This window comes from Terracoccus luteus, assembly GCF_003635045.1.
GTDB lineage: Bacteria > Actinomycetota > Actinomycetes > Actinomycetales > Dermatophilaceae > Terracoccus > Terracoccus luteus.
In genome coordinates, this window is the sequence record NZ_RBXT01000001.1 from 1,143,147 (window position 1) to 1,596,540 (window position 453,394).

Below are 453,394 nucleotides of genomic sequence, written 5' to 3' on the forward strand. Positions count from 1 at the left end.
CCGACGCCTCCGGGCGCGACCTCGCCGAGCAGCATCCCGAAGAGGGCCCCGCCGCCGCCGAGGGCGCTGTAGCTCTCGTGCATCGAGTTCACGGCGCCGGTCGAGGTGCCGGTGGTGCTGGCGCCGAAGAGCGCGGAGGCCCAGGAGCCGAAGCGCACCTCCTTGCCCTCCATGCCACCGAGGGGCCCGCTCGCGGCGGAGACCTCGGCCCACGTGACGACCGCGACCAGCAGCCCCCACAGGGTGGCCATGAAGCCGAGCACCGCGACGCCCTGGCGGCGGTCGCCGACGAGGATGCCGTACGTGCGGGGGAGCGAGAACGGCACGACGAGCATGAGGAAGATCTCGACGAGGTTCGTCAGCGGCGTCGGGTTCTCGAAGGGGTGGGCGGAGTTGGCGTTGAAGTAGCCGCCGCCGTTGGTGCCGAGCATCTTGATCGCCTCCTGCGAGGCGACGAGCCCGCCCTGGACGACCTGCTGGCCGCCGTCGAGCGTCGTCACGGACGTGGGGGCCGCGAGGTTCTGCACGACCCCGCCGAGCAGCAGGACGACGGCGCCGACGAGCGCGACGGGCAGCAGCACCCGGACGGTGCCGCGCACGAGGTCGACCCAGAAGTTGCCGATGCCGGTGCCGTTCGAGCGGACCAGACCGCGCACGAGCGCGATCGCGACGGCGAGCCCGACGGCGGGCGAGACGAAGTTCTGCACCGTGAGGCCGAGCGCCTGCACGACCGGCGACGCGCCGGCCTCACCGGCGTACGACTGCCAGTTCGTGTTCGTCACGAACGACACGGCGGTGTTGAGCGCGGTGTCGAGGTGCATCGAGGCCCCGCGGGCCAGGGGCAACACGCCCTGCAGCGCGATGAGCAGGAAGAGCAGGACGATGCCGACGACGGAGAAGCCGAGCACCGCCACGGCGTACGAGCCCCACCGCTGCTCCGAGCGCGGGTCGACACGGCAGAGGCGGTAGACGAGCGACTCGACCCTCCAGTCGCGCTCGTCGGTGAAGACCTTCGCCATCCACCCCCCGAGCGGCACGTGGGCGGCGGCGAGCGCGGCGACGAGCACGCCGATGGTGAGCAGGCCGAAGACGGTGTCGCTCATCAGAAGCGGTCCGCGTGGAGCAGGACGTGCACGAGGTACCCGATGAGGGCGAGCCCGATGACGCCCAGGGCGATGTTTTCGATCATGCGAGATGTCTACGAGCCGACGGGCCACCCCTCCCGCGTCGTTGACCGGCCCCTGACGGCTCTTGACGGGTTCTTGACGCCCCGGTGGGTAGTCTCGGCGGCGTGTCAGCATCGCTCGAGCTGTGGCCGTCGTCGCCCCGCCGCACCGGCCCGCCGTCGCGGCTGGACCGCATCCGCCGCAAGGTCGTCGAGCTGCCCTCGGCGGTGCTGCTCGTGGTGCAGCTGCTGGCCCTGCTGGCCTACCCCTTCATGGAGACCGCGTCGCTCGGCGACTTCGCCGGTTTCGGCAAGGCCCTCTTCGGCCTCGTCGGGCTCTTCGTCCTGTTCCTCGCCGTGCGGGCCGTGCGGGCCACCCCCGCCCTCACGTGGATCGCCTCGGTGCTCGGGGTCCCGGTCGTCGTGCTGACCGTCGCCGAGGCGGTGTGGCCCGACAACAACCCGGTCGCCTTCACCTCGGCGCTGCTGCACGCGCTGTTCTACTTCTACACGGGCTACGCGCTGCTGCGGTACATGTTCGCCGACAACTGGGTCACCCGTGACGAGCTGTACGCCACCGGGTCGACCTTCACCGTCGTGGCCTGGGGCTTCGCCTACCTCTACGTCGCCGTCCAGTTCATCTGGCCAGGGTCTTTCACCGTCTACGGCGAGACGGGCGTGCCCGGTGAGCGCTCGTGGTACGAGCTGCTGTACCTGTCGATCACGACGATGACGAGCACGGGCCTGTCGGACATCTACGCCATCTCGCCCCACGCCCGCTCGTTCGTGCTGCTGCAGCAGATCGCCGGCATGCTCTACGTCGCGCTCGTCGTCTCGCGGCTCGTCGGGCTGACCATCGCCCGCTTCCGCAACTAGCGGCCGCCCTCGGGTCGACGGGGGCGGTCGCCGGCGCCGGGCGGTCAGCCGTCGAGCTGCCCGAGGGTGGCCAGGCTCGGACCGCGCCGACCCCGGACGTCGCGGGCGACCGCCTCGACGTCGCGCAGCAACCGCAGGGCGTTGCCGCGCACGAGGGCGGCGACGTCGCCCTCCGACCACGACCGGTCGAGCAGCGCGGCCACGAGCCGCGGGTATCCGCTGACGTCCTCGAGCCCGAGGGGGAACGTGTCGGTGCCGTCGTAGTCGCCGCCGAGCCCGACGTGCTCGACGCCGGCCACCTCGCGCACGTGCTCGAGGTGGCGCACGACGTCGTCGACGGTCGCGTCGGGCTTGGGGTGCCGGCGCTGCCACGTGGCGCTGAACGCGCCGAAGGCCACCCAGTCGCGGGGGTCGACCCCGGCATCCGAGGCCGCCGCCATCGCCTCGCGGTGCCAGGCCGCCGTCGCCCGCGAGACGAACTCGGGCACGAAGGTCACCATGCACACGCCGCCGTTGGCGGGCAGCGCCTCGAGGACGTCGTCGGGGACGTTGCGCGGGGTGTCGCACTGCGCGAGGGCCGACGAGTGGCTGAAGACCACCGGCGCCTCGGTCGTCGCGAGCGCCGCCCGCATGGTCGTCGCGGCGACGTGGCTGAGGTCGACCATGACGCCGAGACGGTTCAGCTCGCGCACGACCTCGTGGCCGAAGGCGGTCAGCCCGCCCGCCACGGGCACGTCGGTCGCCGAGTCGGCCCAGGGCGTGTTGTCGTTGTGGGTGAGGGTCAGGTAGCGCACCCCGAGCGCGTGCAGCATCCGCAGCACGGCGAGGCTCCCGTCGATCGAGTGGCCGCCCTCGGCGCCGAGCAGCGACGCGACCCGCCCGGATGCCGTCGCGGCCTCGACCTCGTCGGCCGTGCGGGCCAGCGCGAGGTCACCCCGGTACCGCGCGACCATCGCGTGCACGGCATCCACCTGCTGGAGGGTGGCGACGACGGCCTCGGGGCCCGGCAGGGTGCTCGGTACGAAGACCGACCAGAACTGGGCGCCGACGCCACCCTCGCGCAGGCGGGGGAGGTCGGTGCACGTCGTCGTCAGGCGGGTGGCGAGGTCGAGGCGGTCGAAGTCGTAGCCGACCTGCTCGCGGGCCTCCCACGGCAGGTCGTTGTGCCCGTCGACGAGGGGGTGGCGGGCGAGCAGCCGGCGGGCCCGGTCGAGGGTCACGGCGGGGTCGGCCGGGTCGGCGACGTGCGCAGGGTCGGAGGTGCCGGCGTGCTCGGCGGACGTCTCGGGCATGTCCGTCATTGAACACGGCGGCCTCTAGAGTGGGCGCATGACCCCGCCCGAGAGGAGCGTCGCCCTGGTGACGCTCGGATGCACCCGGAACGAGGTCGACTCCGAGGAGCTGGCTGGACGACTGCTCGCCGAGGGGTGGCGGCTCGTCGACGACGCCGCCGAGGCCGACGTCGCCGTCGTCAACACGTGCGGCTTCGTCGAGCAGGCCAAGAAGGACTCCATCGACGCCCTCCTCGAGGCCTCCGACCTCAAGGGGGAGGGGGCGCGCACCCAGAAGGTCGTCGCCGTCGGCTGCCTCGCCGAGCGGTACGGCACCGAGCTCGCCGACCAGCTGCCCGAGGCCGACGCGGTGCTCGGCTTCGACTCCTACCGCGACATGAGCACGCACCTGCAGACGATCCTCGCCGGCGGGCACGTCGCGAGCCACACGCCCGGCGACCGTCGGCGCCTGCTGCCCCTCAGCCCCGCCTCGCGGCAGGCGAGCGCCGCGTCCGTCGCCACCCCGGGCCACGGTGACGTGGCCCCGACGGGTGGGACCGTGCCCACGACCGCCCCCGTGACCGACGCCACCGACCTGCCGGATGCCGTCGACCGCGGGCTGGCCGTGCCGGCATCCGGGCCCCCGGTCGTGCGCGCCCGGCTCGACGGGCGCCCCTGGGCCCCGCTCAAGATCGCGTCCGGCTGCGACCGGCGGTGCTCGTTCTGCGCGATCCCGATGTTCCGCGGTGCCTTCGTCTCGCGGCGGCCCGCCGAGATCGTCACCGAGGCGCGGTGGCTGGCGGCGCAGGGCGTGCGCGAGCTGTTCCTCGTGTCCGAGAACTCGACGTCGTACGGCAAGGACCTCGGCGACCTCGACCTGCTCGAGGCGCTGCTGCCCGACCTCACGGCCATCGACGGGGTCGAGCGCGTCCGGGTCAGCTACCTGCAGCCCGCCGAGATCCGACCGGGCCTGCTGCGGGCGATGGCGCAGACGCCGGGCGTCGTGCCCTACTACGACATCTCCTTCCAGCACGCGTCGGAGCCGCTGCTGCGCCGCATGCGCCGCTTCGGCTCGCGCGAGGCCTTCCTCGACCTGCTCGCCCGCGTCCGGGCCGACTCGCCGGAGGCCGGCATCCGCTGCAACGTCATCGTCGGCTTCCCCGGCGAGACCGAGGACGACCTCGCCGAGCTCGAGGCCTTCCTCGTCGAGGCGCGTCTCGACGTCGTCGGCGTGTTCGGCTACTCCGACGAGGACGGCACGGAGGCCGAGAACCTCGACGGCAAGCTGCCCCCGCACGTCGTGGCCGAGCGGCTCGACCGCTTCAGCCGGCTCGTCGAGCAGCTGAACGCCGACCGCGCCGAGGAGCGCGTCGGCGAGCACGTCGTCGTGCTCGTCGAGGAGGTCGACGCCGACGAGCACACCGTCACCGGCCGCGCGGCCTTCCAGGGGCCCGACGTCGACGGCGAGACGACGGTGGTGCTGGCGCCCGGGGCGCCGCTGCCCGCCGTCGGTGAGCTCGTCGCCGCCGTGGTCACCGCCGCCGAGGGCATCGACCTGGTGGCGGAGGTGCCTTGAGCCCGCACGCGGGGGAGGGGCCGGCACCGCAGCCGACCGACTGGAACCTGCCCAACGCGCTGACGGTGCTGCGCATCCTGCTCGTGCCCGTCTACGGCGCGCTGCTGCTGCACGACGACGGCAGCCGGCCGTGGTGGCGGTTCGCCGCCTGGGTCGTCTTCGCCGTGGCCGCCCTCACCGACGGCCTCGACGGCAAGCTGGCCCGCAGCCGCGGCCAGATCACGAACTTCGGCAAGATCGCCGACCCCATCGCCGACAAGGCCCTCACCGGCATGGCCTTCATCGGGCTGTCGCTGCTCGGGTCGGTGTGGTGGTGGGTCACCGTCGTCATCCTCGTCCGTGAGTTCGGCATCACGCTCCTGCGCTTCGTCGTCATCCGCCACGGGGTCATGCCGGCGGGGCGCGGCGGCAAGCTCAAGACGATGCTGCAGACGTTCTCTCTCGGCCTGCTCACGCTGCCGCTCTGGGTGGCACCCCTCGGTGACCTGTGGGAGTGGGGCGCCTACGCCCTGCTCGCCGCGGCCGTCGTCGTGACGGTGGCCAGCGGGGTCGACTACGTCTTCAAGGCGGTCAGGCTGCGCGAGACAAGCGAGCGCACCCGCCTGCGTCGGGCCCGCCGCGAGGGGGCCCGACGCGAGTGACGCCCTCGGAGGGGCTCGTGCGCCTGCTCACCGAGCGGGGTGAGACGCTCTCCTGCGCCGAGTCGCTGACGGCCGGCCTCGTCGCGGCGACGGTCGCCGACACACCCGGGGCGTCGGCGGTGCTGCTCGGCGGCGTCGTCGCCTACGCGCCGCGGCTCAAGGTCGAGCTGCTCGGCGTGCCGGCCGAGCTCATCGACCGGGTCGGCACGGTCGACCCGGCCGTGGCGGTCGCCCTCGCCGAGGGGGTGCGCGCCCGCACGGGTTCGACCTGGGCCCTGTCGACGACCGGGGTCGCCGGTCCCGGCCCGTCCGAGGGCAAGCCCGCGGGCACCGTCCACGTCGCGGTCGCCGGCCCGACGGGAACAGTGACGCGAGCCCTGCGGTTGACCGGTACACGCGAAGAGGTGCGACGCCGCACGGTCGACGAGCTGCTCGGGTGGGCCTGCTCCGTCGTCTCCGACTGTGGATGATCCCCTGCCGTCCGGCCGGGGGCTGGGGGTACGGTAGGACCCTGACCGGTCACCCCGCGCCACGTCGCACCCCCAGCCAGAACAGCCATCCCAGCCACCGGAGGAGGACGCCATGACGACGCTGCTTCGACGCGAGCTCGGCGACGTCCTGCGGGAGCGTCGTCGGGCGCAGGGCCGGACGCTGCGCGAGGTGTCGGCCACGGCGTCCGTCTCGCTCGGGTACCTCAGCGAGGTCGAGCGCGGCGAGAAGGAGGCCTCCTCCGAGCTGCTCGCGTCCATCTGCGGGGCCCTCGAGCTGCCCCTCTCGCGGGTGCTCATCGACGTCTCCACGCGCATGGCCGAGTCGGAGGGTCTCGCGCCCACCGTCACCCTGCCCCTCGCGCAGGCCGACGTCGTCTCGGCCTCCGCCGCCTGATCGGCCCCCGTCACCTCGTGATGCCCCCGTCCTCACGCGCGCCGTTGGCGGCGCTCGACGCCCGACTGGATGCCGTCGTGGGGCAGGACGGTTCGCCCGCGAGCATCTCGGCGTGGTGGGGCGGCCTCGACGGTGAGCAGTGGTGGTCACGACGCGACGACGTGCCGCACTACGCGGCCTCGACGATGAAGCTGCCGCTCGTGATCGCGGCGCAGCGGCTCGTCGTGGCCGGGCGGCTGCGACCCGATGAGGCGGTCGCGGTCGACGACCGGTTCGCGTCCGTGGCGGACGGGTCCGTCTTCGCGATGGACGAGGACGACGACCAGGACCCTGACACGTGGGCGGCGCTCGGCGGTACGCGGACGCTCGCCCAGCTCATGGAGCACGCGGTCATCCACTCCGGCAACCTCGCCACCAACCTGCTCCTCGGCCGGGTCGGTCTGCCCGCCGTCGCCTACGTGCTCGCCGACGCCGGCTGCTCCTCGGGCACCGTCGTGGGCCGTGGGATCGAGGATGCCGTCGCCCGCCGGGCCGGCATCACGAACACCGTCACCGCCGCCGACCTCGCCCGGCTGCTCACGCTCGTCGCGCGCCGCGACCCGGCGCTCGGCGGACCGGAGGTCTGCGAGCCGATCGAGGCGGTGCTGGCCCGTCAGACCCACGTCGACCAGATCCCGGCCGGACTGCCGGCCGGGACGCCCACGGCGAGCAAGTCGGGGTGGATCCCGGGGGTCTCGCACGACGCCTGCACCATCCGCCCCGACGCCGCTTCGGGGCGGGAGCCCTTCGTGCTCGTCGTGTGCACCACCGTCGACCTGCCGATGGACCAGGCCGCTCGGCTCGTGGCGTCGGTCGCGGCCGACGTCTGGGCCGCCGGCTGACCGGTGCCGCTCGGTCGCTCCGGACACCGCACGTTCCTGACCGGCCACCTGGGCCACCACCCCTGACCACCCACCCTGACCACTCACCCTGACCACCCACCCTGCCGACCACTCTGGAGAGCCGTGACCCGCATCGAGACCGTGACGGCGACGACGACCTCGGTGAATCTGCACACGCCGTTCGTCACCGCCCTGCGTCGCACGACGACGACGGACACGGTCGTCGTCACGGTCACCGACAGCGACGGGCGCACCGGCTGGGGCGAGGCGCCGCAGGTGTGGCAGGTGACGGGGGAGTCGCTCGCCGGCGCGACCGCGTGCGTCCGCACGATGCTCTCGCCCGCCGTCACCGGTCTGGCCCTCGACGACCGCGACGACCTCGACGTCGCCCTGACGCGGGTGCAGCGAACCGTCGCCCGCAACTTCGGGGCCAAGGCCGCGCTCGACGCCGCCCTGCACGACCTCTTCGCGCAGTCGCAGGGCACGACGGTCGCCGCGGTCGTCCGCGGGTGGGTGGCCGGGTCAGGAGGTCCGACCCCTGACGGCGGCCTCGACGGCATCCGGCTCACGACCGACGTCACCCTCTCGGCGGGTGACGCCTCGGCCCTCGCCGACACCGCGCGGGCGAGGGTGGCCGACGGGTTCGCCACCCTCAAGATGAAGGTGGGCACCGACGCGGCGACCGACGTCGCCCGGGTCGCGGCGGTCCGCGCAGCCGTCGGGGCGGACGTCGGCATCCGGCTCGACGCGAACCAGGGCTGGAGCCGCGAGGAGGCGGTGGAGGTGATCCGGGCGCTCGCCGACGCCGGTCTCGGGGTCGAGCTCGTCGAGCAGCCCGTCGTGGCCGAGGACGTCGAGGGGCTGGCCTGGGTGCGGGAGCGGGTGCCGCTGCCGGTCATGGCCGACGAGTCGTGCTACGGACCGTTCGACCTCGAGCGCATCATCCGCCTCGGCGCGGCCGACCTCGTCAACGTCAAGCTGGCCAAGTGCGGCTCGCTGCGCACCGGCGCCGCCCTGTTGCACCGCGCCCACGAGGCCGGCCTGGGCACCATCGTCGGCTCGATGATGGAGACCCACGTCGGGCTCGGCGCCGCGGCCTCGCTCGTCGCCGCCGTGCCGACCACCCTCGTCAGCGACCTCGACGCGGCCTGGTGGGCCACGTGCTCACCGGTCGTGGGCGGGATCGCGTACGAGGGCGAAGCCGTCCTGCTGCCGTCCGGGCCAGGGCTCGGTGTCACGGGCTGGGTTGTGGCGGGCGCGGACCGCCCCACCACCCGGGCCTGAGGCCGGGGTGGTGGGGCCGTCGGAGAGGGTTCCGCGCGCCGGCTCAGCTGCCGGGTCAGTTGCCGACGACGCGCAGCGAGAACGAGCCCGAGCCGGCATCCTGCACGGAGGCCGTGATCCCCACGGCGCGGAGCGACTCGACGGCCGCCCGCTGCTCGTCGGGCACCTGGGGCAGGTACTGCTTCTCGAGGCGGTCGAGGTCGACGTACACGGCCGCGGTCGCCTTCGACGTGTCGCCCATCGCCGCCGTGAAGGCGTCGGAGTCACCGAGGCGCCCGCCCGACTTCAGCGCGCCGACGTAGTCGGGAGTCGTGCCGAGGTAGAGCGTGTCGCCGTCGACCTCACGGGTGAGGGTGCCGGGGGCCCCGGCGGTCCGCTCGAGGGTCTCGACGAGCTGGTCGGCCCGGTTGGCGTCGGTGGAGACGATCTTGGCGCCGATCGAGGGGACGCCGTCGCCGAGCTGCTGGTCGGGCACGGAGACCGTCAGCGACCGGCCGAGCAGCACCTGCGCGTCGTCGGGCAGGGTCACCCCGAGCTGCTGCTCGACGGCGGCGAGCCGGTCGGCGCCGTCGCCGGAGCCGTCGATCATCTTCTCGATCTGCGGCCACGCGGCCTTGAGCGCGTCGCCCGCACCGGACACGTGCACGGCGGCGAGCGTGTCGTCGGGAAGGTTCGCCAGCTGGGTGCCGTCGCCGGGCGCCGGGGTGTACCCGGGGATCGCCGTCACGCCGCGGGTGATGCCGGCCACCTCGACGTACGAGGGGTCGAAGCGCATCGCGACGGCGACACGGCCGCTGGCGGCGCCCTTGGCGCCGGCCAGACCGGACAGGCCCGACATCATGGCCGAGCCGTTGCCGAGGCCGCCGAGATCGCCCAGACCGCCGAGGTCGCTCGTGCTGCGGCCGGAGCCCCGGGACGACTCGAGCTCCTTGGCGGCGGGGGCGGTGTCGAACCAGGCCGAGGCCACGCCCTGCTCGCCGAGGGCCGACATGTCGTCGCTGAACTCGGGGTCGGCGGCGAGGCGTCCGCGGTCGACGGCCGCCAGGGTCGCGTCGCCCTGGCCCTTGGGGGTGACGATGGCGTAGCCGTCGCGCAGGCGCAGGTCGGTCTCGTCGGCGCCGTCGCACGCGAGCAGGCGGGTGAGGACGTCCTGGGCCTTGCCCTCGTCGCTGACCTGCACGGCCACGGCGACGTTCGGCTTGCCGGTGGTGCCACCGGGCCGCACGGCGAGGCCGACGCGGTCACCGAGCCACGGCTCGATGTCGCCGCTGTAGGAGAAGCGGGAGACGCAGTCGCTCTTCGCGTCGGCGGTGATGGCCTCCCACACCTTCTGGCGCGGGTCGCCGGAGCCGAGGGTGTCGCGCACCTGGGGCAGCTTGCCGAGGAAGCGCACGGCCGAGACCTTCTGGGCCGCGGAGGGGTCGACGTCGAGGCGGACGTAGGCAAAGGCGTCGCCGGGCAGGACGTCGGCCGGCTGGGCGCCGCCGCCGCTCAGCTGCGAGGCGGCGAACGCGCCCGCCCCGCCGACGACGAGGGCGGCCGCGACACCGGCGGCGATGAAGGCCGGACGCCGCCGGCTGCCGGCGGCCGGAGCGGTGTCGTCGCCGAACCCGACGCCCTGGGCGCCGGCGGTCGGGCCGCCGGCGGTGGGGCCGGCCGCGGTGGGGTAGCGGTACGAGGGCGTCGTCGCGGCCTGCGGCGGCTGCGGGGCCGGGTCGGTGCTGGGTTCGGGCGTCGCGCCCGGGTGCTGCTCGGTCATCGGTTCTTCTCCCCTGGTCGTGGGCGTCCGCAGACGGGCGGGCCGCCTGCTCACGCTGCGGTCGATGCTACCCGTCGGGTGTGACGGGGACCGGGGCCGCAGCGTCCGTGCGACGCCCGCCCCGACGGCCCGGTTCCCTCCGTCGACGGGCGCGCCGGACGGCATCCGACTGGGGTGTCGGCGGCCCGGGTCGCGCTCTCGTGGGGTCACGTCCACCGCTTCGGTCAACCCTCCTACCCGACGGTCGCCCGAGTGCGCTGCGTCGTCACCGTTGGGCGCGGTGCAGACTGGGCGGGTGCGCCTCAGCCACTTCTGGACCCTCATGGACGACGTCTTCGGCCCCGCCTACGCCGGCACCCTGGCCCGCGACCACGTGCTCGGTGCCCTCGATGACCGCACTCCTGCGCAGGCGATCGAGGCCGGTGTCCCGCCGCGCGAGGTGTGGGCCGCCCTGTGCGACGACCTCGACGTGCCAGAGGCGCGCCGGCTCGGACGCGACGTGCGCCCGGCCCCTGGCGCGCCCGGCGGCCACGAGGGACGACGGTGAGCGGCCACCCCGGCGCGGCCGCCATCACGTTGCTGCGCGGCGACATCACGACGGAGACGGAGGCCGACGCCATCGTCAACGCGGCGAACTCGTCGCTGCTCGGCGGGGGTGGCGTCGACGGGGCGATCCACCGCGCGGCCGGTCCGCAGCTGCTGGAGGAGTGCCGTCGCCTCGGCGGCTGCGAGACGGGCGACGCCAAGGTCACGGGTGCGGGCCGGCTCGCCGTGCGCCACGTCGTGCACACGGTCGGGCCGGTGTGGCGCGGCGGGACGTCCGGCGAGCCCGAGCTGCTGGCCTCGTGCCACCGGCGTTCGCTCGCGGTGGCCGCCGAGGTCGGATGCCGGGTGCTGGCCTTCCCGGCGGTGTCGTGCGGCGTGTACGGCTACCCGGTGGACCGGGCAGCCGCGGTCGCGTTGGGCACGGTGGCCGACCGGTTGCGCGACGCCGGGCCGGACGACGTGCAGGCGGTGCGGTTCTGGCTTTTCGGTGACGAGGTGCACGAGGCGTTCGCCCGGGAGCTGGAGTCACTGCGCGGCTGACCCGCGGCGTGTCGTGTCGGTGTCGAACATCTGTTCGGTAGTGTTCTCCACAGGTGGTCCGCCACCGACCGCATCGTCCACAGGCCGTCTCGTGGAGCAACCCGATGTCGGCGGTCCCACCTAACGTCTGACCCGACAGCGCACCCCAGTGCACGACTCACGACGAGCCGTCACCTGCGTGAGGTCGGGTCGAAGGTAGACGACCGACTCGCAGACGGCAGACAGGTGGCCGACATGGCAACGCTTCCCGACAAGGACAAGGCCCTCGCCACGGTGATGGGGCAGATCGAGAAGAGCTACGGAAAGGGCGCGGTGATGCGCCTCGGCGACGACGTGCGGGCCCCGATCGAGGTGATCCCCACCGGCTCGATCGCCCTCGACGTCGCCCTCGGCATCGGCGGGCTGCCCCGCGGCCGCGTCGTCGAGGTGTACGGCCCCGAGTCCTCGGGCAAGACGACGGTGGCGCTGCACGCGGTCGCCAACGCGCAGAAGGCCGGCGGCATCGCCGCCTTCATCGACGCTGAGCACGCCCTCGACCCCGATTACGCGAAGAAGCTCGGTGTCGACACCGACGCTCTGCTCGTGTCGCAGCCCGACACCGGTGAGCAGGCGCTCGAGATCGCCGACATGCTCATCCGCTCGGGTGCGCTCGCCATCATCGTCATCGACTCGGTCGCGGCGCTCGTCCCGCGCGCCGAGATCGAGGGCGAGATGGGTGACAGCCACGTCGGCCTCCAGGCCCGCCTCATGAGCCAGGCACTGCGCAAGCTGACCGGCGCGCTCAACAACACCGGTACGACCGCGATCTTCATCAACCAGCTGCGCGAGAAGATCGGCGTCATGTTCGGCTCGCCCGAGACGACGACCGGTGGCAAGGCGCTGAAGTTCTACGCCTCGGTGCGCCTCGACGTGCGCCGCATCGAGACCCTCAAGGACGGCACCGACGCCGTCGGCAACCGCACCCGCGTCAAGGTGGTCAAGAACAAGGTGTCGCCGCCGTTCAAGCAGGCGGAGTTCGACATCCTCTACGGGCAGGGCATCTCCCGTGAGGGCGGCCTCATCGACATGGGGGTCGAGCACGGCTTCGTCCGCAAGGCCGGCGCCTGGTACACCTACGAGGGCGACCAGCTGGGTCAGGGCAAGGAGAACGCCCGCAACTTCCTCAAGGACAACCCCGACCTCGCCGACGAGATCGAGAAGAAGGTCAAGGAGAAGCTCGGCGTCGGGCCGCGCGTCGACCAGCCGGCGGCTGCGGACGTGCCCGTCGACTTCTGATCGCCGGGGAGCGCCGCGTGAGGGGTGGCGGGCCGGGCGAGCACCGGCCCGGCGGGCCGTCGCTGTCCGGAACCGCGTCGGGTTCGGTCGAGGAGCGGTTGGCCCGGGCGGCCGCCGCCCTCGCCGAGGCCGAGGGGGTGGCCGCGACCCGGTCCCGATCGGGTGACGGCGCCTCCGGCGGGTCCGGCTGGTCGAGCGGGTCCGCCGGTGCCGGCCGGACCGGCAGCACGAGCCGACCCGGCGGGTCGGGTCGTCGGGGCCAGGGTGGACGCGCCGGTCGGTCCGGGGGGGCGGGTGCCGCCGACGAGGCGAGCTCCGGGCTGGACGGCGTGGCCGACGCCTCGGACACGCCGGACACGTCCGGCGGAGTCGAGACCGGCCCGGACGGGCGGCGTCGCCGTCGGGGCCGCGGGGAGCGGTCGGCACCACCGGACGACCCTCAGGCCGGCCCGGACGACGCCGACCCGGAGTCGGTCGCCCGCAGCATCGCGTTGCGGCAGCTGAGCATGGCCCCGCGCAGCCGGGCCCAGCTCGAGAAGAAGCTGAGCCAGCGCGGCTGCGACGACGACGTGGCGGCCCGGGTGCTCGACCGGCTCACCGAGGTCGGCCTCGTCGACGACGGCGCGTACGCCGAGATGCTCGTCCGCTCACGTCACGCCGGCAAGGGCCTGGCCCGCCGGGCCATCGCGCACGAGCTGCGCGAGAAGGGCGTCGACCGCGACCTCGCCGACGAGGCCCTCGAACAGGTGGACACCGACGACGAGCGGACCCGGGCGGAGGAGCTCGTCGCGCGACGGCTGCGCTCGCTGCACGGTCTGGCGCCGGAGGTGCAGGCCCGCCGGCTCGCGGGGATGCTCGCCCGCAAGGGCTACTCGGGTGACGTCGCCTGGGCCGTCGTGCGTCGCGCCGTCGACGAGCCCCCTGAGCACCAGCGCGACTGACGGACCTGACGGTTCGGGTCCCGGGACGGATGGGGACACGCCGAGGGGCGGGGACCTTCCGGTCCCCGCCCCTCGGCGTGTGTGTCGCTGCGTGCGGTGGCGCGACCGGTGTCAGTCACGTGTCACACGTGTCTGGCGCTCGTCAGTCGCTCGTCAGTCGTGGTGCACGCGCGGGCGTCCTCGGCGGACGCGGTGGGTGGCTCAGACGTCGACCGACGGGGCGGCCGGGGACTCCTGCGCGATGGCGGAGATGTCGAACTCGAGCTTGACCTTCTCGCTCACGAGGACGCCGCCGGTTTCCAGGGCCGCGTTGAACTTGAGGTTCCACTCGGTGCGGTCGATGGTGAGGGCGCCCTCGAACCCGACGCGCTGGTTGCCGAAGGGGTCCTTGGCCGAGCCGGTCTCCTCGAAGGGGACGGTGACGGACTTGGTGACGCCGTTGATGGTGAGGTCGCCGGTGATGTTCCACTCGGAGCCGTCGCGCTCGACGTCGGTGGAGACGAAGGTGAGCTGCGGGTAGTTCTCGATGTCGAAGAAGTCGGGCGTGCGAAGGTGGCCGTCGCGCTGCTCGTTGCCGGTCGTGACGCTCGCGGCCTCGATGACGACCTTGACCGAGCTGTTCGCCGGGTTGGTCGTGTCGACGTGGGCGGTCCCCTCGAACTGCGAGAAGTGGCCGCGGACCTTGGTGACCATCGCGTGGCGGGCGGTGAAGCCGATGGTGGTGTGGCTGGGGTCGAGGACGTAGTCGCCGCTGATGTCGGACACCGCGACCGAGCTCTCGGCGATGTTCTCCGTCGTCTCCGACTCGCGCTTGCTGAACAGACCCATGATGACCTCCGCGTTGTTGGTTGAACCTTCAATTGGAACGATGCCCCACTTGACCAGTTCTGTCAAGTTGAACTCTCAACACGAGAGCCGCGTCCACCATTCCCGCCGCCGCGTCGACCGGGTGGGCGGACGAGACGCGGGTGCGCGACCAGCGGCTCGCCGGGTCGGGGGAGCGCGGCCGACGCCGTACGCTGGTCGGTGCCATGACTGCACAGACCGTGACCTCCGCCGGACCGTCCACCGGGTCCGCCCGCACCTACGACGTGCGCACCCACGGGTGCCAGATGAACGTCCACGACAGCGAGCGGCTCTCGGGCCTGCTCGAGACCGCGGGCTACGTCGACCTCGCCAGCCTCCCGGCATCCGAGCGCCCGGCGGTCGCGGACGTCGTCGTCTTCAACACGTGCGCGGTGCGCGAGAACGCGGACAACAAGCTGTACGGCAACCTCGGTCAGCTGCGCCCGGCCAAGCTGGCCAACCCCGACATGCAGATCGCCGTCGGTGGCTGTATGGCCCAGAAGGACCGCGGCACCATCGTCGAACGGGCACCGTGGGTCGACGTCGTCTTCGGCACGCACAACATCGGGTCGCTGCCTGCCCTGCTCGACCGCGCCGCCCACAACCGGCGCGCCGAGGTGGAGATCCTCGAGAGCCTCGAGGTCTTCCCCTCGACCCTGCCGACGCGACGCGACTCCGCCTACAGCGGCTGGGTGTCGATCTCGGTCGGGTGCAACAACACGTGCACCTTCTGCATCGTCCCGAGCCTGCGCGGCAAGGAGCAGGACCGCCGCCCCGGGGAGATCCTCGCCGAGATCGAGGCGCTCGTCGCGCAGGGCGTCGTCGAGGTGACCCTGCTCGGGCAGAACGTCAACACCTACGGCGTCGAGTTCGGCGACCGGCTGGCCTTCGGCAAGCTGCTGCGGGCCTGCGGCGAGATCGAGGGCCTCGAGCGGGTCCGGTTCACCAGCCCGCACCCCGCCGCCTTCACCGACGACGTCATCGCGGCGATGGCCGAGACGCCGAACGTCATGCCGAGCCTGCACATGCCGCTGCAGTCGGGCTCCGACGCGGTGCTCAAGACGATGCGCCGCTCCTACCGCAGCGCGAAGTTCCTGCGCATCATCGACGCCGTGCGCGACCGCATCCCCGACGCCGCGATCACGACCGACATCATCGTCGGCTTCCCGGGGGAGACGGAGGAGGACTTCCAGGGCACCCTCGACGTCGTCCGCGCCGCGCGCTTCTCGAGCGCCTTCACCTTCCAGTACTCCATCCGCCCCGGCACGCCCGCGGCGACGATGGAGGACCAGGTGCCGAAGGCGGTCGTGCAGGAACGCTTCGAGCGCCTCGTCGCCCTGCAGGACGAGATGAGCTGGGTCGAGAACCGTCGCCTCGAGGGGCGAGAGGTCGAGGTGCTCGTCTCGCCGGGCGAGGGCCGCAAGGACACCGAGACCCGCCGCCTGTCGGGCCGCGCGCAGGACAACCGCCTCGTGCACTTCGCCGTGCCCGACGGCGCGCCCGTGCCGCGACCCGGGGATGCCGTGACCGTGGCAGTCACGTACGGGGCCCCGCACCACCTCGTGGCCGACAGCGGGCTCGAGGGTGGGGCGTACTCCGTGCGGCGCACCGCGGGTGGGGACGCGTGGGCGGCGCTGCAGGAGCAGCCCACCGGCTCGCGCAAGCCGGCCGTCAGCCTCGGCATGCCGTCGCTGGGTCGACCGTCGCCGGCCGCGGCGGCCGCCGCCTCCGCGTGCTCGGTGGGCTGAGCCCAGACGGGTTCGGGCCGCACGGGGCGGTCATGCTTGACTTGGCGCATGACCGTGCGCCCCATCGTCATCACCGGTGAACCCGTCCTGCACCGCTCCGCGGCCCTCGTGACGGAGCTCGACGACGCCCTGCGCACCCTCGTCGCGGACATGCACGAGACCAACGTCGCCGCGAACGGCGTCGGTCTCGCGGCCCCCCAGATCGGGGTCGGGCTGCGCGTCTTCGTCTGGAAGATGGCCAACGACGACGGAGTGCCGGAGGAGGGCCACGTCATCAACCCGACCGTGACGACCTCGAAGATCCCGCAGGAGCGTCCCGACCCGCGCGAGGAGACCGAGGGGTGCCTCTCGGTGCCCGGCGAGTCGTTCGCCCTCAAGCGGGCCGAGCGTGCCCACGTCGTCGGTCTCGACGTCGACGGCGGCCGGGTCGAGTTCGACGCCACGGGCTGGTTCGCCCGGTGCATGCAGCACGAGTACGACCACCTCAACGGCACGCTCTACGTCGACCGGCTCGACGAGCGCCAGGGAAAGAAGGCGCGCAAGGCCGTCAAGCGCAACGGCTGGGGGCGGCCCGGCCACTCGTGGCTGCCGGGGGTCGACGAGGACCCCTTCGGTCACGACGAGGACGACGACGCGTCGGCCGGTGACCACGCCGACGCCGGCGACGACGCCAGGGCAGGCGGGGCGCGGTCCGGCAGCCACGCCGACGAGCTCATCGGGTGACCGACGTCGTCCCGGTCGTCGCCGTCGTCGGCGCGACCGCGACCGGCAAGTCGGGGCTCGCCCTCGACCTCGCCGAGCGCCTCGGCGGCGAGGTCGTCAACGCCGACGCGATGCAGCTCTACCGCGGCATGGACGTCGGGACGGCGAAGCTGCCCCCGGACCAGCGCCGCGGCATCCCGCACCACCAGCTCGACGTTCTCGACGTCGTGCAGGAGGCGACCGTCGCCGCCTACCAGGTCGCGGCGAGGGCCGACCTCGACGCCGTCGCCGCGCGGGGGCACATGCCGCTGCTCGTGGGCGGGTCGGGGCTCTACGTGCGGGCGGCCCTCGACCGGCTCGACATCCCGCCGACCGACCCGGCCGTGCGGGCGCGCCTCGAGCTCGAGGCGCAGGAGCACGGGCCGGCGGCCCTGCACCGGCGGCTGGGAGCCGGCGACCCGGCATCCGCGGCCCGCATCGACCCCGCCAACGTGCGCCGCGTGGTGCGCGCGCTCGAGGTCATCGAGCTGACCGGACGCCCTTTCAGCGCGGCGATGCCCGACCGCGAGGTGCGCCGACCGTCCGTCATCCTCGGCCTGCGGGTCGACCGGCCGACCCTCGACGAGCGCATCGGGCGCCGCGTCGGCGAGATGTGGCGCGGCGGCCTGCTCGAGGAGGTCGAGCGGCTGCTCGCGGCCGGTCTCGAACGCGGGGTCACCGCGAGCCGGGCCATCGGCTACCGGCAGGCGGTCGACCAGCTCGCCGGTCGCCTCGACGAGGCGCAGGCGCAGGCCGAGACGGCCCAGGCGACCCGGCGCTACGCCCGCCGGCAGGAGTCGTGGTTCCGCGCCGACCCGCGCATCGTGTGGCTCGACGCGCTCGACCCGGGCCTGTCGGAGCGCGCTCTCGCGGCGGTTCGCGAGGCGGGTGCCCGGGCCGACGGGGCCGTACCGGAGAATGGCTGACATGACGCGCTTCACCAAGGGCCACGGCACCGAGAACGACTTCGTCCTCGTGCCCGACCCGGAGGGGACCCTCGAGCTGACCCCCGCCCAGGTGCAACGCCTCACCGACCGGCACGCCGGCATCGGTGGCGACGGCGTGATCCGGGTCGTGCGCACCGAGTTCGCCACCGACGACGCCGTGCGCAGCCTCGCGCCCGGCGCCGAGTGGTTCATGGACTACCGCAACGCCGACGGCTCGCTGGCCGAGATGTGCGGCAACGGCACCCGCGTCTTCGCCGCCTACCTCCAGCGCGAGGGACTCGTCGCCGACCGTGAGTTCGCCATCGCGACCCGCGCCGGCGCCAAGGTCGTGCGAGTCACCGACGAGGGCTTCGCCGTCGACCTCGGCCCGTGGCGGCTCGTCGACGAGGTCGGCGCCCGCCGCGACGGCTTCGACGTCATGGTGCGGGCCCGCTTCGGCAAGCCGGTCCCCGCGCTGTCGCTCGACCTCGGCAACCCGCACGCCGTCGTCATGCTGCCGGAGGGCATCACCCTCGAGCAGCTCGACCTCACGGAGGCGCCCGAGATCCACCCCACCCCGGCGGGCGGTGCCAACGTCGAGTTCGTGCGTGCCGTGGGTCCGGGCCACATCGCCCTCCGCGTGCACGAGCGGGGCGTCGGCGAGACCCGCTCGTGCGGCACGGGGGCCGCGGCCGCCGCGCTCGCCACCCGCTTCTGGTCTGGGGTCGAGGACTTCACCCCGTGGACCGTCGACGTGCCCGGGGGCCGCCTCACCGTCACCCCCCTGGGCGGCCAGCGGGTCGAGCTCGCGGGGCCGGCCGAGCTCGTCGCCGACGGCGAGATCGAGCTCTAGCGCCGACGCACCTCGAGCACGCGGAAGGCCTTGGCCGACGCGATCCGGGTGCAGGCCAGCCCGAGGTCGTGCTCGTTCAGCCAGCGCTGCAGCGAGTCGCTGCCGAGGTGCTTCTGCACGACGAGGTGGGCCACGCCGTCGTCGGCGAGGCGGGGCAGCCACCGCTCGAGCAGCGCGTGCAGCGCCGCCTTGCCGACGTGGATGGGCGGGTTGCTCCACAGGGTGGCGAAGCGGATGTCGCCCGGCACGTCGTCGGGCTCGACGAAGCGCACGGTGTCGACCCCGACCGCCACGGCGTTGGCGCGGGCCAGGTCGAGCGCGCGGCGGTTGACGTCGACCCCCCACACCCGCGCGGCGGGGGAGCGCAGTGCGAGGGTGAGCGCGATCGGCCCCCACCCGCAGCCGAGGTCGAGCAGGTCACCGGTGGGGCTGGGGTCGGGGGCGCGGTCGAGCAGCACGGCCGTGCCGGGGTCGAGGCGGTCGGGGGAGTAGACACCCCGGGCGGTGGTCAGCACGTGGTCGCGCCCGGCGAGGCGGACCGTCACCGGGCGCCGCTCGTCGGGTGCGGCGGGCTCGGCGCTGAAGTAGTGGTCGGTCGGCTCGCTCATCACGGTCACCGTAGCGAGCAGGGGCAGGAGAGGCCGAACGGGCACAAACGAGTGGCCCGTGGCGTTCTACGGATGCGACCCTAGGGAGAACATGCGAACGAAGAACACCGTGCCAGCGACCCACCAGCCGACCGACCAGCTCACCGACGAGCTCACCGGGATCACCGACGATCCGACCGGCATGACCGACGAGATACCGGACGGCGTCACGCCCGACACCGCCCACGTCACCGGTCGCCGGTCCCGTCGCGACCTGCTCGAGTCCCGCGCGGCCGCGCTCTCGGCGAGCGACCCGGCATCCGACGAGTTCGACCGCCCGCTCTACGACGGCGACCAGCTCGAACGTGACGAGCGCGCGGCGCTGCGGCGCGTCAACGGCCTGTCGACCGAGCTCGAGGACGTCACCGAGGTCGAGTACCGGCGGCTGCGTCTCGAGCGCGTCGTGCTCGCCAGCGTCTGGAGCGAGGGCACGGCAGAGGATGCCGAGAACTCCCTCCGTGAGCTCGCCGCCCTCGCCGAGACGGCGGGCTCGACGGTGCTCGAGGGCGTCATGCAGCGCCGGCAGCGGCCGGACGCCGCGACCTACTTCGGCAAGGGCAAGGCCATCGAGCTGCGTGACATCGTCGTCGCCGAGGGCGCCGACACCGTCATCTGCGACGACGAGCTCGCCCCGAGCCAGCGCCGTGCCCTCGAGGACGTCGTCAAGGTCAAGGTCATCGACCGCACCGCCCTCATCCTCGACATCTTCGCCCAGCACGCCAAGAGCCGGGAGGGCAAGGCGCAGGTCGAGCTGGCCCAGCTGCAGTACCTGCTCCCGCGTCTGCGCGGCTGGGGCGAGTCGATGTCGCGGCAGGCCGGTGGCCAGGCGGCCGGCGGCCAGGGGATGGGCTCGCGCGGACCCGGTGAGACGAAGATCGAGCTCGACCGCCGTCGCATCAACACCCGCGTCGCCAAGCTCAAGCGCGACATCAAGGACATGAAGAACAACCGCGACACGAAGCGGTCGAGCCGGGCGCACCACGGCGTGCCGAGCGTCGCCATCGCCGGCTACACCAACGCCGGCAAGAGCTCGCTGCTCAACCGCCTCACGGGCGCCGGTGTGCTCGTCGAGAACCAGCTCTTCGCGACGCTCGACCCGACCGTGCGCCGGGCCGAGACCGCCGACGGCCGCGTCTACACACTGGCCGACACCGTCGGGTTCGTCCGCGCCCTGCCGACGCAGCTCGTCGAGGCCTTCCGCTCCACCCTCGAGGAGGTGTCCGGCGCCGACCTGCTGCTGCACGTCGTCGACGGCTCGCACCCCGACCCCGAGGGCCAGATCAGCGCGGTGCGCGCGGTGCTGGCCGACGTCGGCGGCGACCAGATCAAGGAGGTCGTCGTCGTCAACAAGGCCGACATCGCCGACCCGGAGGTGCTCGACCGGCTGCGCCGCCACGAGCGGCACTGCGTCACCGTGTCGGCCCGCACCGGCGAGGGCATCGAGGCCCTGCTCGAGGTCGTCGCCCACGAGCTGCCCAAGCCCGAGATCGAGGTCAAGGCGGTCATCCCCTACGACCGCGGCGACCTCGTGAGCCGGCTGCACGCCGAGGCCGAGGTGCTCTCGACCGAGCACCGTGAGGAGGGCACCTTCGCCCACGCGAAGGTCGGCCCGGCCCTCGAGCACGAGCTTTCGGCCTTCGCCGTCTGAGCCCGGACGCGACCGGTGACGCGCTGGCGGGGTGGGTGCCTGCGGCCCCACCCCGTCAGCGCGTCACCACCGTGTCACCGCGGAGCGGTCAGCGGCCGGTCGTCACGCGGTCGGATGCCGGCCGGTGGCGCCACGCGTACGAGCAGTACGTCGTGACGGCGCAGAGGTAGAGCACGCCGAGGTAGAGGTGCGCCCCGACGACACGCTGCTTGCCGAGGACGATCTGCAGCACGACGACCACGAGCAGGGCGACGGCGAACCACAGCGGCCAGCTCGTCCCCTCGTCGCGGCGCAGCAGCAGCGACGCGACGAGGCACACGACGACCGCCGTGACGACGAGGTACGCGTTGACGAGGTGCGCCGTCTCCAGGCCTCGCTCTTGGGCCTCGTGATGAGCGAGGCGGCCAGGCCCGAGCCGAAGCCCGCCTGCCCGAGGGCGAGGGCGAAGAGCACGGTCGTGGCGATCCGGAGCGCACGCAGGGCCATGCGCCCACTGTAGGGCGGCGCGGGGCCCGGTGCCGTCCTGAGGTGGCCCTGAAGCGGTGTCGGCGGCGTCGGGCAGGATGCCGGTTCGTGACCCCCTCGACCCCGGAGCCCGCCCCAGCCGTCCTCCACCCGCTGCCCGAGCCCGGCGGTGTGTGGCTGACGACGCCGCGGCTGACCCTGCGCCGGCCCGTCATGGACGACCTCGAGGGCTACCGGCGGGTGCACGGAGACCCGCGCACGTACGCCCACGCCCCGGCATCCCGGCCCGACGCGGAACGGTGCCGCGAGCGGTTGGAGGAGGACCTCGACGCCTGGCGTGACCACGGCGTCGGCTACGCCGCGGTGATCGACACCGCGACGGGCGAGCTCGTGGGCTGGGCGGGGCTGCGTCGTCAGCGGCCCGACGGTCGGCCGGTGCTGCTCAACCTCTACCACCGCCTCGTGCACGCACGGCTCGGGCAGGGGCTGGGCCGTGAGCTGGCCCGGGCCCTGCTCACGTGGGCCCTCGAGTGGCGTGAGGAGCCCGTCGGCGCCCTCGTCGACGAGGGCAACCACGCGTCCCTCGCGACGTGCCGCTCGGCCGGGCTCCTCGAGGTGGGCGTGCGCCCCCACGCGGACGGGAAGCCCATGGTCGCGTTCGAGGCGCCGGAGCTCATTGTGGCGGGCGCGACGGAGGTCGGGGGCGTGGACCGGGACGAGGTGCTCGACCTGTGGATGCGCGTCAACGAGGCGGGCGGTGCGGTGGGCTTCGTCCCGGGGACGCCTCGGGGCGACGTGGCCGTCGCTCTCGACACCCACCTCGAGGCGGTGCGGGCCGGACGGGCCCTGCTCGTCACGTTGCGCGCCCCCGACTCCGGGCTGCTCGCGCTCGGGTTCTGGCTCGCCCCGGGCTCGCGGCGCCAGGAGCACGTGGCCTGGCTCGTGCGGCTCATGGTCGACCCGGAGCGCCAGGGCCGCAACCTCGGTCGGCTGACGCTGGCGGCCATGACCGGCGTCGCCCGTCGCGAGCTGCCGCACGTGCGCCTGCTGCGGCTCGACTACCGGGGCGGCCTCGGTCTCGGGCGCTTCTACGAGGCCAACGGGTGGACCGAGGTCGGCCGCATCGCCGAGGGGCTGCGGATGGGCGGCGACGACTACCGCGACGACGTCGCCATGGCCCGCCGGGTCGACGGCCGGCCGCTCCTGCCCGACGGCGGCTTCTGACGGCGGCTTCTGACGGCGGCTGGTACACCGGCCCGGGCGTCGGCCTGGGGATGTCGGTCGAGGGCGGGGCGCCGTGCGGCATACCCTTGCCGGATGGCCGCCACCCCCTCGCTCGACGACCTCCTGCACGCGGCCGTGACGAGCGTCGGGGGAGCCGAGCGCCCGGGGCAGGTCGACATGGCCCGGGCCGTCGCCCGGGCGGTCGACGAGGGCGAGCACCTGCTCGTCCAGGCGGGGACGGGCACCGGCAAGTCGCTCGCCTACCTCGTCCCGGCCGTCGCCCACGCCGTCGAGGTCGGCAAGCCGGCCGTCGTGGCGACCGCGACGCTGGCGCTGCAGGCGCAGATCGTCGACCGCGACATGCCGCGGGTCGCCGACGCCCTGACCCCGCTGCTGGGGCGGCGCCCGACCTACGCGCTCGTCAAGGGCCGCCGCAACTACGTGTGCCTCAACAAGCTCGAGGGCGGCTTCCCCGACGACGAGGAGGGCCTGTTCGGCGTGGGGCAGGTCGACGCCTCCGCAGGCCGGCTCGGCCAGGAGGTCGTCCGGCTGCGCGAGTGGGCAGACCAGACCGACTCCGGCGACCGTGACGAGCTCGTGCCGGGCGTCTCCGAGCGGGCGTGGCGGCAGGTGTCGGTGTCGGCCCACGAGTGCCTCGGCAGCAAGTGCCCCCTCGTCACGGAGTGCTTCGTCGAGCGGGCCCGCGAGGCGGCCAAGGACGTCGACGTCATCGTCACCAACCACTCGTTCATGGCCATCGACGCCTTCGAGGGGCGCCAGATGCTGCCCGAGCACGACGTCCTGGTCGTCGACGAGGCGCACGAGCTCGTCGACCGCGTCACGGCCACCGTCACCGACGAGCTGAGCGGCGGCATGGTCGCGGCCGCGGCCAAGCGCGCCGGTCGGCTCAGCGAGAGCACGGCCCAGCTCGACGAGGCGGGCGAGCTGCTCGCAGCCTCCCTCGAGAACGTCGAGGAGGGGCGTCTGCTCGGCGTGCCGGATGCCGTTGGGCTGGCCCTCGCCCGTGTGCGCGACACCGCGCGCGCCGTGCAGAGCGACCTCAAGCCGCCGCCGGGGCAGGACGTCGACGGCGCCCGCCAGGTGGCCCGCGCCGCCGTCGACGAGGTGCACGAGAACGCCGAGCGCATCCTCGAGGAGCGCGAGCTCGACGTCGTCTGGTGCAGCCGCGACCCGCGCCGCGGGCCGGTGCTGCGCGTCGCCCCGATGAGCGTGGCCATGCTCGTGCGCGACAAGGTCTTCGACGACCGCACCGTCGTGCTCACCTCCGCCACCCTCGAGCTGGGTGGCACCTTCGACGCGGTGGCCGGCACGATCGGGCTGCGCGGGCAAGGCGCCCCGGCCTGGCAGGGGCTCGACGTCGGCAGCCCGTTCGACTACCCGCGCCAGGCCATCGCGTACGTCGCGACCCACCTGCCGCCGCCCGGGCGCGACGGGACGAGCGAGGCCGTGCTCGACGAGATCGAGCAGCTCGTGCGGGCCGCGGGCGGGCGCACCCTCGGGCTGTTCTCCTCGACGCGTGCCGCGCAGAACGCCGCCGAGGTCATGCGGGCGCGGCTCGGCGACGACTTCCCCGTCCTGTGCCAGGGTGAGGACCAGATCAGCACGCTCGTGCGCCAGTTCGCCCGCGAGCCGCGCACCTGCCTCTTCGGCACCCTGACCCTGTGGCAGGGCGTCGACGTCCCCGGCAGCTCGTGCCAGCTCGTCATCATCGACCGCATCCCCTTCCCGCGGCCCGACGACCCGCTGGCCTCGGCGCGCTCGCAGGCCATCGGGCGCATGGGTGGCAACGGCTTCATGGCCGTGTCGGCGACGCACGCGGCGCTGCGGCTCGCACAGGGCGCCGGCCGTCTCGTGCGCCGCGGTGACGACCGCGGGGTCGTCGCCTTCCTCGACTCGCGCATGATGACGGCGCGCTACGCCGAGTTCCTCCAGCGCTCGCTCCCGCCGTTCTGGCCGACGACCGACCGCGACCGGGTCCTGTCGGCCCTGAGACGCCTCGACGAGACGGCGCCCCCGCCGCTTCCCGTCGCCGAGCCCGCCCTGCGCAGCCTCACCGGCGCGACGGCCGCGCCGGCCGCCGGTGGCGACGGGGCCGAGCACCCCCGCCCGGTCGCCCCGCCCCCGCCCGTGGCGGAGTCGAGCCGCACCGGCGTCACGTCCGGACACGCGTGGACCGACGAGCAGGACGACGAGCTGCGCGACGCCGCCGAGGCCGGCATGCAGCTCGACGAGCTCGTCGAGCACTTCGAGCTGCCCGAGCAGACCATCGCCGCCCGGCTCGAGCAGCTGGGCCTCACCCTCGCCAGCGGCGCCCTCTTCGAGTGACGCGCAGCGCTGTCGCCGGTGCGTGGCAGCATGGGCGCATGCCGCCGGTCGCCGTCCCCCCGCTGGTGCTCGTCACCGGCCCCGAGGAGGTCCTCGTCGATCGGGCCGTGGCCGCCGTCGTCGCCTCGGCCAGGGCGGCGGATGCCGACGTGGTGGCCCTCGACGCCGCCACGTACGAGCCGGGCGCGGTCGCGGTGCACGCCAGCCCCTCGCTCTTCGGCGGTCGCACCTGCATCGTCGTCCGAGACCTCCAGGACGCCGCCGACGACCTGCAGGACGACGTCGTCGCCCTCGTCAAGGACCCCGCGCCGGAGGTCTCGCTCGTCCTCGTCCACCGAGGCGGCCCCCGGGGCAAGCGTGTGCTCGACGCGGCTAGGAAGGCCGGCGCCGAGGTGGTCGACTGCCCGGCGGTCAAGAGCGACCGCGACAAGGGCGAGTTCGTCCAGCGCGAGTTCGCCTCGGCCCGGCGCACCATCACGAGCGAGGGGGTCCGGGCCCTCGTCGAGGCGGTCGGCCGCGACCTGCGCGAGCTGGCGGCGGCATGCGCCCAGCTCGTGGCCGACACCGAGGGCACCGTCGACGACGCGGTGGTCGACACGTACCACGGCGGCAAGGTCGAGGCGACCGGCTTCCGGGTCGCCGACGCCGCCGTCGCCGGGCAGCAGGGCGAGGCGCTGCGGCTGCTCCGCCACGCCATCGCGACGGGCGTGGACCCCGTCCCCATCGTCGCCGTGCTCGCCTCGCAGCTGCGCCAGCTCGTCAAGGTCGGCTCCGCCGGCCGCGGCAGCTCGGCCCAGCTCGCACGCAGCCTCGGCATGGCACCGTGGCAGGTCGACAAGGCGCGGCGCGTCGTCGGTCACTGGACCGGCGAGGGCCTCGCGGTTGCCGTGCAGGCCGTCGCCGCCGCCGACTTCGAGGTCAAGGGGGGCGGCCGCGACCCGGTCTACGCCGTCGAACGCGCGATCCTCACCGTCTCCCGGGCCCGCGCCCTGCGCTGACGGCACCTGGCCACCGCCGCGCGATCCCCGCGGGGTCAGGCCGGTTTGGAGCGGGCGCCCCCGCGCTGGTAACTTTGACCGTCGCGTGCGCGCTCAGGTCGTGCGCGCATGCAGCATGACCCGGAGCCGTTCACGCAGGGTGTCCCCACGCCCGGTCCCGAACGCGCTCTGCCGCCCTCTAACGGCAACCATCCGACCCAGCGAAAGAAACCACACGTGGCAAACATCAAGTCGCAGCTCAAGCGCATCAAGACCAACGCTGCGCGCACCGAGCGCAACAAGGCCTACAAGAGCGAGCTCCGCACCTGGATCCGCAAGTTCCGCGTCGCCGCGGAGTCGGGCGACAAGGACGCGGCCGCCGAGGCCCTCAAGAACGCGTCGAAGAAGCTTGACAAGGCCGTGAGCAAGGGCGTCATCCACGCCAACCAGGCCGCCAACAAGAAGTCGTCGATGGCCCGCAAGGCCGCGTCGCTCTGACCCCGGCACCACTGGTACCGCACGCCTGACGGCGTGCCGCCGACAGGCCCGTCACCCTCCGGTGACGGGCCTTCGTCGTACCCGTCCGTGTCGTCGCCCGTGTGCCCACCGTGTGGTCAGCGGGTCGTCACCGGGTCCGCCCGCGTCCCGAACCCACCCGGACGGGTCGTGGCCGACAGGCCCGCCCGTCACGTCAGCCGAGCGCGGCCCGGGCGCCGGCGACGACGGCGTCGTAGCGGTCTCGGGGCAGCACGGCGCCCTCACGGCGCACCGCTGCGGGGTCGACGCGGATGAGCCGGTTGACCCGCACCTCGCTGGCCCGACCGCGCCGGTCCCACGGACCCGAGCCGATGTCGACCCACTCACGCCCGGCCCGCCGCTCCTGCGCCTCGTCGCGGTCGTGGTCCTTGCTCGTCAGGGCGAGCGCGACGAGCCACGCACCGTCGCGGCCGACCACGAGCACGGGGCGGTCCTTGCCCTGGCGGTGGTCCTCCTCGTACGGCACCCAGGTCCAGACGATCTCGCCCGGATCGGGCCGCCCGTCCGGCTTCGGGGCGTACGTCGTGTCGGGCAGCCGGTCGGCGTCGCCCGGGTACGCGCGGTGCGGCGCTCCGGCATCCGGCGTGGTGCTGTTCGGCGTCGTTCGTGCGGGCGTCGACCCACTGCCGCCCCGACCGGACGCCGGTGCGGTGAGGTCGCGCACGAGCCGGACGAGTCGCTGCAGGGTGCTGGCCATGGGAATGACCGTAGTGCCCGGCCCGTTACCATCGGGGTCATCGCGGGTCGACGGAGATCCTTCCCATCCCGACCGAAGGACGCCTCACCCGTGAGCACCACCCAGCGCCGCACCGCGCTCGCCATCGTAGCCATCGCCCTCGGCGGCTTCGCCATCGGCACGACGGAGTTCGTGACGATGGGCCTGCTGCCCCAGATCGCCGACGGCACCGGCGTCGACATCCCGACAGCCGGCCACTACGTGTCGGCCTACGCCCTCGGCGTCGTCGTCGGGGCGCCGCTCATCGCCGTCCTCGCGGCCCGCGTGCCGCGCAAGGCGCTGCTCATGGCGCTCATGGCCGTCTTCGCCGTCAGCCACCTCGCGACCACCTTCGTCGACACCTACCCGTCGCTGCTCGCGGTGCGTTTCGTGTCGGGGCTGCCGCACGGCGCCTACTTCGGCATCGGCGCGCTCGTCGCCGCCTCGCTCGTCTCGCGGGAGCGCCGCACCGCGGCCATCGCGACGATCCTCGGTGGGCTCGGGGTCGCCAACGTGCTCGGGGTGCCGCTGGCCACCCTGCTGGGACAACGTTTCTCGTGGCACCTGCCGTACGTCGCTGTCGGCGTCGTCGGTCTCGTCACGGTCGTCGCCGTCGGGCTGCTGCTGCCGCGCCAGGCGCCGGAGCAGGCCGCCTCGATGCGCACCGAGCTGAGCGCGCTGCGTCGCGGGCAGGTGTGGCTCGCGCTGCTCATCGGCACCGTCGGCTTCGGCGGCATGTTCGCCATGTACAGCTACATCACGCCCACGATGACCGAGCTGACCGGCCTCGCCGAGTCGGCCGTCCCGTGGGTGCTCATGGCCTACGGCATCGGCATGGTCACCGGCATGGTGCTCGCCGGCCGGGTCGCCGCCCGTTTCGGTGTCATGCGCGGCATCCTCGTCTCGATGGTCGCCGTCGCGGTGCTGCTCGGCCTCTTCGGCACTGCCGCCCACGTGGTCTGGGCCGCCGTGGCCTTCGTCTTCCTGCTCGGCCTCGTGCCCTCGATCGTCGTGCCGCTGCTGCAGACGCGCCTCATGGACGTCGCCCGCGACGGTCAGTCGCTCGCGGCGACCCTCAACCACTCGACGCTCAACATCGCCAACGCCCTCGGCGCCTGGCTCGGATCGCTCGTGCTCACGGCGGGCTACGGCTACGGCGCCCCGAGCCTCGTCGGTGCCGGCCTCGCCGTGCTCGGCGTCGGCATCGCGGCCCTGTCGGCCGGTCTCGAGCGTCGCGACCGCCGCCGCGGGGTCCCGGCGAGCCGCCTGGATGCCGACGCGGCCGGGTCGGACACGCCGGCACCCACCGCGGTGCGCGAGGTCACCCCCGTCTGAGGCGCGGTCCCACCCACTCCGGCCCCCGGCATCCTGCTCGAACGAACCGTTCGGTGCCGAACGCGCCGCCCGTGCCCCTCACGCATCTGCCCGAACGAACCGTTCGGTGCCGAACACGCCGTTCGTGTTCGAACACGCCGGCACACCGGCGCGTTCGACGAGCGGCACGGGGTTCGACCTCGAACGGTTCGTTCGGTCCGGGCCCCCACGGAGGTGACCAGGCCGGGCCTGGAGGCCCGGCCCGTCAGGCCGGGCCGGAGCCCTGCGGCGGCCCGTACGGGGCGTCCGACGGCGCGGTGGGGTCGGGTCGGGTGGCGTCGACCGGGGCGAACGGCCGGCCCACCCCGGGCGCACCGGCTGGCACCGTGCCGTACGACGATGACGGCGCGGCGCCCAGCAGTCGCGGCGGGGGAGTGGGCTCGAAGCCGACCCGGGCCGGCAGCGAGTAGGAGGCCGGGTCGACCGCCTGCGTCCAGAGCCACGGTGCCCGCGGACGCCAGAGCAGCCGCCCGGGCGTGCGCCGGTCGCGCAGCGCGTGCATGCGCCAGGTCAGCACCGGGTGCGACGCGGCGGCGTTGACGGTCCAGACGAAGAAGCCGGGCTCGGTGACGGCGCGGTCGGCCATCGCGTCGGCGTCGACCGAGCGGCCGAGGTACTTGCCGCCGGCGAGCGTCGCCATGGCCCCGCGCGCGCCCTGCGGCACGAGCGCGTGCCCGTAGTTGTCCGCCGTGTACTCCTGCGCCCGGCTGAGGGTCGAGCCGAGCAGCGGGACCCACTGCGAGGCGAAGGTGCCGAGCATCCGCCAGTAGCTCGTGTGCCCGGCGGCGATGTGACCGACCTCGTGGGCGATGACGAAGCGCAGGGCGTCGGGGTCGCGGGCGGCGCCGCCGACCTCGAGCAGGTCGCTGTAGACGATGACGAAGCGGCGGAAGCCGTGACCGGACGCGGCCGCGTTGATGAGCCCGTTGCCGCCGACCACCCAGGCGTCGGGGACGTAGGGCAGGCCCGAGCGCGCCGCCGCGTCGACGAGCATGGCGTGGGCCTCGGGGAACTGGCTCGGCGTCAGCTTGATGCCGTTGGTGCGCTGCTGCGCCCACAGCTGCCCGCGGCCGAACCACAGCAGCACCGGCGCGAAGAGCAGCGCGAGGGCGTAGACGTCGGGCGTCCGGTCCTCGTCCGCGGCGGTGACCACCTCCGCGATCGCGAGCAGCAGCAGCAGGAACGAGCCGACGACGGCGACGACGAGCGTGAGGATCTCCCTCGGGTGGCGCACGGCCTTACGCATCGGCACCTGGCTGCCGGGCGGCGCCGGCAGCGGCTGCATGGGTGGCGGCTTCATGCGCACATTGTGCGGCACACCCGTCGCCGTCACGCCCGCCGCGGCCACCCACGGCGACCGCAAGGCCGAGATGCGGCCACCCACGGCGACCGCAAGGCCGAGATGCGGCCACCCACGGCGACCGCAAGGCCGAGATGCGGCCACCCCGCGGTCACGGCACGGCCACGGTGCGGGCGCCGGGGCCGCGGTGACCGGCATCCGGCCCGGACGTGGGACACTGTGACGTCCGCCCGTTCTCGCACCCCCCGAGGTTCGCCGCACCGTGTCGCCCATGGCCCGCTCCGCGTTGGCACCCAACGCAACGCCGCCGGACCTGATCCGCAACTTCTGCATCATCGCGCACATCGACCACGGCAAGTCGACCCTCGCCGACCGGATGCTGCAGCTGACGGGCGTCGTCGACGCCCGCGCGATGCGCGCCCAGTACCTCGACCGCATGGACATCGAGCGTGAGCGCGGCATCACGATCAAGAGCCAGGCCGTTCGGATGCCGTGGGAGAGCGAGGGCGTCACGTACGCCCTCAACATGATCGACACCCCCGGGCACGTCGACTTCACGTACGAGGTGAGCCGCTCGCTCGCCGCCTGCGAGGGGGCCGTGCTGCTCGTCGATGCGGCGCAGGGCATCGAGGCGCAGACCCTCGCGAACCTGTACCTCGCGATGGAGAACGACCTCACCGTCATCCCGGTGCTCAACAAGATCGACCTGCCGGCCGCCCAGCCCGAGAAGTACGCGGAGGAGCTGGCCAAGCTCATCGGCGTCGAGCCCGAGGCCTGCCTGCGCGTGTCCGGCAAGACCGGTGAGGGCGTCGAGCCGCTGCTCAACGAGATCGTGCGTCAGCTGCCCGCGCCGACCGGTGACGCCGACGCGCCCGCCCGCGCGATGATCTTCGACTCGGTCTACGACACCTACCGCGGCGTCGTCACCTACGTGCGCGTCGTCGACGGCAACCTCAACCCCCGCGAGAAGATCGTCATGATGTCGACGCGGGCGACCCACGAGCTGCTCGAGATCGGCGTCATCAGCCCCGAGCCGGTGCCCGGCAAGGGCCTCGGCGTCGGCGAGGTCGGCTACCTCATCACCGGGGTGAAGGACGTGCGGCAGTCGCGCGTCGGTGACACGGTGACGAACGCGAGCAAGCCGGCGACCGACGACCTCGGTGGCTACCGCGACCCCAAGCCGATGGTCTTCTCGGGGCTCTACCCCATCGACGGCAGCGACTACCCCGACCTGCGCGAGGCGCTCGACAAGCTCAAGCTCAACGACGCTGCGCTCGTCTACGAGCCGGAGACGTCGGCGGCGCTCGGCTTCGGCTTCCGCGTCGGCTTCCTCGGCCTGCTGCACCTCGAGATCGTGCGCGAGCGCCTCGAGCGCGAGTTCGGCCTCGACCTCATCTCGACGCAGCCCAACGTCGTCTACGACGTGACGATGGACGACGGCAAGGACATCCACGTCACGAACCCGAGCGAGTTCCCCGAGGGCAAGATCCGCGAGGTGACCGAGCCGGTCGTGCGGGCCACGGTGCTGGCCCCGAGCGAGTTCGTCGGCGCGATCATGGAGCTGTGCCAGCAGAAGCGCGGCGTGCTGCGCGGCATGGACTACCTCAGCGAGGACCGCGTCGAGATGCGGTACACCCTGCCGCTGGCCGAGATCGTCTTCGACTTCTTCGACCAGCTCAAGTCGCGCACCCGCGGCTACGCCTCGCTCGACTACGAGCCCGACGGCGAGCAGGTGGCCGACCTCGTCAAGGTGCAGATCCTGCTGCAGGGCGAGAGCGTCGACGCCTTCAGCGCGATCGTGCACAAGGACAAGGCCTACGCCTACGGCGTCATGATGGCGGGCAAGCTCAAGGACCTCATCCCGCGCCAGCAGTTCGAGGTGCCGATCCAGGCCGCCATCGGCGCACGCATCATCGCCCGCGAGAACATCCGCGCCATCCGCAAGGACGTCCTCGCCAAGTGCTACGGCGGCGACATCAGCCGCAAGCGCAAGCTGCTCGAGAAGCAGAAGGAGGGCAAGAAGCGGATGAAGATGGTCGGCCGCGTCGAGGTCCCCCAGGAGGCGTTCGTCGCCGCCCTCAGCAGCGACGGCGACAAGGGCAAGAAGTAGCCGACCACCGGCTCCACCTGACCTGACCCGACCTGGCCCGACGCGACGGCTCCGGCGTAGCGTGGCCCGTATGGCCGCGCAGTCGGAGCACCACGAGACGGTGGCGTCCGGCGCGCTGGCGCCGTTCGTCACGCGCGTGGTCGGCTACCGTCTGAGCGGTTTCGAGCCGGGCGTCCACGTGGGGATGCCGTCGAGCACCCTGACGCTGGTCGTGCCGTTGGACGCGCCGCTGACCCTGTCGAGCGGACGGTCCGGCCGGCGCCGTGACGTCGAGGCTGTGGTCGCAGGACTGGCCGTCGCCCCGGAGCACATCCACCACGACGGGGTGCAGCACGGCGTGCAGCTGGCCCTGCACCCCGACGCCGCCCCGGCCCTGTTCGGGGTGCCCGCGGCGGCGCTGGCTCACGAGTCCTTCGAGCTCGGCGACGTGCTCGACGAGCTGGTCGGGGCCGGCGCGGTGTCGACCCTGCGGGAGCGGATGCACGAGACCGACTGCTGGACGACGAGGTTCGCGCTCGTCCTCGGGCTGCTCACCGCGGCCCGCTCGCGGGTGGGCGACCGACCTGCGGCCGGCCGGGTCGCCCCCGAGGTGCAGGAGGCGTGGCGGGTCGTGGAGCGGTCGGACGGGCGGGTGCCGGTGCGTGACGTGGCCCGGTCGGTGGGGTGGTCGGTGCGCCACCTGCAGCAGCGCTTCGGGGCGGCCTACGGCCTCGGTCCCAAGGCCGCCGCGCGGGTCCGTCGCTTCGAGCGGTCGGTGCCGCTCGTCTCGGCGGCCCGGCTGCCGCTGACCCGGGTCGCCCTCGACTGCGGCTGGTCCGACCACGCCCACATGGATCGCGACTGGCGCGACCTGGCCGGCACCTCCCCGAGCCGTTGGCGGGCCGACGACGCCCTCATCGGCACCTGAGGTCGCCGCTCGCCGACGCCGACGTACGGAGTGCGCATTCGTCCAAGACGGGGAGCCCGTGAGGCGGCAGGGTGGGCCCATGGACGAGACGATCACGCCGGGACCATCGACGACCGACCACAACGTGTGGGTGGGCCTCAGCTACGAGGACCCGCTCGCGGCGCGCGACTGGCTTCGCGCTCTGGGTTTCCGCGACGGCATCCTCGTCGAGGGGGAGCACGGCGAGGTGGTGCACAGCGAGATGGTGTGGCCCGAGGGCGGCCGGGTCATGGTCTCGAGCCGGGCCCGCGCCGACGGCACGTTCGTGTCGGCGCCCGGAGCGGCGACGGTGTACGTCGTCACCGACGACGTCGAGGCGGTGCACGAGCGGGCGCAGCGTCTGGGCGCGCGCGTGGTCCGCCCGCTGGCCACGAGCGACTACGGTTCGAGCGAGTTCTCGGTCGTCGACCCCGAGGGGAACTCGTTCAGCTTCGGCACCTACTCCGGCTGACCGGCATCCCCCGGTCCGTCAGCGGCGGCCCGGTCGTCACTGTGGGCGTCGGGGGCGAGCAGCTTGCGCCGCAGCCGCTCGACGTCGTCGGCGTCGAAGCCGTGGCCCGCCAGCCAGGCGTGCACCCCGCCCAGACGGTTCTCGAGGGCGTCGAGCAGCAGTCGCATCGTGTCGGTCGTCGGCGACTGCTGGGCCACCGACTTGTCGCGCAGGTTGGCGGCGTAGGCCGGCCGCTGGCGGAGGCGGTCGAGGATGCGGGGCACGCGCTCCGCCGAGGCGGCGTAGTCGGCCTCGATCTCCTCGTCGGGCACGCCGACCGCCTTGAGGGCGACGCCGACGACGGTGCCCGTGCGGTCCTTGCCCGCGGCGCAGTGCACGACCACCGCGCCCTCCCCGTCGGCGACGGCGCGCAGCGCGGCGACGATCGAGTCGGGTCGCTGGTCGAGGTAGGACAGGTAGTGCTGCGACCAGAACTCGTCGTGCGACGGCGGGGTCGCGGCCGGCGACGAGGGCGACGCGGCCTCGGCGGCGCGCCGGGTCGCGGCCGCCTCGGCGTCACCGCGCTCCCACGGCAGCGAGCGCTCGGCGGCGGGGATGCCGCTCTCGTCGGTGTCCTCGCGGTAGAGGGTGAGGTGGTGGTGGCGCACCTCGGGCAGCGCCCGCAGCGGGCCCTCGCCCTCGCGCACCACCTCGACGTCGGTGCGCAGGTCGACGACGTCGGTCAATCCGTAGCGCGCGACGAGGGTGCGCACCGAGTCGGCGGGCAGGTCCTGCAGGTTGTCCGACCGCAGCAGGCGCCGGGCCTGCACGACCTCGCCCCGCTCGGTGGTCAACCCTCCGAGGTCACGCATGTTGACGACGCCGGCCAGCTCGATCCAGTTGGGTTCAGCCACGCTCCCGACCCTAGGCGATGGCCCACTGCATGGTGTCGGCGCTGTCGGCGCCGCCGCCCGGCCAGCGTCAGGCGGACCCGAGCTCGACGAGCAGCACGCCCCCGGCGATGAGGGCGATGCCGGCCGCCATGACGGGCGTCAGGGGCTCCTCGAAGAGCACCCGCGACGCGACGGCCGTCAGGGCGACGCCCACGGCGGCCCAGACGCCGTAGGCGACGCCGAGCGGCAGCCCGGCCGCCAGGGTGAGGCTGAGGAAGGCGAAAGCAGCGAGGTACCCGGCCACGACGACCGCGTAGAGCGACCGTCGACCACGGGCGGCCGAGCGCAGGCAGAGCGTCGCCGTCACCTCCGTGAGGATCGCGCCCGCGAGGTAGAGCCAGGCCATCAGCTCGGCCCTCCCGTCGCCCGGGCCCGCTCGCGGGCGGCCCGCTGCGAGCCGAGCTCGACCGTCAGCACGCCGGCGATGATGAGCACGATGCCCAGGCCCATGAGCCCGGTGAGGGCCTCGTCGAAGACGAGCGACGACGCGACGGCGGTGAGGGCGACGCCGAGGGCGCCCCAGACGCCGTAGGCGACCCCGAGCGGCATGCCGCGGCGCAGCACGAGGGCCAGCAGGGTGAACGAGGCGAGGTAGCCCACGGCGACGACCCCGTAGAGCGCCGGCCGGTCGAGCGCGCCCTTGAGCGAGAGCGACGCCGTCACCTCGCTGACGATGGCGGTGCCGAGCAGCGCCCAGGCGGTCGGGGAGGTGGCCACGGCCCCGAGTCTGACAGCCGCGCGACAGGTGCCGGGGCGGGTGGTGGTGCCGCGGCTGTGACAATGGGTGGATGCCGCCCTCCGCCCTCCCCGACGGCGAGCCCGCCCCGGCGTCGGGCGAGCTCCCCCCCGCCTCCCTGCGCGCCCTGCCCGACGGAGAGCTCGGCGTGTACGTGCACGTGCCGTTCTGTTCGGTGCGGTGCGGCTACTGCGACTTCAACACCTACACCCTCACCGAGCTCGGTGGCCCCGACGCCCGCGTCGGCCTCGACACCTACGCCGACGCCGCCCTGCTCGAGCTGGACCTGGCCGCCCGGGTGCTCGGCCCGGACGCCCCGCCCGTGTCGACCGTGTTCGTCGGCGGGGGCACGCCGACCATGCTGCGGTCGGCCGACCTCGTGAGGGTGCTCGACGGCATCCGTGAGCGGTTCGGCCTCACCGACGACGCCGAGGTCACGACCGAGGCCAATCCCGACAGCGTCTCGCCGGAGTCGGTGGCCGAGCTGGCCCGCGGCGGGTTCACCCGCGTCTCGCTCGGCATGCAGTCGGCGGTGCCGCACGTGCTGCGGACGCTGGAGCGGACGCACGACCCCGCCAACGTGGCCCGGGCCCTGCACGCGGTGCGGGCGGCCGGGATGCAGGTCAGCCTCGACCTCATCTACGGCACGCCGGGGGAGTCGCTCGAGGACTGGCGCACCAGCCTCGAGACGGCGCTCGCGCTGGAGCCGGACCACGTGTCGGCCTACGCGCTCGTCGTCGAGGACGGCACCAAGCTCGCCGCCCAGGTGCGGCGCGGGGTCGTCGCCGCCCCCGACGACGACGACGAGGCCGACAAGTACGAGCTGGCCGACGACCTGCTCTCGGCCGCCGGCTACGGCTGGTACGAGGTGAGCAACTGGGCCCGCGACGAGGCGTCACGGTGCCGGCACAACCTCGCCTACTGGCGCGGCACGAGCTGGTGGGGCGTCGGTCCCGGGGCGCACAGCCACGTCGGCGGGACGCGCTGGTGGAACGCCAAGCACCCGGTGGCGTGGGCCGGCCGGCTCGCCGCAGGGGAGTCCCCGGCGCAGGCCCGCGAGGTCCTGACGGAGGACCAGCGCCACGACGAGCGGGTGCTGCTCGGGAGCCGCCTCGTCGAGGGACTGCCGCTCGACGAGCTCGGTGGGTCGGGCGCCGGTGGGTCCGGCGCCGGTGGGCGTGGCGCGATCGCCGGGCTCATCGCCGACGGGCTCGTCGACGGGGCGGCGGCGGTGGGTCGGCGACGGGTCGTGCTCACGCGCCGGGGCCGCCTGCTCGCCGACACGGTCGTGCACCGCCTCCTCGGTGGGGCGGACGAGAGCTCGGGCGTCCCGGCCGCGCCCGCCACCGGCGATGCACCGACCGACCTGTCGGGCGACCTGACCCCCCACCTCACCCGCTACGAGGAGCGAGCATGAGCGCGACGACGAGGCCTCTCGGTCACGACACGGGAGCGACTGCGACACAGGGTGACTCGAGCGGGCGGCATCCGGTGGGGTCGGCCGGTGACGCCAGCTCGGCACCCACCCCGCCGGTCACGCCGACGGAGGCCGTGAGGCGGGCCCGGGCCGTCTTCGCCTCCGGCGTGACCAGGCCCGTCGACTGGCGCCTGGCGCGGCTGGCCGAGCTGCGGCGACTGCTCACCGAGCAGGAGGACGTGCTGTGCGCCGCGCTGCACGACGACCTGCGCAAGAGCCGCACGGAGGCCATGGTCACCGAGGTCGGCTTCCTCGTGCGGGAGGTCGACCACACCCGACGGCACCTCGCCGGGTGGCTGCGTCCGAGGCGGGTGCCCGTGCCGCTCACGCTGGGGGGAGGGCGCGCCTCGGTCGTGCCGGAACCCCTCGGCGTCGTCACCGTCATCGCACCCTGGAACTACCCCGTGCAGCTGTGCCTCAGCCCCGTGCTGGGCGCGCTGGCGGCCGGCAACACCGTCGTGCTCAAGCCGAGCGAGCTGGCGCCGGCGACGTCGCGCGCGCTCGCCACGCTGCTGCCCCGCTACGTGGGCGAGGGGGCGGTGCAGGTCGTCGAGGGCGGGGTCGCCGAGACGACCGAGCTGCTGTCGCGACGCGTCGACCACGTCTTCTACACCGGCAACGGCACCGTGGGCCGGGTCGTGCTCGAGGCCGCGGCCCGCCACCTCACCCCCGTGACCCTCGAGCTGGGGGGCAAGTCGCCGGCCTACGTCGACCCCTCGGCCGACCTCGCCGTCACGGCGAGGCGGCTCGTGTGGGGCAAGTTCACCAACGCCGGGCAGACGTGCATCGCCCCCGACTACGTCCTCGCGACGCCGGCGGTGCTCGACCGGCTGACGCCGCTGCTCGCGCGGGCCGTCGAGGACTTCTTCGGCGACGACCCCCGCCGCTCCGACGACTTCGGTCGCATCGTCAGCGACCGTCACGTGCAGCGGCTCGCCGGGCTGCTCGAGGGGCAGCGCTGCGTCACCGGGGGAGGTGTCGACGCGGCCGAGCGCTACGTCGCCCCGACCGTGCTCGCCGACGTCGACCCGGCCTCCGCCGTCATGGCCGAGGAGATCTTCGGCCCCGTCCTGCCCCTCGTCGCGGTGCCCGACCTCGACGCCGCCATCGCCTTCGTCGTCGAGCGGGACAAGCCCCTCGCGCTCTACGTCTTCGCCGACGACCCGCTCGTCGAGCGCCGGTTCGAGCGCGAGACCTCGTCGGGGGCCCTCGCCGTCAACATGCCGCTCGCGCACGTGGCGGTGCCGGACCTGCCCTTCGGCGGCGTCGGGGCCAGCGGGACGGGCAGCTACCACGGCCGAGCGTCCGTCGAGCTGTTCAGCCACCACAAGCCCGTGCTGCGCCAGCGCACCCGACCCGACACGGCGGCCCTGCTCTACCCGCCGTCGCGCAGCCTGCGGGCGCGCCTGGCCTCGCGCCTCATGGGTCTGGGTCGCTGACCCCGGGCCGAGGCAGAGGGGCTCTTCGACCAATCGGACAAGCAACCGGTTACACCCCGAAGGGTGCACCTGTACCGCGTATCTCAGGATTCACAGGAAACTTCCTGTGCCTCTCCCTTCACGCGGCGTGTCGACTTGACTACATTTGCGCGGGTCTTTGCCGAACCCCTCCCCCCTGGAGTCGTCGTGACCGAGCGCTGCCCCCTGCCAGCCATCACACCGTCCACCGTCCATCCCGACGGCTCGTCGCGACCGACAGGTCGGCACCGCCCCGCCGGTCGCTGGTCCCGGGTCACCTCCATGCTCGCCACGGTCGTCGTGGCCGCGGCGCTCGGACCCGTCGCCGCGACCTCGGCGACCGCCGACGACAGCCCGACCCGCACCGCCACGAGCACGACCGGCAGCACGAGCAAGAGCGGCACCACCGGCCCGAAGGGCTCGACGAGCACGACGTCGGCGCCGTCGCCCGCGGTGCCCGGCGAGACCCCCCGCGACGTCCAGGGCCCCCCGCCCGCCCGGGCCGTCGACCCCGCCCCCGCCCCGGCCGCCGCCTCCGACGACGGCCGGTCCGCCTCGGGCGCCAACCGCCTCAGCGCCGCCCGCGAGTGGATCGTGCTCTGCACCGGCTTCTCCGGCTGCAACGCCGCCGGCCGCGGCAACGCCGGCTACGAGTCGGTCTACCGGCAGAGCTTCTGGTCGCAGTACAGCGGCCACAACTGCACGAACTACGTCGCCTACCGCCTCATCCGCAACGGCATGTCGGCGACGCGTCCGGCGGGCGCCAAGGGCTACGCCCGCGACTGGGGCGTCAACATGGCGAGCCAGACGAACGACACCCCGGCCGTGGGTTCCGTGGCCTGGTGGGACACGAGCTTCTCGTCGAGCGGTCACGTCGCCTACGTCGAGCAGGTCATCAGCAACGACCAGGTCATCATCTCCGAGGACAACTGGGGCGGTGACTTCCGTTGGCGCACCGTCAGCCGCGACGGTGGGCGCTGGCCGCAGGGCTTCATCCACCTCAAGGACGTCGCCGCCGGCGCGCCCGCCCCGGTGGCCACGTACAAGCCCGTCGTGACCTCACGCCTGCTCGACACGCGCACCGCCAACGGCGTGAGCACCCGCACCCCGGTCGGCGCCGGCGGCGAGGTCTCGGTCCAGGTCGCCGGGCGCGGTGGCCTGCCGACCACCGGCGTCGGCTCGGCCCTCATCAACATCTCCGTCGTCAGCCCCAGCGCCTCGGGCTACGTGACCACCTACCCGTCGGGCTACAGCCGGCCGACGGCGCGCAGCGTCAGCTACCCCTACGGCACGAGCACGAGCTCGTCCTTCGTGTCCCGGGTGGGCTCGGATGGTCGGATCCGGCTCTACACCTCGGCCGGCGCCCACCTCACCGTCGACGTGGTCGGCTGGTACCCCAACGGCTCGTCGCTGTCGACGATCGTGCCGAAGCGTCTGCTCGACACCCGGAACGGCACGAACGTGACCAAGGGCCGCCTGCCCGACCGCGGGCGCGTCGACGTCCAGGTAGCCGGCACGTCCGGCGTCCCGAGCACGGGCGTGGCGTCCGTCGTGCTCGGCGTCTCGGCCGAGAACACGTCCCGCGGTGGGTGGCTGACGGCCTGGCCGGCGGGCAGCTCGCGACCGGTCACGACCCACGTCTTCGCCGAGCCCGGGCGCGCGAGCACGTCCACCGTCGTCACCCGGGTCGGCTCGACCGGCAAGGTGTCCATCGACACCGAGGCCAGCACCGACCTCATGGTCGACGTCCTGGGGTGGTTCCCGACCGGGGCCGACTACGCCGCCGTCACCCCGAGCCGTCTGCTCGACACGCGGACCGGCGTCGGCGGCTACTCGGGACGGGTGCCCGCGGGCGGCGTCGTCAAGTTCCAGGCGGCCGGGCGCGGTGGCGTCCCGTCGTCGGGGGTCAAGGCCGTGTCGGTCACCGTCACCACCCTCGCCTCGACGGCAGGCGGCGCCCTGACCGTCTACCCAAGCACGTGGTCGCGCCCCGGGGTCGGCAACGTGCTCTTCGCCGGCGGTCGCACGGTCGTCAACGCAGCGGTCCTCCCGGTCGCCTCCGACGGCACCATCGCGGTCTGGAGCTCGGTCCCGTCCTACGTGGTCGTCGATATCCAGGGCTGGGTCCGCTCCTAGCCTGCACCCCGAGGCCGTGACGTGCGGGTGGATGCCGGTCGGCATCCACCCGCACGTGCGTCCGGTCAGGCGGTGGGCTCGGTGACGAAGTCGATGAGCTCCTCGACGCTCGCGAGCAGCGTCGGCTCGAGGTCGGCGTACGTGCGCACCGTCCCGAGGATCCGCTTCCAGGCGCGCGCGATGTCGGCCTGGTCGTCGTGGGGCCACCCGAGGGCGGCGCAGATGCCGTGCTTCCAGGAGGTGCCGCGGGGGATGACCGGCCACTGCGACCAGCCCAGCCGCTCGGGCCGCACCGACTGCCAGACGTCGACGTACGGGTGACCGAGCACCTTGACGTGCGCCGAGAAGCCGGGCAGGGCCTGCGCCTGCGCGACGATGCGCGCCTCCTTCGTGCCCGGCACGAGGTGGTCGACGAGCACCCCGAGGCGGCGACCCGGACCCGGCTCGAAGTCGGCGACGATCCCGGCGAGGTCGTCGACGCCGTCCATGAGCTCGACGACGACGCCCTCGACGCGCAGGTCGTCGCCCCACACCTTCTCGACGAGCTCGGCGTCGTGGCGGCCCTCGACGTAGATGCGCGAGCCGCTCGCGACCCGCGCCCGCGCGCCCGTCACCGCCACCGAGCCGCTCGCCGTGCGGGCGCCGGCCTGCCGGGCCCGGGTGAGGGCCGCCTCGGCCGCCCGGCGGGGGGCGGTGAGCGCGACGGGGCGGCCGTCGAGCAGGAAGCCCGGCCCGAGGGGGAAGCCCTTCGTGCGACCACGACGGTCCTCGAGGTGCACGACGTGCACCCCGCCGGCCTTCTCGACCCGCACGACCGCCCCGACCCATCCCGTCTCGACGTCCTCGACGACGAGACCGGGCTCGGCCGGGGTCGGCTCGGAGCGCCCCCGCGGGGGTCGCTTCCAGTCGCCGGAGAGGACGTCGGATCCGTAGCGGTCGATCGGTGGCACCCCGGGAGGCTATGCCGGGCGTGCCCCCGGCCCGGGCAGCGACGCGCGACCCGTGCGCGCCCGACCGTGCCCGCCCAACCGTGGGCGACCGTGCCCGAGCCTGCGCCGGCCCGACGCCGGCGGGAGGTCACGGCGGCGGCGGACCCCGTGACCCGGCATCCGGTGCGTTCGGCCTTGGGGGCCGCTCGGCGTAGACTTGGCACTCGGACGCAGGGAGTGCCAGAGCGGTGGCCCGACGGCGAGAGGGAGGTCCGGTGAGCGACGACCGCAAGCTGATGGTCCTGCGCGCCATCGTGCAGGACTACGTCCAGACCTCGGAGCCGGTCGGCAGCCGCGCGCTCGTCGAGCGCCACCACCTCGGGGTCAGCGCCGCAACCGTGCGCAACGACATGGCGCAGCTCGAGGAGGAGGGGCTCATCCACGCCCCGCACACCTCGGCCGGCCGCGTCCCGACCGACGCCGGCTACCGCCTCTTCGTCGACCGCCTGAGTGCGGTCAAGCCCCTCACCCTCGGAGAGCGACGGGCGATCAGCCAGTTCCTCGAGGGCGCCGTCGACCTCGATGACGTCGTCGACCGCACCGTGCGTCTCCTCGCGGGGCTGACCCGTCAGGTCGCCGTCGTGCAGTACCCGTCGCTGACCCGCTCGATCGTGCGCCACATCGAGCTCGTGCCGCTCGGCGCGAGCCACGTCATGATCGTGCTCATCGTCAACACCGGCCGGGTCGAGCAGCGCGTCGTCGAGCTCGGTCCCGTCCTCGCGGGCGACGAGGGCGAGGGCCTCGTGGCGCTCATCCGCGGCGAGCTCAACGAGACCGCCGCGGGGCTCCCGTTCACCGTCGCCGCAGCGCGCCTGAGCGAGCTCGCCGAGGGCGTCGGCGACGACCCCGAGGCGCAGGGCGCCGACGGACGGGGGCCGGATGCCGGGTCCGACCCGCACGCGGCCGCCCTCCGCACCGTCGTGTCGAGCCTGTGCGACGCCCTCGCCGAGGAGCGCGAGGAGCGGGTCGTGCTCGCCGGCCAGTCGAACCTCGCCAAGTCCGGTGGCGACTTCACCCGCAGCATCGGGCCCATCCTCGAGGCGCTGGAGGAGCACGTCGTGCTGCTGCGCCTGCTCGGGCAGCTGAGCGACGACCCCGACCTCGTCTCGGTCCGCATCGGGGCCGAGAACCCGGTGAGCGGGCTGCAGTCGACCTCGCTCGTCTCCGTGGGGTACGGCTCCGGTGCCGAACGCGTCGCCAGCCTGGGCGTGCTCGGCCCCACCCGGATGGACTACCCGACGACGATGGCCTCGGTGCGCGCCGTCGCCCGGTACGTCTCGCAGATCCTCGACGACAACCCCGCCCCGTGACAGCACCGACCCACCAGCAGACCAGCCGAACCACACCTGACAGGACCACCCGTTGAACGACTACTACGCCGTCCTGGGCGTCTCGCGCTCCGCGAGCCAGGAGGAGATCAAGAAGGCCTACCGCCGCCTCGCGCGCCGGCTGCACCCGGACGTCAACCCCGGCCCCGAGGCCGAGGAGGAGTTCAAGCAGGTCTCGCAGGCCTACGACGTGCTCTCCGACCCGCAGAAGCGCCAGGCGTTCGACATGGGCGCCGACCCCTTCGCCAGTGGCGGCGGCGCGGGCTTCGGCGACGGCCAGGGCTTCTCGTTCAGCGACGTCATGGACGCCTTCTTCGGCGGTGGCGCCGCCGGTGGCGCCCGTGGCCCGCGCTCGCGTGTGCAGCGCGGCCAGGACGCCCTCGTGCGCCTCGACATCGACCTCGCCAAGGCCGTGTTCGGCTCCGAGGAGGAGCTCGTCATCGACACGGCCGTCGGCTGCGGCACGTGCGGCGGCGACGGCGCGCAGCCGGGCACCGGCCGCCAGACGTGCCCCATCTGCAAGGGCCGGGGCGAGGTGCAGCAGGTGCAGCGCAGCCTGCTCGGCCAGGTCATGACCTCCCGCCCGTGCGTGAACTGCCAGGGCTACGGCGCCACCCTCACCGACCCGTGCCACGAGTGCTCGGGCGACGGCCGGGTGCGCACCCGCCGCAGCCTCACGCTCAAGGTGCCCGCGGGCGTCGACACCGGTACCCGCATCCAGCTGACCGGGCAGGGCGAGGTCGGCCCGGGCAACGGCCCCGCCGGCGACGTCTACGTCGAGGTGCGCGTCGCGAACCACGACACGTACACGCGCCGTGGCGACGACCTGCACGCCACGGTCGAGCTGCCCATGGCGGCCGCGGCGCTCGGGACGAGCTTCAAGCTCTCGACCTTCGACGGCATGCAGGACCTCGACATCCGCGCCGGCACGCAGACCGGCGACGTCATGACCCTGCGCGGGCTCGGCGTCACCCACCTGCGCAGCGGCGGTCGCGGCGACCTGCACGTGCACGCCAACGTGCTGACCCCGACCCGGCTGACCGAGGAGCAGGCCGACCTGCTGCGTCGCCTCGCCGAGCTGCGTGGTGAGGAGCGACCCGAGGGCCGGCTCCAGCCCAACAAGGGGCTCTTCGGCAAGCTGCGCGACGCCTTCAAGGAGAAGTGACCCCCGTGCCCTGCGTCCCGGGCGGGCGGGCGTGACCCACCAGCTCTTCCTCGGCGAGCCCGACGCGGTGCGCCGGGCGACGGCCGGCGGATCGCTCGTCCTCGAGGGCGACGAGGCCCGCCACGCGGCATCCGTCGTGCGCGTGCGGCCCGGCGAGCGGTTCTACGTCTCCGACGGGGCCGGCCGACGGGTGCTCGTCGAGGCCCGTCACGTCGAGCGCGCGCTGGTGCGCGGCGAGGTGGTGCAGGTGCACGACGAGCCGGTGCCCGCGGTGCGGTTCGTGCTCGTGCAGGCGCTCGCCAAGGGCGACCGCGACGACCAGGCCGTCGAGGCGGCCACCGAGCTCGGCGTCGACGAGGTCGTCCCGTGGCAGGCGGAGCGCAGCGTCGTCGTCTGGCGGCCCGACCGGGTCGAGCGCTCGCTCGCGAAGTGGCGCTCGGTCGTCGTACGGGCGACGAAGCAGTCGCGCCGGGCCAGGCTGCCCGAGGTGACGGCGCCCGTGGCGTCGGCCGCGCTCGCCCGCCGGGTGCAGGACGCCGCCCTGACGCTCGTGCTGCACGAGGATGCCGTGGAGCCGCTGGCCGGGGTGCCCCTGCCCCAGAGCGGCGACGTGCTCGTCGTCGTCGGGCCCGAGGGAGGCATCACCGACGGCGAGGTCGAGGCGCTGACCGCGGCCGGGGCCCGGCCGGTGCGGCTCGGGTCGACGATCCTGCGCGCCGGCTCGGCCGGCCCGGCAGCTCTCGCCGTGCTCAGCGCGCGAGGCCGCTGGCTCTGACGTCAGGCCGCCCGCGACGACCCCGTGGAGGGTCGTCGTCGTCAGGACGACCGAGAACCTCCACGGCCCCAGGGGCGACCCGGGCTCGGGTCAGCGCACGACGACGGGCACGCGCTGCTCGGCGACGACCGACCCGTCGGCGGCGCTCTCGGCGAGGACGCGCACCGTGTAGCTGCCGGCCGGCAGGGGGGCCGCGGTCGTGAACGTGAACGAGCCCCGCCGGGGAGCGGCGGCGTCGGCGGTGGCCGACCCCTTCTCGACGACCGTCGTGCCGCGCAGCACCTGCCACACGACCGTGGCCTCGTAGGTGCTCGCGGTCCCGGTCACCTCGAGCGGCTTTCCTGCGGACACCGTCTCCCCGCCGGAGGGCTGGTCGACCCACACGGCCGAGAGCAGCGTCGCGGCCGTGGTGGCGTCGGGGCGCTGCAGCGTCGAGCCCGCGGCCACCCCCGGGGCGACGTCCGTCGAGCCGTCGGCGACGTCGAGCGTCACCGGCGACGGCTTGCCGGCCGCGGCCTGGGCCGTGAAGACCAGCTGCTGCACGGCGAGCGCGGTCGCGGCGTCGGACCCGCCGTCCAGCGGAGCGGCCAGCGTCACCGTGATGCCGGAGTCGGCGACCGTGGCGCTCTCGACGGTGGTGCCGGGGGAGAGCGACACCCACGGCGTCCCCTTCGCAGGAGCGCCGAGGGCGAGGCCGAGGGCGGCCTGCACGCGGCGCGCGACGTCGCCGCGGGGCAGGTCGGTCGGCGCCCAGGTGCGGAAGAGGACGAGCCGGCTCGAGCCGTCGACGACGGGCCCGGCCACGTAGACGGGCAGGTCGGGCGACGTGCTCGGCGGGGTGTCCGTCGTCGGGGCCGCCGGGGTGGTGGGGCTCGGCGGTGGGGAGGTGCTCGTCGTCGTCGAGGGCGCGGATGCCGTCGTGGCGGGCGGGGCCGGGACCTGCACGACACGGGTGCTCGTGCTCGTCGTGTGGCTGGCCGTGGTCGGGACCACGGCCGGGGGTGCCGTCCTCGTCGGGATGCTCGTCGGGAGGCCCGTGGTCGTCGAGGGCCCAGCCGGTGTGGACGGCAGGGTCAGCGGCGCCGCCGGGGTCGCGGTGACGGTCCCGTCCGCCGACACGGGCGGCGCGCCGGGTCGCGAGGCCAGGGCGACGCCGCCGGCGACGACGACGAGCGCGGCGGCCGCGGCGGCGGCGGGAGCCCAGCGCCGCCGCTGCCGGGCGGCCGCGGCGGGCACCTCGTGGGCGGCGGCGAGCACCGCCGACAGCCGGTTCGACGGGGTGACGGTGCCGGCCTCGTCGTCGAGCACGGCGCGCAGTCGCGCGGCCACCTCCCGCAGCTCGCGGGCCTCGTCGAGGGGTCGCTCGTCGTCGCCCGACCCCCGTGGGTCGCCGGCGCCGCGAGGGCCGTGCCGGTCGTCGGTGGTCATGCTCGCTCCGGGTGCTGGGTGGGGTGCTGGGTGGGGTGCTGGGTGGGGTGCGGGCCGTCGGGATCGCCCGGCCGGATGCCGTGGGGCGGCGTGAGGTCGGTCGCCGTCGGTGGGCGCACGAACCGTCGCAGGGCGCTCAGCCCGCGGTGCGCGTGGGCCTTGACCGACCCGGGGGAGATCTCGAGCGCGGCCGCGATCTGCGCCTCGCTGAGGTCGCCGTAGTACCGGAGCACGAGCACCTCGCGCTGTCGGCCGGGCAGCGAGTCGAGCGCCTCGAACATCGCGTCACGCTCGACGAGGCGCAGCACCTGGGCCTCGGCGCTGTCGTGGCTCGCACGCCCGGGCAGGTCGGCCGAGCCGGCCTCTCGCCGGTTCTCCCGGTCGACGACGACGTTGTGGCGCTGCACCGACCGGCACCCGTTGACGACCGCCGTCTGCAGGTAGCCGACGACGCGCCCGCCCTCCCGGATGCTGTCCCAGTGGCGGTGGGTGGCGACGAACGCGTCCTGCACGACGTCCTCGGCGGCGAGCTGGTCGCGCAGCAACAGCCACGCGAGACGCACGAGCCGGTGCCAGTGCGCGGTGTAGAGCTCGGCCACGGCGCTGTCGGCCGTGGCCTGAGCCCACTGCGGCAGCCGCACCGCGCCGGTGCTGCCGGTGGTCACGCCGACGCCCGTGTCGTCCGGCCGGGGGCGCCACCCCGACGCCGGGCGCCCCGTCGTCGCCGACAGCCCGTCGGCGCGGGTCGTCGTGCCCTCCGAGGCGGGGGCAGCGCGCACGGCCCGGCGGGCCCGGGGCCCGCGCGGACCGCCCAGCTCGCCCTCGGCCATGCTCAACGTTCTCACGAGCACCCGACGCACAGGTGCGCCGCGAGGTTGACCTGCCTAGGGTCGGGGCATGAGCAGCGACGCGCACGAGACCGGCACCACCCCGGGCGACGGGGGTGCCCCGGCATCCGAGACGACGTCCGACACGACCTCCGACTGCGTGTTCTGCGCCATCGCCGACGGCCGCATCCCGGCCCAGGTCGTCGCCGAGAGCGAACGGTCGGTCGCCTTCGAGGACCGCACCCCGGCCGCTCCCGTGCACGTCCTCGTCATCCCGCGCCGTCACGCCGCCACGGTCGCCGAGCTCGCCGAGGCCTCCACCGACGACCTCGCCGACCTCTTCGCGGTCATCCCCGAGGTGGCCCGGGCCAAGGGGATCACCGACTACCGGCTCATGGTCAACAGCGGGGCCAGCGTCGGGCAGACCGTCTTCCACGCTCACGTCCACGTGCTCGGCGGGGCCGACTTCACCGAGGCGTCGATGACGCCGCAGGCCTGAGCCGTGGGCGACAGCATGAACGACAAGGTGGCCGAGCAGCCGACCGGCCCCACGGCATCCGGCCCCACGGCATCCGGCCCGACGAGCCCGGCGACGCCGGCGGCCACGAAGCCACCGCGCGAGCCCGTCGACGACCTCGTCACGACCCACCACGAGCTCACCGCGGGCGGCCGCACGCTGCACTACACCGCGACGACCGGGCGGGTGGTGCTGCGCGAGGAGAAGCACGACGACGGCACCTTCGGCGGCAACACCGCCCGGGCCGAGCTCTCGCTGACGACCTACGTGCTCGACGACGCCGACCCCCGCACCCGGCCGGTGACCTTCGCGTTCAACGGCGGCCCCGGCAGCGCCAGCGTCTGGCTGCACCTCGGCCTGCTCGGCCCGCGCCGGGTCGTCTCCGGTGACGCCGGAGCGCTCGCGCGCCCGCCCTACGACCTCGTCGACAACGCCGAGTCGCTGCTCGCCGTCAGCGACCTCGTCTTCGTCGACCCGGTCTCGACGGGCTACTCGCGCGCCGTCAGCGGCGGCAAGGCGGGGGAGTACCACGGCTACCAGCGCGACGTCGAGGCGATGGCCGAGCTCGTGCGGGCCTGGACGACGCGGCACCGCCGCTGGATGTCACCCAAGGTCGTGGCCGGCGAGTCGTACGGCACCCTGCGCGGGGCGGCGCTCGCGGCCCACCTGCAGGAGCGCTACGGCATGTTCCTCAACGGCCTCGTGCTCGTCTCGAGCGTGCTCGACCTCTCGTCGGTCGACTTCGAGAAGCAGCGCAACGACCGCGCCCACGCCCTTTACCTGCCCACCTACGCGGCCATCGCGCACCACCACGGGCTGCACGGCGACCGCCCCCTGAACGACGTCCTCGACGAGGCGGTGGCCTACGCCTCCCGCGACTACCCGTGGGTGCTGTCGCGCGGGTCGCGCCTCACGGCCTCCGAGCGGGCGGATGCCGTGCGCACCCTCGCGCGCCTCAGCGGGCTCTCCGAGGGCTACGTCGACCGCGCCGACCTGCGCATCGAGCACTGGCGGTACTTCACCGAGCTGCTGCGCGACCGTCGCCTCACGGTCGGCCGGCTCGACGGGCGGTTCACCGGCCCGGCCGCGAGCGCCATCGCCGAGAACATGGACGCCGACCCGTCGATGGACGCCATCACAGGCCCCTACGCCACCGCGTGGAACCACTACGTGCGGGCCGAGCTCGGCTACGAGACCGACCTGCACTACGAGCTCATCTCGCCGCGGGTGCACCCGTGGAGCTACGCCGAGTTCGAGGGCCGCCCCGTCGACGTCAGCCACCTGCTCGAGCGGGCCATGCGCCAGAACCCGCACCTCCAGGTCCACGTCGCCTACGGCTACCACGACGGGGCGACGCCGTGGTTCGCGGCCGAGGACGTCGTCGCGCACCTGCAGCTGCCGCCCGACCTGCTCGCCAACATCGAGCACCGGTACTACGAGGCAGGGCACATGATGTACGTGCACGAGCCGTCACGGGTGCAGCAGAGCGCCGACCTGGCCGAATTCGTGGTGAGGGCCTGCGGCCCGGCCACGTAGACTCGGAGGCAACATGACTGACGCCCCCCAGCAGACCCCCGGCACCCCCGAGCCCAGCGACGCGCGCGACCGCCACGACACCCGTGACGCCACCGGTGCCGAGCCGCCCGTCCTCGTCCGCGAGGTGCCGCCGCCGGTCGACATGGTGACCCTGCTCGGCCCCCGCGACGAGCTGCTGCGCACGATGGAACGGCAGTTCCCGCTCGTCGACACCCACGTGCGCGGCAACGAGATGACCTTCACCGGCCCGGCCGGTGAGCTCGAGATCGTCGACTCGCTGCTCGACGAGCTGCTCGCCATCGTCGCGACGGGCCAGCCGCTCAACCGCGACGCCGTCGAGCGCTCCATCGGGATGCTGCGCGGCCAGACCGCCGAGCGCCCGGCCGACGTGCTGACGATGAACATCGTCAGCAACCGCGGGCGCACCATCCGGCCCAAGACCCTCAACCAGAAGCGGTACGTCGACGCCATCGACACCCACACGGTCGTCTTCGGCATCGGCCCCGCCGGCACGGGCAAGACCTACCTGGCCATGGCCAAGGCCGTCGCCGCCCTCCAGGCGAAGCAGGTCAACCGCATCATCCTGACCCGGCCGGCGGTCGAGGCGGGCGAGCGGCTCGGGTTCCTGCCCGGCACGCTCAACGACAAGATCGACCCGTACCTGCGCCCGCTCTACGACGCGCTGCACGACATGGTCAGCCCGGAGACCATCCCGCGGCTCATGGCGTCGGGCACGATCGAGGTGGCGCCGCTCGCCTACATGCGCGGGCGCACCCTCAACGACGCGTTCATCATCCTCGACGAGGCCCAGAACACCTCGAGCGAGCAGATGAAGATGTTCCTCACCCGCCTCGGCTTCGGCTCGAAGATGGTCGTCACCGGCGACGTCACCCAGGTCGACCTCCCCGGCGGCACGCGCTCGGGCCTGCGCGTCGTGCGCGACGTCCTCCAGGGCGTCGAGGACGTCCACTTCGCCGAGCTCACCTCGCACGACGTCGTGCGCCACCGCCTCGTCAGCGCCATCGTCGACGCCTACGAGCGCGACGACGTGCGCGCGCAGAAGGCCCAGCACCGGGCCGCGGCCCACCGCGACCAGCGTGAGGGGCGCCGTGACGGGCGCGAGGGCGGTCGCGGCGCATGAGCATCGACGTCCTCAACGAGACCGACGCCGAGGTCGACGAGCTCGAGCTGCTCTCGTGCGCCCGCTACGTCATGGAGCAGATGCGGGTGCACCCGCAGGCCGACCTCTGCATCAAGCTCGTCGACGAGGCGGCCATGGAGGTCCTCCACGTGCAGTGGATGGACCTGCCCGGCCCGACCGACGTCATGAGCTTCCCCATGGACGAGCTGCGCCCCGGGCGCGAGGGCCAGGAGCCGGAGGAGGGCACGCTCGGCGACATCGTCCTGTGTCCCTCCGTCGCGGCGAAGCAGGCGGCCGAGGCGGGCCACGCGCCCGTCGAGGAGATGCTCCTGCTGACGACCCACGGCATCCTGCACCTGCTCGGCTTCGACCACGCCGAGCCGGACGAGGAACGCGAGATGTTCGAGCTGCAGCGCCAGCTGCTGCTCACCTTCCTCGCGACCCGCAACAGACCCGGCGCCTGAGCGGGCGGTCACCATGCTCCCTCAGCTCGTCCTCCCGGCCCTCGTCGGCATCGTCGTCGCCTTCGCCCTGTCGGCCAGCGAGGCCGCCCTCTTCCGCATGTCCCGGGTCCGGGCCAACGAGCTCTTCGAGGAGGGCCGCTCCGGCGCCAAGTCGCTGCTCACCGTCGTCGCCGACTCGCCCGCCTACCTCGCCGTCATCGCGTTCCTGCGCGTCGTCGCCGAGGCCACCGCCGCGGTGCTCGTCACCCTGGCCGTCGCGGGGCTGCTCGAGTCGACGTGGGCGCGGGCGCTCGTCGCGGTCGCCGTCATGGCCGTCGTCTCGTTCGTCATCGTCGGCGTCTCGCCGCGCACGCTCGGGCGCCAGCACTACGACAGCGTCGCCCTGTGGAGCGCGCCGTTCGCCGTCGGCCTGCGTGCCGTACTCGGCCCGGTGGCCAAGCTGCTCGTCGTGCTCGGCAACGCGGTGACGCCCGGAAAGGGGTACAGCGAGGGGCCGTTCCAGACGGAGTCCGAGCTGCGCGACCTGCTCGACATGGCCGGGCGCTCGGACGTCATCGAGCAGGACGAGCGCGAGATGATCCACTCGGTCTTCGAGCTCGGCGACACCGTCGTGCGCGAGGTCATGGTGCCCCGCACCGACATGATCGTCATCGACGACGACAAGACGCTGCGCAGCGCGATGTCGCTCTTCCTGCGCTCGGGCTTCTCGCGCATCCCCGTGGTCGGCGACGACAGTGACGACGTGCGCGGCCTGCTCTACTTCAAGGACGTCGCGCGTCGCCTCACCGCCGCCCCCGACGACGCCCGGCACCTCGTCACCGAGGTCACCCGGCCGATGCACTTCGTCCCCGAGAGCAAGCCGGTCGACGACCTGCTGCGCGAGATGCAGCACGACCAGACCCACTTCGCCATCGTCGTCGACGAGTACGGCGGCACCGCCGGGCTCGTGACGATCGAGGACATCATCGAGGAGATCGTCGGCGAGATCTCCGACGAGCACGACCGTGACGCCCCGGGCGTGGAGACGCTCGACGACGGGTCCCTGCGTGTCCCGGCGGCCATGGACATCGACGACCTCGCCGAGCTGTTCGAGGTCACCATCGACGAGTCCGACGTCGACACCGTCGGCGGGCTGCTCACCAAGACGATCGGCCGGGTGCCGATCGTCGGGTCGTCCGCCTCGGTCGCCGGCCTGACCCTGACGGCCGAGCGCATGGCCGGTCGCCGCCACCGCGTGGCCTCCGTCGTGGTGCGCCGCGCCGAGCCCGACCACACCGACGACGTGCACAGTGAGACGGAGGCAGCCCATGGGTGAGCGACGCGGACGCAGCGGTGACGACGGGGGCGCCGGGGCCGAGGGGTCACCCGGCCACGCACCCGGGTCGGATGCCGGTGGGCCGGGCCCCACGGTATCCGCGGGCTTCACCGTCGGCGGGAAGGGCGGCGCGGGGGAGGACTACCGCGCCGGGTTCGCCTGTCTCGTGGGGCGGCCCAACGCCGGCAAGTCGACGCTGACGAACGCGCTCGTGGGGCAGAAGGTCGCCATCACGAGCTCGAAGCCGCAGACGACGCGCCACACGATCCGTGGCATCTCGACGACCGACACGGCGCAGCTCGTGCTCGTCGACACACCCGGTCTGCACAAGCCGCGCACCCTGCTGGGGCAGCGCCTCAACGACCTCGTGCGGGCCACGCTGCTCGAGGTCGACGTCATCGGCTTCTGCCTCCCCGCCGACCAGCGGCCCGGCCCGGGTGACGCGTTCATCGCCAACGAGCTCACGGAGCTGCGCTCGGTGCGCCGGCGCCCCGTCGTCGCGATCGCGACGAAGGCCGACGCCGTCGACCGTGAGCGACTGGCCGAGCACCTCATGGCCGTCGACCAGCTGGGGGAGTGGGACGCGATCATCCCCTGCTCGGCGGTGTCGGGCGAGCAGGTCGACGAGGTGCGCGCCCTGCTCGGTGGCTACCTGCCCCGCTCGCCGCAGCTCTACCCCGACGGGGTGCTGACCGACGAGCCCGAGATGGTGATGATCGCCGAGCTCGTGCGCGAGGCGGCGCTCGAGGGCGTGCGCGACGAGCTGCCGCACTCGCTCGCGGTCGTCGTCGAGGAGATGGTGCCGCGCGAGGGCCGGCGCGACGACGACCCGCTGCTCGACGTGCGGGTCAACGTGTTCGTCGAGCGCTCGAGCCAGAAGGCGATCATCATCGGTCGTGGCGGCTCCCGGCTGCGCGAGGTGGGCACGAACTCGCGCCAGGCGATCGAGGCGCTGCTCGGGCAGCGGGTCTACCTCGACCTGCACGTCAAGGTGGCCAAGGACTGGCAGCGCGACCCCCGGCAGCTCCAGCGCCTCGGCTTCTGACGGGTCCGGGTCCGCAGCCGTCCGCGACCTCGCCACGGCCCGATGCAGGACAGGTCAGAGGCGGTGCGGTGTCCGAGATCGGGCCACGGCCCGGTGGCGGACCGGTCAGCTCGGGTCGCCGGCGATCTCGCGAAGCGCGAGGAGATGGCCCTGCCAGGCGGTGCGGCCCTGGCGGGTCAGCGAGAGCCACGTCCGCGGCCGCTTGCCCACGTAGCCCTTGCGCACCTTGACGTACCCGGCGGACTCGAGGGTGGCGACCTGCCGGCTGAGCACGCTGTCACTGATCTCGACCGTGTCGCGCACGACGGCGAACTCGGCCTCGTCGACGCTGGCCAAGGCGGCGGCGATGCTGAACCGCACGGGCGCGTGCAGGGCGTCGTCGAGGCGGTGTCGGGCGTGGCGCACCTCGCTGCTCGCTCGGGCCCGCTCCGCGGCACTGCCCGCCGCCGCGGCCGACGTCACCGGGGCCGCCGCTGCACGACCGCCGCGGCCACGACCATCGGGGCCGCCACCAGCGCCCCCGCGACGACGAGCACGAGGCCGGGGATGCCGTCGCGGTACAGGCTGTTGACGACGCCGAGGGTGACGACCATGACCGCGAGCGTTCCCACCAGCCCCCAGCGGCTCACCCGCCGGACCCCGTGCGGGACGGTCCGTGCCGCGCGGGTCTGCCAGGCTGCGAGCGCGAGGGCCAGCACGGCGTAGCCGGCCGTCGAGACCCAGCCGGGCACCAGGGCCGGCTCGACCCGGGTCACGGCGAAGTAGGCGCCCACGAGCAACCCGAACGCCGCGGTCGCCACGGCGTGGACGCGGCGGTCGCCGGGTCGGTCGATGGCGGCGGACCCGGCGGCCTCGAGAGCGGCCCGGGCCGCCGCGCGGTCGGTCGTGTCGTCGGTCGTGTCGTCGGACATGGTCGGCACCTCACGGTTCGAGTGGCTCATGTCATCGACGGTAGGAAATACTTTCCACATCGTCAAGTACTTTCTCGGGTCCGACAAGATCGGGCCGGGGTGCGCTGGTGGACGGCGGGGATGCCGCGTGGTGTCCGAGATCGGGCCGTGGCGCGAAAGTCGTTCTGCCACGGCGACACTCGGTCGCCGACGCCGCACGGAGGCCAGGTCGTAGGCTGGACGACGACCCTCACCGACCGAGCGAGCGGAGCCGCCCATGTCCACCGTCCCTGCCGACGACGCCGGTACCGAGGTCCCGCACGACCACGAGCTCGAGGTGCTCGTGGACGACGAGACCGTGCCGCCCCGCCCCGAGGAGGAGGTCGCCGACGCCGGCAGTGACTGACGGCGAGACGCGGATCTCACGATGCGGGCAGCACGGCCCGGGGGTGGACGACGAGACCGCCCCGCAATACGGTGACGGTGTGCGTGCGGTGGGCCTGCTCCTTCTTTGCCGCGACGAGGCCTGACCCCGGCCGCCCTCGTCGCGGAGTTCGTCGTGTCCGGCCGGACACCGTGAACCCCGACGAAGAGAGCCGACGATGATCCACCCCCAGCAGACCTCGGGCATGCCGTTCCAGAAGTACGCGCCCTTCCACGAGCAGATCGCCGTCGACCTGCCCGACCGCACGTGGCCGACGAAGCGCATCGAGACGGCCCCGCGCTGGTGCGCGGTCGACCTGCGCGACGGCAACCAGGCGCTCATCGACCCGATGAACGGCGAGCGCAAGCTGCGCATGTTCCAGCTGCTCGTCTCCATGGGCTACAAGGAGATCGAAGTCGGCTTCCCGTCGGCGAGCCAGACCGACTACGACTTCTGCCGTGAGCTCATCGAGGGCGGCCACATCCCCGACGACGTCACCATCCAGGTCCTGACGCAGTGCCGCGACCACCTCATCGAGCGCACCTACGACGCGATCCGCGGCAGCAAGCAGGCGATCGTCCACTTCTACAACTCGACGTCCGCGCTGCAGCGCAAGGTCGTCTTCGGCCTCGACCAGGACGGCATCGTCGACATCGCCGTGCAGGGCGCCCGGCTGTGCAAGAAGCTCGAGGAGACGGTGCCCGAGACCGACGTGTACTACGAGTACTCGCCCGAGAGCTACACCGGCACCGAGCTCGAGTTCGCCGTCCGCATCTGCAACGCCGTCATCGACGTCGTCGACCCGACCCCCGACCACAAGATGATCGTCAACCTGCCCGCGACGGTGGAGATGGCGACCCCGAACGTCTACGCCGACAGCATCGAGTGGATGGTCCGCCACCTCGACCGCCGCGAGTCCGTCGTCGTCAGCCTGCACCCGCACAACGACCGCGGCACCGGTGTCGCCGCCGCCGAGCTCGGCTACCTCGCCGGCGCCGACCGCATCGAGGGCTGCCTCTTCGGCAACGGCGAGCGCACGGGCAACGTCTGCCTCGTCACCCTCGGCATGAACCTCTTCGGCCAGGGCATCGACCCCCAGATCGACTTCAGCGACATCGACGAGGTGCGCCGCACCGTCGAGTACTGCAACCAGCTGCCCGTGGGCGAGCGCCACCCCTACGGCGGCGACCTCGTCTTCACCGCCTTCAGCGGGTCGCACCAGGACGCCATCAAGAAGGGCTTCGAGGCCATGGAGTCCGAGGCGAAGAGCAAGGATGCCGGGATCGACGACCTCGTGTGGGCGGTGCCCTACCTGCCGGTCGACCCGCACGACCTCGGCCGCTCGTACGAGGCCGTCGTTCGAGTCAACAGCCAGTCGGGCAAGGGCGGCGTCGCGTACATCATGAAGAGCGAGCACCAGATGGACCTGCCGCGCCGGCTGCAGATCGAATTCAGCGGGGTCGTCCAGCGGGGCGTCGACCAGGACGGTGGCGAGGTCGCCCCGGCCGAGCTGTGGTCGCGGTTCCGGGACGAGTACCTGCCCGACTCCGACCGCGCCTGGGGCCGCTTCGAGCTCGTGAACGTCGTCACCGACTCGACGGTCGACGGGGCGAGCACCATCGAGGCCAGCCTCCGCGACGGTGCGGGTCAGGTCACGGTGACCGGCACCGGCAACGGCCCGATCGCCGCCTTCGTCGCGGCCCTCGGCACCGTCGAGGGCGCGCCCGAGGTGAGGGTGCTCGACTACGCCGAGCACGCACTGTCGCAGGGTGGCGACGCCCGCGCCGCCGCCTACGTCGAGTGCGCCGTCGGCGAGCGGGTGCTGTGGGGCGTCGGGGTCGACCCGTCGATCGTCAACGCCTCGCTCAAGGCCGTCGTCTCGGCGGTCAACCGCGCCCTGCGCGACGCCTGATCCGAGCGGTCGGCCGGGACGCCGTCGTGGCGACGTCCCGGCCGTGAGGCGCCCGTCCCCACAGGCATCGCCCGGGAGACAGGCCTCGGCGGTGGCCCAGGGACGCGTCAGTCGACCGCCCGGGAGACCACCCGGTCGACGGCCGCGAGGGCGTCGGCGTCGCCCACGCGGGTGACCTCGCCTGCCGGTGGCCGGTTCCACAGCCAGGCGTCGAGGTCGGCGGCCGTGCCGCAGACCTCGGTCGTCACACCGGGCCGGGCGCCCTGGGCGACGTCGAGGGCGAGCACGTCGAGCTCGTCACCGTCGGATTCGGTGCCGTGCACCCGCAACGGCGTGACCGTCCACGTGTGCATGGTGTCGACCGCCGACACCACGACGGCGCCGCCGAGGGGGTCGGCCGCGAGCCCCGGCTCGGCCGGGTCGTCCTCGTGGCCCCGCATGACGACGAGGGCCTCGTCGACGCCGTCGGCGGACAGGCAGGGGTCGAGGGGGGTCCGCTGCCCGGTGGTCAGCTCGGCGTCGAGCCGGTGCACGAGCGCCTCGTGGGCCTGACGGCGCGCGATGTAGCCGACCGTGTGGTCGTCGGCCCACATCCAGCGCTCGGTGTCGGCGGGCAGCTGCGACAGCACCCGGCGCAGCCGGGCGGTCGCGTGGTCGAAGAACGCGAGCAGGCCCTCACGGTCGGCCGGGCGGGCCACGCGCGCTGCCTCGACCGCCGCCAGACCACCCCGCTCGGTCACCCCCTGCTCGACGATCTCGCCCCAGAACCACTGCACCTCCGCGAGGTGCCACAGCAGGTCGTCGGCCGACCAGTCGGGGCACGTGGGCACGCGCGCGGCCGGGTCGGCATCCGCGAGCACCGTTCTGAAACGGGCGGACTCACGCTCGAGGTGGTCGGCGAACGGCAACGGGGTCGGTACTCGCGACGTCACGACGCCACCTTTCGTTCAGCGGACGCCCGCAACCCGGAACTGCACCGAGATGCGCGGGCCGAGCGGCTCGGCGGTCTTCGGCACGCAGTGGTCCCACGTGCGCTGGCACGAGCCTCCCATGACGACGAGGTCACCGTGCCCCAACGGGTAGCGCAGGCTGCGTCCGCCGGCGCCCTCGACCGGGCGACCGTCACGGGGCCGCAGCGCGAGGGTGCGCGGCGAGCCGAGCGAGAGGATGGCGATCATCGTGTCGCTGTCCCGCGAACGGCCGATGCGGTCACCGTGCCAGGCCACGCTGTCGCGCCCGTCGCGGTAGAGGCACAGCCCCGCGGTGACGAACGGCTCGCCGAGCTCGCCCGCGTAGTGACGGCTGAGGGCGTCGCGCGCCTGCGCGAGCATGGGGTGGGGCAGCGGCTCGTCGCCACCGTAGAACTTCGTCAGCCGCGGCACGTCGACGACCGAGTCGTACATCTGCCGCCGTTCGGCGTGCCACGGCACGTCGCGCAGCAGGGCTGCGAAGAGCTCGTCGCCCGCGGCCAGCCACCCGGGCCGCACGTCGACCCACGCCCCGAGCGCGAGCGGATGCCGGGTGGTGCCGACGCGCAGGTCGCGCAGCGTCATCTCGTCGGTGAGGTCGAGCAGCGACCCCTGGAGCGTCAGGTCCATGGGACCCAGCCTACCCCCGTCCGTCGAACACGCGTTCGATCGAGCGGCTGACGGACATGACGACGACGACGCGACGGGCGTGGCCGCCACCACCCGGCATCCGTCACGGTGGACAATGGGGCCATGCCTCTCTACCGCGACGAGGCGATCGTGCTGCGCACCCACAAGCTGGGGGAGGCCGACCGCATCATCACCCTGCTGACCCGCACGCGGGGTCGGGTGCGTGCGGTCGCCAAGGGGGTGCGTCGCACCCGGTCGCGGTTCGGCTCGCGGCTCGAGCCCGGCATGGTCGTCGACGTGCAGTGCTACGAGGGGCGCAACCTCGACACGGTGACGCAGGTCGAGACGCTCGCCCCCTACGGCGATGCCATCGCGCGCGACTACGCGGCGTGGACCACGGCCACCGTCATGCTCGAGACCGCCCTGCAGCTGAGCGAGGAGCACGAGCCGCAGACCCAGCAGTACCTCCTGCTCGCCGGCGCACTGCGGTCGCTGGCCGAGCACGCGCACGACCCCGGCCTCGTCCTCGACGCCTTCCTGCTGCGCTCGCTCGCCGTCGCGGGGTGGGCGCCGAGCTTCGTCGACTGCGCCCGGTGCGGGGCGCCGGGGCCGCACCGGGCCTTCAACGTGCAGGCGGGTGGGGCGGTGTGCAGCGGATGCCGGCCGCCCGGGTCGAGCGCGCCCGCGCCGGAGACCTTCCTGCTGCTCGCGGCCCTGCTCTCGGGCGACTGGGAGACCGCCGACGCCAGCGACGACCGGCACCGGCGCCAGGGCAACGGGCTCGTCGCCGCCTTCCTCCAGTGGCACGTCGAGCGGGGGCTGCGCTCGCTGCGGCTGGTCGACCTCACGCCCCGGGCCGTCGTCGAGCCGCCGGCCGCCGCGCCGGCTTGAGCCCGCCCGGAACGGCCCGATGTCCCCTGAAACCGTTTCACACGCAACGTTGTTCGCCCTCACCCCGCCCCGACCGACGAGGATCCGTCGATGACGACCAGACCCTTCCCGCACCCGAGCGGCGCCACCGCACCGGTCATCCCCGCCGAGGTGCGGCCGAAGCACGTCGCCATCGTCATGGACGGCAACGGCCGGTGGGCCAACCAGCGGGGGCTGCCGCGGACGAAGGGCCACGAGGCGGGGGAGGCGTCCCTGCTCGACGTCGTCGCGGGCGCCATCGAGGTCGGCGTCACCCACCTGTCGGCCTACGCGTTCTCGACCGAGAACTGGCGACGCTCGCCCGACGAGGTGCGCTTCCTCATGGGGTTCAACCGTGACGTCATCCGCCGCCGGCGTGACCAGCTGCACGAGTGGGGGGTGCGCATGCACTGGGTGGGCCGGACGCCCCGGCTGTGGCGCTCGGTCGTCAAGGAGCTCGAGGTCGCCGAGGAGCTCACCCGTCACAACACCGGCCTGACCCTCTACTTCTGCGTCAACTACGGCGGTCGCGCCGAGATCGCCGACGCGGTCAAGCGCATCGCCGGGGACGTCAAGGACGGCCGGCTCAAGCCGTCGTCGGTCGACGAGCGCACCATCGCCCGCTACCTCGACGTGCCGAGCATGCCCGACGTCGACCTCTTCGTGCGCAGCTCGGGAGAGCAGCGCACGAGCAACTTTCTGCTGTGGCAGTCGGCGTACGCCGAGATGGTCTTCCAGAACCGGCTCTGGCCCGACTACGACCGGCGCGACCTCTGGGCCGCCGTGGAGGAGTACGTCGCCCGAGACCGTCGGTACGGCGGGGCGGTCGACACGCCCACGGCCTGAGGGTCACCGCGTCCACCTGGCGGCCATCGGGCCCTGAGACGTGGCGAGCGTGCGCCATGGCAGGTCTCCGCCATTGTCACGGCGGTGGGGGTCTGTCACGTTGGGCGCGCCCCCTCCGCGTCGAAAGGCCCTCGATGTCCTGCCTGCCGCACCCCCGCCCGCGAGCGGTCCTCGCCGCGGCGGTGACCGCCACCCTCGCGGTCGGCGCCGGAAGCCTGTCCGCCGGCGCCACCACCGTCACCGCAGCGCCCGCCACCGCGACCGCTACCGCAACCGCCACCGCAACCGCGACGGCCGACGCGACCGCCGCGACCGCCGCGGGGCCGGGCACCCCGGCAGGGCCCCCGCCGGCGGCGGCGCCGTCCGCGGGCGGCCCGTCGTCGACGCACACCGTCACCCTCGTCACGGGCGACGTCGTCACCGTCACCACCGCCGCCGACGGGCGCACGAGCGCCGACGTGAAGCCGGCCCCGGGCTCCACCGGTGGCGTGCACACCCAGACCGTGGGCCGCAGCCTCTACGTCGTCCCCGACTCGGTGGTGCCCTTCCTCGCGGCCGGCACGCTCGACCGCGGGCTCTTCGACGTGACCGGGCTCATCGCCCAGGGGTACGACGACGCCCACGTCGACAGCGTCCCGCTCATCGCGCAGTACGCCACGCCGTCGACGGCAAGGCGCAGCAACCCCGCCCCGACCGGGTCGACGCGGACACGCACGCTCGAGAGCATCGGCGCCGACGCCCTGCGTGCGGACAAGACCTCGGCCCGCACGTTCTGGCGCGGCCTCGCGGGGGCGGTGGCGACGGGCGCCGGGCCGACCGGTGGCCTCTCGGGTCTCGCCGGCAAGGGCGCCAACCGGCTCACGGCCGCGGCCCCGTCCTTCACCGGCGGCGTCACGAAGCTGTGGCTCGACCGCCGGGTGCGCACGACCTTGGCCGAGACGAACGCGCAGATCGGTGCCCCCGCGGCGTGGGCCCGCGGCGCCACCGGCACCGGGGTGCGGGTCGCCGTGCTCGACACCGGGTTCGACGCCACCCACCCCGACCTCGCCGGACAGGTGGAGGAGTCGAAGAGCTTCGTGCCCGGCCAGGGCATGGCCGACGTCGACGGCCACGGGACCCACACGGCCTCCACGGTCGCGGGCACCGGTGCCGCGTCGGGCGGCGCCGAGAAGGCCGTCGCGCACGACGCCCGCCTCGTCGTCGGCAAGGTGCTCGACGACGCGGGCCAGGGTGCGGAGTCGTGGATCATCGACGGCATGGAGTGGGCCTCGGAGCAGGCGCCCATCGTCTCGATGAGCCTCGGCACCGAGAGCCCCAGCGACGGGCTCAGCCCGATGGACCAGGCGGTCGACGAGCTGACCGCGGCCAGGGGCACGCTCTTCGTCGTGGCGGCCGGCAACACCGGGTCGGTCGGCATCGGCGCCCCCGGGGCGGCCGACGCCGCCCTCACCGTGGGCAGCGTCGGGCCCACCGACGAGCGCTCGTGGTTCTCGAGCATGGGCCCGCGCAGCGACGGGGCCCTCAAGCCCGACCTCGTCGCACCGGGCGAGGACGTCCTCGCCGCCCGGTCGGCCCAGTCCGCCGAGGGGGAGGGGCCCTACGTGCGGCTCAGCGGCACCTCGATGGCCACACCGCAGGTGGCCGGGGCGGCCGCCCTGCTGCTGCAGCAGCACCCGGGCTGGAAGGCGCCGCAGCTCAAGGCGGCCCTGACGAGCCGCTCCGCCCCGCTCGCCGGGGTGTCCCCGTTCGAGGTCGGGGCCGGGCGGCTCGACGTCCCGGCGGCCACGTTCCCCGACGTCATCGCCACCGGGTCGCTCTCGTTCGGCACCGCCACCTTCCCGCACGACGACGACCGCCCGGTGACGCGCACCGTCACCTACACGAACGTCACCGACTCGCCGGTCACCCTCGACCTCGCCGCCACGGCCACCGCCGCCGACGGATCCGCTGCCCCCACAGGCCTGTTCACCGTGAGCGCCGACCGCGTCACGGTACCGGCCGCGGGCACCGCCGAGGTCGGCATGATCGCCGACCCGGCCCGCGGCGCGGCGGGAGCGACGTACGCGGGGACTCTCACGGCATCCGTCGCCGGTGGTGGCGCCGTGGCCGCGCGCTCGGTCTTCGGCCTCGTCGTCGAGGGCGAGCGGTACGACCTGTCGATCACTGCGACCGGGCGTGACGGCCGGCCCGCCGGCACGTTCGCCTCCGTCTACCGGTACGGCGACCAGTACTCCTCCTACGTGCCCGTCGACGGCAAGACGACGATGCGGCTCGAGCCCGGCATCTACACCGTGACGACGTGGATGCCGGTCGCCGGCGACGGCGGCCGCGACTCCGCCGGGGTGGCGCTGCTCGGCACGCCGCGCCTCGTCGTCGACGGTGCGAAGACGGTGCGCCTCGACGCCCGCACCGCCACCGAGGTCGACGCGGTGACGCCGCGCGCGAGCGTCGACAGCGTCCGGCGCGTCAGCTGGTTCCACGACTCCGGAATCGGCGGGCCCTACGCCTCTTTCGGCGACGACTACGGGGTGACGCCGGACGTCGACGACGTCTACGCCGCCCCCACAGCGAAGGTCGCCGCCGGCCAGTACGCCATGTCGACGCGCTGGCGCCGGACGGCCCCGCTGCTCGAGCTGCGGACCGCCGGCCCGGGCGGCGTCGCCCTGCACCCGCTCGCCATCGGGGGCGCCCCCCGCCTCGACGGCCGGCTCAACGTGCGCGGTGTCGACGCCGGGCTCGGCCGACCACGTGACCTCGTCGACCTGCCGCTCCAGGGGCAGGCGGCGGTCATCACGCGCAGCGACACCGTCGACCCGTCCGCCGCGGCCAAGGCCGCCGCCAAGGCGGGGGCGGCCCTGCTCGTCGTCGTCAACGACCGGCCCGGTCGGCTCTGGACCGTCGTCGACGCGACCCTGCCGGTGGTGTCGCTGACGCAGGCGGAGGGCGCGGGCGTCCTGCGCGCGGCGAAGGCCGGCACGCTCCGCCTCACGGCCAAGGGCACGAGCAACACGCCCTACCTCTACGACCTCGTCGACCACCACGAAGGGCGCATCCCCGCCTCCCTCGTCTACCGGCCCACGGCGGCCGACCTCGCGACGGTGCAGCAGCGTTTCGTGGGGGCGACGCCGACCCGGGCCGTCGAGCGCCGCTTCGACTGCGCGACCTGGTTCTGGCCGCCGTGCATCGCCGCGTCCGAGCCGGTCACCGTGCCCTCGACCCGCACCGACTACGTGACGGCCGGGACCGACTGGTACCAGGACGTGCAGACCTACTCCGGTATCGAACAGCGGGCCGTACGAGGCACCTTTGACCGCGGCGAGAAGGCGACGACCTCGTGGCTGGGCCCGGTGACGCGGCCTCGCACCGGTGACGGCTTCTGGGGTCCGTACCGCCAGGGCGACTTCATGGCCCTCAACGTGCCGCCCGCCAGCACCGGTGACGCGGGGGTGACGGGCACGTACTGGGACGAGTCGAGCGCGACCGTCGTCTCCCGGCTCTACGCGGGTGACACCCTCCTCGACGAGACGCCCTTCCAGGCTGTGCAGACCGACGTGCCCCCGACGAGCGGGCCGACGACGTACCGCTTCGAGCAGGACACGACGCGCTCGGCCCGCACGTGGACGTACTCGACCCGGACCCACACGTCGTGGACCTTCCGCTCGCAGCACGTCGCCGACGACGCGCAGGTGCCGCAGCCGCTGCTGCAGCTCGACTACGGCGTGCCGACCGACCTGGGCGGCCGGGTGGCCCGCGACGCGACGACGACCCTCACGCTGACACCGTCGCAGGTGCCGGGTGCGGCGGGCTCCGTCGACCTGAAGGCCGCGACGCTGGCCCTCTCGTTCGACGACGGACGGTCGTGGCAGCAGGTCCCGCTCACCCGTCGCGGTGACACGTGGTCGGCGCGGATGGTCGTGCCGAAGGATGCCGGGTCGTTCGTCTCACTGCGGGCGAGCGCGCGTGACTCGGCGGGCGACGCGGTGACGCAGCGTGTCATCCGCGCCTTCGGGTTGCGCTGAGGCACAAGCCGATCCACGACGGGCCCTCGCGGTGACGTACCGCGGGGGCCCGTCGGCGTCCTGGCCCGCTCGTGCCGACGACGCGCGGATGCCGGTGGGCCGGGTCGGCTCAGTCGGTGGCCGACGCGCAGTCGGCGCAGGTGCCGAAGATCTCGAGGGTGTGCGTGACGTCGGTGAACCCGTGCTCGGCCGCCACCCGGTCGGACCACGTCTCGACGGCCGGTCCCTCCACTTCGACCGTGCGGCCGCACGACCGGCAGACGAGGTGGTGGTGGTGATGCGTGGAGCACGAGCGGTACACCGCCTCGCCGTCGTCGGTGCGCAGCACGTCGACGGTGCCGGCCTCGACCATCGTCTGCAGCGTGCGGTACACGGTGGCGAGCCCGACCCCCTCGCCGGCCTCGCGCAGCCGGGCGTGCACCGTCTGCGCCGAGGTGAAGTCGTCGCTGGCACTGAGCAGGGCCGCGACGGCGGCCTGCTGACGGGTCGGACGGCGGGCAGGGGCCGTGCCGGTGGTGCCGGCGTCGGTGGTGGGGCTCATGGTCGCGCTCCCGTCGTCGTCTGCTCCGGCTCGTCCGCGCCGTGGTGACCGTGGTGGCCGTGCTCGTCGTAGTGGCTCTCGTGGGCGGCGTGCCGGTGCCCGTCGTGCACGTAGTCGACGTGGTCGCCGTGGGCGACCGCCGGGTGCCCGCAGGTGTCGCCGTGCTCGTGGTCGTGGCGCTCGGCGACCGGGTGCCGGTGGCCGCCCAGCCGCGATGTCAGACCCGTGACGACCGACGTGACGACGAAGAGGGCGACGGCGAGCAGCACGATCGTGCCGCCCGAGGGCGTGTTGAGCGGGTACGACAGCGCGACGCCGCCGACGGCCGAGACGAGCCCGAAGGCGACCGCCCACCGCAGGCCGCTGCTGAAGCTGCGTGCGACGAGCTGGCCGGCGGCGTTGGGGACGATCATGAGGGCGCTGATGAGCAGCAGGCCGACGACCCGCATCGCCACGACGACGGTCGTGGCCGTGAGCACGGCGAGCACGATGTTGAGCGGCAGCACGGGCAGGCCGACGGCGCGCGCGTACTCCTCGTCGTTGGCGACGGCGAACAGGCGCGGCCGCAGCAGCCACGTGGTGACGGCGATGACGGCGGCGAGCACCGCGAAGACGACGAGGTCGGAGCGCTGCGTCGTGAGGATCGAGCCGAAGAGGTACTTCATGAGGTTGGCGGGCGTGCCGTCGGGCGCCTTGCTGATGATGACGACGCCGGCCGCGATGCCGCCGTAGAAGATGACGGCCAGGGCGACGTCGCCGTTCGTGCGACCGCGGGCCCGCAGCAGCTCGATGAGCACCGCCGCCGCGACGGCGAGCACGAGGGCGGCGAGCACCGGCGCCTGGTTCGTCACCAGTCCGATGGCGACACCGGCGAGGGCCACGTGCCCCATGCCGTCGCCGATGAGGGCGAGACGACGCTGGACGAGGAAGATCCCGACCATGGGGGCGACGGTGCCGACGAGCAGCGCCGCGAGCAGCGCCCGCTGCATGAAGTCGATGGAGAGCATCTCAAGCACGGCGTGACCTCCGGGGGGCGACACCCTCGAACGGCGCCGAGCCGACCGGTGACCACGGGTGGCCGTGCCCCGGGTCGAGCTCGTGGTCGTGGTGGTGGCTGTCGTGGTCGTGGTGCACGTCACTGCGGGCGGCCGCGTACTGCGCCGGCGTGCCGTCGAAACGGACGCGACCGGCATCCACGACGACGATGCGCGTGAGCAGGCGCTCGAGCGCACCGACCTCGTGCGTGACGATGACCATCGTGACGTCGCGCGCCGCGAGGCGGGCGAGGACGTCGGCGAGGACGTGCTGGCTGGCGACGTCGACGCCGGCGGTGGGCTCGTCCATGACGAGCACCTCGGGCTGGCCGGCAAGGGCCCGCGCGATGAGGACCCGCCGCTGCTGCCCGCCCGAGAGGGTGCTGACCTCGGTGGCGGCGCGGTCGGACAGCCCGACGAGCTCGAGCGACCGGGCGACGATCTGGCGGTCGGTGGCGCGCAGACGGCCGAACCAGCCGAGGCGCGGCAGTCGGCCGGAGGCGACGATCTCCTCGGCGGTGGCGCGGACGGACGCCGAGAGGGTGTGCCGCTGCGGGACGTAGCCCATGCGGGCCCGGTCGCCCTGCTCGTGCAGCGGCTCGCCGAAGAGGCGCACGGTGCCCGAGCTGAGGGTGTTGAGGCCGAGCAGGCCCTTCATCAGCGTCGACTTGCCCGACCCGTTGGGCCCGACGACGGCGACGACCTCACCGCGGTGCACGGTGAGGTCGACGTGGGTGAGCACCGGCCGCTCGCCGTACCCGAAGGCGGCGTCCCGCAGCTCGACGACGGGCTCGTCGGTCGCGGCTGCGACCGTGGGGGACGGGGTCGTCACGAACACCCCTGTCCGGTCCGGAGCGCCTGCAGGTTGCTGCGCATGACCTCAAAGTAGTCCTTGCCCGCCGACGCGTCGTTGATGCCCTCGATGGGGTCGAGCGTGGCGAGCGTGGCGCCGGTGCTCGAGGCGACGGTCTCGGCGAAGCGGCCCTCGACGAGGGTCTCCTGGTAGACGGTCTTGACGCCCTCGGCGCGCACGAGGTCGCTGATCTCCTTGAGGGCGGCGGCGCTCGGCTCGGCCTCGGGGGTGATGCCGGTGATGCCGTGCTGCTCGAGGCCGTAGCGCTGGGCGAGGTAGCCGAACGCCGAGTGGCTCGTGACGAGCACCCGGTTGGTGCACGACTTCAGGCCCGCCTTGTAGGCGTCGTCGAGCGCGACGAGCCTGGCCACGAAGGCGTCGGTGTTCTTGCCGAACGTGGCGGCCTGCGACGGCTCGAGCTCGGCGAGCCGCGCCCCGATCGCCTTGGCGACGGCGGCGTACCGCTGCGGGTCGAGCCAGAAGTGCGGGTCGTTGCCGGAGTGGTCGTGCCCGTCGTCGGCGGAGTGCTGCTCGCCGTCGCCGTGCTCGTGACCGTCCTCGGTCGACTCGAGGGTGAGGCTCGCGGCCGAGGCGACGTCGAGCACGTGGCTCGGGTCGACCTGGCCCATCGCGTCGTCGACGGCGGGCTGGAAGCCGTCGCTGTAGACGACGAGCCCCGCCTGCGTCATCGCACCGATCTCCTGCGCCCCGAGCTCGAGGTCGTGCGGCTCGGCGCCGGGCTTGGTCAGCACCGACACGTCGACGGCGTCGCCCGCGATCTGCTGGGTCGCGAACTGTAGCGGGTAGAAGGAGGCGACGACGCTCGGCCTGCCGTCGGCCCCCGCGCCGGCGCTCGGGGCGTCGGACCCGCACGCCGACAGGGCGAGCAGGGCGGCAAGGGAGCCGGAGAGGGCGGGGAGGGCGGCGCGGCGGCTCGGTCGGTGCATGGTGACAATCATTCTCACAATGAGAATGATTGTCAAAAGCGGTGGATGCCGGTCGGCTCAGCCCCGAGGGAAGAACCGGACGATCGTCACCGCGGCGGCCAGTGTCAGCACCGCGAGACGCATGAGCTGCTCGGGCATCGTCAGCCGCGGCCAGGTCAGGTAGAGCAGCCACGCGACGAGCACCGTGACGAGCGCGAAGGCGATCCCGCCCCACGGCGCCGGGGCGAAGACCCCCACGAGCAGGACGACGACGAGCCCCCCGAGGAAGAGGGGCCGGGGGACGGAGTTGACCCGCTCCGCGAGGGGAGCGGACGCGTGCTCGACACGGGAACGAAAGCTCAGGGCCACGGGAGCAGGGTACGGGCTCACCGGCATCCGGCCGTCGGACGTCGGGACGCGTCGTGCCCCGCGGGCGGTGGCGAGGCCGGCCCCCGAGGGCCGATAACCTGTGCGGCATGGCCAAGCAGACCTCAACCGTGGACACCGTCGTCAGCCTCTGCAAGCGCAGGGGCTTCGTCTTCCCGTGCGGTGAGATCTACGGAGGCACCCGCTCGGCCTGGGACTACGGGCCCCTCGGCGTCGAGCTCAAGGAGAACATCAAGCGCCAGTGGTGGAAGGCGATGGTGACGAGCCGCGACGACGTCGTCGGCCTCGACTCCTCGATCATCCTGCCGCGCGAGACGTGGGTGGCCTCGGGCCACGTCGGCACCTTCACCGACCCGCTCGTCGAGTGCCTCAACTGCCACCGCCGCCGCCGGCAGGACCACCTGCAGGAGGCGCTCGCGGAGAAGAAGGGCATCGAGGACCCCGACACGATCCCGATGACCGACATCGTCTGCCCCGACTGCGGCACGAAGGGTCAGTGGACCGAGCCGCGCGACTTCCAGATGATGCTCAAGACCTACCTCGGCGTCATCGAGGACGAGGCGGGGCTGCACTACCTGCGCCCCGAGACCGCGCAGGGCATCTTCATCAACTTCAACAACGTCATGACTGCCACGCGCAAGAAGCCGCCGTTCGGCATCGCCCAGACCGGCAAGAGCTTCCGCAACGAGATCACGCCCGGCAACTTCATCTTCCGCACCCGCGAGTTCGAGCAGATGGAGATGGAGTTCTTCGTCAAGCCCGGCGAGGACGCCGAGTGGCACCAGTACTGGATCGACGAGCGCACCCGCTGGTACACCGACCTCGGCATCAACCCCGACAACCTGCGCCACTACGAGCACGCGCCCGAGAAGCTGTCGCACTACTCGACGCGCACCGTCGACATCGAGTACCGGTTCGGGTTCTCCGGCTCCGAGTGGGGCGAGCTCGAGGGCGTGGCCAACCGCACCGACTTCGACCTCTCGACGCACTCGAAGCACTCGGGCACCGACCTCGTCTACTTCGACCAGGCGAGCGGCGAGAAGTACACGCCGTACGTCATCGAGCCCGCGGCCGGTCTGTCGCGCTCGCTCATGACCTTCCTCGTCGACGCGTACCACGAGGACGAGGCGCCGAACACGAAGGGCGGCGTCGACAAGCGTGTCGTGCTGCGCCTCGACCCCCGTCTGGCGCCGGTCAAGGCCGCGGTGCTGCCGCTGTCGCGCAACACCGACCTCTCGCCCAAGGCCCGCGACCTCGCGGCGACGCTGCGCCGGCACTGGAACATCGACTTCGACGACTCCGGCGCCATCGGCAAGCGCTACCGCCGCCAGGACGAGATCGGCACGCCGTTCTGCATCACGGTCGACTTCGACACCCTCGACGACCAGGCCGTGACCATCCGCGAGCGCGACTCGATGGGCCAGGAGCGCATCGCCCTCGACCAGGTCGAGGGCTACCTCGCGCAGCGCCTCGTCGGCTGCTGAGGGCCCACCGCCACCACCGCTGACGGATGCCGTCGCGCCCACTCGGGTGCGACGTCATCCTCGCGTCGTGGCCCGGTCCGCCCTAAGCCTGCCTCTGATGGAGGTTGTGCGCTGCCCCGGCGACGACGTACCTCCACGGGGTGACGGGTGGGAGGGGGCATGCTGGGGCGATGGGTGGCGCCACGACCGTTCCGGAGGCCGTGCTCGACGCGACACCGTCGGCGCGGGCGGCGGCCGCTGTCGACGCCCTGGGCACTGACGTCGTGTCGGGGTGGTGTGCCGACCTGCTCGGCGGGCGAGTGGCGTGGGGCGACTCGGACGCGCCCGACGTCGGCTGGCTCGCCGGCCGGGTCGGCTCGACGTGGGGGTCGCCGTCCCGGCTCGACGGCGACACCCGCTACTGGTCGCGCGTGTGGGCGGCCCGCACCCTCCTGCACGCCGGGCCGGGACCGGCCACCGCCGACGTGGTCGCGGCCCTGGCCGACCCGGCGTGGCGGGTGCGGGAGATGGCGGCCAAGGTGTGCGCGCGGTGGGCGGTCGCGGAGGCGGCCGACCCGTGCCGGCGGCTCGTCGACGACGAGACCCCTCGGGTCCGGCTCGCCGCGCTGCGGGTGCTCGCGGCGGTGGGGGAGGGCGAGCACGCCGAGGCGGTGGCCCGGGCCCTCGACGACACCGATCCGGCCGTGCGCGACGCGGCCGAGCGGGCCCTGACCCGGCTCGAGCAGCGCCTCGACCGCCCCCTCCACCCCTGAGGTCGACTTGTGGTCGGGGCGATGACCCCCGTGGAGGGTTTGCGCGGCCAGGACGACGACGATCCTCCACGGGGCCGGGCGTGGGTCGCGACCTGTTGACGGACTCGGCGGCGGCCGGCCGCGATCGGTCAACATCGGGACATGGCGCGCACCCTGCAGACGGTCACGCGGGCGCAGTGGGGGCTCGTCACGAGGCGCCAGGCGCTCGAGCTGGGCCTGAGCGACGCGGCGCTGCGGTGGCGCGTGACATCGGGCCGGTGGCGGCGGGTGCACCCCGGCGTCTTCCAGACCCTGCCCGGACGCGACGACTGGCAGACGACCGCTCTCGCCGGGCTGCTGCACGTCGGCATCCCCGCCGCTCTCTGCGGCCCCAGCGCCGGCTACCTCTGGGGTCTGGTGCCCGCGCCGGGGCCGTTGGTGCACATCGTCGTGCCGACGAGCCGCCGACCTGACCCGGCGCCGGGCCTCGTGATCTCGCGCAGCCGCTTCGCCCTCGATCGCACCGACGAGCGCGCGTGGCCCCACCGCATCGGTGTCGACCACACGGTCTTCGACCTCGCGCAGGGCCAGCCCCTCGACCGCGCGGTGGCGCTGGTCGCCAAGGCCGTGCAGTCGCGTCGCACGACCGTCCGCAACCTCAGGTCGGCGCTCGAGCTGCGGCCCAACCAGACCCTGCGGACGCTGCTGCTCGAGGTGCTCGACGACGTCTCGACCGGCATCGAGAGTGCTGCCGAGCTGCGTTACCTGCGCGACGTCGAGCGGTCGCACGGACTGCCGAGGGCCGAGCACCAGCGGCCGGGCCTCGACCGGACCGTCTGCGACAACGATTACGAGCCGGTGCGCATGAAGGTCGAGGTCGACGGCAGGCTCGGCCACGCCGGGTGGAGCCACCAGCAGCGTGATGGTCGCCGCGACCGTCGTCACGCCACCGGGGGGTGGCTGACGATCCGCGTGTTCTGGACCGACGTGGCGGGCTCGCCGTGCGAGACGGCGTCCGACCTGGCCGCGATCATGGCGTCGCGCGGATGGCGAGGCACGCCCCGGCCCTGCCGTCGCCGCGGCTGTGGCGTCTCGGCCTGACCCGTGGAGGTTCTCCGTCGCCCTGACGTCGAGAAACCTCCACGGCCCGCAGGACGGCGTCGGGTCAGCCGGGGGTGGGGCCGGTCGCGACGGGGCGCTCGGGGTCGCGCACCCAGTCGCTCCACGACCCGGGGTAGAGCGTCGCGTCCACTCCGATCTCGGCCAGGGCGAGGGCGTGGTGGGCGGCGGTGACGCCCGAGCCGCAGTAGACCGCCACCTCGTCGGCTCCGACGGTCCCGGGACCGACCGAGGCCCAGTGGTCGGCGAGGTCGCGGCGGAAGGTCCCGTCGGGCGCGACCCAGGCCCGCGTCGGGCTGTTGACGGCGCCGGGCACGTGGCCCGCGACCGGGTCGAGCGGCTCGGTCTCGCCCGAGTAGCGCTCGGGGTCGCGTGCGTCGAGCAGCACCGCGCGCCGGGCCCAGGCGGCCGCCCCGTCGGCGTCGAGCACCGGCAGCGAGCCCGGCCGCACCGTCACGTCGCCCTCCCGCGGCTGCGGCTCGTGGGTGCTCACGGGCAGCCCGGCCGCCTGCCACGCCGCCAGCCCACCGTCGAGCACCCGCACGTCGGTCAGCCCCGCCCACCGGAACACCCACCACGCCCGCGCCGCCGCGAACGACTCGCGCCCGTCGTAGACGACGACCCGGCTCCCGTCACCGACGCCGCAGCGGCGCAGGGCCTCCTGCACGACCGACGCCTCCGGCAGCGGATGCCGGCCACCCTCGCCGGGCGCGCCCGCGAGCTCGGTGTCGAGGTCGACGAAGAAGGCGCCCGGTAGGTGGCCCGCGTCGTAGTCGGGGCGACCGATCGGCCCGGACGACGCCGACCGCCCGCTGCTGAGGCGCCACTGCACGTCGACGAGCACCGGTCCCTCGACCTGTCGCTCGGCGTCCTGCTCGATCTCGGCGGAGAGGTCCCGGGCACTGACGAGGTGGCTCATGCGGCCATCGTGGCATCCTCGGCCCGTGGACGCTCCCGCACGCCCGTTGCACCTCGTGCTGGTGCACGGCTCCCGTCTCGGCAGCTCGCAGTGGGCGCCGCAGCTGCCCCTGCTCGCGGGCCGGGCCACCGTCGGCCTCGTCGACCTGCCCGGCCACGGCGCCCGCGCCGACGAGCCGTTCACCCTCGCCCGGTGCGCCGAGGTCATCGGTGAGGCGGTGGCGAGCGCCCCGGCATCCGCGTGCACGGTCGTCGTCGGTCACTCGCTCGGCGGCTACGCGGTGATGACGTTCGCGAGCGAGAACCCCGACGTCGCAGCCGGATTCGTGCTCGCCGACTGCAGTGCCACCCCGACGGGGCTGGGAGCCGCGGTCTATCGCGGGGTCGCGGCCCTCACCGACCGTCTCGGACCCGAGCGCATGACGCGCGTCAACGACCGCGTGCTGCGCCGGCTCTACCCGCCCGAGCGCATCGAGCCTGTGATCGCGGGCGGTTACTACTTCGCGCCCACCCCCGCCGCGTGGGCCGAGGTGATGACGCACTGCCGCCCCTCGATGCTCACCGGGGTGCGCCGCCCGGTGCTGCTGCTCAACGGCCGGTTCGACCAGTTCCGCGTCGGCACCCGGGCTTTCCTCCGGGCCGCGCCGACCGCCCGCGTCGAGGTGCTGCCGCGGGCCGGGCACCTCACCAACCTCGACCAGCCGGAGGCCTTCACCGATGCCGTGCTCGCCTTCGCCCGGGAGGTGGCCGATTCGGCGCCCGTGACCTGATCGGCGACAATCGAAGGATGACCGACGTGCTCGAGGCAGACCCCCGCACGGCCGAGCGGATACCGGCCGGCGGGCAGCCGCTGCTGCCGCCGCTGCGCATCGGTCGCCACGTCATCGGCTCACCGGTCGTGCTCGCGCCCATGGCCGGCATCACGAACCGCGCCTTCCGACGGCTCTGCCGGCAGTACGGCGTCCGCGGGGCGGCGTCGGCGGGCGTGGCGGCGGCACCGGGTGACGCGTCGGCCAGCGGCGCGACGAGCCTGTACGTCAGCGAGATGATCACCTCCCGCGCCCTCGTCGAGCGCACCCCGGAGTCGATGCGCCTCATCGAGCACGACCCCGACGAGAGCCCCCGCTCGATCCAGCTCTACAGCGTCGACCCGGCCACGGCCCGCGCCGCGGCGCGCATGCTCGTCACCGAGGACCGCGCCGACCACATCGACCTCAACTTCGGCTGCCCGGTGCCGAAGGTGACGCGCAAGGGCGGCGGGTCGGCCCTGCCGTGGAAGAAGGACCTCTTCCGCGCCATCGTCGGCGCCGTCGTCGAGGAGGGCGCGCGCCGCGACGTCCCGGTGACGGTCAAGATGCGCAAGGGCATCGACGACGAGCACCTCACGTTCCTCGACGCCGCTCTCGCCGCCGAACAGGAGGGCGTCGCCGCCGTCGCCCTGCACGGGCGCACGGCGTCGCAGTCGTACTCGGGCACCGCCGACTGGGAGGCCATCCGGCTGCTCAAGCAGACCGTGACCTCGGTGCCGGTACTCGGCAACGGCGACATCTGGTCGGCCGAGGACGCCGTGCGCATGGTCCGCGAGACCGGTTGCGACGGCGTCGTCGTCGGTCGCGGCTGCCTCGGGCGCCCTTGGCTCTTCACCGATCTCGCGTCGGCGTTCGCGGGCAGCCCTGTGCGCGTGACGCCGTCGCTCGGCGAGGTCGCCGACGCCCTGCGCCTGCACGCGGTCTACCTCACCGAGTTCTACGGCGAGGAGGGCCGCGCCTGCCGCGACATCCGCAAGCACATCGCCTGGTACCTCAAGGGGTTCCCCGCCGGCTCGACGGTGCGCCACTCGCTCGCACTCGTCGACTCGCTCGCGTCGCTCGACACCCTGCTCTCGGGTCTCGACCGTGACGCGCCGTGGCCGGGAGAGGCCGCCGAGGGTCAGCGCGGCCGGGCGGGGTCGCCCCGCTCGGTGGCGCTGCCCGACCGGTGGCTCGAGTCACGCGAGCTCTCGCCCGAGCACCAGCGGGTCATCGCCGAGGCCGAGCTGCCGGTCAGCGGCGGCTGATCAGCGCACCCACACGCTGAGCCGACCCACCGCCTCGTAGCCCGCGGCCAGCGCCGCCTCGAGCCCCGGCCCGGCCTCCCAGCCGACGAGCGGGACGTCACCGACGAGGCTCCGCGCGAACGCGGTCACCTCGCGGTAGGCCCGGTGCACGTCGTCGTCGACGGCGAAGACGTTGCCGACGCCCACCACCCGCTCGTCACCCTCGCCCGACGCGAAGAGCACGGCGCCCGCGACCACCCGCCCAGCCGCATCCGTGTCGTCGGCGTCGTGGGTGCTCCCGGTGCCGCCCTCGACGGCGGCGAGGACGAGGACACCCGGCTGCTCGACGAGGGAGGGGCGCAGGATGCCGGCCGCGTCGGGTTCCGCGGCCCACGCGGTCGCCCACGGGGTGACGTCGGAGCGCTGGGTGAGCCGCCGCCAGCGCAACGCGGGCGCCGCCGCCGAGGCGACCCCGGCGCCGTCCGCGGGACCGGCGTGCCAGAGCCACTGGCCCGTGGCGAGACGGGCGAAGTCGTCGGCGGCGAGGTCGAGGCGGTCCCAGCTGTCCTTGACCGACGCGCCGTCGGAGCCGTCGATGCGGGCCAGGACCTCGTGCTCGTCGGCGTCGGGGGAGAGCGTGACGGCGTCGGGGTAGTAGGGCGGCGTGCGGGAGGGGGCGCTCCACGCGAGGTCATCGATCGCACCGCGCAGACCGTGCGTGCGGCAGACGGTGTCGACCCATAGGGCGTTGTTGCGGGCGGCCAGGGCGATGCGGTCGGTCACAGGAGGATCATCGCGGTTGTCACCGCCGGCTGGCACCATCGGGTCATGCACGAGGGAGGCACGCCCGAGCGACCCGCGGTGTTCTTCGACGACGCCGACGACTTCCGGTCGTGGCTCGAGGCCAACCACGAGAGCGCCACCGAGCTGTGGATGGGCCTGAAGAAGAAGCACGTCCAGCCGCAGGGGCTGACGTGGGCGCAGGCCGTGTGGGTGGCCCTGTGCTACGGCTGGATCGACTCCGTGTCCCAGCGCGTCGACGACGACGTCCGGCGCCAGCGGTGGACCCCGCGCAAGCCCGGCAGCAATTGGAGCACCGTCAACATCGAGGCCGTGGCCGAGCTCACCGCCGCCGGTCTCATGCGCCCGGCCGGGCAGGCGGCGTTCGACCGGCGCCGTGAGGACCGCTCCGGCGTGTACGCGTACGAGACCCGCACCCTCACGTGGCCCGACGAGTTCGAGGCGACGCTGCGAGCCAACCCCACGGCATCCGCCTTCTGGGACGCCGCCACGCCCTCGTACCGACGCACCGCCACCAACTGGGTGGTCACCGCCAAGCAGGAGGCCACCCGCCACAAGCGGCTCGCCCAGCTGGTCGACGACTGCTCGCACGGTCGGCTCATCCCGTCGCAGCGCTACGGCGACGAGCCCGCGTGGGTGCGGCGCTTCCGCGAGCGGGAGGGCTGAGCGTCGGCGCCGCCTAGCGCTTGGCCTTCGGCGGGACGATCTCGGTGTGCTCCCTGGCGTCCGCCTTCGCGTGCTTGTCGGCCCGCTTCTCCTTGAGCGTCTTCGCTTTCGTTGACATGTGGGACTTCGGTGACTTGTCGCCCATGGCGAGCTCCTCGCGTCGGAAGCCCGGACGGCTTCGAGCTCAGTATGCGCCTGCCGCCGACCTCGACGGGCGGCGACGGGCGTCGTCACTGGTGGCCCATAGGCTCGACGTCATGGGCTACGAGCAGCGCGACCGCGAGCGATGGGTGGCGGAGGACCCGGCGCAGAAGCGCGCCGACCGCGACGACTTCGCCCGCGACCGCGCCCGGGTGCTTCACTCGTCGGCGCTGCGTCGCCTCGGGGCCAAGACGCAGGTGCTCGCACCGGGGCACGACGACTTCGTGCGAACGAGGCTGACGCACTCGCTCGAGGTGGCGCAGATCGGTCGTGAGTTCGGTGCCGCCCTGGGCTGCGACGCCGACGTCGTCGACACCGCCTGCCTCGCACACGACCTCGGCCACCCGCCGTTCGGGCACAACGGCGAGGCGGTCCTGCACGAGATCGCCGCCGGAATCGGTGGTTTCGAGGGCAACGCCCAGACCCTGCGGCTGCTGACGCGGCTCGAGGCCAAGCGGTCTCACGCCGACGGTACGCCGGCCGGTCTCAACCTCACCCGGGCCAGCCTCGACGCGGCGACCAAGTACCCGTGGGGCCGGGGGCAGGCGCCTCACGACACCGCGAAGTTCGGCGTCTACGAGTCGGACCGTGCCGTCTTCGAGTGGGTCCGGGACGGGGCCGGCGCCGGCGACCGCTGCCTCGAGGCGGAGGTCATGGACTGGTCCGACGACGTCGCCTACTCGGTGCACGACGTCGAGGATGCCGTCGCGTCGGGTTGGCTGGACCCGCGGGTGCTGCGCTCGCCGACCGACATGGCCGTCGTCGTCGACGTGGCCGCGGCGACGTACGCCCCCGACCTCGACCCCGCCCAGCTCGCCGCCGCGCTCGACCGGCTCGTGGCGAGCGGAGCCATCCCCGACGACCACGACGGGTCGCGGGCGGCGCTGGCCCGGCTCAAGGACATGACGAGCCGGCTCATCGGCCACTTCGTCCTCGTCGTCGAGCAGGCCACCCGCGACCGGCACGGACCCGGGCCGTTGTGCCGCTTCGAGGCCGACCTCGTCGTGCCCGACGCCACCCGGGCCGAGTGCTCGGTGCTCAAGGCGTTGGCCAACCACTACGTCATGACGACCGACGAGCGGCTCGCCGTCATGGTGACGCAGCGCGAGGTGGTACGGGCGCTCGTCGCCGCGTACCTCGAGCGGCCCGAGGAGCGGCTCGACCCGCCGCTGCGGGCCGACTTCGCGGAGGCCGCGGGTGACGACGAGCGGCTGCGGGTCGTCGTCGACCAGGTCGCCTCCCTCACCGACGTGCGGGCACTCGCGCTGCACGGCCGCTGGGCCGGCTGACCGGCATCCGACCTCGTGGCGTAGGACGCGTCGGGAACTGGCCTCTCGACGGTGAGGGGTGGGGAGGGGCGGCGGGGAGGTGTGCGCGGACGACCTAGACTCACGAGCGGCGACAGGAGGCCGATGGCGGGGCTGATCAAGAGCGAGGACCTCGCGGCCGTGAAGGAGCGGTCGTCGATCGAGGACGTCGTCAGCGAGCACGTGACGCTGCGTCGCTCCGGTGCGCGCCTCGTCGGGCTGTGCCCCTTCCACGACGAGAAGAGCCCGTCGTTCGGCATCAACCCCGGCGCCGGCTTCTTCCACTGCTTCGGCTGCGGTGAGGGCGGCGACGTCATCTCCTTCGTGCAGAAGATCGAGCACCTCAGCTTCACCGAGGCCGTCGAACGGCTGGCCCAGAAGCTCGGCATGGAGCTGCGCTACGAGGACGGCGGCTCCCGCCCCCGCGACGAGGGGCTCGGCCGCCGGAGCCGGCTCGTCGAGGCCCACCGGGTGGCCCAGGAGTTCTACGGCGAGGCGCTGCTCGCGCCCGGTCAGGCCCGGACCGCCCGCGACTTCATGCGCGCCCGCGGCTTCGACGGCAAGGTGGCCAAGCACTTCGGGGTCGGGTTCGCGCCCCGCGGTGGCGAGGACCTCGTGCGCCACTTGCGCGCCAAGGGCTTCAGCGACGACGAGATCGTGACCGGCGGGCTGGCCGGGCGCGGGTCGCGCGGCCTCTACGACCGGTTCCGTGGGCGGCTCGTCTGGCCCATCCGCGACATCACGGGCGACACCGTCGGCTTCGGTGCCCGTCGCCTCTTCGACGACGACCGCATCGAGGCGAAGTACCTCAACACCTCCGAGACGCCGATCTACAAGAAGTCGAGCGTGCTCTACGGCCTCGACCTCGCCAAGAAGCAGATCGCCTCGCAGCGCACCGCCGTCGTCGTCGAGGGCTACACCGACGTCATGGCCTGCCACCTCGCCGGCGTCGACACCGCGGTCGCGACGTGCGGCACGGCCTTCGGGTCCGACCACATCAAGATGCTGCGACGCCTCATGCGCGACGAGGCAGGCCTGGCCCCGGCCAAGGTCGTCTTCACCTTCGACGGCGACGCCGCCGGGCAGAAGGCGGCCATGCGGGCGTTCGCCGACGACCAGAAGTGGAGCTCGCAGTCGTTCGTCGCGGTCGAGCGCTCGGGCAAGGACCCGTGCGAGCTGCGCCAGGCCGAGGGTGACCCGGCCGTGCAGGCGCTCGTCGAGGACGCCGTGCCGATGTTCGAGTTCGCCGTGCGCACGACGATCAAGCGCTTCGACCTCGCGACAGCCGAGGGTCGCATCCAGGCGGTGCGGGCCGTCGCCCCCATCGTCGCCGCGATCCGTGACCGGTCGCTCCAGCCCGAGTACGTCCGTGAGGTGTCGGGCCTGCTCGGCCTCGAGGTCGAGCAGGTGGCCACCGAGGTGTCGCGCGCCGGCGCGCTCACCGTGCCCGACACGGCATCCGACCACCGACGTGGCCGCGACCAGGGGACTCGCCGCGACCACGACGACCACGACGACCTCGAGCCGACCGCCGCCGAGCAGGCCGGCGCGTCCGCGTCGATGCCCATGCCCGACCCCCGCGACCCGGTCACCCAGGCCGAGCGGCAGCTGCTGCAGGTCATGCTCCAGTTCCCGACCGTGCTCGCCGCGCCGACGTGGGACCTGCTCACCCCCGAGGCCTTCGCCGCCCCGGCCCACCGGGCGATCTTCGAGGGGGTCGTCGCCGCCCGCGCCGACGACACCCGCGCGGCGGCGTGGGTCGGAGCCGTCAGCGCGGCCGCACCGGCGGTCGTGACGGGTCTCGTCAGCGAGCTGGCCGTGGCCCCGCTGCCCACCCGCATGGACGCGCTGACCGGTCTCCCGTCGTCTCGATACGTGACCGAGCTCTTCGACCGGGTACGAACCGTGGCGTTGAGGCGTCGCGTCGACGACGCCCTGAGCGAGATGCGTCGCCTCGACCACGCCGAGTCACCCGACCCGGCGCGCAGCCGACAGCTCGCCCTCACGCTCCAGTCGCTGCAGACCGAGCTCGCCCAGATCAAGGAGTCGATGACCTGATGGGTCTGTTCGACCGTCGCCGTGCCGCCGCCCTGCCCCGCACCGTCAAGGATGCCGTCCCGCTGGCCTCCGGTGAGCGGGTCCTCTCGGGCGTGGCCGACGACACGACGGGCGGCTGGGTCGTGGCGACGACGTACCACCTCGCCTTCGTCTCGCCCGAGGGCGAGCTGCAGTGGATCCGTCCGTGGCACGAGGCGGAGGCGGGCACGTGGCAGGCCGACGCGTCACTGCTCACCGTCACGTGGGTCGACCGCCGGGTGCGGCCCGGACAGTGGCGCATCACGGAGCCCACCACGCTGCAGCAGACGCTGCGCGAGCGCCTGCAGGCCAGCGTGGTCACGGCCGACGAGTTCCGCACACCCGGCCGCAAGACGGTGCGGGTCGTCATCCGCCAAGACCTCGGGGAGGGGGTGCTGCGCGAGCAGGTCGTGGCCCCCCGCGGGGTCGAGGTCACCGACCCGGAGGTGGCCGCGGAGGTCGCCCGACGGCTGGCGCGGCTGCGCCACGAGGTCGGTCTCTGACCGCTCCGGCGGCATCACCGAGGCCGATTTAGCGACCGCACCCGGCCCTTGCTATGGTTGCCCCGCAGCATTCCCCTGTAGCTCAATTGGCAGAGCAGCCGGCTGTTAACCGGCAGGTTATTGGTTCGAGTCCAATCGGGGGAGCCACCGAAGGCGCACCGCGCGCACGACGACGAGAAGGCCCCGACACCACTGGTGTCGGGGCCTTCTCGCTGTCTCCTGGTCCGAGCGGAGGAGGTCAGCGGCTGCTGGCGTCCCCCGTGTAGACGCCCTGACCGGCGACGCCGTCGGTGGGCGCGTCGACCGTGCCCGCGCCGGCGACACCGGTGACGGCAGCCCCGCGTCGGGGGCCTCCACCGCGGCGACGCAGCCGCGTCTCCACGCGCCCCGCGACGACCGTCAGGGCGTAGTTGATGAGGATGAAGATCAGGGCGATGAACAGGTACGCCGGGATCGGGTTGCTGTAGCTCGTGCCGATGTCGCGGGCCGCCTGCAGCAGCTCGGGGTAGAGCACGGCGGTGCCGAGGGCGGTGTCCTTGAGGATGACGACGAGCTGCCCGACGAGCGCCGGCAGCATCGCGGTGAGCGCCTGCGGCAGCTGGATGCTGCGCAGCGTCTGGCTCGGTGTCAGGCCGATGGACAGGCCCGCCTCCTTCTGCCCCTTCGGCAGGCTGTAGACGCCCGACCGGACGAGCTCGGCGATGACCGACCCGTTGTAGAGCGTGAGGGCCGTGACGACGGCGGCGAGCGGGTTGACGTCGTTGCGGAACACGCCGTTGTCGGAGTAGTAGCGGAACGTGAAGTACATCATCAGCAGCACCGGCACGGCCCGGAAGAACTCGACGACGACGCCGCTGACCCACCGCACGACCCGCACCTGCGACAGGCGGCCCATGCCGAAGACGATGCCGAAGACCATGGCCAGCACGATGGAGATGGCGGCGGCCTCGAGCGTCTTGACGAGGCCCGGGAGGATGTAGAAGCTCCAGACCTCACCGGTGACGAGCGAGGTCCACAGCGACGACTCGAGCTGGCCCTCGGCCCTGAACTTCAGCGCGACCGCCGCGAGGATGCCGGCGACGATGAGCAGCCCGATGACGGTGAGGACGGCGTGCCGACGCCGCGCCCGGGGGCCGGGGGCGTCGAAGAGGACGGACGGGGCGCTCATCGCTTCACCGCCAGGCGCTGGGAGAGGGACGTGAAGAGGATGCCGACCGGCAGGGTCAGCACGACGAAGCCGAGGGCGAAGACGAGGAAGACCCCGATGCTCGCCGTCTCGTTCTCGATCACCTCGCTCATGAGGAGCGACGCCTCGGCGACACCGATGACCGAGGCGACCGTCGTGTTCTTCGTCAAGGCGATGAGGACCGACCCGAGCGGGGCGATGGCGCCGCGGAAGGCCTGGGGGAGGATGACCTCGCGCAGGCTCTGCGTGAAGGTCAGCCCGATGGAGCGGGCCGCCTCGGCCTGGCCGACGGGCACGGTGTTGATACCGCTGCGGATGGCCTCGCAGACGAAGGCCGCGTGGTAGACGGCGAGGGCGACGATGGCCCACCGGACGCCGTTGTCGACGAGCTCGGTCGGTGAGCCCGCCTCGGCGAGGTTGAGCTGCAGGATGTAGTACATGCCCGCGATGGAGAAGAACATCAACAGGGTCAGCGGGGTGTTGCGCACGGTGTTGACGTAGAACGCGCCGAGCCGCCGCAGCACCGCGACGGGTGAGACGCGCATGACCGCGACGACGGTGCCGATGACGAGCGCGCCGATGGCCGAGAAGAAGGTCAGCTTGATCGTCATCCAGAACGCGCTGAAGACCGCGTACTTCTCGAAGATGTCGAGCATGACGCTCCTTTCCGCGAGGTGTCAGGTGGGGGAGCCGAGCCCGGGCTCACAGGTTGGGAGGTGCCGGCCGTGACGCCGATCGAGGGTGGGTCGCCCGCCACGACTCGTGACGGGCGACCCACCCTCGGGTCGGGGTCGGTCAGGCGCAGGCTTCCGGGGTGGCCGGGTTGCCGGGGCCGGGCGTGTAGTCGGCCGGCCCGAGGTTGGCCTCGATGGCCTTCTCGAGCGAGCCGTCGCTCTGCATCTTCTTGATCGCGTCGGTGATCTTGTTGCAGAGGTCGGTGTTGCCCTTCTTGAGGCCGACACCGTACTTCTCGGTCGAGAACGGCTTGCCGACGACCTTGAACTTGCCCTTGTTGGCGTCCTGCGCGGCGAAGCCGGCGAGGATCGTGTCGTCGGTGGTCAGGGCGTCGACGCCACCGCTGGCCAGGGCCGGCAGGCACTCGGAGTAGCCCGAGAACTCCTGCAGCTGAACCTGGTTGGCGAACTCGTCCTTGACCTTCTGCGCGGACGTTGAGCCCTTGACCGAGCAGAGCTTCTTGCCGTTGAGCGAGTCGGGCCCGGTGATGCTCGAGTCGTCGGCGCGCACGAGCAGGTCCTGGCCGGCGACGAAGTACGGCCCGGCGAAGCTGACCGACTCCTTGCGCTTGTCGGTGATCGAGTAGGTGGCGACGATGAAGTCGACCTGCCCGGTCGAGATGAGCGACTCGCGCTGGGCGCTCGGCGCCTGCACCCAGGTGATGTCGCCCTCGTCGGTGCCGAGCTGCTTGGCGATGTACTTCGCGACGTCGACGTCCATGCCGGTGTAGGTCGAGCCCTGCTTGAGCCCGAGGCCCGGCTGGTCGAACTTGATGCCGATCTTGAGGGCCTTGGCGCCGTCGCCGCCTGCGCCGGTCCCTCCGCCGCTGCTGCCGTCGCCGCAGGCGGCGATCGAGAGCGCGAGCACCGTGCCGGCGAGCGCGGCTCCGATTCGTCGTGCGTTCATGACTGGGTTCCTCCCTGGTGTGACTTGCTGGGTGTTGCCGTGAGTGGTCTCGGTGGTCGTGACCGGCATCCGTGGGGATGCCGGGTGGCCGGGTCTGCGATGCCGCGCCGACCCGCGGTCGTCAGACGGCGGCGGGCGCTCGTCACGCCGACGCCCCGGGTCAGTGCGTGAGGATCTTGCCGAGGAAGTCGCGGGCCCGCTCGCTGCGTGGGTTGGCGAAGAACTCCTCGGGGGTGGCCACCTCGACGATCTGGCCGTTGTCCATGAAGACGACGCGGTCGGCGGCCTTGCGGGCGAAGCCCATCTCGTGGGTGACGACGATCATCGTCATCCCCTCCTTGGCCAGGCCGACCATGACGTCGAGCACCTCCCCGACCATCTCGGGGTCGAGGGCGGAGGTCGGCTCGTCGAAGAGCATGACCTTGGGGTCCATGGCGAGCGAGCGGGCGATCGCGACGCGCTGCTGCTGGCCGCCCGAGAGCTGGGCGGGGTACTTGTCGGCCTGGGCCTCGATGCCGACGCGCTTGAGCAGCGAGGTGGCCTTCTCGTCGGCCTGCGCCTTCTTCTGCTTGCGCACCTTGACCGGTCCGAGGGTGACGTTGTCGCGGATGCTCTTGTGCGCGAAGAGGTTGAAGGACTGGAAGACCATGCCGACGTCGGCGCGCAGCTGCGCGAGCGGCTTGCCCTCCTCGGGCAGGGCCTTGCCGTCGATGCTGATCGTGCCCGACTCGATGGTCTCGAGGCGGTTGATGGCGCGGCAGAGGGTCGACTTACCCGACCCCGACGGCCCGAGCACGACGACGACCTCGCCGCGACCGACGGTGAGGTTGATGTCGCGCAGCACGTGCAGGTCGCCGAAGTGCTTGTTGACGCCCTCGATGACGACCATGGGCTCGCGGGTCGCGTCGCCGGTGCGGTCGCGGCTGGTTTCGCTCATTGCCGCAACCTACTAGGTCGGATGGGCGCCGGACACGTGCTCGTGCGGAGCGTCGCCGAATCGTGGCCTCGCGACGGGCGGGACCGGAGAGTGGTGCGGTCAGCCCACGGTGTCGAGCACGGCCTCGGCCGTCGCGGCCAGGGCCTGCGGGACGGGGGCGCCCTCGCCGCCCTCGGCCGCCGACGCCGCGTCGGGCGCGCACGTGTCGGTGGGTGCCCCGGTCGAGGTCGGTGCCGGCGTGGCGCCGGTCGCTTCGCCGCTGCCGGTGGGGTCCTCGCTCGGGCTGCACGTGTCGCTCGTCGTGGGCGTCGGCGTGCTCGAGGTGGGGGTGGCCGACGTGCTCGGTGCACCCGGGGCCGGGGAGGTGGTCGTCGGCGGCGTGGTGCTGGTCGGCGCCGTGGTGGACGAGGTGGTCGGCGGGGTCGTCGTCGGCGGCTTCGTGCCCGTGCCGGTGGTCGGCGGTGTCGTCCCGGGCCGGGTCGGCGGTGTCGTCGGCTTGGGGGTCCCGGTGCTCGTGGTGGGCTTGGGGGTCCCGGTGCTCGTGGTGGGCTTCGGGGCGCCCGAGCTGGACGTCGGCTTCGGGGTGGTGCTGCTCGGCGTGGGCTTCGGGGCGCTGGTGCCCGGCCGCGACGTCGAGCTCGGCGCCGGGGACGAAGACGGCGTGGCCGGGGTCGACGGGCGCGAGGGGGTGGGGGACGCGGCGGGCAGCGGGACGTCGCCGTCGGGCACGGCCGGGGCGCTCGGGGTGCCGGGAGCGGAGGGAGAGTAGGTGCCGCTGCCCGGGTTGGCGAAGGGCACCGAGGCGGCGTCGCCGCTGGCGAACCCGAGGTAGGGCGCCGGGTCGACGTAGCGGCCGTCGAGGACGACGTCGAAGTGCAGGTGGCAGCCGGTCGACCATCCGGTCGTGCCCACGAGGCCGATGACGTCGCCCTGCTTGACGGTCTGGCCCACCTTCGCGATGAGCCGCGACTGGTGGCCGTAGGCCGTCTTCAGCGTGGGGGAGTGCTGGATGATGATGCGGTTGCCCCACGACGCGGTCGTCGCCGCGTACACCACCGTGCCGTCGGCGGCCGCCCGGATCGGGGTCCCGCAGACGGCGCCGAGGTCGATGCCGGTGTGGAACATGGCGCGTCCCAGCACCGGGTGGCGGCGCGGGCCGAAGCCGGAGGTCTCGGGGGCGTCGACGGGGCGGATGAACCCGGCCGCGCCCACGGCACCGGCCGGCGGGAGGGCACCGCCAGCCCACGGCGACCACGCCGACGAGCCGGCGCCCGAGGTCGGCGCCCACGGTGCGAAGGCCCCCCACGACGCCGGGCCACCGGACACGCTCCCGGGTGCCCCGACGAGGTTGCCGGCGTAGAGGGCGGAAAGGGAGCCGGGCACGCCGGCCGGGTCGATCCCGCCGGGCAGGGCCGGGCCGAGCGCGAGGTTGGGGAAGGCCATGGGGGCGCCGGCGGCCGCGGCGGCGCCGGGCTGTGCGGCGCGCGCGTACAGGGCCTGACCGGCGCCGCCCGCGTCGGCGACGAGGGCCGGCGTCGGGGTGCCGGCGGCGAGGCGGCCGGCGGGCGAGCCGACCGCGGGGTTGGCGCCCGCACCGAGGAAGGGCAGGACGGCGAAGGCGGCGAGCGCAGCGGTGGCCGGGAGGGCCCGGCTCCTGAGGTTGATGGTCAGGACGACGGGCTCGCGCTCCGGCTGCTTGCCTTCGTGCACCTGCGGTCCACTCCCCATCGACATCGTTGCCCCTGACAGAAACCCCGGGGGGCCACACCGTACCGAGCGCGACGAGGGTCGCGCCCGTGGGTACGGGCGGCATCCGGTTTGTCCACCATAAAGGGCGGGCGGGCGCCGCGGCAGGGCGAAACGCGAACTCGGTCGAAATGTGGGACGGGAGTGGCTGCTGGGACACGTGTGGCGCTGGCCCGCCGCCTCCGCCGCCGTCGGGCGCCGGGCGCGGGGGGAGGCCCCGGGCGGTGGTCGCCCGGGGCCTCCGGAGGTCTGCGGCGGACTGCGCCGGGGCGTCGCCGCGGGCTGCGGCGACGCCCCTGCCGACTACTCGACGAAGCCCGTCACCGAGAGGGTCACGGCCCGGATCGAGCCACTGTCTCCGCCCGCCTGGTCGACGACCGAGAACGTCCAGTCGCCGACGACCGGGGAGGCCGTGAGCGCCGACAGCGGTGAGATCGGCGACCACGTGCCGGTGAAGGGCGCGTCGGCCGAGGTCACGGTGCTGAAGCTCGCGGCGGCGTCGTCGTCGAAGACGACCTGGCAGAGGTTGTTGCCACTGCCGCCGTTGCGGCTGAACAGCGTGGCCGTCGCGCCCGACGGGCTCGTCAGCGTGCCGACGAGGTCACCGACGTAGGTGTGGTCGAGGCCCACCGTGGTGCTGGCGGTGTCGGTCGTGCACGTCTCGCCGTCGACCGAGAAGGTCACCTTCGAGGCGTACTCGGAGCCGGTGACCGGGATGGTCACCGAGGCACCGGCCGCGTCGTTGTCCGGGATGGGGACGGCCGGGCCCGTGTACGCGAACTCCGTCGGGGTCTCGGCCGGCTGGCCGGTCGCCACGGTCAGCGTCGTGCTCGTCGGCGACAGCACCCCGACGAACGACACCGACGCCTGCACCGTCACCGGCTTGCCGAGCGGGTAGTCGTCCGCCAGCGAGACGGTGAACGACCGTTCGGCGGTGGCGCCGGCGGCGAGGCTGCCGTACCTGCGCACGGCGGGGCGCAGGGAGACACCGGCATCCGACGTCGTCAGACGCACGCTGACGCTCGTGGCCCGACCGTCACCGACGTTCGTGACGGGGACCGTGAGCGAGCCGGTCTCGCCGGGTTCGAGATAGCCGTCGCCGTCCCCGGAGGTCTCCTCCGCGCGCGGCTCGCCGGCCCGCACGAGCGGCTGCGGCGTGGCTCCGGTGCGCTGCAGCAGCCGGGTGGCCAGCACGATGCCGTGGCCGGTGCGGTTGTCGACCCCCGCCGGGGCGAGGTCGATCGCGGTGTCGATCATCGCCGTGCGGATCGAGTCCGGGTCGACGCCCGGGTTGCCCGACAGCGCCAGCGCCGCGAGGGCGGCGGCGTGCGGGGCGGCGGCCGAGGTGCCGAAGAACGGGTCGAAGCCCGGCGCCGTGGTGCGGACGCCGTCGGCGGCCGTGACGTCCGGCTTCTGGCGCACGACGCCGCCGGTCGAGGTGGTGTTGCCGGGGGTGTACGGCGTGCCGTCGGCCTCGAAGAACACGCGGCGCGGGCCGTCGGAGGTGAAGCGCTCGGGCAGCTGGTCGCGGGTGAAGACGCCGGGGAAGGGGCCCGTCGGGTTCGGCGGGTCACCGGCCTCGAGGTCGAAGGGCAGGGCGCCCGCGGCCGGCGCGGCGGCCGTGCTCACCGCGTTGACGGCGGCCGAGTGGCCTCGCGTGACGCCGGGGGTGACGTACGCCGTGAGGCCGTTCGCGTCCTCGTAGCGGCCGCGCAGGGCGGAGAGCTGGAGGTAGCGGTCGGCGCCGGCGTACTTGACGACGGCGAGCTTCTGTCCGGCGCCGGCGCCCGTCTGCAGGATCTCGAACGGGTCGTCGTCGCCGTCCTGGACGTCCTGCGAGAAGCCGGTGACGTTGCCGGCGGCGTCAAGCAGGTACAGGTCGTAGTCGTCGGCCGCCTGCCCGAGCGGGTCGGCCCAGAACAGCGGCACGACGACGCCCTGGCTCTCGTCGCTGAGCGGCTCGTAGAGCTGGACGCCGTCACCGGGGTCGAAGTCGTGGGCCGAGCCCGCGAACTTGCCGATGGTCTGGCCCGACCCGTTGAAGTCGCCCTCGTAGTTGCCGGAGGTCCCGTCGATGACGTTGCCCTCGTTTCCGGCCGAGCTGAAGTACAGCGCCCCGTCGGCGGTGACGTCGTTGACGGCCTGCGCGATGGGTCCGTCCTGGAACGGGGTCTCGGCGAAGTAGAGGACGTCGTCGACGATGATGTCGCAGTCGCCCTGCTCGCGCAGGGCGCGGATGTTGTCGGCGAACGAGGCGGCGCTCGTGAAGGCCGTCGCGAAGCCGAGCTCGGCGTTGGGCGCGAGGTCGTGGATGATCTCGAGCATCGCGGTGCCCTCGTCTCCGCTGCCCTCCTGCCCCGGCAGGACGTCGATGGGGGGCAGGTCACCGCTCGCGACCGACGCCGACACCGAGTCGATGCCGTCGGACAGGGCGCACACCTTGACACCGGTCCCCGTCACCTTGAACCGGGCCCGGGCGGTGTCGGCGGCATGGGCCGCGTCGCCCTCGGAGGTCAGCTCACCCTGCTGCACCACGCTGGGCCGGCCGGGGGTGTTGAGCGCCTTCTTCAGCGCCGTCTCGACGCGGGCCGTGCGCTCGCTCTTCGACGGCGGCGAGGTGACGATGCGCCCGGGGGCGGCCTGGTCGTTCTTCGACGTCGTGGCCGGGGCACCGGCACGGGAGGTCATGGCCCCTCCCGCGGCGCGGACGTGGGTGACCTCGCGGAACCCCGCGACCGTCGTGAGCGCGCTCGTCGGCACCGTGGCCCGGATGCTGCGCACGACCTTCGAGGCGTGCGCGACGCTCGCCCCGGTGGCGCGCAGGCGGGCGAGCAGCCCGTCGGTCACCGCGGTGACCTCGATGTCGACCGTGACGCTGGATGCCGGTGCGCCCTTGGCCGTGTCGAGCCGGGGGAGCGCCGTGCGCAGCGACGCGTCGGTGCGCGCCTTGAGCGAGACGGCGAGGGCGCTGTCGAGCTTGCGCTCGGCGCCGGAGAGTGACCCCTTGACCTTCTGCAGGGCCGCGATCTGGGCGGCGGTGTCCGCACCGATCTGGCCCGGTGGTGTCGCAGCAGCGGCCGCGCTCGGTGTGAGCGCCGCCGCGGTGAGTGGGATGGACAGAGCAGCGACGAGGGTGCCGGTGAGCACCCCGCGTGAGAATCCGATGGTTCTAGCCCCTGAGCGCGCCGGTCGGCGCCAGTTCGAGATCATGGAACGGGTCTAGTCGCTCTTATCGGATTTGTCGCAGCGAACGTGGCGGACGTGCCGCATGGTGTGGTTGTGACGGAGGTGTTCAGACACGACACACTCCACGACCGCCGACGGAAGCCGACAGAGTCCTCGGACGCCCCGCGAGCGGACGCGTCTCGGCGCGGCCGCAGACGGCTGGGGCGCAGCGAGCGGACGCCGCCGGCCGGGCCGCCGGGGCCGTGACGCGGGTGCCGTGACCCGGGTGCCGTGACCCGAGTGCATTGGCGCGGACGGGGTGGTGGGGCAGCAGGGGCTTGAACCCTGGACCGACGGATTATGAGTCCGCTGCTCTGACCGGCTGAGCTACTGCCCCCTGACCGCGGCGCTGTGGTGCCCGGCGGTCGGCCGCGAGTCTAGCGACGCGTCGACGTCGGTCCGCGGTGGGACGTGGCGCGGAACGCCCGGTGGGCATGACCTACGCTCGGGCGCGGTCGCAGACGGAAGCGAGAGGTGACGACAGGCATGAGCGAGGCAATCCGCGTGGCGGGGGTCGAGGACGTCGAGCCGGGGGAGGCGCTCGTGCTGCCCACCGAGCTCACCGGCACCGACGAGCCCATCTCGCTCTTCCGCGACGACGACGGCACCTTCTACGCCCTCGACGACACCTGCTCGCACGGCGCGGCCAGCCTCGCCGACGGGTGGATCGAGGGCGGCGAGGTCGAGTGCCCCCTGCACGCCACCCGCTTCGGCCTCGGTGACGGTCGACCGCGGTGCCTGCCGGCCACGCAGCCCGTGCGCACGCACGCGGTGCACGTCGACGGCGACGACGTCCTGCTCCAGGTCGGGGTCGCCCGCTCCTGACCGCGGTGCACGGCGCTCGACCGTGTCGGGCCTCGCCTGACCGCGCCTGGCTCCACCCGACGGCGGCCCGCCGGCGCGGCCTCGCCGCAACCCCTGCCCGCTCGGGCGACCACCCGACATCGCGGGTGAACCGGACAGCGTGACCTCTGGTGCGCCTGTGACCGATGGTGCACAATGGACGCGTGCGCCCCCGCGGCGCACACCGGCATCCACGGTTGGGAGTCGGGTCGACAGGGTTGGCGCAGGCCGTTGGGGAAGACGTCCCTCGCACACCCAGGAGGTCCGGATGTCTTCCGTGCTGTCGCGCACCGTCACGCGCGGGGTCGTGTTCGTCCACGCGACCCCGATGCCGTTGTGCCCCCACCTGACGTGGGCGTTGGAGGCCGTGCTCGGCCGCCGCGTGGCCATCGACTGGACCCCTCAGCCCGTCGCGCCGCGCACCGTGCGCGCCGAGCTGTCGTGGACCGGGCCCGTCGGCACCGGCGCCCAGCTGGCCAGCGCGCTGCGCGGCTGGGACGGCCTGCGCTACGAGGTGACCGAGGAGCCGACCGCGGTGAGCGACGGGTCGCGCTGGTCGTACACGCCGTCGCTCGGCATCCACCACACCCTCATCTCGACGTCCGGCGACGCGCTGGTGCAGGAGGACCGGCTCCGCGAGGCGGTGGCCCGCACCCGCGGCGACGCGCTGGCGCTGCAGGACGAGATCGACCTGCTGCTCGGGGCGGCGTGGGACGACGAGCTCGAGCCGTTCCGCCACGCCGGCGACGGCGCGCCCGTGCGCTGGCTGCACCGGGTGGGGTGAGCCGCGTGGGGTGAGCCGCCGCGCGCTGCCGACCTGACCGCGGCGTGGGTGACGCGGGTCGTGCGACGACGAGAGCCCGGAGGGTTCGTGCCTCCGGGCTCTCGTGCTGTCGTGGTCCGTCACCCCACCGGGGATGCCGGGTGGTGCCGTGGGGCTCAGGCGCTGCGCACCACGAGGGCGACGTTGTGGCCGCCGAAGCCGAACGAGTTGTTCATCGCGGCGAGGTCGCCGTCGGGCAGGGTCTGGTGCTCGCCCGTCACGACGTTGAGCGCGATCTGGGGGTCCTGCTCGTCGAGGTTGATCGTCGCCGGGACCGTGCGGTGGTGCACGGAGAGGATCGTGACGATCGCCTCGAGGGCGCCGGCCGCCCCGAGGAGGTGGCCCGTCATCGACTTCGTCGCCGTGACCGTGAGGTCGTCGGTGCGGTGGCCGAAGGCCCGCTTGATGGCGTTGTACTCGGCGATGTCACCGACCGGCGTCGACGTCGCGTGCACGTTGATGTGGACGATGTCGTCGAGCGAGAGGTCGGCCCGCTCTACCGCGGAGACCATCGCCCGTGAGGCGCCGGCGCCCTGGGGCTCCGGGGCGGTGATGTGGTGGGCGTCGGCGGACATCCCGACGCTGGCGAGCTCGGCATAGATCTTCGCGCCGCGGGCCTTGGCGTGCTCCTCCGACTCGAGCACGATGACGGCCGAGCCCTCGCCCAGGACGAAGCCGTCGCGACCGACGTCGTAGGGGCGCGACGCCTTCTCGGGCTCGTCGTTGCGGGTCGAGAGCGCCTGCATCGCGGCGAAGCCGGCGATGGGCAGGGGGTGGACGGCCGCCTCGGTGCCACCGGCGACGACGACGTCGGCGCGGCCCGTGCGGATCATGTCGACGGCGTAGCCCATGCCCTCGGCGCCGGAGGCGCACGCGCTGACGGGGGTGTGGGCGCCGGCCCGGGCGCCGAGGTCGAGCGACACGGCCGCAGCAGGCCCGTTCGGCATGAGCATCGGCACGGCGAGCGGGTAGACCCGGCGGGGGCCCTTCTCGCGCAGGTTGTCCCACTGGTCGAGCAGGGTCCAGACGCCGCCGATGCCGGAGCCGATGACGACGCCGAGCCGCTCGGGCTCGACCTCGGGCGTTCCGGCGTCGGCCCAGGCCTCGCGGGCCGCGATGAGGGCGTACTGGCTGGAGGGGTCGAGGCGCCGGGTCTCGACCTTGGTGAGCACCTGGTCGGGGGTCACGGCGATCGTGGCCGCGAAGGTGACGGGCAGCTCGTACTTGGCCACCCAGTCGAACTCCATGGGTCGGGCGCCGGAACGCCCGGCGAGCAGGGCCTCCCACGTCTCCGGGACGGTGCCGGCCAGGGGCGTGGTGGCGCCGAGGCCGGTGACCACGACACGACGGTCGCGAGTGGAGGTCATGGTGACGTGCTCCTCAGGGGTCGGGGTGCGCTTGTCGGGGTTGGTGCGCCGCCCAGAGGTGTCGGACGGGTGTCAGGCGGATGCCGGGTGGTGCCGAGTGCTGCCGTGCGGTGTGGGGCGGCCCGGGTGGGCCGGGTGGGCCGGGTGGGCCGGAGCCGGCCGGCACCCGCGGGTGCCGGCCGACCGGTGGCTCAGGACTGCGCGTTGTTGATGAACGTGACGGCGTCGCGCACCGTCTTGAGGTTCTTGACCTCGCTGTCGGGGATGCGCACGCCGAACTTCTCCTCGGCGTTGACGACGATCGTCATCATCGACAGCGAGTCGATGTCGAGGTCCTCGGTGAAGGACTTGTCCATCTCCACCGACGCGGTGTCGAGGCCGGTCTCCTCGTTGACGATCTCGGCGAGACCCTCGAGGATCTCCTGCTCGGACTGAGCCATGTCTGTGCTCCTTGGGTTGGGTGCGTGTCGCTGCAATGGCCCGAATGACCCGTCGGGACCGGCGGGAGCTGGTGCCCGTTAGGGCAGGACGACGACCTGGGCGGCGTAGACGAGGCCCGCGCCGAAGCCGATCTGCAGGGCCAGGCCGCCGCTCGGGATCTCCTTCTCGGCGAGCATGCGCGCGGTCGCGATCGGCACGGAGGCCGCCGACGTGTTCGCGGTCGTGACGATGTCGCGGGCGACGGGGATGTCGGCCGGCAGCTTGAGCTGCTTGACCATCGCGTCGATGATGCGGATGTTCGCCTGGTGCGGGATGAAGGCGTCGAGGTCGTCGGCGGTGATGCCGGCCTTGTCGATGGCCTGCTGCGCGACCGGGGCCATGCCCCAGACGGCCCAGCGGAAGACGGTCTGGCCCTGCATGCCGATCGCCGGCCACAGGTCCTTGTCCTGCTGCGACTCCTGCCACGACCCGCGCAGGTCGGTCCAGGCCTGGCGCTGGGTGATGGCGTCGCGCTGGGTGCCGTCGGAGCCCCACACCGTCGGCCCGATGCCGGGGGTGTCGCTCGGTCCGATGACGCAGGCACCCGCGCCGTCGCCGAAGATGAACGCGCTGCCGCGGTCGTAGGGGTCGGTGAAGTCGCTGAGCTTCTCGACCCCGACGACGAGGACGTAGTCGGCGGAGCCGCCCTTGACCATGTCGCTCGCCATCGTCACGCCGTAGCAGTAGCCGGCGCAGGCGGCGGAAATGTCGACGGCGGGCGCCGTCGAGCCCAGGCGTGCGGCGAGCTCGGGGGCCGCCGCGGGCGTCTGGTAGGGGTGGGTGACGGTGGCGACGAGCACGAAGCCGACCTGCTCGGGCGCGATCCCGGCGTGCTCGAGCGCGGCCCGCGAGGCCTTCTCGGCCATGTCGATGACCGACTCGTCGGCGGCGGCGAAGTGCCGGCTGACGATGCCCGACCGCTCGCGGATCCACTCGTCGCTCGAGTCGATCTTGCCGATGATCTCGGAGTTCATGACGACCCGCTCGGGCCGGTACTGGCCGACGCCCATCATGCGCGACTCACGGGCCGCGCCGGAGCCGACGATCGTGCCGGTGCCCTTGGGGACGGTGTGCTGGACGTTGTCGGTCACGTGAACCTTCTGTCGGTGACGGGGGCGAGGGGGTGGGCGAGCATCGGGGTCGCACGGGCCGTGCGCGACCGTCGTGGATGCCGGTGGGCCGGGTCGCGGGGTGCGCTCACCCGGCGTGGTCGGCGACGAGGCGCCGGGCGGCGTCGAGGTCGTCGGGGGTCTTGAGGGCGAGGGTCTCGACGCCCTTCATGGCGCGCTTCGCCAGCCCGACGAGGGTGCCGGCCGGCGGGATCTCGATGAGGCCGGTCACGCCGAGGTCGAGCATCGTCTGCATGCAGAGGTCCCAGCGCACGGGGTTGCTCACCTGTCGCACGAGCCGGCCGAGCACCTCCGCGCCGTCCGACACGGGGGCGCCGTCGGCGTTCGAGAGCAGGGTCACCTGCGGCGCCGCGGTCGTCATCGCGCGGGAGTACCCGTCGAGGACGTCGACGGCAGGCGCCATGTGGTGGGTGTGGAAGGCGCCGGCGACCTGCAGCGGGATGACGCGGGCCTTGGCCGGGGGCTGCGTCGCGAACGCCTCGATCTGCTCGAGCGTGCCGGCGGCCACGACCTGACCGCCGCCGTTGACGTTGGCCGGCGTCAGACCGGCGGCGTCGATGGCGGCGAGCACCTCGTCGGGGTCGCCCCCGAGCACCGCCGCCATGCCGGTCGGGGTGACGGCGCTCGCCGAGGCCATGCCGCGCCCGCGCTCCCGCACGAAGACCATGGCGGCCTCGGCGGACAGGACGCCGGCGGCCGCGGCCGCCGTGATCTCGCCGACGGAGTGGCCGGCGGTCACCGAGCCGGCGGGCAGCGCGGCTGCGGCGGACGCCGTGCTCGGGTCGTCGGCGAGCAGCGCGGGCAGGGCGAGCAGGCCGGCGCCGACGATGAGCGGCTGGGCCACCGCGGTGTCCTTGATCGTGTCGGCGTCGCTCTCGGTGCCGTGGGCCACGAGGTCGACACCGGCGGCCGCCCCGAGCCACGCGAGGCGGTCGCGGGCACCCGCGAGCCCGAGCCAGGGGGTGAGGAAGCCGGGGGTCTGGGAGCCCTGTCCAGGGCAGACGATCGCGAGCACGGTCTCAGCCTTCCTCGTTACCGGCGGGGAGCAGGCCGCCGAATGCCACCAAGTCGGAGGTCATAGGTTGGAGGATTCCTCCAAACCGCGGCGACCCACGGGAGCGGGCTGGCCGGCATCCGACAGCCCCACGGCAGGCCCGGGGGTGGCACCGGTGCCGCCGAGCCGACCCAGCGTCACGGCGACCCGGACGGCCCACGCGTCGCGCGGGCGGGTCAGGTCGTAGCCGGTGACGTCGGTGATGCGCGCGAGGCGGTAGCGCACGGTGTTGGGGTGCACGAAGAGGGCGCGGGCGCTGGCCTCGAGGGAGCCGCCGTGCTCGAAGTAGGCGGTCGCGGTCTCGAGCAGCGGCGACTGCGACGACTGCGCCGACTCGGTGAGCGGGCGGTGGGCGCGGTCGAGCAGGCGGCGGCGGGCGGGGAGGTCGCCGGCGAGGGCCCGCTCGGGGAGCAGCTCGTCGGACTCCACGACGCGGGGGGCGCCGGGCCAGGCGACGGCGGCGGTCAGCCCGCTCAGGGCGGCGCGGGCCGAGCGGCCGGCGGCGAAGAGGTGGGGCACGGTGGGGCCGACGACCACCGGTCCGGGGCCGAAGCGGTCGGCGACGTGCTCGACGACGGGCAGTGGGTCGCGGGTGCCGCCGACGATGGCGATGAGCCGGTCGCGCTGCACGATCGCGAGGGCCTCGACCCCGAGGTGGCGCGCGGCGCGGCGCAGGCTGTCGACCGTGGCCGCGGGCGCGTCGGGCGAGCTGGCGGCGAGGGGCGCGCGCCCGACGACGAAGGTGACGCCCGCGACGTCGTCCCAGCCCAGGGCGGCGGCGCGCGACTGCATCGAGTCGTCGGCCTCGCCCCTCAGCACGGCGTCGACGACGAGGGCCTCGAGCCGGGCGTCCCAGGCTCCGCGCGCCTCGGCGGCGCCGGCGTAGACCTCGGCGGCGGCGAAGGCGATCTCGCGCGAGAACCGCAGCACCGACTCGAGCACGAGCTGCTCGTCACCCGGCCCGGCGAGCGAGGTGGCCCGGGCCTCGACGACGTCGACGACGGTGCGCACGAGGTCGAGGGTGTGGCGCAGGCTGACGGCGCGGGTGAGCTCCTGCGGGGCGTTGGCGAAGATCGAGATCGCGGAGGGGGCGTGCCGCTCGCGCTGGCGCAGCCACTCGACGAACTGCGAGATGCCGGCCTGGGCGACGAGGCCGACCTGCGAGCGCTGGGCGGCGGACAGCTCGCGGTACCAGCCGAGGGTCTCGTCCATGCGGGCCATCGCGAGGCGGGCGAGCTCGCCCGCGCTCTGCTCGACCGTGTGCGCCGTCCCCTCGCCCGGGAGGCGGCGCGGGGGCGAGGTCACCGGCCCACCCTAGTGGCGGGCCGGCATCCGGCACCGGGCCGAGAGGCCGAGCGCGACTTGTGGTTGCCCGACAACCCCGACACCCCAGACCGTCGAAGGGCCAGTTCCCGACGCGGGTTGGCGACGGCAACTGGCCTCTCGACGGTGCAGAGCCCGCCGGGAAGTGGCCCCTCGACGGTGCTCGTCAGTGCTGGGGTCAGCCGGCGACGGCGGACGCGAGCCGGCCGAGCGACTGCTCGAGGTCACCCTCGCTGACGAGCGGGAAGTGCACCTTGGACAGGATCTCCTTGTCGGTCACCTTGCCCCAGTCGTAGGTGAGCGTGACGTCGGTCGTGTCGGCGCCGGTGGGCTGCAGCTCCCACATCCACTCCCACCCGGGCGGCTCGGTGCCCGCGGGCGCCGTCTTCCACGCGATGAGCTTGTTGTGGTCGTAGCCGGTGACCGTGTTGTCGGTCTGGTACTCGCCGCCCATGTGCGCGCCCTCCATGTTCATGCGGAAGACGTCACCGACCTTCTGGATGCGCTCGGCCTTCTCGTCGGAACGCACGAACCCCGAGCCGTCGAGCTCGGCGTGGCGCTTCGGGTTGCTCAGCACGTCGAACAGGTCGGCGGCCGACGCGTCGATGCTGCGTTGCACGGTGATCTTCGTGTTCTCGGTCATGCACGGGTGGTACCCGCTCCGTGCGTCCGGCCCGACACCGGTTCTTCACCACCTCGACGGCAGGCGTAGGGCTGGTGGTCGCCCGCCGCGTCGGCCCAGGCGCTGTGCTGTCGCCATGAGACGATCCTCCATCATGCTCACCGTGTCCGTCGCCGTCGCCGCGCTCGTCCCGGTGGCCGCCGCCACGTCGTCGGCGGCCCTCGGCCTGCGCCCGGCCACGACCACCGCCGACACGGTGTCGACCCTCACCGCCGGTCGCGCGGAGGGCGCCGCCCCCCTCGTCATCGGGCACCGCGGCGCCTCCGGCTACCGCCCCGAGCACACCCTCGCCAGCTACGAGCTGGCCGCCCGCATGGGCGCCGACTTCATCGAGCCCGACCTCGTCTCGACGAAGGACGGCGTGCTCGTCGCCCGGCACGAGCCGGAGATCGGCGGCACGACCGACGTCGCCGACCACCCCGAGTTCGCCGACCGTCGCGTGACGAAGATGCTCGACGGCGTCGCCGTCACGGGCTGGTGGACCACCGACTTCACCCTCGCCGAGCTCAAGACGCTGCGCGCCAAGGAGCGACTGCCGCTCATCCGGCAGGAGAACACCCTGTGGGACGAGCGGTTCGAGGTCCCGACGTTCGAGGAGGTGCTCACCCTGCGCGAGCGCCTGAGCCGCGAGCTGCGCCGGCCCATCGGCGTCTACCCCGAGACCAAGCACCCGACGTTCTTCAAGCAGCTCGGCCTCGCCCTCGAGCCCAGGGTGGTGCGCGCCCTGCGCACGCACGACCTCGACCGGCGCAACGCCCCGGTCTTCGTGCAGTCGTTCGAGCTGACCAACCTCGGCACCCTGCGCAACCTCTACGGCCTGCGCGTCCCGCTCGTCTTCCTCACCTCCGCGAGCGGCGCCCCCTACGACCTCGTCGCCAGGGGTGACCCGCGCACCTACGCCGACCTCACGACGGCGCCGAGCCTCAGGAAGCTCGCCCGCACCATCAACGGGCTCGGCCCCGACAAGGCACAGGTCATCCCGCGCAACGCCGACGGCACCCTCGCGGCGTCCGCCACGAGCCTCGTCACCGACGCCCACGCCGCCGGTCTTCAGGTGCACCCGTACACCTTCCGGGCCGAGAACACCTTCCTGCCCGTCGACTACCGCACCGGCACGTCGGACGCCGACTTCGGCCGCGCCCTCGACGAGCAGGTGCGCTACCTCGAGACCGGCATCGACGGACTCTTCACCGACCAGCCCGACATCGGGGTGGCCGCCCGCGACGCGTTCGTCGCCGAGCAGTCGCGCGCCGCGGCAGGGGAGCGGCGGGCCTCCTGACCCGCCGCCGGCCTGACCGCGCGGACACGCGAAGGGCCCCCTCGACCACGTGGTCGGGGGGGCCCTTCGCGTGACGGACCGGTCAGTCGGTGCCGAACTCCATGGCGGCGCGGTCGAGCGCGTCGTCGCCGTCACCGTCGGATGCCGCGGGGTTGGCCGTGATGGCCGCGGCACCGCCGGGTGCCAGCTCGCCGACGAGGTCGGTGGCGTCGCGGCCGAGCAGGCCCTGCGCGGCGTAGAGCTCGAGCTTGGCCCGGGAGTCGGCGATGTCGAGGTTGCGCATCGTCAGCTGCCCGATGCGGTCGACGGGGCCGAACGCGGCGTCCTCGGTGCGCTCCATCGACAGCTTCTCGGGGTGGTAGCTGAAGGCCGGACCGGTCGTGTTGACGACGGACCAGTCGTCACCCCGGCGCAGGCGCACCGTCACCTCGCCGGTGACGGCCGAGGCCACCCATCGCTGCAGCGACTCGCGCACCATGAGCGACTGCGGGTCGAGCCAGCGACCCTCGTAGAGAAGGCGACCCAGCTTGCGCCCCTCCGCGTGGTAGTTCGCGACGGTGTCCTCGTTGTGGATGGCGTTGAGCAGCCGCTCGTACGTCAGGTGCAGCAGCGCCATCGCCGGCGCCTCGTAGACGCCGCGCGACTTCGCCTCGATGATGCGGTTCTCGATCTGGTCGCTCATCCCGAGACCGTGCCGACCGCCGACCCGGTTGGCCTCGTCGACGAGCGCCACGGCATCCGGGAAGGTCTGGCCGTTGATCGCGACGGGGCGGCCGCGCTCCCAGCGCACGGTGACGTCCTCGGTCTCGACGGCGACCGACGGGTCCCAGAAGCGCACGCCCATGATCGGCTCGACGACCTCCATCGACTCGTCGAGCAGCTCGAGCGTCTTCGCCTCGTGCGTGGCGCCCCAGATGTTGGCGTCGGTCGAGTAGGCCTTCTCGGCGCTGGCGCGGTAGGGCAGGTCGCGCGCCGTCAGCCACTGCGACATCTCGTGGCGCCCACCGAGCTCGGACACGAACTCCGCGTCGAGCCAGGGCTTGTAGATGCGCAGCGCCGGGTTGGCCATGAGGCCGTACCGGTAGAACCGCTCGATGTCGTTGCCCTTGAAGGTCGAGCCGTCGCCCCAGATGCTGACGTCGTCGTCCTGCATCGCCCGCACGAGCAGGGTGCCGGTGACGACGCGACCCAGGGGCGTCGTGTTGAAGTACGTCTTGCCGCCGCTGCGGATGTGGAACGCACCGCAGGCGATGGCCGACAGGCCTTCTTCGACGAGGGCGGCCTTGCAGTCGACGAGTCGGCTGATCTCGGCGCCGTACTGGCCGGCGCGGCCCGGCACCGAGTCGATGTCGGTCTCGTCGTACTGCCCGAGGTCGGCGGTGTAGGTGCACGGCACCGCGCCCTTCTCGCGCATCCACGCCACCGCCACGGAGGTGTCGAGGCCGCCGGAGAAGGCGATCCCGACTCGTTGGCCGACGGGGAGCGACGTGAGTACCTTGGACATGATGCAAGTATATGCACAGTCGTGCATACCTATCCAATCGGATGCCGGTCGGCCGGCTCACGGCGCGCGGCCCGGCCCCCGAGGTCGGGGACCGGGCCGCACGGCATCCGTGACGATCGTGACGACGGGGTCAGCTCTCGCCGCCCGCGTTGCCCGACGTGCCGGCGGTGACGTCGTCGAGCCTGTACTTCGCGGCCGCCTTGGCGGGCACGTCGGCGTCGACCTTTCCGTCACGGGCGAGCAGCTGCAGCGTGCGCACCGCGACGGACGGGCCGTCGATGTGGAAGAACCGGCGGGCCGCGGCGCGGGTGTCGCTGAAGCCGAAGCCGTCGGCGCCCAGGGTCGCGTACGTGCCGGGGACCCACTCGCGGATCTGGTCCTGCACCGCGCGCATGTAGTCGGACACGCCGACCACGGGCCCCTCGGTGCCCTCGAGGCACTGGGTCACCCACGGCACCCGGCGCTCCTCGTCGGGGCGCAGGAACTCCTGGGCGTCGGCCTCGAGGCCGTCACGGCGCAGCTCGTTCCACGACGTCACCGACCACACGTCGGCGGCGACGCCCCAGTCGTCGGCGAGCAGCTGCTGCGCCTCGAGCGCCCACGGCACCCCGACACCGGAGCCGAGGAGCTGGGCCTTCGGCGCGTCGTGGGTCCAGCCGCTCGTGTCGGCCCGGGCGATCTTGTGCATGCCGCGCACGATGCCCTCGACGTCGACGCCCTCGGGCTCCTTGGGCTGCACGATCGGCTCGTTGTAGACGGTGAGGTAGTAGATCTTGTTCGCCTCGTCGGGCGTCGAGCCCTCGCCGTACATCACCGAGAGGCCGTGCTGCATGATGTGCGCGATCTCGTAGGCGTACGCCGGGTCGTAGTGCACGACCGCCGGGTTCGTCGAGGCGAGCAGCGGGCTGTGGCCGTCGGCGTGCTGCAGGCCCTCGCCCGTCAGGGTCGTGCGACCGGCCGTGGCGCCGATGAGGAACCCACGGCTCATCTGGTCGGCGGCCGCCCAGATGGAGTCGCCGGTGCGCTGGAACCCGAACATCGAGTAGAAGACGTAGACCGGGATCATCGGCTGGCCGTGCGTCGCGTACGACGTGCCGGCCGCGGTGAACGCCGCCAGCGAGCCGGCCTCGTTGATGCCGAGGTGCAGGATCTGGCCCGAGACGTTCTCGCGGTAGGCGAGCATGAGCTCGGCGTCGACGGGGGTGTAGTTCTGCCCGTTGGGGTTGTAGATCTTGATCGTCGGGAAGAACGCGTCCATGCCGAACGTGCGGGCCTCGTCGGGGATGATCGGCACGATGCGCTTGCCGAACTCCTTGTCGCGCAGCAGGTCCTTGAGCAGGCGCACGAACGCCATCGTCGTGGCGACCTCCTGCTTGCCCGAGCCCTTCTTCACCTGGGCGTAGGCCTCGTCGCCGGGCAGCTTGACCGGCTCGAACTGCACGCGGCGGCTGGGCAGCGTGCCGCCGAGCTTGCGCCGGCGGTCGACCGAGTACTTGACGACGTCGCTGTCGGGGCCGGGGTGGAAGTACGGCGGCTGGTACGGGTCGGCCTCGAGCTGCTCGTCCGTGATCGGGATGCGCAGGCTGTCGCGGAAGGCCTTCAGGTCGTCCAGCGTCATCTTCTTCATCTGGTGCGTGGCGTTGCGGCCCGCGAAGTGCGAGCCGAGGCCGTAGCCCTTGATGGTCTTGGCGAGGATGACGGTCGGCTGGCCGGTGTGCTGACGTGCGGCCTGGTAGGCGGCGTAGACCTTGCGGTAGTCGTGGCCACCACGCTTGAGGTCCCAGTAGATCGACTCGTCGGTCCACTTCTCGACCATCTTCGCGGTGCGGGGGTCGCGGGCGAAGAAGTGGTCGCGCACGTACTTGCCGTCGTTGGCGCGGAAGGTCTGGTAGTCGCCGTCGCTCGTGTCGTTCATGATGTGCACGAGCGCGCCGTCGCGGTCGGCGGCGAGCAGCGGGTCCCACCCGCGGCCCCACACGACCTTGATGACGTTCCAGCCGGCGCCGCGGAAGAACGCCTCCAGCTCCTGGATGATCTTGCCGTTGCCGCGGACCGGCCCGTCGAGGCGCTGCAGGTTGCAGTTGACGACGAAGGTGAGGTTGTCGAGCTCCTCGTTCGCCGCGAGCTGCAGCAGGCCGCGCGACTCGGGCTCGTCCATCTCGCCGTCGCCGAGGAAGGCCCAGACGTCCTGCTGGCTGGTGTCCTTGATCCCGCGGTTGTGCAGGTACTTGTTGAACTGCGCCTGGTAGATCGCGTTCATCGGCCCGATGCCCATCGAGACCGTGGGGAACTCCCAGTAGTCGGGCATGAGGCGCGGGTGCGGGTAGCTCGGGACCGCCTCGACCTTGCCGTCGACGACGTGGCTCTTCTCCTGGCGGAAGCCGTCGAGGTCGGCCTCGCTGAGGTGGCCCTCGAGGAAGCTGCGGGCGTACATGCCGGGGGAGGCGTGGCCCTGGAAGTAGATCTGGTCGCCGCCACCCTCGTGGTCCTTGCCGCGGAAGAAGTGGTTCATGCCCACCTCGTAGAGCGTCGCGGCGCTCGCGTAGGTGGAGATGTGGCCGCCGACGCCGATGCCGGGACGCTGCGCGCGGTGCACCATGACCGCGGCGTTCCATCGGATGTAGCGCCGGAACTCGCGCTCGACGTCCTCGTCACCCGGGAACCAGGCCTCACGCTCCGGCGGGATCGTGTTGATGTAGTCCGTCGCCGTGAGGGAGGGGACCCCGACCTGCTGCTGGCGCGCCCGCTCGATGAGCTTGAGCATGATGTAGCGCGCTCGGGTGCGCCCCTGCTCGTCGAGGACGGCGTCGAGCGAGTCGAGCCACTCCTGCGTCTCGTCGGGGTCGATGTCGGGCAGCTGGCTGGGGATTCCGTTGAGGATCGGGCCGGCTTCGGATGCCACGTCGTGGGTCCTTTCTCGTCGCGATGCCGCGCCGAGCGGCCGGTCGGCCCTGACGCTGCTCCACCCATCCTCCACCAAACGTCCACCGAGGTCACACACGGGTCCACGACCGCGCCGGCCGGGTGCAGAGGGGGTCGGTCGGAGCGCGCGCCGACCCGTCCGCGGGCGTCGACGTCCGTCGGATGCCGGTCGGCCGGCACCCGATGCACCGCCCCTCCGGGTGGGCGACGCGCGCGGGCGCCACGGCCAGTGGTTGCGTCGTGGCGCCGGACCGGGTGGACTTTGTCCACCGGCGCGCGCCGGGGCGCCCCACCGGTCGGTGACGGCGGCAGCCGATCCGGGCTCACAGGTCGCCGGGTCGTGACCGGAAGGCGGGTGCACGTGGGCGAGACCGCGGGAGCGGGGCCCCTCGCGAAGCTGGGCTTCGCCACGGGGCAGACCATCCAGGAGTTCGGCTACGACGACGACGTCGACGACGACCTGCGTTTCGACATCGAGGATGCCGTCGGCAGCGAGCTCGTGGACGAGGACTTCAACGAGGGCGCCGACGGCGTGCTCATCTGGTACCGCGACGGCGACGACGACCTCGTCGACCTGCTCGTCGACGGCGTCACCAAGCTCTTCGACCAGGGGTTCGTCGTGCTCTGCACGCCGAAGGCAGGTCGCCCCGACCACGTCCAGGCCAGCGACGTCGAGGAGGCCGCGTCGACGGCCGGCCTGCAGACCGGTGGCGCCGTCAACGTCGCCGCCGACTGGACCGCGACGCGTCTCATGCCGCCCAAGGGGCCGCGCCGCTGAGCCGCCGGGTGCTGGCAGAATCGACCCCATGATCCCGACCGACACGGCTGAGACGGCTGAGACGCCGGCAGGGGCGGTCCTCGACGGTCGCCCGCCCTGCTCCGGTGCGCCGTCCGGTCGTGCTGCGACGACCGCCCACCCGGGGGTGCCCGCGGTGGGCGAGCTCGCACCGACGTTCGTCCTGCCCGACCAGTACGGCGCCGAGGTCGGCCTCGCCGACGTGCGAGGGGCCAAGAACGCGGTCGTCGTCTTCTACCCCTTCGCCTTCTCCGGCATCTGCACCGGCGAGCTGCGGGCCGTGCGCGACGGGCTGGAGGACTTCCAGAGCGACGACATCCAGGTCTTCGCCGTGTCGTGCGACCCGATGTTCTCGCTGCGCACCTTCGCCGACGCCGAGGGCCACTTCTTTCCCCTCCTGTCCGACTTCTGGCCCCACGGCGCGGTGACCCGCGCCTACGGCGTGCTCAACGAGGCCGACGGGTCACCCCTGCGCGGCACCTTCCTCGTCGACCGCGACGGGGTGCTCGTGTGGTCGGAGGTCAACCAGCCCGGCGAGGGCCGTGACTTCGTCGCCTACCGCGAGGCCCTCGGGCGGCTGCGCTCGCGCCGACCGGCGACCGTCTCCTGACGGCCGCGCACCCGGGCGCCCCGCGGCTGGCATGATGTCGGCCGGGCGCACCGCCGTGCGCCTCTGGGGCCTGTAGCTCAGTTGGTAGAGCACCGCGTTTACACCGCGGGTGTCGTCGGTTCGAGCCCGGCCGGGCCCACGTGACCGACCTCCTGCTGCGCGACGTCGTCGAGGCCCTCGACGGGCTGTACCCCCCGGGCAGCGCGGCCGGGTGGGACCAGGTCGGGCTCGTCGCGGGCGACCTCGACCAGCCGGTGCGCCGGGTGCTGCTCGCGCTCGACCCGACCCTCGCCGTCGTCGACGAGGCCGTCGAGTGGGGGGCCGACCTCGTCGTCACCCACCACCCGCTGCTGCTGCGCGGCATCCACTCGGTGGCCACCACCGACGCGAAGGGGGCCACGCTGACGCGGCTCGTCACCGCGGGGGTGGCCCTCTTCAACGCCCACACCAACGCCGACGTGGCGCAGCCGGGGGTGTCGTCCGTGCTCGCCGACGCGCTGGGGCTGCAGGAACGGCGGCCGCTGTCGACCGAGACGATGCGCGACGGGAGGTCGTGGCCGCTCGGCTGGGTCGGTGAGCTCGCCGACCCGGTGACCCTCGCCGACTTCGCCGACGCGGTGGCCCGCGCCCTGCCCGACTCGGTCGGCGGCATCCGGGTCGCGGGCGACCCCGGTGGCACGGTGCGCACGGTCGCCGTCCTCGGCGGGTCGGGCGACGACCGCTTCGCCGACGTCGAGCGCGCCGGCGCCGACGTGTACGTCACCGCCGACCTGCGCCACCACCCCGTCCTCGAGGCGCGCGAGCAGGCCCGTGGCGGGCCGCCCTACCTCGTGGATGCCGGTCACTGGGCCACCGAGTCCCTGTGGCTCGCGGACGTGCGCGAGCGGCTGCTCGCCGTGGTGTCGGAGGAGGGCGCCGCACCGGTTAGGGTCGAGGCCAGAGTCTCGCGCGTGCGCACCGAGCCGTGGACCTTCGTCGTCGGTGCGAACGCCGCCCAGCCCCACCCCGGAGGTGCGCCCTGAAAGCCGACCCGTCACGCCAGCGGCGCCTGCTCGACCTGCAGGCGATCGACACCCGGATCGACCAGATCCGTCATGCCCGCACCCACCTGCCGCAGCTCGCGGCCGTGGAGGCGGCGCGCGGTGAGCTGGGCCGGCTCGACACCGAGGTCGTCAACGCCCGCACCGCGGCCGACGACGTGCGGCGCGAGCTCTCGAAGTCGGAGCAGGACGTGCAGCTCGTCCGCGACCGTGCGACGCGCAACCAGTCGCGCCTCGACGCCGGGCAGGGTTCGGCCAAGGACCTCCAGGCGCTGCAGCACGAGCTGACGTCGCTCGCCCGCCGCCAGGCCGAGCTCGAGGACATCGAGATCGAGGTCATGGAGCGCTCGGAGACCCTCACCGCGAGGGTCGGTGAGCTCGAGGCCCGCCGGTCGGAGGTGGCCGAGCGGCTCGCCGGGCTCGAGGACGAGCGCGACGAGGCCCTGCAGAAGCTCGACGCCGAGGCCGAGACCGTCTCGAGCGGGCGGCCCGAGGTCGTCGCGGGCGTCGGGGCCGACCTCGAGGCGCTGTACGAGAAGATCCGCACGAGCAGCGGCGGCTTCGCCGCCGCCGAGCTCAAGCACCGCCGCTGCGGCGGCTGCCGGCTCGAGCTCAACAACGTCGACCTGTCGCGGATCCGTTCGGCGGCCCCCGACGAGGTCGTCCGCTGCGAGGAGTGCCGTCGCATCATGGTCCGCACCGACGAGTCGGGGTTGTGACGCCTCCTGCCCGCTCGGGTGCAAAAGGTGCTGCGGCACAACGGCGTTCGCTCGTCGTGGAGGCCGACGGCGGTTCCCGGGGCAACCCCGGCGTCGCCGGCTACGGGGCGCTGGTGCGCGACCCGCGCACCCGCGCGGTCCTCGTCGAGCTCGCCGAGCCGCTCGGCAAGCAGAGCAACAACGTCGCCGAGTACTCCGGCCTCATCGCGGGGCTGAAGGCCGCGCGGGACATCGACTCCGGCGCCGACGTGCTGGCCCGCATGGACTCCAAGCTCGTCGTCGAGCAGATGTCGGGCCGCTGGAAGATCAAGCACGAGGACATGCGACGTCTCGCCCTCGAGGCCCGCGACGTCTGTGCCGAGATCTCGGCCGCCGGCGGATCGGTGTCGTTCGAGTGGATCCCCCGTGAGCGCAACAAGGATGCCGACGCGCTGAGCAACGAGGGCATGGACGGTCACTCGGTGCACCGCGTCCTGGACGGTGCCGGCGACGACGACAGCGGTGACGATGGCGCCGACGGTGGCGCGACCGCCGGCGGCGATTACGGCCCCCTGGGTGACGACCGTGACGAACTGCGCGACGAGGACACCGGGGCCGACGCCGGGCAGGGTCTGCGGCTGCTGCTCGTTCAGGTGCCCGCCGACGAGGCCGCGGCCGCGCGCACGGCTCGGGCGGTACGCCACCTCGTCGGCGACGCCCCGGTCGTGCTGCCGGGTGCCGGCGGCCCTCGAACCGGCCGGACCGCCGGAGCCGCTGCGGACGCAGCGGTGGCCGCCCTGGCGCGGTCGGTGTCGGACGCGGGCAGCACCACCCGCGAGGACCCGCGGTGGTCCGCCCCTGTCGACGACGCCGACGCGGCGCAGGGCGGGCACACGTCCGAGCAGGCCTCCGACCGCGCCTCCGACCGTGACGCGCTGGCCGCCTACCGCGACCTCGTCCGCACGGGCGGCACCGCCGTCGTCGTGACGACCCGGCGGGGCGTGCTCACCGTCGTCGCCGAGGTGCTCGGGCTGCCCACCGACCGGTTCTGGGCGCTGGCGACGGCACCGGGCAGCCTGTCCGGCGTCGAGGTGTGGCCCGACGGCACGGCATCCGTCGCTTTCACCAACCGGACGGACCACCTCGGCTGACCTCGCGCTGTGCGATATTCGGGCGCATGAGCTACGCCGGTGACGTCACCCCCGAGCAGGCCTGGGCCGCTCTCTCGGACCGACCGGACGCCGTCCTCGTCGACGTGCGCACGGCCGCCGAGTGGTCGTACGTCGGGCTGCCCGACCTGCGGTCGGTCGGCAAGGAGGTCGTGCGCGTCGAGTGGCAGCGCTGGCCCGACGGAGCGGTGAACACGTCCTTCACGGACCAGCTCACGCAGCTGGGTGTCGGCCAGGACGCGCCGGTCTTCTTCCTCTGCCGGTCGGGCGTCCGGTCGGTCGCCGCCGCCGAGGCCGCGGCCGCCGCCGGGTGGTCGCACGCGCACAACGTGCTCGAGGGCTTCGAGGGCCCGCACGACGAGGAGCACCACCGCACCGTGTCGGGCTGGAAGGTCGCCGGGCTGCCGTGGGTGCAGGGATGAGCGACGACCGCACCGACCAGAGCTGGCGCCCCGACACGCTGGCGGTGCGAGCAGGACTGTCCCGCAGTGGTTTCGAGGAGACGGCCGAGGCGCTGTACCTCACCTCGGGCTTCGTCTACGAGTCCGCCGAGCAGGCCGAGGCCGCGTTCAAGGGCGACGTCGACCGCTTCGTCTACTCCCGTTACGGCAACCCGACGGTGACGATGTTCGAGGAGCGGCTGCGCCGGCTCGACGGCGCCGAGGCCTGCTTCGCGACGGGCTCGGGCATGTCGGCGGTCTTCGTCGCCCTCGCCGCGCTGCTCGGCCAGGGCGACCGCGTCGTCAGCTCGCGGGCGCTCTTCGGCTCGTGCTTCGTCATCCTCGACGAGATCCTGCCGCGGTGGGGAGTCGAGACGGTCTTCGTCGACGGCGCCGACCTCGACCAGTGGCGCGAGGCCCTGTCGGAGCCGACGACCGCCGTCTTCTTCGAGACGCCGAGCAACCCGATGCAGGAGCTCGTCGACATCGCCGCCGTCAGCGAGCTGGCCCACGCGGCTGGCGCCAAGGTCGTCGTCGACAACGTCTTCGGCACGCCGGTCTTCAGCAAGCCGTTCGAGCACGGCGCCGACATCGTCGTCTACTCCGCCACGAAGCACATCGACGGTCAGGGACGCACCCTCGGCGGCGCCGTGCTCGGGCCGAAGGAGTTCATCGACGGCCCGGTGCAGAACCTCATGCGGCACACCGGCCCGTCGATGTCACCGTTCAACGCGTGGGTGCTCGTCAAGGGCCTCGAGACGCTGTCGCTGCGGGTCGAGCGGATGGCCGCCAACGCGCTCACCGTCGCCCGCTTCCTCGAGTCGCACGCGAAGGTGCGCCGGGTCGTGCATCCGTTCCTCGAGTCTCATCCGCAGCACGAGCTGGCGAAGCGACAGATGTCGGCGGCGGGCACCGTCGTGACGTTCGAGCTCGACGGCGGCAAGGACGAGGCGTTCGCGCTGATGAACGCCCTGCGCGTCATCGACATCAGCAACAACCTCGGCGACAGCAAGTCGCTCGTCACCCACCCGGCGACGACGACCCACCGGCGACTCGCCCCGGAGGCCCGGGCCGCGGTCGGCATCACCGACGGCGTGCTGCGCGTCTCGGTCGGCCTCGAGGACGTCGACGACCTCGTCGACGACCTCACCCAGGCCCTCGCCTGACCCCGTCGAAAGGCCAAATAGACACCGTCGAAAGGCCAGTTCCTCACGGCCGGGCCTCACGGGAAGTGGCCTCTCGCGGCCGGTCAGCAAATGTCGAGTGGCCAGTTCGTGACGCCGCGGTCGACGGGGTCAGGCGGATGCCGACAGGGCGAGGGTCGCGCCGGTGACGACGACGACCGCGACGAGCAGCCCCGTCACGGCCAGGCGTGACACCGAGACCGTCAGCCCGGCCGAGCGGCACCGCTGGGCCCAGAGGATCGTCGCGAGCGACCCCCAGACCGTGACGATCGGCCCGGCGTTGACGCCGACGAGCAGCGCCGCCAGCCGCACGGGCGAGCTGTCGGCGGTGCCCTCGAGGGCGAGGTAGGCGGGCAGGTTGTTGATGCCGTTCGAGGTGAGCGCCCCGATGCCCGACAGGCGCAGCAGCTCGGCTGGCCCGCTGCCGGTGCCGACGACGCTCGTCAGCCACGGCCCCAGCCCGAACCCCAGGGCGAGGTCGACGACGACGAAGAGCACCGCGACGCCGACCGCGGCCTTCCACGGCACCGACACCCGGCGCAGCAGGGCGGGGGAGCGCCACGCCGTCACCGCGACGAGCACCACGGCCGCGATCCCCGCCGGCCACGCCGGCGTGATGCCGGCGACGAAGGCAGGGCCGAGCGCCGCGGCCACCACGGCCGCAGCGACCACGAGCAGGCGGTCGTGCGGCTCCGGCCGGCCGGGCTTCTCGTAGCGCCCACGCAGCTCACGGCGGTGCAGCAGCCACACGAGGGCGACGGTCAGCACGATGGCCGTCAGCGCCGGCGCCCACATGAGCGAGAGGTAGTCGGTGACCGACAGGCCGAGCGCGTCGAAGCGGTGGAGGGCGAGCAGGTTCGTGAGGTTGGAGACCGGCAGCAGCAGGGAGGCCGTGTTGGCCAGCCACAGCGTCGTCATGGCGAACGGCAGCGGTGAGACCCCGACCTGACCGGCGACGGCGATGGCCACCGGGGTGAGCAGCACGGCGGTGGTGTCGAGGCTGAGCAGGATGGTGCAGACGCACGCGAGCACGACGACGAGCAGCCACAGCACGAAGGTGCGGCCGCGGGCCACTCGCGCGGCGAGGTGGGCCGCCTCGTCGAAGAGCCCCACGAGGTCGCAGATCTCGGCGACGACGGTGATGAAGACGAGGAACAGCAGCACCGGCACGACCCGGTCGGCGAGGGCGGCGAGGTCGGTCACGACGAGTGCGCCCCGGCCCTGCTCTGGTCGGCCACCGACAGCACCCACGGCCCACCGGGCCGCACCGGCTCGGCGAGGTCGACGCCGAACCTCTGACCGAGCCGCTCGGCCAGCGCGGTCGGGGTGCGCGGTGCCTCGGCCGACACGAGCTCTCGTGCGACGAGGCCGCGGGTGAACTTCGCCAGGTGCGACGCGCCCGGCACCGCCACCTGCACCCACGCCGCCGCGCGGTCGCCCGTCGGGCGCCACAGCGACGCATAGGTCGACGAGCGGCAGTCGACGACGAGCTCGCGAGGGCGCACCACGGCATCCAGCACGGGGGCGAGCAGGGGACGCCACTCGCGCGTCAGCAGCCCGACGCCCTCGACCTCGGCGCAGACGTTCACCCGGTAGGCGGGGATGCGGTCGGTGAGGCGCAGTGCGCCGAAGAGGGCCGACACGACGACGACCGACCGCGCGGCACGGCGCTTGGCCGCGGCGTCGAGGGAGGCGACGTCGAAGGCGCCGTAGAGCACCCCGGAGTAGACGGCGGATGCCGGCCCACTCGGCGCCGTACGCAGTCGGGTGTTGCGCTCGAGGTCGCCCACGAGGTTGGGGTTGACCCCGATGACCTCGTGACCCTCGGGCTCGCCGCTGGCCCGGGCGACGACCTCGATCAGGTCGTCGCGCATCGGCGTCAGCTCCGGGAACGAAAGCGATCCGAGGTCGAGGGGGCGGCCTCGTCGGGCCGCGGTCTTGCCCTCGGAGGGCGGCAGGAGGATGAGCACGGCGGCCAGCCTATGCAGGCGGCGACACGGCGCGCACCGACGGCTCGCAGCCTGCGTGCGTAGGGTGGCGCCATGGCCCAGCGCAGAGTCGTCCTCCTCCCGAACGCCACCGAGAACGAGCTCACCGCGGCGCTGGTGGCCCGGTTCGAGGCGGTCCGCGAGCAGTTCGGTGTCGTGGTGCCCTTCCCGGCCGACGTCGTCGCCGAGGCGGAGGTGGCGGCCGGGACCGCCGAGCTGCCCGACCGCGACGAGACGGCCCTGCCGTTCATCACCATCGACCCGCCCGGCTCGATGGACCTCGACCAGGCCATGCACCTGCAGCGGGGCGAGAACGGCGGCTACCGGGTGCGGTACGCGATCGCCGACGTGCCCGCCTTCGTGCGTCCCGGCGGCGCGGTCGACACCGAGGCGCGCACGCGCGGGCAGACGGTGTACTGCCCCGACGTGCGGGCGCAGCTTCACCCGAGCGAGCTGAGCGAGGGGGCCGCCAGCCTGCTGCCCGACCAGGTTCGCCCGGCGTTCGTCTGGGACATCGCGCTCGACGAGGCGGGGGAGTCGACCTCGGCGACGGTCTACCGCGCGATGGTGCGCAGCGTGCACCGCTACGACTACGACGAGGTGCAGCACCTCGTCGACGACGGCGTCGCCGACGAGGTGCTGCTGCTGCTCCGCGAGATCGGGCAGAAGCGCGTCGAGGCCGAGCGGCGCCGGGGTGGCGCGTCGTTGCCCATGCCGGAGCAGGTCGTCTCGGGTGACGGCGACGCGGGGTTCTCGGTGTCGTTCCGGCCCGTCGTCGACTCGGAGGACTGGAACGCGCAGATCTCCCTGCTCACCGGAATCGCCGCCGCCGAGATGATGATCGAGGGCCGGGTCGGGATCCTGCGCACGATGCCGCCGCCCGAGAAGGATGCCGTGCGCCGCTTCCGTCGCCAGGCCACCGCCGCGGGCGTGCCGTGGCCGGAGGGGCAGCCGTACGGCGAGTTCCTGCGCACGCTCGACCGCACGAACCCGCGTCACCTCGCCCTCATCCACGAGGCGACGAGCCTCTTCCGCGGGGCGACGTACACGCCGTTCGACGGCGAGGTCCCCGAGCAGCGCGAGCACGCCGCCGTCGCGAGCGTCTACGCGCACGTGACCGCCCCCTTGCGGCGCCTCGTCGACCGCTTCGGCCTCGTCGTGTGTGAGTCGCTCGCCTCCGGTTCGCCTGTGCCGCAATGGGTTCGCGACGCTCTGCCGACTCTCCCCGAGATCATGGCCAGCTCGGACCGGGTCGCCAACGGGGTGGGCCGGGCGTGCACCGACGCCGTCGAGGTGGCCGAGCTCGTCGGCATCGTCGGGCGCACCGTCGACGGCGTCGTCGTCGACGAGAGCGAGAAGGGTGTCAGCGTGCAGCTGACCGAGCTCGGCATCGTCGCGAAGGCGACGGGCACGGCGGATGCCGGGTCGACCGTCCGCGTGCGCGTCGACGCCGCGGACGTGGCCGCCGGCACCGCCACCCTGACGCTGGTCTGAGGCGCCACTTGCGCGCCTGGGGTGACGGGCGCCCCGCTGCGTCAACGCGGGGCGGTGACTGACGGGGCCGTTCCCGTCGCCGGGGTGGTCGGTGCCACGGAAGTCGCGGTCGCCGACGGGGTCGTCCCGGCGGAGGAGGCGGCGGCTGTGGGCGTGGCCCCGGCGGAGGGCACCGACGATCCGGCGCTCGTGCCGCCGGCGGCAGACGACGCCGCGGGAGTGGGCGCCCCGGTCGGCGCGGTGGCGCCCTGCTCCGGGGTGGGGCTGCTGCCGGTGGGCGACAGCTGTGTCGTCGCGGTCGTACCCCTGGCGGTCTGACCGGCGGTCTCGTGCGCGCCGTCTGAGCTCTGGGTGTCTGTCGCCGCGGTGTCCGTCTCGCCCGACGCGGGCGCCGTCTGCGACCCGGTCGAGTGCTGCGCCCCGGAGTGCCCGGAGGACGCGGAGCGGCCGCCGAGGTCGGTGCCCGTCACCGACGCACCGGTCGTCAGCTGCAGACCGATGAGAATCGCCGTCGCCACGGCGAAGAGCAGCACGGCCGCAAGCAGGACGCGACGCGTGCGGGCTCCGGGAGCGACAGCCTGCCCACCGGCATCCGGTACCGACGGTGCATCACCGTGCGAACTGGACTGTAGCGTCGGTGAATCGGCGCGCAGCCGACGGACGGCGTGACCGGCGCGTTGCAGTGAGCCGGTGTAGACGCTCGTCGCGAAGGCGGAGACGACACTGCCGACGGCGGCGCCCGCGATCGTGCCGACGACTCCGAGCTTCGAGCCGAGGAAGGCGGCGGTGGCGGCGGCCATCGAGCCGCCCAGCACCTGCGTCAGCGACGGGTCGACGAGGCGTGGCCGATCGCGGGTGACGTCGGGCGGCGACCCCTCGGCAGGGTCGGGGGACGGCACGGCGGTCAGTCGCGGGTCGGTGCGGTCAGTCGCGGGTCGGTGCGGTCGTCGGTGAGTGTCGGGCTCATGGGTCCTGACGGGTCTCGGGAGCAGGTCGGGCGGCCGCTGCTCCGAGGCCACGAAGGGACGACGATCGGCGCACCCACATCGTTGGCGACGACGCTGATGTGTGGCGCGCGTCACGTCATCTGGTCGTAGTCCGTTTCGGGGCTTGGGCCGGTGTCGACGGTGGGCAGGGCGCGTGCCGCTCTCCAGCGCCTCATGGCGACGCTGCGCTCTGTCCTGTTGAGCAGCCGAGCGACGGACTCCACCGAGCCCGAGTGGAGGACTGCGTCCTCCGCGTCCGTCCACAGCTTGCGAGGCGCCCCGAAGCGTCGCCCGGGCGGCGGCCGCCACCCGGCCACCTGACTGGCAGACGCACGCTTGCGCGGGATCGAGATGTCCTGCTCGCTCCAGCAGTAGGCCGCCAACATCGCGGCCGGCTCGTTCGCGACCATGACGTTGAAGACCGCGTCACGCGTGTTGCGGCCACAACGCCGCCGCGCACCCGTGACCCTCTCGATCTCGCTCTCGACGTGTCGAGCCATCGCCTCGCTGGCCGTGATGAACGAGACGAAGGGATAGCCCCGGGCGGTGATCCCCACCGAACCGTCGCCGTCGAGCAGGCCCCTGAGATAGTCGCGGGACGAAACGAGGGACTGGTCCACGGGCGCCGTCGTCCGCGCCTTGCGTCCCGGTGGAAGCCCGAGGGTGGAGAGCTCGCGCCGGACCGACTGGTTGAAGAACGCGAGCGTCGCCGTCGAGGACGCCGACGAGAAGTTGGTTTCTCGCGTCCTCAGCCGGAGGGAGGAATAGCACGGCACATGAGGCTGAAGAGCCTGCAGGACTGCGAGGTCCCGTACCGCGAGCTCGATGGAGACCTTGCCCTTGCCGTCGAGCGAACCGTGGTGCGACCCGTCGGTCTGAAGCAGGCCGAGGAGGTAGGAGATGGCGGGTACCTGCGGATCCAGCAGCATCTTCGGACGCTAGCGCCGAGCACCGACAGCGGCTCGACGGTGGCGGCCGGCCGGCATCCGAGGCCCTATGCTGGGCGACGGATGAGTCGGCCAGACGGTCGCGTCAGGGCTTCGGCCCTGCCGAGGAACGTCCGGGCTCCATAGGGCAGGGTGGTGGCCAACAGCCACCCGGGGTGACCCGCGGGACAGTGCCACAGAGAACAGACCGCCGGCTGCTTGCAGCCGGTAAGGGTGAAACGGTGGTGTAAGAGACCACCAGCGCTCCGGGCGACCGGAGCGGCTCGGTAAACCCCACCCGGAGCAAGTCCAGACAGCGCATGCACGACGCCTCGGCGTCAGGGAGACCGGCCCGGTCGAGTGCGCGGGTAGGACGCTGGAGCCGGTCAGCAATGGCCGGCCGAGATGGATGACCGTCACTGCACCAACGTCGGCAACGACGGTGCGGGACAGAACCCGGCGTACCGGCCGACTCATCCGTTCACCCGGCCGTGACGGGGCGGTCGGTGATGACGTCAGCCGCGCTTCGGAGGGGCCCCCGGGCGAGACCCTGCACCTCGTGTCGCTCGCCTGAACGGCGACCCGCAAGCTGCAGGTGAGCGTCGGGGCCGGGTTTCGCCAAAGGCGCCGCAGGTTCCGCTCGGCCCTGTCATGGTCGGAGGACGAGCGGCCGAGAGGGGCGTCATGGCCGGGGAGAACTGGGCGGAGAGCCTGATGACGGAATCGGCCAAAGCCGCTTTCGGTGTCACCGGTTCGATCTTCGGGGTCATCGGTGGCCTCATCACCACCCGACTTCCGCAGGGTCGAGCGTGTGCGTCGGGCTTCGTCGACGCCGCCACCCCGTGCGGGATGAGCCTCATCGGGAAGGTCGATGTGCCTCTGACGGGATGGATGCCTTGGGGTGCGGCGGCCGCCTTTCTCGGCTTCCTGGGAGTCCTGACCGGTCTGCTCGTGGGCGGCGTGGGTTACCTGTTGATGAGCGACAGGAAGTGACTCGCACTCCCTGTCGACTGACGCCTCCTCGACTCGGGGCCCACGCGATGACCGTCGTGCGGGGCTGATGCGGTCGTGCCTCAGGCGGGTCCTCAGCTCGAGGGCGCCCCGAACCGGCGCCGGTATCAGCGACGGACCGGCCGACCTCTGACGTGAGCCGGGGGAGACCCGGCGCGGTCACGGGAGGCCACCATGCCGGAGACGTTCCAGCGCACCCTGTTCGACACCTACCGCACCCTGCGCGTCGCCATGGTGCCGTTGCTGCTCATGCTCGTCGTGTCGACGGGACTCGAGTCGACGCGCGGTCAGGACTGTCTGCTCGGCTCGATCAGCGCCTACTTCCACACGCCGGTGCGCGGGGCGTTCGTCTTCTCGCTCGCAGCACTCGGCGCGTGCCTCATCGCCTACAAGGGCAACGACGCCGTCGAGAACGTGCTGCTCGACTTCGCCGGCTTCATGGCGTGGCTCGTCGCCCTCGTACCGACCACCGTCGACGACAGCTGCCCCGGCAAGTACGCGGGCCTCGTGGCCGACGCCAACACCGCCGACGCCGTCCGCAACAACGTCCTCTCGCTGGTCACCGTGTCGGTCGTCTTCCTCGTGCTGTACCGGCTCATGCCGCGCCAGGGGCGCGCCGCCGCCACGGCCGCCGGAGGTCAGCGCCGCACGGCGCGAGTTCTCGGAACCCTCTGCGGCGCAGTCGTTCTCGCGCAGCTGGGCATGTTTGTCTTCTGGCCGTCGACCTTCAAGGACGTCGCCCACGGCATCTCAGCCTCGACCATGGTGCTCGGCGTTCTCGGCGTCATGGTCGCCAACGCCGTCGGCTTCGCGCGCGCCGAGCAGCGCACCCACGGTGAAGGGGCCGGTCGGCCGTGGCGCAACCGCTACGGCGTCACGGCCGCCGCGACACTCGTCATCCTGGTCGCCACCCTCGCCTGGCTGCCGTGGCGGTCGCACCTCATCCTCGCCGCCGAGCTCGTCGTCGTGACCGGCTTCGGCCTCTTCTGGCTCATGCAGACCCACGAGCTGTGCGCCTTCGCCACCCGCGACCAGAAGACCCGTGCCGTCGTCGCCCAGGGTCAGGATGCCAGCGCACCTCGGCCCGTCGAACCGCCCCCCGTCGCACCGGATGCCGTCGTGGCCGGGCGGGGCGCGTCCGTCACCCCGTGACGCGCCCCGCCCGGCGGTCCGGTACGACGAGCAGAGCCACCGCGCCGACGGCCGCACCCAGCACCGTCTCGAGCAGGCGGTCCTCGAGCAACGGCCGCACCGGGGCCGGGTGCACGAGCTGGCCCATCATGAGGGCCAGCGGCGTGATGAAGAGCAGGGCCACGGCGTAGTTGCGCCCGACGACGAGCTCGGTCAGCACCTGCAGCCCGACGATGACGAGCACGGCGACGACGCCCCGCGGCCCCCACAGCAGGACCGGCGCGGCGACGGCCAGCCCCAGCAGGGTGCCGACCACGCGCTGCAGCCCGCGGGCCAGACGTGAGCTGAGGTCAGGCCCCGACAGCACGGTGACGGCGGCGACCATCGCCCAGTACGGGTGCACCCACCCGACGGCGGTGGCCACCGCACCGGCGACCCCGAGCGCGACGACGTGGCGCACGAGGTGGGTCGCCGCCCCCGGGGCCGACCACGCGTCGGCGAAGTGCGGCGAGGGCAGGTGGGGGCGGCCCCACGGCTCACGTCGCGCCACCCCGCCCAGGTGCGAGACGACCAGCGAGAAGAGCACGGACAGCGCGGCGACACCGGCTGCCACCGGGACCGTCGTCAGGCCCGCCGGCACCGTCGCGCAGACGGCGAAGGCGAAGACGAGGAACAGCGGGCCCGGTGGGTGCCAGCGGTAGGCGTCGGACGCCAGCGACCCGGCTGCTCCGAGCAGGGCCCCGAGCAGCACGACGAGCCAGCGCGTGCCGGGCGCGGCCGAGGCGGCGACGCCCAGCGTGACTGCGACAGTGAGGAACCCGCCGGCCACCACCTGCATGCCGGCTCGCTGCCGTCGACCGTGCTGGCGACCGTACAGCGACGTGAAGGCCCCGAACGCGGCGTACGGCGTCAGCTCGAGCCGACCCGCCAGGGTGAGCACGAGCAGGGGGACGAGAACCGAGACCCCGGCCCGCAGCGCGACCCGGTGGGCGCCGCGGTACGGCCCCCACCCGAGCAGCGACCGCCACGGCGAGGGAGTCGGACCGGGTCGGGATGCAGGTGGGGCGGCGTTCATCGGCATCCACGATAGGACGCGGGCGCCGCGGCCGCCGACGCGTCCACACCGCTCAGGGCACCGTCAGAGCTGCACCCGGTACACGTGGTACGCAGTCTCGTCGGCGAAGGTGTCGGTGAAGGTGTGGCCCCTCGCCGGCAGGGTGCGGTTCTCGCCGACGACGACGACGCGCCGGCCCGTGACGCCCGGCGGGAGGGTGAAGGTGCGGGTGCCGTGGCCGCCGTCCTGCGCCATGGCGAAGACGTAGGCGGCGCCGCGGTGCACCTTGAGCATCGTGTCGGTGCCCGGTCCGAAGCTCCAGACGAACGACCGGGTGTTGATGACGGGTGCGAGCGACTGGAGGAAGTGGTTGAACTCGCCGACGGCGGCCACGTTGGCGGCCCCGCACGAGCTCGGGTCGACCCGGGCGTCGCGGAACGCGTCACCGCTGACGCAGTCGCTGACGTCGGCCTGGTCGGGCGCCTGCGAGAACCACATGAGGCCGCGGGCCTCGTGGACGACCGAGTTCATCGCGGCGGCCTTCACCTGCGCGCCCGTCGGCTGGCGGTAGCCGTTGACGCTGCCGCCGGTCGAGATGACCTCGTGCACCCCCCACAGCGGGCCCCGCTGCCCCCGCGCCCGGTTCACCTCGAGCTGGAGGTCGATCAGCTTGCCGTACGAGGAGGGCGTGCGGCACGACGTCTGCGAGATCGGCAGCCCGACGTGACCCGACGACCACGACGACACGGCCGGCACCCGGTAGCGCGACCCGACCCACTGACCGTCGTACGTCCAGTCGCACTGCGGCACCGACAGCAGGTACGCGTCGACGCTGTTGACGTCGACCGTGTCGTAGTAGTCGGTCGAGACCTTCATCGAGCGGTCGCCGGTGAGGATGCTGCCCGTCCAGTTGGCGTACGTGAAGCGACCCGTGCGGGCCACGTCGTACTGCCGGGCGAGCGCGCGCATGTGGGCGAGGCCCTCCTCGACCTCGTAGCGACCGTCGACCTCGTCGTCGAGCAGCGTCCCCACCTGCACCCGTCCGCCCCTCGCGGGCTGCCCCTGCGGCGTGAAGAGCGTCGACATGCGGGCGGCCGCGAGCCCGTCGTACGTCGTCTCGGGGTTGCACTGGGCGTAGGTGTTGATGCCGTGGGCCTTGTCGAAGACGTACTGGTCGGGGTTGCACGAGCCGTACCAGAGCGCCGTCGGGAAGAACGATGCGCGGTCCCACCCCGCGCGGTGCGCCTCGGGGAAGCGCGACCAGTACGCCGAGCCGCCCTCCCACGGCACGCGGGGAAGGTGGAGCACGGACCGGGTGCCCGCCACGGACGCCTCGCCCGCCTCGACCGGCACGGCAGGTGCAGCCGCCACGGCGCCGCCCGATGCGATGGCGGCGGCCACGAGCGCGCCACCGATGGTCACCAGGCCGTGTCGTCGCCTCATCTGCCCAGTGTCCGCCTTGTCGGGTTCTCCGGCCACCCCAGTCGACGGGTGGGTCGGGTGGGTCGACTGGGTCACCGACGCCGGATGCCGGTCGCCTCGTCCCCCTGCACGGCCCGTCCCAGCGAGGCCAGGGCCACCCCGGCGCCGCGGTCGTGCACGAACGCGGCGAAGGCGGCGACCGTGGGGTCGCGGTACGGGTCGCGCACGACGGCGCCGATCGTGCGCCGTGCCCGAGGGTGCTGCAGACCGACCGGGACCACGTCGTGCGACGCCGCGAAGGCGGGCAGCACGGCGACACCGAGACCGGCACCGACGAGACCACGGGCGGTGTGCACGTCCTCGGCCTCGAAGGCGATGCGCAGGGGGATGCCGGCGTCAGCCCAGATCTCCTCGACCCGGCCGCGCAGGCCGTAGCCGGCCTTGAGCACGATGAGCTCGTCGTGGCCCGACGACACGAGCTCGGTCACCGAGACCGACCGTTGCACAGGCGAGTTTGCAGCAGCAGCCCCGGCGAGCGGGTGCTGCCGGTGCACGGCGACGACGAGCGGTTCGTCGTAGAGCACGGTGGCGCTGCCACCCCCGACCTGCGGCGGGGACGCGACGAGGGCGACGGTGGCACGCCCCGACGTGAGGTCGTCGAGCGCCTTCTGACGCGAGCCCTGGGCCAGCTCGAACCGGGCGTGCGGGTGCACCTCCCGGAACGCGCGGATCAGCGCGGGGACGACCGTCTCGCCGAGCAGGGTCTGGAACGACAGCGAGACCGTGCCGTGGCCCTCCCGGCGGGCTCGGGCGACGCGCTCGACGGCGCGCTCGAGCCGAGCCAGCCCCTCCTGCGCGTCGGGCAGCAGGGCCTCCCCGGTGGGCGTCAGCGCGATGCCTCGGCCCCGGCGCTCGACGACCGGGGTGCCGAGCAGGTCGCCGAGGCGCGCCAGCCGGCGGCTCACCGTGGGCTGGGGGAGCCCGAGCACCGCCGCCGCGGTCGTGACCTGACCGACCTCGGCCACGGTCACGAGGACGGGGAGCAGCGCGAGCACGTCGCGGGTCCGGCGATCCATGACGACAGCGTATGAGCGGGGGACGTCTCATGCATTAGTGCTCTGCGACGGGGTCGGCCTAGCGTCGCCCCATGACCTCGACCAGCCCGGCCGCCTCCTCCGCCGCGGATGCCCGGGGCCGGTCGGCCGAGGAGGGCTGGCAGGGTCACCTGCCGCGCAGCCGGGACTACCGGCGCATCCTGCTCGGGCTCGGGGCCGCCGGTCTCGCCACCTTCGCGCAGCTCTACTCGCCCCAGGGTCTGCTGCCGACGCTGGCCCGCGGGCTCGAGGTCTCGGCGTCGGACGCCGCGCTGTCGGTGTCGCTCGCCACCCTCGGCGTGGCCCTCGCCGTGCTGCCCTGGTCGTGGGTGGCCGACCGCGTCGGACGGCTGCAGGCCATGCGCGCCGCGATCGTCGCCGCCACGGTGCTCGGCGTGCTCGTCGCCCTCGCGCCGTCGCTCGAGGTGCTGCTCGCCCTGCGGCTCGTCGAGGGGATGGCCCTCGGTGGGCTCCCCGCCCTCGCCGTCACGTACCTGCACGAGGAGGTGCACGGGTCGCACACGGCCGCGGCGGCGGCGGCCTACATCAGCGGCACCACCCTCGGCGGGGCCGCCGGTCGCCTCGTCGCCGGCCCGTTGGCCGGTCTCGTCGGCTGGCGCGGCGCCCTGCTCGCCGTCGCGGCGTTGTGCGCCGTCGCCTCGGTCGCCTTCCTGCGCCTCATGCCGACCGCCCGGGGCCACCGCGCGACCGGCGCCACCGCACGGACGGTGCTGCACGGCATCCGGACCAGCCTGCGCGACCCGGTCCTGCTCGCCCTCTACGCGCAGGGCGCCCTGCTCATGGGCGCGTTCGTCGCCGTCTACAACTACCTCGCCTTCCGCCTCGAGGGGCCGGAGTTCGGGCTGCCGGCGAGCGTCGCGTCCCTCATCTTCGCGGCCTACGCCGCCGGCACCGTGTCGTCGCGCTCGGCCGGCCGATGGGTCGGGCGCACCGGCCGGCGCACCATGGTGCTCGCCTCGACGGGTGCCGTCGTCGTGGGCGCACTGGTGACGCTCAGCTCGCCACTGCCGCTCGTGGTCGTCGGGCTGCTCGTCTTCACGGCCGGCTTCTTCGCCGTCCACGCCACGGCCTCGGCGTGGGTCGGGGCCCGCGCCACCACGGGTCGCGCGCAGGCCACCGCCCTCTACAACGTCGCCTACTACAGCGGCTCCGCCGTCGTCGGCTGGGCGCTCGGCTACGCGTGGACGGCGCTGGGCTGGCCCGGCGTCGTCGCGTCGGTCGTCGGGCTCGCCGCCGTGGCCGCCGTCGTGGCGGTCAGGACCCTTCCGGCCGGTCGCTGAACGCCTCGGCGGGGAGGTCGCGCTCGTCGTCGGCGATGGCCGCGACGATGCGCGCGGCCACGGCATCCGGTGCGAGACCCCGTGGCAGCCTGGGCGCCTCACCCGCGACGGGGCGGGTGGCGAGGCCGGTCTCGGTGTGCGGGGGGCGCACGTCGAGCACCCGCACCTTGCGGCGGCGCAGCTCGGTCGCCGCGGCGGCGTCGAACGCCGTGAGCCCGGCCTTGGCGGCGCTGTAGGCGGCCATGCCCGGCATCGCCTTCTCCGCCACGACGGCGCTGACCTGGGCGATGAAGCCGCCCTCCGGCAGCACCGCGGCAGCCGCGCGCACCAGGCGCACCGGCGCGACGAGGTCGAGCAGCAGCAGCTCGTCGAGGGTGTCGTCGTCGAGCTCGGCGGCCGGGCCGAAGGCGACGACGCCGGCGGCGTTGACGACACCGGTGAGCGGCGCCGCGCCGTGGGCTGTCTCGACCGCCTGGCCCGGCCCGGGCGGAAGCGTCAGGTCGACGGCCACGGTCGTGACGACCGAGTCGCCCAGCTCGTCGGCGAGGGCGGCCAGCTTCGACCCGTCGCGAGCGGAGAGGGAGACGCGGGCGCCCGCGGCGACGAGCCGTCGCGCGATGGGCGCCCCCAGTCCGCCGGTGGCGCCGAGGACGAGGACGTGGGCGGAGGCGAGGTCGGTCACCTCGTCATCATGTCCGATGCGGCGTCACGGGGCGCGACCCGCGGACCGCGCCGGCCGGCGTCCGCCCAGACTCGCCGGGTCCCTACTCGCGAGTCGCCCCCGCGGGGTGGAAGGCTGCGGGGGAGGCGCCCCGGTGGGCGCCGGCCCGATGGGGTGCGACGACAAGGAGTGCTGCCCGAATGATCTCGCGGATCGCGATCGTCAACCGCGGTGAGGCGGCCATGCGCCTCATCCACGCCGTCCGAGACCTCAACGCCGCCGCCGGCCCCGACGGGGGCCACCGCATCGAGACGGTCGCGCTGCACACGGAGGGCGAGCGGCGGGCGATGTTCGTGCGCGAGAGCGACCACGCCTACGACCTCGGCCCGGCGTCGGCCCGGCCGTACCTCGACCACGCCGTGCTCGAGCGCGCCCTGAAGGAGAGCGGCGCCGACGCGGCCTGGGTGGGCTGGGGCTTCGTCGCCGAGGACCCCGCGTTCGCCGAGCTCTGCGGGCGCATCGGCATCACGTTCATCGGTCCGAGCCCCGAGGCGATGCGCCAGCTCGGCGACAAGATCGGCAGCAAGCTCATCGCCGAGGAGGTCGGGGTGCCGGTCGCCCCGTGGAGCCGCGGCGGGGTCGACACCCTCGAGGACGCGAAGGCCGCGGCGGCCCGCATCGGCTACCCCCTCATGCTCAAGGCGACCGCCGGTGGTGGCGGTCGCGGCATCCGTCGCGTCGACTCCGACGCCGACCTCACCGACGCCTACGAGCGCACCCGCGACGAGGCCGAGCGGGCCTTCGGCTCCGGCGTCGTCTTCCTCGAGAAGCTCGTCACCGGAGCGCGGCACATCGAGGTGCAGGTCATCGCCGACGGGCAGGGCGAGGCGTGGGCCGTGGGCGTGCGCGACTGCTCGGTGCAGCGCCGCAACCAGAAGGTCATCGAGGAGTCGGCCTCCCCGGTCCTCGGCCCCGAGCAGGAGCAGGAGGTGCGCGAGAGCGCCGAGCGCCTCGCGATCGCCGTCGGCTACGCCGGCGCCGGCACCGTCGAGTTCCTCTACCACCCGGGCGACCGCTTCTTCGCCTTCCTCGAGGTCAACACCCGCCTGCAGGTCGAGCACCCCATCACCGAGGTCGTCACCGACACCGACCTCGTCAAGCTGCAGATCCACGTCGCGAACGGCGGCCGCCTGAGCGACCTCCCCGACGGCCGGCCCACCCTGCGCGGCCACGCCGTCGAGGCCCGGCTCAACGCCGAGGACCCCGACCGTGACTTCGCGCCCTCGCCCGGCCGCATCGCACTGCTCGACTTCCCGGCCGGTCCCGGCATCCGGGTCGACACCGGTGTGGCGGAGGGCGACTCGATCCCCGCCGACTTCGACTCGATGATCGCCAAGATCATCGCCTCCGGCCGTGACCGCGACGAGGCGCTGGCCCGGCTGCGGCGCGCGCTGTCGGAGACGACCGTCGTCATCGAGGGGGGCGCGACGAACAAGAGCTTCATCCTCGACCTGCTCGCCCAGCCCGAGGTCATCGACGGCTCGGCCGACACCGGCTGGATCGACCGGGTCCGCGCCGAGGGCCGCCTCGTCAGCCACCGGCACTCGGGCATCGCCCTCGTCGCCGCGGGCATCGAGGCATACGAGGATGCCGAGGCGATCGAGCGGGCGCGCCTGCTCGCGTCCGCCCGGGGCGGGCGCCCGCAGGTGCAGCACGCGGTGGGGCGCGCCATCGACCTCAAGCTGCGCGGCACGGCGTACAAGGTCATGGTGCTGCGCACCGCCGGCGACCGGTACCGCGTGTCGATCACGAACGGTGGCGACGCCCACGTCGTCGAGGCGCGGCTCGACCGCATCGACGAGTACAACGGCCGCATCGAGGTCGAGGGCCGCACCCACCGCCTCGTCACCGCGACCCACGGGCCCGTCCACCTCGTCGAGGTCGACGGCGTGACCCACCGCGTCTCGCGCGACGAGGGCGGCGTCGTGCGCTCGCCCGCACCGGCCCTCGTCGTCGCCGTGCCGGCCGCGGTGGGCACCGAGGTGCCCGCCGGCGCCCCGGTGCTCGTGCTGGAGTCGATGAAGATGGAGACGGTGCTGCCCGCGCCGTTCCCGGCCCGGGTGCGCGAGCTGCTCGTCAGCGTCGGCAGCCAGGTCGAGACCGGTGCCCCGCTCGTGCGGCTCGAGCCGACGGGGGAGGCCGACGAGGCCGCCGACGCCGCCGCCGGCGAGGGGGTCGACCTCGACCTGCCCGAGAGCGACCCCGCGTCGTGGTCGGCCCGGGAGCGGGCCCGCCGCGGCATCGCCGACCTGTCGGCCGGCGTGCTCGGCTTCGACGGCGACCCGGCGGGCGACCGCCAGGTGCTGGCCGGCTACCTCGCCGCGCGCGACGAGCTCGCCGCCTCGGGTGAGGTGCCGATCGAGCGCGAGATCGCGGTTCTCGGCCTCGTCACCGACTTCGCCGAGCTGAGCCGCAACCGGCCGGCCGCCGAGGAGCAGCACACCGAGCTGCTCGTGCACAGCCCGCGCGAGCACTTCCACACCTACCTGCAGAGCCTCGACGCCGACCGTGCCGGCCTCCCGGCCGACTTCCGCGACAAGCTCGCCCGTGTCCTCGGGCACTACGGCGTCAGCGACACCGAGCGCACCCCGCAGCTCGAGGAGGCCGTCTTCCGCGTCTTCCTCGCCCAGCAGCGCTCGACGCCGGAGGTGCAGGTCGCGACGGCGGTGCTGCAGCGGTGGCTCACCGAGCCGGTACCCCCGGCGCCCCTCGACACGATGGCGCGCGAGACCCTCGACCGCCTCGTCGTCGCCACCCAGCTGCGCTTCCCGCTCATCGGCGACCTCGCCCGCAGCGTCCGCTTCCGGTGGTTCGAGCAGCCGCTGGCCGAGGCCGACCGCGAGAGCGTCCTCGCGGGGGTGCACGACAGCCTCGAGGCACTGGCCGCCGACCCCGACTCGCCCGAGCGGGCCGCTCGCGTCGACGAGCTGGCCGCCATCCCCGAGCAGATCGTGCGCTTCCTCTTCGAGCGCCTGCACGCGGCGGCACCGGGCCGGCCCGAGCAGGAGCCGATGCTCGAGGTGCTCATCAAGCGCCACTACCGCGAGCACGACCTCCAGGGACTGCGCACCTTCCGGTCGGGCGAGCGGCCCTTCGCCGTGGCCGACTACACCCTCGACGGGCGCCCGACGCACCTGACGAGCACCGTCGGCTCCGTCGACGAGCTCGTCGCCGGCAGCGACCTCGTCGAGGCCGTGACGAACGAGGTGCGGTCGCGCCCGGAGGGCTCGCAGGCGGTCGTCGACCTCTACCTGCGCTGGCCCGACGAGCCGGCCGGCGCCGACGAGGCGAGCGAGCGGCTCGCCGCCCTCGTCGGTCGGCTGCCCTTCGCGGCCGACGTGCGCCGGGTGGCCGTCGCCGTCAACGGCGACCCGTCACGCCCCGTCGACTACCTCACCCTGCGACCGAGCGACGACGGCCTCACCGAGGACCGGCTCGTGCGCGGCGTGCACCCCATGGTCGGGCGCCGCCTCAACCTCTGGCGCCTCACCTCGTTCGACATCACGCGCCTCGACGCGCCCGACGACGTCCTGCTCTACGAGTGCGTCGCCCGCGACAACCCCGACGACCGCCGCCTCGTCGCCCTGGCCCAGGTGCGCCAGATCGTCGTCGTGCGCGACGAGTCGGGGCAGGTCTCGGGCCTGCCGCAGGTCGAGCGCACCATCGCCGGCTGCCTGGAGGCGATCCGCCGCGTGCGGGCCTCCCGCGGGGCCAAGGCCTCCAAGCTCGACATGAACCACGTGTGGGTCTCGATCTGGCCGACCATCGAGGCCGACCTCGGCCAGCTGACCGCCCTGCAGGGCAAGATCGCCCCGCTCACCGCGGGGGCGGGCATCGAGGAGGTGCTCGTGCAGGCCGACGTCGCCGGCGCCGCGGGCGACTCGCCGGCCCCGATCGTGGGCCGCTTCTCGTACCAGCCGGGTTCGGGGGTCGTCGGGACGGTGGGGCCGCCGCCCACCGAGCCGCTCGCACCGCTCGACGACTACACCTCGAAGGTCGTGCGCGCCCGCCGTCGGGGGCTCGTCTACCCCTACGAGCTGCAGTCGATGATCGCCGGGCCCGACGGCACCGTCAGCGAGCACGACCTCGACGCCACGGGTGCGCTCGTGCCCGTCGAGCGGCCGCTCGGGCTCAACAAGGCCGGCATCATCGTCGCCGTCGTCACCACCCCGACCGCCCGCCACCCGCAGGGGGTCACGCGGGTCGTGCTGTCGGGCGACCCGCTGCGCTCGCTCGGGTCGGTGGCCGAGGCCGAGTGCGCCCGCATCATCGCCGCGCTCGACCTCGCCGAGTCGATGCAGGTGCCGCTGGAGTGGTACTCGCTGTCGGCGGGAGCCCGCATCTCGATGGACTCCGGCACCGAGAACATGGACTGGGTCGCCCGGGCTCTGCGCCGCATCATCGAGTTCACCCAGGCCGGCGGCGAGATCAACATCGTCGTGGCCGGCATCAACGTCGGCGCCCAGCCGTACTGGAACGCCGAGGCGACGATGCTCATGCACACCAAGGGCATCCTCGTCATGACCCCCGACAGCGCCATGGTGCTGACGGGCAAGCAGTCGCTCGACTTCTCGGGCGGCGTCAGCGCCGAGGACAACTTCGGCATCGGCGGCTACGACCGCGTCATGGGCCCGAACGGCCAGGCGCAGTACTGGGCGCAGGACCTCGCCGGCGCACGCGAGACGCTCATGGCGCACTACGAGCACGCCTACGTCGCACCGGGGGAGTCGGGCCCGCGCCGGGTGCCGACCACCGACCCGAGCGACCGCGACGTGACGACCTACCCGCACGACCTGCCCGACTCGGGCTTCACGACGGTCGGCGACATCTTCTCGGCCGAGACCAACCCCGACCGCAAGAAGCCGTTCGACATCCGCACCCTCATGCGCGCGGTCGCCGACCAGGACCACGAGCCCCTCGAGCGATGGGCCGGGATGGCCGACGCCGAGACGGCCGTGGTGCAGGACGCCCACCTCGCCGGCATCCCGGTCTGTCTCATCGGCATCGAGTCGAAGTCCGTTGCGCGACGGGGCTTCCCGCCCACCGACGGGCCCGACACGTACACCGCGGGTACCCTCTTCCCGCGGTCGTCGAAGAAGGTCGCGCGGGCAGTCAACGCCGCCAGCGGCAACCGTCCGCTCGTCGTGCTCGCCAACCTCTCGGGCTTCGACGGCTCACCGGAGTCGATGCGCGCGCTACAGCTCGAGTACGGCGCCGAGATCGGCCGCGCCATCGTCAACTTCGACGGCCCGATCGTCTTCACCGTCGTCTCGCGCTACCACGGCGGCGCCTTCGTCGTGTTCTCCAAGACCCTCAACGAGAACATGACCGTGCTGGCCGTCGAGGGCTCGTTCGCGTCGGTGCTCGGCGGGGCCCCGGCGGCGGCCGTGGTCTTCGCCCGCGACGTCGACGCCCGCACCGCCTCCGACCCGCGCGTCACCGACCTCGAGGCGCAGGTGTCGAGCAGCTCGGGCCTCGACCGGGCCCGCCTCGCGGCCGAGCTCGCCGAGCTGCGGTCGTCGGTGCGCTCGGAGAAGCTCGGCCAGGTGGCGTCGGAGTTCGACCGGGTGCACAGCATCCACCGGGCCGTCTCGGTCGGCTCGGTCGACGCCGTCGTCGACCCGCACGAGCTGCGCCCGCGCATCATCGACGCGGTCGAGGCGGGCCTGGCCCGCCGGGGCTGAGCTGCCGGGCTGGCCCGCCCCACCACCGACCACCGACACCCGGCGCCGACGCGCGCCGGGTGTCGGTGGTTAGGTGGGCTCATGCGCGTCACTCACCTCGGACATGCCTGTCTCCTCGTCGAGGCGGCCGACCGCCGCATCCTCGTCGACCCCGGCAACCTCTCGCCCGCGTGGCACGACCTCGAGGGCCTCGACGCCGTGCTCGTCACGCACAACCACCCCGACCACCTCGACCTCGAGGCGGCTGCCCGGATGCTACGGGCCAACCCCGGCGCCGCCGTGCACACCGACACGCTGTCGGCGCAGAAGCTGGGCGAGCAGGGGCTCGACGTCACCCCGACGTCCGCCGGTGAGGCCTTCACCGTCGGCGACGTGTCGGTGACGCCGGTCGGCGAGCTGCACGCGTTCAACCACGAGGCGATGCCGCGCATCCCCAACGTCGGCTACGTCCTGCGCGCCGACGGCGAGCCGAGCCTCTTCCACCCGGGCGACGCCTACGACGCCGACCCCGGCGAGGTCGACGTGTTGGCCCACCCGCTGAGCGCGCCGTGGGCCGCGAGCCGCGACTCGATCGCCTTCGTCGCGCGCATCGCCCCGTCGAGCTTCCTCCCGGTGCACGACGCGCTGCTCTCGCCGGTGGGCCGCACGATGTACGCGACCCACGTGCAGAACTTCAGCGGGGTCGACGACCTCACCTACCACGACCTGCACGACGGCGAGTCGGCCACCTTCTGACGGCATCCGCCGCCCCGCCCGACCCGGGAGACCTCCGCCGGGTCGGGCCCGGTCACCTCACGTCGAGGCGAAGAAGGATGCCGGTCCGCTGTCGGGGGTGCGGCCCTCGCGCCACGTCGTGGCCGGGTCCGCACCCGGGTCGTCCGGGTCGGTCGGTGCCGCCCCGGGCAGACCCGTCAGGGTGCGGTCGGCGCTGACGAGGGACGGGGTGCCGGGCGGCGCCCCGTCGGCCCCCCGCAGCACGAGGCGCGGGGCGGCGGTGCTGCCGTCGTCGGCCCCCGCGTACGGGGCCAGGGCGACGAGCCAGTACGAGCCCGCCGCCTGCACCGTGACACCCCGGTCGAGCAGGACCGTGTTCCACGCGCCCGGCACGACGGAGTCGGTCGACGCCGTGCTGAGCAGCGCACCCGGGCGCCCGTCGTCGTCGGCGTAGATCCCGACGCGGAGGCCGCGGGCCGTGGTGGACCGGTCGACGAACACCCGCGCACGCCACACGGGGTCGGCACGGTTGGCCGGGTAGCGGAAGGCGGTGGCCACGCCGGCCGCCATCCCGATGCGTCGCGTCGTCACCGTCGTCGCACCGAGCGGGGGCACGGCCGGGGCGGCGGCGCTGCCACCCACGGCGATGGCGAGGGTGTAGTTGTCCCCGCCCGCGACGGCGGTGTAGCGGCCCTGCTGCTCACCGGTCGGGCCGCCCGAGAGCACGAGCCGCCCGTACGGGCCGAGCAGGAAGCCGCTCGTCTGGGCCGCCGACGCGGCGACGACGGGGGCGTCGAGGGGGCCGACGGGCACCTCGCCGGTGACGCCCCACAGGCGCACCGTGCCGTCGGCGCGCACCCCGATGATGCGGGCGCGGTCGGTCGAGACGCTCGTCACCGAGTCCCACCGCTCCAGGGCGAGGCCCGTCGAGTAGCTGCGCCAGCTCGGCCCCCAGCCGACGACGCTCCCGTCGGCGCGGGCCACCACGGCGTACTCGTCGCCGATCGAGACGGACACGACGTCGGTGAGGTCGGCCGGCGCCGCCATCGCCTCGGTCAGGGCCCGGCACGTCGCGCCGGTCGAGCCCCACGTGCGCACGGTGCCGTCGGCCCGCAGCGCGAGGGCCACCCCGCACGTCGTGACCGTGGGCGGTCCGCCGTCGGGGTCGCGCACGGCCTTCTGCGTGCCGCCGGCGTCGACGGCGACCACGGGGCCGAGGTCCGGGGGCAGGGTCGTCACGCCGCCGCTGCCCCAGGGCACGAGGCTGCCGTCGGCCCGCAGCGCGAGGGCGAAGCCGGCCCCGACCCCGACGTCGACGACGTCCGAGAGGCCCGCCGGCGGCTGCAGACGCACGGGGTAGCGCGACCCCCAGCCGACGACGGTGCCGTCGGACCTGACCGCCATCGCCGTGTTGCCACCGGCCGCGAACGACGTGGCGTCGAGCTCGACGGCGTCGCGCAGCCCGGCCGGCGGGTTCATCGCGTAGTCGGGGCCGACGTACCCGGGCAGCAGCTGCACGGGCCCCGGCCCGGCGCTCGGCGCAGGAGGCAGGTCGGACCGCGGCGCGAGCACGGCCAGCACCTGGTCCGACCCGCCCGACACCGCCTGGAAGCGTGGCGCCCCTGGCGGGGTGGCGCAGCCCGGCAGGCACGCGACCGAGCCGTCGTCGCGCAGGGCGGCGACCTGACGGCCGGCCGAGGCGGCCCGGACCCCCTCGAGGGTGGGAGCGCCCGCCTCGCCCCAGACGCCCCAGCCGACGAGACGCCCCGAGGCGTCGACGCCCACGGCGTGCTCGCCCTTCGCCGAGACGGAGGTCATGTCCTGCCACGTCGCGGGGTCGACGCCGTCGGCGGCCGCGAGGCCGGGCCCCCAGCGGACGACGGTGCCGTCGTCACGCAGCGCGAGCACGACGGTGTCGCCGGCGCTCACGGCCCGGATGCCGGCCAGCCCCTCGGGCACGTCGTACTCGTCCCCCAGCCCGGGGCACGTCGCCGAGGCGGCCCCGCCCCAGCGCACGACGGTCGTGTCGGCCCGGACGGCGTAGGCCACGCTGCAGGCGGTGTCGTCGGTCAGGCGCCCGCCCACGGCCACGGCCGTGACCGGGCCGAGGTCGTCGGGCACCGCGGTGACCCCGCTGCCGGGGTCCCCCCAGGCCACGACGCCGCCGTCGGAGCGCACCGCCAGGGAGCTGCCGCCGGCCGTGTCGACGGCGACGACGCCGGTGAGTCCGTCGGGCACGCTCGTCTGACCGTGACCGTCGTCGCCCCAGCCCACGACCGTGCCGTCTGCCCGCAGCGCGAGGGCGCTGTCGTGGCCCGGCGCGTCCGTCGAGGCGAGAGCGACGGCGTCGACGAGGTCGGTCGGCGGGGTCAGCGCGCCCGAGGTGACGACGCGTCCGGGTGTGACGTCGGGCCGGGTGAGGGGCGTGGCGTCCGACCCGTCAGCGACGGCCGCGCCGGGCGCGACGGGCGACAGCGCACCGCAGAGGGCCAGGGCGAGCACGGCGGCACCGAGCCGGCGCACCCCGGTCGGGGCCCGACGTCTGTCCCGCCGACGGGCGCCTCGCCCGCGGCGCCCGCCGACGGAGGGCGGGGGCACGGGCCCGGGCGCAGACGGCGTCCGTGACGGACGGGGGACGTGGACGGCGGCGTTCATGGGGCCTCATCTCACCGGCGGGGGGCCTGCCCGGCCCGCGACGACGCGGGTCGACTGCGCGAGAGCGTACCGACGGCATGCGGCCGCGGGGCCGGAACGGGAGCATCCGACCGGATCCGACCCGGTCGGTGCTCATCGGTGCTCATCGGTGCCTATCGGTCCCTATCGGTACCTATCGGTACCTATCGGTGCCCGAGCACCCGTTCGCCCGCCGTCAGTCCCTCCAGGGTGAGGGCCACCTCGTCGAGGGGGTCACCGTGGCCCACGATCTCGTCGCGCAGCCGCGCGGCCGCGGCGGGGTAGCGGGGCTGCGTGAGCACCGTGCGCACGGCCCGTCGCACCCGACGCGGCGAGGGCCGGCCGGTGCGCAGCGCGACACCGGCGCCGGACCACGCGACGCGGGCGGCCACCTCCGGCTTGTCCTCGCCGTCACCGGCGACGACGAGCGGGACCCCGTGCGAGAGCGCGGCCTGCACCCCGCCGTAGCCGCCGTTGGTCACGACGACGTCGACGCGGGGCAGCAGCTCGGCGTAGGGCACGAAGCCGGCGAGGCGCGCGTTCGCCGGAACCGGCATCCGTCGCTCGCGGGCGAGGGTGAGCAGGTCGGTGACGGGTCGCCCGCCGGTGGAGGCGACGACGAGCACGTCCTCGTCGGCGAGCGCTGCGAGCGTGGGCAGCAGCAGCTTGGTGGGGTCGGCGTTGTCCATCGTGCCCTGCGTGACGTGCACGACGGGCCGGCTCCCGTCGAGGTCGCCCCACCACGAGGGCAGGCGGCCGTCGCCGGCGGCGGGCACGGGGCCGACGAAGCGCACCCGGTCGGGCAGCTCGCGACGGGGGTACTCGAACCCGGGCACCGACAGGTGCAGCGTGAGGTCGTACTCGAGCAGGTGGTCGAAGTAGTTGACGCCCCAGCCGGTCCCGCCGTCGGCCGGGCGACCCGGGTGGTCGGCCGACACTGATGAGCCGAGTCCGTCGCCGGCCTCGGCCCGGTCGACCGCGGCGGCCGTCAGGGCCGCGTCGAGACCCTCCTGCACCGGTCGCAGCGGGCCGCGCGCGAGCAGCGCGTCGATGTGGCGGTTGCGCATGCGGGTGAACCGACCGGTGCCCGGCTGCAGCCCGCTGCCGAAGTGGGCCGTGTCGACGCTGCGCAGGGCGAGCGGCGTCGTCGACACGGCGACGACGGGCACCCTCGCGGATGCCGGTCGGCTCAGCACGAGCGGCAGCGCGCCGAGGAAGGCACTCTCGGCCACGACGGCATCCGGGCCGGTGCGGCGGAGGCGGTCGTGCAGCGCGGCCGACTGCGCGCGCAGGGGGCGCACGAAGAGACCGAGGATGTCGCGCCTCCCGGCGGCGAGGCCGGAGTAGCGCTCCCGGTGGGGCAGCCAGGCGTCGAGGTCGTCGTCGTCGAAGTCGGCGTCGCGCGGCAGCGGGGTGAAGCGCAGGCCGCGGGAGGTCGCGAGGTCGCGGTACTTGCGCCCGCCGAGCAGCTCGACGTCGTGGCCGCGCTGCACGAGTCGCGCGCCGATCGCGACCATCGGGGCGAGGTGGCCGAAGAGCGGCGGGGCGGCGAGCAGGAAGGTGGACACGACGCCCTACCTGGCCGCGGCCGCGCGCGTGGGGAGGTGACGGCGGGCGGCGGTGGTACTGGCGGGCAACGCAGGTCCTGGCGACGAGGGTCGTGGGACGACGCCGCACGGCGACCCGCGAACCGGGGCGCAGGTGGCGCGTACCCGGCGGGGCCGTCGGTCAAGCGCGACGGCCCGGGCGACGGCCCGGTCGGGCCGGTGTCGGGTTCAGCCCTTGGAGAGGTCGACCGCCAGGTGGGCGGCGCCGATGATGCCGGCCTGGTTGCGCAGCTGCGCCGGCACGATCGGCGCGCGCAGCTTGAGCTTGGGGAGGAACTTCGGGGCGTCCTTGCTGATGCCCCCGCCGACGATGATGAGGTCGGGGGTGAAGAGCTTCTCGACGGTGTCGTAGTAGACCTGCAGACGCTCGACGTACTCGTCCCACGACAGCTCGTCCCGGTCCTTGGCCGAGCTGGCCGCGCGGTCCTCCGCGTCGTGGCCGTCGATCTCGAGGTGCCCGAGCTCGCTGTTGGGCACGAGGCGCCCGTCGTTGATGAGCGCCGAGCCGATGCCGGTGCCGAGCGTGGTGAGGATGACGAGGCCGTTCACGCCCTTCGCGGCGCCGTAGTACATCTCCGCGAGCCCCGCGGCGTCCGCGTCGTTGAGCAGGGTGACCTCGCGGCCGGTGTGCTCCTTGATGAGCGCCTCGGCGTCGGTGTCGATCCAGGTCGGGTCGATGTTCGCCGCCGACAGGACGGTGCCGCGTACGACGACCGCGGGCACGGTCACGCCGATGGGGGAGTCGCCGGTGACGTCGGCGAAGTGGTCGACGATCTGGTCGACGACGTCGGCGACGGCGTCCGGGGTGGCCGGCTTCGGCGTGAGGATCTTGAGGCGGTCCTGCGCGAGGTCGCCCTTCTTCAGGTCGACCGGGGCACCCTTGATGCCGCTGCCGCCGATGTCGATGCCGAGGGGCTTCCCGTGCGACTTGCCGTGCTTGGCCATGGTCCCGACTTCCTCGAAGAGATCTGGGGGCCGCGCGGGCCCGTGCCGAACGGGGACGACCCTATGACAGGCACGCCCCCGCGTGGAACGGTGTCCCGCAGGTCGGCTCAGGGCCCGGAGGGGCGAGGAGCGGGTTCGCGCCGCGCGTCAGGGCAGCGTGAGGATCTCGGTGCCCGACTCGGTGACGAGGATGGTGTGCTCGAACTGGGCGGAGCGGCGCCGGTCGCGGGTGACGACGGTCCAGCCGTCGTCCCACATGTCCCACTCGTGGGTCCCGAGGTTGAGCATCGGCTCGACGGTGAAGGTCATGCCCGGCTCGATGACGGTCGCGTAGCCCGGGGCGGCGTCGTAGTGCGGCACGATGAGCCCGGAGTGGAACTCGAGACCGATGCCGTGGCCGGTGAAGTCGCGCACGACGCCGTAGCCGAACCGCTTGGCGTAGCTCTCGATGACACGGCCGATGACGTTGATCTCGCGACCCGGTCGGGCCGCCCGGATGCCGCGCATCATCGCCTCGTGCGTGCGCTCGACGAGCTGTCGCGACTCGTCGTCGACCTCGCCGACGGGGTAGGTGGCGTCGGTGTCGCCGTGCACGCCGTCGACGTAGGCGGTGACGTCGATGTTGACGATGTCGCCCTCCTCGAGGGGGCGGGCGTCGGGGATGCCGTGGCAGACCACCTCGTTGACGCTCGTGCACACGGACTTCGGGAAGCCCTTGTACCCCAGCGGGCTCGGGTACGCGCCGTGGTCGAGCATGAACTCGTGGGCGACCGCGTCGAGGCGGTCGGTGGTCACGCCGGGCGCGATCTCGGCGGCCGCCGCCGCCATGGCCCGGGCGGCGATGCGGCCCGCCACGCGCATCCGCTCGACCGTCTCGGCGTCCTTGACGTGCACGTCGCCGTCCTCGCGGACGTCGGACCGGTCGACGTAGTGCGGACGGGCGATGGTGGCCGGCACGGCGCGCCGGGGGCTGACCTCGTGCGGGGCGACGCTGGCGTGCAGGAGCGGCATAGTGGGGAGTCTAGGTCGTCAGCGTGTGCCGCCCACCGGGGCGGCCGGGACGCTGGCCGCGACGAGAGGGCGTCAGATGAGCTACTGGTACAACGTCGACACCGGGCAGGTCGAGAGCGACGCCGACCGCAGCCGGGGGGAGCAGGTGCTCGGCCCGTACGCCACCGAGGAGGAGGCCCGCGGGGCCCTCGCGAAGGCCAAGGAGAACACCGAGCGGTGGGACGACGAGGATCGCGACTGGGGCGGCGGCGCCCCGGGCACCGGTGCCGGTGGCGGGGGCGACGGCGACGACTGAGCCGGTCGCTCCCGCCGGGCCACCCGGCATCCGGTCGGGGTCGAGGTCGGGTGACCGCGGGTGACAGGCCGTTGTCCAGATCCTCCGGTCTGCAACCACTTTCACGGTGTATTCAAAGGTTGGTCACGGACGACTTTGGCAAATTCTTGGTAAGCGAACGGCAAAAACGCTCGATCCCGTGTTCTCATTCCGGAGGCGCCATGTGGGTGCCGACGATCCAGGAGGACACACCTTGAACAAGCGTTCTTGGAGCGCTGTCTCGGGGCTGGCCGTGGGGGCGCTCGTCGTCACCGGCCTGACCGCCCCGGGCCAGGCTCAGGCCACGCCTACCACCAAGGCCCCGGTCAGCAGCGACCCTGCTGAGGCCCAGGCTTCCCGGCACGACAACCTGCCGAACCCCCTTGCCGACAAGGCCAATGCCGAGCGCAAGGATGCCGTCTCCAAGCTCATCAAGGGCGAGGCGACGACGAAGACGATCAACGGCAACCGCGTGATCGAGGTGAAGTCGGCCACGAAGAACACGGCCGGCCGTGCCGCCACGCAGTCGCGTTTCATCAACTACCCGGTGGACCGCGAGGAGGACATCTTCACGATCCTCACGGACTTCGGCACGCAGACGATGTCCGGCCAGTCGCAGGCGCCCGGCCCGGTGCACAACCAGATCCCGCAGCCCGACCGCGTGTGGGACAAGAGCGCCACGGACGACAACTCCACCTACTGGATCCCCGACTTCAGCCGCCAGCACTTCATGGACCTGATGTTCGGCGAGGGCGACTCCTTCAAGGACTTCTACCTCAAGCAGAGCAACGGCCGCTTCGTGGCCAAGGGTGACGTCTCCGACTGGGTCACCGTGCCCTACAACGAGGCCCGCTACGGCTCCAACTCGGTTCCGCAGAGCAACGGCTACTGGAACTACATCAAGGACACGGCCACCGCGTGGTACAACGCGCAGAAGGCCGCGGGCAAGACGGACGCGCAGATCAAGACCTACCTCGCGCAGTTCGACAAGGTCGACCGCTACGACTACGACAACGACGGCGACTTCAACGAGCCCGACGGCTACATCGACCACTTCCAGGCCATCCACGCCGGTGAGGGCGAGGAGGCCGGTGGCGGTGCGCAGGGCACCGACGCCATCTGGTCGCACCGCTGGTACGCGTACTCGAGCGACGCCGGCAAGACCGGTCCGGACATGAACAAGTCCGGTGGCGTCCAGCTCGGTGACTCGGGCATGTGGATCGGTGACTACACCACCGAGCCGGAGAACGGTGGCCTCGGCGTCTTCGCGCACGAGTTCGGCCACGACCTCGGCCTGCCCGACCTCTACGACACCAACGGTGGCGACAACGGCACCGCGTTCTGGACCCTCATGAGCGGTGGCTCGTGGCTGAACCAGGCCAAGGACTCCATCGGCACCAAGCCCGGCTACATGGGCCCATGGGAGAAGCTGCAGCTCGGCTGGCTCGACTACGTGACGGTCAAGCCCGGCACGAACAAGCTCGTCAAGCTCGGCCCGGCCGACCGCGTCGCCAAGGACAAGAGCAACACCGACGAGAACAGCTACGGCGTCACGCCGCAGGCCATCGTCGTGCCGCTGCCCGAGCGCACCGTGACGACCGAGCGCAACACCCCGCACTCCGGCTCGGCCGAGTGGTGGAGCGGCTACGGCAACAACCTCAACAACACCCTCTCCACGACGCTCGACCTCACCGGCGCCACGACGTCGGCCTCGGTCAGCGCCTGGGTGCAGGGCAACCTCGAGGTCGACTACGACTACATGTACGGCGAGGTCTCGACCGACGGCGGCACCACCTGGAACCAGGTCGGCACGCCCGTCGACGGCGTCTTCGGCTGGACCCAGAAGAGCTTCGACCTCTCGGCCTACAAGGGCCAGTCGGTCCAGTTCCGCTTCCGCGTCCAGACCGACGGCGGCGTGGAGTCCGAGGCGTTCGTCGACGACATCCAGGTCACCAAGGACGGCGTCGCCGGCCCGGTCGACGACGTGGAGTCGGGCGCCGGCGCCTGGGTCGCGAAGGGCTTCGCGATCACCGACGGCACGACCTCCAAGAAGGTCCAGGACGTCTACTACGCCGAGAACCGCGTCTACAGCAACTACGACAAGGGCCTCAAGACCGGTCCGTACAACTTCGGCTGGGGCAACACCCGTCCCGACTGGGTCGAGCGCTTCCCGTACCAGAACGGTCTGCTCGTGTGGTTCTCCAACGGTGAGCAGACGAACAACAACACCAAGGACCACCCGGGTGCCGGCCTCGTCCTGCCGGTCGACGCCCGCCCGAAGGCGATCAAGTTCCCGGACGGTGCGCTGCTCGGCAACCGTCGTCAGCCCTTCGACGCGACGTTCGGCCAGGAGCGCACCGACATGGTGACCTTCCACCGCAACGGCTACGGCGTCACGCTCAAGTCGCAGCCGGCCATGCCGACCTTCGACGACAGCGACCCGCTGCGCTACTGGGACGCCAGCAACCCGTGGGCGTCCACGGCCGTCGCCGGTGCCGGTGTCAAGATGACCGTCACCCAGACGTCGGAGAACAAGCAGAACATGGTCGTCCGCGTCACCACCAAGTGACGTAGCACCAACCAGCACGACCGGCTTCACCAGAACGACCGTGACGGGCCCCCGGGATCTCCCCGGGGGCCCGTCCGGCTTAACGAACGCGAAACGTGGATGCGGCAGGATCGACACATGAACCGTCAGGAAGAGTTCGTGCTGCGCACGATCGAAGAGCGCGACATCCGCTTCGTCCGGCTGTGGTTCACGGACGTGCTCGGCACGCTGAAGTCCGTGGCGGTCGCACCGGCCGAGCTCGAGGGGGCCTTCGCCGAGGGCATCGGCTTCGACGGGTCGGCCATGGAAGGCCTGACCCGCGTCTACGAGGCGGACATGCTCGCCAAGCCCGACCCCTCGACCTTCCAGGTGCTGCCGTGGCGCGGCGACCCCCCCGGCACGGCGCGGATGTTCTGCGACCTGCAGCTGCCCGACGGCTCCGCGAGCGTCGCCGACCCGCGCAACGTGCTGCAGCGGGCGCTGGCCAAGGCCGCCGACCTCGGCTTCACCTTCTACACCCACCCCGAGATCGAGTTCTTCCTCCTCGAGCAGGGTCGCTCACCGAGCGGGCAGCCGATCCCCGTCGACGACGCCGGCTACTTCGACCACGTGCCGCACGGCACCGGCCACGACTTCCGCCGGGCCGCCATCACGATGCTCGAGAACATGGGCATCTCGGTCGAGTTCAGCCACCACGAGGGGGCGCCCGGCCAGAACGAGATCGACCTGCGCTACGCCGACGCCCTGTCGACCGCCGACAACATCATGACCTTCCGCACGGTCGTCAAGGAGGTCGCGCTGTCGCAGGGCATCTACGCGACCTTCATGCCCAAGCCGTTCTCCGAGCACCCCGGCTCCGGCATGCACACCCACATGAGCCTGTTCGAGGGCGACACCAACGCCTTCTTCGAGGCCGGTGCGCCGTACCAGATCAGCAAGGTCGGCCGTCAGTTCATGGCCGGCCTGCTCGTGCACGGCGCCGAGATCACCGCCGTCACCAACCAGTGGGTCAACAGCTACAAGCGACTCTGGGGCGGGGGAGAGGCACCCGCCCACCTCACCTGGGGCCACAACAACCGGTCGGCCCTGCTGCGCGTGCCGATGCACAAGCCGAACAAGGGCCAGTCGACCCGCGTCGAGGTGCGGTCCCTCGACGCGGCGTGCAACCCCTACCTCGCCTTCGCGGTCATGCTCGGCGCCGGGCTCAAGGGCATCGAGGAGGGCTACGAGCTGCCGCCCGAGACCGAGGACGACGTGTGGGGCCTCACCGACTCCGAGCGGCGCGCCATGGGCATCAAGCCGTTGCCCGCCTCGCTCGGCCGGGCCCTCGAGGTGATGGAGAGCAGCGAGCTCGTCGTCGACGTCCTCGGCGAGCACGTCTTCGACTTCTTCCTGCGCAACAAGCGCCAGGAGTGGCTCGACTACCGCCACGAGGTGAGCCAGTTCGAGCTCAACCGGTACCTGCCGCGACTGTGACGCTGCCGTGACGTCGTCCCGGACGACCAGCACGACGGGCGCCCTCGCGCGCCTCGGCTTCGCCGACCCCGCCCGCGCCGAGACCCTGCTCGCCGACCCGGCCCTGCTGCCCCTGCGGGCGGCGGTCGACGACGGGCAGCTCGACGACCTGCTCGCCGTGCTCAACGAGACGGCCGACCCCGACCAGGGCCTGCTGGGTCTCGTGCGCGTCGCCGAGTCGCTGGCGCGTGAGGACGACGCACCGGAGTGGGGGATCACGGCGTTCGCCCGCGAGCTGGCGTCGGACGGGCCCGGGCAGGAGCGGGTGTGCGCGGTGCTCGGCGCCTCGACCGCCCTCGTCGACGACCTCGTCCGGCACCCGGACCACTGGCTCGTCGCCGCCCGCGCCGAGCGACGCACCGGGGAGCAGGTGCGCGACGAGCTCGTCCGCGCCGTGACGACCGACCGAGGCGAGCGCGACCCGCTCGACGCCCTTCGGGTGGCCTACCGCTGCGGACTGCTGCGCATCGCGGCCCTCGACGTCACGGCATCCGACCCGCTCGTCGTCATGCCGGCGGTGGGGGAGTCGCTCGCCGAGCTCGCCGAGGCGGCCCTCGAGGCGGCCCTCGCCATCGCGCGCGAGCAGCACGGGCCGGGCCACGAGGTGTGCCGGCTGGCCGTCATCGGGATGGGCAAGACGGGCGGCGGCGAGCTCAACTACGTCAGCGACGTCGACGTCATCTTCGTCGCCGAGCCGGTCGACGGCGCCGACGAGGAGAGCGCGCTGCAGGTGGGCACGTCCCTGGCCATGGCGCTCATGCGCAACTGCTCGACGCACACGCAGGAGGGCACGCTCTGGCCCGTCGACGCCGCCCTGCGCCCGGAGGGCAAGCAGGGCCCGCTCGTGCGCACCGTCGACAGCCACGTCGCCTACTACCGCCGGTGGGCCAAGACGTGGGAGTTCCAGGCCCTGCTCAAGGCGTGGGTGAGCGCCGGCGACCACGAGCTCGGGCTGCGCTACAAGGCCGAGATCGCGCCGCTCGTCTGGGAGGCGGCCGGTCGCGAGAACTTCGTCGAGGACGTCCAGGCCATGCGCCGCCGCGTCGAGAGCCACGTCCCGGCGGGCGAGTCGGGCCGCCAGCTCAAGCTCGGGCCCGGGGGTCTGCGCGACGTCGAGTTCAGCGTGCAGCTGCTACAGCTCGTACACGGGCGCACCGACCCGAGCCTGCGCTCGGCCACGACCCTCGAGGCCCTCGCGTCGCTGGCCCGGGGCGGCTACGTCGCCCGCGACGACGCCGCGGCGCTCGACCGCGACTACCGGCACCTGCGCTGCCTCGAGCACCGCATCCAGCTGCACCGGCTGCGCCGCACCCACCTCATGCCCGAGGCGGCCACCGACCTGCGCCGGCTCGGCCGCTCGATGGGCCACCGCACCGACCCGGCCGCGGCGGTCGTCACCGACCGCCAGTCGATCGCCCGGGAGGTCCGCCGCATCCACGAACGGCTCTTCTACCGCCCGCTGCTCGCGGCCGCCGCGAAGCTGAGCCCGAACGAGGCGCGGCTCAGCACCGAGTCGGCCCGTCAGCGGCTGAGGGCGCTCGGCTTCCGCGACCCCGCGGGGGCGCTGCGCCACATCGAGGCGCTGACGACCGGTGTCAGCCGCCGGGCCGCGATCCAGCGCACGCTGCTGCCGGTCATGCTCGGCTGGTTCGCCGACGAGGCCGACCCCGACGCGGGGCTGCTCGCCTTCCGCAAGCTGTCCGACGAGCTGGGCACGACCCACTGGTACCTCAAGATGCTGCGTGACGAGGGCCGGGCCGCCGACCGGCTCGCGCACGGGCTCGCCCGCAGCCGCTACGCCGCCGACCTGCTCGAGCGCTCGCCCGAGAGCGTGTCGATCCTCGGCGACCCCGCCGGCCTCGTGCCGCCGACCCACGAGGCCCTCGTGTCGCGGATGGCGGCCGCCGTCGGCCGACGTGACTCGGCCGAGGAGGGCGTCACCGCGGTGCGGGCGCTTCGCCGTCACGAGCTGCTGCGCGTGAGCCTCGCCGACGCCGTCGGAGAGCTCGACCCGCTCACGGTCGGCGCGGCGCTGAGCAACCTGGCGGCCGCGACGGTCGAGGCCGCCCTGGCCGCCGCGGTCGCCGACGTCGAGCGGCGCGAGGGGCGTTCGCTCGGTGGGCAGCTGCTCGTCGTCGGCATGGGCAGCTTCGGCGGCCGCGAGATGGGCTACGCGTCGGACGCCGACGTCATGGTCGTGCTGCGCCCGGACCCCGGGCTCGGCGAGGCGGATGAGGCGGCCGTGACCGCGCGCGCCACGACGGCGGTGCAGACGCTGCGGCGCCTGCTGGCCGGCGCGGGGCCCGACCCGGCGCTCGGGGTCGACGCCGACCTTCGGCCGGAGGGCAAGAACGGCCCGCTCGTGCGCACGCTCGACTCGTACCGCTCCTACTACGAGCGCTGGGCCGACACGTGGGAGTTCCAGGCATTGCTGCGAGCCCGACCGGTCGCGGGACCGGCCGACCTCGCCGCCGACTTCGTCGCGCTCGTCGACCCCCTGCGCTACCCCGACGGGGGGCTCACCGAGGCACAGCGGCGCGACATCCGGCTGCTCAAGGCCCGGGTCGAGGCGGAACGGCTGCCCCGTGGTGCCGACCCCCGCAAGCACCTCAAGCTCGGGCTCGGCGGCCTCACCGACGTCGAGTGGACCGTGCAGCTGCTCCAGCTGCAGCACGCCCACGAACGCCCCGCTCTGCGGGTCACCGGAACGCTGGCCGCGCTCGACGCCCTCACCGAGGAGCGGCTGCTGCCGGCCGACGACGCCGCCGCCCTGCGCGAGGCGTGGCTGCTCGCGACGCGCGTGCGCAACGCGTCGGTGCTCTGGCGCGGGCGACCGGTCGACAGCGTCCCGTCCGACCTGCGCGACCTCGAGGGGGTGGGCCGGCTCGTCGGCCGACCGGCAGGGGAGGGCCCCCAGCTCGAGACGCTGTGGCGGCGCGTGGCCCGTCGGGCGAGAGCCGCCACCGATTTCAACTTTTACGACTCCTCCGGCCGGGGTAGCGTCGACCGGTGATGGCCACGAACCGGGGTGACTCAGCCCAGCCCGGGTTCGGTGAGGTGCTCAGGCAACCGCACTACCTACCCGTCTTCCTCGCCACGGCCCTGTCGCTGTGGGGCGACTACGTCGCCCGCATCACCCTCGCCGCCGTCGTCTTCGAGCGGACGCGGTCGCCGCTGGCCACGGCCACGACCCTGGCCGTCAGCCTCGTGCCGAGCGTCTTCGGCCGCAGCCTGTTCGGGCCCCTCGTCGACCGGTTCGCCTACAAGTGGGTGCTGCTCTGGTCGCAGGTGCTGCGGGCGCTCTGCGTCGGGCTGCTGCTCGTGCTCGTCGTCACCGTGGCCCCGCTGTGGACCCTGCTCGGCACACTGCTCGTGCTCGAGATGATCGGTGGGGCGTCCGCGGCCGCCAGCCTGCTGCTGCAGCTCGATCTGTTGCCCGACCCCCGGCTCTACGGCAAGGGCGTCGGCCTCAGCGCCCTGAGCGAGCAGGTCAACCAGGCCGTCGGTCTCGCCGTCGGCGGCGGGCTCGTCGCCCTCGTCGGGGCCGAGGCCGGGCTCGTCTTCGACGCCGTCACCTTCGTCGTGGCCGCCGTCGTCGTGCTCACCGTGGTGCCGCTTCGCCCCGTGGCGCGGGAGGCGACCCGTGGCCTCGGCAACTACCTGCGCGACATCGGCTCGGCCGCCCGCGACCTCACCCGGCACCCCCTGCTGGCCCGCTTCGTCGCCCTGAGCGCGGTGGCCTCGCTCGGCATCGCCGCCCCGGAGGCCCTCGCCATCCCGCTCGCCGGCAGCTCACCGTGGGGCGGTGTGCTCATGGCCGCCCCGATCGCCGGCGCGGCGGTCGGCATCCTGCTCATCAGCGCCCGTCCGGTCGTGTGGCAGAACCGCTCGATCCTGCCGGCCGCGCTCGCCATGCCGCTGCCCCTGCTCGTGCTCGTGCTGCGGCCGCCGCTCGTCGTCGTCGGCGTGGTCTTCGTCGTCAGCGGGATGCTGCAGGCGTTCATGGTGCCGCTGCAGGCCACCTTCGCCCTCGCCATCGAGCCCGCGCTGCGCGGCCGGATCTTCAGCCTCGCCGGGTCGGTCGCGGTCGCCTCGGCCGGTCTGTCGTACCTGCTCGCCGGCTGGATCGGCACCCGCACCAACCCCTACACCGGCGTCTCGGTCAGCGCGGCGATCTGCCTCGTCGCCATCGTGCTGCTCGCCCTGTCGTGGCCGCACCGACAGGTGCAGGCGGCCGTCGACTCGGCCTACGCGAGCACCGACGGCGGCACCACCGCCCGCCCCGCCGCCTGACCCCGCCCACGACCCGTCGAGAGGGCGCGTAGCACCCGTCGAGAGGGCAGACAGAGGCCGTCGAGAGGTCCGCCCGGGCCGCAGGTCAGGCGGGCGTGACCCGCTGCCCGTGACGGCGCGCGCGCAGGTCGAGCGCACTGGCGAGAAGGGCGACGGCGACGAGGCCGGCAGCGACCCGCAGCGCCCAGACGGCACCGCTCGCACCGGCATCCTCGGCGAAGGCGAAGTAGACGGCACCGACGAGCGCGATGCCCGCCGCGGTGCCGATGCGCTGGCCGGTCTGCAGCAGCCCACCCGCGGTGCCGGCCCGCTCGACCGGCACGTCGGCGAGCGTGAGCGTGACGTTGGGGGAGATGACGACGCCGCTACCGAGGCCCGCGACGAGCAGCGGCAGCGCGAGGGCCCAGCCCGTGGCCCCGCCCTCGACGCGCGGCAGCACGAGGTCGACGGCGATGAGGCCCACGAGCACCGTCGTGAGGCCGGCCGTCACGAGCACGCGGCCGTAGCGGTTGACGAGCGAGCCACCCGCGGCCGCGGCGACGGCCGAGCCCGCGGCGAACGGGGTGACGGCGAGGCCCGCGACGAGGGGGGTGTAGCCGAGGCGCTCCTGGAAGTAGATCGTGAGGACGAAGAAGATCCCGGTGAAGCCGGCGAAGTAGATGAGCCCGACGGCGGCGCCCGAGCTGTAGCCGGGGACCTGAAAGAGGTGCAGGTCGACGAGGGGGCTGTGGCCGCGGGCGGTGTACCGGCGCTCCCACAGCAGGAAGGCGGCGGCGAAGGCGACGCCGACGAGGGCCACCCACCACGGGATCCCGGATGCCGTGCCGCGCCCGGTCTCGACGAGGGGGAGCAGCAGCGCGGTGACCGCGATGCCGAGCAGGACGACCCCGACGGGGTCGAGGTCCAGCCGACCCGCGCGACGGGCCGGGGGGTCGGGCAGCCAGAGACGTGCGAGCACGACGGCGCCGACGGCGACCGGCAGGTTGACGAAGAAGATCCAGCGCCAGCCCGCCTCGGCACCGAGGACGCTGATGATCGTGCCGCCGACGATGGGGCCGACCGCGGTCGAGATGCCGATGGTCGCGCCGAGCATGCCGAAGGCGCGGCCGCGCTCCTTGCCGCGGAACATCTCCTGGATGAGGCCGGAGACCTGCGGGTTGAGGATGCCGCCCGCCGCGCCCTGCACGAGGCGCGCCACGATGAGCATGGCGCTGCTCGTGGCCAGACCGCAGGCCAGGCTGGCGACGCCGAAGAGGACGACGCCGGTGATGAAGACCGTGCGGCGGCCGATGGCGTCGCCGATGCGTCCGCTGCCGACCAGGGTGAGACCGAAGGTGAGGGCGTAGCCGGACACGACCCACTGCAGGTCGCTCGGGCTGGCGCCGATGCCCTGCTGGATCGAGGGGAGCGCGACGTTGACGATGCTGACGTCGAGCAGCGTCATGAAACCGGCGACGAGACAGACCGCGAGGGCCTTCCAGCGGCGGGGGTCGGGCTGCTCCGTCTGCCGGGAGGCGTCGCCCCGGTCAGGGCTCTCGGAGTGGTCGGGGTCCCGCTGCTCGGTCGGCGCGGGCGGGTTGGAGTCGGTCACACCCCAGTCTGTACCCGCTCCGGCCTCGGCGGCCGGGCTCCGTGCACGGGCGAGCTCACCGGCATCCGACCCCTCACGGACCCCCCGACAGCACGAGGACCGCGCCCCTCCCCGGGACGCGGTCCTCGTGACCACCGACGGTGACCAGGTGTGCTCAGATGTCACGGAGCTGATGTCGACATCAGACTCCGCTTCGCTCCGTCAGATGTCGAAGTACATCTCGAACTCGTGCGGGTGCGGGCGGAAGCGGATCGGGTCGACCTCGTTCTTGCGCTTGTAGTCGATCCACGTCGCGATGAGGTCCTCGGTAAAGACGTCACCCTCGAGCAGGTACTCGTGGTCGGCCTCGAGGGCGTCGAGCACGGCCGGCAGCGAGCCGGGCACCTGCTGGATGGCCTCGTGCTCCTCGGGCGGGAGCTCGTAGAGGTCCTTGTCGACCGGCTCCGGGGGCTCGATGCGGTTCTTGATGCCGTCGAGACCGGCCATGAGCTGCGCCGCGAAGCACAGGTACGGGTTGGCCGACGGGTCGGGCACGCGGAACTCGATGCGCTTGGCCTTCGGCGAGGTGCCCGTGATCGGGATGCGCACGCAGGCCGAGCGGTTGCGGGCGGAGTAGACGAGGTTGACCGGCGCCTCGTAGCCGGGCACCAGGCGGTGGTAGCTGTTCACCGTCGGGTTGGTGAAGGCGAGCAGCGACGGGGCGTGCTTGAGCAGGCCACCGATGTACCAGCGCGCGAGGTCGGACAGGCCGCCGTAGCCGCGCTCGTCGTAGAAGAGGGGCTCGCCGTCCTTCCAGAGGGACTGGTGCGTGTGCATGCCGGAGCCGTTGTCGCCGAAGAGCGGCTTGGGCATGAACGTCGCGGTGTGACCCTGGGCCCACGCCGAGTTCTTGACGACGTACTTGAACTTCATGAGGTCGTCGCCCGAGTGCAGCAGCGTGTTGAAGCGGTAGTTGATCTCCATCTGGCCGGCGGTGCCGACCTCGTGGTGGCTGCGCTCGACGTTGAGACCGACCTCCTTGAGCTCGAGGCAGATCTTGTCGCGGAAGTCGGCGAAGTGGTCGACCGGCGAGACGGGGAAGTAGCCACCCTTGTAGCGGGTCTTGTAGCCCTTGTTGCCGCCCTCCTCCTCACGACCGGTGTTCCACGCGGCCTCGATGGAGTCGAGGTAGTAGTAGGAGGCGTTCGACTTCGTCTCGAAGCGGACGTCGTCGAAGACGTAGAACTCGGCCTCGGCACCGAAGTAGGCGGTGTCGGCGATGCCGGTCGACTTGAGGTACTCCTCCGCCTTGCTCGCGATGTTGCGCGGGTCGCGGCTGTACCGCTCGTCGGTGAAGGGGTCGAGGATCGAGAAGTTCATGACGAGCGTCTTCTCGGTGCGGTACGGGTCGATGAACGCCGTCGCGGGGTCGGGCACGAGCTTCATGTCCGACTCGTGGATCGCCTGGAAGCCGCGGATCGAGCTGCCGTCGAACATCTGGCCGACCGAGAAGAAGTCCTCGTCGACCGACTCAGCCGGCACGTTGAAGTGCTGCATGACACCGGGCAGGTCACAGAACCGAATGTCGACGAACTTGACGTCCTCGTCCTTGATGTACGAGAGGACCTCATCGGCTGAGCTGAACATCCAACCTCCTATGTGGGATCGGGGCCGGGCCGCCCTCGAGCACGTCGAAAAGCGGACCACGACCCCGTGTTGTCGGTCCCGACCCTACGCAGGTGCCATTACTCGGCCGTGACCCCCATGTTTCGCCGGTGTTAACCCGGAGGGGCCGCGGCGGAGGTGAGACGCCTCACGCCGGCCCGGATGCCGGGTCGCCGGGTTACGTCGTCGGCCCGGTCGCGTGGTTGGCTGGGACCGTGGTCGACCGCAGAGACTTCGGAAGCTGGCTCGAGGGCCCCCGGGCGAGGACGACGCCCGGCAGGTGGCCGGGGGAGCAGCTCGGGTTGCCCGAACGGGGGCCGGGGTCGATCGCCGGGTTCGGCATCCGGCTCGTGGCCGTGCTCATCGACTGGGTCGTGGCCCTGTTCATCGCGAGCGGCCTGTTTCGGGTGCCGCTGCCGTTCACGGCGCAGCACACCTCGGGGGCCGACTCCTTCATCACGCTCGGGGTGTTCGGAGTCATCACCCTGCTGCTCGTCGGCACGCTCGGCTTCACCATCGGCCACCGCGTCATGGGGCTCCAGGTCCGGTCGCTCTCGGGGACCGGGCGCGTCATGCCGCTGCAGGCCCTGGCCCGCACGGTGCTGCTGTGCATCTTCGTCCCGGCCGTCATCTGGGACCGCGACGGCCGCGGACTGCACGACAAGATCCCCAACACCGTCATCGTCCGCACCCGCTGACCTGACGGTCCCGCGTTTGTGGTGGGGCCGTGGAGGATTTGCGTCGTCCTGACGGTGACGATCCTCCACGGGGGTGCCGACGGGGAGTGGCCTCTCGACGGGGAGGGTCAGCGGCCGCGGAGGGCCTTGCGGTCCATGCGAGCACGGCTGGGGTCGACGCCTCCGGGCAGCGGGGCGCGCATGCCGCCGAGCGCCTTGAGCCGCTTGTTGACGAGGGACATCTCGTCCTTCGTGATCTTCGGCTTCAGCCGCTGCACCTTGCTCGACAGCTTCTGCAGGGGCACCTCGCCCTCGCCGTCGCCGACGCGCATGACGGTGACGGGCACGCCGGGGGCGACGCGCTCGACGCGCTTCTTCTCGGCAGCGAGCAGCTTCTGCACGCGACCGGTGGGCCCCTCGCCGACGAGGACGACGCCGGGCCGACCGAGCGCGCGGTAGACCATGGCCGCCGAGGCGATGTCACCCGGGCGCGCCACGTCGGCGGCCACGGGCTCGCGGTCGGTGTACCAGCCGCGGCGGATCGAGGTCAGCGCCGCACCGGCGGCACCGGCCTGACCGTTGATCTGGGTGTACGCCGCCCGCTCGGCCCGGCGGCTCAGCGTGATCGTCGCGGCGAGGATGCCGAAGAGCACGCCGAAGATGCCGAAGATCCAGGGCAGGCTGACGAGGAAGCCGATGAGCAGCAGCACGCCGAAGGTGACGAGGAACGCCAGGAGCATGTACCACCCGATGAGGGGGTCGACCTGCTTCGAGACCGTGAAGACCTGACGGATCTGCGCGATGCGCCCGGTCTTCTGCTCGGCGGGCGCGGTGGCCTCGCCGTCCTTCTTTCGGGCGAACGGGTTGCGTGGCATGCGGATCAGGATACGGCGGCGGCTGTGCGGGCCACCAACGACGCCGCCTCCTGGCGGGCGGGCGACTCGGCGGCCTGGGCGAGGTGGGCCAGGTGCTCGGGGATCGGGCGACCCCACTTGCCCATCGCGGTCGCCCACAGCCGACCGGCACGGTACGACGAGCGCACGAGCGGGCCGGCCATGACGCCCTTGAACCCGAGGTTCTCGGCGACGTCGGACCAGTGGACGAACTCCTCCGGCTTGACCCACCGGTCGATGGGGTGGTGCAGCTTCGAGGGGCGCAGGTACTGCGTGATCGTGAGGATGTCGCACCCGGCCTGGTGGAGGTCGCCGATGGCCTCCTCGATCTCGGCGTCGGTCTCGCCCATGCCGAGGATGAGGTTGCTCTTCGTGACGAGCTCGGCCTCGCGGGCCATGGTGAGCACCCGCAGCGACTTCTCGTACGTGAAGGCCGGGCGGATGCGCTTGAAGATGCGCGGCACCGTCTCGAGGTTGTGCGCGAACACCTCGGGGCGGGCGTCGAAGACCTGGCTCACGAGCTCGGGCACCGCACCGAAGTCGGGCGGCAGGATCTCGACCCCGGTGTTGGGGTTGAGCAGGTGGATCTGGCGGATCGTCTCGGCGTAGAGGCCGGCGGCGCCGTCGGGCTGGTCGTCGCGGGCCACGCCCGTGACGGTCGAGTAGCGCAGGCCCATGCGGGCGACCGACTCGGCCACGCGGCGCGGCTCGTCGAGGTCGAGGGCCTGGGGGCGACCGGTCGCGATGTCGCAGAAGTCGCAGCGCCGGGTGCACGTGTCACCGCCGATGAGGAAGGTGGCCTCGCGGTCCTCCCAGCACTCGAAGATGTTGGGGCAGCCGGCCTCCTGGCACACCGTGTGCAGGCCTTCGCTCTTGACCATCGAGTGCAGGGCCGTGAACTCCGGGCCCATCTTGGCCGTGGTGCGGATCCACTCCGGCTTGCGCTCGATCGGCGTCTCGGCGTTGCGCGCCTCGACGCGCAGCAGGCGGCGGCCGTCGGGGGCGACAGTCACGAGATGGCTCCTTCGTCGGTGTTCTCGGCTGCGGCCGAGTTTACGCCGCACCACCGACACCGACCGCATCGCGCCCGCGTGAGGGCGTCACCGGGCCCCCGACGGATGCCGCTCAGCCGACGTCGCGACGCCGGAAGACGAGCAGGGCCGCGACCACCCCGACGACCGCGACGGCGAGCAGGTACACCCAGCTGTGGGTGAAGCTGTGCGTCAGAGTCGTGTACTGACAGCTGTTCGGACCGCAGACCTGCGCGTTGTACATTGCGCCGTTCTCGAGGAAGGCGTCGATGTTGACGCGGAGGAACCACGGCTGCAGCCGTCCCCCGAACATGCCCGGGGCGACGAAGCTCTCGATCACCACGACGTAGGCGAGGACGACGCCGACGACGGCGGCCGTGCTGCGCGTGATGAACCCGAGCACTGCACCCCCGAGGCCGCCCAGCGCCACCGCAGCGAGCACCCGGAGCAGCACGAGCGACAGAGGCTGACCGTCGCCGGGTGGGGCCGGGGGCAGATCAAGGGTCTCCCCGGGCCGGTTGACGGTCGTGACCCCGACCACCCCCAGCACGGTCAACCCGATCCCGGCGAGGGCGACCGCCGCACCGGCCAGCGTCGCCGCGGCGAGCTTGGTCGATGCCACCCGGAGCCTGCGAGGCTGGAACGTCAGCCAGTTCCCCATGGCACCGGTGGTGAGCTCCGCTGCGACGAAGCTCGCCGCAAGCAGGAAGGCGAGGAACCCCAGCACGTAGGCGAGTGCCTGCGCCGTCTTCCTGACCAGCGACTCTCGGTCCGGCTCGACGACGCCGAAGTCGGCCAGCGTCGCGGTCGTCGAGTCGTCGCACGCGAACTCGATGTTCGGGTCGTTCTGGCGTGCCTGGGCCTCCTGCGCGCGGCACTCCGCGAGCTGCTGGGCACGCTGGGCCGGCGTCAGCGCCGCTTCCTGGGACTGCATGTCGCGGAGGTAGGCGTTGTAGCTGTCGATCTGGGCCGCGACGTTCGACGGCTTCGTCTCGCCGTAGATCTGCAGCATGGAGAGCCCGACGAAGGCGACAATGGCGAGCAGGACGACCTTCGTCAGCCGCCGCCACCACAGCCGCCGCAGCTCGACGCCCACGAGCCCCACCCAGGTCGTGCCGCGCGGGCGCGTCTCGGCCCGCGGGCGGACCTCCGTCGCCACGTCGTCGCTCATGCCGCCCCCTCGACCCGGCCACCCGGCATCCGGCCACCTGCGGCCCGGTCGGCCTCACCGCCGAGACCCTCGCCCGCCGTCAGGGCGAGGAACGCCGACTCGAGGTCGGCCCGCACCGGCACGAGGGAGCTGACGTAGAGACCGCCGCCGGCGAGCACGCGCGTGACCCGGGAGGGGTCGTCGACGGCGACGACGAGCTCGTCGCCCTCGGTCTGCACGGCGAGGCCGTCGGCCTCGAGCAGCTGCCGGGCCCGGTCGTGGTCGCGCACGCCGACGCGCACCCGCGGCGTGCCCGAGCCGCCGAGGATGTCGGCCACCGTGCCCTCCGCGAGCAGCCGACCGTGCCCGATGATCGACACCGTGTCGGCCACCTGCTCGACCTCGGCGAGGATGTGCGAGCTGACGATCACCGTCTTGCCCTCGGCACCGAGGGAGCGCATCGTGTCGCGCACCTCGCGGATGCCGGCGGGGTCGAGGCCGTTGGTCGGCTCGTCGAAGACGAGCAGGTCGGGGTCCTTGAGCAGCGTCGCCGCGATGGCGAGCCGTTGCTTCATGCCGAGCGAGAAGCCGGCGTAGCGGTCACCGGCACGGTCGGACAGGCGGGTGGCCTCGAGCACCTCGTCGACCCGTCCGGCGGGGACGCCGATGGCCGCCGCGAGCAGGCGCAGGTTCTGGCCGGCCGAGAACGTCGGGAAGAACTTCGGCGCCTCGACGATGGCGCCGACGCGGTCGATGACCGCCGGCAGCTCACGCGGCACCGCGCGGCCGAACACCTCGATGGTGCCGGAGTCGGGCCGGGCCAGCCCGAGCAGCATGCGGATCGTCGTCGTCTTGCCCGACCCGTTGGGCCCGAGGAAGCCGTGGACCCCTCCGTGCGGCACGGTGAGGCTGAGCCCCTCGACGGCGGCCCGTCGCCCGCCGCGACCCAGGTAGGTCTTGCGGAGGTCGACGGTGCGGACGGCGACGTCCATGAGAGCCCCTGACGCTCGGCGGTGGCCCGTCGCCACGCAGGTCGACACGGGGTCGACGCGGGGTGGCGGGTCGGTCGGTGGCGTCACCCTAGGGCGCGCTCAGCCCGTGGGCACCTCGGCGCGCCGGTTGGGCCGCAGCGTCGGCAGGATGTCGGCGAGGTGCTTCTCGACATGGGGGAGCACCTCGGTGACCGGCACGTCGCGGCCGAGCTCGAACGAGAGCGAGGTGACCCCCGCGCCGACGATGCCGCAGGGGATGATGACCTCGCCCCACGACAGGTCCGGGTCGCAGTTGAGGGCGAAGCCGTGCATCGCGACCTGACGGCTCACCCGGATGCCGATGGCGCCGATCTTGCGCCTCGGCCCGCGGTCGTCGGCCGCGACCCACGTGCCGCTCTCGCCCGCGACCCGGCCGGCCTCGACGCCGAAGTCGGCGCAGACCCGGATCATCATCTCCTCGAGGTGGCGCACGTAGCCGACGACGTCGATCGGGGCGGGCAGCCGCACGATGGGGTAGCCGGTGATCTGGCCGGGACCGTGCCACGTGATCTTGCCGCCGCGGTCGACGTCGATGACGGGGGTGCCGTCGTTCGGGCGCTCCTGCGGCTCGGTGCGCTTGCCCGCCGTGTAGACCGGCGCGTGCTCGAGCAGGTAGACGGTGTCGGGCTGCTCGCCCGAGACGACCTTGGCGTGCGTGTCGCGCTGCACCTGCCAGGCCTGCTCGTAGTCGACGTAGTCGGGGGCGAGACCGAGGTGCACGAAACGCATGCGGTCAGGGTACGCCGGGCCACGCGGCATCCGGTCGGCCCGGCGACGTGGTTGGCTGGCCGGATGCCGGTCAGCCCCGTGAGCACGTCCCGTCCCCTCCGCGTCGGCCTCGTCGGCTACGGCTCGGCCGGCCGCGGCATCCACGCCGCCCTGCTCGTGCGCGCCGGGCTGCACGTGGCGGTAGTGGCGACCGCGAACCCCGAGCGGGTGGCCCAGGTCGGTGACGAGCACCCCGACGCGCAGGTGGTGCCCGACCTCGAGGCCCTGCTCGGGGTCGACGGCCTCGACCTCGTCGTGCTTGCGTCGCCGAGCGGCGCGCACGCGGGGCAGGCCGAGCGGGTGGTGGAGGCCGGGCTGCCGCTCGTCGTCGACAAGCCGCTCGCGACCGACGCGTCGGCGGCGCTCGAGGTGGTCGACGCCGCCCGCCGGGCCGGCGTGCCGCTGACGGTGTTCATGAACCGGCGCTTCGACCCCGAGCACGCCGCGCTCGTGCGGGTGCGCGACGAGGGCCTGGTCGGCGAGATCTGGAGGGCGGAGCACCGCTGGGACCGCTGGCGTCCGGTACCGAAGCAGCGGTGGCGCGAACAGGTGCCGGCGACCGAGGGCGGCGGGCTGCTGCTCGACCTGCAGAGCCACCTCGTCGACCAGGCGGTCGTGCTGCACGGCCGGGTGCTCACCGTCTACGCCGAGCTCGAGGTGCGCACGACCGTCGCGGAGGACGACACCTTCCTCGCCTGCCGGCACGAGTCGGGCGTCGTCACCCACCTCATGGCCAGTGCTGTCAACGGGGCGCCGGGGCCGCGCTCGCGGGTGGCGGGGTCGGCGGGCGCCTTCGTCATCGGTCGCCAGCACGACGACGTGGGGTCGTTCCGCGAGTTCGAGAACGAGGGCGAGCACGTCGGCTGGGTCGTGCGCGGCGACGATCGGCAACCGGGCCCGGTCGTCACTGGCGCCGACCAGGCCGACTACTACCGTGCCGTGGCCGCCGCGCTGTCCTCCGACGACCCTCAGGGCCGGATGCCGGTCGACCCCCGCGACGCCGTGCACGTCATGGCCGTGATCGACGCCGCCCGCACGAGCGCGCGGGCCGGGCGCGTCGTCGACGTCATGACGCCGGGCGAGGCGCCCTGAGGCCGGTCACCTCGGTTCGTCGGTGACTTGCCGCCAGGTGCCGCGACGGCCGACGCCTCGTCGTCGGCGGGCCTGTGGATGACGCCGGCGGCGGCTCGCAGCGTTCTGTGACGATCGGTGGGTGACCACCGCACCCCACGAGACGCCGACGCGACCGGCCCGGCCGAGGCCGCCGCACGTGCCCGGCCACCGGCTGCTGCATGTCGTCGGCACGGGGGCGAGCAGCACCGTCTGGGCGGGGGAGGACGCCGCCGGCCACCCGGTCGCGGTCAAGGTGCCCCACGACGTCCCGGCGGTGGCACCCGACGAGGCGCTCGAGCGGCACGTGCTCATGGCGGTGCGGCACGACCACCTCGTGCGCCTGCGTGACGTCGTCGTCCTCGCCGACGGGCGGGTGGCGCTCGTCTTCGACCTGCACCGGGGGGCCCGCCTCGACTCCCTCGTCGGCCGTCGCGGTCACCTGCGCCCGGGGGAGGTCGTCACGGTGCTCACCCCCGTCGCGCAGGCGGTGGACGCGCTGCACGCGGCCGGCGGGGTGCACGGTGACGTGTCCGCCCCGAACGTCATGGTGGGTCCGACCGGCCGGCCCACCCTGCTCGACCTGGGCGCGGCCCGCCTCGTCGGTGGCGGCCCGGGCGAGATCGTCGGCACGCCGGGGTTCACCGCCCCCGAGGTGCGTCGCGGTGAGGCGCCCGGGCCCCGCAGCGACGTCTACTCGCTCGGGGCGATCGCCTGGTTCTGCGTCACCGGCAACGGCGCCCCCGACCCGGTGGGCCGCCTCGACCCAGCTGTCGTCGAAAGCCACGTCGGGCCCGAGCTCGCCGGTCTCGTCGCCGCCTGCATCGACCCCGACCCGACGCGACGCCCGTCGGCGGCCGAGCTCGCGCGGCTCGTGTTCGACTGCGCCGCGGCCGAACCCGTGGAGGTGGTACTCGGCGACGACGACGACGCGTCGGCGCTGACCCACCGCATCCGGGCCCACGCCGCGCAGGACCCGCCGCCGGCGCCCGCCGGCCCGCGGCGGGGACGGCTCGGCCGCCTCGGCTCTGCTTTCGGCTCGGCCCCCGGGCGTCTGGGGTCGGCCGTCGGTCGGCGGGTGCTCGGGCGCACGGGTCGGTCGCGCTTTCACGGGCGGCCCCTTGTCGCGCGCGTCGCCCTCGTCGCTGCGGCGGTGGTGCTGCTCCTGGCCGTCGGCGTCGGGCTCCAGCGGGTGCTCACGGCCGACGCGCGCCCCACCGGGGCGACGGAAGGGGAGGCCCGCCCGTCTCCACCTCCGAGCCGGGCGCCCGGAGGTGCGACCAGCCCGTCGACCGGCCCCGACGCGACGGCGCCGCAGGCGGGCACGAGGTCCGGTGACGCCCTGCTCACGGACGCCACCGGACCGGTGCGCGACCCTGCCGCCGTCGTGCTCGCGCTGTCGACCCGACGGGCTCGGGCGCTGACCGCGCGTGACCCGAACCGGCTCGCGACCGCGAGCCGTCCCCGCTCACCGGCGTGGGAGGCGGACGCCGCCGTCGTCGAGCGCCTGCGCTCCACCCGGGTGAGGTGGTCGGGCCTCGTGCCCGAGGTGCAGTCGGCCCGCGTCGTCGGACGAGCGGACCCCGACCGGGTCGTCGTGCGGGCCCGGGTGTCCTTCCCCGCCTACCTCGAGATCGACCGCGCGGGTGTGTCGAGACTGCGCCCGGCCGACCCCGGGACACCGCTCGACCTCGTCCTGCTGCGCCAGCCCGAGGGCTGGCGGGTGGAGGCCGTCAGCCCGCCGTCAGCCAGCTGACCGCGTCGGTGACTCTCTCGTGCTCGAAGACGAAGCCGGAGTCGCGCAGCACGTCGGGCATGACCCGCTGGCTGGCGAGGATCGAGTCGGCGAACTCGCCGACGACGACGCGCAGTGCGAGGCGGGGCGCGGGGACGAAGGCGGGGCGCGAGACGGCGCGGCCGAGCACCTTCGCCATCTCCTTCTGGCGCACGGGTGCCGGCCCGGTGAGGTTGACCGGGCCCGTCACGTCGGGCTGGTCGACGAGGTGCACGATGGCCCGCACCTCGTCGGGGAGGGTGATCCACGGCATCCACTGCTCGCCCGACGAGAGGGGACCGCCGAGCCCGAGGCGGGCCAGCAGGAGCAGCGGCTTGAAGGCGCCGCCGCCGCGGGCCATGACCAGGCCGGTGCGCACGTAGGCCACGTCAAGGCCGGCGGCTGCGGCCGGCGCGGTCGCCGCCTCCCAGCGGGTGGTGAGGCCGGCGAGGAAGTCGTCACCGGCGGGGCTGCGCTCGGTGAGCACCTCGTCGCCACGGTCCCCGTAGAAGCCGACGGCGGAGGCGTTGACGAGGCGCACCCGGTTGCCGGTGCGTTCGAGGTGGTCGGTGAGGGCCCGCACCACGGTGCCGGTGGCGTCGATACGCGAGGTCTCGACGGCACGCTTGTACTCGTCGTCCCACCGCTTGTCGCCGATGCCGACACCGGCGAGGTTGACGACCGCGTCGACCCCGTCGAGGGCGGCCGGGGCCAGCGAGCCCGACGCCGGGTCCCACTGCACCTCGTCGGCCGCCTCGGTGGGCCGGCGCACGAGGCGCACCACGCTGTCACCGCGGCTGACGAGGTGACGACAGAGCGCGCCGCCGATCAACCCGGTCGATCCGGTCACGGCGACGCGCTTGCCCATGAGTCCTACCTGTTCTCGTTCGGGGGAGCCGAGTGGCCCGGGCGGGCCACCGGAGAGTCTGACGACCTCTTACCCGCTGGCCCCGCCCCGGTGCTCAGAGACCGAGCGAGGCCTCGAAGCGGCCCTCCTCGAGGCGGGCCTTCATCGTCCCGAGGAAGCGGGCGGCATCCGCCCCGTCGACGATGCGGTGGTCGTACGACAGCGCGAGGTACATCATCGAGCGCACGGCGATCGTCTCGCCGCCGTCGGCGTCGGCCACGACGACCGGACGCTTGACGATGGCTCCGGTGCCGAGGATGGCCACCTGCGGCTGGTTGATGATCGGCGTGTCGAACAGGGCGCCGCGGCTGCCGGTGTTCGTGATGGTGAAGGTGCCACCCGCGAGGTCGTCGGGGGTGATCTTGTTGCTGCGCGTGCGCGCCGCCACGTCGGCGATGGCGCGGGCCAGCCCGGCGATGTTGAGGTCACCGGCGTTCTTGACCACGGGGACGATGAGCCCCTTCTCGGTGTCGACCGCGATCGAGAGGTTCTCCGAGCCGTGGTAGACGATCTCCTCGCCGTCGACGCTCGCGTTGACGTTGGGGTGCGCCTTGAGGGCCTCCGTCGCGGCGAGCGCGAGGAAGGGCAGGAAGCTGAGCTTGACGCCCTCACGCGACTCGAAGTCCGACTTCGCGCGGGCGCGGAGGCGGGCCACCTTGGTGAGGTCGACCTCGACGACGGTCGTCAGCTGCGCCGACACCTGGAGCGACTCGACCATGCGCTGGGCGATGACCTTGCGCAGGCGCGTCATCTTCTCGCGGGTGCCGCGCTTCGGCGACTCCGCCGCGGCCGGGGCACCGCCACCCGACGAGGCGGGGGACGACGGCGCGGCCGGCGACGACGGTGCGGGAGCGGACGCGGTCGGCTGCGTGGGCTGGGCCGGCTCCGGCGCGGACGCCTTCTTGGCCGCCTCGGCGGCGTCGAGGACGTCCTGCTTGCGGATGCGGCCGCCGACGCCCGTGCCCGTCACGGACGAGAGCTCGATGCCGTGCTGCGTCGCCAGCTTGCGCACGAGGGGCGTGACGTAGGCCGCCGAGTCGTTGCTCGACGCCGTCGAGGACGAGGTGGCGGAGCCGCTCGTCGTCGCCGACGAGTCGTCCGAGCTCGAGCCCTGCGGCTGGGCCGGGGGCTTGCCGGCCCCCTCGGCGTCGGCCTGTGACTGACCGGTGGCGGCGTCGGTCGCCTCCTCGGGCTTCGCCTGGGCCGGCGCGTCGGTGCCGGCGGAGGCCTGGGCGGCCGCCGGCGTCGAGGCCTGCTCCTGCTGCTGCGGGGCGGGGGCGCTCTGCGCAGGCTCCGGGGCCTCGGGCGACTGCTGCGCGGGGACGTGCTCGTCGGGCGTGTTGCCGGCCGGCTCGACGTCGCCCTGGCTGCCGCCGATGACGGCGAGCTCGCCGCCGACGGGGACGGTCTCGTCCTCCTGGGCCAGGATCTTGGTCAGCGTGCCCGCGACCGGTGAGGGGATCTCGGTGTCGACCTTGTCGGTCGAGACCTCGAGCAGCGGCTCGTCGACCTCGACGTCGTCGCCCTCGCTCTTGAGCCACCGCGTGACGGTGCCCTCCGTGACGCTCTCGCCGAGGGCAGGCATCGTGACCGTCTCGCCGGTGTCGGCACCGCCGGAGGCCGGCTTCGGGCCGGGGCTCGCCTGCTCGGTCTCGGGCTCGCTCGTGCCCACCTCGGGCTCGGCCTCGGTGCTGGGCGCCTCGGCGGGGGTGTCGTCCTTGGGCTCGTCCTGCGCGTCCTGCGAGGCCGACCCACCGGCATCCTGCCCGGCGTCGTCGGACCCGCTGCCCGACGGGGCGGCACCGTCGCCGATGACGGCGAGGTCGGCGCCCACGGGCACGGTGTCGTCCTCCTGGGCGAGGATCTCCTGAAGGGTGCCCGCCACGGGGGACGGGATCTCGGTGTCGACCTTGTCCGTCGAGACCTCGAGCAGCGGCTCGTCGACCTCCACCTGGTCACCGACGTTCTTCAGCCAGCGGGTGACGGTCCCCTCGGTGACTGACTCACCCAGGGCCGGCATGGTCACGCGTTCTGACATGACGTGTTCTCTCCTCTTCCCAGTTTCTGGCTCAAGCGTGTGCGTGGAGGGGCTTGCCGGCCAGGGCCAGGTGCGCCTCTCCGAGTGACTCGTTCTGCGTGGGGTGCGCGTGCACGAGGGCGGCGACGTCCTCGGGGAAGGCCTCCCAGTTGACGATGAGCTGGCCCTCGCCGATCTGCTCACCCATGCGCGCCCCGACCATGTGCACCCCGACGACGGGGCCGTCTGCGACGCGGACGACCTTGACGAAGCCCTGCGTGCCGAGGATCTGTGACTTGCCGTTGCCGCCGAGGTTGTACTCGTACGTCTGCACGTCGCCGTGCACCTCGCGCGCCTGCGCCTCGGTGAGGCCGACGCTGGCCACCTCCGGGTCGCAGTACGTCACCCGCGGGATGCCGGTCTCGTCGATCGGGGTCGGCTCGAGGCCCGCGATCTGCTCGGCCACGAAGATGCCCTGCGCGAAGCCGCGGTGGGCCAGCTGCAGCCCGGGCACGATGTCGCCGACGGCGTAGACCCCGGGGACGCCCGTGCGCAGCCGCTCGTCGGTCGGCACGAAGCCCCGGTCGAGCGGGACGCCCGCCTCCTCGTAGCCGAGCCCGGCGGTGACCGGTCCTCGGCCGACGGCGACGAGCAGCAGCTCGGCCTCGAGGGTGTCGCCCGACTCGAGCGTCACGGTGACGGTGTCGGCGTCCTGGGTCGCCGAGGCGAAGCGGGCTCCGGTGCGCACGGTGATCTTCCGCTTGCGGAAGGCACGCTCGAGCTGCTTCGACAGCGCCTCGTCCTCGGCGGCCACGAGCCGGGGCAGGGCCTCGACGACGGTGACCGCGGAGCCGAAGCTCGCGAAGACGGAGGCGAACTCGACGCCGATGACGCCGCCGCCGAGTACGACGACCCGGTCGGGCACGTGGTCGATGGCGAGCGCCTGCTCGCTCGTCATGATGCGCCCGCCGATGTCGAGCCCGGGGAGGCTGCGCGGCTGGCTGCCGGTGGCGAGGACGACGTTGCGGGCGGTGAGGCGGCGGTCGCCGACGACGACGGCGCCGGGCCCGTCGAGGCGCCCCTCACCCTCGACGTAGTCGATCTTCGCGGCCTTCACCAGGCCCTGCAGCCCCTTGTAGAGGCGGGCGACGACGCCGTCCTTGTAGGCGTTCACGCGGGGCATGTCGACGCCCTCGAGCGTGCTGCGCACCCCGAACTGCTCGCCGTGGCGGGCGACGTCGGCGACCTCGGCCGCGTGCAGCAGGGCCTTCGTCGGGATGCAGCCGACGTGCAGGCAGGTGCCGCCGAGGCGGCCCTTCTCGACCAGCGCGACCTTCAGCCCGAGCTCGGCCGCCCGCAACGCGCAGGCGTACCCGCCGGACCCGCCACCGAGGATGACGACGTCGAGATCGTCTGCGGCATCGGCCGACATGTGATGGGGCTCCTTCAGGCGGTGCGAGGGGGTGGGCTCACGGCAAGGAGCATCTTGTCATTGATCGTCGTGGCGGGTACAGGCAGGTCGTCGCACGGGCCGGTGGGCCTGCGACCTGCCGGGAGTGAGGCGGTTCCCATGGTCGCGCCACGTACAGTTCGCTCATGGGCTGGTTCTCGCGCACCAAGAGCCGCGGGCTCGGACGCACCGCACCACTGCGGTCGGACGGTCCGCAGATGGAGATCGACCGCAAGGCGGTCGTCGAGCACTTCCGCGAGTTCGTCGACACCCGCGAGGGTGTCGAGGCGTACGTCGAGCCGGCCACGAGCGTCACGACGACGACGGTGGTGCTCATCGCGTGGGACGGCGAGTGGACCCGACGTGCCGTCGGCACCCCGCAGGACGCCTTCGCGCTGAGCAAGAAGCTCGGCGTGCCCGCCTACGACGTCAACCAGACCGGGTACCCCAACCGGATGCGGGAGTACAACTCGCGCAAGCGCCGCGACGACCAGCGCGCGCAGGCCAGGGCGCAGGGGCGGGGCAACCCGCTGCGCCGTCGCAACGAGGCCTGACCACAAAGCACTGGTACCCATGGGGGCCCGCCTGCAAGGGTGGGAGCACCCCGCCGACCACACAGGAGGTTTCCGATGACCGGCAACGACGCAGCATCCGGCCCGAGCGAGGAGATGAAGGCGAAGTTCCGCGCCGCGCTCGACAAGAAGCACGCGCACGGTGGTAAGGACGTCTCCGACGACGGCGACCGCTCGAAGGTGCACGGCGCCCACGGGCCCGCCAAGTCGCAGCAGATGTTCCGCCGCAAGAGCGGCGGCTGACCGCCCGTCAGAGCACACGCGAAGGGCCAGGACGCGAGGCGTCCTGGCCCTTCGTGCGTGCGGGTGCGACGGGTCAGGCGTACGACTCGGCGAGGCCGACGAGGGTGCGCACGCCGAAGCCGGTGCCGCCCTTGGGCCAGTAGCCGGTGGCGCCCTTGTCGTTGAAGGCCGGCCCGGCGATGTCGATGTGGCTCCACGGGATGCCCTCGCCGACGAACTCCGACAGGAAGATGCCGGCGGTGAGCATGCCGCCCTCGGACCCGCCCTTGTGGGCGAGGTCGGCGTTGATCGACTCGAGGCTGGGGCGCAGCTCCTTCGGCAGCGGCATGGGCCAGGTGGCCTCGCCGACCGTCGCCGAGGCGGCGACGACGCGCTCGCGGAAGGCGTCGTCGTTGGCCATGACCGCCGCGGTGTTGGCGAGGGCGATGACCTGCGCGCCGGTGAGGGTGGCGACGTCGACGATGGCGTCTGGCGACTCCTCCGAGGCGAGGGCGATGCAGTCACCGAGCACCATGCGGCCCTCGGCGTCGGTGTTGAGCACCTCGACGGTCGTGCCGCCGCGCATCGTCACGACGTCGCTCGGGCGCTGCGCCGAGGCGCTCGGCATGTTCTCGGCGAGGCCGAGGTAGCCGGTCACGGCGACGGGCAGGCCCAGCTCGGCGACCGCGAGCACGGCCGCGGCGACGGCGGCCGCCCCGGCCATGTCGCACTTCATCGTCAGCATCCCGGTGGCCGGCTTGATGCACAGGCCACCGGAGTCGAAGGTGATGCCCTTGCCGACGAACGCGATCTTCGCCTTCGGACGCGAGGGGGAGTAGCTGAGCACGGCGATGCGGGGGTCGTTGACCGAGCCCTGCCCGACGCCCACGGTGCCGCCGAAGCCGCCCGCGCGCAGCGCCTTCATGTCGTAGCTCTTGAGCTTGACCTTCGTGCCCTTGACCCGCTCGGCCAGCGAGTCGACGAAGGTCTCGGGGTAGAGCAGGTTCGGCGGCAGGTTGACGAGGTCGCGGCAGTAGGCGACCGCCTCGCCGAGCGCGACGGCGCGCTTGACGGCCTTGCGGGATGCCGCGTCGCCGGGTCCGACGATCGCCACCGACTCCACGACGTCAGTGCTCGTGGCACCGGCCTTGGCGGGGGCGTAGGCACCGAGGGCGACCCCTTCGGCCGTGGCGGCGGCGAGCGCGGTGCTCGAGCCGGGCACGACGACGGTGACCTTCTTGCGGGGGAGCGAGCGCACCGCGGCGCCCAGGCCCTTGCGGAGGTCCTCGAGGTCGCCGCCCTCGACGGGGGCCTCGCCGATGCCGGCGAGCAGCACGAGGCGGCTGGAGACGCCGGGCACGGCGTTGAGCCGGGTCAGCTCGCCGACGGAGCCCTTGAGCTCGAGGTCGGCGATGGCCGACGTGAGGTGCGAGACGGCCTTGCGGGGGAGGCCGTGGCCGGGGGCGAGGGTGGCCGTGGCCACGTCGGCGCTCGCCGCGTCGTCGCGCTTGGCGGCCGTGGCGCGCGAGGCGGCCGCGACGAGGGCGACGACGAGGGCGTCGCCCGACGCGTCGGCGGCCGAGCGGGTCGAGAGGGTCAGGTTGACCACGAAGGTGCTCCTCAGAGGCAGGTACGCGAGCACGCTCGTCGACGACCGTGCCGGCCGCGGGTGGCGGCGCTCGACTATAACGAGGGCCCTGCCGACGGCTCGCCGCCACCGGCCCCGGCCGACTCTCGCCGTCAAGTGGCCACTTCCTGTCCCCTTGCGCGCAGTGTCCCCGTCGAGTGGCCACTTCCTGCCGGCTCGCTGCGTCGGCAAGTGGCCTCTCGACGGGTGGGGGGGGTGCCGCGACGTGGCCTCTCGACGGGTGCCGTGAGGGCTCGGCGGGCGCGCGCGGGGGCCGCGATAGGTTGACCGCCATGACCTCAGCGCCGTCGTCGCCCCTGCTGTCACCGCTGCACGACCGCCACGTCGCGCTCGGCGCGAAGATGGCCGACTTCGGCGGCTGGGAGATGCCGATCGAGTACCCCGGCGGTGGGGTCGTGGCCGAGCACACCGCGGTGCGCGAGCGCGTAGGCATCTTCGACGTCAGCCACCTCGGCAAGGCCTCCGTCACGGGTGCGGGCGCGGCCGAGTTCGTCAACGCCTGCCTCACCAACGACCTGCGGCGCATCGCCCCCGGCTCGGCCCAGTACACCCTCTGCTGCGACGAGAGCGGTGGCGTCGTCGACGACCTCATCGCCTACCTGCGGGCCGACGACGACGTCTTCCTCATCCCCAACGCCGCCAACACGGCCGAGGTCGTGCGCCGCCTGAAGGCCGCCGCGCCTGACGGGGTCGAGGTGACGGGCCGGCACCAGGACTTCGGCGTCGTCGCCGTGCAGGGCCCGCGCAGCGACGAGGTGCTGCAGGCGCTCGGGCTGCCCACCGGCCACGACTACATGTCGTTCGTCGAGGCCGACTGGCAGGGCGCCCCGGTCATCGTCTGCCGCACCGGGTACACCGGCGAGCGCGGCTACGAGCTCGTGCCGAGGTGGGACGACGCGCCCGCGCTCTGGGACGCCCTCGTGTCTGCGGCCGCCGACCAGGGCGGCATCCCGTGCGGTCTCGGCGCCCGCGACACCCTGCGCACCGAGATGGGCTACCCCCTGCACGGCCAGGACCTCTCGCTCGAGATCTCGCCGGTGCAGGCACGCAGCGGCTGGGCCGTCGGCTGGAAGAAGGACACCTTCTGGGGCAAGGAGGCCCTCGTCGCCGAGAAGGCCGCCCCGACCCGGCTCATGCGCGGCCTGCTCGTCACCGGTCGCGGCATCCCGCGCGCCCACTGCGGCGTCACCCGCGACGGCGCGACCGTGGGGGAGGTGACGTCGGGGACGTTCTCGCCGACGCTGCGCCAGGGCATCGCGCTCGCCATGCTCGCCCCCGAGGTCGCCGACGGCGAGACCGTCGAGATCGACGTGCGCGGACGCAGCCTGCCCGCCACGGTCGTCAAGCCGCCGTTCGTGCAGACGCAGACCCGCCAGGCCTGATCGGCCACCGTCCGACACCCCACCGGCCGACCACCCACCGGGCAGGCCGACCGCCACGCCATCAGGCGACGCGCCATCACTCGACGCGCCGCCGCGCCGTGACGGCCCGGCGGTGGGAGGCTGACCCCGACCCCCTCCGCACGGGGGTCGTCCGACGGCATCCGGGCATCCCCTCCGGCCGCGGACCGCGTGGAAGGTCTGGCCATGGGCGCACCTCCGAACGAGCTGCACAAGGGGCTCAAGCAGCGTCACCTGACGATGATCGCGATCGGCGGCGTCATCGGCGCGGGCCTCTTCGTGGGCTCCGGCGTCGTCATCAACTCGGCCGGGCCGGCCGCGTTCATCAGCTACGCCGTCACGGGCGTGCTCATCATCATGGTGATGCGCATGCTCGGCGAGATGGCGACGGCCAACCCGTCGACCGGGTCCTTCGCCGACTACGCCCGCAAGGCGCTGGGCGGCTGGGCGGGGTTCTCCGCCGGCTGGCTCTACTGGTACTTCTGGGTCATCGTCGTCGGCTTCGAGGCCGTCGCGGGCGCCAAGGTCCTCACCTACTGGTTCAGCGCGCCGCTGTGGCTGCTGTCGCTCGGCCTCATGCTGCTCATGACGGCGACGAACCTGTTCTCGGTCAAGTCGTTCGGCGAGTTCGAGTTCTGGTTCGCCGGCATCAAGGTCGGGGCCATCGTCCTGTTCCTGGTTCTCGGCGCGTTCTACATCTTCGGGCTGTGGCCCGACAAGAGCGCCGACTTCAGCAACCTCACGGCCCAGGGCGGGTTCATGCCGAACGGCACCGGGGCGGTGTTCTCGGCCATCGTCGTCGTCATCTTCTCGATGGTCGGCGCCGAGATCGCCACCATCGCGGCCGCCGAGTCGTCGAACCCCGAGAAGTCGATCGCCAAGGCGACGAACTCCGTCATCGCGCGCATCGCCATCTTCTTCGTCGGCTCGATCTTCCTGCTCGCGGTCATCCTCCCGTGGAACGACAACGAGCTCGGCGCCTCGCCCTACGTCGCCGCGTTCAAGCAGATGGGCATCCCCGCCGCCGACCACATCATGAACGCCGTCGTGCTGACGGCCGTGCTGTCGTGCCTCAACTCCGGCCTCTACACGGCCTCGCGCATGCTCTTCGTGCTCGCCGCGCGCCGCGAGGCGCCCGTGCAGCTCATCCGCGTCACCGAGAAGGGCGTGCCGCGCAACGCCATCCTCTTCAGCTCGATCATCGGCTTTCTCTGCGTCATCGCCGCGGCCATCTCCGAGGACGGCGTCTTCCTCTTCCTGCTCAACAGCTCGGGCGCGATCATCCTCTTCGTCTACCTGCTCATCTGCGTCTCGCAGGTCATCCTGCGTCGGCGCACCGACAGCTCGACGCTGACGGTCAAGATGTGGCTCTTCCCGGCGCTGTCGATCCTCACCATCGTCGGCATCCTCGCGGTGCTCGTGCAGATGGGCCTCACCCAGAGCACCGCGCCCCAGCTGTGGCTGAGCCTGCTGGCGTGGGCCATCGTCATCGCGTTCTACCTCGTCACCAAGGCCCGCGGCGGGTCGGTGGATGCCGGTGAGCGCGCTGTCGACGCCCCCACCGGGAGTGCCACCCGGGTCCTCGTGCTCGCCAACCAGACGGTCGACGCCACCGAGCTGCGCGACGAGCTGCGCCGCATCGACGCCGCAGGCTCGGCGGAGTACTTCGTCTGCGTCCCGGCCAACCCGGTGGACACCGGCCAGGCCGAGACGAAGGGCGCCGTCTACCTCTGGGAGGCCACCACCGCGGCCGCCCAGCAGCGGCTCGACTACACGCTCGGCTCGTTGCGTGAGGCCGGTCTCACGGCCGAGGGCGAGCTCGGTGACTACCGCCCGCTGACCGCCCTCGCCGACGCCTTCGACCGGTTCGACCCCGACCGCATCGTCGTGTCGACCCTGCCGCCCGACCGCTCGGTGTGGTTGCGCAACGACGTCGTCGACCGCGCCCGCGCCGAGTACGACGTGCCGGTCACGCACGTCGTCGCCGAGAGCGTGGTCGCCACCGGATAGCCCGAAAAAAGTTGGCACCGCACGGATGCCGGGGCCTACCGTGAACGGCGGGCCCCGGCATCTGCGCTGGGCGGCCCGACACCGAGGGAGGCCGACGTGGGTCTGCAGGTCACGGAGATCGTCGTCGCGGCACGCGACCCCGAGGCGCAGGCGCGTTTCTGGGCCGGGCTGCTGGGCTGGTCGGTGTCGCGGGGCGGCTGGAGTGTCGCGGCGGTGTCGGCCCACGGGCTCGACCTGCCGTTGCACTTCGAGGTGCGTGAGGAGCCGAAGCGCGGTCTCGACCGCACCCACCTCGACCTCACGAGCAGGTCGCCCGAGCACCAGCGCGAGCTCGTCGACCGTGCCCTCGCCGGCGGCGCGACCCACCTCGACGTGGGCCAGGGCCCCGACGCCGACCACGTCGTGCTCGCCGACCCGGAGGGCAACGAGTTCTGCGTCATCGAGTCGTGGAACGCCTTCCTCGCCGGGACCGGTGCGGTCGGCGCGTTGGCCGGCAGCGGGTCGCGCGCGACGGGCGTGTTCTGGAGCGGCGCCCTCGGCTGGCCGCTCGTGTGGGACCAGGACGACGAGACGGCGGTCCAGCACCCCGACGGCGGGCCGAAGATCACCTGGGGTGGCGAGCCGGTCGCGCCCAAGCAGGGGCCGAACCGGCTGCAGCTGACCCTCGAGGTGTCGCCCGGGGGCCGCCTCGTCGACGAGGTCGACCGGCTGCTGCAGCTCGGCGGCACCCGCGCGGACGACGGGCCGTCCGGGGCCCGCGGGTCGGGCGGAGCGGTGCCGATGTGCGACCCCGACGGCAACGAGCTCTGGCTGCGCCCGCCGCACGACGACTGACGCACCGACGGGACCGTCTCCCGGGCCACCCCGGGGCCACCCCGGGGCCACCCCGGGCAACCCGGACCGCGCCGGGCTCCCAGCGCCTGCGCAACACACCGAGCAGCTGTCGGATCCGCGAGTTGCAACACGCCGACGTGCGCAGTGCTCGGTGTGTTCGCCGCGAGAGGGGCGAACGGGGGTCAGCGGGCGAGCAGCGCGGATGCCGTCGCCGCCACGACGAGCGCGCCCGCGACGGCCGTCTCGATCGCCGCGCCGATGACGTCGCCGGTGACTCCGCCGAACCGTGTGACGGCCCGGCGGGCGACGACCGTCGCCACGAGCACCGCGGTGGCCACGACGACGACCGCCGCGACCGCTGCCCCGACGCCGAACCCGAACGTCGTGGCCGTGCAGGCGATCACGGTGACGACGGCCAGCAGACCGGCGAGCCCGCCGACGGGTACCGAGCCGGAGACGGTCGCCCCCAGCCCGGCCGGGCGCGCCGACGGCACGCCCCGGCGGCAGAGCACCGCGGGCGCGACCCGGCTGACCACGAGCGCGAGCAGCGCCAGGGCGACGCCGGCGTCCGTACCGAGGCAGGCGGCCAGGGCCGCGGCCTGCACGAGCAGGGTCAGCACGAGCGCGGCCGCCCCGGCCGGGCCCGTGTCCCCTCGTCGCATGACGGTCAGGGCCCGCTCGCGGTCGTAGCCGCTGGTGAGCCCGTCCGCGGTGTCGGCGAGTCCGTCGAGGTGCATGGCCCGCGACAGCGCGGCGGTCGCCACGAGCGCGAGGGCGGCGGCGACGAGGGGGGCGACGACGGCCGTGCGGGCCCCGACACCGAGGGCCAGCCACACCAGCGTCGCCGGTAGTGCCGTCAGCGGGGCGAGCAGCATGGCCCGACCGGCCACGCCGGCGTCGACCGCGCTCGGCGGCGGCACGCGCAGCGCGGTGAAGGTGCCCCAGGCGAGGCGCCAGCCGTCACGCATCGAGGGTGCGCGGGGGGAGGTGGTCGGGCACGAGCGGCGCGGCCGTGAGGTCGAGCACCCGCCCCGCCACGACGAGGTGCACCCGGTTCGCGAGGCCCGAGACGGCGGCGTTGAGCCGGCCCAGCTCGTCCTGGAACAGCCGGCCGGATGCCGTCGTCGGCACGAGCGACCACCCGACCTCGTTCGTCACGACGACCACGTGCACCGGAGCGGCACGCAGGGCGCCGAGCAGACCGGCGACCCGCTCCCGCAGGGCCGCGCGGGCGGCGTCCAGGTCGTCCCACCCCGCCTCGTCGACGACACCCGTCAGCCACGTGCCGAGGCAGTCGAGCAGCACGGGCGCGTCGGCCGAGCGCAGCACCGGCTCGACGTCGACCGTCTCGACGACCCCCCACGCCTCGGGTCGTCGTCGTCGGTGGGAGTGAACCCGTTCGGCCCACTCGGGGTCGCCGTCGTCGGCGCGTCGGCCGGTGGCGAGGTAGGTCACGACCGCCTGGTCGGCGAGCAGCTGCTCCGCGTGCCGGCTCTTCCCGCTGCGCACCGGCCCGGTGACGAGGGTGACGCTCACGGCCTCGGCCCGGCGTCGCGGACGTCAGGGACGTCGGGGACGTCGGGGACGTCGCGGTCGACGGCATCCGCCCGCGACTCGAAGGTCACGGGGGCACCGAAGGCGGCGCGCCGCGCGGCCCGGCGGAAGACCCGGAGCAGGGCAGGCCCGGCGACGACGACGAGCACGGCGTTGAGCACGCCGCGGGGGAGGTCCCAGCCGAGGGAGGTGGCGAGGTAGAACAGGCCGTAGTGCGAGAGGTTCTCGGTCAGCGGGGCCCCCGGGACGAAGGCGAGCCCGGGCGCGGTGCCGGCCCCGAGGAACGGCCAGAACCACAGGTTCATCACCGCGCCGTAGAGCAACCCGGTGAGCAGGGCGTAGGCGGCGAGCACCCACCGCTCGGCGCGCGCCGCGGGCCGCACCGGCAGCAGGCCGGCGCCGAGGCCGATGGCCCCGGCGCAGAGCATCTGGAACGGCAGCCACGGGCCGACGCCGCCGGTGAGCAGGGCGCCGGTCGTCACCGCGAGCGCGCCCGAGACGAGCCCGACGCCCGGCCCGAGCACGCGCCCGGCCACGACGACGACGAAGAACATCGGTTCGAGGCCCGCGGTGCCGGCGCTGAGCAGGCGCATGGCCCCGCCCGCGGCCGCCGCGACCCCGAGGACGGCGATGGTCTTGGCGTCGAGGCGCCCCGACGACACCTCAGCGAGGCACACGAGCGTGAGCAGGCCGAGCAGCACGGCGAAGAGCCACGGCGCGTCGTTGCCGTGCGCCCGCACGAAGTCGGCCGAGGCGAGGAACGGCCACGCGAAGGCCACGGCCCCGACGAGCCCGACGAGCGCGAGGGCCGCGACGGCGGGCCACGACAGCCCGATGACCCGGGGGCGCACCGTCCGCACCGGCGACGTCGGCGCGGCCGTCGTGACCGTGGCGCGGGCGCCCGTGTCGGCGCTCACGCGGTCTCCTCGAGCGCGGCCGCCACCTCGGCGACCGTCAGCCAGGTCTGCGGCAGCAGCACCTTCGTCACCTGCGGCGCGAAGGCGGGGGAGGCGGCGAGCACGTCGCGGGCCGGTCCGTCGCCGACGACCTCTCCGTCGGCGAGGATGACGACGCGGTCGGCGATCTCGGCGGCCAGCTCGACGTCGTGCGTGGCGAGCAGCACGGTCGTCCCCGCCGCCGCCAGCTCGGTGAGCACGAGCCCGAGCCGCTGCTTGGCCCCGTAGTCGAGGCCGCGGGTCGGCTCGTCGAGCAACAGCACCTCCGGGCCTCCCGCGAGCACGACGGCGAGGGCGAGCTCGAGCCGCTGGCCCTCCGACAGGTCACGGGGATGCCGGTCGGCAGGCACCCCGCGCGACACCCGGTCCAGCACGGCCGCGGTCGAACCGGCCGGGACGCCGAAGTCGCGGTCGGCGTCGGCGCACTCGCCGGCCACGGTGTCGGCGTAGAGCAGCAGCTCGGGCTGCTGGGGGACGAGCCCGACGACCCGGACGCGCTCACGGGCCGACACGGCATCCGGGTCGACACCGGCGGCGCCGAGCCGCACCCGCCCGGCCGACAGCTCGTGCTGGGCGACGAGGGCACCGAGCAGCGTCGACTTGCCGGCCCCGTTGCGGCCCATCAGGGCGGTGACCGAGCCCCGGGCGACGGTGAGGTCGAGGCCCTCGACGACGACGCGACCGCCGCGCCGCACCCGGGCGCCCTCGACGACGACGGCGTCACTCGGGCCGATGGCGCGCAGCGGAGGCACGGCGCCCCCGTCGCGAACGTCGCGCCCGTCGGGAACGTCGCCGCGGCCCGCGGCGGACGCCCGGTCGAGCCGCGCCCGCAGCGGGGCGGCCCGGCGGCGCGCGTCGCGCACCGACAGCGGCGGCGGTGACCAGCCGGCGAGGCGCGAGAGGCCGACGACGGGCGGGAAGACCTGCGAGACCTCCATGGCCTCGGCGGGGTCGAGCAGGGCGGACGTGCGACCCTCCGACACGAGCACGACCCGGTCGGCGTGGTGCACGACGCGTTCGAGGCGGTGCTCGGCGAGCACGACGGTGACACCGAGGTCGTGCACGATGCGGTGCAGCGAGGCCAGCACCTCCTCGGCCGCGACCGGGTCGAGGGCGGAGGTCGGCTCGTCGAGCACGAGCACCCGCGGGCCGGCGGCGAAGAGCGAGGCGATGGCGACCCGCTGCTGCTGGCCCCCCGACAGGGCGCCGAGCGGACGCGCCCGCAGGGCGGTGAGGCCGAAGAGGTCGAGGGTCTCCTCGACGCGGCGGCGGATGGCCGTGGCGTGCAGGCCCATCGTCTCCATGCCGTAGGCCACCTCGTCCTCGACGACGTCGGTGACGAAGGTCGAGGCGGGGTTCTGGTCGACGAGGCCGACGACGGTGGCGAGGTCGCGGGGGCGGTGCTCGGCGGTGTCGAGGCCGTCGACGGTGACCCGCCCGGTGAGCGTGCCGCCGCTGAAGTGGGGGACGAGCCCGTTGACCGTGCGCAGCAGCGTCGACTTGCCGCTGCCCGTCGGGCCCACGACGAGCACGAGCTCGCCCTCGGGCACCTCCAGGGTGACGTCGTGCAGGGCCGGTGCCGACGCCCCGGCGTAGGTGACGCCGACGTGCTCGAAGCCGATCACGCCGTCACCTCCTGCACGTCGTGCACCCGGCGCGGGCGGGGCGTGAGCACGGCGGGAGCGGCCGCCACCACGAGAGCGAGCACCGCGGGGAGGGGTACCGCCGGCAGCGCGGGCGACTGGGGTGGGACGACGCCCTCCCAGCCGGCCACGGACCCGACGACGAGCGCGCCTGCCGCGACCGCACCGCAGGCGACGGTGAGGGTCTCGCTCAGGGCCCACTCGTCGCGGCGGTGCCGCGAGCGGGTGTCGCGTGACGCACCGACGACGAGGCTCGCCGCGGCCAGCAGGGCGCCGACGACGAGCAGTGGGAGGCCGAGCGCCCCACCGACGGACCCGTCGAGCAGCCCGTAGAGGCCACCGAGCACACCGAGCACGCCGAGCAGGGCCATGGCAGACGCGAGGCGACGGTCGCGCGGGGTCGAGCGCAGCGCCCGGCCGTAGCCCCGCGACTCCATCGAGGCCGCGAGCCCGAGGGAGCGCTCGAAGGCGGTCTCGAGCACGGGCACGGCGAGGCGGGCCGTCTCGCGGAGGCCGCGGGCGTCGTGTCCGCGCAGCGCCCGCGAGCTGCGGACGGTGCGGGCGTCAGCGAGCAGCTGGGGGGCGAAGGTGAGGCCCACGACGACGGCCGTGCCGACGTCGTAGAGCGTGGCCGGCAGGTAGCGCAGCAGCCGTCGCGGGCTGGCGAGGGCGTTGGCGGCGCCCAGGCAGGCGAGCACCGCGGCGAGGCGGAGGCTGTCGTACAGCGCGTAGAGCAGCGACTCGAGGGCGACCGGTCCGCCGATGCGGATGCCACCGGCCCACTCCGGCAGGGGAACCCGCGGCAGCGTGAAGAGCACGGTCGACCCGCCCGTGCCGTTGCCGAGCACGACGGTGACGAGCAGGCGCAGCACGACGATGACCGCGCCGAGCACGAGGAAGGGCACCAGCGGGTTGGCCACCGACGGGTCGGCGCGCTCGGTGACGACGACGACGCAGACCCCGACGACGAGCAGCAGCAGCACGGGGTTGGTCGTGCGCGAGGCCGCCGTCGCGAGGCCGAGCCCCCACAGCCACCAGGCCGCGGGGTGCTGCAGTCGCTCACGCACTCGCTCGGGTCGCGTCACGGGTCTCGCGGTCCTCCTGGTCTGGCTGGGTCTCGCCGGGTCTCGCTCGGTCCTGCTGGGTCTCGCCGGCGTCGGTCAGTGCTCGCCACGGCGGGCCCGGGCCCGCGAGCGCAGCAGCACGACGACGAGCACGGCGATGATGGCGAGGGCCGCCACGACGTAGGCGACGACCGTTCCGGCGGACGTGCCCGCGGCGGCGCCCTCGGCGACCGCCTGGCCGGCGGGGGTGGAGGGGGCGCTCGACGTGGCCGCACCGGGGAGGGTGAGCTGCACGGGCGTGTCAGCCGCCGCCGCCGCGCTGCTCACCTCCTTGACCTCGCCGCCGCAGCCGGATGCCGGGTAGCCGGCCACCGCGCACACGAGCCCGCCCTCGACGCGCAGCTCACCGACCGACTTGAGCACATCGGTGCTGCTCGCCTGGGTGGGCACGGAGGCGCAGCGGGCCGTCGGCTCGGGCGGGGTACTGGCGCTCTCGGAGTCGGCCGCACGGCCGAAGTCGACGACGAGGCCGACACGCTTGAGACCGTCCTGCTTCGGGGTGGTGCTGCACAGCTCGTCGAACGTGGGGGTGGCCCGCGGGAAGCGGCTCGAGCTCTCGTCGGCGACGGCGAAGCGCCAGCCGTCGACGGTGCCGTCGGCGGGCACGGTCTGGTCGGGGCCCTTCTGCGCGAAGGTCCACGAGGTGCCGCTCTCGGTGAAGAAGCCCCAGAAGCGGTAGGCCGCGGCCTGGGCGGGTGCGACGGTCAGGGCGCCGAGCCCGGCGGCGAGCAGCAGCGCCACGAGCAGGCGGGCCGCCGCAGCGGGCCGTCGACGCGTGATGGGTTGACGGGCGTTCACGGGGCCTCCTCGCGGGGGGAGGGCACCGCGTGCGGCCGGCCACCGGCCGCTCGTCACCAGGTGTCTCCGGTCCGCATTCCACGACAGACTGACAGGGAGCCGAACGGGCGCGGGTTTTCCGGCTGGCCCCCGGCGTCGGCCGGTGGCGTCACGGTTGCGGGTCAGCGCCGGAGTCTCACCGGCTTGCCCCATCGCCCCTCGGGGTACCCCGAACCGTCGCACGCTCGCGCGAGGGCCGTCAAACCCGGCGCCGCCACGGACACCGCGCGCTGGCTAGGGTGGCAGGCATGAGTGCCGACTGGACCTGGGTGTACCTCGACGCGCAGGGCAACCCCGTGACGGATGCCGCCCTGCCGACGAACGGCTTCCCGACGCAGAGCGACGCGGAGAACTACCTCGGGGAGTCGTGGCGCGAGCTGCTCGACGCCGGGGTGGAGGCCGTGACCCTGCGCGAGAACGACACCGTCGTGTACGGCCCCATGAGCCTGCGGGCCGCCGAGTGAGCGCTGCCGGGGGAGCGGGCGGCGTGCACGTCGACCGGGTCTCCGACGGGTTGGCCCGTGACCTCGACCGTCGGCTCGTCGAGGCCCAGCGCCGGTGGCGCTCACCCGGCGTGAGCGCGGGCGTGGTGCGCGACGGCATCCTCGTCTGGTCCGGCCACGTCGGCGCGGCGAGGCTGGCGGAGCCCGGCGGCGCGGACGGTGACGCCGGCACCGCCGACACCCCCGTCGACGACGACACCCGCTTCATGATCGGCTCGGTGACCAAGACCTTCACCGCCCTCGCCGTCATGTCGCTGCGCGACGAGGGTCGGCTCGACCTCGACGACACGCTCGGCGACCACCTCAGCGGGCAGCGGCACGCCCGGGTCCCGATGCGCCAGCTGCTCGCCCACGCGTCGGGCCTGCAGCGCGAGCCGGTGGGCCACATCTGGGAGAGCCTCGAGGCCCCCGACCGGGACGCCTTCCTCGCCGGGGTCGAGCAGGCCGAGCAGGTGCTGCCGTCGCACCACGCCTTCCACTACTCCAACCTCGCGTACGGGCTGCTCGGCCAGGTGCTCGAGACGGTCACGGGTCAGGACTACGAGCGGGTCGTCACCGAGCGCGTGCTCACCCCGCTGGGGATGACCCGCACGACCCTCGCGCCGGGTGACGACCGCGCCCGTGGCTACCAGGTCGACCCGTATGCGGGGACCGCGACCGAGGAGCCGCTCTTCACCCTCAACGCCACCGCGCCGCTCGGCGGCCTGTGGTCGACGGTGGCCGACCTCGCCGCCTACGCGGCGTACGTCGCGGACCCTGACGACCGCGTCGTGCGGCCCGAGACGGTGGCCGAGATGTGCCGGCCGATCATCATGACCGACCCCGACGGCTGGTCGGGCGCATACGGGCTCGGCTTCGGCATGGGCCGGCGCGGCGACCGCGTCTTCGTCGGGCACGGCGGCGCCATGCCCGGGTTCCTCACCGGGCTGCGGGTGCGCCGACCGGAGAAGGTCGGCGCGGTCGTCTTCGCCAACAGCACGGCCGACGCGACGTGCCTCGGGCTCGCCACCGACCTCGTCGAGGCCGTCGTCGACGCCGAGCCCGTGCTCGCCCCCGCGTGGGTGCCCGAGCGGCCCGCCCCGCAGCTGCAGCACCTGCTCGGCCTGTGGTGGTCGGAGGGGTCGCCGATCACGTTCTTCGTCCGCGACGGTCGGCTGTGGTCCCGCCTGGTCGACGACGACCCGCTGTCGGAGACCCGCTACGAGCCCGAGGGCACCGACCGCTACCGGGCCGTCGAGGGTCGCGAGCGCGGTGAGGTGCTCGAGGTGGTGCGGGCCGGTGACGGCACGGTCGCCAAGCTGTACTTCGCGACGTATGCCGTCACCCGGCATCCGCTCGCGTTCGCCGACCTGCAGGGCTGACTCAAGGCCGACCCCACCCGGTCGGGCGGGGTCGGTGCGACGCCTCAGAGGGTGGGGCGCTCACCCCGGGCCACCTTGGGCTTCGGCATGCGCGTACGGCGCATCTGGAACGCGCGCATGATCGCGTACATCGCCTCACCCCGCTGGGGCTCGCCGAGGCGGCTGCCGTCGAGGCGCTTCTTCGTGCGGCGCCACATGAGCACGGCGTCGAGCACCGAGACGATGATGAGCCCGTAGACGAGGATGAAGACCGAGAGCAGCGCCCAGCTCGTGCGCACGAAGCTGAGCAGCAGCACGAGGAGCATGACGGGCAGCAGGAACTCGCCGATGTTCCAGCGCGAGTCGACGGTGTCGCGGATGAACTTGCGACGCGGCCCCTTGTCGCGCGGCGGCAGGTAGCGCTCGTCGCCGGCGAGCATGCCGGCGCGCTGCTTCATCTGCGCCTCACGGCGGGCGACCTTGTCGACCTTGCCGGCCGCCTTGCGGTCGGTGACGATGAGCGGGCGCTTGTTGGCGGCCTCCTGCTCGCGCCGCTTGGGCGTGGGGCGGTTCTTGGCTCCCGGGCGGGCGTCGACCGCGGCGGTCGTCTCGGTGAGCTCGTCGTTGAGGGTCTTCTTGCGTCCGAACACGGGCCCACTCTAGGTGGTGGGCGCCCGGCCACCCGCATCGTCACCGGATGCCGGGTGGCCGGGTCGTGCGCGCCCGTGCCGGTGGGTGGGGGGCTGGTGCGGGCGGGGGCTCGCGGGCGCCCGTCGGGGGCGCGGGCGTCTGGGTAGGGTCGGGAGCGTGACTGACGACGTGCTCACCCCGGCCCAGCTCGACGGCATCCGATCTCGGGTGCGTGACCTCATGCCGCAGGTGCGCGCCGACCTCGAGGCGCTCGTGCGCATCCCGAGCGTCTCGGCGAGCAGCTTCGACCAGAGCCAGGTGGCGCGCAGCGCCGAGGCCGTCGCGGCCCTGCTCGCGGCCGAGGGGCTCGAGGTCGAGGTCGTGACCGAGGGCGGGCGTCCGGCCGTCATCGGCCACGTCGACGGGCCCGAGGGGGCGCCGACCGTCACCCTCTACGCCCACCACGACGTGCAGCCCCCGGGTGACGAGTCCGACTGGACCACGGCGCCGTTCGAGCCGACCGAGCGCGACGGCCGCCTCTACGGGCGCGGCGCCGCCGACGACAAGGCGGGCGTCATGGCCCACGTCGCCGCGCTGCGCGCCCACGCCGGCGACCTGCCCGTCGGGCTGACGATCTTCGTCGAGGGTGAGGAGGAGTCGGGCTCGCCCTCGCTCGAGACCATCCTCGAGCGGCACGGCGACCGGCTCGCGGCCGACGCCATCGTCATCGCCGACTCGACGAACTGGGCCGTCGGTGCGCCCGCGCTGACGACGACGCTGCGCGGCGGAGTGCGGGTCGTCGTCACGGTGCGCACGCTCGACCACTCGGTGCACTCGGGCATGTACGGCGGCGCGGCGGTCGACGCCGTGACCGCGCTCGTACGGCTGCTCGCGACGCTGCACGACGACGAGGGATCCGTCGCCGTGGCCGGGCTTGACTCGGGGGAGGCGGCCGACCTCGACTACGACGAGGCCCGCTTCCGTGAGGAGTCGGGGCTGCTCGACGGGGTCGAGCTCATCGGCACCGGCTCGATCCTGTCGCGGCTGTGGACCAAGCCGTCGATCACGACCATCGGCATCGACGCCACGTCGATCGACAAGGCCTCGAACACGCTCGCGGCGAAGGCGGCCGCGAAGATCTCGATGCGGCTCGCCCCGACGCAGGACCCGGCCTCGGCGTTCGAGGCGCTGAAGACCCACCTCGAGGGCCACGCGCCGTGGGGCGCGAAGGTCGAGGTCAGCCTCGAGGAGAGCGGCCCGGGCTTCGCGGCCGACGCCGACGGCCCGGCCTACGACCAGGCCCGGGCGTCGTTCGCCGACGCGTGGGGCACCGAGCCGGTCGACATCGGCGTCGGCGGGTCGATCCCGTTCATCTCCTCGTTCGTCGAGCGGTTCCCCGAGGCGGCGATCATCGTCACCGGCGTCGAGGACCCCGACACCCGCGCGCACGGCGCGAACGAGTCGCTGCACCTCGGCGAGTTCGAGAAGGTCTGCACGGCCGAGGCGATCTTCCTCGCCCGCATGGGAGCGCTGCGGGCGCGCTGACCGGGCCACCCGGCATCCGGGCGCGGTCCGTTTCCGGGCCGTGGCGGGAAAAGGTGCACGGCCGGGCGCGGACGCTGTCCCTCATCGGGCCGTGGCGCGGAAAAGTGCACGGCCGGGCGAGTTCGGCGTCCGGAATCGGGCCGTGGCGGGAGAAAGTGCACGGCCGGGCGGGTTCGGCGTCCGGAACGCGGCCGTGGCGCGGAAAAGTGCACGGCCGGGCGAGTTCGGCGTCCGGAATCGGGCCGTGGCGGGAGAAAGTGCACGGCCAGGCGGGTTCGGTGTCCGGAATCGGGCCGCGGCGGGAAAAAGTGCACGGCCGGGCGCAGACCCTGTCCTTTATCGGGCCGTGGCGGGAGAAAGTGCACGGCCGGGCGAGTTCGGCGTCCGGAATCGGGCCGCGGCGGGAGAAAGCGCACGGCCGGGCGCGGCACGGATGCCGGGTGGCCCGGCCCGCGCGTCAGTCGCGGTGCGTCCGGCCGGGCAGCGCCAGCATCCGGTCGAGGGCGGCCCGCGCCTCCGCGGCGACGGTCGGGTCGACCCGGATCGGGTTGACGACCCGGCCCTCGACGAGCGACTCGAGCGCCCACACGAGGTGCGGCAGGTCGATCCGGTTCATCGTCGAGCAGTAGCAGACGTTCTTCTCGAGGAAGGTGATGCGCTGGTTGGGGAACATCGTCCCGAGCCGGCGCACGAGGTTGAGCTCGGTGCCGACGACCCATGACGTGCCGTCGGGAGCGGCCGCGATGGTCTGGATGATCTTCTCCGTCGAGCCCACCTCGTCGGCCAGCTCGACGACCTCGTAGCGGCACTCGGGGTGCACGATGACGCGCACTCCGGGGATCTCGCGGCGGGCCGTCTCGACGGCGTCGACCGTGAACCGGCCGTGCACCGAGCAGTGGCCGCGCCACAGGATCATCCGCGCCCCGGCCAGCTGCTCGGGGGTGAGGCCGCCGTGGGGGCGGTGCGGGTCCCACACGACGCAGTCGTCGAGCGACAGGCCGAGCTCGCGCACCGCGGTGTTGCGCCCGAGGTGCTGGTCGGGCAGGAAGAGCACCTTGCCGTCTCCGTCGACCCCACCGACCTGCTCGAAGGCCCACTCGAGCGCGGTCTGCGCGTTCGAGCTCGTGCAGATGGTGCCGCCGTGCCGCCCGGTGAAGGCCTTGATGGCCGCCGAGCTGTTCATGTACGTCACCGGCAGCGTGCGGTCGGCGACGCCGGCCTCGGCGAGCTGCTCCCAGCAGTCCTCGACCTGGGCGATCGCGGCCATGTCGGCCATCGAGCACCCGGCGGCGAGGTCGGGCAGGATCACGGTCTGCTCGTCGCTCGTGAGGATGTCGGCCGACTCGGCCATGAAGTGCACGCCGCAGAAGACGATGTGCGGGGCGTCGGGCCGGGCCGCCGCGTCGCGGGCGAGCTTGAACGAGTCGCCGGTGACGTCGGCGAACTCGATGACCTCGTCGCGCTGGTAGTGGTGCCCGAGCACGAACACGGAGTCGCCGAGCGCCGCCTTGGCCGCCCGCGCGCGCGCCACGAGGTCGGGGTCCGACGCCGCCGGCAGGTCGCCCGGGCACTCGACACCCCGCTCGGTGTGCAGGTCGGTGCCCTGCCCGAGCACGAGCAGGGGCAGAGGGGCAGGAGCCGAGCCGGGAGCCGTCGCCGTCGTCGTCATACGTGAATCGTAGAGCGCCCGGATCCCGGGAATGAACGCGCGCACCACGGCCTTGTCCTGCAGGTACCTGAACGATCAACTACCTGAGGAGCACCTCGATGACGTCCGCCTTCGAGCCCGTCCGCATCGGCGCCTGGGACCTGCCGCAGCGCTTCGTCATGGCGCCGCTGACCCGCAACCGCGCGGGCGCCGGCATGGCCCCCACCGAGCTCAACGCCGAGTACTACGCCCAGCGCGCCGGCGCCGGTCTCATCATCACCGAGGGCACGCAGCCCAGCGCCGTCGGCCAGGGCTACCTCGACACCCCCGGCATCCACTCCGACGAGCAGGTCGCCGGCTGGCGCCTCGTCGCCGACGCGGTGCACGCGAAGGGCGGGCGCGTCGTCGTCCAGCTCATGCACGCCGGCCGCATCGCCCACCCCGAGAACAAGGACGGCCTCGAGACCGTCGCCCCGAGCGCCTTCGCGGCCCCGGGCCAGATCGTCACCGCCACCGGCCAGCAGGACTACCCGACACCTCGTGCCCTCGAGACCGACGAGATCCCGGGCCTCGTGCAGGAGTTCGTCCACGCCGCCCGCCAGGCGGTCGCGGCCGGTCTCGACGGTGTCGAGGTGCACGCGGCCAACGGCTACCTGCCCCACCAGTTCCTCGCCCCGACGAGCAACCAGCGCACGGACGAGTACGGCGGCTCGCCCGAGAACCGGGCCCGCCTGACGGTCGAGATCACCCGCGCGGTGGCCGAGGCCATCGGCGCCGAGCGCGTCGGCATCCGCATCAGCCCGGCGCACAACATCCAGGGCGTGCTCGAGCAGGACGAGGCCGACGTGGCCGCCACGTACGAGTCCGTCGTCGAGGGCATCGCGCCGCTCGGCCTGGCCTACCTCAGCATCCTCGGTGACCCCGAGTCCGACCTCGTGCGCGACCTGCGCAAGCGCTTCGACGGCCCCGTCATCCTCAACACCGGCTTCTCGTCGGTCACGGGCCTCGCCGACGTCCAGGACATCCTCGAGCGCGACCTCGCCGACGTCGTGGCCGTGGGGCGCGAGTTCCTCGCCAACCCCGACCTCGTGCGCCGGTGGCGTGAAGGCGCCGAGCTCAACACCCCCGACGACGCCACCTTCTACGGCGGCGGGGCGAAGGGCTACACCGACTACCCGACGCTCGGCTGACCCGGCCGAACCCCGACGGATGCCGGCCACCCGCCCGGGTGGGCGGCATCCGCGCGTCGGGGGTTGCGCCCGGGGAGGGTCAGGGGTGCCTCACGGGCGGCGCGCCGAGTGCGTCCGGGGCGGCGGTGACCTCGCGGCGTCGACGTCACGCCTCGGGTGCGAGGATGCCGCGGTGCACGTGCTCATCGCCCCCGACCGCTACGACGGCGCCCTGAGCGCCCCCGAGGTGGGGGCCGCCCTCGCGGCCGGGTGGGGGCGGGCGGCCCCGCACGACGTGCTCGCCACCGTGCCGCTGTCCGACGGCGGCCCGGGTCTGCTCGACGCCCTCGCCGCGACCCTCGACGGCACCCTCCATGCCGTCGTCACGACCGACCCCCTCGGGCGCGAGGTTCCCGCGAGCGTGCTCGTGACGGAGCCCGGTGGACCGACGAAGGGGCCGGACGCCGGTCGACGCACCGCCTACGTCGAGGCCGCCCAGGCCTGCGGCCTGCACCTGCTCGGTGAGGCCGAGCGCGACCCGGGGGTGGCGAGCAGCCACGGTGTCGGACCCCTCGTCGAGGCCGCGCTCGAGCTCGGCGTGTCGCGGCTCGTCGTGGGCGTCGGGGGAGCGGCGACCAACGACGCCGGCGCCGGGCTCCTGGCCGCGCTCGGGGTCGGCACCGCGGCGCGGCTCGCCCGCGGGGGCTCGGACCTCGTGTCGGTCACCGAGGCCGACCTCGACGGCCTCGACGCCGCCCGCGAGCGCCTGCGGGGGGTCGACCTCGTCGTGGCGACCGACGTCGACGCCCCCCTGCTCGGGCTCAAGGGCACGAGCGCCGTGCACGCCGAGCGCCGGGGCGCCACGCCGGAGCAGGCGCAGTCGCTCGAGAACGCGCTCGGCCACTTCGCCGCCGTCGTCGCCCGGGTGCGACCGCCCGCCCGCGACCTGCTGAGCGGCACGCTGCTGCGCCCCGAGCGGGAGCCGGGGGCCGGGGCCGGCGGCGGGCTCGCCTTCGCGCTCCGGCTGCTCGGCGGTCGCCTCGTGCCGGGCGTCGACGTCGTCGCCGAGGCCGTCGGGCTCGAGCGGTACCTCGCCGCCGCCGACCTCGCCGTCACCGGCCTGGCCCGCTTCGACTGGGAGTCGCTGCGCGGCACCGTCTGCGTCGGGGTGGCCGCGGCCGCCTCCCGTCACGGCGTGCCCGCGGTCGTCGTGGCCGGGGAGGCCCTCGTCGGCCGCCGCGAGGCGATGGCCGCCGGCCTCTCGGGCGTCTACGCCGTCGCCGAGCGTCCGGCCGAGGTGCAGGCGAGCCGGGCCGACCCCGCCGGGGCGCTGTCCCGACGGGTCGAGCGGGTGGCCCGCACGTGGTCGCCCCCGCCCCGCTGACACGCTCGCCCGCGGCCGGGGGCCGTGCACCCGCGCGGTCCGACGGCATCCGACCCTCCGACCCTCCGACCGGCGGGCGCACCCGTGCTCGGACGCACGTCGGCGGGTGACACCACGCCGCCCTGCGGACGACCGTTCGGGACCGTCGGTGGCGCGGCGTATCGTGGTGCGAACCGGGAACACAACCGGTGACCCGCTGGTTGTCCGCTGTGACAGCACCACCAGCCGTCCACGACGTGAAGGACCACCACATGACTGTCGAGACCAACGCCACCGCGACCGACACCGTCACCACCGACGCCCCCGCGCACGGTGTCCTGCTCACCGACCTCGCCGCGGGCAAGGTCAAGAGCCTGCTCGAGCAGGAGGGTCGTGACGACCTGCGCCTGCGCGTCGGCGTCCAGCCCGGCGGCTGCTCGGGCCTGATCTACCAGCTCTACTTCGACGAGCGTTCGCTCGACGGTGACCTCGTGCGCGACTTCGACGGGGTCGAGGTCGTCGTCGACCGCATGAGCTCGCCCTACCTCGAGGGCGCGACGATCGACTTCTCCGACACCATCGAGAAGCAGGGCTTCACCATCGACAACCCCAACGCGGGCAGCAGCTGCGCCTGCGGCGACTCCTTCAGCTGAGCCGCCCCGCACCTCACGGAGGGGCCCGACCGGATGCCGGTCGGGCCCCTCCGTGCGTCCCGGCCGCAACCGGCGCCAGGGCCGCACGCTAGGTTGAGTGGTGTGCAGATCGCCATCGCGGGTTCCATCGCCACCGACCACCTGATGACCTTCGACGGTCTGTTCCGCGACTCGCTCGTCGTCGAGCAGCTCGACAAGATCTCGCTGTCGTTCCTGGCCGGTGACCTGCAGGTGAGGCGTGGGGGAGTGGCGGCCAACATCGCCTTCGGCATGGCCGCCCTCGGGCAGCGTCCCGTGCTCGTCGGGGCAGTGGGCGACGACTTCGCCGACTACCGCTCGTGGCTCGAGCGGCACGGCGTCGACTGCGGCGCCGTGCACTACTCCGAGTCGCGGCACACGGCCCGGTTCATCTGCACGACGGACCGCGACATGGCCCAGATCGCGACCTTCTACGCCGGAGCCATGACCGAGGCCCGCGACATCGAGCTGGCCCCGGTGGCCGCGCGCCTGGGCGGGCTGGACCTCGTCCTCGTCGGGGCCGACGACCCGGTGGCGATGACGCGTCACACGCAGGAGTGCCGCACCCGTGGCATCCCCTTCATCGCCGACCCGTCGCAGCAGCTCGCCTTCGCCGACGGGCCCACCATCCGGGGCCTCGTCGACGGCGCCGACTACCTCTTCACCAACGAGTACGAGGCGCACCTCACCGAGCAGAAGACCGGGTGGGACCACGCCGAGATCCTCCAGCGGGTCGGCACCCGGGTCATCACCCGGGGCGCCGACGGCGTGACCATCCACCGCCGGGGCGGCGAGGGGGAGGGCGAGCAGGTGGTGACGGTGCCGGTCGCACGCGAGGTGCGCCGCGCCGACCCGACGGGCGTCGGCGACGCGTTCCGCGCCGGCTTCCTCACCGGGCTGTCGGCCGGTCTCGACACGCGCCGGTGCGCCGAGCTGGGCTCGATGCTCGCCACCTACGTCATCGAGACGGTCGGCACGCAGGAGTACGTGCTGGGCAAGGCGCGGTTTCTCGAGCGCCTCACCGAGGCCTACGGCCCCGGCTCGGCCGCCGACATCGAGCCGCACATCACCTGCGCCCGTCCCTGACGCCGGGTCGCACTGCGGGTCGGACGGGTAGGACGGGCAAGGACGAGGGACGGGAGGCGCACGGTGCCCACTGCTCCGGACCCGACCCCCTGGGACTTCGCGCTCGAGCGGGTCCCCGACGGTGAGGACCTCATCGGCATCGGGGCGGACCTGACCGTCGAGACCCTCTACGAGGCCTACTCGACGGGGATCTTCCCGATGGGCATCGGGGAGCACGGGGCCGAGCCGATGGGCTGGTGGTGCCCGGACCCGCGCGGGGTGCTCCGACTCGGTGAGCTGCGCGTCAGCCGATCGCTGCGCCAGTCGGCGCGCCGGGTGCGCACGAGCGTCGACACCGCCTTCTCCGACGTCATCCGCGCCTGCGCCGACCCCGGCCGCGAGGGACGCTGGATCACGCCGACGATGATCCGGGCCTACGAGTCGCTGCACGACGCCGGCTGGGCCCACTCCGTCGAGGTGTGGGACGACGACCGGCTGGTGGGCGGGCTCTACGGCGTGGCCATCGGAGGTCTCTTCGCGGGGGAGTCGATGTTCCACGAGCAGCGGGACGCCTCGAAGGTGGCCCTGCTGGCGCTCCACGAGCTGCTCGCCGCCGACGGCGACGCCCGCCGCATCGTCGACGTCCAGTGGCGGACCGACCACCTGGCGACCCTCGGGGTCACCGAGGTGCCGCGGCGCGACTACCTCCGCCTGCTCGACGAGGCGCTCCGGGCGCCGCTGCCTCGCCCCTGGGCCTGAGCCGGGCTCGTCCTGTCGGTTCGCATCCGGTCACGGATGCCGGGTGGCCGGCCCGCGTGAGAGGCGCACCTCGTGCGCCTGGCCGCCGCCGGGCTCCGCCCGGGTGCCGACGAAGGTGTGCCCCCTCATGCGGCACCACGCCGGCACGTCGTGCGCCGCGGCGGGGTCGGTCGCGAGCACGACCACGGTCGTGAGCTCGGGACGGTCGCGCACGAGGGCGGCGAGTCGGATCACCGGCAGCGGGCAGCGCAGCCCGCGCGCGTCAAGGACCGCAGCTGCCGGTTCAGGTTCAGGTCGAGGGTCAGGGTTGAAGCGGTGGGTCGACGCGGTCGTACCCTCCACCTCATGGTCCGGTCCGGTGCCGGCGTCGGCCCGGGTGTCACGGCCGGAGACGGGCCGGTCGTCGCTCACAGCCCGGTCACCCCCGCCTCCAGCCGGACCGCGGCGACGACCTGCGGGAGCGCCTCGCAGAACGCCGTGACGTCGGCCTCGCGCTCCGGCCCGACCGAGCGCAGCGGCAGGGTCAGGCGCAGGTTGCCGTGGGTGAGCGCGCCCATGGCGGCGAGCACGTGGCTCGGCTCGAGGGTGCTCGACGTGCAGGCCGACCCGCTGGCGACCGCGATGCCGCGACGGTCGAGGGCGTGCACGAGCGCCTCCCCGTCGACGTAGAGGCTCGAGAGGGTGACGACGTGGGGGAGACGGTCGTCGGGGTCGCCGACGACCTCGGTGTCCGGCACCGTGGCTGCCGCTCGCCGCACCCGGTCGACGAGGGCGTGCGCCGCCGCTGCGTCGGCCTCCCGGTCGGACGCGGTCTGCTGCCACGCCTCGGCGGCGGCGAGGGCCAGCGGGACCCACGGGGACACATCGGTGCGTCCGTGCTCCACGTCGGCGCGGGCGTGGCGCCACTGCCACCTGGTGCCCTCGCGCACGACGAGCACTCCGAGCGGGGGTCCACCCCACGAGCGGGCGTCGCCGACGAGCACGTCCCAGTCGGTCGGGGCCGGGTCGCGCCCGAGGCCGGCCATGGCGTCCACGACGAGCGGGACCCCGTGACGCCGACAGACTTCGTGCGCCGCGGCGAGGGGCTGCCGCGTGCCGACCTCGCCGTTGGCGCTCTGGAGCGCGGCGACGACCGTGCCCGGCGCGGCCACCTCGGCCCCCCACGCGTCGAGCTCGACCCGCCCCAGACGGTCGACGGGCACGAGACCCAGCCCACCGGCATCCTGCGCTTCTCGTGCGCGGGCGTCGACGAGGACGGCCGAGTGCTCCACCGCTGAGGCCACCGTGCGCGAGCCATGGCGACGACGGGCCCAGAGGACGCCCTCGACCGCCCGCGCCAGGGCGGTCGGCCCGCTCGGCAGGAGACTCACCTCTGACGGTCGCGCCCCGAGACCGGCCGCCAGCACATCCCGGGTGCGGTCGAGCAGGGCACGCGCCCGACGGCCCTCGGTGTGCAGCCGGGCAGGGTCGGCCCACCCCGCGTCGACGGCGGCCGCGAGCGTCTGGCGGGCCACCGGGTGCAGGGGCCCGTCGGCCGCGTCGAGCAGGCGGCGCCCGGGTACAGGGTTCGTGCCCGGATCGTGACTGACCACGGCGACACGGTAGCCGCCCCCTGGGGGCGACGCCCGATGTGGGGCGGTAGTGTTCAGGGGTGGGCACACGGGTGCCCATGGACGACCGCGCCGCCCGACCGCCACGACTTCTGGCGGTCCGGCGCACAGATGACGTGACAACGTTCCGGGCTCTCGACGAGTGCCCGCGGGCGCGACGAAAGGGTGCACCTGGTGCCTGAGCACGACGACACCGCAGCGGCCTCGCCGACGGCGGGCCGGCCTCGGCGGACGGTGGGGCGGCGCGTCCTGCGCGCCGGCGGTCTGCTCACCGTCACGGCGCTGGCCCTCGCGGGCTGCAACACCAAGGCGAGCAACGGCTACCTGCCCGACACCGTGAGCGACAGCGGCGAGCGGGTCACCGACCTCTGGATCGGCAGCTGGGTGGCCGTGCTGGCCGTCGGCGCCATCACGTGGGGCCTCATGCTCTACGCCGCCATCCGCTTCCGCCGCCGCAAGGGTGACGACACCCTGCCGGTGCAGCTGCGCTACAACGTGCCCGTCGAGATGCTCTACACGATCATCCCGGTGTTCATGGTCGCCGTGTTCTTCTACTACACGGCCCGTGACGAGGCCGCCCTCACCGACACGAGCAAGAAGCCGGACGTCACCATCAGCGTTGTCGGCAAGCAGTGGAGCTGGGACTTCAACTACATCGACAGCAACGTCCACGAGAGCGGCGTCCACGTCGACCCGGCCGACCCCGACGCCCGCGCGAAGATGCCGACCCTCTACCTGCCGGTCAACAAGCGCGTCGAGTTCGTGCTCAACGCCCGCGACGTCATCCACAGCTTCTGGGTGCCGGCGTTCATGACGAAGCTCGACATGCTGCCGGGCAAGACGAACAAGCTGCAGATCGTGCCCACCCAGACCGGCACCTTCCAGGGCAAGTGCGCCGAGCTGTGCGGTGCCTACCACTCGCAGATGCTCTTCATGGTCAAGGTCGTCCCGCAGAACGAGTACGACCAGCAGATGGCCCGCCTCGCCGAGATCGGCAACACCGGCCTCATCCCCGTCGACGCCAGCCGTGAGCAGATGGTGCCCGCCGACGCCGACAAGATCCCAGCACCCGCCCGAACGGGGACCGACCAGTGACGACCGCAACCGCCAACCGCCAGGCCGACGTCAAGACCGGCGCCGCGTCCGTCCCACGGGCCCGTCGCATCCCCAAGGGGGCGACGTTCGTCAAGTGGGTGACGACGACCGACCACAAGGTCATCGGCAACCTGTACTTCATCACCTCGTTCGTCTGGTTCCTTCTCGGCGGCATCCTCGCCCTGCTCATCCGGGCCGAGCTGTTCGCCCCGGGCCTGCAGGTCGTCGACAACCCGGACCAGTACAACCAGCTGTTCACGATGCACGGCACGATCATGCTGCTGCTGTTCGCGACGCCGCTCTTCGCGGCGTTCACCAACGCGATCATGCCGCTGCAGATCGGCGCGCCCGACGTGGCCTTCCCGCGCCTGAACATGTTCGCGTACTGGCTCTACCTCTTCGGCGGCATCATCGCCGCCGCCGGGTTCGTCACCCCGAACGGCGCCGCCGCCTTCGGCTGGTTCGCCTACGCGCCGCTCTCCGACGTCAGCTACAGCCCTGGCGTCGGCGGTGACCTCTGGGTCTTCGGCCTCGCCCTGAGCGGCTTCGGCACCATCCTCGGCGCCGTCAACTTCATCACGACGATCGTGTGCATGCGCGCCCCGGGCATGACGATGTTCCGCATGCCGCTGTTCACGTGGACGGCCCTGATCACCTCGATCCTCGCGATCATGGTCTTCCCCGTGCTGGCGGCCGCGCTCTTCGCGCTCGGCGGCGACCGGCGGTTCGGCATGCACATCTTCGACGCCGAGAACGGCGGTGCCATGCTCTGGCAGCACCTGTTCTGGTTCTTCGGCCACCCCGAGGTGTACATCATCGCGCTGCCGTTCTTCGGCATCATCAGCGAGGTCCTCCCGGTCTTCTCGCGCAAGCCGATCTTCGGCTACAAGACCCTCGTCTTCGCCACCATCGCCATCGCGGCGCTGTCGGCCAGCGTGTGGGCGCACCACATGTACGTGACAGGGCAGGTGCTCCTGCCGTTCTTCGCGGTCATGACGATGCTCATCGCGGTGCCGACCGGCGTGAAGTTCTTCAACTGGATCGGCACGATGTGGGGCGGCAAGGTCGTCATGGCCACGCCGATGCTGTGGTCGATGGGCTTCCTCGCCACCTTCCTCTTCGGCGGTCTGACCGGCATCATCCTGTCCAGCCCCGCACTCGACTTCCACCTCTCCGACAGCTACTTCATCGTCGCGCACTTCCACTACACGGTCTTCGGCACCGTCGTGTTCGCGATGTTCGCCGGCTTCTACTTCTGGTGGCCGAAGTTCACCGGGCGCATGCTCGACGAGACGCTGGGCAAGATCCACTTCTGGATGCTCTTCATCGGCTTCCACATGACCTTCCTCATCCAGCACTGGCTCGGCGTCGAGGGCATGACCCGCCGGTACGCCGACTACCTGCCGGAGGAGGGCTTCCAGGCCGCGAACATGGTCTCGAGCGTCGGGGCGTTCCTGCTCGGCGCGTCGATGATCCCGTTCATGTACAACGTCTGGAAGACGTGGAGGCACGCGCCGCTCGTCGAGACCGACGACCCGTGGGGCTACGGCGCCTCGCTCGAGTGGGCCACCTCGTGCCCGCCCCCGCGCCACAACTTCACCTCGATCCCGCGCATCCGCTCCGAGCGCCCCGCGTTCGACCTGCACCACCCCGAGGCGGCCCCCGGTGGCGCCCCCGTGCCCGACCAGAGCACGCTCGTGCAGGTCATGGGCCAGGCGGACGTCGGTGACCGTGAGGCCCGTCGTGCGGGCACGAAGGAGAACTGACCCGTGAAGGTCGAGACCAAGCTCTTCATCTACCTGTTCATCTTCTTCATCCCGGTCACCCTCGTGTACGGGTTCTGGACGAAGTTCACCGAGCCCATCGGCCTGACGGCGCTGATCCTCACGGCCGGCCTGTTCGTGCTCACCGGCTTCTACTTCTACATGACGGGCAAGAACCTCCCGCTGCGCCCGGAGGACAACCTCACCGGTGAGATCGAGGAGGGCGAGGGCAACTACGGCTACTTCGTCGCGAGCTCGTGGACGCCGCTGTGGCTCGCCGGTGCCGGCGCGATCATGTTCCTCGGCCTGGCCGTCGGCTGGTGGCTCTTCATCATCGGGGCGTTCCTCGGCGCGGTGGCCGTGGTGCTCTGGGTCTTCGAGTCCTTCTCCGGTGAGTACTCGATCTGACCGGTCGACACACGAGTGACCAGCGGTAGCCTGCGGCGCCGCAGTCACGGTCACGGACGACGAAGGGGGAAGGCCGGCGGCCTTCCCCCTTCGCCATGTCACCCGGCACTCACGGGCCCTCGGGCCTGTGGTGCGATCGTGCTGGAGCGGTCATCGTCGTCCACCTCCGTCCGATCGGATGATGCGGTGGATCGACGGTAGACCCGTCACGGGTGTCGCACAAGGCCCCTGCGCTGCCCCTGCGGTGCCCCTGCGGTGCCCCTGCGGTGCCCGCGCGAGCGTGTGAGGGGCGAGAAGGGTGAGGGCGGGCCTCAGCCCCAGCCGAGCTCGTGCAGGTGGTCGTCGTCGATGCCGAAGTGGTGCGCGACCTCGTGCACGACGGTGACGGCGATCTCCTCGCGCAGCTGCTCGGGGGAGTCGCAGAACCGCTCGAGCGGGCCCTGGAAGATCGTGATGCGGTCGGGCAGGGCCCCGGCGTCCCACCAGCCGTCGCGCTCGGTGAGGGGGATGCCGTCGTAGACGCCGAGCAGGTCGGGGTCGTCCTCCGGGGGCTCCTGCTCGACGAGCACGGCGACGTTGGTCATCGTGCGGGCCAGCTCGTCGGGGATCGAGTCGAGGGCGTCGGCGACGGCGGACTCGAACTCGGCATCGGTGAGGTGCTGCACCCGTCGATCCTCGCACGGCGGGCGACGTGGCCCTCGTGCGCGCCCGGACCCCTGTGGTGGGCTGGTGTCGGCTCCGTCGCCGACCGAGGAGAGCGCTGTGCCCGACCGCCCCGAGATCGTCTGCCTGTGCGGCTCCCTGCGCTTCGCCCGTGAGCTGCGAGCCGTCGCCCGCGACCTGAGCCTCGCCGGCATCATCGTCCTCGCTCCCGCCGAGCTGGGGGAGCCGGCCGGGGGGACCGGGGGGGACGGGGACGCGCCGCCTCCCACGGCCGAGCAGAAGGCCCGTCTCGACGCCTTGCACCGTCACAAGATCGACCTGGCCGACCGGGTCCTCGTCGTTGACCCGGACGGGCACGTCGGGGCCTCCACACGGGCGGAGATCGCCCACGCCGAGACGACCGGGACACCCGTCGACTACACCCATCCGCCGGACCTCGAGGGTCGGCGCAACGGCGCGTAGAGCGCCGGGGTGGCTGTCGTCCCGACGAGCGGACCGGCCGGCACCCTGGGGGCCGGTAGCGGCCCCATCGGCCCCCGACCTGGCGATACTGAGGTGGTGAGCCTCCTCGAGAGCTGGGCCGCCGGCGAGCACACCGCCCCGGTCGACGGCACCGCGACCACCCACCCGACGTACCGCAAGGGCACCGGCCCCGGGGTGGTGCTGATCCACGAGATCCCCGGGCTGACCCCCGCGGTCATCGGCTTCGGTGAGGAGGTGGTGGCAGCCGGTTTCACGGTCGTGATGCCGCACCTCTTCGGCACACCCGAGCGTCCGGCGACCGTGGTGCACGTGGCGCAGACGATGCGGCAGGTGTGCGTCAGCGCCGAGTTCACCAAGCTGCGCACCGGAGTGACGTCCCCCGTCGCGACCTGGCTGCGCAGCCTCGCCCGTGGGCTGCACTCCGAGCTCGGCGGGCCGGGCGTGGGCGCCCTCGGCATGTGCTTCACCGGCGGCTTCGCCCTGGCCATGATGGTCGACGACTCCGTCGCGGCCCCGGTGCTCGCGCAGCCCTCCGTGCCCTTCCCGATCGGTCGCCGCCGAGCCGCCGACCTGAACCTCTCCTCGGACGACCTCGAGGTCGTGCGCCGCCGTGCCGCTGGCGGCTGTCAGGTGCTCGGCCTGCGCTACGCCGAGGACGCCGCGGTCGGTCGGCGCTTCGAGACCCTGACCCGTGAGCTGGGCGACGACTTCGTCCGGGTCGAGTTCCCCGGGCGGCAGCACTCGACACTCACCGAGCACCGTCAGCAGGAGGCCGTCGACCGGGTGCTCGCGTTCTTCGACGAGAGGCTGCACGCCTGACGGTAGCGGTCCGGCCCCGCAGGGGACGGCGCCGCCGCGCCTAGCGCAGCGGCAGGTAGACGGCCAGCGTGGCCGCCGTGCCGACGAGCAGACCGACCAGCACCTGCGGGGTCGAGTGCCGCCCCGCGCGCACACGGGCCCAGCCGACGAGCAGCACCGCCAGGGCGGTGAGGGCGATGACCACGCCGATCGCCACGGTCGTGGCCACCGCGGCCGAGCGGCTTGCGTCGGCCCCGAGCTCGACGGCGACGGTCGACCCGGCACCGGCGGCCACGGCGGCGTGGAAGGACGCCTTGCTCACGGTCACGGTGACGACGGTCATGACGGCGAGGCCCGCCAGCATGCCGCAGAGGTAGGCGACGACCGGGCGCGGGGCTCCGGTGGCCGACAGCAGGACGAGCCCGACGACGAGCGACCCCGCGGCCACGAGCAGGGGCTGCCGGCGGTGCTCGCGGACGAGCAGGTGAGGGTCGGTGACGACGCCGCGCCGCAGCATGAGCGACAGCGCCACCCACGGCAGCCCGACGCAGAACAGCACGGCCAGGGCGCCCCACGCGAGTCCCACCGGCAGGGAGCCCGACGCCCGCACCGAGACGAACGCGGTGCTGACGGTGACGACGACCGCCGGATCGGCGACCCGTGACACCGTGTCGGCCACCCGGGAGGGCGACGCGGCCCGGAGCCGGGCGACGTCAGGGTGCTCATCGGCATCCGGGGGGGTGACGCCGGGGGAGGGCGCAGGGACGTCCGCCCCAGACCGGGCTCTGGGCCCCGCGCCCGGCCCCGGCTTCCCGTCGGGTCGAGGGACGGGTGCCGCGTCGGTACGTCCGTCGGTACGGCGAAGGCCGGCCCACCGCGTGGTGGACCGGCCTTCGCCATGCTGCTCGCTCAGCTCAGAGCTGCTTGTCGGCCTTGATCGTCTCGCGACGACCGGCACCGGACTCGATCTCCTGCTCCTCGCCGACACCGTGGATCTCCTCCAGCGGACCGGCGGGCTCGTCGTGGTCGTGCTCGTGGTGAGCCGCCTCGAGCTCGGCCGGCGTGGCCGGGGCCACCCGGTCGCTGTAGTAGAAGTGCGACAGCTTGGACCGGACGCGCTCGATGCGGGCGGCGGGCTGGGCCACGCCGTTCTCGTCGACCGTCGAGGTGAGCTCGAGGGGCTCGGGCGCCTCGTGCTGCACGAGGTCCCAGCGCTCGAACGCCGAGAGCGGGGCGTGCACCTCCTCGAAGCGGCCGTCGGGGTAGCGCCAGATGGTGCCCGTCTCGCGGCCGTGCAGCACCTTCTGCTTGTCGGCGCGCTGCAGGCTGAGGCAGATGCGCTTCGTGATCCAGAAGGCGATGGGCGGCCCGATGAAGAACAGCGTCTGGAACAGGCGCGTCAGGTCGTTGATCGACAGGTGCAGCTTGATCGCCATGAGGTCGTTGCCCGAGGCGAAGAGCAGGACCGCGTAGGCGGTGATTCCGGCGACGCCGATCGCGGTGCGGGTCGGCGCGTTGCGCGGGCGGTCGAGCAGGTGGTGCTCCCGCTTGTCCTTCGTCACGAAGTTCTCGACGAAGGGGTAGGCGCCGATGATGCCCCACATGAGCGGCAGCAGCACGATCGAACCCGGGAAGATGTTCATGCTCCAGGTGAAGCCGAACGTCTCGAACTCGAGCCAGCCCGGAAGCAGACGCAGGGCGCCGTCGGCGAAGCCCATGTACCAGTCGGGCTGCGAGCCCGCGGTGATGGGGGACGGGTCGTAGGGCCCGTACGCCCAGATCGGGTTGATCGTCACGACGGCCGAGATGAGCGCGATGACGCCGAAGACGATGAAGAAGAAGCCACCGGCCTTGGCCATGTACACCGGCATGAGCGGGTAGCCCACGACGTTGTTGTTCGTGCGGCCCGGGCCGGGGTACTGCGTGTGCTTGTGCACGGCGACGAGCACGATGTGCGCGGTGAAGAGAGCGACGAGCAGGGCCGGCAGCAGCAGGACGTGCACCGAGTACAGGCGCGGGATGATCGCCTCGCCCGGGAACGCGCCACCGAAGATGAAGTACGAGACGTACGTGCCGACCACGGGGATCGACTGGACGAACCCGTTCATGGCGCGGATACCGGTGCCCGACAGCAGGTCGTCGGGGAGCGAGTAGCCGGCGAAGCCCTCGATGCAGGCGAGCATCGACAGCAGCGTGCCGAAGACCCAGTTGATCTCGCGCGGCTTGCGGAAGGCGCCGGTGAAGAACACGCGGGCCATGTGCACGAAGACCGAGACGACGAAGATCAGCGCGCCCCAGTGGTGGATCTGACGGATCAGGAGGCCACCGCGGATGTCGAACGAGATGTTGAGCGAGCTGCGGTACGCGTCGGAGACCGTGACGCCCTGCAGGGGGACGTACGAGCCGTCGTAGACGACCGGGGTCACGCTCGGCACGTACCAGAACGTGAGGAACACGCCGGTCAGCAGGCAGATGATCATCGAGTACATCGCGATCTCGCCGAGCATGAACGACCAGTGGTCGGGAAAGACCTTCTTCAGCAGGTACGAGACGGCCTTGGCCCCGCCGGTGCGGTCGTCGACCCAGCCGGCGATGCCGGGGAGGGGGCGTTGCTCCGCCCGACGGTCCTCGACCTCACGGTCGCCGGCACGAAGGGCGTCGGCCGGTCTGGCCTCGTTGATCGTGCTCATCGCTTACGCTCCCAGAAACTCGGTCCGACGGGCTCGTGGAACCCCTCGGGGGCGACGAGGTAGCCCGCGTCGTCGACTTGGATCTTGAGCTGCGGCAGGGGCCGCCTGGCCGGGCCGAAGATGACCTTGCAGTCCTCGGTCAGGTCGAAGGTCGACTGGTGGCAGGGGCAGAGCAGGTGGTGCGTGCCCTGCTCGTACAGCCCTACGGCGCAGCCGACGTGCGTGCAGATCTTCGAGTAGGCGACGACGCCGTCGACGCCCCAGTCGCGCGCCTTGGCGACCTTGATGTCGTTCGGGTCGAGGCGGATGAGGATGACCGCCGCCTTGGCCTTGGCCTCGAGGACCCCGTGGTTCTCGTCGATGTACTTCTGGAGGGTCTCGGGCATCACGTGGAAGACCGAGCCGTTGGTGACCTCGTCGAGCTTGATCGGGGTCATCTCCGGGTCACGCATGAGCCGGATCGGCTTGCCGTCGTTGTTCTCGAGGTCCCAGATCGTGTGCTTGAGCTCTTCGGGCCCGTCGACGGGGCCGAGCGAGCCGGCGATCTGCAGCACGAACGGGAGGGCGAACAGGCCCATCGCGCCGCCGAGCGAGTAGAGGATGAGCGGGCGACGACCGAGCTGGGCGTTCGTGCCGCCGTCGAGCACCGTCGTGACGGCGGCCGAGCGGGCACGGTCGTCGGAGCGCTGCGGGTGGCGCTCCTCGACGATCTCCTCGTCGGACATCAGCGTCTTGGCCCAGTGGACCGCGCCGATGCCGATGAAGAAGAGGGCGAAGCCGAGCGAGAGGCCGAGCACGACGTTCTGGGTCTTGGCCAGCCCGACGCCGGGCAGGTAGAACGTCGCCTCGTCACGGATGGCGAAGTAGCCCACGAGGAAGACGAGCGTCGCGAGCATCGAGAGGCCGAAGAGCGTGGCCACCTGCTTCTCGGCGCGCTTCGCCGCGGCGGGGTCGTCGTCGGCGGCGCGGTGCACGTGCGCCGGCAGGCCCGGGTTCTCGAACCGGTCGGGCAGGGCGCCGTCGTGGCGGGCCAGGTCGGTGCCCGGCGTGCCGGGGTTGCCGTCCGAGACGGCACCCGACTGCGAGGTGTCGATGTCGGTCATGCTGCCTTCTTTCCGAGCCACACGGCGCACGCGATGAGGATGCCGAGGAGGAAGACCCAGGCGAAGAGTCCCTCGGCGACGGGGCCGAGGTTGCCGAGCGTCATGCCGCCGACGTTGGTCTGGTTGTCGACCGCCTTGAGGTACGAGATGAGGTCCTGCTTCGACTCGGGGCTGATGTTCGTGTCGCTGAACACCGGCATGGACTGCGGGCCGGTGACCATGGCCTCGTAGATGTGCGTGGGGGTCGTCTCGTTGAGCGACGGCGCGTACTTGCCGCGCGTCAGGGCGCCACCGGCGCCGGCGAAGTTGTGGCACATGGCGCAGTTGACGCGGAAGATCTCGCCGCCGCGGGCGATGCGCTCGTCGTTCTCGCCACCGGGCTGGAGCACGGTCGTGTACTCGTCGTCGGGGATGCCCGGGCCGGGGGCGAGGGAGGCGACGTAGGAGGCGAGGGCGGCGATCTGCTCCTCGTCGAACTTCACCTTGTTCCGCTGGGCCTGGACGGCCGGGGCGGGCAGCGGCATGCGGCCGGTGCCGACCTGGAAGTCGACCGACGCGGCACCGACACCGGCGAGCGACGGGCCGGAGGCCCCGCCCTGGGCGTTGACGCCGTGGCAGCTCGCGCAGTTGGACAGGAACAGGTCCTTGCCCTGGGCCACCGAGTCGGCGGTCACCGTGACGGCCTGGGCGTCCTTGGGCGCGAGGAACGAGTACGCGCCCCCGGTGACGAGGAGGCCGAGCAGGATGAGCACCGCGATCGCAGCTGGGTGTCGGCGGCGGGCGGCCAAGGCTTTCACGGTGTCGTCCTGTCGGTCGGCATGGTCTCGGAGAGGTCGTTCAGGTGGTGCGGGTACCGCTGGTGCTGCTGGTCGGCCGCTCGCACGCAGCCCGTGGGTGCTGGCGTCACTTGAGGATGTAGATGGTCGCGAAGAGCGCGATCCACACGACGTCGACGAAGTGCCAGTAGTAGGAGGTGACGACGGCACCGGTGGCGTTGGCGTGCGTGTAGCGGCGCGTCGTGAAGGTGCGGGCGATGATGAGCAGGAAGGCGATGAGGCCACCCGTCACGTGCAGGCCGTGCAGGCCGGTCGCCATGTAGAAGATCGAGCCGTAGGCGTCGGAGCTGAGCGTCACGTTCTCGTGCACGAGCTCGGCGTACTCGAGCACCTGGCCGGCGATGAAGAAGGCGCCGAAGAGGTAGGTGAGCACGTACCACTCGCGCATGCCCCAGCCCTTGAGGTTGAGCAGGCCGCCGGTGCGGGCCTTCTGGCCGCGCTCGGCCTTCCAGACACCGAGCTGGCACCACACGGAGGAGATGACGAGCACCGTCGCGTTGATGGCGGCGAAGGTGACGTTGAGCTTGGCCGTCTGCTCGCCCCAGAGGTCGACGCGCACCGAGCGCAACTGGAAGTAGATGGCGAAGACGCCGGCGAAGAACATCAGCTCGCTCGAGAGCCAGACGATGGTGCCGACGGCGACCATGTTGGGTCGCGTGGCGGGCCCGTGAGAGGTCGCGTTCGCTACTGCGGCGGGGGGAACTGCGGATGCTGTCGACACGTTGCCCATTATTCCCACACCCGGGTGCTGCGGCGCGACCGACCCCCCGTCGGATCGTGCCGTGTAGAGGTCTCGTGACCGTTCCGTGACGTCGGGGGGTCTCCCGCGTGACGCGGCTCACTCACGACACGCCGTAGTAGGCCTGTCGAGGGGGGTCCGAGGATGCCGGGTGGCGGGCTCCCGCTCCTACCTCGGGACCCGCGACGCCCGTCACGGGCCGCCCGATAGCATCAGGCGCATGAGCGACGCGAACGCCGGTGCAGTGACGGCCCACGACCCGACGGTCGACCCCACGGTGGCCACGACGTCGGCCCCGACGGCATCCGGCGGCCCGGGTGCGCGCCCCCTGCACAAGGTGACGGTGCTGCTCTACAGCGACGACGTCACGACGCGCGACGCGGTGCGGGCAGCGGCCGGTCGTCGGCCGGCGAAGGACGTCGAGGTCGTGCGGTGGCACGAGTGCGCGACGGCCGACGCCGTCGTGGCCGCGGTCGACAAGGGCGGCTTCGACCTGCTCGTGCTCGACGGCGAGGCGGCGAAGGTCGGCGGCCTCGGGCTCGCGAAGCAGCTGAAGAACGAGATCTTCGACTGCCCGGCGATCATCGTGCTCACCGGACGCCCCCAGGACAGCTGGCTCGCCGCGTGGTCGCAGGCGGACCTCGCCGTGTCGCACCCCATCGACCCCGTGGCCCTCACCTCGGCGGTGGCCACGCTGGCGCGCGCGGCCGTCCCCGCGGCCTGAGCCGTGGCCGGACCGACCCCGCAGACCCCACGGCCCGTGCCGTCGTCGGGCCCGTCGTCGACCGACGCCGTCGCGAGCCCGACCGCGACCACGTCAGTGACGACAGCCCAGGCCCCGGCGGCCGAGGCGTCGTGGCCGGTCGTCCTCAGCGAGCTGCTGGCCGGTCGTGACCTCGACGCCGACGCCGCGGGCTGGGCCATGGACCGCATCATGGCCGGCGAGGCGTCGCCCGCCCAGGTGGCCGGCTTCCTCGTCGCGCTGCGCGCCAAGGGCGAGAGCGTCGAGGAGATGCAGGGCCTGGCCGACCGCATGCTCGCGCACGCGCGCCGCATCGAGGTGGCCGGGCCGAGCCTCGACATCGTCGGCACCGGTGGCGACCGCGCCCACACCGTCAACATCTCGACGATGGCCTCGATGGTCGTGGCGGCGACCGGCATCCGGGTCGTCAAGCACGGCAACCGGGCGGCCTCGTCGTCGTCGGGCTCGGCCGACGTGCTCGAGGCGCTCGGGGTCGACCTGTCGCTGACCCCGGAGCGGGTGGTCGAGGTGGTGGGGGAGGCGGGCATCACGTTCTGCTTCGCGCAGACCTTCCACCCCTCGTTCCGGCACACGGCGGTGCCCCGGCGCGACCTCGGCATCGGCACGGCCTTCAACTTCCTCGGGCCGCTGACCAACCCGGCCCAGCCCACCTACGCGGCCGTGGGCTGCGCCGACGCCCGCATGGCGCCCCTCATCGCCGGTGTCTTCGCCCGCCGCGGCCGCGACGCGGCCGTCTTCCGGGGCGACGACGGGCTCGACGAGGTGACCGTCTCGACGACGACGAGCGTGTGGTGGGTGCGCGACGGCTCGGTGTCGGCGCACACCCTCGACCCCGAGCGCCTCGGCCTCGTGCTGCACCCCGTCTCGGACCTGCGTGGCGGCGACGCGGCGCACAACGCGGGCGTGGTGCGGTCGGTCTTCGAGGGCGAGCGGGGCACCGTGCGCGACGCCGTCGTGCTCAACGCCGGCATCGCCCTCGCCCTGACGCGCGCCGACTCCGGCACCGGCACCGACGAGCTGCACCGTGACGTCCGCGCCGGCATGACCGACGCCGAGGAGGCCGTCGACTCGGGGGCGGCGCTGCGGCTCGTCGACCGCTGGGTCGGGGCCACCCGCGCTGCCGGCTGACCCCCGCTGACGGCGACCCGTCGGGGCGAGCGGGTCAGTCGCCTTCGAGGCCGAGGCTGAAGGCCGCCTCGAGGTCGTGCGAGGAGTAGGTGCGGAAGGCGATGTGCGTCGACGTGCCGACGATGCCCTCGACCTTGTTGAGCTGGTCGGCGATGACGTCGGCGAACTCCTCGTGGGCGCGCACGCGCACCATGGCGATGAGGTCGGTGTCGCCGGTGACCGAGTACACCTCCGACACCGCCGGGATGTCGGCGACGGCCTCCGCGACCTCGGGGATGCGGTCGACCTCGCAGTTGATCATGACGATGGCGGTGATCACGCGGTCACCCTATCGAGTGGGGCCGGTCAGCCGGCCCGGCGCCACCCGGGTCGACGCCCGCCACCGTCTCCGGCGCCCACGGCGGGAGCGTCGCGGTCGAAGCCGACGACCTCACGGGCCGCCGCCACCGCGGGTTCGAGCTCGTGCCGCACCGAGCCGGCGCCGCCGACCGGGCAGGTCCACGACCCGTCCAGCTCGACGATGCGGACCCCGGGCGCCTCGAGCCAGCGCAGCAGGATCTCGGTCTCCTCGACGAGGGCCGCGGGCCGCTCGGGGGTGCCGGGCGGCACGACCTCGGCGGTGGCCTGCAGGGTGCGCACGAAGACCATGGGGTCGGCGCCGCGCGGGGAGACGGCGGTGCCGGCGAGCCGGCCGTGGCGCACGCTGACGAGCTCCCACCCGCCCTCGGGCCGCGGTCGGGCCGCGACCACCTCGGCGGAGCGGACGAGCGGGGCGACGCGCTGGGCCCGGGCGGCGCCGCGCACGAGCTGCACGAAGCGGTCACGGACGCGGGCGGCGTCCTCGAAGCGCTCCTGCGAGGCGAGCTCGTCGAGGCGGGCGCGCAGCCGGTCGGCGTCGGCGCGGCCGTTGCCGCTGAAGAGGGCGGCACACCGGTCGACGACGAGGGCGTACTCGCTCTGCGTCTGGGCCCCCGTGCACGGCGCGCCGCAGCGGCCGAGGTCCGCGAGGGCGCAGGCGCTGCCCGAGCCGGTGAGGCTGAGCGTCTTCGTGCACTGCCGCAGCGGCACGACCTCGTGCACGGCGTCGATGGCGGCCTGGGCCGTGGCGCGCGAACGGAACGGCCCGATGTGGTGTGCCCCGTCGTCGCGGACGTGCTTGACGATGGACAGGCGCGGGAAGCGCTCACGGGTCAGCTTGACCCAGACGGTGCGGCGCCCGTCCTTGCTGCGCCGGTTGAACCGCGGCTGGTGCTCGTCGATGAGGCGCAGCTCGCGCACCTGCGCCTCGAGCGGGGTCTGGCACACGATCGGCTCGACGACGTGGGCGAGACGCACCATGTCGGCCATGCGGGAGCGCTGCTCGGAGGCGGTGAAGTACGTGCGCACCCGGGTGCGGATGTCGCGGCTCGTCCCGACGTAGAGGACCCGCCGGGTGGCGTCGCGGAAGAGGTAGACGCCCGGGGCGTGCGGCAGCGGCTCGGCGAGCACGCGCTTGCGGCGCTGCTCGGGCGTCACGCGCGAGGTGTAGCTCGTCAGCTCCTCGAGGGTGTGCACGCCGAGGTTGCCGACCCGCTCGATGAGGCCGTGCAGGACGTCGACGGTGGCGCGGGCGTCGTGCAGGGCCCGGTGGTCGGGGGTCGTGTGCGCGCTGAAGACGTGGGCGAGCGAGCCGAGCTTGTGGTTGGGCGACTCGTCGCGGGTGACGAGGTGGCGGGCGAGGTGCAGCGTGTCGAGGACGCGGAAGCGCGGCCACGTGCCCCCGACCCGGGCGGTCGCCGCCTTGAGGAAGCCGATGTCGAAGCCGGCGTTGTGGGCGACGAGCACCGACCCGGCGGCGAACTCGAGGAAGGCGGGCACCGCGCCCTCGATGCGCGGGGCGTCGGCGACCATCGCGTCGGTGATGCCGGTCAGCACCGAGATGAAGGCCGGGATCGGCTCGGCGGGGTTGACGAGGGTCTGGAACTCGCCGAGCACGACACCACCGCGCACCTTGACGGCGCCGATCTCGGTGATGCCGCAGTGCTCGGGGCTGCCACCGGTGGTCTCGAGGTCCACGACGACGAACGTGACGTCGGCCAACGAGGTGCCGAGGTCGTCGAACGTCGCCTGGATCGCCTGCATGTCCCCGACCGTAGGGGCCCCCGCCGACAACGCCCGTCAGGCACGTCGGTCCGTCGGGCGTGACCTCCCTCTCGGACCGTGCGACGGGTGGGTCTAGCATCCGGCCCGCGACAGGGCGAGGTCGCGCGAGCCCGCCCCGAGGGCCATGGCCACGCACGCGACCGAGCCGACGAGCTGGTCGTCGGCACCGGCATCCGCCCGCTTGTTCGCCACGGTCGTCGCGGTGCGCGGCGAGATCGCCCCGACGTCGCGGCGCAGCTGCGTCGAGCGCCCGTCGACGGTGACGCCGAGCACCCCGCCGGCGCGCCAGCACGCCACGACGTGGCTGCGACCGTCGTCGAGCCGACCGCCCGCGCTGTCGCGCACGAGCACGCTGCCCGAGCGCCCCTCGAACCGGCACGCGGCCCGGGTGCCCCCGCTCGTCGGACGCAGGGTGAGCTTCCACTGGCCGCCGCTCGAGGCGAACCCCTTCTGCACGACGTTGGGCGAGTACCCCTGCCCGCGAGGCACGCTCGCGGTCGTCATGGTCACGGCGACGGCGAAGTCGGCCGTGCCGGGGCTGAGGCGGCCACCGTCGTCGGAGACGCCGAGGCTGGGGGTTGCCGCGCCGAACGCCACCGCGCCCGCGAGCTGGGTCCAGCGGCCCTGCAGGCCCAGGGTGAGTCCGCTCGTGCCGTCGCGGACCACCCCGCCCGACGAGTCCATCGACCACGTCACGAGCGGGGTCGCCGTCGCCGTCGTCGTCGTCGTCGTCGTCGCCGTCGTCGCCGTCGTCGTCGTCGTCGCCGTCGTCGCCGTCGTCGTCGTCGCGGATGCCGTCGTGGCCGGGCCGGCGGTCGCCGGCCCGTCGAGCGGGGCGGCCTCGGCCCTGGCGCCCGGCGCGAGCAGGCAGAGGGCGAGGGCCGCTGCGGCGGCGACGGCACCCGTCGCGGTGGGGGCCGGACGGACGGTGGGGCGGGGGAGCGGGCGCACGGGTGCCTCCTAGCAGGTCTGGCGGCAGGCGGGGCGGCAGGTGGGTCACCGCGTCGCGCCATTGTCGTGCAGCGCGGCCCGGGCCACCACCGTTCGGGACCGTTGTCGGTGGCCGCGTCTAGCGTCGTCGACACCGAACCAGCAGCACCGCACCAGCCCGATGCCAGCCCGGTGCCGGTCCTCGGTCCGGGCGGCCGGCCGAGACCGGTGCAGACCACACGGACCACAGAACACAGACCGACAGAGAGAGGTGAGCCTGATGATGATCGTCGACTGCCAGACCTGCCCCGTGCGCGACGTCCACTGCGCCGACTGCGTGGTGACGGCGTTCGCCGCGTTGCCGCACCACGCTGCCGACCGTGCCCCTGTCGCGGTCCCGGTCCCTCGGGTGCGCCGTCCCCTGACCGCCGCCGGCCCGGCCGAGACCCTCTCGGCGGCCCCCGTCGGTGGGGTGCCCGAGCGGTCCGCGGTGCCGGACGAGGCCGACACGGTGCCCCTCGACCGCGCCGAGCGGCGTGCCCTCGCCGTGCTCATCGGTGCCGGGCTGGTCGACCACGAGACGGCCGACCACGCCCGGGCCGAGCTCACCCCTCGCACCGGCCACCCCCGTCACACCGGTCACGGCGCCCCCTCGGGCCACGGGGTGCGCCGGGCCATGTGACGGCGCGGGTGGCACCGGGCTCCCGTGCCACGATGTCGCCATGCCGGACGCCCGCCCTGTCTCCCGCTGGTGGAGGGGGCGAGCCCGACCACCCCGACCACCCCGACCATGGCGCGCGCCGCGAGCGGGTCGGCGAGGCGCGGGCCGCCGTTCCGGTCGGAGCTGGCTCGAGGTCGTCGTCACCGCGGTCGTCACCACGGTGGTCGGTGCCGGACTCGTCCTCGGGTCGGCCGCGTGCGAGGGCCCGACGGTCGGTGCGCCGGCTGCACCGGGAGCCGCGGTCGCGTCGAGCACGACCGTCACGACAGTCACGACCGGCACGGGCACGACGGCTGCCACGTCGGGCCCGCCCACCTCGGGCCCACCCACCGCGAGCCTCACCCCCGTCCCCGACCCCGCCGATGGGGGCGACGGCGCCTCCGACCTCGTCCGCGACCTGGCGGCGGGGGTGCAGGCCACGGTCGTCGGCACCGTGCCCGCGGCGACGGCGCCGTGGCTCGCGCTCCTGCAGCCGGGCGCGGTCCGTCGGCGCGCCGAGGTGGTCGTCGACCGGATGCGCTCCATGGGGGTCGGCGACTTGTCGCTGCGGTCGGTCGTGCCCGTCCCGACTGCGGCCGGCACGACCGGTGTCGACCACGACACCAGCACGGTCCGAGCCTCCTTCACGTACCGCTTCACCGGCATCGACGTCGCCGACCGGACCTTCACCCTCGACCTGACGGTCAGGCGTCCGGCGACGCCGTCACCGAGCGCCACGACCGGCGTCTCCGGCCCGGGTCAGGCTCCCGGGACCACCGTGACCACCGTGACCGCCCACGCCCGGTCGTCGGGCGAGGTGGTCGGGTGGTCGCCCTCCGACCGTCCGCAGCCCTGGGACCTCGACGGCGTCGTCGCCACCCGCACGGGCGGCTCGCTCGTCGTCGCACCCGCGGGTCCGACGCTCACCGACCTCGCCGGCCGCGTCGCGCCGGCCCTTGGGGCGGTGTCCTCGGTGTGGCGGGACTCGGCCCCGGCGGTCGTCGTGCTCCCCGCGCGCGACGGGGACGCGGCCCGGCTGCTCGGCCGCGGCGGTCTCGAGACGTCGGCCGACGCGCAGGGTGGGCCCTTGCGCGACGTCGCCGCCGTGACGGACGGGCCCTCCAACCCGGGGGTCGGCGCCGGTGCCGACCGGGTCGTCGTCGTGCCGTCGGTCTGGGCGGGCCTGACCTCGGCCGGGCGCGACGTCGTGCTCACCCACGAGCTGACCCACGTCGTCGTGCGCCGCACGACCACGGCCTCCGTGCCGCTGTGGCTGTCCGAGGGCTTCGCCGAGCTCGTCGCCTACCGTCGAGCGGGGCTGCCCGACCGGGTCGGGGTGACGCCGGCCCTGACGGGCGACGATGGTGGCCGCGTCACCGCCCTTCCGGCCGACCGCGACTTCGACCCGTCGTCGGGCGACCTCCCGAAGGCCTACGCCCGGTCCCTCGCGGTCGTGCGAGCCGCGGCGGCCGGACCCCGCGGCCTCGACGGCGTCGTGCGCCTGTACCGCGCCGTCGCCGGCGGCCACGACCTCGACGCCGCCCTTGTGAGCGAGCTGTCGACGACGCCCGAACAGCTGGTGACCGACGCCGACGCCCGTCTGCGCGCGCTCGCGGGACCGGCCGACCCGGCATCCACCCCCTCGCGCTGACGCGGCAGCACGGAGCCGCGCGGGTCAGGCGAAGAGGGCCTCGACGTCGTCGGCGAAGTCACGCATGACGACGTTGCGCTTCAGCTTGAGCGACGGGGTGAGGTAGCCGTTGTCCTCGGTGAAGTCGCCGTCGAGCACCGCGAACTTGCGGATGGACTCGGCCTTGCTCACCGCGAGGTTGGCGTGGTCGACGGCCTCCTGCAACGCCTCCTGCACCGCCGGGTGCGAGCGGGCGGCGTCCAGCGACACCCCGTCGAGCCCGTGGTTCTTGGCCCACAACGGCCACATCTCGGCGTCCAGGGTGATGAGCGCGGCGATGAAGGGCTTCTGGTCACCCACGACGATGCACTGCGACACGATCGGGTGGGCGCGCAGGCGGTCCTCGAGCACGGCCGGCGCGACGTTCTTGCCGCCCGCCGTCACGAGGATCTCCTTCTTGCGACCGGTGATGCGCAGGTAGCCGTCACCGTCGAGGCTGCCGAGGTCACCGGAGTGGAACCAGCCGTCGACGAGCGCGTCACGCGTCGCCTGCTCGTTGCCGTGGTACGCCCCGAAGACGCCGACGCCGCGGACGAGGATCTCCCCGTCGTCGGCGATCCGGATCGCGCTGCCGGGCAGCGGCGGACCCACCGTGCCGATCTTGACCCGGTCGGGGGTGTTGACGCAGACGGGGGCCGTCGTCTCGGTGAGGCCGTAGCCCTCGAGGATGAGGATGCCGATGCCGCGGTAGAAGTGGCCGAGGCGGCTGCCCAACGGGGCTCCGCCCGAGACGGCGTACCGCACCCGGCCGCCCATCGCGGCGCGCAGCTTGGCGTAGACGAGGCGGTCGAAGACGGCGTGCCGCAGCCGCAGCGCAAGTCCGGGGCCGGCCTCGTCCTGCGCGGCGCTCCACGCCACGGCGACGTCGGCGGCCCGGGAGAAGATGCGGCCCTTGCCCTCCGCCGTCGCCTTGGCCTCGGCCGAGTTGTAGATCTTCTCGAAGACGCGCGGGACGGCCAGCACGAACGTCGGCTGGAAACCGGCGAAGTCGTCGAGCAGGGTCCGGATGTCGGCGGAGTGGCCCATGCGGGCGCGCCCGGACACGCAGAGCACCTCGATGAACCGGGCGAACACGTGGGCGAGGGGCAGGAAGAGCAGGGTCGCCGCGCCGTCGGACAGCACGACGTCGCCGAGCTTGCCGATCGCGTTGTCGGTGAGGTCGAGGAAGTTGCCGTGGGTGAGCTCGCACCCCTTCGGGCGCCCGGTCGTGCCGGAGGTGTAGATGATCGTCGCCGGGCTCGTACGGTCGATGCCCTCCAGCCGCCGGGCGAGGTCGTCGTCGCCCACCTCGGCGCCCAGCTCGCGGAGACGGTCGAGGGCGCCCTCGTCGACGACGAGAACGTCGCGCAGGTCGGTCGCCTCGCCGCGCACCGTGTCGACGACGTCGCGGTGGGCGGAGGTCTCGACGACGACGGTGCGCACCCCGGCGTCACCGAGGATCCACAGCACCTGCTCAGACGACGAGGTCTCGTAGATCGGCACGACGACGGCGCCGGCGGTCCAGGCCGCGAAGTCGAGCACCGTCCACTCGTAGCGGGTGCGGCTCATGATCCCGACCCGGTCACCGGGCTCGACGCCGAGGGCGACCAGGCCCTTGGCGACGGCGCGCACCTGCTCGTCGAACTCGGCCCACGTCACCGGGCGCCACGTCACGGCGCCGCCCGACGAGGTGGCGGACGAGGTGGCCGACGAGGTGGCCGACGAGGTGGAGCGGACCGAGAATGCGGTCTCGGGCCCGGCCTCGGCCGCGTTGCGCCCGACGAGGTCGGCGAGAGACCCCTCGGTCGTCGGCACGGTCAGCGGGTCGACGACCATGTCTCTCACGGGCACTCCTTCGGTCTGCCGGAGGCCGTCCGGCGGGCCCCGGTAGTGGTCGAGCGGGTGGCGGGGCAGGCGTGGCCGCCCCGGCTGCGCACATCCTCGCACGGCCCCACCCGCGAGGGGGGAGCGCCGGTCACGTGGTCGGTCGGCCGGGCGGGGTCGGTGCCGTGAGGTTGCCGAGCACGGGGCCCGTCAGGATGCCGGGGGGCCGGCTCGAGGGCAGGCGGTAGCCTTCGGCGCATGGCCGATCGCACCGAGTCCTCCCTGCTCATCGACGCCTCCCCGGGCGAGGTGCTCGACGTCATCGCCGACTTCGAGGCCTACCCCGAGTGGGCCGGTGAGGTGAAGGACGTCGCGATCGTCGCCGAGGACGGTGACGGCTGGGCCGACCAGGTGCGCTTCACCCTCGACGCCGGGGCGATCAAGGACACGTACACCCTCGAGTACGAGTGGGACGTCGTCGAGGACGGCACCGGCGTCGTGTCGTGGACCCTCGTGTCGGCCACGGTGCTCAAGGCGATGAACGGCTCCTACACCCTGACCGCCCAGGGCGAGGGCACCCAGGTCACCTACCGCCTCGCGGTCGACGTCAAGATCCCGATGATCGGGATGCTCAAGCGCAAGGCCGAGAAGGTCATCGTCGACACGGCGCTCAAGGAGCTCAAGAAGCGCGTCGAGGGCTGACCGTGCCCGAACCGCACACCAGCTCGGAGCCGCCCGTCGACCCCGGCGCCCACCCCGCGGCGGGCGACGGTGACCACGCCGACCACGCCGACCACGTCGGCGCCACGGACGGACCGCCGTCCGTGGCCCGCGAAGCCGCGCGGCTGCTCGAGGTCCTGTCGGCCCAGGGCTACGGCCGCCCGGCTTCCCGGGGGCCCGCCTCCGGCGACACGGCCGACAAGGCCGGGACGACCGACGCGTCCCCCGCAGCCGACTCGGCCGACCGCCCCCGACCCGACGCGGACGCGCCGTCCACGGGCGGGGACGCCACGACATCCGGTCGGCACACCGACCACGCCGGCGACCACGACGGCGACCACGCCACCGACGCCGACCACGAGTGCACGTGCGGGGGCCGGGCTCCCGCGGCCTGCGCCGTCTGCCCGGTGTGCCAGGTGCTCGCCGTCGTGCAGCGGGTCAGCCCCGAGACCATCGACCGACTCGCCGACTTCGCGGCCTTCGCCGCCGACGCCCTGCGTGACGTCGCCGAGCGGCGCCGCGGACCCAAGGAGACCCCGTGAGCCCACGCCTCGCCATCGGCATCGACATCGGCGGCACGAAGGTGGCCGGCGGGGTGGTCGACGAGAGCGGCGCGATCCTGCACCGGGCCCGCCGCGACACCCCGCACCGCTCGACCTCGCCGTCGGTCGTCGAGGACACCATCGTCGAGGCGGTCGACGAGCTGTTGCGGCACGTCGACCCCGACGAGGTCGTCGCCGTCGGCATCGGCGCGGCGGGCTTCGTCGCCGCCGACCGTGCCACCGTCGTCTTCGCGCCCCACCTGTCGTGGCGCAACGAGCCGCTGCACGACGCGCTGTCGGCCCGCATCCGCTACCCGGTCACGGTCGACAACGACGCCAACGCGGCGGCCTGGGCCGAGGCGACCCACGGCGCGGCGCAGGGTGAGTCGCACGTCGTCGTCATCACGCTCGGCACGGGCATCGGCGGCGCGCTCATCGTCGACGGGCAGGTGCAGCGTGGCCGGCACGGCATCGCCGGCGAGTTCGGCCACATGCAGATCGTGCCCAACGGCATGCGCTGCGAGTGCGGCAACCGCGGCTGCTGGGAGCAGTACGCGAGCGGCAACGCCCTCGTGCGCGAGACGAAGGGGATGATGGAGGCCGGCTCGCCTGTCGTCGCCGACCTGCTCGCCCGCCTCGGCGGCGACCCCGGCGCACTCACCGGTCCATTCATCACCGAGGCCGCCCGCGAGGGCGACCCGACCGCACGCGAGCTCATCGCCGACATCGGCACGTGGCTCGGCGTGGGCATGGCCAACCTCGCCGCCGCCTTCGACCCGGGCCTGTTCGTCGTCGGTGGGGGAGTCAGCGCCGCCGACGAGATGCTCCTCGCCCCGGCGCGAAACGCCTTCCGCAAGCAGCTGCCCGGGCGCGGCTACCGCCCCGAGGCGCGTATCGTGCGCGCGGTGCTCGGCAGCGACGCGGGGCTCATCGGCGCGGCCGAGCTGGCGCGCGCGGGCCGCGGCTGACGAGCCCGACGGGCACGCGAGGGTCAGAGGCGCGTGCCGTCGTCGAACGGGTCGCGCTCGCTGCCGCCGCGCAGCACGAGCAGCACGAACCCGACGACGATCATGACGAGCGACGTGACGAGCCACCAGCCGCTGCCGCCGCGGTCGAAGATGACGACCCAGAGCAGCAGCAGCGGGCCGCCGACGAGCCCGCCGACGATGGCCCAGAACATCGGGTCGTCCTCGGCCGTCGGCAGATCGGTCTCCGTCGGGGGGACGAAGTGCTCGCCCTGCCGGTCGTCGTCGACGAGGTCGAGCACGGCGTCGTCGTCACCGGGGGGCTGGTGCCCGCGCCACACGTGGCCGGCGCCGGGGGCGATGGGCAGGCCGAGGCCGCCGTCGCCGCCGGGGGCCTGCGCTTCCGGCTGTGGGGTGCGCGGAGCCGCCCCTCCCACCGCACCGGATGCCGTCCCGGCCGCGTCGGGCGCCTCGCTGCGGCGGGCCTCGGGGGCCGGCCGACCGGCATCCGACGCGGGCGACGAGGGGGACGGGGTGGCGGACGGCGCCGCGCCCAGCGCGTCACCGACCTCGGCGGGCGCGGTGGGATCGCCGGGCTGCGGGGGCTGCGGGGGCTGCGTGGACGCGGCCTCGTCACCGCCGGTGCCGCTCGACCCCTCGGGCGCGGCACCGCGACGCGGCTGCCGGTCGGGGGCTTCGGTGTCCCAGCCGGCGACGATGCGCTCGAACTCGGCGTCGAGGTCGCGATCGTTCATGCGGTGGCACTCCTCGACGTCGGTGACGCTGGGCGGCCGCCGGTGTGGCCGTCTGCCCGAATCCTCGCACGCGGCACTGTGGGTTCGCGAGTGCCGTAGAGTGCTCGCCGTCACAGGTGGAGGTGGACACGGTTGTTCTACTGGGTTCTCAAGACGATCGTCATCGGCCCGATCCTCAAGCTGCTGTTCCGTCCCTGGGTCGAGGGTGACGAGAACATTCCCGAGGACGGCGGCGCGATCTTCGCGTCCAACCACCTGTCGTTCTCCGACTCGGTGTTCCTGCCGCTCGTCGTCTCGCGGCGCGTGACCTTCCTGGCCAAGAGCGACTACTTCACCGGGCGCGGCATCAAGGGCCGCGCGACGGCCGCCTTCTTCAAGGGCATCGGGCAGCTGCCGGTCGACCGCTCCGGCGGCAAGGCGAGCAACGCCGCGCTGACGTCGGGGCTGCGGGTGCTGCGCCGGGGCGACCTGCTCGGCATCTACCCCGAGGGCACGCGCTCGCCCGACGGCCGGCTCTACCGCGGCCGCACCGGGGTGGCCCGGATGGCCCTCGAGGCGGGCGTGCCCGTCATCCCCGTCGCCATGATCGGCACCGACAAGGCGCAGCCGACGGGCAAGGTCATCCCGCGCATCATGCGCATCGGCGTCCGGGTCGGCAAGCCGCTCGACTTCTCGCGCTACGAGGGCATGGAGGACGACCGGTTCGTCCTGCGCTCGATCACCGACGAGATCATGTACGAGCTGATGATGCTGTCGGGCCAGGAGTACGTCGACATGTACGCCACCTCGATGAAGGACCGCCTGCTCAAGGCGGCCCGCGCCAAGGCCCGCGAGCTGCAGGAGGCGGCCAAGCCCGGCTCGGCCGCGCCCGAGCTCGAGGCCGCGCTCGACGCGGCCGACGGGGCTGACGGGGGTGTCGGGGCTGGCGGGGCCGACGGGGCGACGCCGCTGCCCGCGGCGGCGGAACGCCGGGTCGGCAGCCTCGGTGACGACGCCACCGACGAGGTCGTCGCCGACGCGGGTGCGGGTGCCGGTCAGGGTGTCGGCGAGGCCGGGCCGGACGACCGCGGCCCGGTGCGCGACGAGCGCGGAGAGGTCGCGTCCTGACCCATGGCCCGTGAGCGCGGCGTCGGACGCGTGGGGGAGCGGGTCGACGCCGCACCCGGCCACCCGGCATCCACCGACGTCGGCGTGACCGCGCGTGCACGGGCGACCGGTGTGGGTGGGGCCGGTGCGCGCTCCCCGTGGCCCGGCCGTACCGACGGTGGCGCGGCCGCCCTCTCGCTCGCCCACGACGAGCACGCCATCGTGCGCGGTCTGTGGCGGGGCATCGAGGTCTTCCGCGTGCTCGCGCTCGCCTACGCCGCCTGGTCGCTCTACGAACGCCGGGGCGACGTGCTGCACCCCACGGCGGCGGTCGCGGTGCTCGCCGTGCTCGCGGCGTGGACGGTCGCCCAGACCGTGCGCCCCATGCGCACGGTGCGCGCCTACACGGTCGAGCTGTTGCTGGGCTGCCTCGCCATCCTCGCGACGCGGCTCGTCGACGACGCCGACGTCATCACCGCCGGCGCGAAGACGCTGCCGTCGATCTGGCCGTCGGCCGCCATCGCCGGGTTCGCGGTGCTGCGTGGCTGGCGCGGGGGAGTGGCCGCGGGGTGCATGGTCGCCGCCTTCTCGTTCATCGAGGTCGTGCAGCCCACGGCGAACACCGTGACGAACTCGATCCTCGGGCTGCTGCTGGGCGGGTGCATCGGCTACTGCGTCGACCTCGCCCGCGAGAGCCACGAGGCGCTGCGCGAGGCGATGCGCCGCGACGCCGCGAGGGCCGAGCGCGACCGCCTCGCCCGCACCGTCCACGACGGTGTGCTGCAGACGCTGGCCTACATCAACCGTCGGGCGGTCGACCTCGGTGGGGAGGCCGTCACCCTCGGCGCGATGGCCGCGGAGCAGGAGCGCATCCTGCGCACCCTCGTCGGCCAGGGCGACCTCGGCGAGGTCGACCGCGCCATGACCGGCGCCACCGATCTTCGCGCGACGCTGCGACACGTCGAGCGCCCGGGGGTGCAGCTCGTCTCCCCCGCAGAGCCGATCACGCTGCCCCGGCGGGTGGCCGACGAGGTGGCCGCCGCCGTCGAGGCGGCCCTCGACAACGTGCGCAAGCACGCCGGCGACGAGGCCCGGGCGTGGGTGCTGCTCGACGACGACGGCCGCACCGTCAGCGTCACCATCCGCGACAGCGGTACGGGTCTGGCCGAGGGTCGTCTCGAGCAGGCGGCGGGCCAGGGGCGGCTGGGCGTCGCGTCGAGCATCCGCGGCCGGCTCGACGACCTCGGCGGCTCGGCCCGCATCAGCTCGGTGCCCGGTCACGGCACGACCGTCGAGCTGCGCGTGCCGAGCGCCGGACGGTGAGCGGCGCCGTGGGCGCGACCGTGACCTCGGAAGGGACGGGCAGGGACCGATGACAGGGGCAGACATGGACGGCAGCGGCGACGGAACCGACGGACCCGGGCCGGGCGACCCGGCATCCGGGACAGGCGCGACGCGCACCCGCGTCGTCGTCGCCGACGACCACCCGATGTGGCGCGACGCCGTGTCGCGCGACCTCGCCGACGCCGGGTTCGAGGTCGTCGCGACCGCCGACGACGGTCGGGCCGCGCTCGCCCGCACCCGCGCGACCGAGCCCGACGTGCTCGTGCTCGACCTCAACCTGCCCGGCCTGTCGGGCCCGGAGGTGTGCGCCGGGCTGGCCGCCGCGGGCGTCGGCACCCGCATCCTCATCCTGTCGGCGAGCGGTGACCAGCAGGACGTCCTCGACGCCGTCAAGGCCGGCGCCCTCGGCTACCTCGTGAAGTCGGCCGGGCGCGAGGAGTTCCTCTCCGCGGTGCGCGCCACCGCCGCCGGCGAGCCGGTGTTCACGGCAGGCCTCGCCGGTCTCGTGCTCGGGGAGTTCCGCCGTCGCCAGGCGCAGCCGGATGCCGCGGACGCGCGCGAGGTCCCCGAGCTGACCGAGCGCGAGACGGAGATCCTGCGCTACGTCGCGACCGGCATGGGCTACAAGGAGATCGCGGCGATGCTCTTCCTCTCGCACCGCACCGTGCAGAACCACGTGCAGAACATCTTCGGCAAGCTGCACCTGCGCAACCGGGTCGAGCTGGCCCGGTTCGCCCTCGAGCGCGGCATCGACCTCGGCGAGGCCCGTCGCTGACGGGCCCGACCTCCCCGGGACGCTCGCGGGACGTGATCGGATCGCGGACCCCGGGCGGGGTGCCGCGTCCGGGCGTCTACGCTGGATCGGTGAACACGAGCCCCACGACCGCGCCCGCCGACCGCGTCGCGGCCGACGGACAGCAGGCCCTCGCCGACCTCACGGCGGCCGCGACCGCGCTCGAGGCGGCGCAGCAGCCGAGCTGGCCCGACACGGCCGCCCTGGGTGAGGTCGTCGAGACGCTCGGCTCCTACCCCCCGCTCGTGTTCGCCGGTGAGTGCGACATCCTCACCGGTCGCATGGCCGACGCGGCGGTCGGCAAGGCGTTCGTCCTGCAGGGCGGCGACTGCGCCGAGACCTTCGCCTCGGCGACGGCCGACAACATCCGCGACCGGGTCAAGACGATCCTGCAGATGGCGGCGGTGCTCACGTACGGCGCGTCGGTTCCCGTCGTCAAGATCGGCCGGATGGCCGGGCAGTACGCGAAGCCGCGCAGCTCGACCGTCGAGACGCGCGAGGGCGTGACGCTGCCCGCCTACCGCGGCGACATGGTCAACGACTTCGCCTTCCACGAGACCGCCAGGGTGCCCGACCCGCAGCGCCTCGTGCGGGGCTACCACGCGAGCTCGGCGACGCTGAACCTCGTGCGCGCTTTCACGACAGGCGGATTCGCCGACCTGCGCCACGTGCACGACTGGAACCGCGGCTTCATCGCCAACTCGGCGAACTCGCGCTACGAGAAGATGGCGCACGACATCGACAAGGCCATGCGCTTCATGGACGCGTGCGGCGCCGACTTCGACGCGATGCGCACCGTCGAGTTCTACGCCGCCCACGAGGCGCTGCTGCTCGACTACGAGCGCCCGCTCACCCGCATCGACTCGCGCACCGGGCACCTGTACGACACGTCCGGCCACTTCGTCTGGGTCGGCGAGCGCACCCGCCAGCTCGACGGTGCCCACGTCGACTTCGTCTCGCGCATCAGCAACCCCATCGGCGTCAAGCTCGGCCCCAAGGCCGACATCGACGAGGTGCTGCGCCTCATCGACAAGGTCGACCCCGAGCGCACCCCCGGCCGGCTCACCTTCATCACCCGCATGGGGGCCGGCACGATCCGCGAGGCGCTGCCGGGCATCGTCGACAAGGTGACCGCCTCGGGCGCCACGGTGACGTGGATCTGCGACCCCATGCACGGCAACACCTTCGAGGCGGCATCGGGCTTCAAGACCCGCGACTTCGAGGACATCATCGAGGAGGTGCGCGGCTTCTTCGAGGTGCACCGCTCCCTCGGGACCGTGCCCGGCGGCATCCACGTCGAGCTGACCGGCAACGACGTCACCGAGTGCCTCGGCGGCGCCGAGAAGATCATCGACTCCGACCTCGGCAAGAACTACGAGTCGCTGTGTGACCCGCGCCTGAACCACCAGCAGTCGCTCGAGCTGGCGTTCCTCGTCGCCGAGATGCTGGGCCAGGCCTGAGCGCACCGTGGCCGACCCTGCGGGCGCCCTGCGCGCCGACCTGCTCAGCGACACCCTGACCCGCCCGACCCCCGGCATGCGCACCGCCATGGCGCAGGCCGAGGTCGGTGACGACGTCTTCGGCGAGGACCCCACGCTGCGGGCCCTCGAGGAGCGGGTCGCCGACCTGCTCGGGCACGAGGCCGCCCTCTTCACCCCGTCGGGCTCGATGGCCAACCAGCTCGGGGTCCGGCTGCACGTACGCCCGGGGGAGGAGCTCGTGGGCGACTCCCTCGCCCACGTCGTGCGGGCCGAGCTCGGTGCGGCCGCGGTGCTCTCGGGCATCTCGTCGCGCACGTGGGTCGCCGAGAAGGGCCGCTTCCGCTCGGCCGACGCCGAGGCCCTCATGATCACGGGGGTCGGGCCTTACCAGGTGTGCACCGGCCTCGTCGTCGTCGAGAACACCCACAACTTCGGCGGCGGCACCGTGCAGTCGCTCGACGAGATCCGTCGGGCCCGCGCCGTCACCCGGGAGCGTGGCGTCGCCATGCACCTCGACGGGGCACGGCTCTTCAATGCCTCCGTCGCCTCGGGCGTGTCGGTGCGCGACTACGCCGCCGAGTTCGACACCGTCTCGGTCTGCCTCAGCAAGGGCCTCGGCGCCCCCGTCGGGAGCGTCCTCGTCGGGTCGGCCGACGCCATGGCCGAGTCGCGCATCTGGCGCAAGCGGTTCGGGGGCGGCATGCGCCAGGCCGGGATCCTCGCTGCCGCAGGGTTGTTCGCGCTCGACCACCACGTCGAGCGGCTGGCCGACGACCACGCCCGCGCGCGCCGGGCCGCCGAGGCCCTCGCGCAGGCGGTCCCCGGCACGGTCGACCCGCAGACCGTCGAGACGAACATCGTCATCGCCGACGTGTCGGTGTCGGGGTGGACCGCGCCGCAGTTCGTCGAGGCGGCCCTGCTCCGCGGGGTGCGCACGTACGCCGTCGGGCCGCGTGCGGTCCGGCTCGTCTGGCACCTCGACGTCGACGACACCGCCACCGACGCGGCCATCGACGTCATCACCGATCTCGCTGAGACCGGCCCCGTCCTGCCCTGACCGGCCCAGGCCCCTTTCGGCCGGTCCCGTGGAGGGTTCGCGTCGCCCCGGCGACGACGGTCCTCCACGCCCCCGGATGCCGGTGCGCGGGGTCAGACGATGGTGAGCACGATGGTGCTGCCCTTGCGCACCGACTGGCCGCCCTCGACGCTCTGCACCCGCACGAGGTCGAAGAGGCGGCCGAAGGGATACTCCTTCTTCACGGTGAAGCCGAGGTCGGTCAGCGCCTTCTCGGCCTCCGCGACCGGCCGGCCGACGACGCCGGGCACCTGCACCATGACGGGGCCCTTGGAGACGGTGATCGACACGGCGTCGCCCCGGTAGAGCGTGCCGTCGGCGGGCGACTGCGAGATGACCGCGCCCTGCGGCACGGTGTCGCTGTTCTCGTCGTCGAGGCGCTTGACCGTCAGGCCGGCCCCCTCGATGGCCGACACGGCGGCGTCGACGCCCTGGTCGCGCACGACCGGCACGGTGATCGGCTGGCGCCCCTTCGAGACGACGACGGAGACCTCGGTGCTGCGCCGCACCGACGTGCCGGCGTCGGGCTGCTGCGAGACGACCGTGCCGGCCTTGACCGTCTCGCTCCAGTCCTCGGTGACCTTGCCCAGCGAGAGCCGTCGCGCCGCAAGGGTTCCGGCGAGCGAGTCGGCCGTCGCCCCGGCGAGCTTCGGCACGCGGTAGCGCTCCTGGCCCTTCGACACGACGAGCCGCACGACGCTCTGCTTGCCGAGCTCGGCGCCGGCCGCGGGGTCCGAGCGCAGGACCGTGCCGCGCGCCGCCGTCTCGGAGAACTCCTCGTCGGTCTCGACGTCGAGGGACGCCGCCTGCAGCCGGCCGCTGGCGACCGGCGCCTGCTGGCCGACGACGGTCGGCACGACGGTCGAGCCGCCGGGGCCACCGGTGAACCACCAGCCCGCGCCGCCACCGCCGACGAGCAGCAGCGCCGCCACCACCCACGGCCACCGGCGACGCCGGGCGGGCAGGCGGTCGGGCAGGGCGAGCGCCGACGTGTGCTGCACCGGTGCCGGTCGCGAGGGGGCGTCGTCACGGTGGAGCCCACGGACGGGCCCGGTCGGGGTGCCGCCCGACGGTGGGGCGTACGAGCGCGCCCCGGTCGAGAGCACCGCGGTCGCGGCGTGGTCGTCACGCCGCCGGTCACGCGAGCCGGCGTCGCGGGCGGCGGCCGGCCGACCGGCATCCACACCGTCGCGGCCGCCCTCGGGCGCGAGCGTGCCCCGGGCGTCGAGGACGTCGGCGGGCAGCGAGCGGCGCACCGACCGCAGGGCGGCGAGCAGCGCTGCGGCGGAGTCGAACCGGTCGTCGGGCTCGACCGCGGTCGCCTCGGCGACGAGGTCGTCGACGGGCGCCGGCACCGTGTCCACGAGGCGCGACGGCGCCCCGACCCGGTCGTGCACGTGCTTGTAGGCGATCTGGATGGGGGTGTCACCGGTGACGGCCTTGCGCCCCGTGAGCATCTCGAAGAGCAGCAGCCCGGCGGCGTAGACGTCGCTGCGGGTGTCGGCGACGCCCCGCTCGACCTGCTCGGGGGACAGGTAGCTGACAGTGCCGAGCAGCACGCCGGTCTGGCTCGTCGTCGTCTGGTTCGTGATGGCGCGCGCGAGGCCGAAGTCGGCGACCTTGACCTCTCCGTCGCGCCTGACGATGACGTTCTCGGGCTTGACGTCGCGGTGGATGATGCCGGCGGCGTGGGCCGCGCGCAGGGCCTCGAGGATGGGCTCGAGGATCGCGAGCGACTCGCGCACCGTCAGCGGCGCCTCCTCGTGGATGACGTCGCGCAGGGTCTTGCCGTCGACAAGCTCCATGGCGAGGAAGACGTCGCCGCCGCTCTCGCCCTGGTCGAAGACGGCGACGACGTTGGGGTGGCTCAGCCGGGCGGCCGAGCGGGCCTCGCTGCGGAAGCGCTCGACGAAGACGTGGTCGGCGGCCAGGCCCGGACGCATCACCTTGAGGGCGACCTGCCGGTCGAGGCGTGCGTCGAGCGCCACGTAGACGGTGGCCATGCCGCCGTCCGCGAGGTGGCTGAGGATGCGGTAGCGCCCGTCGACCAGCCGGCCGATGAGCGGGTCCGCCACGCTGGACGTCACGGCAGGAGTTTACGGTGACGACCGACCCGGTCCCCGCATCCGGCCTGCCCGCGCGCGGTGGGTGGGCCGGATGACGGGGACGGCGTCACATCGTCTTGGCGAGCTCGAGCACCGAGGCGACGTAGGCCTTCGTCGAGGTGAACATCCCGTTCTTGCGCACCGAGTAGAGGCCCTGGTAGTACGCGCCGACGGCCTGCTCGCGCGAGTCGGCCTGCGACTGCAACGAGCGCAGGATGAGCACCCCCGCGGTGATGTTGTCCTGGGCGTCGTAGAGGTCGAGCGTGCGACCGGCGAGCTGCGAGGCCCAGATGCCCGAGGTCGGCATGACCTGCATGACGCCGAGCGCGTTCACGTAGCTGACGGACCGCTGGTTCCAGCTCGACTCCCGCCAGCCGACGGCGAGAGCGAGCCGGGGGTCGACGCCGTGGCGCAGGGCGGTGGCGCGGATCATCGCCGCGGTCTGCGTACGGCTCGGTACGGCGGTGGCGGCGAGGCGCGCCTTGCTCTGCGCGACGGTGGCCTTCGTCGCGTCGGGCCACGTCGTCGGCGTCGTCGGCCTGGATGGCGCGGGCTTCGGGGGCGTGGGCCGGGTCGGGGTGGACGTGCCGGGCTTGGTGCCGCTGGGGGCGCCCGTCCCGGGCACGACGACGCGCTGGCCGATGCGCAGGATGCTCGAGCCGCGCAGGCCGTTCGCGCTCATGAGCTTGGTCAGGCTCACCTTGTAGCGGCCGGCGATGCCGTAGAGCGTGTCGCCGCGGACGACGGTGTAGACGCGCTGCGACGAGGACAGGGACGAGGACGGGGTCGAGGATGCCGGGGAGCCGGCCGGGGCGGACGACGGGCGTCCCGCGGTGGCGGGCTTCGACGGCGCACTCGAACCGGCGGCGGTGCCCGGCACGAGCAGCCTCTGGCCCGGGTGGACCATGCGGCCACCGTCGGCAAGGCGGTTCTTGGCGACGATCTGCGCCGGGGTGGTGTGGTGGCGCAGCGCGAGGTCCCAGACCGTGTCACCCGGTCTCAGCGTGATGGTCTTCCAGCCCGTCGTGACGGGGGCGACGAAGGCGTGGGCGGGCGCGAGCGCGACGGCGTCGGCGGCGAATGGCATGAGGGTCCTTCCCGGGGGCCCCGGCGGCGAGCGGGGGCGGGGTGGGTGCCGGTCGCGGCAGCGGGTGGCGATTTGACGGGGTTTGTTCGGCGTGTCGGGCGGGGGGAGGGGTGGCGTCGCGGGCACACTGGGGACCGGCATGGTGGCGTCGTGACTGGTGTTGCCCTGTGGGGCTTTTGCGACAGTAATGCATTGAAGGTAAAGAGAATTGAATGACAGCGGCGTAACTCGTCGCTGACCTCTGCCTTCTTCCGTCCCACCGCACGGACCGCCCCGACAGCCACCGTCGAGTGGCCACGTCCCGACGGGTGGCAGACTGCCGCCGTGACCGAGAACGACGCCGCCCCCGCGGACCACCGCACCGACGCCAGCACCGACGCCACCTCCGAGCCGGAGACCGGCGGGCGCTCCACGACCGACCTCGAGACCCTGGTCGGCGACTGGCTCACCGTCCCGGACATCGCCGAGCGGCTCGGCGTCAGCCTGTCGGCCGTGCGCACCATGCTGGCCGATCGTGAGCTCATCGCCTCGCGCATCGGCCCCCGTCGGGTCCTCGCGGTCCCCGCCCGCTTCCTCACCGACGAGGGCCCGAGGCCCGAGCTGCGAGGCACGATCACCGTGCTCGCAGACGGCGGCTACGACGACGACGAGGCCATCACGTGGCTCTACACGCCCGACTCCACGCTGCCGGTCGAGGGTGCGCCCATCGACGCCATGTGGGCGGGGTTCAAGACCGAGGTGCGCCGGCGCGCCCAGGAGCTCGCCTTCTGACGAGCCTGCCCACCCCCGCGACCGGGTGGAGGTGTTCCGCGACCACCACCGGTCGCGCTTCACCTCCACCCGCACGACGCGTCCACCTCCACCCGTGAGGGCCAGGGTCCGGCATCCGGGCCCTCAGCGACTGAGCGGTGGCTCGGCCCGGGCTCAGGTGTGGCGAGCGGTGGAGACGCCGACGAGGTCGTCGAGCACGTCGAGGGCCTCGCGGTCGAAGCACCCGGTTGTGTCGGCGCGGCGCACCGCGTCGTGGGCCTGGTCGGCGAGGTTGCTGATGAGCGACTCGACCTGCCCGACCGCCCCGGAGGTGACCATCACCTCGCGGATGCGCGCGATGACGTCGGAGTCGAGGTCGTCGCGCCCGAGGCTTGTCTCGACGAGCTCGCGGTCGGCGGGGGAGGCGGCGTCGAGGGCCAGCGCGACGAGCACCGTCAGCTTGCCCTCGCGCAGGTCGTCACCGGCCGGCTTGCCCGTCGCCTCGGGGTCGCCGAAGACGCCGAGCAGGTCGTCGCGCAGCTGGAAGGCCTCGCCGAGCGCGAGCCCGTAGTCGGACAGCGGCCCGGTGTCGGCCTGCTCGACCCCGCCGACGAGGGCGCCGATGAGCAACGGGTGCTCGATCGTGTACTTCGCGCTCTTGAAGCGGATCACCTTGCGGGCCGAGGCGACCCGCTCGTCGAGGGTCAGCCCGTCCCAGCCGCGGGCGGCCTCGAGCAGGTCGAGGAACTGCCCGCCCATGAGCTGGGTGCGCATCCCGTCGAAGAGCACCCGGCCACGGTCGAGCTCGGTCGTCGGCAGGCCGCACCGGGCGTAGAGCTGGTCGCACCAGACGAGGCACAGGTCACCGGCGAGGATCGCGGCGCCCTCACCGAACCGGTCGGCGTCGCCGCGCCAGCCCCGCTCGGCGTGCACGGCGGCCACGCGACGGTGCGCGGACGGCATCCCCCTGCGGGTGTCGCTGCGGTCCATGACGTCGTCGTGCAGCAGCGCGGCGCCCTGGAAGAACTCCATGCTCGCGGCGAGGCGCACGAGCGCCTCGGAGTCGGGCCCGCCCGCCGCGCGGTAGCCCCAGTAGAGGAAGCCGGCCCGCAGGCCCTTGCCACCCTGCAACAGCCCGGACACGGCGTTCGTCAGGGGCGCGACCTCGTCGCCGATGCGTCCGAGCAGCGCACTGCCCTCGACGATCTCGGCGTCGATGGCCTGTTGCACCCGGGCGCGCAGGGCCACGAGGTCGGTGGGGCGGTGCACGGGTGGGCCTCCATCGCGTCGGGACAACGCGGCCCAGCCTACTGGGGCGACGCACCCGCCCGGCCCTCGGTCGCGCCGGTGCCCGGCCCCGCGCGCGACCTAGAGTGGTCGCATGGCACACGGCACGGCATCCTCGATGGTGCGGGCGGAGCGCTTCACCCGCTCGATCCCCGAGATGGTGCAGGCCGACGCCCCGACGTTCAGCTTCGAGTTCTTCCCACCCAAGGACGACGCCGCGGCGACGACGCTGTGGGAGGCGATCCGGCGGCTCGAGAAGCTCTCGCCGAGCTTCGTGTCGATCACGTACGGCGCCGGCGGCACGACGCGCGACCGCACCGTGCGGCTGACCCAGCGGGTGCTCGAGTCGACCTCGCTCACGCCGCTGGCCCACCTCACCTGCGTCGGGCACTCGCGCGACGAGCTGCGCCGCGTCGTCGGGCAGTACGCGGCGGCGGGTGTGCACAACATCCTCGCCCTGCGCGGTGACCCGCAGGGTGGTCTCGGTGAGCCGTGGACCCCTCACCCCGAGGGCTTCGACCACGCCGACGAGCTCGTCGCGTTCATCCGCTCGCTCGGCGACTTCACCGTCGGCGTCGCGGCCTTCCCCGACGGGCACCCCGAGTCGCGCGGCGTGGCCGACGACGCCGAGGCGCTCGTGCGCAAGGAGCGCGCCGGCGCCGGCTTCGCCGTGACGCAGATGGTGTTCGACGTCGAGAACTACCTGCGGCTGCGCGACGAGGTGGCCCGCCGGGGCTCCAGCCTGCCCGTCATCCCCGCGATCATGCCGATCACCAACGCCCGTCAGGTCGTGCGCATGGCCGAGCTCGCCGGCCAGCCGATGCCGACCGCCGTCACCGACCGCCTCGGGCGGGCCGGTGACGACCCCGCCGCGGTGCGCGCCGAGGGGCTCGCCATCGCCACCGAGTCGTCACGGCGGCTGCTCGACGAGGGCGCACCCGGCATCCACTTCATCACGATGAACCGGTCGTCGGCGACGCTCGAGGTCTTCGGCAACCTCTGAGCGGTCACGGTGGACGCGGTGGACGCGGTGGACGGGGCGGTCGCGGCGGTCGCGGCGGTCGCACGCGACGGGTGCCGGTGGGCGGGCTCAGCCGTCGTCGCGGGTCTGGTCGAAGGGCCGCTCGAGACGCTCGTCGGCGCGGGGTGACGGACCGGCGGCGTCGCGGCCGCGCAGCAGGCGCCGGTTCTCGCGCGGCGTCCTCGCCGGGTCGGTCGGGCCGGTCTGGCCCGTCGGTGGGGGCTCGGGGCGCCCGTCGAGGCGTCCCGACGGGGTGGCGATGCCGACGCGCTCGCCCCAGGCGTCGTAGCTGCGCTTGAACCGGCGCACCCGCCCGAGCAGCTTGTATACGAGGTAGGCGCCGGCGACGAGCAGCACGAGGGCGATCGACGCGGCCCACCACGGGTGGGCGATGGCGAGGGCGGTGACGCCGGTGACGGCGACGTCCTCGCCGGTGCTGACGACGACGTTGCTCGCGGGCTCGGGAGAGGTGTTGACGGCGGCCCGCAGGCCGGCCTTGACGCCGTGCGAGAGCAGCGCGGTGATGCCACCCGTGGCGGCGCCCACGGCGGCGTCGAGCCCGGCCGTCTCGTGCCCGAGGAGGTAGCCGATGGTGGCGCCGACGGCGGGTCGCACGACGGTGTGCACGGTGTCCCACAACGAGTCGACGTAGGGGATCTTGTCGGCGAACATCTCGACGACGAAGAGCACCCCGGCGAGCACGAGCACGTCGGTGCGCGCGAGGGCGTCGGGGATCTGGCCGAGCGAGAAGAACCGGTCGGCGAGGCCGAGCACGAGCACGACGGCGTAGGCGTTGATGCCGCTGGCCCAGCCGGAGGTGAAGACCATGGGGAGGAACTCGGCGCCCATCGTGGCTCCTTGTGTGTGCCGTGCGGCGCGTGCCGGGTGCGGGCCGGGTGCGTCGGGGTGGGTCCGCTGGACCCGCGGTGACATCCGCGGCGGATGCCGGGTGGTGGCGTCCGGTCCGACGGTCCCGCATCGGGGGGCTGGTTGCAAACGACGTGGCCGGGGCGTGCGGACGGGGCCCGATCCGTGAGCGGACGGGACCCCTGCGCCCCTCCGTTCGCGGACCGGACCCCGCACGCACGACTGTGCCGCAGCGGGGGCTCCGGGGGCGTGAGCACGTGTACTCAGATGCCGCTGCGGGCCCGTCGTCCGCGGGTCGGTGGGGGCCTGTGGACGACCTTGACACGCTGTCGGCGGCGGGGGTTACTGTGGTTCTGCGTCGAACACCTGTTCGAAAAACGTGTTCGACGCGATCGGTCGAGCATAGCCCTGCCGTGCACCCGCCACACCGGGTGCACGGGGTGGTCGGGGGTGTCCGGTCGGTCGGTGGACGGGTCGGCCGGTGGGTCGGTCGGCTCGAGCAGGTCAAGTGGTTCGGTCAGGGTCATCAGTCGTCGGTTGGGTGTCGGGCCGCTCGCAGGTCGCGGGTGGTCTGGGTCGTGATTTCCGGCCTCGACGTGTCCGTACGAAGGAGACGTGTCGTGGTTCGCAGGTTCAGTGATGTGGTGCAGGTCCGTCCCGTGGAGGGGGCGGCCGGGGTGGCGAGGCGTCCGGAGGCGTTCATCTGGCGCGGCCGGCTCTACGTCGTGCGCGACGTGCTCGCCCAGTGGCGTGAGCGCCGGGCGTGGTGGCGTGAGGCGCTCGACGCCGACGGCGGGGGCGGTCCGGTCGTGCCGGGCGGCTCGCTCGCCGCGGCGGCCTCCGAGCAGCAGGTGTGGCGGGTCGAGGCGAGCCCCGGGTGGTCGTTCGCCCCCGGGGTCTACGACCTCGCCCACGACGAGGGCGCCCAGGGCGAGCAGTGGCAGCTCGTCCGGGTCGCCGACTGAGGTGACGACGATGACCGCCACGCACCTGCCCCGTCCTCCCATCGGACCGGCCGTCTTCGACCTGCTCGACCGGTCGCGGCGCACCCTCGAGCAGGCCTGCCGCACGAGCGACGTCGGCGAGCGCTACCGCGACGCCCACCTCGGCGCGCTGCGGGCCGCCGCGGCCCTCGTCGCCGCGCGCAGCGTGCCCACCCCGCGGTCCCGTCCGCGCAGCGTCTGGCAGGTGCTGCCGGGGCTGGCCCCCGAGCTCGGCGAGTGGGCGGCGTTCTTCGCGGCCTGCTCGGCGCGCCGGTCGGTGGTCGACCGCGGCGGGTGGGTGCCGGTGCGCGAGGCCGACGACCTGCTGCGCCAGGCCGAGATGTTCCTCGAGATCGTCCAGGACGCCCTCGGGGTCCCCCTGACGATGCCCCTGCCGCAGACCATCACGCCGGTGTCGCCCACCCGCGACGCGTCCTGAGGGCGGCGGCCCGTGACCGACACGTTCGTCCACCTGCACGTCGCCTCCGGCTACTCGATGCGCTACGGCACCGCCCGCCCCGAGCAGCTCGTCGAGCGTGCCGCCGCCTGGGGCCAGCCCGCCCTCGCCCTCACCGACCGTGACGGGCTGTACGGCGCGGTCAAGTTCGTCAAGGCGTGCATGGCCCACGGCATCGCCCCGGTCCTCGGCGTCGACCTCGCCCTCGAGCCACCACCGACGCGTCGCGGGGTCGCGTCGGCGGGGGCCCGCGGTGCGGGTCGCACGCCGGTCCGGGGCGGTGCCCTGGTCGACCCCCGGCTGCCCCGGGTCACGGTGCTGGCCCGCGGCAGCGGCACGAGCGGCCTGCCCGCCGGGGCCGGGTGGGCGTCCTTGTGCCGCCTCGTCACCGCCACCCACCTGCGGGGGGAGCGCGGCACCCCCGTCACGACGGCCGACCTCGTCGCGCAGCACGCGACGACGGTCGCGGGGGAGCGGTCGCTCGTCGTGCTCCTCGGCCCCGACTCCGACGTCGGCCGGGCCGTGCTGGCCAAGCAGCACTCCCGGGCCAGGGCCGCGCTCGAGCGGTGGGTAGCGCTGCTCCCGCACGGTGGCGTCGTCGTCGAGCTGGTCTGCCACGGGGGGCCCGAGCACCTTCCCGGCAGCCTCGGTCAGGCCGGGCGCATGCTCGCCCTCGCCCGCGAGGTCGGGGTCCCGACGGTGCTCACCGCGGCGGTCCGGCACGCCGACCCGCAGGACGCCGCCGTCGTCGACGTCCTCGACGCCGCCCGCCGGCTCGTCGCGCTCGACACCCGCCACCTCGACCGGGTCACCGCGGCCGGGCACCTGTCGCCCACGCCCCTCATGCACGCCCTCGCCCTCGACGTCACCCAGGTGTCGGGTCCGGGGCTCGTCGGTGGGGGAGCGGCCGCCCGTGAGCAGGCCCGCGACCTCGTCCGGCGCACGGTCGCCCTCGCGACCGACTGCACCCAACAGCCCCGGGCCGACCTCGGCATCGGCTCGGTGCACCTGCCCGAGCCGGCCGCGCTCGGCCTCGGCGACGACGACCCCCAGCAGGTGCTGGCCCGGCGCTGCCGCGCGTCGGTGGCCACCCGCTACCCCGCCCGGTCCGGCGCCGGCCTCGCGGAGGTGCACGCCCGCCTCGACGACGAGCTCGAGGTGATCTCCGGGCTGGGCTACGCCACCTACTTCCTCACCGTCGCCAAGGTGTGCGACCTCATCCGCGAGATGGGGGTGCGGGTGGCCGCCCGCGGCTCGGGCGCCGGTTCCGTCGTCAACTTCCTCCTCGGCATCTCCGGGGTCGACCCCATGCGGCACGGCCTGCTCATGCAGCGGTTCTGCTCGCCACTGCGGGCCGAGCTGCCCGACATCGACATCGACGTCGAGTCCGCCCGCCGCACCGAGATCTACGAGCGGATCCTCGAGCACTTCGGCGGTGAGCGCGTCACGTGCGTGTCGATGATGGACACCTACCGGGTGCGTCACGCCATCCGTGACGTCGGGGCGGCGCTCGGGCTGCCGCCGCCGGAGGTCGACGCGATGGCCAAGGCCTTCCCGCACATCGCCGCCCGCAACGTGCGCCACGCCCTCGCCGAGCTGCCCGAGCTGCGGGCGAGCGGTCTCGACGTGCCGCGGCTGCAGCTGATGTTCGACATCGTCGAACGGCTCGACGGGCTGCCGCGCCACATCGCGCTGCACCCGTGCGGGGTCGTGCTGTCCGACTCGGCGCTGCTCGACCGCACGCCCGTCGAGGCGAGCTGGCTCGGCTTCCCGATGAGCCAGTTCGACAAGGACGACGTCGAGGAGATGGGCCTGCTCAAGCTCGACGTCCTCGGCATCCGCATGCAGTCGGCGATGGCCCACGCGCTGCAGGAGGTCGAGCGCGTCGACCGGGTCGTCGTCGACCTCGACGACGAGCAGCAGGTGCCCTTCGACGACGAGCCGACCTTCGAGATGATCCGGTCGACCCGCACGCTCGGCTGCTTCCAGATCGAGAGCCCCGGGCAGCGCGAGCTCATCGGCAAGTTCGGCCCGCGCAGCTTCGAGGACATCATCATCGACATCTCGCTCTTCCGACCCGGACCGGTCAAGAGCGACATGATCGTGCCCTTCCTCGAGGCCCGGCAGGGCTGGAAGAACCCCTCGTACCTGCACCCGACCCTCATCCCCGCGCTCGAGCAGACCGAGGGGGTCGTCGTCTTCCACGAGCAGGTGCTCATGATCGTCGCCGAGACGACCGGCGTCACCCTCGCCGAGGCCGACGAGGTGCGCCGGGCCATGGGCTCGACCGCCGGTCAGGCGCAGGTCGAGGCCTGGTGGCGGCCCGCGGCCCGGGCCCGCGGCTACGACGAGCAGGCGGTCGACCGCATCTGGGAGGTGCTCAAGGCCTTCGCCTCGTTCGGGTTCTGCAAGGCGCACGCCGCGGCCTTCGCCCTGCCGACCTACCAGTCCGCCTGGCTCAAGGCGCACCACCCGGCCGCCTTCCTGTCCGGGGTGCTGACCCACGACCCCGGCATGTACCCGAAGCGGCTCATCCTCGACGACGCCCGGTCGTTCGGGGTCGAGATCCTCGGCCTCGACGTCAACGCCTCGACGGGCGCCTACCGGTACGAGCGCACCGACGACGGTCGTCCGGGCATCCGCCTGTCGCTCGCCGACGTGCACGGCATCAGCGAGGCCGAGGTGGCACGCATCGTCGGGGGACAGCCGTACGCGAGCCTGTCCGACTTCTGGCAGCGGGCGCACGTCTCGCGGCCCGTGGCCGAGAGGCTCGTGCTCGCCGGCGGTTTCGACGCCCTGCACGACATCGACCTCGGGGGCGACCCCGGCGCCGGGGCGCGGGCCCGACGCGGCAGCTGGCAGGACGACCGGCAGCTCGGCCCGGCCGACGGGCGGCAGCACGAGGGCGTGCCGAACGGTCGGGCGCCGGCCGGGCTGGGGCGCCCCGGTCTCGGCCGGGGCGGGCTCGGCCGACGTGGCCGGGTCACCCGCCGCGACCTGCTGCTGCACGTCGCCGAGCTCGACCGGTGGTCCTCCTCCCAGCGTCGGGTCTCGGCCGCCTCGAAGGGCCGGCGGGCCCGGGTCACGTCGGTGTCGGTCGACGGCGGCATCCGGGCCCTGGCCGCGGCCCAGTCGCAGGCCGCGGCGCCGGTGCCCGACCAGGTCCCGACCCAGCTGGCCCTCGACCTCGGCGACACCCCGACCCTGCAGACCACGAGCGGGCTGCCCGAGATGACCGGCCCCGAGCGGGTGCGGGCCGAGCTCGAGGTGCTCGGCCTCGACGCGAGCGGTCACGTCGTCGACTTCTACGCCCCGATGCTCGACGCCCTCGGGGTGACGCGCGCCCGTGACCTGCTCGAGGGCCGCAGCGGCCGCGAGGTGTGGGTCGCCGGCGTCAAGGTGGCCACCCAGACGCCCCCGATCCGCTCGGGGCGTCGCGTCGTCTTCCTCACCCTCGACGACGCGACCGGCCCGAGCGACCTCACCTTCTTCGAGGACGTCCAGGGCCCCTACGCGGGCACCGTCTTCCACTCGTGGCTGCTGCTGTGCCGGGGGGTGGTGCGCCGCACCGGGCCTCGGGGGGTCTCGATCCGGGCGACCGGGGCGTGGGAGCTCTCGGCGTTGCAGGACGCCTGGACCGCGGGCGGCGTCGAGGCGGTCCGTGACGCCCTCGAGGCCGCCGACCGCGGGGCCTGGGAGCGGGTCGAGGCCCTCGCCGCGCAGGGCGCAGGGCAGGGGGTCGGGGAGGGGCCCGACGGCCGTCGGGTGCTCGTGCACGCCTCCGGCTTCCGGCAGTCGCCCTACGCCGACATCAAGCCCGCCGGCACCGACGTCCGGGCCACCCGAGGCTCCGGGTCGTTCGTCCCGGCCGCGGCCCTCGACCCCGACCCGGGCACCCGCCGACGCCCCGCCTCCGGTGCCGTCGGCCACCCCGTCGACGCCCCACCGCGCAAGCTGTGGCACGCCAGTCCCGGAAGCTCGGGGCACTAGGGTGAGGACATCCGTGACGCCGTCGGCGACCCGTCCGACCCGGTCCGGCACGGCCGTGGTGAGAGCCACGACGGAAGCCCCGGTGAAAGCCCCGGTGAAAGCCCCGGTGAAAGCCCCGGTGAAAGCCGTGGTGGACGGCCGGACCCCACCGCACCCTTCCTGGAGGACCCCGTGCCCGACGAGCAGCGACCGCGGCGACGTGCCTCGGTCCGGCCGAACGCCGTCGGGGCGGCCGTCGTGGCCCTGGCCGCCGACCGGTCGGACCGGCTCGGTCGCCCGCTCGAGGTGCTCGACCTCGGTGGCGGCACCGGCGGCGTCGCCGTGGCCCTCGGCGAGGCCGGCCACCGGGTCACCGTCGTCGACCCCAGCCCCGACGCCCTCGCCGCCCTCACCCGTCGCGCCCGTGAGTCGGGCATCGAGGGCCTCGTCACCGGCGTCCAGGGCGACGGCGACTCGCTGGCGGAGGTGCTCGACGGGCGCGTCGTCGACCTCGCCTGCTGCCACGGCACCCTCGAGTTCGTCGACGACCCCGAGACCACCCTGCGGGCGGTCGCGGCCGCGCTCGCACCGGGCGGCGTGCTCTCGCTGCTCGTCTCCGGCCGCCTCGCCGTCGTCTTCGCCAAGGCACTGGCCGGCGAGTTCGACCAGGCGCGGTCGGCCCTCCGGCACCCGAGCGGTCGCTGGGGCCCGACCGACCCGCTGCCGCGCCGGTTCGACCCCGACGAGGTCGAGGCGCTGCTCGCCCGCACCGGGTTCACGGTCGAGCAGTCGCGCGGCATCGACGTGCTGCGCCACCTCGTCCCCGCCCCCCTCGTCGACTCCGAGGGTGACCGTGCCGCCGTCGCCGAGCTCGACGAGCTGCTCGTCGAGGTGGCCGGTAGCGAGCTCCTCCGCATCCTCGGTCATGGCCTGCACGTCGTCGCCCGTCGCGACTGACCCGGCGCGAGGCCCCGCGCCCCTTGCCGTGAGGTCGTCGGCGAGGTCGCCTATGGGCCTGTCGGTGGGCCTGTCGGTGAGTCTGTCGGTGGATCTGTCGGAGGGCCTGTCGGAGGGTCTGTCGACGAGCCCGACCGCGGGGGGTGCCCGGTGAGCCGCCGTCAGTTCGCCGCGCCCACCCGTGACGGCGACGGTCCGGCCGACGACACCGGCTGCACCGTCCTGCACGTCGACATGGACGCCTTCTACGCGTCCGCGTCGCTCATCTCGCGGCCCGAGCTGCGCGGGCGACCGGTCGTCATCGGCGGCGCCGGCGGGCGCTCCGTCGTGCTCTCGGCGACGTACGAGGCCCGCGCCTTCGGGGTGACCTCCGCGATGCCCATGGCCCGGGCGCGCCGACTCTGCCCGCAGGCCGTCGTCATCGAGCCGGACCACCACCGCTACGCCGTCATCTCCGACGCGATCATGGCGACCTTCGCCTCCGTCACCGAGCAGGTCGAGCCGTTGTCGCTCGACGAGGCCTTCCTCGACGTCGCCGGCGCCATCCGGCGGCTCGGGCCGCCCACGCGCATCGCCGAGCAGCTGCGCGACACCATCGCCGACGAGCAGGGCATCACCTGCTCCGTGGGGGTGGCCTCGACGAAGTTCGTGGCCAAGCTCGCCTCGAGCCTGGCCAAGCCGGACGGGCTCATCGTCGTGCCCCGGGCCGAGACCGTCTCCTTCCTGCACCAGCTGCCCGTCGGCGCGATCTGGGGGGTGGGCGACCGCACCGAGGAGCACCTGCACCAGCTCGGCCTGCGGTCGGTCGCCGACCTCGCGCACACCCCGCTCGAGACGCTGCAGCGGGCCCTCGGCGACGTGGCCGGCCGCAGCCTGCACGACCTCGCCTGGGGCCGCGACCCCCGGTCGGTCGTACCGACCCGGCGCGAGAAGTCCATCGGTGCCGACGAGACCTTCGCGCACGACATCGACGACCCGGTCCGCATCCACCGCGAGCTGTTGCGCCTCGCCGACCGCACGGCCGCCCGGGCCCGGTCGGCCGGCATGACCGGGCGCACCGTCTCGATCAAGGTGCGCTTCTCCGACTTCACGACCATCACCCGGGCCAAGACGCTGCGCCACCACACCGACGTCTCCCGTGAGATCTTCGCCACGGCCCGCGAGCTCTACGACCGCCTCGGCCTCCAGCGCGCGCGCATCCGGCTCGTCGGGGTCCGCCTCGAAGGGCTCGTCGAGACCGGCGCGGCCCCCATCCAGGCCCGCCTCGACGAGCCCGAGCACGGCTGGCGCGACGCCGACCGCGCCGTCGACCGCGCCAGCGCCCGGTTCGGTGCCGGATCCGTGCGTCCGGCGAGCCTCATGGGGGGTACGCCGGGTCGCCGGGGTGACGGTTCCGGGACCCCGGGCGCGGGTACGAGAGGGGGGTAGTCGTCGCACGCGAGGGTTTCGCGAGGTGCCCGTGGGGCATCGAGTTCCCAAGGGCGGCGACCGGACCTATCCTGAGTTCAAGAGCCCGAGTCGTGGCCGGCTGGCATACGATTCGGGTAGTAGACGACGAGATCGCACAGGGAGGTGCCGAGTGGCACTCTCGGAACACGAGGAAGCCCTACTCCAGCAGATGGAGGAGGCCCTCTACGCCGAAGATCCGCGCTTCGCTTCACGGATCGAGAAGACGAAGAAGCGGTCGGGCGGGCGTGGTCGTGTCGTCGTGGGCGCCGTGGCCGGCGTCGCCGGTCTCGCGCTCGTCGTGTTCTCCGCCATGATCAGCCAGATCTGGCTCGGGGCCGTCGGCTTCGCGATCATGGTCGCCGGCATCGTCTACGCCATCACCCCGTCGAAGACGACCCTCGCGGCCGTCAGCGACGACGGGACGCCCAAGCCCCGCCAGCAGCGGACGACGCCCGGCCGGGGAACGGCCCCCAAGGCCGGCGGCAACTTCATGGAGCGTCTCGAAGAGCGCTGGGACAAGCGCCGCCGCGACCAGTTCTGAGCCTCACCTCCCGGGGGTCCACCCCCGACCGTTCACCGGTATGCCCGGCGTCGACCCGGTCGTGACCACCGCCATCGTGACCGTGGCGCCCCCAGCGCGGGTCCGACGCGTCGTCAGGCCCGCGTCACCCACACGGTGACGACCCATGTCGTGACGAGGGCGAGGGCCGTGAGCAGCTCGACTCCGAGGTTGACCACGACGGCCCGCAGCGCCTGACCGGTCGCCCGCCGCGCCACCACCGGGTCTCGGTGCCGGACGCTCTGCACGATGAAGACGGTCGCGACGAAGCCGAGCGGCCCTCCGACGACCGGGACGACGAACAGCCCGACCACCCCGACGAGCAGGGCCAGCCCGATGACCCACGTCGGCACCCCCGCCGCCTTGAGCCGTCGGCCCGGGAAGAGGTACTGCGCCACGAGCCCGGCGGCGTAGACGAGCGTCGCCACGCCCAGCCCCACCCAGCCGCCGGTGGTGCCGGCCGCGATCGCCCACACGACGAACGCCCCCCACACGAGCAGCAGCCCGGGCAACACGGGGACGATGATCCCGACCGTCCCGACCGCCATGGCGAGCGCCACGAGCACGGTCGTCTCCGAGATCACCACGTGAGTTCCTTCAGTCGTCGTCGCACCTTTGTCCTGAGAGCACCGTACCGACCGACCACACCCGTCCCGGGGACGCACGAACGCGCCGACCCCGAAGGGTCGGCGCGTCCGTCTGGTCCTGTGCCCCCGTCAGCGGGTGGCCGCGACCTGGCTCAGCGCTCCTCGGCTCCGGCCGCGGCCGGGGTGTCCGTGAGCCGGTCCGTCTCGTCGATGATGTCGACGGCCTTGTCGCGCAGGGCCGGGACGTACTCCCGACCGTGGTGCGCGCAGAAGAACAGCTCGCCGCCCGACGTGAGCCGGGCACGGATGTACGCCTGGGCGCCACAGCGGTCGCAGCGGTCGGCTGCCGTCATCTCGGGTGCCAGTGCTGTAGTCATCATGCTCGCCTCAATCCTCCCTCGTCGGGTCCTCGTCGAGGACCCTCTTCCATTCCAACCTCGCCCGGGCCGGGTCTCCCTGCTCTGTCCCCCGTGGGCTCGTGCTGGTTCCAACAGTCAATCACGCACATTCGTTCCCCATCGTCAGGCTCGAAGGATGAGACCTGCGTCATGCCACGATCGTTACCCCCACGTCATCCCCACGCCGTCTTCGCTCCCGGCGTCCGGTCGGATGGGGGCACCCGTCCCGTACCCGTCACGACCCGCGCCCGACCCACGAGACCGGATGCCGTCCCGCCCGGTCCGCGTCGCCCGCGCGGTCCGCACCGCCTGCTCCACCCACGCCACCCCACGCCACCCCACGCCGCCGCCGACCTGAGGTGCGCGCATAGCCGCCCACAGCCGCCCCCGGCCGCGTGCCTGCCGGGGGCACGCCCGCCACCTCGTTACGCTGCCTGGGACGGCATCCGTGTCGTCCGGCACCAGCACGCACCACCGAAAGAGCAGCCCTGTGGCTTCCGCCTCCCGCCCCACCTCGTCCGGCACGGGCGACTACACCGCCCGCCACCTCCAGGTCCTCGAGGGCCTCGAGGCGGTGCGCAAGCGACCCGGCATGTACATCGGCTCGACCGACCAGCGCGGCCTCATGCACTGCCTGTGGGAGATCATCGACAACGCCGTCGACGAGGCGCTGGCGGGTGTGTGCACCGACATCGTCGTCGTCCTCGGGGCCGACGGCTCCATCGAGGTGCGTGACAACGGCCGTGGCATCCCCGTCGACGTCGAGCAGCGCACCGGTCTGTCCGGCGTCGAGGTCGTCTTCACCAAGCTGCACGCCGGGGGCAAGTTCGGCGGTGGCTCCTACGCCGCCACGGGAGGCCTGCACGGCGTCGGCGCCTCGGTCGTCAACGCCCTGTCGTCCCGCCTCGACGTCGAGGTCGACCGCGCCGGCAAGACGTACGGCATGAGCTTCCGTCGGGGCGAGCCCGGGCGGTTCGCCGACTCCGGCACGACCGGTGCACCACACTCGCCCGACGCCGCCTTCACCGCCTACGAGACCCGCAGCGAGCTGCCCGTCGTCGGCAAGGCGAAGCGGGGCGTCACCGGCACGCGGGTGCGCTTCTGGCCCGACCGCCAGATCTTCCTCAAGAGCGCCGACCTCGACTACGACCAGCTGACCGCCCGCGCCCGGCAGACGAGCTTCCTCATCCCCGGCCTGCGCCTCGTCCTGCGCGACGAGCGGGCGGCCTCCTCCGGCGAGCCCGTCGTCGAGGAGGTCTTCCAGCACGACGGTGGCATCAGCGAGTTCGTCGAGTTCCTCGCCCCCGACGCCGCCATCACCGACGTGATGCGGCTCGAGGGGTCGGGCACCTTCACCGAGACGGTCCCCGTGCTCGACGACCAGGGGCACATGACCCCGACCGAGGTGCAGCGAGAGTGCGGAGTCGACGTCGCGCTGCGCTGGGGCCAGGGCTACGACGCCCGCCTGCTGTCGTTCGTCAACATCATCACGACCCCCAAGGGCGGCACCCACGTCACCGGGTTCGAGCAGGCGCTGCTCAAGGTCTTCCGCCGCCAGCTCGAGCTCAACGCCCGCCGCCTCAAGGTCGGCAACGACAAGCCGGAGAAGGACGACGTGCTCGCCGGGCTCACCGCCGTCGTCACCGTGCGCCTCGCCGAGCCCCAGTTCGAGGGCCAGACGAAGGAGGTGCTCGGCACCAACGCCGTGCGCGCCATCGTCGCCAAGGTGGTCGAGCAGCAGCTGACCGAGCGTCTGACGTCGTCGAAGCGCGACGACAAGCTGCAGGCCACGCGGCTGCTCGAGAAGGTGACGGCCGAGATGAAGTCGCGCATCAGCGCGCGGCTGCACAAGGAGACCCAGCGCCGCAAGACCGCCCTCGAGAGCTCGAGCCTGCCGACGAAGCTGCGCGACTGCCGCACGACCGACGTCGGGCGCACCGAGCTGTTCATCGTGGAGGGCGACTCGGCCATGGGCACGGCCAAGGAGGCCCGCAACAGCGAGTTCCAGGCCCTGCTGCCGATCCGCGGCAAGATCCTCAACGTCCAGAAGGCGTCCGTGGGCGACATGCTCAAGAACGTCGAGTGCGCCTCGATCATCCAGGTCATCGGCGCCGGGTCGGGCCGCACCTTCGAGCTCGAGGCCGCCCGCTACGGCAAGGTCATCATCATGACCGACGCCGACGTCGACGGCGCCCACATCCGCACGCTGCTGCTCACGCTGTTCTTCCGCTACATGCGCCCGCTCGTCGAGGCGGGTCGCGTCTATGCCGCCATGCCGCCGCTGCACCGCATCGAGGTCGTCAACGCCGGCGCGAAGAAGAACGAGCTCATCTACACGTACAACGACGCCGACCTGCGTCGCACCCTCGCGCGCCTCGAGCGCGGCAACAAGAAGATCAAGCAGCCGATGCAGCGCTACAAGGGCCTCGGCGAGATGGACGCCGACCAGCTGGCCGACACGACGATGGACCCCCGCAAGCGCACCCTGCGCCAGGTGACGATGCGCGACCTCGAGGCGGCCGAGCGCGTCTTCGAGCTGCTCATGGGCAACGAGGTCGCGCCCCGCAAGGACTTCATCATCGACAGCGCCGCCGAGGTCGACCGCGAGCGCATCGACGCCTGAGCGTCGCCCACCGGGCCGGATGCCGGTCCGCCCGGCGAGACGGTGAGCGCCCTCGCAGGCCCGTTGCTCCGCGACCCGTGCTTACCATGTGGTCCCGTGCCGCCCGGCGTGCGGGACCGTCGCCGAAGGGGATTCGCATGAGTCAGGGCAGCACGACCGACGCCGCCGACGGGCACGACCGGCACTTTGCCGTCGACGTGCCCGCCTCCGGGGCCGGGTCGCAGCCGTTGACCCGGCCCGAGCGGCCGCTCGAGGAGCAGCCGCCGCCGCAGCCCGCCGGAACCCCTGCCACCGGGCGACGTGACGACGTGGGCACCCGTGGTGGCGGGTCGGAGGGGCCGGGCTCACCGGCATCCGGTGAGGTCCGCGAAGTGGCGGACGCGACGGGTACCGACGGCGCGAGCGAGGCGGACGAGGCCGTCGCGGCCCTCGACGTCCGGCCGGAGACGACCGTGCCCGGCGCCACCGCGTACCTGCAGCAGGACGAGCTCGACTGGGCCGCCGAGCGGATCCGCCGCGTGTCCGAGGCCTTCACGGCCAAGGTCGTCGGGCAGGCGCGGCTGCAGGAGACGCTGCTCATCGCCCTGCTCACCGGCGGTCACGTCCTGCTCGAGAGCGTCCCCGGCCTGGCCAAGACGACGGCGGCGCAGACGCTCGCCGAGGCGGTGGGCGGGCGCTTCCACCGCATCCAGTGCACCCCCGACCTGCTGCCGAGCGACATCGTCGGCACCCAGGTCTACAACCAGCACTCGGGGACCTTCGAGACCCAGCTCGGCCCGGTGCACGCCAACGTCGTGCTGCTCGACGAGATCAACCGCAGCAGCGCCAAGACGCAGTCGGCGATGCTCGAGGCGATGCAGGAGCGGCAGACCTCGATCGGCGACCGCACGTACCCGCTGCCCGACCCCTTCCTCGTCCTCGCGACCCAGAACCCCATCGAGCAGGAGGGCACCTACCCGCTGCCCGAGGCGCAGATGGACCGGTTCATGCTCAAGGACGTCCTCGACTACCCCTCGCCCGCCGAGGAGGCCGAGGTGCTGCGCCGCATCGACTCCGGCGTCTTCGCCGCGCAGCCGCACCCGGTCGTCTCGCTCGACGACGTCAGCCGCCTGCGCCGACTCGCCTCCCGGGTCTACGTCGACCCGGCGATCGTCAACTACATCGTCGGCATCACCTACGTGACCCGGCACCCGCGCGACTACGTCGAGCCGCGGCTCGCCGGGTACGTCGAGTTCGGGGCGAGCCCGCGGGCGAGCATCGCCTTCGCGAGCGCCGCCCGGGCGCGGGCGCTCGTCGACGGGCGCAACCACGTCGTCCCCGACGACGTCAAGGCCCTGACGCACCGCGTGCTGCGTCACCGGGTGACCCTCGGCTTCGAGGCCGCCGCCGACGAGGTGGCGGTCGAGCAGGTCGTCGACGCCATGGTCAACGGGATCCGGACCCCCTGAGGGTCGGACCAGAGCCCCACGAGCCGGAGCAGCGAGAGAGCGCAGGAGCCGACCACATGCCGACGACGATGCTGACGCGGGTGAAGAGCAAGCTCTTCGTCCATGCCCGGCGTCGCTCGCGCGGGATGCTCGAGGGCGAGTACGCCTCGGTCTTCCACGGGCGCAGCCTCGACTACGACGACCTGCGCGACTACGTCATCGGTGACGAGGTCCGCGACATCGACTGGAAGGCGAGCGCCAGGCACACGCGGCCGTTGGTCAAGCGCTACGTCGCCAACCGCAAGCAGAACCTCGTCCTCGTCGTCGACACCGGCCGAGGCATGGCGGCGACGACGCGCAGCGGGGAGAGCAAGAAGGACGTCGCGGTCGCCGCGGCGGGTCTCGTCGGGTGGCTCGCCCAGCGGCACGGTGACCTCGTGGGGCTGGTTCGCGGGACGGCATCCTCGACGGTCTCGCACGACCTGCGCGGCACCGAGGCGCACCTCGAGCTGCTGCTGCGCGCGGTCGACGGCGCGACCCGGCTCGACGGGGAGCAGAGCAACCTCGCCGTGCAGCTGCGGTGGATCGTGCAGAACGTCAAGCGGCGCCTGTTCCTGCTCGTCGTCGCCGACGACCGCGACCTCGACCCGGCCCTCGACGAGCTGCTGCGCCGGCTGCACGTGCAGCACGAGATCCTCTGGCTCACGGTCGAGGACGCCGACCCGACCGCGATCGACGCGGGCGTGACGGCCTACGACGTGGCCGACGGCTACTCCCTGCCGACCGGGGTGCGGCTCGACCCGAAGGTGCGGGCGGCGTGGGCGGCCGAGACCCGGGCGCGGCTGCAGCGCACGAACGAGCTGCTCGACCGGCGCGCCATCAACCACGCCCGGGTGGGCTCGACCGACCAGGTGGTCACCACCGTGTTCGCCCTGCTCGAGAGGCAGCGCCGTGCTCGCCGCTGACCCGACGCCGCCACCCGGCTTCTACGCCCCCGACCCCTACGCCACCCGGTGGCTGTGGATCGGTGTGGCCCTGCTCGCCGCCGTCGTGCTCTGGTACGCGTGGGTGTGGTGGTCGACCCGTGAGCGGGCGCTGGTGGTGCCGCCCCGCATCACCGCCGACCGGCTGACCCGGCTGCGGGCCGACTACGCCCGCCAGATCGACGTCGTCGTCGCCCGTGCCGACACCGGCGAGATCACCCAACGTCGGGCGCACCAGCAGCTGAGCGTGCTCGTGCGCCACTTCGTGCAGGAGGTGTCCGGCATCCACGCCCCGACGATGACACTGACCGACCTCAACGCCCGCGGCGAGCGGCTCGAGCCCGTGTCGGAGGTCGTCGGGACGCTCTACCCCGGGGAGTTCGCGCCCGGGCAGGCCAGCACCGTCGGCGGCGCCGCGGCCGTGGCGAAGCAGGTGGTGGCGCGATGGACCTGAAGTACCCGGCCCTGCTGGCCGTCGCCCTGCTCCTCGCCGTCGTCGGCGTGATGCTCGTCCACCGGCGCCTCACGAAGCGGCGCGGTGTCAGCGCCGCCGCTGTCGCGAACTCGACTGCCCTGACAGCACTTCCGGCCTTCCAGCGGGCGCTGCGCGGGCACCGCATCCGGCTCGCGGTCCTGGCCGCGAGCGGGTGCCTGCTCGCGGGGTCGGCCCTCGTCGGGGCGGCGCGCCCGCTCGACACGACGGTCGAGCAACCCCAGACGCGCAACCGCGACATCATGCTCTGCCTCGACATCTCCGGCTCGATGGCCTCGTTCGACGCCGAGCTCGTCTCGACCTTCCAGGACCTCGTCAAGAGCTTCCAGGGCGAGCGCATCGGGCTCGTCATCTTCAACTCGTCGGCCGCCACCGTCTTCCCGCTCACCGACGACTACGTCTTCATCAACGACGAGCTCGCCAACGCGCAGAAGGCACTGTCCGGCGACCCCGAGTATGACTCCTTCTTCGCCGGCACCTTCAACGGGCGCGGGACCTCGCTGATCGGCGACGGCCTCGCGACGTGCGTGACGAGCTTCGACCGGGTCGACACCCAGCGGGCGCGCTCCGTCGTGCTCGCCACCGACAACCACCTCGCCGGCCGACCGCTCGTCGAGGTCGACGAGGCGGGCCGACTCGCCACGTCGAAGGGCGTGCGCGTCTACGGCCTCAACCCGCAGGAGGACGGGCTCGACAGCGAGGCCGCCGAGATGCGCACCGTCGTCACCGCCACGGGCGGCCGCTACTTCGCGATGGGCGACGAGGGCGCCATCGGCTCCATCGTCAGCTCGGTGCAGGCGCAGGAGGCCAGCCTCATCGACTCGGCCGCCCGCGCGCTCTACACCGACAGCCCGACGCTGCCCATCGCGTTCGCGGGCCTCGGCCTCGCCGGCGTCATCGGGGCGGCACGGCGGTGGTCGTCGTGACGTTCCTGCCCGTGGTGGCCTGGCCCCTGCTGCTCTTCCTCGTCCTCGCCGCCCTCGTGGCCGTGTGGTGGCCGTCCGACGGTCGGATGCCGGTGGGCCGGTCCGGGCGCGCCGGTGCGGTCACCGGGTCTCCCGGGTCGGTCGGGGCGGGAACCGTCCCGACCGGGAGGTCCGTGCGGTCGGCACTGTCGAGGCCGGCCGGCACCCGATGGCGCCTGACCGTTGCGGTCGCGCTGCTCGGCACGGCGGCACTGCGGCCGGGACTCCCCGGTGGTGAGGTCGACACGACCGCGGCCAACCTCAACGTCTACTTCGTCGTCGACACGACGACGAGCATCGTCGCGGAGGACTACGGCGACGAGCGGCCGCGCGTGCTCGGGGTGCGCGACGACATCGTCGACATCGCGCGGGCCCTGCCGGGGGCGCGGTACTCGGTGCTCACCTTCGACCAGTCGACGCGGGTCCGGCTGCCGCTGACGACCGACACGACGGCCCTCGGTGCGGCGGTCGAGACCCTCGCCCCCGAGCCGTCGGAGTACTCGCGCGGCACCACCGTCTCCGAGGCCAGGGAGCGGCTGGCGGCCCTGCTCGAGCAGGCGAGCACCGCCCAGCCCGAGCGCGGCCGGGTCGTCTTCTACCTCGGAGACGGCGAGCAGACGGCCGCCGACCCGCCGGCCCCGTTCGAGATCCGTGAAGGCCTCGTCAACGGGGGAGCGGTGCTCGGGTACGGCACGAGCGAGGGCGGCCGCATGCGGGCCACCGCCGCCCGTTTCGGCTCGAGCACCGAGTACCTCAAGGACCCGACCACGGGGGAGGACGCCCGTTCCGTCGCCGACGATGGGACGCTGCGCGCCATCGCCGAGCAGCTGCGGGTGCCCTACGTCCACCGCGAGGCGGGCGACGGCATCGGCGCCGTCGTCGACGGCATCGACCTCGACCGCTACGGCACCAACGCCGAGATCGAGCAGCAGCGGGTGCGTGCCCGTGAGGAGCTGTACTGGCCGCTGCTGCTCGGCGTCGCCGGCCTCGCCGTCTGGGAGATCGGCGCCGCCGTCGCCGGCATCACCTCGAGCCGTCGCCGCCGGGAGGCCGCACCGTGACCCGGCCCAGCACCCTGACGACCCCGCCACCCCGCGCGAGCGAGCCCGGCGCGGCGACCCCGGCCCCGACGGCATCCGACCGCTGGTGGCGTCATCTCCTGTCCCGGATGCCGCGTCGCCGGCGCCGCGCCCTGCCGCCGCACCTCGCGGCGCGGCGGCGACGTCTGCTGCTCGCCTCGCTGCCCGTGACCGTGCTGCTCGCCCTCGTCGCACTGCGCCTCGTCACCCTCAACCCGGTGCACGACCGCACCCTCGCCGCGTACACGGCCGGTGACGTCGACGGCACGACCACGTGGGGCGAGCGGCAGGGCTGGGTCAACGTCGTCGAGGGGTTCCGTGCCCCCTTCGCGCTCGGCGACGCGCAGGTGCTGGCGGGCCGGTTCGAGCAGGCCCGGCCGTACTTCGAGCAGGCCTTCGAGGAGGTGCCGAAGGGCGGGGTCGACGAGTGCAAGGTGCGCGTCAACCTCGGCCTGACCTACGAGGCGCTCGGTGACGCCGCGAAGGCCGCCGAGCGGGAGACCGAGTGGCGCCAGTTCTACGACAAGGGCATCACGACGATGGCCGAGCGGCCGCCCCTGTGCGACGCGCCGGAGGGCGGTGACAGCGGGCAGCGGGCCTCCGACGCGCAGCAGCGCATGGAGCAGAAGAGCCAGGACGAGCAGCAGCAGGGCCAGGAGCCGCAGCAGCCCCAGGAGGGCCAGGGCGAGCAGCCTCCGCCCCAGCCGCAGCCCGACTCCGGGCAGCAGCCGACGCCTGAACAGCAGGAGCGACTGCGCCAGCAGCAGCAGCGCAACACGGCCGAGCGCAACCAGCAGCAGGACGACGACTCCCGCAGCCAGAACGGCGGCGGGGGAGGCCCGGCGGTGCCCAAGCCCTGGTGACCACAGCGCCGACAGACCGCGTCCGTCATCGCTGAGCGGATGCCGGGTGGCGGGCATCGTGCGCCTGGCACCTCTCGCCGCCCGGGGGTGTCGAACGCGCGTCACGATGTACGTCTGGCACCCCCGCTGGCTCGGAGGCGCCGAGCGCACGGCCGGGTGACGGCCGGCTCCGTCCAGGCGCCGGGCTGCAGCCCGTCCCACGACCAGTGGGGCACGGCGAGACCCGCGGGCACGTCGTCGGCGGAGACGTGGAAGCGGTACATCGACGTCGTCGTGGCCCAGGTGAAGTAGTCGTGCAGCACCGTCCGGAGGGGCTCCCCGTCCAGGCCCGCGTCGATGAGGGCCAGGTCGAAGCAGGCGACGGCCCGCTCGTTCATCTCGGGGTGCTCGCCGTTGCCGCTGTGGGCGCGCACGACCGACGACTCGTCGCCGAGCCCGCGCGAGTAGTCGTCCGGTCCGCCGAGCGCCTCGGCCCAGTAGGCGGCGAGCCGCTCGGTGTGGTCGTCGCGGTACCCGTGGCTGAAGGCGTGGGCCACGACCGCGTCGGCCAGCACCCGTTCGTGCCACGCGTGGGCGAGACGCCGGACGCCGGGACCACCGCCCATCGCCTCGTGCACCGTCGCCCCGGACGCTCCGTCGACCGTCGCCATCGCGCCACTGTGGCACGACCGGGAGTCACCGACCAGCAGCCCACGCAGTGGTGAGGATGGTCAGGGACCGTCGACCAGCCGGGCCCGGTGCTCGACGACGGGGAATGCCTTGGCAGCGCACGAGCCCGGGCGCACCGGCCCCGACGCCACGCGCTCGATGTGCACGAGCCAGCGGCGGCCGTCGGCGTGCACCACCTCGACCGCACCGGTGGCGACCCCGTCGGTGTCCCGGCCGATGCCGGCGGATGCCGGTCGCGTCGTGAACGCGGAGAGTGACGTCTCGTCCGTCAGGCCCCGGACGAACGACTCCGCGCACGCCTCGGCGGAGGGGATGCCGGAGCGGCCGCGGTCGTGCAGCGGACCGAACAGCGTTGCGGGAGTGTGCCCCCCGGCGCTCGTCGTCAGCAGCTCGGCGGTGCTGGCGTCGTCGAGACGCGCGTAGTTCTGGCCCCACGGCAGCAGCACGGCGGTGGGTGAGAACCGGTGGCCACCGGTGTGCGAGACCTCCCACACGCGGTCGGGGGCGAGGGCGTGGGCGGCAGCCGCCAGCGGTCGACCGCGGACCGCGCAGCACACGTCACGGCGACCGTTGGTGCAGACGAGCAGGGCGGGCGGCGCCGTCACAGAGCCCGGCAGCGACGCGGCGACGGCTCGGCGGTCACCGGCCGCCAGTGCGTGCCAGTCGAGGCCGACGAGGTCGCCCGCGCGGCCGAGCTCGGCCAGCAGCAGCCACGCCTCGGCGGGGCGCTCACCGCCGGTCCACGCGACGAGCACCTGGCGCGGGTGCGGCTGGTCGGGGTGTCCGCTGGGGCGGCGCATGAGCATGAACCGCCCACCGAGACGGGTGCACCGGGTCTCGAGGTCGCCGCCGAGCGCCGGGTCGAGGTGGCTCTGGCGCGCGGCCACCCGCCCCCACGGCCCGTTCTGCTCGAGCACGACGAAGAACCGCGCCGGGGCGGCCGTGCCGAAGGCGCTCGTGCCGTCGAGGTCCGACAGCACCGAGCAGGCGTCGGCAGCCGACCGCCCGTGGCCCGCGGTGGCGGGGTGCTGCCCCGGCAGGGTCGTCACTCGGTCGCCGGCCCCGCCCCGTCGGCATCCGCATCGGGCGCGTCCGCCGCGAGCGGACCGGCCCCGCCCGGGGAGTCGCGCGAAGAGTCGGCCGGAACCCCGGCGACGGCGGCGATGACGGCGGTGCCGGGCACACCCGACCCGTCGCGTCGCCCGTCGGCGTCCGGCAGGGGGACGGCCACCCCGTTGGCGGCCGAGGCGCGCACCGGGGTGTTGCCGGCGAAGGCGAGCACGAGGGTGTCCTCGCCCTTGAGGAAGCGGTGGCAGCGGACGCCGCCGGTGGCCCGGCCCTTGGGCGGGTACTCGGTGAAGGGCGTCACCTTGAGGGCGCCGGCCTCCGTGCCGGGCAGCGCCGCGCTCGTGCCGGACGAGGTGACCACGACGGCCTCGCGAGCCGGGTCGACCACCCCGAACCACACGGCCGTCGCACCGGGGGAGAGCTTGACGCCGGCCATGCCGCCCGCGGCCCGCCCCTGCGGGCGCACGCCACCCGCGGGGAAGTGCAGCAGCTGCGCGTCGCTCGTGATGAAGACGAGGTCGACGTCGGCACGGTCGGCCACCGCGGCGCCGACGACGCGGTCGCCGGGACGCAGCCCGATGACGTCCCACTCACCGCCCTTGGGCGCGTCGGGGGTGACCCGCTTGACGACACCGGCGGCGGTGCCCAGCGCGACGACGGGGGCCAGCTCGCCGACGGGCACGATGGTGACCGGCTGCTCGCCCTTGGCGAGGTCGACGTACGCAGCGAGCGGCGCCCCGCCCGAGAGGCTGGGGGCGCCGTTGGTCGGGGGCAGGGTGGGCAGGTCCAGGGCCGAGAGCCGCACCATGCGCCCCGCCGAGGTGATGAGGCCGAACTCGCCGCGGGCGGTCGTGGCGACCGACCCGACGACGGCGTCGTGCCTGCTGCGCCCGCCCTCGGTCGGCACCGGGTCGGCGCTCGCGGTGCGAGCCAGCAGCCCGGTCGAGCTGAGCAGCACCCGGCACGGGTCGTCGGCCACCTCGAGCGGGGTCGCACCGGCCGACGCGGCGGCGCCGGTGCCCTCGAGCAGCACGGTGCGGCGGGGGGTGCCGTGGGCCTTGGCGACCTCCGCGAGCTCGGTCGAGACGAGGCGGCTGAGCAGCTTCTCGCTGTCGAGCAGGGCGCGCAGCTGCTCGATGTCGCGCTCGAGGTCGGCCTTCTCGGACTCGAGCTCGATGAGGGAGAACTTCGTCAGGCGGCGCAGCTGCAGCTCGAGGATGTAGTTCGCCTGCACCTCGCTCAGCTCGAAGACCTCGATGAGGCGGGCGCGGGCGGTGGCGGTGTCGTCGCTGCCGCGGATGAGCTGGATGACCTCGTCGATGTCGAGGATCGCGACGAGCAGGCCCTCGACGAGGTGCAGTCGCTCCTCGCGCTTGGCCAGGCGGTGCGCCGTGCGGCGGCGCACGACGTCGGTGCGGAAGTCGACGAAGACCTGGAGCAGCTCCTTCAGGCCCATGGTCCGCGGCTGCCCGTCGACGAGGGCGACGTTGTTGATGCCGAAGTTCTCCTCCATCGGCGTGAGCCGGTAGAGCTGCTCGAGCACCGCCTCGGGGTTGAACCCGTTCTTGACCTCGATGACGAGCTGCAGCCCGTTCTGGCGGTCGGAGAGGTCCTTGAGGTCGGCGATCCCCTGCAGCTTCTTCGCCTGCACGAGGTCCTTGACCTTCTCGATGACCTTCTCGGCCCCGACGAGGTAGGGCAGCTCGGTGACGACGATCCCCTTGCGCCGCGGCGAGACCGACTCGATGCGCACCGTCGCGCGGGTGCGGAAGCTGCCGCGGCCGGTGAGGTAGGCGTCGCGGATGCCGTCGAGCCCGACGATGCGACCGCCGCACGGCAGGTCGGGGCCGGGCACGAACTTCATGAGGTCCTCGAGCGAGCACGAGGGGTTGGTGATGAGGTGCCGGGCCGCGCCGATGACCTCGACGAGATTGTGCGGCGCCATGTTCGTGGCCATGCCGACGGCGATGCCGGCGGCGCCGTTGACGAGCAGGTTCGGGTACGCCGCCGGCAGCACGGCGGGCTGGTACTGCGTGTCGTCGTAGTTCGGGACGAAGTCGACGGTGTCCTCGTCGAGGCTGCCGACCATGAGCAGCGCGGCCGAGGCCATGCGTGCCTCGGTGTAGCGGGCGGCGGCCGGTCCGTCGTCGAGGGAGCCGAAGTTGCCGTGCCCGTCGATGAGCGGCAGCCGCAGCGTGAACGGCTGCGCCATGCGCACGAGGGCGTCGTAGATGGCCGTGTCGCCGTGCGGGTGGTACTTGCCCATCACCTCGCCGACGACGCGCTGGCTCTTGACATGGCCCCGGTCGGGGCGCAGGCCCAGCTCGTTGGCGCCGTAGAGGATGCGTCGCTGCACCGGCTTGAGCCCGTCCCGCGCGTCGGGCAGCGCGCGGCTGTAGATGACGCTGTACGAGTACTCGAGGAAGGCGTTGCTCATCTCCTCCTCGACGTCGATCCCGACGATCTTCTCCTCGAAGTCCTCGGGAGGAGGTGGGGTGGTCGTTCGTCGGGCCATGCCGCGTGAGGCTCCTCGCGTGTGTCCTGCAGGTCAGGCTGGTCGGTCGGGTCGGTCACCCGCGCACGGGTGTCCGACGTCCCATCCTCCCCTAGCCCTCCACGGGGCCGGGCCGAGGCACGCCGAAGCGCCCCCAGTGGCCGACCTCGCCGGCGTCGCGGCGGTGCCGCCGCAGGCTCGGGCTCTTCGGGCCGGGCAGGGCGTACCCGACCGCGACGACCCCGACGACCCGCCGGTCGGCCGGGATGGCGAACGCCTCGTGCACGGCGTCCTGCCGCGTGGCCGGCACCCCGAAGAAGAGGCTGCCGAGGCCCTCGTCGGTGGCGGTCAGCAGCATGAGCAGGGCCGCCATGCCCGTGTCGACGTCCCAGTAGGGCACCGGCCACCGACTCTCGTCGCGGTCGGCCCACCCCTTGTCCGCAGCGGCGTAGCGCTCGAGGTAGGCCTGCTTGTCCGACAGGCACAGCACGAGCAGGGGCGCCGACCGGATGCCGGTGAGCCAGGCGTCGGGGGCCACCCCCTCCTCGGCGGTGGCCGACCAGAACGCGTCGCGCTCGGCCGCCTCGCGCAGCACGACGAAGTCCCAGCCCTGGCTGAACCCCGCGCTGGGCGCCCGGACCGCGTTCTCGAGCAACCGCTGCACGACGTCGTCGGGCACCGGCCGGTCGGGGTCGTACCGTCGCACCATGCGCCGCCGGCGCACCACCTCGCTGAACTCCATGGCGCCACCCTGCCACCCGCCGCCGACGCCGCCCGGCTGCACCCACGACGTCACGCGGGGTCGTGTCGGGGTCGCCGCGAGGCGGCCACGGCCACAGCGCGACGTCAGCACGACGTGACACGATGGGCCCATGGCGGACGGCACGACGGCATCCGGTGAGGCGCCGAGCCCGCGCGCCGTCGACCCGGACCTGCTCGACGAGACCCAGCCCATGGAGGTGGTCTCCGCGCGTGAGAGCGGCGGGCCCGTCGAGTGGGAGGCCGACGTCGTGCTCAAGGACGGCTCGGTCGCCCACGTCCGGCCGATCGCCCCGGCCGACGCCGACGGCATTCGTGCCTTCCACGCGCATCAGTCGGCCGAGTCGATCTACCTGCGCTTCTTCGCCCCCATCCGCGAGCTGAGCGCACGCGACATCCACCGCTTCACCCATGTCGACCACCACGACCGGGTCGCCCTCGTCGCCACCCTCAACGGCGACATCATCGGCATCGGCCGCTTCGACCGCATCGACCGGTCGTCGGCCGAGGTCGCCTTCAACATCTCCGACCGCTTCCAGGGCAAGGGGATCGGCTCGGTCATGCTCGAGCACCTTGCCGCCATCGCCCAGGAGGTCGGCATCACGCGCTTCACCGCGGAGGTGCTGCCGCAGAACCGCAAGATGATCACGGTCTTCAAGGAGGCCGGCTACGAGGTGTCCTCGCGCATCGAGGACGGCGTCATCGAGGTCGCCTTCGACATCCTGCCGACCGAGCAGAGCAAGGCGGTGCAGCTCGCCCGCGAGCACCGCGCCGAGGCCCGCAGCGTCAGCACCATCCTCTTCCCCGAGACGGTCGCGGTCGTCGGGGCGAGCCGGCGCGACGACTCGATCGGCGCCCTCGTCATGCGCAACATCCTCGGGGCGGGTTTCGCGGGGCGGCTCTACGCCATCCACCCCGAGGCCGACCAGATCCAGGGCGTGCCGGCCTACCCGTCGGTGCTCGACGTGCCGGGGCAGGTCGACCTCGCCGTCGTCGTCGTGCCACCGAAGCAGGCGCTCGCGGTCGTGCGCGAGTGCGGCCAGGCCGGGGTGCGGGCCCTGCTCGTGCTCTCCAGCGGGTTCGCCGAGGCGGGGGAGGAGGGCGTCAAGCTGCAGGACAAGCTGCGTCGCCGGGCCCGCCGCGCCGGCATGCGGGTCGTGGGGCCGAACAGCTTCGGCCTCATCAACAACGACCCCGCGGTGCGCCTCAACGCCACGATCGCGCAGGTCATCCCGGATGCCGGGCGGCTCGGCCTGTTCGCCCAGAGCGGCGCGCTCGGCATCGCCGTCCTCGCGTCCGCGGCGCGCCGAGGCCTCGGGATCTCCGTCTTCGCGTCGGCGGGCAACCGGGTAGACGTGTCGGGCAACGACCTCATGCAGTACTGGATCGACGACCCCGAGACCGACACGGTCGGGCTCTACCTCGAGTCGATGGGCAACCCCCGCAAGTTCTCGCGCATCGCCCGCCACCTCGCCACCGTCAAGCCGGTCGTCGTCGTCTCGTCGGGCGTCTCGAGCTTCGCCGCCCCGCCCGGGCACCGCACCCGCACGACGAACGTGCCGCCCCAGGCCTTCGACGCGCTGCTGCGGCAGGCGGGTGTCATCCGGGTCGAGAACATCCACCAGCTCTTCGACGTCGCCCAGCTCACCCTGCACCAGCCGGTGCCGCGCGGTGACCGGGTCGCCATCGTCGGCAACTCCGACGCCCTCGGCGCGCTCAGCGCCGGCGCCTGCCTCAGCTGGGGGCTGCGCGTGACCCACGGCCCGGTGTCGCTGCTGCCGCAGGCGCCGGCGGCCGAGTTCGCCGCGGCGCTCGACGCCGCCTTCGCCGACCCCGAGGTCGATAGCGTCGTCGCCGCCTTCATCCCCCCGCTCGTCACGAGTGTCAGCGACGTCCGCAGTGCGATGACGACGGTCGTGTCGAAGTACGAGAAGCCTTGTGTCGCGACCTTCCTCGGCGTCCGCGGTGTCGACGGGGGGCTCGACTACGTCCAGGCCGACGGGGTGTCGCGGTCGGTGCCGGCCTACGCGACGCCGGAGGACGGCATCCGGGCCCTCAACGCGGTGACGCGGTACGGGCAGTGGCGGGCCCGCGACCGGGGCACGACGGTCTCGCCCGTCGGCATCGACCGCGCGGCGGCCGAGACCCTCATCGCGCGGGTGCTCAACGCGAGCCCCGAAGGGCGGTCGCTCGACGCCGACGAGACCGCCGAGCTGCTCGCGGCCTACGGCATGCGCCTGTGGCCGGCGGTCGTCGTCGACGACGTCGAGGCTGCGGTCGAGGCGGCCGACGCCCTCACCTACCCCGTCATCCTCAAGTCGACGTCACCGATCGTGCGCCACCAGCCGGGCATCGCGGGCCTGCGCAGCGACCTCGTCGACGCAGAGTCGGTGCGCGACGCCTTCGCCTCCCTGACGCAGCGGCTCGGCCCGCTGGCGGCCGACCGGTTCGTCGTGCAGCGCATGGCGGTGCCCGGGGTCTCGTGCGTGCTGCGGGCGACGGAGGACCCGCTCTTCGGCCCCGTCGTCAGCTTCTCGGTGGCCGGGCCGCCGACCGACCTGCTCGGCGACGTCGCCCACCGCGTGCCGCCGCTGACCGATGTCGACGTCACCGACCTCATCGACGGCGTCAAGGCGGCCCCGCTGCTCACCGGCCACCGCGGGTCGGCGCCCGTGCACCGGGCGGCGCTCGCCGACCTCGTCGCCCGGCTGTCGGTGCTCGCCGACGACCACCCCGAGCTCGCCTCGGTCGAGCTCAACCCGGTCAACGCGTGGACCGGTGGCGTCGACCTGCTCGGCGCCGACGTCGTCGTGCGTCCCGCCCTCGTGCGCAAGGACCCGGGCCGCCGCAAGATGGGCTGAGCGTCACCCGCCCGGGTGCGCGGGCGGCCGTCCTCAACCGGTCTCGCTCCGGTCGGCGGGCGGGCCCGCAGGTGCAAGGATGGCCCCCATGCGACGTCCCCCCAGCGGGCAGACCCTGCCCGACGAGCTCACCGCGGCCATCACGAGGGCCGGCTACTACCCGGCGCTCGTCTGCGACGTCGTCGAGTCGGCCCTCGCGGGCGGTGTGGCTCGCGCGCACCTCGTGCACCAGGAGACGACCTTCGACCAGGACTCCGTGCGCCGGCACGTCACCGTGCTCGTCGTCACCGACCGTCGGCTCGTCATCGCCCACGCCGACGACCACGCCGAGCCCGGCGAGCAGCTCATGGCGACGGCCACGACCGAGACGGTGCCGCTCGGGGCCGTGCGCGGTGTCATGGTCACCCACGTCGTGGCCGAGCCCGAGTCGTTCACGCCCGGCACCCACAGCCGCGACATCACCCTGACGCTCGGCTGGGGTGCGGTCAGCCGCATCGACATGGTGCCCGCCCAGTGCGGCGACCCCGACTGCACGGCCGACCACGGCTTCGAGGGGACCATCGCCAGCGACGACATCTCCCTGCGGGTCAGCGCCGCCGCCGACGGTGAGGATGCCGTCGACCGGGCCCTCGAGTTCGCGCGCGTGCTCTCCGCGAGCATCGGCGGCGGCCCGGCCGCGTGACGGCGTCGCCGCGCAAGCCCCGCAAGCCGCGGGCCGGACGCACCGGTCCGACCACGCCGGCGCCTGCGTCGGGCACCGACCCGACCGTGGCGCCAGCCACGCCGGCGATGTCGGCCACGACGGCAGGGGCGCCTGCCCCGCCCGCCGGCCCACCGGCATCCGGGCCCGTCGACTGGCACTCCGCCTCCCTCGCCTCGGTGCTGCCGTCGGTGGCCGACGCGCTCGGGGTGCGGGCCTTCACGGGGCGCGACCGCTTCGGTCTGCCGCGCACCCGCCGGGCCGTCGTCGTGCTCGTCGACGGCCTGGGGCACGACCTGCTCGTGCGCCGCAGCGGCCACGCGCCGTTCCTGCGCTCGCACGCCGCGACGACCCACCGGGTCCCGTGCGGCTACCCGAGCACGACCGCGACGTCGATGGGCACGTTCGGTACGGGCCTGCCGCCCGGCTCGCACGGGCTCGTCGGCATGCAGGTGCTCGACCCCGACACGGGGCGGCTGCTCAACGAGCTGTCGTGGGAGCACGGGCCCGATCCGCTGCTGTGGCAGCCGAACTCGACGGTCTTCGAGGCGGTCGAGGCCTCCGGCGTGCGCGTGACCATGGTGGGCCCCCACTACTTCGAGGGGTCTGGGCTGACGACGGCCGCGCTGCGCGGGGGCGGCTTCCGGGCCGCGGCGAGCCTCGACGACCGGGTCGACGCCGCGGCCGCCGCGGTGGCCGCCGACTCCCGCTCGCTCGTCTACCTCTACTGGGGCGAGGTCGACAAGGTCGGCCACGTGCACGGCTGCCAGTCTTGGCAGTGGGGTGACGAGGTCGAGGCGCTCGACCGCGGGCTGGCCCGGCTCGCGGCGACGGTGCCCGACGACGTGACCATCGTGGTGACGGCCGACCACGGAATGCTCGACGTGCCCTTCCACGACCGCGTCGACCTCGCGCACGAGCCGGACCTCATGGAGGGCGTGGCCGAGCTCGGGGGAGAGGCGCGCTCGCTCCACCTCTACACGCGCCCCGGAGCGGCGGGCGACGTCGCGGCCCGGTGGACGTCCGAGCTCGGTGACCGCCTCAGCGTGCTCACCCGCGACGAGGTCGTCGACGGGGGCTGGTTCGGCGCGGTGCGCCCCGCGGTGACGGAACGCATCGGCGACGTCGTCACCGTCATGCACGGCTCCTTCGCCGTCGTGCACTCGGGCCTCATGCGCCCACAGGTCGTCGGTCTGCTCGGGCTGCACGGCTCGACGAGCGACGACGAGCTCGCCGTGCCCGTCGTCGTCGTCGCGCCGCGGGCCGGCGCGTGACGCCGGTGCGCAGGGACGGGCGGCCCCGGACCTCTAGGGTGGTCCCTCGTGGCTGAGCTCGTCTTCTTCTCCGGGACCATGGACTGCGGCAAGTCGACGCTGGCCCTGCAGATGGACCACAACCACGCCGCCCGCGGCCGGGTGGGCCTGATCTACACAAAGCTCGACCGGGCCGGGGCCAACGTGCTCTCGTCGCGCCTCGGGCTCTCGCGCGGCTCCCTCGAGGTCGGCGACGACCTCGACTTCTGGGAGTCGACCGTCAGCCGAGCCACCGCCGGCGCCCGCATCGACTACCTCGTCTGCGACGAGGCGCAGTTCTACACCGCGGCCCAGGTCGACCAGCTGGCCCGCGTCGTCGACGAGATGGACGTCGACGTCTTCGCCTTCGGCATCACGACCGACTTCCGCACCGAGCTGTTCCCCGGCAGCAAGCGGCTCATCGAGCTCGCCGACCGCGTGTCGGTGCTGCAGGTCGAGGCCCTGTGCTGGTGCGGCCGCCGGGCGACGACCAACGCCCGCGTCGTCGACGGGCAGATGGTCGTCGAAGGTGAGCAGGTCGTCGTCGGCGACACCGCCCCGGCCGGGTCCGAGGTCGTCCCCGAGGTCGAGTACGAGGTGCTGTGCCGACGGCACTACATGCGTCGGATGACCTCGCACGCCGCCCGGGCCGCGAGCATCTCGCCGGAGGTGCTGCCGTTCGACCTCGACGTCTGCGCGGTGCCGTCGCCGCCCGCCCACCCGTCGGAGTCGACGCGACCACCACTGCCGATCACCCAGGCCGACTGACCCGGACCTGAGCCGGACCTGAGCCGAGCTGACCGACACGAGCCGACCGACACGAGCGCACCGACGCTTTCGAGTTGCCGACCGCCTGAGGCGTACCTAGCGTCGAAGACGGCTGCAACGGAGCAGCCCACATCCTGGGAGCACCTCGTGACCGACCGCCGAACCGCCCCGCCCGACAGCCCCGACGCCCCGTGTCCGACGGTGCACGCGGCCGCAGCCGCACCCGAGGGGCGGCACCGGCACCGTCGCCGGGCCCTCGCCGCCGGCGCCGCGGCCGCCCTGATCGCCACCGGCCTCACCGGGCTCGTCGGTGGGTCGGCCGGCGCGGCACAGCCCGCGGCCGCCGCGGCACCCGGCACCCCGGCATCCGCCCTCACCGCCGACCCCGACAGCCCCGCGTGGGTGGGCAGCTGGGCGACGGCGGTGTACGAGGCCGGCACGCAGGAGCCGGCCGCGTCGGGCTTCGAGAAGCAGACCCTGCGCCAGGTGACGCACCTGTCGATCGGGGGCGACCAGGTCCGGGTGCGCCTCACCAACGCCTTCGGCACGCAGGACCTCGTCGTCGGGACGACGAGCGTGGCCCGCCACGCGCGTGCCGGCGGCGCGGCCACGGCCGGCGCCCCGACCAGGCTGACCTTCAACGGCAAGGAGTCGGTGACGATCCCGCCGGGCGCCGAGGCGGTCTCGGACCCGCTCGCCATGACCGTGCCCGACGACAGCGACCTCGTCATCAGCACCTACCTGCCTCAGGCCACCGGACCGGCGACGTACCGCAGCAGCGGCTGGTCGACCTCGTACGCCGCCGACGGTGACGCCACCCGCGCCACCGGGGCCTCCCGCTACGAGGCCATCGGCGCCAGCTTCTACTTCCTCGACGGCGTCGACGTGTACACGCGCTCGTCGGGCGCGGTCGTCACCTTCGGCGACTCCATCACCGAGGGCTGCTGCTCCGCGTCGTTCGTCGACCAGAACGTCCGCTACCCCGACTTCCTCGCCGACCGGCTCACCGCGCAGCCGCAGGCCCTCAAGATGGGCGTGCTCAACGCCGGCATCAGCGGCAACCGCCTGCTCGCCGACGGTGCCGGGGCCAACGCCATGGCGCGGTTCGAGCGCGACGTGCTCGGCCAGACCGGTGTCAGGAGCGTCATCCTGCTCGAGGGCATCAACGACATCGGGGTCACCGGCGGCTCGCTCGACCCGAGCCAGCTCATCGGCGTGTACCGCCAGTTCATCACCCGGGCGCACGACGCCGGCCTCACCGTCGTCGGCGCCACGCTGACGCCGTACAAGGGCGCCGGCTACTACAGCGCGGCGGGCGAGCGCGACCGTCAGGCGGTCAACGCGTGGATCCGCACGAGCGGCGAGTTCGACGCCGTCGTGGACTTCGACCGCGTCATCCGCGACCCGCAGGACGCCGCGCGCATGCTCCCCGTCTACGACCCGGGCGACCACCTGCACCCCAACGCGGCGGGCTACGCCGCCATGGGCGCCGCCGTGCGGCTCGCGGTGTTGCGCTGACGTCGGTCGGGCCGCCACCCACCGTGGTGGTGACGTCGCGATGACGTCAGGATTCCGCCCGGGTCGGTGACCCGGGCGGCATCGTTTCGTGCGGGGTCAGTCGCCCTTGCGTCCGAACATGATGTCGTCCCAGCTCGGCACGCTCGGGCGACCCTTGCGGCCGGATGCCGGTCGCTTCGGTGGCGTCGGACGTGCGGGCGCCGGCTCGGCGGGTGCTTCGGGCTCGGGCTTGCGTTCCGGCTCGGTCGCCGCGGCGGTGTCGGTGTCGTGCTCGTCGTCGTCCGGGTGGGCGGCGTCAGCGGCCTCCGCCTCCACGTCCCGTGACGGTTCCTGCGGCGCAGACGAGCCCGGGTCGCCGAGGGCGTCGTCGACGGGCGGGCCGACCTCGGGGGCGTCCGCCCCGTCGTCGTCCCCGTCATCGTCCCGGTCGTCGTCACGGGCGACCGGGAGCGGCGCCGTCTGGTCGGACCCGGCGGGCGTGTCGGCGTCCCCGGCGTCCTTGGCGTCCTCGAAGTCGTCGAGGGGGAGCGGCTGGTCGTACCGGCTCGGGCTCGCCGTCGAGGTCGCGGCGCGGTCGCTCGCCGTGGCCCCGGTCCCGGCGGCCTCGGCATCCTCGGTGTCGGCGTCGTCCCAGCCGTCGTCGACGGCGTCGCCAGAGCCGTCGTCCGAGCCGTCGTCCACGAGGTCGTCGACGGCGTCGTCGAGGGTGGGCTCCGGCGCGGCGTCTCCTGCCGACTCGACCTCCGCGGAGCGACGCTCGTCGTCGTCCTCGGCCGCGCCGTGGGCGGCGGGCGGGAGCCCGGCGTCCTCGACCCGCACCGAGAGCTCCTCCAGGGGCAGCGCCTCGTCGGGCGCGGCGTCGAGGCCCGGGGCGTCGCTCGCCTTCGACCCGCGACGGCGCCGGCCACGGGCCGAGCTGCGTTCCCGCATGGCGGCCATGAGGTCGACGGGCTCGGCCCGACGCCGCTTGGGACGGGCGGCCACGCCACCCTCGGCCTCGACGTCGTACACCTGGCTCGGCCGCGAGGGCGCCTGCAGGTGCGGGGCGGGGATCGGGCCGGGCGCCTGGACGTCGTCGTCCTCGCTCAGCCAGCGGGCCTCGTCGTCGGTGGCCGACACGGTGCGGGCGAGGGGGTCGAAGCCCCACACCGCCTGACGCTGGCGCCCGCCGGCGACGAAGAGGACGAGCACGCTCCAGCGACCGGTCGGCGAACGGAAGGAGTCCCAGACGGCCGTCCCCGGGTCGAGCTCACGGGCGCGCATCCGCTCGGTGACCCGCGCCTCGAGCGTGGGCGCGGGACCGCCGGCACCGGCACCCCGCGGGCGCAGCCGCACCTGACGGGCCAGGCCGGCGACGTACTCGCGCTCGGCGATGATCGGCCCCTCGTAGCGGCGCACCTTGTCGACGCTCCACCCGGCCCGCTCGGCGACCTCGTCGGCGCCGACCCCGGCGCGGATGAGGGCCTGGACGTCCTTCGGGCGCATCTGCGCGCCGGTCTCGGCGTCCGTCGAGAAGGTGCGCGGGCGCTCCCGACGGGCGGCGGTGCGCAGGGGCTCGTCGATGGGCACGCTGTACCGGTTGCCCTCGTCGTCGGCGAGCAGCAGGTGCAGGCCGTCCTCGTGGACGCCGATGAACCTGAGGTCCTGCATGGCGGTGCTCTCCCGGTCGCTCGTCGCGGTGGTCTCGTGCTGGTCTCGTGGTCAGGTGCCGACGTCCACGACGACAGGTACCGAGCGTCGAGCATGCCACCGGCCCGGGCAGCACGAAAGCGACCACGCCGCACGAGTACCGTCTGAGGTGGTGCTCCCCACGAACCCGTCCGCGCAGCTCGCCCTCGACCTCGTCGGCGTGTTCGTCTTCGCGCTCTCGGGCGGGCTGGTCGGGGTGAAGAAGCGGTTCGACCTCTTCGGCGTCCTCGTCCTCGCCTGCGCGGCCGCGCTCGGTGGTGGTGTCCTGCGCGACCTGCTCATCGGCGCCATCCCGCCGGTCGGCATCAGCGACTGGCGCCTGCTGACGGCGGCCGGGCTCGGTGGCCTCGTCACCTTCCTCTTCCACCCCGGCGTCGCGCGCATCACGCGTTTCGTGCGGGTGCTGGATGCCGTGGGGCTGGCGGCGTTCGCCGTGGCCGGCAGCCTCAAGGCCGTCACGACCCCCGGCGTGACCCCGGTGACCGCCGTCATCGTCGGGGTCCTCACCGCCGTCGGCGGCGGTGTCATCCGCGACCTGCTCGCCGGTCAGGTGCCGGAGGTGCTCCGTCGTGAGCTCTACGCCGTGCCGGCCATGCTCGGCGCCATCGTCGTCGTCACCTTCGCCCAGTTCGGCACCGTCGGCGACCTCGCCCTGTGGTCTGCCGCCGCCCTCGTCTTCGCCGTCCGCATGGTCGCCGTCCACCTCGACCTCAACGCCCCGACCCCCCTGCGCACCGGGGGCGGCCACTCGGCGGGCACGTCCTCCGCGTCCTCCCGGGGAGGCGGCCCGCCCGATCGGGCATGACCAGCCCGAGCCCACCCACCGGCATCCGACCACCAGCCAGCCGCACCACGCCCTCGACCTAGAAAGCTCCACGACATGGACCCGTACGACGCCATCCTCCTGCTCTCCTTCGGTGGGCCCGAGGCCCCGGAGGAGGTCATGCCCTTCCTGCGCCGGGTCACCGCCGGTCGCGGCATCCCCGACGAGCGGCTCGAGGAGGTCGGTCACCACTACCACCTCTTCGGCGGGCGCAGCCCCATCAACGACCAGAACCGCGAGCTGCTCGCGGCCCTACGGGCCGAGCTGGACCGCCGCGGCATCGACACCCCGCTGCTCTGGGGCAACCGCAACAGCGAGCCCTTCGTCGCCGACGCCCTGCGCGAGGCGCGTGAGGCCGGGCACCGCCGCGTCGTCACGCTGACGACGAGCGCCTACTCCTGCTACTCCTCGTGCCGCCAGTACCGCGAGGACCTCGCCGCCGCCATGGCCGAGCTCGAGGCCGACGCGGAGGGCACCGACGGTCTCGAGGTCGACAAGGTGGGGCAGTACGCCGCCCGCCCCGGCTTCCATCGGGCGAACCTGGGCCGTCTCGTGCAGTCGATGCGGGCCCTCGACGGCGCCCCCGACGCCGAGGTCGCGCTCCTCTTCGTCACCCACTCCATCCCCGACACGATGGACGAGACGTCCGGCCCCGGCGACGGTGACGGCAACCTCTACCAGCGCCAGCACCTCGCCCTCGCGTCGTCGCTCACCGAGGAGGCGAACGGCGTCCTCGGTCGTGACCTCGAGGGCGAGCTCGTCTTCTGCTCGCGGTCCGGGCCGCCGAGCCAGCCGTGGCTCGAGCCCGACGTGAACGACCGCATCGAGCAGCTGGCCGCCGACGGCGTCAAGCACGTCGTCGTCGCCCCGATCGGGTTCGTCAGCGACCACATGGAGGTCGCCTACGACCTCGACACCGAGGCGGCCGAGACCGCCGAGAAGGTCGGGGTGCAGCTCGTGCGGGTGCCCACGGTCGGCACCGACCCCGTGTTCGTCGCCGACCTCGTCGACGCGCTCGAGGAGCGCGCGGCAGAGGCGCGCGGCGAGGCCGTGCCCCAGTTCGACGGGCGCCGCCCGTCGGTCTGCGAGGTGGGCTGCTGCCCGAACCTGCGGGCCGCCAAGCCCGCCCTGTGCGGCCGCGACTCCGCCGCGCTCGCCGCCGGGGAGCCCTCGTGACCGGCGACGCCGGGCAGCCCTCGGGCGAGGTGGTCGTCGAGCTCGAACGGCTCTGCGTCGAGGTCGCCGCCGAGGCCTCGCGGTTCATCCGAGACGAGCGGCCCGACCGCGTCCGGGTCGCCCAGACCAAGTCGACCGAGACCGACGTCGTGACGCTGATGGACACCGCCTCCGAGCGGCTCATCCACGAGCGGCTGCTCGCAGCCCGGCCGGACGACGGCATCCTCGGCGAGGAGGGTGCCGACGTCGCCGGCTCGAGCGGCCTCACGTGGGTCGTCGACCCGATCGACGGCACCGTCAACTACCTCTACGACATCCCCGCCTACGCGGTGTCGATCGCGGTCGTCACCGGTGACGTCTCGGTCGCCGGCGGGTGGACCGTCGTCGCGGGGGCCGTCGCCGACCCGTCACGTCGGGTCGTGCACCACGCCCGCCGCGGCGGTGGGTCGTGGACCGTCGCCGAGGGTGAGGGGCCCGACTCACGCACCGGCCGCGCGCTGCACGTCAGCGACGAGACGCTGCTCGCGCGGACCCTGCTCGCGACCGGCTTCGGCTACGCCGCCGAGACCCGTGCGCGTCAGGCCGAGGTGATGACCCGGGTGCTGCCGGCGGTGCGCGACATCCGCCGCATCGGCAGCGCCGCGCTCGACCTCGTCCGGGTGGCCGAGGGCACCGTCGACGCCTACGCCGAGGCGGGGCTGAACCCCTGGGACCTCGCCGCGGGGTGGCTGCTCGTCGAGGAGGCGGGTGGCATCGTGACCGGCACCGGACGGCATCCGGGCAAGGAGCTCACCGTGGCGGCCCCGCCGTCCCTCGTCGACGAGGTGAAGTCGCTCTTCGTCGGCTGAGCCGTCGGGCTGCTCAGGCGGCGCGGAAGGGGGCCAGCTCGGGGACGGTCAGCCCGTTCTCGGCGGCCAGCCGCGCGAACGACTCGAGCTCGCCCGTGTGCACCTGCACGCCGTAGTCGTCGCCGGCGTCGGCGGCGCGTTCGAGGTCGGCCAGGGCGTCCCTGACTCTCTGCCGGATCTGGTCGACGAACTCGGTCATGGGGCACCTCCGTGGTGGTCGGCAGATCGGTCGGTCGCTCGGATGGGCGGACGGCCGACCCTACCCCGGCCGCCGTCGACCGGGCGCTCGGCGCCCAGCGACCACGGGCGGTCGGGGTCCGCGCCCTCTGCTCAGTGTCGTGCGCCACACACGTCGTCGACGCGACCGTCGGGCGTCCGGTCGGTGAACCCTGGGCGACCGGGGAGGGGCGCCCGGAGGGGTGCTGGGAGGTGCCCACGACCGGGTCGTCGGGGGTACGTCAGGGGTGTGCGGGCCGGTCCGCAGACCCGAGGTGACAACGCCCGGGAAAAGGTGCACAATCCGCGCACGCGGTGATGCATGCATCGGGTGGTCCGGGGGGCGTTCCAGCAGGGAACAAGCCCGGGGTCATGCGCGTTCACCGCGTCAGGGTGCTGCGCGCTGCAGCAGCCGAGAGGGATGAGGGAAGAGACGAGATGGCAACCGATTACGACGCACCACGCAAGACGGACGACGACCTCAACGAGGACTCCATCGAGGAGCTGAAGTCCCGCCGCGTCGACAAGAGCAGCTCGAGCGTCGACGTCGACGAGACCGAGCAGGCCGAGGGCTTCGAGCTCCCGGGCGCCGACCTCTCCGGCGAGGAGCTGTCGGTCCGGGTCCTGCCCAAGCAGGCCGACGAGTTCACCTGCGGTCGCTGCTTCCTGGTCCACCACAGGAGCCAGCTCGCCAAGGAGACCAACGGCACGATGATCTGCACGGAGTGCGCTGCCTGATCACCGGCGCAACAGTGGGGCAAGTAGGGTCGGTCCTCGTGACCGACCCTTTCGCTGTCCCGGGTGGGGTGCGCGAGGCCGGTGACGCGGGCGACGAGGTGGTGCTGCGCGTCCTGCGCCTCGACCCCGACCTCCCGCTGCCGGCCTACGCCCACCCCGGGGATGCCGGTCTCGACCTGCCGTCGCGCGTCGACGTCACGCTGGGGCCGGGGGAGCGGGCACTCGTGCCGACCGGGCTGGCCGTCGCCCTGCCGGCCGGCCACGCCGGGTTCGTGCACCCCCGCTCCGGACTCGCGGCGCGCCACGGCATCTCGATCGTCAACGCCCCCGGGACCGTCGACGAGGGCTACCGCGGCGAGGTGCTCGTCAACCTCGTCAACCTCGACCGTGAGCAGCCCTTCCACGTGCGACGGGGTGACCGCATCGCCCAGCTCGTCGTGCAGCGGGTGGCCCGTCCGCTCATCGCCGAGGTCGATTCGCTCGGGACGACGGCGAGGGGTGACACTGGTCACGGTTCCACGGGCGGTTTCGGCCCCGCAGCGCAGCTGGTGCCCGACACGACCACAACGACCGCGCCCGCGCAGGGCAGCACGACGCGAAGGACGGAATGACGGTGGGACTCTTCAACCGCGGCAAGACCAAGCAGGCCACGGGACAGGACGCGGACACGCGCCCCGACGACGACGGCATCCGGGACGACGCCGACCTCCGCGAGGACGCCACGGACGGCGACCGTCCCGACGGCGTCGACCTCGGTGTCGACCCCGGTGACGGGCCTGCTGACGAGTCCGGTGACGCCGCCGACCTCGGCCACGCCGTCGACGCCGAGCGCGAGGCGAACCCGCCGCGGACCGGCGACGAGGGTCCGTTCGACCGGTCGCACGTGCAGGACGACTCCGAGTACCTCAACCTCGGCGCCCTCTGGTTGCGCGGCAAGCAGGACATGGAGCTGCGGCTCGAGGTCAACGAGCAGGAGCAGCAGATCACCGGGGTGACCGCACTGATCGGTGAGTCGGCGGTGCAGCTGCAGGCGTTCGCCGCGCCGCGCACCGAGGGCGTGTGGGTCGACATCCGCAACGAGATCGCCGGCAGCATCACCGACGCCGGCGGCACCGCCGAGGTCGTCACCGGCGAGTTCGGCCAGGAGCTCATGACGCGGATGCCGCAGAACGCTCCCGACGGCCGGGTCGTGTTCATGCCGGCCCGCTTCATCGGCGTCGACGGGCCGCGTTGGTTCCTCCGTGCCGTCGTCAGCGGTCGCGCCGCCGTCGAGCCCGAAGCAGCCGACGAGGTGTACGAGGTCATCCGCACGGCGGTCGTCGACCGCGGCGACGAGGCGATGCCGCCGCGCGAGCTGCTGGCGCTCCGCCTGCCGGAGGCCCCCGCCGCCCCGGAGGGTGCGGCCGACGCGGCCGTGGACGACGACTCGGACGGTTCCGACGGCGGGCAGCAGCCCGTCGGCCTCGACGACCTGCGCCCCTTCGAGCGCGGCCCCGAGATCACCGAGGTGCGCTGACACCGTGGCCACGGGTCACACCGGGGTGCTGCGCCGGCTCACCGAGCGGCTCACGCGCTCGACCGACGACCTCGAGGCCGCCGAGATGCAGCGCGAGTCGGCCGAGGTGGGCGTGGTGCCGATCGACGCCGTCCGGCTGCGCGAGCGCGCCACGGTGTCGGGCGAGATCCGCTCCGTGACCCTCCGGCCGCGCGACGACGTGCCCGCGCTCGACGTCGAGGTGTGGGACGGCACCGGCACGCTGCACCTCGTGTGGCTCGGCCGACGGCGCATCGCCGGCATCGACCCCGGCGTGAAGCTGCGGGCCACCGGCCGCGTCTCGCGCCATCGCAACCTCACGACCATCTTCAACCCGGCCTACGAGATCATCGGCCGCACCGGAGCCGCACATGAGTGACGACCCCGCCACGACGGCATCCGGACGCGGCGACCATCCCGGCTCGTCCGGCGCGACGGGTGCGACCGGCACACCGGACGCCCCCGGTCGTCGGGACGCCCCCGAGAAGGCCGACCTCCGTCGCTACGCCACGGTCGAGGAGCTGCTGCGCGACAAGCTCTCCGAGGCCATCGGCGGCTGGCGCGGCGCGGCCGAGTCGGCGGTGCCGACGCTCGCCTTCGCGCTGACGTGGACCCGCACCCAGGACCTGCGCACCGCTCTCGTCGTCGCCGGCGCGTGCGTCGTCGTGCTGCTGCTCGTGCGGCTGGTCCAGCGCCAGGACGCCCGGTTCATCGCCTACGCCGCGGTCGGCGTCGGCATCTCCGCCTTCTTCGCGCTGCGGTCCGGGCGTGCCGAGGACGCCTTCCTGCCCGGCATGATCCAGAACGCGGGTCTGCTCGTGCTGCTGCTCGTGACGAACCTGACCCGCTGGCCGTTGTTCGGCTTCGTCGTCGGCGTCGCCGAGCCCGAGGTCTTCGCCGAGGACCCCACCTGGTGGCGGCGCCACCGCGGCATCGTCACCGTCGCCTCACGGCTGGCGTGGGTGCTCATCGCCCTCAACGTCGTGCGTCTCGCCGTCATGGTGCCGCTCTACCTCGCCGAGCAGGTGGCGGCCCTCGGCGTGGCCAAGGTCGTGCTCGGCTGGCCGCTCTACCTCGTGGCCCTCACCGTCATGGGCGCGATCCTGCTGCGCGGCCGCACCCCGATCGACGCCCGCGGCCCCGCCGCCCCCGCCTGACCTCACCCGGTCCGCCGCGTTCGGCACCTCTGACCCGTCAGGGGTGCCGGACGCGCGTCACCGTGTGCGCCTGACACCGCTGAGCCGTCAGGGGTGCCGGACGCGCCGTTGTGTGATGCCGAGCGCGCCGTATGCGCCGCGTCTGGCATCACACAGCGGTGAACAGACGGCGTTCGGCATCACACAAGCGCCGACGGACGCAGGATGCCGGGTGGCTCGCTCCGGTCAGAGCGCGCCGAGCGACTTCGGCCGGTCACCGGGGGCGACGATGGCCTGCAGGTGCTCTTCCTGCTCCGTCGTCGTGATGAAGAGCAGCTCGTCGCCGGCCTCCATCGCGTCGTCGGGCGTGGGGGCGAGCGGCCGCTGCTCGCGGATGATCGCGACGAGCACCGTGTCGATCGGCCAGTCGACGTCGCCGACCCGGCGGCCGGCGAAGGGGCTGACGTCGGGCAGCGTGATCTCGACCATGGCCGCGCGGCCCTGCTGGAACTCGAAGATGCGCACGAGGTCGCCGATGCTGACGGCCTCCTCGATGAGCGCCGTCATGAGGCGCGGTGTCGAGACGGCGACGTCGACGCCCCACGACTCGTCGAACATCCACTCGTTCTTGGGGTTGTTGACGCGGGCGACCGTGCGCGGCACCCCGAACTCGGTCTTGGCCAGCAGCGAGATGACGAGGTTGGCCTTGTCGTCACCCGTCGCGGCGACGACGACGTCGGACGTCTCGAGGTGGGCCTCCTCGAGAGCCGTGATCTCGCAGGCGTCGGCGAGCAGCCACGACGCCTCGGGCACGCGCGAGGCCTGCACGTCGTCGGCGTCCTTGTCGATGAGCAGGATCTGGTGCCCGTTGCCGAGCAGCTCGCGGGCGATGGAGCGGCCGACGCTGCCGGCTCCGGCGATGACGACGCGCATGCACGTCTCCTTCGGGGTGTCGGTCAGTGGCTGTGGGGCTGACGGTCGGACGAGGGGGCGGGAGAGGACGGCTCAGACGGGGGCCGGTGGCTGGTCGCAGATGCGCTCCACCCGGGCCAGCTCGTCTCGGCGGACGCTGAGGTGCACGAGGTCGCCCTGCTGCACGACCATGCCCGGCGTCGGGATCGCGCCCTCGCCGAGCCGCGTGACGTAGGCGACGCGTCCGCCGGTCTGCTCCTCGACCGCCGAGAGCGGGCGGCCGATCCACGCCGGGGCGAGCGGCACCTCGGCAATGACGATCTTGCCGCTCGGGTCGGTGAGCTCGGGCATGGCGCCCTGGGGGAGCAGCCGCTGGATCATCTGGTCCGAGGTCCAGCGCACGGTCGCGACGGTGGGGATGCCGAGCCGCTGGTAGACCATCGCGCGCTGCGGGTCGTAGATGCGGGCGGCCACGTGCTCGACACCGAACGTCTCGCGGGCCACCCGGGCCGCGAGGATGTTCGAGTTGTCACCGCTGCTCACCGCGGCGAAGGCATAGGCCTCCTTGATGCCGGCGGCGACGAGGGTGTCGCGGTCGAAGCCGATGCCGGTGACCGTCTGCCCCTCGAACTCGGTGCCGAGCCGGCGGAAGGCGGAGGCCTCCGAGTCGATGACGGCGACGTCGTGACCGGCACGCCCGAGGGTGCGGGCCAGGGTCGAGCCGACACGGCCGCAGCCCATGATGACGAAGTGCACGAGCGCGACGGTACACCGTGCGTGGGGCGCTCCCGAGCCGACCGACGGCAGCCGGATGCCGGGTCGCGGGCCCCCGCCGGACGGGGCCCGGCGCCGTGGTGGCGTACCGCCACCCGGACGGGTGTCGCGACGGTGCGCGACCGGCATCCGCAGCGGCATACAGTATCGCCGTGCCAGGTACCGGTTCGCTGTTCAAGCGTGTGCTCGTGGGTCGCGCGATGCGCAGCGACAAGCTGGGTGACACCCTGCTGCCCAAGCGGCTCGCGCTGCCCATCTTCGCGAGCGACGCGCTCTCGTCGGTCGCCTACGCGCCCGACGAGATCATGCTCATGCTGGGCCTCGCCGGCGGCGCCTTCGCGATGACGCACAGCTGGCAGATCACCATCGCCGTCGTGCTCGTCATGGTCGTCGTCGTGGCGTCGTACCGGCAGAACGTGCGGGCCTACCCCTCGGGCGGCGGCGACTACGAGGTGGCCACCGTCAACCTCGGCCCCAAGGCCGGCCTGACGGTCGCGAGCGCGCTGCTCGTCGACTACGTGCTCACCGTCGCGGTGTCGGTCAGCTCGGGCGTGCAGAACGCCGGCACGGTGCTCGGCTTCGTCCGTGGCAACGAGGTGCCGGTGGCGGTCGGGCTCATCGTCTTCCTCACCGCGATGAACCTGCGCGGCGTGCGCGAGTCGGGCAAGGCCTTCGCGGTGCCGGTCTACGCCTTCATGCTCGCCATCATCGGCATGGGCATCTTCGGCTTCATCCAACACTTCACCGGCAGCCTCACCCCGTCCGAGAGCGCCGACCTCGTACTCGTGCCCGAGGGCGGCGAGGAGATCACGGGGGTGGCGGCGGCCTTCCTGCTGCTGCGCGCCTTCTCGTCGGGCTGCGCGGCCCTCACCGGCGTCGAGGCGATCAGCAACGGCGTGCCGGCGTTCAAGAAGCCCAAGAGCGACAACGCGGCCACGACCCTGCTGCTCATGGGCAGCATCTCGATCGCGATGCTCGCCTCGATCATCACCCTGAGCAACTGGACCGGCATCAAGATCGCCGAGGACCCCGCGACCCAGCTGCTGCGCGACGGCCAGCCGGTCGGCGACGACTACGTGCAGCACACGGCCATCGGCCAGCTCGCCACCTCGGTGTTCGCGAACCTGCCGGTCGGCATCGTCTTCGTCTCGATCGTCACCGGCCTCATCCTCATCCTGGCCGCGAACACCGCCTTCAACGGCTTCCCGGTGCTCGGCTCGATCCTCGCCCGCGACGGGTACCTGCCCCGCCAGCTCTACACCCGCGGCGACCGCCTCGCCTTCAGCAACGGCATCCTCATCCTCGCGGCGGCCGCGATCCTGCTCGTCGTCGTCTTCCGGGCCAACGTCAACGCCCTGCTGCAGCTCTACATCGTCGGTGTGTTCGTCAGCTTCACGACGAGCCAGACCGGCATGGTGCGCCACTGGACCCGGCTGCTGCGCCTCGAGCGCGACCCGAAGGAGCGGGGGCGCATGATGCGCTCGCGCGTCATCAACGGGGTCGGGGCGGCCATGTCGGCCACGGTGCTCATCGTCGTGCTCATCACGAAGTTCCAGGCGGGCGCCCGCTACGCCATCATCGCGATGGCCGTCCTCTTCGTGCTCATGCTCGGCATCCGTCGCCACTACGACCGGGTGCGCAAGGAGCTCGAGATCGACTGGGACGTCGAGCGGCCCATGCTGCCCAGCCACGTGCACGCCATCGTCTGCGTCTCGAAGGTGCACAAGCCGACGATGCGCGCCCTCGCCTACGCCCGCGCCAACCGCCCGAGCTACCTCGAGGCCATCGTCGTCGACGTCGACCACGAGGAGACGCAGGCGCTCATCGACGAGTGGGACCGCCGCCAGATCCCCGTGCCACTCAAGGCGCTGTCGTCGCCGTACCGGCAGATCACGCGGCCGATCCTCGACTACGTGCGCTCGATCCGCAGCGGCAACCCGCGCGACATCGTCACGGTGTACCTGCCGGAGTACGTGCTCGGCAGGTGGTGGGAGCAGGTGCTGCACAACCAGAGCGCCCTGCGCCTCAAGGCCCGTCTGCTCTTCACCCCGGGCGTCATGGTCGTCAGCGTGCCGTGGCAGCTGCAGTCGTCGGAGGGCGCCGAGCGCGAGTGGATCGACGAGCCGCCGGTGAGCGGCTCGGTGCGCGGCGGCAACCTGTGACCTCGGCCTGCGGCGGACGGCGGCCTCGTCGCCGCGAACCGTCCGTGTCCGCCCCCTCGCTCGTCGGCGCCGAGTGGGAGGTCGAGGTCGGCCCCGTCGCGCACGGCGGCTTCTGCATCGCCCGCCACGAGGGCCAGGTCGTCTTCGTGCGCCACGCGCTGCCGGGCGAGCGGGTCCTGGCCCGCGTCACCGAGGGTCGCGTCGGTGACCGCTTCGTGCGGGCGGATGCCGTGTCGGTCGGCCAGGCGTCGCCGCACCGGGTCGTGCCGCCCTGCCCGTGGTCGGGCCCCGGCCGGTGCGGGGGCTGCGACTTCCAGCACGTCGACCTCGCCGAGCAGCGGGCCCTGAAGGCCGCGGTCGTGCGCGAGCAGTTCTCCCGGCTCGCCGGGCTCGACGTCGACGTCGAGGTGGCCGCGGTGCCGGGCGACCACGACGGACTCGACTGGCGCACCCGGGTCGAGTTCGCGGTCGACGGCACCGGCCGGGCGGGGCTGCGGCGCCACCGCTCGCGCGACGTCGTCCCCGTGGAGGACTGCCTCATCGCCACCCGTCCGGTGGTCGGGTCCGGCGTGCTCGACCGGTCGTGGCCCGGCGTGGCCGCGGTCGACGTCATCGACGCCGCCGACCCGGCCGAGCCGGTGCTCGTCCCGGTACCGCTGGAACGGGCTCGCGAGCGGGCTCGGCCCCAGGGCCGGGACCGACGGGGCGGCGACCGTCGCTACCGCGGTCCGCAGCCGGATGCGGGCAGGGACGACGCCGGCGACGGTGGCCTCGTCCGCGAGGTCGTGCGTGACGGCGACTGGTCGGGGGAGTACGCCGTCGCCGCGCGCGGGTTCTGGCAGGTGCACCCCGGCGCCGCCCCGACCTTCCTGCACCGGGTCACCGTCCTGCTCGAGGCGGCCCCCGGCGACCGGGTGCTCGACCTCTACGCCGGCTCGGGCCTGTTCACCGCGCGCCTCGGCGAGCTCGTCGGCCCCGACGGGATAGTGCTCGGCATCGAGGGCGACCGGCGGGCCGTCGAGAACGGTCGGGCCAACACCGGGCACCTGCCCAACGTCGAGTGGCGGGCGGGCCGGGTCGACGCCGAGCTGGCCACCCTCGTCGACCAGGGCGTGGGCGCCGACCTCGCGGTGCTCGACCCGCCGCGCACCGGCGCCGGACCCGAGGTCATCGCGCACCTCGCCGCGCTCGGGGTGCGCCGGGCGGTCTACGTGGCCTGCGACCCGGCCGCGCTCGCGCGCGACGTCGCGACCGCGCTCACCCACGGCTACCGGCTCGCCTCGCTCGAGGCCCACGACGCCTTCCCGATGACCCACCACGTCGAGTGCATCGCGGTGCTCGAGCGAGCCGACTGACCGGCATCCGACCCCTCGCCGGCGAACACACCGAGCAATGAGCAGGTACGCGTGTTGCAACTCGCCGACCTGCGCATTGCTCGGTGTGTTCGCCCGGGCCCGGCCGGGGGTGCCCCCAACGAGGCCGCGACGCGGCCGCGAGAGCATGGGCCCATGTCAGCCCGACCGCCGTTCACCCTGCCCGTCACCGTCCGCTTCTCCGAGATCGACGTCGCCGGGGTCGTGTTCAACTCGCACTACCTCACGTGGTGCGAGGACGCGAAGGTCGGCTTCCTCGACAGCATCGGCTACGACCCCGCCCGCTTCGCCGCCGAGCACCACCTCGCCCTCGTGCGGCACGCCGAGATCGACTGGGTCGTCAGCCTGCGCCCGCTCGACCGCGCCGAGATCCGGGTGACGGTCGACCGGGTCGGCACGTCGTCGTTCACCCTGCGCCACGAGATCTGGCGCACGGGCGCCGACCCCGCCCTCACGGCATCCTGCGTCATCACCTACGTCTGGTTCGACACCCTCGCCGGCGCGAAGATCCCGCTCGACGAGCACGTGCGGGGCGCCCTGAGCGCCGCCTGACCGGGCGCCGTCGAGCCCGTGAGGATGCCGGTCGGCGGGCCGTGACGGCCGGTGGCGCGGGGTGCGTGGCGGGCTGACAATGGGGACGCCGTGTGGTTAGATATATCTTGACGTCAAGATAAATTGAGCAGAGTCGCTGGAAGGAGCCCGTCGTGGGCAGTGTGGACAGCTTCAAGGCCAAGGGGACCCTGGAGGTTCAGGGTCGCCAGTACGAGATCTACCGCCTGGCCGGCATCGAGGGGCAGGAGAACCTGCCGTACAGCCTGAAGGTGCTGCTCGAGAACCTGCTGCGCACCGAGGACGGCGCGAACATCACCGCCGACCACATCCGCGCCCTCGGCGGCTGGGACGAGAACGCCCAGCCCGACACCGAGATCCAGTTCACGCCGGGCCGCGTCATCATGCAGGACTTCACCGGCGTCCCCTGTGTCGTCGACCTCGCCACGATGCGTGAGGCCGTCGCCGGCCTCGGTGGCGACGCCGCCCGCATCAACCCGCTGGCGCCGGCCGAGCTCGTCATCGACCACTCCGTCATCATCGACGTCTTCGGCCGCTCGGACGCCTTCGAGCGCAACGTCGAGATCGAGTACGAGCGCAACCGCGAGCGCTACCAGTTCCTGCGCTGGGGCCAGACCGCCTTCGACGACTTCAAGGTCGTCCCCCCGGGCACCGGCATCGTCCACCAGGTCAACATCGAGCACCTGGCCCGCACGGTCATGGTCCGTGAGATCGACGGCGAGCAGGTCGCCTACCCCGACACGTGCGTCGGCACCGACTCGCACACGACGATGGTCAACGGCCTCGGCGTGCTCGGCTGGGGCGTCGGCGGCATCGAGGCCGAGGCGGCCATGCTCGGCCAGCCCGTCTCGATGCTCATCCCGCGCGTCGTCGGGTTCAAGCTGAGTGGCTCGATCCCCACCGCCGCCACCGCGACCGACGTCGTGCTGACCATCACCGAGATGCTGCGCAAGCACGGCGTCGTCGGCAAGTTCGTCGAGTTCTACGGCGAGGGCGTGGCCCAGGTGCCGCTCGCGAACCGCGCCACCATCGGCAACATGAGCCCCGAGTTCGGATCGACGTGCGCGATCTTCCCGATCGACGACGTCACGCTCGACTACCTGCGCCTCACCGGCCGCTCCGACGAGAGCGTCGCCCTCGTCGAGGCGTACGCCAAGGAGCAGGGTCTCTGGTTGACGGCAGGTCCCGACCAGCCCGAGGCCCGCTACAGCGAGTACCTCGAGCTCGACCTGTCGACGGTCGTGCCCTCGATCGCCGGCCCGAAGCGCCCGCAGGACCGCATCGCGCTCACCGACGCCAAGTCGAGCTTCCGCAAGGTGCTGCCGACCTACGTCGCGCACGACGAGGGCGACGCCGGCACCGGCAGCTCGTTCCCCGCCAGCGACCCCGCGCCGACCGACTCGACCAACGAGGTCAACGGCGGCAGCAAGCCGTCCGACAGCGGCGACGGCTCCGGCCGCCCGTCGAAGAAGGTCACCGTCACCGACAGCACCGGCCGCTCGTTCGAGATCGACCACGGCATCGTCTCGATCGCCTCGATCACGAGCTGCACCAACACCTCGAACCCGTCGGTCATGATGGCGGCCGCGATGCTGGCCAAGAACGCCGTCGAGCGTGGCCTGTCGGTCGCCCCCTGGGTCAAGACGTCGATGGCACCCGGCTCCAAGGTCGTGACGGGCTACTACGACAAGGCCGGCATGTGGCCCTACCTCGAGAAGCTCGGCTTCCACCTCGTCGGCTACGGCTGCACGACGTGCATCGGCAACTCGGGCCCGCTCAACGACGAGATCAGTCAGGCGATCAACGACAACGACCTCGCGGTCACGTCGGTGCTCTCGGGCAACCGCAACTTCGAGGGGCGCATCAACCCCGACGTGAAGATGAACTACCTCGCGAGCCCGCCGCTCGTCATCGCCTACGCCCTCGCCGGCACGATGGACTTCGACTTCGAGACCGAGGCCCTCGGTCAGGACGAGGACGGCAAGGACGTCTTCCTCCGCGACCTCTGGCCGGCCCCGGCCGACGTCGAGGCGACGATCGCGCGCAGCATCGACCAGCAGATGTTCACCGACGACTACGCCGACGTCTTCGCCGGCGACGAGCGGTGGCAGTCGCTGCCCACCCCCGAGGGCGCGACCTTCGACTGGGCCGACGACTCGACGTACGTGCGCAAGCCCCCGTACTTCGACGGCATGACGATGGAGACGACCCCGGTCACCGACATCGACGGTGCGCGGGTGCTGGCCAAGCTCGGTGACTCGGTCACGACCGACCACATCAGCCCGGCCGGCGCCATCAAGGCCGACAGCCCCGCCGGTCGCTACCTCGCCGAGCACGGCATCGAGCGCAAGGACTTCAACTCCTACGGCTCGCGTCGTGGCAACCACGAGGTGATGATCCGCGGCACCTTCGCGAACATCCGCCTGAAGAACCAGCTGCTCGACGGCGTCGAGGGTGGCTTCACCCGCGACTTCACGAAGGACGGCGAGCAGACGAGCATCTACGACGCGGCGCAGAGCTACGCCGCCGCCGGCACCCCGCTCGTCATCCTCTCGGGCAAGGAGTACGGCTCGGGCAGCTCGCGCGACTGGGCGGCCAAGGGCACCAGCCTGCTCGGCGTCCGCGCCGTCATCGCCGAGAGCTACGAGCGGATCCACCGCAGCAACCTCATCGGCATGGGTGTGATCCCGCTGCAGTACCCCGAGGGCGAGAACGCGGAGTCGCTCGGCCTCGAGGGCACGGAGACGTTCTCGATCAGCGGCATCACCGCGCTCAACGAGGGCACGACGCCGCGCACCGTCCACGTGACGGCCGTCAGGACGTCGGGCGAGAGCGTCGAGTTCGACGCCGTCGTGCGCATCGACACCCCCGGCGAGGCCGACTACTACCGCAACGGCGGCATCCTGCAGTACGTCCTGCGGTCGCTCGTCAACAGCTGACCCTCCCGTCGGCCGACCAGGGGCCCGGATGCCGCGACGCGCGGTGACCGGGCCCCTGTCGTCCGTCCCGGGGCGGGTGACATGCTCGTGGGGTGAGCGAGCGACACGTGACCCTGACCGTCTGGGAGGACGAGTTGGACTGGCTCCCGGCCGAACCCGTCGAGCACACCGACGCCTGGGTCGAGGGGGCCGGGCCGGTGCGCTGGTCGGCGAGGCGCTGGGAGTCGCCGGTCGTCGATAGCACGTTCGAGGCGCTCGAGCTCGTCCCGTCGTGGAACGCGCAGACCCCGGCCGGCACGTGGCTACTCGTCGAGGGGCGCGTGCTTCAGGCGTCGGGGTGGAGCCCGTGGCTGACCTTCGCCCGCTGGACCGACGCCGGGGTCGACCCCGACCACGGTGGGGGAGCGATGGTGCGCACGACCGTCAAGGACCAGCCGGTCGAGGGCGGGCGCATGGCCCACGACGCCTTCGTCGCCGACCCCGCGTCACCCTTCTCGGCGTGGCAGGTGCGGCTGACGGCCCTGTCCGAGCGTGACCACGGGCCGTGGCCGACGGTGTCGCTCGTGGCCGCCTGCGTATCGGCCGTCACCGTCGGGGCCGACGAGCCGACCAGCCGACCCGGTGTCGCGCGCGGTGTCGAGATCGCCGTCCCCCCGCACTCGCAGCGGCTGCACGTCGACACCTTCGCCCACTGGGACGAGGGCGGTCAGTCGTGGTGCTCCCCGACGTCGACGACGATGCTGCTCGAGCACTGGGGGCACGCCCCGACCGCGGACGAGACGGCGTGGGTGGGCGACCGCCCGGACCCGGCCGTCGTGCACGCCGTGAGCCGGGTCTACGACGCGGCCTTCGCCGGGGCCGGCAACTGGGCCTTCAACGCCGCCTACGCCGCGACGAGGGGCCTGCGGGCCTACGTCACCCGCCTGCGCGACCTCACCGAGGTCGAGGCGTTCGTCGCCGCCGGGGTGCCCGTCGTCGTGTCGGTCGCCTTCGAGCCGGAGCAGCTCGACGGCGCCGGCTACGGCACCTCGGGCCACCTGCTGACCGTCGTCGGGTTCACGCCCGAGGGTGACGTCGTCTCCAACGACCCCAACAGCCACCGGATCCCGAGCAACGACGAGGTGCGCACGGTCTACCGCCGCGACCAGTTCGAGCGCGTCTGGCTCGGCACCAACGGCGGGATGACCTACGTCATGCACCCGGCCGACCACCCCCTGCCGCCGCCGCCGGCCGAGGCCAACTGGGCCTGACCGGACCGCCCGGCGCAGGGACGGTGCGCCCACCGGGGCAGACTGGGGCCCATGGCAGCGCACGTCCCACCGGGCTGGCCCGAGGGGGTCCCGCCGGCCCACACCCCGGGCTGGCAGGACCGCGCCGTGATGTGGCTGCTCGACGTGTGCCCGCCCGACTACCGGGGCTACAGCGGGTGGCGCAAGCACCCGATCGCCCTCGCCTGGTTGGCCCGTCGCCACCTCGACGGCCAGGTCGGGGCTATGCGCGAGGCCTGGCGCGAGGCCCGGGTCGAGGTCGGCCCGCACGTCCCGCCGGAGGCGCTGACCGAGATCCTGGCCCAGATCGAGGCTGAGGGGATCCGGCTGCTGGCTGCCTCACGCTCGGCTCGGCTGCTGCACGAGGCGCTGCAGGGCAAGGTCTTCGCCCCGCGGCTCTGAGCGTCGACGGGGACCGGGACGACCGGCATCCGACACCGTCGACACCGGGTGCTCACACGACCGGCACGCCGGGCGTGCGGGTCGTGGCGCGCTGGGCACGTAGACTCGACCGACAACCCGATGCGGAGAGGACGAGGCACGCGTGAGCCTGCTCGAGACGATCACGAGCCCAGCGCGGCTCAAGGCGATGGAGCCGAGCCGGCTTCCCGCGTTGGCCGAGGAGATCCGCACGTTCCTCGTCACGGAGGTGTCGAAGACCGGTGGGCACCTCGGGCCCAACCTCGGGGTCGTCGAGCTGACGATCGCGCTGCACCGGGTGTTCGACTCCCCGCGCGACGTCATCGTCTTCGACACCGGTCACCAGTCGTACGTGCACAAGCTGCTCACCGGGCGGCAGGACTTCTCCAAGCTGAAGAAGCAGGGCGGGCTGTCGGGGTACCCGAGCCGCGCCGAGAGCGACCACGACGTCGTCGAGAACTCGCACGCCTCGACCTCACTGTCGTGGGCCGACGGCATCGCCAAGGGGCGCCGGCTGAAGGGCGAGCGCGACCGGCACACCGTCGCCGTCATCGGCGACGGCGCGCTCACCGGCGGCATGGCGTGGGAGGCGATCAACAACATCGCCGTCGACAAGGACCTCCCGCTCGTCATCGTCGTCAACGACAACGAGCGCAGCTACGCCCCGACGATCGGTGGTCTCGCCGAGCACCTCGCGACGCTGCGCACGACGCGCAGCTACGAGCGCGTGCTCGACTGGGGCAAGCAGACGCTCTCGCGCACGCCCGTCGTCGGCGGGGCGATGTTCGAGACGCTGCACGGCGTCAAGAAGGGGATCAAGGACATCGTCGCCCCGCAGGGCATGTTCGAGGACCTCGGCCTCAAGTACGTCGGGCCGGTCGACGGTCACGACATCGAGACGCTCGAGCGCACCCTGGCCAAGGCCCGCGAGTTCGGCGGGCCCGTCATCGTGCACGTGCTGACCCAGAAGGGCCGCGGCTACCAGCCGGCCATCGACGACGCCGCCGACCAGTTCCACAGCGTCGGCAAGATCAACCCCGAGACAGGGCTGCCGTTCGAGGTCGGCGGCCGCATCTGGACCGACGAGTTCAACGCCGAGATGGTCGCCATCGGTGACGAGCGCCCCGATGTCGTCGCTATCACCGCGGCGATGCTCATCCCGGTCGGGCTCGACGGGTTCGCCGCCGCCCACCCCGACCGCGTCTTCGACGTCGGCATCGCCGAGCAGCACGCCGTGACGATGGCATCAGGCCTGGCCTACGCCGGCCTGCACCCGGTCGTCGCGGTGTACGCGACGTTCCTCAACCGCGCCTTTGACCAGCTGCTCATGGACTGCGCCCTGCACCGCGCCGGTGTGACGTTCGTGCTCGACCGGGCGGGCCTGACCGGCAGCGACGGTGCGTCGCACAACGGCATGTGGGACATGTCCCTGACCTCGATGGTGCCGGGGCTGCGGCTCGCGGCGCCGCGTGACGGCGAGCAGGTGCGCGCCCAGCTGCGTGAGGCCGTCGAGGTCGACGACGGCCCGACCGTGCTGCGCTTCCCCAAGGGCGACGTCGCCGACCCGCTGCTCGCGGTGCGCCGTCACGGCGACGTCGACGTCCTCTTCGAGAACGAGGGCGAGGCCGTCGACCTGCTCGTCGTGGGGGTCGGTGCCTTCGCCGGTCTCGCCACGGATGCCGGTGAGAAGATCGCCGCGCACGGTCGCACCGTCCGCGTCGTCGACCCCCGGTGGGTGCTGCCGGTCAGCGACGACGTCGTCGACCTCGCGCGCGCGGCCTCTGCCGTGGCCGTCGTCGAGGACAACCTCGTCAGCGGCGGCGTCGGCGCGGCGGTGACCCTCGCGCTGTCGCAGGCGGGCGTGCAGGTGCCCGTGCACACGTACGGCATCCCGAAGCGGTTCCTCGACCACATGTCGCGCGGCCAGCTGCTCGAGCAGCTCGGCCTCACCGCCGACCAGCTCGTCACGGACCTCGAGTCCCGCCTCTGAACCGTCGGTGAGCCCGGGCAGCCAGGGGGCGTGCAGGTGGGCGACGTAGCGTTGCCTTCATGGAGCTCCGCGACCCCGCCCACGTCGACACCGCACCCCTGGCCGCCCTCGGGCTCGTCGGCGGGTTCCTCGCCGCCAGAGAGACCGGCATCCGGCCCCTCGGAGGCGTCGTGCTCGGCCTCGCCGGGTTCTACGCCGGGAGAAGCTGGCTCGCGCAGTCCGGGCCGGCGGCGACCGCCGGACTGTCGGCGGTCTACCTCGGCGGCTTCGGCGCCTCGCACGTGCTGGCCAAGCGCATCGGCGCCTGGCCCGCGGTGCTCTCCGTCGCCGCGGTCAGCGCGGTCGCGGCCTGGGCCGTGAACGACCGCCACCGCTGAGCCGCTGTCAACTGGCAGATCAGCTGGCGTCGGGTGCTGTCAGAGCGACAGCGGATGCCAGCTGATCCGCCAGTTGATCGCGCACCGGAGCCCGTGACTCAGATGTCGCGGAAGACCTCGATGGTGGCGCCGAGCTTGTTGAGGCGCTCGGCGAGGTCCTCGTAGCCGCGGTTGATGACGTAGACGTTGCGCAGCACCGACGTGCCCGGCGCGGCGAGCATCGCGAGCAGCACGACGACGGCAGGCCGCAGGGCCGGCGGGCAGACGACCTCGGCCGCGCGCCACTTCGTCGGGCCCTCGACGATGACCCGGTGCGGGTCGAGCAGCTGCACGCGCCCGCCGACCTTGGTCAGCTCGGTGAGGTAGATGGCCCGGTTCTCGTACACCCAGTCATGGATCATCGTGCTGCCCTCGGCCACCGCGCCGATGAGCGCGAAGAACGGCAGGTTGTCGATGTTGAGGCCGGGGAAGGGCATCGGGTGGATCTTGTCGGTCGGCGCCTTGAGCGGGCCCGAGATTGTCGTGAGGTCGACGAGGCGGGTCTTGCCGTTGGCCGAGACGTACTCGTCGGAGAGGCGGTACTTCATGCCCATGCCGTCGAGGGTCGAGAGCTCGATCTCGATGAACTCGATCGGCACCCGGCGGATGGTGATCTCGCTGTCGGTGACGACGGCGGCGGCCAGCAGGCTCATGGCCTCGATCGGGTCCTCGCTGGGGGAGTACTCGACGTCGATGTCGATGACGCCCTTGCCGTGCACCGTCAGGGTCGTCGTGCCGATGCCGTCGATGCGCACGCCGAGCTTCTCGAGGAAGAAGCAGAGGTCCTGCACCATGTAGTTCGGGCTGGCGTTGCGGATGACCGTCGTGCCCTCGTACCGCGCGGCTGCCATGAGGACGTTCTCGGTCACGGTGTCGCCGCGCTCGGTGAGGACGATCGCGCGCTGCGGGTTGACGCTGCGATCGGAGCGCGCCTCGTAGAACCCGTGGGTCGCCGTGACCTCGAGGCCGAACGCGCGCAGCGCCGACAGGTGCGGCTCGACGGTGCGGGTACCGAGGTCGCAGCCGCCGGCGTAGGGCAGCTCGAATGCGTCGTAGTCGTGCAGCAGCGGACCGAGGAACATGATGACCGTGCGCGTACGGCGGGCGGCCGCGACGTCGATCGAGTCGAGGTCGAGGCGGGCCGGGGGCGTGATCTCGAGGTCGCTGCTGTCGGGCAGCCAGCGGGTCTTGACCCCGAGTGAGCCGAGCACCTCGAGGATGCGGTTGACCTCCTCGATGCGCGCGAGGTTGCGCAGTGTCGTGCGGCCGCGGTTGAGCAGCGAGGCGCAGAGCAGCGCGACGGCCGCGTTCTTCGAGGTCTTGACGTCGATCGAGCCGGACAGGCGCTGCCCGCCCACGATGCGCAGGTGCTGCGGGCCGGAGTGGCCGAGGCTGACGAACTCGGAGTCGAGCGCGTCACCGATCTTGGCCAGCATGTCCAGGCTGAGGTTCTGGCGCCCCTGCTCAATGCGCGCGACCGCGCTCTGCGAGGTGGCCAGCAGCTCGGCGAGGTCGTTCTGCGTCATGCCCTTGTGGCGCCGGGCGTCGCGGATGAGACCGCCGATACGGGTGAGGTAGGTCTGGGTCACGCCGACGAATGTAACTCATATATGAGATACCCACGAATCGCCGCGCCCGACGTGGCCCGGTTCGTCACCAGTCGTGCCACGGTCTGTGACCCGCGAAACGGCCGAGGATGCCGGTGCGCTCGGTCAGCGCACCGGCATCCTCACGTCGTGGTCGAGGCCCGGGGGCAAGCGCCTCAGCCGCGGGCGGCCACCTGCGCCACGCCCGGCGGGAGGAAGCGCGTGCCGGTGACGGCCTCGGCGACCCCGGTACGGTCGAGCAGCGGCGTGAGGCCGCCGTTCCAGAACTGGAAGCCGGCGCCGGTGATCATGGCGAGGTCGAGGTCCTTGGGGCTGGCGACGACGCCCTCGTCAAGCATCCGCCGCGCCTCGTCGGCGAGCACGCGGAGCACCCGCTCGCGCACCGCGGCCACGTCGAGCACGACCGGGTCGGCCGGCGTCTCGACGAGCTCGAGCACCTCGGGGTCGAGCACGGGGCGCCCCGACGAGAGGTCGTAGAAGCCGCGACGGCCCGACTCGACGACCCGCTTGAGCGTCGGCGACGCCCAGAACCGGTCCGGGAAGGCCCGCACGAGCGTCTCGCCGTTGTGCAGGGCGATGGCCGGTCCGACGAGGCCGATGAGCACGAACGGCGGCATCGGGGCCAGGCCGGCGAAGGCCCGGTCGACGACCTCGATGGGAGTGCCCTCGTCGACGATGCGGGCGGCCTCGCCCATGAAGCGACCGAGCAAGCGGTTGACGACGAAGCTGGGCCGGTCGGCCGCGCGGATGCACGTCTTGCGCAGGGAGGCGCCGACGGCGAAGGCGGTGGCGAGGGTCGCCTCGTCGGTGTGCTCGCCCGGGATCACCTCGAGCAGTGGCATGACCGCGACGGGGTTGAAGAAGTGCAGCCCGACGACCCGCTCGGGGTGCTGGAGCCGTGAGCCCATCTCGGTCACCGATAGGCTCGAGGTGTTGGTCGCCAGGACGCACTCGGCGCCGACGACGGCCTCGACCTCGGCGAACACCTGCTGCTTGACGGCCATCTCCTCGAAAACGGCCTCGATCACCAGGTCGGCGTCGGCGAAGCCCGCCTTGTCGACCGAGCCCGTGACGAGCCGGCTCAGGCGACGCAGCCGGTCGGGGGACAGTCGTCCCTTGCCGGCGAGCTTCTCGAGCTCGGCGTGCACGTAGCCGACGCCCTGGGCCAGCCTGGCCTCGTCGACGTCGGTCAGCACGACCGGCACCTGCAGGCGCTGCACCACGAGCAGGGCCAGCTGCCCGGCCATGAGCCCGGCACCGACGATGCCGACCTTGGTCACCGTCCGGGCCAGGGAGCGGTCCGGGGCACCCGCGGGGCGCTTGGCCCGCTTCTGGACGAGGTCGAAGGCGTAGAGCCCGGCGCGCAGCTCGTCGCTCATGATGAGGTCGGCCAGGGCGTCGTCCTCGGCGGCGAAACCCTCCTCGCGGGTCGCGGTGCGAGCCGCGGCGAGCAGGTCGAGTGCGACGTACGGGCTGCGCGCCTGACGGCCGGTCTTCGCGTCGGCCAGCGCCCGGGCCTTGGCGACGGCCGCGGACCAGGCGGCCTCGTCACGGTCGACGCCGGGTCGCTCGACGACGACCTCGCCGCCGAGCACGCGCGCGGCCCACGCGACCGACTCCTCGATGAAGTCGGCGGGCTCGAGCAGCACGTCCGACAGGCCGAGGCGGTGGGCCTCGGGCCCCTTGAGCATGCGGTTCTGGGCCAGCGGGTTCTCGACGACGACGGTGAGCGCCCGCTCGATGCCGACGAGGTTCGGCAGGCGCCAGCAGCCGCCCCAGCCGGGGACGAGGCCGAGGAAGACCTCGGGCAGCGCGACGGCGGGGACACCGGCGCTCATCGTGCGGTACCTCGCCGAGAGGGCGAGCTCGAGCCCGCCGCCCATGACCGCGCCGTTGACGAACGCGAAGGTCGGCACCGGCAGGTCCTCGAAGGCGGCGAAGGCGGCGTGCCCGGCCCGGGCGATCTCGAGCGCCTGCTCGCGCGCCGTGACGTGGGGGACGCCCGACAGGTCTGCCCCGACGGCGAAGACGAACGGCTTGCCGGTCACCGCGACCGCGGTGATCTCGGCCGCGGCGGCCCGGCGGTGCAGGGCCTCGAGCACCGACGCCAGCTCGGCGAGGGACGCGGGGCCGAACGTGTTGGGTCGCGTGTGGTCGTGCCCGTTGTCGAGGGTGATGAGCGCCAGCGTGCCGGCACCGCCGGGCAGCGCGACGTCGCGCACCAGACTGTGGGTGACGACCTCGGTCGCAAAATCGGTTGCGCTGCTGGGCTTCTCGGTGGTCGCGGTCACGCGACGACCTCCTTCGCGTCGGAGTCGGTGCTGGCCCGGTAGGCCTCGTGGTGCGGGTTCTCCCAGACGACGGCGCCGCCCATGCCGATGCCGATGCACATGGCGGTGAGGCCGTACCGCACCTCGGGGTGCGCCTCGAACTGGCGGGCCAGCTGGGTCATCAGGCGCACGCCCGAGCTGGCGAGCGGGTGCCCGGTCGCGATGGCGCCGCCGTACTCGTTGACGCGCGGGTCGTCGTCGGCGATCCCGAAGTGGTCGAGGAAGGCGAGCACCTGCACGGCGAAGGCCTCGTTGAGCTCGAAGAGGCCGATGTCCTCGATGCCGAGACCGGCCTTGGCCAGTGCCTTCTCGGTGGCGGGCACCGGCCCGACACCCATGACCTCGGGCTCGACGCCGACGTAGGCGAACGAGACGAGGCGCATGCGCACGGGCAGCCCCAGCTCGGCGGCGGCCTCCTCCGACGCGAGCAGGCAGGCGGTCGCGCCGTCGTTGAGCCCGGCGGCGTTGCCGGCGGTGACGTTGCCGTGCGGCCGGAACGGCGTCTTGAGGGCGGCGAGGTCGTCGACGGTCGTCCCGGGCCGCGGCGGCTCGTCGACGGTGGCCAGCCCCCAGCCCTGCTCCGCGTGCCGGGTGGCCACGGTGACGAGGTCGGGCTGGATGTGGCCGTCGGCGTACGCCTTCGCGAGCTTGTCCTGGCTGCCGACGGCGAAGGCGTCGGCGCGCTCCTTGGTCAGGTGCGGGAAGCGGTCGTGGAGGTTCTCGGCGGTCTTGCCCATGACGAGGGCGTCGGGGTCGACGACGCGCTCGGCGACGATGCGCGGGTTGGGGTCCACGCCTTCGCCCATCGGGTGGCGGCCCATGTGCTCGACGCCTCCGGCGATGGCGACGTCGAGCGCCCCGAAGGCGATCGAGGACGCCGTCGTCGTGACGGCCGTCATGGCGCCCGCGCACATGCGGTCGACAGAGTAGCCGGGCGTCGTGTTCGGCAGGCCGGCCAGAAGCGCGGCCGTGCGCCCCAGGGTCAGGCCCTGGTCACCGATCTGGGTCGTGGCGGCGACCGCCACCTCCTCGACGCGCTCCTTCGGCAGGGACGGGTGTCGGTGCAGCAGCTCGCGGATGCAGCGCACGACGAGGTCGTCGGCGCGGGTCTGGGCGTACATGCCCTTCTCACCCGCCTTGCCGAAGGGGGTGCGGACGCCGTCGACGAAGACGACCTCTGAGAGCGGACGGGGCACGGTGCCTCCAATGACGACGGGCGGACACCGGCATCCTACTTCTCGGTAACTTGGATGCCGGTCGCACCCGTCCGCGCCCGTCGTGGCGGTCGTCACACCGCCGGGGTGTCAGCCCGCGAGCACCGGGTGCTCGCGGCAGGCGAGCGAGATGAGCGGCGCCGTGATCGTCGTCTGCCAACGCCGGGCACCGAGCGCCTGCAGCGCGGCGGCGACGTCGTCGGTCGTCGGGGCGGCCGGTCCGTCCCAGAGGAAACGGCGCAGCAGGTCGGGTGTCAGCAGGTTCTCGACCGGCACGGCGAGCTCGCCGCTGACGGCGGTGAGCAGCTCGCGCGCGCGGGCCACCCGGGCGGCGGCCACCGGGTCGCGGTCGGCCCAGGCCTTGATCGGCGGCGGGCCGGAGGGCGGCAGCGTGAGCGGGGGCAGGTCGGACTCCGGCAGCTCGAGCGCCCGGGTGAGGGCCGCGAGCAGGGCGTCGTGGTGCCGCCGGATGGACCGGGCCAGACGCCCGTCGGGGGAGGACAGCGACCGTGGTGGCTTCGTCGCGCGCTGGTTGGCGATGGCGATCTCGCTGATGGCGGCGTCGGGCACGACCCGGCCCGGCGCGACGTCGCGGTCACGGGCGATGCGGTCGCGCTCGAGCCAGAGCTCGTGCACGACCGCGAGGCCACGGCGCCCCCGCACCTTGTGCATGCCGGACGTCCGCCGCCACGGGTCGACCCGTGGCTCGGGCCCGGTGAAGCCGAGCAGGCTCTCGAACTCCTCGGCCGCCCAGGCGGCCTTGCCCTGCGCCTGCAGGTCGGCGGCGACGGCGTCACGCAGGCGGCCGAGCACCTCGACGTCGAGGGCGGCGTAGAGCAGCCACGGCTCGGGCAGCGGCCGGGTCGACCAGTCGACGGCCGAGTGCTCCTTGGCGAGTGACAGCCCGAGGTAGTGCTCGACCATCGCGCCGAGGCCGACGCGGGGGAGTCCGGCGAGGCGGCCGCCCAGCTCGGTGTCGAACAGCGCCTTGGGGCGGAGGTTCACCTCGGTGAGGCAGGGGAGGTCCTGGGTCGCCGCGTGCAGGATCCACTCGGCGTCGCCGATCGCGTCCTGTACCGGGCTGAGGTCGGGGCACGTGATGGGGTCGATGAGGAAGCTGCCGGAGCCCTCACGGCGCAGCTGCACGAGGTAGGCGCGCTGCCCGTACCGGTAGCCCGAGGCGCGCTCGGCGTCGACCCCGATCGGGCCGTGACCCTCCCGGATGCGGCGGGCGACCTCGTCGAGGCCGCGCTCGGTCGAGACGACGTCGGGTACGCCGTCGCGCGGGTGGGTCAGGGCGACGAGCGGTGGGGTGAGCGACTGGGCGACCGGCTCGGCCTCGGCGGCCGACGCGGCACCCGACCCAGCGGAGTGTTCGGCGCCCGGCTGACCGGCATCCGGCTCGACTGAGTCGATGACGGGCTCGGCGACGTCGGGTTCGAGGGCGACGGGACGGGCGGCGGGTTCGGTCACCGGCGCTGCCCCGGCAGCGGGACGACGCCGTCGGGGAGGGGCGGGATGCCGCCGACCGTGCACAGCATGTCGGCCCAGGCGCGCAGGTGGTCGGTGACCGCACCCTCGGCGGGCGACCACGAGGCGCGGATCTCCATCTCGACGCTCGCCTCGCGCTCGGCCAGACCGGCGAAGCTCTCGGAGACGACGCGGGTCACGGTGCCGGCCTCGGCCGCCCACGTGAGGTCTCGCGCCGCGAGCGACTCGGTGAGCCACGACCAGCCGACGGCCCCGAGCATGGGGTCACCGGCGAGCTCGGGCTCGAGCTCGGCCCGGGCGAAGGTGACGATGCGCCAGGCACCCTCCCAGGCCTCGGGACAGGAGGGGTCGTGCAGCAGCACGAAACGACCGGTGGCGAGGTCCTCGTCGGGGTCGGTCGGGTCGATGACGTCGGCGGTGAGGGCGGCCGCGTGGGGCGCGATGCGCGTCGGCGCGGGCACCTCGGTCAGGCGCACCTCGGCCCGGAGCCGGACGTCGCGCAGCGACGACAGCGTCCTGGCGAACACCGCGCCGTGGCCCGGCATCGTTCTCGTGTGCACCCGACGACGATAAGCCGGGGCGGCGCGATCTGTCCTCAGGGCGCGCCGACGGCGCGTCCGGGCGCGACACGCCGACGTGGCACCATGGACCGGTGCCGACGACAGCCCCGACGACCCCGCGTGACCTGACCAGAGACAGCGACCTCGTCAGGGCGGCCCGGCGGCAGGACGTCGGTCGCACGCCGGTCTGGTTCATGCGGCAGGCCGGGCGCTCGCTGCCCGAGTACCGCGCCGTGCGCGAGGGCATCCCGATGCTCGAGTCGTGCATGCGCCCCGAGCTCGTCACCGAGATCACCCTGCAGCCGGTGCGCCGGCACGGGGTCGACGCCGCCATCTTCTTCAGCGACATCGTCGTCCCGCTCAAGGCCGTGGGGGTCGACCTCGACATCGTCCCGGGCGTCGGGCCCGTCGTGGCCGCCCCGGTGCGCACCCGCGCCGACCTCGACCGCCTGCCCGAGCTGACGCCCGACCACGTCCCCTACATCACGGATGCCGTCGAGCAGCTGACGCGTGAGCTCGGCCCGACCCCGCTCATCGGGTTCGCCGGCGCCCCCTTCACGCTGGCGTCCTATCTCGTCGAGGGCGGCCCGTCGAAGAACCACGAGCGCACCAAGGCCCTCATGCACGGCGACCCCGAGCTGTGGGCCGACCTGTGCGCCCGGCTGGCCCAGATCTCCGGCGCCTTCCTGCGGGTGCAGGCGTCGGCCGGCGCGAGCGCGGTGCAGCTGTTCGACTCGTGGGTCGGGGCGCTCTCGCGTGCCGACTACGTGGCCCACGTGCAGCGTCACTCGGCGGCCGCGCTCGCGGCCGTGGACGACCTCGACGTGCCGCGCATCCACTTCGGTGTCGGCACCGGCGAGCTGCTCGACCTCATGGGGGAGGCGGGTGCCGACGTCGTGGGCGTCGACTTCCGGGTGTCGCTGTCCGACGCCACGCGTCGGCTCGGCCCGTCCTACGCGGTGCAGGGCAACCTCGACCCGGCCCTGCTCTTCGCGCCCTGGCCGGCGCTCGAGCGCCGGGTGCGCGAGATCGTCGAAGAGGGTCGGCAGGCGCCGGGCCACATCTTCAACCTCGGCCACGGCGTGCTGCCCGACGTCGACCCCGACGTGCTGACGCGGGTGACGGCGCTCGTGCACGAGTGCTCCACCCGCTCATGACGACGACCGCGTCGAGTAACGAGACCGCGGCGGCGACCAGCCCGTCGGTCGCCCGCTCCAGCCTGACCATGTTCGGCGGGTCGGTGGCCTCGAGGGTGCTCGGTGTCGTGCGCAACGGGCTGCTCACCGCCATCGTCGGGGCCGGGCTCGCGGGCGACGCCTTCTCGATCGCGAACACCCTGCCGAACGTGCTCTACGTGCTGGCGGCGGGCGGCATCCTCAACGCCGTTCTCATCCCGGCCCTGGCCCGCGCGATGAAGCTCGACGACGGCGGGCAGGAGTTCACCGACCGCGTCATCACGGTCGCGCTCGTCGGCATGGCCGTCATCACCGCGGTCGTCATGGCGGGCGCCGGGCTCTTCGTCACCCTGCTCGCCGGCGAGCAGAGCCCCGACTTCAAGCGCCTCGCGATCGCCTTCTCGCTCATCTGCCTGCCGCAGATCTTCTTCTACGGACTCTTCGCCCTGCTGGGCCAGATCCTCAACGCCCGCGGGCGGTTCGGGGCCTTCGCCTGGGCTCCCTTCGTCGCCAACGTCGTCGCGGTGCTCGGGCTGCTCACCTTCCTCGTCGTGCATCCCAAGCCCGGCCCCCGCCCGGGCAGCCCGCCCGGGGCGCCGCTCGAGCCGACGCAGTGGACGCCCGGCATGATCTGGCTCTTCGCCGGGTCGGCGACGCTGTCGGTCGTCGTGCAGGCGCTGTGGCTCGTGCCGGCCCTGCGCCGCACCGGGTTCCGCTACCGGCCGCGCTGGGGGCTGCGCGGCGTCGGACTCGGCGGTGTCAGCCGCCTCGCGCTCTGGGCCTTCACGGGCCTCGCCGTCTCGCAGCTCGGCTTCTTCATCTCGCAGGGCACGCTGAACCGGGCCACCGCGGAGGCCAAGGAGATCGGGCTGGGCGAGGTCGCGCGCGGTCCCGCGGCATCCGGCATCGCCTTCACCCTGTTCATGCTGCCGCACGCCTTCATCACGGTGTCCGTCATCACCGCGCTGTTCCCGCGGTTCTCCAGGGCCGCCGCCGACGGTGACCGCGAGCAGCTGGGGCGCGACTTCCGTACCGGTCTCGTCATGCCGCTCGTCGCGACCGTGCCGGTCATGGTCGGGGTCATGGTGCTCTCGCGCCCGGTCGTGGCGCTGCTCAACCCCGGGATCGACCAGCGCTCGGTCGACGTCGCCGCCGCGACGCTCGTCATCATGATCCTCGGCATCGTGCCGTTCGGCGTCGACCTGCTCTGCTACCGCATGTTCTTCGCCCTCGAGGACGGCCGCCCGACCGTGCTCATGCAGGTGCTGCTCACCGGCACGAGCGCCGTGGCCGCCCTGCTGACGCTGCGCTTCAGCCCCGTCGCGGCCATCGGCATCATGGCCATGGGCCAGACCGTCGGCAACGTGATCAGCTCGGGCACCGGGCTCATGCTGCTGCGACGTCGTCTCGGCACTCTCGGGCTGACGGTCGTCGTCGACACCGTGGCCCGCATCGGGGTCGCTGCCGCCGTCGCCGGTCTCGTCGCCTGGGGCGCCACGATGGTCGTCGAGCCCTTCACCGTCGGCTCGGTCGAGTCGGGGGCGTCCGTGCTGCGCCGCATGTTCGCCAGCGCCGTCGAGATCGGCCTCGTGGGGCTCGTGCTCGTCGTGGTCTACCTGCTCGTCGCGCACGCCCTGAAGGTGCGCGAGGTGCGCCAGCTCACCGCCATGGTGCGCTCGCGCGTCGCCGGCTGACCCCGCAGGGCCGCGACGCCGGCGAGTAGCGTCATGGGCATGCCAACCGCCAGTGCCACCTTCACGACATCCGACTTCGAGGTCACCGACTTCGTCCCCGACGTGACGACCGCCCTGCCCACCGGCCACCTCCGGATGCGCAAGGTCTACACCGGCGAGGTCGCGGGGAGGAGCGTCACGCAATTCACCTCCGCCTTCGACCAGGCGAGCGGGGTGGGTACCTACGTCGCCCTCGAGTCCTTCGAGGGAGCCGTCGAGGGGCGTACCGGCTGCTTCAACTTCGTCCACGCGGCGTCGACGAGTGGCCAGGACCGAGCCGACGAGTACGGCCTCATCGTCCGGGGCAGTGGCACGGGGGCGCTGGTGGGCATCTCGGGTACCGTCTCGCTCACGATCGACGACGAGGGCGCGCACCACATGACGTTCGACTACGCCATCCCGGACGACGCGCCGCGGCGGGCCGAGTGAGGCGCGTCGCCGTCGTCGGTGGTGGCATCAGCGGGCTCGCCGCCGCGTGGGAGCTGGTCAGCCACCCGGATGCCGTGGGGTCCCTCGAGGTGACCGTCTTCGACGCCGCCCCTGCCGTCGGCGGCAAGCTCGCCCTCGCCACGGTCGGGGGAGTGACCCTCGACGTCGGGGCGGAGTCGATGCTGGCCCGGCGGCCGGAGGGCGTCGCCCTCGCCACCGAGGTCGGCGCCGGCGACCGCATCACGCACCCCGCCCGGGTCTCGGCCTCGATCGTCTCCGGCGGGCGGCGGTGGCCGATGCCGTCGGGAACCTTGATGGGAGTCCCGTCCGAGATCGACCGCGTGCGTGGGCTGCTCACCGACGAGGAGGCCGACCGCGCTGCCGCAGAACGGATCTCACCGGTGCACGGGGACGTGTCCGTCGGCGATCTCGTCGACGCCCGACTCGGACGTGCCGTCACCGACAAGCTCGTCGAACCCCTGCTCGCCGGGGTCTACGCCGGCCACTCGCGCGAAATCTCGGCCGAGCTGGCCGTACCGGCACTGGCGGCCGCCGCGCGCGAGGGGCGGTCCCTCGTCGCGACGGCCCGGGTGGCGGCGAAGGCCGCCTCGGCGACCGCCACCACCGACACGCCAGCGCCCGTGTTCGCCTCTCTCGTGGGCGGACTCGGCACCCTGCCCGGTCTCGTGGTCGACGCTCTTCGGGCCAAGGGGGTGGAGGTGCGCACGTCGACGACGGTGCGGCGCCTGACCCGCCGGGGCGACGAGCTCGTGCTCGTCACCGGGCCGACGACCGACGAGGTGGACCACGTCGTCGACGCCGTGGTGCTGGCCACGCCGGCGGCCGCGACGTCCCGGCTGCTGCGCAAGGAGGCCCCTGGCGCGGCGACCGCGCTGGCCGGCATCCGGTACGCCTCGCTCGCTCTCGTCACCCTCGCCCTCGAGGGGAAGCCGACCGACCTGCTCGAGGGCAGCGGCTTCCTCGTACCGCCCACCGAGCCGCTGACGATCAAGGCCTCCACGTTCAGCAGTGTCAAGTGGCCGTGGCTGGCGCAGGCGCACCCGGGCAGGACGGTCCTGCGGGCCTCCGTCGGCCGCGCTCGCGAGGAGCACGTGCTGCAACGGTCCGACGCCGAGCTGGTCGACGTGGCCCTGGGCGACATCGCGACGGTGCTCGGCCGGCGGCTGCCCGAGCCGGTCGACGTGCACGTGCAGCGGTGGGGTGGGGCCCTGCCGCAGTACGAGGTCGGTCACCGGCAGCGCGTCGAGGTCGCCCGGGCGCCTCTGCCCGGCGTGCACGTGTGCGGCGCGGCCTACGACGGTGTCGGCATCCCCGCGTGCGTCGCGAGCGGGCGGGCCGCCGCCCGGGCAGTGCTCGAGCAGCTGGCGGCGCCCGGGGAGGCCGTGCGCGAGCAGCCCGGACCGCTTGGGATGATGTGACCATGAGCGACAAGCTGACCCCCGCCCGCATGCGCGAGATCAACGACACCATCCGGTACTGCATGTGGTCGGTCTTCGCCGTGGGCGAGCCGCTCGGCGACGACCGCGACAAGCTCGCCGGCGAGCTGGAGACCTTCCTCGCCGAGGTCGAGCAGTCGGGCGTCGTCGTGCGCGGCCTCTACGACGTGGCCGGCCTGCGGGGCGACGCGGACGTCATGGTGTGGTGGCACGCCGAGACCATCGAGGCGCTGCAGCAGGCGTACCACGGCCTGCTGCGCACCGAGCTCGGCAGCCACCTGAGCCCCGTGTGGAGCTCGGCGGCGCTGCACCGCCCGGCCGAGTTCAACAAGAGCCACATCCCGGCGTTCATGGCCGACGAGACGGCCCGCCGCTACGTCTGCGTCTACCCCTTCGTCCGTTCGTACGAGTGGTACCTGCTCGACGACGGCGAGCGTCGCGACCTGCTGCGCGAGCACGGCCAGATGGCCCGCGACTACCCCGACGTGCGCGCCAACACGATCGCCTCGTTCGCCCTGGGCGACTACGAGTGGATGCTCGCCTTCGAGGCCGACGAGCTGCACCGCATCGTCGACCTCATGCGTGACCTCCGCGCGTCCCGGGCCCGTCGCCACGTCCGCGAGGAGATCCCGTTCTACACCGGCCCCAAGGTGGATGCCGGTCAGCTCGTGCGCTCGCTGCGCTGAGTCCGCCCGGGGCGGAACACGTCGACCGTGCAGGCGCCTGCGGCGTAAGCGGTATGACGTGGAGCCCGGCTCGGGCACGCACACTTTGCGGCTGGCGAAAGCTGCAGCTGGGTGCAGCCTAGGCAGTCATCGCATCGCGACCTCACGCCAGTCGGCTTTCACCCTCATGCCGAATAGCGGACGACTACGACTGGTGCCTTCGCGCGTAGCGGCCCGACGGATCCGGAGGATGACGAGTCACGTGAAACCTCCACGCCGCCACCCCCATCCCGAGTGCGTCGACAACTGCGACAACCCACGGCAGCCATAGCCGGCCGGTTGCCTCCCCCGTGTCTTGGAGGACCTCTGCGAGCCAAAAGACCACTGGGGCTGGTTGCGCGAAGAAGAACACCCCCCACGCGATCAGCTCCCCGCGCCGCATGGGCTGCCACTTCACCGACAGAGCCGTTCCCGGCTGGCGAGAAATGCCGCCTGTGGTGATCTATCTCCTCCGACGGCGAGAAGTAGGCCCATGGCAGAAAGAGTGCCAGAACCAGCCTCATCGCTGATGGCGGACGCCCGACTCTGCCGTGACCGCCGCCCTGGTGAGGCGAGTGTCAGCCAGGGCGAAACATGCGTCTGAACAACCGTGCTCGTCGCTCCCACCGCTCCCGTCGCTCTCGCCTCTCGCGCTGGTACGGGTACTCAAACCCCTCGATACTGGGTTCGATCCGGATCATCTCCTGACGGAGCACATGCTCATATGACGCTCGGTCGAACACGAGGTCGGGGAACGTAACGTCGTTCCCAAGCGCGGACGCAGCCTCGTCGTAGTCGGTCTGATGACCGATCGCCTGCCACGTGACCACGTCAGCATCAAAGATGAGCCGGGCAGTCACCGCACCGCATCCGAGATCACCACATTCGGGGCAGGTGTACAGAGAGACGCGGCCGTCCGGTAGATCGCCAGGGGCATCACCCAGCAGTCGCTTGATCGCGGCCACACTCTCGTTTGGCCACGCCTCCTGAATGACCCCGACGAAATCGAGATCCGCAGGCGCATGCTCGACCAACATCGTGAACACCGACGCCCCAGCCATGGTGAAGTCGAGGTACGTGACCGGCGTCTTGCTCTGGCCACCCTCTCCGAAGGTGGTGAATCCCCCCGACGTACGGAGGTCGCGCTCAGCCGGGGTCAACCCGAAAGCACGCCCTGTCACGTCTAAATGTTCTCAGATGCTCCGCTCCGGATGGGCATGCACCGCCCAGACCGACGCCCCACCGCTCCGACTTCGATACGCGTACAAACGCGCGCTACTGCCGTATTAGGAACGATTGTGCCGCCCTGACGCGCAGCCTCGGAACGTTCTCTCAGCTGCGCTGTCAGGTCAGCGTCAGGGGCGCGATCTTCGCTCGTCGAGCCGCCACACGCACCGCGGACTGCAGCGCATCGAGCACGGCTTGTTCGGGCTCGGGGTGAGCGTTTACTTGTGGGTGCAGAGGGACCTCGACCCACAGGTCTCGCCCGTCCAGGCCGCTCGATGGCCGGGTGGCCTCAGGCATGCACACCGCCGAGATGTTCAGGGTCGCCATCCCGGACGCGGCCCACCACTGCTTCACTTCAGGCAGCCGCGCCAGGCCCACGGTCCTCCAGGCCCGCTGGTGCTCCCGCGAGAGTCGCCACGGCTCCCCGTTGATCCAGCCGAGCTCGACGTCGGCCGGGCGCGACGGGTCACTCGTGCTGAAATGCACGACCCGGACTGCCGGTACCTGCGGCTCGGTGGTCAGCGCCAGCGCGTCGAACGGGTTCACTGGCTCAAGGCTGTCGAGGTCGGCGATCAGAAGCGTGTGGCTCAGCTGGAACCCGCCCAGGTCTACGGCCAAGGCCATCGTGGCGCTGCCGGCTCCCTGCCACGTTGGTGCGTCCGGCCCGCGGCGAGAGACGCCGGCATGCACCTTGCGACTTCGTCCGATCGGCTCGTCCTGGCCGCGTCGGGCGATCTCGATCCACGTCTCGTCCGGCGCGCCCACCCGGACCTCGGTCACCAGCCGCGCCCGGTGTCGGCGGTCAGGGGCAGCCTTCCACCGACTGACGAGCCGCTCGACGGGGCCGCGCGCCAACATCTCTGCTGCCAACAGCGGCCACGGTCCCGGGTCCTCACCAGCCAGCGGAGCCAGCTCCTCGCAGGCGCGGCGCAGCACCGTGAAGGCCAACCACCACCGCTGCTCGACACTCAGCCCGGCAACGGCATCCGGCACGGCTACTCCCCCGGATTCGCCGCCTTCCATCAGCTCATCGAACACGGTCAGCTCCAGGGCCTCGGGTGCTTCAACCTCGTCGGCAATCAGGACCTGAACGAGAGAAGACCGTAGCCGAACCTCGTGCGAGACAAGCAAGATCCGCAGTTGGGCCGCAACGACCGCGCCCGCCTTGGCCAAGGCGTCGCCACCGATGGAACCGGCAAGCCAGGGACGACCGACCCGCCCACCATCGGGCCACAACCACGCCCCTCGCACGCCCACACTCACAGCCGCAGTATGAGTCATACGAGGCCCCAGCAGGCCCAAGCGGACATCCGCTCATGCCGCGCATAGGTCAATCCCTAGGCGAGTGCGTTCGTGCCGCGTGGACCGCGCGCAAGGCCTCGACGGCGTGGGCACCCCAATGAATCTCGAAGTTGAATCGCCACTCCCACACCGCGTCGACGACCGTCTCCGGAACGTCCACGAGCGAAAGGCCGCCGCGCAGGTCGCGCCAGATGTCAGCCAGGTCATCGGCGAGAGGCAGGTTGACGACCTCAGGCTCTTGATCGCCGCCGACGTCCATGGAAGTCCAGTAGTCCCCGAGGTCTCCAAGTGTGTGGTTCACCGCGACAAACCGCTCCCGCCACGCCCCGTAGCTGACTTCTCCCGCGTCCACATCTGTCGAGGGCTCGTCGGACGGGAGTTGCACGGCGAGTTCGAGCAACCGGGGCAGCAAGACCGCCAGACGGTCGAGGACCGTATCGCGCGAAAGGGTCTCGACCTGCTCAATGAGACCGCAGTAGGAGCGGGCAACTTCGACGAATGCCTCTAGGGGTTCTGACGGTGGCGGCATGGGCCCATCCTTCGTCATGTCGGCTGTGAGCGTGCGGATGACGACCGCTCATGCCGCTCTCCGGACTGCGTCCGATCATCGTGGCTCAGAGGCCGCACCTGGCATGCCGCGACCTGAGCGCCGCCTTGTGGCGAGCCATGCCCTACGACGGATGTGCCCATCGCCGGTAACTTGAGTGACCAGACGTGCGGGAGCGGAGTGCTGGTGGACAAGGCATCGCGAAAGTTGCCGGAGGGCGTCAGGCTGATCACTCGAGCGCGGACGCAGGTGTACTACTTCGGCCCCGATGAGGATGACGGGTCGTCTGGCGCCATGGTCCCTCGGCGCCCTCTGCCCCACCCGCCCAGTCTCAAAGCCTTCGTGGATGAACCGCGGCGCGACGGTGAGGACCTCGGCTGATCTTCGATGCTGAATCGAGCAGTGTCGGTGGAGCAGGGCTTTAACCCTGCGCTGCCACGTTTTCGGTGTCACGGGCCGCTTAGTTGGTCACGCTCGACCCGCAACACGTGCTGCCGCCGCGGTCGCTGCCACACCTGTTCGCTCGTTTTCCAGCGGTGAGGCACCTACCGCTCATGCCGCGTGGAGGGCGGCTACGCTCGTCCGACTTGCCGCGTGGAAGGGCGCCTGGCCACGATGGCCGGCGCATCACCGGTGAGCTTGGATGACGCTCTTTTCCGGGGAATGCGACACTTCGCGCGTGATCCTCTTAGGTCGTCAGGGCCGATGACGACGTCGCTAGTGGTCATGTTCGGGGTGACGCTGGTGACGTCCGGACTGACGTTCCGCGAGCCGGAACTTCGCAAGAGTGAGCTTGGTGAACGACTGCTCATTGCGGGTTTCTGGTTCGTTCCTGCTGTCGCCGTCGCGATCTTCGCTGACCCGGAAGACCGCTGGGGACTGATCGCCGTCTTCAGTGCGGCCTGCCTCGGGACGGGAGGCCGACCAGCGTTGCTCATGGACGAGATCGTTCACCTGTGGCCAGCGGGCAAGGAGCACCTGGTGCGCCGGCGCGTCATTGGCCTCATTGCGGTCTTGGTCACCGCAACAGTTGCGGCGGTCGTGCTCGTGCAGGGCTCATCCTGAGTCACCGCGGCACGTATCGTGCGAGTCCTCATCTGCCGCTGTGAGTCAGCGTCCAGTCGCCGATGCGTCGCTCAAAACATCGACAAGGTGTCGCGCCAACCGGGGGGCGACGACGTCGGCGGGACGCCCGAGCAGAGCGTCGACCTCCTCGGCCTCGGCGGGCCTATGCATCAGTCGGAATGTCTCCGACAGGGAGAGCCCTTCGAAGTCCACTTCGCTGAGAGCTGCCTCTTCGTCGATGTGGACCCAGAGGTCTACGCACCCACCGGGTTCGTTCCCGTGAGACTGAGGCAGGTCGTGGTAGCGACGGCGGACAGCGTCGTAGGAACCGCACCACACCAGCCGGTGCTCTCGGGACGGCCATTGGTCGACATTAGCGCCGGTCTGTGGGCGCACCGTCGGCTCACGCTTCCAAGGAGTGTCGGCGAGAGCCGCACATACAGTCGCATCCACCGCCTCTACGGTCGCACGCATCTCCATGTCTCTCAGTTTGCCTGACAGGACGTCCGCATTTGCCGCTGTCTGGGTGCGAGTGCGCCGGCTTAGCTGCCGACGTGGAAGGTGCCGATGCGGGTGGTTCCGTCTGACTCGTAGACCGGGATGTCAGCGCTGACGGGTTGTCGGACGGCGGAGTCACCAAGGTCCGTCGGCGGCGGCCCCCCGACGTTGTTGAGATCGCGGGTGAACACGTATCCGGACGCGCCGTTGGTAGCCGTGACGGCCTGCAGATCAGGTTCGCGGTTGCCCTTCAGAACGCCATAGCTCTGCCCGTTCGCGTTCGTCTCCCACTCGGTGCCGCGTTCGTTGATGTACCGAGAACGGACCTCCCACCGCACCCCGGGTGCGGCCTCGAAGCTGATGGTGTCCTGACCTACGGCCAGCGTGAACCGCTGCATCATTGGGAACTGCCCGCCAGGACCGTTCGGCTCTTCGCCGTCGCATGCAGCGCTGCTGCCGTCAGGGAAGCGAACAACGCCCGCACTCAGGCATCGGAACTCGACCTGGACCCCGGTGGCCTCTGCGGGTCGAGGGCCGAGATCGATGGCCGCCGACCCGGTGTGCGTGGTCTCGAGCGGACCTGACAGGACCGTCACATCTGTACCTCCAGGCAACACCGTCGCTGCCGCAGTCGCAGTAACGGCGGCAGGGGTGGTGGTCTTTGCTGCACCTTGGAGGTGGACGCCGCCAAGGACGATGGCAACGAGGACCAGCGCAGCAGCCGATCCGAGCAGCGCGGCGCGCAGCCGGAGGGTGCGTTGTCGGCGCTTACCCGCCTGCAGGACCCGCTCTGGGTTGACGGTCATCGAGCGGGGCTCTGCCTGGGCAAGAAGATTCTCGATGTTCATGACCTTGCCTCGACTTTCTTCAGGTGGCCTCGCAGCTTGGACAGCCCTCTGGAGCCGGCTGCCTTGACGTTGCCGAGGCTGATACCGAGCAGGTCGGCCACTTCACGTTCCGGGAGCCCGACGTAGCACCGCAGGACCACGACCTGACGCTCGCGCGGGGGAAGGATCTGCAGCATCCGGACAACGTGGTCGCGGTCTTCAACGACCGAGGAAACCGCGCCGCGCTCCGGGACCGCGCCGTGAACGGTGACCCCCTCACGAGAACGTGCGCGGATCCGGTCGATGTTCACGTTGATCAGCACCCGTCTGGCATAGGCCAGGGGCGCCGAGGCGCTCACCGACTGCCACCGCGGGTAGACCCTCGACAGCGCGTCTTGGACCATCTCCTCCGCCGTGCTTTCACTGCCGCTGAGCATCCACGCCAGCCGTAGTAACCCAGGCGAGGAGGAGGACACGAAGGCGATGAACTCCTCGTCGCTACCGCGAGTCACGCCCACCCCCTTCCCTCTTGACCCTCTAACGGAGTGAGGCGCCTCAAGGTTGTGTCCGATCACCAAAGGATGCTCGGCGTCAGAACCGTCCCAAGACGTCCGCTACTGCCGCGAGGCGGTCTCTCGCCTCGGCTTGGAGGCGCCCCTTTCGGGGCACCCCCCGGACCCGGCCCGGCTTGAACGGGCGGCCTCCCTCTCCAAGGAGGGTGCGATCATCCGGAGCCATCGCACCTAGGGCGGGGACGTGATCAGAGTAGATGCCCCGTCGTCGCGGCGACGCGATCGACAACGCAAGTGGACTTCCGCTTCTGCCGCGTTGAGGGGCGGCTTCGGTCGCCCGACGCCGCCGCCCGAAGTAGCGCTTGCGGATTGCTAGCATCGAGTCATGACGACCTTGTACATCAGAGATGTCTCGGACGATGTTGCCGACATACTCAAAGAGCGAGCCGCGGCGGAGGGAAAGTCTCTGTCAGCCTTTGTCGGCGCCGAGTTGACGAAGATCGCGACCCGACCGACGAATGCGCAGATCGTGGCCCGACTGCGGGAGCGCGACAGGTCCGGCGGACCCACCGCCGACGAGATCCTCGAGGTGGTCCAGGCCGGCAGACGGTGATCGTGATCGACGCCTCGGCGATGGTCGAGGCTCTGGTCGGTCGTGACGTCGACGCCCAGTTGCTGTCGGTGCTGGCGGGGGACCTAGACGCACCTCACCTCTTGGACGTGGAGGTGCTCTCCGTGCTGCGCGGCCTTGAGCTCGGCCGCAAACTCGCCCCTCCCGTGGCCCAGCAAGCCCGGCTTGACCATTTCGCCTTCAGAATCACTCGACACGGGCTGGATCCTCATGCCGAGCGCGTCTGGCAACTCCGCCATCGGTTCACGGCCTACGACGCCTCCTACGTCGCCTTGGCGGAGGCGTTGGACGTGCCTCTGTACACCTGCGACAGCAAGCTCGCTTCCGATGGCCACACGGCGGAGGTCAGGCTCGTCGCACGAACCCACTGACGTCAGGCGCAAACGAGGATGGGGTCAGCCGTCCTGGTTCCGCATGCCCACGATGATCGCCGTGACCGGGACGAGCAGGAAGACCCACCACTTGTCGGTCCAGAGGAAGAGGCCGAGGGCCACGAACGGGGCCAGGGCGACGACGCCGCGCCAACGCCGCGTGGGGGCCGAGCCGTAGCCGCGCTCGGCCCGGCGCTGGGCGCGCCGGGCCATCCGGTTCGTCCCGTCGAGAGGAGAGGCGGTGGTCGGGTCCGTGCTCCGCGTGCCGGTGGCCGTCTCGCCGAGGCGAGGGCCGCCGGCACCCGTGCCATCGAGAGGCGGAAGGTCGACGAAGAGCCGGTCGAGGTCACGGCGCAGGACGGCGTCACCGGTGCGGCCGCGGCGGTCCTCGTACTCGTCGGCGTCGAGGCGCCCGGCCTCGTGGTGTGCGGCGAGGGCCTGGAGGGCCGCCTCCCGCTCCGCCGATCCGACCCGGACGTCGCGCTCGTCGCTCATGACTTGACGGTAGGACACCCACGACGACGGCCACGTCGCGACACCCAGGGCGAACCGTCGGCGCGCAGGTCGTGACGCCCCTGCGAGCCGAGCCGCCCGGCAAGCATCGTCGAGGCGGGGATGAGCAGGAACCACACCCACTGGTGGGTGAAGAAGAAGAGGGCCGTCGCGACGAGCGGCACCCAGGCGTAGGGGCGCTGCAGCAGGCCGACGCAGGCCGACCGACCGGCATCCTCGTCGGTGTGGGTGGTGGCGCCGACCCCGGCGAGCGGGGGGAGGTCGGTGAAGAGGGCGTCGAGCTCGCTGCGCCAGTCGGCGTCACCGGCACGGCCGCGACGGTCCTCGTACTCGAAGGCGTCGAGACGGCCGGCGGCGCGGTGCGCGGCGAGCGCCTCGAGGGCCTGCGATCGGTCGGTGCTGCTGGCGCGGGTGTCGTGGTCGTTGCTCATGGCACGACGGTAGGAGCCGACACGACACCGGACCCACGACATCTGTCATGGGTCCGGGGTGCCATTCACGTCAGCGGCGCGGGCTCACTCGTCAGGGGTGAGGCGCACCGAGATGCTGTTGATGCAGTAGCGCTGGTCGGTCGGGGTGCCGTAGCCCTCGCCCTCGAAGACGTGGCCGAGGTGGGAGCCACAGGTCGCGCACCGCACCTCGACGCGCTTCATGCCGAAGGCGCGGTCCTCGATGTACTCGACCGAGTCACCGGCCAACGGGGAGTAGAACGACGGCCACCCGCAGTGCGACTCGAACTTCGTGTCGCTGCGAAACAGCTCGGCGCCACAGGCGCGGCAGCTGTAGACGCCCTTGGTCTTGGTGTCGGTGTACTCGCCGCGGAACGCGGGCTCGGTGCCGGCCTGGCGCAGCACCTGGTACTCCGCCGGGGTCAGCTCGGCCCGCCACTGCTCGTCGGTCTTGTCGACGGCGTACGTCTTGCCCTTGGTCTGGTCGCTCATGCAGCCTTCAACGCCGGCCGGCCCCGCTTTGTGCCCGCCATGGACCCTGGCTGGTACCGGTGCGGTGTCGCCGCCCGCCCCTAGGGTGGCGTCATGGCCAAAGCCCCCGCCGCCACCGTCACGGCCGGAGACCGCGAGGTGCGGGTCTCGAGCCCCGACCGGGTCGTCTACGAGGCCACCGACCGCACGCCGGCCGTGACCAAGCTGGAGGTCTGCGAGTACTTCGCGACCGTCGGCGACGCCATGATGCGCGCCGTGGGCGATCGGCCGACCGCCATGGAGCGCTGGCCCGACGGGTGGCGAGAGGGGATGCGGCTCGCGACGGGCCCGCAGGACCGCGAGGGCGACGGGTTCTACCAGAAGCGGCTGCCGCGGGGCGCGCCCGACTACGTCGAGACCGTGCGCATCCGGTTCCCGAGCGGCCGGGAGGCCGACGAGCTCTGCCCGACCGAGACGGCATCCCTCGTCTGGGCCGCGCAGATGGGCGCGCTCACCCTGCACCCGTGGCCGGTCCGCCGACCGGACGTCGACCACCCCGACGAGCTGCGCATCGACCTCGACCCCCAGCCCGGTACCGGCTTCGCCGACGCACAGAGGGTCGCGGCGGTGCTGCGCGAGCTGCTCGAGGAGCACGGTCTGCGGGGCTACCCCAAGACGAGCGGCAACCGCGGCGTGCACGTCTACGTGCGCATCGAGCCGCGGTGGGACTTCGACGACGTGCGCCACGCCGCCATCGGCCTCGGCCGCGAGCTGGAGCGACGCGACGACGGCGTGACGACGGCCTGGTGGAAGGAGGAACGCGGCACCCGCCTGTTCCTCGACTACAACCAGAACCTGCGCGACCGCACCATCGCCGGGGCCTGGAGCCTGCGCGCCCGCCCGTGCGCGCCCGTCAGCACCCCACTGACGTGGGAGGGTCTGGCCGAGGTGCGCGACCCCGCCGAGCTCAACCTCGTGACGGTGCCCGAGCGGCTCGCCGACGGCGACCCGTGGGCCGACATCGACGAGCAGGCCCACTCCATCGAGCCGCTGCTCGCCCTGTGGGAGGACCTGCCCGGCGGCGAGCTCAACTGGCCGCCCGACTACCCGAAGCAGCCGGGCGAGCCGCCCCGGGTGCAGCCGAGCAAGAAGGTCGCCGAGCACTGGGACGCCGACGGCAACCGGGTGCAGGAGTAGCGCGGCCGCGACGGCTGGGGGCCCGCCCGGCACAATGAGGCCATGGACCTGCCCGTGATGCCGCCGCTCGCCCCGATGCTGGCCAAGGCCGTCAAGGGCATGCCGACCGGCGAGCTCAGCTACGAGCCGAAGTGGGACGGCTTCCGCTCCATCATCTTCCGTGACGGCGACGAGGTCGAGATCGGCTCGCGCAACGGCAAGCCGATGACCCGGTACTTCCCCGAGGTCGTCGAGGCGGTGCGGTCCAACCTGCCCGAGAGGTGCGTCGTCGACGGCGAGATCGTCGTCGTCGTGGGGGAGCGGCTCGAGTTCGAGGTGCTCTCGCAGCGCATCCACCCGGCTGTCAGCCGCGTGACGATGCTCTCGCAGCAGACGCCGGCCTCCTTCATCGCCTTCGACCTCGTCGCCCTCGACGACCGCGACCTCAGCGGCGAGCCCTTCTCGGTGCGGCGGTCGATGCTCGAGGACGCGCTGGCCGGAGCCAGGCCCCCCGTGCACCTCACCCCCGCCACCCGCGACCCGGCCACCGCCACCGAGTGGTTCGAGCAGTTCGAGGGGGCCGGCCTCGACGGCATCGTCGCCAAGCCGCTCGGCGGCACCTACGAGCCCGACAAGCGCACCATGAGCAAGGTCAAGCACGAGCGCACCGCCGACTGCGTGCTCGCCGGCTACCGGGTCCACAAGAGCGGCCCCGACGCCATCGGCTCGCTGCTGCTCGGCCTGTACGACGAGCAGGGAACGCTCGCCTCGGTCGGGGTCATCGGCTCGTTCCCGATGGCCCGTCGCCGCGAGCTCTTCACCGAGCTGCAGCCCCTCGTCGCGACGTTCGACGAGCACCCGTGGGCATGGGGGCGCCAGGAGGAGGGGACCCGCACGCCGCGCAGCTCCGAGACGAGCCGCTGGAACGCGGGCAAAGACCTCTCGTTCACGCCCCTGCGCCCCGAGCGGGTCATCGAGGTGCGCTACGAGCACATGGAGGGCGAGCGGTTCCGCCACATGGCGCAGTGGAACCGGTGGCGGCCGGACCGTGACCCCCGCTCGTGCACCTACGCGCAGCTCGAGGAGCCCGTGCGCTACGACCTCGCCGACATCCTCGGCGCTGGCTGAGGTCGCGCGCGGCATGGCGAGCGGGACCTCACGCCGGCGTCGGCTCGTGACGCGGCCGGCCCTCGTGGCCGCCGCGGCCGGAGCGGGCAGCGCCCTCGGCATGGCCTCGGCGACCGTCGCCACGAGCGCCTACATCGCGCGCCGGGTGCTGACCCCCGACGAGCTGCAGCCGGACGACGTGGCCGTCACGGCCCACGACGGCGACTCGGTGACCTTCGGCGCCACCGTCGACACGACGGCACCGGGACGGTACGGCGTGTGGCTCGACGGCGGCCGCGGCCACCTGCGGGTGGGAGAGGTGCTCTCGCGTGACGCGACGACGGTGCGCCGTGCCCTCGTGTCGGTCGACCGCGGCGAGGTGGCCGTCGGCCCGGCCCGCTGGAACCAGTACTACTACTGGGACCGCCCGTCGGTCAGCCTCGGCCTGGCCGACGAGGACGTCGAGGTGCGCTCCGACGTGGGCGCCATGCCGGCGTGGCTCGTCCGCCCGCCCTCACCCAGCGGTGGCGGGGGCGACTGGGCAGTGCTCGTGCACGGCCGCGGCGCCCGCAAGGAGGAGACGCTGCGGGCGGTGCCCGTCCTGCAGGATGCCGGGTGGTCGGCTCTCGTCGTCGCGTACCGCAACGACCGCGACGCCCCGCGGGGGCCGGACGGCCGCTACAACCTCGGCCTGTCCGAGTGGCGCGACGTCGAGGCCGCCGTGAGGTACGCCGTCGAGCACGGCGCCCGGAGGGTGGTGCTCTTCGGCTGGTCGATGGGCGGAGCCATCGCCCTACAGCTGCTCGCGCAGTCGCCGCTCGCGCACCACGTCGTCGCCGTCGTGCTCGACAGCCCGGTCGTCGACTGGGGGTCGGTCATCGCGCACCACGCCCGCACCAACCGCTTCCCGAGCCCGCTCGTGTCGCTGACGACCGGCCTCATGGCCTCGTCCCACGCGCGGCGTCTCGTCGGGGTGATCGAGCCCGTCGACGTCGCCCTCACCGACTGGGTGACCCGGGCCGACGAGCTGACCCGTCCCATGCTCGTCATCGCCTCGGCCGGCGACGCGTTCGTCCCCGACACGGCTGCCCTCGCCCTTGCCGAGCGGCGGCCCGACCTCGTCCGGCTGGAGCGGTGGGAGGTCGCCCGCCACTGCCGTGAGTGGAACACCGACCCGGTCCGTTGGGAACGGGCGGTGCGCGACTTCCTCGTCGACCTCGGTCGACCTCGGTCGACCTGACCGGACCTGATCCGATCGGGAGGCCGGCCGTCAGCGACGGACCAGCCAGCGGCCCATGACGGTGCCGTCCTGCTCGACGAGCAGGCGCAGGTCGAGCTCGGCCGGGGTGCCGCGCTCGCCGACGGTGCGCGGGGCGTCACCCCCGACGACGTGCGGTGCGATCGTGTAGCAGAGCTCGTCGACGAGTCCGGCCGCGAGCAGGGTGCCGAGCAGGCCCGGACCGCCCTCGCAGAGCAGGTGGTGCAGGCGCCGGTCCCCGAGCTGCCGCACCAGCTCGTCGGGCTCGACGTGGTCGTCACCGCAGACGAGCACGTTGCCGTCGCCGACGTGGCCACGGGCCTCGTCGACGAGGCCCGACGACCGGGGGAGCGCGACGAGCACCGAGCCGTCGGTGACGCCCTGCACCGTCGGTGGCACCTCGCCGTGCTGCGTCACGACGACGAGCACGAGCCGGTCGGCCAGTCCCCGGTCGCGGCGCAGCCGCACCAGGTCATCGGCGACCGTCAGCGGCGGATAGCCCTCTGCGCGAATGGTGCCCGCCCCGACCACCACCGCGGCGGCGGCCGCGCGCAGCTGCTCGAACACGACGTGGTCGGCGTCGTCGTTGAGCGAGCCCGACTTCCCGTCGGCGCCCGTCGCTGCACCGTCGACCGAGGTGACCATGTTGCACCGCATCCACCCACGGTCGGTGTCGACGGGAGGGCGGTACGCCTCGAAGAGGGCGTCGGGGGTCAGCTCGCCACCGATGGCAGCGGACACGGCATCCGGGCTCTGGAGCAGCAGGCGCATGTCGTCAGTATCGGGCGCGGGTCCGCCCACCGCGACGCCACGTCCGGCAGGATGACCGGATGGGCGCGAAGAAGAGGGACAAGAACCAGAAGGCCGACGACGCGAAGCAGATCGCGAAGGACAAGGCGATCGCCAAGCACGAGAAGGAGTCGCTCGACGCGCTGGGTGACTTCGGCTCCGCGCTGCGGGTGGCCAAGGGCTTCGTGCTCGCCGACGTCGACCCTCACTCGACGCCCGCGTTCGACGGAGACAAGGTGGCGGGTCAGGCCGCCCTGCGCGCCTCGGAGGCCGAGCTGGGCGACCTGCTCGAGCGTCTCTTCGCCGAGTCGACGGCGGGCTCGAAGCGCTCGCTGCTGCTCGTCGTGCAGGGCATGGACACCTCGGGCAAGGGCGGCATCATGCGCCACGTCGTCGCCGTCAACCCCGAGGGCGTGCGCGCCACCGCCTTCAAGTCGCCGACGAAGGAGGAGCTGGCCCACGACTTCCTGTGGCGCATCGAGAAGGCGCTGCCCGAGCCGGGCCAGCTCGGGGTCTTCGACCGCTCCCACTACGAGGACGTGCTCATCGTCCGGGTCCACGACATCGTGCCGCGCGAGGTGTGGTCGAAGCGCTACGCCCAGATCAACGCCTTCGAGCGCAGGGCCGCGGCCGCCGGCATCCACGTCGTCAAGGTGATGACGCACATCAGCAAGGACGAGCAGCGCTCGCGCCTCGCCGAGCGGCTCGACCGCCCCGACAAGTTCTACAAGTACAACCCGGGCGACGTCGACGAGCGGCTGCACTGGGACGCCTACATGGAGGGCTACCAGGCCGTGCTCGACAAGACGTCGACGGTGGGCGCGCCCTGGTACGTCGTGCCGTCCGACCGCAAGTGGTACGCCCGGCTGGCCGTGCAGCAGCTGCTGCTCGAGGCACTGCGGTCGATGGACCTCCAGTGGCCGGCCGCCGACTTCGACGTCGAGATCGAGAAGGTGCGTCTGGCCGAGAGCTGAGGCGGGCGCTCGCCGGACAGGCTCGGCGGATAACCTCGAGCCGATGACCTGGAGAACGCGGCTGAGGGCCGGACTCGGGCGAGTACCGGGCCTGCTCACCCTCGCGCGCCTGACGCTGCAGACGTTCAACACGTGTCTGCGCTACCGCGTCACCGGTCTCGCGGCGGAGGCGGCGTTCTACATGCTGCTGTCGCTGCCGCCTCTCGTGCTGGGCCTCTTCGGTGGCCTCGGCTACGTGGGCCGGTGGCTGGGGCCGGAGACCGTCTCCGTCGTCGTCGAGAGCATCGAGCAGTACGCGCTGCGCTTCCTCACCGAGGCCAGCGTCACCGAGCTCGTGCTGCCGACGATCGAGGACGTGCTGCGGGGCGGCCGGGCCGAGCTCGTCTCGGTCGGCTTCCTGCTGTCGATCTGGTCGGGCTCGCGGGCCCTCAACGTCTTCGTCGACACGATCTCGATCATGTACGGGCAGAAGGACGTCCGCGGGATCGTGCACATGCGGGCGGTGAGCATCGTCCTCTACGTCATCGGCATCCTCGCGGCGATCGTCACGCTGCCGCTCGTGCTCGTCGGCCCCGAGCTCGTGCGCGGCTGGCTGCCGAGCCAGCTCGACTTCATCGGCCTGCTCTACTGGCCTTTCGTGCTGCTGCTCAGCGTCGCCGGCCTGACGACGCTCTACCAGGTCTCGATGCCGCGACGGGCCTCGTGGTGGCGCGACGTGCCCGGCGCCGCGTTGGCCCTCGTCATCTGGCTGCTCGCCTCGGTCGTCGTCCGCGTCGCGCTGCAGGCCACCCTCGGCGGCTCGACGACCATCTTCGGGCCCCTCAGCACGCCGATCGTGCTGCTCATCTGGCTTTACACCCTCGCGATCGCCATCCTCATCGGCGCCGGCCTCAACGCCGCGACGCGCGTCATCTGGCCGGTCCGGCTGTTCGACCCCACCTCACGCCGGCTCATCAGCCAGGCCCGCTCCCGCTTCCGCCGACCGGCGGTGTCGCCCGCAGCCGGGTCAGTGGGGGCGTCGCCGACCGTGACGCCCGCCGAGGTCGCGCTGGCCGACAGCGGGCCGGATGCCGGTGGGCCGGATGAGCGGGCGGACGCGCCGGCGGGTGCCGACGGGGCGGGCGACGCGCTGCCGGGCTTCGACGACGAGGCCACCCGCCGGGCCCTCGAGCAGCAGTTCGCCAAGCGCGAGCGGTCGGCCTTCGCCGAGGCCATCGAGCGGGAGCTCTCGCACGGCCTACGCGGTGGCCGTGACGCCGACCCCCGCTGAAGGACAGGGCGATTCGTGCTCAGCGACCGGCATCCGGCGCTCTTCGGCGGCCCCGCGACGACCCGGTTTTGTGTCTGGTCCGGGGATCCGCTAACGTTTACCTCGCACCGCGGGGAAGTTACACCGCTGGTGTTCCGCGGACGTAGCTCAGTTGGTAGAGCGCAACCTTGCCAAGGTTGAGGTCGCCGGTTCGAGCCCGGTCGTCCGCTCGGAGGCAAACTCCAGAGGTCTTGCCTTCAAGCGGTGGAGTGGCCGAGAGGCGAGGCAGCGGCCTGCAAAGCCGCGTACACGGGTTCAAATCCCGTCTCCACCTCGGTCGTGAGACGCACTCGGGCGATTGGCGCAGTGGTAGCGCGCTTCCTTGACACGGAAGAGGTCACTGGTTCAAACCCAGTATCGCCCACCAGCACGACGAAGGCGCTCGAGCCGCGACAGCGGCCCGGGCGCCTTCCGCGTTCCCGGGTCACGTCGCGCGTCATGTCGCGGCATCCGGCGCCATGACCCCGTCGACCGCGACATGACCGGCGATCTGACCTCGCTCCGTGGCCGGGGGAGTACGCACGACATGTCCGTTTGGGGCGGTGTCCAGAATTTCGACCGCTTCGAGGTGCTGACATCCCCGGCATCTGCCATCCTGAAGGTCCAGCGTCGGCCCCCTCCGCCGGCCTGGGCTACCTCCAACGGCGTGAGTAGGACCCCTCCATGACTACTGCATCGCGACACATCGTGCACAGCCCACCGCTCAGCCTGCGACGGCTGCTCCTCGGTCTGACCCGGCACCGCACCTCCACCGCGGCCCGCCACGAGGCGCCCCGCGCCACCCCGGCACGGCCGGCGCCCGTCGTCTGGCACGCCTTCGACGACGACGAGTGGGTGCCCGACAGCGCCTCGCGCCACCGGCCGACCCCGGGTTCGCGCCGCTGAGCCGCACCGGACCCTCAGCGCTACCGGCTGCCGCCCCCTCACGAAAGGGCGGCAGTCTTCTCGTCCTCGCCGGCGGCACCGCCGGCACGCTCGCCCGCTACGGCGTCGAGCAGTCCCTGCCGGCCGGTGAGGGGATGCCGTGGGGCACGCTCACCGTCAACCTGACCGGGGCGCTCGTGCTGGGTCTGTTCCTGGGCGCAATGGCCGCACGTGGTGCCGAGACCCCGGCCCGTCGCGCCACCCGCCTCGCCCTCGGCACCGGGGTGCTCGGCGGCTACACGACGTACAGCACCTTCGCCGTCGAGACCGACCGGCTCGTCCGTGACGGCTGGCCGGCCCTCGCCCTGGCCTACGTCGTGGTCTCGCTCGTGGCGGGTGTTGTGGCGGCCCTCGTCGGCCTGCGCCTCGGTGGCCGCACCGCCCCTACGTCCGGTGGCTCCGCCGCGCCCGTCGACCCCGACGGCGACTCGACCGCCACGCCCCGCGCAGCCCCCGAACCAACCTCCGACGACGGGCGGGACCGGTGAACCCGTGGTCCGTGGCGCTGCTCGCCTTGGCCGGCGGGGTGGGCGCCGCGGCCCGCTACCTGCTCGACGACGCCGTCACCCGGGCGCGGACCCGACGCAGCGCCACCGGCGCACCCGGGCCGTTCCCGGCGGCCACCGTGCTCATCAACGTCACGGGGTCCCTCGCCCTCGGGGCCCTCACCGGAGCCCTGCAGGGCGGCCACCTCCCCGCGACGACCGCCGCCGTCCTCGGTACCGGCTTCTGCGGCGGCTACACGACCTTCAGCACGGCCATGGTCGAGACCGCCCGCCTCGGCGAGCGACGCGAGGTCGCCCTCGCCGCCACCAACCTGCTCGGCACCCTCGTGCTCGCCGTCGGGGCGGCCGCGCTCGGCTGGTGGCTCACCGCCTGAACCACTGTCGCTGCCCTCAGTCGCGCAGCACTTGCAGGTCGTAGTAGCCGAGCTTGCGGTACACCGTCGCCCGGCTCATCCCCAGCTCGGCGGCAGCGTCCTTCATCGTCGCACCGGGTCGGGTCAGGCACCGCACGATCTCGTCGCGCTCGAACGCCTCGATGCGGGTCAGCGCCCGCGACGAGCCCGACAGGACCTCGGCGGGCAGGTGCGCGACGTCGACGACGTTCGTCCGCGACACGGCGTGCCGCACGGCCCGCACGAGCTGCTCGACGTTGCCCGGCCACGGGCACGACTCCAGTGCCCGACGCGCGGTCGGGGTGAACTCGATGGCCCGGCCCCGGGCCCGGTGCGCAACGTGCTCGGCCAGGCGCATGACGTCCTCGACCCGGTCGCGCAGCGGCGCGACCTCCACCACGACGTCGACGAGGGGCGCGAGCTCGGCGGGCAGGGCGTTCGCCGACTCCGCCGTCACCGCCCATCCTGCGCCGGATGCCGGGTGGTCGCCTGCCGTCGTCCCGCCGGGCCGACCGCCGCCAAGACCGACCACCGCACCACCGACCGGACCTGCTCCCGACGGACGGCCCACGAGCAGACTCCGCAGGGCCGGGGCCGACCACGCGGGCAGCACGTCGACGTCGCGCACGATGACGCCGGTGTGGGGCTTGCCCACCTCGGGAGCCCACAGGGCCAGCCACGTCTCGACGTCGGCGGGCGGAGGAGCGGCCGCGCTGAGGATGCGGTCGTGCGGGCGGGCCCGGCGCAGCGCCTGGGCGAGCAGCGTCGCCCTCCCGGAGCCGGCCTCGCCCACCGCGGCCACCACGCGCCCGGCGGCGAGGGCGTGGGCGGCCCGCCCCACGGCATCCGACCACGCCTCGCCGAGCTCGTGCGCGGTGCCCGACCCGGGCTCGAGCCGGGCGCTCTCGACCCGCACCACCTCGCCCCGGGGGGCGGGCCGGGGTCGGCGGCCCTGCGAGCGGGCGAGCATGAGGGCGGAGGTGTTGCTCGCCGCCGACTGGGCGAGGGCGAGCAGCAGGTCGCTGTTCGAGCGCGACCACGTCGTGATGTTGACCGCTCCCTCGAGCCGGCCGGACACCGGGTCGAGCACCGGTACGGCGGCGCACGTGTACGTGCAGAGGCTGAGGCTGTAGTGCTCCTCGGCTCGCACCACCGAGGGCACGCGGTCGGCGAGGGCCAGACCGAGCCCGTTCGTGCCCGCCTCGCGCTCGGAGAAGGCGAACCCGGGGGCGAGGTGCACGGCATCCAGCGCCCTGAGCAGCGACGTGTCACCGCTGAGGCGCCCGAGCACGAGACCGTCGGCGTCGGTGAGCATGAGGCTGATCGGCTCGTTCTCGAGGGTGCGGTGCAGGCCCGAGAGCACCTCCTGGCCGCACTCGGCGAACAGCGAGTCGGTGACGGGCGTGCCGGAGAACACCGGCTCGACGGTCTCGAGGTCGACCCCGTAGTCGGCGCTGCGCTGCCACGACGCGACGACCCGCTGGGGCAGGGCCTCTCCGTCGGGCGCGCGCAGCAGGCCCGCCCGGTGGCTCACCACGTCGTCGCTCGCCGGCACCGTCGCCGCCTCCCACCCGTCGCTCGTCGACCGGTGCCCCGACGCTACCTCTCCGACCCGGCCGCCGCGGAGGTGCGCCAAGGGCGGTGTCTCAGATTGAGACGCCGGAGGGGGTGGCGCGCGCCGACCGCCGCCCTAATGTCGGCCGTGATCACCGACGATCACCCCTGCGAGGAGAACCGATGTACAGCAAGGACGGCGAGAAGTACTACATCTGCGACGCGCACATCGCGCTCTGGGACGCCCGACCGGAGAACCAGCGCAACGTGCACGGGAAGCAGTTCATCGACTGCTTCTACGACTACCACCGCAACCTCAGCCCGGAGTCGGAGCTGTGGACCTACGAGGAGTACCTCTACCAGGGCGGCGACCGTCTCATGAAGGACCTCTTCACCGACGGCTACGTCGACCACGCCATCTTCCAGCCGGCCTACCTCGGGGAGTTCTACGAGCGCGGGTTCGGTCAGGAGGAGGAGGCCGCGGCGCTCGCCCAGGCCCACCCCGACAAGCTGACGTACAACCACCACTTCGACCCGCGCAACGGTGAGGCGGGCCTCGACGCCCTGCGCGCCGCCGCCGAGAAGTACGACCTCAAGGGCGTCAAGCTCTACACCGCCGAGTGGCACGGGGACTCCCGCGGCTACAAGCTGTCCGACCCGGAGACCTACCGGTACTTCGAGGTGTGCCGGGAGCTCGGCATCAGGAACATCCACGTGCACAAGGGCCCCACGATCCGCCCCCTCGACCGTGACGCGTTCGACGTCGCCGACGTCGACCACGCCGCGACCGACTTCACCGACCTCAACTTCGTCGTCGAGCACGTCGGCCTGCCGCGTCTCGAGGACTTCTGCTGGATCGCGACGCAGGAGCCGAACGTCTACGGCGGGCTCGCCGTGGCCATGCCGTTCATCCACACGCGCCCGCGCTACTTCGCCCAGATCATCGGCGAGCTGCTCTACTGGATCGGCGAGGACCGCATCTTCTTCAGCTCCGACTACGCGCTGTGGACGCCGAAGTGGCTGGTCGAGAGCTTCGTCGACTTCCAGATCCCCGAGGACATGACCGAGTACGCGCCGCTCACGACGGCGCAGAAGAAGAAGATCCTCGGCCTCAACGCGGCCAAGGTCTACGGCCTCGACGTGCCGGCCGAGCTGCAGCTGCCCGACGCCGACGAGACGACGACCGGCCCCCGCGGCGCCGACGACGTCGCCGAGCGCGCGCAGGACACGAACGCCCTGGCGGGGGTCTGACGATGAGCATCGCCCCCCTCGAGCGGTCGGCCGGGCGGTCGCCCGATCAGTCGACCGATCAGTCGACCGGGCGGTCGGCCCGTGAGGACCAGGCGTTCCGCGCGCTCGACGTCGTCATGGACCCCGAGCTCGACGAGCCGGTCACCGACCTCGGCTTCGTCCGTTCGGTCGACGTCGCGCAGACGGATGCCGGTGTGCGGGTCAGCGTGCACCTGCGCCTGCCCACCTCGTTCTGCTCGCCGAACTTCGCCTACCTCATGGCCTCCGACGCGAAGGACGCCCTGACGTCGCTGCCGTGGGTGGACACGGTGGTCGTCGAGCTCGACGACCACCACGACAGCGACCTCATCAACGCGGGGCTCGCCGCCGACGCGGGCTACCGCGGCACCTTCCGCCACGAGGCGGAGCGCGACCTCGACGAGCTGCGGGCCACCTTCCGGCGCAAGGCGCACACCGCGGCGATGGAGCGGTGCCTCACCGACTGGCTCCGCGCCGACCGTGACCGCGCCGAGGCCGACGCCGGCCGGGTGCGCCTGCGCGACCTCCCGGCATCCGACCACACCGACTCGCTGCTGCGCCGGCGGGAGGCCCTCGGGCTGTCGCTCGGCGCCGACGACCTCGTGCTCGTCGACGCCGAGGGCCGCTCGTACGCGGAGGGCGAGGTGCCGATGGCGCTGCGCCGGGCGCGCTCGACGCGCATCTCCGTCGACGGCAACGCGCACTTCTGCCGCGGGCTGCTTCGCACCCGGTACGAGGGCTCCGGCGCCGACCAGACCCAGCGGTCCGACGGCGCCGAGCCGGGAGACCACCACCACCTGATCCCGTTGACAGTCAAGGAGACCCATCGATGAGCGAGACCATGAGGGCCGTCCAGGTCGTCGGCTACCACCAGAAGCTCGAGATGACCGAGCTGCCGGTGCCCCAGGTCGAGAACCCGTACGACGTCGTGGTGCGCGTCGGCGGCGCGGGGGTGTGCCGCACCGACCTGCACATCCTCGAGGGGCAGTGGGCCGAGAAGTCGCAGGTGACCCTGCCGTACACGATCGGCCACGAGAACGCCGGCTGGGTGCATGCCGTCGGGAGCGCGGTGACGAACGTCAAGGAGGGCGACACCGTCATCCTCCACCCGCTCATCACGTGCGGCCTCTGCCGGGCGTGCCGCTCGGGCGACGACGTGCACTGCGAGAACAACGAGTTCCCCGGCATCAGCACGAACGGGGGCTACGCCGAGTACATCCGTACGACGGCGCGAAGCTGCGTGAAGATCGACAGCGCCCTCGAGCCCTCCGACGTCGCGGCCCTGGCCGACGCCGGCCTCACGGCGTACCACGCGGCCGCCAAGGCGGCGCGCCGGCTGACCCCACGGGACACGTGCGTGATGATCGGCGCGGGCGGTCTGGGGCACATCGGCATCCAGGTCATGCGGGCGCTCTCGCCGGCCCGGCTCGTCGTCGTCGACCGCAACCCCGAGGCCCTGAAGCTCGCCGAGTCGATCGGCGCCGACGAAGGTGTGCCCGGCGACGGCGGCCACGTCGACGCGGTGCGCGAGCTCACCGCGGGCCTGGGGGCCGAGGCCGTCATCGACTTCGTCGGCGAGGGCGGCGCGACCGCCGAGGGCATCGCCATGCTGCGGCCGGCGGGCGACTACTACGTCGTCGGCTACGGCGAGGACATCACGGTGCCGACGATCGACATGGTCTCCGACGAGATCAACATCATCGGCAACCTCGTCGGGTCGTACAACGACCTGTCGGACCTCATGGCGCTGGCCGCCCGTGGCATGGTGACCCTGCACACCCAGAAGTACCGGCTCGACGACTTCCAGACCGCCGTCGACGACCTCGACGGCGGGCGGGTACGCGGTCGCGCCATCCTCACCCCGTGAGCGGTGGGGTCCGCCGCGCCCGGCGCGGCGGACCCGCCGGCCCACCACCCTTCCCGACCGACCACCAGGAGCCCCAGTGATCCTCATCCTCGTCAAGTTCCCCATCCGGGAGGACAAGCTCGACGAGTGGCGCGACCTCTCGCGGTTCTACGCCGAGTCCGTGACCGCCGAGCCCGGCAACGTCTTCTTCGAGTTCTCCGAGAGTGTGCTCGAGCCGAACACGTTCGTGTGCATCGAGGGCTTCCGCGACGACGCGGCCGGCAAGGAGCACATGGCGCAGCAGCACGTCACGCGCTTCATGGCCGAGATGCCCGACATCGTCGCGGCCCAGCCGCAGATCATCTACGTCGACTCCGACGAGGTCTCCGACTTCGGGCCGATGGGGGAGATCCAGCCCCGCTCCGCCTGAACGAGATCCGTTGCGCGCGTTGGCCGCTCACGGGTGACGCGACGAGACCCCGGGGCAGCTGCCCCGGGGCCTCGTCGTGCTGTCGTGCTGTCGGTCGTCAGGCGGCCGGGTCGCGGAACGCCAGCCAGCTGAGCAGCATCCGGTAGCCCTGGCCCTCGGTGAAGCGGTCGAGGCAGGGGTCGTCGCCGTAGCTCATGAAGTTGTGCACCGGGTCGCGGCCGGGCTGCTTGCACGTGTTGTCGGACTCGCGGCAGAAGAAGATGTTGTCGCCGTCGGCCTGGTAGGGCGTGTCGTCGACGCGGTCGCCGGGAGCCGTGCACCCGTTGTCGAACGTGTGCGCGAGACCGAGCCAGTGGCCGACCTCGTGCGTCAGGGTGTCGCCCTCGTTGTACGGCGCGGCCGACCCGCCGGGCAGGCTGGCCCCGAGCACGACGACACCGTCGAGGTAGCCGACCTGGTCCTGCGGGTAGTAGGCGTACCCGAGCAGGCCGCCGTCGAGGTTGGCGATGTAGATGTTGAGGTCGTCGTAGCCGCCCTTGTGCAGCTTCTTCTTCGCCGGGCGCTCGTCGTCGTCGCCGAAGTTGTACCAGTCGCTGTTGGCGGTGACGTCGTACGACTTCAGCGTGAACCGGAACGGCGTGTACGTCGACGCGCCCGCCGTCTTGCCGGCGTAGGCCTCGTTGAGCACCTTGATCTGGTCGACGACCTGCTTGGGCGTGACGCCGCCGGTGCCGTTGTTGCGGGTGATGACGTGCACACGGACGTCGATGTCGATGGGCGCGAACCGACCCACCTGCGCGCGCTGGGCCAGGTTGCGCTGGGCGACCCGCTGCTGCAGGGCCGCGTCCCACTTCGCCGACTGCGCGGCCGTCATCGAGTTGCGGTCGCGTCCACCGTGACCGGCCGTCACCCTCGCCGCGGACGAGCCCGGCGTGGATGCCGTGTCGCCCCCGGGTGCGCACTGCTCGCCCGCGGGGGCCGCCGGGGCACCCGCCTGCGCGCTCGTCGTCGCCCCTGTCGTCAGCAGTCCACCTGCCGCCAGCGCGACGGCGGCCAGATAGGCCGTCCGGCGTGTGCGCGGGCGTGTGAGAACACCACTCATGTCGTCTCCTGTCGTCGGTGGAGGACTCCCCCCGGGACCGAGGCTGGTGCCCCCGGGGTCCGCGGTCAAGGGCTACCCGGTCCGGTGACGGCGCAGGTCCCCGACAGGGGCGCCGAAAAGGGACGAAAGGCGGTGCGAGCCGCGGTGCAAGCCGCGGTGCGGCCGGCGGACCGGCCGGTGATGTGGCCGGTGCCGACCGGCGGGTGGCGCCTCAGCGCAGCGACGCCGCCAGCTCGGCCAGCCCCTGCTCGACGGACACCCTCGGGGTCCAGCCCAGCAGCGCGCGCGTCTCGCGCTGGTCGAACCAGTGGGCCGTCGTCAGCTGCTCGACGACGAAACGGGTCAGGGGCGGGTCGGTGGCCGCGGGGGGTCGCCCGGTGAGGCGCTGGACCGCTCCGCGGGCGGCCACCCACCCCTCGGCGACGGCGCCGGCCGTCAGCGCGGCCACGGTCGGCACGCGGCGGTGAGGGGCAGGCGCTCCCGCCGCCCGGCAGATGTCGGCGACGAGCTCGGCCACGGGCCGCGGCTCGCCGTTGCTGACGACGACCGCACGGCCGTGGGCGCTCTCGCACCGGTCGACGGCGGCGACGAGGGCCTCGACCGCGTTCGTCACGTAGGTGCTGTCGATGAGGGCCGCTCCGGTGCCGACGACGGGCAGGCGACCCGACCGGGCGCGGTCGACGAGCCGGGCGACGAGCTGGGTGTCACCGGGGCCCCAGACGAGGTGCGGCCGTACGGCCACGACGGCCAGGCCGTCACCGTCGGCGCCGAGCGCGACCTGCTCGGCCAGCGCCTTGCTGCGCGCGTAGTGACCCCGGGCCGTCGCCGGGTCGGCCGGGCCGGCGCCCACGCCGACGAGCGACTCGCCCGCGTGGGCGACCGAGGGCGAGCTGACGTGCACGAGCCGGCGAACCCCGGCGGCGCGGCAGGCCGCCACGACGGCGGCGGTGCCCCCGACGTTGACCCGCTCGTAGTCTGACCACCGCCCGGTGACGTCGACCTTGGCGGCGAGGTGCACGACCGCGTCGTGCCCCTCGGCGGCCCGGGCCACCGTGTCGCGGTCGGTGACGTCGCCACGGACCTCACGCAGCCCGAGGCCGGAGGCACGGCGCTGCAGCACCGTCACGTCGTCACCCCGGTCGGCCAGGGCGGTCGCGGTCCGCCCGCCGAGCAGTCCGCTCGCGCCGGTGACGAGCACCCTCACGGCCGGCCCACCCGCTCACCGGCGAGCACCCGCTCGGCCCAGCGGGCCACGCGGGCGCGGTCGATCTTGGAGGCGTGACGGATGTCGACCGGCATCCGGTCGGTGACGAGCACGGCGGCGACGCCCACTGCAGCAGCGCCACGGACCGCGCGGGCGAGGTCGGCGTCGGCGAGCCCGGGACGGGCGCAGCCGGTCGTCGTCACGACGACGACCGGCTGCTGCGTGCCCACCGGGCCGACCCCGACGAACGCCGCGAGGGCGACGTCGCCGACAGCCTCTACCCGTTGCTCGGGGCCCACCGGCGTGAGGGGGCCGTCGGCGGTGGTGACGACGTGCACGAGCCGGCCCTCGACCCAGAGGCGGCCGTCGTCGTCGAGGTGCCCGACGTCGCCGGTGCGGTGCCACCCGTGGTCGCGGGAGCTGTCGGCCTCGGTGGCCCACAGCTGGTCGTACCGGTCCTTGACGTGGTCGGCACGGACGCAGATCTCGCCTGTCGTCCCCGTGGCGTCGGCGAGGGCGCCGGTCGCACGACCGTCGGCGTCGAGAGCACTGAGGGCGACGGTCACTCCGGGCACCGGGTGGCCGACGCAGACGCCGTCCCCGTGGCCGGCGGCGTCGATCTGGGCGAGCGAGATGTCGGCGACGGGCAGGCACTCGGTCATGCCGTAGGGCGTGTGCAGCCGCGCCTGGGGGACGAGGGCGGCCACCTCGTGCAGCAGCGACGCGGGCACCGGGGCGCCGGCGGACATGAGCAGTCGCACTCCGGCCAGAGCCGAACGGTGTTGTGGCGTCAGCGAGCTCGCGGTATGCACGACGTTGCGCAGGGCGGCGGGGGAGGCGAAGACCACGGTGCCCTCGACCGCGGCGACGGCGTCGGCCAGCGCTGTCGCGGTGAGGGTGGCCGGGGCGGTGACGTCCATGTCGGGCACCGCCGAGGCGAGCCCGAGGGCGGGACCGTAGAGCGCGAAGGGGGCGAAGGCGGCCACGAGGCGGTCGTCGGCCGTCAGGCCGTACGTGGCCCGCAGCGCCGCGAGCTGCGCCCGCAGCTGCCGGCCGCGGTAGACGACCCCCTTGGGGGCGCCGGTGGCGCCCGACGTGAAGAGGACGGCGCACTCCGCGTCGTCGCCGCGCGGGGTGGGGACGACGTCGGGACGCCGCCGACCGGCATCCACGAGCTCGCCGACGGATGCCGTCACGCCGAGCGCGCGCTCGACGGCGCGCGGCAGGCGCGGGCCGGACACGACGCGCGCGCCCGGCACGCGCATGGCGGCCGCGGCGGCCAGTCCGCGGTCGATCGCGATGAGGTGGTCCGGGCGGGCACCGCGGAGGGCCCGGCCCATGCGGCGCAGACCGAGGCCCGCGTCGGCGACGACGACCGAGGCACCGGCCTGCCAGCACGCGTAGACGGCGAGGGTGAGGTCGGCACCGGGCGGGACGAGCAGGGCGACCCGGTGGCCCGGCCGAACACCGTGCAGGACGAGCCCCGCGGCGAGGTCACGCACCCGCTGCTCCAGCAGGTCGAACCCGATGCGGCGACCCTCGCCCCCGAGCTCGACGACCGCCGTGGCGGGGTCACCGGCGCGGTCGAGCAGGCCCTGCCAGAGGGGCGCGTGGGTGTCGGGAAGTGGCCTCTCAACGGTGGAGGTGGCGTCGGGAAGTGGCCTCTCGACGGTGGCGGTGATCCAGCGCCAGGCGTCGTCGACCGCCCGGGGGGCGTCCTCGACGACGAGGTGCGAGGCGCCCTCGTACCGGTGCACGTCGGCGTGCGGCATCCGCTCGCGGAGGTCGGCCAGGTGCACCCCGGTGAAGACCGGGTCGCGCGGGCCCCACAGCAGCAGCGCGGGCACGTCGAGGTGCCTGACACCCTCGGCGATGGTGTCGAGCGTGCCGGCGCTCTCGTGCTCGCCCTCGAAGGGGATGTCGGCGACGAAGTCACCCACGGCGACCCGCCGCGACACCGAGTCGTAGGGGGCCGCGAACGCGTCCCGCACCGGTGCGGGCAGCGGCGGGCGCGACAGGGCCGTCGTCGCCCGTACGAACGTCGGTGTCACGACGCACGACAGCTGCCGGATGCCGGGGGTGCGGGCGAGGCGGATGAGGCCGGGGGCGGCCGACCCGGCCGGTTGGTGCACCGCGGTGTTGGTGAGCACGACGGCGCGCAGCTGCTCCCGGTGGGCCAGGGCCCAGCCCAGCGACACCGGGCCACCCCAGTCGTGGGCGACGGTGACGACGGGGCCCGTGATGCCCAGGGCCGCGGTCAGCGCACCGAGGTCGTCGACCCGCTGCGCCAGGGTGCGCGGTGCCGTGCGCTCGGAGAAGCCCATGCCGAGCTGGTCGACGGCGACGACGCGCCAGCCGCGCGGGGCGGCCGCGACGAGGCGCCGCCACAGGTAGCTCCACGTCGGGTTGCCGTGCACGGCGAGCACCGTGCCCTGCCCGTCCGGGCCGGACGGGTCGACGCGGTTGTCGAGCACGTGCCAGCGACGGGTCGACCGCCCGGCGGCGTCGGACGTGCCGTCGGTGTCGGGCACGTCGACGTACCGCGACCAACGAGCATCCACCCCCGGGAGCCGCTCGAGCACGTCGTCGGCCAGTCCCGCGTGCGACGGCGCCGTGGCCGGGCGCACGCCATCGGCGACGGGGCCGTCAGGGGCGGTCACGTCGGAGGGGGCGAGAATCACCAGGCGATCTCGAGGCAGGACACGTTGAGGCCCGACCCGACGCCGAGCAGCAGCACGCGGTCGCCCGACTGCAGCGAGTCGACCTCCTGCGCGAGGGTGACAGCGACCGCGGCGGGCCCGATGTTGCCCCGGGTGGGGAAGGTGAGCGGCACGCGGTCGGCGGGCAGCTCGAGGGCCTCGCACATGGCGTTGGTGTGCACGGTCGAGACCTGGTGCGCGACGTAGCGGTCCATGTCGCTCCAGTCGAACTCGGCCTTGGCGTCCTCCCACGTCTCGCGCGACAGGGCGATGCCGGCCTCGAGCAGGCCGCGGGTGTCGGTGCGCATCCACTCGAGGTCACCCACGCAGAGGTCGTGGTGCTCGGTGCCCGCACGGGCGACGCCACCGACGATGCGGTGACCCTCGGGGTGCTGGTCGGCGCGGCCGAGCACCATCGCCGCGGCGCCGGAGCCCAGCGTCAGCGTGGCGAACTGCGACAGGACGTCGTTGGCGGTCGCGTCGGGCTGCGACAGGCGCTCGAGCGTGACCTCCTGCGTGTGCCGCGAGCTCTCGCCGTCGACGACGACGGCGTAGTCGATCTGCCCGGCGTCGATCATCGTGGCGGCGAGCTGCATGCCGTTGACGAAGCCGAGGCAGGCGTTGGCGAGGTCGAAGTTGAGGCAGCTCGTCGGCAGCCCGAGCGCGTGGTGGATCTGCACTGCCATCGACGGCTCGAGGTGCTCTCGCGACACCGACGTGTTGACCATGAGCCCGACGCGCGAGGGGTCGATGCCGGCCTCGGCCAGCGCCTTCGCACCCGCGGTCGCCGCACCCTCGGTGAAGCTGACGCCCTCGGGCCACCAGCGCCGCTCACGGATGCCGGCGAGCCGCTCGAGCATCCCCGAGCGGAGCCCGACGCGGGCGTAGGTCTCGAGCAGCTTCTCGTCGAAGGCGTCGGACGTCATCACCACCGGGGCGTCGACGGCGCAGACGGACAGGACCGCCGTGTTCGCGTACCGGAAGGTTGCGTTTCCGCTCATGCTGGCCCCTTGCGCCTGTCTCTTCGTCATGCCGTGTCTCGTGTCGGGCCGGTCGGTGTCCCGACCCCCCGAGAGGCGTCGCCGACCCGCGCGGCGGCGCCTCATGTGTACCCGAAAGTAGATCACGTCCGCGGGGGTGCGCTCGCACCGTGCCACCCGGCATCCGTGGTGGAATCGCCCATGGCCCCCGCGTCGAGCAAGACTCCCGCCGTCGAGATCGAGGTCGACGACCGGGTCGTGCGCCTCAGCAGTCCCGACCGCGTCTACTTCTCCGAGCGCGGCGAGACCAAGCGCGACCTGCTCGACTACTACCTCTCGGTCGGCCCCGGGATCGTGCGGGCCCTGCGCGAGCGACCGTGCATGCTGCACCGCTTCCCCAAGGGGGTCGACGGGCCCAAGGTGCACCAGAAGCGCCTGCCCGCCGGGGCGCCGCCGTGGGTGCAGACGGTGCGGCTGCACTTCCCGCGCTACGGGCTGCACGCCGACGAGCTGTGCGTCACCCACCTCGCCGACGTGGCGTGGGCGGTGCAGATGTCGACGGTCGAGTTCCACCCGTGGAACAGCCGCCGCGCCGACACCGAGAAGCCCGACGAGTGGCGCATCGACCTCGACCCCATGCCCGACTGCCCTTTCGACACGGTGCGTCGCGCCGCGGCGGTGACGCACGAGGTGCTGGACGAGCTCGGCGCCGTGGGCTGGCCCAAGACGTCGGGCGGCTCGGGGCTGCACGTCTACGTGCGCATCGACCCGCAGTGGGGCTTCTCCGACGTGCGCCGTGGCGCCCTCGCCTTCGCCCGCGAGGTCGAGCGACGGATGCCGGACGACGTGACGACGACGTGGTGGCGCAAGGACCGTTCACCCAGCGACCTCTTCGTCGACTACAACCAGAACGCCCGCGACCACACCATCGCGGCGGCCTACAGCGTTCGCGGCAACGCCCGCGGAACGGTCTCGGCCCCGCTGCGGTGGGACGAGGTCGCCGACGTCGAGCCGCAGGACCTCACCATCGCGACGATGCCGGCGAGGTTCGCCGAGCTGGGCGACCTGCACGAGGGCATCGACGACGCCGTCTTCGACTTCTCGGCGCTGCTCGAGTGGGCCGACCGCGACGAGCGGGAGGGTGCAGCCGTTCCCCCGGAACCCGACGCACAATGAGGTGGCGGGCACCCGCCCCGCCCTGGCCGCCTCGTGCGACCTGCCCGACCGGAGGAGAACCGTGACCACGCTCAGCGACTTCAGCGCCACCACCCTGACGGGGCAGGAGCAGCCGCTCTCGGAGTACGAGGGCGACGTCGTGCTCGTCGTCAACACCGCGAGCAGGTGCGGGTTCACCCCGCAGCTCGCCGGGCTGGAACGGCTGCAGGAGACGTACGGCGCGCGGGGCCTGCGGGTGCTCGGCTTCCCATGCAACCAGTTCGGCAGCCAGGAGCCGGGCACCGAGGACGAGATCGGTGAGTTCTGCCAGAAGAACTACGGCGTGACCTTCCCCATGTTCGCCAAGGTCGACGTCAACGGCCGCGACGCGCACCCCGTCTGGAAGTGGCTGCGGTCGCAGCGCGGCGGCCTCATCGGCGACAAGATCCGCTGGAACTTCACGAAGTTCCTCGTCGGCCGTGACGGCCGGGTGCTCGGTCGCTACGCCCCCAACACCGACCCCGCGTCGATCGCCGACGACATCGAGAAGGCCCTCGAGGCCTGACCGGGGCGGCGTCCTCGACCCCTACGATCTGCGGGTGGACCACGCCACCTTCGCCGACCGCACCGCCCACGGTGTCGTCGACGTGCGCCGCGGCGACGACGCCCTCGAGGCACTCTCGGCGGGCGAGGGGTTCTGGGCCGTCGTGGCCACCTTCGAGGGTGCCGTCACCGCCGTCCGCTTCGCCCACGTCGAGCCCCGGATGCCGGGTGGCCCGGCCGGTGCCCTGGGGGAGGTGTCGACCCCCGTGACGCCTCCACCGGCCTGGCGGCCGCTCGACGGCGACTGGCACACCTCGCTCGACCGTGACGCCTACGTCGCCGCGGTGCAGGAGGTGCGCTCGCGCATCGCCGCCGGGACCGTCTACCAGGTCAACGTGTGCCGGGTCGTCAGCCACCGGCTCGACGACGGGGCCGACCTCGACGGTCTCGACTCGCTGCTGCGACAGGGCAACCCGGCCCCGCACGCCGCGCGCATCCGGTGCGCCGAGGCGGGTCTCGACGTGGTCTGCGCGTCACCCGAGCTGTACCTGGGGGTGCGTGACGGCCGCGTCGTCAGCCGCCCCATCAAGGGCACCGCGCCCACCGCCGAGCAGCTGCTGCCGAAGGACCACGCCGAGAACGTCATGATCGTCGACCTCGTGCGCAACGACCTGTCGCCCGTGAGCCGGCCCGGCACCGTCTCGGTCGACGAGCTGTGCGTCGTCGAGACGCACCCCGGGCTCGTCCACCTCGTCTCGACCGTCTCCGGCCGGCTGCGTGCGGGCACGACGTGGCGTGACGTCCTCGCCGCCGCCTACCCGCCCGGGTCGGTGAGCGGTGCGCCGAAGTCGAGTGCGCTCCAGGCCATCGCCGACCTCGAGCCGGTGCCTCGCGGGCCCTACTGCGGGGCGGTCGGCTGGGTCGACGCCGGGGCCGACGCCGCCGAGCTGGCGGTCGGCATCCGCACGTTCTGGGCCGAGCGGGACGCCGGGGGTGGGCGGTGGCTGCGGTTCGGGACCGGGGCCGGCATCACGTGGCACTCCGACCCCGTCGGGGAGTGGCGCGAGACCGAGCTCAAGGCTGCGCGTCTCGTGGGGCTGGCCGCCGGCGCTGTGTCACCATGAACACCCGCGAGCGAACGGACGAGACCGACAGCATGAGCACGAACACACGCGTCTGGGTCGACGGCGACCTCGTCGAGCCCACCCGGGCCGCCGTCTCCGCCCTCGACCACGCCGTCACCGTCGGTGACGGCGTCTTCGAGACGGCCAAGATCGTCGACGGCGCACCCTTCGCGGTGTCTCGCCACCAGCAGCGGCTGCTGCGCTCGGCGGCCGGCCTGGGTCTCCCGGCCCCTGACCTCGCCGTCGTCGAGAAGGGCATCGCGGCCGTGCTCGACGGTCCGCCCATCGAGTTCGGTCGTCTGCGCTGGAGCGTCACCGGCGGCGTGGGCCCCCTCGGCTCCGACCGTGACGACGCCGCGTTGACCTACATCGTGCTCGCCGCCGACCAGGCCCGCCCCCCGGCATCCGGCAAGCTCGCGGTCGTGCCGTGGACCCGCAACGAGCGCTCGGCCGTCGCGGGCCTCAAGACCACCTCGTACGCCGAGAACGTCGTCGCCCTCGCTCGGGCCAAGTCGGTCGGTGCGATCGAGGCGGTGTTCGCGAACACCCGCGGCGAGCTGTGCGAGTGCACCGGCAGCAACGTCTTCGTCGTCGTCGACGGCGAGGTGCTGACGCCGCCGCTCGACTCCGGCGCCCTCGGCGGCATCACGCGCGAGCTGACGATCGAGTGGGCCCGCGAGGCCGACGTGCCCGTCCGCGAGACGGCGCTGCCGCTCGACGTGCTCGGGAGCGCCGACGAGGTCTTCATCACCAGCTCGACGAAGGACGTGCTCCCGGTGCACGCCGTCGACGAGCGCGAGCTGCCCGCCCCCTGGCCACTGACCGAGCGGCTGCAGGCCGTGTTCCGCGAGCGCGCGGCAGGAGACCTCGACCCGTGAGCACCGACCAGCACGAGCACCCCGACGCCGGCCCCGACGGTCGAGTCGACGGGCGCCCCGACGTACGTCCCGGCAGGGGCTCGGACACGCGTCAGGACCGGCGCGGTGACGTCGACTACGGCGACCGCAACGTCACCCTCGACGCGGACGAGGACCGGTGGGCCTGGCGGGCAAAGCTGCGCCGCAACAAGGCGACCCATCTCGCGTACCGCATCGCCGTCGGCGTCGTCGGCGGCATCGTCACCATCGGTGGGCTCATCATGGTGCCCGCCCCCGGCCCGGGCTGGCTCGTCGTCTTCGCCGGCATCGCCATCCTCGCCAGCGAGTTCGAGTTCGCCCAGCGGCTGCTCGCCTTCGGCAAGCGCCAGCTGGAGCGTTGGAACCGCTGGCTGATGGCCCAGCCCGTCTGGGTGCGGGGGCTCGTCGGCCTGGCCACCCTCGCCTTCGTGTGGCTGCTGTTCTGGGGCTACTTCGCCTGGCAGGGCGTGCCGCAGTTCGTGCCCGACTGGGCCGCCCAGTGGCTCCAGCGGCTGCCCGGGGTCGACTGACCGCGCCCGCGTCGGTGCCGCCCGGGGGGCGATTTCCGGTCGCCGCACACGACCGGCTATCGTTCATCCGTCGCCCGCCACCGGTGGGCGCCCGGACGTATAGCTCAGTTGGTTAGAGCGCTCGCTTCACACGCGAGAGGTCAGGGGTTCGAGTCCCTTTACGTCCACCAGCGCACGACGACGGCCCCGCCCCTCTCGGGCGGGGCCGTCGTGGTGTCCGCGGCGGTGCTCCGGCGTCACCGGCCCTCAGGCGAGGCGCAGCACCCGCGACTCCCACGGGGCGAGATCGAGGCCGGTGCGCCCGTCGTGCGTCGCGAGCAGCACCTCGCCGCCGACGACGTCGGGCACGTGAGACGGGTCGACGGTGACAGCATCCGACGAGCAGTTGGCCAGCACGAGCAGGCGCTCGTCGCCGAGGGTGCGGGTGAAGACCCAGAGCTGCTCGTGGTCGGGCAGCAGCAGCTCGAAGCGGCCGTCGACGACGCACTCGTCAGAGTGACGCAGGGCGATGAGCGCGCGGTAGTGCGCGAACACCGACTGCGGATCGCGCCGCGCCGCAGCGGCGTTCACGTCGACGTGGTCGGGGTTGACTGCGAGCCAGGGCGTCCCGGTCGTGAAGCCGGCGGATGCCGTGTCGTCCCACTGCATCGGCGTGCGGGCGTTGTCACGGCTCTTGACGGCGAGCGACCGCATGACCGTCTCGGCGGCGAGACCGAGGCTCGTCGCCTCCGCGTGGTAGTTGACCGACTCGATGTCGCGGTACTGCTCGAGGGTCTCGAAGCCGGCGTTGGCCATGCCGAGCTCCTCGCCCTGGTAGACGTACGGCGTCCCCCGGTGCAGGTGCAGCACGGTGCCCAGCGTCTTCGCCGAGGCGACGCGGTGCTCGGGGGAGTCGTCGCCGAAGCGGGACACGACGCGGGGCTGGTCGTGGTTGTTCCAGTAGAGCGAGTTCCAGCCGACGTCGGCCAGGCCCACCTGCCACCGCTCGAGGCTGCGCTTGAGCACCGGCAGCGGCACGTCGGCGAGGTCCCACTTGGCGCCACCGGGCGCGACGTCGAGGTCGACGTGCTCGAAGGTGAAGACCATGTCGAGCTCGCGACGGTCGGGGTCGGTCACCCGCCGGGCGACGTCGATCGTCGAGCCCGGCATCTCTCCGACGGTGAGCAGGTGCTGGTCGGTGAGCCCGACCTCGCGGTTCATCTCCGCGAGATACTCGTCGAGGCGCGGCCCGTTCGCGACGAGGTCGAACGAGCTGCCGTAGGGCTGCCCGGGCTCCTGCGGCGCGTCGGGGAGGCCCACGTCCTTGCTGATGAGGTTGATGACGTCCATGCGGAACCCGTCGACGCCGCGGTCGACCCAGCGCCGCATCATCGCGTAGACCGCACTGCGCACCTCCGGGTTCTCCCAGTTGAGGTCGGGCTGCTTGGGCGAGAAGAGGTGCAGGTAGTACTCCCCGCTGTGCGGGTCGAGGTGCCAGGCCGGCCCCGAGAAGGCCGCGCCCCAGTTGGTCGGCTCCGCGCCCGGGGTGCCTGCCGCGTGGCCCTCGCGCGGCGGACGCCACCAGTACCAGTCGCGCTTCGGCGAGGCCGGGTCGCGCGCCTCGACGAACCACGGGTGCTCGTCGGACGTGTGGTTGACGACGAGGTCCATGACGACCCGGATGCCGTGGGCGTGGCACCCCTCGATGAGGGCGTCGAGGTCGGCGAGGGTCCCGAAGAGCGGGTCGACGTCCTCGTAGTCGCTGATGTCGTAGCCGTTGTCGTCCATCGGCGAGCGGTAGACGGGCGAGAGCCAGAGGACGTCGACCCCCAGGTCGGCGAGGTGGTCGAGGTGGGCGGTGATGCCGGGGATGTCGCCCACCCCGTCGCCGTCGCTGTCGGCGAACGAACGTGGGTAGACCTGGTAGACCACCGCGTCACGCCACCAGCCCGGTTCGCGCCGGGCGGGGACCGGTGTCGGGTGGCCGGCGGTCGGGGTCTCGGCGGGCGGCGGGGCGTCGTCGGCGTGGGGACTCACGCGGCGATCCTTGCACCCGGGACCACCCGACGGCGGCTACGGTCGTGACCATGATCGCCACCGTGTCGAGCCTGTTCATCTACCCCGACTCGGACGCGCCCGGGCAGCAGCTGGACCGGGTCGAGATGACCGAGACCGGGCCCGAGGGCAACCGGTCCAAGAAGCACGCCGTGCACCTCGTCACCGCCGGCCAGTACGTGCGTGAGCACCCCAAGGCCAACGTCGTGCTCGACATGGACGACTCCATGCTCGACAAGCTCGTCGGCCGGGTCGTGCGCATGGGCGAGGCCACCCTGTCGGTCACCCGCAAGCCCGCGCAGTGCGCGGGGGTCTACGCCGAGGTCGTCTCGCCCGGGCCGGTGGCGGTCGACGACGTGCTGCTGGTCGGCGACGACGAGAGCGGTGACGAGAGCGGTGACGAGAGCGGCGCCGGGGACGAGGCCGCGACGGGCCGGCCGCAGGCGGGCGACCCGGCCGACGGCCCCGCGTGACCATCCACACCGAGCACCCGTTCGAGACGCCCGACGGGGACCGCGACCCGGTGCGCCGGCTGCGGGCCCGGGTCGGCGCCACCGTCACGCTCTGGACCGCCGGCGAGGGCGTCGAGCGCGCCGGCCTCACCGTCTCGTCGTACCTCGTCGCGGCGGGCGACCCGGGTCGCGTGGTCGCGCTGCTCCACCCCGAGAGCGACCTGCTCGACCGGCTGGAGGACACCGGCACGGCGGTCGTCGCCCTGCTCGGTCAGCGTGACCGCGAGGTCGCCGACGCGTTCGCGGGCGTCATGCCCGCCCCGGGTGGCCCGTTCCGGCTGACGCGGTGGGAGCAGACCGAGTGGGGGCCGCGGCCCCTCACGGTGGCGACGTGGGCCGGCGTCCGGCTCGACGCCGCGGCCGTCCACGACGTGGGCTGGTCACGCCTCGTCGAGGCCACCATCGAGCACCTCGCCGTCGGCGACGACGACGCCCCGCTCGTGCACCGCCGCGGCCGCTACCTGCCCCCTGCCTAGGCTGGGGCGATGCGCGTCGTCGTCATCGGTGGCACCGGCCACATCGGAACCTTCCTCGTCCCCCGGCTCGTCCGGGCCGGCCACGAGGTCGTCAGCCTCAGCCGCGGGCGCAGCCCGCGCTACGCGGACGACCCCGCGTGGGGCGAGGTCCGCGAGGTCGTCGTCGACCGTGACGCCACGGAGCGTGACGGCACCTTCGCCCGCACCGTCGCCGACGTCGAGGCGGATGCCGTCGTCGACCTCATCTGCTTCACCCCCGAGTCGGCGGCCACGCTCGTCGAGGGCCTGCGTGGGCGCACCGGCCACCTGCTGCACTGCGGCTCCATCTGGCGGCACGGCCCGAGCCTGCGGCTGCCCGTGACGGAGGCGAACGGCGCCCCGCCGGTGGGGGAGTACGGCATCGCCAAGGCGGCGATCGCCGCGCACCTGGCGAGCGAGACGGCATCCGGTGGGCTGGTCACGACGACCCTGCACCCCGGTCACATCGTCGGCCCGGGCTGGCACCCCATCGGGCCGCTCGGCAACCTCGACCCGGGCGTCTGGTGGCGCCTGTCGGCGGGTGACCCGATCGTGCTGCCGGGGCTGGGGGCGGAGGCCATGCACCACGTGCACGCCGACGACGTCGCCCAGGCGTTCGAGCTGGCGCTCGCCGACCGGGACGCCGTGGCGGGCGAGGATCTCGACGTCGTGGCACCCAGCGCGCTGACGGTGCGGGGCTACCTCGAGATCGCCGCCTCGTGGTTCGGGCAGCGGGCGATGATCGAGCACGTGTCGTGGGAGCGGTTCCGGGGCGAGACCCCGGCCGAGCACGCCGACGCGAGCTGGGAGCACCTGAGCCGCAGCCACGTCGTCAGCATCGACAAGGCCCGACGCCTCATCGGCTACGCGCCCCGGTACGAGCCCGACGAGGCCGTGCTCGAGTCGCTGCGCTGGCTCGTGGAGCACGACCGGCTCGACATCGCGCGGCCCTTGCTCGACCGCTGACCGGGCGTCGGCCCCGCCGGTGCCGCCGGCACCCCCCGTGCCGCCTGCTTCGCCGGTGCCGCTCGGGGGCCGGTGACGCCGGTCAGCCGACGGTGTCGCCCTCGAGCATCTCGGTGCGCAGCCACGCCTCGGGGATGCCGAAGGCGTCGACGAGCACCGTGGCCAGGGGGCGCAGCTCGGCGCACAGCTCGTTGACGAGGGCGGTCACCGCCTTGGTGCGCGAGGCCCCGAGACGGTCGTGCTCGAGGTACCAGCCCTTGTGCCGCTCGATGGTGCTCAGGGCGTGGAGGTCGCAGACCCGGCCGAGCACCCGCGCGACGTCGGGGTCGTCGCACCGCTCCACCGCCGTCGCGAACGACTCGAGCACGAGCCGGTCGACGTGGGCGTTCGCGGCCTCGACGAGGTGGTCCTGGCACGAGTTGAAGGCCTCGAAGGCGTCGACCCCGGGGGCGTCGGCCCGTCGTAGCCGGCGGGCGACCCCTTCGACGAGGTGCTCCTCCCGCTCGCGCAGCAGGCTCAGCTGCGTGGCGCGGGCGGCGAACACCACCTCGTCCTCGCGTCCCGGCGTCGCGTCGACGAGACGCTGCACGAGGGCCCGGGCCGCGGAGCGCTCGACGAACGTGCCGGCCGTGAGCCGGGCCCCGAAGCGCACGATGCCGAGGGTGTCGAGGTCGCCGAACGTCGAGCGGTACTCCGCGAGAAGCGACTTCGCGACGAGCTGGAGCAGGACGGTGTTGTCTCCCTCGAAGGTCGTGAAGATGTCGGTGTCGCTCTTGGTCGCCGCGAGCCGGTTGGCCCAGAGGTAGCCGGCGCCACCGCACGCCTCCCGGCACTCCTGCACCGTGTCGGTCGTGTGCCGGGTCGTCACCGCCTTGAGCCCGGCCGCCCGCGCCTCGAGCCGCCGCCGGTCGCCCTCGTCGGCGACCCGGCCGGAGAGGACGTCGTCCATGGCGTCGACGAGGTCGTGCTGGGCGAACTGCAGGGCGTAGGCCGTCGCGATGCGCGGCAGCAGGCGTCGCTGGTGCGTGCGGTAGTCGAGCAGCGCCGCCTCGGCGTCACGGCCGGGGGCGTCGAACTGCCTTCTCGCGTCGCCGTACCGGGTGGCGACCGTCAGGGCGGTGCGCGCGGCTGCCCCCGCGCCACCGGCGACGGAGATGCGGCCGCGCACGAGGGTCCCGAGCATGGTGAAGAAGCGTCGTGACGGGTTCTCGATCGGGCTCGAGTAGACGCCGTGCTCGTTGACGTCGCCGTACCGGCCGAGCAGGTTCGTGCGCGGCACCCGCACGTGGTCGAACGACAGTCGGCCGTTGTCGACGCCGCCGAGGCCGAGCTTGGCGCCGTCGTCGCCGACGGTGACACCGGATGCCGGGTGGCCGGCGTCGTCGCGGATCGGGACGAGCACGCAGTGCACCCCGTGCTGCTCCTCGCCGACGACGAGCTGCGCGAAGACGGCGGCGAGGTGGCCGTCACGGGCGGCGTTGCCGATGTAGTCCTTGCGGGCGCCCGGCCCGGGGGAGTGGACGACGATCTCGTCGGTGGCGGGGTCGTAGGTGGCGGTGGTCTCCAGCCGCTGCACGTCGCTGCCGTGACCCGTCTCGGTCATGGCGAAGCACCCCTGCAGCTCGCCGCTGATGATCCGCGGCAGGAGGTGGTCGTGCCGCTCGGTGCCGAGCAGGGAGACGGCGCCGCCGAACAGGCCCCACTGCACCCCGGCCTTGACGAAGAGGGACAGGTCGGTGTGGCCGAGCATCTCGAAGGCCTCGACGGCGCGGGCGTACCGGCCGGTGCCGCCCTGGTGCTCGGGGAAGCCGTCCGCGACGAACGAGCGTCCGGCAAGGGAGGCCAGCTGCGCGGTGACGCGCGCACGGTGCTCCTCCATCGGTAGGGGCTCGGCCGCCGGGGCGAGGGCCTCGACGTCGAGGGCACGGCACTCGTCGCGCACCTCGGCCGCCCCGGCGTCAAGGCTGGCGCGGAGGCCGTCGACGAGGGCGGCGCGGTCGGCAGGACGGCTCGCGCCGGGCAGCGAGGGTCGACGGCTGGTGGTCGGTACGGCGGACACGGGTGACGTCCTTCAGTCGGAGATTCGGTCGGGGGTGCGGTCGGAGGTGCGGGACGCGGGGGCGACGACGACCGAGAGGCCGCGCCACGCGAGGTCGGTGAGGGTCTGCACGAGGTCGGCCCGCGGCTCGCGGTCGGGGCGGGCGAGCCAGTCGTCGGCGACGGCCTGCACCGACCCGACGAGCGAGACCGCCCACACGCGTGCCCGGCGGCGGTGCTCCGCGTCGGCCCGGGCGAGCGAGGGCTGCAGGAACCCGGCGAGGTGGTCGCTGAGGCGGTCGGCGACCTGGCCGACGGTCTCGCCCACGGGGTCGTCGGTGAGCGGCCGGTCGACGAGCGGGCGGTTGACGACGAAGCGGTACACCTCGGTGTCCGACTCGACGAGGGCGAGGTAGGCGTCGACCGTCGAGGCGATGAGCTCGCGGGGGCCGACGTCGCGGGCGTCGGGGCGGTCGAGCGCGGCGGACACCTGGGTGACGACCCGGGCGTCGATGCGCGCGGCCACGGCCCGGTAGAGGCCGGCCTTGTCGTCGAAGTGCCGGTAGACGACGGTCTTGCTCGTGCCGGCCTCCGCGGCGATGTCGTCCATACCGACCGAGGCGCCGTGGCGTCGCACGGCCTTGATGGTCGCGTCGACGATCGCGGTCCGTCGCTGCTCGCGGTGACGCGTCCAGCGGGCGTCACGCCCGTCGCGCGTCGGCGCCATCGCCTGCTCGCTCGTCATGTCCCGACGGTAACAGGTACCGGCTGTATCGAATACCGCGAGTGTCGGTTACCGTGGTCGCGTCCGAGGCGACCGTGCCGGCAACGACCCGCGTCGCGCCACCCGTCGCTCGTCACGACCACCAGGAGAGCCCGATGCCCGCCCAGAGCCCCTCGCGACCCCCGGCCGCCCCGAGGCGGGTCGCCGTCCTCGGCGGCAACCGCATCCCGTTCGCGCGGTCCGACCGCGCCTACGCCCGCGCCTCGAACCAGGACATGCTCACCGCCGCGCTCGACGGCCTCGTCGCCCGGTTCGGGCTCGCGGGGGAGCGGCTCGGCGAGGTCGCGGCCGGCGCCGTGCTCAAGCACAGCCGTGACTTCAACCTCACCCGGGAGGCCGTGCTCGGGTCACGGCTGGACCCGGCGACCCCCGCCTACGACGTCCAGCAGGCCTGCGGCACCGGGCTCGAGGCGACCGTGCTCGTCGCCAACAAGATCGCTCTCGGTCAGATCGAGGCCGGTGTCGCCGGCGGCGTCGACTCGGCCAGTGACGCGCCCATCGCCGTCAGCGAGGGCCTGCGGCGGATCCTCCTGTCGCTCAACCGGGCGCGCACCGTGGGCCAGCGCCTCGCCGCCCTCTCGCAGCTGCGCCCCGGCGACGTCGTGCCGAACGCCCCGCAGAACCGCGAGCCCCGGACCGGGAGGTCGATGGGGGAGCACATGGCGGCGACCGCGGCCCAGTGGGGCATCAGCCGCGCCGCGCAGGACGAGCTGGCGGCCACGAGCCACCACCACCTCGCCGCGGCGTGGGAGCGGGGCTTCTTCGACGACCTCGTCACCCCCTACCTCGGCCTCACCCGCGACGACACCCTGCGCCCCGACACCACCGTCGAGACGCTCGCCGGTCTGCGCACCGTCTTCGGTGACGGCGAGGGCGCGACCATGACCGCCGGCAACTCGACCCCCCTCACCGACGGCGCCTCCACCGTGCTGCTCGGCAGCGAGCGGTGGGCCGCCGCGCACGGGCTCGACCCGCTCGCGTGGTTCGTCGACGCCGAGACCGCCGCGGTCGACTACGTGCACGGTGACGAGGGGCTGCTCATGGCGCCCGTGTACGCCGTACCGCGACTGCTGGAACGGAACGGCCTGTCGTTGCAGGACTTCGACGTCTACGAGATCCACGAGGCCTTCGCCGCGACGGTGCTCACGACGCTCGCCGCCTGGGAGGACGCGGACTACTGCCGCGACCGGCTCGGCCTCGACGCACCCCTGGGAGCGATCGACCGCGACCGCCTCAACGTCAACGGCAGCTCGCTGGCGACGGGCCATCCGTTCGCCGCCACGGGCGGGCGCATCGTCGCCTCCCTCGCCAAGACCCTGCACGAGCGCGGCGGCGGCCGCGGCCTCGTGTCCATCTGCGCCGCCGGCGGCCAGGGCGTCGTCGCGATCCTGGAGGCCTGACCGTGCCCGACCTGTTCACCACCCTCGCCACCTCGCCTGTCGCCCGTCGGGTCGGAGTTCCGCAGCCGACCCGGCTGCGACGCTTCGCGCCGGGCGAACCCCTCTGCGACAGCCCGGTGCTCGTCGCCGGCGGCGGCGCCTTCGCCGGCGCCGTGCGCGACCACCTCGCCTCCCTCGGCGTGACCACCGTCGATGCCCTCGAGGTCGCCGAGGTCGCCGAGGGTGCTGTCGACGGGACCCCTCCGGTCACGGATGCCGGTCGGCTGGGTGCCGTCGTGCTCGACCTGAGCGCGGCCGTCGACCTCGGCGACCTCGACCGGCTCCGCACCCTCGGGGCGCCCGCGGTGCGGCGGCTCGCCCGCAACGCCCGGGTGGTCGTCGTCGGTCGCGACCCCGACACCGTGACCGACCTGGAGGCGGCTGTGACCCAGCGCGCCCTCGAGGGGTTCGTGCGCTCGCTCGGCAAGGAGCTGCGTGACGGGGCGACGGCGAACCTCGTCCTGGCGCAGGGTGGTCGGCCCGACGGTGTCGTCTCCGCCGCCTCGTTCTTCCTCTCCGGACGCTCGGCCTACGTCGACGGGCAGGTCGTCGTCGTCGACGACACGCCGACCCCGGCGTCGTCGACGACCCTGCTCGCCGGTCGGGTGGCCGTCGTCACCGGCGCCGCCCGGGGCATCGGCGCCGACATCGCCCGGGTGCTGGCCCGGGACGGCGCCCGCGTCGTGGCCGTCGACGTGCCCTCGGCCGGACAGGCTCTCGCCGCCGTCGCCAACGAGGTGGGCGGCACCGCGCTGCAGCTCGACATCACAGCCCCCGACGCGGGCGCCCGCATCGTCGAGCACGCCCGCGGTCGACACGGGGGCCTCGACGTCGTCGTCCACAACGCCGGCATCACGCGCGACCGGCTGCTCGTCAACCTCGACGAGCAGCAGTGGTCGAGCGTCGTCGACGTCAACCTCCGGTCGGTGCTGCGGATGAACCAGGCCCTGCTCGCCGAGGGCGGCCTGGGTGACGGCGGACGCATCGTCTGCGTCTCGTCGATCGCCGGCCTCGCCGGCAACCGGGGACAGTCGAACTACGCGGTGAGCAAGGCGGGGGTGGTCGGCCTCGTGCACGCCCTCTCGCGCCGCGTCGCCGGGCGGGGCATCACGGTCAACGCCGTCGCCCCCGGCTTCATCGAGACGGAGATGACCGCGCGGATCCCCTTCGCCACCCGGGAGGTCGGCCGGCGGATGAACTCCCTGCAGCAGGCCGGCCTGCCCCTCGACGTCGCCGAGGCGGTCTGCTGGCTGGCCCAGCCCACGAGCGGCGCCGTCACGGGGCAGGTGCTGCGCGTCTGCGGCCAGAGCCTGCTGGGGGCGTGACACCGTGACACCGTCGGACCGCGGCGCGGCGGCCTCCGGTTCGGAGGGGTCATCGCCGATCACGGTGCTGACCGCGGCACCCGACCTGCGGCGCCTCTACGCCACGGCCGCGCTGCGACGGGGGTCCGGCGACGACCTCGGGGGCCGCGTCGCCCGCTACGGCGTGCACGCCGACCCCGCCCGGGTCGCCGCCTACGCGCGCCTCTGCGGCTTCCCCGTCGGCGGCCCGCTGCCGCCGACCTACCCTCACCTGCTCGGCTTCCCCCTGCAGCTGCACGTCATGACCCGCCCCGGGTTCCCCCTGCCGCTGCTCGGCGCCGTCCACGTCGAGAACCGGGTCGCGCTGCATCGCCGGCTGTTGCCGGACGAGCCCCTCGACCTCACGGTGTGGGCCGAGGCGCTCCGACCACACCGCCGCGGCCGCCAGGTCGACCTCGTCACCCGGGCGACCGTGGCCGGCGAGACGGTCTGGGAGGGCGTGAGCACCTACCTGGCCCGCGGCGAGGAGCACCCGGACGCACCACGGTCCGAGCCGCCGGCACCCGACCAGCCGACCGGCATCCGGCCCGGGCCTCGGTGGCGCCTCGCGGAGGGCGCGGGGCGTGCCTACGCCGCGGTCTCGGGCGACTGGAACCCCATCCACGTGCACGCCCTGACGGCCAGGCCACTCGGCTTCCGGTCGGCCATCGCGCACGGGATGTACTCGTACGCAAGGGTGCTCGCCGCCCTCGGCTCGCGGCTGCCGCGGGAGGGACTCACGAGCCACGTGTGGTTGCGCAGGCCGGTGCCGCTGCCGTCGACGGTCACGCTCGACACGACCTTCGCCGGTCACGGGTCGCTCTCGACCCTCCGCGCCGAGCGGGGCGACACGGTGCACCTCGTCGCGCGCACCGCCTGGTGAGCCGGCCTACTCGTAGAGCACGTAGTCGGGCTTCGGCCGCAGCGCCAGCACCTGCTTCGGCGTCATGATCGGCCCGAACTCGCCGTCCTCCTCGTAGAACAGCTTGAAGCCCGGCTCGACGCTGGTGGGCAGGTCCTTCGTCAGGCGCTTCCACGTGCTCGTCTTCGCGCCGGGTGACCCGATGCCGTCGACCGACTTGATGACGACGACGCCCTGGTGCGTGCGGATGTCGTCCTCGTCGCGGACGATCGACGGGGAGAGCTGGTGGAAGACGAGGGCCTTCTCGGGCAGGTCGTGCTTCGCGACGACGCCGGAGAGGTAGGCGGCGACCGCGTCGATCTCCTTGCCGGTCGTGTGCCCGAAGACCTTCATCGGGACCTCACCCGGCCCCATCGCCCACTCCGGGTCGAGGGCGATGCCGACGTCGGGCTGCTCGAGCCACGGCTCGTAGTGCTCGACCTCGTCGAGGAAGTCGGCCCGCCCGGGCTGGATGTTGATGAGCATGATGCCGCCCACCCGGCGGGCCGCGGCGAGGTAGTCGTCGACGACGGAGGCCTTGACGCGGGAGCGGTACTTGCCGTCGGCTCCGGGGCGCCCCTGGACGATGGTCGCGATGAGCTCGAGGACCGGCATGACCTTGCGGCCGTCGGCGTAGGCGGTGCCGACCCGCTTCAGCTCGGCGGCGCGCTCGTCGAGGTCGCCGATGCCGAGCCGCCCCATGGCCTTGCTGCCGGGCACCCCGGCGTAGCCGACGAGGCGGTACTCCGGCAGCAGCGAGCGCCCCCCGCCGGGCAGCTGCGGGGGCGCGGACGTCGTGGGCGTCGCGGGGGCGCCACTGCCGGTCGCGCCGGTCGCGTCCTGTGACTGCGACGACGAGCCGGGTGCCCCCGGCGCGGGGGCGCCGGTGCCGGTGGCGGACGAGCACGCGGCGAGGGCGAGCAGGGCGCCGGTCGTCACGGCCACCACGGCCGAGCGGGTGCGGTGGAGCGCGGGCACGGGGGGACCTCCAGCGTGACGGATGCCGTTCGCCCCGCACGGTACGTCACCGACCTGCCCCACAGCGGCACCGACGACGCGGGTCGCACCGGCCCGGGGGACACCAGCGACGTCGTCGGCGCCACCGGCCGCAAAGCGCGTCGCGACCTCCCGCGCGCAGTGGATACCCTTGCCGGGCCGCGACCACGCGGCATCCGACCCGTTCGTCGACCACCTCACGAGGAGCCACACCGTGTCTGCACAGATCAGCGTCACCGTCGCCGGGAGCGAGCGATCGGTCGACGAGCAGACGACGGCCGGTGACCTCGTCGGCGGCGACCGCGCCGTCGTCGTCGCCCGCGTCAACGGAGAGCTGCGCGACCTCTTCCACGTGCTCTCCGACGGCGACGTCGTCGAGCCCGTCACGGTCGACAGCGAGGACGGCCTCGCCGTGCTGCGCCACTCCGCCGCCCATGTTCTCGCGCAGGCGGTGCAGTCGGTGAACCCGCAGGCGAAGCTGGGCATCGGCCCGCCCGTGCGCGACGGGTTCTACTACGACTTCGACGTCGAGACCCCGTTCACCCCCGACGACCTCAAGGCGCTCGAGAAGTCGATGCAGCGCATCATCAACGAGGGCCAGACCTTCGCGCGTCGGGTCGTCAGCGACGCCGACGCCCTCGACGAGCTCAAGGACGAGCCGTACAAGTGCGAGCTCGTCGGCCTCAAGGGCGGCGACGCCGAGGACGCGGCCGAGGGTGCGGGTGTCGAGGTCGGTGCGGGCGAGCTGACGATCTACGACAACATCCGGCGCGACGGCTCGCGGGCGTGGGGCGACCTGTGCCGTGGCCCGCACGTGCCGAGCACCAAGGTGATCGGCAACGCCTTCAAGCTCATGCGCTCGGCCGCCGCGTACTGGCGCGGGTCGGAGAAGAACCCGCAGCTGCAGCGCATCTACGGCACCGCCTGGCCGAGCAAGGACGAGCTCAAGGCCTACCTCGACCGGCTGGCCGAGGCCGAGCGCCGCGACCACCGGCGGCTCGGCACCGAGCTCGACCTCTACTCCTTCCCCGACGAGCTGGGCTCGGGGCTCCCCGTCTTCCACCCCAAGGGCGGCGTCATCAAGCGCGAGATGGAGGACTACTCGCGCCGGCGCCACGTCGAGGAGGGGTTCGAGTACGTCGGCACCCCGCACATCACCAAGGACGGGCTGTTCCACACCTCCGGCCACCTGCCGTACTACGCCGACACGATGTTCCCGCCCATGGAGCTCGAGGGCGCGAAGTACCAGCTCAAGGCCATGAACTGCCCGATGCACAACCTCATCTACCGCTCGCGCGGGCGGTCGTACCGTGAGCTGCCGCTGCGCCTGTTCGAGCTCGGCTCGGTCTACCGGTACGAGAAGTCGGGCGTCGTGCACGGCCTGACCCGCGTTCGCGGCCTCGAGATGGACGACTCGCACTCCTACGTCACCCGTGAGCAGGCACCGGCCGAGATCAAGCACCTGCTCGACTTCGTGCTCGGCCTGCTGCGCGACTTCGGCCTCGACGACTTCTACCTCGAGCTGTCGACCCGCGACGAGGACGGCGACAAGAAGGACAAGTTCATCGGCTCCGACGAGCAGTGGGCGGAGGCGACGTCCATCCTCGAGCGGGTCGCGACCGAGTCCGGCCTCGAGCTCGTGCCCGACCCGGGCGGCGCCGCCTTCTACGGCCCGAAGATCTCCGTGCAGGCCCGTGACGCGATCGGGCGCACGTGGCAGATGTCGACGATCCAGTACGACTTCAACCAGCCCGAGCGCTTCGGCCTCGAGTACCAGGCGGCCGACGGCTCGCGCCAGCAGCCGGTCATGATCCACTCGGCCAAGTTCGGCTCGGTCGAGCGGTTCCTGGGGGTGCTCGTCGAGCACTACGCCGGCGCCTTCCCGGTCTGGCTCTCGCCCGTGCAGGTGCTCGGCGTGCCCGTCGCCGACGAGTACGCCGACTACGTGCAGGACATCCTCACCACGCTGAAGCGCAAGGGTGTCCGGGTCGAGCTCGACGCCAGCGACGACCGGTTCCCGAAGAAGATCCGCAACGCGAGCAAGGCCAAGGTGCCCTACGTGCTCATCGCCGGTGAGGACGACCGGGCCGCGGGCGCCGTGTCGTTCCGCTTCCGCGACGGGTCGCAGAAGAACGCCGTGCCGGTCGACGACGCGGTGGCCGAGATCCTCGCCGCGATCGAGGACCACCGCCAGGTCTGACCCGCCTTGCCGCCGGCGAACACACCGAGCAATGGTCAGGTCATCGAGGTGCAACTCGGTGATCAGGACATTGCTCGGTGTGTTCGCCGGGTGAGGTGGTGAGAGGCGCCCGGATGCCGGCAGGTGGCCTCACGACGCCCCCGCCGTTCCCGGGGCTGCTCGTTTGCCAGCCGTGGCGGGCGAAGGGTGCCCCTGCTGCTGCGGCGATCGGCGCGGCCTAGGATCGCTGCCATGAGCCAGCAGGGGAGTGACGCCGACCCGACGCCGGTGGTCTCGCCCCACGAGGAGTTCGCCCACGTCGACGACGGCTTCGAGCGGCTGTGGACCCCGCACCGCATGGCCTACATCCAGGGCGACCGCCCGACCGACGAAGCCGGCCGCGGCTGCCCGTTCTGCGCCGCGCCGGGCAAGAGCGACGAGGAGGGCCTCGTCGTGCACCGCGGCGAGCACTGCTACGTCGTCATGAACCTCTTCCCGTACAACCCCGGTCACCTGCTGATCTGCCCGTACCGCCACGTCTCGCTCTACGTCGAGCTCACCGACGAGGAGACGGTCGAGTTCACGGCCCTGACCAAGGCCGCGGTGCACGCCGTGCAGTCAGCCTCGGAGCCCCACGGCTTCAACCTCGGCATGAACCAGGGCGCCGTCGCCGGGGCCGGGGTGGCCGCCCACCTGCACCAGCACGTCGTGCCGCGGTGGGCGGGCGACTCGAACTTCCTGCCCATCGTGGGCCAGACCAAGGCCCTGCCGGTGCTCCTCGAGGACACCCGCGCCCAGATCGTCGCGCACTGGCCGTCCGCCTGAGAGCGGGCCGCTCACAGGCCCCGGGTCTCGCCGTGTCGTCCGGAGGCACCCCCGGCGGTCAGTAGGCTGACCCCACCATGCTCAATCGACTCCTGCGCGCGACCATGACCAAGCTGCTGTCCCCGGTCGCCCACCTCTTCCTCCGCCTCGGCATCAGCCCTGACGTCGTCACCGTCATCGGCACGCTCGGGGTGTGCGCCGGGGCGCTCGTGTTCTTCCCGCAGGGTCTGCTCTGGGTCGGGGTGCTCGTCATCACGGCCTTCGTCTTCTCCGACACCGTCGACGGCATCATGGCCCGTCAGTCGGGACGCTCGAGCAAGTGGGGCGCCTACCTCGACTCCACCCTCGACCGCGTCGGTGACGCCGCCATCTTCGGCGGCCTCGTGCTCTACTACGCGGGCTCGGGCCAGAACCGGTGGATGGCCGGCCTCGCCCTCGCCTGCCTCATCCTCGGCTCGGTGGTCTCCTACGCCAAGGCCCGCGCCGAGGGCCTCGGCTACACGGCGGACGTCGGCATCGCCGAGCGCGCCGACCGCCTCGTCGCCGTGCTCGTCGCGGCGTTCTTCGCCGACGTGTTCAACTCGACGCTGCTGCTCGGTGTCGTGCTCGCCCTGCTCGCCCTCGCCAGCTTCGTCACCGTCCTGCAGCGCATGCTCACCGTGCGCCGCCAGGCGCTCGCGGCCGGCGAGGTCTCGTCGTGAGCGTCGCCAACACCCTGAGCGTCCTCGGTTTCCGCCTCGGCTGGTCGACCCTCAGACGGCTGCCCGAACCGATCGCGTACGGCCTGTTCGACCGCATCGCCGACGTGGCCGTGCGCCGCGACGGCGCCGGCATCCGACGCCTGCGCAGCAACTACCGCCGGGCCCGCCCCGAGCTGGATGCCGGTGAGCTCGACGCGCTCGTGCGCGCGGGCATGCGGTCGTACATGCGCTACTACTGCGAGGCGTTCCGCCTGCCGTCGCTGCCCCCCGGGCGCATCGACGACGCGGTACGGGTGGTCGACGACGCGGAGCCGCGCACCTTCACCGAGGCGGGGGAGACCCTCATCGCCTTCGTCGGGCACCTCGGCAACTTCGACCTCGCGGCGGCGTGGGCGGCCGGCAACCTCGCCCCCGTGACGACGGTCGCCGAGCGGCTCAAGCCGGAGGAGGTCTTCCAGGAGTTCCTCGCCTTCCGCACGAGCATCCGCATGGACATCATCCCGTTGACCGGCGGTGGCGACCCGTTCGGCTCGCTGCTGCGCACGGCCCGGGCCGGCGGGCGCGTCATCGCCCTCGCGAGCGACCGCGACCTCACCCGCCACGGCGTCGAGGTCGACCTGCTCGGGCACCGCGCCCGCATGGCCAAGGGCCCGGCCGTGCTCTCGCTCATGACGGGCGCGCCGCTGTACTGCGCCGCGATCCACTACGAGAAGGCGCCGAAGGGCGAGGGCCTCGGCGGGTACCGCACCGTCGTCCGGTTCTCGCCGCGCCTGCACCCGCGGGTCGAGGGGACCACCGCCGAGAAGGCGCAGGACCTCGTCCAGCAGTGCGCCGACCACCTGTCGGTGACGATCCGCGAGCACACCTCGAGCTGGCACATGCTGCAGCGCATCTTCGTCGACGACCTCGACCCCGACCGCGACGCCGCCGTGCGGCGGCAGGAGGCGGACGGCATCCGCGAGGGCTTCACGGAGCGGACCGGGGGTGCGTCGTGAGGGTGGGGATCGTCTGCCCGTACTCGTTCGACGTGCCCGGAGGGGTGCAGTTCCACGTGCGCGACCTCGCCGAGCACTTCATCGGCCAGGGCCACGAGGTGTCGGTGCTCGCCCCGGCCGACAGCGAGACCGCGCTGCCCGAGTACGTCGTCTCGGCCGGCCGCGCGACCGCGGTGCGCTACAACGGCTCGGTCGCGCGCCTCAACTTCGGGCCCGTCAGCGCGGCGAAGGTCAACCGCTGGCTCGACCACGGTGAGTTCGACGTGCTGCACCTGCACGAGCCGGTGACCCCGAGCATCAGCGTGCTCGCGCTCATGGCGGCCGACGGCCCGATCGTCGCCACCTTCCACACCTCGATGCTGCGCTCGCGAACCATGCAGACGGCCTACCCCATCGTGCGGCCGAGCCTCGAGAAGATCTCGGGCCGCATCGCGGTGAGCGAGGACGCCCGCCGCACCGTGACGACCCACGTCGGGGGCGACGCCGTCGTCATCCCGAACGGCGTCTACGTCGACCGCTTCGAGCACGCCCGGCGGCGGGCGCAGTGGACCGGCACGCCGACCCGGCCGACCATCGCCTTCCTCGGTCGCATGGGCGAGCCGCGCAAGGGCCTGCCCGTGCTGGCCGCCGCGCTGCCCGCGGTGCTCGACGCCGTGCCGGGGCTGCGGGTGCTCGTGGCCGGGCCCGGAGACCCCGCCGAGGTCACCGAGGGGATGCCGGACCGCGTCGTCGCGGCGATGGAGTTCCTCGGTGCCGTGAGCGACGAGGACAAGGCGGTGCTGCTCGCGTCCGCCGACGTGTACGTCGCCCCCAACACGGGCGGCGAGAGCTTCGGCATCATCCTCATCGAGGCGATGTCGGCCGGGGCCTGCGTGCTGGCCAGCGACCTGTCCGCGTTCTGGCGGGTGCTCGACGGTGGCACCGCCGGTGCGCTCTTCCGCAACGAGGACCCCGAGGACCTCGCCGCGAGCCTGCTCACCCTGCTGGCCGAGCCCGACAGACGCCGCCGCCTCGCGACCGCCGGGCAGGCCCGCGCCCGCCAGTTCGACTGGTCGGTCGTCGCCGACCGCATCATGGCCGTGTACGAGACCGTCATCGAGGGCCGGATGGCCGCCCGCCAGGGGGCGCGCACCGGCTGGACACGCCTGCTGCGCGGCGGCGACCGGTGATCGGCCGACCGTGAGCGAGTTCCTCACGTGGCTCTTCGCCACGCTCTTCGTCCTCGTCGTCATCGCCTGGTACCTCACGTACACGGCGGCTCGCCTCGACCGGCTGCACGTGCGCCTCAGCGGCACGCTCGCCGCCCTCGACGCCCGGCTCGTGCGCCGGGCCGAGGCCGCCCTCGAGCTCGCCAACAGCGGGCTGCTCGACGGCGCGACCGCCCTCATCCTCGCCGGCGCGGCGTCGGAGTCGCTCGAGTCGCCGGCCGAGCACGGCGAGGCCCGCGAGACCGCCGAGACCGAGCTGAGCGAGGCCCTCGAGCTCGCCCTCACCGAGCCCGTCGTCACCCACGTGCGCGACTCCGGGCCGCTCGGGCAGGAGCAGCTGGCCAAGCTCGCCTCGGCCTGCACCCGGGTGCAGCTGGCCCGCCGGTTCCACAACGACGCGGTCACCGACGTGCGCCGGGTGCGCCGCAAGTGGACGATCCGCGTGTTCCGGCTCGCGGGTCACACGCCCATGCCGCACACCATCGAGTTCGACGACCAGATGCCGGCCACGCTGGGCGTGTGACCCCTGCGCGGGAAGGCGGCCGACCGGCATCCGGGCCCTGGTGTGGCCTGGTGGTGGCCTGGTGGTGCCCTGGTGGGGTGACGGTCGGGCGGCGGACGGGTGATGACCGGGTCACCTCGTGCCGGGCCTACGCTGACCTCGAGACCCACTCGCGAGAAAGCAGGACAGCGTGAGCACCACCCACTCCGACCCCAGCACCGCGGCCGCCACCGGCACGACCCGCGTCAAGCGTGGCATGGCCGAGATGCTCAAGGGCGGCGTCATCATGGACGTCGTCACCGTCGAGCAGGCGAAGATCGCCGAGGACGCCGGCGCCGTCGCCGTCATGGCCCTCGAGCGCGTGCCGGCCGACATCCGGGCCCAGGGCGGCGTGTCGCGGATGAGCGACCCCGACATGATCGACGGCATCATCGCGGCCGTCTCGATCCCCGTCATGGCCAAGGCCCGCATCGGCCACTTCGTCGAGGCGCAGGTGCTGCAGAGCCTCGGCGTCGACTACGTCGACGAGTCCGAGGTGCTGACGCCCGCGGACTACGCCAACCACATCGACAAGTGGCAGTTCACCGTCCCCTTCGTGTGCGGCGCGACCAACCTCGGTGAGGCCCTGCGCCGCATCACCGAGGGTGCGGCCATGATCCGCTCCAAGGGCGAGGCCGGCACCGGTGACGTGTCGAACGCGACGACGCACATGCGTTCGCTGCGCAAGGAGATCAACCGGCTGCGCTCGATGGAGCCCGACGAGCTGTACGTCGCCGCCAAGGAGCTGCAGGCCCCCTACGACCTCGTCAAGGAGGTCGCCGAGACCGGCAAGCTGCCCGTCGTGCTCTTCACCGCCGGCGGCATCGCCACCCCCGCCGACGCGGCGATGATGATGCAGCTCGGGGCCGAGGGCGTCTTCGTCGGCTCCGGCATCTTCAAGTCGGGCAACCCCGAGCAGCGCGCGGAGGCCATCGTCAAGGCGACGACCTTCCACGACGACCCCGAGATGATCGCCAAGGTCTCGCGCGGCCTCGGCGAGGCCATGGTCGGCATCAACGTCGACGAGCCCGCCCGCTCGATCCAGTTCGCCGAGCGCGGCTGGTGACCCCCGGCCGCCGGCCGGCGTGACCCGGCCGGCGGCTGCTGAAGGCGCGGCGGGGGCGCGCTTCGGCGGCTGGTGGGGCCGTTGGGTCGGGCGGGGACGGAGCGACCAGAGTGGTCGATCTGATTGCGCCTCAGCCCTTTCCGTCGGAGAGGGGGGCTCGCTAGCCTCACCCTGACGGGCCTCGGTGGCTCGGCCCGCCTCCGGTCGCCCCGGGGGCGGAAGCACAGGGGAGAGGCCATCCATGCGTCCTGCTCGTTCGTCCGTCAGCCTTCTCGTCGGCGCCCTCGCGGTGTCGACGCTCGTCGTCGGGGGAGGGGGCGCGGCCGGTGCGGCCCCGGCTCCCGGCCCCACGGCATCCGGGGTCTCGCGTCCCGGCACGATGACGGAGGTGCGCGTCGGCACCCCGCTCAGCGTGCCCTCCGTCGTGCCGGCCGAGGCCCGGCGCGCCGACCGTCCCGCGACAGCGACCTTCACGGTCACGTACAGCGGCTTCACGCCCGCGGCCAAGGCGGCCTTCCAGCGGGCGGTGAACATCTGGGCGGGGCAGCTGAACAGCAGCGTGCCGGTCACCGTGGCGGCGAGCTTCGAGCCGCTTGGCCCGGGCGTGCTCGGCTCGGCCGGCCCGTCGTCGGTGTGGCGCGACTTCGCCGGCGCCCCGCAGGCCGGGACCTGGTACGTCGACGCCGTCGCGAACAAGCGCCGCGGCTCGCAGCTCGACCCGTCGCCCGACATCGTCGCCCGCTTCAGCAGCAACTTCGGCAACTGGCACTACGGCACCGGACCCGCGCCCGCGGGCAAGTACGACTTCACCAGCGTCGTGCTGCACGAGCTGGGCCACGGCGTCGGCTTCATCGGTGCGGCGAACGTCAGCAGCAACCGGGGCACGGTGCGGCTCTCGGGCTACCCGCTGGCCTACTCGCGCTACACCGAGACGAACACGGGGACGAAGCTGCTCGGCCTTCCCGACAGCTCGACGCAGCTCGCCGGGGTGCTGCGCGGCAACAACGTCTACTTCGACTCCCCGAAGGTGCGCAACGCCAACGGGGGAGCGACCGCGCGGCTCTACGCACCGTCGACGTGGCAGCCGGGGAGCAGCTACTCGCACCTCGACGAGGCCACCTACCGGGCCGGCGACGTCAACTCCCTCATGACGCCGCAGATCGGGTCGGGCGAGACGATCCGCAACCCCGGGCCCATCACGAAGGCCGTCCTGCTGACGACCGGCTGGTGACCGCGGGTGTGCCTGACTGAACCGTCACGTGTCGGATGCCGGTCGGCCCCGTCCCGGGCTACGTGACGGCGCCGCGCCGGGTGAACTCGTCGCGCTCGAACTCGCGCCCGTCGAGCACCTCGACGAGGTGGCGGGCCGCCGTGACGGCGTCGACGTGGGTGACGTAGAGCGGGGCGAACCCGAGCCGCACGATGTCGCTCTCGCGGAAGTCGCCCACGACCCCGCGCGCGATGAGCGCCTGCACGACGGCGAAGGCCTGCGGGTGGCGCAGCGACACCTGCGACCCACGCCGCTCCGGCTCGCGCGGCGTGGCGAGGGTCAGGTCGTCACCGAGCACCCCCGCCGCGTCCAGGGCGCTGATGAACAGCGCCGTCACCGACAGCGACTGCTCGCGCACCGCCGCCGGCGTCAGCCCCTCGAAGGCGGTGAGCGCCGCCTCGAGGGCGAGCAGCGAGACGAGCGGGGGAGTGCCGACCCGCCCGCGGGTGATGCCGGGGGCCGGCTCGAACGTGCCGCCCATCTCGAACGGTCGGGCGTGCCCGTGCCAGCCCGACAGCGGCTGGTCGAAGTCGGCGAGGTGCCGCTCGGCGACGTAGAGGAACGCCGGCGCCCCCGGTCCGCCGTTGAGGTACTTGTAGCCGCAGCCGACGGCGAGGTCGGCGCCGCCCTCGTCCAGCCCGACCTCCATCGCGCCGGCCGAGTGGCACAGGTCCCAGCAGGCGAGGGCGCCGACCGCGTGGGCGGCCTCGGTGATGGAGACGAGGTCCCACTGCTCGCCCGTGCGGTAGTCGACCTGCGAGTACGACGCCAGCGCGAGGTCGTCGCCGACCTCCGCGATGGCCGCCACCGCGTCGCGGGGGTGCACCCGTCGCACGTCGAGGTCCGCCAGCCGCGCCGCCGCGTCGGTGACGTAGAGGTCGGTGGGGAACGAGTCGGGGTCGATGAGCACGACCCGCCGGCCCGGTCGCAGCCGCGCCGCCCCGACCACCGTCTTGAAGAGGTTGACCGACGTCGAGTCGGTGACGACGGTCTGCCCGGCGGCCGCCCCCACGAGCAGCCCCACCTGGTCGCCGACCCGCACCTGCGCGCCCCACCAGTCCTCGTCGTTCCACGAGGCGATGAGCTGGGAGCCCCACTGTCGGCGCACGACGTCGGCCACGGCATCCGGCACCGCCTTGGGCAGCGCCCCGAGCGAGTTGCCGTCGAGGTAGACCAGTCCCTCGGGCAGCTCGAAGCGGTCGCGCACGTGGGCGAGCGGCGAGGCGGCATCGAGGCGCTCGGCGTCCGCGAGCAGGTCGTCGAGGGCGGCGAGGGCGGCGAGGGAGGTGGGCGCGGCAGTCATGTCCGCAACGTATCGCGCGGCCCGTGCCTATGCTCTGCCCGTGACGACCCGCCCCACCCCGCGCATCGGCGTGCTCGCCGTCCAAGGAGACTCGCGCGAGCACCTGCAGGCGCTCGCCTCCCTCGGCGCGCAGGCCGTCCCGGTCCGCCGACCCGAGGAGGTCGAGGCCGTCGACGCCGTCGTGGTGCCGGGCGGCGAGTCGACCGTCATCGACAAGCTGCTGCGCGCCTTCGGCCTCATGGAGCCCCTGCGCCGTCGCATCGCCGAGGGGATGCCGGCCTACGGGTCCTGCGCCGGGATGATCCTGCTCGCCGACCGCCTCGTCGACGCCCGACCCGACCAGCAGACGATCGGCGGCCTCGACGTCACGGTGCGCCGCAACGCCTTCGGCCGGCAGGTCGACTCGTTCGAGCACGAGCTCGAGTTCGCCGGCCTCGAGGGCCCCGTCCGCGCCGTCTTCATCCGCGCCCCGTGGGTCGAGGAGGCCGGCGCGGGCGTCGAGGTGCTCGCCCGTGTGGGCTCCGGCCCGGCCGCCGGTAGGATCGTCGCGGTCCGGCAGGGCAACCTGATGGCGACCGCGTTCCACCCCGAGGTGGGTGGCGACCGTCGCATCCACGCCGAGTTCGTCGCCATGACGGCACGGGCGACGAGCCGGACCACGACAGCCTGACGACCACGTGCTGCCAGACGGGCTGACAGACGTGCAGACCACGACCGCGAAGGGATCCGTATGAGCGGGCACTCCAAATGGGCCACCACGAAGCACCAGAAGGCGGCCAAGGACGCCAAGCGCGGCAAGCTCTTCGCGAAGCTCATCAAGAACATCGAGGTCGCGGCCCGCCAGGGTGGCGGCGACCCCGCGGGCAACCCGACGCTGTACGACGCCATCCAGAAGGCGAAGAAGACGTCGGTCCCCAACGACAACATCGACCGCGCCCTCAAGCGCGGCTCGGGCGCCGAGGCCGGCGGGGCCGACTGGCAGACGATCATGTACGAGGGCTACGCCCCGAACGGCGTCGCGCTGCTCATCGAGTGCCTCACCGACAACCGCAACCGCGCGGCCGCCGAGGTGCGCACCGCCCTGACCCGCAACGGCGGGCAGCTGGCCGACCCGGGCTCGGTCGCCTACGTCTTCCACCGCAAGGGCGTCGTGACGGTGCCCAAGGAGGCCGGCGGCGAGGACGACATCCTCGAGGTCGTGCTCGAGGCGGGGGCCGAGGAGGTCAACGACAACGGCGAGACGTGGGAGATCGTCTCCGAGGCGACCGACTTCGTCGCCATCCGCAAGGCCATCCAGGACGCCGGCATCGACTACGAGTCGGCCGAGGCCTCGTTCGTCCCCACCCTCCAGGTGCCCCTCGACCTCGACGGCGCGAAGAAGATGATCCGCGTCATCGACGCGCTCGAGGACAGCGACGACGTGCAGAACGTCTACGCCAACGGTGACATCCCCGACGAGGTGCTCGCCGAGCTCGACGACGACGAGGAGTGAGCCTCGCGGCCTCCTACCCGCGACACGACGGGGGCCGGATGCCGGTGGGCCCGCCCGGCGCGCCTCCGCGGCCCGCGCACCCGCGTCGTTACGGTTGAGCCGAACACGTGTTCGGTCGGCCGTCTGCCGGGCACCCGCGTGGTCGACGACGTCAGGAGGTGAGTGGTGCGCGTCCTCGCCGTCGACCCCGGGCTGACCCGCTGCGGTGTCGGTGTCGTCGACGGCCTGCCCGGGCGGCGCCTCACGCTCGTCGAGGTCGGCGTCATCCGCACGCTGCCGGCCGACCCCACGCCGCGCCGTCTCGTCGCCGTCGACGACGAGCTGCACCACTGGTTCGAGCGGCACCGCCCCGAGGCGGTCGCCATCGAGCGGGTCTTCGCCGACACCAACGTCTCGACCGTGATGGGCACCGCCCAGGTGACCGGCCTCGTCATGGTGCACGCCGAGCGCCGCGGCCTGCCAGTCACGCTGCACACCCCGACCGAGGTCAAGGCGGCGGTGAGCGGCAGCGGCCGGGCCGACAAGGCGCAGGTCACGACGATGGTGACGCGGCTGCTCGGCCTCACGACGCCGCCGAAGCCCGCCGACGCGGCCGACGCCCTCGCCCTCGCCATCTGCCACGTCTGGCGGGGCGGCACCCAGAACCGGCTCGCCGAGGCGGCCGCGGCCGCACCCGCGCGACCGAGCCGCATCCCGAAGCGCGTGCCGCGCAGCAGCACGGCCGTCACGGCCCACGACCCGACCCGTCCGACCCTCCCGAAGGCTCCCACCCGATGAGCGCGTCATGATCGCGTCCCTGTCCGGCACCGTCAGCAAGGTCGGCCTCGACTCCGTCGTCGTCGAGGTCGGCGGCGTCGGCATGCTCGTGCACACGACCCCCGCGACGGCGGTCTCGGTGCGGCTGGGCCAGCCGGCCCGCCTCGCGACGACCCTCGTCGTGCGCGAGGACTCCCTCACCCTCTACGGCTTCGCCACCGACGACGAGAAGACCGTCTTCGAGACGGTGCAGACCGTCTCGGGCGTCGGCCCGCGCCTCGCCCTCGCCATGCTCGCGGTGCACAGCCCGGATGCCGTGCGCCTCGCCCTCGGTAGCGGCGACCTCGCCGCGCTGACGAAGGTCCCCGGCATCGGCAAGAAGGGGGCCGAGCGCCTCGTGCTCGAGCTGCGCGACAAGCTCGGGGCCCTGCCGGGGTCCGTCGACGCCGCGGTCCCGGCCCCTCGCCCGCAGGCCGACGAGTGGCGCGACCAGGTGCTCGAGGCCCTCGTCGGGCTGGGCTGGACCGCCCGCCAGGCCGAGGCCGCGCTCGACAAGGTCGCCCCGGGCGCCGGGGAGGGCGCGAGCGTCTCCGCGCTGCTGCGCGCCGCCCTGCAGGAGCTCGGCCGGTGACCGACCCCGACCTGCCCGCGAGCGACGGCTTCGACCTCACCGCCCGCATCGTCGACCCCCGCCTCGACGGCCGCCTCGACCGCGACGACGAGCGGGTCGTCGAGGCGGCGCTGCGCCCCAAGCGGCTCGACGACTTCCCGGGCCAGACCCGCGTCCGCGACCAGCTCGGGCTCGTGCTCGAGGCGGCCAAGCGCCGGGGCACGCCGCCCGACCACGTGCTGCTCTCCGGCCCGCCGGGGCTCGGCAAGACGACGCTGGCCATGATCGTCGCCTCCGAGCTCGAGCAGCCGATCCGCATCACGTCGGGCCCGGCCATCCAGCACGCCGGCGACCTCGCGTCGGTGCTCAGCTCGCTGGCCGAGGGGGAGGTGCTCTTCCTCGACGAGATCCACCGCATGTCGCGCTCGGCCGAGGAGATGCTCTACCTCGCCATGGAGGACTTCCGCGTCGACGTCATCATCGGCAAGGGCCCGGGCGCCACCGCCATCCCGCTCGAGCTGCCGCCCTTCACCGTCGTCGGGGCGACGACGCGGGCCGGCCTGCTCCCGGCCCCGCTGCGCGACCGCTTCGGCTTCACCGGCCACCTCGACTTCTACGCCGCGAGCGACCTCGTGACGATCCTGCGCCGGTCGGCCGGCCTGCTCGGGCTGCGGGCCGACGAGGACGGCATCACCGAGATCGCACTGCGCTCGCGCGGTACCCCCCGCATCGCCAACCGCCTGCTGCGCCGCGTGCGCGACTGGGCTCAGGTGCACGGCGACGACCACGTCAGCCAGGCCGCGGCTCGCGCCGCCCTCGCCCTGTTCGACGTCGACGAGCGAGGCCTCGACCGCCTCGACCGCGCCGTGCTCGACGCCCTGTGCCGGCGCTTCAACGGAGGCCCCGTCGGCCTGTCCACCCTCGCCGTCGCCGTGGGGGAGGAGCCCGACACCGTCGAGACCGTGGCCGAGCCCTTCCTCGTGCGCGAGGGGTTCATGGTGCGAACGCCGCGCGGCAGGGCGGCATCCGCCCTCGCGTGGGAGCACCTCGGGCTGCCGGTCCCACCCGACGCCCAGGGGATGTGGTCGGCGACCCTGCCGCTCGACGAGGGCGGGCCCGGTCGCCTCGGCGGCTGACCCCGCAGCACGATGGGGCACCGCGGGGCACCACGCAGCAGCACGCCCGCGGCTCGCCGAGCACCGCCACCCGGTCTGACATTTGGCTGAACCGACCGTAGACTCCCTCGGGCACCTACGCCGCTGCCGCGGCACTCCGTGGTGCCCCCGGTCGTTGACGCGACATCCACGACCACGGCACGGCCCTGCCACAGGGCCTGCACACGATCTGCGGGTGTCACCTGCTGCCCGGAACGAACCACAAAGGAATGCCTGATGGGAAACAACGGCAACGGGTCCTTCTCGTTGATCATCCTGCTGCTGCCGCTGCTGCTGATCGGTTGGCTCTTCTGGACGTCGAGCAAGCGCCAGAAGCAGATGCGCAACTTCAGCCAGTCGCTGTCCGTGGGTGACGAGATCGTCATGTCGTCGGGCATCTTCGGCACCATCCGGCACCTCGACGACACCAGCGCGTGGCTCGAGATCGGTGAGGGCATGACCATCCGCGTCGACCGCCGCGCGATCGCCATGAAGCAGGCGGAGTCGCCCGCCGCCACCGGTCCGGCCGCCGCGACCGGGACCACGACGCCGTCCGCCATCGACGAGGGGCGCGACGACAGCCCCCGCGGTCAGTGAGGCGCCCCCGTGGCGAGTAGCAGCATCAAGCGGTCGGCGTGGCGCAGCCTCAGCGCCCTCATCGCCCTCGTCATCGGCCTCGCCCTGCTCGCGGGCGGGCTCGCCGTCTGGGGCGGCGGACAGCTGACCCCCAAGCTCGGCCTCGACCTCGAGGGCGGCACCGAGATGGTGCTCGAGCCCCAGCTCGCCGGCAACCAGCAGGTCAGCTCGGGCCAGATCGACCAGGCCGTCGACATCATCCGTCAGCGCATCGACGCCAACGGCGTCTCCGAGGCGGAGATCTCGACCCAGGGTGGGCGCAACATCGTCGTGTCCATCCCGGGCTCACCGACCGAGGAGCAGTTGCAGGCGATCAGCAAGCCGTCGCAGCTGAGCTTCCGCGCCGTCTTCGCCCAGGACTTCAGCGCCCTGCCCGAGACGGCGAACCCGTCCGGCACCCCCACCAGCGGCGGCGCCACCAGCACGCCGAGCAGCGGCGCCACGAGCACCCCGGCGCCGACCTCGTCGGCCCCCTCCTCCTCGGGCGCGGCGACGAGCACCCCTGCGCCGTCGGCCAGCTCGACCGCCGCCAACGGCGTCGTCCCGCAGGCGCTGCGCGCCGCCGACTCGACGCCGACCACCCCGGCCAGCACGCCGGCATCCGGCGCTGCCTCGTCGTCACCGGCCACGCCCGCCCCGTCGGCGAGCACCCCGTCCGGCACCGCCACGACGCCGGCGGCCCCGGCGACGCAGACGCCCGCCCAGCAGGCCCAGGCCGTCGAGGGCCAGGTGACGCAGTCGCTCACCGCGCTCGGCTGGCAGCAGGCGAAGGCCACCGAGGCCGCCAAGAAGGTCGCCGCCCAGTACGTCGCCCTCGACTGCGGCACGCCGGGGGTGCTCGAGAAGATCGTCGACGACCCCGAGCAGCCGCTCGCCACCTGTGGTGACGACGGGGCGACGAAGTACATCCTCGGCCCCGTCGAGATCCCCGGCAGCGACATCGCCGACGCGACGAGTGGCTTCCAGGCCGGCCCCAACGGCCAGCAGACCTCCATCGTCGAGGTGGGCCTGACCTTCAACTCCGCGGGCGCCACGAAGTTCGCCGAGGTCACCAAGCGCCTCTTCGCCCTGCAGGGCCAGACGCCGCTCGACCAGTTCGCCGTCGTGCTCGACAAGAGCGTCATAACGGCGCCTCGCGCGCAGGCCGTCATCAACGACGGGCGCGCCAGCATCACCGGCTCGTTCACCGTCGACTCCGCCAAGGCGCTCGCCGAGCAGCTGAAGTTCGGCGCCCTGCCGATCTCGTTCGCCCTGCAGACGCAGGACAACATCACGCCGCAGCTCGGGGCCGAGCAGCTGCAGATCGGCCTGCTCGCCGGCCTCGTCGGCCTGCTGCTCGTCGTCGTCTACTCGTTGCTGCAGTACCGGGCCCTCGGCTTCGTGACGGTGCTCTCGCTCGTCGTCGCGTCGATCATCAGCTATCTCGCGGTGACGGTGCTCGGCACGACGAGCGGCTTCCGCCTGACCATGGCCGGCGTCACCGGCCTCATCGTCGCCATCGGCGTCACGGCCGACAGCTTCATCGTCTACTTCGAGCGCATCCGCGACGAGGTGCGTGACGGGCGCCCGCTCGTCGCCGCCGTCGAGACCGGCTGGAAGCGGGCCCGGCGCACGATCATCGCCGCCGACGCGGTGAACTTCATCGCCGCCGGGGTGCTCTACTTCCTCGCGTCGAGCAACGTCCGCGGCTTCGCCTTCACGCTCGGTCTGACGACGCTCATCGACCTCGCCATCGTCGTGCTCTTCACCCACCCGATGGTCCAGCTGCTCGCCCGCACGAACTTCTTCGGGCAGGGCCACAGGTGGTCGGGTCTCGACCCTGAGCGCCTCGGCGCCAAGGTCGGCCCCCGCTACCGCGGCCGTGGCCAGTTCGGCACCGGGCCGCGGCCCGGCGGACCCGCCCCGAGCGGCGGCAGCACCAGCACGGGCTCCACCGGCTCCCTGACGCCCGGGAGGGCCGAGGCATGATCAACTTCGCCCAGATCGGCAACGACCTCTACACGGGCAAGCGCTCGATCGACTTCGTGAAGCGCCAGAAGACCTGGTACCTGCTGTCGTCGGTGCTCATCGTGCTCGCCCTCGTCGGCATCTTCGCCCGCGGCCTCAACTTCGGCATCGAGTTCAGCGGTGGCTCCGAGTTCCGCGTCTCCGGTGCGGCCTCGACCGAGAGCTACGAGGAGAAGGCCCGCGACGCGATCGGCCAGGCCGGCATCGGCGGCAACGTCGAGACGACGATCATCGGTCAGAACACCGTCCGCGTGCAGACCGAGGCCGCCCAGGACCGCACCGCCGCCGCCCAGGAGGCCCTGGGCCAGGAGTTCGGGGTGCCGGAGAACCAGGTGAGCTCGACGCTCATCGGCCCCAGCTGGGGCGAGTCGGTCAGCCGCCAGGCCATCCAGGGGCTGCTCGTCTTCCTCGTGCTCGTCACCATCGTCATGGCCCTCTACTTCCGCACGTGGAAGATGGCCGTGTCGGGTCTCGTGGCGCTGCTGCACGACCTCGTCATCACCGTCGGCATCTACGCCCTCTTCGGGTTCGAGATCACACCGTCGTCGATGATCGGCTTCCTCACCATCCTCGGCTACTCGCTCTACGACACGGTCGTCGTGTTCGACAAGGTGCGCGAGAACACGGCCGAGGCGTTCCAGACGCGGCGCATGACCTACCGACAGGCGGCCAACCTCGCCGTCAACCAGACCCTCGTGCGCTCGATCAACACGACCGTCGTCGCGCTGCTGCCGATCGCCGCCGTGCTCGTCGTCGGCTTCACGCTGCTCGGCCCGGGCACCCTGCTCGACCTGTCGCTCGCCCTCTTCATCGGCATCGCGGTGGGCGCGTACAGCTCGATCTTCATCGCGACGCCGCTGCTCGTCGACCTGCGTCGCAACGAGCCCGCGGTCGTCGAGCTCGACCGCTACGTCGCCAAGCACGCCGACCGCCGCCCCGTGCGTGTCGGTGCCGGTGCCGGTGCACGCGCCGGTGAGGATGCCGGTCAGTCGGCGCCCGTCGGATCAGCCGGCGCCGACGTGACCGGTGCCGCCGGCAGCTACGACGAGCGGGCCGACGGTGCGCCCGAGCCCGCCGGCCGGCCGCTGCACCGCTACGTGCAGGCCGGGCCGCGCAACCAGCCGAAGCGCCCGCCGAAGTCGAAGCGGTGAGCGACCACGAGCCCGACGCTGCTGCCGGTGCCGCCGGTGCCGCCGGTGCCGCCGGTGCCGCGGATGATGCCTCCCACGGCACCGCCACGGGCGACGGGACCGGGCTGACCGGCATCCAGCAGCTCGTCGCCAGCAAGCTGCGTGACATCCCCGACTTCCCCCAGCCGGGCGTCGTCTTCAGAGACTTCACGCCGCTGCTCGCCGACGGTGCGGCACTCGGGGCGCTGGTGCGCGACACCGCCGCCCGGTACGCCGGACGGGTCGACGTCGTCGTCGGTATCGAGGCGCGGGGGTTCATCCTCGCCGCCGCGGTGGCCTACGAGCTCGGGCTCGGCATGGTGCCGGTGCGCAAGGCGGGCAAGCTGCCGGGAAAGACCTACCGGCAGTCGTACGCCCTCGAGTACGGCACGGCCGAGATCGAGGTGCACACCGACGCCTTCCCGCCCGGGCAGCGGGTGCTCGTGCTCGACGACGTCCTCGCGACGGGCGGCACCGCGGAAGCGGCGTGCTCGCTGATCGAACGGGCCGGCGCCAGCGTCGTGGCCGTCGAGGTCGTGCTCGAGCTGGCCTTCCTCGAGGGGCGCCGGCGGCTCGGCGACCGCACCGTCAACGCCCTGCTGACGGTCTGACGCGCGGCCGGGCCTAGACTCTCTGCATGAGTGAGGATGTCCAGGCCGGGCTCTCCACGCCGTCGCGCGTGAGGGCCCGCTTCGCCCGCTTCGGGGCGACGCGGCCGACGGGCAACCCGGTGCTCGAGCCCCTCATGACGGCTGTCCGACAGGCCCACCCGAAGGCCGACCTGAGCATCATCGAGCGGGCCTACGCGGTCGCCGAGCGGGCGCACGACGGCCAGATGCGCAAGAGCGGCGACGCGTACATCACGCACCCGCTCGCGGTGACGACGATCCTCGCCGAGCTCGGGATGACCCCACCGACGCTCGCGGCCGCCCTGCTGCACGACACGGTCGAGGACACCGCCTACAGCCTCGACGAGCTGCGGCGCGACTTCGGCGACGAGATTGCCATGCTCGTCGACGGCGTCACCAAGCTCGACAAGGTGACCTACGGCGAGGCCGCGCAGGCCGAGACCGTTCGCAAGATGGTCATCGCCGTGGCCCGCGACATCCGCGTGCTCGTCATCAAGCTCGCCGACCGGCTGCACAACGCCCGTACGTGGCGCTACGTCAGCGCCGAGTCGGCCGCCCGCAAGGCGAACGAGACCCTCGAGATCTACGCGCCGCTCGCGCACCGCCTCGGCATGAACACGATCAAGTGGGAGCTCGAGGACCTCTCGTTCGCGACGCTGTACCCCAAGGTGTACGACGAGATCGTGCGCCTCGTCGCCGAGCGCGCCCCCGCCCGCGAGGAGTACCTCACCGGGGTGCGCAACCAGGTGACGCAGGACCTCGACGCCGCCCGCATCAAGGCGAGCGTCACCGGGCGACCGAAGCACTACTACTCCGTGTACCAGAAGATGATCGTGCGCGGCCGTGACTTCGAGGAGATCTACGACCTCGTCGCGGTGCGGGTGCTCGTCGACACGGTGCGTGACTGCTACGCGGCGCTCGGGGCGCTGCACTCGCGGTGGAACCCGGTGGCCGGGCGCTTCAAGGACTACATCGCGATGCCGAAGTTCAACATGTACCAGTCGCTGCACACGACGGTCATCGGCCCGCAGGGCAAGCCGGTCGAGATCCAGATCCGCACCCACACGATGCACCGCCGCGCCGAGTACGGCGTCGCCGCCCACTGGAAGTACAAGGACCAGGCCGTCAGCGGGGGCCCCGCCCGCCCCGGGGAGGCCGTGCCGCAGAACGACATGGCGTGGCTGCGCCAGCTGCTCGACTGGCAGCGCGAGACCGAGGACCCGGGTGAGTTCCTCGACTCGCTGCGCTTCGAGATGGGCAGCAGCGAGCTCTACGTCTTCACGCCCAAGGGGGCCGTCATCGGCCTGCCCGTCGGTGGCACCCCCGTCGACTTCGCCTACGCCGTGCACACCGAGGTCGGCCACCACTGCATCGGCGCGCGGGTCAACGGCCGCCTCGTCCCGCTCGAGTCGACCCTCGAGAACGGCGACGTCGTCGAGGTGCTGACGAGCAAGGCCGACGGCGCCGGCCCGTCACGCGACTGGCTGCAGTACGTCAAGAGCCCGCGGGCGCGCAACAAGATCAAGGCGTGGTTCAGCAAGGAGCGCCGCGAGGAGGCCATCGAGGCCGGCAAGGACAGCATCGTCAAGGCGCTGCGCAAGCAGAACCTGCCGCTGCAGCGCATCATGAGCCACGACTCGATGACCGCCGTCGCGAACGACCTGCGCTACCAGGACATCGACGCCCTCTACGCCGCCGTCGGCGAGAGCCACGTCTCGGCCCAGCACGTCGTCGGCAAGATCGTCGCCGCCCTCGGAGGGGTGGAGGGCGCGACCGAGGACCTCGCCGAGGCGACGGTCCCCAACCGCGCCGCCCGCCGCCGCGGGGGAGACCCCGGCGTCGTCGTCGTGGGCATGAGCGACGTGTGGGTCAAGCTGGCCAAGTGCTGCACGCCGGTGCCGGGCGACCCCATCCTCGGCTTCGTCACCCGCGGCAACGGCGTGTCGGTGCACCGGGTCGACTGCACGAACGCCGACCAGCTGACGGCCAACCCCGAGCGCCTCATCGAGGTCGAGTGGGCGCCGAGCTCGGCGAGCGTCTTCCTCGTGCAGCTGCAGGTCGAGGCCCTCGACCGCAACCGGCTGCTCAGCGACGTCACCCGGGTGCTCAGCGACCAGCACGTCAACATCCTGTCGGCGTACGTGCAGACCTCGCGCGACCGGATGGCCATCTCGCGCTTCACCTTCGAGATGGGCGACCCGGCCCACCTCGACCACGTCATCAAGGCCGTGCGCAAGATCGACGGGGTCTTCGACGTCTACCGCGTCAACGGCGGCAAGTCGACCGCCTGACCCGGCGCACCGGCATGCGTGACGGGCCGGATGCCGGTGACGCGCGCGCCCGCTCAGGTGATGCGGACCCCCACCTCGATGTGCGTGCGCTTGGCCGGGCGGCCGTCGAGCGGTGCGCCCGGGTCCTGCGGTCGCACGCCGCCGGCGGCGATGCGGTCGAGGGTGCGGAGGCCGATGGGCAGGATGCGCCCGAAGACGGTGTAGTTCGGCCGCAGCACCGAGTCGGCCCAGACGAGGAAGAACTGGCTGCCGTTGGTGTCGGGCCCGGCGTTGGCCATGGCGAGGGTGCCGCGGGGGTAGACGACGCGCTCACCGGTGGGATCGGTCGGCGACGGCGGCAGGAACGTCGGCAGCTCGTCCTCGTACCGGTAGCCCGGGCCGCCCGCGCCCGTGCCGCTCGGGTCACCGCACTGGAGCACCGAGAGCGTCGGGTAGGTCGTCAGGCGGTGGCAGATCGTGTCGTCGTAGAACTTCGAGCGCAGCAGGTGCAGGAAGCTCTGCACCGTGCAGGGGGCGACGGCGCGGTCGAGCTCCATCGGGATGCTGCCCCGGTTGGTGACGAAGGTGACGAGCACGGTGCCGCGGTGCGGCGTCGGCGTCGGCGTGGGGTCGCGGGGGAGCGAGACGGGCCGCACTGCCGGGTCGTCGGGCGTCGGGGTGTAGGCGCAGGGCCCGTCCGTCGCGTCGGCGAGGACGCCGGGGTCGGACGACACGACGGTGACGCTGGGGACGCCGGGGACGCCGGGGACGGCCGAGGTGGGTGTCGGGGTCGGCGCGGCGACGGCCATGGCCGCAGGGGTGGGGGCGAGACCGAGCGCGAGGGCGCCGGCGGCGAGGGGGAGGAGGGCTCGGCGGGGCAGGTGCACGGTGGTTCCTTCCGCGTCGGTGCGGTGGGCGCCCAGCAGTCTCGCAGCGTGCCGACGGCCCCGCCACCCGGAGCGGGTGGCGGGGCCGTCGAAGGTGCGACGCGTCGGTGACGGGTGTCGGTCAGCCGCCGAACTCGGCGACTCCGGCGCGGGCCTGGTCGAGCCAGGCCTGACGGGCCTCGAGGGCCTCGGTGGCCTTGCGGATCTTCGACGCGTTGCCGGAGCCCTGGGCCTTGTCGAGGTCGGCCTGCAGGTCGGCGACGGCGCGCTCGAGCTGGTCGACCATGCCCCGGGCGCGGGCGGCCACCTCGGGGTTGCTCGAGCTCCAGCGGCGCTCGTCGGCGTCGCGGACGGCCTGCTCGATGCGGCGCAGACCCTTCTCGACGCGGTCCATGTCGGCGCGGGGCACCTTGCCGGCGGCCTCCCACCGGTCCTGGATGCCGCGCAGGGCCGCCTTGGCCTTCTCGAGGTCGGTGACGGGCAGGATGCCCTGGGCCTCGACGAGGAGCGCCTCCTTGACCTCGAGGTTGCCGCGGAACGACTCCTCCTCGGCGGCGACGACGGCGTCCTTGGCGGCGAAGAACGAGTCCTGCGCCGCCTTGAAGCGGGCCCAGAGGCGGTCGTCGTCGGTGCGGCTGGCGCGACCGGCACGACGCCAGTCGTCCATGAGCCGCTTGAAGGCGCCGGCGGTGGAGGCCCAGTCGGTGCTCGTGGCGAGCTTCTCGGCCTCGGTGACGAGCCGCTCCTTCTCCTGCTTGGCGTCGGAGTGGACGGCGTCGAGCCCGGCGAAGTGCGACCGGCGGGCCTTGTCGAACCCGTTGCGGGCGGCGCTGAAGCGCTGCCACAGGGCCGTCTCGCTCTCGCGGTCGAGGCGGGTGGCGGAGCGCTGGTGCGCCTTCCACTCGTCGAGCAGCTCGCGCATGCGGGCGCCGCTCGTCTTCCACTGGATGCGGGCCTCGGGCTGACCGGCGATCGACTCCGCCTCGGCGACGATACGCTCACGCTCCACCTTCGCCGCGGCGCGGGCCTCGGCCCGGTGCTGCTGCTCGACGGTGCGCTTGGCCGCGATGCCCGACTGGATCTCGTCGAGCTTGACGGCGAGGGCGTCGAGGTCGCCCACGACGGTGGCCTCGGCGACCTGCGCCTTGAGCGTCTTGAGGCCGTCGGCGACGTCCTTCGAGGCGACCTCGGGCTGGGCCACGCGCTGCTCGAGCAGGACCGCGGAGGCGAACAGCTCGTCGTACTTGCGGGCGAAGTAGGTCAGCGCCTGCTCGTGGCTCGCGCCGGGGTAGGAGCCGACCTCCTTCTCGCCCTCGGTCGTGCGCACGAAGACGACGCCGTTCTCGTCGACCCGTCCGAACGCGGCCGAGGCCGAGTGGTCGGTCGTGATGACGGGCGGGGCCACCGCGGCGGGCGGGTGCGGCGCCGCCTTGGCCAGCGCGGCCGGGGTCGGCACCGGCGGGCGGGGGAGAGCGCTCGGCTTCGGCGCGACCGACGTGGACGACGCCTCCGGCTCGGTGTCGGCCTCGGGCTCGGTGTCGGCCTCGCGCTCGGTGTCGGCCTCGGGCTCGGCGTCGGTCGCCGTCGCGGTGGCGTCCGCGGCGGTGTCCGACGCGACCTCCGCGGAGTCGTCGCCGGCCGGGGCGGGGACCTCGGTCACCGGCTCGACCTCGGGCGCGGGCTGCTCCGAGACCGCCTCGTCCAGCTCGGGGGCCGGCTGGGGCGTGTCGTCGACCTCGGGAGCGGGCTGCACGGCATCCGGCGTCGTCTCTGCGGGCGTGGCCTCGGCGTCAGCATGCGGCTCGGGCTCGGGAGCCTGTGACTCAGGCTGCGATTCCGGCTGCGACTCGGGCTCCGGGTCGGGGGCGGGGGCCTCGACGCTCTCGACGGACGCCAGCGCGTCGGCGGTCTCGAGGGCGGCGGGGTCGGTGACGTCGCTGACGTCGGTGGGCGTGCGGGGATGCTCGGTCATGCCTTCTTCTCCGTGACGCTGACGCTGAGGATGCTGATCGGCGAGACCGGCGTGCCGTCGCTGGGCGACGCTCCGACGGCCTTGTTCGCGGCGATCTTCGTGACGATGTCCAGGCCCTTGGTGACCTTGCCGAAAATGCTGTAGCCGCCGCCCTCGGTGGGCAGCTTGCTGTCCTTGTAGGTGATGAAGAACTGGCCGCCGTTGCTGTTGGGGTCCTGCGTGCGGGCCATGGCGAGGGATCCCGCCGGGTAGCTGCCGTCCTTCGGGGCGTTCTCGATGCCGAAGGTGTAGCCGGGTCCGCCCTGGCCGGTGCCGGTCGGGTCGCCGCACTGGAGCACGAAGATGCCCTCGCTCGTGACGCGGTGGCACGGGCTGGGCGCCCAGTAGCCCTCCTTGGCGAGGCTGATGAACGAGGCGACCGTCTGCGGGGCCTTGGCGCCGTCCAGCTCGAAGACGATGTCACCGCAGGTCGTCTTCACGGTGGCGGTGAAGGTCTTGCCGGCGGCGGTGGCCTTGTCGGGCACCTTGGAGAACTGCTTCGGCGAGGTCTGCGCGGCCGGCGGGGTGGTGCACCCGGCGGCGAGCTTCTGGCCCGAGGCGAGACCGGCCGACGGGGTCGAACCCGCTTCCGGCGTCGCGATGCTCGTCTGCGCGCCCGCGGCCGGCTCGGCCGTGTCGTTGCTCGGCAGCACCTTCGGCACGACGATGACCGCGGCGACGATGAGCAGGATGGCGAGGATGACGCCGAACACCTGCTTGTCACGAGTGGACTCGCTGACCGGAGCCTTCTGCTTCTTCTCGGCTTCTTCGTGGCGGCGACGCGCTCGCGCGCGCTCCTGCTCTTTGGTCACGAACCTCTCCTCGAACGTGCGTCATCGACCCCCGGGCGTCCGGTCAGTTTAGGCAATCCGGGGGAGGGGCGAGCCGCGAGATGGTCACGAGTGCGTGACATCTCCCGTCCCACCACTCGGGCGCGACGGATCGTGCGGCCTGCACCACGTGGGAGCACCGTATCGGCACGCCCGCGCGGCGCGTCGGCGCCCCTCTGGCAGGATCGCCGCATGCAGCGCACCGTCACCATCCTCGTCGACGACCTCGACGGTACGGATGCCGTGGAGACCGTCCGCTTCTCCCTCGACGGCGAGAGCTTCGAGATCGACCTCAACGAGCGCAACGCGGCCGCGCTGCGAGCGGCCATCCGCCCGTGGACGGCCCGCGCGCACGCCGACGGACGTCCCGAGCGCAGCCGCACCGAGCTGCGGTCGTCCGGTGACTCGCGCGCCGCCGAGATCCGCGCGTGGGCGGCAGGGCAGGGCATCACGGTGCCCGCGCGAGGCCGTATCCCGGCATCCGTCGTCCGCGAGTTCGACGCCCGCTGAGCCCAGCCCGGTCGGGCGCGACGGTTCACCTCGACCGGATGCCGTGGCGCCGGGTGGAGGTATCCGGTGACCTCTGGTGGTCGGCGATCACCTCCAATGCGAGGAGCCGCCTCGCGGTGGAGGTATCCGGTGACCTCTGGTGGTCGCCGAACACCTCCACCGGCGGGTCGAGGTAGAAGCTCGCGGTGGGGCGCGTCGTATTACCTCGACCGGATGCCGGTGACGCCGGGTCGAGGTAAAAGCTCGCGGCCGAGCGCGTCGTCTCACCTCGACCGGATGCCGGCGCGCTGGGTGGAGGTATCCGGCGACCGTGGGTGGTCGCGGATCACCTCCAACCGCGGTCGAGGTGAAAAGTAGCGCTCGGGCGCGACGGTTCACCTCGACCGGATGCCGGTGACGCCGTGTCGACTTGGAAAGTCGCGGTCGGGCGCGAGGAGTCCCTCGACCCGGGCCCGGCGTAGGCTCCGGCGAGTGCTGACCGTCGCCTTCCCCGCCCGCGCCTTCGACACCAACTGCTACGTCGTCGCCACCGGGCCGGGCGAGGAGTGCCTCGTCGTCGACCCGGGCGTGGGCATCGAGGACACCCTGCGCGACGTCCTCGAGCAGCACCGACTCCGTCCGGCCGCCGTGCTGCTCACCCACGGCCACCTCGACCACGTCTACTCGGTGACGCCGGTGTGCGGCTCCGACACGGCCGCCTACATCCACGCCGACGACCGCTACCGGCTGACCGACCTGCTGGCCCAGACGAACCCGGGTCTCGTCGCGATGTTCGAGCAGCAGTTCGGCGCCCGCGCGACGTGGACCGACCCGACCGACGTTGTCGAGATCACCGACGGCACGCGCCTGAGCCTCGCCGGGCTCGACGTCGACGTCCTGCACGCGCCGGGGCACACCGAGGGCTCGGTGATGTTCGGCCTCGGCGGAATCCCCGACGGGGTGTCCGGCCAGGTCGACGTCGACCGCACGATGGTCAGCGGCGACGTGGTCTTCGCCGGCAGCATCGGTCGCACCGACCTGCCCGGCGGCAGCCACGAGGCCATGCAGCGCAGCCTGCGCGACGTCGTCCTCCCGCTGCCCGACACGACGCTCGTGCTGCCGGGCCACGGCCCCGCCACGACGATGGCCCACGAACGGCGGACCAACCCGTACCTGAAAGACTTGCCCGCGTGAGCACCCCGCAGCCCAAGGCCGCCAAGGTCATGCCGATCAGCGGCTTCCCCGAGTACCTCCCCGCCGAGCGCATCGTCGAGCAGCGCTTCCTCGACGTCATCCGCGAGACGTTCGAGCTGCACGGGTTCAGCTCGGTCGAGACCCGCTCGATCGAGCCGATCGAGCGGCTGAGCGCCCAGGGGGAGGACGCCGACAAGGAGATCTACGCCGTCAGCCGCCTCGCGGGCGGCGACGAGGACGCCCGCTGGGGCCTGCACTTCGACATGACGGTCCCCTTCGCGCGCTACGTCCTCGAGAACGCCGGCAAGCTCGCCTTCCCCTTCCGCCGGTACCAGATCCAGAAGGCGTGGCGCGGCGAGCGCCCGCAGGAGGGTCGATACCGCGAGTTCACCCAGGCCGACATCGACGTCGTCGACGTGGGGCGGCTCTCGCCGCACTTCGAGGCCGAGATGCCGCTCGTCATCGCCGACGTCTTCAGCCGCTTCCCCGTGGGCGAGTTCGTCATCCAGGTCAACGACCGCAAGATCCCCAACGGCTTCTACCAGGGCATCGGCATCACCGACGTCATCGGCACCCTGCGCATCGTCGACAAGCTCGACAAGATCGGCCCCGACAAGGTCAAGGCGCTGCTCGTCGAGGCCGGCACGACGCCCGAGCAGGCCGACCAGTGCCTCGCCCTCGCCCGCATCCGCTCGACCGATCTCGGCTTCGTCGAGCAGGTGCGGGCCCTCGGCGTCGAGCACCCCCTGCTCGACGAGGGGCTCGAGTCGCTCTCCAACGTCATCCGCACCGGCATGGCGCACGCGCCGGGACGGCTCGTCGCCGACCTGCGCATCGCGCGGGGCCTCGACTACTACACCGGCACCGTCTACGAGACGCAGTTCGTCGGCCACGAGTCGTGGGGCTCGTTCTGCTCCGGCGGCCGCTACGACGCGCTCGCCTCCGACGGCCGCACCACCTACCCGGGCGTCGGCATCTCCATCGGCGTGACCCGCATCCTCGGCCTGCTCGTCGGCCGCGGCCTCGTCACCGCGTCGCGCTCGACCCCTGCCGCCGTGCTCGTCGCGCTCGCCGACGAGGGCGCCCGCGAGTCGGCCGTCGCCGTCGCCACCTCCCTGCGTCGTCGCGGCGTCCCGTGCGAGGTCGCCCCCTCGGCGGCCCGCTTCGGCAAGCAGATCCGCTACGCCGAGCGACGCGGCATCCCGTTCGTGTGGTTCCCCGCGACGGATGCCGGTGGGCCGGGTGACGACGCCGCCGCGGCCCCGAAGGGGCACGAGGTCAAGGACATCCGCTCGGGCGAGCAGGTTGCGGCCGACCCGTCGACGTGGCTGCCGCCCACCGACGACCTGCGGCCGACGGTCACGCGCGTCGACTGACCGCCGGGTGGCGGCAGGGCCGCGGCTCAGCGGGCCCGGGGCTCGAGGGGTGGCGGCCACAGGCCGTTGCTGCGCAGCTCGAGCACGCCGAGGGCGTGCACGACGGCAGGGTCTCCCCGCCGCCACGCCCCGGCCGGGTCGTCGCTGATGCGGGCCAGCGCGGTCATCGGCTGGCGGGCGAGGGCTCGCAACGCGAAGAGGTCGAGGTCGGCGCTGGCGTCGATGAAGCGCTGGGCCGTCGTCGCGCGGCGCGCGAAGCGGTAGCGCACGAAGGCCCACACGAGCACGACGAGGGCGATGGGCACCGCGGCGATGACGATGCCGAGCACGAGTGCCACCGTGTGGACGGTGTCGGACATCGACGTGCCGGCCTCGCGCAGCGTCGTGCCCGAGCCGGCCGCCTGCTGCAGCCAGACGCGCAGCGAGTCGCCGACGAGCGGTAGCCGGCCGGCCTCGTCACCGGCCCCGGTGAGCGACCCCTCCACCGTCTGGCCCGCCGACCGCAGCGACCCGGCCGGCCCCTGCAGCAGCTGCACGGTGTCGAAGACCTGCCGCCCGAGCCACACCCACAGACCGACCCAGAGCAGCACGAGGGTGTCGCTGACGATCTGCCGCGTCCGGCGGGCGGGGGTGTCGGCGTACAGCTTCATGGCGAGCCTCTCGGTCGTGCGGGCGCGACCAACCTAGGCGACGGACCGCCAGGCGCCCCACGCGGCGACGGCCACGAGCAGGCCGAGGTAGAGCAGCACGAGGCGGGTGTCGCCGAGCAGGCACCGCGAGCGCAGCAGGCCGTGTCGGCGCGCCCTCCAGTAGCCGGCGAAGCCGAGGCCGGCGAAGCCGAGCACCGCCCAGGGGCCGGCCAGCCAGGCGATGAGCGCCACGGTGGCGAAGACGCACAGCCGCAGCGGGTCGTCGCGCCCGCCGTGCGTCGCGTCCGTGGCCTCGTCGGGCGCCCCGTCGGGCGCCCCGTCGGGCGCCCCGTCGGATGCCCCGCCGTGCGGGGGCGCGGGTCGGGCTGGAGTGGGAGTGAGGTCGACGGCGCGGCCGTGCGGCTGTGCACCCTCCGACCTGACCGACTCGCCCGCCGCGTCCTCCCCGCCGCCGGGGCGGGGGTCGTGCGGGCCCGGCCCGGTCACGAGTACCCCGTCGCGAGCAGCGCGATGAGGCCGACACAGGCCCCACCGAGCACGACGACGACGGCGGCGAGGGTGATGACGAACCCCACCGCGTAGGGCCGCAGCCGCTCGCTCGCGACGAGCAGCGACGCGACGACGAGGGCGACGAGCGGGGCGAGGACGAGCACCGTGACCCCCGAGCGCATCCGGCCGGCGACGGCCGCGGTGACGACGAGGAAGGCGATGGCGACGAGGCCGCCGACGAGCCTCCCGGGACGGCGCGGTGGTGGCCCGCCCGCAGAACCACCGGGCGGCCCCGAGGGAGGCCCGGACGGCGGCCCGGACGGCGGCCAGTAGGAGCCACCGGACCCGCCCGGCGGACCCCCGGCGGGAGGCTCCCCGGAGGGAGGTCCGGCCGGCGGCGTCCCACCCGCCGGCGGGAACAGGGGCGGAGGGACGCTCACGACGTCACGACCTCTGGCTCGGACGCAGACCCGACCCCGGTCCCGAAAGCCTCCGTCGCCGGCCCCGCCACCGGGGTCAGCGACAGAGTGCGCCGACCCGGGGCGGCGCTCACCGACAGCCGCTGCTCGGCGAGCCGGGGCCAGGCCTGCACGGCGCAGAACGGGGCGCACTGGTCGGCGGCGTCGGGGCCGCGCGTCCCGACGTGCACGCAGCACTGCGTGAGCCGCTCCTCGATCATCGTCGAGACGTCCATGAACGGCTTGACGGTGATGCGCACGACGCGCTCGGCGAGCAGCCGCCTCAGCCGGCGTCGCTGGCCCGGCAGGCGCGACCCGGCGAGGGTGGCGAGGGTGCCGACGCCGAGGTCGCACCCGTCGCAGATGCCCCGCCACAGGTCGCCCACCTGCGGATGCGACAGCGACGACTGCTCGCTCAGCAGCCCGAGCACGGACTCCTTGACGGCAGAGCGCAGCCCGGCCGGCAGCGACTGGTCGGTGACCCGGTTCGCCAGCAGGTCGGGGGCGAGGTCGAGCCACTCGAGCAGCCGGTCGTGCCCGACGGCGCGCGTCAGCGAGGTCCACGCCCCCGAGTCGTCGCGCAGCAGGTAGCCCACCGACGCGCAGTGCGGGTGCGAGCACGGCAGGGCGGTGAGGTCGCGCCACGTCACCACCCCACCGGTCTGCGGCCCCAGGCGGGCGAGCACCCCGGTGTGCGTGAGCCGTTCGAGCGGGTCGATGGCGCCGCTGCGGCCGCTGCCGAACTGCGGCTGCACCGACACGCCGCCGACGTAGGGCGTCTCGAGGGCGCGCAGCACGACGTGGCCGATCTCGTCGTCGTTGACCCCGAGGGCCGCCGTCATCGTCAGGGTCATGAAGACCTCGGCGGCCGCGAGCCGCTCGATGGCGAGGTCCTTGAACCGGCGCAGGTCGGCGCCGCGGTGGTGACGCGACGCCTCGGCGCTCGCGCCGTCGTACTGCAGGTACACCTCGACGCGCTCGCGGTGCCGGTGCAGCAGCGCGACGAGGGCGTCGTCGCGGGCGACGGTCAGCCCGTTCGTGTTGACCAGGATGCGCACGATCGGCCGCTCGACGAGGGCGTCGAGCAGCTCGGCCAGCTGCGGGTGCAGCGTCGGCTCGCCGCCCGAGAGCATGAGGACGTCGAGGCGCCCGTCCTCGCGGGCGAGACGCGCGTCGACGTTCGCGAGCACCTCCGCCACCGGCGCCACACCGCTCAGGGCCGGAGCCGAGTCGGCGAAGCACGTGGGGCAGCGCAGGTTGCAGTGCTCGGTGACGTCCTCGACGAGGATGCAGGTGTGCTGGGTCTGCATGGCCGGCAGGCCGTGGGCGTACGCCTCGGGCACGGGCAGGTAGTTGCCGACGCGGTCGGGCACGTGCGACTTCGTCGGGGCGGTCCACTGCTCGAGGTAGGTGAGGATCTCGGGCGACTCGTCGTAGAGCGTGCGCACGAGACCGTGCTCCCGGCATCCGCGTTCGAGCCACACGCGGCCGTCGCGCTCGGCCAGCCAGCCGCTGAGCCGCGGCACGTCGGCGAGGTCACGGTCGGGCTGCTCGTCGTGGCACCGCGGGCAGAACGCCACGACGTACCGGTGGATGCGGTCGCCGCGCAGCGGGCGGCCGGCTCCGGCGGCGGGGGAGTGGGGCGGGCTCACGTGGCCTCCTGCAGTCGGGCTGAGGGACGGGGTGCGGCGAGCACGACGACGGCGCGCCACACCGCGAGCGGTGCGAGCACCGCGAGGACGAGCTGGGGGCGGGTGAGGCCGGCCCACGCCACCTCGTTGCCGCGCACGAACTCGACGGCGAAGCGGAAGACGGCGTAGGCCGCGATGTAAAGGGTGAAGAGGCCGGCGGGCTCGGCCAGCCGGTCGCGCCAGCGCAGCAGCACCGCGAGCGCGACGAGGTGGAAGACGATCTCGTAGACGAACGACGGGTGCAGCGCCACCCCGGCGGGGGCGCCCACCCGCGCCGCGGCATCCGGCGCGAGCACGATGCCCCACCCGGCCCCCGTCGGCGTGCCCGGGCTCTCGGTGAGCAGGCACCCGACCCGGCCGACGGCGAGGCCCGCGGCGACGGCGGGCGCGAAGAGCGCCCCGGTACGGGCGCGGTTGCCGGTGAGGCGCTTGCCGAGCAGCACGCCGAGGTAGGCGCCGACGAGGCCGCCGATGACGCTGCGGTTGCCGAGGACGAACTGCTCGACGAGGCCGGCGTTCTCACGCAGGTCGAGGTGCTGCAGCCACGTCCCGGCGTACATGAAGACGGCACCCCAGGCCAGGCCCACGGCCACGACCGCCCACAGGCGCGGGTCGTGCTCACGGCGACGGCGCATCTCGGCGTGCAGCACGGCGAAGGCGACGAGCAGACCCAGCGCGACGAAGGCCTCGTGGGTGCCGACGACGAGGCCGCCGAGCTCGAGCAGCACCGGATGCATGGCGCCACTGTGGCACGCGGTGGGCACGGCCGGCGTGAGTACGCCCACCCGGTCGGGCCCGTTTTCCGGCAGGGCCCGCCGCGTCGCTAGATTGTCTCCCGCCGGTCGACGTGGACCGGTCACCACCCTCGGGCCCACGAGGTCTCGGGGAGCTTCCCGAACCAAGGACGGACACAGCATGAAGGTCGGCATCCCCCGCGAGGTCAAGAACCACGAGTACCGGGTGGCGCTCACCCCCATCGGTGCCCACGAGCTCACGCAGCACGGCCACGAGGTCCTCGTCGAGAAGGATGCCGGCGTCGGCTCGCAGATCTCGGACGACGACTTCGTCGCCGCGGGGGCCCGCATCATCGACTCCGCGGACGAGGTGTGGGGCGAGGCCGACATGGTGCTCAAGGTCAAGGAGCCGGTGGCCGAGGAGTACCACCGCATGCGCGAGGACCTCACCCTCTTCACCTACCTGCACCTCGCCGCCGACAAGCCGCTCACCGAGGAGCTGGCGACGCGCAAGGTCACCGGCATCGCCTACGAGACGGTGCAGCTGCCCTCGGGCGCGCTGCCGCTGCTCTACCCGATGTCCGAGGTCGCCGGCTGCCTCGCGCCCCAGGTCGGGGCCCACTCGCTCATGCGCGCCCAGGGCGGGCGTGGCGTGCTCATGGGCGGCGTCGGCGGGGTCGCCAACGCCAAGGTCGTCATCATCGGTGCGGGCGTCTCGGGGCAGAACGCGGCCAACATCGCCCTCGGCATGGGCGCCGACGTCACCCTGCTCGACACCGACCTCGACAAGCTGCGCATGTCGTTCTGGCGCTACGACAACCGGGTGCACGGTCTCGCGTCGTCGAAGCTGGCCATCCAGCAGCAGGTCATGGAGGCCGACATGGTCATCGGGGCCGTGCTCATCCCCGGCGCCGCGGCGCCGAAGCTCGTGACGAACGACCTCGTGGCGCAGATGAAGCCGGGCTCGGTGCTCGTCGACATCGCCATCGACCAGGGCGGCTGCTTCGAGGACTCGCACGCGACGACCCACGCCGACCCGACCTACCAGGTGCACCAGTCGGTGTTCTACTGCGTGGCCAACATGCCCGGCGCCGTGCCGAACACCTCGACCTACGCCCTGACCAACGCGACGCTGCCCTACGCGGTCAAGCTGGCCAACCAGGGCTGGCGCGACGCGCTGCGCGGCGACGCCGCCCTCGGCCTGGGCCTCAACACGCACGCCGGGCACGTCACCTACGGCCCCGTCGCCGAGGCGCACGGCATGTCGTCGGTCAGCCTGGAGGAGGCGCTCTCCTGACGGAGGTGCCCGCCCCGGGTGCCGGCCCCCGCCAGGGAGCCGGCACCCGGGAGACCTCCGGCCCGACTCCGGACGAGCCGGACGGGTCGGATGCCGGTCGGCCGGCGACCTTGCTGGAGCGCGCGGTCCGCGGCTGGCTGGCCCACGTCCGCGTCGAGAAGGGGGCGTCGGCCAACACCCTGTCGGCCTACGCCCGGGACCTGCGCCGGTACGTCGAGCACCTCGACGGTCGCGGCGTGAGCGACCCGCGGCAGGTGCGTGAGGTCGACGTCTCCGACTTCCTCGCCTCGCTGTACGACCGCGGCCTCGCCTCCTCGTCGGTGGCGCGCACGCTCGTCGCCGTCCGGGGCTTCCACCGCTTCCTCGCCCTCGAGGGCGAGACGCCGACCGACCCGGCCGCGGCGGTGCCCCCGCCCCGGCCACCGGCCCGGCTGCCCAAGGCGATCCCGGTCGAGTCGGTCGAGCGGCTGCTCGAGGCGTCGTCGGTGGGCGACACCGCCGAGTCGCTGCGTGACCGGGCCCTGCTCGAGCTGCTCTACGGCGTCGGGGCGCGCATCGGCGAGGCCGTCGCGCTCGACGTCGACGACCTCGACCTGCGACCGCGCGGCGGCGTGGTCCGCCTGCTCGGCAAGGGCTCGAAGGAGCGGGTCGTGCCCGTCGGCCGGTACGCCGTCGAGGCCGTCGACGCCTACCTCGTGCGGGGGCGCCCCGCCCTCGTGCGCGACGGCCGCGGCGGGCCGGGGCTCTTCCTCGGCACCCGGGGCCAGCGCCTCTCGCGGCAGTCGGCCTGGCTCGTGCTGCAGCGGACGGCCGAGCGGGCGGGCCTGCGCGAGCACGTGTCACCGCACACCCTGCGCCACTCCTTCGCGACGCACCTGCTCGACGGCGGGGCCGACGTGCGCGTCGTGCAGGAGCTGCTCGGCCACGCGTCGGTGACGACGACGCAGGTCTACACGATGGTGTCGGTGCAGCGGCTGCGCGAGGTGTACGCGGGAGCCCACCCCCGGGCCCGCTGATAGGGTCGCTCGTGATCGGCGAGAGGCCGACCGCGGCGTGCCGGTGACGGGGCGAGGAATGGACCATCCGGTGAACGAGGAGTCACGCGAGACGATGCAGAGCGACCACCTGGACGACTCGGCTCCCGCGACCGCACCGCACCACGAGACCCCGCCGCAGCCGGTCGAGCAGGAGCACCGAACCGCCGACCGCGTCGAGCAGGGCCGACAGGGCGAGCTCGTCGAGCACAGCGCGACGCTGCCCGGCACCGAGCGCGCCGGCGTCGGGGCCAACGGCCCCACCGGGCGACCGCTTCCCGACTTCCCGGTGCCGGCCCCCCTCACCAGCCACGGCCCCGCCCGCATCATCGCCATGTGCAACCAGAAGGGCGGCGTCGGCAAGACGACGACGACGATCAACCTCGGGGCGGCGCTGGCCGAGCTCGGCCGCAAGGTGCTCGTCATCGACTTCGACCCGCAGGGCGCGCTCTCGGTGGGCCTGGGCGTCAACGCGCAGGGCCTCGACGTCACGATCTACAACCTCCTCGTCGAGCGCGGTCACGACATCCGCGACGTCATCGAGCACACCCGCACGCCCGACCTCGACGTGGTGCCGGCCAACATCGACCTGTCGGCCGCCGAGGTGCAGCTCGTCGGCGAGGTGGCCCGCGAGCAGATCCTCGCCCGCGTGCTGCGCCCGGTCGTCGACGACTACGACGTCATCCTCATCGACTGCCAGCCCTCGCTCGGGCTGCTCACCGTCAACGCGCTGACCGCGGCCCACGGCGTCGTCATCCCGCTCGAGTGCGAGTTCTTCGCCATGCGAGGCGTCGCCCTGCTCATCGACACGATCGAGAAGATCACCGACCGGCTCAACCCCCGGCTGCACGTCGACGGCATCCTCGCCACGATGTACGACGGTCGCACGCTGCACAGCCGCGAGGTCGTGCGCTCGGTCGTCGACCACTTCGGCGACCAGGTGTTCCACACCGTCATCAGCCGCACGGTGAAGTTCCCCGACGCCACGCTCGCCGCCGAGCCCATCACGTCGTACTCCTCCGAGCACTCCGGGGCGAGCGCCTACCGGCAGCTGGCGCGCGAGCTCATCGCGCGCGGTGGCGCGGCCTGAGGGCCATGACCGTCCCGTCCGTCACCGGCGCCACCGCGACCGCCCCCGCGGTGGGTCCGACCACGCCGCAGGCAGATCCGGCGGAGCAGCCCGAGGGCGACTTCCCCGTCGGGCGAGCCACGAGCGGGGCGGCTGCCGTCCCCGGCGGGGTCATCACGCGCCGCGGCGGCACCCCGTTCGAGGTGCACCTCGAGAACTTCAGCGGACCCTTCGACCTGCTGCTCGGGCTCATCAGCAAGCACAAGCTCGACATCACCGAGATCGCCCTCGCCCAGGTGACCGACGAGTTCATCGCGCACATCCGCGCGGCCCGCGAGGCGGGTGGCGAGTGGGACCTCGGGCAGGCGTCGGAGTTCCTCCTCGTCGCCGCCACGCTGCTCGACCTCAAGGCGGCGCGGCTGCTGCCGAACTCGAGCCCGCAGGACGACGAGGACCTCGCCCTCATCGAGGCCCGCGACCTGCTCTTCGCCCGACTGCTGCAGTACCGGGCCTACAAGCAGATCGCCGACACCTTCCGCGACCGCATGGCCGGCGCCGGCCGGCTCACGCCGCGACAGGCCGGGCTCGAGCCGGAGTTCGCGACCCTGCTGCCCGAGCTCGTCATCGCCGTCACGCCCGAGCAGTTCGCCCGCATCGCGGCCCGGGCCATGACCCCGAAGATCCCCCCGACCGTCGGCCTCGAGCACCTGCACGCACCGCAGGTCAGCGTGCGCGAGCAGGCCACCCTCATCGTCGACCGGCTCCGCCGCCGTGGCCAGAGCTCCTTCCGGGCGCTCGTCGAGGATGCCGACAGCACCCTCGTGATCGTCGCGCGCTTCCTCGCGCTGCTCGAGCTCTTCAAGGAGGCCGCCGTCGCGTTCGAGCAGGCCGAGGCCCTCGGTGAGCTCGAGGTGCGCTGGACCGGCTCGACCGAGGGGGACGTGTCCATCGACGACGAGTTCGACGAGTTCGACGAGACGGACGAGGCCGACGACCCCAGCGCCGACGACACGGACGGGACCGACGACACCGACGGCGGCGCCGACGACGACACGACGGGCGGGACGGCGTCGGACGCCGCCGCCCCGGCCCAGGCAGGAGTACGCGATGAGTGACCTCGACGAGCAGGTCGGCGCCGACCCGGAGGTGAGCGGCGACGCCGACGAGGCGGCCCTCGACGTCAGGACGCTGCCCGGGGGTCTGCCCGCCGCGCTCGAGGCCGTCCTCATGGTCGTCGACGAGCCGGTCACCGAGGTCGCCCTCGCGACGGCCCTCGAGCAGCCGGTCGACACCGTGCGCGAGCACCTCGTGGCCCTCGAGGCCGACTACACGGCATCCGAGCGTGGTTTCACCCTGCGCCAGATCGCGGGCGGGTGGCGGTTCTACAGCCGCGCCGAGCTCGCACCGGTCGTCGAGAAGTTCGTGCTCGACGGCCAGCAGGCCAAGCTGACCCAGGCGTCGCTCGAGACGCTCGCCGTCATCGCGTACCGTCAGCCCGTCTCACGATCGCGCGTCAGCGCCGTGCGGGGCGTCAACGTCGACGGGGTCGTGCGCACCCTCGTCTCGCGGGGGCTCGTCGAGGAGGTCCCCGACCCCGGCGACGGCGGTGCGGCGCTGTACGCGACGACCCCGTACTTCCTCCAGCGCATGGGTCTCGACTCGCTCGACGACCTGCCCGCCCTCGCCCCCTATCTGCCCGACGCCGACGTCATCGACGAGCTCGTCGAGGAAGGACACTCATGACCGAGCACTCGAGGTCACCCCGCCAGCCCCGCAAGCCCGGCGGCCGTGCCGGGGGCCCCCCCGGGAGCAAGTCGGGCGGCAAGCCGGGAGGCAAGGGCGCCGGCCGCCCCGTCGCCGGCAAGAACGCGAAGGCCGCCGGCCGGGGGAGCGGTGCCAAGAACGGGCCCCGCTTCGCCGGGACGACCCGCCCCAGCCAGCCCACGAAGCTGCCCGAGCGCCGCGCCACCCCGGAGGTCGACGTCCACGACCCCGACGGCGTGCGCCTGCAGAAGCTGCTCGCCGCGGCCGGTGTCGGGTCGCGACGGGTGTGCGAGAACCTCATCGCCGCGGGCCGCGTGCAGGTCGACGGCCAGGTCGTCACCGAGCTCGGGGTACGCATCGACGCGCGCGCCCAGACCGTCCACGTCGACGGGGTGCGCATCAACCTCGACGAGGACCGCGTCTACCTCGCCTTCAACAAGCCCAAGGGCGTCGTCACGACGATGCACGACGAGCTCGGCCGCATCTCGCTCGAGGACTACGTCGGCAACCGCGAGGAGCGCCTGTTCCACGTCGGCCGGCTCGACGCCGACACCGAGGGCCTGCTGCTGCTGACGAACGACGGTGACCTCGCCCATCGCCTGCAGCACCCGTCGTACGGCGTGCTCAAGACGTACGTGGCAACGATCCGCGGCCCGGTCGCGGGCGACGTCGGGCGCCGCCTGCGCGAGGGCGTCGAGCTCGACGACGGCCCCGTCAAGGTCGACTCGTTCCGCATCGTCGACCACCAGCCCGGCAAGGCGATGGTCGAGGTCGTGCTGCACGAGGGCCGCAAGCACGTCGTGCGCCGCATGCTCGACGCCGTCGGGCACCCGGTCGTCGAGCTCGTGCGCACCGAGGTCGGTCCGATCCGCCTCGCCGACCTCAAGGTCGGTCGCCTGCGCCGGCTCAACAAGGCGGAGGTCGGGGCGCTCTACAAGGCTGCGGGGCTGTGACCCGGGTCCACGTCATCGGCACGGGCCTCGTCGGCACCAGCCTCGGCATCGCCCTCACCGCCGCCGGCCACGCGGTGACGCTGCAGGACCCGTCACCGACGGCCGAGCGGCTGGCCCGTGACCTGCGGGCCGGCTCACTGGCCTCGACGCAGGAGCCGGCGCCCGACGTCGTCGTCGTCGCCGCACCGCCCGACGTCGTCGCCGACGCCGTGCTCGAGGCGCTGGGCCGGTGGCCCGCCGCGGTCGTCACCGACGTCGCCTCCGTCAAGGAGTCGGTGCTGCGCGCCGTGCGGGCGGGCGCGAGCGCCCCGCAGCTCGAGCGCTACGTCGGCTCGCACCCCATGGCGGGCCGCGAGCGTTCCGGGGCGGCCGCCGCCCGGGGCGACCTCTTCGACGGCCGCGCGTGGGTCGTCGTCCCCCACGAGACGAGCACGGATGCCGCCGTCCGCGCGGTCACCGAGCTGGCCCGCACCGTCGGCGCCGCCGTGCGCGTCATGCCGGCGCACGAGCACGACGAGGCCGTCGCCGCCGTGTCGCACGTGCCGCAGCTGGCCGCCAGCGTCGTGGCCGCGGCCCTGCGCGAGCTGCCCGAGGAGGCGGTCGGGCTCGCCGGGCAGGGGCTGCGCGACGTCACCCGCATCGCTGCCAGCGACCCCCGACTGTGGACCCAGATCCTCGCCGGCAACGCCGCCGCCGTCGCCGACGTGCTGCGGCACGTGCGGGGCGAGCTCGACGACGTGCTGGGCGCCCTCGACGCCCTCACTCGCACCGAGGAGGCGCCCGGCTCGCTCGGCGTGCTGAGCCGGGTGCTCGAGTCGGGCAACCTCGGTCACGCGCGCATCCCCGGCAAGCACGGCGCGGCGCCGACCGCGTACGAGGTCGTCTCGGTCGTCGTCCCCGACGAGCCCGGTGCCCTCGCCCGCCTGCTCGGCGACGTCGGCGCGGCGGGCGTCAACCTCGAGGACCTCCACCTCGAGCACGGCATCGGCCAGGCCGTCGGCGTGGCCGAGATCGCCGTCGTCCCCGCCTCGGTCGAGCCGCTGCGTGCGGCCCTGTCCGGGCTGGGCTGGCGCCTTCACGACTGAGGATGCCGGTCGGCCGGGTTCCTTGGGAGCGACGGGGAAGCGACGGGGGCACGCCGCCCGACGGGCGTCGCGCAGCCGGTCGGGCCCGGGATCGCGGGCGACTAGGCTGCTGGCCATGCCCGACGCCGCCCCGCCGACCGTTTCGCCCCTCACGACCTCGGCCCCCGGCGGTGACGAGGCCTTCCCCGGGTTCGTCGTCGCGATCGACGGCCCGTCCGGGTCGGGCAAGTCGAGCGTGAGCAAGCAGGTCGCCCGAGAGCTGGGCTACGGGTTCCTCGACACCGGGGCGATGTACCGGTCGTTGACCTGGTGGTGTCTCGACACCGGGGTCGACCTCGACGACGCGGACGCCGTCACCGCCGCGGCCCGCGAGCTGCCGCTGCACATCGGCACGGACCCCGACGACCCGACCGTGACCGTCGGCGACACCGACGTCACGGCCGGCATCCGCGAGAGCCGCATCTCCGAGCAGGTCTCGAAGGTCGCCGTCGTCATCCCCGTGCGCGAGCTGCTGCGCGACCAGCAGCGCCGCCTCATCGCCGACGCCTCGGGCGAGCGCGGCGGCGTCGTGGCCGAGGGGCGTGACATCACGACCGTCGTCGCCCCCGACGCCCCGGTGCGCATCCTGCTCACCGCGAGCGAGGAGGCGCGGCTTGCCCGCCGGTCGACCGAGCTGCACGGCGCCGCCGACGCCGGCTCGGTGGCCGCCACCCGGGCCCAGGTGCTGGGCCGCGACGCCGCCGACTCGACCGTCTCGCAGTTCAGCGTCGCCGCCGACGGCGTGACGACCGTCGACACCTCCGACCTCGACTTCGCCGGCTCGGTCGCGGCCGTGCTCCAGGTCGTGGCGGCCGCACGGGCGTGAGCGAGACCGCCGCCCCGCACCCGCGCCGGGCCCGCATCGGGCGCGGCATCGGCATCGTGCTGTTCCACACCGCGTACCGGGGCCACGCCCGCGGCACCGAGCGCGTCCCGGCATCCGGTCCCGTCATCCTCGTCGCGAACCACGCCGCGTTCCTCGACGGCCCGCTCGTCATGTCGATGGCGCCGAGGGCGGTCACCTTCCTCGTCAAGCAGGAGGCGTTCAGCGGGCCTTTCGGCGCCGTGCTGCGCGGGGTGGGGCAGATCCCCATCGACCGCAGCGTCGGCGACCGCGCCGCCCTCGGGCGTGCGGCGGCGGTGCTGCAGCGCGGCGACGCGGTCGGCATCTTCCCGGAGGGCAACCGCGGCACCGGAGACGTCGACGAGGTCAACCAGGGCGCGGCGTGGCTGGCCCTGCGGACCCGCGCGACGATCGTGCCGGTCGCGGTCCTCGGCACCCGCGTGGAGGGGCGCGGCGCCGGGGCGTGGCCCCGCCCGCTCAGCCGCCTCGACGTCGACTTCGGCCACCCGTTCACCCTTCAGGAGCGACCCGGCGTGCCCGGCCGGGAGCGCCTGCGACTGGCCACCGACGAGCTGCGCGAGCGCCTCGCGTCACACGTGCGCCTCGCGCGGGTGGAGAATGGTGGTCCAGCCGACTTCCACTGAGTCCTCCGCCGAGGGCTCGCGGCCCCGCCACGCGCCGGGGCCCACCAGCGATTCGAGGACACCGTGACCGACGAGACCGCCCGCCCCGACACCGGGGGCGCCACGATCTCGACCGCGCCCCGACAGGGCGACGGCCCTGACGACGCCGCCGTCGAGCGCGCCCTGCGCGCCGGCCTGGCCGAGTTCGACCTCGCGCCCGAGGACGAGGCGCTGCTCTCGGCCGACGGGGTCGTCGGCGGCGACGAGACGCCGCAGGGGCCGCTCCCGGTCGTCGCGGTCGTCGGCCGCCCCAACGTCGGCAAGTCGAGCCTCGTCAACCGCATCCTGCGCCGCCGCGAGGCGGTCGTCGAGGACGTCCCCGGCGTGACGCGCGACCGCGTCTCGTACGAGGGGGAGTGGGCCGGACGCCGCTTCACCGTCGTCGACACCGGTGGCTGGGAGGCCGACGCCACCGGCATCCACCTGCGCGTGGCCGAGCAGGCCGAGATCGCCATCGACCTCGCCGACGTCGTCATGTTCGTCGTCGACGCGACGGTCGGCGCCACCGACGACGACGAGGCGGTCGTCAGGCTGCTGCGCCGGGCCGGCAAGCCGGTCGTGCTCGTGGCCAACAAGGTCGACGACCAGCGCGGCGAGGCCGACGCGGCCGTGCTGTGGAACCTCGGGCTCGGCCAGCCCTGGCCCGTGTCCGCCCTGCACGGCCGGGGCAGCGGCGACGCCCTCGACGCCGTGCTCGAGGTGCTGCCCACCGTGTCGGCGAGCGGCGCCTACGCCCAGGGGGGTCCGCGCCGCGTCGCCCTCATCGGCCGCCCGAACGTCGGCAAGTCGAGCCTGCTCAACCGGCTCGCCGGCGAGAACCGCGTCGTCGTCGACAACGTCGCCGGCACGACCCGCGACCCCGTCGACGAGCTCATCGAGCTCGGCGGCAAGACGTGGCGCTTCGTCGACACCGCCGGCATCCGGCGCCGGGTACACCAGTCGCGCGGCGCCGACTTCTACGCCTCGCTGCGCACGCAGACGGCGCTCGAGAAGGCCGAGGTGGCCGTCGTGCTCGTCGACGCCTCGGAGCCGATCGCCGAGCAGGACGTCCGCGTCATCCAGCAGGTCATCGACGCCGGCCGTGCCCTCGTCATCGCCTACAACAAGTGGGACACCCTCGACGAGGAGCGCCGCCACTTCCTCGAGCGCGAGATCGAACGTGACCTCGTCCAGGTCCCGTGGGCACCGCGCGCCAACGTCTCGGCCCGCACCGGCCGCCACATGGACCGGCTCGTGCCCGCCATCGAGACGGCCCTCGAGTCGTGGGACACCCGCGTGCCCACCGGCCGCCTCAACGCGTTCTTCGGTGAGATCGTGGCCAGCCACCCGCACCCCGTGCGGGGCGGCAAGCAACCCCGCATCCTCTTCGCCACGCAGGCCTCGACTCGCCCGCCTCGCTTCGTCATCTTCGCGTCGGGGTTCATCGAGGCGGGCTACCGCCGCTTCCTCGAGCGCCGCCTGCGCGAGCAGTTCGGCTTCGAGGGCACCCCGATCGAGGTCTCGGTACGCGTGCGCGAGAAGCGCCGCCGCTGACCCCTGGCTCGTGGATCGGCTGGCCGATCAACACGCATCCGGTGTCGTCCTGACAGCGCCATCGGCCAGTTGATCGGCCGGTCGGTCAGGCAGCTGAAGGAGGCGCACCCGAGCGAGGATGCCGTGGCGCCGGGCCGATTCGGTCGGCGCGCAGTGCGTGCGCTAGTGTTTTGCTCGCCCCGCAGGGGGCCACGGGCTGTGGCGCAGCTTGGTAGCGCACTTGACTGGGGGTCAAGGGGTCGCAGGTTCAAATCCTGTCAGCCCGACCGTGTTCTCGCAGGTCAGAGCCCTGCACTCCACCGGAGTGCAGGGCTCTTGCCGTCCCCGCCTGCCACCCGGCATCCGACCTGAGACGGACCGCGCGGTCAGTCGGTCTGGGCGGCGGAGGAAGCCTCGGACGGCGACGGCTCGTCGTCGTCGTGGTCGTCGTGGTCGTCGGTGGGGGCGACGGTGGCGTCGCCGACCGTGAGGGCCGCGATGGCGGTGGTGGCCGGGACCGCGAGGACGAGCCCGATCGCGCTGGCGAGGGTCCGGACGATCTCCTGCGACAACGACTCGGTCTGCAGCATGTCGAGGACGGGGCGGTCGTAGACGTAGAGCAGTAGCAGCACGGGCAGCGCGGCGCCGGCGTAGGCGAAGACGATGGTGTAGATGGTCGAGGCGATGTGGTCGCGCCCGATGCGCATGCCCGAGGCGAAGAGCTGACGGCGGCCCAGGGACGGGGCGGCGGCGCGCAGCTCCCAGACGGCCGACGACTGCGTGATCGTCACGTCGTTGAGCACCCCGAGGCCGGCGATGATGATGGCCGCGGTGAGCAGCTCGCGCGGCTGCAGCGACTGCTGCACCGCCGTGAGGGTGGCGCCCTCGTCGTCGCCGACGCCGCTGAGCCGCGCCCACCCGATGGCGAGCACCCCGAGCCCGGCGGTGATGGCGACGCCGAAGAGGGTGCCGGCGAGGGCGGTGCTCGTGCGCACCGACAGCCCGTGGGCGAGGTAGAGGACGACGTACATGATCGCGGCCGAGCCGACGAGGGCGACGACGATGCCGGAGCGTCCCTCGAGCAGCGCGGGCAGCAGGTAGGTGACGACGACGACGCCGCCGACGCCCAGGCCGACCAGCGCGAGGATGCCGCGCAGGCGGGCGACGACGCCCACGACGACGACGAACAGGACGAGGAGGAACAGCAGCGGAGCGGACCGCTGTACCTCGAGGAAGGAGTACGCGGTCGGCTGCCCGTCGTCACCGCCCACGGCCAGCAGCGTCACCCGGTCGCCCGCCTGCAGCCCCGAGCGCGCCACCGGTCCGTCGAGCGGGACGGTCTGCTCGGTCGCCTGTCCCTGCGGCACCGCGTCAGGGTCGACCCGCACGACCATGGCCCCGCACGTCGAGCCCGGCTGGAGGCCCGGTTCGGTGGTCGAGGTGCCGGGGTCGAGCGCGGGGTCGAGCGCGGGGTCGAGCGCGGGGTCGGTCGTCTCGGGCGGGCAGGCCGGCAGCGTCGAGAGCACGGTCGCGCCCGTCGTGCCCGCACCCGACGCGACGAACGCCGTGCTGCCCCCGCGGGTCGAGGCGTCTCCCGACGGCCACGTGACGACGAGGCCGAGCACCGTGAGCAGCCCGAGCACCGCCAGCACGGCGACGAGGACCGACCGGGCGCGGGCGCTGACCCGCACGTCGGCGTCGAGCGCGGCGAGCGCGTCCGGGTCGTGGGTGTGTCCGTGCGTCTGGCCGGCATCATGGCCGGGTCGGGGCCCCGAGGCGGTCATGCGCCGAGTGTGTCAGGTCGGCCGCCACCGACCCGGGGGCCGCGCCGGGGCCGGCTCGGACGGGAGGTGGGCCCGAGACGGCCCGTTAGGGTGTGTGCGTGACAGGCAGGTCGGGGACGCAGCGGCAGAGCAGGGACAAGGTGCTCACGCTGCCCAACGTGCTGTCGATGCTGCGCCTCGTCGGTGTCCCGATCTTCCTCTGGGCCATCCTCAGCGAGCGCGACCTGCTCGCCTTCGGCATCCTCGCGCTGTCGGGGGCGACCGACTACGCCGACGGCAAGATCGCCCGGGCGTTCGGCATGGAGTCCGCCCTCGGCGCGATGCTCGACCCCGTCGCCGACCGGCTGTACATCCTCACCACCCTCGTCGGGCTGGCCTGGCGCGACATCATCCCGGTGTGGCTCGTCGTCGTGCTGCTGGCCCGCGAGGTCGTCATGGCCCTCATGCTGCTCGTGCTGCAGCGTCGCGGACAGACCGGTCTGCCGGTGCACTTCGTCGGCAAGGCGGCGACCTTCAACCTCCTCTACGCCTTCCCGCTGCTGCTGCTCGCCCACCGTGACGACTGGCTCGGTGCCGTCTCCCGGCCGCTCGGCTGGGGCTTCGCGTGGTGGGGTGTCGGCCTCTACTGGCTCGCAGCCGTGCTCTACGCGATCCAGGCCCGACAGGTGCTGAGCGGGCGCCTGACCGCCTCGGGTCCCTCAGGTCCCTCGGGTCGGTCGGCGAGGTCGGGATGACCGAGCCCACCCGCCCCGCTGGCCCGGCTCGGCGCCCCGACGCGTCGATGACGCTGCTGACCTCGATGCTCGAGCGCCCCCTCGACCCCGGCTACCAGGAGGCCGCCGACCGGCGCCGCGCCCGCGACCTGCCCGCCTCGTCCCCGTCGGCCCCGACCCGCTCGGTGGTCGTCGTCGTCATGGCGGTGCTCACCGGGTTCCTCTTCGCCGTCTCGGCCTCGGCCCTGCGACCACGGCCCACGGCGGCCGCGAGCGTCAAGGAGCAGCTCGTCAGCCGCATCGAGACGCTGCAGCAGCAGGGGAGCGCACAGGAGGCCAAGCTCGCCGCGCTCGGAACCCAGGTGCGCGAGTACGAGGCCGCCGAGCTGACCCAGTCGGGCGGGTCCGCGCTGAGCGCCCGCATCGGCACCCTAGAGGTGCAGGCCGCCGCCGTGGCGCTCACCGGCCCCGGGGTCACCCTCACCCTCGACGACGCGCCGTCGGCCGACACCGATGCCGCGGCGGGCACCCGCCCGAGCGGCGGCTTCACCCCGGGCCGGGTCAGCTCGAGCGACCTGCAGATCGCCGTCAACGGGCTCTGGGCGGCCGGCGCCGAGGCGGTGTCAATCAACGGGCACCGGCTGAGCGCCACCGCCGCCATCCGCTTCGCCGGCCAGGCCGTCATCGTCGACTTCCGCCCGCTGACCCGCCCCTACGTCGTCACCGCGATCGGGGATGCCGACACGCTCACGTCCCGCTTCGAGGGCTCCTTCTCGGGGGCGTACCTCACGCAGCTCGGCGACCAGTACGGCATCCGGTCCGACCTCGCGGGGTCCGACTCGCTCACCGTGCCCGCCGACACGGCGGTGCGCCTCGTTCACGCCGAGCCGCTCGGTCTCGACCCGACACCCGTCGCGACGACGTCCACCACCCCCTCACCCTCGAGCTCGGGAGGTGCCCGGTGATCCCGGTCATCGGCCTCGTCGTCGGCCTCGGGCTCGGGCTGCTGCTCGACCCGTCCGTGCCCGTCTGGCTCCAGCCCTACCTGCCCATCGCGGTCATCGCGGCCCTGGATGCCGTCTTCGGCGCGGTCCGCGCCGTGCTCGACGGCATCTTCGACGACAAGGTCTTCGTCGTCTCGTTCCTGTCCAACGTCGTCGTCGCCGCGTTCATCGTCTTCCTCGGTGACCAGCTCGGCGTGGGGGCGCAGCTGTCGACGGGCGTCGTCGTCGTGCTCGGCGTGCGCATCTTCTCCAACGTCGCCTCGATCCGCCGGCACCTCTTCAAGGCCTGACCATGATGGACGACGGCCCCACCGACCCCCGCCCGGACCCGGGTCCGGCCGAACCCCGCTCAGCCGACGGCCGCGCCGCCTGGCGCCGTTTGGTGCGGCTCGGTCGCCCGCGGGCGACGCGGGCCAACCTGCTCGGCGCCGTGCTCGCCATCGCGCTCGGCGTCGCCATCGCGACGCAGGTGCAGCTGACGAACGAGCGCGACCTCGGCCAGCTGAGCCAGAGCGACCTCGTCCGGGTGCTCGACGACGTGTCGGTGCGCGGCGCGCGGCTCGACGCCCAGGTGCGCGAGCTCGAGGCCACCCGCGACCGGCTCCGCAGCGGCGTGGGCACGAGCGCGGAGGCGCTGGCCCAGGCCCAGCGCCGCGCCGACACCCTCGGCATCCTCGCGGGCACCATCGGCGCCAAGGGCCCGGGGATCACCCTGACGATCAGCGACCCGCAGCGGACGGTGACCGGCCCGGTCATCCTCGACGTCATCCAGGAGCTGCGCGACGCCGGCGCCGAGGCCATCCAGGTCGGTGGCGTGCGCGTCGTGGCGTCGTCGTACGTGGGCGACGACGGGGGGGACCTCAGCATCGACGGCACGGCCTTCACCCGCCCGGTCACCGTGCTCGCCGTCGGTGACAGCAACACCCTCGCCTCGGCCATGACCATCCCGGGCGGCATCGTCGAGACGGTGCGCCAGAAGGGCGCCTCGGCCACCGTCGTCGAACGCCCGGAGGTCGAGGTCACGGCGCTGCACGTGCCCACGCCGCTGACCCACGCCCGACCGACGGGCTGACGGCGCGCACGTCGTCACCCGGGCACGGCGACACGGGCTGTGGGGTCGTGCAGCGCGCGCCGGACCCGGCATGGCATCCTCTCAACTGCCCGACCGCGCCGCCGCCCCGAAGGAGTGCCATGAGCGACCTCGACTACCCGTCCGACCTGCGCTATACCAGCGACCACGAGTGGCTGCGTCCCGGTGACGACGGTGTCGTGCGCGTCGGCATCACCTCCTTCGCCCAGGACGCCCTCGGCGACGTCGTCTTCGTCTCACTGCCGACCGTCGGTGACACCGTCGCGACCGGCGACGCGTGCGGCGAGGTCGAGTCGACGAAGTCCGTCAGCGACGTCTACGCGCCCGTCGACGGTGAGGTCACCGGCGTCAACCCCGCCCTCGACGCCACCCCCGAGCTCGTCAACTCCGACCCGTACGGCGAGGGCTGGATGTTCGAGGTGCGCGTCTCCGACGCGTCCGCCCTCGACGCCTTCATGGACGCCGACGCCTACCAGCAGACCCTGGGCTGACCGAACCCCGAGACACCGGTCGGGGACGAGCCGCGCCCCCGCCGAGCGGGCCGCCCCCGGCCGCGTCCACGGATGCCGGGGGCGCCCGCAACCGTCCCGGCCGTCCCACTAGAGTGACGGTCACCGTCAGGGACGACCACGATCGACGAGGAGGAGCGCATGTCGAGCCAGCCCCCCGGGCCCGATGAGAACGCCGACCCGACGTCCGGCGAGCCCACCGACGGCCCCGGCTGGTCGGAGGAGGCGGACCGCACCACCCGCCAGCCCCGCGTCGACGACAGCGCGGCCGAGCCGCGCACCCTGCGCTTCCAAGGCGTCCCCAGCCAGGACCCCGACCACGCCGAGGCAGGCACCCGTGGCCTGAGCGCCGAGGACCAGGCCACGATCGAGGCGCTGCGGCCGGGTACGGCCCTGCTCGTCGTGCAGCGTGGCCCGAACACCGGGGCGCGGTTCCTGCTCGACGACGACCGCGTCGTCGTGGGGCGCCACCCCGACTCGGACATCTTCCTCGACGACGTCACGGTCTCCCGCCGTCACGCCGAGTTCGTCAGCGCCGCAGGCGGGTACGCCGTGCGTGACGCCGGGTCACTCAACGGCACGTACGTCAACCGGCAGCTCGTCGACGAGACCTCGCTGCAGACCGGCGACGAGGTCCAGGTCGGCAAGTTCCGCCTCGTCTACTACGCCGCCGTCTGACCCGCGCCTCACCCCACACGACGACGCCACCACGACTCCACGACGCCTCGATGACCGACGACACCGCCACCACGGGCTCCGGAGCGCCCCGACTCACCATCGGCAAGGTGCTCGCCGAGCTGTCGCAGGAGTTCCCCGACGTCTCGGCGAGCAAGCTGCGCTTCCTCGAGGCCGAGGGCCTGGTCACCCCGGAGCGCACCGCCTCGGGATACCGCACCTTCAGCCCCGACGACGTCCGGCGGCTGCGCTACATCCTCGGCGCCCAGCGCGACCGGTTCTGGCCCCTCAAGGTCATCCGTGAGGCGCTCGACGCCCTCGACCGGGGGCTGCAGGAGCCCGAGGGAGCCGTCGGCGCCCCGGAGCCGCCCGAACCGGTCGCCGACCCCGAGGTGCCCGACGCCCCGGCCCTGCTGGCCCGTGACGACGTCACCCTGACCGGCCCCGAGGTGCGCCGCGCGACCGGGATCGACCGCGACACGATGCACGCCCTCGAGAACTTCGGCCTCCTGCGCCCCGACGCCGCCGGGCACTTCACCGGCGACGACCTCGCCGTCGCCGCCGCCGCGCACACCCTCGCCTCGCACGGCCTCGAGGCCCGCCACCTGCGCTCCTTCCGCACCGCGGCCGACCGCGAGGTGGGGCTGGTCGAGCAGGTGCTGGCCACACGGCGCGTCGACGGGTCGAGGGAGGAGCGGGCGGCCGAGATCGCCTCCGCCTGCATCGCCCTGCACGTGGCCCTCGTCCGCTCCGGCCTCGCCCGCTGACACCGGTCGGCACCCGACGGCATCCACACCCGGACTGCCCCGTATCTCCCACGGAAACAGCGGGGTACGGTGGGGGAGTGAGAGAGGTCGACGTGCTGGGCGTCCGGGTCGAGATGCCGACGAACAACCCCATCGTGCTGCTGCGGGAGCGCGACGGCGGTCGCTACCTGCCCATCTGGATCGGTGCGGCCGAAGCCGCCGCGATCACCTACGCCCAGCAGGGCGTCGTGCCGCCGCGGCCGCTGACCCACGACCTCATGCGCGACGTCCTCGCGGTGCTCGGTCACGAGCTGACGGAGGTGCGCATCGTCGCCCTCAAGGACTCGGTGTTCCACGCCGCCCTCATCGTCGACGGCAAGGCCGAGATCAGCTCGCGCGCCTCCGACGCGATCGCCCTGGCGCTGCGCACCGGGGCCAAGGTGCTCGTCGACGGCGCCATCCTCGACGAGGCCGCCATCGTCGTCTCGTCCGAGGAGGACGACGAGGTCGAGAAGTTCAAGGAGTTCCTCGACCACGTCAGCGCCGAGGACTTCGAGAAGCCCGAGGGCGGCGGCGACGACCCGCAGCGCCCGCAGAGCTGACACCGCTCGCCAGGCCAGCCCGCGAGCGTGTAGACGGGTGACGTGAGGGATTTCCCGCATGCTCGATGGGTTCACCCTCTACCTCACATCGAGAGTTGGCGGACGACGGTCGCGACACGCGAACCTGACGGTGCACCGGTGATTGACGGTGGCTCGCCCGGGCTCTACCGTCGAGGAACGACGCGGCTGTAGTTATCCCGCTGTCGTGCGCACCAGAAGCACACCAGCAGCAGACAGCACTACCGTCAGAGCCGTGGCCACCGCCCCGGCCGGCGTCACAGGTCAGGAGGCGGCATGCCCGCGTTGGAGGATCCCGAGGTCGGCCGCCCGCTGCCGCCGGGCACCCAGGGCCTGCTCTTCACCGACGACCTGCCCGAGCTGGCCGAGGACGCCGGCTACCGCGGTCCGACCGCGTGCAAGGCCGCCGGCATCACCTACCGCCAGCTCGACTACTGGGCCCGCACCGGGCTCGTCGAGCCGTCCGTGCGCAGCGCCACCGGCTCGGGCACACAGCGCCTCTACGGCTTCCGCGACATCCTCGTGCTCAAGGTCGTCAAGCGACTGCTCGACACCGGCGTCTCGCTGCAGCAGATCCGGGTCGCCATCGGCCACCTGCGCGAGCGCGGGGTCGACGACCTCGCCCAGATCACCCTCATGAGCGACGGCGCCTCCGTCTACGAGTGCACCTCCGCCGACGAGGTCATCGACCTCGTGCAGGGCGGTCAGGGGGTCTTCGGCATCGCCGTCGGCCGCGTCTGGCGTGAGGTCGAGGGCACCCTCGCGGCCCTGCCGAGCGAGCGCGCCGAGGAGCCCGAGGCACCGGAGTCGCACCCCGACGACGAGCTCAGCGCCCGTCGCGCGCGCCGCCTGGCCTGACGCCGACCCCATCCCGGACGCCGACCACCCGCCGTGCGGGTCGGTCGGCTTCGTCGTCCCCGCCGGCGACCGGCATCCGGCTGCGGCTGGTAGATTCGTGCACGCCGACAACCTCACACGGGAGAGTCCTCGGGGTGGTGTGACCACCTGCGAGGCGCCGAAGGGGCAACATCCCCGGAACCTCTCAGGCGCCCGGACCGTGTGGGGGAGGCAACTCTGGAGGTCCGCCACGTGCCGTGACGGCGCGACCGACAGACGGGGAGCGTGCGCACACCGCTCCGACCCGCCAGGAGAACCATGTCGATCGACCAGACCGTCCGTACGGCACCCCTCGCCGACTTCGTCGCCCGCCACGTCGGGCCGCGGGCCGACGACGTGGAGCGCATGCTCGAGGTCGTCGGCCAGCCGAGCCTCGAGGCGATGTGCGAGCGCGCCATCCCCGGCGCCATCCGCGCCGAGGCCCCGCTTGACCTCGAGGCCGCCGAGAGCGAGAGCGCCGTCATCGACGAGCTGCGGGCCCTCGCCGAGCGCAACACGGTGCTCACGTCCCTCATCGGCCTCGGCTACTACGGGACCGTGACCCCGCCCGTCGTGCGCCGCAACGTCCTCGAGAACCCGTCCTGGTACACGGCGTACACGCCCTACCAGCCGGAGATCTCGCAGGGCCGCCTCGAGGCCCTGCTCAACTTCCAGACCGTCGTCACCGACCTCACCGGCCTCGACGTCGCCGGCTCCTCGCTGCTCGACGAGTCGACCGCCGCCGCCGAGGCCATGTCGCTCATGCGCCGCCTCAGCAAGGCCCCCTCGGATGCCGTCGTGCTCGTCGACGCGCACGTGTTCCCGCAGACCATCGCCGTCATGCAGACCCGCGCCGACGCCATCGGCCTGCCCCTCGTCGTCACCGACCTGCGCCGGGTCACCACCGCCGACGAGCTCGCCTCGGCCGCCGACGGCCACGACGTCGTCGGCGTCATCGTGCAGTACCCCGACGCCTCGGGCGAGCTGCGCGACTGGTCCGCCCTCGCCGCTGCCGCCCACGAGGGCAAGGCCCTCGTGACCGCCGCCGCCGACCTGCTCGCCCTCACCCTCGTCAGCGCCCCGGCCACGTGGGGCGCCGACATCGCCGTCGGCAGCGCCCAGCGCCTGGGCGTGCCGATGGGCTTCGGTGGCCCCCACGCCGGCTACCTCGCGGTGCGCAAGGGCCTCGAGCGATCGATGCCCGGCCGCCTCGTCGGCGTCTCCGTCGACGCCCAGGGCAACCGTGCCTACCGCCTCGCGCTGCAGACGCGCGAGCAGCACATCCGCCGCGAGAAGGCGACGAGCAACATCTGCACCGCCCAGGTGCTGCTGGCCGTCATGGCGAGCATGTACGCCGTCCACCACGGCCCCGACGGCCTGCGCGACATCGCCCGCCGGGTCACCGGCCTGACCGCCTCGTTGCGCAGCGCCCTCGTCGAGGCCGGCCTCACGGTGCAGACGGAGGCCTTCTTCGACACCCTCACCGTCGAGGTGCCCGGACGGGCCGACGAGGTCGCCCGCCACTTCACCGACCGCGGCTTCAACCTGCGACGGGTCGACGCCGACCGCGTGTCGGTCAGCCTCGACGAGACGACCACCGCCGCGACGGTCGCGGCGGTCGCGGACGCCTTCGGCGCACGCCTGTCGGCCGATGAGGCGCGGGCTGCGCTGCGCGACGCGAGCGCGCCGACCGGCATCCCCGCGGCCCTCGAGCGCGACACCGAGTTCCTCACCCACCCCGTCTTCTCGTCGTACCACTCGGAGACGGCGATGCTGCGCTACCTGCGCCGCCTCGCCGACCGCGACTTCGCGCTCGACCGCGGGATGATCCCGCTCGGCTCGTGCACGATGAAGCTCAACGCGACGACCGAGATGGAGGCCGTCACCTGGCCGGAGTTCGCGAACCTGCACCCGTTCGCGCCCGCCGACCAGACCGAGGGCATCCGCACCCTCGTCGACCAGCTCTCGGCCTGGCTGTGCGAGATCACCGGCTACGACGCCGTGTCGCTGCAGCCCAACGCCGGCTCGCAGGGCGAGTTCGCGGGCCTGCTCGCGATCCACGCCTACCACCAGGCCAACGGTGAGGGCCACCGTCGCGTGTGCCTCATCCCGGCCAGCGCGCACGGGACCAACGCCGCGTCCGCCGTCATGGCCGGGCTCAAGGTCGTCGTCGTCAAGACCGCCCCGGGCGGCACGGTCGACCTCGACGACCTCCGCGCGAAGATCGACGCCCACCGCGACGACCTCGCCGCGATCATGGTGACCTACCCCTCGACCCACGGGGTGTACGAGGACACCATCAGCGAGCTCTGCGCCCTCGTCCACGAGGCGGGCGGCCAGGTCTACGTCGACGGGGCGAACCTCAACGCCCTGGTCGGTCTCGCGCAGCCCGGCAAGTTCGGCGCCGACGTCAGCCACCTCAACCTGCACAAGACGTTCTGCATCCCGCACGGCGGCGGTGGCCCCGGTGTCGGCCCGGTGGCCGTCCGTGCCCACCTCGCCCCGCACCTGCCCAACCACCCGCTGTCGGCCGAGGCCGGTCCCGAGACCGGGGTGGGTCCGATCTCCGGCGCGCCCTTCGGCTCGGCCGGCATCCTGCCGATCTCGTGGGCGTACGTGCGCCTCATGGGGGGCGAGGGCCTGACGCACGCCACCCAGGTCGCGGTGCTCGGTGCGAACTACGTCGCGGCCCGCCTGCGCGAGCACTACCCGGTGCTCTACTCCGGTGAGGACGGCCTCGTCGCCCACGAGTGCATCCTCGACCTGCGCGGCATCACGGCCGAGACGGGCGTGACCGTCGACGACGTCGCCAAGCGCCTCATCGACTACGGCTTCCACTCGCCGACGATGAGCTTCCCCGTGGCCGGCACCCTCATGGTCGAGCCCACCGAGTCGGAGGACCTGCACGAGCTCGACCGGTTCTGCGACGCGATGATCGCCATCCGCGACGAGATCGAGGCGGTGCACAAGGGCGACGTCGAGGTGTCGCAGAGCATGCTGCGCCACGCCCCGCACACGGCGCTCAACCTCGCGGGGGAGTGGGACCACCCCTACGACCGCACCGCCGCCGCCTTCCCGGTCGGGGTCGACGCCGGCGACAAGTACTGGCCGCCGGTCAGCCGCATCGACGGCGCGTTCGGCGACCGCAACCTCGTGTGCTCGTGCCCCCCGCCGGAGGCGTTCGAGGGCTGATCCACCACCTGGTCACGCTCGCGTCGGCCGCCCACTTGTGGTTGTCTGCGCACGTGGGAGCCGACGTCGAGCAGGCCAGGTACACGCGCGAGCAGCGCCAGCAGTACCGGGAGAAGGTGCGCCGCGACCTCGACGTCTTCGAACGGATGCTGAGCCAGAGCCAGTTCGAGTTCGACAAGCCGATGACCGGCATCGAGATCGAGCTCAACCTCGTCAGCGAGGACCTCGGGCCGAAGCTCGACAACAAGGCGATCCTCGAGCAGATCGCGGACCCCGACTACCAGACCGAGCTGGCGCGCTACAACATCGAGCTCAACGTCCCGCCGCGCCCGCTGCCGGGCGACGCGGCCCTCGAGCTCGAGCAGGAGCTGCGCCGCTCGCTCAACCGGGCCAGCGACAAGGCCGCCGAGCTGCACACGGGGATCGTCGCCATCGGCATCCTGCCGACGGTCATGCCCGAGCACTTCGAGGGCGACTGGATCAGCGAGAACATCCGCTACGCGGCGCTCAACAACGCGGTGCTCGACGCCCGCGGCGAGGACGTCTGGCTCGAGCTGGAGGGCCCGACGGGGGAGCGCATCGCCCGCTACTCCGACAGCCTCGCCCCCGAGTCGGCGTGCACCTCGGTCCAGCTGCACCTGCAGGTGCACCCCGACCGCTTCGCCGACCACTGGAACGCCGCCCAGGTACTCGCCGGCCCGCAGCTCGCCCTCGGTGCCAACTCGCCGTTCTTCCTCGGGCAGCGGCTCTGGGCCGAGACCCGCATCCCGCTCTTCACGCAGGCGACCGACACCCGGTCGGTCGAGCTGAAGAACCAGGGCGTCCGGCCCCGTGTCTGGTTCGGCGAGCGGTGGATCACCTCGATCTTCGACCTCTTCGAGGAGAACGTCCGCTACTTCCCGGCGCTGCTGCCCGAGCTGTCGGACGAGGTGCCCGAGGACGTCTTCGAGCGGGGCGACATCCCCGAGCTCAAGGAGCTGCGGCTGCACAACGGCACCGTCTACCGCTGGAACCGCCCCATTTACGACACCGTCGGCGACCGCCCGCACCTGCGCGTCGAGAACCGCACCCTGCCCGCCGGCCCGACCGTGGCCGACACACTGGCGAACTCGGCCTTCTACTACGGCGTCATCCGCGTCCTCGCCGAGGAGGACCGCCCCGTCTGGACCCGGATGAGCTTCTCCGCCGCGCAGGCCAACTTCGAGGAGGGCGCCCGCCTCGGCATCGACGCCCGCACCTACTGGCCCGGCCTGGGTGACGTGCCCGCCTCCGAGCTCATCCTGCGCCGGCTGCTGCCGATGGCCCACGAGGGCCTCGAGCGCTGGGGCGTCTCGGCCGCCGTGCGCGACCGCTTCCTCTCGATCATCGAGCAGCGCTGCCTGCGCGGCGTCAACGGCGCCTCGTGGCAGACCGACTGCGTCGAGCGCCTCGAGGCGCGGGGCCTGACGCGCGACAAGGCGCTGCGCGAGATGCTGCGCCTCTACATCGAGGGCCAGAGCGCCAACGAGCCCGTGCACACGTGGGAGCTGCCCACGGCCTGAGGCGGCCTGCGGCGGCCTGCGGCGGCCTCGCGCGCCCTGGCCGGCCAGCCGCGGCCTGACGCCGGTCACCGCGGTGACCGGCGGGGTGGGACCTCGCGACCCCGCTCAGGCGTCCTTCATGAGGCGCCACGGCGAGAGGTTGAACATCCCGATGCAGCGCGTGGTGCGGTGGTGGGTGAGCACGCTCATCGACCCCGCGTCGAGCACGAGCTGGGACCCGAAGCGTGGCCCCAGCCGCAGGTAGACGGCGGTGAGCACGCGGAGCGCGTGGCCGTGGCCGAAGAGGGCGACGTCGCCGTTGGACAGGTCGGGCCACACCTTGTCGAGCACCTGCTGCCCGCGGTGGGCGACCTCGTCGATCGTCTCGCCGGGGGTGTCGCCGCCGACGACGCCGTCGACGAAGACCTCCCACGGGTGCCCGATGCGGGCGCTGATCTCCTTCGTCGTCACGCCCTCGTAGGCGCCGTAGTCCCACTCCCGCAGTAGCGGCTCGACCTCGAAGTCGCCGAGACCGGCGAGCTCGGCCGTGCGCCTGGCCCGCTGCAGCGGGGAGACGAGCACCCGCTCGAAGTGGTGGCGGTGCAGCACGTCGCGCAGCTCGCGCGCCGCCTCCTCGCCCTCGGGCAGCAGCGGCAGGTCGGTCGTGCCGGTGTGCTGGCCGGAGAGCGACCACTCGGTCTCGCCGTGCCGGAAGAGGTAGATGTTGCCCGGCACCACGCCGTCGGGTTTGGCCATGCCGCCAATCTAGTGGGGCCGGCGGGCGGCTGCCGCCACGGCGTGGCTGCGGCACAATCGCGACGTGGACCTCCCCTTCGTGCTGCTCAACGTCTTCGCCCGTGAGGGCGACCCCTTCTCGGGCAACCCCCTCGCCGTCTTCCCGGATGCCGGGTCGCTGGCCACCGAGCGGATGCAGGCGATCGCGCGCCAGCTCAACCTCAGCGAGACGACCTTCGTCACCCGGGTGGAGGCGGACGACGCGGAGCCCGGGACGCCGGTCGTCGCGGAGGTGCGGATCTTCACCCCCGGCTACGAGATGCCGTTCGCAGGTCACCCCACGCTCGGGACGGCCGACGTCGTCGCCGGGCTGTCCGGCATCCTCGGTGGGCCTGCCGACGAGGTCGTGCTGCGGATGCCGGCAGGTCCCATCCCGGTGACCCGTGAGGGCGACGGCTGGCGGCTCGCGGCCCGGTCGGGGTCGTCGCGGGCGGCTGGGGTGGACGCGGTCGGGCTGGCCGGCATCCTCGGGCTTGGCGACGCGGGCGGGCACGTCCGGGTGGTCGAGGCGGGGACGGCCTGGGTGGACGTCGGCGTGGAGCAGCTGCTCGTGCAGCTCGACGGCGTCGAGGCGGTGCGCGCGTGCCGGCCCGACGCCTCGGCCGTCGAGCGGGTGCTCGCGCCGATGACGACCGAGCCGCACGTCTACGTCTGGGCCTGGGCGGGGGAGCGCAGCCTCGAGGTGCGCCTCTTCGCCGCGCTCGGTGGGGCGCTCGACGAAGACCCGGCCACCGGGTCGGCGTGCGCCAACCTCGGGGCGCTGCTCGCCGAGGCCGGCCACCGGGGCGTCGACCTGGAGGTGTCGCAGGGAGCGCACGTCTCGCGGCCGTCGCTACTGCGGCTGCGGATCGACGACGAGGGTGTGGTCTCGGTGGCGGGCCGGGTCGTCCGGGTCGGCGAGGGCACGCTGAACCTGCCCTGAGCGGCTGCACTTCTCCCAGCCGTGGCGGGCGAAAACCGGGGGAGCGCGCGTGGGTCGGGTCAGAGGCGGGCGCGACGGACGAGCTCGAAGCAGACCACGGCGGCGGCCGCCGACACGTTCAGGGACTCGACCCCGGCCGCCATCGGGATGGAGACCCACGTCTGCACCTGCGTCGCCACAACCGGCGTCAGGCCGGCCGTCTCGCTGCCGAGCACGAACGCCACCGGCTCGGGCAGGTGCGCCGAGAAGAGGTCGTCGTCGCCCGAGGCGTCGAGCCCGACGACGTGGAAGCCGGCCGCGCGGAGGTCGCGGACGGCATCCTCGGCCGTGAACGCCTTGACGATCGGCGCGCGGAAGGCGACCCCCGCCGAGGCCTTGACGACGAGCGGGTCGATCGAGGCGACCCCCTTGCGCGGGACGACGATGCCGTCGAGGCCCGCGGCGGTCGCCGAGCGCAGGATCATGCCGACGTTGGCCGGTGTCGTGATGCCGTCGAGCACGAGCACCGTGCGCAGACGTCCCTCGGCGAGGGCGACGTCGAGAGGCAGCATCCGGGGGGCGACGACGTCGGCGAAGACGCCCTGGTCCTGGCGGCCGTTTCCGGCGAGCTTCTTGACGCGCTCGGCGCTCGCCCACTGCACCTGCAGCCCGCGCCGCTTGGCGGCCCGCTGGATGTCGCGGACCCCTTCACCCCGGGCGCCCTCGGCGAGCACCACCTTGTCGACCTCGAGGTCGTCGTCGAGCAGCACCTCGTGCACGGGGTTGCGCCCGTAGACGGTGATGAACCGGTCCTTGGGGGAGACGGCAGGCGGGGTGTCGGCGGATGGCACGGCTCAGGATGACACAACGACGTCGGGCGCCACCGCCCGCGGCTCACCGGACGCAGACGATGGAGGGGCGTGCGGCTCGTGCCGCACGCCCCTCCCGTCCTGCTGCGTCGGTCAGCGGGCCCCGTAGCTGCGTCGGGCCACGAACAGGCCGACGAGCGAGATGACCGCCACGACCATGTAGTAGACGCTCGGGGCGTTGAGTGAGCCCGTGAGGCTGATCAGCCAGGTGAGCACGAGCGGCGCGATGCCGCCCATGACGGTGACGCCGATGTTGTAGGCCGTCGAGACCCCGGTCGCACGCACGTCGCTCGGGTAGAGCGTGGTCAGCAGGGCGGGCAGCGGGCCGAAGTAGAACGCCATGATGACTCCGAGCAGGCCGATCGAGACGATGAGCACGGGCACCGAGCGCGAGGCGATGACGATCGCGAAGAGCGGCCACGCCAGCACGAGGGCGGCGACCGCGGCCCCGATCATGATGCGGGCCGGGCCGACCCGGTCGGCGAGACGGCCGACGAGTGGCACCCCGATGACGACGACGATGCCGGCCACGACGCCACCGAGATAGGCGGCGCTCGCGGGCACGCCGAGGTTCTTCACCGCGTAGGTCGGCATGAAGAGGATGAGGTAGACCGAGATGGTCGCGACGCCGACGCAGGCGATGCCGGCCAGCGAGCGACCGAGGTGCTCGGTGAAGACGGCCTTGACGGGCGCCTCGTGCGGGGTGCTCTCGGCGAACTCCTTGGTCTCCGACAGGCGGGCCCGGATGTACAGGCCGACGGGGCCGATGAGGATGCCGATGATGAACGGGATGCGCCAGCCCCACGTGTAGAGGGCGTCCTTCGACAGGTGCGTGAAGAGCAGGTAGCCGAAGGCCGAGGCGAGGAACATCGAGATGCCCTGGGCGGCCACCTGCCAAGACGCGTAGTAGGCCTTGCGGTTCGGGGCCATCTCCACGAGATACGTGGTGGCAGAACCGAACTCGCCTCCGGCCGAGAAGCCTTGGACGAGGCGCGAGAGCAGGATGATGATGCCGGCCCAGGCGCCGATCGTGCTGTGCGTCGGGGCGGCGGCCATGAGGATGGTGCCGACCATCATGAGCAACAGCGTCAGGCTCAGCGCCTTCTTACGCCCGTGCTTGTCGGCGTAGCTGCCGATGACGAGACCGCCGATCGGGCGGATGAGGTAGGAGATCGCGAAGGTCGCGAAGGTGAGGATGAGGCCGAGGGTCTCGTCCCCCTCCGGGAAGAAGTTCGCCGCGATGACGACGGCGAACGAGGCGTAGACGATGATGTCGAACCATTCGAGGGCGGCTCCGATGGAGCTGCTCAGGACCGCCTTGCGGGCCTGCGCGAGCCGTTCGGGGGTCACCTCTTCGGCTGTGAGGGTGTCGGTGGCCATGGGGCTCCTTGGGGGGTGCGGGTGGCTCGAAGCCGGTGGTCGGTGCGGGCGGTGCTTTGCGATGCGGTGGGTCAGGCGCTGAGCGAGGTCAACAGCCGCTGCACCAGGTCGTCGCAGCGCCGCAGCTGGTCGAGCTCGACGAACTCGTCGGGCGCGTGCGCCTGGGCGATGTCGCCGGGGCCGCACACGACGGTGGGGATGCCGGCCCGCTGGAAGAGACCTGCCTCGGTGCCGTAGGCGACCTTCTCCTCCGAGGCGATGCCGCCGAGCGAGGCGACGTAGGCGATGACCTCCTCGGCCGCGTCGGTGTCGAGCCCGGGGGCCTGCGCCCCGATGGCGACCTCGACGCTGGCGTCGGGGTTCTCCTGCTGCATCTCCTGCTCGATCCGGCGGATCTCGGTCCGGAAGCGCTCGACGGTCGCGTCGACGTCGACACCGCCGACGGCCCGGAACTCGAACGTCAGCGAGCACTCGACGGGCACGGTGTTGACGGCGATGCCGCCGTGGATCTGGTTGACGGTGGCCGTCGTGAAGGGCACGTCGTGGTGCTCGTCGAACGGACCGTCGGTGCGGAACTCGTCGGCGACACCGCGGACGAAGCGCACGAGCTGGGCCGCGTACTCGATCGCGTTGACCCCGAACGGGGTTCGCGACGAGTGGGCCGCCACGCCGTGGAAGGTGACGGCGAGCATGGTCAGCGACTTGTGGCCGGTGACGACCCGCATGCTGGTGGGCTCACCGACGATGCAGGCACGCGGGCGCAGGTCGCGGCGCACGATCTCGTCGACGAGCGAGACGGCGCCGACGCAGCCGACCTCCTCGTCGTAGGAGAGGGCGAGGTGCACGGGCTCGCTGAGCGAGGCGGCCGCCAGCGCCGGCACGGCCGTGAGGACAGAGCCGATGAACCCCTTCATGTCGCAGGCGCCCCGGCCGTAGAGGCGCCCGTCGCGCACCTGGGGCACGAACGGCTCGCTCGACCACTCCTGCCCGTCGACGGGCACGACGTCGGTGTGCCCGGAGAGGACCACGCCACCGGTCGTCGTGCCGTCCGCGGCGGGGAAGGTCGCCAGCAGGTTGGCCTTCTGGCCGCTGTCGTCGTGAATGAGCACCGGCTCGACACCGTGGCCGCGCAGCTCCTCGGCGACGAGCTCGATCACCGGGAGGTTCGTCAGACGGCTCGTCGTGTCCAGGCTCATGAGCCGGGTCGTCCAGTCGAGGCTGGCCGGCGTGGGGCCACCGTCGCCGGAGGAAGTGCCGGCCGGGGCGGCCGCGTCTGACGGGCGGGCGACGTCTGCCGTGTCGACGGTGTCGACGGTGTCGTGGGTCGTCATACGGGAGTCCTGTCTCACGAGGTCGCGCCGGAGGATCACGGGCCACGGTTGAGCCCGACGACGCGATGCCCGACACTGACAGGTGTGCCACGGACCAGCCAACCGATGCAGGATCGAGCGTCGAAGGGTGAGATGACGCAGGAATCCGCCACACCCGACAACCACGAGGTCGTCGTCGACGAGCTCGACCTCGCCATCGTCAACTGCCTCCAGCTGCACCCCCGCGCCTCGTGGACCCTGCTCGCCTCGGCCCTGGACGTCGACCCGGTCACCGTCGCCCGTCGCTGGCAGCGCCTCTCCGACGCCGGCATCGCCTGGGTCTCCGGGCGGGCGGCGGGCCAGGGCCGGGCGGAGTCGTGCCTGGCCGTCGTCGAGCTCAGCTGCAGCGCCACCGAGACCCTCTCGATCGCCGAGCGCGTCACCGAGCTGCCCCACGTGCTGAGCGTCGAGCACACGACCGGCCCCCGCTCGCTCACCCTCCTCGTCGAGGTGCGGGACCTCGCCTTCCTGTCGCAGTTCCTGCTGACCTCGCTCGAGGGGGTGCTCGCCACGACGAGCTACGCCGTCACCCAGGTCTACTCGATGGGCGACCACTGGCAGCTGCACGTCCTCGACGCCGCCCAGCACGCCGTCATGCTCGGCGCCCAGCCGCCGCGGCTCGACGGCCTCACCGCCGCCGCCTCCACCCCCGCCCGCCCCTACGACGCGGTCGACCGCCGGATCATCCTGCTGCTCGGCGAGGACGGGCGGATGCCGGTCGCCACCATCGCGGCGCGGGCGGGCCTGAGCGAGAGCACCGTCCGTCGCCGGCTGACCGACCTCGTCGGCAACGGCCGGGTCGTGCTGCGCTGTGACATCGCCCTGCCCGACTCCGGGTGGCCGGTGATCAGCTGGCTGTGGGCCCAGGCCGACGCGCGCGACATCGACGACGTCGCCGCGCGGCTGCGACGCATGTCGGGCATCCGGGTCTGCTGGCGCATCTCCGGGGGCCCCTCGAACCTCATGCTCGCGCTGACGACCCACTCCCTGCACGAGCTGTCGGTCGTCGAGGCCCGCCTCGCCACCGAGGTGCCGGAGATGACGATCCACGACCGGTCGATGGTGCTGCGCTCGCTCAAGCGGATGGGCCGCCAGCTCGACGCCGCCGGCCGCAGCGTGCGCGTCGTGCCGCTCGACATCTGGGCCGACCCCGCCGGCGGCCCTATCCTTCCGGCGGGCCCGCGGACCGCGGCGGCTACGGCATCCGGTCGTCGACGGCGCGTCCTCCTGCCATGAGCGAGACGAGGTCGTAGACCACTGTCGCGGCGGCGAGCGTCGTCAGCTCGGCGTGGTCGTAGGCGGGCGCGACCTCGACGACGTCGGCCCCGACGATGTTGAGCCCGCCGAGGCGACGCAGCAGGGCGAGCAGCTCGCGGCTCGTGAGGCCGCCCATCTCGGGCGTGCCCGTCCCGGGCGCGAACGCGGGGTCGAGCACGTCGATGTCGATGGAGACGTAGACCGGGGTGTCACCGACGCGGTCCTTGACCTGCTGCACGGCCGCCTCGAGCCCGATGCGGTCGAGGTCGCTGGCCCGGATGGCCTTGAACCCGAAGTCGGCGTCGTCCTTGAGGTCGATGCGGTCGTAGAGGGGCCCCCGGATGCCCAGGTGGACCGAGTGGTCCTCTGCGAGCAGGTTCTCCTCGAACGCCCGTCGGAAGACGGTGCCGTGCGTGACCGGTGCGTCGAAGTACGTGTCCCACGTGTCGAGGTGGGCGTCGAAGTGGACGAGGGCGACGGGTCCGTGTTGACGCACGACGGAGCGCAGCATCGGCAGGGCGATGGTGTGGTCGCCGCCGACGGCGACGATGCGCCGGTCGCGACGGTCGCCCTGCACGTCGTGGGCGTGCGACTCGATCTGACGCACCGCGTCGTCGATGCTGAACGGCGTGCAGGCCACGTCCCCGGCGTCGACGACCTGGATGGTCTGGAACGGCGCGACGTCGAGCTCGACGTGGTACGCCGGTCGCAGGTGGCGCGACGACTGGCGCACGTGCATCGGACCGAACCGGGCGCCTGGACGGTAGGAGGTGCCACCGTCGAAGGGCACCCCGAGGATCGCGACGTCGTAGTCGCCCACGGCGTCGATCGCAGGCAGCCGGGCGAAGGTCGCGTCGCCGGCGTAGCGCGGCACGCGGGTGCCGCGCACGGGCCCGACCGGGCCCGGGCGCGACGTGTCGCCCGGCCGGCCGGGCGCGGTGCCGGCCACGTCACCGACAGCCGCCGTCTCGTCGGTGGGGGTCGTCTCGGAAGGGGTGCTCACGGCTGCCTCTCGGTGGTGGTGGTGGTGGCGGTGGTGGCGCTCGCCCGGGCCGGGGTCGCGGAGGTCGGGACGCCGTCGCCGACGCCCACGGGGGTGCCGGCCAGCGACGATCCCGTCGGGCCGGTGGAGGCGGCGCTCGCCAGCGTCTCGCCCGCGGTCTCGACGCCCCACGCGAGGGTGACGACGAGGCCGACGGCCGAGATGGCGGCCCCGGCCAGCAGCACCCAGCTGATGCCGCGGTCGAGCGCGAAGGGCATGAGGTAGACCGCGACGGCGGCGCCGATACGGCTCACCGAGGTACCGATGCCGACGGCCGTCGCCCGGACCTCCGTGGGGAACAGCTCGTTGGGGTAGACGACCTCGAGGAAGTTCGACGCCCCGCTCAGCAGGGCGAAGGCGCAGACCGCGGCGAAGACGACCAGCACCGGTACGCCCGGCACGACCCCGGTCACGCCCCAGATGAGGGCGATGCCGGCGAAGGTCCAGACGAGCAGCGCCTTGCGGCCGATGCGGTCGACGAGCAGCAGGCCGGGGACGCCGCCGACGACGAAGAGTGCGGCGAGGAACACCTCGGCGCCGTTACCGGTGATGCCGACTCCCTCGAGCACGTCGAACGAGAAGGAGTAGATCGACAGCAGCGGGATGACCTGGCACATCCAGAACAGACCGACGAACAGGGTGCGCTTGAGGTAGGGGGCCCGGAAGACGGTGGCGAGGGTGGCGCGCCGCTCCGGCTCGGTCTCGCCGAGGTCGCCCACCCCGTAGTCGTCGCCGAACACCTTCTTGACGGCCGCGTCCGCCTCGTCGTGCCGCCCGCGGCTGACGAGCCACCGCGGCGACTCCGGCGTGCCGAGCCTGAGCAGCAGCGTGACGACGGCGAACACGGCCGGGCTCGCGAGCATCCAGCGCCAGGCGTCGTCACCGGCGAGCGAGGTCGCCATGATCGCGACGACGGGGGCCGCGGTGGCGCCCACGGCCCAGACGACGAACGTCGCCCCGAGCATCCGGCCGCGGTAGCGAGCGGGCAGGTACTCGGCGAGCAGCGACGTCGCGATCGGGTAGTCGGCCCCGATGGCCATGCCGATGAGGAAGCGCAGCACGACGAGGTGCCAGACCTCCGTGGCGAAGAAGCACAGCGCGGAGAAGACTGCCAGCGCGACGAGGTCGAGGATGTACATGACGTGCCGGCCGACCTTGTCGGTGACCCAGCCGAAGAGCCCGCCGCCGACGAAGATGCCCACGAGCACCGCCGCCGCGATGAGGCCCTTGTCGCCGGTCGTCACCTCGAAGGCCGTCCCCATGGAGGCCCACGTGAAGCCGATGACGGCGATGGCGAAGCCGTCGATGAACGGCCCCCCGGACGAGTAGAGCGTCAGCTTCTTGTGGAACGAGGTGAGCGGGGCGTCGTCGATGAGGTTGCTGGCTGCGGTCATGGCGTCCTCCGGTACGGAGCTGGACGGTCGGGGCCCGACGTCGCTGGCGGTTGCCGTCGAGGATGCCGGTGGGTCCGGTGCCGCGACCAGCACCGTCCCGCTCGAACCGAGACGCGGTCGCTGTGCGATCGCACAACAGCACCTGTCAGGGAGCCACGACGCCGGTACGCTCGACCGATGGGGGTGAGCGTCGGCGGGCTGGTGCGGATGCCGCACCTCGGGCTCGACCTGCACTCCGGTGGCGCGGGCCTGGACCGCGAGGTGACGTGGACGCACACGTCCGACCTGCCCGAGCCGTGGCGGTGGCTCGGTCGCGGCGAGCTGCTCATGGCCAACGGGATGAACCTGCCGCCCGCACCGCCGGAGCAGGTCGACTGGGTGCGGCACCTCGACGCCGTCGGGGCGAGCGGGCTGGCCCTGGGCCGCGACATGTACTGCCCCCCGCTGACCGCCGAGCTCGCCGCCGAGAGCGACCGGCTGGGCCTGCCCGTGCTGTGGATCCGCTACCCCCTGCCCTTCGTCGCCATCGCGCGCGCCGTCGCGGAGGCGACGCTGCTCGAGCAGTCGCACCGGCTGCTGCGCACGACGCGCATCTACGACACCCTGCGCCGGGTCCGCCCCACGGCGGGCCCCGACTCCGCGGTCGCCGCAGCCCTCTCGCACGAGCTGGGCGCTGCGGTGCACGTGTGCGACCGCGCCAGCGGTCGGGCCTACCACCCGGGCGGGCCCGCCCCCAGCGCTTCGGTGTCGGATGCCGTGGTCGCCGCGCAGGCGGGCCGCGCCGGCCTCGTCGTGGGCGGGCGGTCGGTGCCGCTGCCCGACGGAGACGAGGTGCTGGTCGTCGAGGTGCCGACGCACGACGACGCCGTGCTCGCCGTCGTGCGTCCGCGCGGTGCGCACCTCGACGGCATCCTGCTGCAGCACGCGGCCACGGTGGCGGCGCTCGAGCTCGGTCAGACGCGCCTCGCCCTCGAGCACTCCGCCCGGGCCGGCGCCGAGCTCGTGACCCGGCTCGTCGAGGGCCGGGTCGAGGCCCGCTCGGCCCGGCGCCAGCTGGCCGCCGAGGGGCTCGACCCCGCCCACACCGTCGTCGCCGCGCTCCGGCACCCGCAGCAGCAGCGGCTGCACGACCTGCACGTGCGGCTGTGGCGCGAGGGCATCGCGCACGTCGCCGCCCTGCGCTCGGGGGTGCTGCTCGTGCTGGCCCACGACACTCCCGAGCTGGCGCGGGTCCTCGTCGACGCCATCGACGATGGGGAAGGGGAGGGCGACGAGAAGGGCGACGGGCGTGGGCATGTCGGTCTCGGAGGCCCCCTCGTCGGTGCGGGGCGGGTGGCCGACGCCGGGCGCGAGGCGACGTGGTCGCTCGGGGTCGCGGCCCAGACGGGCCGGGCGCTGCACCGTTTCGGCGACGCGACGACCGCCGCCGTCGGCCTGTCGGTCGAGCAGGAGCAGTCCCTCGTCGACCAGGTGCTCGGTCCGGTGCTGCGGCACGACCTCGAGCACGGTTCCGAGCTCGTGCACACCCTCGAGACCTTCCTCGAGGAGCGGCGTTCCTGGCAGGCCGCGGCGGTGGCGCTGCACGTGCACCGGCAGACGGTGCTCTACCGCATCAAGCAGGTCGAGCAGCTCACCGGTCGTGCCCTCGCCGACACCGGCGACCTCGCCCGGCTGTGGCTGGCCCTGCAGGCACGACGCCGGCTGGCCGGTCTCGGCGCGTCGGAATAGCCGCGGGTGCCCGCCGGTTAGTATGGTTGAATTCTCAACCACTAGGGAGTGAGTGACATGCAGTTCGGCATCTTCACCGTCGGCGACGTGACGACCGACCCCACGACGGGTCGGACGCCCTCCGAGCACGAGCGCATCAGGGCCACCGTCGCCATCGCGAAGAAGGCCGAGGAGGTCGGCCTCGACGTCTTCGCGACGGGTCAGCACCACAACCCGCCGTTCGTCGCGCCCGCGAACCCGCCGGTGCTGCTGGCGAGCATCGCCGCGCAGACCGAGCGCATCCTGCTCTCGACGTCGACGACGCTGATCACGACGACCGACCCCGTGCGCATCGCCGAGGACTACGCGATGCTGCAGCACCTGTCGAACGGCCGCGTCGACCTCATGATGGGCCGCGGCAACACCGGCCCCGTCTACCCCTGGTTCGGCAAGGACATCCGCGAGGGCATCTCGCTCGCCGTCGAGAACTACGCCCTGCTGCACCGACTGTGGCGCGAGGAGGTCGTCGACTGGCAGGGCAACCACCGCACCCCGCTGCAGGGGTTCACCTCCACGCCCCGCCCGCTCGACGGCATCCCGCCCTTCGTCTGGCACGGCTCGATCCGCAGCCCCGAGATCGCCGAGCAGGCCGCCTACTACGGCGACGGGTTCTTCTCCAACCACATCTTCTGGCCCGCGAGCCACACCCGCCAGATGGTGCAGCTCTACCGTCGCCGCTTCGAGCACTACGGCCACGGCAGCGCCGACCAGGCCATCGTCGGGCTCGGTGGGCAGGTCTTCATTCGACGCAACAGCCAGGACGCGGTACGCGAGTTCCGCCCCTACTTCGACAACGCCCCGGTCTACGGGCACGGCCCCTCGCTCGAGGAGTTCACCCGCCAGACCCCGCTCACCGTCGGCAGCCCGCAGGAGGTCATCGAGCGCACCCTGTCCTTCCGCGAGTACGCCGGCGACTACCAGCGCCAGCTCTGGCTGATGGACCACGCGGGCCTGCCGCTGGGGACGGTGCTCGAGCAGCTCGACCTGCTCGGCGAGGAGGTCGTCCCCGTGCTCCGCAAGGAGTTCGCGGCCCTCAAGCCCGCGCACGTCCCCGACGCCCCGACCCACGCCGGCCTGCTGGCCGCGCGGGAGCAGACGGCGGGCACCACCGACACCCGCACCCTCGAGGAGGCCTCGTGACTACCCTGCACCTCGCGGTCGTCACGGCCGGCGTCAGCCAGCCGTCGTCGACGCGGATGCTGTCCGACCGGCTCACCGCCGCAACGGTCTCGGCGCTGCGCGCGGCCGACCCCTCCCTCGAGGTCGTCACCGAGGTCGTCGAGGTGCGTGACGTCGCCCACGACCTCGCCGACAACGCCCTCACCGGGTTCGCGTCGCCCGAGCTGCAGGTGCGCCTCGACGCGGTCAGCGAGGCGGATGCCGTCATCGCCGTCACGCCGATCTACGCGGCCTCGTACAGCGGCCTCTTCAAGCTGCTCGTCGACGTGCTGCCGAAGGAGTCGCTGCGCGACGTCCCGGTGCTGCTCGGCGCGACGGGTGGCACCGCCCGCCACTCGCTGGCGGTCGACCACGCGCTGCGTCCGCTCTTCGCCCACCTCGGGGCGCTCGTCGCCCCCACCGCAGTGTTCGCGGCGACGGAGGACTGGGGCGGCGACTCCGCCGGGCTGTTGGGTGAGCGCATCGAGCGGGCCGGGTCGTCGTTCGCCCGCCTCGTCTCGGGGAGCCCGCGCGAGCGGGCCGCCGACCCGTTCGCCGACGTGGTGCCCTTCGACCAGCTGCTGGCCCGGTCCGGGCGCTGAACCACCGGAGCCGCGGGCGCCCCTCGACGGGGGGCCCGCGGCTCCGCGTCGTCGGGCGCTCGAGGACGCGTCAGACGGTGACCGTGAGCCCGAGGCGGTCGACCACGAGGTCGGCGATCGCCAGGGATGCCGTCGCGGCGGGGGAGGGCGCGTTGCGCACCGACAACACGCTGCCGACACGGCTCCAGCGGAAGTCGTCGACGAGGCTGCCGTCGGCATCCATGGCCTGGGCCCGCACCCCGGCGGGGCCACGGACGACGTGCTCTCCGGTGACCTGCGGGACGTAGCGGCGAGCGGCGGCGATGAACGCACGGCGGTTGACCGACCCCCACACCTCGCGCAGGCCGGTGGCGACGTTCTGCCGTGCGAAGGAGCGGAAACCGCTGCTGCGCAACAGCTCTCGCAGCTCTGCGGTCTCGACGTCGCGCAGCCGGTAGCCCTCACGCGCGGTCGCCAGCACGGCGTTGGGGCCGAGCAGCACCCGGCCGTCGACCCGCTTCGTCAGGTGCACCCCGAGGAACGGGTACCGCGGGTCGGGCACCGGGTAGATCAGTCCCCGCACGAGGTGGCGAGCGCTCTCGTCGAGCTCGTGGAACTCGCCGCGGAACGGCACGATGCGCGGGTGCACGCTGTCGCCCGCCAGGGTCGCGAGGCGGTCGGCCTGCAGCCCGCCGGCGATGACCACGAGGTCGGCGTCGACCGCACGACCGTCGGCCGCCCGCACGCGGGTGCGACCGGCATCCGTCTCGTCGAAGCCCACGACCTCGAAGCCGGTGTGCACGCTCGCTTTCGCGGCGGTCGCGTCCGTGAGCATGGCCGCGGCGACGTCGGTGTAGTCGACGATCGCGGTCGTCGGGGAGTGCAGGGCGGCGCGGCCCACCGCGTGCGGCTCGACCTCGCGCAGCCCCTCGGGACCGAGCCAGCGCAGGCCCGGCACGCCGTTGGCCTCGGCGCGCTCGCGGATCGCACGCAACCTCGTCTCGTCGGCCTCGTCGAGGGCGACGAGCACCTTGCCCACCTCGTCGTACCGGATGCCGTGGTCGGCGCAGTACGCCTTGAGCCGGGTGATGCCGGCGCGCGCCAGCCGGGCCTTGTCGCTGCCCGGCACGTAGTAGAGGCCCGCGTGCACGACGCCGCTGTTGCGCCCGGTCTGGTGCCGGCCGGGGCCGGACTCCTTCTCGAGCACCGTGACGTCCGGGTGCTCCGGCGTCAGCGTGAGGGCACGCGCCACGGCCGCCCCGACGATGCCCCCACCGACGACGACCACGTGCCTGCGCGCCATGCGCCCACAGTAGGGCGGGGCGACGTCGCCGGGGTGCGATCCGGCGATGTGCACACCCCCCGTCCGTCCGGTCGCGTCGTGCACAGGGCGAGCCGGCGCTCTGGTGGCGCCGCGGGGCCGCGCGTTGACTCGGTGGTGTCCCGAGAGACCGACAGACAGGAGACCGTCGTGCCCAGCGCGCTGTCCAACGTCGTGCACATCGTCACCCGACAGCCCCTCGACGAGCGCCTCGGCAGTGCCGTGCGCCCGGGGGAGTGCCTCGCCTGCTTCCTGCACCGCATGATCGGCACCGCGCAGTGCCTCGGCGAGTTCACCTGGACCGAGCACTACCGCCACATGCGCTCGCCGCGGGCGGTGGCCCTGGAGCGGCGTCTGCGTGCCGCCGGGGCGACCTGCGACTGCGACGTGCTCGACCGGGTCTGGCGCCTCAACGGGGCGCTGCTCGTGCGCGACGCCGTCACCGACGGTCTGGTGCCGCCGACCGAGCCGGTGCCGTGCGCCGCGACCCGGCCGCGCTCGACCCGGCCGTGCACGAACTGGGTGGCCGTCCGCGACCTCGCTCCGTGACGGGGGCCGGGGGTGCCTGGTTGCGGCCAGGTCCTCACTCTCACCGGATGCCGCGGAGGGCGGAGGACCATGGCGGGCAGAGCTGTGCGTCCGGCACCTGTGACGCGTCAAGGGTGCCAGATGCGCGTCGGGACGTGCGTCTGACACCCGTGGAGCGCCGGAGGTGCCGAACGCACAGCTGTGTGATGCCAGACGCGGTCGCAGCGAGTCTGTGTGATGCCAACCGCGGTCGACGCGGGCCTCTGTGATGCCAACCGCGGTCCATGTGCCGCGTCTGGCATCACACACCGCCCCGACCACCGCGTCTGGCATCCCACCGCGAGCTGATCGCGACACCCGTCATCGCGGGGCCGAACGGCAGGTGGGGTGTTAGGCGGTGCGGGCGGCGTCGAGGTCGGCCGGGGTGGGGGCCGAGACGTGGTCGTCGTACTGCGCGGCGTGGCGTCGGACGAAGGCGGCGACGTAGGGGCACACCGGCACGATGACCTGGCCGGCCGCGACCGTGGCGTCGAGGGCGGCGGTGACGAGGCGACCGGCGACGCCCTGGCCCTCGAAATCGTCGTCGACCTCGGTGTGGAAGAAGACCGCCCGAGGTGTCCGGCCCGACCCGCCGGGCGGGATGACGACGTAGCGGGCCTGCCCGACCAGCCGCTCGCCGTCGCGCACCTCCCAGCGACCGTGCTGCGGGGCGTCCGAGTAGACCAGGGACTCGGCGTCGGCGCTCATCCACCGATCATGGCAGGGTGGGCGCATGGCGAGGTACTTCGACGTCCACCCGGTCGACCCGCAACCGCGCGCCATCGCGCAGGTGGTCGCCATCCTGCGCGACGGGGGCCTCATCGCCTACCCGACCGACTCGTGCTTCGCGCTCGGCTGTTCGCTCGACAACCCGTCGGGCAAGGACCGCATCCTGCGCATCCGCCAGCTGGACGACCGGCACCACTTCACCCTCGTCTGCGCCGACTTCGCCCAGCTGGGCCAGCTCGTGCAGCTCGACAACGCCGTCTTCCGCGCCATCAAGTCGGTGACCCCGGGGCCGTACACCTTCATCCTGCCGGCGACGAAAGAGGTGCCGCGGCGGCTGCTGCACCCGAAGAAGAAGACCGTCGGCGTGCGCATCCCGCACCACCCGGTCGTGCGCGAGCTGCTCGGCGCCCTCGGTGAGCCGATCCTGTCGAGCACGCTGCTGCTGCCCGGCCAGGACGACCCCATGACCGAGGGGTGGCTCATCAAGGACGAGCTCGACAACACCGTGGACGCCGTCATCGACTCGGGGGAGTGCGGGCTCGAGCCCACCACCGTCGTCGACTGGTCGGAGGGGAGCCCCGTCGTCACCCGAGTCGGCGCCGGCGACCCGTCACCCTTCGAGTAGGTCCACGGCCATCAACCCGCCGGCCGCGCCGGCCGCGTCGACCGCGCCGGCGCCGCCCCCGGTGCGGTTAGATCTGGGCCATGGCTCATCGCTCCCGGACGCCGGAGTCCGTCCATGCCCTGCTGGCCGAGCTGCCCTCGGCCGACCGCGAGACGCTCGAGCTGCGCGTGGAACGGTGGCTGCCCGACCTGCTCGCCGCCCTCACGACGCTCTACCCCGAGCGTGACGTCGAGGCGCTCGCGACCCGCCTCGTGGGCTCGGCCCTCGCCGCCCACGCCGAGCGCGAGCCCGACCTGCGACGGCTCGACCAGCGGCGGCTGCTGCAGCCGGACTGGTTGCAGCAGCCCGACATGCTCGGATACGCCTGCTACACCGAGCGGTTCGCCGGCACCCTGGCCGCGCTGCCCGACCGGCTCGACCTGCTCGACGACCTCGGCGTCACCTACCTGCACCTCATGCCGCTGCTGCGCCCGCGCGACGGCGACAACGACGGCGGCTACGCGGTGGCCGACTACCGCACCGTCCGGGAGGACCTCGGCGACGTCGACGACCTGCGCGAGCTGACCCGGACCCTGCGCGGTCGCGGCATCTCCCTCGTGCTCGACCTCGTCCTCAACCACGTCGCCCGCGAGCACGAGTGGGCGGCCCGCGCCCGGGCGGGCGAGCAGCGCTACCGCGACTACTTCCACGTCTACCCGGACCGCACCGCCCCCGACGCCTACGAGCGCACGCTCCCCGAGGTCTTCCCCGACTTCGCGCCCGGCAACTTCACGTGGGACGAGGAGGCCGAGGGCTGGGTCTGGACGACCTTCAACGAGTGGCAGTGGGACCTCGACTGGTCGAACCCCGAGGTGCTCGTCGAGTACGCCGAGATCGTCCTGTTCCTGGCCAACCTCGGCGTCGAGGTGCTTCGCCTCGACGCGATCGCGTTCACGTGGAAGCGGCTCGGCACGAACTGCCAGAACCAGCCGGAGGTGCACGCCCTGACCCAGGCCCTGCGCACCGTCGCCCGTATCGCCTGCCCCGCCACCGTCTTCAAGGCCGAGGCCATCGTCGGACCGCGCGACCTCGTGCAGTACCTCGGCCAGGGGGAGCACGCCGGCCGGGTGAGCGACCTCGCTTACCACAACAGCCTCATGGTGCAGGTGTGGTCGATGCTCGCCACGGGGGAGACGACCCTGGCCCGACAGGCGCTCGCCGCCCTGCCCGCGACCCCGCCGTCCGGCACGTGGATCTGCTACCTGCGCTGCCACGACGACATCGGCTGGGCCATCGACGACGGTGACGCCCACGCCGTCGGGCTCGAGGGTTTCGCCCACCGCCGCTTCCTGTCCGACTGGTACGCGGGCGAGTTCCCCGGCTCGTGGGCCGACGGCCTCGTGTTCCAGGCGAACCCGGTGTCGGGCGACAAGCGCATCAGCGGCACCGCGGCCTCCCTGCTCGGCCTGTCGACCAGCACGCCCGGCACCCCCGCCCACGACCAGGCCCTGGCCCGGATGTTCCTGGCCAACGCCGTCGTGCTCGGCTGGGGCGGTATCCCGGTCGTGTGGAGCGGCGACGAGCTGGCCATGCCGAACGACCCCCGCTGGGCCGACGAGCCGGGCCACGAGGACGACAACCGGTGGGCGCACCGACCCCGTCTCGACTGGGACCTCGCCGCCCATCGACACGACCTGCGCACGCCGGCAGGGAAGGTCTTCGCCGGTCTGGCCCACCTGGCCAGGGCGCGGGCCTCGCTACCGCAGCTGCACGCCGCCGCCGACACGACCGTGCTGGCGGACACCGACACCGGGGTGCTGGCCGTCCGTCGCGCGCACCCGAGCGGGCCCATGGTGTGCGTCTACAACCTCAGCGACGGGTGGCGGTCGTTCTCGTCACACCACTTCACGGATGCCGGGATCACCCACCCGCACAACGCGATCGAGCGCCGCGACGTCCACGGGGGAGACGACGGCCAGGTCGCCCTCAGCCCGTACGCGGCGTGGTGGGTGGTGGAGGCGCCGGCGGAGGTGCCGCACGTCTGAGCGACACCCACTCGCCGTGCGGGTGGGCGGTCCCGAGCAGCGCTGGCTCCCACTCCCGGCCCGCACGCCACCGCCGGACCGCCAGCACCGTCTCGGCCTGCGCCTCGGACCGGTTCGGGGACGGCAGTCCGGGCACGCACCCCGGCGGTTCGGCGCTGAGCCAGGTGACCTCGCCCAGCTCGCGGGCCAGTACGGCGAACCGGCGGGCCAGCTCGACCCTCCGCCCGTTGTCGACGTAGGTCAGGGCCCAGGAGGTGAGCACGACGACGTGAGGTCGCCCACCGGCATCCGCGACCGCTCGCCCGGCAGCCAGGTCGACGGCACGATGGACGTCGTCGACGAGGTCCCCTCGCAGCAGCGGTGACGGGTGGGCGCGCACGATCTCGGCCGCGGCGCGGAACCGCTCGACCCGACCGGGCACGTCCGGCCACAGGCAGGCCTCGAGCCAGCGGCGCCGGTCGTCGTCGTCGAGGTCGACCGGGTCGAGGTCGAGCCCGCTCCGCCCGACCACCGATGGCAGCGGATGCGTCGACGGCGACCCGAGCCTCCCGCGGCCCACGAGCCGGCCCCGGGACACGACCGTGGAGTCGGGGTCGCCCAGCACGACCGGCTGCTCGCCCTCGACGAGCAGCTCGGTGCGGTACCGGTCGACCGCGAGCAGCAGGCCCGCACTGGCCCCGAGCTCGACGAGCACGACGGGCCGCCCGGGCAGGTCGGCCGCGGCGCGGGCCAGCCCGGCCGTCACGTAGACGCTGCGCCCGACCTCGTTCGTCTGCGTCGTCCGGGTGGCGATGGCCTCGCGCAGCTCGTCGGCGTGGGCGAGCACCGTGTCGCGCACGTCGGGCCACGGGTCGCCCACGGGCACCGCGTCGGCGCCGACGACGCTCGGGTACCAGCGCGCGGCCGCGACGTCGGGGCGGCGCAGCACGAGGTCGTGCAGCGCCGCCAGCCACAGCACCGGCCGGGCCTGGCCGGGGCGTGCGTGCAGCAGCAGCTCGGCGCACTGCGCATCGCCGGCGACGCCGCGGCTGATGCGCGCGTACAGCCCGAGGTGCCCATGCCCGGCGGCGAACCGGCCGAAGTGCTCCTGCACCTCGGCCACCGTCCCCGACCCTGACCGGCCCACGTCAGCCGCCCGTCACGCCGTCGACCCGTTCGCGCACGAGGTCGGCGTGACCGTTGTGCCGGGCGTACTCGCCGATGAGGTGCAGGTGCACGAACCGCAGCGAGAACGGCCCGTGCGGGCCCTCGAAGGTCTCGTCGAGCCCCAGTCCCTCGACGGCGGCGTCGGCCAGCCTCCACTCCTCGAGGAGGGCCTCGTACTCCGCCTGCGCCCGGGTCGGGTCGAGCTCGTCGAAGTCGTCCTCGCGGCCGGTGCCGAAGCCGTGCAGCGGCTCCACGGCCTCACCCGCCACCCGGGTGCGCAGCCAGATGCGCTCGACCTTGCGCAGGTGCCGCAGCAGGCCGAGCAGGCTCAGCCCCGACGGCGGCACGCTGCGCGTCGCCAGCTGCTCGCCGGTCAGCCCGGCGCACTTGTGCAGCAACGTCTCCCGGTGCCACTGCAGCAGCTCGCGCAGCATCGTGCGTTCGTCGGCGACGAGGGAGCCGCTCGGGCGGGTGACGGTCGGGGCGGTCCACGGCATGACGCCATCCTGCCCCCGCCCGTCGAGAGGACGGACGGGGGCAGGATGCCGGTCGGCGGGGAGGGCGGGGAGGGCGGGTCAGGCGTGCACGATGAGCGCGCCGGCGCGGCGGGCCCACCCGACCCGGTAGAGGTCGAGCAGACCGGGGGCCCGCAGCTCGATGCTGGCCGCCCCGGGTGATGTCGACTCGAGCAGCGTCACCGCCTCGCAGCCCGCGCCGCCGTGCAGGTGCAGTGCGGTCATCAGGTGCGCCCCGCCGAGACGCCCCAGGTCGAGCAGCGAACCAGGGGTGAGCCTCGACACGTCGAGCGAGAGGTAGGGCTCGCCGGGCAGCACTTCCCAGAGCAGCAGCGTGGGGCCGGACGGGCGCAGTCCCGTGCCCGCCGGGGCCGCGACGACGTCGGCGCCGGGAGTGAGCGACCCGGCATCCGTCAGGGGGTTCACGAGAACTGCTCCGACTCGGTCGACCCCGCCATCGCGAGGGTGCCCGACCGCGGGTTGAGCGCGGTGGCCACCGCGTCGAAGTAGCCGGTGCCCACCTCCGCCTGGTGCTTGACCGCGGTGTATCCCGCTGCGGCGTCAGCGAACTCGGCCTCCTGCAGCTCGACGTAGGCGCTCATGCCCTCGGTGGCGTAGCCGCGGGCGAGGGTGAACATCGAGTGGTTGAGGGCGTGGAACCCGGCCAGGGTGATGAACTGGAAGCGGTAGCCGAGGTCACCCAGCTCGTCCTGGAAGCGGGCGATCTCCGTGTCGTCGAGGGCGGCCTTCCAGTTGAACGACGGCGAGCAGTTGTAGGCCAGCATCTTGCCCGGGAAGTCGCGGTGCAGCTCGGTCGCGAACTCGCGGGCCAGGCCCAGGTCGGGGGTTCCGGTCTCGACCCAGATGAGGTCGGCGTAGGGGGCGTAGGCCCGCGCCCGGGCGAGCACCGGCTCGATGCCGCTGCGCACCCGGTGGAAGCCCTCGGCCGTGCGCTCCCCGGTGAGGAACGGCTCGTCGACCGGGTCGACGTCACTCGTCAGCAGGTCGGCCGCGAGGGCGTCGGTGCGGGCGATGACGAGGGTCGGCACGTTCTCCACGTCGGCCGCGAGGCGGGCGGCATTGAGGGTGCGGACGTGCTGCGAGGTCGGGACGAGGACCTTACCGCCGAGGTGGCCGCACTTCTTCTCCGAGGCGAGCTGGTCCTCCCAGTGCACCCCTGCCGCACCCGCGGCGATCATCTGCTTCATCAGCTCGAACGCGTTGAGGGGGCCGCCGAACCCGGCCTCCGCGTCGGCGACGACCGGCGCGAGCCAGTCGATGCCGGCCCCGCCCGTGCTGCACTCGATCTGGTCGGCGCGCAGCAGCGCGTTGTTGATGCGGCGCACGACGTTCGGCACCGAGTTGGCCGGGTACAGGCTCTGGTCGGGGTAGGTCTGGCCGCTGAGGTTGGCGTCGGCCGCCACCTGCCAGCCGGAGAGGTAGACGGCCTGCAGGCCGGCCCGGACCATCTGGACGGCCTGGTTTCCGGTGAGGGCGCCGAGGGCGCGGGTGTACGGCTCGGTGCGCAGCTGGTTCCACAGGCGCGTCGCACCACGGCGCGCCAGCGTGTGCTCCTCGGTGACGCTGCCGCGCAGCCGCACGACGTCCTCCGCCGTGTACGTGCGCTCGATGCCCGACCACCGCTCGTCACCGGCCCACGAGCGGACCAGCTCGGCGGCGTCCGCGGGCCGCACCCCCACGGCGGCGGTCGTGCCGGCGATACCGCCGGGGGCGGACGGGCCTCGGCGCGGGGGCGTGGTGACGGGGCGGATGCCGGGGTGCAGCGTCGTGCTCATGGTTCACTCCTCGTGTGCTGGGTCGTGGACGACCTGGTGGCACCACTGTCCGGGAAGAAGTGCCGAAGTTCACGAGGCCCGGGCCGTCGAGGACCGTGGATTGAGCGCTAGCGTCACAACATGCAGAACTTGACGCCCGCAGCGGCGGCCGGCTCGAGCGCACGACCGGCCCGAGAGGCGACGGGCGCCGCACCCGGCCCGGACCCCACCCCCGTGGGCGACCGCCTCGTGGTCGGTCGTCAGCTGCGCCACCACCGTCGTCGGGCCGGGCGCACCCTCGCCGACGTCGCCGCGGCCGCGGGGATCTCACCCTCCGCCCTGTCGCTCATCGAGACGGGCAAGCGGGAGGCCCGCCTCGGCGTCCTCGTCGCCCTGGCCGGTTCCCTCGGGGTCGGCCTGACCGACCTGCTCACCGCGGCGGCCCCCACCCGGCGGGCGTCGCTCGAGATCGAGCTCGAACGTGCCCAGACCCTCGCCGCGGCCCAGGGTCGCCGCGTCCCGTCCGTCCGCCGGCTCGGGCGCCTGCCGCTCGACGCGCTCGAGGCGCTCGTCGGGCTGCACCGGTCGCTGGCCGAGGTCGACGCGGCCCGGTCGGCCACCCCCGAGGAGGCCCGGCGCGCCAACGCCGAGCTGCGTCGGCGCATGCGCGAGCAGGACAACTACTTCCCCGACATCGAGGCGGCCGCCGCCGGTCTGCTGCGGTCTACGGGGTACACGGCCGGCCCGGTCACCCGGGCCATGGTCGACACGATGGCCGCCCACCTCGGGTTCGCCCTCGTGCACACCGCCGACCTCCCGGAGTCGACCCGCACGGTCACCGACCTCCACGGGCGCCGGGTCTACCTCCCGCAGCCCGGCGTGGGGCAGAACGACTCGCGGTCGCTGGCCCTGCAGGCCCTCGGCCACATCGTGCTCGGGCACGAGCCCCCGGTCGACTACGCCGACTTCCTCGGCCAGCGCGTCGAGGTCAACTGCTTCGCCGCCGCGCTGCTCGTGCCGGAGCAGGCGGCCGTCGCCGCGCTGCACCGGGCCAAGGCGGCCAAGGACATCGCCATCGAGGACCTCCGCGACGCCTACGCCGTCAGCTACGAGATGGCCGCCCACCGCTTCACCAACCTCGCCACGCGCCACCTCGACCTCCCCGTGCACTTCATGCGCGTCTCGTCGTCGGGCATCGTGCTCAAGGCCTACGAGAACGACGGCGTCCGCTTCCCGTCCGACGCCACCGGGGCGGTCGAGGGCCGGCGGGTCTGCCGCTACTGGACCGCCCGCGCGGTCTTCGACCAGCCCGACCTCTCGTCGGCCTACCAGCAGTACACGGACACCGGCTCGGGCACGTACTGGTGCACGGCCGTCGTCGACCAGACCGCGTCGGGCACCTTCTCGGTGTCGGTCGGGGTCCCCTTCGCCTCCGTCAAGTGGATGCGGGGCCGTGAGACCCCGCACCGGTCGGCGTCGCGGTGCCCCGACCCCGACTGCTGCTCGCGCCCGCCCGCCGACCTCGTCGAGCGCTGGGGGAGTGCGGCGCGCCCGAGTGCTCGGGTGCAGTCACACCTGCTTGCCGCCATGCCGCTCGGCGTCTTCCCCGGCGTCGACGAGACCGATGTCATGCGCTTCCTCGAGTCCCACACGGCCCCCGCGGCCCCGGCAGCCCCCGCGGCCCCGGCAGCCCACGGGGCACCGACGGCGACGCCGTGACCGTCGCCACGCGGCATCCAACGGATGCCGGGTGGTGGCCGTGCGCTCCGGGGTCCGCCACGGGCGGCCGGCTCAGCCGGGCAGGAGGGTGCTGAAGTAGTCCCAGAACCGGGTCACGACCAGGGCGGCGACGACGAGGACCCAGCCGACGGCGATGGTGGGGGCGAAGTCGGCCACCTCGCGTGCGGCCCGGCCCCCGGGTAGCACGCCCCGGCGCACGTTGCCCGCCGTGACGGCGACGAAGAGGGTGATGGTGACGACCCAGACGACCATGCAGTACGGGCACAGGGCGTTGATGCGGTAGAGGCTCTGCACGACGAGCCAGTGCACGAAGACGATCCCGAACGTCACCCCCAGCTGCAGGCCCCACCAGAACCACCGCCGGAACCGGGCGCCCGCCAGCAGCGCCGCCCCGACGGTGAGCACGACCGCGAACCCGGCCACCCCCATGATCGGGTTGGGGAACCCGAACACCTCCGCCTGGGCGGTGTTCATGATCGAGCCGCAGCTGATGACGGCGTTGAGGCTGCAGCTCGGCACGTAGGTGGGGTCCTGCAGCAGGAGGATCTTCTCCACGAGCAGGGTGGCGGCGGCGAGCAGGCCGACCGCACCGGTGACGACGAGCAGCCACCCGAAGCCGGCGCCGGCGCCGATGCCCCCCGTCGCACGCCCTGCGATCTGCTCGTCGGGCTCGTCGGGCTCGTGCAGCTCGCCGGGTTCGCTGAGTCCGACGGGTCCGGTGAGCGCGTGCTCACGGTCGGCGGTCACCGAGCCGGCGGCGGCGCCGCTGGTGGTGCCGCTGGTGGTGCCGCTGGTGGTGGCGGGACGGGTCATGGTGGGGCTCTCCGGGTCGGCGGCGTTCAGCCGGGAAACGAGTCGTGCGGCCGGGCGGTTCCGGCCGTCAGGCGTGGGACGGGTTCTCGTGCGCCGCGTGGCCGGCCGACTCGAACTGGATGGTCGAGTGCTCGACGTTGAAGTCGGAGTCGATGCAGCCCTGCAGCTCGTCGAGCATGGCGCCGAGGTGTCCGTCGTGGAAGCAGCTGTCGTCGACGACGACGTGGGCGGTGAGCACGGGCAGGCCGGTCGCGACCTGGCTGGCGTGCAGGTCGTGGACGTCGTGCACGTGCGGCAGCCGCAGGATGCGCTCCCGCACCCGGTCGAGGTCGAGGCCCTTGGGCGTCGACTCGAGCAGGACGTCGACCGTCTCCCTCAGCAGCCGCAGCGTGCGCGGCACGATGAGCACCCCGATGACGAGCGAGGCGAGGGCGTCGGCCCGCAGCCAGCCGGTGAGGGCGATGACGGCCGCCGACACGAGCACCGCCACGGAGCCGAGGGCGTCGTTGACGACCTCGAGGAACGCGGCCCGCATGTTGAGGTTGGCCGAGCGCCCGCCCGCGAGCACGAGCAGCCCGACGACGTTGCCGAGCAGGCCGATCGCACCGAAGAGCACGATGACGCCAGGCGTGACCTCGGGCGGGTCGAACAGTCGTCGCACCCCCTCGACGAGGATGAAGACGCCCACCGCGAGCAGCACCGCGGCCTGTGCAGCGGCACCGAGTACCTCGGCGCGGTGGTAGCCCCACGTGCGGGATGCCGTGGCCGGTCGCTGCGCGAGGACGGCTGCCACGAGCGCGAGGCTGAGGCCCGCGACGTCGGTGAGCATGTGGCCGGCGTCGGCGAGCAGGGCGAGGCTGCCGGACACGAGCGCCCCGACCACCTCGACGACGAGGACGACCGCGGTGATGCCGAGCACGACGGCCAGGCGGCCGCGGTGGTCGGCGAGCCCGGTGGCATGGGAGTGGCCGTGCGAGTGGCCGTGCGGGTCGCTCACGGCTTCCCGCCCCCGGACCGTCCCTGTCGGGAGGTGGCCTCTCGACGGGTGGGCGTGAGGTCGGTGCTCGCGCAGCACCCGTCGTCACAGCACGCGGCCGGGTCGCCGGCGTCGACGCCCAGGGTCGGAGACCCTGTGGCGGTGGGTGCGTCGCAGCAGGCGTCGCCGCGCCAGGCGGCGAGACCTTCACGCAGGGCGACGGCGGCCACGACGAGACCGGCCAGCGGGTCCGCCCAGCCCCACCCGAGGACGGCGTTGAGGGCCAGACCGACGAGGACGACGGCTGACAGGTAGGTGCACAGCAGGGTCTGCGTGGAGTCGGCCACGACGCTGCCCGAGCCGAGCTCGCGCCCGGTGCGGCGTTGCGCCCACGACAGGAACGGCATGACGGCCAGCGACACGGCGGCGAGGGCGACACCGACACCCGACCCGGCGGCATCCTCTGCGCCGGTGAGCTGTCGTACCGACTCGACCGTCACGTAGGCGGCGAGGGCGAGGAACGAGACCCCGATGAGTCGCAGCGCCCGACGCTCACGGGTCTGCGGGAGGGGGTGGCGGAACTGCCAGAGGATGACGAGCCCGCTGCTCACCTCGACCACCGAGTCGAGCCCGAAGGCGACCAGGGCGACGGAGGAGGAGGCGGCCCCGGCCGAGATCGCCACGACGGCCTCGACGACGTTGTAGACGACGGCGGCGCCGGCGATGAGCTGGGCCCTGCGAGCCAGGACGCCGCGTCGGGTGGGAGCGGGTCGGACGTCGGGGGCGGCAGGGGCGGCGGGGCCGGCCGGGGCGGCACTCACGACGCGACCCCTTCGTCCATGGTCGTGGACCCGTAGCGCGGGCAGAGCACGACGGCGTCGCCGGTGAGACCGAGCAGACGTTCGGCCGCGGACAGCAGCTCGAGCGTCGCGGCGGGGTGGGCGAGGGCGAACACCGACGCCCGGCCCTGCGCCCGCACCGTGACGATGCCGCAGTCGAGCAGGCAGGCGAGGTGCTTGCTCACGGTCGACTGCGCGAGACCGAGGTGGGCGGTGAGGTCGACGACCCGGTGCTCGCCGATGACGAGGTGCTGCACGATGGCGAGGCGAGACCGGTCGCCGAAGCCGTGGAAGAGGCAGGCGGCCGCCTCACGGGCCGCCGCCTCGGCAGCCCCGGCCGGTTGCGTGGTCGGCTCGGGTTCGACGGGGACGTCGGTGCGGGCGACATCGTCCAGCGTCTGTGGCATCGTCACCCGGCGATGCTACCGCGCTGGTCAGGCGATGGCGCCGCGGGTGGCGATGGCGTGGTCGATGCGGTCGGCGGTGAGGACGTGTTGGGTGACCATGGTGGCGGCGCCGATGACGCCGGCTTGGCGGCCGGTGGTGGCGGGGACGATCTGCAGGTCGCTGGTGGCCAGGGGTAGGGAGCGGCCGTAGACGACTTCGCGGACGCCGGCGATGAGGGACTCTCCGGCGCCGGCGAGGGAGCCGCCGATGACGATGACGGAGGGGTTGAGCAGGGAGACGCAGGTGGCCAGGACCTCGCCGATGGTGCGTCCGGCTTGTCGGACGGCGTGGGCGGTGGGGATGGAGCCGGATCGGACGAGCTGGACGATGTCCTGGTTGCTGGTGGCGGTGATGCCGTGGGCGTGGAGGCTGGTGGTGATGGCGGGTCCGCCGGCGACGGCTTCGAGGCAGCCGGTGTTGCCGCAGCGGCACAGGACCTGGGCGTGGCCGGGGGCGGCGACGTGGCCGAGGTCGCCGGCGGCGCCGACGGCGCCGCGGTGGAGGCGGCCGCCGGAGATGATGCCGGCGCCGATGCCGGTGGCAACCTTGACGAAGAGCAGGTGTTGGACGTGGGGGTGGGCGGCGGCGTGTTCGCCCAGGGCCATGATGTTGACGTCGTTGTCGACGAGGACGGGCACGGGCCCGGTGGCCGACCCGGGTGAGCCGGGGGAGCCGTCGGAGGGGGAGCCGGTGTCGAGGTGGAGGGCGGTGGCGAGGTGGTGGGGGACGTCGTAGCGGTCCCAGCCGGGCATGATCGGGGGTTGCATGGGGCGGCCGGTGGAGTGTTCGACGGGGCCGGGCAGGCCGATGCCGATGCCGACGAGGTCGGTGCGGTCGCGGCCGGACTGGGTCAGGAGGCGTTCGGTGGTGGTGGCGAGCCAGTCCAGGACGGGGGCGGGTCCGTCGGTGATGGTGATGGGTTCGGCGATCTCGCAGAGGGGTCGGCCGAGGAGGTCGGTGAGAGCGACGTGGCCGTGGGTGGCGCCGATGTCGGCGCCGACGACGACCCGCGCCTGGGGGTTGAACGCGAACCGGGCCGACGGGCGCCCTCCGGTGGAGGCGGCCTCCCCGATCGGTTCCAGCAGACCGATGGACTGCAGGGCCTCCACGCGCTGGCCCACCGTCGACCGGGCCAGGCCGGTCAGCTGCACGACCTCGCTGCGGGTGCGCGGCCGACCGTCGAGGAACATCTGCATGAGGCCGCCCGGGCCCTGCGGTGAGAAGGACGCGGACGCGCCGCGCATCGGGGTTGGCACGCGCGTAGTAAAGCACGCGCACGCCGAGAGGCCGGGCCGTCGCCGGCCCGGCCTCCCAGGTGCTGCAGGGTGATTCGAGATGTTTCAGATGGTGCGCGGGACTATCGCCCCATCGACGACCCGAGCGTCAGTTCTGCGGGTCGAGCACGACCTGCGCGGTGGCCGTCTGGCCGTCCGCGTCGGTGTACTCGGCCACGAACACGGCGTTCAGGTTGTCGGCACCGGCGTGACCGGCATCCAGGAAGGTGCGGATCGAGCCCGTGCAACCGCTCGTCGTCGACAGCGGGTGACCGTGCTGGTCGTGACCGAGGATGTAGGTCACGGTGACGTTCGCGCAGTTGACCGGCTGGTCGTCCTCGATGGCGACCTCGTAGCTCACCGTGTCACCGAACGAGAAGTCCTGACCGTCGGTGGGGGAGACGAACGAGATCGTCGGGGCCACCGGGCCGACGTGGATGAGGTACTCCGCCGAGGCCGAGCGACCCGTCGAGTCGGTCACCTTGAGGGTGGCGCGGTAGTCGCCGTTCTCGCGGTAGGTGTAGGCCGGGTACTGCTTGCGCGAGTCGACCTTGCCGTCGGCGTCGAAGTCCCACGCGTAGGTGAGGGCGTCACCGTCGGGGTCGTACGTGCCGGCGCTCGTGAAGTTCACGGTGAGCGGGGCGCTGCCGACGGTCTCCTCGGCGTTGACCTTGACGATGGGCGTCTTGTTCTTCGGCGCGTAGTCGATGCGCGACAGCTGGGCCTCGGGGTTCTGCGAGAAGTAGCCGTCGCCGTACTCGAGCACGTAGAGCGAACCGTCGGGGCCGAACTCCATGTCCATCGGGTTGTCGATGATGAACGAGGGCAGCACGTCGTCGATCGCCGTGATCTGGTCCTTGTTGTTCAGCGTGAACGACTTGATGTAGTCACGCGACCACTCGTAGAAGAAGGGCTTGCCCTGGAGGCTGGCCGGCCACTTGGTCTTCGAGGTGTTGCGACGGTCGAAGTAGTACGCCGGTCCGGCCATGGGGGCGATGCCACCGCGACCGAGCTCGGGCCACTGCGCGTTCGGCGCACCCGCGTAGGCGAGCTCGGAGCGCTCGACGGTCGGCAGGAAGCGCAGACCGGTGTTGTTCGGCGAGTCGTTCACCGGCTGCTGGCAGTCGAAGGCCTCACCGGACTCGCCGGTGGCGAAGTCGTAGTCGATGTAGGGGATGTCGGGCTGCACGCAGTAGGGCCAGCCGTAGTTGGCGGGCTTGTCGATGGCCATCCAGCGACCGTGGCCGGCGGGGCCGCGGTCGGGGTTGGCCGTGCCGGCGTCGGGGGAGTAGTCGGCCATGTAGACGACGCCCGTGCGCTTGTCGACGTCGAAACGGAACGGGTTGCGCAGGCCCATCGCGTAGATCTCGGGCTTGGTCTTCGGGGTGCCCTTGGCGAAGAGGTTGCCCGGCGGGACGGAGTACGTGCCGTTGGCCTTGACCGAGATGCGGAGCAGCTTGCCGCGCAGGTCGTTGGTGTTGGCCGCGGTGCGCTGGGCGTCGTAGGCCGGGTTGCGGTCCGCGCGCTCGTCGATCGGGATGTAGCCGTCGGAGGCGAACGGGTTGGTGTCGTCACCGGTCGACAGGTACAGGTTGCCCTGGCCGTCGAAGTCGATCTTGCCGCCGACGTGGCAGCAGATGCCGCGGTCGGTGGGGACCTGCATGATCTGCTGCTCGGTGTTGAGGTCGAGCGTGTTGCCCTTCATCTTGAAGCGCGACAGCTGCATGTGGCCCTTGTAGCGCGCGAAGTCGGCCGCGGTGCCCGTCTCGGGGGCGTCGCCCTCGTTGACCGGGGTCTCCGGGTCGTCGGTCGGCGTGTCGAGCACGGGGGAGTAGTAGACGTACACCCAGCGGTTCGAGGCGAAGTTGGGGTCGACGGCGATGCCCTGGACGCCCTCCTCGTCGTGGAGGTAGACGGGGATGTTCGCCGCGAGCACGTTGCGACCCGTCTTCGGGTCGTGAACGCGGACCTCGCCGCCGCGGGCGGTGTGCAGCACGCGGTTGTCGGGCAGGACCGCCAGCGCGATGGGCTCGCCCGGGTAGTCGTTGAGGGTGACCTTCTGGAAGGCCGAGTCCGGCGGGACCTCGGCCACCGGCGCCGCCTGGGACGAGGTCCCGACGACCGTGACGGAGGTGGCCAGCAGCGCGGTGACAGCCGCGGCTGAGAGTGAGCGTCGCATCAGAAGCGAAGTCCCTTCAGGTAGTCGTAGCCGACGCGCGCGGTCTCGAGCGCCTGCTCTGGGGTGCGCGGCGGCGAACCGGCGTCGTCACGTTCGACGATGTACTCGACGAGGCCGGCCTCCTTCGCGCGCTGGAAGATCCGACCGAAGTCGATGAGGCCGGTGCCGGGGTCGGCGAACGGCGCGTTGGTGAAGCTGCTCGTGTCGATCTGGACGTCCTTGACGTGCACCTGACGGACCCGCCCGCGCAGGCGGTTGAACAGGTCGACCGGGTCGGCCGTCCCGCGCCAGGCCCAGTAGAGGTCGAGCTCGAAGTGCACGTAACGCGGGTCGGTCTGGCTCATGAGGACGTCGAACCCGGTGCGGGTGCCACCGTCCTGCTTGGTGAACTCGAGGTGGTGGTTGTGGTAGCCGAGGTGCAGCCCCGCCTTGCGCGCCATCTCGCCGGCCGTGTTGAGGTCGTGCGCCAGCTGCCGGTAGACCGCCGAGCTGCGCACCGGGCCATCGGCGCCGAGGCCGAAGAACGGGTGCACGATGTACTTGTTGCCGATGATCGCGGCGTCCTCGAGCGAGCGCTTCCACGTCTCCGCGTCGAACGGCTGCGGGATGCCGACGTGGCCCGACGTGGCCTGGAGACCGGCGTTGTCGAGAGCCTTCTTGAAGTCGGCGGCCGACAGACCGACGAAGCCCGCGTGCTCGACCTTGCCGTAGCCGATCTCGGACAGCTCGGTGAGCGTCTCCTCGAGCTCCTGACCGAGGATGTTGCGCAGCGTGTACAGCTGCACGCTGATGTTGTTGCGGGGGACCCGGCCAGAGCTGCCGGATGCCGTCGTGGCCGCGGCCGCTGCGGTGGTGCCCGCGAGCGTCGTGGTGCCGATCGCCGCCGCGCCGACGGCTGCGGCGCCGAGGAGCTTGCGGCGGTTGAAGGCTGACTCGTTCATGCGATGGTGCCCTCCATGTCGTTGACGTCCTTGTTCAGACGAACACGTGTCCTAGACGCTAGGGGGTTACGGGAGGGTTACGCCACCCTCCTGACCAAAGTTTGACCTTACGGATCAAAAGATGAACAGTAAGAATCGGATATAAGCGGCACAAGCGAATTCGTCACGTGGGGCTGGGCGAAGTCTGGGTACGGTGAAGGGTTTCTGACCGCTGGCTGGGTCCCTCGACCGAGTTCCTGGAGACGGACGACATGGCCCTGCGCGACGCCGACGCCGGACGGCGACGCGGGCCCCCGGGACGTGGACGGCATCCGAGGCGGGCCGACCTCGTCAGGCTGGTGTCAGCGGCTGTCGCGGCCGCGGTGCAGGATGGCGCGGATGACGCCCGTCTTGGCGTCGGAGTAGGCGTCCATGCTGGGCCAGTCACGTGACGCGAGAGCGCGTTTCGTCCGGGCGTACAGCTCGCGGTCGTCGTCGTCGCGGCGCAGGCGGTCACGCAGGACGAGGTAGTCCTCGATCGCAGGATCGCCCACCTCGAGGACGTGCACGTGCACGTCTCTGTGCGGCGTCCGGACCAGGCGGTGGCCGGGCTCGCGGACGCGCAGGGCGTAGCCGGCGGCCAGCAGGGGAGGGAGGTACGCCTGCTCGTCGGTGAGGTCGTCGACGACGACGAGGACGTCGATGATGGGCTTGGCTGCGAGACCCGGCACCGACGTCGACCCGATGTGCTCGACCTGGACAGCCACCGTGCCGAGGGCGCTGCAGATGCGGCGCTCATGGTCTGCGTACTGCTCGCCCCAGGACGGGTCGGCGTCGACCACGACGATCTCACGCTTCTCGGTCCCGCCGATGATCTCGGTGGCGGTCACGTCCGCTCGGCGGCGCGGGCGGCCGTCGCGTCGGGTCTGCTCGTGGTCGGCGTCATCGGGCACGGCGTCGACGGTATCCCCGAGTGGGCGAGGGTCGGCGAGGAGGTCGGTCTGCGACGGTCGAGGAAGTCGGTGACGTGTCGGACGAAGAGCCCGGGCTCGCGCTGGTGGACCAGGTGGCCCGCGTCGAGCGTGACGAGGCGGGCGTTGGCGACCGTCGTCACCAGCTCGTCGACGTGCTCGGCGGCCACGAAGCTCGACGGCCCGCCGGCGACGACCAGCGTCGGTGCAGCGATGGCGGCCAGCACGCCCGGCCACCCGGCATCCGGGTCGTCGATCTCGGGGCGTACCTGCTCGACGACGCGCCAGTCGAAGCGCAGCGGACCGGCCGGCCGGGTGGGAGCCGCCGGGGGCCGCGGGTGGGGGAGTCCGACGTCCTCGAGGACGAACCGTCGGACGCGACCGGGGCAGCCGGCTGCGACGAGGCAGCCCACGAGACCGCCGAGGGAGTGGCCCACGAGGTCGACGGGCGGACCTCCGAGCCGTTCCAGCAGCGTGCCCACGTCATCGGCCATGAGGCGCAGCGAGTACTCGCCGGGCCAGTCGCTGTCGCCGTGGCCCCGGAGGTCGACGGCGAGGACCTCGCGAGACTGGCCGAGGTGGCCGGCTACGACATCCCAGTCGTCAGCCGTGGCGCCGGTGCCGGCGAGGAGGACGACGCGTGGCGCAGGCGCCGCGGCATCCTTGCCTTCTGGCCGCCAGCCCCGGAGGGCGAGCGTGACGGGACCGACGTCGACCGAGTGGGCAGCCGGCGCGACCGGCCCCTTCGGTGACCACTGCATGTCGCGATCGACCTCCGTCGCGCGATGACGTCCGGCTTCGATGACGTTCGGGCCGGCACGATACTGGCAGGGTGAGCTCCTCATCTCCAGTCGCGGACGTCGCCCATGCGGGCCTCACCGTCCCCGATCTGGACGACGCCCTGGACATGTGGTGCAACGGCCTCGGTTTCTCGCTCGAACGGCTGTTCACCCTCGACGAGGCCGTTACGCGAGGCACCACCGGCGTCCGGGGGGCCACGATCCGCGCCGCGACGGTGACACTCGGCCCGCACCGCATCGAGCTGCTGCAGTACGACCCGCCGGCCCATGGACGGGAGCCCACCAGCCCTGCACAGGGCGGCGTGACCCACATCGCGCTGACCGTCCACGACCTCAACGCCGTGATCGGCATCTGCGGGCGACACGGCTGGCGGGTCGTCGGAGCGCCACATCTCATGGTTTCCGGACCGCGCGCCGGCACGCAGATCATCTATCTCGACGGCCCACGCGGAGGGCACCTCGAGCTCATCGCCCCTCCGACGTCGTGACGGACGACGCGCAGGCTCGTGGTGAGGTCGAGGCGTTGCCACGTCGCCACGTTGTCTCGGCCTCGGAGCACGTGCGCGCAGTCGGGGGAAGGGAGCAGATGGCTGAGTTGACATAATATCGGTTATCGGTACAGCGAATCTGTATGTTCTGCAGTTTGATTCGGCCAAGATTGTTGCGCCGACTCGAGTTTTCTTTGGCGGGGTTCTAAGCAGCCCTCCTCGTCCTCACCGATCCCGCCCAAGCCGCCGGGTACGGCTACGCCGGCCCGACAAATCTGGAACGTGGCCTGGGCCGCCACAGTCGACGACTTCGTCGAATGCGCCCGCGGCAGCGGAAGCTCCTGCGCCTGGGCCGCCGCAGCGGTGGTACTGCCGCCGTCCAAACTGTTGAAGGGAGCGAGGGCTGCAAAGAGCGTCGATGAGGTCGCTAGAGTTGGTGACACTGTCCTGTACCAGAAGTTGAGTTCAACTGGCGAGCATCTCAAGTACGGGATCACGAAGAACCCCGACACCCGATACACCTCGAAGGAACTTGATGGGGGCAGCCTTAACATTCTCGCGCGAGGATCGAAGCAAGAAATGCTCGCGCTTGAGCGTTCAGCTCACGAGACCCTGCCAATTGGTCCTCAAGAGGGTCAACTATTTTACATCCAGAAGCAGGTTGCCAATGGCCTCCGTCCGCCACCGTATGTCCAGTAGGCACTCGTGAAGTTCATCCTTATTTTGCAATGGCCTGGTATCTCCGAATCTGACTATGACGCGCTTATCGCCATGGAGGACCTTCTAGAAGGTGGCCTCCAAGACAATCACGGGTTCGTAGATGGCCACGATTTTGGCTCACGAGAAATGAATATCTTTATAAACACCGACCACCCGCTTGAAGCGTTCGACGATGCGAGGTCATCACTACGCAGCGAGCCGAAATGGGGGGACGTCCGGGTTGCCTACCGGCTCGCTGAAGGTGAGGACTATATAATGGTTTGGCCAGAGACTCTTCAAGAGTTCTCGGTGTCATAATTCTTGGATCCACGCATCCCTATTTGTGATTGTGTCCCCTTGTTCAGTGTTTGGCCTTTGTGTCGGCGGCGAGTGATGGGGGCGCCAAAACCCTATGACAAGATCCTGAGGTGACGCGCTGAAACCAACAGAGTTAGCCGTCTTGAACGCTGACGGGGCGCGGCGTCATCGACCTGCGAATACATCGCTTCTCATCCCTCCGGCGACTAGTTGCGCGGGTTGTGTGTTCCCCTCAAGAGCCACGTCTCGTAAGAAGGCCATCCGCCGCCTGTAAGCCGCACCGCACGAATCGTCTATCGTCGGCGAGCTGCGCGCTCCCCCGGACCCTCCAAAAGGGATCCCTTTAGGAGCACGACCGACACGCCCGTCAGAACTGCTCCAGAACCCGGGTCCAAAACCCTTCATCACAATGCCAACTCAGGCGGCTTCATGTCGCTGCTGTGGCGGTCGTCAGCTACACGTGCGTCTCCCTTGACGACCAGAACCCCGCCCTACAGCTCGACGCCCTCACCGCCGCCGGCGCGGACCGGGTCTACGTCGATCACGCCACCGGGTCCACGATGAGCCGCCCCCAGCTGCGCCTGGCCCTTGTGCAAGCCAGTGCCGACGACGTACTCACCGTGTGGCGCCTCGATCGGCTGGGTCGGTCCATGACCGATCTCATCGCTCACGTCAACGAGCTCGCCATGCGCGGGATCGAGTTCCGAAGCCTGACCGAGACGATTGACACCACCCCCGGCGGACGGCTCGTCTTCCACGTGGTTCGGGGGCCGTCGCTCAGTTCGAGCGCGAGGTCCTCATCGACTGGACCAAGGCCGGCCTCGCCGCGGCACAGGCCTGAGGCAAGCCCGTCGGCCGACCTCCGCTCGTGACACACGAACGAGCCAGCATCGCCCGAAAGCTGCGCGACGACGGGATGAGCCTACGGACGATCGCCGGACACCTGCGCGTCTCTCAAGCCACCGTCGCGCGGCTCCCGGTCCTCGTGTCGTGATCCCAACGCTGCGTCGCCCGGGCCGTTGCGTCGGGAGACGGGGGCGGGGTCTGTCGTCATGCTCGACTGCCGAGCGGAGGACGTGACGTCGGCCTCGGGGCTGCGTTGCTGGGCCGACGTCGTCTTTTGCTGCCTGTCCCGACTCGTGTCCGCCTGGCCGCTCCACTGCCCCGTCGCAAAGCAAGGCCCGTACAGAGCGCTGAGTCACGCGTGGTGGTGCTGACGCTGGGCGCCGAGCGAGCGACACCCCCTGACACGTCCCTGATGGACCGGCAATGGTCATGTCCGCGTCATCACGTGTCTCGTCCGGCCCTCTTGGCTTGCGGTGTGCCCACATCGTCACGCCCCCAGGAGTCGTCGCCATGAAAACGTTCAGGACCAGAACCGTCGGGGCCGCCGCCATCGGCCTGCTGACCATCGCGGCAGCGAGCACGTCGTCGCCGGCATCCGCTGCCGAGGACCGGACCGTCTCCCCCGTCGGCGTCGCGTCGATGGGCACCACCTCGTCGAGCCCCGACCCCGACAAGGCCATGCTGCTGAGGTGGTCGGTGCTGCCGACAGCTACCTATGTCCCCGGGAGCGAGCCGTCAGGAGCGTTCACGACGGGCAACGCAGCCATCCCCGCGCCCTACGCCGGGCAGCCGGTGCAGGGGTTCTCGGCCACGCACCGCCTCGCTGACGGCACGTCCCTCGTGATGAGCGACAACGGGTACGGCTCGAAGGCCAACAGCGGCGACTTCCTGCTCTCGGTCCACCGGATCCGCCCGAACGCGGTGCAGCTGCCGACCGCCGTCGGCGCAGCACCGGTGAAGGGCGACCGGACCGCCTACCTCGGGACCCCGATCCGGTTGTCGGACCCGTTCAACCGGATTTCTTGGCCCACATGGCGCGACGGTGCATGCGCGGCTGCCGCGGCGTCGAACCCGGCCGGCTACACCTGCCCCACTCCCGACCGTCTGTTGACGGGCTGGGACTTCGACATCGAGTCCATGCAGATCGCCAAGGACGGGACGATGTGGTTCGGGGAGGAGTTCGGGCCGTTCCTGCTCCACACCGACTCCTCGGGTCGCCTGCTGAGCGCCCCGATCCCCACGCCCGGCGTGAGGTCACCGTCCGACCCCACCCTGCCGCCAGGACAGCAGCCCACCCTGGCCAACTCCAAGGGCTTCGAGGGAATGGCCATCGAGCCCGACCTGCGCACCCTGCACCCGATGCTGGAAGGGGTCACCACCGAGGACGCCGCGAAGGGCCGCACCCGCGACCTGCGGGTCTACACCGTCAGGACGACGGGCACGCGGGCGAGCTTCGCCCCGGGCCATTCGTACTACCGCCTCGACGACCCCGCGAACGCCATCGGCGACTTCATCATGGTCAACGACCGCCAGGGCCTGGTGCTGGAGCGGGACAACGGCCAGGGCGCCAGCGCGGTGACCAAGCGCGTCTACCTCGTCGACCTGGACCGGACCAGCCGGGACGGCGTCATGCACAAGCAGCTGCTCGTCGACCTGATGAACCTGCCGAACCCTTTGGGACTCGGCGGCTTCGGCCCGACCTTCACCTTCCCGTTCGTCACCATCGAGGACCTCGAGATCATCGACGGTCGCACCATCGCGGTGATGAACGACAACAACTTCCCCGCCGTCGGCGGCCGTTCCGGCACCGAGCCGGACCAGAACGAGTACCTCGAGATCCGCCTGCCCCGACGCCTCGACGTGGCCCAGTCCCTGTTGCCCAGCCGCCGCGTGGGCGACCCGGTCACGCGGTTCGACGTGCAGGCCCACCGGGGAGGCCTCGGGCTGACGACCGAGGAGACACCGCAGGGCTTCTCGAAGGCCCTCGCCCTGGGCGTGTCGACCCTCGAGCTGGACACCCAGGTGACCCAGGACGGGGCGGTCGTCGTCACCCACGACCGTCAGGTGCAGGCCGTCAAGTGCCGCGACACCGCACCGGTCACTCCCGGTGACCGGGAGTACCCCTACGTCGGCAAGTTCATCACCGACCTCACCCTCGCCCAGGTGCAGACCCTCGACTGCGGCTACCAGCAGCTGCCCGGTCACCCCGCCCAGCAGGTCGTCACCGGTGTGAAGATGGCGCAGCTGCGCGACGTGTTCGCGGTCGTGCGGGCCCACCGCGCGTGGGGGGTGCGTCTCAACATCGAGACCAAGGTCGAGGCGGGTGCGCCGGAGCAGACCGCGCCCCGCGAGCTCTTCGTCAAGCGCGTCCGGGAGGAGATCGCCACCTCCGGGCTCGAGCGCCAGGTCACCGTCCAGTCGTTCGACTGGGGCGCCCTCCGGGTCATGCACGATCTCGCCCCGGCGATCCCGCTGGTCGCGCTGACCAACGACGACTTCCTGCAGGTGGGCCAGCCGGGGGCCTCGCCCTGGCTCGGCGGTCTCGACGCCGACGACTTCGGTGGAGACTTCGTCGCCGCGGCCGACGCCATCCCGGGTGTCTCGACCCTCTCCCCCGTCGCGGGCCTTCCGCAGTCCGGCAAGACCGGTGACGCCGGGTACCGGTTCTACACGGACGCCGACATGGTCGCCCGGGCCAATGCGAGCGGACTCAAGGTCGTCCCCTGGACGGTCGACGATCCCGCCACGATGGAGACGCTGATCGACGCCGGCGTCGACGGCCTCATCACCGACTACCCGGACGTCCTGCGCGCGGTGCTGGCCGACAAGGGGATGCGCCAGCCCAGGCCCTACGCGCTCCAGCGGTGATCGCGGGCGCGTCTTGGTCGTCCGGCGGCCCAGCCGTGAGGATGCCGGGACGCCGCCCCCGTGAGCCCCGGCCCTCGCCCACGAGCGCCGGGGCTCAACCCGTACCGGTCCGGCGGGTGGGTGACGCCCTAGGCGCGCCCGTCGCCGCGACGATCGCCCGGGGAGAGAGAGCCCCGAGCGAAATCGAAGACGACAGAGCGGTCGCGGAGGAATGTCAGTCCGAGGAAACCGGCGAGGTTCTCATGCCCGCTGCATTCCTTTCCGGCGTACCCGTAGAGGTCGAGGCTCGTGGCATCCCGGACCCTGTGCTGTGTGGAACCGATGGCGAGAGTGAGGGGGTGCACGACGGGCCTCACGGCGACACGTGTTCCCGTCGGCCCGCCCGCGTGCCCTCCCGCAGGTCCGAGGGTCAGGCCCAGACGGGTGGCGGTCTCGGAGTCCACGCATTTCCCACCGGACCGCCTCGCTAGGCTCGGTGCCACTCCGACCGAAAGGATGCTCGATGTCGTCATCCCCCGACGGCGAACGGGACGCATTCACGGCCGCCGTCATCGCCCACGTCGGGTACGGCTCCCGGCGCACCCCCGGAGCCGACGACGTCGCTGTGCTGGCCATGGACGTCCCGCAGCCCGAGGCCCTGCTCGCGCAGGTGAAGCAGGTCATCGCGACCAGCGACACCCTGGACATCCCGCGCGAGGCGTTCGGCACGGAGAACAAGTCGGTCCTGTTCGCTGCCGAGTTCGAGAAGCTCTGCCCCGGGCTCAGCCCTGAGGCCCTGGAGGCTTTGTCCTGGCGCTGGTCGTACCTCGAGTTCTTCTGAGCGACGTCCCGCCCGTGGCGATCGGCCTGGTGGGCGACCGACGACCGACGACCGACGACCGACGACCGACGACACCTCACACAGGCTCAGGTGATGAAGGTCGCGAAGATCGCGGCGACCGCGGCCGCCGCCGCGTCGGCATCCTGGCCTTCGATGGCGTCAACGAGCTCGACGTGACGCTGGTGAGCCAGTCGGGCGTCGGCGTCGCCTCCCCCGTCGTTCTCCTCGCGAAGGTGCATCGCGAAGACGTCGACCATGCTCGTGTAGAGCCGCAGGTAGAGCTCGTTGTGCGTCGCGGCCACGACGGCCGTGTGCAGCGCGAGGTCCGCCTCGGCACGAACCTCCGGGTGAACCTGCGGGTGCGCACTCCCCCAGGCCGACTCGCGGTCGCACAGCAGGCGGCGCAGCACGGTGACGTCGGACGACGTGCGCCGCCCCGCCGCCAGCGAGGCCGCGGTGCTGTCGAGGGCGAGGCGCAGCTCGAGGTAGTCGCGTCGGCTCCCCCCGGACAGCCGACGCTCCAGCGGTCCGGCGAGCTCGGAGGTCGACAGCACGAAGGTGCCGCGGCCCTGCTCGCGCCGCAGCAGACCCGCATGCACCAGTGACTGCAGTGCCTCACGGACCGTGTTGCGACCGACCCCGAACCGTCGCACGAGCTCGGGCTCGGTGGGGATGCGCTCCCCCACCGGCCACCGACCGCTCACGACCTCGTCGCGGAACCACCCCGCCGCCTGGTCGATGAGCCCCACTCGACGCGGGGAGGGCCGTGTGCCAGACTCCTGCAAATTCATCCCATGATCCCATCACTCGCCTGACGAGGAGCATAGTGACCACCACCACGACGCCCGTCGTGTCCGACCGTCGCACGCCCGTCGCGCTGCTCGCCGGTCTCGCCGTCGCCCTGACGGCCGTCAACCTGCGCACCGCCGTCACCGGCTTCAGCCCCCTCCTGGAGACCATCGGCGACGAGCTCGGGTTCGGGGTGGCCGTGGCCGGCCTGCTCGGCACGGTGCCGGCCGCCTCCTTCGGGCTCTTCGGGTTCTTCGCCCCGGTGGTGACGAGACGCTTCGGCCTCGAGCGCACCGCGGCGGCCGCCCTGGCCCTGACGGCGCTCTCCCTGCTCGCGCGCGCCGCCAGCCCGTCGACGCCCACCCTCGTCGCGGCCACCGTCCTCGCGCTCGCCGGCATCGGTGCGGCCAACGTCGTCATCGTCCCCCTCGTCAAGGCGTGGTTCCCCGACCGGATCGCGGTCTGGACCTCGGTCTACCTGCTCCTGCTGCAGACCGGCCAGTTCGTCGCCCCGTTGCTGGCGGTGCCCGTCGCGGAGGGGTCGAGCTGGCGGGTGTCCGTCGGTCTCTGGGCCGTCCCCGCCGCCCTCGCCGCAGTGGCGTGGCTCGCCATCTCCACCCGGATGCCGGCAGGACCGCGGGTGCCCGCCGCGGCGAGCGGCCGACGCCCGACCGTCCGGCGCTCGGCGACCGCCTGGGGGCTCGTCACCCTCTTCGCCGTCACCGCGGTGTCGAACTACGGCATCATCACGTGGCTCCCGGCCGTCCTCACCGACGCCGGGGCCAGCACGTCGGTGGGCGGCACGATGGTGGGCCTCTACTCCGTCTGGGGAGTGCTGGCGGCCCTGCTCGTCCCCCAGCTCGCGACGCGCCTGCCCAACCCCTTCGCCGTCGTCGTCGTGTGCTCGGCCCTGCTCGTGGCCGGCTACGTCGGCCTGCTCGTCGCACCGCTCGACGGCACCGTCCTCTGGGTGTGCCTGCTCGGGGTCGGGGTCAGCTCGTTCCCGTTGTGCCTCACCCTCATCAACCGGCGCACCCGCACCCCCCAGTCCGCCTCCGCCGTCTCCGGATTCGTCCAGGGCATCGGCTACGGCCTCGCCTGCCTCGGCCCCGTCGGCCTCGGCCTGCTGCGCGAGTACAGCGGGTCGTGGACCGCTCCACTCGTCGTGCTCTGCGCCACCGCCGTCCCCGCTCTGGTCGGTGGCTGGTTCGCCTGCCGACCCCGTTTCGTCGACGACGCGTCACCCGCCGACGAGACCTCACACGGCGCCTGACCTCGTCACCCGGATCCCTGTCGCCCGCCCGCGCGACGTGAGACAGTCGGACATGGCCATCGAGGTGACACCGGCATCCGACTTCGACGACATCGCGACGATGGTGGGGCCGAAACGCCCTGACGCCAATGTCTGTTGGTGCCTGTCGTACCGGATTCCCAGCAAGGAGAACCGTGCTCTGACCGGCACTGCTCGGGGCGACCGCGTCAGAGAGCTGCTGGATGCCGGCCCGCCCGGGGTGCTCGCCTACGACGGTGACACCGTGGTGGGCTGGGCCGCCGTGGCCCGCCGCGCCGACACGACGTTCGCCACCAACCGCCGCATCCCCCACGTCGACGACCTCGACGCGTGGTCGATCTGGTGCGTGCGGGTGCGACCCGGACACCGCAGGCAGGGCATCGCCCACCACCTCGTCGACGGGGCCGTCGACTTCGCCCGCTCGCAGGGCGCACCGGCCGTCGAGGCCTACCCGGTCGACAACGCGGGTGAGCGGGTCGACCTCACGATGGCCTACGTGGGCACGCGCTCGCTCTTCGAACGCGCCGGCTTCACGCTGGCCGCTCCCACGACGTCGGTGCTCGACGGGTTCCCACGCGTGCTCATGCGCCGTCGGCTGGGGTGACCGGGAGCCGCTCGTACAGACCGTGCAGCTGCTGCCACCGCGAGCGGGGCTCGCACCGCCCACCACCGGCCAGGTACGAGGCGAGGTCCTCGAGGTGGATCTGGTCGCCGGCCCCGTAGGCCGCGACCTGCTCGAGCGGCACGCCTCGGTCCTCGAGCACGAGCACGGTGCCGTCACCGTCCGGTGTCAGGGTCACCTCGAGGATGCCGTCCGGCTGGTCCGGCGAGCGCGTCGACACCCGCAGGCGGTGGGGCGGGTCGCACTCCTCCACGCGGCCGGTCCCCTCCCACCCGCTGGCGAGGAAGTGGGCCTCGAACTCACCTCCGACCCGGAGGTCGCCGTGCACCTCGCCGAGCCACCGGGCCAGACGGGCAGGGTCGGTGAGCGCGTCCCAGAGGTCGACCGGGCCGGTGTCGTACCGGTCCTGCAGCCGGACGACGCCCGACGTCCCTTCGGCGTGCAGCGTGCCCAGCACACGGGCCGATGCTCGTGGCCCCTTCGGGTCGAGTGAGTGGGTCATGGCGGGCTCCTTCTCTCCCGCTTGCCGCGGGCGATCTCGGTGTGCAGGGCGTCGAGCCGCTGGTCCCACAGGGCGAGGTGCTGCGTCAGCCAGGCGTTCACCTCGGTGAGGGGCTCCGCCCGCAGCGAGTAGACGCGACGCTGCGCCTCCTGACGGACGTCGACGAGGCCGGCCTCACGCAGTACCCGCAGGTGCCGCGAGACACCGGGACGGGCGATGGGCAGCAACGCGGCCAGCTCACCGGCGGTGGCAGGACCCGAGGCGAGCGCCTCGACGAGGGTCCGTCGACCGTCGTCGCTCAGGGCCTTGAGGGCTGCGTCCATGGCACTTGTGTACCAGATTGGTTACGTACCTGTCGAGGTACCCAATAGCCACGACGCCACCATGTGGACCCTCGCAGGTGCCTCACGTCCCGGTGTCGCCACCCGGCGGCGGTGGCGACGGCGGTGGCAGGACGGGCTGCTCGCTCGGGTAGAGCCCGACGGCGAGGCCGTAGCTCGTGTCCCCCTCGCGGGGCAGGGCGCTGAACTCGTCGACGAGGGCCTCGACCCGCCGCCAGAACCGAGAGGCCTCCCCCGCCGGGATACGGGCGTGACGCAGCGTCGAGTAGAGGGTGTCCGCCTCGTGCGCCGGCACCGACTCGCTCGCGGCGACCGACAGGGCATTGACGCACATCGGCACGTCCTGCGGCGCGGGCTGTCCCGGCTCCCGCGGTCGACGGGTCACCCCGATGACGAGCGTGCGCCCCGTCCGGCCGTAGAAGCGCTCGTCGATCGCGCGCACCCGGCGCGTCCGCACGACCCGCAGCATCCCGGCATCCACGAGCACACCGACGTGGTGGGCCACGGTGCTCTTCGGCCTCCCGACGGCGGTCGCGAGCTCGGCCACCGTGGCCGCCCGCTCGAGGACGAGGTCGAGCAGGGTGCTGCGCAAGGGGTCCGCGATGGCGCGCAGCTGCTCCGGTGAGGCCACCGTCACCGTCTCCGCGATCTCGTAGTCCGGGGTATTGATCGACATCGTTGGATCAGTCTAGATTCATGGATCGTCGGCGACAAGCATACGGACGTCGACACCGACCAAAACAGACCGCAACCGACCCAGAGGAGCCACCATGACCGAGGTCGTCCTGTTCCACCACGCCGCCGGGCTCACCGACGGGCTGCGCGCGTTCGCCGACACCCTGCGGGGCGCCGGCCACACCGTCCACACGCCCGACGTCTACGAGGGCGCCACCTTCGCCAGCCTCGACGACGGGCTCGCCCACGCTCGCGAGGTGGGGTTCGGCACCCTCCAGGAGCGCGCCGTCGCGGCGGCCGACGCCCTGCCCACCGATGTCGTCTACGTCGGGTTCTCCATCGGGGTCATGCCCGCGCAGCAGCTGGCCCAGGCTCGCGCCGGTGCTCGAGCAGCCGTGCTCGTCGACGCCTGCGCCCCTGTCGAGGAGTTCGGCGAGCGCTGGCCCGACGACGTGCCCGTGCAGATCCACGGCATGGACGGCGACCCGTTCTTCGCCGAGGAGGGCGGTGACCTCGACGCCGCCCGCGCGTTCGTCGCGGCCGTGCCCGCCGCGGAGCTGCACCTCTACCCCGGCGACCAGCACCTCTGGGCCGACCGCTCCCTGCCCTCGTACGACGCGGCCGCCGCCGAGCTGCTCACGACGCGCGTCCTCGACCTCCTCGCCGCCGTCTGACCGCTGCGGCGGCGCCGGTCCGGTTGGCGGGTGTTTCACCCCGACTTCCGCTTTCTCCCGACCTGCCCGTCTCGACGGCGCTAGCATCGCGCCACGCCGAGGACGAGGAGCCCGCCATGCCAGTCACCGTCAGTCGCCGGCTCGCGCTCGCCGCCGCCGGGTCCGCCGTCGTGTCGACCGCCGTCAGCCTCACCCACGCCGGTTCGGCACGGGCGTCGACCACCGGCGACCCTGGGCCCGTCGCCCGCAACGCGATCCGGCGCAAGCGTCTCGAGCTCATCGCCGCGGGTGTCGACGTCGGTGCGCCGACGCTGCCGTACATCGTCGGCCGACAGGGGTGGTCGAGGCGCGACTTCGAGGGCGGCACGATCTCGACGCGCGGCGGCGAGAACACCGCCATCCTCCTCGTCGAGCACCGACTGTGGCACCAGGGCTTCGGCGACTACGAGGGCCGCGTCCCGGGCTACCCCCTCGCCGACGAGGCACCGGTGCCGGACACGTCGTTCCGCGTGCAGCCCTTCGAGGCGGGGCACGGCTGGTACGGCCCCGACGGCGACGTCGCCACCGTCCTGGCCGTCGACGCCTACTACATGGCGGCGGGGGGCCTGACCGGGCCGCTCGGCCGGCCGCTGGCCGACCCCGTGAACGTGATCGGCGACGATCTCGTCACGCACCAGCAGTTCAGGCACGGAACGGTCTGGAGCTCTGCGCGCACGCCGACGGTGAGCACGACCGGAGCCATCGACCGCACCTACGTCGAGGCGGGCGGGGTCGGCTCCGCCCTCGGGCTCCCGGTCGCGGAGGTGCGCACCACCGACCGCGGCTTCTCACAGCGCTTCGAGCACGGTGTCATCGTGTGGGTGCCCGGCAAGGGCACGACGATCCGCCTGACCTGAGCCGGCCGGGCGTCAGTCGGCCGCGAGGCCCGGGTGGCCCGAGCGCTCGAGGGCGTCGGCGACGAACCCGGACGCCTTGAGCTCGTCGACGACGGCGGCGACCCACGCGACCGTGTCCGCGTCGCGCTGCACCGACACGCCGACGGCCTGCTCGATCTGCATGAACCGCCCGGGCAGCACGCGCACTCCCCCGTGCGCCCGCGCGAACTCCGTCACCGGCTGCCGGATGCCGGCCGCGACGTCGAGCGCCTCGGCGACGAACACGTCGGTGCCGTCGCTCCCGCGCACGATGGTGGCCGCGGTCAGGGTGCGGCTGAGGTGGAGGTCGTACGCCGACCCCTCCTTGACGCCCACCCGCACGCCCTCGCGGTCGACCTGGTCCACCGCCGTGATCGGTGAGTCGTCGGCCACGGCGTAGACACCCTCGATGACGGCGTAGGGCCGGCTGAAGGCGACGTCGGTGGCGCGGCCCGGGTCGACCGCGAGGTAGCCGACGTCGGCGGCCCCGGTCGTCAGGGCCTCGAGCGACTTCCGCGCGGCGTCGAAGCAGACGAGGCGGAGCGGCACGCCGAGCCGGCGGGCCAGCTCGCGGGACAGGTCGACGGTCACCCCGGCCGGCTCGCCCGGCGTGCCCTGGGCGAGCACCGGGTTGCCGAGGTTGATCGAGGCGCGCAGCTCGCCCTCCGGGGCGAGGTCGGCGACGACGCCGGGCGACGGGTGGGGGGCGGTGGGCGTCAAGTCGTCGGGCATGGCCCCGAGCATAGGCACCGGATGCCGCCCCGGCCCGGCCCCGCGCGCACGGGCGGCGACCGGCGGGGCGAGCCTCCCGGCATCCGGCCCGGTCGTCGTGGGCCTGTGCCAGAGTCTGCGTCATGACCGACGTCGCGACGGGCGCCACACGCGCCGAGACGAAGGAGCAGCGATCGTGGTACTGGTACGACTGGGCCAACTCGGCCTACGTCACCACGACCGCGACGGTGCTCATGAGCCCGTACCTCACGTCGATCGCGGAGGCGGCCGCTTGCCCCGACCTCGCTGAGGGCGCGGACTGCACGACGACCCTGTCGGTCCTCGGCATCCCCGTCGCGCCGGGCTCGCTGTGGTTCTACACCGTCACCTTCACGACGGTGCTGTCCGCGCTCGTACTCGTGTTCGTCGGGGCCGTGGCCGACCGCAGCCCGCGACCCACGCGGCTCTTCGCGGCGTTCGCGTGGGCCGGCGCGCTCGCGGCATCCCTCATGTTCTTCGTCGAGGGCACGAACTGGCAGCTCGGGGCGCTGCTCGTCGTCATCGCCGGCATGGCGCTCGGCAGCTCGCTCGTGGTCTACGACTCGATCCTGTGCCGCATCGCCGACGAGAACGAGCGCGACCGCGTCAGCTCGAAGGGCTGGGCGTTCGGCTTCCTCGGCGGTGGGCTGCTGCTCGCGCTCAACTTCGCCCTCGTCACGCTGCACGAGTCGGTCGGGCTCACGCTCAGCATGGCCACCCGCATCAGCCTGCTCTCGGCGGGGCTGTGGTGGGCGGGGTTCACCGTCATCCCCTACCTGGGGCTGCGCCACCTCACCGGAACGGTGGCCACGCCCGTCGAACGCAGCCGCGGCGTCGTCGGCGGGAGTCTCGCCCAGCTGGGCGACACCCTGCGCGAGCTGCGGCTCTACCCGCAGACCCTGCTGTTCCTGCTCGCCTACCTCTTCTTCAACGACGGCATCCAGACCGTCATCGGCAGCTCCAGCGTGTACGGCCAGGAGGAGCTCGGCTTCCCCCAGGGCACCGTGCTCGGCATCTTCCTGCTCGTCCAGTTCGTCGCCTTCTTCGGCGCCCGGCTCTTCGGGCGGCTGGCGGCTCGGGTCGGCGCGTGGCGCACGGTGCTCGGCGGCGTCTGGCTCTGGACGCTCGTGGTCGTCGTCGCCTTCTTCACCCCGTCACGCTCGCTCGCGCTCTTCGTCGTGCTCGCCGTGCTCATCGGCATCGTCCTCGGCGGCACGCAGGCCCTGTCGCGCTCGCTCTACAGCCAGCTCATCCCGCGCGGCCGTGAGGCGGAGTTCTTCAGCCTCTACCAGGCGATGGAGCGCGGCACGAGCTGGCTCGGCACACTCGTCTTCGGACTCGTCTACCAGTTCACGAGCAGCTACCGCTGGGCCATCGTCGTGCTCGTCGTCTTCTTCGTCGTCGGCGGCGTGCTGCTGTCGAGGGTGCGGATGCGCGAGGGCATCGTCGCGGCCGGCAACCCCGTGCCGCGGGTGGTCTGAGAAAGCACAGGGCCGCAGAGCGTGTCAGGTCGGCGGGTGCCGCCGGGCGTGGCCGTGCGCATCCGTGTGGACGGCGTGACGTGACCTACACTGCTGTCGGCGAGGTCCGTCCGAGGTGGTCCCCGAAACCGGGAACAAGGGCCGTCGGCCGGTCGTTGCACGGTCTGTGAGGGTATGGCACCGGTAGTGCCGTCCAGACTCAGATCTTTTGGAGGGGGCCACCATGGCCGATCGAGCATTGCGCGGTTCGAACCTCGGTTCCCGCAGCATGGAGTCCGACGAGAACGTCGTTCCGAGCGAGCGTCAGATCACGGCGTACGTGTGTCCTGACGGGCACCGCACCGAGCTGCCGTTCAGCATCGAGGCGGAGATCCCGGCGACGTGGGAGTGCCGCTGCGGCCTGGCCGCCAAGCTGCAGGGTGACCACGACGAGCCCGAGGCCAAGCCCGTCAAGCACCAGCGCACCCACTGGGACATGCTGCTCGAGCGCCGCTCCATCCCCGAGCTCGAAGAGCTGCTCGAGGAGCGGCTGACGCTGCTGCGCGAGTCCCGCGGTGAGAAGCCGCGCCGGCGCAAGAGCGCCTGACACAGACCCTGGTCGAGAGCCCGCCCCGTTCGTGGGGGCGGGCTCTTCGGCGTCCGCGCCCGTCGACAAGTCTGGAAGCCATGGTGGCCGGGGTCACGCGGGGGTGGTGACGGGCCCAGGCCCCCAGGGGGCTCCAACCCTTCACGCCCCCCGGTCAGGGGCGTCGTCTCCGACATCCGGTGGGTGGCCGCCCCCCAACCACTGCGGCGGGGTCGGTCAGCGCGGCGGCTCGTCGTCGATGATCTCGCCCTCGATGACCTCGTCGCTCGAGGCCGAGCGGGCCCGGCCCTGCGGCCCACCCGCTCCGGGTGCCGTGCCGGCACCGGTGCCGGCACCGGAGCCGACCCCTTGGCCCCGGTCGGTGACGAACGGCCCACCGAAGCCTGCGGTCGAGGTCACCATGCGGCGGGCGATGACGGCCGCGACGAGGTTGCGGGCCACCGGTCGGGTGAAGGGCAGCACGAGCAGCAGGCCCAGGACGTCGCTGACGAACCCCGGCCCGCTGAGCAGGACGCCCCCGACGAGGACGAGCATGCCGTCGGCGAGCTCACGGGCCGGCATCCGGCCGCTGCGGACCGCCTGACGCAGCGCCGAGAACGCCTTGGACCCCTCGCGACGAACGAGCCAGGCCCCCAGCAACGACGTGGCGACGAGCAGCAGGATCGTCCACAACGGGCCGATGGCGCGGCCGACGAGGATGATGACGAGGATCTCGAGGACGCCGAAGAGCAGCAGCCCGGCCGCGGCCACCTTGGTGGGTCGCAGTCCCGAGCGCGCGGCCCGGTCGCCGGGACGGGGCGCGAAGGGCCCGCCCGCGGTCACTCCGCCACCTCGGCCCGCGCGTCACGCTCGGCCGGCGCGGTCCGCTCGACGCGCCCCGCCCGCTCAGCACGACGGTCGGACCCGGCGCGACGCGACCGCACGAGGTCGCGCACCTGGCCGACCCGGTGCTCGACGCCCCACCGGGTGACGTTCGTCAACGCCTCGCGCACGATGTCCTGCCCCATCTTCGACACGCCGATCTCACGCTCGACGAAGGTGATGGGGACCTCGACGACGGTCAGTCCGCGGCGCACGGCCCGCATGGTGAGGTCGATCTGGAAGCAGTAGCCCTGCGACTCCACGCCCTCGAGCCCCATGTCGGTCAGGGCGGTGGCGCGGTAGGCCCGGAACCCGGCGGTGGCGTCGTTGACGCGCATCCCGAGCAGCACCTTCGTGTAGACGTTGGCCCCGACCGAGAGGACCTTGCGGTGCAGGGGCCAGTTCTCGACCCGACCGCCGCGCACCCAGCGCGCCCCGATCGACACGTCGGCGTCGGCGAGCGCCGCGATGAGCTCGGGCAGCTGTTCAGGACGGTGCGAGCCGTCGGCATCCATCTCGACGACGGCGTCGTACCCGCGCACGATTGCCCACTCGAACCCGGCCAGGTAGGCGCGGCCGAGGCCCTGCTTGGCCGGGCGGTGCATCACGTGCACGCGCTCGTCCGATGCCGCCAGCGCGTCCGCGACCTCGCCCGTGCCGTCGGGCGACCCGTCGTCGAGCACGAGGACGTCGACCTCCGGCGCCGCCGCCCGCGTGCGGGCCACGATGAGCGGCAGGTTCTCCCGCTCGTTGTACGTCGGGATGAGCACGGCCACCTTCGTGACCGGCTCACGTCTCGCTGTCGTCATCCCTGTCCTTCGTCAGTCGTGGTCTGCGCGCCACCGACGCCCCCAGCAGCACCACGAGCGCCGCGAGGGCCGCCCACTCGGGGGCGGCGCCGACACGCGTGGCCACGGTCAGCTGGTCCCGCAATGGTAGGGCCCCGCTGATCACCGCCTGTGTGAACAACGACGTGACCTGGTGCGCGGTTCCGTCGGGCGTGATGAGCGCGCTCTGGCCCACGGTCGAGACGTGCACGACGCTGCGGCCGAACTCCATCGCCCGCACCCGGCTGATCGCCAGCTGCTGGGGCGACTCCGCCGTGTAGCCGAACGTCGCGTTGTTCGTCTGCACGACGAGGACGTTCGCACCCGCGTCGACGGTGTCTCGCATGATGTCGTCGTAGGCGACCTCGAAGCAGATGGCGAGCCCGGCGCGCACCGACTGCCCCTTCGTCCCCGTCACGTCGAACAGCCCGACGTCGCGCCCCGCCACGAAGTCGCTGCGCACGAGGTCGACCTCGGCGCTGAACTGCCGCCAGAACGCGCGGTTGGGGATGTACTCGGCGAACGGCACCGGATGCCGTTTCACGTACCTCTCGGTGTTGCCACGCCCCGGCTCGAAGAGGAGGGACACGTTCGACAGCTCGCCGGGGGGCTCCTCGAGCAGGCCGCCGACGATGAGCGGCCGGCCCAGCGCCGCCACCGTCTGCAGGATCAGCGCCTTGGCGTCGGCGTTGCGCAGCGGGTCGATGTCGGAGGCGTTCTCCGGCCAGACGACGAGGTCGGGCACCGGCACGGAGCCGTCCTTGATGCGGGCCACCTCACCCATCGTCGCGGCGACGTGGTTGTCGAGCACCGCGCGCCGCTCCGCGTTGAACTCCAGCCCCGGACGGGCGACGTTGCCCTGCACGCCGACGAACTGTGCGGACTGCCCGTCCGTCGGCAGCGGCACGGCGAGACCCGCGACCGACAGCACGACGGCGGCCGCCACCGGCGCCATCCGGGAGCCGACGGCCCGGCTCGGGCGCCGCCCGGACGGCCGGTCGAGCGGTCGGCCACCCCGTCGCAGCGCGGGCCAGACCCGGACGGCGGCGAGCGCGAGCAGGGCGCCCGTCAGGGCGATGACGAAGGCGACGAGAGGTGGCCCGCCGAGGGCGACGAGGCGCCCGAACGGCGAGTCAGCCTGCCCGAAGGCGAGCTTCAGCCATGGGAAGCCGCCGTACGGGGCTCGGCCCCGGAACCCCTCGGTGACGACCCAGACGACGGCGAACACGAACGGGCGCACGCCACCCCGGCGGCTCAGCCACCCGTAGAGACCGCCGGCCAGGGCCAGGAAGAGCGCCTCGAGGGTCGAGAGGGCGAGCCACGGCAGCGCGCCGACGTAGATGCCCGACCACTGGAGCGTCGGCACGAAGAAGGCGAGGCCCGCGACGAGCCCGAGCAGCAGCCCACGCCGGAAGCCCGCCGCGGTCAGGGCCCACGCGAGCAGGGCCAGCGACACCGGGGCCGCCACCCAGACGTCGAACGTCGGGAAGGCGAGGCAGAGCAGCCCACCGGCGACGGAGGCCGCGAGGAGCCGGACGAGGAGCCGGCTTCGCGGAGGGGCCGACGGCGCGGGCTGGGGCGGACTGCTCACCGGGTCACCGTATGTCGCCCGCCTGAGCAGCCGGTGAGGGGCTGGTCGGCGGGCAGAGACCTACACTCCGCCTGTCCGCCCGAACCCCTCGCACCGCAGGAGCCCCCTTTGGCCCGCAAGGCTGCGTCCGGCCCCACGACCCCGGCCACGCTGGCCCTCGAGCGGGCCGGCGTCGAGTTCACCCGGCATCCGTACACCCACGACCCGGCGGCGGGCGGCTACGGGCTCGAGGCGGCGGGGGCGCTCGGCCTCGACCCGGCGCAGGTGCTCAAGACGCTGCTCGTCGACACGGGCGGGGGTCTGGCCGTCGCCGTCGTGCCCGTCGCCGGCCACCTCGACCTCAAGGCCACGGCGCTCGCCCTCGGGGTCAAGGCCGTCGTCATGGCCGACCCGGCTGCCGCCGAGCGCAGCAGCGGCTACGTCGTCGGCGGCATCTCGCCGCTCGGCCAGAAGCGCTCCCTGCCCACGGTGATCGACGAGAGCGCCTTCGCGCACGACGTGGTCTACGTCTCCGGGGGCCGACGGGGCTTCGACGTCGGCCTCTCCCCCACCGACCTCGAGCGGGTCACCGGCGCCACGCGCGCCCCGGTCGCCCGGGCCTGAGAGCGAGCCTGAGAGCGGGCCGGGCCGGGCGACGGCGCCCGCGTCCGACCTCGTGTCAGACGCTGGCCGAGGCGCTGCGGCCCTCCCACGGCGTGGAGAGCACGACCGTCGTGCGCGTGGAGACGTTGGCGGCCGAGCGGATGCGGGCCAGCAGGTCCTCGAGGTTGCCCGGCATCGCCACGCGCACCTTGAGGATGTAGCTCTCGACGCCGGCCACCGAGTAGCAGTCCTCGATCTCGGTGATGTGCGCGAGCCGCTGGGGCACGTCGTCGGGGTCGCTGGGGTCGAACGGCGTCACCGAGATGAGCGCGCTCAGCGGCAACCCCAGCGCCTCGGGCGAGACGGTGGCCGCGTACCCGGTGATGACACCGCGCTCCTCGAGCCGCCGCACCCGCTGGTGCACCGCGGAGGTCGAGAGCCCCGTCGCCTTGCCGAGGTCGGTGTAGCTCATGCGCCCGTCCTGCAGCAGCAGCCCCACGAGCCGGCGGTCGAGATCCTCCATGGGCGCAGGCTAGACCAGCGCCACCACCCCCCACGGGGTGTGTCTCATGCCGGATGCCGTGGGTCCGGCGCCGGTGGTCGCAGCGGGGCTCGGGTGGGCGCGGGTGGGCGCAGGTGGCTCAGAGCCCCAGCCAGCGGGGCGAGACCCGCACCGGCTCACTCGGGGCCGTGCGGGCCCCGTCGGCGGGCGCGGCGAACGGCGCGACGTCCTGGCGGCAGGTGCGGTCGGCGCCACCGGTGCGGCCGGTCAGCAGATAGCGCGTGACCGCGTCGTCGGCGCACGTGCTCTTGCCGAGCGCGGTGTGCCCGTAGCCCTGGACGGTCAGCACGTCGGCATCCGGCCACAGCCCCGCGTAGGGGCGGGTCTGCGAGTACGGCGTCGCCGGGTCGAAGCGGGTGCCGATGACGAGCACCTTGGCCTTCGTCGTCTGCGCCCACGGGCCGAGGAAGGCGTCGGTGTCGGTGAGGCCCCAGCGCTCGCAGATGGCGCCGGTCCAGAGGCGGAAGCGACCGAAGTACGGCGCCGTGCGGTCGTAGGCGTCGGCGATGGCCGGGTAGCTGCCGAGCAGGCCCGAGCGGCGGGCGTCGACGCAGACGCTGGCGAGGTTGCCGCCCGCGCTGGCGTAGTCCTCGCCGCGTTCGTCGGCGGCCTCACCGCGAACCCGCTCGCCGACGGTCGTCGTCGTGCCGGCGACCGCCGCCGCCACCCGGGCGGGCGACGGCGTCGAGACCGACAGCGCCGCGAGGGTGTCGGCGAGGTCGCGCCACGAGGCGGGGTCGTAGAGCGCCTGGAACGACAGCAGCACGGCGACCTGCTGGTCGATGACGACCGGCCCGGAGGGCGTCTCGATGGTGACCGGCGACGTCGCGAGCCGGTCGAAGGTCCGGGTGGCGACGGTGAGCGGGTCGCCGAGCCCGGCCAGCGAGCACCGTGCCGGCCCGGCGGCCTTGCACTGCTTCGCGAACTCGCGGAACGTCTCCCACGCCCCGACGCCCTGACGGGTGCGGATACCGAACGGCACCCACTGGGCGGCGTCGCCCCGGCCGGTCCCCGACCACGCCTTCGGGTCGACGGTGCCGTCGAGCACGAAGCGACCGACGCGGTCGGGGAAGAGGCGGGCGTACGTGGCCCCGAGGAAGGTGCCGTAGCTGTAGCCGGCGTACGTGAGCTTGTCGTCGCCGACGGCCCGGCGCAGCAGCTCGAGGTCACGGGCGACGTTCGCCGTCGAGGCGTGGCGGAAGCGCTCGGGCGACGTGCTCGTGCACTGCTTCGCGAAGGCGACGGCCTCCTTCACGAACGTGCGGCCCTCCGGTCGGGTCAGCGGGTAGGCGAGGCGCAGCAGCGGCGAGCTCGCCTCCTCCTGCGCCGTCGCGAAGCACGTCGCGGGGTCCGACCGCACGACGCCCCGGGGGTCGAAGCCGATGATGTCGTACCGGGCGCGCAGGGCCGCGGTGTACAGCTGCGGCGCGGCGGTGACGAAGTCGACGCCGGAGCCACCCGGGCCGCCCGGGTTGGTGAAGAGGCTGCCGATGCGAGCTCCCGGCCCGGAGGCCGGCAGCTTGATGAGCGCGAGCGTCGTCGTGGCACCGCGCGGGCGGTCGTAGTCGGTCGGCACCTCCGCGGTGGTGCACCGGAACGCCTCGAGCCCCGTGCCGCAGGGACCCCAGCTCAGGGTGGGCGTCCGGGTGCCGGGTGCGATGCCCCCCGCGTCACTCGCCACCGCGCCGGTCGTGGCCGCGGATGCGGCGGATGTGGCGCTCGTGGCGGTGGACGGCGCCGCCGACACGGCCGTCGCCGTCAGCAGGGACCCCGCGAGGGCCACTACGCCGGCGAGGGCGGTGGCCGCGACGCCGAGGCGTCGTCGTGGTCCGGTGGTCGTCATCCTGTCCCCGCGGGTGGCAGCCATGGGGGGACGCTAACAGGCGAGGCAGTCCGCGCGGGCCGCTCCACGCCGACCGGTCCACGCCGGCCCACCGACCGGCATCCGCCCGTCGGTAGTCTCGGCGCATGCCGACCGCCAGCCCCCGCCTGCTCCTGCTCGACTCGGCCAGCCTCTACTTCCGCGCCTTCTTCGGCGTGCCCGAGGTGGTCGGCCCGAGCGGGACGCCGACCAACGCCGTCCGTGGGTTCCTCGACATGATCGCCTCGCTCGTCGAGCGCGACCGCCCGACGCATCTGGCCGCCTGCTGGGACAACGACTGGCGGCCGGCCTTCCGGGTCGAGGCCATCCCGTCGTACAAGGCGCACCGCGTCGCGGAGGGTGGCGACGAGCAGCTGAACGGCGAGACGGTGCCCGACGCGCTCAGCGTGCAGGTGCCGCTCATCGTCGACGCGCTCGCCGCGCTCGGCATCGCCCGGGTCGGCGCCGACGGCTACGAGGCCGACGACGTCATCGGCACCCTGACCCACCGCTTCAGCGGCCGGATGCCGGTCGACGTCGTCACCGGCGACCGTGACCTCTTCCAGCTCGTCGACGACGCGAACGACGTACGCGTCGTCTACACCGCCAAGGGCGGCGTGCGCGCCCCCGACCTCGTCGACGAGGCGTTCCTCGCCGAGCGGTACGGCATCCCGAACGGCCCGGCGTACGCCGACATGGCGGCCCTTCGCGGCGACACGAGCGACGGGCTGCCCGGGGTGGCCGGCATCGGCGAGAAGACGGCGGCCAAGCTCATCACGACCTACGGCTCGCTCGCCGCGGTGCGCACCGCGATCGCCGACGGCGACCCGAACCTCAAGGGCGCCCAGCGCGCCCGGCTCGAGGCGGCCTCCGACTACCTCGACGTCGCCCCCCGGGTCGTCGCGGTGGCCCACGACGCGCAGATGGACACCGCGACCGGCGACGACGACCTCGCCCTGCCCACCGCGGTCGCCGACCCCAGCCTCATGTCGCGCCTCGCCGTCGAGCATGGCCTGACCTCGAGCTTCGACCGGGTGCTGTCCGCCCTGCGCATCGGCTGACCGGACGCGGTGGCGCTGCGCTTGCGCGACGTGCGGGAACAGCGCCGTCAGGGCCGAGAGGGGGACACCCGGGCGTGTCGCCGTCGGCTCGTCGCATACTGGTGGTGATGACTCCCTCACCTGCCGCCCCCCGCCGACACCTGCCGAGCAGCCCGTTCGCCGCCCCGGCGGCCCAGGCCGTCGAGGTCTTCGAGGTCGGCGACCGCGTCTCGCACGACAAGTACGGGCTCGGCCGCGTCCTCGACGCCGGCCAGCAGACCGTCACCGTGGAGTTCGGGTCCGAGCGCATCCGCATGGCGCCGCCCTACTCGCGCCTGACGCGCCTCTGACCTCTCCCCCGGCGCCACGAGCGCAGGGCGAGCACCGCCAGCACGAGTGCGACGGCGGCGAACACGGCGCCCACCGACCACAGCGATGTCGCCGCCGCGCGGCACGCTGCCTCCCCCGCTGCGTCCAGGCCGGCGGGCCGGTCGGCGTAGCGGATGCCGGGGACCGGGCCCCAGCCGAACACCCGTCCGCCGCAGCCCCGTCCGTCGGGGACGACGGACATGAGGGTGCGCCAGAACAGCAGGGCGGCGAGGAGGGTGGCCATCGCGCCCGCGCCGAGCAGCCGAGCCCGACGGTCCGTGCGGGTCACTGCTGCCAGCCCCTCCGCCCGGCCCCCTGTGCCGGGGGACGGCGAAGGGCCGGGACCTTGTCGGTCCCGGCCCTCACGACGTGAGTCGCAGCGTCTCAGACGGTGCGGACGCGCATCGCCTGCGGGCCCTTGGGGCCCTGCTCGATGTCGAACTCGACGGCCTGGTTCTCCTCGAGCGAACGGTAGCCGTTCGTCTGGATCTCCGAGTAGTGCACGAAGACGTCGGGGCCCTCGGTCGGCGCGATGAAGCCGAAGCCCTTCTCCGCGTTGAACCACTTGACGGTTCCCTGTGCCATGTCTGCTCCTTCTGGTGGGGTCGGACCGCGATTTCGCGGGACCGGGTCGGCTTTGACGCAACCACTTCCACCGAGACGAGACAAGGATTGAGAGACAGCTGTACGCACATGCTCGTCAGACGAGCCGGCACGCACGAACAAACGTCGACCGAGGTCCACGGTAGCCCACTGCGCCCCTCACCCCCACATCGACCCGCCGGAGGACCGGGCGCGCCGGGCCGGGTCAGTCGATGCGGTCGGCCGCGACGACGCCGCGCATGACCGCCGTCGTCGCCGCCCGGGCCGTGGCCCCGAGGTGGACGTCGCCGGCGTCCTGCAGCTGGCCGAGCAGGTCGATGACCTGCTTGCACCGGCGCACGAAGTCACCGGCCGCGAGGTCGGTGCCGCGCAGGACGTCCTCGAGCCGCTGCCCCGAGGCCCACCGGTGCACGGCCCATGCGAGCCCGCCGTCCGGCATCCCGGTGCGAGGCAGGGCGAGCGCGCCCTCGGCGTCCTCGAGGCGCGACCACAGGTCGATCATCCGGTCGTACGCGTCGCGCACGTCGTCGTTCGGCCAGCGTGGGGCCAGGCCCTCCTCACGGCGGGGCTCGTGCACGAGCGTGGACACGACGGCGGCGAGCGACGGCGCGTCGAGCGCCGTCCAGAGGCCGGCGCGCAGCGACTCGGCGGCGAGCAGGTCCTTCTCGGTGTAGAGCCGGCGCAGCCGGTCGCCGTCGGGCGTCACCGTCTCCCCCGCGTCGGCGAGGTAGCCGAGGTCGACGAGCAGGTCGCAGATGCGGTCGAAGGTCTTGGCCACCGAGTTGGTGCGCCCGTCGATCTTGCGCTGCAGACCGTCGGTCTCGCGGCGCAGGCGCCACCAGCGCTCGGCCCAGCGGGCGTGCTCCTCCCGGTGGGGGCACTGGTGGCACGGGTGCGCCCGCATGCGGCGGCGCAGCTCGTCGATGCGGGCGTCTCCCCCGTCGTCGACGACCGCCTGCCGGCGTGGCGGCGGGTCGAAGGGCAGGGTCGCCCGCAGGGTCGCCGCCAGGTCGCGGCGGGCCTTGGGGTTGCGCCCGTTGAACTGCTTGGGCACCCGCATCGACCCGAGCGGCTCGATGGGGCCGGGCACGTCGTGCAGCGTGAGCCGGCGCAGCTGGTGGTCCTCGGTGACGACCGACGGCGAGGCGGCCTCGCCCTTGCCGCCCCGGTTGGGCATGACGACGACGGCGAGCCCGCTGTGCCGCCCAGCGGGGATGCGTACGATGTCGCCGATCTTGAGGGTCTCGAGGGAGATCGCCGCCGCCGCGCGCATCGAGGCCGAGCGGGACCTGGCCCCCTCCTTCTCGATGGTGCGGATCTCGTCGCGCAGGGCGGCGTACTCGCGGAAGTCGCCGAGGTGGCAGCGCATCGACTCCTCGTAGCCGGCCAGCGCCTCCTCGTTGCGGCGCACCGTGCGCACGAAGCCGACGACCGCACGGTCGGCCTGGAACTGCGCGAACGACGTCTCGAGGATGTCGCGGGCCGTGCCCCGACCGAACTGGCGGACGAGGTTGACCGCCATGTTGTAGGTCGGCCGGAAGCTCGAGCGCAGCGGGTAGGTGCGCGTCGACGCCAGCCCGGCCACCGCGGCCGGGTCGAGGCCGCGGTTCCACAGCACGACGGCGTGGCCCTCGATGTCGATGCCGCGACGCCCGGCGCGGCCGGTCAGCTGCGTGTACTCGGCGGGTGAGATGTCGACGTGGTTCTCGCCGTTGAACTTCACGAGCTTCTCGAGCACGACGGTGCGCGCCGGCATGTTGATGCCGAGGGCGAGGGTCTCGGTGGCGAAGACGGCCTTGATGCGGCCCGCGGTGAAGAGCTCCTCGACGATCTCGCGGAAGGTGGGCAGCATCCCGGCGTGGTGCGCGGCGAACCCGCGGGCGATGCCGTCGACGAAGTCCCAGTAGCCGAGCACCGAGAGGTCCTCGTCGGCCAGGCCCTGGATGCGCTCCTCGACCACGCGTCGGTTGCGCTCGCCCTCCCGCTCGTCGATGAGGCGCATGCCCCCGGAGAGCAGCTGCCCGACGGCGGCGTCGCAGCCGGCCCGGCTGAAGATGAAGGTGATGGCCGGGAGCAGTCCCTCGCGCTCCAGCCGTTCGATGACCTCGACGCGGCTGGCGCCCCCGCCGGGGCGGCTGCCCCGGGCGAACGCCCGCCCGCCGTCGCCGCCACCGGGCCCGCCGCTCCGGCCGTCGTGTCCGGTGCCGCCGTGCCCGCCGCCCTTGCCCCGGCCCCGACCGTCGTCGCGGCCGCGCCCGGCCGGCCGGCCGCGGTGGCGTCCGCCCCGGCCGTTCGAGCTGGACCAGTGCGAGTCCCACGCGCCGCGCCCCTCGGAGCCGCGGATGGCGTGCACGAGGTCGGGGTTGACGCTCACCTCGACCGAGGGCCCACGTCGCTCGGCGGCCTGCCGACCGGCATCCGGCCGCCCGTTGTTCGGCCCGGCGGGGCCGTCGACCTCCTCGACGAAGAGGTCGAACAGCGTCTGGCCGACCATCATGTGCTGCCACAGCGGCACGGGGCGGTGCTCGGAGACGATGACCTCGGTGTCGCCGCGCACCTCGCCGAGCCAGGCGCCGAACTCCTCGGCGTTGCTCACCGTCGCCGAGAGCGACACGACGCTGACGTCAGCGGGCAGGTGGATGATGACCTCCTCCCACACCGCACCGCGGAAGCGGTCGGCGAGGTAGTGCACCTCGTCCATGACGACCCAGCCGAGCCCGCGCAGCGTGCTCGACCCGGCGTACATCATGTTGCGCAGCACCTCGGTCGTCATGACGACGATGGGCGCCTCGCCGTTGACCGACGAGTCGCCCGTGAGCAGCCCGACGCGGTCGGCCCCGTGCACGCGCACGAGGTCGGCGTACTTCTGGTTCGACAGGGCCTTGATGGGCGTCGTGTAGAACGCCTTGCGGCCGGTGGCGAGGGCCAGGTGCACGGCGAACTCGCCGACGACGGTCTTGCCGGCACCGGTGGGGGCGGCGACGAGCACGCCGCGACCCTCCTCGACGGCGCGGCAGGCCTCGACCTGGAAGTCGTCGAGCGGGAAGTCGAGGGCGGCGGAGAAGGCCTGCAGCTGAGGCCAGGTGGGGATCACGGCGCGGTCCCGTCGGTAGCAGGGTCGTCGGTGCGGTGCGTGGTGGAGCCGGGCTGGCCTGGGGGTCGCGAAGTGGCCTCTCGACGGGTTATGCGCCGGGAAATGGCCGCTCGACGGTTCGAGGTACCGGGCGGGTCGGCGGGGACGAGGACCGTGAGGGCGCCGGGCACGACCTCGACGTCGAGGGGCAGCGCGCCCACGGTCTCGCCGTCGGCCTGGGCCCGGATGCCGGGCGCCTCGAGCCGCACGTGGCGCGCCCGCCGCACCTCGACCGCCGGGTGCCCGAGGTGGCGCCCCGAGTAGACGCGCGGGAAGACCAGGAGGAAGGCCGGCAGCGACAGGGCCCGGACGAGCAGGACGTCGAACCACCCGTCGGCGGGGTCGGCGTCGGGGCAGACCTGCATCCCCCCACCGAAGGAGCGGGTGTTGGCGACGGCCACGAGCATCGCGCGGGTGTCGACCCGCGCACCGTCGAGGGTCAGGGAGTACGGGATGGGCCGGAACACGGGCAGCTCGCGCAGGACGGACAGCACGTAGCGGGACCGGCCGCGCGGCCATGCCGTCCGGGCGGCGCGGTCGGCGACGACCGCGTCGAAGCCGGCTCCGAGCACGCCGGCGAACCAGCGGACCGAGCCGTCGGCGGCGGTGACCCGGCCTGCGTCGATGCGGCGGGTGTGGCCGGCGTCGACGACGGCGACCGCCGCGACGGCGTCGTGCACCGGCAGACCGAGGTGCGTTGCGACGTCGTTGCCCGTTCCCGCGGCCACGACGGCCAGGCGGGTGGGCGTCTCCGCGCAGAGGTTCACACCCAAGTGCACCATGCCGTCACCACCGACGACGACGAGGGCCTCCGCCCCGTCCGCGAGCGCACGGGCACCCGCCACCCGGGCGGCTTCGGCATCACCCGCGGAGGCGTCGACGACCTCGTGCCCGGAGGCGCGCAGCAGGGTCGACACCTGCTCGCCGAGCCGGCGCCCGGCGCCGCGGCCCGCCGTCGGGTTGACGATCAGGACGACGCGGCCGGGCACACGGCGACGCTACAGCGCGGACGCCTGGTCGTCGGGGACGTCGAGCCAGTCGGGCTGCTCCTTCTCCTTCTTGCGGTCGAAGAGGAAGGCGATGCCGACGGCGACGAAGTAGAGCGCGACCATCGGGGTGGCGAGCACGAGCATCGTGTACGCGTCGGGCGTCGGGGTCATGATCGCCGCGAAGACGCAGATGATCATGACGGCCGGCCGCCACGCCTTGAGCATGGCGGTGGCCGGGAGGATGCCGACGAGGTTGAAGGCGACGAGGAAGACGGGCAGCAGGAACGCGCACCCGAAGGCGACGATGAACTTGAGGACGAAGGTGAGGTACACCGACGCGTCCTGCAGGTTGACGGCATCCTCGGGCGTGAAGCCGAGCAGCACCGAGACGGCCTTCGGCAGCATGAAGAACGCGAGGGCACAGCCGAGCAGGAACAGCGGCACCGCGGCGACGACGAAGACGCGCGTGACGCGCTTCTCCTTCTTCGTCAGGCCGGGGACGATGAAGCCCCAGATCTGCAGCAGCCAGATCGGCGACGACAGCACGAGCCCGATGAAGACCGCCACCGTCAGCTGGATCGCCAGCGGGTCGGTCAGGCCACCGAAGTTGATGTTGACGATGCCGCCGTCACCCTCGTTGCGTCGCTGGTTGGCGATGTCGGTGAGTGGCCTGGTGAGGGCGGAGAGCACCGGCTCGTAGAAGATCCAGCCGAGGACCGCGCCGATGAGCATGGCGCCGAGCGCGAAGAAGAGACGGTTGCGCAGCTCACGGAGGTGGTCCGCGAGCGTCATGCGCCCCTCGGGGTTGCGTTTGCGCAGCAGAGCCGGCACGTCAGCATCCCCGGGGGCGTGGGAGCGGGGCGGTCACCTCAGACGGTGGAGTCGCCGCGCAGGCGGGCGGCCTCGGCCCGGGCCTCCGCCGCACGGGCCTCGGCCTCGGCGACCCGGGCTTCGGCAGCGCGCCGGGCCGAGTCGTCGTCGCGGTTGAACGAGCCCTCGCGCACGTCGGTGCGCGGCGACGAGGCGTCGGTGTACGCGCTCGCACGCGGGCGGTCGTCGACGAGGTCGCCGTGCACGGTCGAGGGGGCGGCGTTCTCCTTGCCGTCCTTCTTCATCTCGTCGACCTCGCTCTTGAACACCCGGGCCGACCGGCCGAGGCTGCGAGCCATGTCGGGGAGCTTCTTCCACCCGAACAGGGCGATGATGATGACCGCCAGGATGGTGAGCTCCGGCCAACCGAGATTCATGCTGGTCTCCTCGTCGCAGGCGACTCGATCAGAGCCGCACGCAGCGGCAGCCGCTGCGCCTTATCAGCATACGTTGCCGCGGCTGGGGATTCGCTGTGGCCCGCCCGGGTTTCATCCCTCGGTCGACCGATGCGTGTCCGGTGCGGCCGTCGGCCCGTCGGCGGCGGGCGGCGTGTCGTACGCGGCCAGGGCCGCACGGGCCTCCTGCGCGATCGACAGCGCGAGGTCGCGGGGCTCGACGACGTGTGCGCCGCCGCCGAGGCGCAGCAGGAGCCGTCGCACGAGCGCCGGGTCGGCCACCTTGAGGGTCACCCGCACCGACCCGTCGTCGCCGCGCTCGACCCCCTCGTTCGGGTAGTAGTCGGCGATCCACGCGGCGTCGACCCCGGCCTCGATGACGACGGTGAGGTCGTCGGGCCCGGCGACGAACGACTCGCCGAGGTCGCGCGGGGCGACCCCTTCCGGGGGCGTGCCGTCGACGTCCAGCACCGACGCCGACTCGATGCGGTCGAGGCGGAAGAGGCGAACCCCCTCGGCCCGGTGGCACCAGCCCTCGGCGTACCACTGGCCGTCGAGGTTGACGACGCGCATGAGGTCGACGTCGCGCTCGGTCGACTCGTCGCGCGTCGGGACGTAGTAGCGCAGGTGCACCCGGCGGTGGTTCGCCAGCCCCTCCTTGAGCGCCGGCATGGCCGCGTGCTGGCTGCCGTCGTCGAGGTCGAGGGCGATGCGGGATGCCGGGTCGCCCGGTGCCGTGCCTACGGTGGCCGCCTGCGCGGCCCGGATCTTCTCCAGCGTCCGCTCGGCGATCTCGGGGTTGACCAGGCTGGAGCCGAGCGCCTGCAGACCGGCGACGAGGGTGACCGCCTCGTCCTGCGTCAGACGCATCGGGGCGGCGATGTCGTCGGCGTTGTCGAGGTAGATGTGGCCGGTGTCCCACTGGGCGTCGATGAGCTCGGAGTGTCCGTAGCCGGGGGTGCCGCAGACGAAGAGCAGCTCGAGGTCGTCGACGATCTGCTGCTCGCTCACCCCGAACTCTCGCGCGGCGTCACCGAGCGCCACGCCCCGGTGGCGCAGCAGCCACGGCACCATGTCGAGCAGCCGGCCGAGCCGCTGCGTCGCCGTCTCCGGCGCCCGGGCCGGCTGCGACGACCGAGGTGTTCTCGGTGACCTCGGTGACCTCGCTGACCTCGACGGGGTCGGACTCATGCCGCTCCCCCGTTCGCGACGGCCGCGCCGGCGAGGGCCGTACGCACCCTCTCGACGAGCTCGGGCGGCGACACGGCGACGGCGTGGGCGCCGAGGGCGGCGACGTCACTCTCGGTGAGGCCCTGCCGGTAGGGCAGCTCGATCTCCGACCACCGGTCGTCGACCTCGCGGGTGGTGACGGCGTGGCGGCGCAGCGCCCCGCCCCGGCCGTGCCGGAGGCGGACCACGGCGGTCCCCGCCGGCTGCGGGTCGCTCGTGCCGACCGCGACCTCGGGCACGTGGCCGGAGGGCACCGAGTAGCCCCCGGCGCGGCCCTTCTTGCGGACCGGGCCCTCGAAGCGGCTGAGCCGGAAGGCGCGCTCGGCCTGCCGCTCGAGGTCGTAGCCGGTGAGGTACCAGCGCCCGTGCCAGTTCTTCAGGGCCCAGGGCTGCACGTGCCGGGTGTCGACGGTCCCCTCGCTCTTGCGGTAGTCGAAGGTGATGGGCTGCAACGCCGTGACCGCCGCCCGGACCGCCTCGAAGGCGGGCTCGCGGGTGCGGATGCGGGGCTCGACACCGGCCGCCATGGAGTCGTCGATCTCGACGCCGGCGAGGCGGAGCTTGCGCAGGGCGGCCGAGGCGGCGCCCGAGATGCTCGCCGTCGACCAGGCGCGGGCCGCGAGGGCGAGGGCCGCGACCTCCTCCGGCTCGAAGGAGATGGCGGGCAGGGCGGTCTCGCTCGAGTCGATGCGGTAGCCCACCTCGTCGTCGAACAGGACGTCGATGACGGTCGTCGTGATCGGGATGCCCATCTCGCGCAGCTCGTCCTTGTCGCGCTCGAACATGCGGTCGAAGGCCTCGTCGCTCGCGGCGGCGGCGTAGCTGGGCAGCGCCTGGCGCAGCTTCTGCTTCGACACCGGCCGCCGGGCCGACGTGAGCGCCAGGATGAGGTTCATCAGGCGTTCCGTCTTCTCCGCCGACGGGGAGACTGGGCTCATCTGGGTCCTTCCCGGGTCTGGGTGCACGACGCTACCCGACCCCGGCGACACCGCTGTGGCGGGACGGCTCCTGCCCCCGAGCCCGCCACCGGACTCGTCGACGAGCGGGCCCCGACGTCCGCACGGACCCGGCACACCGGCATCCGCCCGGGGACCCGCGTCAGCCGGTGACGCGACGCCCCCGGGCGGAGACCGGGAGAGGCGAGTGGTGCCGAGGTGTCAGCGACCCAACGGACCCAACGGACCCGAAGGGCTCAGCGGACGTCGACGAGGTCGACGACGAAGATGAGCGTCTCGCCGGGCGCGATGGCGCCACCGGCGCCACGGTCGCCGTAGGCGAGGTGGGCGGGGATGGTGAGCTTGCGGCGGCCGCCGACCTTCATGCCCTGGATGCCCTGGTCCCAGCCCTGGATGACCATGCCGACGCCGATGCGGAAGTCGAGCGGCGTCCCGCGGTTCCACGAGGAGTCGAACTCCTCGCCCGTCGAGAAGGCGACGCCGACGTAGTGCGCGCTGACGGTGTCGCCGGCCTTGGCCGGGTCACCCTCGCCTTCGATGAGGTCCTCGAGAACGAGGTCGGCCGGCGGCTCGCCCTCGGGGAAGTCGATCTCGGGCTTGGTGCGGTCGGGGTCGAGCGCCATCGAGGGGTGCCTCTCGTCGGTGGCGGCCACGCGGTCACGTGGGCCGTCGGGTGGTCGTGCGGTCAGGAGGTCACGGCCGAGGGCCGCGACCGGGCGACCGTCTGTCAGGACGCGTCGAGGATGTCGACGACGAAGACGAGCGTGTCGTCAGCCTTGATCTTGCCGTCCGGGGTGCCCTTCGTACCGTACCCGTCGGCCGCGGGGATGACGAGGAGCACCCGGCTACCGACCTTCTTGCCCACGAGGGTCTTGTCCCAGCCCGGGATGACCTGCCCGACGCCGATCGGGAAGTCGGCGGCCGTGCCGCGCTGCCACGAGGAGTCGAAGACGCTGCCGTCGCGCCAGAGCACGCCGTGGTACTGCGCGGTGATGGTCTGCCCGGCCGTCACGGTCGCGCCCGTGCCCTCGATGAGGGTGGCCTGCTCCGTCTTGGTCGGGGCGGCCGTCGTGGGCACCGTCACCGTGGGCGCCTTGGTGGGCCCGTCCTTGAACTCGACGGTGGGCAGGCCGGCGGGGCTGGCCGTCTGGGTGCCGTCGACCTGGGTGAGCGGGGTGCGCACGTCGGCGACGTCGGCGACGACGACGATCGTGTCCTTGCCGGTGACGCCGAGCTGGGGGTTGCCCTGCTCGCCGAAGGCGTCCTTCGGCGGGATGGTGAAGGCGATCCGGCTGCCCTTCTGCGACCCGACGAGGCCCTTGATGAAGCCCTGGACGAGGTCGGGGCGCGAGAGCCGGAAGCTCTCGACGGGGCGCTTGGCCGTGAAGCCGTCGTCGAGCAGCTTGCCCGACGTGCCGTTGAAGATCTGCGCGCGCACGCCGACGACGTCCTTCTGGGTCGCCGCGGTGCCCGTGCCGGGGGTGAGCACCTTCTTCTCGACCTCGGTCGAGCTGACCGGGACCTTGCCGACGTTGACCTTCGGCGCGGTCTTCAGGTCGACGGCGCCGGTGGCGGTCAGGCCCGCGAGGGCCGTGCTCTCGCCGGTGACCGGGGTGACCGGGGTCTGGGTCGGAGCCGCCTGCCCGGTCGCGTTCCCGGTCGGGTTGCCGGTGGCGTTGCCGCTCGTGGTGCCCCCGCTCGGCGTGCCGGCCGAGCCGCAGGCGGCGACGGCGGTCAGGGAGGCGGCGGCCACGAGGGCCAGGACGGGACGGGAGAAGCGCACGGGTCGGCTTTCGGTCGGGTTCGGTGGAGGAGGGACGGGGCCCTGGCACGCTCGCCCTCGGTCGTCCACGCTCGACGAGCGCGCGACCGGGCGAAAGGCCCCGTCACTGTAACCGCCGGACCCGTGCCCCGAGTTCCCCCGACCGAGACGCCGAACGCACCTGTCCGCCCGCTGTGCCGCCTGCTGTGCCGCCTCAGAGGGGACGCTGGACGAGCGGGCTGCGCTCGATGGTCTCCATGAGCCGGTCGACCCGCTCGTCGACCGCCTTGAACGGGTCCTTGCACAGCACCGTCCGCTGCGCCTGGTCGTTGAGCTTGAGGTGCACCCAGTCGACGGTGAAGTCGCGGCCGTGCTCCTGGGCGGCGCGGATGAAGTCGCCGCGCAGGCGCGCTCGGGTCGTCTGCGGCGGGCGCACCTTGGCCTGGAAGATCTCGATGTCGCTCGCGACCCGCGCGGCACGACCGGCCTTCTGCAGCAGGTAGAACAGGCCGCGACGGCGGTTGATGTCGTGGTAGGCGAGGTCGAGCTGCAGCACCCGCGGGTCACCGAGCGCGAGGTCGTGCCGGGCCCGGTAGCGCTCGATGAGCCGGTGCTTGATGACCCAGTCGACCTCGGTCGCGACGGCGTCGAGGTCGCCCGAGCCGATGGCGTCGAGGGCCCTCCCCCAGAGGTCGAGCACCTGCTTCGTGTCGGGGCTGCCCATGCCCTCGTGGTCGACGAAGTCGAGGGCCTTCTCGAGGTACTCGCGCTGCATGTCGAGCGCCGACAGCTCGCGGCCGTTGGCGAGGCGCACCGTGGCCCGGCCCGACGGGTCGTGGCTCATCGTGCGGATGGCCCGGATCGGGTTCTCCATCGTCAGGTCGCGCATGACGATCCCCGACTCGATCATGCGCAGCACGAGGTCGGCGCTGCCGACCTTGAGCAGGTTGGTCGTCTCCGACATGTTCGAGTCGCCGACGATGACGTGCAGCCGCCGGTAGCGCTCGGCGTCGGCGTGCGGCTCGTCACGGGTGTTGATGATGGGCCGGCTGCGGGTCGTCGCCGACGACACGCCCTCCCAGATGTGGTCGGCCCGCTGGCTGACCGCGTAGGAGGCCCCGTGGGCCGTCGCGACGACCTTGCCTGCGCCGCAGACGATCTGGCGACTGATGAGGAAGGGGATGAACATGTCGCTGACGCGCTGGAAGTCGCCGCCGCGCCCGTAGAGGTAGTTCTCGTGGCAGCCGTACGAGTTGCCGGCGGAGTCGGTGTTGTTCTTGAAGACGTAGATCTCACCCTCGACGCCGTCGTCACGCAGCCGCATCTGGGCGTCCTCGACGAGACCCTCGAGGATGCGCTCGCCGGCCTTGTCCTGGATGACGAGCTCGCGCACGGAGTCGCACTCGGCCGTCGCGTACTCGGGGTGCGAGCCCACGTCCAGGTAGAGCCGGGCGCCGTTGCCGAGGAAGACGTTGCTCGACCGCCCCCAGGCGACGACACGGCGGAAGAGGTACCGGGCGACCTCGTCGGGCGTGAGCCGGCGCTGCCCCTGCGTCGTGCAGGTGACGCCGTACTCGTTCTCGATCCCGAAGATCCGCCGCTCCATGAACCAACTCTAGGCGTGCTTCTTCCGCCGACGGCGTACACCCGTTCCAGTCCCCGGCGCGTCGTGCTTCGCTGACGCCATGAGCGCGGACGGCGAGCAGCAGTCGGATGCCGGGGGGCCGCGGGTGCTGGTCCTCGGCGGCACGTCGTGGCTGGGTGGGGCGGTGGCCGCCCACGCGGCGGCCCGCGGCGCCTCCGTCACCTGCCTCGCCCGCGGCCGGGCGGGCGAGGTGCCGCCGGGCGTGCTCCTCGTCGAGGCCGACCGCGACGCGGGCGCCGAGGCGTACGCCGCGGTCACCGGGCGCGCCTGGGACCTCGTCGTCGACGTCGCCCGCCAGCCCGGGCACGTCCGCTCGGCCCTGCAGGCCCTCTCGGACGACGCGGAGCACTGGGCCTTCGTCAGCTCGTGCTCGGTCTACGCCCGTCACGACGAGCCGGGCGCCGACGAGAGGGCGGCCCTGCTGCCGGCGCACGACGGCGACACCGCCGGCCCCGACCGCTACGGCGAGGCGAAGGTCGCGTGCGAGCAGGCCGTCACGGCGGTCCGGGGCGACGACGCCCTTGTCACCCGGGCCGGCCTCATCGTCGGGCGGGGCGACCGCAGCGACCGGTTCGGCTACTGGCCCGGCCGGTTCGCACTGGCCGTCGAGGACGGCGGGCCGGTGCTCGTGCCGGCCGACCTCGAGCGACGGGTGCAGTGGGTCGACGTCCGCGACCTCGCGGCGTGGCTCGTCGACGCCGGCCTGGCGGGCGCGGCGGACACCGTCAACGCGACGGGACCGACCACGTCGCTCGGTCACGTCCTGCAGGAGGCGGCGGCGGTCGCCGGGTTCGGCGGCGAGACCGTGACGGCGACGGACGACCAGCTGCGGGCGGCCGGCGTCGAGGAGTTCATGGGTCCGCGGTCGCTGCCGCTGTGGCTGGGCGACCCCGAGTGGCAGTCGTTCATGGACCGTGACGTCTCAGCGGCGCGACGGATCGGCCTGTCCTGCAAGCCTCTTCGTGAGACCATGCGCTCGGCGCTCGAGCACGAGCGGGCGCTCGGGCTCGACCGTCCTCGCACCGCTGCGGGCCTCGGCCGGGCCGACGAGCTGGAGGTCGTGGGCCGCGTGCGCGACGCACGCTGACCGGCATCCGATCGCATCACGGCGCCCGGTGCTCAGGGGACCCGTGAGCTGCGACGAGGTGCGCCGGCCGGGGAGGGCAGTTCCCCGACCGGCGCGTCTCGGGAGGGTCAGGCGTTGGCGTCGCTCATGGTGACGGCACCGTTGACCCCGGTGGGGAAGAACCCGCCCTTGGACACTGCGGCGGGGTTGAGGTAGGCGATGTTGAGGACCTGGCCGGGCGTGCGGCTGAAGGTGATCCCGTTCTCGTCGGTCGGCACGAGGTTGGCGCGCCCGTCGAGGTAGAGGCCCTGGTCGAGCATCGTCTTGCCGTCGAGGGAGTCACGCGCCCACGAGATCTTGCCGGCCTGCGGCTGCAGGCCACGCTCGAACAGCGCGCTGCGCACGATGCCGGCGTGGTAGGCCTCCACCGACAGGATGCCGGCGGCCGCCTCGAGGTAGGTCTTGTTCGTGATGAGCGGTGCCGCGCCCTTGTAGGCCGTGACGCCCACGTCCTCGAAGATGAAGGCACCGAGCAGGAAGCTGTTCTCGTCGGCGAACGGGTCGAACTTCTCGCCCGCTCCGATGAGCCCCGCCGCCTGCGCCGCGGCCGTGAAGCTGTCGCGCAGGTCGATCTGCGGCTGGGCCACCTTGGCGCCGCCGAGGGCGGTGCGCAGGAACGTGACGTGGGCCAGCTCGTCACCGGCGATCTCCTGCGCGTAGCGCTTGAGGACCCGGCTCTTGAAGGGCACGGCGTGACCGCCGGTCACCCCGCCCATCTTGCCGCTGCCGTCGGTGAGGGAGGTGGGGATGCCACGTCCGTTGACGGCGAACGAGTAGTACTGCGCCTCGAGGTACTCGAGGTTGAGGGCGAAGTTGAGCACGGCGCCGTCGCTCGGTGCCTCTGCGGCCGACGCGGACGTCGCTCCGGCACCGACCGCGGCGGCGGTGCCGGCCACGGCCAGACCGCCGATGCCGGCCGCCTTGAGGAAGTTGCGGCGGTCGCGGTCGTTCTCGGCGCTGCGGTCGATCAGGTCGACCACCATCTTCTTTCCGAACACGTGTAGCTCCTCGACTGTGAAGGGGTGACGCACGGGGTGTTGCGGATGGCTCGACAGGTGCTGGTCCGAGGGTCGACCGTGGTGACATGTCGCGGTCCGGGTTCGTCGCCCTCGCCCGACCGGATTGGAACCTCGGCGGTGCCGATGGTGTGCGCACCTGCCACCCCTGGAGCTTGGAAGGCGCCGAGCGCGCAACCCGACGCGCGCCTGACACCCCTGGACGGCCAGGGGTGCCGATCGCGCAGCTTCGGTGATGCCGGACGCGCCGTATGCGCCGCGTCCGGCATCACACAGCCGCCGGCGCACCGCGTCCGGCATCACACAGGCGGCGTCACGCGACGTCGGGATGCCGGGCGCGCGCCGTCAGCGGACCGGCAGCTCGACGACGAAGCGGGCGCCGCCGCCGGGGCGCTCCTGCACCTCGACGGTGCCCCCGTGGGCGAGCACGTGGCGCTGGACGATGGCGAGGCCGAGCCCGACGCCGTTGGGCGACGACGGCGAGAGGCGGGCGAAGCGGTCGAAGACCCGGCCGCGCTGCCCCTCGGGCACCCCCGGCCCCGCGTCGTCGACCTCGATGCGGGCGACCGCTCCACGTCGCTGCACCGTCACGGCGACGCATCCGCCGCCGTGGGTCTCGGCGTTGCCGACGAGGTTGACGACCACCCGCTCGAGCCGTCGCTTGTCGCCCGGCACGACGAGACCGCCGCCCCGCACCCGGGTGACCGGCCGTCGCAGCAGACCGTCCGCCGCCCGCCGCACGAGCTCGCCGAGGTCGACCGGCTCGAGCGCCACCTCCTCGCCGGCGTCGTGCCGCGAGATCTCGAGCAGGTCGACGACGAGCACCCGGAAACGGTCGAGGTCCTCGCCGAGCAGCTCGACCGGCTCCAGCACCGAGGCGGGCAGTGCGGCCCGGCGGTGGCGGATGACCTCCATCGAGTTGAGCATCGAGGTGAGCGGCGTCCGCAGCTCGTGCCCGACGTCGGCGGCGAACCGCGAGTCGGCCCGCACCCGCCCCTCGAGCTCGGAGATGGCCCGGTTGAACGAGGCCGCCAGCGGGTCGAGGTCCGGGTCGCCCGTGGGCGGCACCCGCAGGTCGAGCCGGCCCCGGGCGACGTCCGAGACGACGGTGTTGAGCTCGACCAGGGGCCGCAGCGCGACCCGGCTCGCCCACCGCCCGAGCGCCGCACCGACGAGCGTCGTCACGACGGCACCCACGGCGAGCACGGCCACGAGCACGTCGACCGTGTGGTCGACGTCCTGCAGCGGGAACACCTCGAACAGCGCGTCGCCCGCCCGCGGCAGCGGTGCCCCGACGACGAGCACCGGCCCACCGGCATCCTCGACCCGCGACGCCACCGTGCGGCCCTCGGCCACCGCGGAGACGAGGTCGTCGGGGGGCCTGCCCCACGACCCCGCCGGCTCGGGTCCGGACCACCGGCCGCCGACGAGCGCGAACGACGTGTCGGCGTCGTCGGTGGGCAGCGTCGCCAGCACGGATGCCGGGTCGCGCGCACCCGACTCGAGCGCCGACTGCACTGCGCCACGGTCGAGCTCGGTCTCGGTCACCGCCGTGTCGGTGCGCTGTGCGAGCAGGAAGTGCGCGACCGCGACCCCGGTCGAGACGGCGAGCAGGGCCGACAGCGCGAGGGCGAGCAGCCCAAACGTCAGCTGCACCCGGGTCCGCAGACCGACGGTCACGACCCCAGCCGGTAGCCGAGCCCACGCACCGTCACGACGTGGCGCGGCGTGGCGGGGTCGGTCTCGACCTTGAGCCGCAGACGGCGCACGTGCACGTCGACGATGCGGCTGTCGCCGAAGTAGTCGTAGCCCCAGACCCGGTCGAGCAGGTGCTCGCGCGTGCAGATGCGGCCCTCGGCCAGCGCCAGCTCGCAGAGTAAGCGGTACTCGGTGCGGGTGAGGTCGACCCGCTCCCCCGCCCGTGTGACGACGCCGTCGTCGAGCCCGACGACGAGGTCGCCCGCGGTGGCGTGACGCGGCGGCTGCCCGTGGATCGGCTCGGTGCGCCGCAGCAGGGCCCGGATGCGCGCGGCGAGCTCCTTCGCGACGAGCGGCTTGGTCACGTAGTCGTCGGCGCCGGACTCGAGCCCCGCGACGATGTCGTGGCTGTCGGTGCGGGCCGTGACCATGATGACCGGGACGTCGCTGCCCTTGCGGATCGCCCGGCACACCGAGAAGCCGTCGCGGTCGGGCAGCATGACGTCGAGCAGCACGACGTCGGGCGCGGTCTCCTTGACCCGGCCCAGGCACTGCTCGCCGTCACCGGCCTCGAGGATCTCGAAACCCTCGTCCTCCAAGGCCATCCGCATCACCCGGCGCACCCGCGCGTCGTCCTCCACCAACAGCACCCGCCGACTCATCTGCGCAGTCTCCGACCGTCGGCTGGGAGGTCGCCGCATGACATCTGCGCGACGCCTGAACGGGCGCGTGTGACGCCGACTTTGCGCTCTCGTGACATCTGCGCGGATGCCGGGTGGCCGGCATCCGCGCGTGCCTAACGTGACGCGGCGGGCACGACCTGCCCGCCACCGGTTCGACGGCCGACCCGCGACCCGAACCGTCTCCGCAGAAAGGGAGCTCGTCATGGCGAGAGACACCAGATCCAGGACACGGCCGCTGGCGGCCGTCGCTGCCGCCACCGCGGTGGCGCTCACCGCGGCGGCCTGCAGCTCGTCGACGGGCGGCAGCGCGAGCGGGGGCGCGTCGTCGTCCGGGGGCACCGGCGTCAAGGGCGGCACGCTCAACATGCTCGGCAGCGGCGACGTCGACTACATGGACCCGAACATCAGCTACTACTCGATCGGCTACCTGTCGCTGCGCATGTGGAGTCGGCAGCTGTTCACCTACCCGGCCCAGCAGGGGAAGACGACGACCGCGGTACCCGACCTGGCCACCGCGATGCCGACGAGCGGCAACGGCATCAGCGCGGACGGCAAGATGTACACGATCTCGTTGCGCAAGGGCGCGATGTGGGACACGAGCCCGGCGCGTCAGGTGACCGCCGCCGACGTCGTGCGCGGCGTCAAGCGCACGTGCAACCCCTCGCACCCGTTCGGCGGCCTGCCCGACTACGAGAGCCTCATCGTCGGCATGCAGTCGTTCTGCGACGGCTTCGCCAAGGTGGCCCAGAACCCCTCGGCCGTCGCGTCCTACGTCGAGAAGACCGCGCTGCCGGGCGTCGTCGCGAAGGACGACCTGACGGTGCAGTTCACGCTCACCAGCCCCGCCAGCTACTTCGTCGACCTGCTCACGCTGCCCGCGTTCTCGCCGGCGCCGAAGGAGTGGGACGCCTACCTGCCCGCCAGCTCGCAGCTGGCCCAGAACACGCTCTCCGACGGCCCGTACAAGGTCGACTCGTACACGCCGACACAGAAGATCACGTTCTCGCGCAACCCGGCCTGGTCGGCATCCTCGGACCCGATCCGCAAGGCGTGGGTCGACAAGGTCGTCGTCAACGAGACGGTCACCCAGGACTCGGCGCAGCAGCAGCTCGAGACCGGAACCCCCTCTGCCGACATGGAGTTCGACAACTTCCCGCCCGCCAGCCAGCTGCCCGGCCTCATCGCCAAGAAGGACCCGAACCTCACCCTCGGGCCGACGGCGTCGAGCAACCCGTACATCGTCTTCAACGTCAAGTCGCCCAACAACAACAGCGCCCTCGCCGACGTCAAGGTGCGCCAGGCGCTCGAGTACGCGATCAACCGCAGCGACATCCTGCAAGTGATCGGCGGTCCGACGCTCAACCCGCCGCTGACCCACGTCCTGCCCTCCAGCGTCGTCGGAGGGGCGACCGACTTCGACCCCTACCCCTACGACCCGAACAAGGCCAAGTCGATGCTGGCGGCGGCCGGCTTCCCCAACGGCATCACGGTCAAGATGCTCTACCGCAACGCCTCCGAGGGCAGCAGCAAGACGTTCCAGACCGTGCAGCAGGACCTGTCGAAGGCCGGCATCACCGTCCAGGGAGTCCCCTCTCCCACGGCCGACTTCTACACGAAGTACCTGCAGGTGCCGGCCACCGCGCAGCGCGGCGTCTGGGACCTCGCCGTCGCCGGATGGGGCGCCGACTGGTACGGCGACGCGGCCCTGTCGTTCTTCAAGCCGCTCTTCTCGGGCTCCCCGTCGTTCCCGCCGGTCGGCAGCAACTTCGGCTACTACGACAGCAGCACGGTCAACGCCCTCATCGACAAGGCGGCCAGCGCCTCGACCCAGTCGCAGGCGGCGACCCTGTGGGCGCAGGCCGACCACCAGGTCATGGCGGACGCGCCGTTCTTCCCGATCACCAACCCGCAGCAGGCGAACTACCACGCCAGCCAGGTGCAGGGCACGGTCTACGTCCCGGCACTGCAGAACTACGACCCGACCAACGTGTGGCTGTCGGCCGGGCAGCAGGGCGGCTGAGTCGTGGCCCTGCTCGAGGTACGCGACCTCCGGGTGTCGTTCGACACCGCGGACGGGGTCGTGCAGGCGGTACGCGGACTCTCCTTCGACGTCGAGCGTGGCAGCACGCTCGCCGTCGTCGGGGAGTCAGGCTCCGGCAAGAGCGTGGCCACGCAGACGATCACCGGGCTGACCCGCGGCGCGCGCGTCAGCGGGTCGGCCCGGTTCGACGGCCACGAGCTCATCGGGGCCTCGGCCCACGAGCTGCAGGCCGTGCGTGGCGCCCGCATCGGGATGATCTTCCAGGACCCGCTCTCGAGCCTGCACCCCTACTACACGGTGGGGTGGCAGATCGTGGAGATGGTCCGGGCGCACCGGCCCGGGACCTCCCGGGCCGCCGCCCGGGCCCGGGCGACCGAGCTGCTCGGCCTCGTCGGCATCCCGAAGCCCTCCCGCCGCATCGACGACTTCCCCCACCAGTTCTCCGGCGGCATGCGCCAGCGCGTGATGATCGCCATGGCCATGTCGCTCGACCCCGACCTGCTCGTCGCCGACGAGCCGACGACGGCGCTCGACGTCACCGTGCAGGCGCAGGTGCTCGACGTCATGCGACGGCTGCAGGCCGAG

At 73.0% G+C, this 453,394-nt stretch carries 413 protein-coding genes, 8 tRNA genes, 1 other RNA gene, 2 pseudogenes and 2 riboswitches (2 of these 426 only partly in view); of the genes and pseudogenes, 247 read left to right on the plus strand and 177 right to left on the minus strand.

What is annotated here, in order from left to right; translation table 11 throughout:
* Positions 1-1,103 carry the 5' portion of a potassium-transporting ATPase subunit KdpA gene (gene kdpA, locus DFJ68_RS05235; RefSeq protein WP_121031595.1) on the minus strand. The gene continues 544 nt to the left of window position 1, outside the view, so only the first 1,103 of its 1,647 coding nucleotides appear in the window; it begins with the start codon at positions 1,101-1,103; its stop codon lies off the left edge, out of view.
* The gene (gene kdpF, locus DFJ68_RS19065) at positions 1,103-1,189 is read right to left on the minus strand and encodes a K(+)-transporting ATPase subunit F (RefSeq protein WP_121031597.1); all 87 of its coding nucleotides are present in this window, start codon (positions 1,187-1,189) and stop codon (positions 1,103-1,105) included. The genes kdpA and kdpF overlap by 1 nt, the downstream gene beginning before the upstream one ends.
* Before the next feature lie 102 nt (positions 1,190-1,291).
* Between kdpF and DFJ68_RS05245 the strand changes: the two genes are divergently transcribed.
* Complete coding sequence (locus tag DFJ68_RS05245; RefSeq protein WP_121031599.1) at positions 1,292-2,041, plus strand: ion channel; 750 nt, start codon at positions 1,292-1,294, stop codon at positions 2,039-2,041.
* A 44-nt stretch (positions 2,042-2,085) separates the two neighbouring features.
* On the opposite strand, the gene DFJ68_RS05250 is transcribed toward DFJ68_RS05245, so the two are convergent.
* On the minus strand, positions 2,086-3,333 hold the full coding sequence (locus DFJ68_RS05250) for a dipeptidase (RefSeq protein WP_211333273.1): 1,248 nt from the start codon (positions 3,331-3,333) through the stop codon (positions 2,086-2,088).
* Between the two features lie 37 nt (positions 3,334-3,370).
* Between DFJ68_RS05250 and rimO the strand changes: the two genes are divergently transcribed.
* From rimO to DFJ68_RS05280, 6 genes are all read left to right on the plus strand, one after another.
* On the plus strand, positions 3,371-4,888 hold the full coding sequence (gene rimO, locus DFJ68_RS05255) for a 30S ribosomal protein S12 methylthiotransferase RimO (RefSeq protein WP_121031604.1): 1,518 nt from the start codon (positions 3,371-3,373) through the stop codon (positions 4,886-4,888).
* A complete protein-coding gene (gene pgsA / locus DFJ68_RS05260) occupies positions 4,885-5,529 on the plus strand; it encodes a CDP-diacylglycerol--glycerol-3-phosphate 3-phosphatidyltransferase (protein ID WP_121031606.1) in 645 nt (214 codons plus the stop codon). Before rimO ends, pgsA (DFJ68_RS05260) begins: the two co-directional genes overlap by 4 nt.
* 17 nt (positions 5,530-5,546) lie before the next feature.
* Positions 5,547-5,999 carry a CinA family protein gene (locus DFJ68_RS05265; protein WP_245963478.1) on the plus strand — a complete coding sequence of 151 codons (453 nt, stop codon included), beginning with the start codon at positions 5,547-5,549 and terminating at the stop codon, positions 5,997-5,999.
* Between the two features lie 112 nt (positions 6,000-6,111).
* Positions 6,112-6,414, plus strand: coding sequence for a helix-turn-helix domain-containing protein (locus tag DFJ68_RS05270; protein ID WP_121031610.1), 303 nt, complete (start codon positions 6,112-6,114; stop codon positions 6,412-6,414).
* Between the two features lie 20 nt (positions 6,415-6,434).
* Positions 6,435-7,295: a serine hydrolase gene (locus DFJ68_RS05275; RefSeq protein ID WP_245963761.1), complete on the plus strand. Its 861-nt coding sequence runs from the start codon at positions 6,435-6,437 to the stop codon at positions 7,293-7,295.
* Positions 7,296-7,418: 123 nt separating this feature from the next.
* The gene (locus tag DFJ68_RS05280; RefSeq protein ID WP_121031614.1) at positions 7,419-8,579 is read left to right on the plus strand and encodes a dipeptide epimerase; all 1,161 of its coding nucleotides are present in this window, start codon (positions 7,419-7,421) and stop codon (positions 8,577-8,579) included.
* A gap of 55 nt (positions 8,580-8,634) precedes the next feature.
* On the opposite strand, the gene DFJ68_RS05285 is transcribed toward DFJ68_RS05280, so the two are convergent.
* Positions 8,635-10,338, minus strand: a complete 1,704-nt coding sequence (locus DFJ68_RS05285) for a DUF3352 domain-containing protein (RefSeq protein WP_170165707.1) — start codon at positions 10,336-10,338, stop codon at positions 8,635-8,637.
* Between the two features lie 295 nt (positions 10,339-10,633).
* Here DFJ68_RS05285 and DFJ68_RS18665 point away from each other — a divergent pair, with 295 nt between their 5' ends.
* The 4 genes from DFJ68_RS18665 to DFJ68_RS18440 all read left to right on the plus strand — a co-directional run bounded on the left by DFJ68_RS18665 (position 10,634) and on the right by DFJ68_RS18440 (position 13,640).
* Positions 10,634-10,885, plus strand: a complete 252-nt coding sequence (locus DFJ68_RS18665) for a DUF3046 domain-containing protein (RefSeq protein WP_184507282.1) — start codon at positions 10,634-10,636, stop codon at positions 10,883-10,885.
* On the plus strand, positions 10,882-11,424 hold the full coding sequence (locus tag DFJ68_RS05295) for an O-acetyl-ADP-ribose deacetylase (RefSeq protein WP_121031618.1): 543 nt from the start codon (positions 10,882-10,884) through the stop codon (positions 11,422-11,424). Before DFJ68_RS18665 ends, DFJ68_RS05295 begins: the two co-directional genes overlap by 4 nt.
* A 234-nt stretch (positions 11,425-11,658) precedes the next feature.
* A complete protein-coding gene (recA, locus tag DFJ68_RS05300) occupies positions 11,659-12,699 on the plus strand; it encodes a recombinase RecA (protein ID WP_121035109.1) in 1,041 nt (346 codons plus the stop codon).
* A gap of 329 nt (positions 12,700-13,028) precedes the next feature.
* The gene (locus DFJ68_RS18440; protein ID WP_245963479.1) at positions 13,029-13,640 is read left to right on the plus strand and encodes a regulatory protein RecX; all 612 of its coding nucleotides are present in this window, start codon (positions 13,029-13,031) and stop codon (positions 13,638-13,640) included.
* 201 nt (positions 13,641-13,841) lie between these two features.
* Here the strand turns inward: DFJ68_RS18440 and DFJ68_RS05310 are convergent, their stop codons facing one another.
* Positions 13,842-14,468, minus strand: a complete 627-nt coding sequence (locus DFJ68_RS05310; RefSeq protein ID WP_121031620.1) for a YceI family protein — start codon at positions 14,466-14,468, stop codon at positions 13,842-13,844.
* Positions 14,469-14,671: 203 nt separating this feature from the next.
* On the opposite strand from DFJ68_RS05310, the gene miaB reads away from it, so the two are divergent.
* From miaB to dapF, 4 genes are read left to right on the plus strand one after another with little or no spacing between them, the layout of a single operon-like run.
* Complete coding sequence (gene miaB, locus DFJ68_RS05315; protein WP_121035111.1) at positions 14,672-16,234, plus strand: tRNA (N6-isopentenyl adenosine(37)-C2)-methylthiotransferase MiaB; 1,563 nt, start codon at positions 14,672-14,674, stop codon at positions 16,232-16,234.
* Between the two features lie 48 nt (positions 16,235-16,282).
* Positions 16,283-16,957: a peptide deformylase gene (gene def / locus DFJ68_RS05320; RefSeq protein ID WP_121031623.1), complete on the plus strand. Its 675-nt coding sequence runs from the start codon at positions 16,283-16,285 to the stop codon at positions 16,955-16,957.
* Positions 16,954-17,901, plus strand: a complete 948-nt coding sequence (gene miaA / locus DFJ68_RS05325; RefSeq protein WP_121031625.1) for a tRNA (adenosine(37)-N6)-dimethylallyltransferase MiaA — start codon at positions 16,954-16,956, stop codon at positions 17,899-17,901. The genes def and miaA overlap by 4 nt, the downstream gene beginning before the upstream one ends.
* A 1-nt stretch (position 17,902) precedes the next feature.
* Positions 17,903-18,754 carry a diaminopimelate epimerase gene (dapF, locus tag DFJ68_RS05330; RefSeq protein ID WP_121031627.1) on the plus strand — a complete coding sequence of 284 codons (852 nt, stop codon included), beginning with the start codon at positions 17,903-17,905 and terminating at the stop codon, positions 18,752-18,754.
* On the opposite strand, the gene DFJ68_RS05335 is transcribed toward dapF, so the two are convergent.
* The gene (locus DFJ68_RS05335; RefSeq protein ID WP_121031629.1) at positions 18,751-19,362 is read right to left on the minus strand and encodes a class I SAM-dependent methyltransferase; all 612 of its coding nucleotides are present in this window, start codon (positions 19,360-19,362) and stop codon (positions 18,751-18,753) included. The two genes, dapF and DFJ68_RS05335, sit on opposite strands and share 4 nt — an antisense overlap.
* A 91-nt stretch (positions 19,363-19,453) precedes the next feature.
* Between DFJ68_RS05335 and hflX the strand changes: the two genes are divergently transcribed.
* Positions 19,454-21,049 carry a GTPase HflX gene (hflX, locus tag DFJ68_RS05340; protein ID WP_420823651.1) on the plus strand — a complete coding sequence of 532 codons (1,596 nt, stop codon included), beginning with the start codon at positions 19,454-19,456 and terminating at the stop codon, positions 21,047-21,049.
* Positions 21,050-21,137: 88 nt separating this feature from the next.
* Here hflX and DFJ68_RS05345 read toward each other — a convergent pair whose 3' ends face one another.
* Positions 21,138-21,368, minus strand: a complete 231-nt coding sequence (locus tag DFJ68_RS05345; protein ID WP_121031631.1) for a hypothetical protein — start codon at positions 21,366-21,368, stop codon at positions 21,138-21,140.
* Positions 21,369-21,622: 254 nt separating this feature from the next.
* Here DFJ68_RS05345 and DFJ68_RS05350 point away from each other — a divergent pair, with 254 nt between their 5' ends.
* The 4 genes from DFJ68_RS05350 (at position 21,623) to rpsT (ending at position 26,559) form a co-directional block, all read left to right on the plus strand.
* Positions 21,623-22,738 carry a GNAT family N-acetyltransferase gene (locus tag DFJ68_RS05350; RefSeq protein ID WP_245963480.1) on the plus strand — a complete coding sequence of 372 codons (1,116 nt, stop codon included), beginning with the start codon at positions 21,623-21,625 and terminating at the stop codon, positions 22,736-22,738.
* 93 nt (positions 22,739-22,831) lie between these two features.
* A complete protein-coding gene (locus DFJ68_RS05355; protein ID WP_121031633.1) occupies positions 22,832-25,084 on the plus strand; it encodes an ATP-dependent DNA helicase in 2,253 nt (750 codons plus the stop codon).
* 38 nt (positions 25,085-25,122) lie between these two features.
* The gene (gene holA / locus DFJ68_RS05360) at positions 25,123-26,082 is read left to right on the plus strand and encodes a DNA polymerase III subunit delta (protein WP_121031635.1); all 960 of its coding nucleotides are present in this window, start codon (positions 25,123-25,125) and stop codon (positions 26,080-26,082) included.
* Between the two features lie 216 nt (positions 26,083-26,298).
* Positions 26,299-26,559: a 30S ribosomal protein S20 gene (gene rpsT, locus DFJ68_RS05365; protein ID WP_121031637.1), complete on the plus strand. Its 261-nt coding sequence runs from the start codon at positions 26,299-26,301 to the stop codon at positions 26,557-26,559.
* 193 nt (positions 26,560-26,752) lie between these two features.
* On the opposite strand, the gene DFJ68_RS05370 is transcribed toward rpsT, so the two are convergent.
* Positions 26,753-27,295 (minus strand): type II toxin-antitoxin system PemK/MazF family toxin, encoded by a 543-nt coding sequence (locus tag DFJ68_RS05370; protein ID WP_121031639.1) that lies wholly within the window; start codon positions 27,293-27,295, stop codon positions 26,753-26,755.
* Positions 27,296-27,385: 90 nt separating this feature from the next.
* On the opposite strand from DFJ68_RS05370, the gene DFJ68_RS05375 reads away from it, so the two are divergent.
* Positions 27,386-28,648: an MFS transporter gene (locus DFJ68_RS05375; RefSeq protein WP_121031641.1), complete on the plus strand. Its 1,263-nt coding sequence runs from the start codon at positions 27,386-27,388 to the stop codon at positions 28,646-28,648.
* A 244-nt stretch (positions 28,649-28,892) separates the two neighbouring features.
* On the opposite strand, the gene DFJ68_RS05380 is transcribed toward DFJ68_RS05375, so the two are convergent.
* Positions 28,893-29,987 (minus strand): M48 family metallopeptidase, encoded by a 1,095-nt coding sequence (locus tag DFJ68_RS05380; protein WP_211333274.1) that lies wholly within the window; start codon positions 29,985-29,987, stop codon positions 28,893-28,895.
* Positions 29,988-30,258: 271 nt separating this feature from the next.
* Between DFJ68_RS05380 and lepA the strand changes: the two genes are divergently transcribed.
* From lepA to DFJ68_RS05395, 3 genes are all read left to right on the plus strand, one after another.
* Positions 30,259-32,097, plus strand: coding sequence for a translation elongation factor 4 (lepA, locus tag DFJ68_RS05385; protein ID WP_121031643.1), 1,839 nt, complete (start codon positions 30,259-30,261; stop codon positions 32,095-32,097).
* Positions 32,098-32,167: 70 nt separating this feature from the next.
* Positions 32,168-33,004: a helix-turn-helix domain-containing protein gene (locus DFJ68_RS05390; protein ID WP_121031645.1), complete on the plus strand. Its 837-nt coding sequence runs from the start codon at positions 32,168-32,170 to the stop codon at positions 33,002-33,004.
* A 79-nt stretch (positions 33,005-33,083) separates the two neighbouring features.
* Entirely contained in the window at positions 33,084-33,494 is a 411-nt protein-coding gene (locus DFJ68_RS05395; protein WP_121031647.1) for a VOC family protein, read from the plus strand.
* On the opposite strand, the gene DFJ68_RS05400 is transcribed toward DFJ68_RS05395, so the two are convergent.
* The 3 genes from DFJ68_RS05400 to DFJ68_RS05410 all read right to left on the minus strand — a co-directional run bounded on the left by DFJ68_RS05400 (position 33,482) and on the right by DFJ68_RS05410 (position 35,143).
* Positions 33,482-34,387, minus strand: a complete 906-nt coding sequence (locus tag DFJ68_RS05400) for a tyrosine-protein phosphatase (RefSeq protein WP_121031649.1) — start codon at positions 34,385-34,387, stop codon at positions 33,482-33,484. The genes DFJ68_RS05395 and DFJ68_RS05400 overlap by 13 nt on opposite strands.
* A gap of 67 nt (positions 34,388-34,454) precedes the next feature.
* Positions 34,455-34,772, minus strand: a complete 318-nt coding sequence (locus DFJ68_RS05405) for a DMT family transporter (RefSeq protein ID WP_121031652.1) — start codon at positions 34,770-34,772, stop codon at positions 34,455-34,457.
* Positions 34,772-35,143 carry a DMT family transporter gene (locus DFJ68_RS05410; protein WP_121031654.1) on the minus strand — a complete coding sequence of 124 codons (372 nt, stop codon included), beginning with the start codon at positions 35,141-35,143 and terminating at the stop codon, positions 34,772-34,774. Before DFJ68_RS05410 ends, DFJ68_RS05405 begins: the two co-directional genes overlap by 1 nt.
* 71 nt (positions 35,144-35,214) lie before the next feature.
* On the opposite strand from DFJ68_RS05410, the gene hemW reads away from it, so the two are divergent.
* The 3 genes from hemW to DFJ68_RS05425 all read left to right on the plus strand — a co-directional run bounded on the left by hemW (position 35,215) and on the right by DFJ68_RS05425 (position 40,232).
* Positions 35,215-36,579: a radical SAM family heme chaperone HemW gene (gene hemW / locus DFJ68_RS05415; RefSeq protein ID WP_121031656.1), complete on the plus strand. Its 1,365-nt coding sequence runs from the start codon at positions 35,215-35,217 to the stop codon at positions 36,577-36,579.
* Complete coding sequence (locus tag DFJ68_RS05420) at positions 36,576-38,078, plus strand: aldehyde dehydrogenase family protein (RefSeq protein ID WP_121031658.1); 1,503 nt, start codon at positions 36,576-36,578, stop codon at positions 38,076-38,078. Before hemW ends, DFJ68_RS05420 begins: the two co-directional genes overlap by 4 nt.
* Positions 38,079-38,378: 300 nt before the next feature.
* Positions 38,379-40,232, plus strand: a complete 1,854-nt coding sequence (locus DFJ68_RS05425; RefSeq protein ID WP_121031660.1) for a CHAP domain-containing protein — start codon at positions 38,379-38,381, stop codon at positions 40,230-40,232.
* 65 nt (positions 40,233-40,297) lie between these two features.
* Here DFJ68_RS05425 and DFJ68_RS05430 read toward each other — a convergent pair whose 3' ends face one another.
* The gene (locus DFJ68_RS05430; RefSeq protein ID WP_211333454.1) at positions 40,298-41,173 is read right to left on the minus strand and encodes a DUF3097 domain-containing protein; all 876 of its coding nucleotides are present in this window, start codon (positions 41,171-41,173) and stop codon (positions 40,298-40,300) included.
* Positions 41,174-41,436: 263 nt separating this feature from the next.
* Between DFJ68_RS05430 and hrcA the strand changes: the two genes are divergently transcribed.
* Genes hrcA through DFJ68_RS05445 form a run of 3 tightly spaced genes read left to right on the plus strand, consistent with a single transcriptional unit; the run spans position 41,437 to position 44,489 of the window.
* Entirely contained in the window at positions 41,437-42,531 is a 1,095-nt protein-coding gene (gene hrcA / locus DFJ68_RS05435; RefSeq protein WP_121031664.1) for a heat-inducible transcriptional repressor HrcA, read from the plus strand.
* Between the two features lie 52 nt (positions 42,532-42,583).
* A complete protein-coding gene (gene dnaJ / locus DFJ68_RS05440; RefSeq protein ID WP_121031666.1) occupies positions 42,584-43,714 on the plus strand; it encodes a molecular chaperone DnaJ in 1,131 nt (376 codons plus the stop codon).
* A gap of 31 nt (positions 43,715-43,745) precedes the next feature.
* On the plus strand, positions 43,746-44,489 hold the full coding sequence (locus tag DFJ68_RS05445) for a 16S rRNA (uracil(1498)-N(3))-methyltransferase (RefSeq protein ID WP_121031669.1): 744 nt from the start codon (positions 43,746-43,748) through the stop codon (positions 44,487-44,489).
* A 90-nt stretch (positions 44,490-44,579) separates the two neighbouring features.
* Here the strand turns inward: DFJ68_RS05445 and DFJ68_RS05450 are convergent, their stop codons facing one another.
* Together DFJ68_RS05450 and DFJ68_RS05455 are read right to left on the minus strand one after the other, a co-directional pair.
* On the minus strand, positions 44,580-45,917 hold the full coding sequence (locus tag DFJ68_RS05450; RefSeq protein ID WP_121031671.1) for a Gmad2 immunoglobulin-like domain-containing protein: 1,338 nt from the start codon (positions 45,915-45,917) through the stop codon (positions 44,580-44,582).
* Positions 45,914-46,747, minus strand: a complete 834-nt coding sequence (locus DFJ68_RS05455; protein ID WP_211333275.1) for an RNA polymerase sigma factor — start codon at positions 46,745-46,747, stop codon at positions 45,914-45,916. Before DFJ68_RS05455 ends, DFJ68_RS05450 begins: the two co-directional genes overlap by 4 nt.
* A 67-nt stretch (positions 46,748-46,814) precedes the next feature.
* On the opposite strand from DFJ68_RS05455, the gene DFJ68_RS05460 reads away from it, so the two are divergent.
* The 6 genes from DFJ68_RS05460 to era are packed head-to-tail and all read left to right on the plus strand — an operon-like array spanning position 46,815 to position 52,762.
* On the plus strand, positions 46,815-47,243 hold the full coding sequence (locus DFJ68_RS05460) for a histidine triad nucleotide-binding protein (protein ID WP_121031673.1): 429 nt from the start codon (positions 46,815-46,817) through the stop codon (positions 47,241-47,243).
* A gap of 3 nt (positions 47,244-47,246) precedes the next feature.
* On the plus strand, positions 47,247-48,797 hold the full coding sequence (locus DFJ68_RS05465; protein WP_245963481.1) for a S10 family peptidase: 1,551 nt from the start codon (positions 47,247-47,249) through the stop codon (positions 48,795-48,797).
* 13 nt (positions 48,798-48,810) lie between these two features.
* The gene (locus DFJ68_RS05470; RefSeq protein WP_121031675.1) at positions 48,811-49,938 is read left to right on the plus strand and encodes a PhoH family protein; all 1,128 of its coding nucleotides are present in this window, start codon (positions 48,811-48,813) and stop codon (positions 49,936-49,938) included.
* Positions 49,935-50,402 (plus strand): rRNA maturation RNase YbeY, encoded by a 468-nt coding sequence (gene ybeY, locus DFJ68_RS05475; RefSeq protein ID WP_121031677.1) that lies wholly within the window; start codon positions 49,935-49,937, stop codon positions 50,400-50,402. Before DFJ68_RS05470 ends, ybeY begins: the two co-directional genes overlap by 4 nt.
* A gap of 13 nt (positions 50,403-50,415) precedes the next feature.
* Positions 50,416-51,717 (plus strand): hemolysin family protein, encoded by a 1,302-nt coding sequence (locus DFJ68_RS05480; RefSeq protein ID WP_121031679.1) that lies wholly within the window; start codon positions 50,416-50,418, stop codon positions 51,715-51,717.
* Positions 51,710-52,762, plus strand: coding sequence for a GTPase Era (gene era / locus DFJ68_RS05485; protein WP_245963482.1), 1,053 nt, complete (start codon positions 51,710-51,712; stop codon positions 52,760-52,762). The genes DFJ68_RS05480 and era overlap by 8 nt, the downstream gene beginning before the upstream one ends.
* 105 nt (positions 52,763-52,867) lie before the next feature.
* On the opposite strand, the gene DFJ68_RS05490 is transcribed toward era, so the two are convergent.
* Together DFJ68_RS05490 and DFJ68_RS05495 are read right to left on the minus strand one after the other, a co-directional pair.
* Entirely contained in the window at positions 52,868-53,224 is a 357-nt protein-coding gene (locus DFJ68_RS05490; protein WP_121031682.1) for a winged helix-turn-helix domain-containing protein, read from the minus strand.
* The gene (locus DFJ68_RS05495; protein WP_121031683.1) at positions 53,221-53,703 is read right to left on the minus strand and encodes a hypothetical protein; all 483 of its coding nucleotides are present in this window, start codon (positions 53,701-53,703) and stop codon (positions 53,221-53,223) included. The genes DFJ68_RS05490 and DFJ68_RS05495 overlap by 4 nt, the downstream gene beginning before the upstream one ends.
* A 226-nt stretch (positions 53,704-53,929) precedes the next feature.
* On the opposite strand from DFJ68_RS05495, the gene DFJ68_RS18935 reads away from it, so the two are divergent.
* On the plus strand, positions 53,930-54,058 hold the full coding sequence (locus tag DFJ68_RS18935) for a hypothetical protein (protein WP_276330691.1): 129 nt from the start codon (positions 53,930-53,932) through the stop codon (positions 54,056-54,058).
* 196 nt (positions 54,059-54,254) lie between these two features.
* Positions 54,255-55,988, plus strand: coding sequence for a 2-isopropylmalate synthase (gene leuA / locus DFJ68_RS05500; RefSeq protein ID WP_121031685.1), 1,734 nt, complete (start codon positions 54,255-54,257; stop codon positions 55,986-55,988).
* A gap of 107 nt (positions 55,989-56,095) precedes the next feature.
* On the opposite strand, the gene DFJ68_RS05505 is transcribed toward leuA, so the two are convergent.
* The gene (locus DFJ68_RS05505) at positions 56,096-56,920 is read right to left on the minus strand and encodes a maleylpyruvate isomerase family mycothiol-dependent enzyme (protein WP_121031687.1); all 825 of its coding nucleotides are present in this window, start codon (positions 56,918-56,920) and stop codon (positions 56,096-56,098) included.
* A 15-nt stretch (positions 56,921-56,935) separates the two neighbouring features.
* On the minus strand, positions 56,936-57,586 hold the full coding sequence (locus DFJ68_RS05510; protein ID WP_121031689.1) for an alpha-ketoglutarate-dependent dioxygenase AlkB: 651 nt from the start codon (positions 57,584-57,586) through the stop codon (positions 56,936-56,938).
* Between the two features lie 123 nt (positions 57,587-57,709).
* Here DFJ68_RS05510 and recO point away from each other — a divergent pair, with 123 nt between their 5' ends.
* The 3 genes from recO to DFJ68_RS05530 all read left to right on the plus strand — a co-directional run bounded on the left by recO (position 57,710) and on the right by DFJ68_RS05530 (position 63,360).
* Entirely contained in the window at positions 57,710-58,477 is a 768-nt protein-coding gene (recO, locus tag DFJ68_RS05515; protein ID WP_121031692.1) for a DNA repair protein RecO, read from the plus strand.
* Positions 58,478-58,567: 90 nt separating this feature from the next.
* The gene (locus tag DFJ68_RS05520; protein WP_121031694.1) at positions 58,568-59,341 is read left to right on the plus strand and encodes an isoprenyl transferase; all 774 of its coding nucleotides are present in this window, start codon (positions 58,568-58,570) and stop codon (positions 59,339-59,341) included.
* A 134-nt stretch (positions 59,342-59,475) separates the two neighbouring features.
* Positions 59,476-63,360 carry a S8 family serine peptidase gene (locus DFJ68_RS05530; RefSeq protein WP_211333276.1) on the plus strand — a complete coding sequence of 1,295 codons (3,885 nt, stop codon included), beginning with the start codon at positions 59,476-59,478 and terminating at the stop codon, positions 63,358-63,360.
* Between the two features lie 109 nt (positions 63,361-63,469).
* Here the strand turns inward: DFJ68_RS05530 and DFJ68_RS05535 are convergent, their stop codons facing one another.
* Genes DFJ68_RS05535 through DFJ68_RS05555 form a run of 5 tightly spaced genes read right to left on the minus strand, consistent with a single transcriptional unit; the run spans position 63,470 to position 67,083 of the window.
* The gene (locus DFJ68_RS05535) at positions 63,470-63,901 is read right to left on the minus strand and encodes a Fur family transcriptional regulator (RefSeq protein ID WP_121031700.1); all 432 of its coding nucleotides are present in this window, start codon (positions 63,899-63,901) and stop codon (positions 63,470-63,472) included.
* Complete coding sequence (locus DFJ68_RS05540) at positions 63,898-64,917, minus strand: metal ABC transporter permease (RefSeq protein ID WP_121035118.1); 1,020 nt, start codon at positions 64,915-64,917, stop codon at positions 63,898-63,900. Before DFJ68_RS05540 ends, DFJ68_RS05535 begins: the two co-directional genes overlap by 4 nt.
* Complete coding sequence (locus DFJ68_RS05545; RefSeq protein WP_121035119.1) at positions 64,910-65,767, minus strand: metal ABC transporter ATP-binding protein; 858 nt, start codon at positions 65,765-65,767, stop codon at positions 64,910-64,912. Before DFJ68_RS05545 ends, DFJ68_RS05540 begins: the two co-directional genes overlap by 8 nt.
* A complete protein-coding gene (locus tag DFJ68_RS05550; protein WP_121031701.1) occupies positions 65,764-66,735 on the minus strand; it encodes a metal ABC transporter substrate-binding protein in 972 nt (323 codons plus the stop codon). Before DFJ68_RS05550 ends, DFJ68_RS05545 begins: the two co-directional genes overlap by 4 nt.
* 57 nt (positions 66,736-66,792) lie before the next feature.
* Positions 66,793-67,083, minus strand: coding sequence for a DUF6703 family protein (locus DFJ68_RS05555; protein ID WP_121031703.1), 291 nt, complete (start codon positions 67,081-67,083; stop codon positions 66,793-66,795).
* A 107-nt stretch (positions 67,084-67,190) separates the two neighbouring features.
* On the opposite strand from DFJ68_RS05555, the gene DFJ68_RS05560 reads away from it, so the two are divergent.
* The 3 genes from DFJ68_RS05560 to DFJ68_RS05570 all read left to right on the plus strand — a co-directional run bounded on the left by DFJ68_RS05560 (position 67,191) and on the right by DFJ68_RS05570 (position 70,417).
* Entirely contained in the window at positions 67,191-68,585 is a 1,395-nt protein-coding gene (locus tag DFJ68_RS05560; protein WP_121031705.1) for a glycine--tRNA ligase, read from the plus strand.
* 170 nt (positions 68,586-68,755) lie between these two features.
* A complete protein-coding gene (locus DFJ68_RS05565; RefSeq protein WP_121031707.1) occupies positions 68,756-69,337 on the plus strand; it encodes a HEAT repeat domain-containing protein in 582 nt (193 codons plus the stop codon).
* A gap of 141 nt (positions 69,338-69,478) precedes the next feature.
* Positions 69,479-70,417: a type IV toxin-antitoxin system AbiEi family antitoxin domain-containing protein gene (locus DFJ68_RS05570; protein ID WP_121031709.1), complete on the plus strand. Its 939-nt coding sequence runs from the start codon at positions 69,479-69,481 to the stop codon at positions 70,415-70,417.
* Between the two features lie 64 nt (positions 70,418-70,481).
* Here the strand turns inward: DFJ68_RS05570 and DFJ68_RS05575 are convergent, their stop codons facing one another.
* On the minus strand, positions 70,482-71,354 hold the full coding sequence (locus DFJ68_RS05575) for a sulfurtransferase (protein ID WP_121031711.1): 873 nt from the start codon (positions 71,352-71,354) through the stop codon (positions 70,482-70,484).
* Between the two features lie 25 nt (positions 71,355-71,379).
* Here DFJ68_RS05575 and DFJ68_RS05580 point away from each other — a divergent pair, with 25 nt between their 5' ends.
* Positions 71,380-72,123, plus strand: coding sequence for an alpha/beta fold hydrolase (locus DFJ68_RS05580; RefSeq protein ID WP_245963483.1), 744 nt, complete (start codon positions 71,380-71,382; stop codon positions 72,121-72,123).
* 17 nt (positions 72,124-72,140) lie between these two features.
* Positions 72,141-73,409: a tRNA dihydrouridine synthase DusB gene (gene dusB, locus DFJ68_RS05585; protein WP_121031715.1), complete on the plus strand. Its 1,269-nt coding sequence runs from the start codon at positions 72,141-72,143 to the stop codon at positions 73,407-73,409.
* Here dusB and DFJ68_RS05590 read toward each other — a convergent pair whose 3' ends face one another.
* Positions 73,410-74,171, minus strand: coding sequence for a hypothetical protein (locus DFJ68_RS05590; RefSeq protein WP_121031717.1), 762 nt, complete (start codon positions 74,169-74,171; stop codon positions 73,410-73,412).
* Between the two features lie 45 nt (positions 74,172-74,216).
* Here DFJ68_RS05590 and DFJ68_RS05595 point away from each other — a divergent pair, with 45 nt between their 5' ends.
* From DFJ68_RS05595 to DFJ68_RS05615, 5 genes are all read left to right on the plus strand, one after another.
* Positions 74,217-74,855, plus strand: coding sequence for a YdeI/OmpD-associated family protein (locus tag DFJ68_RS05595; RefSeq protein WP_121031720.1), 639 nt, complete (start codon positions 74,217-74,219; stop codon positions 74,853-74,855).
* 257 nt (positions 74,856-75,112) lie between these two features.
* Positions 75,113-76,345, plus strand: coding sequence for a deoxyguanosinetriphosphate triphosphohydrolase (locus tag DFJ68_RS05600; protein WP_121031722.1), 1,233 nt, complete (start codon positions 75,113-75,115; stop codon positions 76,343-76,345).
* 123 nt (positions 76,346-76,468) lie between these two features.
* Positions 76,469-78,421 carry a DNA primase gene (gene dnaG / locus DFJ68_RS05605; RefSeq protein WP_121031724.1) on the plus strand — a complete coding sequence of 651 codons (1,953 nt, stop codon included), beginning with the start codon at positions 76,469-76,471 and terminating at the stop codon, positions 78,419-78,421.
* On the plus strand, positions 78,421-78,942 hold the full coding sequence (locus tag DFJ68_RS05610) for a hypothetical protein (RefSeq protein ID WP_121031726.1): 522 nt from the start codon (positions 78,421-78,423) through the stop codon (positions 78,940-78,942). Before dnaG ends, DFJ68_RS05610 begins: the two co-directional genes overlap by 1 nt.
* 71 nt (positions 78,943-79,013) lie before the next feature.
* A tRNA-Asn gene (locus DFJ68_RS05615) sits at positions 79,014-79,089 on the plus strand.
* A 91-nt stretch (positions 79,090-79,180) separates the two neighbouring features.
* Here the strand turns inward: DFJ68_RS05615 and DFJ68_RS05620 are convergent.
* The 7 genes from DFJ68_RS05620 to DFJ68_RS05650 all read right to left on the minus strand — a co-directional run bounded on the left by DFJ68_RS05620 (position 79,181) and on the right by DFJ68_RS05650 (position 88,014).
* Entirely contained in the window at positions 79,181-80,110 is a 930-nt protein-coding gene (locus DFJ68_RS05620) for an amino acid ABC transporter permease (RefSeq protein ID WP_121031728.1), read from the minus strand.
* Positions 80,107-80,784, minus strand: a complete 678-nt coding sequence (locus DFJ68_RS05625; protein WP_121031730.1) for an amino acid ABC transporter permease — start codon at positions 80,782-80,784, stop codon at positions 80,107-80,109. The genes DFJ68_RS05620 and DFJ68_RS05625 overlap by 4 nt, the downstream gene beginning before the upstream one ends.
* 139 nt (positions 80,785-80,923) lie before the next feature.
* Positions 80,924-81,769, minus strand: coding sequence for a glutamate ABC transporter substrate-binding protein (locus tag DFJ68_RS05630; RefSeq protein ID WP_121031732.1), 846 nt, complete (start codon positions 81,767-81,769; stop codon positions 80,924-80,926).
* 160 nt (positions 81,770-81,929) lie between these two features.
* Complete coding sequence (locus DFJ68_RS05635) at positions 81,930-82,658, minus strand: amino acid ABC transporter ATP-binding protein (protein ID WP_147431647.1); 729 nt, start codon at positions 82,656-82,658, stop codon at positions 81,930-81,932.
* A 147-nt stretch (positions 82,659-82,805) separates the two neighbouring features.
* Positions 82,806-84,434, minus strand: coding sequence for a M23 family metallopeptidase (locus DFJ68_RS18940; RefSeq protein ID WP_147431515.1), 1,629 nt, complete (start codon positions 84,432-84,434; stop codon positions 82,806-82,808).
* 321 nt (positions 84,435-84,755) lie between these two features.
* Entirely contained in the window at positions 84,756-87,662 is a 2,907-nt protein-coding gene (locus DFJ68_RS05645) for a S8 family serine peptidase (RefSeq protein WP_121031739.1), read from the minus strand.
* A 275-nt stretch (positions 87,663-87,937) separates the two neighbouring features.
* Positions 87,938-88,014: transfer RNA gene (locus DFJ68_RS05650), tRNA-Ile, on the minus strand.
* Between the two features lie 149 nt (positions 88,015-88,163).
* On the opposite strand from DFJ68_RS05650, the gene DFJ68_RS05655 reads away from it, so the two are divergent.
* Together DFJ68_RS05655 and DFJ68_RS05660 are read left to right on the plus strand one after the other, a co-directional pair.
* Positions 88,164-88,502: a non-heme iron oxygenase ferredoxin subunit gene (locus tag DFJ68_RS05655; RefSeq protein WP_121031741.1), complete on the plus strand. Its 339-nt coding sequence runs from the start codon at positions 88,164-88,166 to the stop codon at positions 88,500-88,502.
* Positions 88,503-88,788: 286 nt separating this feature from the next.
* Positions 88,789-89,304: a DUF3145 domain-containing protein gene (locus tag DFJ68_RS05660; protein WP_121031743.1), complete on the plus strand. Its 516-nt coding sequence runs from the start codon at positions 88,789-88,791 to the stop codon at positions 89,302-89,304.
* A 155-nt stretch (positions 89,305-89,459) separates the two neighbouring features.
* Here DFJ68_RS05660 and fabF read toward each other — a convergent pair whose 3' ends face one another.
* The 6 genes from fabF to DFJ68_RS05690 form a co-directional block, all read right to left on the minus strand.
* Entirely contained in the window at positions 89,460-90,710 is a 1,251-nt protein-coding gene (gene fabF, locus DFJ68_RS05665; RefSeq protein ID WP_121031745.1) for a beta-ketoacyl-ACP synthase II, read from the minus strand.
* Between the two features lie 191 nt (positions 90,711-90,901).
* Positions 90,902-91,150, minus strand: a complete 249-nt coding sequence (locus tag DFJ68_RS05670) for an acyl carrier protein (protein ID WP_121031747.1) — start codon at positions 91,148-91,150, stop codon at positions 90,902-90,904.
* Between the two features lie 78 nt (positions 91,151-91,228).
* Positions 91,229-92,203: a beta-ketoacyl-ACP synthase III gene (locus DFJ68_RS05675; protein ID WP_121035120.1), complete on the minus strand. Its 975-nt coding sequence runs from the start codon at positions 92,201-92,203 to the stop codon at positions 91,229-91,231.
* 184 nt (positions 92,204-92,387) lie between these two features.
* On the minus strand, positions 92,388-93,335 hold the full coding sequence (locus tag DFJ68_RS05680; protein WP_121031749.1) for an ACP S-malonyltransferase: 948 nt from the start codon (positions 93,333-93,335) through the stop codon (positions 92,388-92,390).
* A gap of 60 nt (positions 93,336-93,395) precedes the next feature.
* Positions 93,396-94,679: a PucR family transcriptional regulator gene (locus tag DFJ68_RS05685; RefSeq protein ID WP_245963485.1), complete on the minus strand. Its 1,284-nt coding sequence runs from the start codon at positions 94,677-94,679 to the stop codon at positions 93,396-93,398.
* A 196-nt stretch (positions 94,680-94,875) separates the two neighbouring features.
* Positions 94,876-95,340: an SRPBCC family protein gene (locus DFJ68_RS05690; protein ID WP_121031751.1), complete on the minus strand. Its 465-nt coding sequence runs from the start codon at positions 95,338-95,340 to the stop codon at positions 94,876-94,878.
* 115 nt (positions 95,341-95,455) lie between these two features.
* Here DFJ68_RS05690 and DFJ68_RS05695 point away from each other — a divergent pair, with 115 nt between their 5' ends.
* Positions 95,456-96,658: a glycerophosphodiester phosphodiesterase gene (locus DFJ68_RS05695; protein ID WP_121031753.1), complete on the plus strand. Its 1,203-nt coding sequence runs from the start codon at positions 95,456-95,458 to the stop codon at positions 96,656-96,658.
* A gap of 82 nt (positions 96,659-96,740) precedes the next feature.
* Here the strand turns inward: DFJ68_RS05695 and argG are convergent, their stop codons facing one another.
* The gene (gene argG, locus DFJ68_RS05700) at positions 96,741-98,162 is read right to left on the minus strand and encodes an argininosuccinate synthase (protein ID WP_121031755.1); all 1,422 of its coding nucleotides are present in this window, start codon (positions 98,160-98,162) and stop codon (positions 96,741-96,743) included.
* A gap of 130 nt (positions 98,163-98,292) precedes the next feature.
* On the minus strand, positions 98,293-101,064 hold the full coding sequence (gene aceE / locus DFJ68_RS05705) for a pyruvate dehydrogenase (acetyl-transferring), homodimeric type (protein WP_121031757.1): 2,772 nt from the start codon (positions 101,062-101,064) through the stop codon (positions 98,293-98,295).
* A gap of 381 nt (positions 101,065-101,445) precedes the next feature.
* Between aceE and DFJ68_RS05710 the strand changes: the two genes are divergently transcribed.
* The 8 genes from DFJ68_RS05710 to DFJ68_RS05745 all read left to right on the plus strand — a co-directional run bounded on the left by DFJ68_RS05710 (position 101,446) and on the right by DFJ68_RS05745 (position 107,003).
* Positions 101,446-101,862, plus strand: a complete 417-nt coding sequence (locus DFJ68_RS05710) for a DUF3052 domain-containing protein (RefSeq protein WP_121035122.1) — start codon at positions 101,446-101,448, stop codon at positions 101,860-101,862.
* Between the two features lie 28 nt (positions 101,863-101,890).
* The gene (locus DFJ68_RS05715; RefSeq protein ID WP_121031759.1) at positions 101,891-102,490 is read left to right on the plus strand and encodes a redoxin domain-containing protein; all 600 of its coding nucleotides are present in this window, start codon (positions 101,891-101,893) and stop codon (positions 102,488-102,490) included.
* Positions 102,491-102,556: 66 nt separating this feature from the next.
* Positions 102,557-102,629: transfer RNA gene (locus DFJ68_RS05720), tRNA-Val, on the plus strand.
* A 1-nt stretch (position 102,630) separates the two neighbouring features.
* Positions 102,631-103,512, plus strand: a complete 882-nt coding sequence (locus tag DFJ68_RS05725; protein ID WP_121031761.1) for a Nif3-like dinuclear metal center hexameric protein — start codon at positions 102,631-102,633, stop codon at positions 103,510-103,512.
* A complete protein-coding gene (locus tag DFJ68_RS05730; RefSeq protein WP_308331195.1) occupies positions 103,455-104,249 on the plus strand; it encodes a zinc ribbon domain-containing protein in 795 nt (264 codons plus the stop codon). The genes DFJ68_RS05725 and DFJ68_RS05730 overlap by 58 nt, the downstream gene beginning before the upstream one ends.
* A gap of 56 nt (positions 104,250-104,305) precedes the next feature.
* Positions 104,306-105,379, plus strand: coding sequence for a reverse transcriptase-like protein (locus DFJ68_RS05735; protein ID WP_245963486.1), 1,074 nt, complete (start codon positions 104,306-104,308; stop codon positions 105,377-105,379).
* Between the two features lie 26 nt (positions 105,380-105,405).
* Positions 105,406-105,819 carry a rhodanese-like domain-containing protein gene (locus DFJ68_RS05740; protein WP_121031765.1) on the plus strand — a complete coding sequence of 138 codons (414 nt, stop codon included), beginning with the start codon at positions 105,406-105,408 and terminating at the stop codon, positions 105,817-105,819.
* Positions 105,816-107,003, plus strand: a complete 1,188-nt coding sequence (locus tag DFJ68_RS05745; RefSeq protein WP_121031767.1) for an O-succinylhomoserine sulfhydrylase — start codon at positions 105,816-105,818, stop codon at positions 107,001-107,003. Before DFJ68_RS05740 ends, DFJ68_RS05745 begins: the two co-directional genes overlap by 4 nt.
* Positions 107,004-107,132: 129 nt before the next feature.
* Here DFJ68_RS05745 and DFJ68_RS05750 read toward each other — a convergent pair whose 3' ends face one another.
* Both DFJ68_RS05750 and DFJ68_RS05755 read right to left on the minus strand, forming a co-directional pair.
* Entirely contained in the window at positions 107,133-108,224 is a 1,092-nt protein-coding gene (locus tag DFJ68_RS05750) for an SLC13 family permease (RefSeq protein WP_121031769.1), read from the minus strand.
* Positions 108,221-108,991 (minus strand): YaaA family protein, encoded by a 771-nt coding sequence (locus DFJ68_RS05755; RefSeq protein WP_121031771.1) that lies wholly within the window; start codon positions 108,989-108,991, stop codon positions 108,221-108,223. Before DFJ68_RS05755 ends, DFJ68_RS05750 begins: the two co-directional genes overlap by 4 nt.
* A gap of 72 nt (positions 108,992-109,063) precedes the next feature.
* On the opposite strand from DFJ68_RS05755, the gene DFJ68_RS05760 reads away from it, so the two are divergent.
* Entirely contained in the window at positions 109,064-110,503 is a 1,440-nt protein-coding gene (locus DFJ68_RS05760; protein ID WP_121031773.1) for an RNB domain-containing ribonuclease, read from the plus strand.
* A 41-nt stretch (positions 110,504-110,544) separates the two neighbouring features.
* Here the strand turns inward: DFJ68_RS05760 and DFJ68_RS05765 are convergent, their stop codons facing one another.
* A complete protein-coding gene (locus DFJ68_RS05765; protein ID WP_147431516.1) occupies positions 110,545-111,402 on the minus strand; it encodes a hypothetical protein in 858 nt (285 codons plus the stop codon).
* A gap of 179 nt (positions 111,403-111,581) precedes the next feature.
* Positions 111,582-112,418 (minus strand): LAGLIDADG family homing endonuclease, encoded by an 837-nt coding sequence (locus DFJ68_RS05770; RefSeq protein ID WP_121031777.1) that lies wholly within the window; start codon positions 112,416-112,418, stop codon positions 111,582-111,584.
* A gap of 82 nt (positions 112,419-112,500) precedes the next feature.
* Between DFJ68_RS05770 and rnpB the strand changes: the two genes are divergently transcribed.
* From rnpB to DFJ68_RS05785, 3 genes are all read left to right on the plus strand, one after another.
* An RNA gene (gene rnpB / locus DFJ68_RS05775) (RNase P RNA component class A) lies at positions 112,501-112,895 on the plus strand.
* Between the two features lie 204 nt (positions 112,896-113,099).
* Positions 113,100-113,408, plus strand: coding sequence for a hypothetical protein (locus tag DFJ68_RS05780; RefSeq protein ID WP_121031780.1), 309 nt, complete (start codon positions 113,100-113,102; stop codon positions 113,406-113,408).
* 192 nt (positions 113,409-113,600) lie between these two features.
* Positions 113,601-114,578 carry a hypothetical protein gene (locus DFJ68_RS05785; RefSeq protein ID WP_121031782.1) on the plus strand — a complete coding sequence of 326 codons (978 nt, stop codon included), beginning with the start codon at positions 113,601-113,603 and terminating at the stop codon, positions 114,576-114,578.
* Here DFJ68_RS05785 and DFJ68_RS05790 read toward each other — a convergent pair.
* The 3 genes from DFJ68_RS05790 to DFJ68_RS05800 form a co-directional block, all read right to left on the minus strand.
* Positions 114,568-115,632 (minus strand): FUSC family protein, encoded by a 1,065-nt coding sequence (locus tag DFJ68_RS05790; protein ID WP_245963487.1) that lies wholly within the window; start codon positions 115,630-115,632, stop codon positions 114,568-114,570. The two genes, DFJ68_RS05785 and DFJ68_RS05790, sit on opposite strands and share 11 nt — an antisense overlap.
* A gap of 63 nt (positions 115,633-115,695) precedes the next feature.
* Entirely contained in the window at positions 115,696-117,054 is a 1,359-nt protein-coding gene (locus DFJ68_RS05795; RefSeq protein ID WP_245963488.1) for a hypothetical protein, read from the minus strand.
* A 71-nt stretch (positions 117,055-117,125) separates the two neighbouring features.
* The gene (locus DFJ68_RS05800; RefSeq protein WP_121031786.1) at positions 117,126-118,109 is read right to left on the minus strand and encodes a LysR substrate-binding domain-containing protein; all 984 of its coding nucleotides are present in this window, start codon (positions 118,107-118,109) and stop codon (positions 117,126-117,128) included.
* A 71-nt stretch (positions 118,110-118,180) separates the two neighbouring features.
* On the opposite strand from DFJ68_RS05800, the gene DFJ68_RS05805 reads away from it, so the two are divergent.
* The gene (locus DFJ68_RS05805; RefSeq protein ID WP_121031788.1) at positions 118,181-119,428 is read left to right on the plus strand and encodes an MFS transporter; all 1,248 of its coding nucleotides are present in this window, start codon (positions 118,181-118,183) and stop codon (positions 119,426-119,428) included.
* On the opposite strand, the gene DFJ68_RS05810 is transcribed toward DFJ68_RS05805, so the two are convergent.
* On the minus strand, positions 119,403-120,110 hold the full coding sequence (locus DFJ68_RS05810; protein ID WP_121031791.1) for an SDR family NAD(P)-dependent oxidoreductase: 708 nt from the start codon (positions 120,108-120,110) through the stop codon (positions 119,403-119,405). The genes DFJ68_RS05805 and DFJ68_RS05810 overlap by 26 nt on opposite strands.
* A 179-nt stretch (positions 120,111-120,289) precedes the next feature.
* Between DFJ68_RS05810 and DFJ68_RS05815 the strand changes: the two genes are divergently transcribed.
* Together DFJ68_RS05815 and DFJ68_RS05820 are read left to right on the plus strand one after the other, a co-directional pair.
* Entirely contained in the window at positions 120,290-125,833 is a 5,544-nt protein-coding gene (locus tag DFJ68_RS05815) for an ATP-binding protein (RefSeq protein ID WP_121031793.1), read from the plus strand.
* An 81-nt stretch (positions 125,834-125,914) separates the two neighbouring features.
* Positions 125,915-126,568, plus strand: coding sequence for an MBL fold metallo-hydrolase (locus DFJ68_RS05820; protein ID WP_121031795.1), 654 nt, complete (start codon positions 125,915-125,917; stop codon positions 126,566-126,568).
* Positions 126,569-126,625: 57 nt separating this feature from the next.
* On the opposite strand, the gene DFJ68_RS05825 is transcribed toward DFJ68_RS05820, so the two are convergent.
* The 4 genes from DFJ68_RS05825 to map form a co-directional block, all read right to left on the minus strand.
* On the minus strand, positions 126,626-129,049 hold the full coding sequence (locus DFJ68_RS05825) for an RCC1 domain-containing protein (RefSeq protein ID WP_147431517.1): 2,424 nt from the start codon (positions 129,047-129,049) through the stop codon (positions 126,626-126,628).
* A 335-nt stretch (positions 129,050-129,384) separates the two neighbouring features.
* Positions 129,385-130,788, minus strand: coding sequence for a nucleotide disphospho-sugar-binding domain-containing protein (locus DFJ68_RS18445; RefSeq protein ID WP_211333277.1), 1,404 nt, complete (start codon positions 130,786-130,788; stop codon positions 129,385-129,387).
* A 207-nt stretch (positions 130,789-130,995) separates the two neighbouring features.
* Positions 130,996-131,772: a polyphosphate--glucose phosphotransferase gene (ppgK, locus tag DFJ68_RS05835; RefSeq protein WP_121031799.1), complete on the minus strand. Its 777-nt coding sequence runs from the start codon at positions 131,770-131,772 to the stop codon at positions 130,996-130,998.
* Positions 131,773-131,919: 147 nt separating this feature from the next.
* Positions 131,920-132,783, minus strand: a complete 864-nt coding sequence (map, locus tag DFJ68_RS05840; protein ID WP_121031802.1) for a type I methionyl aminopeptidase — start codon at positions 132,781-132,783, stop codon at positions 131,920-131,922.
* 76 nt (positions 132,784-132,859) lie between these two features.
* Here map and DFJ68_RS05845 point away from each other — a divergent pair, with 76 nt between their 5' ends.
* The 5 genes from DFJ68_RS05845 to DFJ68_RS05865 all read left to right on the plus strand — a co-directional run bounded on the left by DFJ68_RS05845 (position 132,860) and on the right by DFJ68_RS05865 (position 141,452).
* Entirely contained in the window at positions 132,860-133,078 is a 219-nt protein-coding gene (locus DFJ68_RS05845; RefSeq protein WP_121031804.1) for a methionine aminopeptidase, read from the plus strand.
* Positions 133,079-133,310: 232 nt separating this feature from the next.
* The gene (locus DFJ68_RS05850; RefSeq protein ID WP_245963489.1) at positions 133,311-135,665 is read left to right on the plus strand and encodes an immune inhibitor A domain-containing protein; all 2,355 of its coding nucleotides are present in this window, start codon (positions 133,311-133,313) and stop codon (positions 135,663-135,665) included.
* A gap of 117 nt (positions 135,666-135,782) precedes the next feature.
* Positions 135,783-137,120 carry a glutamine synthetase family protein gene (locus tag DFJ68_RS05855; RefSeq protein ID WP_121031808.1) on the plus strand — a complete coding sequence of 446 codons (1,338 nt, stop codon included), beginning with the start codon at positions 135,783-135,785 and terminating at the stop codon, positions 137,118-137,120.
* A 7-nt stretch (positions 137,121-137,127) separates the two neighbouring features.
* On the plus strand, positions 137,128-140,172 hold the full coding sequence (locus DFJ68_RS05860) for a bifunctional [glutamine synthetase] adenylyltransferase/[glutamine synthetase]-adenylyl-L-tyrosine phosphorylase (RefSeq protein ID WP_121031810.1): 3,045 nt from the start codon (positions 137,128-137,130) through the stop codon (positions 140,170-140,172).
* Positions 140,172-141,452 carry an MFS transporter gene (locus tag DFJ68_RS05865; RefSeq protein WP_121031812.1) on the plus strand — a complete coding sequence of 427 codons (1,281 nt, stop codon included), beginning with the start codon at positions 140,172-140,174 and terminating at the stop codon, positions 141,450-141,452. Before DFJ68_RS05860 ends, DFJ68_RS05865 begins: the two co-directional genes overlap by 1 nt.
* Before the next feature lie 85 nt (positions 141,453-141,537).
* Here the strand turns inward: DFJ68_RS05865 and DFJ68_RS05870 are convergent, their stop codons facing one another.
* The gene (locus tag DFJ68_RS05870; protein WP_245963490.1) at positions 141,538-143,043 is read right to left on the minus strand and encodes an MFS transporter; all 1,506 of its coding nucleotides are present in this window, start codon (positions 143,041-143,043) and stop codon (positions 141,538-141,540) included.
* A gap of 201 nt (positions 143,044-143,244) precedes the next feature.
* The gene (gene glnA, locus DFJ68_RS05875; protein WP_121031814.1) at positions 143,245-144,669 is read right to left on the minus strand and encodes a type I glutamate--ammonia ligase; all 1,425 of its coding nucleotides are present in this window, start codon (positions 144,667-144,669) and stop codon (positions 143,245-143,247) included.
* A gap of 233 nt (positions 144,670-144,902) precedes the next feature.
* Here glnA and DFJ68_RS05880 point away from each other — a divergent pair, with 233 nt between their 5' ends.
* Positions 144,903-145,385, plus strand: a complete 483-nt coding sequence (locus DFJ68_RS05880; RefSeq protein ID WP_121031816.1) for an RDD family protein — start codon at positions 144,903-144,905, stop codon at positions 145,383-145,385.
* A 107-nt stretch (positions 145,386-145,492) separates the two neighbouring features.
* Here DFJ68_RS05880 and DFJ68_RS05885 read toward each other — a convergent pair whose 3' ends face one another.
* The 5 genes from DFJ68_RS05885 to lipB form a co-directional block, all read right to left on the minus strand.
* Positions 145,493-146,239 carry a DUF4191 domain-containing protein gene (locus tag DFJ68_RS05885; protein WP_121031818.1) on the minus strand — a complete coding sequence of 249 codons (747 nt, stop codon included), beginning with the start codon at positions 146,237-146,239 and terminating at the stop codon, positions 145,493-145,495.
* A 5-nt stretch (positions 146,240-146,244) separates the two neighbouring features.
* On the minus strand, positions 146,245-147,270 hold the full coding sequence (gene lipA / locus DFJ68_RS05890; RefSeq protein WP_121031820.1) for a lipoyl synthase: 1,026 nt from the start codon (positions 147,268-147,270) through the stop codon (positions 146,245-146,247).
* Between the two features lie 112 nt (positions 147,271-147,382).
* Complete coding sequence (locus DFJ68_RS05895; protein ID WP_121031822.1) at positions 147,383-148,459, minus strand: ABC transporter permease subunit; 1,077 nt, start codon at positions 148,457-148,459, stop codon at positions 147,383-147,385.
* Positions 148,456-149,430 carry an ABC transporter ATP-binding protein gene (locus tag DFJ68_RS05900; protein ID WP_121031824.1) on the minus strand — a complete coding sequence of 325 codons (975 nt, stop codon included), beginning with the start codon at positions 149,428-149,430 and terminating at the stop codon, positions 148,456-148,458. Before DFJ68_RS05900 ends, DFJ68_RS05895 begins: the two co-directional genes overlap by 4 nt.
* A gap of 99 nt (positions 149,431-149,529) precedes the next feature.
* Positions 149,530-150,198, minus strand: coding sequence for a lipoyl(octanoyl) transferase LipB (lipB, locus tag DFJ68_RS05905; RefSeq protein ID WP_121035127.1), 669 nt, complete (start codon positions 150,196-150,198; stop codon positions 149,530-149,532).
* Positions 150,199-150,261: 63 nt separating this feature from the next.
* Between lipB and DFJ68_RS05910 the strand changes: the two genes are divergently transcribed.
* Positions 150,262-151,329 (plus strand): Gfo/Idh/MocA family protein, encoded by a 1,068-nt coding sequence (locus DFJ68_RS05910; protein WP_121031826.1) that lies wholly within the window; start codon positions 150,262-150,264, stop codon positions 151,327-151,329.
* A gap of 121 nt (positions 151,330-151,450) precedes the next feature.
* Positions 151,451-153,103, plus strand: coding sequence for a serine/threonine-protein kinase (locus DFJ68_RS05915; protein WP_121031828.1), 1,653 nt, complete (start codon positions 151,451-151,453; stop codon positions 153,101-153,103).
* Here the strand turns inward: DFJ68_RS05915 and DFJ68_RS05920 are convergent.
* The 3 genes from DFJ68_RS05920 to lpdA form a co-directional block, all read right to left on the minus strand.
* A complete protein-coding gene (locus tag DFJ68_RS05920) occupies positions 153,081-153,989 on the minus strand; it encodes a TIGR01777 family oxidoreductase (protein ID WP_121031830.1) in 909 nt (302 codons plus the stop codon). The genes DFJ68_RS05915 and DFJ68_RS05920 overlap by 23 nt on opposite strands.
* Positions 153,990-154,083: 94 nt before the next feature.
* Positions 154,084-156,066 (minus strand): 2-oxoglutarate dehydrogenase, E2 component, dihydrolipoamide succinyltransferase, encoded by a 1,983-nt coding sequence (gene sucB / locus DFJ68_RS05925; RefSeq protein ID WP_121031832.1) that lies wholly within the window; start codon positions 156,064-156,066, stop codon positions 154,084-154,086.
* A gap of 31 nt (positions 156,067-156,097) precedes the next feature.
* A complete protein-coding gene (gene lpdA / locus DFJ68_RS05930) occupies positions 156,098-157,477 on the minus strand; it encodes a dihydrolipoyl dehydrogenase (RefSeq protein WP_121031834.1) in 1,380 nt (459 codons plus the stop codon).
* Between the two features lie 164 nt (positions 157,478-157,641).
* Here lpdA and DFJ68_RS05935 point away from each other — a divergent pair, with 164 nt between their 5' ends.
* Both DFJ68_RS05935 and DFJ68_RS05940 read left to right on the plus strand, forming a co-directional pair.
* Entirely contained in the window at positions 157,642-158,049 is a 408-nt protein-coding gene (locus DFJ68_RS05935; protein WP_121031836.1) for a hypothetical protein, read from the plus strand.
* Between the two features lie 75 nt (positions 158,050-158,124).
* On the plus strand, positions 158,125-158,310 hold the full coding sequence (locus DFJ68_RS05940) for a DUF5302 domain-containing protein (protein WP_121031839.1): 186 nt from the start codon (positions 158,125-158,127) through the stop codon (positions 158,308-158,310).
* Positions 158,311-158,383: 73 nt separating this feature from the next.
* Here the strand turns inward: DFJ68_RS05940 and DFJ68_RS05945 are convergent, their stop codons facing one another.
* Positions 158,384-159,898, minus strand: coding sequence for a leucyl aminopeptidase (locus tag DFJ68_RS05945; RefSeq protein ID WP_121035128.1), 1,515 nt, complete (start codon positions 159,896-159,898; stop codon positions 158,384-158,386).
* 311 nt (positions 159,899-160,209) lie between these two features.
* On the opposite strand from DFJ68_RS05945, the gene gcvT reads away from it, so the two are divergent.
* From gcvT to DFJ68_RS05960, 3 genes and pseudogenes are all read left to right on the plus strand, one after another.
* Positions 160,210-161,319 carry a glycine cleavage system aminomethyltransferase GcvT gene (gene gcvT / locus DFJ68_RS05950; protein ID WP_121031841.1) on the plus strand — a complete coding sequence of 370 codons (1,110 nt, stop codon included), beginning with the start codon at positions 160,210-160,212 and terminating at the stop codon, positions 161,317-161,319.
* A gap of 204 nt (positions 161,320-161,523) precedes the next feature.
* Positions 161,524-162,912 (plus strand): annotated as a pseudogene (locus DFJ68_RS05955) (amino acid permease); the annotation flags it as partial.
* A 531-nt stretch (positions 162,913-163,443) separates the two neighbouring features.
* Positions 163,444-164,181, plus strand: coding sequence for a VOC family protein (locus tag DFJ68_RS05960; protein ID WP_121031845.1), 738 nt, complete (start codon positions 163,444-163,446; stop codon positions 164,179-164,181).
* Positions 164,182-164,363: 182 nt separating this feature from the next.
* Here DFJ68_RS05960 and DFJ68_RS05965 read toward each other — a convergent pair whose 3' ends face one another.
* The 6 genes from DFJ68_RS05965 to DFJ68_RS05990 all read right to left on the minus strand — a co-directional run bounded on the left by DFJ68_RS05965 (position 164,364) and on the right by DFJ68_RS05990 (position 170,256).
* Positions 164,364-165,149, minus strand: a complete 786-nt coding sequence (locus DFJ68_RS05965; RefSeq protein ID WP_121031847.1) for an adenosylcobinamide-GDP ribazoletransferase — start codon at positions 165,147-165,149, stop codon at positions 164,364-164,366.
* On the minus strand, positions 165,142-165,717 hold the full coding sequence (locus DFJ68_RS05970; RefSeq protein WP_121031849.1) for a bifunctional adenosylcobinamide kinase/adenosylcobinamide-phosphate guanylyltransferase: 576 nt from the start codon (positions 165,715-165,717) through the stop codon (positions 165,142-165,144). The genes DFJ68_RS05965 and DFJ68_RS05970 overlap by 8 nt, the downstream gene beginning before the upstream one ends.
* Entirely contained in the window at positions 165,714-166,652 is a 939-nt protein-coding gene (locus tag DFJ68_RS05975; protein ID WP_245963491.1) for an ECF transporter S component, read from the minus strand. The genes DFJ68_RS05970 and DFJ68_RS05975 overlap by 4 nt, the downstream gene beginning before the upstream one ends.
* Positions 166,649-168,316, minus strand: a complete 1,668-nt coding sequence (locus tag DFJ68_RS05980; protein ID WP_121031851.1) for an ABC transporter ATP-binding protein — start codon at positions 168,314-168,316, stop codon at positions 166,649-166,651. Before DFJ68_RS05980 ends, DFJ68_RS05975 begins: the two co-directional genes overlap by 4 nt.
* The gene (locus DFJ68_RS05985) at positions 168,313-169,419 is read right to left on the minus strand and encodes an energy-coupling factor transporter transmembrane component T (RefSeq protein ID WP_121031853.1); all 1,107 of its coding nucleotides are present in this window, start codon (positions 169,417-169,419) and stop codon (positions 168,313-168,315) included. Before DFJ68_RS05985 ends, DFJ68_RS05980 begins: the two co-directional genes overlap by 4 nt.
* A gap of 75 nt (positions 169,420-169,494) precedes the next feature.
* Positions 169,495-170,256, minus strand: a complete 762-nt coding sequence (locus DFJ68_RS05990) for an SCO2322 family protein (RefSeq protein ID WP_245963492.1) — start codon at positions 170,254-170,256, stop codon at positions 169,495-169,497.
* Positions 170,257-170,347: 91 nt separating this feature from the next.
* A riboswitch (cobalamin riboswitch) is annotated at positions 170,348-170,482 on the minus strand.
* A gap of 61 nt (positions 170,483-170,543) precedes the next feature.
* Here DFJ68_RS05990 and DFJ68_RS05995 point away from each other — a divergent pair.
* Positions 170,544-170,759 carry a hypothetical protein gene (locus DFJ68_RS05995; protein ID WP_121031855.1) on the plus strand — a complete coding sequence of 72 codons (216 nt, stop codon included), beginning with the start codon at positions 170,544-170,546 and terminating at the stop codon, positions 170,757-170,759.
* Positions 170,756-172,159, plus strand: a complete 1,404-nt coding sequence (locus DFJ68_RS06000; RefSeq protein WP_121031857.1) for a serine hydrolase domain-containing protein — start codon at positions 170,756-170,758, stop codon at positions 172,157-172,159. Before DFJ68_RS05995 ends, DFJ68_RS06000 begins: the two co-directional genes overlap by 4 nt.
* Positions 172,160-172,203: 44 nt before the next feature.
* Here DFJ68_RS06000 and DFJ68_RS06005 read toward each other — a convergent pair whose 3' ends face one another.
* Positions 172,204-172,788, minus strand: coding sequence for a DUF3043 domain-containing protein (locus DFJ68_RS06005; RefSeq protein WP_121031859.1), 585 nt, complete (start codon positions 172,786-172,788; stop codon positions 172,204-172,206).
* A 157-nt stretch (positions 172,789-172,945) separates the two neighbouring features.
* Here DFJ68_RS06005 and DFJ68_RS06010 point away from each other — a divergent pair, with 157 nt between their 5' ends.
* Positions 172,946-174,313 (plus strand): dipeptidase, encoded by a 1,368-nt coding sequence (locus DFJ68_RS06010; protein ID WP_121031861.1) that lies wholly within the window; start codon positions 172,946-172,948, stop codon positions 174,311-174,313.
* Between the two features lie 457 nt (positions 174,314-174,770).
* Here the strand turns inward: DFJ68_RS06010 and nadA are convergent, their stop codons facing one another.
* Positions 174,771-175,982, minus strand: coding sequence for a quinolinate synthase NadA (nadA, locus tag DFJ68_RS06015; protein WP_121031863.1), 1,212 nt, complete (start codon positions 175,980-175,982; stop codon positions 174,771-174,773).
* A gap of 98 nt (positions 175,983-176,080) precedes the next feature.
* On the opposite strand from nadA, the gene DFJ68_RS06020 reads away from it, so the two are divergent.
* From DFJ68_RS06020 to aat, 5 genes are all read left to right on the plus strand, one after another.
* A complete protein-coding gene (locus DFJ68_RS06020) occupies positions 176,081-177,151 on the plus strand; it encodes an alkene reductase (RefSeq protein ID WP_121031865.1) in 1,071 nt (356 codons plus the stop codon).
* An 85-nt stretch (positions 177,152-177,236) separates the two neighbouring features.
* Positions 177,237-178,514, plus strand: coding sequence for a glycerate kinase family protein (locus DFJ68_RS06025; protein WP_338067407.1), 1,278 nt, complete (start codon positions 177,237-177,239; stop codon positions 178,512-178,514).
* A 251-nt stretch (positions 178,515-178,765) separates the two neighbouring features.
* Entirely contained in the window at positions 178,766-179,146 is a 381-nt protein-coding gene (locus DFJ68_RS06030) for a HesB/IscA family protein (RefSeq protein ID WP_121035132.1), read from the plus strand.
* 102 nt (positions 179,147-179,248) lie between these two features.
* Positions 179,249-180,250, plus strand: a complete 1,002-nt coding sequence (locus tag DFJ68_RS06035) for a carbohydrate kinase family protein (protein ID WP_121031867.1) — start codon at positions 179,249-179,251, stop codon at positions 180,248-180,250.
* Between the two features lie 63 nt (positions 180,251-180,313).
* Positions 180,314-180,988 carry a leucyl/phenylalanyl-tRNA--protein transferase gene (aat, locus tag DFJ68_RS06040; protein WP_121031869.1) on the plus strand — a complete coding sequence of 225 codons (675 nt, stop codon included), beginning with the start codon at positions 180,314-180,316 and terminating at the stop codon, positions 180,986-180,988.
* A 30-nt stretch (positions 180,989-181,018) separates the two neighbouring features.
* Here the strand turns inward: aat and DFJ68_RS06045 are convergent, their stop codons facing one another.
* Positions 181,019-181,399 (minus strand): sulfurtransferase TusA family protein, encoded by a 381-nt coding sequence (locus tag DFJ68_RS06045; RefSeq protein WP_338067408.1) that lies wholly within the window; start codon positions 181,397-181,399, stop codon positions 181,019-181,021.
* The gene (locus tag DFJ68_RS06050; RefSeq protein ID WP_245963493.1) at positions 181,396-182,580 is read right to left on the minus strand and encodes a cysteine desulfurase family protein; all 1,185 of its coding nucleotides are present in this window, start codon (positions 182,578-182,580) and stop codon (positions 181,396-181,398) included. Before DFJ68_RS06050 ends, DFJ68_RS06045 begins: the two co-directional genes overlap by 4 nt.
* A gap of 192 nt (positions 182,581-182,772) precedes the next feature.
* Between DFJ68_RS06050 and ctaC the strand changes: the two genes are divergently transcribed.
* The 3 genes from ctaC to DFJ68_RS06065 all read left to right on the plus strand — a co-directional run bounded on the left by ctaC (position 182,773) and on the right by DFJ68_RS06065 (position 185,864).
* Positions 182,773-183,693 carry an aa3-type cytochrome oxidase subunit II gene (gene ctaC, locus DFJ68_RS06055; RefSeq protein ID WP_245963494.1) on the plus strand — a complete coding sequence of 307 codons (921 nt, stop codon included), beginning with the start codon at positions 182,773-182,775 and terminating at the stop codon, positions 183,691-183,693.
* Positions 183,694-183,761: 68 nt separating this feature from the next.
* Positions 183,762-185,459 carry an aa3-type cytochrome oxidase subunit I gene (gene ctaD / locus DFJ68_RS06060; protein ID WP_245963765.1) on the plus strand — a complete coding sequence of 566 codons (1,698 nt, stop codon included), beginning with the start codon at positions 183,762-183,764 and terminating at the stop codon, positions 185,457-185,459.
* Between the two features lie 3 nt (positions 185,460-185,462).
* Complete coding sequence (locus tag DFJ68_RS06065) at positions 185,463-185,864, plus strand: cytochrome c oxidase subunit 4 (RefSeq protein WP_121031875.1); 402 nt, start codon at positions 185,463-185,465, stop codon at positions 185,862-185,864.
* Positions 185,865-186,175: 311 nt separating this feature from the next.
* Here the strand turns inward: DFJ68_RS06065 and DFJ68_RS06070 are convergent, their stop codons facing one another.
* On the minus strand, positions 186,176-186,529 hold the full coding sequence (locus tag DFJ68_RS06070) for a metallopeptidase family protein (protein ID WP_121031877.1): 354 nt from the start codon (positions 186,527-186,529) through the stop codon (positions 186,176-186,178).
* Positions 186,530-186,626: 97 nt separating this feature from the next.
* Between DFJ68_RS06070 and DFJ68_RS06075 the strand changes: the two genes are divergently transcribed.
* Positions 186,627-186,989, plus strand: a complete 363-nt coding sequence (locus DFJ68_RS06075; RefSeq protein ID WP_121031879.1) for a hypothetical protein — start codon at positions 186,627-186,629, stop codon at positions 186,987-186,989.
* Between the two features lie 96 nt (positions 186,990-187,085).
* Positions 187,086-187,829: a dienelactone hydrolase family protein gene (locus tag DFJ68_RS06080; protein ID WP_121035135.1), complete on the plus strand. Its 744-nt coding sequence runs from the start codon at positions 187,086-187,088 to the stop codon at positions 187,827-187,829.
* A gap of 40 nt (positions 187,830-187,869) precedes the next feature.
* Here the strand turns inward: DFJ68_RS06080 and DFJ68_RS06085 are convergent, their stop codons facing one another.
* The 5 genes from DFJ68_RS06085 to ctaE form a co-directional block, all read right to left on the minus strand.
* Positions 187,870-188,487 carry a phosphatase PAP2 family protein gene (locus DFJ68_RS06085; protein ID WP_121031881.1) on the minus strand — a complete coding sequence of 206 codons (618 nt, stop codon included), beginning with the start codon at positions 188,485-188,487 and terminating at the stop codon, positions 187,870-187,872.
* A gap of 235 nt (positions 188,488-188,722) precedes the next feature.
* Positions 188,723-190,498 (minus strand): cytochrome bc1 complex cytochrome b subunit, encoded by a 1,776-nt coding sequence (gene qcrB, locus DFJ68_RS06090; protein ID WP_121031883.1) that lies wholly within the window; start codon positions 190,496-190,498, stop codon positions 188,723-188,725.
* Positions 190,495-191,601 (minus strand): cytochrome bc1 complex Rieske iron-sulfur subunit, encoded by a 1,107-nt coding sequence (gene qcrA / locus DFJ68_RS06095; RefSeq protein WP_121031885.1) that lies wholly within the window; start codon positions 191,599-191,601, stop codon positions 190,495-190,497. The genes qcrB and qcrA overlap by 4 nt, the downstream gene beginning before the upstream one ends.
* Positions 191,598-192,398 (minus strand): cytochrome bc1 complex diheme cytochrome c subunit, encoded by an 801-nt coding sequence (gene qcrC, locus DFJ68_RS06100; protein WP_121031887.1) that lies wholly within the window; start codon positions 192,396-192,398, stop codon positions 191,598-191,600. Before qcrC ends, qcrA begins: the two co-directional genes overlap by 4 nt.
* Positions 192,399-192,504: 106 nt before the next feature.
* Positions 192,505-193,167: an aa3-type cytochrome oxidase subunit III gene (ctaE, locus tag DFJ68_RS06105; protein ID WP_121031889.1), complete on the minus strand. Its 663-nt coding sequence runs from the start codon at positions 193,165-193,167 to the stop codon at positions 192,505-192,507.
* A gap of 229 nt (positions 193,168-193,396) precedes the next feature.
* On the opposite strand from ctaE, the gene DFJ68_RS06110 reads away from it, so the two are divergent.
* Together DFJ68_RS06110 and trpD are read left to right on the plus strand one after the other, a co-directional pair.
* Positions 193,397-193,900, plus strand: coding sequence for a response regulator transcription factor (locus DFJ68_RS06110; protein WP_121031891.1), 504 nt, complete (start codon positions 193,397-193,399; stop codon positions 193,898-193,900).
* A gap of 96 nt (positions 193,901-193,996) precedes the next feature.
* A complete protein-coding gene (gene trpD / locus DFJ68_RS06115) occupies positions 193,997-195,067 on the plus strand; it encodes an anthranilate phosphoribosyltransferase (protein ID WP_121035136.1) in 1,071 nt (356 codons plus the stop codon).
* 34 nt (positions 195,068-195,101) lie between these two features.
* On the opposite strand, the gene DFJ68_RS06120 is transcribed toward trpD, so the two are convergent.
* From DFJ68_RS06120 to DFJ68_RS06130, 3 genes are all read right to left on the minus strand, one after another.
* The gene (locus DFJ68_RS06120; protein WP_121031893.1) at positions 195,102-195,386 is read right to left on the minus strand and encodes an Lrp/AsnC family transcriptional regulator; all 285 of its coding nucleotides are present in this window, start codon (positions 195,384-195,386) and stop codon (positions 195,102-195,104) included.
* A gap of 26 nt (positions 195,387-195,412) precedes the next feature.
* The gene (locus tag DFJ68_RS06125) at positions 195,413-197,188 is read right to left on the minus strand and encodes a DEDD exonuclease domain-containing protein (RefSeq protein WP_121031895.1); all 1,776 of its coding nucleotides are present in this window, start codon (positions 197,186-197,188) and stop codon (positions 195,413-195,415) included.
* A 93-nt stretch (positions 197,189-197,281) separates the two neighbouring features.
* Positions 197,282-198,160 (minus strand): hypothetical protein, encoded by an 879-nt coding sequence (locus tag DFJ68_RS06130; RefSeq protein ID WP_121031897.1) that lies wholly within the window; start codon positions 198,158-198,160, stop codon positions 197,282-197,284.
* Positions 198,161-198,419: 259 nt separating this feature from the next.
* On the opposite strand from DFJ68_RS06130, the gene DFJ68_RS06135 reads away from it, so the two are divergent.
* Both DFJ68_RS06135 and DFJ68_RS06140 read left to right on the plus strand, forming a co-directional pair.
* A complete protein-coding gene (locus DFJ68_RS06135) occupies positions 198,420-198,821 on the plus strand; it encodes a hypothetical protein (RefSeq protein ID WP_121031899.1) in 402 nt (133 codons plus the stop codon).
* A 199-nt stretch (positions 198,822-199,020) separates the two neighbouring features.
* Complete coding sequence (locus DFJ68_RS06140; protein WP_121031901.1) at positions 199,021-200,490, plus strand: hypothetical protein; 1,470 nt, start codon at positions 199,021-199,023, stop codon at positions 200,488-200,490.
* Between the two features lie 24 nt (positions 200,491-200,514).
* Here DFJ68_RS06140 and DFJ68_RS06145 read toward each other — a convergent pair whose 3' ends face one another.
* The gene (locus tag DFJ68_RS06145) at positions 200,515-202,353 is read right to left on the minus strand and encodes an AMP-dependent synthetase/ligase (RefSeq protein WP_420823652.1); all 1,839 of its coding nucleotides are present in this window, start codon (positions 202,351-202,353) and stop codon (positions 200,515-200,517) included.
* Positions 202,354-202,590: 237 nt separating this feature from the next.
* Here DFJ68_RS06145 and DFJ68_RS06150 point away from each other — a divergent pair, with 237 nt between their 5' ends.
* Genes DFJ68_RS06150 through DFJ68_RS06160 form a run of 3 tightly spaced genes read left to right on the plus strand, consistent with a single transcriptional unit; the run spans position 202,591 to position 204,562 of the window.
* On the plus strand, positions 202,591-203,034 hold the full coding sequence (locus tag DFJ68_RS06150) for an SRPBCC family protein (RefSeq protein WP_121031905.1): 444 nt from the start codon (positions 202,591-202,593) through the stop codon (positions 203,032-203,034).
* Between the two features lie 2 nt (positions 203,035-203,036).
* Positions 203,037-203,594 carry a prolipoprotein diacylglyceryl transferase gene (locus DFJ68_RS06155; RefSeq protein ID WP_121031908.1) on the plus strand — a complete coding sequence of 186 codons (558 nt, stop codon included), beginning with the start codon at positions 203,037-203,039 and terminating at the stop codon, positions 203,592-203,594.
* Entirely contained in the window at positions 203,591-204,562 is a 972-nt protein-coding gene (locus tag DFJ68_RS06160; RefSeq protein ID WP_121031910.1) for an ROK family glucokinase, read from the plus strand. Before DFJ68_RS06155 ends, DFJ68_RS06160 begins: the two co-directional genes overlap by 4 nt.
* A 23-nt stretch (positions 204,563-204,585) precedes the next feature.
* On the opposite strand, the gene DFJ68_RS06165 is transcribed toward DFJ68_RS06160, so the two are convergent.
* Entirely contained in the window at positions 204,586-205,314 is a 729-nt protein-coding gene (locus tag DFJ68_RS06165; protein ID WP_121031911.1) for a hypothetical protein, read from the minus strand.
* Between the two features lie 132 nt (positions 205,315-205,446).
* On the opposite strand from DFJ68_RS06165, the gene DFJ68_RS06170 reads away from it, so the two are divergent.
* The 5 genes from DFJ68_RS06170 (at position 205,447) to DFJ68_RS06190 (ending at position 211,075) form a co-directional block, all read left to right on the plus strand.
* Complete coding sequence (locus tag DFJ68_RS06170) at positions 205,447-206,421, plus strand: lysophospholipid acyltransferase family protein (RefSeq protein WP_245963496.1); 975 nt, start codon at positions 205,447-205,449, stop codon at positions 206,419-206,421.
* 3 nt (positions 206,422-206,424) lie between these two features.
* Positions 206,425-207,723 (plus strand): MacS family sensor histidine kinase, encoded by a 1,299-nt coding sequence (gene macS / locus DFJ68_RS06175; RefSeq protein ID WP_121031913.1) that lies wholly within the window; start codon positions 206,425-206,427, stop codon positions 207,721-207,723.
* A gap of 49 nt (positions 207,724-207,772) precedes the next feature.
* Entirely contained in the window at positions 207,773-208,519 is a 747-nt protein-coding gene (locus DFJ68_RS06180) for a response regulator (RefSeq protein WP_276330694.1), read from the plus strand.
* 89 nt (positions 208,520-208,608) lie between these two features.
* Positions 208,609-209,997: a class II 3-deoxy-7-phosphoheptulonate synthase gene (locus tag DFJ68_RS06185; RefSeq protein ID WP_121031917.1), complete on the plus strand. Its 1,389-nt coding sequence runs from the start codon at positions 208,609-208,611 to the stop codon at positions 209,995-209,997.
* Between the two features lie 7 nt (positions 209,998-210,004).
* Positions 210,005-211,075, plus strand: a complete 1,071-nt coding sequence (locus DFJ68_RS06190) for a threonine aldolase family protein (RefSeq protein ID WP_245963497.1) — start codon at positions 210,005-210,007, stop codon at positions 211,073-211,075.
* A 92-nt stretch (positions 211,076-211,167) separates the two neighbouring features.
* Here DFJ68_RS06190 and pknB read toward each other — a convergent pair whose 3' ends face one another.
* Both pknB and DFJ68_RS06200 read right to left on the minus strand, forming a co-directional pair.
* Positions 211,168-213,180, minus strand: coding sequence for a Stk1 family PASTA domain-containing Ser/Thr kinase (pknB, locus tag DFJ68_RS06195; RefSeq protein ID WP_245963498.1), 2,013 nt, complete (start codon positions 213,178-213,180; stop codon positions 211,168-211,170).
* Between the two features lie 85 nt (positions 213,181-213,265).
* Positions 213,266-214,285, minus strand: coding sequence for a LysM peptidoglycan-binding domain-containing protein (locus DFJ68_RS06200; RefSeq protein WP_170165710.1), 1,020 nt, complete (start codon positions 214,283-214,285; stop codon positions 213,266-213,268).
* 429 nt (positions 214,286-214,714) lie between these two features.
* Here DFJ68_RS06200 and DFJ68_RS06205 point away from each other — a divergent pair, with 429 nt between their 5' ends.
* Positions 214,715-215,056: an Rv2175c family DNA-binding protein gene (locus tag DFJ68_RS06205; RefSeq protein WP_121035139.1), complete on the plus strand. Its 342-nt coding sequence runs from the start codon at positions 214,715-214,717 to the stop codon at positions 215,054-215,056.
* Positions 215,057-215,209: 153 nt separating this feature from the next.
* On the opposite strand, the gene DFJ68_RS06210 is transcribed toward DFJ68_RS06205, so the two are convergent.
* Complete coding sequence (locus DFJ68_RS06210; RefSeq protein WP_121031922.1) at positions 215,210-216,304, minus strand: polyprenyl synthetase family protein; 1,095 nt, start codon at positions 216,302-216,304, stop codon at positions 215,210-215,212.
* Positions 216,305-216,416: 112 nt separating this feature from the next.
* On the opposite strand from DFJ68_RS06210, the gene metF reads away from it, so the two are divergent.
* Positions 216,417-217,325: a methylenetetrahydrofolate reductase [NAD(P)H] gene (gene metF / locus DFJ68_RS06215; RefSeq protein WP_121031924.1), complete on the plus strand. Its 909-nt coding sequence runs from the start codon at positions 216,417-216,419 to the stop codon at positions 217,323-217,325.
* Between the two features lie 87 nt (positions 217,326-217,412).
* Here metF and DFJ68_RS06220 read toward each other — a convergent pair whose 3' ends face one another.
* Positions 217,413-218,192 (minus strand): DUF4126 domain-containing protein, encoded by a 780-nt coding sequence (locus tag DFJ68_RS06220; protein ID WP_121031926.1) that lies wholly within the window; start codon positions 218,190-218,192, stop codon positions 217,413-217,415.
* Positions 218,193-218,854: 662 nt separating this feature from the next.
* Here DFJ68_RS06220 and DFJ68_RS06225 point away from each other — a divergent pair.
* The 6 genes from DFJ68_RS06225 to DFJ68_RS06250 all read left to right on the plus strand — a co-directional run bounded on the left by DFJ68_RS06225 (position 218,855) and on the right by DFJ68_RS06250 (position 226,566).
* Positions 218,855-219,175: a DUF6504 family protein gene (locus DFJ68_RS06225; protein WP_245963499.1), complete on the plus strand. Its 321-nt coding sequence runs from the start codon at positions 218,855-218,857 to the stop codon at positions 219,173-219,175.
* 10 nt (positions 219,176-219,185) lie between these two features.
* Positions 219,186-219,632: an SAV_6107 family HEPN domain-containing protein gene (locus DFJ68_RS06230; RefSeq protein ID WP_121035140.1), complete on the plus strand. Its 447-nt coding sequence runs from the start codon at positions 219,186-219,188 to the stop codon at positions 219,630-219,632.
* 57 nt (positions 219,633-219,689) lie between these two features.
* A complete protein-coding gene (locus DFJ68_RS06235) occupies positions 219,690-223,640 on the plus strand; it encodes a DNA polymerase III subunit alpha (RefSeq protein ID WP_420823670.1) in 3,951 nt (1,316 codons plus the stop codon).
* 171 nt (positions 223,641-223,811) lie between these two features.
* A complete protein-coding gene (locus tag DFJ68_RS06240; protein ID WP_121031932.1) occupies positions 223,812-224,576 on the plus strand; it encodes a methyltransferase domain-containing protein in 765 nt (254 codons plus the stop codon).
* A gap of 150 nt (positions 224,577-224,726) precedes the next feature.
* The gene (dinB, locus tag DFJ68_RS06245) at positions 224,727-226,004 is read left to right on the plus strand and encodes a DNA polymerase IV (RefSeq protein WP_121031934.1); all 1,278 of its coding nucleotides are present in this window, start codon (positions 224,727-224,729) and stop codon (positions 226,002-226,004) included.
* Between the two features lie 151 nt (positions 226,005-226,155).
* Complete coding sequence (locus tag DFJ68_RS06250) at positions 226,156-226,566, plus strand: DUF3040 domain-containing protein (protein WP_121031936.1); 411 nt, start codon at positions 226,156-226,158, stop codon at positions 226,564-226,566.
* Between the two features lie 113 nt (positions 226,567-226,679).
* On the opposite strand, the gene DFJ68_RS06255 is transcribed toward DFJ68_RS06250, so the two are convergent.
* Both DFJ68_RS06255 and DFJ68_RS06260 read right to left on the minus strand, forming a co-directional pair.
* Positions 226,680-227,171, minus strand: a complete 492-nt coding sequence (locus tag DFJ68_RS06255; protein WP_245963500.1) for a DUF456 domain-containing protein — start codon at positions 227,169-227,171, stop codon at positions 226,680-226,682.
* Between the two features lie 152 nt (positions 227,172-227,323).
* Positions 227,324-227,548, minus strand: coding sequence for a DUF7455 domain-containing protein (locus DFJ68_RS06260; RefSeq protein ID WP_121035142.1), 225 nt, complete (start codon positions 227,546-227,548; stop codon positions 227,324-227,326).
* 511 nt (positions 227,549-228,059) lie between these two features.
* Here DFJ68_RS06260 and DFJ68_RS06270 point away from each other — a divergent pair.
* From DFJ68_RS06270 to DFJ68_RS06300, 7 genes are all read left to right on the plus strand, one after another.
* Positions 228,060-230,192, plus strand: coding sequence for a DNA gyrase/topoisomerase IV subunit B (locus DFJ68_RS06270; RefSeq protein ID WP_121031940.1), 2,133 nt, complete (start codon positions 228,060-228,062; stop codon positions 230,190-230,192).
* A 473-nt stretch (positions 230,193-230,665) separates the two neighbouring features.
* The gene (locus DFJ68_RS06275) at positions 230,666-231,640 is read left to right on the plus strand and encodes an AAA family ATPase (protein WP_221185927.1); all 975 of its coding nucleotides are present in this window, start codon (positions 230,666-230,668) and stop codon (positions 231,638-231,640) included.
* Between the two features lie 56 nt (positions 231,641-231,696).
* Complete coding sequence (locus DFJ68_RS06280) at positions 231,697-232,584, plus strand: DUF58 domain-containing protein (RefSeq protein ID WP_121031943.1); 888 nt, start codon at positions 231,697-231,699, stop codon at positions 232,582-232,584.
* Complete coding sequence (locus DFJ68_RS06285; RefSeq protein WP_121031945.1) at positions 232,571-233,056, plus strand: hypothetical protein; 486 nt, start codon at positions 232,571-232,573, stop codon at positions 233,054-233,056. Before DFJ68_RS06280 ends, DFJ68_RS06285 begins: the two co-directional genes overlap by 14 nt.
* Positions 233,047-234,021: a VWA domain-containing protein gene (locus DFJ68_RS06290; RefSeq protein ID WP_121031947.1), complete on the plus strand. Its 975-nt coding sequence runs from the start codon at positions 233,047-233,049 to the stop codon at positions 234,019-234,021. The genes DFJ68_RS06285 and DFJ68_RS06290 overlap by 10 nt, the downstream gene beginning before the upstream one ends.
* Entirely contained in the window at positions 234,018-235,121 is a 1,104-nt protein-coding gene (locus DFJ68_RS06295) for a vWA domain-containing protein (protein WP_147431518.1), read from the plus strand. Before DFJ68_RS06290 ends, DFJ68_RS06295 begins: the two co-directional genes overlap by 4 nt.
* Positions 235,118-236,002, plus strand: a complete 885-nt coding sequence (locus DFJ68_RS06300; protein WP_147431519.1) for a tetratricopeptide repeat protein — start codon at positions 235,118-235,120, stop codon at positions 236,000-236,002. The genes DFJ68_RS06295 and DFJ68_RS06300 overlap by 4 nt, the downstream gene beginning before the upstream one ends.
* Positions 236,003-236,103: 101 nt before the next feature.
* On the opposite strand, the gene DFJ68_RS06305 is transcribed toward DFJ68_RS06300, so the two are convergent.
* The 4 genes from DFJ68_RS06305 to DFJ68_RS06320 all read right to left on the minus strand — a co-directional run bounded on the left by DFJ68_RS06305 (position 236,104) and on the right by DFJ68_RS06320 (position 240,975).
* Positions 236,104-236,652: a globin domain-containing protein gene (locus tag DFJ68_RS06305; protein ID WP_211333278.1), complete on the minus strand. Its 549-nt coding sequence runs from the start codon at positions 236,650-236,652 to the stop codon at positions 236,104-236,106.
* Between the two features lie 60 nt (positions 236,653-236,712).
* A complete protein-coding gene (locus DFJ68_RS06310) occupies positions 236,713-237,720 on the minus strand; it encodes a sucrase ferredoxin (protein ID WP_121031953.1) in 1,008 nt (335 codons plus the stop codon).
* Entirely contained in the window at positions 237,717-240,254 is a 2,538-nt protein-coding gene (locus DFJ68_RS06315; protein ID WP_121031955.1) for a DNA gyrase/topoisomerase IV subunit A, read from the minus strand. Before DFJ68_RS06315 ends, DFJ68_RS06310 begins: the two co-directional genes overlap by 4 nt.
* A gap of 91 nt (positions 240,255-240,345) precedes the next feature.
* Positions 240,346-240,975, minus strand: a complete 630-nt coding sequence (locus tag DFJ68_RS06320; RefSeq protein WP_121035145.1) for a nitroreductase family protein — start codon at positions 240,973-240,975, stop codon at positions 240,346-240,348.
* A 211-nt stretch (positions 240,976-241,186) separates the two neighbouring features.
* Between DFJ68_RS06320 and DFJ68_RS06325 the strand changes: the two genes are divergently transcribed.
* From DFJ68_RS06325 to DFJ68_RS06345, 5 genes are all read left to right on the plus strand, one after another.
* Positions 241,187-243,853, plus strand: a complete 2,667-nt coding sequence (locus DFJ68_RS06325) for a bifunctional acetate--CoA ligase family protein/GNAT family N-acetyltransferase (RefSeq protein ID WP_121035146.1) — start codon at positions 241,187-241,189, stop codon at positions 243,851-243,853.
* A gap of 88 nt (positions 243,854-243,941) precedes the next feature.
* Positions 243,942-244,535 carry a DUF5998 family protein gene (locus DFJ68_RS06330; RefSeq protein ID WP_121035147.1) on the plus strand — a complete coding sequence of 198 codons (594 nt, stop codon included), beginning with the start codon at positions 243,942-243,944 and terminating at the stop codon, positions 244,533-244,535.
* Between the two features lie 86 nt (positions 244,536-244,621).
* Complete coding sequence (locus DFJ68_RS06335; RefSeq protein ID WP_245963501.1) at positions 244,622-245,827, plus strand: alkaline phosphatase family protein; 1,206 nt, start codon at positions 244,622-244,624, stop codon at positions 245,825-245,827.
* A 48-nt stretch (positions 245,828-245,875) separates the two neighbouring features.
* Positions 245,876-246,613: a thymidine kinase gene (locus DFJ68_RS06340; RefSeq protein WP_121031957.1), complete on the plus strand. Its 738-nt coding sequence runs from the start codon at positions 245,876-245,878 to the stop codon at positions 246,611-246,613.
* Positions 246,614-246,760: 147 nt separating this feature from the next.
* Positions 246,761-248,131, plus strand: coding sequence for an SGNH/GDSL hydrolase family protein (locus DFJ68_RS06345; protein ID WP_211333279.1), 1,371 nt, complete (start codon positions 246,761-246,763; stop codon positions 248,129-248,131).
* Positions 248,132-248,227: 96 nt separating this feature from the next.
* On the opposite strand, the gene sepH is transcribed toward DFJ68_RS06345, so the two are convergent.
* A complete protein-coding gene (gene sepH / locus DFJ68_RS06350; protein WP_121031959.1) occupies positions 248,228-249,781 on the minus strand; it encodes a septation protein SepH in 1,554 nt (517 codons plus the stop codon).
* Between the two features lie 148 nt (positions 249,782-249,929).
* Between sepH and DFJ68_RS06355 the strand changes: the two genes are divergently transcribed.
* The 3 genes from DFJ68_RS06355 (at position 249,930) to DFJ68_RS06365 (ending at position 252,667) form a co-directional block, all read left to right on the plus strand.
* Positions 249,930-250,625 (plus strand): trimeric intracellular cation channel family protein, encoded by a 696-nt coding sequence (locus DFJ68_RS06355; protein WP_245963502.1) that lies wholly within the window; start codon positions 249,930-249,932, stop codon positions 250,623-250,625.
* 75 nt (positions 250,626-250,700) lie between these two features.
* On the plus strand, positions 250,701-251,819 hold the full coding sequence (locus tag DFJ68_RS06360) for a ferrochelatase (RefSeq protein ID WP_121031964.1): 1,119 nt from the start codon (positions 250,701-250,703) through the stop codon (positions 251,817-251,819).
* The gene (locus DFJ68_RS06365; RefSeq protein ID WP_121031966.1) at positions 251,816-252,667 is read left to right on the plus strand and encodes an inositol monophosphatase family protein; all 852 of its coding nucleotides are present in this window, start codon (positions 251,816-251,818) and stop codon (positions 252,665-252,667) included. The genes DFJ68_RS06360 and DFJ68_RS06365 overlap by 4 nt, the downstream gene beginning before the upstream one ends.
* A 13-nt stretch (positions 252,668-252,680) precedes the next feature.
* Here the strand turns inward: DFJ68_RS06365 and DFJ68_RS06370 are convergent, their stop codons facing one another.
* Positions 252,681-252,866, minus strand: a complete 186-nt coding sequence (locus DFJ68_RS06370; protein WP_121031969.1) for a hypothetical protein — start codon at positions 252,864-252,866, stop codon at positions 252,681-252,683.
* Between the two features lie 455 nt (positions 252,867-253,321).
* Here DFJ68_RS06370 and DFJ68_RS06375 point away from each other — a divergent pair, with 455 nt between their 5' ends.
* The 5 genes from DFJ68_RS06375 to DFJ68_RS06395 are packed head-to-tail and all read left to right on the plus strand — an operon-like array spanning position 253,322 to position 256,312.
* Positions 253,322-253,621: a DUF4193 domain-containing protein gene (locus DFJ68_RS06375; protein WP_121031971.1), complete on the plus strand. Its 300-nt coding sequence runs from the start codon at positions 253,322-253,324 to the stop codon at positions 253,619-253,621.
* A 38-nt stretch (positions 253,622-253,659) separates the two neighbouring features.
* The gene (dut, locus tag DFJ68_RS06380) at positions 253,660-254,232 is read left to right on the plus strand and encodes a dUTP diphosphatase (RefSeq protein WP_245963503.1); all 573 of its coding nucleotides are present in this window, start codon (positions 253,660-253,662) and stop codon (positions 254,230-254,232) included.
* Positions 254,229-255,137 carry a DUF3710 domain-containing protein gene (locus DFJ68_RS06385; protein ID WP_420823653.1) on the plus strand — a complete coding sequence of 303 codons (909 nt, stop codon included), beginning with the start codon at positions 254,229-254,231 and terminating at the stop codon, positions 255,135-255,137. Before dut ends, DFJ68_RS06385 begins: the two co-directional genes overlap by 4 nt.
* 4 nt (positions 255,138-255,141) lie before the next feature.
* Positions 255,142-255,534 (plus strand): OB-fold nucleic acid binding domain-containing protein, encoded by a 393-nt coding sequence (locus DFJ68_RS06390; protein ID WP_245963505.1) that lies wholly within the window; start codon positions 255,142-255,144, stop codon positions 255,532-255,534.
* Positions 255,527-256,312 carry a DUF3159 domain-containing protein gene (locus DFJ68_RS06395; protein ID WP_121031974.1) on the plus strand — a complete coding sequence of 262 codons (786 nt, stop codon included), beginning with the start codon at positions 255,527-255,529 and terminating at the stop codon, positions 256,310-256,312. Before DFJ68_RS06390 ends, DFJ68_RS06395 begins: the two co-directional genes overlap by 8 nt.
* Positions 256,313-256,537: 225 nt before the next feature.
* On the opposite strand, the gene DFJ68_RS06400 is transcribed toward DFJ68_RS06395, so the two are convergent.
* Positions 256,538-257,224, minus strand: coding sequence for a potassium channel family protein (locus DFJ68_RS06400; RefSeq protein WP_121031976.1), 687 nt, complete (start codon positions 257,222-257,224; stop codon positions 256,538-256,540).
* Positions 257,225-257,296: 72 nt separating this feature from the next.
* Complete coding sequence (locus DFJ68_RS06405) at positions 257,297-257,959, minus strand: potassium channel family protein (protein ID WP_121031978.1); 663 nt, start codon at positions 257,957-257,959, stop codon at positions 257,297-257,299.
* Between the two features lie 218 nt (positions 257,960-258,177).
* Between DFJ68_RS06405 and DFJ68_RS06410 the strand changes: the two genes are divergently transcribed.
* From DFJ68_RS06410 to DFJ68_RS06445, 8 genes are all read left to right on the plus strand, one after another.
* The gene (locus DFJ68_RS06410; protein ID WP_121035152.1) at positions 258,178-260,139 is read left to right on the plus strand and encodes an APC family permease; all 1,962 of its coding nucleotides are present in this window, start codon (positions 258,178-258,180) and stop codon (positions 260,137-260,139) included.
* Positions 260,140-260,183: 44 nt separating this feature from the next.
* On the plus strand, positions 260,184-261,494 hold the full coding sequence (locus DFJ68_RS06415; RefSeq protein ID WP_121031980.1) for a class I SAM-dependent RNA methyltransferase: 1,311 nt from the start codon (positions 260,184-260,186) through the stop codon (positions 261,492-261,494).
* A 153-nt stretch (positions 261,495-261,647) separates the two neighbouring features.
* Positions 261,648-262,064 (plus strand): acyl-CoA thioesterase, encoded by a 417-nt coding sequence (locus DFJ68_RS06420; protein ID WP_121031982.1) that lies wholly within the window; start codon positions 261,648-261,650, stop codon positions 262,062-262,064.
* A 152-nt stretch (positions 262,065-262,216) separates the two neighbouring features.
* Complete coding sequence (acnA, locus tag DFJ68_RS06425; protein WP_121031984.1) at positions 262,217-265,021, plus strand: aconitate hydratase AcnA; 2,805 nt, start codon at positions 262,217-262,219, stop codon at positions 265,019-265,021.
* 92 nt (positions 265,022-265,113) lie between these two features.
* Positions 265,114-266,271 carry a peptidase C39 family protein gene (locus tag DFJ68_RS06430; protein ID WP_121031987.1) on the plus strand — a complete coding sequence of 386 codons (1,158 nt, stop codon included), beginning with the start codon at positions 265,114-265,116 and terminating at the stop codon, positions 266,269-266,271.
* A 51-nt stretch (positions 266,272-266,322) separates the two neighbouring features.
* On the plus strand, positions 266,323-266,691 hold the full coding sequence (locus DFJ68_RS06435) for a hypothetical protein (protein ID WP_121031989.1): 369 nt from the start codon (positions 266,323-266,325) through the stop codon (positions 266,689-266,691).
* A 142-nt stretch (positions 266,692-266,833) separates the two neighbouring features.
* Positions 266,834-268,699 carry a 1-deoxy-D-xylulose-5-phosphate synthase gene (dxs, locus tag DFJ68_RS06440; protein WP_121031991.1) on the plus strand — a complete coding sequence of 622 codons (1,866 nt, stop codon included), beginning with the start codon at positions 266,834-266,836 and terminating at the stop codon, positions 268,697-268,699.
* A 59-nt stretch (positions 268,700-268,758) separates the two neighbouring features.
* Positions 268,759-269,076, plus strand: a complete 318-nt coding sequence (locus tag DFJ68_RS06445; RefSeq protein WP_121031993.1) for a hypothetical protein — start codon at positions 268,759-268,761, stop codon at positions 269,074-269,076.
* A gap of 98 nt (positions 269,077-269,174) precedes the next feature.
* Here DFJ68_RS06445 and DFJ68_RS06450 read toward each other — a convergent pair whose 3' ends face one another.
* The 5 genes from DFJ68_RS06450 to DFJ68_RS06470 form a co-directional block, all read right to left on the minus strand.
* A complete protein-coding gene (locus DFJ68_RS06450; protein ID WP_121031995.1) occupies positions 269,175-270,704 on the minus strand; it encodes a helix-turn-helix domain-containing protein in 1,530 nt (509 codons plus the stop codon).
* Between the two features lie 173 nt (positions 270,705-270,877).
* On the minus strand, positions 270,878-273,013 hold the full coding sequence (locus DFJ68_RS06455) for a 3-hydroxyacyl-CoA dehydrogenase NAD-binding domain-containing protein (RefSeq protein WP_121031997.1): 2,136 nt from the start codon (positions 273,011-273,013) through the stop codon (positions 270,878-270,880).
* Entirely contained in the window at positions 273,010-274,248 is a 1,239-nt protein-coding gene (locus DFJ68_RS06460; protein ID WP_121031998.1) for a thiolase family protein, read from the minus strand. Before DFJ68_RS06460 ends, DFJ68_RS06455 begins: the two co-directional genes overlap by 4 nt.
* 108 nt (positions 274,249-274,356) lie before the next feature.
* A complete protein-coding gene (locus DFJ68_RS06465; RefSeq protein ID WP_338067409.1) occupies positions 274,357-275,739 on the minus strand; it encodes an HRDC domain-containing protein in 1,383 nt (460 codons plus the stop codon).
* Positions 275,736-276,317 (minus strand): DUF3000 domain-containing protein, encoded by a 582-nt coding sequence (locus tag DFJ68_RS06470; protein WP_245963506.1) that lies wholly within the window; start codon positions 276,315-276,317, stop codon positions 275,736-275,738. The genes DFJ68_RS06465 and DFJ68_RS06470 overlap by 4 nt, the downstream gene beginning before the upstream one ends.
* Positions 276,318-276,409: 92 nt before the next feature.
* Between DFJ68_RS06470 and hemE the strand changes: the two genes are divergently transcribed.
* Genes hemE through hemQ form a run of 5 tightly spaced genes read left to right on the plus strand, consistent with a single transcriptional unit; the run spans position 276,410 to position 281,797 of the window.
* Entirely contained in the window at positions 276,410-277,474 is a 1,065-nt protein-coding gene (hemE, locus tag DFJ68_RS06475) for a uroporphyrinogen decarboxylase (protein ID WP_121032003.1), read from the plus strand.
* The gene (gene murJ / locus DFJ68_RS06480; protein ID WP_121035154.1) at positions 277,471-279,186 is read left to right on the plus strand and encodes a murein biosynthesis integral membrane protein MurJ; all 1,716 of its coding nucleotides are present in this window, start codon (positions 277,471-277,473) and stop codon (positions 279,184-279,186) included. The genes hemE and murJ overlap by 4 nt, the downstream gene beginning before the upstream one ends.
* 39 nt (positions 279,187-279,225) lie before the next feature.
* Positions 279,226-279,654 carry a DUF3224 domain-containing protein gene (locus tag DFJ68_RS06485; RefSeq protein WP_121035155.1) on the plus strand — a complete coding sequence of 143 codons (429 nt, stop codon included), beginning with the start codon at positions 279,226-279,228 and terminating at the stop codon, positions 279,652-279,654.
* On the plus strand, positions 279,651-281,093 hold the full coding sequence (gene hemG / locus DFJ68_RS06490) for a protoporphyrinogen oxidase (RefSeq protein WP_121032005.1): 1,443 nt from the start codon (positions 279,651-279,653) through the stop codon (positions 281,091-281,093). The genes DFJ68_RS06485 and hemG overlap by 4 nt, the downstream gene beginning before the upstream one ends.
* Before the next feature lie 2 nt (positions 281,094-281,095).
* Positions 281,096-281,797 carry a hydrogen peroxide-dependent heme synthase gene (gene hemQ / locus DFJ68_RS06495; RefSeq protein WP_121032007.1) on the plus strand — a complete coding sequence of 234 codons (702 nt, stop codon included), beginning with the start codon at positions 281,096-281,098 and terminating at the stop codon, positions 281,795-281,797.
* Between the two features lie 596 nt (positions 281,798-282,393).
* On the opposite strand, the gene DFJ68_RS06500 is transcribed toward hemQ, so the two are convergent.
* The 3 genes from DFJ68_RS06500 to DFJ68_RS06510 all read right to left on the minus strand — a co-directional run bounded on the left by DFJ68_RS06500 (position 282,394) and on the right by DFJ68_RS06510 (position 284,873).
* A complete protein-coding gene (locus DFJ68_RS06500) occupies positions 282,394-282,996 on the minus strand; it encodes a hypothetical protein (RefSeq protein ID WP_121032009.1) in 603 nt (200 codons plus the stop codon).
* 163 nt (positions 282,997-283,159) lie between these two features.
* Positions 283,160-284,305 carry a hypothetical protein gene (locus tag DFJ68_RS06505; protein WP_147431520.1) on the minus strand — a complete coding sequence of 382 codons (1,146 nt, stop codon included), beginning with the start codon at positions 284,303-284,305 and terminating at the stop codon, positions 283,160-283,162.
* A gap of 67 nt (positions 284,306-284,372) precedes the next feature.
* On the minus strand, positions 284,373-284,873 hold the full coding sequence (locus tag DFJ68_RS06510) for a DUF5063 domain-containing protein (RefSeq protein ID WP_170165711.1): 501 nt from the start codon (positions 284,871-284,873) through the stop codon (positions 284,373-284,375).
* A 723-nt stretch (positions 284,874-285,596) separates the two neighbouring features.
* Here DFJ68_RS06510 and DFJ68_RS06520 point away from each other — a divergent pair.
* A complete protein-coding gene (locus DFJ68_RS06520; protein WP_211333280.1) occupies positions 285,597-285,956 on the plus strand; it encodes a hypothetical protein in 360 nt (119 codons plus the stop codon).
* A gap of 542 nt (positions 285,957-286,498) precedes the next feature.
* Here DFJ68_RS06520 and DFJ68_RS18090 read toward each other — a convergent pair.
* The gene (locus DFJ68_RS18090) at positions 286,499-287,302 is read right to left on the minus strand and encodes a hypothetical protein (RefSeq protein WP_147431522.1); all 804 of its coding nucleotides are present in this window, start codon (positions 287,300-287,302) and stop codon (positions 286,499-286,501) included.
* The gene (locus DFJ68_RS06535) at positions 287,299-287,793 is read right to left on the minus strand and encodes a SigE family RNA polymerase sigma factor (protein ID WP_245963507.1); all 495 of its coding nucleotides are present in this window, start codon (positions 287,791-287,793) and stop codon (positions 287,299-287,301) included. Before DFJ68_RS06535 ends, DFJ68_RS18090 begins: the two co-directional genes overlap by 4 nt.
* A gap of 385 nt (positions 287,794-288,178) precedes the next feature.
* On the opposite strand from DFJ68_RS06535, the gene DFJ68_RS06540 reads away from it, so the two are divergent.
* Together DFJ68_RS06540 and DFJ68_RS06545 are read left to right on the plus strand one after the other, a co-directional pair.
* A complete protein-coding gene (locus DFJ68_RS06540; protein WP_121032026.1) occupies positions 288,179-288,406 on the plus strand; it encodes a FitA-like ribbon-helix-helix domain-containing protein in 228 nt (75 codons plus the stop codon).
* 2 nt (positions 288,407-288,408) lie between these two features.
* On the plus strand, positions 288,409-288,795 hold the full coding sequence (locus DFJ68_RS06545; protein WP_245963508.1) for a type II toxin-antitoxin system VapC family toxin: 387 nt from the start codon (positions 288,409-288,411) through the stop codon (positions 288,793-288,795).
* A 24-nt stretch (positions 288,796-288,819) separates the two neighbouring features.
* On the opposite strand, the gene DFJ68_RS06550 is transcribed toward DFJ68_RS06545, so the two are convergent.
* From DFJ68_RS06550 to msrB, 3 genes are all read right to left on the minus strand, one after another.
* The gene (locus DFJ68_RS06550; RefSeq protein WP_121032030.1) at positions 288,820-289,290 is read right to left on the minus strand and encodes a DUF1707 SHOCT-like domain-containing protein; all 471 of its coding nucleotides are present in this window, start codon (positions 289,288-289,290) and stop codon (positions 288,820-288,822) included.
* Positions 289,287-289,739 (minus strand): DUF1707 SHOCT-like domain-containing protein, encoded by a 453-nt coding sequence (locus DFJ68_RS06555; protein WP_170165712.1) that lies wholly within the window; start codon positions 289,737-289,739, stop codon positions 289,287-289,289. The genes DFJ68_RS06550 and DFJ68_RS06555 overlap by 4 nt, the downstream gene beginning before the upstream one ends.
* An 84-nt stretch (positions 289,740-289,823) precedes the next feature.
* Positions 289,824-290,249: a peptide-methionine (R)-S-oxide reductase MsrB gene (msrB, locus tag DFJ68_RS06560; RefSeq protein WP_121032034.1), complete on the minus strand. Its 426-nt coding sequence runs from the start codon at positions 290,247-290,249 to the stop codon at positions 289,824-289,826.
* A gap of 93 nt (positions 290,250-290,342) precedes the next feature.
* On the opposite strand from msrB, the gene DFJ68_RS06565 reads away from it, so the two are divergent.
* Genes DFJ68_RS06565 through DFJ68_RS06575 form a run of 3 tightly spaced genes read left to right on the plus strand, consistent with a single transcriptional unit; the run spans position 290,343 to position 293,751 of the window.
* Positions 290,343-291,425, plus strand: coding sequence for a DNA polymerase domain-containing protein (locus DFJ68_RS06565; protein WP_121032036.1), 1,083 nt, complete (start codon positions 290,343-290,345; stop codon positions 291,423-291,425).
* 42 nt (positions 291,426-291,467) lie between these two features.
* On the plus strand, positions 291,468-292,532 hold the full coding sequence (locus DFJ68_RS06570; RefSeq protein WP_121032037.1) for an ATP-dependent DNA ligase: 1,065 nt from the start codon (positions 291,468-291,470) through the stop codon (positions 292,530-292,532).
* Positions 292,533-292,545: 13 nt separating this feature from the next.
* Positions 292,546-293,751 carry an alpha/beta hydrolase family protein gene (locus DFJ68_RS06575; protein WP_121032039.1) on the plus strand — a complete coding sequence of 402 codons (1,206 nt, stop codon included), beginning with the start codon at positions 292,546-292,548 and terminating at the stop codon, positions 293,749-293,751.
* A gap of 30 nt (positions 293,752-293,781) precedes the next feature.
* On the opposite strand, the gene DFJ68_RS06580 is transcribed toward DFJ68_RS06575, so the two are convergent.
* Positions 293,782-294,540, minus strand: coding sequence for a dihydrofolate reductase family protein (locus DFJ68_RS06580; RefSeq protein WP_121032041.1), 759 nt, complete (start codon positions 294,538-294,540; stop codon positions 293,782-293,784).
* A 59-nt stretch (positions 294,541-294,599) separates the two neighbouring features.
* Here DFJ68_RS06580 and DFJ68_RS06585 point away from each other — a divergent pair, with 59 nt between their 5' ends.
* From DFJ68_RS06585 to DFJ68_RS06620, 8 genes are all read left to right on the plus strand, one after another.
* Entirely contained in the window at positions 294,600-295,532 is a 933-nt protein-coding gene (locus DFJ68_RS06585; protein WP_121032043.1) for a PPK2 family polyphosphate kinase, read from the plus strand.
* Between the two features lie 43 nt (positions 295,533-295,575).
* The gene (locus DFJ68_RS06590) at positions 295,576-296,802 is read left to right on the plus strand and encodes a YihY/virulence factor BrkB family protein (protein ID WP_211333281.1); all 1,227 of its coding nucleotides are present in this window, start codon (positions 295,576-295,578) and stop codon (positions 296,800-296,802) included.
* Positions 296,803-296,938: 136 nt separating this feature from the next.
* A tRNA-Gly gene (locus DFJ68_RS06595) sits at positions 296,939-297,011 on the plus strand.
* A 33-nt stretch (positions 297,012-297,044) separates the two neighbouring features.
* Positions 297,045-297,115 (plus strand) — tRNA-Cys (locus tag DFJ68_RS06600).
* 18 nt (positions 297,116-297,133) lie between these two features.
* Positions 297,134-297,208, plus strand: a tRNA-Val gene (locus tag DFJ68_RS06605).
* 296 nt (positions 297,209-297,504) lie between these two features.
* Positions 297,505-297,726, plus strand: a complete 222-nt coding sequence (locus tag DFJ68_RS06610) for a hypothetical protein (RefSeq protein WP_147431523.1) — start codon at positions 297,505-297,507, stop codon at positions 297,724-297,726.
* Positions 297,672-298,253 (plus strand): fluoride efflux transporter FluC, encoded by a 582-nt coding sequence (locus DFJ68_RS06615; RefSeq protein ID WP_245963509.1) that lies wholly within the window; start codon positions 297,672-297,674, stop codon positions 298,251-298,253. Before DFJ68_RS06610 ends, DFJ68_RS06615 begins: the two co-directional genes overlap by 55 nt.
* On the plus strand, positions 298,250-298,645 hold the full coding sequence (locus DFJ68_RS06620; protein WP_121032047.1) for a fluoride efflux transporter FluC: 396 nt from the start codon (positions 298,250-298,252) through the stop codon (positions 298,643-298,645). Before DFJ68_RS06615 ends, DFJ68_RS06620 begins: the two co-directional genes overlap by 4 nt.
* A gap of 16 nt (positions 298,646-298,661) precedes the next feature.
* Here the strand turns inward: DFJ68_RS06620 and DFJ68_RS06625 are convergent, their stop codons facing one another.
* On the minus strand, positions 298,662-300,218 hold the full coding sequence (locus tag DFJ68_RS06625) for an AAA-type ATPase lid domain-containing protein (RefSeq protein ID WP_245963510.1): 1,557 nt from the start codon (positions 300,216-300,218) through the stop codon (positions 298,662-298,664).
* A gap of 182 nt (positions 300,219-300,400) precedes the next feature.
* On the opposite strand from DFJ68_RS06625, the gene DFJ68_RS06630 reads away from it, so the two are divergent.
* From DFJ68_RS06630 to DFJ68_RS06645, 4 genes are all read left to right on the plus strand, one after another.
* Positions 300,401-301,468 (plus strand): amidohydrolase family protein, encoded by a 1,068-nt coding sequence (locus DFJ68_RS06630; protein WP_121032049.1) that lies wholly within the window; start codon positions 300,401-300,403, stop codon positions 301,466-301,468.
* A 2-nt stretch (positions 301,469-301,470) separates the two neighbouring features.
* Positions 301,471-302,319: an iron-sulfur cluster assembly protein gene (locus DFJ68_RS06635; RefSeq protein ID WP_121032052.1), complete on the plus strand. Its 849-nt coding sequence runs from the start codon at positions 301,471-301,473 to the stop codon at positions 302,317-302,319.
* Positions 302,316-303,353 carry an NAD(P)-dependent alcohol dehydrogenase gene (locus tag DFJ68_RS06640; RefSeq protein WP_245963511.1) on the plus strand — a complete coding sequence of 346 codons (1,038 nt, stop codon included), beginning with the start codon at positions 302,316-302,318 and terminating at the stop codon, positions 303,351-303,353. Before DFJ68_RS06635 ends, DFJ68_RS06640 begins: the two co-directional genes overlap by 4 nt.
* Positions 303,354-303,429: 76 nt before the next feature.
* Entirely contained in the window at positions 303,430-303,762 is a 333-nt protein-coding gene (locus tag DFJ68_RS06645; protein ID WP_121032054.1) for a putative quinol monooxygenase, read from the plus strand.
* Positions 303,763-303,859: 97 nt separating this feature from the next.
* Here DFJ68_RS06645 and DFJ68_RS06650 read toward each other — a convergent pair whose 3' ends face one another.
* The 4 genes from DFJ68_RS06650 to DFJ68_RS06665 all read right to left on the minus strand — a co-directional run bounded on the left by DFJ68_RS06650 (position 303,860) and on the right by DFJ68_RS06665 (position 309,768).
* Complete coding sequence (locus DFJ68_RS06650; protein ID WP_121032056.1) at positions 303,860-304,864, minus strand: zinc metalloprotease; 1,005 nt, start codon at positions 304,862-304,864, stop codon at positions 303,860-303,862.
* A 211-nt stretch (positions 304,865-305,075) separates the two neighbouring features.
* Positions 305,076-306,068 (minus strand): NAD-dependent epimerase/dehydratase family protein, encoded by a 993-nt coding sequence (locus tag DFJ68_RS06655; protein WP_121032058.1) that lies wholly within the window; start codon positions 306,066-306,068, stop codon positions 305,076-305,078.
* Positions 306,065-308,749 (minus strand): alpha/beta fold hydrolase, encoded by a 2,685-nt coding sequence (locus DFJ68_RS06660; protein ID WP_338067410.1) that lies wholly within the window; start codon positions 308,747-308,749, stop codon positions 306,065-306,067. Before DFJ68_RS06660 ends, DFJ68_RS06655 begins: the two co-directional genes overlap by 4 nt.
* Positions 308,746-309,768 carry a 3-oxoacyl-ACP synthase III gene (locus DFJ68_RS06665; RefSeq protein WP_121032060.1) on the minus strand — a complete coding sequence of 341 codons (1,023 nt, stop codon included), beginning with the start codon at positions 309,766-309,768 and terminating at the stop codon, positions 308,746-308,748. Before DFJ68_RS06665 ends, DFJ68_RS06660 begins: the two co-directional genes overlap by 4 nt.
* A 180-nt stretch (positions 309,769-309,948) precedes the next feature.
* On the opposite strand from DFJ68_RS06665, the gene ligD reads away from it, so the two are divergent.
* The 6 genes from ligD (at position 309,949) to DFJ68_RS06695 (ending at position 314,165) form a co-directional block, all read left to right on the plus strand.
* Complete coding sequence (ligD, locus tag DFJ68_RS06670; RefSeq protein ID WP_121032062.1) at positions 309,949-310,923, plus strand: non-homologous end-joining DNA ligase; 975 nt, start codon at positions 309,949-309,951, stop codon at positions 310,921-310,923.
* 61 nt (positions 310,924-310,984) lie between these two features.
* The gene (locus DFJ68_RS06675; RefSeq protein ID WP_121035160.1) at positions 310,985-311,467 is read left to right on the plus strand and encodes a glutathione peroxidase; all 483 of its coding nucleotides are present in this window, start codon (positions 310,985-310,987) and stop codon (positions 311,465-311,467) included.
* A gap of 34 nt (positions 311,468-311,501) precedes the next feature.
* Positions 311,502-312,569: a chorismate-binding protein gene (locus DFJ68_RS06680; protein ID WP_121032064.1), complete on the plus strand. Its 1,068-nt coding sequence runs from the start codon at positions 311,502-311,504 to the stop codon at positions 312,567-312,569.
* 32 nt (positions 312,570-312,601) lie between these two features.
* Complete coding sequence (locus DFJ68_RS06685) at positions 312,602-313,447, plus strand: aminotransferase class IV (protein WP_121035161.1); 846 nt, start codon at positions 312,602-312,604, stop codon at positions 313,445-313,447.
* The gene (locus DFJ68_RS06690; RefSeq protein ID WP_121032066.1) at positions 313,444-313,995 is read left to right on the plus strand and encodes a TIGR02611 family protein; all 552 of its coding nucleotides are present in this window, start codon (positions 313,444-313,446) and stop codon (positions 313,993-313,995) included. The genes DFJ68_RS06685 and DFJ68_RS06690 overlap by 4 nt, the downstream gene beginning before the upstream one ends.
* A gap of 93 nt (positions 313,996-314,088) precedes the next feature.
* Positions 314,089-314,165: transfer RNA gene (locus DFJ68_RS06695), tRNA-Val, on the plus strand.
* Positions 314,166-314,241: 76 nt separating this feature from the next.
* Here DFJ68_RS06695 and DFJ68_RS06700 read toward each other — a convergent pair.
* A complete protein-coding gene (locus DFJ68_RS06700) occupies positions 314,242-316,011 on the minus strand; it encodes a glycoside hydrolase family 13 protein (protein WP_121032068.1) in 1,770 nt (589 codons plus the stop codon).
* Positions 316,012-316,061: 50 nt separating this feature from the next.
* Here DFJ68_RS06700 and DFJ68_RS06705 point away from each other — a divergent pair, with 50 nt between their 5' ends.
* From DFJ68_RS06705 to DFJ68_RS06715, 3 genes are read left to right on the plus strand one after another with little or no spacing between them, the layout of a single operon-like run.
* The gene (locus tag DFJ68_RS06705; protein WP_211333282.1) at positions 316,062-316,502 is read left to right on the plus strand and encodes a hypothetical protein; all 441 of its coding nucleotides are present in this window, start codon (positions 316,062-316,064) and stop codon (positions 316,500-316,502) included.
* Positions 316,499-317,017, plus strand: a complete 519-nt coding sequence (locus DFJ68_RS06710; RefSeq protein ID WP_121032070.1) for a flavin reductase family protein — start codon at positions 316,499-316,501, stop codon at positions 317,015-317,017. The genes DFJ68_RS06705 and DFJ68_RS06710 overlap by 4 nt, the downstream gene beginning before the upstream one ends.
* 9 nt (positions 317,018-317,026) lie before the next feature.
* On the plus strand, positions 317,027-318,001 hold the full coding sequence (locus DFJ68_RS06715) for an NAD-dependent epimerase/dehydratase family protein (RefSeq protein ID WP_121032072.1): 975 nt from the start codon (positions 317,027-317,029) through the stop codon (positions 317,999-318,001).
* Between the two features lie 82 nt (positions 318,002-318,083).
* On the opposite strand, the gene DFJ68_RS06720 is transcribed toward DFJ68_RS06715, so the two are convergent.
* Together DFJ68_RS06720 and DFJ68_RS06725 are read right to left on the minus strand one after the other, a co-directional pair.
* Complete coding sequence (locus DFJ68_RS06720) at positions 318,084-320,060, minus strand: acyl-CoA dehydrogenase family protein (protein WP_245963512.1); 1,977 nt, start codon at positions 320,058-320,060, stop codon at positions 318,084-318,086.
* A 12-nt stretch (positions 320,061-320,072) separates the two neighbouring features.
* The gene (locus DFJ68_RS06725) at positions 320,073-320,783 is read right to left on the minus strand and encodes a TetR/AcrR family transcriptional regulator (protein ID WP_211333283.1); all 711 of its coding nucleotides are present in this window, start codon (positions 320,781-320,783) and stop codon (positions 320,073-320,075) included.
* Between the two features lie 134 nt (positions 320,784-320,917).
* On the opposite strand from DFJ68_RS06725, the gene DFJ68_RS06730 reads away from it, so the two are divergent.
* The 3 genes from DFJ68_RS06730 to DFJ68_RS06740 are packed head-to-tail and all read left to right on the plus strand — an operon-like array spanning position 320,918 to position 324,487.
* Entirely contained in the window at positions 320,918-322,222 is a 1,305-nt protein-coding gene (locus DFJ68_RS06730) for an acetyl-CoA C-acetyltransferase (protein WP_121035163.1), read from the plus strand.
* A 2-nt stretch (positions 322,223-322,224) separates the two neighbouring features.
* Complete coding sequence (locus DFJ68_RS06735; protein ID WP_245963513.1) at positions 322,225-323,586, plus strand: 3-oxoacyl-ACP reductase; 1,362 nt, start codon at positions 322,225-322,227, stop codon at positions 323,584-323,586.
* Between the two features lie 4 nt (positions 323,587-323,590).
* A complete protein-coding gene (locus DFJ68_RS06740; protein WP_245963514.1) occupies positions 323,591-324,487 on the plus strand; it encodes a MaoC/PaaZ C-terminal domain-containing protein in 897 nt (298 codons plus the stop codon).
* A 6-nt stretch (positions 324,488-324,493) separates the two neighbouring features.
* Here the strand turns inward: DFJ68_RS06740 and DFJ68_RS06745 are convergent, their stop codons facing one another.
* The gene (locus DFJ68_RS06745; RefSeq protein ID WP_211333284.1) at positions 324,494-325,483 is read right to left on the minus strand and encodes a hypothetical protein; all 990 of its coding nucleotides are present in this window, start codon (positions 325,481-325,483) and stop codon (positions 324,494-324,496) included.
* Between the two features lie 232 nt (positions 325,484-325,715).
* On the opposite strand from DFJ68_RS06745, the gene thrS reads away from it, so the two are divergent.
* The 8 genes from thrS (at position 325,716) to DFJ68_RS06790 (ending at position 334,247) form a co-directional block, all read left to right on the plus strand.
* The gene (thrS, locus tag DFJ68_RS06755) at positions 325,716-327,701 is read left to right on the plus strand and encodes a threonine--tRNA ligase (protein WP_121032076.1); all 1,986 of its coding nucleotides are present in this window, start codon (positions 325,716-325,718) and stop codon (positions 327,699-327,701) included.
* A gap of 231 nt (positions 327,702-327,932) precedes the next feature.
* Positions 327,933-328,505, plus strand: a complete 573-nt coding sequence (locus DFJ68_RS06760) for an HIT family protein (protein WP_121032078.1) — start codon at positions 327,933-327,935, stop codon at positions 328,503-328,505.
* Positions 328,506-328,582: 77 nt separating this feature from the next.
* On the plus strand, positions 328,583-329,206 hold the full coding sequence (gene pgsA / locus DFJ68_RS06765) for a phosphatidylinositol phosphate synthase (RefSeq protein ID WP_121032080.1): 624 nt from the start codon (positions 328,583-328,585) through the stop codon (positions 329,204-329,206).
* Entirely contained in the window at positions 329,203-330,201 is a 999-nt protein-coding gene (locus DFJ68_RS06770) for a phosphatidylinositol mannoside acyltransferase (RefSeq protein WP_121032082.1), read from the plus strand. The genes pgsA (DFJ68_RS06765) and DFJ68_RS06770 overlap by 4 nt, the downstream gene beginning before the upstream one ends.
* Positions 330,198-331,370, plus strand: coding sequence for a glycosyltransferase family 4 protein (locus tag DFJ68_RS06775; protein WP_121032084.1), 1,173 nt, complete (start codon positions 330,198-330,200; stop codon positions 331,368-331,370). The genes DFJ68_RS06770 and DFJ68_RS06775 overlap by 4 nt, the downstream gene beginning before the upstream one ends.
* Positions 331,371-331,380: 10 nt before the next feature.
* Complete coding sequence (locus DFJ68_RS06780; RefSeq protein ID WP_121032086.1) at positions 331,381-331,932, plus strand: hypothetical protein; 552 nt, start codon at positions 331,381-331,383, stop codon at positions 331,930-331,932.
* A 169-nt stretch (positions 331,933-332,101) separates the two neighbouring features.
* A complete protein-coding gene (pdxS, locus tag DFJ68_RS06785) occupies positions 332,102-333,016 on the plus strand; it encodes a pyridoxal 5'-phosphate synthase lyase subunit PdxS (protein ID WP_121032088.1) in 915 nt (304 codons plus the stop codon).
* A 241-nt stretch (positions 333,017-333,257) separates the two neighbouring features.
* Positions 333,258-334,247, plus strand: coding sequence for a hypothetical protein (locus DFJ68_RS06790; protein WP_147431524.1), 990 nt, complete (start codon positions 333,258-333,260; stop codon positions 334,245-334,247).
* Positions 334,248-334,305: 58 nt separating this feature from the next.
* Here DFJ68_RS06790 and kynU read toward each other — a convergent pair whose 3' ends face one another.
* Positions 334,306-335,589: a kynureninase gene (kynU, locus tag DFJ68_RS06795; protein ID WP_121032092.1), complete on the minus strand. Its 1,284-nt coding sequence runs from the start codon at positions 335,587-335,589 to the stop codon at positions 334,306-334,308.
* On the opposite strand from kynU, the gene pdxT reads away from it, so the two are divergent.
* The 10 genes from pdxT (at position 335,588) to DFJ68_RS06845 (ending at position 346,333) form a co-directional block, all read left to right on the plus strand.
* Positions 335,588-336,259: a pyridoxal 5'-phosphate synthase glutaminase subunit PdxT gene (pdxT, locus tag DFJ68_RS06800; RefSeq protein ID WP_121032094.1), complete on the plus strand. Its 672-nt coding sequence runs from the start codon at positions 335,588-335,590 to the stop codon at positions 336,257-336,259. The two genes, kynU and pdxT, sit on opposite strands and share 2 nt — an antisense overlap.
* A gap of 60 nt (positions 336,260-336,319) precedes the next feature.
* The gene (locus tag DFJ68_RS06805; protein WP_121032095.1) at positions 336,320-337,081 is read left to right on the plus strand and encodes a YebC/PmpR family DNA-binding transcriptional regulator; all 762 of its coding nucleotides are present in this window, start codon (positions 336,320-336,322) and stop codon (positions 337,079-337,081) included.
* A 165-nt stretch (positions 337,082-337,246) separates the two neighbouring features.
* On the plus strand, positions 337,247-337,858 hold the full coding sequence (ruvC, locus tag DFJ68_RS06810) for a crossover junction endodeoxyribonuclease RuvC (RefSeq protein ID WP_121035166.1): 612 nt from the start codon (positions 337,247-337,249) through the stop codon (positions 337,856-337,858).
* Positions 337,859-337,865: 7 nt separating this feature from the next.
* A complete protein-coding gene (gene ruvA, locus DFJ68_RS06815; protein ID WP_121032097.1) occupies positions 337,866-338,468 on the plus strand; it encodes a Holliday junction branch migration protein RuvA in 603 nt (200 codons plus the stop codon).
* Positions 338,465-339,583: a Holliday junction branch migration DNA helicase RuvB gene (gene ruvB / locus DFJ68_RS06820; RefSeq protein WP_121032099.1), complete on the plus strand. Its 1,119-nt coding sequence runs from the start codon at positions 338,465-338,467 to the stop codon at positions 339,581-339,583. Before ruvA ends, ruvB begins: the two co-directional genes overlap by 4 nt.
* Before the next feature lie 255 nt (positions 339,584-339,838).
* Positions 339,839-340,198, plus strand: coding sequence for a preprotein translocase subunit YajC (gene yajC / locus DFJ68_RS06825; RefSeq protein WP_121032101.1), 360 nt, complete (start codon positions 339,839-339,841; stop codon positions 340,196-340,198).
* A gap of 9 nt (positions 340,199-340,207) precedes the next feature.
* Positions 340,208-342,205: a protein translocase subunit SecD gene (secD, locus tag DFJ68_RS06830; RefSeq protein WP_121032103.1), complete on the plus strand. Its 1,998-nt coding sequence runs from the start codon at positions 340,208-340,210 to the stop codon at positions 342,203-342,205.
* Positions 342,202-343,395 carry a protein translocase subunit SecF gene (gene secF, locus DFJ68_RS06835; protein ID WP_121032105.1) on the plus strand — a complete coding sequence of 398 codons (1,194 nt, stop codon included), beginning with the start codon at positions 342,202-342,204 and terminating at the stop codon, positions 343,393-343,395. The genes secD and secF overlap by 4 nt, the downstream gene beginning before the upstream one ends.
* A 104-nt stretch (positions 343,396-343,499) precedes the next feature.
* Positions 343,500-344,024 carry an adenine phosphoribosyltransferase gene (locus DFJ68_RS06840; RefSeq protein ID WP_121035167.1) on the plus strand — a complete coding sequence of 175 codons (525 nt, stop codon included), beginning with the start codon at positions 343,500-343,502 and terminating at the stop codon, positions 344,022-344,024.
* A gap of 26 nt (positions 344,025-344,050) precedes the next feature.
* Complete coding sequence (locus DFJ68_RS06845; protein ID WP_121032106.1) at positions 344,051-346,333, plus strand: RelA/SpoT family protein; 2,283 nt, start codon at positions 344,051-344,053, stop codon at positions 346,331-346,333.
* Positions 346,334-346,386: 53 nt separating this feature from the next.
* Here the strand turns inward: DFJ68_RS06845 and DFJ68_RS06850 are convergent, their stop codons facing one another.
* From DFJ68_RS06850 to DFJ68_RS06865, 3 genes are all read right to left on the minus strand, one after another.
* Positions 346,387-347,199 carry a peptidylprolyl isomerase gene (locus DFJ68_RS06850; RefSeq protein WP_211333285.1) on the minus strand — a complete coding sequence of 271 codons (813 nt, stop codon included), beginning with the start codon at positions 347,197-347,199 and terminating at the stop codon, positions 346,387-346,389.
* A 121-nt stretch (positions 347,200-347,320) separates the two neighbouring features.
* On the minus strand, positions 347,321-349,171 hold the full coding sequence (locus tag DFJ68_RS06855) for a DUF349 domain-containing protein (protein ID WP_245963516.1): 1,851 nt from the start codon (positions 349,169-349,171) through the stop codon (positions 347,321-347,323).
* Positions 349,168-350,022, minus strand: coding sequence for a peptidylprolyl isomerase (locus DFJ68_RS06865; protein WP_121032107.1), 855 nt, complete (start codon positions 350,020-350,022; stop codon positions 349,168-349,170). Before DFJ68_RS06865 ends, DFJ68_RS06855 begins: the two co-directional genes overlap by 4 nt.
* A gap of 210 nt (positions 350,023-350,232) precedes the next feature.
* Between DFJ68_RS06865 and DFJ68_RS06870 the strand changes: the two genes are divergently transcribed.
* From DFJ68_RS06870 to hisS, 3 genes are all read left to right on the plus strand, one after another.
* Complete coding sequence (locus DFJ68_RS06870) at positions 350,233-350,550, plus strand: histone-like nucleoid-structuring protein Lsr2 (RefSeq protein ID WP_121032108.1); 318 nt, start codon at positions 350,233-350,235, stop codon at positions 350,548-350,550.
* A 471-nt stretch (positions 350,551-351,021) separates the two neighbouring features.
* Complete coding sequence (locus tag DFJ68_RS06875) at positions 351,022-351,723, plus strand: MBL fold metallo-hydrolase (RefSeq protein WP_121032109.1); 702 nt, start codon at positions 351,022-351,024, stop codon at positions 351,721-351,723.
* Positions 351,720-353,099 carry a histidine--tRNA ligase gene (gene hisS, locus DFJ68_RS06880; protein ID WP_121032110.1) on the plus strand — a complete coding sequence of 460 codons (1,380 nt, stop codon included), beginning with the start codon at positions 351,720-351,722 and terminating at the stop codon, positions 353,097-353,099. Before DFJ68_RS06875 ends, hisS begins: the two co-directional genes overlap by 4 nt.
* 26 nt (positions 353,100-353,125) lie before the next feature.
* Here hisS and DFJ68_RS06885 read toward each other — a convergent pair whose 3' ends face one another.
* The 5 genes from DFJ68_RS06885 to DFJ68_RS06910 are packed head-to-tail and all read right to left on the minus strand — an operon-like array spanning position 353,126 to position 357,124.
* Entirely contained in the window at positions 353,126-353,749 is a 624-nt protein-coding gene (locus DFJ68_RS06885; protein WP_121032111.1) for a hypothetical protein, read from the minus strand.
* A 33-nt stretch (positions 353,750-353,782) separates the two neighbouring features.
* Entirely contained in the window at positions 353,783-354,235 is a 453-nt protein-coding gene (locus tag DFJ68_RS18450; RefSeq protein ID WP_211333286.1) for a hypothetical protein, read from the minus strand.
* Positions 354,232-354,678, minus strand: a complete 447-nt coding sequence (locus DFJ68_RS18095) for a hypothetical protein (protein ID WP_147431525.1) — start codon at positions 354,676-354,678, stop codon at positions 354,232-354,234. Before DFJ68_RS18095 ends, DFJ68_RS18450 begins: the two co-directional genes overlap by 4 nt.
* Positions 354,675-356,348 carry a radical SAM protein gene (locus DFJ68_RS06905; protein ID WP_211333287.1) on the minus strand — a complete coding sequence of 558 codons (1,674 nt, stop codon included), beginning with the start codon at positions 356,346-356,348 and terminating at the stop codon, positions 354,675-354,677. The genes DFJ68_RS18095 and DFJ68_RS06905 overlap by 4 nt, the downstream gene beginning before the upstream one ends.
* Positions 356,345-357,124 (minus strand): prolipoprotein diacylglyceryl transferase, encoded by a 780-nt coding sequence (locus tag DFJ68_RS06910; protein ID WP_121035172.1) that lies wholly within the window; start codon positions 357,122-357,124, stop codon positions 356,345-356,347. Before DFJ68_RS06910 ends, DFJ68_RS06905 begins: the two co-directional genes overlap by 4 nt.
* Positions 357,125-357,302: 178 nt before the next feature.
* Between DFJ68_RS06910 and ald the strand changes: the two genes are divergently transcribed.
* The 11 genes from ald to DFJ68_RS06965 all read left to right on the plus strand — a co-directional run bounded on the left by ald (position 357,303) and on the right by DFJ68_RS06965 (position 367,688).
* Positions 357,303-358,418: an alanine dehydrogenase gene (gene ald, locus DFJ68_RS06915; RefSeq protein WP_121032113.1), complete on the plus strand. Its 1,116-nt coding sequence runs from the start codon at positions 357,303-357,305 to the stop codon at positions 358,416-358,418.
* A 110-nt stretch (positions 358,419-358,528) separates the two neighbouring features.
* Entirely contained in the window at positions 358,529-359,434 is a 906-nt protein-coding gene (gene xerD, locus DFJ68_RS06920) for a site-specific tyrosine recombinase XerD (protein ID WP_121035173.1), read from the plus strand.
* 58 nt (positions 359,435-359,492) lie between these two features.
* Positions 359,493-360,542 carry a ParA family protein gene (locus tag DFJ68_RS06925; protein WP_245963517.1) on the plus strand — a complete coding sequence of 350 codons (1,050 nt, stop codon included), beginning with the start codon at positions 359,493-359,495 and terminating at the stop codon, positions 360,540-360,542.
* Between the two features lie 5 nt (positions 360,543-360,547).
* On the plus strand, positions 360,548-361,636 hold the full coding sequence (locus DFJ68_RS06930; protein ID WP_121032115.1) for a segregation and condensation protein A: 1,089 nt from the start codon (positions 360,548-360,550) through the stop codon (positions 361,634-361,636).
* Entirely contained in the window at positions 361,629-362,264 is a 636-nt protein-coding gene (scpB, locus tag DFJ68_RS06935; RefSeq protein ID WP_121032116.1) for an SMC-Scp complex subunit ScpB, read from the plus strand. Before DFJ68_RS06930 ends, scpB begins: the two co-directional genes overlap by 8 nt.
* Positions 362,261-363,238, plus strand: coding sequence for a pseudouridine synthase (locus DFJ68_RS06940; RefSeq protein WP_121032117.1), 978 nt, complete (start codon positions 362,261-362,263; stop codon positions 363,236-363,238). Before scpB ends, DFJ68_RS06940 begins: the two co-directional genes overlap by 4 nt.
* The gene (locus DFJ68_RS06945) at positions 363,235-364,323 is read left to right on the plus strand and encodes a prephenate dehydrogenase (protein WP_121032118.1); all 1,089 of its coding nucleotides are present in this window, start codon (positions 363,235-363,237) and stop codon (positions 364,321-364,323) included. The genes DFJ68_RS06940 and DFJ68_RS06945 overlap by 4 nt, the downstream gene beginning before the upstream one ends.
* 115 nt (positions 364,324-364,438) lie before the next feature.
* Positions 364,439-365,188, plus strand: a complete 750-nt coding sequence (gene cmk, locus DFJ68_RS06950) for a (d)CMP kinase (RefSeq protein WP_121032119.1) — start codon at positions 364,439-364,441, stop codon at positions 365,186-365,188.
* Positions 365,185-365,850: a lysophospholipid acyltransferase family protein gene (locus tag DFJ68_RS06955; RefSeq protein ID WP_121032120.1), complete on the plus strand. Its 666-nt coding sequence runs from the start codon at positions 365,185-365,187 to the stop codon at positions 365,848-365,850. Before cmk ends, DFJ68_RS06955 begins: the two co-directional genes overlap by 4 nt.
* A gap of 105 nt (positions 365,851-365,955) precedes the next feature.
* A complete protein-coding gene (der, locus tag DFJ68_RS06960; protein WP_121035174.1) occupies positions 365,956-367,422 on the plus strand; it encodes a ribosome biogenesis GTPase Der in 1,467 nt (488 codons plus the stop codon).
* 192 nt (positions 367,423-367,614) lie between these two features.
* A tRNA-Pro gene (locus DFJ68_RS06965) sits at positions 367,615-367,688 on the plus strand.
* A 99-nt stretch (positions 367,689-367,787) separates the two neighbouring features.
* Here DFJ68_RS06965 and DFJ68_RS06970 read toward each other — a convergent pair.
* Positions 367,788-369,185 (minus strand): YibE/F family protein, encoded by a 1,398-nt coding sequence (locus tag DFJ68_RS06970; RefSeq protein WP_121032121.1) that lies wholly within the window; start codon positions 369,183-369,185, stop codon positions 367,788-367,790.
* A gap of 98 nt (positions 369,186-369,283) precedes the next feature.
* Here DFJ68_RS06970 and clsA point away from each other — a divergent pair, with 98 nt between their 5' ends.
* The 11 genes from clsA (at position 369,284) to DFJ68_RS07025 (ending at position 380,151) form a co-directional block, all read left to right on the plus strand.
* The gene (gene clsA, locus DFJ68_RS06975) at positions 369,284-369,919 is read left to right on the plus strand and encodes a cardiolipin synthase ClsA (RefSeq protein WP_276330695.1); all 636 of its coding nucleotides are present in this window, start codon (positions 369,284-369,286) and stop codon (positions 369,917-369,919) included.
* On the plus strand, positions 369,916-370,863 hold the full coding sequence (locus DFJ68_RS06980) for a DUF881 domain-containing protein (RefSeq protein WP_121032122.1): 948 nt from the start codon (positions 369,916-369,918) through the stop codon (positions 370,861-370,863). The genes clsA and DFJ68_RS06980 overlap by 4 nt, the downstream gene beginning before the upstream one ends.
* Positions 370,860-371,192, plus strand: a complete 333-nt coding sequence (locus DFJ68_RS06985; protein WP_121032123.1) for a small basic family protein — start codon at positions 370,860-370,862, stop codon at positions 371,190-371,192. Before DFJ68_RS06980 ends, DFJ68_RS06985 begins: the two co-directional genes overlap by 4 nt.
* A gap of 2 nt (positions 371,193-371,194) precedes the next feature.
* A complete protein-coding gene (locus DFJ68_RS06990; RefSeq protein ID WP_121032124.1) occupies positions 371,195-371,974 on the plus strand; it encodes a DUF881 domain-containing protein in 780 nt (259 codons plus the stop codon).
* Positions 371,975-372,093: 119 nt separating this feature from the next.
* A complete protein-coding gene (gene gcvH / locus DFJ68_RS06995) occupies positions 372,094-372,483 on the plus strand; it encodes a glycine cleavage system protein GcvH (protein ID WP_121032125.1) in 390 nt (129 codons plus the stop codon).
* 159 nt (positions 372,484-372,642) lie between these two features.
* Complete coding sequence (locus DFJ68_RS07000) at positions 372,643-373,179, plus strand: FHA domain-containing protein (protein ID WP_121032126.1); 537 nt, start codon at positions 372,643-372,645, stop codon at positions 373,177-373,179.
* 50 nt (positions 373,180-373,229) lie between these two features.
* Entirely contained in the window at positions 373,230-373,943 is a 714-nt protein-coding gene (gene ftsR, locus DFJ68_RS07005; RefSeq protein ID WP_121032127.1) for a transcriptional regulator FtsR, read from the plus strand.
* 77 nt (positions 373,944-374,020) lie between these two features.
* Positions 374,021-374,524, plus strand: coding sequence for a bifunctional nuclease family protein (locus DFJ68_RS07010; protein ID WP_121032128.1), 504 nt, complete (start codon positions 374,021-374,023; stop codon positions 374,522-374,524).
* Between the two features lie 294 nt (positions 374,525-374,818).
* Complete coding sequence (locus DFJ68_RS07015) at positions 374,819-375,400, plus strand: MerR family transcriptional regulator (protein WP_121032129.1); 582 nt, start codon at positions 374,819-374,821, stop codon at positions 375,398-375,400.
* Between the two features lie 108 nt (positions 375,401-375,508).
* A riboswitch (glycine riboswitch) is annotated at positions 375,509-375,610 on the plus strand.
* Positions 375,611-375,697: 87 nt separating this feature from the next.
* Positions 375,698-378,610 (plus strand): aminomethyl-transferring glycine dehydrogenase, encoded by a 2,913-nt coding sequence (gene gcvP, locus DFJ68_RS07020; RefSeq protein WP_121032130.1) that lies wholly within the window; start codon positions 375,698-375,700, stop codon positions 378,608-378,610.
* A 53-nt stretch (positions 378,611-378,663) separates the two neighbouring features.
* On the plus strand, positions 378,664-380,151 hold the full coding sequence (locus tag DFJ68_RS07025; RefSeq protein ID WP_121035176.1) for a glutamate-cysteine ligase family protein: 1,488 nt from the start codon (positions 378,664-378,666) through the stop codon (positions 380,149-380,151).
* Between the two features lie 105 nt (positions 380,152-380,256).
* Here DFJ68_RS07025 and DFJ68_RS07030 read toward each other — a convergent pair whose 3' ends face one another.
* Positions 380,257-380,886 carry a histidine phosphatase family protein gene (locus DFJ68_RS07030; protein ID WP_121032131.1) on the minus strand — a complete coding sequence of 210 codons (630 nt, stop codon included), beginning with the start codon at positions 380,884-380,886 and terminating at the stop codon, positions 380,257-380,259.
* Positions 380,887-380,950: 64 nt separating this feature from the next.
* Here DFJ68_RS07030 and DFJ68_RS07035 point away from each other — a divergent pair, with 64 nt between their 5' ends.
* Positions 380,951-381,847, plus strand: coding sequence for a PhzF family phenazine biosynthesis protein (locus tag DFJ68_RS07035; protein WP_121032132.1), 897 nt, complete (start codon positions 380,951-380,953; stop codon positions 381,845-381,847).
* Between the two features lie 59 nt (positions 381,848-381,906).
* On the opposite strand, the gene DFJ68_RS07040 is transcribed toward DFJ68_RS07035, so the two are convergent.
* From DFJ68_RS07040 to argE, 3 genes are all read right to left on the minus strand, one after another.
* Positions 381,907-382,677, minus strand: coding sequence for a TrmH family RNA methyltransferase (locus DFJ68_RS07040; RefSeq protein ID WP_121032133.1), 771 nt, complete (start codon positions 382,675-382,677; stop codon positions 381,907-381,909).
* 111 nt (positions 382,678-382,788) lie between these two features.
* Complete coding sequence (locus tag DFJ68_RS07045) at positions 382,789-384,075, minus strand: MFS transporter (protein WP_121032134.1); 1,287 nt, start codon at positions 384,073-384,075, stop codon at positions 382,789-382,791.
* A 71-nt stretch (positions 384,076-384,146) separates the two neighbouring features.
* Entirely contained in the window at positions 384,147-385,406 is a 1,260-nt protein-coding gene (gene argE / locus DFJ68_RS07050; RefSeq protein WP_121032135.1) for an acetylornithine deacetylase, read from the minus strand.
* 132 nt (positions 385,407-385,538) lie between these two features.
* Here argE and DFJ68_RS07055 point away from each other — a divergent pair, with 132 nt between their 5' ends.
* Positions 385,539-386,681 (plus strand): Lrp/AsnC family transcriptional regulator, encoded by a 1,143-nt coding sequence (locus DFJ68_RS07055; RefSeq protein WP_121032136.1) that lies wholly within the window; start codon positions 385,539-385,541, stop codon positions 386,679-386,681.
* Here DFJ68_RS07055 and speB read toward each other — a convergent pair.
* Positions 386,641-387,651: an agmatinase gene (gene speB, locus DFJ68_RS07060; protein WP_211333463.1), complete on the minus strand. Its 1,011-nt coding sequence runs from the start codon at positions 387,649-387,651 to the stop codon at positions 386,641-386,643. The two genes, DFJ68_RS07055 and speB, sit on opposite strands and share 41 nt — an antisense overlap.
* Before the next feature lie 50 nt (positions 387,652-387,701).
* Positions 387,702-389,138 (minus strand): MFS transporter, encoded by a 1,437-nt coding sequence (locus DFJ68_RS07065; protein ID WP_121032137.1) that lies wholly within the window; start codon positions 389,136-389,138, stop codon positions 387,702-387,704.
* A 177-nt stretch (positions 389,139-389,315) separates the two neighbouring features.
* Between DFJ68_RS07065 and DFJ68_RS07070 the strand changes: the two genes are divergently transcribed.
* From DFJ68_RS07070 to DFJ68_RS07080, 3 genes are read left to right on the plus strand one after another with little or no spacing between them, the layout of a single operon-like run.
* Positions 389,316-390,866 carry a PucR family transcriptional regulator gene (locus tag DFJ68_RS07070; protein ID WP_121032138.1) on the plus strand — a complete coding sequence of 517 codons (1,551 nt, stop codon included), beginning with the start codon at positions 389,316-389,318 and terminating at the stop codon, positions 390,864-390,866.
* Between the two features lie 57 nt (positions 390,867-390,923).
* Complete coding sequence (locus DFJ68_RS07075) at positions 390,924-392,045, plus strand: LLM class flavin-dependent oxidoreductase (protein WP_121032139.1); 1,122 nt, start codon at positions 390,924-390,926, stop codon at positions 392,043-392,045.
* Positions 392,042-392,665: a CE1759 family FMN reductase gene (locus DFJ68_RS07080; protein WP_121032140.1), complete on the plus strand. Its 624-nt coding sequence runs from the start codon at positions 392,042-392,044 to the stop codon at positions 392,663-392,665. Before DFJ68_RS07075 ends, DFJ68_RS07080 begins: the two co-directional genes overlap by 4 nt.
* A 70-nt stretch (positions 392,666-392,735) precedes the next feature.
* Here the strand turns inward: DFJ68_RS07080 and lhgO are convergent, their stop codons facing one another.
* Positions 392,736-393,947 carry an L-2-hydroxyglutarate oxidase gene (gene lhgO / locus DFJ68_RS07085; protein ID WP_121032141.1) on the minus strand — a complete coding sequence of 404 codons (1,212 nt, stop codon included), beginning with the start codon at positions 393,945-393,947 and terminating at the stop codon, positions 392,736-392,738.
* A 168-nt stretch (positions 393,948-394,115) separates the two neighbouring features.
* Between lhgO and DFJ68_RS07090 the strand changes: the two genes are divergently transcribed.
* Positions 394,116-394,514 (plus strand): DUF2695 domain-containing protein, encoded by a 399-nt coding sequence (locus DFJ68_RS07090; protein WP_147431526.1) that lies wholly within the window; start codon positions 394,116-394,118, stop codon positions 394,512-394,514.
* 369 nt (positions 394,515-394,883) lie between these two features.
* Here DFJ68_RS07090 and DFJ68_RS07095 read toward each other — a convergent pair whose 3' ends face one another.
* Positions 394,884-395,240, minus strand: a complete 357-nt coding sequence (locus DFJ68_RS07095; protein WP_121032143.1) for a GNAT family N-acetyltransferase — start codon at positions 395,238-395,240, stop codon at positions 394,884-394,886.
* Between the two features lie 25 nt (positions 395,241-395,265).
* Here DFJ68_RS07095 and DFJ68_RS07100 point away from each other — a divergent pair, with 25 nt between their 5' ends.
* Entirely contained in the window at positions 395,266-395,886 is a 621-nt protein-coding gene (locus tag DFJ68_RS07100) for an L-threonylcarbamoyladenylate synthase (RefSeq protein ID WP_121032144.1), read from the plus strand.
* 80 nt (positions 395,887-395,966) lie between these two features.
* The gene (locus tag DFJ68_RS07105) at positions 395,967-397,910 is read left to right on the plus strand and encodes an alpha-amylase family protein (RefSeq protein WP_121032145.1); all 1,944 of its coding nucleotides are present in this window, start codon (positions 395,967-395,969) and stop codon (positions 397,908-397,910) included.
* Here DFJ68_RS07105 and DFJ68_RS07110 read toward each other — a convergent pair.
* The 4 genes from DFJ68_RS07110 to aceA all read right to left on the minus strand — a co-directional run bounded on the left by DFJ68_RS07110 (position 397,852) and on the right by aceA (position 401,367).
* Positions 397,852-399,012, minus strand: a complete 1,161-nt coding sequence (locus DFJ68_RS07110; protein WP_170165713.1) for a DUF2332 domain-containing protein — start codon at positions 399,010-399,012, stop codon at positions 397,852-397,854. The two genes, DFJ68_RS07105 and DFJ68_RS07110, sit on opposite strands and share 59 nt — an antisense overlap.
* 25 nt (positions 399,013-399,037) lie before the next feature.
* A complete protein-coding gene (locus DFJ68_RS07115) occupies positions 399,038-399,553 on the minus strand; it encodes a mycothiol transferase (protein WP_121032147.1) in 516 nt (171 codons plus the stop codon).
* Positions 399,554-399,631: 78 nt separating this feature from the next.
* Positions 399,632-399,997 (minus strand): hypothetical protein, encoded by a 366-nt coding sequence (locus DFJ68_RS07120; RefSeq protein ID WP_121032148.1) that lies wholly within the window; start codon positions 399,995-399,997, stop codon positions 399,632-399,634.
* Positions 399,994-401,367: an isocitrate lyase gene (aceA, locus tag DFJ68_RS07125; protein WP_121032149.1), complete on the minus strand. Its 1,374-nt coding sequence runs from the start codon at positions 401,365-401,367 to the stop codon at positions 399,994-399,996. The genes DFJ68_RS07120 and aceA overlap by 4 nt, the downstream gene beginning before the upstream one ends.
* Before the next feature lie 120 nt (positions 401,368-401,487).
* On the opposite strand from aceA, the gene DFJ68_RS07130 reads away from it, so the two are divergent.
* Positions 401,488-403,065, plus strand: a complete 1,578-nt coding sequence (locus DFJ68_RS07130; RefSeq protein ID WP_121032150.1) for a helix-turn-helix domain-containing protein — start codon at positions 401,488-401,490, stop codon at positions 403,063-403,065.
* A 72-nt stretch (positions 403,066-403,137) separates the two neighbouring features.
* On the opposite strand, the gene DFJ68_RS07135 is transcribed toward DFJ68_RS07130, so the two are convergent.
* From DFJ68_RS07135 to DFJ68_RS07175, 9 genes are all read right to left on the minus strand, one after another.
* The gene (locus DFJ68_RS07135) at positions 403,138-403,899 is read right to left on the minus strand and encodes a vitamin K epoxide reductase family protein (protein WP_121032151.1); all 762 of its coding nucleotides are present in this window, start codon (positions 403,897-403,899) and stop codon (positions 403,138-403,140) included.
* A gap of 67 nt (positions 403,900-403,966) precedes the next feature.
* Positions 403,967-404,896 (minus strand): cation diffusion facilitator family transporter, encoded by a 930-nt coding sequence (locus DFJ68_RS07140; protein ID WP_121032152.1) that lies wholly within the window; start codon positions 404,894-404,896, stop codon positions 403,967-403,969.
* Complete coding sequence (locus DFJ68_RS07145; protein ID WP_121032153.1) at positions 404,893-405,696, minus strand: cation diffusion facilitator family transporter; 804 nt, start codon at positions 405,694-405,696, stop codon at positions 404,893-404,895. Before DFJ68_RS07145 ends, DFJ68_RS07140 begins: the two co-directional genes overlap by 4 nt.
* A complete protein-coding gene (locus DFJ68_RS07150; protein ID WP_121035178.1) occupies positions 405,693-406,121 on the minus strand; it encodes an ArsR/SmtB family transcription factor in 429 nt (142 codons plus the stop codon). Before DFJ68_RS07150 ends, DFJ68_RS07145 begins: the two co-directional genes overlap by 4 nt.
* A gap of 27 nt (positions 406,122-406,148) precedes the next feature.
* The gene (locus DFJ68_RS07155) at positions 406,149-407,405 is read right to left on the minus strand and encodes an ROK family protein (protein ID WP_121032154.1); all 1,257 of its coding nucleotides are present in this window, start codon (positions 407,403-407,405) and stop codon (positions 406,149-406,151) included.
* Positions 407,406-407,544: 139 nt separating this feature from the next.
* On the minus strand, positions 407,545-409,614 hold the full coding sequence (locus tag DFJ68_RS07160; RefSeq protein WP_121032155.1) for a PQQ-dependent sugar dehydrogenase: 2,070 nt from the start codon (positions 409,612-409,614) through the stop codon (positions 407,545-407,547).
* Entirely contained in the window at positions 409,614-410,555 is a 942-nt protein-coding gene (locus DFJ68_RS07165; RefSeq protein WP_170165714.1) for a sugar phosphate isomerase/epimerase family protein, read from the minus strand. The genes DFJ68_RS07160 and DFJ68_RS07165 overlap by 1 nt, the downstream gene beginning before the upstream one ends.
* Positions 410,556-410,896: 341 nt before the next feature.
* The gene (locus tag DFJ68_RS07170) at positions 410,897-411,424 is read right to left on the minus strand and encodes a GrpB family protein (RefSeq protein ID WP_245963518.1); all 528 of its coding nucleotides are present in this window, start codon (positions 411,422-411,424) and stop codon (positions 410,897-410,899) included.
* On the minus strand, positions 411,421-412,266 hold the full coding sequence (locus DFJ68_RS07175; RefSeq protein ID WP_121032157.1) for an alpha/beta fold hydrolase: 846 nt from the start codon (positions 412,264-412,266) through the stop codon (positions 411,421-411,423). The genes DFJ68_RS07170 and DFJ68_RS07175 overlap by 4 nt, the downstream gene beginning before the upstream one ends.
* Positions 412,267-412,337: 71 nt before the next feature.
* Between DFJ68_RS07175 and DFJ68_RS07180 the strand changes: the two genes are divergently transcribed.
* From DFJ68_RS07180 to DFJ68_RS07200, 5 genes and pseudogenes are all read left to right on the plus strand, one after another.
* Positions 412,338-412,793 (plus strand): VOC family protein, encoded by a 456-nt coding sequence (locus DFJ68_RS07180; protein WP_147431527.1) that lies wholly within the window; start codon positions 412,338-412,340, stop codon positions 412,791-412,793.
* Positions 412,794-414,250: 1,457 nt separating this feature from the next.
* Complete coding sequence (locus DFJ68_RS19070) at positions 414,251-414,682, plus strand: recombinase family protein (RefSeq protein ID WP_211333288.1); 432 nt, start codon at positions 414,251-414,253, stop codon at positions 414,680-414,682.
* Positions 414,676-414,804 (plus strand): annotated as a pseudogene (locus DFJ68_RS19075) (helix-turn-helix domain-containing protein); the annotation flags it as partial. The gene DFJ68_RS19070 and the pseudogene DFJ68_RS19075, both read left to right, overlap by 7 nt.
* Positions 414,805-415,166: 362 nt before the next feature.
* Complete coding sequence (locus DFJ68_RS18460; protein ID WP_211333290.1) at positions 415,167-417,524, plus strand: esterase-like activity of phytase family protein; 2,358 nt, start codon at positions 415,167-415,169, stop codon at positions 417,522-417,524.
* Positions 417,525-418,026: 502 nt separating this feature from the next.
* Complete coding sequence (locus tag DFJ68_RS07200) at positions 418,027-418,344, plus strand: hypothetical protein (protein WP_121032161.1); 318 nt, start codon at positions 418,027-418,029, stop codon at positions 418,342-418,344.
* 86 nt (positions 418,345-418,430) lie between these two features.
* On the opposite strand, the gene DFJ68_RS07205 is transcribed toward DFJ68_RS07200, so the two are convergent.
* Complete coding sequence (locus tag DFJ68_RS07205) at positions 418,431-419,135, minus strand: FadR/GntR family transcriptional regulator (RefSeq protein ID WP_121035180.1); 705 nt, start codon at positions 419,133-419,135, stop codon at positions 418,431-418,433.
* A 35-nt stretch (positions 419,136-419,170) separates the two neighbouring features.
* Between DFJ68_RS07205 and DFJ68_RS07210 the strand changes: the two genes are divergently transcribed.
* Entirely contained in the window at positions 419,171-420,406 is a 1,236-nt protein-coding gene (locus DFJ68_RS07210) for an MFS transporter (RefSeq protein ID WP_170165715.1), read from the plus strand.
* Between the two features lie 52 nt (positions 420,407-420,458).
* Positions 420,459-421,028 carry a GNAT family N-acetyltransferase gene (locus DFJ68_RS07215; RefSeq protein WP_121032163.1) on the plus strand — a complete coding sequence of 190 codons (570 nt, stop codon included), beginning with the start codon at positions 420,459-420,461 and terminating at the stop codon, positions 421,026-421,028.
* Here DFJ68_RS07215 and DFJ68_RS07220 read toward each other — a convergent pair.
* From DFJ68_RS07220 to DFJ68_RS07230, 3 genes are all read right to left on the minus strand, one after another.
* Positions 421,006-421,548 carry an SRPBCC family protein gene (locus tag DFJ68_RS07220; protein WP_121032164.1) on the minus strand — a complete coding sequence of 181 codons (543 nt, stop codon included), beginning with the start codon at positions 421,546-421,548 and terminating at the stop codon, positions 421,006-421,008. The two genes, DFJ68_RS07215 and DFJ68_RS07220, sit on opposite strands and share 23 nt — an antisense overlap.
* The gene (locus tag DFJ68_RS07225; protein WP_121032165.1) at positions 421,545-421,871 is read right to left on the minus strand and encodes an ArsR/SmtB family transcription factor; all 327 of its coding nucleotides are present in this window, start codon (positions 421,869-421,871) and stop codon (positions 421,545-421,547) included. The genes DFJ68_RS07220 and DFJ68_RS07225 overlap by 4 nt, the downstream gene beginning before the upstream one ends.
* Positions 421,872-421,953: 82 nt before the next feature.
* A complete protein-coding gene (locus DFJ68_RS07230) occupies positions 421,954-422,565 on the minus strand; it encodes an ArsR/SmtB family transcription factor (protein WP_121032166.1) in 612 nt (203 codons plus the stop codon).
* A 40-nt stretch (positions 422,566-422,605) separates the two neighbouring features.
* On the opposite strand from DFJ68_RS07230, the gene DFJ68_RS07235 reads away from it, so the two are divergent.
* Both DFJ68_RS07235 and DFJ68_RS07240 read left to right on the plus strand, forming a co-directional pair.
* Positions 422,606-423,238 carry a dienelactone hydrolase family protein gene (locus DFJ68_RS07235; protein ID WP_276330720.1) on the plus strand — a complete coding sequence of 211 codons (633 nt, stop codon included), beginning with the start codon at positions 422,606-422,608 and terminating at the stop codon, positions 423,236-423,238.
* A gap of 116 nt (positions 423,239-423,354) precedes the next feature.
* Positions 423,355-424,134, plus strand: coding sequence for an LGFP repeat-containing protein (locus DFJ68_RS07240; protein WP_121032168.1), 780 nt, complete (start codon positions 423,355-423,357; stop codon positions 424,132-424,134).
* A gap of 12 nt (positions 424,135-424,146) precedes the next feature.
* Here the strand turns inward: DFJ68_RS07240 and DFJ68_RS07245 are convergent, their stop codons facing one another.
* The gene (locus tag DFJ68_RS07245; protein WP_121035181.1) at positions 424,147-424,884 is read right to left on the minus strand and encodes a transporter substrate-binding domain-containing protein; all 738 of its coding nucleotides are present in this window, start codon (positions 424,882-424,884) and stop codon (positions 424,147-424,149) included.
* Between the two features lie 122 nt (positions 424,885-425,006).
* On the opposite strand from DFJ68_RS07245, the gene DFJ68_RS07250 reads away from it, so the two are divergent.
* Positions 425,007-426,383: an MFS transporter gene (locus DFJ68_RS07250; protein WP_121032169.1), complete on the plus strand. Its 1,377-nt coding sequence runs from the start codon at positions 425,007-425,009 to the stop codon at positions 426,381-426,383.
* A gap of 223 nt (positions 426,384-426,606) precedes the next feature.
* A complete protein-coding gene (locus DFJ68_RS07255) occupies positions 426,607-426,969 on the plus strand; it encodes an RNA polymerase-binding protein RbpA (RefSeq protein WP_121032170.1) in 363 nt (120 codons plus the stop codon).
* A gap of 216 nt (positions 426,970-427,185) precedes the next feature.
* On the opposite strand, the gene DFJ68_RS07260 is transcribed toward DFJ68_RS07255, so the two are convergent.
* Genes DFJ68_RS07260 through lnt form a run of 3 tightly spaced genes read right to left on the minus strand, consistent with a single transcriptional unit; the run spans position 427,186 to position 430,248 of the window.
* Positions 427,186-427,791, minus strand: a complete 606-nt coding sequence (locus tag DFJ68_RS07260; RefSeq protein WP_245963519.1) for an FxsA family protein — start codon at positions 427,789-427,791, stop codon at positions 427,186-427,188.
* Entirely contained in the window at positions 427,788-428,639 is an 852-nt protein-coding gene (locus DFJ68_RS07265; protein ID WP_121032171.1) for a polyprenol monophosphomannose synthase, read from the minus strand. Before DFJ68_RS07265 ends, DFJ68_RS07260 begins: the two co-directional genes overlap by 4 nt.
* Complete coding sequence (gene lnt, locus DFJ68_RS07270; RefSeq protein WP_121032172.1) at positions 428,620-430,248, minus strand: apolipoprotein N-acyltransferase; 1,629 nt, start codon at positions 430,246-430,248, stop codon at positions 428,620-428,622. The genes DFJ68_RS07265 and lnt overlap by 20 nt, the downstream gene beginning before the upstream one ends.
* A gap of 108 nt (positions 430,249-430,356) precedes the next feature.
* Between lnt and ybaK the strand changes: the two genes are divergently transcribed.
* The gene (gene ybaK, locus DFJ68_RS07275; protein ID WP_121032173.1) at positions 430,357-430,851 is read left to right on the plus strand and encodes a Cys-tRNA(Pro) deacylase; all 495 of its coding nucleotides are present in this window, start codon (positions 430,357-430,359) and stop codon (positions 430,849-430,851) included.
* 55 nt (positions 430,852-430,906) lie between these two features.
* Here the strand turns inward: ybaK and DFJ68_RS07280 are convergent, their stop codons facing one another.
* Positions 430,907-431,353, minus strand: coding sequence for an Lrp/AsnC family transcriptional regulator (locus tag DFJ68_RS07280; RefSeq protein ID WP_121032174.1), 447 nt, complete (start codon positions 431,351-431,353; stop codon positions 430,907-430,909).
* A 118-nt stretch (positions 431,354-431,471) separates the two neighbouring features.
* The gene (locus tag DFJ68_RS07285) at positions 431,472-433,259 is read right to left on the minus strand and encodes an alpha/beta fold hydrolase (protein ID WP_121032175.1); all 1,788 of its coding nucleotides are present in this window, start codon (positions 433,257-433,259) and stop codon (positions 431,472-431,474) included.
* Positions 433,260-433,360: 101 nt separating this feature from the next.
* On the opposite strand from DFJ68_RS07285, the gene DFJ68_RS07290 reads away from it, so the two are divergent.
* Positions 433,361-434,314 (plus strand): 5'-3' exonuclease, encoded by a 954-nt coding sequence (locus DFJ68_RS07290; RefSeq protein WP_121032176.1) that lies wholly within the window; start codon positions 433,361-433,363, stop codon positions 434,312-434,314.
* A gap of 107 nt (positions 434,315-434,421) precedes the next feature.
* Positions 434,422-434,643, plus strand: coding sequence for a hypothetical protein (locus tag DFJ68_RS07295; protein ID WP_121032177.1), 222 nt, complete (start codon positions 434,422-434,424; stop codon positions 434,641-434,643).
* On the opposite strand, the gene DFJ68_RS07300 is transcribed toward DFJ68_RS07295, so the two are convergent.
* The 11 genes from DFJ68_RS07300 to pafA form a co-directional block, all read right to left on the minus strand.
* Positions 434,619-434,951, minus strand: a complete 333-nt coding sequence (locus DFJ68_RS07300; protein ID WP_121032178.1) for a hypothetical protein — start codon at positions 434,949-434,951, stop codon at positions 434,619-434,621. The two genes, DFJ68_RS07295 and DFJ68_RS07300, sit on opposite strands and share 25 nt — an antisense overlap.
* Positions 434,952-435,046: 95 nt before the next feature.
* Positions 435,047-435,247: a cold-shock protein gene (locus tag DFJ68_RS07305; protein WP_121032179.1), complete on the minus strand. Its 201-nt coding sequence runs from the start codon at positions 435,245-435,247 to the stop codon at positions 435,047-435,049.
* Between the two features lie 223 nt (positions 435,248-435,470).
* Entirely contained in the window at positions 435,471-438,359 is a 2,889-nt protein-coding gene (locus DFJ68_RS07310) for a DEAD/DEAH box helicase (RefSeq protein WP_121032180.1), read from the minus strand.
* Positions 438,356-439,387, minus strand: coding sequence for a diacylglycerol/lipid kinase family protein (locus tag DFJ68_RS07315; protein WP_121032181.1), 1,032 nt, complete (start codon positions 439,385-439,387; stop codon positions 438,356-438,358). Before DFJ68_RS07315 ends, DFJ68_RS07310 begins: the two co-directional genes overlap by 4 nt.
* Before the next feature lie 9 nt (positions 439,388-439,396).
* Positions 439,397-440,218 carry a twin-arginine translocase subunit TatC gene (gene tatC / locus DFJ68_RS07320; RefSeq protein WP_245963520.1) on the minus strand — a complete coding sequence of 274 codons (822 nt, stop codon included), beginning with the start codon at positions 440,216-440,218 and terminating at the stop codon, positions 439,397-439,399.
* A 38-nt stretch (positions 440,219-440,256) separates the two neighbouring features.
* On the minus strand, positions 440,257-440,634 hold the full coding sequence (gene tatA, locus DFJ68_RS07325) for a Sec-independent protein translocase subunit TatA (RefSeq protein WP_121032182.1): 378 nt from the start codon (positions 440,632-440,634) through the stop codon (positions 440,257-440,259).
* Between the two features lie 111 nt (positions 440,635-440,745).
* A complete protein-coding gene (locus tag DFJ68_RS07330; protein WP_121032183.1) occupies positions 440,746-441,843 on the minus strand; it encodes a helix-turn-helix transcriptional regulator in 1,098 nt (365 codons plus the stop codon).
* Positions 441,840-442,820, minus strand: coding sequence for a helix-turn-helix transcriptional regulator (locus DFJ68_RS07335; RefSeq protein ID WP_121032184.1), 981 nt, complete (start codon positions 442,818-442,820; stop codon positions 441,840-441,842). The genes DFJ68_RS07330 and DFJ68_RS07335 overlap by 4 nt, the downstream gene beginning before the upstream one ends.
* 254 nt (positions 442,821-443,074) lie before the next feature.
* Positions 443,075-443,461, minus strand: coding sequence for an FKBP-type peptidyl-prolyl cis-trans isomerase (locus DFJ68_RS07340; protein ID WP_121035184.1), 387 nt, complete (start codon positions 443,459-443,461; stop codon positions 443,075-443,077).
* Positions 443,462-443,565: 104 nt separating this feature from the next.
* The gene (locus DFJ68_RS07345) at positions 443,566-444,621 is read right to left on the minus strand and encodes an FKBP-type peptidyl-prolyl cis-trans isomerase (RefSeq protein WP_121032185.1); all 1,056 of its coding nucleotides are present in this window, start codon (positions 444,619-444,621) and stop codon (positions 443,566-443,568) included.
* 193 nt (positions 444,622-444,814) lie between these two features.
* Positions 444,815-446,206, minus strand: coding sequence for a Pup--protein ligase (pafA, locus tag DFJ68_RS07350; protein WP_121032186.1), 1,392 nt, complete (start codon positions 446,204-446,206; stop codon positions 444,815-444,817).
* A gap of 79 nt (positions 446,207-446,285) precedes the next feature.
* On the opposite strand from pafA, the gene DFJ68_RS07355 reads away from it, so the two are divergent.
* Positions 446,286-447,332: an NAD-dependent epimerase/dehydratase family protein gene (locus DFJ68_RS07355; RefSeq protein ID WP_121032187.1), complete on the plus strand. Its 1,047-nt coding sequence runs from the start codon at positions 446,286-446,288 to the stop codon at positions 447,330-447,332.
* A gap of 107 nt (positions 447,333-447,439) precedes the next feature.
* Here the strand turns inward: DFJ68_RS07355 and DFJ68_RS07360 are convergent, their stop codons facing one another.
* The 3 genes from DFJ68_RS07360 to DFJ68_RS07370 form a co-directional block, all read right to left on the minus strand.
* Positions 447,440-448,369 (minus strand): ferritin-like domain-containing protein, encoded by a 930-nt coding sequence (locus DFJ68_RS07360; protein ID WP_121032188.1) that lies wholly within the window; start codon positions 448,367-448,369, stop codon positions 447,440-447,442.
* Between the two features lie 363 nt (positions 448,370-448,732).
* Positions 448,733-450,067, minus strand: a complete 1,335-nt coding sequence (locus DFJ68_RS07365) for a HAMP domain-containing sensor histidine kinase (protein WP_121032189.1) — start codon at positions 450,065-450,067, stop codon at positions 448,733-448,735.
* Complete coding sequence (locus tag DFJ68_RS07370; protein ID WP_121032190.1) at positions 450,064-450,747, minus strand: response regulator transcription factor; 684 nt, start codon at positions 450,745-450,747, stop codon at positions 450,064-450,066. The genes DFJ68_RS07365 and DFJ68_RS07370 overlap by 4 nt, the downstream gene beginning before the upstream one ends.
* Positions 450,748-450,970: 223 nt before the next feature.
* Between DFJ68_RS07370 and DFJ68_RS07375 the strand changes: the two genes are divergently transcribed.
* Together DFJ68_RS07375 and DFJ68_RS07380 are read left to right on the plus strand one after the other, a co-directional pair.
* A complete protein-coding gene (locus DFJ68_RS07375; RefSeq protein ID WP_170165716.1) occupies positions 450,971-452,788 on the plus strand; it encodes an ABC transporter substrate-binding protein in 1,818 nt (605 codons plus the stop codon).
* Positions 452,789-452,791: 3 nt separating this feature from the next.
* On the plus strand, positions 452,792-453,394 hold the 5' portion of the coding sequence (locus tag DFJ68_RS07380; RefSeq protein ID WP_121032192.1) for an ABC transporter ATP-binding protein. Its footprint extends 393 nt past the window's final position; the window shows 603 of its 996 coding nt (coding positions 1-603); the start codon lies at positions 452,792-452,794; its stop codon lies beyond the right edge, outside the window.

What these genes read in the sequence shown, in the direction of transcription:
- kdpF (WP_121031597.1), bottom strand. Translation starts at nt 1,189, where the DNA reads ATGATCGAAAACATCGCCCTGGGCGTCATCGGGCTCGCCCTCATCGGG.
- DFJ68_RS05250 (WP_211333273.1), bottom strand. Translation starts at nt 3,333, where the DNA reads ATGCCCGAGACGTCCGCCGAGCACGCCGGCACCTCCGACCCTGCGCAC.
- rimO (WP_121031604.1), top strand. Translation starts at nt 3,371, where the DNA reads ATGACCCCGCCCGAGAGGAGCGTCGCCCTGGTGACGCTCGGATGCACC.
- DFJ68_RS05270 (WP_121031610.1), top strand. Translation starts at nt 6,112, where the DNA reads ATGACGACGCTGCTTCGACGCGAGCTCGGCGACGTCCTGCGGGAGCGT.
- DFJ68_RS05275 (WP_245963761.1), top strand. Translation starts at nt 6,435, where the DNA reads ATGCCCCCGTCCTCACGCGCGCCGTTGGCGGCGCTCGACGCCCGACTG.
- DFJ68_RS05285 (WP_170165707.1), bottom strand. Translation starts at nt 10,338, where the DNA reads ATGACCGAGCAGCACCCGGGCGCGACGCCCGAACCCAGCACCGACCCG.
- recA (WP_121035109.1), top strand. Translation starts at nt 11,659, where the DNA reads ATGGCAACGCTTCCCGACAAGGACAAGGCCCTCGCCACGGTGATGGGG.
- DFJ68_RS05310 (WP_121031620.1), bottom strand. Translation starts at nt 14,468, where the DNA reads ATGGGTCTGTTCAGCAAGCGCGAGTCGGAGACGACGGAGAACATCGCC.
- miaB (WP_121035111.1), top strand. Translation starts at nt 14,672, where the DNA reads ATGACTGCACAGACCGTGACCTCCGCCGGACCGTCCACCGGGTCCGCC.
- def (WP_121031623.1), top strand. Translation starts at nt 16,283, where the DNA reads ATGACCGTGCGCCCCATCGTCATCACCGGTGAACCCGTCCTGCACCGC.
- dapF (WP_121031627.1), top strand. Translation starts at nt 17,903, where the DNA reads ATGACGCGCTTCACCAAGGGCCACGGCACCGAGAACGACTTCGTCCTC.
- DFJ68_RS05335 (WP_121031629.1), bottom strand. Translation starts at nt 19,362, where the DNA reads ATGAGCGAGCCGACCGACCACTACTTCAGCGCCGAGCCCGCCGCACCC.
- hflX (WP_420823651.1), top strand. Translation starts at nt 19,454, where the DNA reads ATGCGAACGAAGAACACCGTGCCAGCGACCCACCAGCCGACCGACCAG.
- DFJ68_RS05355 (WP_121031633.1), top strand. Translation starts at nt 22,832, where the DNA reads ATGGCCGCCACCCCCTCGCTCGACGACCTCCTGCACGCGGCCGTGACG.
- holA (WP_121031635.1), top strand. Translation starts at nt 25,123, where the DNA reads ATGCCGCCGGTCGCCGTCCCCCCGCTGGTGCTCGTCACCGGCCCCGAG.
- DFJ68_RS05370 (WP_121031639.1), bottom strand. Translation starts at nt 27,295, where the DNA reads ATGGCCAGCACCCTGCAGCGACTCGTCCGGCTCGTGCGCGACCTCACC.
- DFJ68_RS05380 (WP_211333274.1), bottom strand. Translation starts at nt 29,987, where the DNA reads ATGAAGCCGCCACCCATGCAGCCGCTGCCGGCGCCGCCCGGCAGCCAG.
- lepA (WP_121031643.1), top strand. Translation starts at nt 30,259, where the DNA reads ATGGCCCGCTCCGCGTTGGCACCCAACGCAACGCCGCCGGACCTGATC.
- DFJ68_RS05390 (WP_121031645.1), top strand. Translation starts at nt 32,168, where the DNA reads ATGGCCGCGCAGTCGGAGCACCACGAGACGGTGGCGTCCGGCGCGCTG.
- DFJ68_RS05395 (WP_121031647.1), top strand. Translation starts at nt 33,084, where the DNA reads ATGGACGAGACGATCACGCCGGGACCATCGACGACCGACCACAACGTG.
- DFJ68_RS05405 (WP_121031652.1), bottom strand. Translation starts at nt 34,772, where the DNA reads ATGGCCTGGCTCTACCTCGCGGGCGCGATCCTCACGGAGGTGACGGCG.
- hemW (WP_121031656.1), top strand. Translation starts at nt 35,215, where the DNA reads ATGCCGCCCTCCGCCCTCCCCGACGGCGAGCCCGCCCCGGCGTCGGGC.
- DFJ68_RS05420 (WP_121031658.1), top strand. Translation starts at nt 36,576, where the DNA reads ATGAGCGCGACGACGAGGCCTCTCGGTCACGACACGGGAGCGACTGCG.
- DFJ68_RS05425 (WP_121031660.1), top strand. Translation starts at nt 38,379, where the DNA reads ATGCTCGCCACGGTCGTCGTGGCCGCGGCGCTCGGACCCGTCGCCGCG.
- DFJ68_RS05450 (WP_121031671.1), bottom strand. Translation starts at nt 45,917, where the DNA reads ATGACCACCGACGACCGGCACGGCCCTCGCGGCGCCGGCGACCCACGG.
- DFJ68_RS05455 (WP_211333275.1), bottom strand. Translation starts at nt 46,747, where the DNA reads ATGGCCGAGGGCGAGCTGGGCGGTCCGCGCGGGCCCCGGGCCCGCCGG.
- DFJ68_RS05460 (WP_121031673.1), top strand. Translation starts at nt 46,815, where the DNA reads ATGAGCAGCGACGCGCACGAGACCGGCACCACCCCGGGCGACGGGGGT.
- DFJ68_RS05470 (WP_121031675.1), top strand. Translation starts at nt 48,811, where the DNA reads ATGACTGACGCCCCCCAGCAGACCCCCGGCACCCCCGAGCCCAGCGAC.
- ybeY (WP_121031677.1), top strand. Translation starts at nt 49,935, where the DNA reads ATGAGCATCGACGTCCTCAACGAGACCGACGCCGAGGTCGACGAGCTC.
- DFJ68_RS05480 (WP_121031679.1), top strand. Translation starts at nt 50,416, where the DNA reads ATGCTCCCTCAGCTCGTCCTCCCGGCCCTCGTCGGCATCGTCGTCGCC.
- era (WP_245963482.1), top strand. Translation starts at nt 51,710, where the DNA reads ATGGGTGAGCGACGCGGACGCAGCGGTGACGACGGGGGCGCCGGGGCC.
- DFJ68_RS05495 (WP_121031683.1), bottom strand. Translation starts at nt 53,703, where the DNA reads ATGAGCCACTCGAACCGTGAGGTGCCGACCATGTCCGACGACACGACC.
- DFJ68_RS18935 (WP_276330691.1), top strand. Translation starts at nt 53,930, where the DNA reads ATGTCCACCGTCCCTGCCGACGACGCCGGTACCGAGGTCCCGCACGAC.
- leuA (WP_121031685.1), top strand. Translation starts at nt 54,255, where the DNA reads ATGATCCACCCCCAGCAGACCTCGGGCATGCCGTTCCAGAAGTACGCG.
- DFJ68_RS05510 (WP_121031689.1), bottom strand. Translation starts at nt 57,586, where the DNA reads ATGGACCTGACGCTCCAGGGGTCGCTGCTCGACCTCACCGACGAGATG.
- recO (WP_121031692.1), top strand. Translation starts at nt 57,710, where the DNA reads ATGCCTCTCTACCGCGACGAGGCGATCGTGCTGCGCACCCACAAGCTG.
- DFJ68_RS05520 (WP_121031694.1), top strand. Translation starts at nt 58,568, where the DNA reads ATGACGACCAGACCCTTCCCGCACCCGAGCGGCGCCACCGCACCGGTC.
- DFJ68_RS05530 (WP_211333276.1), top strand. Translation starts at nt 59,476, where the DNA reads ATGTCCTGCCTGCCGCACCCCCGCCCGCGAGCGGTCCTCGCCGCGGCG.
- DFJ68_RS05535 (WP_121031700.1), bottom strand. Translation starts at nt 63,901, where the DNA reads ATGAGCCCCACCACCGACGCCGGCACCACCGGCACGGCCCCTGCCCGC.
- DFJ68_RS05550 (WP_121031701.1), bottom strand. Translation starts at nt 66,735, where the DNA reads ATGCACCGACCGAGCCGCCGCGCCGCCCTCCCCGCCCTCTCCGGCTCC.
- DFJ68_RS05560 (WP_121031705.1), top strand. Translation starts at nt 67,191, where the DNA reads ATGGCCAAGCAGACCTCAACCGTGGACACCGTCGTCAGCCTCTGCAAG.
- DFJ68_RS05565 (WP_121031707.1), top strand. Translation starts at nt 68,756, where the DNA reads ATGGGTGGCGCCACGACCGTTCCGGAGGCCGTGCTCGACGCGACACCG.
- DFJ68_RS05570 (WP_121031709.1), top strand. Translation starts at nt 69,479, where the DNA reads ATGGCGCGCACCCTGCAGACGGTCACGCGGGCGCAGTGGGGGCTCGTC.
- DFJ68_RS05575 (WP_121031711.1), bottom strand. Translation starts at nt 71,354, where the DNA reads ATGAGCCACCTCGTCAGTGCCCGGGACCTCTCCGCCGAGATCGAGCAG.
- dusB (WP_121031715.1), top strand. Translation starts at nt 72,141, where the DNA reads ATGACCGACGTGCTCGAGGCAGACCCCCGCACGGCCGAGCGGATACCG.
- DFJ68_RS05595 (WP_121031720.1), top strand. Translation starts at nt 74,217, where the DNA reads ATGCACGAGGGAGGCACGCCCGAGCGACCCGCGGTGTTCTTCGACGAC.
- DFJ68_RS05600 (WP_121031722.1), top strand. Translation starts at nt 75,113, where the DNA reads ATGGGCTACGAGCAGCGCGACCGCGAGCGATGGGTGGCGGAGGACCCG.
- dnaG (WP_121031724.1), top strand. Translation starts at nt 76,469, where the DNA reads ATGGCGGGGCTGATCAAGAGCGAGGACCTCGCGGCCGTGAAGGAGCGG.
- DFJ68_RS05610 (WP_121031726.1), top strand. Translation starts at nt 78,421, where the DNA reads ATGGGTCTGTTCGACCGTCGCCGTGCCGCCGCCCTGCCCCGCACCGTC.
- DFJ68_RS05620 (WP_121031728.1), bottom strand. Translation starts at nt 80,110, where the DNA reads ATGAGCGCCCCGTCCGTCCTCTTCGACGCCCCCGGCCCCCGGGCGCGG.
- DFJ68_RS05625 (WP_121031730.1), bottom strand. Translation starts at nt 80,784, where the DNA reads ATGCTCGACATCTTCGAGAAGTACGCGGTCTTCAGCGCGTTCTGGATG.
- DFJ68_RS05630 (WP_121031732.1), bottom strand. Translation starts at nt 81,769, where the DNA reads ATGAACGCACGACGAATCGGAGCCGCGCTCGCCGGCACGGTGCTCGCG.
- DFJ68_RS05635 (WP_147431647.1), bottom strand. Translation starts at nt 82,658, where the DNA reads ATGGTCGTCATCGAGGGCGTCAACAAGCACTTCGGCGACCTGCACGTG.
- DFJ68_RS18940 (WP_147431515.1), bottom strand. Translation starts at nt 84,434, where the DNA reads ATGGGGAGTGGACCGCAGGTGCACGAAGGCAAGCAGCCGGAGCGCGAG.
- DFJ68_RS05645 (WP_121031739.1), bottom strand. Translation starts at nt 87,662, where the DNA reads ATGATCTCGAACTGGCGCCGACCGGCGCGCTCAGGGGCTAGAACCATC.
- DFJ68_RS05655 (WP_121031741.1), top strand. Translation starts at nt 88,164, where the DNA reads ATGAGCGAGGCAATCCGCGTGGCGGGGGTCGAGGACGTCGAGCCGGGG.
- DFJ68_RS05660 (WP_121031743.1), top strand. Translation starts at nt 88,789, where the DNA reads ATGTCTTCCGTGCTGTCGCGCACCGTCACGCGCGGGGTCGTGTTCGTC.
- fabF (WP_121031745.1), bottom strand. Translation starts at nt 90,710, where the DNA reads ATGACCTCCACTCGCGACCGTCGTGTCGTGGTCACCGGCCTCGGCGCC.
- DFJ68_RS05670 (WP_121031747.1), bottom strand. Translation starts at nt 91,150, where the DNA reads ATGGCTCAGTCCGAGCAGGAGATCCTCGAGGGTCTCGCCGAGATCGTC.
- DFJ68_RS05675 (WP_121035120.1), bottom strand. Translation starts at nt 92,203, where the DNA reads ATGATGGGCGTCGGCCAGTACCGGCCCGAGCGGGTCGTCATGAACTCC.
- DFJ68_RS05690 (WP_121031751.1), bottom strand. Translation starts at nt 95,340, where the DNA reads ATGACCGAGAACACGAAGATCACCGTGCAACGCAGCATCGACGCGTCG.
- DFJ68_RS05695 (WP_121031753.1), top strand. Translation starts at nt 95,456, where the DNA reads ATGAGACGATCCTCCATCATGCTCACCGTGTCCGTCGCCGTCGCCGCG.
- argG (WP_121031755.1), bottom strand. Translation starts at nt 98,162, where the DNA reads ATGTCCAAGGTACTCACGTCGCTCCCCGTCGGCCAACGAGTCGGGATC.
- DFJ68_RS05715 (WP_121031759.1), top strand. Translation starts at nt 101,891, where the DNA reads ATGATCCCGACCGACACGGCTGAGACGGCTGAGACGCCGGCAGGGGCG.
- DFJ68_RS05740 (WP_121031765.1), top strand. Translation starts at nt 105,406, where the DNA reads ATGAGCTACGCCGGTGACGTCACCCCCGAGCAGGCCTGGGCCGCTCTC.
- DFJ68_RS05745 (WP_121031767.1), top strand. Translation starts at nt 105,816, where the DNA reads ATGAGCGACGACCGCACCGACCAGAGCTGGCGCCCCGACACGCTGGCG.
- DFJ68_RS05760 (WP_121031773.1), top strand. Translation starts at nt 109,064, where the DNA reads ATGGCCCAGCGCAGAGTCGTCCTCCTCCCGAACGCCACCGAGAACGAG.
- DFJ68_RS05770 (WP_121031777.1), bottom strand. Translation starts at nt 112,418, where the DNA reads ATGCTGCTGGATCCGCAGGTACCCGCCATCTCCTACCTCCTCGGCCTG.
- DFJ68_RS05780 (WP_121031780.1), top strand. Translation starts at nt 113,100, where the DNA reads ATGGCCGGGGAGAACTGGGCGGAGAGCCTGATGACGGAATCGGCCAAA.
- DFJ68_RS05785 (WP_121031782.1), top strand. Translation starts at nt 113,601, where the DNA reads ATGCCGGAGACGTTCCAGCGCACCCTGTTCGACACCTACCGCACCCTG.
- DFJ68_RS05790 (WP_245963487.1), bottom strand. Translation starts at nt 115,632, where the DNA reads ATGAACGCCGCCCCACCTGCATCCCGACCCGGTCCGACTCCCTCGCCG.
- DFJ68_RS05795 (WP_245963488.1), bottom strand. Translation starts at nt 117,054, where the DNA reads ATGAGGCGACGACACGGCCTGGTGACCATCGGTGGCGCGCTCGTGGCC.
- DFJ68_RS05800 (WP_121031786.1), bottom strand. Translation starts at nt 118,109, where the DNA reads ATGGATCGCCGGACCCGCGACGTGCTCGCGCTGCTCCCCGTCCTCGTG.
- DFJ68_RS05805 (WP_121031788.1), top strand. Translation starts at nt 118,181, where the DNA reads ATGACCTCGACCAGCCCGGCCGCCTCCTCCGCCGCGGATGCCCGGGGC.
- DFJ68_RS05815 (WP_121031793.1), top strand. Translation starts at nt 120,290, where the DNA reads ATGATCTCGCGGATCGCGATCGTCAACCGCGGTGAGGCGGCCATGCGC.
- DFJ68_RS05820 (WP_121031795.1), top strand. Translation starts at nt 125,915, where the DNA reads ATGCGCGTCACTCACCTCGGACATGCCTGTCTCCTCGTCGAGGCGGCC.
- ppgK (WP_121031799.1), bottom strand. Translation starts at nt 131,772, where the DNA reads ATGGCCAAGCACGGCAAGTCGCACGGGAAGCCCCTCGGCATCGACATC.
- map (WP_121031802.1), bottom strand. Translation starts at nt 132,783, where the DNA reads ATGCCGCTCCTGCACGCCAGCGTCGCCCCGCACGAGGTCAGCCCCCGG.
- DFJ68_RS05845 (WP_121031804.1), top strand. Translation starts at nt 132,860, where the DNA reads ATGAGCTACTGGTACAACGTCGACACCGGGCAGGTCGAGAGCGACGCC.
- DFJ68_RS05855 (WP_121031808.1), top strand. Translation starts at nt 135,783, where the DNA reads ATGAACCGTCAGGAAGAGTTCGTGCTGCGCACGATCGAAGAGCGCGAC.
- DFJ68_RS05865 (WP_121031812.1), top strand. Translation starts at nt 140,172, where the DNA reads ATGGCCACGAACCGGGGTGACTCAGCCCAGCCCGGGTTCGGTGAGGTG.
- glnA (WP_121031814.1), bottom strand. Translation starts at nt 144,669, where the DNA reads ATGTTCAGCTCAGCCGATGAGGTCCTCTCGTACATCAAGGACGAGGAC.
- DFJ68_RS05885 (WP_121031818.1), bottom strand. Translation starts at nt 146,239, where the DNA reads ATGCCACGCAACCCGTTCGCCCGAAAGAAGGACGGCGAGGCCACCGCG.
- DFJ68_RS05895 (WP_121031822.1), bottom strand. Translation starts at nt 148,459, where the DNA reads ATGAGCGACGACGTGGCGACGGAGGTCCGCCCGCGGGCCGAGACGCGC.
- DFJ68_RS05900 (WP_121031824.1), bottom strand. Translation starts at nt 149,430, where the DNA reads ATGGACGTCGCCGTCCGCACCGTCGACCTCCGCAAGACCTACCTGGGT.
- lipB (WP_121035127.1), bottom strand. Translation starts at nt 150,198, where the DNA reads ATGCGTTTCGTGCACCTCGGTCTCGCCCCCGACTACGTCGACTACGAG.
- DFJ68_RS05910 (WP_121031826.1), top strand. Translation starts at nt 150,262, where the DNA reads ATGCCGGTCAGCCCCGTGAGCACGTCCCGTCCCCTCCGCGTCGGCCTC.
- DFJ68_RS05920 (WP_121031830.1), bottom strand. Translation starts at nt 153,989, where the DNA reads ATGGGCAAGCGCGTCGCCGTGACCGGATCGACCGGGTTGATCGGCGGC.
- sucB (WP_121031832.1), bottom strand. Translation starts at nt 156,066, where the DNA reads ATGTCAGAACGCGTGACCATGCCGGCCCTGGGTGAGTCAGTCACCGAG.
- lpdA (WP_121031834.1), bottom strand. Translation starts at nt 157,477, where the DNA reads ATGTCGGCCGATGCCGCAGACGATCTCGACGTCGTCATCCTCGGTGGC.
- DFJ68_RS05935 (WP_121031836.1), top strand. Translation starts at nt 157,642, where the DNA reads ATGGGCTGGTTCTCGCGCACCAAGAGCCGCGGGCTCGGACGCACCGCA.
- DFJ68_RS05940 (WP_121031839.1), top strand. Translation starts at nt 158,125, where the DNA reads ATGACCGGCAACGACGCAGCATCCGGCCCGAGCGAGGAGATGAAGGCG.
- gcvT (WP_121031841.1), top strand. Translation starts at nt 160,210, where the DNA reads ATGACCTCAGCGCCGTCGTCGCCCCTGCTGTCACCGCTGCACGACCGC.
- DFJ68_RS05965 (WP_121031847.1), bottom strand. Translation starts at nt 165,149, where the DNA reads ATGCGTGACGGCTGGCGCCTCGCCTGGGGCACCTTCACCGCGCTGCGC.
- DFJ68_RS05995 (WP_121031855.1), top strand. Translation starts at nt 170,544, where the DNA reads ATGAGTGCCGACTGGACCTGGGTGTACCTCGACGCGCAGGGCAACCCC.
- nadA (WP_121031863.1), bottom strand. Translation starts at nt 175,982, where the DNA reads ATGACGACGACGGCGACGGCTCCCGGCTCGGCTCCTGCCCCTCTGCCC.
- DFJ68_RS06020 (WP_121031865.1), top strand. Translation starts at nt 176,081, where the DNA reads ATGACGTCCGCCTTCGAGCCCGTCCGCATCGGCGCCTGGGACCTGCCG.
- DFJ68_RS06030 (WP_121035132.1), top strand. Translation starts at nt 178,766, where the DNA reads ATGACTGTCGAGACCAACGCCACCGCGACCGACACCGTCACCACCGAC.
- qcrB (WP_121031883.1), bottom strand. Translation starts at nt 190,498, where the DNA reads ATGAGCACGATCAACGAGGCCAGACCGGCCGACGCCCTTCGTGCCGGC.
- qcrA (WP_121031885.1), bottom strand. Translation starts at nt 191,601, where the DNA reads ATGACCGACATCGACACCTCGCAGTCGGGTGCCGTCTCGGACGGCAAC.
- ctaE (WP_121031889.1), bottom strand. Translation starts at nt 193,167, where the DNA reads ATGGGCAACGTGTCGACAGCATCCGCAGTTCCCCCCGCCGCAGTAGCG.
- DFJ68_RS06110 (WP_121031891.1), top strand. Translation starts at nt 193,397, where the DNA reads ATGAGCGACGCGAACGCCGGTGCAGTGACGGCCCACGACCCGACGGTC.
- DFJ68_RS06125 (WP_121031895.1), bottom strand. Translation starts at nt 197,188, where the DNA reads ATGCAGGCGATCCAGGCGACGTTCGACGACCTCGGCACCTCGTTGGCC.
- DFJ68_RS06135 (WP_121031899.1), top strand. Translation starts at nt 198,420, where the DNA reads ATGATGATCGTCGACTGCCAGACCTGCCCCGTGCGCGACGTCCACTGC.
- DFJ68_RS06150 (WP_121031905.1), top strand. Translation starts at nt 202,591, where the DNA reads ATGGCCGATCGCACCGAGTCCTCCCTGCTCATCGACGCCTCCCCGGGC.
- DFJ68_RS06165 (WP_121031911.1), bottom strand. Translation starts at nt 205,314, where the DNA reads ATGAACGATCGCGACCTCGACGCCGAGTTCGAGCGCATCGTCGCCGGC.
- macS (WP_121031913.1), top strand. Translation starts at nt 206,425, where the DNA reads ATGGCCCGTGAGCGCGGCGTCGGACGCGTGGGGGAGCGGGTCGACGCC.
- DFJ68_RS06180 (WP_276330694.1), top strand. Translation starts at nt 207,773, where the DNA reads ATGACAGGGGCAGACATGGACGGCAGCGGCGACGGAACCGACGGACCC.
- DFJ68_RS06200 (WP_170165710.1), bottom strand. Translation starts at nt 214,285, where the DNA reads ATGCCATTCGCCGCCGACGCCGTCGCGCTCGCGCCCGCCCACGCCTTC.
- metF (WP_121031924.1), top strand. Translation starts at nt 216,417, where the DNA reads ATGGCACACGGCACGGCATCCTCGATGGTGCGGGCGGAGCGCTTCACC.
- DFJ68_RS06220 (WP_121031926.1), bottom strand. Translation starts at nt 218,192, where the DNA reads ATGGGCGCCGAGTTCCTCCCCATGGTCTTCACCTCCGGCTGGGCCAGC.
- DFJ68_RS06230 (WP_121035140.1), top strand. Translation starts at nt 219,186, where the DNA reads ATGACCGCCACGCACCTGCCCCGTCCTCCCATCGGACCGGCCGTCTTC.
- DFJ68_RS06235 (WP_420823670.1), top strand. Translation starts at nt 219,690, where the DNA reads ATGCGCTACGGCACCGCCCGCCCCGAGCAGCTCGTCGAGCGTGCCGCC.
- DFJ68_RS06260 (WP_121035142.1), bottom strand. Translation starts at nt 227,548, where the DNA reads ATGACTACAGCACTGGCACCCGAGATGACGGCAGCCGACCGCTGCGAC.
- DFJ68_RS06280 (WP_121031943.1), top strand. Translation starts at nt 231,697, where the DNA reads ATGCCGACGACGATGCTGACGCGGGTGAAGAGCAAGCTCTTCGTCCAT.
- DFJ68_RS06290 (WP_121031947.1), top strand. Translation starts at nt 233,047, where the DNA reads ATGGACCTGAAGTACCCGGCCCTGCTGGCCGTCGCCCTGCTCCTCGCC.
- DFJ68_RS06305 (WP_211333278.1), bottom strand. Translation starts at nt 236,652, where the DNA reads ATGGCGACGGTCGACGGAGCGTCCGGGGCGACGGTGCACGAGGCGATG.
- DFJ68_RS06315 (WP_121031955.1), bottom strand. Translation starts at nt 240,254, where the DNA reads ATGGCCCGACGAACGACCACCCCACCTCCTCCCGAGGACTTCGAGGAG.
- DFJ68_RS06320 (WP_121035145.1), bottom strand. Translation starts at nt 240,975, where the DNA reads ATGGAGTTCAGCGAGGTGGTGCGCCGGCGGCGCATGGTGCGACGGTAC.
- DFJ68_RS06325 (WP_121035146.1), top strand. Translation starts at nt 241,187, where the DNA reads ATGGAGGTGGTCTCCGCGCGTGAGAGCGGCGGGCCCGTCGAGTGGGAG.
- DFJ68_RS06330 (WP_121035147.1), top strand. Translation starts at nt 243,942, where the DNA reads ATGCGACGTCCCCCCAGCGGGCAGACCCTGCCCGACGAGCTCACCGCG.
- sepH (WP_121031959.1), bottom strand. Translation starts at nt 249,781, where the DNA reads ATGCAGGACCTCAGGTTCATCGGCGTCCACGAGGACGGCCTGCACCTG.
- DFJ68_RS06360 (WP_121031964.1), top strand. Translation starts at nt 250,701, where the DNA reads ATGGACCCGTACGACGCCATCCTCCTGCTCTCCTTCGGTGGGCCCGAG.
- DFJ68_RS06370 (WP_121031969.1), bottom strand. Translation starts at nt 252,866, where the DNA reads ATGACCGAGTTCGTCGACCAGATCCGGCAGAGAGTCAGGGACGCCCTG.
- DFJ68_RS06375 (WP_121031971.1), top strand. Translation starts at nt 253,322, where the DNA reads ATGGCAACCGATTACGACGCACCACGCAAGACGGACGACGACCTCAAC.
- DFJ68_RS06385 (WP_420823653.1), top strand. Translation starts at nt 254,229, where the DNA reads ATGACGGTGGGACTCTTCAACCGCGGCAAGACCAAGCAGGCCACGGGA.
- DFJ68_RS06395 (WP_121031974.1), top strand. Translation starts at nt 255,527, where the DNA reads ATGAGTGACGACCCCGCCACGACGGCATCCGGACGCGGCGACCATCCC.
- DFJ68_RS06400 (WP_121031976.1), bottom strand. Translation starts at nt 257,224, where the DNA reads ATGCGCGTCGTCATCGCCGGAGCCGGCAGCGTCGGCCGCTCCATCGCC.
- DFJ68_RS06410 (WP_121035152.1), top strand. Translation starts at nt 258,178, where the DNA reads ATGCGCAGCGACAAGCTGGGTGACACCCTGCTGCCCAAGCGGCTCGCG.
- DFJ68_RS06420 (WP_121031982.1), top strand. Translation starts at nt 261,648, where the DNA reads ATGTCAGCCCGACCGCCGTTCACCCTGCCCGTCACCGTCCGCTTCTCC.
- DFJ68_RS06435 (WP_121031989.1), top strand. Translation starts at nt 266,323, where the DNA reads ATGGCAGCGCACGTCCCACCGGGCTGGCCCGAGGGGGTCCCGCCGGCC.
- DFJ68_RS06445 (WP_121031993.1), top strand. Translation starts at nt 268,759, where the DNA reads ATGGAGCTCCGCGACCCCGCCCACGTCGACACCGCACCCCTGGCCGCC.
- murJ (WP_121035154.1), top strand. Translation starts at nt 277,471, where the DNA reads ATGACGACGACCGCGTCGAGTAACGAGACCGCGGCGGCGACCAGCCCG.
- DFJ68_RS06485 (WP_121035155.1), top strand. Translation starts at nt 279,226, where the DNA reads ATGCCAACCGCCAGTGCCACCTTCACGACATCCGACTTCGAGGTCACC.
- hemQ (WP_121032007.1), top strand. Translation starts at nt 281,096, where the DNA reads ATGAGCGACAAGCTGACCCCCGCCCGCATGCGCGAGATCAACGACACC.
- DFJ68_RS06510 (WP_170165711.1), bottom strand. Translation starts at nt 284,873, where the DNA reads ATGCCGCCACCGTCAGAACCCCTAGAGGCATTCGTCGAAGTTGCCCGC.
- DFJ68_RS06520 (WP_211333280.1), top strand. Translation starts at nt 285,597, where the DNA reads ATGACGACGTCGCTAGTGGTCATGTTCGGGGTGACGCTGGTGACGTCC.
- DFJ68_RS18090 (WP_147431522.1), bottom strand. Translation starts at nt 287,302, where the DNA reads ATGAACATCGAGAATCTTCTTGCCCAGGCAGAGCCCCGCTCGATGACC.
- DFJ68_RS06540 (WP_121032026.1), top strand. Translation starts at nt 288,179, where the DNA reads ATGACGACCTTGTACATCAGAGATGTCTCGGACGATGTTGCCGACATA.
- DFJ68_RS06550 (WP_121032030.1), bottom strand. Translation starts at nt 289,290, where the DNA reads ATGAGCGACGAGCGCGACGTCCGGGTCGGATCGGCGGAGCGGGAGGCG.
- DFJ68_RS06555 (WP_170165712.1), bottom strand. Translation starts at nt 289,739, where the DNA reads ATGAGCAACGACCACGACACCCGCGCCAGCAGCACCGACCGATCGCAG.
- msrB (WP_121032034.1), bottom strand. Translation starts at nt 290,249, where the DNA reads ATGAGCGACCAGACCAAGGGCAAGACGTACGCCGTCGACAAGACCGAC.
- DFJ68_RS06565 (WP_121032036.1), top strand. Translation starts at nt 290,343, where the DNA reads ATGGCCAAAGCCCCCGCCGCCACCGTCACGGCCGGAGACCGCGAGGTG.
- DFJ68_RS06570 (WP_121032037.1), top strand. Translation starts at nt 291,468, where the DNA reads ATGGACCTGCCCGTGATGCCGCCGCTCGCCCCGATGCTGGCCAAGGCC.
- DFJ68_RS06575 (WP_121032039.1), top strand. Translation starts at nt 292,546, where the DNA reads ATGGCGAGCGGGACCTCACGCCGGCGTCGGCTCGTGACGCGGCCGGCC.
- DFJ68_RS06580 (WP_121032041.1), bottom strand. Translation starts at nt 294,540, where the DNA reads ATGCGCCTGCTGCTCCAGAGCCCGGATGCCGTGTCCGCTGCCATCGGT.
- DFJ68_RS06585 (WP_121032043.1), top strand. Translation starts at nt 294,600, where the DNA reads ATGGGCGCGAAGAAGAGGGACAAGAACCAGAAGGCCGACGACGCGAAG.
- DFJ68_RS06590 (WP_211333281.1), top strand. Translation starts at nt 295,576, where the DNA reads ATGACCTGGAGAACGCGGCTGAGGGCCGGACTCGGGCGAGTACCGGGC.
- DFJ68_RS06610 (WP_147431523.1), top strand. Translation starts at nt 297,505, where the DNA reads ATGACTACTGCATCGCGACACATCGTGCACAGCCCACCGCTCAGCCTG.
- DFJ68_RS06630 (WP_121032049.1), top strand. Translation starts at nt 300,401, where the DNA reads ATGTACAGCAAGGACGGCGAGAAGTACTACATCTGCGACGCGCACATC.
- DFJ68_RS06635 (WP_121032052.1), top strand. Translation starts at nt 301,471, where the DNA reads ATGAGCATCGCCCCCCTCGAGCGGTCGGCCGGGCGGTCGCCCGATCAG.
- DFJ68_RS06640 (WP_245963511.1), top strand. Translation starts at nt 302,316, where the DNA reads ATGAGCGAGACCATGAGGGCCGTCCAGGTCGTCGGCTACCACCAGAAG.
- DFJ68_RS06650 (WP_121032056.1), bottom strand. Translation starts at nt 304,864, where the DNA reads ATGAGTGGTGTTCTCACACGCCCGCGCACACGCCGGACGGCCTATCTG.
- DFJ68_RS06665 (WP_121032060.1), bottom strand. Translation starts at nt 309,768, where the DNA reads ATGAGCGGAAACGCAACCTTCCGGTACGCGAACACGGCGGTCCTGTCC.
- ligD (WP_121032062.1), top strand. Translation starts at nt 309,949, where the DNA reads ATGGCCCCCGCGTCGAGCAAGACTCCCGCCGTCGAGATCGAGGTCGAC.
- DFJ68_RS06685 (WP_121035161.1), top strand. Translation starts at nt 312,602, where the DNA reads ATGAGCACGAACACACGCGTCTGGGTCGACGGCGACCTCGTCGAGCCC.
- DFJ68_RS06705 (WP_211333282.1), top strand. Translation starts at nt 316,062, where the DNA reads ATGATCGCCACCGTGTCGAGCCTGTTCATCTACCCCGACTCGGACGCG.
- DFJ68_RS06715 (WP_121032072.1), top strand. Translation starts at nt 317,027, where the DNA reads ATGCGCGTCGTCGTCATCGGTGGCACCGGCCACATCGGAACCTTCCTC.
- DFJ68_RS06725 (WP_211333283.1), bottom strand. Translation starts at nt 320,783, where the DNA reads ATGACGAGCGAGCAGGCGATGGCGCCGACGCGCGACGGGCGTGACGCC.
- DFJ68_RS06730 (WP_121035163.1), top strand. Translation starts at nt 320,918, where the DNA reads ATGCCCGCCCAGAGCCCCTCGCGACCCCCGGCCGCCCCGAGGCGGGTC.
- DFJ68_RS06760 (WP_121032078.1), top strand. Translation starts at nt 327,933, where the DNA reads ATGAGCCAGCAGGGGAGTGACGCCGACCCGACGCCGGTGGTCTCGCCC.
- pgsA (WP_121032080.1), top strand. Translation starts at nt 328,583, where the DNA reads ATGCTCAATCGACTCCTGCGCGCGACCATGACCAAGCTGCTGTCCCCG.
- DFJ68_RS06790 (WP_147431524.1), top strand. Translation starts at nt 333,258, where the DNA reads ATGCGTCCTGCTCGTTCGTCCGTCAGCCTTCTCGTCGGCGCCCTCGCG.
- pdxT (WP_121032094.1), top strand. Translation starts at nt 335,588, where the DNA reads ATGTCCGCAACGTATCGCGCGGCCCGTGCCTATGCTCTGCCCGTGACG.
- kynU (WP_121032092.1), bottom strand. Translation starts at nt 335,589, where the DNA reads ATGACTGCCGCGCCCACCTCCCTCGCCGCCCTCGCCGCCCTCGACGAC.
- DFJ68_RS06805 (WP_121032095.1), top strand. Translation starts at nt 336,320, where the DNA reads ATGAGCGGGCACTCCAAATGGGCCACCACGAAGCACCAGAAGGCGGCC.
- ruvA (WP_121032097.1), top strand. Translation starts at nt 337,866, where the DNA reads ATGATCGCGTCCCTGTCCGGCACCGTCAGCAAGGTCGGCCTCGACTCC.
- yajC (WP_121032101.1), top strand. Translation starts at nt 339,839, where the DNA reads ATGGGAAACAACGGCAACGGGTCCTTCTCGTTGATCATCCTGCTGCTG.
- secF (WP_121032105.1), top strand. Translation starts at nt 342,202, where the DNA reads ATGATCAACTTCGCCCAGATCGGCAACGACCTCTACACGGGCAAGCGC.
- DFJ68_RS06845 (WP_121032106.1), top strand. Translation starts at nt 344,051, where the DNA reads ATGAGTGAGGATGTCCAGGCCGGGCTCTCCACGCCGTCGCGCGTGAGG.
- DFJ68_RS06855 (WP_245963516.1), bottom strand. Translation starts at nt 349,171, where the DNA reads ATGACCGAGCATCCCCGCACGCCCACCGACGTCAGCGACGTCACCGAC.
- DFJ68_RS06870 (WP_121032108.1), top strand. Translation starts at nt 350,233, where the DNA reads ATGCAGCGCACCGTCACCATCCTCGTCGACGACCTCGACGGTACGGAT.
- DFJ68_RS06885 (WP_121032111.1), bottom strand. Translation starts at nt 353,749, where the DNA reads ATGAAGCTGTACGCCGACACCCCCGCCCGCCGGACGCGGCAGATCGTC.
- DFJ68_RS06910 (WP_121035172.1), bottom strand. Translation starts at nt 357,124, where the DNA reads ATGCATCCGGTGCTGCTCGAGCTCGGCGGCCTCGTCGTCGGCACCCAC.
- ald (WP_121032113.1), top strand. Translation starts at nt 357,303, where the DNA reads ATGAAGGTCGGCATCCCCCGCGAGGTCAAGAACCACGAGTACCGGGTG.
- DFJ68_RS06925 (WP_245963517.1), top strand. Translation starts at nt 359,493, where the DNA reads ATGGACCATCCGGTGAACGAGGAGTCACGCGAGACGATGCAGAGCGAC.
- DFJ68_RS06930 (WP_121032115.1), top strand. Translation starts at nt 360,548, where the DNA reads ATGACCGTCCCGTCCGTCACCGGCGCCACCGCGACCGCCCCCGCGGTG.
- scpB (WP_121032116.1), top strand. Translation starts at nt 361,629, where the DNA reads ATGAGTGACCTCGACGAGCAGGTCGGCGCCGACCCGGAGGTGAGCGGC.
- DFJ68_RS06940 (WP_121032117.1), top strand. Translation starts at nt 362,261, where the DNA reads ATGACCGAGCACTCGAGGTCACCCCGCCAGCCCCGCAAGCCCGGCGGC.
- cmk (WP_121032119.1), top strand. Translation starts at nt 364,439, where the DNA reads ATGCCCGACGCCGCCCCGCCGACCGTTTCGCCCCTCACGACCTCGGCC.
- DFJ68_RS06970 (WP_121032121.1), bottom strand. Translation starts at nt 369,185, where the DNA reads ATGACCGCCTCGGGGCCCCGACCCGGCCATGATGCCGGCCAGACGCAC.
- DFJ68_RS06980 (WP_121032122.1), top strand. Translation starts at nt 369,916, where the DNA reads ATGACCGAGCCCACCCGCCCCGCTGGCCCGGCTCGGCGCCCCGACGCG.
- DFJ68_RS06990 (WP_121032124.1), top strand. Translation starts at nt 371,195, where the DNA reads ATGATGGACGACGGCCCCACCGACCCCCGCCCGGACCCGGGTCCGGCC.
- gcvH (WP_121032125.1), top strand. Translation starts at nt 372,094, where the DNA reads ATGAGCGACCTCGACTACCCGTCCGACCTGCGCTATACCAGCGACCAC.
- DFJ68_RS07000 (WP_121032126.1), top strand. Translation starts at nt 372,643, where the DNA reads ATGTCGAGCCAGCCCCCCGGGCCCGATGAGAACGCCGACCCGACGTCC.
- ftsR (WP_121032127.1), top strand. Translation starts at nt 373,230, where the DNA reads ATGACCGACGACACCGCCACCACGGGCTCCGGAGCGCCCCGACTCACC.
- DFJ68_RS07015 (WP_121032129.1), top strand. Translation starts at nt 374,819, where the DNA reads ATGCCCGCGTTGGAGGATCCCGAGGTCGGCCGCCCGCTGCCGCCGGGC.
- gcvP (WP_121032130.1), top strand. Translation starts at nt 375,698, where the DNA reads ATGTCGATCGACCAGACCGTCCGTACGGCACCCCTCGCCGACTTCGTC.
- DFJ68_RS07030 (WP_121032131.1), bottom strand. Translation starts at nt 380,886, where the DNA reads ATGGCCAAACCCGACGGCGTGGTGCCGGGCAACATCTACCTCTTCCGG.
- DFJ68_RS07045 (WP_121032134.1), bottom strand. Translation starts at nt 384,075, where the DNA reads ATGGCCACCGACACCCTCACAGCCGAAGAGGTGACCCCCGAACGGCTC.
- argE (WP_121032135.1), bottom strand. Translation starts at nt 385,406, where the DNA reads ATGACGACCCACGACACCGTCGACACCGTCGACACGGCAGACGTCGCC.
- DFJ68_RS07055 (WP_121032136.1), top strand. Translation starts at nt 385,539, where the DNA reads ATGACGCAGGAATCCGCCACACCCGACAACCACGAGGTCGTCGTCGAC.
- DFJ68_RS07065 (WP_121032137.1), bottom strand. Translation starts at nt 389,138, where the DNA reads ATGACCGCAGCCAGCAACCTCATCGACGACGCCCCGCTCACCTCGTTC.
- DFJ68_RS07070 (WP_121032138.1), top strand. Translation starts at nt 389,316, where the DNA reads ATGGGGGTGAGCGTCGGCGGGCTGGTGCGGATGCCGCACCTCGGGCTC.
- DFJ68_RS07075 (WP_121032139.1), top strand. Translation starts at nt 390,924, where the DNA reads ATGCAGTTCGGCATCTTCACCGTCGGCGACGTGACGACCGACCCCACG.
- lhgO (WP_121032141.1), bottom strand. Translation starts at nt 393,947, where the DNA reads ATGGCGCGCAGGCACGTGGTCGTCGTCGGTGGGGGCATCGTCGGGGCG.
- DFJ68_RS07095 (WP_121032143.1), bottom strand. Translation starts at nt 395,240, where the DNA reads ATGAGCGCCGACGCCGAGTCCCTGGTCTACTCGGACGCCCCGCAGCAC.
- DFJ68_RS07100 (WP_121032144.1), top strand. Translation starts at nt 395,266, where the DNA reads ATGGCGAGGTACTTCGACGTCCACCCGGTCGACCCGCAACCGCGCGCC.
- DFJ68_RS07105 (WP_121032145.1), top strand. Translation starts at nt 395,967, where the DNA reads ATGGCTCATCGCTCCCGGACGCCGGAGTCCGTCCATGCCCTGCTGGCC.
- DFJ68_RS07115 (WP_121032147.1), bottom strand. Translation starts at nt 399,553, where the DNA reads ATGCCGTGGACCGCCCCGACCGTCACCCGCCCGAGCGGCTCCCTCGTC.
- aceA (WP_121032149.1), bottom strand. Translation starts at nt 401,367, where the DNA reads ATGAGCACGACGCTGCACCCCGGCATCCGCCCCGTCACCACGCCCCCG.
- DFJ68_RS07130 (WP_121032150.1), top strand. Translation starts at nt 401,488, where the DNA reads ATGCAGAACTTGACGCCCGCAGCGGCGGCCGGCTCGAGCGCACGACCG.
- DFJ68_RS07135 (WP_121032151.1), bottom strand. Translation starts at nt 403,899, where the DNA reads ATGACCCGTCCCGCCACCACCAGCGGCACCACCAGCGGCACCACCAGC.
- DFJ68_RS07150 (WP_121035178.1), bottom strand. Translation starts at nt 406,121, where the DNA reads ATGCCACAGACGCTGGACGATGTCGCCCGCACCGACGTCCCCGTCGAA.
- DFJ68_RS07155 (WP_121032154.1), bottom strand. Translation starts at nt 407,405, where the DNA reads ATGCGCGGCGCGTCCGCGTCCTTCTCACCGCAGGGCCCGGGCGGCCTC.
- DFJ68_RS07160 (WP_121032155.1), bottom strand. Translation starts at nt 409,614, where the DNA reads ATGCGACGCTCACTCTCAGCCGCGGCTGTCACCGCGCTGCTGGCCACC.
- DFJ68_RS07165 (WP_170165714.1), bottom strand. Translation starts at nt 410,555, where the DNA reads ATGAACGAGTCAGCCTTCAACCGCCGCAAGCTCCTCGGCGCCGCAGCC.
- DFJ68_RS07175 (WP_121032157.1), bottom strand. Translation starts at nt 412,266, where the DNA reads ATGCAGTGGTCACCGAAGGGGCCGGTCGCGCCGGCTGCCCACTCGGTC.
- DFJ68_RS18460 (WP_211333290.1), top strand. Translation starts at nt 415,167, where the DNA reads ATGAAAACGTTCAGGACCAGAACCGTCGGGGCCGCCGCCATCGGCCTG.
- DFJ68_RS07200 (WP_121032161.1), top strand. Translation starts at nt 418,027, where the DNA reads ATGTCGTCATCCCCCGACGGCGAACGGGACGCATTCACGGCCGCCGTC.
- DFJ68_RS07205 (WP_121035180.1), bottom strand. Translation starts at nt 419,135, where the DNA reads ATGAATTTGCAGGAGTCTGGCACACGGCCCTCCCCGCGTCGAGTGGGG.
- DFJ68_RS07215 (WP_121032163.1), top strand. Translation starts at nt 420,459, where the DNA reads ATGGCCATCGAGGTGACACCGGCATCCGACTTCGACGACATCGCGACG.
- DFJ68_RS07220 (WP_121032164.1), bottom strand. Translation starts at nt 421,548, where the DNA reads ATGACCCACTCACTCGACCCGAAGGGGCCACGAGCATCGGCCCGTGTG.
- DFJ68_RS07225 (WP_121032165.1), bottom strand. Translation starts at nt 421,871, where the DNA reads ATGGACGCAGCCCTCAAGGCCCTGAGCGACGACGGTCGACGGACCCTC.
- DFJ68_RS07230 (WP_121032166.1), bottom strand. Translation starts at nt 422,565, where the DNA reads ATGTCGATCAATACCCCGGACTACGAGATCGCGGAGACGGTGACGGTG.
- DFJ68_RS07240 (WP_121032168.1), top strand. Translation starts at nt 423,355, where the DNA reads ATGCCAGTCACCGTCAGTCGCCGGCTCGCGCTCGCCGCCGCCGGGTCC.
- DFJ68_RS07245 (WP_121035181.1), bottom strand. Translation starts at nt 424,884, where the DNA reads ATGCCCGACGACTTGACGCCCACCGCCCCCCACCCGTCGCCCGGCGTC.
- DFJ68_RS07250 (WP_121032169.1), top strand. Translation starts at nt 425,007, where the DNA reads ATGACCGACGTCGCGACGGGCGCCACACGCGCCGAGACGAAGGAGCAG.
- DFJ68_RS07255 (WP_121032170.1), top strand. Translation starts at nt 426,607, where the DNA reads ATGGCCGATCGAGCATTGCGCGGTTCGAACCTCGGTTCCCGCAGCATG.
- DFJ68_RS07265 (WP_121032171.1), bottom strand. Translation starts at nt 428,639, where the DNA reads ATGACGACAGCGAGACGTGAGCCGGTCACGAAGGTGGCCGTGCTCATC.
- DFJ68_RS07280 (WP_121032174.1), bottom strand. Translation starts at nt 431,353, where the DNA reads ATGGAGGATCTCGACCGCCGGCTCGTGGGGCTGCTGCTGCAGGACGGG.
- DFJ68_RS07285 (WP_121032175.1), bottom strand. Translation starts at nt 433,259, where the DNA reads ATGGCTGCCACCCGCGGGGACAGGATGACGACCACCGGACCACGACGA.
- DFJ68_RS07290 (WP_121032176.1), top strand. Translation starts at nt 433,361, where the DNA reads ATGCCGACCGCCAGCCCCCGCCTGCTCCTGCTCGACTCGGCCAGCCTC.
- DFJ68_RS07295 (WP_121032177.1), top strand. Translation starts at nt 434,422, where the DNA reads ATGACTCCCTCACCTGCCGCCCCCCGCCGACACCTGCCGAGCAGCCCG.
- DFJ68_RS07305 (WP_121032179.1), bottom strand. Translation starts at nt 435,247, where the DNA reads ATGGCACAGGGAACCGTCAAGTGGTTCAACGCGGAGAAGGGCTTCGGC.
- tatA (WP_121032182.1), bottom strand. Translation starts at nt 440,634, where the DNA reads ATGAATCTCGGTTGGCCGGAGCTCACCATCCTGGCGGTCATCATCATC.
- DFJ68_RS07330 (WP_121032183.1), bottom strand. Translation starts at nt 441,843, where the DNA reads ATGAGTCCGACCCCGTCGAGGTCAGCGAGGTCACCGAGGTCACCGAGA.
- DFJ68_RS07335 (WP_121032184.1), bottom strand. Translation starts at nt 442,820, where the DNA reads ATGAGCCCAGTCTCCCCGTCGGCGGAGAAGACGGAACGCCTGATGAAC.
- DFJ68_RS07340 (WP_121035184.1), bottom strand. Translation starts at nt 443,461, where the DNA reads ATGGCGCTCGACCCCGACCGCACCAAGCCCGAGATCGACTTCCCCGAG.
- pafA (WP_121032186.1), bottom strand. Translation starts at nt 446,206, where the DNA reads ATGGAGCGGCGGATCTTCGGGATCGAGAACGAGTACGGCGTCACCTGC.
- DFJ68_RS07355 (WP_121032187.1), top strand. Translation starts at nt 446,286, where the DNA reads ATGAGCGCGGACGGCGAGCAGCAGTCGGATGCCGGGGGGCCGCGGGTG.
- DFJ68_RS07370 (WP_121032190.1), bottom strand. Translation starts at nt 450,747, where the DNA reads ATGAGTCGGCGGGTGCTGTTGGTGGAGGACGACGCGCGGGTGCGCCGG.
- DFJ68_RS07375 (WP_170165716.1), top strand. Translation starts at nt 450,971, where the DNA reads ATGGCGAGAGACACCAGATCCAGGACACGGCCGCTGGCGGCCGTCGCT.